Source organism: Actinomycetospora flava (assembly GCF_037400335.1).
GTDB classification, from domain to species: domain Bacteria; phylum Actinomycetota; class Actinomycetes; order Mycobacteriales; family Pseudonocardiaceae; genus Actinomycetospora; species Actinomycetospora flava.
The window spans coordinates 1-442,998 of sequence record NZ_JBBEGM010000003.1; the positions used below are offsets into that span (position 1 = coordinate 1).

Sequence of the window (442,998 nt, forward strand, 5' to 3'; positions counted from 1 at the left end):
GTGTCTCCGGGAGCGGGCCCCCGAGCGCTGTCTATCGCCTGGAGCATTCGCGTACCGCGATCGGCGCAGAGATGGGCTCGAGCCGTCCGCGAGTTGTCCCCACCCCACCCGTTCATCCCCAGCACGTCGATCGACGCTCACGCTCTCCGTCGTTCGGCGGGGACGCTTCTCGCAGCGAGCCGGGAATCGTCCCGGCGCGGAGCGAGCGGAGTGCCACGTGAACGAGACGATGGTGACGGTGACGGGCAACGTCGCCGGCGACGTGATCACCAAGCGGGTGGGCGCGAACCAGGAGCACCTCCTCGTGACCTTCCGGGTCGCGAGTTCGGAGCGCCGATACGACAGGGCGACCGACTCCTGGGTCGACGGCGACCGCTTCACCGCCCTGGTGAACTGCTGGCGGCGTCTGGCGGACGGAGCGCGCCTCCTCGTCAAGGGCGACCCGGTCGTCGTCACGGGGCGTCTGTCGGTGCGCGAGTACGAGGTCGAGGGCGTGCGGCGGTACATGACCGAGATCAGTGCGACAGCGGTCGGGCCGGACCTCGGTCGCTGCACCGCCACGGTCAACCCGTGGCGCACCGCCGCCGTCGAGGGCGCCGACGGGGCGGCCGCGGAGGTGACCGCCGGTGGCGCTGTGGGCCCGCTCGAGGCCGACCGCCGCGTCGAGGAGGTGAGCTCGCTCGGCGGGCCGGCCACCGACCTCGGAGGCCCGGCGCCGCGCGTCGACGTCGACGGGGCCGACGGGGCGGTGGAGGCGGGGGAGACCCCGCCGGAGGGTGCGACGGTCACCGGGATCGCCACCGGTGAACGCCGCCGATCCGCCTCCACGCGGGCGAGCGCCTGAACCGGCCCCGGGGCCGGTGGGCGCCGAGTCGTGCCAACTACCATCGAGGGCGTGGCTGAGTTCATCTACACCATGAAGAAGGTTCGCAAGGCCCATGGTGACAAGGTCATCCTCGACGACGTCACGCTGAGCTTCCTGCCCGGCGCAAAGATCGGTGTCGTCGGTCCCAACGGGGCGGGCAAGTCGAGCGTTCTGAAGATCATGGCCGGACTCGACCAGCCCAACAACGGCGAGGCGTTCGCCGCCCCGGGCGCGACCGTCGGCATCCTGCAGCAGGAGCCGCCGCTCAACGAGGAGAAGACGGTCCTCGGCAACGTGCAGGAGGGCGCCGGCGACGTCGCCACCAAGCTCGCGCGCTACAACGAGATCGCCGAGCTGATGGCGACCGACTACTCCGACGAGCTCATGGAGGAGATGGGCGGCCTCCAGGAGGAGCTCGACAACGCCGACGCGTGGGACCTCGACTCGCAGCTGCAGCAGGCCATGGACGCGCTGCGCTGCCCGCCCGGCGACGAGCCGGTCACCCACCTCTCCGGGGGCGAGCGACGGCGCGTGGCGCTGTGCAAGCTGCTGATCAGCAAGCCCGACCTGCTGTTGCTCGACGAGCCCACCAACCACCTCGACGCCGAGAGCGTCCAGTGGCTGGAGCAGCACCTGGCGAGCTACGAGGGCGCCGTCCTCGCCGTCACCCACGACCGGTACTTCCTCGACAACGTCGCGGGCTGGATCCTCGAGCTGGACCGGGGCCGCGCCATCGGTTACGAGGGCAACTACTCGGTCTACCTCGAGAAGAAGGCCGACCGGATCGCGGTCCAGGGCCGCAAGGACTCGAAGCTGCAGAAGCGGCTCAAGGACGAGCTCGCCTGGGTACGGTCGGGCGCGAAGGCGCGGCAGGCGAAGAGCAAGTCGCGTCTGGCCCGCTACGAGGAGATGGCGGCCGAGGCGGAGAAGACGCGCAAGCTCGACTTCGAGGAGATCCAGATCCCGCCGGGCCCGCGTCTGGGCAACGTGGTGGTCGAGGTCAGCCACCTCGACAAGGGCTTCGACGACCGGCTGCTCATCAAGGACCTGTCGTTCTCCCTGCCGCCCAACGGCATCGTCGGCGTGATCGGACCGAACGGCGTCGGCAAGACGACGCTGTTCAAGACGATCGTCGGGCTCGAGAAGCCCGACTCCGGTGACGTCCGGGTCGGCGACACGGTCAAGCTGTCCTACGTCGACCAGGGGCGGGAGGGTCTCTCCGGCACCGACAACGTCTGGAAGGTCGTCTCCAACGGGCTCGACTTCATCCAGGTCGGCAACGTCGAGATGCCGTCCCGGGCCTACATCTCGGCGTTCGGCTTCAAGGGACCCGACCAGCAGAAGCCGGTCAACGTCCTCTCCGGCGGTGAGCGCAACCGTCTGAACCTGGCGATGACGCTCAAGCAGGGCGGGAACCTGCTGCTGCTCGACGAGCCGACGAACGACCTGGACGTCGAGACGCTGTCGTCGCTGGAGAACGCCCTCGAGAACTTCCCCGGCTGCGCCGTGGTCGTGTCCCACGACCGCTGGTTCCTCGACCGCGTCTGCACCCACATCCTCGCGTGGGAGGGCACGGACGACCACCCGGCGTCGTGGTTCTGGTTCGAGGGCAACTTCGCCGACTACGAGGAGAACAAGATCAGCCGCCTCGGTCCGGACGCCGCCCGTCCGCACCGCGTCACCCACCGCAAGCTGACCCGGGACTGAAGGACCGGGACACGGTGGAGGGGTCGGCGCGGCAGGCCGCTGTCCACGGGCTCAGCGCGAGCGCGATCCTCGAGGTCGCCGAGGGTCTGCGGTGGACGGACCCCGCGCTGAGCGTCGCGCTGGCCGAGCACGTCGCACGCTCGGCGGGCGACGACGCCGGGGCGCGGCACGCGGCCGAGCGCTCGGCCGTGCTCGCCCTCGGGCAGTCGGACCGGGCGGCCGCGCTGATCCTGCGCGCCGTGCCGCAACTGCGCGACGCGGAGCGGGACGCCCGTGCGACCGACGCGGCGGTGCTGCGCTGCGAACTCGCCCTCGCGGCGGTGCGCTGCGCGGAGGTCGACGCGGCGGAGGCGCTGCTCGAGCCGCTCGCGGGCGGACAGGTCCTGCCCGTCGCGGTGCGCGGGGACGCCCTCGTGGCGTGGGCGGCCGCGCGCGCCGCGCGGGGGGACGTTCCCGGCGTGGACGCCGCCGCCCGTCAGGTCGAGGACCTCGTCGGGACCGCGACCGACGACGTCCGGCGCGTCGCCGTGCAACGGTCCCGGGCGCGGGCCCGGCGCGTGGCGGGCGACGCGACGGACGCCCTGGCGGTCCTCCGGAACGCGTCGATCGGCGAGTCCGGACCCGACGGGAGCCGGGAGAGCGCCATGCTCGTCGCCGACCAGGTCGAGCTGCTCGCCGAGCTCGGCCGTCCCGACGAGGCCCGGGCGGTCGGCGAGTCGTCGCTCGCGGCGGCCCCGCAGGCGACGACGGCACTCGCGGTGGGACGGGTGCGGTGCGTGCTCGCGCGACTCGTCTCGCTGCCGGCCGGGGACGTCGACACCGCCGCCCGGCTCGCCCGGGAGGCGGAGGCCGATCTGATCGCGCGCGGCCACGAGGCCCAGGCCGCGGAGGCGATCGAGGTGCTCGCGGACGTCGCCGCCCAGCGCGGCGAGAGCCGCCACGCGCTCGACGAGCTGCGCCGCGCCCACGCGCACGCCACCGCGGCGCGCGAGGAGACCACGCGGGCGCGGATCGCCCTCGCCGTGGCCCTTGCGCGCACTGAGGCAGCTCCGGCGGCCGGCGACGTCGCGCCGGGTCGGCCCGACGCCGCCGGCGACGCCGAACCCGACACCGATTCCCACGCCGAACCCGACTCCGCGCCCGAGTCCGACCCCGACCCCGACCCGCTGGCCGACCTCCGTGCGTCCCTCGCCGCGTTCGGGGCTCCGAGCGGGGAGCGGGGGGACGACCGCGGAGGGGAGTCGACCGACGACGCGCCGGGTGGGGTGCTCCTGGGCGCGACGCCCGGTCCCGTCGAGGACCTCGGGTGGGCCGGGTCCACCGAGGCCGGCGCCGGGGAACCGCCGACGTCGACACCCGGGACCGGCGAGGGGAGCGCCCCGGAGCCGGCGCCCCGTCGTCGGCGGGCCCGCTACCGCGACGACGACGATCCTGGCGAGGCCCTCGCCGCCGCGCTCGCCGCCGCCCGCGAAGGAGGACTCGACGCGGTCCTCGCCGCAGCAGCGGCCTCGGCCGCGCCCCAGACCTCGACCTCGAGCGAGAGCGAGAAGTCGGCGCCGGACCCGTTGCTCGGTCGGTTGCCGGACGACAGCGGAGGAGACACGGCCGAGGAGGCCCGCAGCCGGCGGCTCGCGCGGGCGCGTGCCCGGTGGGAGACGAACGACCTGCTGCCACGCCGCGCCGAGCCGACCACCGGAGCCGACGGCGGGGAGCCCGTGCCACGCGAGCGCCGGGACACCGACAACCCGCGGCCCTCCGAGCGTCGGTCCGACAGCGCGCTCGACGACCGGGTCGAGCCGCACCGCCACCGACGGGACCCGCAGGCGGGCCGTGCCGCGGCCGGTGAGCGGGCTCGCGACGCGGGGCTGGGCGTCTTCAGGGGAACGGGCGCGGAGACCGGCGGCCGTCCGCCCGCGAGTGCCCTCGGGGACGCCGAGGACGCCGTCGGCGACCGCTCCCGGTCCGGCAACGGCCACGGGGTCGTGGGCGGCGGTCAGGTCATGCGGGGCGCTGACACGTGGTCCGCGGACCGCGAGGGGCGGGGACGCGACGCCCACCCAGGAACGGCGGAGAACGGCCACCTCGCCGCTGGCCGGTACCTCGCGGGCGGGGGTGTCGACGGCCGTGCCGGCCGGGACGACGAGCCCGTGACCATCGCGGCGCGGTGGGGCGAGGCGGTGAGTGACGCCCAGGCGGCCGCGACCGCCGGCGTCGACGACGAGTACCGGCGCGAGCTGGCGCTGACGCTCGTCGACCTGCTGAGCGAGTACCAGGACGCCGCACCGCCGGCCCCTGCGCCGCCGACGTCCCAGCTCAACGGGCGCACCCCCGGCACGAACGGGGACGGGCGGGCGCGCCCGCCGACACGGGGCGGCGGCACCCGCAACGGGGTGCCCTCGGCGCGCAAGGCCGACGACTCCGGGCCCCGGCTGGCGGACCTGCTCGCCGACGCGATGGACGCCTACCACTCCGCAGGCCCCGGCACACCGGCCCCGGACGAGCACCGGGCGCGCCGGTGACCGTCTGAATCGAGCGACCGGGCAGACACCTCGACCCGGACGTCCGGACGGCGGCGGCCCGCGGGCGGATCGTTAGGGTGGCGGGCGTGGACGCCCGGAGGAACGGCGACGATCCCCAGGCCGCGCCGGTGCCGGCTCGACGGCCCCTCACGCGCGGAGGCGCGGCATGACCACGGGGACGGAGCCGCTCACGACGCCCGTGGAGGCCGGCGACTGGCCCGCCGACCGCGGAGTCCTGCGCACCGTGGCCGCGGAGCAGCGCCCGCCGGACTCGGCGCTGGGCGAGCTCGCGGTGGCCTACTTCGACCGCGTGCCCGACGGCGAGCTCGTCGCGGACCCGGCGGACGCGCTCGCCACGGTCCGCGCGCACCGCAGCCTCGCGCGGCTGCGAGTGCCGGGGAAACCGGTCACGGCGGTGCTCGACACCCCGGGCTCGGCGGGCCGGATCTCGGTGCTCGTCGTCACCGACGACATGCCGTTCCTCATCGACTCGGTGCTCGCCGAGCTCGACCGCACCGGGGCGAGCGTGCACCGCGTCGTGCACCCGGTGGTGGTCGTGCGCCGCGACGTGCGGGGCGAGCTGCTCGACATCCTCCCGCTCGCCGACCCCGCGGCGCCGCCGCCGGGCACCGTGGCCGAGTCGTGGATGAACATCGAGCTCGGCGACCTGCCCGGATCCGACCCGGCGCGCGACCTCGCCGCCGACCTGCACGCGCGGCTGTCGAGCGTGCTCACCGACGTGCGCGAGGTCGTCGAGGACGGCGACCGGATGAACTCGACCGCCCGCGCGCTCGCCGACGAGCTGGACGGCGCGGTCGGACCGGACGACACGGCCGAGACCGCCGACACCGTCGCGCTGCTGCGGTGGTTCGCGCAGGGCAACCTGATCATGCTCGGGTACCGGCGGCAGGAGGTCGTCGACACCCCGGAGGGGCCGGCGCTGCGCGGGGTGCTCGCCACCGGGCTGGGCGTGCTGCGCCGCGACAGCCTCGTCGCCCGCACCCTCACCGCGAGCCCGGACAGCGTCAGCCCCGCGGGCACCGGCGGCGACTCGGCGTCCCGGCGGCTGCTCGTGCTCACCCGCGCCAGCGCCCGGTCGACCGTGCACCGCCCGGAGCACCCGCTCTACGTCGGGGTGAGCATCTTCGACGAGGACGGCCGCCTCGTCGGGGAGCACCGGTTCCTCGGCATCCTGACCGTCGCCGCGCGCCACGCCGACGTGCTCGGCATCCCCGTGGTGTCGCGCCGGGTGCAGGAGGTCGTCGTCGAGGCGGGGCTGCCCGTCGACTCGTGGTCGGGGCAGCGTCTGCTCGAGGTGCTGCAGACCTACCCGCGCGCGGAGCTCCTGTGCACCGACCGCGCGTCGCTGGAGGCCACCGCGACCGGCGTGCTCGACCTCGCCGAGCGCCGGCGGGTCCGGCTGTTCCTGCGCCGCGACCCGTTCGGCCGCTACTTCTCCTGCATGATCTACCTGCCGCGGGACCGCTACACCACCGCGGCGCGCCTGCGGATGCAGGACGTCCTCATGCAGGAACTGCGCGGCACCGATCTCGAGCACACGGCGCGCGTCACCGAGGACCAGCTCGCGCTGCTGCACGTCACCGTGCACACGGGGCGCGAGGACCCGGTGACCCCCGACCTCGAGACGCTCACGAACGACCTCGCGGAGGCCGCGCGGACCTGGTCGGACCGCCTGCGCGAGGCGGCCAGCGGCGAGGAACGGGCGGTCATCGCGGCCATCGGGGAGCCGTTCGCCGAGGCCTACAAGGAGGACTTCGGGCCGGAGCGCGGGCTGCTGGACCTGCGGGTCCTCGAGGGCCTGTCCCCGCAGAGCACCGACGGCGGCGACACCGCGGTGCGCCTCTACCGGCCGACCAACCCCGACGCGGGGGACCGGCGCCTGAAGCTCTACCTCGCGGGGCGCCGGGCGACGCTGTCGTCGGTGCTGCCGGCGCTGCAGTCGCTGGGCGTGGTGGTCGTCGACGAGCGACCCTACGAGGTGACGCGCAGCGACGGCGTCACGTGCTGGATCAACGACTTCGGTCTTCGCCTCGGCGACGCGGACACGGTGCCGCCGGGCACCGAGCACGACCTCACCGAGCGGTTCGCCGAGGCGTTCGACGCCGTGTGGAGCGAGCTGGCCGGCGCCGACGGGTTCAACGCGCTCGTCGTGCGGGCGGGCCTGACGTGGCGCCAGGCGGCGGTGCTGCGGGCGTTCTCGCGCTACCTGCGCCAGATCGGCAACGCCTACGGGCAGAGCTACATCACCGACGTCGTCGGTGCGCACCGCGACGTCGCGGTGGGCCTCGTCGAGCTGTTCGAGGCCCGCTTCGACCCCGCGCTGGACGACGACGAGCGCGAGCGCCGCGTCGCCGAGGTCGACGGCCGCGTCACGGCGGCGATCGCCGAGGTCACGAGCCTCGACGCGGACCGCATCCTGCGCTCGCTGCTCGGGGTGGTGCGCGCGGTGCTGCGCACCAACTACTTCCGCACGCCCCGCCGCCCGTTCCTCGCGCTGAAGCTCGACCCGGCGCAGGTGCCCGGCGTGCCCGAGCCGGCGCCGGCGATCGAGACGTTCGTGTACTCGGCGCGCGTCGAGGGCGTCCACCTGCGGTTCGGCGACATCGCCCGCGGCGGTCTGCGCTGGTCGGACCGACTGCAGGACTACCGCACGGAGATCCTCGGGCTGGTCAAGGCGCAGGCCGTGAAGAACGCGGTGATCGTCCCGGTGGGCGCCAAGGGCGGGTTCGTGGTGAAGCGCCCGCCCGCCACGACCGGTGACGCCGCCGCCGACCGCGACGCCACACGTGCCGAGGGCGTTACGTGCTACCGCATGTTCATCTCCGGCCTCCTGGACCTCGTGGACAACCGGGCCGGGCACGCCGCGCAGTCGGCGATCCGCACCCCGTCCGACGTCGTGCGCTACGACGGCGACGACCCCTATCTGGTCGTCGCGGCCGACAAGGGCACCGCGACGTTCTCCGACATCGCCAACGGCGTGGCCGGCGAGTACGGCTTCTGGCTGGGCGACGCGTTCGCGTCCGGCGGCTCGGTGGGCTACGACCACAAGGCCATGGGCATCACCGCCCGCGGCGCCTGGGAGAGCGTGCGCCGCCACTTCCGCGAGCTCGGGCGCGACGTCGCGAGCGACGAGATCACCGTCGTCGGCGTCGGCGACATGTCCGGCGACGTCTTCGGCAACGGGATGCTGCTCTCCGAGCACCTCCGGATCGTCGCCGCGTTCGACCACCGGCACGTCTTCCTCGACCCCGACCCGGACCCGGCGGTCTCGTTCGCCGAGCGCAGCCGCCTCTTCGAGCTGCCGCGGTCGTCGTGGGCCGACTACGACTCCTCGCTCATCAGCGACGGCGGCGGGGTGTACCCGCGCACGATGAAGGCGATCCCGGTGTCGCCGCGCGCCGCCGAGGTGCTCGGCATCGACGCGGGCGAGCTCGACCCGCCGTCGCTGGTGCGCGCCATCCTGCGGGCGCCGGCGGACCTGCTGTGGAACGGCGGCATCGGCACCTACGTCAAGGCGTCGAGCGAGACCCACGCCGACGTCGGCGACAAGAGCAACGACGCCGTGCGGGTGGACGGCGACGAGCTGCGTGTCGCGGTGGTGGGCGAGGGCGGCAACCTCGGGCTGACCCAGCGCGGCCGCATCGAGTACGCGCGCCGCGGCGGGAAGGTCAACACCGACGCCATCGACAACAGCGCGGGCGTCGACTGCTCCGACCACGAGGTCAACATCAAGATCCTGCTCGACTCGCTGGTCGAGCGCGGCGAGCTGGCGCCCGCCGACCGCGACGAGCAGATCGCCGCGACCACCGACGAGGTCGCGGACCTCGTGCTCGCCGACAACGTCAGCCAGAACGAGGTGCTGGGCGTGTCGCGGTACCACGCGGCGCCGATGGCACACGTGCAGGAGTCGCTGGTCGAGGACCTCGAGGAGCGGGGGCGGCTGGACCGCGAGCTCGACGTCCTGCCCACCGCCGAGGAGTTCGCCGCCCGCGTCGCCGCGGGGGAGGGTCTGTCGAGCCCGGAGCTCTCGACGCTGATGGCGCACGTCAAGCTCGACCTCACCGACGCGCTCGCGGCGTCCGAGGTGCCCGACCTCGAGGTCTTCGCCCGGCGCCTGCCGTCCTACTTCCCGGCGGTGTTCGCCGAGCGCTACCCGGAGGCGGTGTCGGCGCACCCGCTGCGCCGGCAGATCGTCACGACGATGCTGGCGAACACGGTGGTCGACGGGGGCGGGCTGACCTACGTCCACCGCCTCGCGCAGGAGGTCGCGGCGACGCCGGGCGACGCGGTGCGCGCCTACCACGTCGCCACCACGGTGTTCGGGCTCGACGTGCTCGCCGACGACATCGCGGCGGGGGAGCGGACGCTGTCGACCCTCGTCGCCGACCGGCTCACCCTCGCGCTCCGCCGCCAGCTCGACCGCGTCGCGCGCTGGTTCCTCACCCACCGCCCGCAGCCCCTGGCGGTCGGCGCGGAGGTCACGCGGTTCTCGCCGTGGGTGACCCAGCTGGCGCCGCGGGTGCCCGAGCTGCTGCGGGGCGAAGAGGCCGAAGGTCTCGCCGAGCGCACCCAGACGTTCGTGGACGGGGGTGCGCCGGTCGACCTGGCCCGCCGCGCCGTCGGCGGGCTCTACGCGTTCGGTCTGCTCGACGTCGTGGAGATCGCCGAGTTCGCCGAGCGCGAGCGGGGCGGGCTGCGCGCGGACGACGGCGAGGTCACCGACGACGAGATGCTCTCCGTGGCCGAGCTGTACTACGCGCTCTCCGAGCACCTCGGCTTCGACGCGCTCCTGACGGCGGTCGCCGGGCTCGAGCGCGCCGACCGCTGGCACGCGCTCGCACGGCTCTCGCTGCGCGACGAGCTGTACTCGGCGCTGCGCGCGATCACCCTCGACGTGCTCGCGGACACCGGGTTCGACGAGACGGCGGACGAGAAGATCGAGCACTGGGAGCAGGCGAACGCGTCGCGGCTGATGCGCGCGCGCACGGCGCTCGCCGAGATCGCCGAGGTGGGTCGCGCGGACCTCGCGACCGTCTCGGTCGCCGCCCGCCAGATCCGCAGCATGGTCCGCTGACCGCTCACACACCCCGGAGGAACGCGCGTGGCGCCCTACGTCAACGACGTCGCGGTGCGCTGGTCCGACCAGGACGCCTACGGGCACGTCAACCACGCCCGCGTGGTGACGCTGCTCGAGGACGCCCGGACCGGCCTGCTCTTCGACGCCGCGACCCGGGCGGGCGTCGCCGCCTTCGAGGCCGGCCTGCTCGTGGCCACCCTGCAGGTGCGCTACCGCCGGCCGATCCCGTGGACGCCCGCCGGGGTGCGGGTGGAGATGACCGCGCAGGACGTGAAGGCCGCGTCGTTCCTCGTCGCGTACCGGCTCCTGCTGCCCTCCGGCAACGGGGACGGCGGGTTCGACGACGCGAAGCCCGCGGCGACGGCGACCACCCAGCTCGTGCCGTACGACCTCGCGACCGAGCGGCCCCGCCGGCTCACCGCGGAGGAGCGGGCCTTCCTGGTCGAGTACGCGCAGTGACGCTCGCGGTCCCGGACGCCGGCGACCGGGCGGCGCTCGCCGACGTCGTCGGGCGGGTGGTGCGGCTCGACCCGGCGGCGGTGGTGCGGCTCCGGAGCGCCGACGACACCGTGGCGCTCTGGGCCGGCACACCCTTCGCCGTGCTCGTCACCACCACGGCGCCGGGACGTGTCGACCCCGCGGACGTCACGGTGATGGCGTCGGACCTGCTCGCGGCGCTGTCGGTCGTCGACGCCCCCGAGCTGGACCCGGGCCGCCCGGTCGACGACCGCTGGCGCGGCGACCTCCCCGGCGCGCCGGCCTGGGACGTCGTCGGCGCGATCCCGGCGGGCGAGGTGGAGGCGATCGTGGCGCGGGCCGACGCGTCGGGGCTCGACGCGACGGTCTGGGAGGCCGGCGGGGCGCGCGTGCCCGCTCGCTGCGTGGTCGCGGTGGCGGGGATGGGGTGGCCGGAGGACGGCGCGCCGGTGACCGTGGCACTGTCGGGCGACGGGGCGTGGATGCGCCTGGACGCGGGGCACGCGGCGATCGTGCGCCACCGCCGCCCGGCCCTCACCGTGCTGGTGTGAGCGCGGGTCAGCGCAGATTCGCCCGCAGGAAGTCCCGGGTCGCGCTCCAGGCCTTGAGGGCCTGCTCGGGGTCGTAGGTGCCCAGGTGGTTCTCCTCGTTGAAGAACGCGTGCCCGGACGGGTAGATGCGGAAGTCCGGGGTCACGCCGGACTCGGCCTCGATGCGCTCGGCGAGCTCCTCGACGGCGTCCGGCGGGGCCATCTCGTCCTCCTCGCCGAAGTGGCCGAGCAGGGGCGCGGACAGGTTCGCGAAGCTCGGGTAGTCCTCGCCGAGCACGCCGTAGAACGGCACGGCGGCACCGATCTTGTCGCCCTGCTGCGCCGCGAGGACGAGCACGAACCCGCCGCCCATGCAGAACCCGACGGCGCCGACCTTGTCGCCCGTGACGGCCTCGTGGCCCAGCAGGAAGTCGACGGCACCGGCGAGGTCGGTGGCCGCCCGGTCGACGGGCAGCTCCTGCATGAGCCGTCCGGCCTCGTCGGCGTCGTGCGTCGTGGTGCCGCCGTACAGGTCGGGGGCGAGGGCGACGAACCCCTCGGCCGCGAGGCGGTGCGCGATGTCGGCGATGTGGGAGGTCAGCCCCCACCACTCCTGGATCACGATCACACCGGGACCCGCGCCCGACTCCGGCAGCGCCAGGTAGCCGTGGGCGGTGCGCCCGTTCGAGGGGAAGGAGACGTTCTGCAGAGGGTTGTCGGGCACCGTCACCACGCCTTGTTCATCATGCTCGTCGCGGCCATCTCGAAGTACTCCCACATCTGCCGGCGCCGTTCCTCGGGCAGGGCGGCCTCGTCGACGGCGACGCGCATGCAGCGCAGCCACGCGTCGCGCTCGAGCGGCCCGATGGGGAACGGCCCGTGCCGCATGCGCAGGCGGGGGTGTCCGCGGTGGTGGGAGTAGGTCTGCGGGCCGCCCCAGTACTGCTCGAGGAACATCAGCAGCCGCTGCTCGGCCGGGCCCAGGTCCTCCTCGGGGTAGAGGGGACGCAGGACCGGGTCGTCGGCGACCTGCTCGTAGAAGCGGTGCACGATCGCCACGAACGTCTCGTGCCCGCCCACGGCCTCGTAGAACGTGTCGGGTCGACCGGCCTGTGGTGCGCTCACCCCACCACCGTCCCAGATCCCGGGGTGGCGGGTCGCATCAGACCGCGGGAGTGCCCGGGCCGGCGACGCCTGAACGCCCCGTGAACGGGAAGGGCGCCGGGACGCCCGCCGCGTCGAGCTGCGTCTTGACCTCGGCGGCGACGGCGCGCTGCACCGCCCACTGCTCGCCGGGGCGCGTCCTGATGGTCAGGCGCATGAGCACGCCCTCGGCGGTCACCGACTGGACGCCGAGCATCTCCGGCGGCGCGATCACCTTGCTCGCGATCTTGGGCTCGGCGCACTCGGCGTTCGCGGCGCGTTCGGCGATCTCGAGGGCGTCGTCGACGTCGGCGCTGTGGCCGACGGGGATGTCGACGACGGCGACGGAGAAGCCCTGGCTGGAGTTGCCGACGCGCAGCACCTCGCCGTTGCGGACGTACCAGACGGTCCCGGCGATGTCGCGCAGTGTCGTCACGCGCAGGCCGACCGCCTCGACGGTGCCGGTGGCCTCGCCGAGGTCGACGATGTCGCCGACGCCGTACTGGTCCTCGAGCATCATGAAGATGCCGGACAGGAAGTCGCGGACGAGGTTCTGCGCGCCGAACCCGATCGCGACGCCGACGATGCCCGCCGAGGCGATGATCGGGGCGAGGTTGACCCCGAACTCGCCCAGGATCAGCACGAACGCGACCCCGTAGATCAGGATCGTCGAGAACGACCGCAGCACCGAGCCGATCGCCTGCGCGCGCTGCGTCCGCCGCTCGACCATGAGCGGGGCGGCGTCACGCAGCGTGCGGACCGCGCGGTCGCGCAGCGGCCGCAGCAGGGCCGGGACCCGGCCCTCGCGCGCGCCGTTGGTCAGCCGCCCGATCGCGCGGTGCACGGCGAAGCGCAGCACCACCGCGACGACGATGATCAGCAGCACGACGACGAGGTGCGTGATCAGCTGGTCGGCCGAGCGGGAGAGCCAGTCGGTCTGGGTCAGCTCGTACACCCGCTGGCACAGCGACCCCGCGTCGGCCGCGCACGCCGGCGGCTGCGACGTCAGCGGGGACGACAGGGGCGACGCGAAGTCGGGGGTCGGCGTCGGGGTGGCCGGGGGGCTGCCCGGAGGGGGCGTCGGCAACGGCACGGTCACGTCGCCCGACGGTAGAGCACGCTCCCGCCCCGCCGTCGCGTCGGTGACGGGCGGGTGACGCGCCGATGCGTTCGGTGAGAACACAGGTGCGATCGGGCCCGTTGTGTGGTCGACTAGGTCCAACTCGGCGGGAGGTGGTCGTGTGCACGAACGACAACCCGGCAGCGTGACTCCGCTGGTCAGCGAGGTCCCGCCCACCACCGCGCCACGCGGCGCGTTCGACCCTCCCGATCCCGTCCCCGAACTCACCGTCGCTCCCCCTCTCCCCCCGGATGCTTTCGACTCCCCGGTCGATCCCCCCGCCCCGCCGCTGGCGTCGCCGCCGTGGGGCCGCCGCCGGGTCCTGCTCCTCAACGCCACCTTCGAGCCCCTCACGGCGCTGCCGCTCCGGCGCGCGATCGTGCTGCTGGTCTGCGGCAAGGCCGAGGTGGTCCACGGCGACGCCGCCGGGCTCGTCCTGCACTCGGCCACCGGCTCGGTCGAGGTCCCGTCCGTCATCCGGCTCAGCACCTACGTCCGCGTGCCGTACCGAGCGCGGGTGCCGCTGACCCGGGCCGCACTCATGCACCGCGACCGGTTCCGGTGCGCGTACTGCGGCGGGCGGGCCGAGACGATCGACCACGTCGTCCCGCGCAGCCGCGGCGGCACCCACACGTGGGAGAACTGCGTCGCCTGCTGCGCGCGGTGCAACCACAAGAAGGCCGACAAGCTGCTCGCCGAGCTCGGCTGGCCGCTGCGCACCATGCCGACGGCACCCCGCGGGCGGCACTGGCGCCTGCTCGCCGGGCTCGTCGACGCCGATCCGCTCTGGCTGCCGTACCTGGGGGAGAGCGCGGCCTGACACGCAACGCGTCCCGTGATGCGGCAGCATGGGGCAACCGTGAGCGATCTCCACGAGCTGAGCGCCCTCGAGACGGCCGCCGCGGTGCGGCGCGGTGACGTCACGGCCCTCGACGTCGTCGACGCCGCCCTCGCGCGCGCCGAGCGTCTGGGCCCCGCGCTGGGGGCGTTCACCGTGCTCACGCCCGACCGCGCCCGCGACGCGGCCCGCGCGCTCGATCGCTCCGGGCTCGAGGGGGCTGGTCCGCTCGGCGGGGTCCCGACGGCGGTCAAGGACTTGACCGCGACCGCCGGCGTCCCGACCCGCCGCGGCTCGGTGATCTACGACGGCTGGGTGCCCGAATGCGACGACGACGTCGTCGGCCTGCTGCGCCGCGCCGGGACGATCAGCATCGGCAAGACCGCGGTCCCCGAGTTCGGCCTGCCCTGCTACACCGAGCCGGCCGGGGCGCCGCCGGCCGTGACGCCGTGGGACCGGACCCGCTCGGCCGGCGGGTCCTCCGGCGGGGCCGCGGCCGCGGTGGCCGCCGGCATCCTGCCCGTCGCACACGGCACCGACGGCGGCGGCTCGATCCGCATCCCCGCCTCGGCCTGCGGGCTCGTCGGGCTGAAGACGACGCGCGGGCGCGTGCCCGCCGGTCCGGCCGGCGGCGACCCGGCCGGGCTCTCGGTGCACGGCCCGCTCGCCCGCACGGTCGCGGACGCCGCCGCCCTGCTCGACGCGATGGCCGTGCCCGCGCCCGGGGAGCCGTTCGTGCCGGCGCCGCCGCCCGGCGGCGGCTACCTCGGCGCGCTCGAGCGGGCGTCCCCGCGCCGCCGGATCGCGCTGGCCGTGGAGTCCCCGCTGGACGGGGTTGCGGTCGACCCCTCCTGCCGGGGGGCCGCGGAGGACGCCGGGGCGCTGCTCGCCGAGCTCGGCCACGACGTCGAGCCCGTCGCGATCCGCCTGCCCGACGAGGGCGTCGCGGCGTTCCTGACGCTGTGGAAGGTGCTCTCGCTCGCCGACCCCGTCGACCCCGCCGACGAGCCGCGCCTGCAGCCGCTGACCCGCTGGCTGCGCGCCCGCGGGCGCGAGTCCGGCGGGATGGCGGCGATGGCGGCGCTGCACACGGTCCAGGTCGTCACGCGGGCGCTCGTCGCCGAGCGCGCGGGCTACGACGCCGTCCTCACCCCGACCGTCGCGCTGCCCCCGCGGCCGGTCGGGTGGTTCACCGAGACCGGCGACCCCGCCGACGACTTCGCCCGCCAGGTCGCATTCACACCGTGGAACGCGATCGCGAACATGACCGGCGAGCCGGCGATCTCGCTGCCGCTGGGGTGGGCCGACGGGCTGCCGATCGGCGTCGCCCTGCGCGGGCGCCGGGGGGAGGAGTCGGTGCTGCTCGGACTGGGCGCCGAGCTCGAGGCGGCGCGGCCGTGGCGGGATCGCCGTCCGCCCGAGGTGTGAGGACGGGGTCTACGACGGGACGTCGTCGACGCGATCCACTACGGTGCTGCGCGTGAGCCCGCTGACCACCTTCCTGCTCTACGGCGTGACCTCGCTCGGGGGTATCGGCCTCATCGCCCTCATGACCCTCGTCCGGCCCTCGTCGCGCGGCGCGCGCTACCGCTCCGGCGACTCCTGGGACCACGAGCCGCTGTGGTGGATGGGCAACCCCCGAGGCTCGGGCGTCGCCGGGCCGACCGTCGAGGCCGTGCCGTCCGGCTCGGCCACCGATCACACCGCCCGAGGAGGCGCTCGTGGCACATGGTGAGGTCGTCCCGGCACGTCAGGACGCGCCGGGCGAGACCACCCGTCTGACCCGCGGCCCCGGCGTCCTCGAGGACCCGGTGTACGGCCAGGCGCGCGTCGCCACCCTCTCCGGGCGGATCTCCGAGGCGACCGACGTGCTCGCCGAGGACTCGCGCACCCCGTTCTCCGCGTCCCAGCTCTCCCGGCTCGACGAGGCGCTGACGCTGGCGTGCCGCGAGACCGGGCTGCTGTTCACCCTGTGGGTCGGCGCGCTCGGCACCCGCTCGCGGGAGCGCGCCGAGGAGCTGCACGCCTCGCTCGGCGACCGCGCCGCCGAGGCGGTCGTCGTCGCCGTGTCCCCGGGCGAGCGCGTCGTCGAGATCGTCACCGGCGCCGAGTCCAGCCGCCGCATCGACGACCGCGGCGCCAAGCTCGCGGTGATGAGCATGGTCGCGTCGTTCAAGGAGTCCGACCTCGTCGGCGGCATGGTCGAGGGCCTCACGATGCTCGCCGACCAGGCGGGCCACGCGCACTAGGCCGTCCGGCCCACCCGCTCGGGAAACGAACGGCGCTCTCGCTGCTTCCGTAGCAGCGAGAGCGCCGTTCGTTCGTCTCCGGGGTGGGTGCCTCAGCCCCGGTCGAACTCCCGGGCGGCGAGGGCGCGCACGACGCCGGCGCGGCCCTCGGTGACCAGCCGGCGCAGTGCCGGCGGGTGGTCGCCCGCGAGCCAGGCGTCGGCGGCCTCGACCGTCGCGGGCTCGACGGCCCAGGACGGGAAGAGGCCCTGCACCATCGGCTGCGCCTGCTCCGACGAGCGGCGCGCCCACACCTCGTCGACGACCGCGAAGTACTTCTCCACGTAGTCGGTGAGCAGCGCCTGCTGGGCCGGGTGCGAGAAGCCCATGATGATCGCCGCGTTGATCGCGTTCGGCAGCGTGTCGTCCTCGACCGCGCGCCGCCAGGCCTCGGCCTTCGCGTCCGGGGTGGGGATCAGCGCCCTGGCGCGCTCGGCCATGCGGCGGCCGGTGGCGGTGTTGTCGCGCGCGTACTCCTCGTCGATCTCCGCCTCGCCCGCGGCGCCGTGCGCGACCAGCGCGTGCAGGAGCCGCCAGCGCAGGTCGGTGTCGACGGTGAGGCCCTCGAGCGGCGCGCTCCCGGAGCGCCAGCCGGCGAGGGCGTCGATCGCCTCCGGGGTGAGTACGGACCCCGAGAGCGCGTTGACGATCGCGAGCTGGTGGTCCGAGCCCGGGTCCGCGTGGGCGAGCTCGAGCAGGCGCGCGACGAACGTCGGCCACCCCTCGGCGACCGCCCAGGCGGGCTCGGCGTACGACGCGAGCGCGGTCTGCGCCTGCAGGAGGAGCCGCTGCACGACGCCGACCTCGGACTCGGCGGCGATGCCCCCGGTGACGAGCGCGACGAAGTCGCGGGCGCGCAGCTCGGCCTCGCGGGTCATCTCCCAGGCCGCCGACCAGCACAGGGTGCGCGGGAGGGGCTCGGCGATGTCGCCGATGCGGTCGATCAGCGTGGTCAGCGAGCGCTCGTCGAGGCGCATCGTGCAGTAGGTCAGGTCGTCGTCGTTGACGAGCACGAGCGCGCCGGCCGGGACGCCGACCAGCTCCGGCACCTCGGTGCGCTCGCCGCTGACGTCGAGCTCCACGCGGTGCTGGCGGACCAGCTTGCCCGAGCCGTCGTCGCCGTAGATCCCGACCGCGAGCCGGTGGGTGCGCAGCTCGCCGGCACCGGGCCGGGCGCCGCCCTGGACGACCTCGAAGGCCGTGTACTTGCCGTTCTCGCCGACCGAGAACGACGGCGACAGCGAGTTCAGCCCCGTCGTACGCAGCCACTGCGCGCTCCAGCCCGACAGGTCGCGGCCCGACGCCTCGGTCAGCGCGCCGAGCAGGTCGTCGAAGGTCGCGTTGCCGTAGGCGTGGCGCGAGAAGTACAGCCGCAGCCCGGACAGGAACTCGTCCTGCCCGACGTACGCGACGAGCTGCTTGAGCACCGAGGCGCCCTTGGCGTACGTGATGCCGTCGAAGTTGACCTCGACGGCCTCCAGGTCGGGGATGTCGGCGGCGACCGGGTGCGTCGAGGGCAGCTGGTCCTGCCGGTACGCCCACGACTTCTCGACGTTGGCGAACGTCGTCCACGCGTTGCGGTACTCGGTGGCCTCGGCCTGGCTGACCACGCTGGCCCAGGTGGCGAACGACTCGTTGAGCCACAGGTCGTCCCACCAGCGCATGGTGACGAGGTCGCCGAACCACATGTGCGCCATCTCGTGCAGCACGGTCTCGGCGCGGCGCTCGTAGAGGTAGCGGGTGACTCGGCTGCGGAAGACGTAGTCCTCGAGGAACGTCACCGCGCCGACGTTCTCCATCGCGCCGGCGTTGAACTCGGGGACGAAGAGCTGGTCGTACTTGTCGAAGGGGTAGGGGACCCCGAAGTTGCGGTGGTAGAAGCCGAAACCCTGCTTGGTCTCGGTGAACAGCCGCTCGGCGTCCATGAACTCGGCGAGGCTCGACCGGCAGTAGATGCCGAGCGGGATCGTGCCGTGCTCGTCGCTGTAGGTGTCGGTCCACTTGGCGTACGGGCCGGCGACCAGCGCGACGAGGTAGGTCGAGATGCGCGGCGTCGGGGTGAACACGTGCCGCGTCACCCCGCCCGCCTCGGCGGCCTCGGCGGCCGCGCCGTTGGCGATGACCTCCCAGTCGGACGGCGCCGTGACCGTCGCGGCGATGGTCGCCTTGAGGTCGGGCTGGTCGAAGCAGGCGAACATCCGCTTCGCGTCGGCCGTCTCGAACTGGCTGTAGAGGTACACCCCGCCGTCGACGGGGTCGACGAAGCGGTGCAGGCCCTCGCCGGTGTTCATGTAGCGGCAGTCGGCGTCGACGACCAGCTCGTTGTCGGCGGCGAGGTCGGGGAGCGCGATCCCCTTCTCCTCGTCGTAGTCGGAGACGTCGAGCGACGTCCCGTTGAGCACGGCGGAACGCACGCCGGCGGCGACGATGTCGATCCAGCTCGACGCGCCCGGCTGCGCACAGCGGAAGCGCACGGTGGTGATGGACCGGAACGTGGACTCGCCGGGTCCGCCGGTCGCCGGGTCGGTGAGGTCGAGGTTGATGTCGTAGGAGTCGACCTCGAGCATCTCGGCGCGCGTCGCGGCGTCGTCGCGGGTCAGGTTCGGGGCAGCCACGGGCGCCACCCTACGACCGAGGACGCGGAGCGCAGCGGAGCCGGACCACGAGCTCAGCGGGAACATCACAGCCCATCGCCGGGGTTGGCACGGATGAGGACCTCCGAGAAGGGAACCCGACCGTCATGGCAGACAAGACCCGCGTCGATTTCTGGTTCGACCCGCTGTGCCCGTTCGCCTGGATCACCTCGCGCTGGATGCTCGAGGTCGAGAAGGTCCGCGACGTGGAGACGCACTGGCACGTGATGAGCCTCGCCGTGCTCAACGAGGGCCGTGACCTGCCCGAGGAGTACGCCGAGATGATGAAGAAGGCGTGGGGGCCGGTCCGGGTCGCCATCGCCGCGGCGCAGCAGAAGGGCGACGACGTCCTCGCCCCGCTGTACACCGCGATGGGCACCGAGATCCACAACAACGGCAACAAGGACTTCGACGACGTCATCTCCAAGGCGCTCGCCGAGGTCGGCCTCGACGCCTCGCTCGCGCAGGCCGCGCACAGCGACGAGTACGACGAGGCCCTGAAGAAGAGCCACCACGAGGGCATGGACCCCGTGGGCATGGACGTCGGCACCCCGGTGATCCACGTCGAGGGCTCGGCGTACTTCGGCCCGGTCATGACCCGCATCCCCAAGGGCGAGCAGGCCGGACAGATCTTCGACGGCGCGAAGCTCCTCGCCGGCTACGAGTACTTCTACGAGCTCAAGCGCACGCGCGACACCGAGCTCAAGTTCGACTGACGGGGTCGCGCTGGCGTCACATCGACGCCGGCGCCTCGTTCTGCTGGAGCGCGAACAGGCTGGTGTAGCCGCCCGACCAGTCCGGCGGCACCAGGCACGGCCGCGGGTCGTGGTGCGCCCAGCGCGCCCGCTCACCGCGCACGACCTCCTCGGCGTGGCTCGAGGGCAGCGGGTTGGCGGTGTACGGGAAAGCGTCGGCCGCCTTGTAGACGTTGAGCAGCAGCGGGCGCCCGATCGGCGAGTCGTTGGCCGCCGAGTGGTGCGCGGTGCGGCAGTTGTGGATCGTCACCGAGCCCGCGGGGCCGGGCAGGTAGACGGTGCGGTCGGTGTCGAGCCCGGCCGCGTCGCGCCGGCTGAGCGCACCCGCCCACGCGCCGTCGTCGTCGTAGAGGTCGTAGAGCGGGCCGTCGTGGCTGCCCGGCAGGACGCCGAGCGGGCCCTGTTCCGTGCCGCAGTCGTACAGATACGTGCCGAACGTCAGCGGCGTGTAGTTGGTGTGCGGCCAGTACTGGATGTCCTGGTGCCACTTCACCTCGGCCCCGCCGCGGGCCCACTTGAAGTTCAGCTTCGAGTGGTGGAAGCCGACGTCGGGCCCGACGAGGTCCGCGGCGACGTCGGCGAGCAGCGAGTCGCGGGCGTAGGCCCAGTAGTCCGGGTGCTGGTCGACGGGGCTGGTGACCCGCCGAAGCCGCGGGGCGTCGGCGGTGTGGTCGGGCTCGAGGTCGAAGACGCGGTCGGAGGCGCTCAGCGACCGGCTGCGCTCCACCATCTCGTCGGTGGCGGCGCGCAGGCGCTCGAGCCACTCCTCGGGGATCAGGCGTTCGAGCAGCAGGTAGCCGTTCGCCCAGTACGACTCACGCTGCTCCTCGGTGAGCACCTTCGCGGGCGTGCGCCGGATGTCGTCGATGAGCATGAGGGGCCTCCACGCTGTGTGTCCGTGCTCACACGGTAGGTCACTCGGGCGAGGACGTCGCCCCGTCGGGCAGGGTGGAGTCATGGAGACGACGACGGCGGCGGACACGCTCACGAGGCACTGGATCGACGGCGCCTGGCAGGAGGGGTCCGGGTCGATCGCGGTGGTGAACCCGGCGACGGAGCAGACGATCGCGGAGGTGCCGGCCGGGAGCGCCTCGGACATCGACGACGCCGTCGTGGCCGCGCGCCACGCCTTCAAGGGCTGGGCGGCGACCCCGCTGGCCGACCGGGTCGCGATGGTGCTGGCGATCCGCGAGGGCATCAAGGCGCGCAGCGGCGAGATCGCGGCGTCGATCACCGCCGAGATGGGCTCGCCGACGAAGTTCGCCAACTCGGTCCAGGTCGGCATGCCGATGGCGACCTCGAAGGGCGTCGCCGGGCTCGCGGAGTCGTTCCCGTGGACCGAGGAGATCGGCAACTCGCTGGTCGTCCGCGAGCCGGTGGGCGTGGTCGGTGCGGTGACGCCGTGGAACTACCCGCTGCACCAGGTCGTCGCGAAGGTCGCGCCGGCGCTGGTCGCGGGCTGCACGATCGTGCTCAAGCCCAGCGAGGTCGCGCCCCTGACCGCCGGCATCCTCGCCGAGATCACCCGCGAGGCCGGGCTGCCCGCCGGCGTCTTCAACGTCGTGCACGGCACCGGGCCCGACGCCGGCGAGGCGCTCGCCGCGCACCCCGGCGTCGACATGATGTCGTTCACCGGGTCGGTGCCCGCGGGCCGCCGCGTGCAGGAGGTCGCCGCCGGCACCGTCAAGCGCGTCGCGCTCGAGCTCGGGGGCAAGTCGGCCAACATCGTGCTCGACGACGCCGACCTCACCCAGGCCGTCAAGCTCGGCCTCGGCAACTGCTTCATCAACGGCGGCCAGACCTGTACGGCCTGGACCCGGCTGCTCGTGCCCCAGTCGCTGCACGACCAGGTGGTCGAGATGGCCGTGGCGCAGGCGGCGAAGTACACGGTCGGCGACCCCACCGACGAGTCGACCCGCATCGGGCCGATGTCCTCGGAGCGCCAGCGCGAGCGGGTCGAGGCCTACGTCGCCACCGGCGTCTCCGAGGGCGCCGAGCTCGCCGCGGGCGGGCCGGGGCGTCCCGACGGGCTCGAGACCGGCGCGTACGTGCGCCCGACGATCTTCTCGGGCGTGCGCCCGGACATGACGATCGCCCAGGAGGAGATCTTCGGACCGGTGCTGTCGGTGATGCCGTACGCCGACGAGGACGAGGCCGTCGAGATCGCCAACGCCACCGTCTACGGGCTCGCGGGCGCGGTGTTCGCGGGGTCGCAGGAGCGGGGTCTCGAGGTCGCGAAGCGCATGCGCACGGGCCAGGTCGACGTGAACGGCGGCGCGTTCAACCCGCTCGCCCCGTTCGGCGGCTACAAGCAGTCCGGCACCGGCCGCGAGCTCGGCCGCTACGGGCTCGAGGAGTTCCTCGAGGTCAAGTCGATCCAGCTGTAGACAGCACCTCCGCCAGCACCCGGGCGTGGCTGTGGTCCACGTCCTTGGTCGCGGTCAGGAGGGTGAGCGGGCCCGCCGTGTCGCGCAGGGACGTCAGCGCCGACACGGCGGGCTCGACCTCGAGCTCCGCGCGGTAGCGGCGGGCGAACTCGTCGTACTTCGCGGGGTCGTGGGAGAACCATTTCCGCAGCTCGCCACTGGGCGCGACGTCGCGCAGCCACTGGTCGTGGTCGGCGTCGGTCTTCGCGAGGCCGCGCGGCCAGAGCCGGTCGACGAGCACCCGGGTGCCGTCGCCGTCGGCGCGTGCCTCGCGGACCCGCTTCACCTGGACGGTCATCGCGGGGGATGGTGCCTCGGAGGTGCTCGCCGTGTCGATCTCTCGAGGATGCCGTGAGGGTTCCTGTGATCGGGGTACATCGGGCCGGTCACGTCGGCTCGTCCCTCCTGGCGGTCGCGCCCGTGCGGAGCGTGCGTTCCAGCTCCGTCAGCCAGCCGCGCATCGTGAGCCCGTCGTGCTCCGGCGCGTACGCGAGGTAGAACGCATCCGTCGCCTTCTCTGCGCTCGCGTCGTCGGTCGTGATCTCGAGGAGTCGGTGGACCTGGTCCGCCGCGTCCTCCAGCTGTGCCGGGGTGGATTCGCGGCAGAAGTCCTGGACGGCCTGCTGGGGTGATCCGTGCTCCTCGTGGAGATCCTGGTGCAGGTAGGCGCCGAACAACGTGCGCAGTTCGCGCCACTCCAGGGCTTCGGGATCGATGTCCATCTCGTCCTCACGGTTCGAGGTATGCCGTGACGATGTGGTAGCCGTCGGGCATGGATGTGTCGGGGCGGATGATGACGCGGGAGACGGTGGCCGGCACCACCGCATCGACGCCGGAGGCGTTCTTGGGTAGGTGACGTCCGATGACCTCGTGATGAGGGAGGTTGAACCCTTCGGGGCGCGTCGGGTTGGTTTGAAGCCACTGCTCGATCGCGGCTCTGTTCGCCGTCAGGTTGGCGTGGATGCTGCGCTCGGCGACGTCCAGATCGGTGAAGGTCGACACCGCGATCGGCCGATCAGCGTTGCGCTGCCGCTCGACGAGCTGCTCGTTCTTCGCACCGATGTGTCTCCTGTCGGGGTCGAGCACGTGGCCCCCAGCGTCCTGGTGCTGCTGCAGCCAGCCACCGGGCGCGACGGAGGTGTCGCCGCCCGGGTTCCGATCGGGAGCCAGGTCGCCGAGGCGTCCGAGCTTCGTGATGCCCTTGCCGCCCAGGGCCGCGGCGATGACGCCGGGGCTGCGGCCGATGGCCTCGTCCAGCCCGCCGCTCTGGTACGAGTCCACGACCGGCTGGACGGTGCCCTGGGCCATGCTCCCGACGGCGCCGAGCGGGTCGGACACCGCGGCCCGGGTGGTCTCCCAGGTCCTCGCCCAGGTGTCCCCGAAGTCGTCGTCGAAGACGTTGACGTGGTCGACGACCCCGCCGACGGTGTCGGTGACCTCGTCGACCACGTCCCCGCCGGCCTTCACCAGCCCGTCCCAGAGATTGCCGTCGGGCGGGGCGGCCGGTGCCGGGAGGAGACCGGCCAGGCCAGCGCCCGCCGCGTCGAGGGCACGGGCCGCGTCCTCGGCCGCGGACCGGGCGCGGTCCTCGGCGGACAGCATGATCGCGGTGCCGTCCTGGTACGCGAGGCGTCCGGACTCCCGGGCCGCGTCGGCCGGCGCGCCCGAGCCGACGCCGACCAGCAGCGCCGCGCCCTGCGTCGCCATGCGCTCGCCCTCGAGCCAGTCCTGCTGCACCCGGCGCAGCTCGGCCGCGAACACCCGCAGCGGCCCGGCGGCGGCCCGCGCCGCGTCGGCGGTGGTCCGCATCCCCGCGGCGGCGGCCCCGACGTTCGTCGCCGCGAGCATCGCCGCCGTCCCGGACCAGGCGGCGGTCGCGGTGCGGCCGTGACCGGCGACCCCCTCGCCGGCGGCGGCGACGTCCTGCGCGGCGCGCTCGAGGGCGTCGGCAGCGGCCTCGACCGCGGCCGGGTCGCCGGGCAGGCCGGGCATCACCGCCCGCCCGGTCCGGGCAGCAGGACGGGCGGACCTCCGGGCGCCCCCGGCCCGCCCAGCCCGCCCGCGACGCCCTGATCGTCGGCCAGGTAGGCGGTCGCCGAGGCCTCGAGGGACACGGCGGCGTCGGTCACCCGCGTCGACGCGACCCCGCCGGCCGCGTCGAGCGCCTGCCCGAAGCGGGCCGCCGCCGACGCCAGCGGCTCAGTGCCGCAGGCGCCGCCGGCCGCGGCGACGGCGGCCGAGGCTGCCCGGTACGCCCTGGTCAGCTCGCCGGCGTCACCGCGCAGGGCGGCGGCGCCGGCGCGCAGCTCCTCGGGGCGGACCTCGAACCCCTCGCCCGGCGCGGTCACGCCCGGATCGTGGCAGGGGCGGGCGCCGGGGAGGGGTCGTTTCGCGAAGGTCGGGTCAGTCGAGCTCGAAGTAGGTGCGCAGCCAGTCCACGCACTCGTGGATGAAGCGCACGCGGTTCTCGGTGCGCTGGATCTCGTGGCCCTCGTCGTCGAACAGCAGGTAGCGCACGGGCACCCCGGCGGCCTTGGCGCCGTGGACGGCGAGCTCCGCCTCGTGCACCGGCACGTTGGTGTCCCACTTGCCGTGCACGACGAGCAGGGGCGCGCGCAGGTGCTCCATGCGGTGCACGGGGGAGAGCTCGCGCAGGAGGTTGCGGTCGTGGATGGGGTGGCCGTACTCGCCGACCGCGGCGTCGGCGATCCACGGTTCGGTGCGCGCGAAGAACGTCTCGAAGTCGGCCATGCCGCACACGTCGATGCCGACGGCGAACAGCTCGGGGTGGTTCACGAGCGCGGCGAGGGTCAGGTAGCCGCCGTAGGACCGGCCCATGACCGCCACGCGCGCGGGGTCGGCGACGCCGCACTCGACGAGGTGCTCCACGCACGACGCCACGTCGCGGATCGCGGCGAAGCGCCCGGCGCCGTTGTCGGCGTTGACGAACGAGCGCCCGAAGCCCGACGAGCCGCGCACGTTGGCGGCGTACACGGCGATGCCGCTGGCGAGGAGGTGCTGGTAGAGCGGCGTGAACACCGGCCGCTCCTGCGCCTCCGGCCCGCCGTGCAGGTAGATGACGGTCGGCAGCGGCCCGGCACTGCCGCGGGGGCGGTAGAGCCAGCCGGGCAGGCGCAGGCCGTCGGGGGTGTCGACGACCTCGAGCGTCGGGTGCACGAGCTGCCCCGGTGACCAGCGCGGCTCCTCGTGCGGGCAGATCAGCGCGGTGGTGTCCGACGACAGCTCGTGGCACCACACGGCGGCGGGCACCTCGGGCGACTGGATGCCCATCACCAGCGAGTCGCCGTCGTGGCTGAACACCGCGCTGGTGACGACGTCGCCGGGCGGGGCGTACGACGAGCACTTGCCGCTCTCGAGGTCGAGCAGGTCGACCTCGCTGCGCCCCTCGACGTTCCACACGAGCGCGGCGAGCGCGGCGTCCTCGGTGAGCGCGAAGCGCTCGAGGTCGGCGTCGGTGCGCTCGGCGAGCACCTCCGGGGTCATCGGGCTCGCGTCGGTGGCGACGTCGATGGACACGAGCGCGGCGCGCTCGCGACCGCCGTCGGTGAGCAGCAGCATCTTCGTGCCGTCCGGGGTGAAACGGCCGGCGACGACGCTGGAGTCGTAGGTGATCGCGACGGGGTGCTCGACGGCGCCGGGCGGACCACCGGGGCCGCGCTGCACGTCGATCTCGTGCCAGCCCTCGGTGCCGTCGAGGTCGACGATGCCGACGTGACGCGACCCGCGGCGGCCGCGTCGCAGCAGCACGCGGCGCCGGTCGCGGCTCACGTCGAGGATCTGCAGGGCGTGCCCGGAGCCCAGGCGCTGGCGCTGCCCGGTGTCGGCGTCGACGAGCCAGGCCGTGGTGGTCTCGGTGTCCGACTCGGTGATCGCGAGGACCGACCCGGTGTGCGTGAAGCGGTCGAGGGTGACCGCACCGCGGTCGCCGTCACCGACCCCGCGGACCGGGCGCAGGTCCGTGCCGTCGGGGCGGACGATCGCGACCTGGGTGCGCTCGCCGCCGTCGGGCGCGGTCTCCACCGCGAGCCACGCCCCGTCGGGGGACCAGCGCACCGTCGCGACGAGGTCCTCACCCGTGTCGAGCGACCACTCCTCGCCGGTGGCGCGGCGGTGCATGCGGACCTGCGGGCGGCCGTCGCCGTCCCAGACGAACGCGATCGTCGTCCCGTCCGGGGACGGGCTGGGCGACCAGCACCGTGTCGCGCTGATCCACTCGTCCACCGCCGCACCGTACCTACGTGATGCCGTGGGCCTGCAGCCACATCTCGAGCAGCGCGACCTGCCACAGCGCGTTCGCGCCGAGGTTGGTGCGCCCGGAGTTCGGGTCGTCGAGCATCGTCGCGACGGCGTCGGCGCGGAAGAGCCCGCGCGACGTGGCGGCGGGGTCGGTGAGCGCCCCGCGCACGCGCTCGAGCACCGGTCCCGAGAGCTGGCGGATCGCCGGGACCGGGAAGTAGCCCTTCTTCCGGTCGATGATCTCGTCGGGGAGCACCCCGCGCGCGGCGGCCTTGAGCACGCCCTTGCCGCCGTCGGCGAGCTTGAGCTCGGGCGGGCAGGCGCCCATCGCCTCGACGAAGTCGTGGTCGAGGAACGGCACGCGCGCCTCGAGGCCCCAGGCCATGGTCATGTTGTCGACGCGCTTCACGGGGTCGTCGACGAGCATGATCGTGGTGTCGAGGCGCAGGGCGGCGTCGACGGCCGAGTCGGCCCCGGGCCGCCCGAAGTGCTCGGCGACGAACGCGCGGCTGACGTCGTCGTCGACCAGCGCCTCGGGCGTGAGGAGCTGGGCGACCTCGCTGTGCGGGCGGTCGAAGAACGCCTTCTGGTAGGCGTCGACCGCGCCGTCGCGCGGCACGCCGGCCAGCGGCGGGTACCAGTCGTAGCCGCCGAGGATCTCGTCCGCGCCCTGGCCCGACTGCACGACCTTGATCGACTTGGAGACCTCGCGCGAGAGCAGGTAGAAGGCGACGACGTCGTGGCTGACCATCGGCTCGGCCATCGCCGCGACCGCGCCCTCGAGCGCGTCGTCGGTCTCGTGCTTGGGGACCGTGAACCTGACGTGGTCGGTGCCGTAGGTCGTCGCGACGAGGTCGGAGTAGTCGAACTCGTCGCCGGTCTCGCCGGCCTCGGCCTCGAAGCCGATCGAGAAGGTCTTGAGGTCCTTCTGCCCCATCTCGGCGAGCAGGGCCACGACGATCGACGAGTCGATGCCGCCGGAGAGCAGCACGCCGACGGGCACGTCGGCGACCATGCGGCGCTCGACGGCCGTGCGCAGCGAGGACAGCGCGGTCTCCGCCCACTCCTCCTGCGAGCGCTCGCCGTCGCGCGTGAACGTCGGCTCCCAGTACACCCAGTCGTCGGTGCCGCCGTCGGGGGAGACCGTTCGGACCGTCGCCGGCGGGAGCTTGCGGACGCCCTGCAGGATCGTCCGCGGCGCCGGGACCACCGAGTGGAAGCTCATGTAGTGGTGCAGGGCGACGCGGTCGACGTCGGTGTTGAGGCCGCCGCCGGCGAGCAGGGCGGGCAGCGACGACGCGAAGCGGAGCGCGCCGGGGACCTGGGCGACGTAGAGCGGCTTGATCCCCAGGCGGTCGCGGCCGAGGACGAGCTCGCCGGTGCGGCGGTCGGACACCGCGAACGCGAACATGCCCTTGAAGCGCTCGACGCAGGCCTTGCCCCAGCGGTGGAACGCCTTGAGCAGCACCTCGGTGTCCGAGGTGGAGAAGAACCGGTAGCCCTGGGCGTGCAGCTCCTCGCGGAGCTCCTTGTAGTTGTAGATGATCCCGTTGAAGACGGCGGTCAGGCCCAGGTCGGAGTCGACCATCGGCTGCGCGCCGGCCTCGGACAGGTCGATGATCTTCAGGCGCTGGTGGGCGAGGGCCAGCGGACCGTGCCCGACCACGCCCCAGCCGTCGGGCCCGCGGGGCTCGAGGACCTGGGCCATGTCGAGCACCGTCGCGACCTCGGCCGCGCGGCCGTCGAAGCGGAACTCACCGGCGATGCCGCACACGTGTGGCCTCCTCGGTCGTCATCCGCGCTCTCTCAGCGCAGGATCCAGGTGTCCTTCGAGCCCCCGCCGCGCGAGGAGTTGACCACGAGGGAGTCGGCGGGCGCGACTCGTGTCAGCGGCGTCGGCAGCACGGTCGGGGTCGGGGCGAGGACGACGAACGCCCGCAGGTCGACCACGCGCGGCTCCAGCGCCGTGCCCGTGAACGTGGGGTGCGTGGAGATCCGGATCGTCTCCTGGGCGACGAAGCCCGCGGGGTCGGCGCGCACCGCGGCGGCGGCCTGCTCGAGCTCCGCGGCGTCGGCGTGGGGGCCGATGACGATGCCCTGCCCGCCGAAGCCGTCGACGGGCTTGAGCACGAGCTCATCGAGGTGGGCCAGGACGTGCTCGCGCTGCCCGGGATCCGCGCACGACCAGGTCGGGACGGCCGCGAGGGTCGCCTTCTCGCCCAGGTAGTACTCGGTGAGCGCGGAGATGAAGGGGTAGACGCCCTTGTCGTCGACGAGCCCGTTGCCCGGCGCGTTGGCGAGCGTCAGCCGGCCCGAGCGGACGGCCTCCCGCACGGGGCCGCCGAGCGGGACGCCCGACGCGTCGGGGGCGGTGAAGAGGACCTCCTCGTCGATGCGCCGGTAGAGGACGTCGACGGGGCGGCCGGTCGCCGCGATGGTGATCATCCCGGCGGCCGCCCGGAGCTCGCCGGGCGTGAGCAACGGCACGCCCATCTCCTCGGCGAGCATGCGGTGCTCGAAGTACGCCGAGTCGACCTCGCCCTCGGTGACCACGGCGAGCACCGGGTCGTGGCCCGCGGCCGGCGGGGCGCACGCCAGCAGCGCCTCGCGCAGCATCCCCGGGCCCTCGTCGGCGTCGAGCACGCCGTCGGGGGCCTGCAGCTCCGGCAGCACGCTGCGCACCACGCGGCGGTCGGCCATCGCGAAGCCGATGCCCGAGGGGATGCGCAGGTTGTCCTCGAGCACCTTCCACTCGCCCTCCCCGTCGCAGACGAGGTCGAGCCCGCTGACCAGGGCGCGCACGGCGCCGGGGTGCAGGTTCATGGCGGCCTCGTGCGGCGCGGGGAGCCAGCGCAGCGCGGCCTCGGGCAGGACGCCGTCGTGCAGGCAGGCGCGCTCGCCGTGGAGGTCCTGCAGCAGGGCCTCGCAGGTGCGGGCGCGCTGGATCAGCCCCTCGGACAGCGTCGCCCACTCGACGGGGGTGATGAGGCGGGGCACCAGGTCGAGGGGGAACAGCCGCTCGGCGTCCTCGCCCTGCGGGAAGAACATGCCGCGGGCGCGCTGCTCGGCGTCGCGGCTCTTCTCGTGGACGAGCAGGCCCGACGGCCCGATCCGCTCGAGCGTCGAGACCAGCCACGAGTACGCCGGGCGCACGGTGCCGTCCGCGGCGACGGCCTCGTCGTAGGAGACGGAGCCCTGCGGAGCCCGACCATCGGTCGAGCCGGGCGAGTGGTAGTCCGCCAGCATGATCGGGGCGACGGTGTCGGAGACCGGCGCGTCGACCGGGGAGTCCGGGGCGCCGCGGGTCTCGGCGACGAGCATGTCGACGACGGCCTCGAGCCCGCCGCTGCGGTTGGCGCGCTGGCGCTGGCGGGCCGCGGAGCTGCCGCGGGCGAGCGCCTCGAGCGCCAGCTCCTCGACGACGGCGCGGTCGCCGGCCTCGTCGAGGTCGTCGGCGAGGTGCTCGAGCATGAGGCGCACCGCGCGCGACGGCGGCACGAGCTCGCGGCCCGGGACGTCGACGAGGTCGCCCTCGAGACCCGAGCGCGCGGCCCGCCAGCTCGCGGCACGCAGCAGCTCGGGGCGGTAGCGGGGCTTCGGGCGGCCGTCGAGGTGCGCGCGCACGCCGTGGCGCACGAGGGCCCGCGACAGGCCGGCGATGAGCACCACGCCGTCGACGCTCGGGCCGGCGTCGCAGATGCGGACCTCGACGGTGTTCTGGTGCGCCGAGGGACGCATGTCGAAATAGACCATGCCGGGGTCGGACATGGTGCCGGAGGCGAGCAGGTCGGCGATGAGCGCGTCGTAGTCCGCGGCGTCGTCCAGCGGGGCCGGGGGACCGGCGGTCGGCCAGCGGTGCCAGGCCAGCGTGCGGGAGCTCGCGTACCCGGTGTCCTCGCTCTTCCAGAACGGCGAGCTCGCCGAGAGCGCGAGCAGCACCGGCAGCCACGGCCCGCTGTGCTGCATGACGGCGATCGCCGCGTCGCGGTCGGGGACGTCGACGTGCACCTGGGTGCCGCAGATCTGCTGCTCGAACGCGAGCAGCTGGTACTCGTCGCGCATCCGCTCGTAGCGCGGCGACGGTGTGATGCCCTGGGCGGACCCGTCGATCAGCGGGACGCTGCCGGCCCCGACGACGCCGAGGCCGCGCGAGTCGGCGATGTTGGCGAGCATCCCGCGCAGGCGCACCAGGTCGGTGCGCAGGTCGGCGAGGTCCGCGGTGGGGCGCGAGTTCGTCTCGATGATCGAGGGCTTGAGCTCCGCGGCGAAGGCCTCGCCGTCGAGGGCCTGCAGCTCGTCGAGCAGCTCGGGCACCCGCGGCACCGCGGAGCGCGTCTCGAGGTCGACGAGGTGGAACTCCTCCTCCACCCCCATGACGACCTCGCGGGCCGGCGTCAGCGACATGGCGTCAAAGTAGGGGTGGCGTGTCACGGGGATGTTTCCCAGGTCCCGATCGTGGGCCTCGCCGCGTCGGGTTTCACACCTGACACACTGCGCCGTGTGCGCGTCTTCGTCGGATCGGACCACGCCGGGTTCGAGCTCAAGGCCCATCTGCTCCGCGAGCTGGCCAAGGCCGGCCACGACGTCGTCGACGTCGGGCCCTCCGAGCTCGACCCCAACGACGACTACCCGCCGTTCTGCGTCCAGACCGGCCTGCGCACCGTGTCGACCGAGGGCAGCCTCGGCATCGTCATCGGCGGCTCCGGCAACGGCGAGCAGATCGCGGCCAACAAGGTGCCGGGCTGCCGCGCCGCGCTGGCGTGGAGCGTCGAGACCGCGCAGCTCGCGCGCAAGCACAACAACGCCCAGGTCGTGGCCGTCGGCGCCCGCATGCACACCGCGGACCAGGCCACCGAGATCGTCACCGCCTTCCTCGCGACCTCGTTCGAGGGCGGGCGCCACCAGCGCCGCATCGACATGCTGAGCGCCTACGAGCAGACCGGCGTGCCCCCGGCCCTGCCCGAGGAGTGACCCCCTCCCGGACGGGGTAGGCGGGCCCGTGCCCGAAGGCCACACGATCCGCCGCCTCGCGCGGACCCACACCCGGCGCTTCGTCGGGCACGAGGTGGCCGTGACGTCCCCGCAGGGCCGGTTCGCGCAGGACGCCGAGCTGGTCGACGGGCAGGTGCTGCAGCGCGCCGACGCCCACGGCAAGCACCTCTTCCACGTCTACGCCGACGACCTCGTCGTGCACGTCCACCTCGGGCTGTACGGGAAGTTCTCGCTGCACACCGGGGACGTGACGCCGCCGCGCGGCCAGGTGCGGATGCGCATGGTCGGCCCGACGCACTGGGCGGACCTGCGCGGGCCGATCGCCTGCGAGGTGCTCACCGAGGGCGAGGTCGACGGCCTGCGCTCGCGGCTCGGCGCCGACCCGCTGCGCCGCGACACCGACCCCGAGACGGCCTGGGCGCGCATCTCGCGCTCCCGCGCGCCGCTGGCCACGCTGCTCATGGACCAGTCGGTGATCGCCGGGGTCGGCAACGTCTACCGCGCCGAGGTGCTCTTCCGGCACGGCCTCGACCCGCTGCTGCCGGGGCGCAAGCTCGGCCGGGAGCGGTGGGAGGCGGTGTGGGCGGACCTCGTCGACCTGCTCGCCGACGGCGTCCGCCGCGGCGCGATCGACACCGTCCGGTACGAGCACCGGTCCTGTGATCACGAGCACGACCAACCGCACCGACGCAGCTGTGGCCGCGAGGTGTACGTCTACCGCCGGACGGGCCAGGCGTGCCGCGTGTGCAGCACGGAGATCAGCAAACGGACGCACGCGAGCCGGAACCTGTTCTGGTGCGCCCGATGCCAGGCCGCGACCTGACCGTTACGTTTCGGCCCCCGCCACCGATGCGTCACCCGAGGGGATGACGCGTGGCCGGTCCCGAACGGGGGAGTCGGTCACGTAACGTCCCCGGGTGAGTCCGTTCTGTCCGGGTCCTCGGGTCCGGTGTGGGAGGTGTGCGTGGCGCGGAGCGGAGATCGGCCGGCGGTGCAGACGGAGAAGCGTTCGCGGTGGCAGCTGACCACCCGCTCACGGTTCGCCTTCGTGCTCGGGCTCGCCGGCCTCGCGGTCGCGGGCGTGCAGGTGGCCATGCTCAGCGACCCCCCGACCGTGATCCAGGTCGTGGTCGTCGCGTTCTGGGGCCTCGTCGGCTTCGGCTACCTCCTCTCGGCCGCGGCCCAGCGCCTGCGCGAGCGTCGACGCCCTGCCCCGGCGCCGGCGGCGGCCGCTCCGGTCGAGGAGATCGTCCCGGTGCCCGTGCGCCCGGCCCGCCAGCGCCCGCGGCGGGAGGAGTCGTCTCCCGGGGCGCGCGAGCGGCGCGGTGCGCCGGAGCGGGAGGCGGTTCCGGCTGCGGAGGGTGCCGCTCGCACGGAGGCCGTGCGTCCCGCCGCCCGCGACCGGCGCGGTGGGCAGGAGCGGGAGCCCGTGGTGGCTGCGCAGGGCGCCGCTCGCACCGAGGCCGCGCGTCCCGCCGCCGGCCGGACCGAGGCGGTGCGGCCCACTGCAGCGCGCACCGAGGCGGTACGTCCCGCCACCGCGCGGACCGAGGCGGTACGTCCCGCCGCCGCGCGGACCGAGGCCGTCGGGCCGGCGGGCGCGCGTCCCGCCGCCGGCCGGACCGAGGCGGTGCGTCCCGCCGCCGCGCGGACCGAGGCCGTCCGGCGCCCGGCGCCGGCACCCGCCGTCGGTGCGGCCGAGGTGACCGCCGCCCGTGGTCCCGCTCCCGTCGCGTCGGCGCGCGTGGCGACCAGCGTCCGCCGTCCCGAGCGCCCCGCGCCGGCGCCCGTTCCCCTTCCCGAGCCCACGACGGTGGCTATCCGGCCCGCCGCCGCCTCGCGACCCGCCCGTCCGGAGGCCCGCCCGGCGGCCGGGGCGCCCGCGACGACGATGCTGACCGGCGGCGGATCCTCGCTGTCCTTCGGCAGCGCCCGGCCCGACCCGCTCGACCCCTCCACGCCGCTCCCGGTGCTCGGCCCGCCCGTCGACCTCGCGCCCGCGCCGCGCGTTCCCTCGCCGATCTCGGGGCCGCTGCCGACGGCGGGCACCCGGACGTTCGGGGACGCGCCGCGCGCCACCGGGCGCCGCCACGCCGCCGACGCCGAGGCGCCGAAGCCGCCCCGGCACCGCGCCGACGTCGAGGACCCGGTCGCCGCCCGCCGCGGCACCCCGGGCCCGAACTCCGGCCGGCACGCGAGCGTCGGCCACGGCGGTCGGTAGCCTCGGCGGTGTCCGATCCGTCCCGATCCGTGAGGAACGAGATGACCGAGCCCGCCGAGCGCACCGACCCCACCGAGGGCGCCTCCGAGCCCGGGGTGACCACGCACCGGCCCTGGATCCGGGTGGTCACCCTGATCGTCCTGGCGGTGTTCGTCATCGCGACCCTGGTGAGCGCGCTGGCCCTGTAGGCAGGATGCCGGGGTGCCCCCGGAGGAGCAGCTGGTCGAGCGCCTGCGCCAGGTGTGCCTCGCGCTGCCCGAGGCCACCGAGAAGATCAGCCACGGGTCGCCCTCGTGGTTCGTGCGCAGGATGTTCGTGAGCTACGTCGGGCACCACCACGGCGACGAGCACCTCGCGATCTGGGTGGCCGCACCCGAGGGCGCGCAGGAGGAGATGGTCACCGCCGAGCCCGCGCGGTTCTTCGTCCCGCCGTACGTGGGGCACCGCGGGTGGCTCGGGATGCGTCTCGACGTCGAGCCGGAGGGGCCCGACTGGGACGAGGTCCGCGAGGTCGTCACCGACGCCTACCGGGTCGTCGCGCCGAGGCGTCTCGCGGCGCGTCTCGGCGGAGGTACTTGACCTCGACGATGGTCGAGGTTCCACGCTGGTCGCCATGAGCACCGACCTGCCGGCCCTGCCCGACGACTTCGCGCGGGTCCTCGCCGTGGCCGCCCACCCCGATGACCTCGAGTACGGCCCGGCCGCCGCGGTCGCGTCCTGGACGGCCTCGGGGCGCGCGGTGTCGTACGTGCTCGTCACCCGGGGGGAGGCCGGGATCGCCACGATGCCGCCCGGCGAGGCGGCGGCCGTGCGCGAGCAGGAGGAGCGGGCGAGCGCGGCCGCGGTCGGCGTGCACGACGTGCGGTTCCTCGACCACCGCGACGGCGTCGTCGTCGAGGGTCTCGACCTGCGCCGCGACCTCGCGCGCGAGATCCGCCGGGCCCGCCCCGAGCTCGTCGTGGTCAACAGCCACCACGAGACCTTCGGTCCCGGCGTGTGGAACAGCGCGGACCACCGGGCGGTCGGTCGGGCGACGATCGACGCCGCCGGCGACGCCGGCAACCGCTGGATCTTCCCGGAGCTCGTCGAGGAGGGCTTCGAGCCGTGGGACGGCGTGAAGCGCGTCGCGGTGGCGGCCTCGACGCAACCGACCCACGAGCTGGAGGTGACCGGCCATCTGGACGCCGCGATCGCGTCGCTCTCCGAGCACCGGGCCTACCTCGCGGCGCTCGACCCGCGCCCGGTCGCCGAGCAGGCCCGCGAGGTCGTCCTCATGACGACCGGCGGCGACGACGGCCGGGCGCGGGTGCGCTTCGAGGTGTTCGGCTGAGGGTCGGCGTCAGCCCGGGAAGAGCCCGGGGGCGGCGCGCCCGTCGGCGGGCGGTGCGGGGGTGGTGGGGGGCGTCGCCGGGCCGGGCGCAGGGGTCGCGGCGGCCGCGGCGAGCGCGGGCAGGACGCCCAGCGCGTGGCCCTCGGCGTTCGCGCCGCCCGCGAGGAGCGACTCGCCCTCGGTCAGCGACGTGAGCCACGGCGCCTGGCCGCAGACGCCGTGGCCGGCGAAGGCGGGGCGGACGTCGACGAACCGCACCCCGGCCGCCGCGACGCGCTCGGCGAGCACGGTGTCGAGGCGGTTCACGGCGTCGTCGAGACGGGCGGCCCGCGCGGCGTCCGCGGCCCCGGCCGGGCAGGCCCTGCCCTCGGCGAGCAGGGGGTAGCCGGTGAAGGTCACCGCGGCGCGGGGGGCGCGGCGGCGGATGTCGATGAGCGCGGCGTCGAGCGACCCGGGCAGCGTGCGTAGCGCGCGGTCGAACCGGGTCGCGGCCTCGTCGCAGCGGGCCGGCGTGCCCGCGCTCGAGCACGCCGCGCCGAGAGCGCCGAGGCCGGTGGCGTCGGCGCCGACGGTCGCGGTGATCACCTCGGTCGCGTCCGACAGCGAGGTGAACTGCCCGTTCCCGCCGCCGGACGCCGACGCGCAGGCCCGCGAGGTCCAGGACGTCTCGCCGGCGGCGCGGGCGAGCAGCGCGGGGTAGGAGAGGGTGCTGCGCCGGCAGGGTCCGGACGTGGCCTCGACGGCCCCGGCCGCGGTGCCGGCGGCCCAGGAGTCGCCGAGCGCGACCCGCCGGGTGCCGTCGCCGCCGCTGCCCGGGCTCCCGGTGCCGACCGCCGCGACGGCCGGCACCGATCCCAGGACCAGCGTCGCCGCCACGAGCGCCCCTGCCACCACCGATCGACAGCCCATCCCCGCCCCCGATCTCCGCAACGATCACGTCGTCCGACGGCGGTCAGTGTCGGTCTCGACAGCCACACGAGGGGGTGGCGTCATGCCATCGAGGGCGCGCGACCACCCACACGGGTGGCGTGATCGTGGGGGGAATTCTGACGTTCAGCGTCAGCGTGGCCGCCAGGCTGACACCAGCCCGTGCGTCAGGCGGCCGCGGAGGAGGAGGTCGCGAGGGTGGTGGTGTACCAGTCGAGGAACAGTTCCACCGACGCCTCGACCACCGGGGACAGCGGGCCCGGGCGGTAGCCGCGCGAGGCGATGCCGGCGTAGTTCTTCTCGCACAGCTCCCAGTCCTGCTCCGAGGTCGCGCGCCACACCGCGGCGAGGGCGTCCTCGTCGACGGTGGCGTCGCGGGCGACGAGGAAGCAGAGCTCGACGTCGGTGGTGCCCGCGTCGACCGGGGTCAGGCGGGTCGTCACGGCGTAGTCGGCGTTGGCGTGCGCCCACAGGTTGGGCAGCGAGATCACGCGCAGGCTCCCGACGTCCGGGTCCGAGAGCGTGCCCATGGGCGGGGCGAGCGGGCGGCCGTCGAGGGTCTCGGAGAGGAAGCCGTCGCGCAGGGGCAGCCGCGCGACGCGGTAGGGGGCGCCGCCGGGGAAGTTGACGTCCTCGCCGGGCAGGCCCTGCGCGGTCCAGTGCGCGCGGGCCGTGGCGAGCGCGCGCTCGTAGCGCGGGTTGGTGCGCACGTCGCCGTTGACGCCGACGTCGAAATTCGACAGCGAGAACTCGGGGTGGCTGCCGGCGCAGTGGTAGCACTCGCGGTTGTTCTCCACGAGCGTCTTCCAGTTCGCCGCGACGCGGTAGTGCTCTCGTACGGCGATCCGCGCGTCGGCGAGCCCGTGCGGGCCGAGGCGGGGCGCGAGGGCGTCGGCGAAGGGCTCGAACGCCGGCGGTTCGTCGGCGAGGCAGACGAACACCAGCCCGGCGGTCTCGCGCACGGCGACCGGGGCGAGCCGGTGGTGCGAGGTCGCGAAGCAGTCGCCCATGAGGCGCGCCGAGCGCAGCGAGCCGTCGAGCGCGTAGACCCACTGGTGGTAGGGGCAGACGAACGCCTTGACCTGCCCGCGCGGCGCGGACGCGACGCGCGACCCGCGGTGGGCGCAGACGTCGTGGTGGGCGTGCAGGGCGCCGTCCTCGCCGCGTACGACGATCACGCGGTCGCGCCCGACGTCGACGGTGAGGTAGCGGCCGGGCTCGTCGAGCTCGGCGGTGTGCCCGGCGAAGAGCCAGTGCGCGGCGAACACGCGGTCGAGGTCGGCGGCGAAGACGGCGGGGTCGGTGTAGGCCGCCTGGGGCAGCGACCAGCCGGGGGAGCGGTGGACCAGCTCAGACATGGAAGGCGCGCCCCCAGCTCGGGTCGGTGAGGGCGGGGCGGTCGAGGGCGAACGTGCCGATCGGGTGCCGGCTCGACCCGGTGGTGGCGAGCTCGGCGAGGATGCGCCCGATCAGCGAGGCGAACTTGAACGCGTGCCCGGCCCCGACGCCGACGGCCACGCGCGGCTCGCCGGGCACGGTGTCGATCACGTAGTGCTGGTCGGGCGGGATCGTGTACAGACAGGTCTTCGTGTGCAGCTCGGGGCCTCCGAAGCCGGGGACGTGCTCGGCGAGGAACTCCTCCTGGCGTTTGCGGCGCAGCGGGTCGGGCTCGTAGGTGCGGCTGTCGGCGGTGACCTCGTGGCCGCCCATGTGCTGCCCGAGCTTCGTGGCGACCTCGCCGTACACGGGGAAGCCGTAGAAGTTGTCCGCGCCGTGCCACATGAACACCGGGAACCGGGCGGGCGAGAAGTCGAGCAGGTTCGGCGTCGCGTAGTAGGTGACCTGCTCCTGGGTGACCGTCAGCGGGATCTCGTAGAGCCCGTCCAGCACCTCGTTGGTGCGGGCGTCGGCGGTGACGACGACGCGCTCGGCGCGGATGACCTCGTCGTCGAGGACGACCTCGACGTGGCCGGCGGTCGGGCGCAGGGCGCGCACCGGGCTGTGCTCGCGGATCTCCGCGCCGTGCCCGCGGGCGAGCGCGAGGTGCGTGGCGGTGGCGCGGGCGGCGTCGACGATGCCGGTGCGGCGCTGGTACATCGCCTCCTCGGTGCCCGCGAGGCGGAACTGGGGCCAGCGGCGCTGCACGGCGCGGGCGTCGAGGAGCTCGAAGTCGACGTCGTGGCGGTCGGCGACCGCGGCGTAGCCGCCGATGTCGCGGCCGCCGGTGGTCAGCCCCTGGCGGGCCTCGACGTCCTCGATGATCAGCCCGCCGGTCTCGGTGACCAGCGTCTGACCGGAGACGCGCTCGACGTCGCGCCACGTCGCGTAGGCGTCGCGGGCGAGGGCGGCGTAGGCGTCCTGGTGCTGGGCGTAGCGGATGATGCGCGAGTGGTCCTGGCTCGCGCCGTGGTCGTGGCCGAGGCCGTGGCGCTCGAGGGCGAGGACGCGGCCGCCGACGGCGCGGGAGAGCCAGTAGGCCGCGGCGGAGCCGAGGCCTCCGCAGCCGACGACGACGTGGCGGAGATCGGATCGGGGGCGTGTGCGAGGCACGGTGATCACTCCGGGTGGGTTCTCGGATGTGTCCCCAACCCTCGCCGCTGACCCTGCTCCGTGGTGCGGATCTGCGATCCGCCCTGCCACTGGTCTCATCAGGCCGGGCTTATGGGTGGTCCGCGGGGCAATATCGCTCCATGGACGTCGAGCTGAGGCAGCTGCGGGTGTTCCTCACCGTGGCCTCGGAGCTGCACTTCAGCCGGGCGGCCAAGCGGCTGCACGTCAGCCAGCCCGCGCTCTCGCAGCAGATCCGGGCGCTGGAGAAGACCCTGGGCGCCGCCCTGTTCGACCGCTCGAGCCGCGCCACCGAGCTGACGCCGGCCGGGCGCGTGCTGCTCGACGCCGCGCCGCGCGTGCTGTTCGAGGCCGAGCGCGCGCAGTCGCTGGTGACCCAGGCGTCGAACGGGGCGGTCGGCCTGCTCGTCGTGGGATCGGTGGGCACGGCGCTCGCGTCGATCACCCCGCGCATCCTGCGGACGATGCGGGCGTCGTTCCCCGACCTGCAGCTCGAGGTCAGCCAGCAGGACACCGCCGCGCAGATCGTGGCGATCGCCGACGGGCGCCTCGACGTCGGACTCGTGCGGGCGGCGCCGCCGACGGCGACGGTGGCCGTCGAGCACCTCGTGTCCGAGCCGCTGCTCGCGGCGCTGCCGCTGGACCACCCGCTCGCGACGAGCGAGGAGATCGAGCCCGAGGCGCTGGCCGACGAGCCGTTCGTGCTCTGGCCCCGGCCGCTGGGCATGGCGTTCTTCGACATCATCACGAGCTACTGCCGCGAGCACGGCTTCAGCCCCGACATCGTCGCCGAGGGCGCCGACATCGAGACCCAGCTCGGCCTCGTCGCCGCGGGGCTCGGGGTGTCGCTGCAGCCGGCGTACTACGCGAACCTGCGCCCGCCGGGCGTGGTGTTCCGCCCGCTCTCGGGCGACGTGCCGATGGTCGCGCTGCAGGTCGCCTGGCGCCGCAACGACCGCTCGCCCGCCGTGGCCCACTTCGTCGACACGGCGCGCGCCCTGGGTACGTGACGCTCACCAGGGCACGTGCTCGCCGTCCTGCAGGTAGGAGCCGGAGGGGAAGGCGCCGGGGGAGCGGACGACGTCGACGATCCCCGCCGCGCCGTCGGCGACCGGGCGGCCGCCCGCGCCGCCCATGTCGGTGGCGGTCCAGCCCGGCGAGACGGCGTGCACGGCGATCCCGTCGCGGGTCAGCGCGTCGGCGAGGACGCGGGTCAGCGCGTTCACGCCCGCCTTCGACACGCTGTAGGCCGGCGAGTGCGCGCCCATGCGGTGGAGCGACCCGAGCCCGCTGGTCACGTTGACGATCACCGGCTCCCGACCGGCGCGCAGCAGCGGCACGAACGCCTGGCTGAGCCGCCACGGTGCGAGGACGTTGGTGCGCCACGCCCCGTCGGCGACCTCGAGGTCCTCGGTGACGGGGTCGGCGCCGCTGTCGAAGTTCACCGCCGCGTTGTTCACCAGAGCGTCCAGGCGCCCGTGGCGCATGTCGACGGCCTCCACGGCCGCCTGCACGGACTCCGGGTCGGTGACGTCGAGCCGCAGCGCCCACGCGCGCTCGCCGAGCTCCTTCGCCGTCGCGGTGCCCGCCTCGGCGTCGCGGGCGGCGACGACCACGGTGTCGCCCGCCGCGACCAGCTGCCGGGCGATCTCGACGCCCAGCCCGCGTCCGGCGCCGGTGACGAGGACGATGCGTTCGCTCATGCCCCGCGAGTATCCGGGCACCGCCGTTCCTAAGCGAAAGTTTACTCCCACTTCGAGTACGGTCGGGGGTGTCCGAGTCCCCGACGACGGGAGCGACGATGACCACCGCCATCCCCCGCCACATGCAGCGCGACCGGTTCGCCCCGGTCCCCGAGACCCAGGCGGCCCGCGACGAGGACGCGCTCCCGCAGATCCGCACGGCCATCGGCACCGGGGCCCGGCTCGTGACCCGGTACGCCGACGTCCGCGAGGTGCTCGGCGACGCCGAGCGGTTCTCCAACGCCGGCCTGCCGCCGCTGCCCACCCCCGAGGGCGAGCAGGAGGAGGACCGGCGCGCCGGCAACCTGCTCGCCACCGACCCGCCCGAGCACACCCGGCTGCGCCGCCTGCTCACCGGCGAGTTCACGGTGAAGCGCATCCGGCGCCTCGAGCCGCGCATCACCGAGATCGTCGACGACCACCTCGACGCCATGGCGGCGGCGGGCCCTCCGGCCGATCTCGTCAGCGCGTTCGCCCTGCCCGTGCCGAGCCTCGTCATCTGCGAGCTGCTCGGGGTCCCGTACGCCGACCGCGACGAGTTCCAGAGCCGTTCCACCCGCCAGATCGACCTCAGCCTCACCCTCGAGGAGCGCGGGCGCGTCGCCGCCGAGTCCCGCGCCTACATGGGCGAGCTCGTCGACCGCGCGTGGTCCGCCCCCGGCGACGACATGCTCGGCATGCTGATCCGCGAGCACGGCGACGACCTCGCCCGCAACGAGCTCATCGGGATCGCGTCCCTGCTGCTCATCGCGGGCCACGAGACCACGGCGAACATGCTGGGCCTCGGCACGCTCGCGCTGCTGCGGGCGCCCGACCAGCTCGCGCGGGTGCGCGACGAGCCCGGCGCCGTCGCCCCCGCCGTGGAGGAGCTGCTGCGCTACCTGTCGGTCGTCCACTCCGGGGTGCCGCGGCTCGTCCGGCACGACACGACGGTCGGCGGGCGGCCCGTCGCCGCCGGCGAGCTGCTCGTCCTCTCGCTGCCCGCCGCCAACCGCGACCCCGCCACCGTCGACCACCCCGACGACCTCGACGTCACCCGCCAGATCGCCCCGCACGTCGCCTTCGGGCACGGGGTGCACCATTGCCTCGGCGCGCCGCTCGCCCGCGCCGAGATGGCGGTGGCGTTCCCCGCACTGCTGCGACGGTTCCCGGACCTCGCACTGGGCATTCCGTTCGACGAGGTCGAGTTCCGCTCGGCCACCGTGGTGCACGGGCTGCGCGCGCTGCCTGTGACCTGGTGACCCCACCACCCCTTCGACCACCACCCGAGGGAGACCCACCATGAGGATCCAGGCCGACCGCGACGTCTGCATCGGCGCCGGCAACTGCGTGCTCGCCGCCGAGGACGTCTTCGACCAGGACGACGACGCGGTCGTCGAGGTGCTCCAGGACCACCCGGGTCCCGACCAGGAGCCCGAGGTCCGCAACGCCGTCGCCCAGTGCCCGTCGGGGGCGCTGTCGCTGGTCGACGACTGACCGGCCGGTCGTCCACCACCGGTTAAGGTGACGTCGATGTCCGCGCCACCGGACCGCCCGCTGCGCGCGGACGCCGCCCGCAACCACGCCGCGATCCTCGCCGCCGCGCGCGCCGCGCTCGAGGCCGACGGGCCCGACGTGGCACTCGAGGAGGTCGCCCGGCGGGCCGGGGTGGCGCCCTCGACGCTCTACCGCCGCTTCGCGGGTCGTGACGAGCTGGTCGCCGCGGTGCTCGACGACTACGTCGCCGAGTCCGTCGAGCCGCTCCTGGCCCGCGCTGCCGCCGTCGACGACCCGTGGGCTGCGCTCGCCGGGGTGCTCGAGGGGCTCGTGGACGGGGTCACCCGCCACCGCGGGCTGCTCGCCGCCGCCAAGGCCGTCGGGGCCTTCACCCCCGAGCTCGCCGTCCGCACGCTCGCGCCCCTCGGCGACCTGCTGCGTCGCGGCCAGGCCGCCGGGGTGGTGCGCGGCGACCTCGAGCCCGAGGACCTGCTGGTCGTCGTGCAGATGGCCGTCGTCACCGCGGAGGGCCGCGCGGACGGGGCGCAGCGCTGGCCCCGCTACCTCGGTCTGGTGCTCGACGGCATGCGACCGCGCGGGCAGTGATCGGGCTCCTTAGTCTCTGCGTCCGTGCTCAAGGGATGGACGGTCCACGGCGACGGACGGGCGCCCGCACCCGGTGAGGTCGTGCGGCCCGACGAGCGGTTGTCGTGGGGTCGCACGGTGGGGCTCGGCGCCCAGCACGTGCTGGCGATGTTCGGGGCGACCTTCGTCTTCCCCGTGCTCATGGGCCTGGACCCGAACCTCGCGATCCTGCTCTCGGGGCTCGCGACGATGCTGTTCCTGCTGATGACGCGCGGGCGCGTGCCGAGCTACCTCGGCACCAGCGCCTCCTTCGTCGGCGTGGTCGCCGCGGTCCGGGCGGACGGGGGCACGAGCGCCGAGGTCACCGGCGCGATCGCGGTGTGCGGCGTGGTGGTCGCCCTCGTCGGGCTCGCGGTCCACCGCGGCGGGTCCCGGTTCGTCTCCGCCGTGCTGCCGCCGGCGGTGACGGGCGCGGTGGTGCTGCTCATCGGCTTCAACCTCGCCCCGGTCGTCGCCGGCACCTACTGGCCGCAGGACGAGCTGGTCGCGCTGGTCACGATGCTCGTCGTCATGTTCACCGCCGTGGCCGGGCGCGGCATGCTCTCGCGGCTCGGGGTGCTCGTCGGGCTCGTCGTCGGGTTCGCGCTCTCGCTGCTGCTCGACGCGACGCTGGGCCCGATCACCGGGCCGGACGCGTCGGGCGTCGTGTCCACCCACCCGCGCGTCGACCTCTCCGGGGTCGGCGACGCCCCGTGGATCGGCCTGCCGCTCGGCACGCCGGAACTGCCCGGGCTGCACCTGCCCGCCTTCAGCGCGTCGGCGATCCTGCTGATCGTGCCGGTGGCGATCGCGCTGATCGCCGAGAACACCGGGCACGTCAAGGGCGTCGCCAGCATGACCCGCGAGGACCTCGACCCCTACCTCGGCCGGGCGCTCGCCGCCGACGGCATCGCGACCGCGGTGGCGGGCGGCGTCGGCGGCTCGCCGACCACGACCTACGCCGAGAACATCGGCGTCATGGCCGCGACCCGCGTCTACTCGACCGCGGCCTACTGGGTCGCGGCGGTCGTCGCGATCCTCATCGGCTTCTGTCCGAAGTTCGGCGCGGTGGTCGCGGCCACGCCCGGCGGCGTGCTCGGCGGCATCACGGTCGTGCTCTACGGGATGATCGGCCTGCTCGGAGCACGGATCTGGGTCGAGAACAAGGTCGACTTCTCGCGCCCCGAGGTCCTCGTGCCGCTCGCCGCGGGCATCGTCATCGGCATCGGGGACGTGGCGCTGACCTTCGGCGGCGGGTCGCTGTCCGGCATCGCGCTGGGCTCGATCGTCGTGATCGTCGGGTACCACGCGCTGCGGCGGCTGGCGCCGGCGTCCACGGACCGCGCGGACGATCCGGTCGACGACGACCAGGAGCGTCCGTAGCGGTACCGCCGCTCCCCGCGCTGCGCCACCATCACCCGCGATGCCGCTCTAGTCCCGGACGGCGAGCCCGTCGAGCAGCGCGAGCAGCGCGCGGCCGTAGAGATCGGCCGGGACCGTGTCGCGGGCGAGGCGGCGGTGCTGCACCAGACCCGTGAACAGCCCGAGCACGACCGCGGCGACCTCCTCGTCGCGCAGCGTCCAGGTCACCCCGCGGCGGTCGCGCTCGGTGCGGATCAGCGGCAGGAGGTCGGCGCGCAGGCGCTCCTGGTGGGCGGCGAGGTCGGCGCCGAAAGCGGGGTCCCGGACGGCGTAGAGCCAGGCCTCGGCGCCGAGGAGGGCGGCGCGCTCGTCGTCGGCGGTGTCGGCGACCTGCCGGTCGAGGGCCTCGAGCGCGGACGGGAGGCCGTCGGCGAGGTGGTCGCGGGCGGCGCCCATCTCGGCGACGCGACGGCGGTCCATGAGGGCCAGGAAGAGGTCCTGCTTGCTGGGGAAGTGCGCGTAGAGGGCGCCGACGGAGACGCCGGCGGTGCGCGCGATCTCCCCGACCGACGCGGCGCCGTAGCCCTTCTCGGCGAAGACGGTGGCCGCGGCGTCGAGCAGCCCGGCGTGCGTGCGCTCCTTCGCCTCGGCGCGCGAGCCGGAGCGGGGGGCGTCGGGGGACGACACCCGCACAGCGTCATCGCGGGCGAGGAGTCCTGCAAACTCGACGGGTGCGGGGCCCGGTGGCGATTCCGGCGCCACCGGGACCCGCACCTGTCACCTGCTCGTCGGCGGGCGTCCCGGCTCCCCCGATGGGTCGGGACGCCGTGCGCTCAGAGCAGGCCGTCGACCACGTCGCCGACAGCGTCGCTCCCCAGCACGCTGCCCGCGGCGCTGCCGACGCCGCCGAGGAGTCCGCCGACGCCCTGCGCGACGCCGGACACCAGGCCGACGCGGTCGTCGCCGTGGCCGTGACCGCCGTCCGAGCCGTGGGACTCGGTCGCGCTCGCCACGCCGGACAGGGCGAGGGTGCCCGCGCCGGCGAGGGCCGTCGCCGCCGCGATCCGCTGCAGTCGCTTCATGCCTGATCTCCTCTTCGGTCGGTCCACCGCGGTGATCGCGGCGAGGAGGAGTTTCCCGAGGCGGTGAGCCAAGATTCATCGAGGGTACGTTCGCTGAACGCTCGCTCAGTCAAACGGACGGCGGTGAGCGGCGGTCCGATCGGAGCATTCAGATTGAGCAGATGGCTCTCAGGGACGCTCGACGGAGTGATGACTACGACGTTCGGGTGAAATGCCACCGGTGGTGTTCGCGGTCGGTGACATCTCCTGCTCGGGCCGGTGGTCAGGCGTCCATCGCGATGACGACCTTGCCGAGCACGTGTCCGTCCTCCACCGCGGCGAGGGCGTCGGCGGCCCGCGCGAACGGCAGGACGGTGCGGACCCAGGGGTCGAGGTCCCCGGCGGCGACCCGCGCGGCGAGGGCGTCGAGCACCGCGGTGCTGCGGTCGCGGGGGACGTCGCGCCCGCCGAGCCCGGCGACCAGCGGCTTGTCGGCGACCGAGAACAGGCGGGACGGGTCGACGAGCGGGGCGACCGCGCGCAGGGCGTCGCCGCCGACGAGGTCGAACACGCCGTCGACGCCGTCGGGGGCCACCGCGTGGACGTGGTGGGCGACGTCGCGGTTCCCGACGACGGCGGTGGCGCCGAGGTCACCCAGCAGGTCCTGCTTGCCCTCGCTCGCGGTCCCGATCACGTGCAGCCCCTGCGCCCGCGCGAGCTGCACCGCCGGGATGCCGACCCCGCCGCCCGCGCCGTTGACGAGCAGCGTGGCGCCCGCGGGCAGCGCCAGGGCCGTGAGGGCGTCGTAGGCGGTACCGGCGGCCACGGGCAGGGCGGCGGCGTCGCGGGCGGAGACGCCGTCGGGGCGGTGCGCGGCGAACGAGGCCGTCACGAGCGCCTGCTCGGCCCAGCCGCCGACCATGCCGGGGCAGCCGCCGAACACCTCGTCGCCGGCCCCGAAGCCCGTGACGCCCTCGCCGACGGCGACGACCGTGCCGGCGACCTCGCGCCCGAGCACCGCCGATCCCTCGTGTCCGTACTCGCCGTTGCGCAGCCGCCAGTCGCCCGGGTTCACGCCCGCGGCGCGCACGCGGACGAGGAGCTGGTCGGGCCCGGGATCCGGCACCGGGACGTCGAGGTAGGCCTGCTGGTCGGGGCCGCCGGCCCGGAGGAATCCGTACGCGTGCACGGATCCTTCCTACTCCCCGCCGCGGGCCCTCCACCGGGCGAACAGGGCCGTCGTCACCCCGCCCAGCAGGCAGAGCCCGGACAGCGCCAGGAGGTACGCCGCGAGCCACACGTGCTTGAAGATCTCGAAGTAGCCGTCCCCGGCGACCGCCACGACGACGAGCCCGAGCGCGGTGGCGGCGGCGAGCCCGGCCGCGAGCGACCAGCGCCCGGCGCGGCCCTGCCACCGCGCGGTCGCGGCCGCCGCGAGCGCCCCGACGACCAGCGCGGTCGGCAGCCAGGGCGGGCGACGGGTGTCGGCGAGGACCTGCGCGAGGTCGGGCTGGCGGGCGCCCGACCAGCCCGGGTGCCCGTCCGGCGACGAGGGCGCGCTCGCCGCGGCGGGCAGCGCGTCGAGGTAGGGCAGGTCCGCGAGCGTAGTGGCCTGGAGCCCCACACCCAGGGCGCGCGCGGCCGCCGCGGGGTGCTCGGCGAGCACGAGCCACGCCGCGGAGCGCGTCTCGTTCGGCCGGCCGAGGACCGCGCCCTCCCACCAGGGGACGCCGTCGGGGCGCGGGGGACCGTTGAAGTAGCCGTTGCCCGTGAGCGCGACGGCGTCGGGCGGCAGGCCCAGCGGCGAGGTCGCCGAGGGCCCCACCTCGAGCAGCACCGTCGTGAAGACGAGGTTGTGCGCGTTGACCGGCGCGTAGAACTCCTCCTGGCGCTCCAGCGCGGCGGCCACGGGGGCGACGGCGAGCAGCGCGGTCACCAGGGCGACGACCGGCCCGGCGATCCGTGGCCTGCGCACGCCGACCGCCACGACCGCGCAGGCGAGCACCGCCGCGCCGAGGACCGGGAGGTAGGCGACCTTGGCCGTGGTGGCGACGAGCCCGCCGACGGCGGTCAGCGCCAGGGCGACACCCCGCGCGGCGCGGTGCTCCGGTCGCGTCACCAGCAGCGCGGCCACGCCCACCGCCGTGGTGACGCACCCGAGCAGGCCCGCGGGCTCGCTGTAGGTGGAGACGAAGAAGCGCGGGAACGTGGCGGCGGCCAGGGGGAGCACCGGGATCGCGACGACCAGGGCCCGGCGCCGGCCCGCGGCGGACGCCGCCCAGGCGCCGAGCCCGACCACCAGGCCGACGAGCAGGGCGTACGCCCACCCCAGCGCGACCGGCGACCACGTGTCCGGGGTGAGGAGCGTGGTCGCGCGGGCCAGCAGGAGCGCCGAGGACGGCACCGGTTCGTCGCAGGCGGGCGGCCCCACGGCGAAGTCGGTGGTCCAGCCGCCGCGCCAGCTCGCGTACCCGTCCGCGGTGAGCGGCGTGAGCCCCGCTCCGCAGAAGAGGCGGTAGCCGTCACCGTTGTCCTCGACGCCGAGGGTGAACAGCCGGGTGGCGAGCACGACGAGCGCCGTCCCCAGCAGGCCGGCGACGAGCCCGGTCAGGACGCGGCCGCGGGGTGCGGGGCGCTCGGGCGGGCGGGCCGGCTCGCGTGTCGCGGTCGTGTCCGCCGTCCCCGTGGCCATCGGCGCCATGATGCCCGAGGCCGCCCCGCCCGCCGCGACGGCGGTTCAGTCGCTGGTGTCGACGTTCTGGTCGACGATCGTCTGCCGCTCCGGCGTCACCCAGAGGATCACGCGCTCGGACTTGATGGCCTCGGGCGGGTAGTCGCCGCCGGTGTAGCGCCGCGCGAGCTCGTCGACGTGCTCGCGCGCCTCGGAGCCGGTGGTGGTGCGGTCCACCCGGCCGCGGACCTCCGCGTACCGGTACGGGTCCTGCTCGTCACGGATCAGCACCGTGATCCGGGCGTCCTTCTCGATGTTCTCGAACCGCTGCCGGTGGGTCTCGGTGTTGATCACCACGGAGCCGTCCTTCACGCCCACCCAGAGGATCTGGGTCTGGATGCGGCCGCTGGGCAGCAGCGTCGACACCGAGGCGAAGTTCGGGCCAGTGGCCAGCTCCTCGGTCATCGGGTGCAGCTCGGGTCCGTTGCGGGTCTCGGACAACGTCTTCGTCCTTCCTATGGCGTGCGGGACCCGCGGGGCTACCCGGTCGCGGCCCTGTCCTGTCGGACGGGGACGGGGGAGTGTCCGGCCCACCACACTGTGTGTCGCCGGTCACTCCAGGAGGTTCACACCATGAGCAGGACGATCGACGGCGCCGGGATCGACGGGGTGCTGCAGGGAGCGGTCGACGCCGGGGACGTGCCGCACGTCGTGGCCATCGCCGCCGACGCCGACGGCGTGTTCTACGAGGGCGGCGCGGGCCCCCGCGCGGTGGGGGAGCCCGACCAGGTCTCGGGCAGCACCCACTTCCGGATCATGTCGATGACCAAGATGGTCGCCACGACCACCGCCCTGCAGCAGGTGGAACGCGGCGAGCTGGACCTCGACGCGCCGGTCGAGGAGTACGTCCCGTCGTTCGCCGAGATCCAGGTCCTCGAGGGCTTCGACGGCGACACCCCGAAGCTGCGCGCGCCCGCGCGCAAGGCGACGGTGCGCCACCTCGTCACCCACACCTCGGGGCTGAGCTACTGGTTCTGGAACGCCGACATCGGCCGCTACGAGCAGGTCACGGGCGTGCCGAACGTCGTGCCCGGCGACCGGCGCGCCCTGTTCGCGCCGATGATCGCCGACCCGGGGTCGCGCTACGAGTACGGCATCAACACCGACTGGCTCGGGCTGGTCGTCGAGGCGGTCGCCGGCACCACGCTCGACGTGGTGATCAAGGAGAACGTCACCGGCCCGCTCGGCATGGACGACACGATGTTCGCCCTGGACGACGCGCGGCAGGGCAACAAGACCCCCGTGCACGTGCGTGGCGAGGACGGCGCGTGGATGTCGGCCGGCAACTTCCTGCCCGACTACCCGGAGTGGTGGCCCGGCGGGCACGGCCTGCACTCGACGCCCCGCGACTACATCCGCTTCGAGCGGGCCCTGCTGCGCGGCGGCGAGCTCGACGGGGCCCGCATCCTGCGCCAGGAGACCGTGGACGCCGCGTTCTCCGACCAGCTCGGCGGCATCCCGCTGCCCGAGGAGATCGCGTCCGCCGACCCCGCGACCACCGACACCCTGCACCTCGGGCCCGGCTTCACGTGGGGCTACGGGCTGCTGCTCAACACCGACGACGTCCCCGGGCGCCGCCGGGCCTGGAGCGGCGCGTGGGCCGGCCTGCTCAACACGCACTTCTGGGTCGACCGCACCACGGGCATCTGCGCGTCGATCTACACGAACTCGCTGCCGTTCATCTCCGAGCACGAGGCGTGGAAGCTCTACGGCGACTTCGAGTCGGCGCTCTACGCAGCGTTGTGACCGGAGACCGTTTGCGTTGTCGTTAGCGGTGCTATGGACTGGGGGCCATGCTCCGTGACAGGCGCGCTGGCCCCGTCGCGCCGCCCGCCGGCGTCGCGGGGCCGTCGCGGGCCTGGCTCGTCCCGGTCCTCAGCGCCCTGTTCGTACCCGTGTACGCGTCCGGGTTCATCGCCGGCAAGATCGCCACCGGGCACATGGCGGTGCCGACGGTGCTGCTCTGGCGCTTCCTCATCGCGCTGGTCGTAGTGCTGGTCGCCGTGCTGGCCACGCGGCCGGCGATGCCGCAGGGGCGGTCGTGGGTGCACCTCGTGGTGACGGCGCTGCTGCTGCAGGTCGGGCAGTTCGCCTTCTGCTACACGGGGCTGGCCGCCGGCGTCCCGGCCGGCGTCACGAGCCTCGTGCTGGGCATGGCGCCGCTGCTGGTCGGGCTGCTCACGCCGCTGGTGCTCTCCACGCGGCTCGGCGCGGCGCCGGTGATCGGCCTGATCATCGGGGCCTGCGGCGTCTACATCGTCCTGTCCGACCGGCTCGGCGGGGACCTCGGCTCGACCATCGTGCTGCCGGTGCTCGGCGCGCTGTCGATGGCCGCCGGGACGCTCTACCAGAAGCGGTTCAACGACGACACGCCCGTCGCCACGAGCGTCGCGGTGCAGATGGGGACCTCGCTCGTCGTCACCGCCGCCGCGATGCCGTTCCTCGGCGCGGCCTGGCTGCCCGCCGACGCCACCGGCTGGTGGGCGGCCCTGTGGCTCGGCGTCGTGAACTCCGCGGGCGCGTTCGTGCTGATGTTCGTGCTGCTGCGGTGGCGCTCGACGGTGCACGTGAGCTCGCTGCTCAACCTCGTCCCCGCGGTGACCGCGCTCGCCGCCGTCCCGATCCTGGGCGAGGCGCTCACCCTCCACGCCGTCGCCGGCCTCGCGGTCGCGCTGATCGGCATGTACGTCGGGCTCGGGCTGGTCACGCGCCCGGGACGAAGAGGCAGAACAGGTGCCCGTGCGGGTCGCGCATGACCACGACGCCCTCGGCCGGCTGGTGGTCCTCGCGGACGGCGCCGATGCCCTCGGCGCGGGCGACCTCGGCGCCGAGTGAGTCGGGGGCGACGAGCAGGTCGAGATGGGCGTGCATCCGCTGCTCGCCCTCGACCGGCGGCCACGTCGGCGCGACGTGCCCGGGCTCGAGCTGGAAGCTGAGCGACGGGCGCTCGCGCTCGGGGGAGCGCAGCCGGAGGAACGTCGGGTCGTCGGCGCCCTCGACCGTCACCCATCCCAGCAGCTCGCGGTAGAAGGCGGCGAGCGCCGGCGGGTCGGGGGTGCCGAGGACGAACGATCCGAGCGTGGGCATGGGTCCATCGTGGCTGGCCGGCGCCAGTGACCACACGGCGATCAGAGCTGCGCCCCTGACCTGCACGAACGCTGTGGAGCGGGCGACGGGAATCGAACCCGCGTAGCCAGTTTGGAAGACTGGGGCTCTACCATTGAGCTACGCCCGCGACGGGTTCCACCGTAGCGGATGACCCCTCCCCGCCCTGCCCGGTGGGTCGAGGCGCGCCCCGGGGAAACGGCGGGCGACGGGCGTCCGGCAGCTTCCTGAACGATCCGGAGAGCCTCTTGACCGATCGACTGGAACGATCAGCCGAGAGTGACGTCCTACGAGTACGCGACGGTAGGTGTCTACTCCTCGCCACCATGGGGAGAGCAGTCGCAACTCGAGGAGGGAGCCGGAGATGAACACCGCCACGAAGGTCGTCGACCGCGTCGAGGGCACGGAGGACGACCACATCGTCCGCGGGCTGGACTGACGTCCGGCGCGACACCGGACCGGGAGGCAGCGGCGCCTCCGCGGTCCCCGCGCCTCGCCCCTAGACTCGCCGTCACGGGGTGTGGCGCAGCTTGGTAGCGCACTCGCTTTGGGAGCGAGGGGCCGTGGGTTCGAATCCCGCCACCCCGACCGTGCATGACCTGCGATGACGTGGTCGCGAGGGCGGTCGCTGACCCCCTCCTGACAACAGCCTGACAACAACGGGACATCACTCGCCCTCCCAGTCGATGGCGTCGAGGGCCTGGCGCATGGCGTCGAGGTTGGTGTGGGCGTAGATGGTCATCGTCACGTCGATGTCCGCGTGCCGGGCGATGGCCTGCACGACGTGCGGGGGAGTGCCGAGGCTCAGCAACAGGCTCACCACCGTGTGGCGTAGGTCGTGGAGACGGACCGTCGGTAGGCCGGCGCGGACACGCAGCAGCGAGAAGTCCCGATCCAGGGCGCGCGGCTCGATGGGCGTCCCGATCTGCGTGGCGAACACCAGGCCGTGGTCCTGCCAGCACTCGCGCGCCTCGGCCCGGTCGGCCTCCTGGCGTTCGCGATGGGCGAGCAGTGCCTTCCGGGTCACCTTCGGCAGCGGGATCGTCGCCTCTGACGCCTCGGTCTTGGCCCGCTCGATGATGAGTCGGTCGCCGACTCGCTGGACGGTCTGCTCGACGGTGAGCGTCGCCGCCTCGAAGTCGACGTCCTGCCAGCGCAGCCCGAGCAGCTCACCGCGGCGCAGGCCCAGCGTTGCGGCCAGGACGTAAGCGGCGGAGAAGCGCGTGTCCTCGGCGGCGGCGAGCAACGCGCGCGCCTGAGCGACCGGCAGCCCCTTGCCGATCTTGTACTTCGGTGTCTTGACCTTCACGAGCTTGGCGACATTGCGCGGGACCAGCTCCATGCGCTCGGCGTGCCCGAGAGCGTTGCGCAGCACCGCGTGGACGTACTGGAGCTGGCGCACTGACGGGTGCGAGCCGCAGCAGCGGCCGGCCGAGCAGCACTGCTCTTCGCGTGGCTTGTGTCGGTCCCGCCCGTTCGCGCAGCACAGGCACTTCTCGCGCAGGCCGGCCATGAACGCGCGGACCTCCGCGCCGGTGAGCTTCTCTAGCCGCTTGCGGCCGAGCGCCGGCTTGATGTGCAGCCGGACCGCCGACTCGTAGCCCTGCCAGGTCGTGGCCCGTTTCTCGATCGCCACTTCCTTGAGCCACTCGTCCAGAAAGTCCCCGAGAGGGGTGGAGCCGTCCGGTGCGGCGTCGCCGTTGGCGGACCGGGCCTTGAGCTGGTCGAGCTTGCCCCGGACCTCCTCGAAGCTGCGCCCGTAGACCCACTTCCGGCGGATCGCCCCCGAGGTCGTGTAGACGTACGCGGCGCCGGTCCAGCGGCCGTCACTGCGCTTGGTGATCGTTCCCTCGCCGTTGACCTTCCGACGTCGGCCGCGGTCGTCGCCGGCCATCACGCGACCGCTTCCGCTTCGACCAGCTGGGAGACGTACTCCTCCAGCGCGGTGCGGGGGATGCGCCGCGAGCCACCGATCTTGATGGAACGCAGCTCGCGGTTCCGGAGCAGGTCGTAGACCTTGCAGCGGCTGATCTTGAGGATTTCAGCGGCTTCCTCGGCGGTGAACAGCAGTGCGTCCATGGGTCAGTCCTCCGGTGTGTGGCGGCCGAGGTGGCCGAGGGCGTTGTGGGTCTGTTCGAGGTGGAAGGCCAGCTCGGTGAGGTCGTGGCCGGCGCCGAACAGGCCGGCGAGCGCGACGGTGAGGGTGAGCTTGGTGTCCGGCTCCCCGTCGCTGTCGCGGTCGTCGAAGTAGTCCGCCGGGTCGGCCCGGGTGATGGAGCGGATGAGGAAGTCGGTGAGCTGCGGAAGCCGGCGGGCGAGGTCGACGAGGCCGCCGACGACGTCGTAGGCGTCGGGCGGAGCAATGAGGCCGCGGAAGGTGGCATGGTTGGCCTGAGTCACGGCGTCCGCGGCGGAGGTGACGTGACGGGCAAGGTCGCTCATGGCCGCTCCTCAGGGACGTCGGCGGCGCGGTCGGTGGCGGCGCCGAGCTGGTGGGCGAACTCGCCGGCGCTGCTCGACACCGCCGGGCCGAGGGTCGGGAAGGCGGCGAAGAGCAGCACGAGGGTCAAGACACCGGACACGAGCGCGGGCGCGGCGCGGTGGCTCTTGATCAGGAGTGCGGTGACGAGGCCGGCGATGATGACGATGGCGATGAGGTTCATGACTCGGCCCGCCGTCCGTGGGCCTGGACGCGGTCGACGTACTCGCCGTAGTCGCCGAGGTACGGGACGCGGATGCGTTCGCAGTCGCGCCCGAGCCCGGAGAGGTAGGCGACGCCGGGGTCGGCGTTGGCGTGCTCCTGGCCCAGTGGGCGGGCGTCGGTGCCGTGGAGCATCTCCAGCGAGTCCGCGGGGACGCGGAACGACAGCCGGAGGGCGAACTGGTCGCGGGCGTAGCCGCCGCCGACGGCGGTCGCCTCGAACCGCTGGGCGAGCATCAGGACCCGGAACGCGGCCTTGCGGCCCTCACTGAGGAGCCGGAGCACCGCCGTGCGGATGCGGTCACCGACCGGCACACCCTCGCCGCGCTTGGGCTTGGGCAGCGCGTCAGCGGCACGCAAGAGTCCGGGGAATTCCTCGAGCACCACGAGGACCGTCGGTGTCTCGGCAATGGGCTCGATCTTGTCCCGCCGAGGCGGGATGGCCGCCAGCCGGCGGTCCATCTCGGCCACGAGGTCCTCCAGCAGGACCGCGTGCGCGGCGAGGTCGTGGGTGCCGACAACCTGGTGAGGCCGATGGGCGGTGCCGTCCCAGGCGCGCCCGAGCAGGAGTCCGGTGATGTCGGAGCCGGTCACGAGGACGTCGGGTGCGGCGGCGAGCTGGGAGAGCAGGCCGTAGCAGAACGCGGACTTGCCCGAGCCGTTCTGGCCCTGCACCCCGAGGTGGGCGGGGTCGGCGATGGCGTGGCCGAGAGTGGTGCCGTCCTCGGTGCGTCCGAGGATCACTGGCTCCGCGCCGGTCGGGACGGTGAGGGAGGGGAGGCCGAACCCGTCGCGCAGCGGGTCGTGCTGGAGGACGACGAGGCGGACCCAGCGTCCGGCGAGCGGTTCGACGCGTAGGCCGTGTCCGCCGAGGGTGTGGGCGATGCGGGGTCCGTTCTGCTTGGCGGTGAAGTCGCCGGGTTCCTGGCCGGGCAGCAGCTCGACGGTGAAGCGCAGCGGCGGGCCGGGTCGGACTTCGCCGACGCGCGGGGTGCGGACGGTGATGCCGGCGGCGACCTGGACGTAATGGCAGATGTGCAGGCCGGTGCAGGTCTCGCGGAACTCTCCGCGGAGCGCGTGGGCGAAGGCGACGACGGAGGCCTCGTAGTCGCGCTGGGCGCGGCGGGCGCGGTGGCGGGACAGGAAGCCGGCGGGGCCGCGAGCGCGGCCGCTGCGGTGCCACCCGGGGGTGGGCGGGACGTGTTCGATGGACATCAGGGGGTCCTCTCGCGGCAGGTCGGGCACAGCTCGCCGTCGACCGCCGGGAGGGCGAACAGCAGCGAGCAGGCCGGGCACATGGGGTCTGAGTCGGCGACCGGGTCCGGCACGCCGGCCAGGCGGGCCCGGCGGATGGCACGCCGGTCGGTGGGGGTCGTGGCGGCCCAGAGGCCGTAGTCCTGGCCGGTGTCCAGGGCCCAGCGCAGGCACTCGGTCGCGACCGGGCAGGTCTGGCAGATCGGGGCCACGGCCATCCGGTGTCGGGCGACGATCACGCTGGTGTCGTCGTCGGAGGGCGGAAAGAACAGCTCGGGGTCGGCGTCGCGGCACGCGGCGCGGGTCTGCCAGCTCACGACGTCGCCCCTGACGTGGCCGCCTCGGAGGTCGACGCGGAGGAGCCGGCGTTGGCGGGCTGCTTGCCCGAGCGGGCCGGGCCGGTGGCGGTGAGAGGGCGGACCTCCTCGCACCGGTACCAGACCTGCGCGCCGACCGGCTCGCCGTCTCGGTTGCGCTTGTCCATCACGCCGATCTCGAAGCCGACGAGCTGGACCGGCGTAGCCGGCATGAGGTCCTCGCCGGGGTCCTGCTCGGCGACGATCCCCACGTTGATGATCTCGTTGGTGGCCCGCCCGAACTGCCGGAAGCGGGCGGCGAGCTGGAACTGCCACTTGGGCAGACCGTCCTTGGTGGTCTCCTGCCGGTAGTTGTCCCCGAACGCCGTCTTGGGCTCGCAGGACAGGAAGAGCAGCGACTCGAAGGTGGCCGCCTGGTCGATCTTGAAGTTCTGGGGCATCGAACTCGTCCTCATCAGTCGGTAGCGGTCGTTCTAGCGCTAACTATAGCGCAAGAAGTAGCGATACTGGACGCGGTGAGTCGGAGGAGCCCGAGCGCTGGTCCCAGCGCTAGAGTCGGCGCTGGTCAGAGCGGTTGCCGGGCGCCAGGAGGCACAGGTGGCAGGGGAGTGGTCCGCGGTCGCGGTGGCGATCAAGACCCGCCTGGCCGAGCTCGGATGGACCCAGCAGGAGCTCTCGCAGCGCTCGCAGGTGAGCGTGGCGACGATCCGCCAGCTGCAGAACGACACGAGCAGCGCGCGCCGGCGTAATCCGCGAACACTCACGGCCCTGTCCGAGGCGCTGGGATGGTCACCGGACCACCTGGCCGCAGTGGCCGACGGGCGAGACCCGGCGGAGGACCCGGACGCCGACGATCCGATCGTGGCCGAGCTGGCGACCATCAAGGAGTCGTTGGCGATCATGAGTTCTCGCCTCGACGCGATCGAGCAGCAGCTAGCTGACGGCGACGAGCCAGAGCGAGACGCTCGGTCTGGCGACTGACGTCCTCGACCTGGCCGCGCAGCTCCGCGACCATGCGCAGCCGGCGCTGACGCCGTGCCGCGGGCGGCCTCGCCGCACTCGGTGACCGGTTCTCGCTCATGGCAAGAAGTCCAGTCGTCCGGGCTAGATCATCCGAGCCCAACGATGTCCCAGCTTGTACCCGGCGTGGGGCCGAACTGGGGACATCGGAGAGACATGGCCATCCCGGACGCCCGGGCGGCCTACCGTGAGCCCATGGGACAGCCAGCCGCGGTGCGCCCGGCGAACACCGAGCTGATCGCGCTGCGCGAGGACGCCGGCCTGTCCCAACAGGACCTCGCCGAGGCGTTGAGCATGCTGTCGGACGAGAAGTTTGACCGGCCGGTGGAGATCACGAAGAAGACCATCGGTCGGTGGGAGCGCGGCGAGGTCGAGTGGCCCCAGCCGTTCTACCGCCGGCTCCTCGCCGAGTACTTCGGCGTCGCGGTCGACGAGCTGGGGTTCCGCCGGCCACGTCCCACCGAGACGCCCAGGCAGCGCAGCAGCGGCGAGACCGGCGAGCTGATGGCGATCCTGTCGACGCCGGGGGAGCAGGACCCCCAGGTGGCGAAGGACCAGGCCGACTGGAAACGCGTGCGCGAGCAGCTCGGCGGCTCACGCCGTGCGCTGGCGGTCCTGGCGGAACAGCTCTACCCCGAGTACCGCGTGCCCGGGCTGGAGAACACCGGCGTCATCGCGCACCCCTCATGGCTGCCGCCCGAGCCGATCCCGCTGCATCAGGTGGTGCTCGACCGCCTGGAAGACGCGGGGGAGCCGGCCATCACGGGCTCAGAGCGGGAGGCCGAGCTTGTCCGCCCACTGGCCTCGCCGACGCATCGCTACAAGCGGTACAGCCATGCTGTGAGAGACCTCGCGCCCCCGCGCCTGTTTGAGAACCGCTTGTGCTTCCGGCTTCTCGACGTCGACTGGAGCCGTCCGACTGAGCAACTGCGGTTCGGGTCGATGGGTTTCTTCGACGCTATCGACACCAACGAGGCCATCGCCCACGAAGCAGCCCTTCATCATGGGCGCGCCGGCTCCGACGGCAGCTACCAGCTCGCCCAGGCGTCTTGGCGCCGGCTGTCCTTTCGCAAGTGCGTCGGTGACCCATTCGATCTCCGTCGTAGGCCCTTAATGGGCGCCATCGGAACACTTCTGGTCCGAGGAGGCGAATCGCCGAGCGTGGTATTGCACCAGCGAGATGGAGACCGCGTGGCTGGCGGCGGAAGTATGTTGCACCTTCTACCGGCGGGCATCTTTCAGCCGAGCTCGGTCATGCCAGAGTCCATCGCCAACGACTTTTCAATATGGCGCAATATCCAACGAGAATGCGCAGAGGAGATACTCGGGAGAAACGAGTATGACGGAACCGGGCGTCCTGTCGACTACGACGCCGAACCGTTTGCGAGTATGGATTCGGCCTTTGCCGCCGGAACTGTCCACGCCTATTGCCTGGGAGTCACTCTCGACGCCCTCACTCTGGCCGGAGATATCCTGACAGTCGCTGTCCTCCAGCCAGCTCTGTACGACCGTCTTTTCGGTCAAAGCGTCGACCGCAACGAAGAAGGATCGATCCCGACGAAAACGATCCCCTTCGAGGCCAATACGATCGCCGCTCTGATGGGTAGGTCTCTACTATCGCCGGGCGCTGCGGCTGCCCTCTTCTACTCCTGGCAACACCGTCACCTGCTCTTGCCGTGAAATACGACGTAAAGATCGCGGCGAACACCTGACTTCATTCTCGCGGGCCGTGCTCAGCTCGCACTCGTCAGTGGGCACGATCAACCTTCCTATCTGGGTCAAGCCGGCGCGACTGAAGGGCCACTAGGCCATCAGGCGGACACCGGAGTGTCGCGGAGCACACGCAGACGTTGGCCTGCCAGTATGACTATGTGACCGCCGGGGCAGGGAAGCTCGCGTCAACTCATGCCCTTGTGCTGCTTAGCGGGGGCATTGACAGCTTCGTTGCGTTAACCCTCCTCCCCAGCTCATGGGACAGGGAAGCCCTCTTCGTCGACTACGGTCAGCCGGCGGCCGCCTTGGAGCGATCAGCATCTCGGGCCATCGCACATGAGACCGGTGTCAGGTGGCGGGAGGTCGTCGCCTCCATCTCTGAGGTTCCGATGCGCGGCGAGATCGTAGGCCGCAACGCGCTTTTATTCGCGATCGCCCATGCCGCAATCTCAGGGAACCAGGGATCAACTCTGCTCGTGGCTGGGCTGCACTCTGGAGTGCCGTACTCCGACTGCAGTCCTGAGTTCGTCGAACAGAGCCAACGTCTCCTCGACATACAGAGCGCGGGTCAGGTGCAAATAAGCTGCCCGCTCCTCGCCTGGACAAAGAGCGACATCATCGACTATGCACTGGGCTCGTCGGTGGACCTCTCGCTAACTTACAGTTGCGAAGCCGGGGACGCCGACGGCTGCGGGAATTGCGAGAGTTGCCTCGACAGGAAGAGGATCGATGTTCGCTCGTAGCAGGACCCTTCAGCTCCCCGATGGGAATGAACTGCGAACGCCGCTTCTGGTTCCTAGCTTCTCAAGCAAGGGCTTCGCTTGGCGAAGCTCAGAATTCAAGCCCGGTGTCCCGAGGGGCGCAAGTCAGAGCGACGCATCACGGGTTGGCGGTGGCCAAGAGCCCCCTAATGGCACCAGCGAGGTAGCCTACTATCTTCAGGTGGTTGCCGAGGACCTTACTGAGACGCTCCTCATTTCTGCCTATGACATCGAGCATGATCATATGCCGGATACATCAACCCTGTTCACTGGATTCCGCGGATCGTTGTATTCCAACCCGCTTCTTCTCTTCATAGATAGTGGTGGCTACGAGGTCGATCCCACCTTCGATGGAGACGAAACTTGGCGAGAAGAACGGCAACCCAAAGAGTGGTCCGAAAAGCTCTATATCGCCCTGCTCGAAAAGCTCAGCTCAGAAGTCCAGGCAGCCGTAGTATCCCCAGATACGTATGCCCCGCTTACGGAGCAGATTTCTCACGCGAGAGACTTCTTCGCGAGGTTCTACCAACGAGAGTGTAGGTTCTTGAGTGACATCCTGCTGAAGCCCTCGACCACGGGAGACTTTATCGACCTGTCTGAATACACCGATGCCAACCTCAAGAGTCTCAATCGATTCGATATTATCGGTGTCACGGAGAAGGAGTTGGGCGATGACTTCGAATCACGCCTGCTGAACCTAGCGCGCCTGAGACGCACTCTCGACCGTGCGAACGTTAATAGGCCAATCCACCTCTTCGGCTCACTCGATCCCCTCTTCTCGCCGTTCTATTTTCTAGCTGGCGCCGAAATCTTTGACGGCCTTACGTGGTTGCGCTACGCGTACGTGAACGGACTGTCGGTCTACATGGATTCGCATGCACTTCTGACGAACAAGACCTTCCACGGGCAGGCACGAAGAGGAGCCGGAACGCATAGGTCAAACCTCGAAGAACTTCAAGAACTGAAGCGAGAAATGCGCAACTTTGCGCAAGCGCCTGCAGTTGAGGCTTTCAGGTATCACCGAGACATTTTGGCAGCGGCGTGGACGACTCTCAAGACGAATATGGAGGATTCCTGATGGGTGGTAGTGGAGGTGGGTCAAACTACGCCGATCGCAGGCCCGCAGAGGAGCTCCGTCAGGAAACGCAACGAGATATACAGTCAGCCGAACTGCTAGCGAACGCCAACAGCTTCCTCAACGAACAACTAGTCGAGATCAACGACCGAGACGTGGAGACAATCAACGCTCGCTTAGACGACATTGAGGGAGCGATCTCGGAGGTTGTTGAGGACATCGACCGCCTAGTGTTCGGAGGCAGCGTTTCCAAGCATACGTACGTGGACGGCCTATCCGATGTCGACAGTCTTGTCCTCCTAAACGCCACCGAAGGGATGCCGACGGAGAGTCCACAGCAGTTTCGGGAGGCGTTCGCACAGATAATTCGCAATGCTGCCCTCCCTGGAGTGGCAGACGTCTACGTCGGAAACCTGGCCGTCACGCTCTCGTACTCTGACGGGACCGAGATTCAACTCCTTCCGGCGCTACGCACTGCGCCGGATGGAGATCTTCGAATCTCAAGCTCGAACGGCGAGAGGTGGCGGTCAATTCATCCTCGACGCTTCGCTGAACAGCTAACAGCTCTGAATCAGAGGAATGGCAATCGACTTGTACCTACGATCAAGTTGGCCAAGGCCATTGTAGCCACCCTTCCTGAGGGCCGCCGGCCGAGTGGCTACCACATGGAAGCCCTCGCCGTTGAAGCTTTCTCATCCTACTCGGGTCCGCTCAACTACACGTCAATGCTTCAACACTTCTTCAGTACGGCAGCAACCCGCGTGCTTACTCCTATCACGGATCGAACGGGACAGTCCTCTCAAGTTGATGAGTCCCTCGGCTCCGCAAACAGTCCCGAGCGAGCCCGTGTCGCGGATGATCTTAACAGAATCGCTCGGCGGATGAAGAACAGTACAAACGTTGGGCAATGGCGTGACTTGCTCGACGAGTAGCGGCAACTCGGAGGGAGGGGCGTGGGAGGAGTTTTACCGTCAGCGTCGATTGGTAGACCAGATGTCGACGATGCACGCGGTGTTGGGCGATCGTTACAAACGTCGCAAGACTTCTCTGACACTCCTTATCATGGGTTTGTCGGTGTTGGGCATCAGCTTCGCCTTCGCATCCAATGTGGTTGACGTTGAACTTCTGGGAGTCTCAGCGGCACGGGCTACTTGGTTGGGGTCAATGTCGGTGCTCGTACTTTTCCTATCAGTAACAGACTTAATCACAGATTGGGGAGGAAAGGCTGGCAATCATCGCGACGCGGTCGAACGCCTCGGACGTCTAAAGGCGCGCTACCGTGGAGTGGATACTTCAGCAAGTGGGGCAGCTCAACCGCCCCCCGAGCTGAACGATCTTTATGTGGAGACCATGGATAGCATAGTTGCTATCCCTGACCGGTCATTCAATTCCCTAAAGGCTAGGCACCTCCGGAAGGTCGAAGTCTCGAAGCGCCTTTCGCGTTCAGTGGGAACTCCTGCGTGGATTATGACTGCGAAGGTCACTTGGGAGGGCTTGAGAGGGCCCAAATGAATTCGGGTAGTTGATGGAGTGCTCGCCCTACGACGACGGGATTGATGTGGAGGCAGACCTTCGGTGGGAGCTTGCGAGTGACTACCTGGCACGTAAGAAGCTCGTGCTCCTCGCGGGCTTTGGCCCCGAAATCCGTGTCCAGGCTCAAGCGGCGACGGTGGATGGTCCTACATTCTTGAGGGAAGCCGCCTGGGTAATCCTGAACTCAGGAATGAGAGAGCGCGTCGTGCGGGGTATATTTCCGGCAATCTCGCGATCTTTCCTGGAATTCGAGCCCGCACCAGTCTGTCAAAACTCGTTTGAGTGTACGGCCTCGGCACTGCAAGTCTTCCGCCACGAGCCGAAGATATCGGCCATCGTAGCCGCGGCCCGGATGGCTCAGGAGCTGGGAGATGAAGGTCTACGAGAGGCGTTCCACGAAGACGCTGAGTCGCTGCTTCGGTCCATACCGTTCGTCGGCCCGATAACCTGGAGACATCTCGCAAAGAACCTAGGCGTGCCGTGCGCCAAGCCAGACCGCCACCTTAAGCGTCTGGCAGATAGGGAAATGCTTTCCGTGGAAGAGCTTTGTCGTCAGGTCAGCGTCCAGGTGGGCGACCCTATTCACGTTGTAGACCTAGTTCTGTGGCGGTCGTGTTCCATTGGTGTCGGGAGCGCAGGTGAGTAGAGAGGGCGGCGGGCAGCGCATTGAGATTACGAGACGCTACACGTTTGATGCCGCTCACCGGCTGGATTGGCACCCGGGAAAGTGTCGCAACCTCCATGGGCACACCTACCATCTAGAAGTGACACTGTCAGGTCACGTTAATGCTCGGGGCGTTGTGATGGAATTCGGCGAGCTAGACGCAATCGTCGAATCCAACGTCTTACACGAGCTTGACCACTCCTTCCTTAACGATATCCTTGCAAACCCCACTTCAGAGCTGTTGGCCGCTCGTATATCCGAAGCGTTGTCAACCGCACTTCCCTTGCTTGTAAAGATCACCTTGTGGGAGTCTTCGCGTTCATCCGTGACGATCTCCCTCGTCGGCGATGCGACGAACTAGCGGCTATCGATCGTGACTTCTACTACGCTGTGGGTCTCGGAGCTGTTTGGCCCTACCGTTCAGGGCGAGGGTGCAAGCACCGGTCGGCCAGCGATGTTTCTCCGAACTGGACACTGCCCGCTGCGGTGTTCTTGGTGCGACACGAGATACACGTGGGATTGGAGCCTCTACAGCCACAAGGTCGAGGTTCGGCCAATGGATGTTCACGAGGTTTGGTCAGCTCTATCTGCGGCAGGAGCCGAACTGCCAACGCCCTTGCTGGTTGTGACGGGTGGCGAGCCGCTTCTTCAGCGCGAGGCTCTACTCATCGTCGTGGAGAGCGCGAGACGAGAGGGTTGGCGAGTCGAGGTGGAGACGAGTGGCGTGATCGAGCCGGGGTGCTTGGTTGGAAAAGTCGACCTCTTTACAGTGTCTCCCAAGCTGGCGAATAGCGGGATGCCAGCTCGCCGACGCTTGAAAATCTCGACTCTGCGGGAGTTTGTCGGGCTTACTGACCATGTGTTTAAGTTCGTAGTCCGACATCCAAGCGAACTGGAAGAAGTCGAGGCGATCGTCGCCGATGTGTCGCCAAAGTCAGTAGTCATTCAGCCGGAGGCTACTGATAACGTGTCCCTCGCTGAGCGATCTCGAATTCTTGTTGAACCAGTCATTAGGCGGGGCTGGACTCTTGGCACTAGGTTGCACATAACTTTGTGGGGTGATGAACGCGGTCGATGAAAGTCTGGTTGTGCTCTCTGATTCATGGAGGAGTGGCTGACGACGGCGTTGAACACACTTTACCGACTAGCCCGGCGAAGTGCGGGCCACTTCTTAGCGCGATCCAGCCGCGGTTACCGTTCGTCATGAGGTGAACGCGAGTGCGGGTGCGGCGGTGGCGGACGCGTCCCGTGTCCTGCTCGACGCGTGGCCGGGTGACGAACTTGGTTCGGCGCTGGGCTCGGGCCCAGCGGCGGGCGATGCGGCCGGCTTGGATGCCCACCTCGGGAGCGACGGCGACCGTACGGGTGGCGCGCTGGAGGGTCCAGACGCCCCAGAAGCGCCCGGGACCTGTGCCCGGGGCTTGCCACTCAGCGGGCACGTCGTGCTGGTACTCCTTCGCGGCCAGCAGGCCGTGCTTGGTGAAGTAGGCCGCGACGCGCTTCGGGTCCTTCGCGCGCAGGCCCTCGCGGTAATCCAGGGCGGTACCGGCAAGTTCGTGGCGTCGGCGCTGTTCGGGGTCGGGGTGGTCGACGACCTCGGCCCAGGCTGCGGAGAGCCAGATGGCGAAGGTCTGTCCGGTGGTCTTCGCCCGTCCGTGGGGCGGGGTGCAGAGCATGTGCACGTGCGGGGCGCCGCGGCGCTGGAACTCCAGCTTCCACACCGCGGCCCAGTGCTCGCCCCAGGCGCGGGCGTAGCGCTTGCGCAGCGCCTTCATGTGCCGCTTGAGCACGTCGCCGGTGGGGACGACGGTGAGCCAGTCCCCGGGGTAGGTCAGCGTCACCATCGCCGGCAGCCGCCCGGCCGCGAAGAGCGGCGTGTAGTCCAGTTCGCAGAGCCGGCGCACCATCCCATTGCGCGACTTGCGTGACCAGCCGGTGATCGGCTGCCGCGGGGTCGGCGGCGCCGGCCATTCGCCGGTGGCGAGGTGCTGGGCCACGGCCTGGTCGATGTCCTTGGCGTGCGCCGCCCGTTGCCGTTCGGCCGTGCGCTCCCGCTTCGACCAGTCGTGGCAGGCCACGGCGAACATGCCCGGTCCGACGGTCAGCTCCCACCGTGGACCTTCCGCGAGCGTCCCGGGCGGTTCCTTAAGCGCGGGCAGCAGCGCGGCGGCGGCATGGACGAGCTCGGGGGAGGGGAACGCCGGCTCCCACAGCCCTGCCGCCGAGTCCGGCACCGACGGGGTCTCGACGGGCTCGGGCTCAGCGTCGGCGGGGTCGGTGTCGGTGGTGTTCGGGGTCCCGCGGCCCGATATGGCACATAGAACAAGCCCAGGCCGGCCGCCTTCGGCGACCGGGGCGGCCGGGTCGGACGCGGCCGGCTTCCGCCGGCCGCTCCTGTCTTCGACCCGCGCCGGCGGGCCGGCCTCGCCTCCCACGGCCGCCAGGGACGGCGAGGCAGCGGCAGAGGGCGTGTAGGTGCGCCAGGGATCGGGACGCCGGGTCGCGCACCACGACGCGAACCCCGACGACGAGCGGGCCGAGAGCGACGAGGGCCCGCGGTCGACCGAGCGGCGGAACGGGTTGGGGGAGTCGTGCACGGGATCGCCTCCACGAGCGGGAGGCCGTCACACCGGTGCTGCTTGCTGGACCGTCTGCAGACACGCGGCATCGCCACAGGACCTCTCGGGTTCCTGCGGTGAGGGGTGCTGCGCGGGAGGGGCTGCCGTCGGGTGGCAGCCCTGACGGTCAGAGCTGCACGGGCGCGACGGCGACGGACGAGATGAACGAGGTCAAACCGAGGAGGACCGGAGCGTGGGGCGCTGGCCTCCGGCGGCCAGGCGCTCCGCCCTGGACCAGGGCACCGACCTCAGGAGAGGGGGTCCGAGCCGCGAGCGGGTCGGGAGCGCGGTGGTGGTCGGGTCGGTGTCTCTCCCTCGCCGGCGCTTTCGGGGTCTGACAGCCCGGCCGCACAGCCGCAAGGGCCCAGCTCGAGCACGAGATGGCACCCGGGGAGCTGATGGTGGCCCTTGCGCCCGCACGTCCGGTCCGTCCGAGGCGACCCCGCGCCGCCGAGGGAGAGACGACCTGGCGGCCCGCGTGTGAGTTACTGGTCGTAGCTGCGCGGGCACTCACTGTCTGCCAGCTGTCCCCCCGGTTGGCAGGAGCGGCCCCGCCGGGCGCGATGGCGGGGCCGTTTCTCGCACGGCTGCGGCGGACGGACCCTCTGGGCCGTCGGTAGCGTGACCACCCATGCGGACGTGGCCGGAGCGGCTGGGAATGGCCGGATTTCAAGCGGTCACGCTCGGCGTGCTCTTCGTCGTGTTCCCGCTGCTTCACGGCGTCGCAAAGTGGGTCCTGTTCGCGCTTGCCCTGCTCGTCTGGCTCTTCGTCATGGCGTGGCTGGGGGTGCGGATCACGCGTAAGGAGCGCGCCGCGAAGAAGGCGTGAGTCGAACGCGGGTTCGATGGACAGCGCCGGACGTCGTGAGCACCCTGTCCACCTATGCGAGCGATCCGGACGTGGCTTGCCTTCCGCCGTGAGGGCCGCGCGCTCTCGCTCTGGGCCGTCGCTCGCGGCTGGAGCTGAGTGCACCGCGAGGTGCACCAGAACTGCACCATCAGCGCCTGAGCCGGGCCAGTCCGAGGCTGTCTGCGGGTGGCTGGGGCCCCTGCTCAGGCCACCGAGCGAGACCGTTTCACCAGGCCAGAAGGCACTTTGGGAGCGAGGGGCCGTGGGTTCGAATCCCGCCACCCCGACCGTGCCGACCGGCGTGACCACCACCGCCGGGTGCACCGACGAGGATCTCCCACCGATCCGTGGTGAGGTCCCGTCCGATCCGCGCACAGCCGGACCGTCGATCACGGTGCCGGCTCGCGGAGATCGGGGGCGGTCGCCCGCGACCGGCGCGTTTCACGATCAACGAGCCGATGCCCCTGCCGGACGCACCTCTCGCGGTGCCGGCGGTCCCGGGTGACGCCAGAAGATCGCTCCCCGGTGCTCCGTGAGGTCGATCTGATCGCCCCTCCGGAGCACCTGCGGCGATCATGGGCGGCTCAGAGCCCGAACATGTCCCGGATCTCCTCGATGCGCGCCTTCGCCGTCTCCTCGCCGTCGGTGTTGTCGAGGGATCGGGCGATGTCCGCGTCGCGTGCGAGGCGGTCGACGACCTTGCGCGCCTGCGGCCGGCCGGAGATGCGCTCCGGATGGCGGCCGAGGATGCGCAGGCTCGCCGCCTCCGCCTCGTTCCCCATCCGCCCGGAGTTGTGGATCTCGCTGGCCGCTCGATCCCGCTGTTGCTCCTCCTCGCGACGTCGTTGCTCGCGCGCGACATCCACCGGGTCCACCCGGCCACTCAGCTTCGCGGACAGCCGCGCGGCGCGCCTCCGCCGTGCGGCCGGCTTGTTCTGGCGCTTCCAGGCCTTCGCCGGTGTCCGCCCCACCTCCTTGAGGACGCTCTCCGCCCGACGTCGTGCCTCGGCGAATCTCTCGTCGGAGCCGACGAGGTCGAGCACGGCCCGGGCCCGTTCCTGAGCCGCCACGAACTGGGAGGCATCCGCGTGGGCGCGCGCCGAGGCGAGGAGCGCCGGAACGTCGCTCAGGTCGAAGCCGCCAGCTGCCACGCCATCCCCCGGGAACGAGTTCCCCCATCCTCCCCGCCACGACCGGCGACGTCGATCTCCCGCGCGTACGGCGTCGGGCCGAAGGCGATCCGGCTGTCCGGGGGAGGCGCCGCAGAGTGGAGGTCGCCGTCGTCGTGACGCTCTTGTGGGCCCGCGCCGGGCCGCAGGAAGCTGCCTCATGACCACCAAGAGCACGCCCGTCGAGCTGACCGTCGTCGACACCACCACCGAGTCGTGGCAGGGCTTCCCGGTCGAGTACATCAACGCGAACCTCGAGCACGTCCCGCTCGTCCAGGACCCCGAGACGGGCATGACCGTGCTGAAGATGGTCTACCGCGCCGGGTTCACCAACCCGTGGCACAGCCACCCCTGCGCGCACGGCGTCTACGTCCTCGAGGGCGTGCTCAACACCCACCAGGGCGACTACCCGGCGGGCAGCTTCGTGTGGTTCCCCGAGGGCGGGGTGATGCAGCACGGCGCGACGCAGGACCAGGACTGCACGTTCCTGTTCATCACCAACAAGCCGTTCGACATCCACTTCGTCGGCGACGACAGCGACCCGCAGGCGCCCTCGATGTGACGCCCCCCGGTGTCCGCTTCGCACGGATCACCGGGCACGATGCGCGCGGCGGTTCACGCAGCAGCCGCTCGGGGCGGCCCTGCCGTGACAGGTGGCTCTTCACCGGCAGGGCCGCCACTCCACGTCCGGAGCCGGGCGAATCGAGTGGCCGGGCACGGGATGATCGCGTCGTGACCACGATCTCCGAGTTCCACGGCGTCAGGGTGCAGGTCCTCGACCGCGACGGCCCTCTCCTGCGCGATCAGGCGAGCGCGCTCGACGTCATCGGGAACACCTTCGGCACCGAGGTCGACGTCGTCGCCGTCCCGGTCGAGCGGCTCGACCCGGCGTTCGCGCAGCTCTCGAGCGGGGTCGCGGGCGCGATCGTGCAGAAGTTCGTGAACTACCGGCTGCGCCTGGTGATCGTCGGCCCCCTGACCGACACCTCCGGACCGGTCGAGGACTGGGTGCGCGAGGCCAACCGGGGCTGCGAGCTCTGGTTCGTCGCCGACCTCGCCGAGCTGGAGTGGCGCCTCAGCGGGGCGCGTACATGATCACGCCGACGCCGGCGAGGCAGATCGCGGCGCCGAGCAGGTCGAAGCGGTCGGGCCGGTAGCCGTCGAGCACGACGCCCCAGGCCAGCGAGCCCGCCACGAACACCCCGCCGTACGCGGCGAGCACGCGGCCGAAGGCGGCGTCGGGCTGGAACGCGGCGACGAACCCGTACAGCCCGAGGGCGACGACGCCGAGCGCGGCGAACCACCATGCCCGCCCCTCGCGCATCGCCTGCCACACCAGCCAGGCGCCGCCGATCTCCAGGACGGCGGCGAGGACGAAGAGCGCGATCGAGCGGGCGGTCACCGGGCGGACGGTAGTCAGGACCAGTGCGCGGGCCGCGCGAGGTGGCCGGGCACGGTCGTCGCCGCGTCCCCGCGGGCGGCCTCGAGCTGCGGGGCGGTGAGCAGCAGCGCGCCGGCGAGCCGGGCGCCGCGGACGTCGGCACCCCGCAGGTCGGCGCCGAGGAGCTCGGCGCGGTCGAGGTCGACCCTGCGCAGGTCGGCCCCGACGAGCAGCGCACCGCGCAGGCGCGCGGAGCGCAGGTCCCGACGGCGCAGGTCGGCGCCGAGGAGGTCGGCCCCGCGCAGGTCGGCGCCGGGCCGCCCCGCGTGCGCGGCGGCGACGAGGTCGTCGAACAACGCGCCCGCCTCGCGGTGCACGGCGCCCACGTCGAGGTCGCCGAGCGCGGCGGCGGGTCGCGCCACCATCTCCTCGACCCGCCCGCGCAGGTCGACGGCGTCGGCGCCCACCGGCGAGCGGGCAGCTTCGTCGAGGAGCGCGAGGACCTCGTGCAGCGGGCGCAGGACCTCGAGGGCGTCGAACATCGCCGGCACGCGGGCGCCGGCGCCGCCGAATGTCACCTGGACGACCTGCTGTCCGGCGCCGAAGCAGTCGAACACCGCGCAGCCCGGGAAGCCGCGGGCCCGCAGGCGGTCGTGGATGCCGCACCCGTCGTCGGGGCGCAGGTGGCGGCAGGGCGTGTGGGCGGGTTTGTCGACGGCGAAGTCGGCCGAGGCGGCGAACGACGGCCCGACGCAGCACAGCGCCAGGCAGCGGGAGCAGTCCGCCGACCTCGGAGGAGTCGCCGCCGACCCCGTCACACGATCAGCGCCGGGCGCGCTTGCGGCGCTTGGTGCCGTAGCCGGCGAGGACCTCGAACGTCTCGAGGGCACGCTCGATGTTGGCACGGATCTTCTTCATGGGGCTCATGTCCCTCCTCGTGGCGGGCCCCGCGGCTGGGGAGCGGTGTGCGGTGCCGTGCGGAGCCTCCCCACCGTGCCAGGCCGACCCGGACGTGTCCTCCGGCGCGGTGGGGACCTGTGCTGTCCTCCGAACGGAGGCATCTCCCGGCGTGTCGCCGCCCGGACGAGCGACGCGATGCCCGATGCGGGAGACGGGCGGCGCAGCCCGGCGGCGAGCCCGCGCGAGAGGGACGGTGACCGTGAGATCGGCGGTCGGCACGGCGAGATCGGCGGTGGCGGGCGGGTCGGCGCGACCGGTCGGCACGGGCGCCACGGCGAACGGTCGGGGGTCACGTCTAGACTCGCCGCCACGCCCGGGCGGGCGCGTCAGCAGGTACAGGCACCGGGTCTCCGGTGCTCCTCGACCGTGAGCGGTGAGGACGGCCTCCCGCGTCACGCCACGGACCGATCCGCCCGTACGCCCTGGGGATGCGGGCAGGTCACCGCACGAGCGCACGATGGCCCTGCCCCGAGGAGAGACGACCAGTGAAGTCCACCGTCGAGCACCTGTCGCCGACGCGCGTCAAACTCGCCGTCGAGGTGCCCTTCGACGAGCTCAAGCCCAACTTCGACAAGGCCTACAAGAAGATCGCGCAGCAGGTGCGCATCCCGGGCTTCCGCCCCGGGAAGGCGCCCGCGCGCATCCTCGACCAGCGCCTGGGCCGTGGCGTCGTCCTGGAGGAGGTCGTCAACGAGGCCGTGCCCGCCAAGTACGGCGAGGCCGTCTCCGAGGCCGAGGTCCAGCCGCTCGGCCAGCCCGACATCGAGGTCACCGAGATCGAGGACGGCGACAAGCTCGCCTTCACCGCCGAGGTCGACATCCGGCCCGAGATCACGGTGCCGGACTACACCTCGATCGCCGTCGAGGTCGACGACGCCGAGGTCACCGACGACGACGTCGACGAGCAGCTCAAGGGGCTGCAGGCGCGCTTCGGCACGCTCACCGGTGTCGAGCGCGCTGTCCAGAACGGCGACTTCGTCGTCATCGACCTGTCCGCCACCGTCGACGGCGAGGCCGTCGAGGAGGCCCAGACGACGGGCATGTCGCACGAGGTCGGCTCCGGCCAGCTCATCGAGGGCCTCGACGAGGCGCTCGAGGGCATGACCGCCGGCGAGACCAAGCAGTTCACCACCAAGCTCGTCGCGGGCGACCACGCCGGCAAGGACGCCGAGGTCACCGTCTCGGTGCAGACGGTCAAGGAGCGCCAGCTCCCCGAGGCCGACGACGAGTTCGCGCAGCTCGCGAGCGAGTTCGACACGCTCGACGAGCTCAAGGACGACCTGCGCACCCGCTACGCGCGGGTGAAGAAGATGGAGCAGGGCAGCCAGGCGCGCGACCGTGTGCTCGACGCCCTTCTCGAGGCGGCCGACGTGCCGCTGCCCGAGTCGGTCGTGCAGTCCGAGGTCGAGGTCCGCGCCCACGAGGCCGTCCACGAGTTCGACCACGACGAGCAGAAGCTCACCGAGTACGTCGAGTCCCAGGGCCAGACCCGCGAGGAGTTCGACACCGAGCTGCGCACCAACGCCGAGCAGGCCGTGAAGACCCAGCTGCTCCTGGACAAGATCGCCGACGAGGCGAACGTCCAGGTCGAGCAGCAGGAGCTCATGGAACGCATCATGATGCAGGCCCAGCGCTTCGGGGTGAGCCCCGAGGAGTACATCCAGCAGGCGCAGCAGGCCAACCAGCTCGGCGCGATCTTCGCCGACGTGCGGCGCGGCAAGGCCCTCGCCACGGTCGTCCAGGCCGCGACGATCACCGGTCCCGGGGGCTCCGAGGTCGACCTCTCGGAGCTGTTCGGCACCGCCGGGGCCGACGAGGACGCGGCGGACGCCGAGGGCGCCGACGCGGCCGCCGGGCCGACCGACGAGGCCGCCGAGGTGGCCGCCGCCGACACCGACGCGAGCGACCCGGAGTCGCCCAGCTCGCAGGTGGAGGCCGACGACACCGCCGACACCGAGGTCGTCGGCGCGCCGGACTCCACGTCCCGCGCCTGACCCCACCGGCGCCCCCGGCCCACGCTCCTGGCCGATCCATCGGCCAGGAGCGAACACGGCCCGTCGACGGACTGTCCGGCCCGCTCCGGTGGTTACTGTCGAGGTCGGTGGGCCCGACCCGACGCCAGAGAAGATCACCTCAGCGAAGAAAGCAGGGACACAGGTGACCCAGCACCTCACCGACCCGGCCGGGGCGGTCATGCGCACCGCCGGCGGGTCGATGTCGCTCAACGACTCGGTCTACGAGCGCCTCCTCCGGGAGCGCATCGTGGTCCTGGGCCAGGAAGTCAACGACACCATCGCCAACCAGATCTCGGCGCAGCTGCTGCTGCTCTCGGCCGAGGACCCGAAGAGCGACATCACGCTCTACATCAACTCGCCCGGCGGCTCCGTGTCCGCGGGCATGGCGATCTACGACACCATGGAGTGGATCGAGCCCGACGTCTCCACGGTCGCCATGGGCCTCGCCGCCTCGATGGGGCAGTTCCTGCTGTCGGCGGGGGCCCGTGGCAAGCGCCTCGCGCTGCCGCACGCGCAGATCATGATGCACCAGCCCTCCGGCGGCCTCGGCGGCACGGAATCGGACATCACGATCCGCGCCGAGTCGATGCGCAAGCTCAAGCGCCAGCTCGCCGAGCTGATCGCCGAGCACACGGGCCAGACGTTCGAGCGGATCACCGAGGACTCGGACCGCGACCGCTGGTTCGACCCCTACGAGGCCCTCGAGTACGGCTTCATCGACCACGTCGTGACGCGCGCGAGCGAGCAGCGCGGCAGCAACGGCAACGGGTCCGGTTCCTGAGACAGGAGACAGAGCAGATGAGTGAGCTCCACGTGCCCGGCGGCACGGCTCCGGCCTCGCCGAACGCGCGCTACATCCTCCCCTCCTTCGTCGAGCGCACGAGCTACGGCGTCAAGGAGTCCAACCCCTACAACAAGCTCTTCGAGGAAAGGATCATCTTCCTCGGGGTGCAGATCGACGACGCGTCGGCGAACGACGTGATGGCGCAGCTGCTGTTCCTGGAGTCGAACGACCCGGACCGCGACATCACGATGTACATCAACTCGCCCGGCGGCTCGTTCACGGCGCTCATGGCGATCTACGACACGATGCAGTACGTGCGCCCCGACATCGCCACGGTGTGCCTCGGCCAGGCCGCGTCGGCCGCCGCGGTGATCCTCGCCGCCGGCGCGCCCGGCAAGCGTCTCGCCGTGCCGAACGCCCGCGTGATGATCCACCAGCCGGCCACCGAGGGCTTCTACGGCCAGGCGTCGGACCTGGAGATCCAGGCCAACGAGATCTCGCGCATGCGCCGCCTCATGGAGGAGACGCTCGCCGCGCACACCAACCGCAGCGCCGAGCAGGTCCGCACGGACGTCGAGCGCGACAAGATCCTGACCGCGCCGGAGGCCAAGGAGTACGGCCTCATCGACGACGTGGTCGCGAGCCGGAAGCTCTCGGCCTCGCGCTGACCCCGGTGATCCCCCTGCCGCCCCGCTCCCCGGCACCGTCCGGGGAGGGGGCGCGGGTGGACGTCGTCGCACCCGGCGCAGCGGGCCGACCGCCCGTCGCGGGAGCGGCGACGGGCCCGCGGACGTCACGGCGTCCCGGGCCTGCGACCTGCACGATCCACTGCACGATCGACAGTGCGTGAACCTCCCCGGACGACGGGGTGGGCAGGTACGGTCAACCACGAACGAGCGCACCGACCAGGGTGCGCCGGAGGGGACACGAGGTCTGCTGCGATGGCACGCATCGGTGACGGCGGGGACCTGCTGAAGTGCTCCTTCTGCGGGAAGAGCCAGAAGCAGGTCAAGAAGCTCATCGCCGGCCCCGGTGTGTACATCTGCGATGAGTGCATCGACCTGTGCAACGAGATCATCGAGGAGGAGCTCGCCGAGGCCGGTGAGGTCAAGCTCGACGAGCTGCCGAAGCCCACCGAGATCCACGAGTTCCTCGATCAGTACGTGATCGGCCAGGACGACACCAAGAAGACGCTCTCGGTGGCGGTCTACAACCACTACAAGCGGGTGCAGGCCGGCGAGAAGAACCGCGAGGGCAGCCGCAACGAGGACGTCGTCGAGCTGGCGAAGTCCAACATCCTCATGCTGGGCCCCACGGGCTGCGGCAAGACCTACCTCGCCCAGACGCTCGCGAAGCTGCTGAACGTCCCGTTCGCCATCGCGGACGCCACGGCGCTCACCGAGGCCGGGTACGTCGGCGAGGACGTCGAGAACATCCTGCTGAAGCTGATCCAGGCCGCCGACTACGACGTCAAGCGCGCCGAGACCGGCATCATCTACATCGACGAGGTCGACAAGATCGCGCGGAAGTCGGAGAACCCCTCCATCACGCGCGACGTCTCCGGCGAGGGCGTGCAGCAGGCCCTCCTGAAGATCCTCGAGGGTACGACGGCGTCGGTGCCGCCCCAGGGCGGGCGCAAGCACCCGCACCAGGAGTTCATCCAGATCGACACGACGAACGTGCTGTTCATCGTGGCGGGGGCGTTCGCCGGTCTCGAGAAGATCATCGCCGAGCGCGTCGGCCGCGGCGGGCTGGGCTTCGGCGCGGACATCCGGTCGAAGGCCGAGATGGAGTCGGCGGAGTCGTTCGGCGACACGCTGCCCGAGGACCTCATCAAGTTCGGGCTCATCCCCGAGTTCATCGGCCGCGTGCCGATCGTCGCCTCGGTGTCGAACCTCGACCAGCCGAGCCTCGTGCAGATCCTCACCGAGCCGCGCAACGCGCTGGTGAAGCAGTACCAGAAGCTCTTCGAGATGGACGGCGTGGAGCTCGAGTTCGCCCCCGAGGCGCTCGAGGCCATCGCGGACCTCGCGATCCTGCGCGGCACGGGTGCCCGCGGTCTGCGCGCGATCATGGAAGAGGTCCTCAACCCGGTCATGTACGACATCCCGGGTCGCGACGACGTCGCCAAGGTCGTCGTCACCGAGCAGACGGTGAAGGACAACGTCAACCCGACGATCGTCCCCCGCCAGCCCTCGCGCCGGGAGCGCCGGGACAAGTCCGCCTGAGGTGCCGCCCGGGCGGGCTCTCAGCCCGCCCGGCGTGTCCCCGAGCCCACCGGCTCGTCGCGCGCGTGGCGGCCGAGGAACCCGACCACCTCCGGCATCACCTTCGCGTAGTAGAGGCCGTCGTGGCGCCCCGGGCTGATGGCGCCGACCTCGGGGCGCGCGAGCCCGATGTAGCGGCGCGTCGCGTCGACGAACGGGTCGCGGTCGCCGCACCAGATGCCCGCCGGCACGGGCGTGATCTCGGGGAAGAAGCGCAGGGGGTCGTTGGCCTCCCAGTCCGCCTGCCCGGCGAATGGGCGCCGCGAGGCCACCCGCCAGTCGGTGAACAGCCCCGGGCTGATGGCCGCCACGGCGCGCAGCGGACGGCGCAGCTGCATGCGCGCGCGGGTGTAGGTGAGCGCGCCCGCCCCACCCATCGACACGCCGGTCACCATCGCCGGCTCGCCGGGCAGGTCCCCGGCCGCGGGGGTGGTGGCGAGGCCGCGCTCGCGCAGCCAGACCGGGAGCTCCTCGAGCAGCATGCGCAGCGGGTCGTCGGTGGCGGTGTAGGGGTGCCAGTAGTTGTCCCCGCCGTCGATGCCGACGAGGGCGAACGGCGGCACCCCGCCGGCCCAGGCGTCGCCGAGGATCCCGCGGTTGCCGGCCTCTCCCCACCACTGCCCGTTGCCCTTCAGGCCGTGCAGGGCCACGCACACCGGCAGGCGGCTCCGCTCGGCCGCGGGCGGCAGCACGGTGACCAGGCGCACCCGGCGTCCACGGGCGGCCGACGTGACCCACTCCGTGCTGCTGACCGCGTCGGTCGGCGTCCCGCGGCGGGGCGGGTCGGGGATGCGCTGGGGCGGCGGCGCCGGGCTGTCCTGGCCGACCAGCAGCCCGCCGACACCCACGGCGCCGGCGACACCGAGGGCACCGGCGGAGCCCAGGATGAACTGGCGGCGGGTCGGTCGGGCCGGCACGGCGGTGTCCCCCCTGACTCGGACGGCGTACGGGGTGCAGCGTCACCGTACGGGCCGCGACCGGCGCTCCCCGGCAGCGTCCATCTGGGCGTCGCGGGGATCCCGGTCGGCGTTACGGGCCCTCGGCACCGACCAGGGGAGCATCCTCGGTGACGATCCGCTGCGCCCCCGCGTAGACGTTCATCGAGCGGCCACGCAGGAAGCCCACGAGCGTCATCCCGCTCTCGCGGGCCATCTCGACCGCGAGCGACGACGGCGCGGACACCGCGGCGAGCACCGGCACCCCGGCCATCACGGCCTTCTGCGTCAGCTCGAACGACGCGCGCCCCGACACCATGAGGATCGTGCCCGCCGCCGGGATCCCGCCCTCGAGCAGGGCGTGGCCGAGGACCTTGTCGACGGCGTTGTGCCGGCCCACGTCCTCGCGGGCGACGAGCAGCGTCCCGTCGGCCCGGAAGAGGCCCGCGGCGTGCAGCCCGCCGGTGCTGTCGAAGACGGCCTGGGCCTCGCGTAGCGCGTCGGGCAGGCCGGCGAGGAGCTCCGGGGTCAGGGTGACCGGGTCGTCACCGGGGGCGAAGCGGGTCTTCGTGCGCACGGCGTCGAGCGACGCCTTCCCGCACACCCCGCACGACGAGGTCGTGTAGAAGCGCCGCTCCACCGACTCGTCCGGCGGCGCCACACCGGGGGCGAGGGCGACGTCGAGCACGTTGTAGGTGTTCCGGCCGTGCTCGTCGACCGAGTCGCAGTAGCGCGCCGTCGAGATGTCCTCGCGGTCGCCGATGACGCCCTCGGTGAGCAGGAAGCCGTGCGCCAGCTCGACGTCGTGGCCCGGCGTGCGCATCGTGACGGCGAGCGGGCGCCCGCCGACCCGGATCTCCAGCGGTTCCTCGGCGGCCAGCGTGTCCGGGCGCCGGCGGGTCTCGCCGTCGACGATCCGCAGCACCGGGCGCTTCACCGTCACGCGTCCCATGTGCGCCCTCCGTGAGTCCTGTCGCGAGTTGCTCTGTGTGATCGGTGTGTGACCCATCGTCCGACCGGGTAGTCGGCCACTCACTGCAACGGGTCGGCGAAGGGAGACCATCCATGGCCGGCGGCTTCTTCGATCGCTCCTCCATCGTGGCACCGCCAGGGTGGAGTCGCTGGCTCGTTCCCCCGGCTGCGCTCGCGGTCCACCTCGGCATCGGGCAGGCGTACGCGTGGAGCGTGCTCAAGGCCGGTCTGGGGCAGGGCCTCGGCCTCTCCGGCACGGCGACGGCGCTGCCCTTCCAGCTCGCCATCGTGATGCTCGGGCTCTCCGCGGCCTTCGGCGGCACCATGGTCGAGCGCAAGGGACCGCGCTGGGCGATGTTCGTGTCCACGGTCTGCTTCTCCGCCGGGTTCCTCATCTCGGCCGGGGGCATCGCGATCGGCCAGTTCTGGCTGGTGGTCGTGGGCTACGGCTTCGTCGGCGGCATCGGCCTGGGCATCGGCTACATCTCGCCGGTCTCGACGCTGATCAAGTGGTTCGCCGACCGGCCCGGCATGGCGACCGGCATCGCGATCATGGGCTTCGGCGGCGGCGCGCTCATCGCCCAGCCCGTCGAGAAGGCGCTGCTGTCGGGCTTCGGGACGTCGCCGGCGGGGCTGTCGCAGACGTTCCTGGTGATGGGGATCGGCTACGCGATCTTCATGTCGGTCGGCTGGCTGCTCGTCCGCGTGCCCGCCGACGACTGGCAGCCCCCGAACCCGCCGCAGGCCTCGCCCGGCGCGACCGGCGCCGGCCCCGCGGTCTCGGCCTCGACGGCCATCAAGCTCCCGCAGTTCTGGCTGCTGTGGATCGTGCTGTGCTTCAACGTGACGGCCGGCATCGGCATCCTCGAGAAGGCGCAGCCGATCTACCAGGACTTCTTCGCCACCACGGGCCCCGGGCCGACGATCGCCGCCGCGGCCGGCGCGTTCGTGTCGATCCTGTCTCTCGCGAACATGCTCGGGCGGTTCGTGTGGTCGTCGACGTCCGACATCGTGGGCCGCAAGAACATCTACCGGATGTACCTCGGGGTCGGCGCGCTGCTCTACCTCGTCATCCTGCTGCTCGGCGAGGGCAACAAGGTGATCTTCCTGATCGCCTCGCTGCTCATCCTGTCCTTCTACGGCGCCGGCTTCGCCACGATCCCGGCCTACCTCAAGGACCTCTTCGGCACCTACCAGGTCGGCGCCATCCACGGCCGCCTGCTCACGGCGTGGTCGGCGGCGGGCGTGCTCGGCCCGCTGATCGTCAACGCGGTCGTCGAGGCCCAGGGCGACGTGGCCGGGCCGTCGAAGTACACGGTCTCGTTCTCGATCATGATCGGACTGCTGGCCATCGGCTTCGTGGCCAACGAGCTGATCCGCCCGGTCGACCCGAAGCACTACGTCGCCGACTCCGAACGCGGCGGGGTCGAGGACGCCGGGGTCAAGCCGAGCGAGGAGGTGTCCCGATGACCGCCAACCGCACCGTGCTCGCCGTCCTGGCGTGGGCGTGGGTCGTGATCCCGTTCCTCTACGGGGTCTGGTCGCTCCTGCAGAACGTCGGAGCCCTGTTCTAGGGGTGAGCACCCTCGACGACTGGATCGACGAGGTCGCCCGGGAGCTGGGCATCGAGGAGCTGGTCGACCCCGAGGTCGTCACGCCGCTCGTCCTCGACATGACCAAGGACGTCGCCCACGGCGTCGCCCGGCCCGCGGCCCCGATCACCGCCTACCTGCTCGGCCTCGCCGTGGGCCGGTCGGCGGGCTCGGGGCCGGCGGAGCCGGAGCTCGCGCAGGGCCTGGCCGACCTCGTGGCGGCGCGGGCCCGGGACCGCGGACAGCCGTAACATCGGTGGGGATGACTGACGACCGGTGGGGCTCCGTCGACGCGGGAGACGAAGCGCAGCGGAGCTCGACCCCGTGGCAAGATCAGGACGCGTCCGGTGACGCCGACGCCGACGAGCTCGCCCAGCTCCTGGCGATGGCCGGGGGCGCCGACGACTCCGGCTCGGGCCCGGGCGGGGGTGCGCTCGCCGACGCGCTGAGCCAGGGCGTCACCGTCGGGCCCACCGACGACCGGCCCGGCCGCGAGCCCGACGACGCCGAGGCGCTCGCCGCGCTGCGCGCCGTGGAGGCCGAGCTCGACGAGCGCTGGCCCGAGACCCGCATCGAGCCCTCGCTCGACCGCATCCGCGCGCTGGTCGAGGTGCTCGGCGACCCGCAGCGCTCGTACCCGGCGATCCACGTCGCCGGCACCAACGGCAAGAGCTCGGTCACGCGGATGATCGACGCGCTGCTCACCCGCATCGGGCCGCGCACCGGCCGCTACACGAGCCCGCACCTGCAGCGGGCCACCGAGCGGATCGCGATCGACGGCGTCCCGATCAGCGCCCGGCGCTACGTCGAGGTCTACCAGGAGATCGCCCCGTTCCTCGGGATCGTCGACCGGGCGCAGGGCGACGGCCCCCGCCTGTCGAAGTTCGAGGTGCTCACCGGGATGGCGTTCGCGGCGTTCGCCGACGCGCCGGTGGACGTGGCCGTCCTCGAGGTGGGGCTCGGCGGGAGCTGGGACGCCACCAACGTCGCCGACGCCGCCGTCGCCGCGATCACCCCGATCGACATCGACCACGTGAACTACCTGGGCCCCGAGCTCGGCGGGATCGCCGCCGAGAAGGCCGGCGTCATCAAGCAGGGTGCCGTCGCCCTCATGGCCGAGCAGTCGCCCGAGGCGGCGCAGGTGCTGCTCGAGCGCGCGGTGGCGATGGACGCCGAGGTCGCCCGCTCCGGGATGGAGTTCGGCGTGCTCGCCCGCGAGGTCGCCGTCGGCGGCCAGCAGCTGCGCCTGCAGGGGCTCGGCGGCGAGTACGACGACATCTACCTGCCGCTGTTCGGCGAGCACCAGGCCAAGAACGCCGCGCTGGCGCTCGCGACCGTGGAGGCGTTCTTCGGGGCGGGGGCGTCGCGCAAGCTCGACATCGCCGCCGTCCGGGACGCGTTCGCGTCGGTGCGCGTGCCGGGGCGCCTGGAGCGGCTGCGCTCGGCGCCGACCGTCGTCGTCGACGCCGCCCACAACCCGCACGGCGCCCGCGCGGCCGCCGCCGCGGTGCGCGAGGAGTTCTCGTTCCGGCGCCTGGTGGGGGTCGTCGCGGTGATGCGGGACAAGGACGCCGAGGGCATCCTCACCGCCCTCGAGCCGGTGCTCGACGAGGTCGTCGTCACCGCCGTCGCGTCGCCGCGGGCGATGGACGCCGACGAGCTCGGGAGCCTCGCGGTCGGGTTCTTCGGCGCGGACCGGGTGGTCGTCGAGACGCGGATGGACGCGGCGCTGGAGACGGCGATCGGGCTGGCCGAGGAGACCGACGACCCCGACACCCCGGTGGCGGGCGCCGGCGTGCTCGTCGTCGGCTCCGTGGTCGCCGCGGGCGAGGCGCGGACGCTGCTGGGGAGGGAGCCGGCGTGACGGGAGACGACAACGAGCACAGCACGCCGATAGGGGAGCGGAGCTCGACCATCGAGACCGTTCCCGACGGCGGCGCGGCCGCCAGGAAGGCGTTCCGCGGCCCCGCCAGCGCGTGCCTCTCGCTCGAGGTCGTCATCGTGCCGCTCGCGCTGCTGGTCATGGACAAGGTCGAGGGCGGCCTGGACCCCGCCAAGATCGCGTGGGTGGTCGTGCTGACCGTCGGCATGGTCGTCGCGATCGCGACCTTCTCGCGGCCCTGGGGCCTGCCGCTGGCCCTGGGTCTACAGGTGCTCATGCTGCTGGGATGGGTCGTCTCGCCGTCCCTGGGCGTGCTGGGGCTGATCTTCTGCCTCGTCTGGGCGCTGATGCTGTGGATGCGCCACGAGGTGCTGCGGCGCCAGAGGCAGTGGGCCGGGCAGAGCACCTGAGCGGGCTCGTTACCCTCGGCGCCGACCAACAGTGGTCCATGACGAGGGGAACGGGAACGACGTGAGTGAGCGCACCCTGGTGCTGGTCAAGCCCGACGGCGTCGAGCGCGGCCTGATCGGCGAGGTCGTCTCGCGCATCGAGCGCAAGGGTCTGCGCCTCGTGTCGCTGGAGCTGAAGACCGTCGACCGCGACCTCGCGTCGCAGCACTACGCCGAGCACGAGGGCAAGGGCTTCTACGAGGAGCTCATCTCGTTCATCACCTCGGCCCCGGTGGCCGCCATGGTGGTCGAGGGTCCGCGCGCCATCGCCGCCTTCCGCCAGATCGCCGGCGGCACCGACCCCGTCGAGAAGGCCGTCCCCGGCTCGATCCGCGGCGACCTGGCCCTGGAGACGGGCTCGAACATCGTGCACGGCTCCGACTCGCCCGAGTCCGCCGAGCGCGAGATCAAGCTCTGGTTCGGCTGACGGCTCCCGCCAGGTGAGTGTTCCGGGTCGTCCCGGCGACCCGAACCACTCACCTGGCGCAGCCATCCCGATCGTTACCCTGGGTCCCGTGGTCGAGTCCGTGTTCGAACGCCTGGAACCGTTGCTGCCCCGGGTGAAGAAGCCGGTGCAGTACGTGGGCGGCGAGCGCAACGCGGGGACCAAGCCGTGGGACTCGGTGCCGGTCCACTGGGCGCTCTGCTACCCCGACGCCTACGAGGTGGGCCTGCCCAACCAGGGCCTGATGATTCTCTACGAGGTCCTCAACGAGCGCCCCGACGCGCTCGCCGAGCGCACGTACGCCGTGTGGCCGGACCTCGCCGAGCTCATGCGCGAGCACGACGTCCCGCAGTTCACCGTCGACGGGCACCGCCCGGTGGGCGCGTTCGACGTGCTCGGCGTCAGCTTCGCCACCGAGCTCGGCTACACGAACCTGCTCTCGATCCTCGACCTCGCCGGCGTCCCGCTCCACAGCGCCGAGCGGACCACCGAGCACCCCCTCGTGCTCGCGGGCGGCCACGCCGCGTTCAACCCCGAGCCGATCGCCGACTTCGTCGACATCGTCGCCCTGGGTGACGGCGAGGAGGTCGTCGGCGACATCACCGACGTCGTCAAGGCGGCGACGGCGGAGGGGCTGACGCGGCGCGAGACGCTCGAGCGGCTCGCCGCCGTCCCCGGCGTCTACGTCCCGGGGCTCTACGAGGTTTCCTACGGCGACGACGGCGCCATCGCGGCGGTCACGCCGACCAGCGACGCGGCGCCCGCCCGCGTGCACAAGCGCACCACCAGCGACCTCGACGACTGGCCGTACCCGAAGGCCCCGCTCGTCCCGATGGCCGAGACCGTCCACGAGCGGATGAGCGTCGAGATCTTCCGCGGCTGCACCCGCGGCTGCCGCTTCTGCCAGGCCGGCATGATCACGCGGCCGGTCCGGGAGCGCTCGCCGCAGGGCGTGGGGGAGATGGTCGAGCAGGGCCTGAAGAACTCGGGCTACCACGAGGTCGGCCTGCTCTCCCTCTCGAGCGCCGACCACTCCGGCATCGGGGAGATCGCGACCTCGCTCGCCGACCGCTACGAGGGCACCGGCACCGGCCTGAGCCTGCCGAGCACCCGCGTCGACGCGTTCAACGTGACGCTGGCCGAGGAGCTCACCCGCAGCGGCCGCCGGTCCGGCCTCACGTTCGCGCCCGAGGGCGGCTCGGAGCGCCTGCGCAAGGTCATCAACAAGATGGTCTCCGAGGAGGAGCTCATCGCGACCGTCTCCACCGCGTACGAGCACGGGTGGCGGCAGGTCAAGCTCTACTTCATGTGCGGGCTGCCCACCGAGACCGACGAGGACGTCCTGCAGATCGCGTCGATGGCCCACGAGGTCATCCGCGCGGGCCGCAAGTCCGCGGGGCGTGGCGACGTGCGCGCGACGGTGTCGATCGGCGCGTTCGTCCCCAAGCCGCACACCCCGTTCCAGTGGGCCGCGCAGACCGCGCCCGACGTCGTCGACAACCGTCTGCGCCGGCTCCGCGAGGCCATCAACAGCGACCGCTCGCTGGGCCGCAACATCGGGCTGCGCTACCACGACGGGCAGCCCAGCCTGGTCGAGGGCCTGCTCAGCCGGGGTGACCGCCGCGTCGGCCGGGTGATCGAGCAGGCCTGGCGCGACGGCCAGCAGTTCGACGGCTGGAGCGAGCACTTCTCTTATCAGCGCTGGGTCACGGCGGCCGAGACGGCCCTGGACGGCGTCGACGGCGTCGACCTCGACTGGTTCACCACGCGCGAGCGCGACCAGCACGAGATCCTGCCCTGGGACCACCTCGACTCGGGGCTCGACCGCGGCTGGCTGTGGGACGACTGGCAGGACGCGCTCGCCGCCGAGGAGCAGGACGACTGCCGCTGGACGCCGTGCTTCGACTGCGGCGTCTGCCCGACGATGGGCACGGAGATCCAGATGGCGCCCCCGGGGAGGCCGTCGCTGCCGATCACGCCGGTCGAGCACCGCACGTCGACCCCGGTGCGCAATCCGGCGCTCGCGTCCCAGCATCCGTGAGCGAGGCCGAGCCCGAGGTTCGTGTCCGCCGCGCGGGCACCACGGACGGCGACGCCGTCGCCGCGCTGCGCCGGGCCTGGGTCGAGCAGCGGGGCCGCAGCGCCCCCGGTGCCGACCCGCACTTCGAGCACGGGTTCGCGACGTGGTGGCGCGCCGAGCTCTCGCACCACGCCGTCTGGGTCGCGGAGGCCCGGGGCGACGCCGGGTGGGAGGCCGTCGGGTCGCTCGACGTCGCCGAGGTGGCCGCCATGCCCGCCCCCGGACGCCCGGGGGAGCGCTGGGGCTACGTCGGCAGCCTCGTCGCGCTCGGCGCGGCGCCGCGCGGGGTGCCCCGCAAGCTCCTGGGCGCCGCCGTGACCCACGCGCGCGAGCGCGGGCTGGTCCGGCTGGTGCTGCGCCCGTCCGCGGCGGGGGCCGCGTTCTACCGCGCGGCCGGCTTCAGTCCGGCGGGCGACGAGATGATGGTCCTGCCGACCGGCGGGGGAGGAAGCTGATCATGGCGAGGACGAAGCCCGGCGAGGCGCCGCACCCCTCGGCGCCGACGGTGGCCAAGCTGCGGATGCAGTTCGCGAAGCGAGGGCGCGCGCGGTTCAGCTCGCACCGCGACGTCGCACGGACGATGGAGTGGACGCTGCGCCGTGCCGGGGTGCCGGTGTCGCTGTCGCACGGGTTCAGCCCGCACCCGCGGCTGTCCTGGATCGGCGCCGCCCCGACGGGCGCGGCCAGCGAGGCCGAGTACGTCGAGATCGGGGTCACCGAGCACCTCGACCCCGCCCTCGTCGCGCGCGAGGTCGACGCCGTGCTCCCCGAGGGGATCGCGGTGGTCGAGGTGGTGCTCGCCGGGCCGGGTGCGCTCGCCGACCGGATCGACGCGAGCCACTGGGAGATCGAGACGCCCGGGGTGCCCGACGAGGCGCTCGCCGAGGCCGTCGCGGCGTTCCTCGCCGCGCCGGAGGTGTCGGTGGAGCGTCTCACCAAGAACGGTCCGCGCCCGCTGGACGTGCGAGCCGCCGTCGCCGAACTGGGGTGTGGGCTCACCCGAAAGGGCGAAGCGGCGACCGCGGACCGGGAGGACCGTGCACGAGCGGCGACGTGTGGGAGACTGACGGCGGTCGTACGGCACACCACGCCGGCCGCACGACCCGACGACGTGTGCAGTGCCCTTCGCGCCGCCGCCGGCCTCGAGTTCCCGGAGCCCGTCAGGGCCACCCGGTGGGCCCAGGGTCGGCTCGACGAGCGCGGGGAGCTGATCGACCCGTTCGCGGCGGACCGCGCGGCCACCCCCGCGTAGCCCCCCGGGCGGGAGCCGGTCGGCATCGGTGCTCGTACGTCGCCGCACCGCACGACCGACGGCCACCCGATCCGCCGGACGTGCCGCAATCGGCGACCGTCCCCGACGGCCGCCAGGCGAGACCACGCGAAGGTCCCCGTGTGGCCGCGACCCCAGGGTCGCGCCCGGGGGCGAAGGAGATGGATGACCGACACCGACACCCCTTCAGGCGGTAGCACCGCCGAAGGGAGTTCCGTCGCACCCGGACGCCCCGACGACGCGGCCCTGGCCGCGCTCCCGGACAAGGTCAGAGTGCACGCGCTCGCCCGCGTCGTGGGCACCTCGAGTCGCGAGCTGCTGGCCGTGCTGGCCCGGCTCGGCGTCGGGGCGCGCAGCGCCCAGTCCAGCGTCGACCGCGGGGTCGTGAGCCAGGTCGTCGAGGACCTGTTCCCGGCCCCGGGCGCGGCCGAGCCCGCCACCGGGGCGACGCCGGCCGACCCGCCGGCCCTCGACACCACGGCCGACACCGACGTCGCCGCCGGACTCGACACCAGCGATGACGTCATCGGTGACGTCACGACGCTCCCGGCAACTCCGTCGGCGCCCTCGGCGTCCTCGGCGTCGGCACCCGCCTTCGCGGCGCCGATGTTCCTCGCGCCCGAGTCCACGGCCTCCGAGGACGCCGTGCCGACGCGGACCCGCCGCCGTCGCGGCAGCCGCTCCACCGGCGTCGTCACCCCGGGCGAGGCCACGGAGACCGAGACCACCGGCGAGCCGGCCCCGGCCGCCGAGGAGGCGGGCCCCGAGCAGACGCGCGCGGACGCCGACGACCCGGCCGAGTCCGACGCGGCGACCGGCGAGGGCTCCGAGGGGACCGACGGCGCGGACGGCGCCGACGGGTCCGACGGGTCCGACGACGACGAGGACGGCGGCCGCCGGCGTCGCCGCCGGGGTCGGCGCGGACGCGGTCGTGGCCGCGGTGGCAGCGACGACGCCGACTCGGAGTCCGGCGAGGACTCCGACGCGGACTCCGGTGACCAGTCCGACGAGTCGGGTGACTCCGGCGACAGCGACGACGACGCCGAGGGCGACAGCTCCGAGAGCGACGAGGGCAACGGGGACGGCTCGTCGGGTGGCTCGCGGCGCCGGCGCCGCCGTCGCCGCCGCTCCTCGGACGGCGAGGGCACGTCGGGCTCCTCGGACGGCTCGTCCGGTGACGGCGACGACCCGCCGGACACCGTCACCCACGTCCGCGACCGGGTCGAGCGCCCCGAGGGCGGCCGCTCGTCGAACGACGAGGTCAAGGGCGTCAAGGGCTCCACGCGCCTCGAGGCCAAGCGTCAGCGCCGCCGCGACGGGCGCGAGTCCGGCCGGCGCCGCCCGGCGATCCTGTCCGAGTCGGAGTTCCTCGCCCGGCGCGAGGCGGTCGAGCGCACCATGGTCGTGCGCCAGCAGGCCGGCCGCAGCCAGATCGGGGTGCTCGAGGACGGCGTGCTCGTCGAGCACTTCGTGGCGGGCGACGGCCAGAACTCGATGGTCGGCAACGTCTACCTCGGCCGCGTGCAGAACGTGCTCCCGTCGATGGAGGCCGCGTTCGTCGACATCGGCCGCGGGCGCAACGCCGTCCTCTACGCCGGCGAGGTCAACTGGGACGCGTCCGGCCTCGAGGGCAAGCAGCGCAAGATCGAGCAGGCGCTGGCGACCGGCGACCAGGTGCTCGTCCAGGTGACGAAGGACCCGGTCGGCCACAAGGGCGCCCGCCTGACCACGCAGATCAGCCTGCCCGGCCGCTTCCTGGTGTTCGTGCCCGCGGGCGGGGCCACCGGGATCAGCCGCAAGCTGCCCGACACCGAGCGCAAGCGGCTCAAGGAGATCCTGAAGCGGATCGTGCCCGACGAGTCGGGCGTCATCATCCGCACGGCCGCCGAGGGCGTCAGCGAGGAGGACCTCGAGCGGGACGTCCGCCGGCTCACCGCCCAGTGGGAGGTCATCGAGTCCTCCGCCGCCGGCGCGAAGGGCTCGAAGGGCCCGACGCTGGTCTACGAGGAGCCCGACCTCCTCATCCGCGTCGTCCGCGACATGTTCAACGAGGACTTCTCGTCGCTCGTCGTCTCAGGCGAGAAGGCGTGGGAGACGCTCGAGGACTACGTCGCGCACGTCGCCCCCGAGCTCGCCGGGCGCCTGTCCCGCCACATCGGTCCCGAGGACGTGTTCGCCGCGTACCGCATCGACGAGCAGCTGATCAAGGCGCTCGACCGCAAGGTCTGGCTGCCCTCGGGCGGCACGCTGGTGATCGACCGGACCGAGGCGATGACCGTCGTCGACGTCAATACCGGCAAGTTCACCGGCTCCGGGGGCAACCTCGAGGAGACGGTCACCCGCAACAACCTCGAGGCCGCCGAGGAGATCGTGCGCCAGCTCCGGCTGCGCGACATCGGCGGCATGATCGTCATCGACTTCATCGACATGGTCCTGGAGTCCAACCGCGACCTCGTGCTGCGGCGCCTCACCGAGTGCCTCGGCCGCGACCGCACGCGCCACCAGGTCTCCGAGGTCACCTCGCTCGGCCTGGTGCAGATGACCCGCAAGCGCGTCGGGCAGGGGCTGCTCGACGAGTTCTCGACGACGTGCGAGCACTGCCGCGGCCGGGGCGTCATCGTCTCCACCGAGCCGGTGATCGGGCACGAGGACGGGTCGTCGAACGGGAACGGGTCGAAGGAGTCCAAGGAGTCCAAGGACACGAAGGAGTCCAAGGACGCCAAGGAGTCGAAGGACGCCAAGGAGGGCGGCTCGGGCCGGCGCGGCCGGCGTGGCCGCCGGGCGGAGCGTTCCGACAGTGCCTCGCCCGCCACCGTGGCCGCCGCCAGCGGCTTCGTGCCGGGGGGCTCCGAGGAGTCCGAGGACGGGGAGTCCACGGCGCCCGAGACGGCCGAGACGACCGAGACCGTCGTCGAGGCGGACGAGGCCGAGGTCGAGCTGGAGGCGGGCATCGCCGTGACGAGCGGCGCGGAGCAGGACAGCGCCGAGAGCGGCGACGAGGCCGTCGAGGAGGCGATCCACGAGGCCGTCCAGGCGGAGGTCGCGCTCGAGGCCGACCTCGCGGAGCACGTCCCGGGCAGCAACGGCACCGGACCCGACACGGGGACGGAGGCCGCTGCCGCCGACACGGGGCCCGCGCCGCGCATCACGGGGGCGATCGGGGCCGCCAACGGCAACGGTCACGGCCGTGACGAGGCGCTGGTGACGCCCGCGGGGACGTCGTCGGACGCGTCCGACGACGTCACCGAGACCCCCGAGCCGGCCGCCGCGCCCACCGGCACCGGGACCGCCCGGCGGGGCCGCCGCCGTGCGGCCTCGCGCCCGGCCGGGCCGCCCACCGACTGACCGCACCGACCCTCCGGGGTGCGGGTCGGCCCCCGGGGTCGGACCCGCACCACGGGGGCGGGTACCCTAGGAGATCGGTGCCCGCCGGGTCGTCACCCGCGGCGCCAGCGCGCCGGGCCCCACCCGCACGGGCCGCGCCGGAGCCGGAAAGCCACAGGAGACAGGAGTCCCGCGGAAGATGTACGCGATCGTGAAGACCGGCGGCAAGCAGTACAAGGTCGCGGTCGGCGACGTCATCGACGTGGAGCTCCTCGACGGTGACACGGTCGACCTGCAGCCCGTGCTGATCGTCGACGGCAGCACCGTGCTCAGCTCGGCCTCCGACCTCGAGAAGGTCTCCATCACCGGCAACATCGTCGGTGAGAACAAGGGCCCGAAGATCAAGATCCTGAAGTACAAGAACAAGACCGGGTACAAGCGGCGCGTCGGCCACCGCCAGCGCTACAGCCGCCTCGAGGTCACGAACATCTCGAAGTAAAGGGGAGCAGCCATGGCTCACAAGAAGGGTGCATCCAGCTCCCGCAACGGTCGCGACTCCAACGCCCAGCGGCTCGGGGTCAAGCGCTTCGGCGGCCAGGTCGTCAAGGCCGGCGAGATTCTCGTCCGCCAGCGCGGCACCAAGTTCCACCCGGGCACCGGTGTCGGCCGCGGCGGCGACGACACGCTGTTCGCCCTCGTCGCCGGCTCGGTGACGTTCGGGTCGAAGCGTGGGCGCAAGAACGTCAACGTGATCCCGGCGGAGGAGACCGTCTCCGCCTGAGATACCGCAGCAGTACCGTCAGGGGTGGGTCCGGGACTCGGACCCACCCCTTTCGTTCGTCCCGCCCCGCCGTCGAGCGCGTGGCGATACGGACACTGGATGACAGCGACGCCACGTCGCTGACAGGACACACCGGGAAGGACACGCCGAGGAGATGGCCCGCTTCGTCGACCACGTGACGCTGCACGTCACGGCGGGCAGCGGCGGGCACGGGTGCGCGTCGATCCGCCGGGAGAAGTTCGTGCCGCTCGGCGGCCCGGACGGCGGCAACGGCGGGCGCGGCGGGGACGTCGTGCTGGTCGTCGACCCCGGCGTGCACACGCTGCTCGACTTCCACCACCGCCCGCACGCCACGGCGGGCAACGGGAAGCCGGGCATGGGCAGCTTCCGCAACGGCGCCAACGCCGAGGACATCGAGCTCGCCGTGCCCGAGGGCACCGTCGTGCTCGACACCGACGGCGAGATCCTCGGCGACCTCACCGGCCTCGGCACGCGGTTCGTCGCCGTGCGCGGCGGGCGGGGCGGGCTGGGCAACGCCGCGCTCGCCGGCCCGTCGCGCAAGGCCCCGGGGTTCGCGCTGCTCGGCGAGCCGGGGGAGTCGCGCGACCTCGTGCTCGAGCTGCGCTCGATGGCCGACGTCGGGCTCGTCGGCTACCCCAGCGCCGGCAAGTCCTCGCTGGTCAGCGCCCTGAGCGCCGCCAAGCCGAAGATCGCCGACTACCCGTTCACGACGCTCGCGCCCAACCTCGGTGTCGTCTCGGCCGGCGGGAGCACCTTCACCGTCGCCGACGTGCCCGGCCTCATCCCGGGGGCGAGCAGCGGCAAGGGCCTCGGCCTCGACTTCCTGCGCCACATCGAGCGCTGCTCGGTGCTCGTGCACGTCGTCGACTGCGCGACCTTCGAGCCCGACCGCGACCCCGTCTCCGACATCCGCGCCCTCGAGGCCGAGCTCGCCGCCTACACGCCCGCGCTCGGCACCGACCTCGCGCAGCGGCCCCGGATCGTCGCCCTCAACAAGATCGACGTGCCGGACGCCGCCGACCTCGCGGAGATGACCCGCGCCGACGTCGCGACCTTCGGCTGGCCCGTCGTCGAGATCTCCACGGCGAGCCGGGCCGGACTGCAGGAGCTCGCCTACGCGATGGCCACGGCCGTCGACGAGGCCCGCGCCGCGGCCGCGCCGTCGACCGCCCCGCGCGTCGTGCTGCGGCCCACGGCCGTCGACGACACCGGCTTCACCATCGAGCCCGATCCCGAAGAAGGGTTCCTGGTCAAGGGCGAGAAGCCCGAGCGGTGGGTGCGCCAGACCGACTTCCAGAACGACGAGGCCGTCGGCTACCTCGCCGACCGGCTCGCCCGCCTGGGCGTCGAGGAGGCGCTCGCCGAGGCCGGCGCGACGCCCGGCGACATGGTGACGATCGGCGTCCACACCTTCGACTGGGAGCCGTCGACCCCGGCCGGCGTCGCGGCCATGCGCGGCAACCGCGGCACCGACCCCCGCCTGGAGGGCGCCGAGCGGGTCGACCGCCCGTCGGCCACCGACCGCCGCGCCGCCCGCGACGAGCGCCGCCGCCACCGCACCGACGACGAGCTCGGCGTCGCGCCGTGGCACGAGGACTACGAGGACGACCCGCGATGAGCGCGCGGGAGACCGTCTCCTCCGCGCGCCGGCTGGTGGTCAAGGTCGGGTCCACGTCGCTGACCAGCGTCGACGGGGGCCTCGACGTCGGCCGCCTCGACGCGCTCGTGGACGCCGTCGCGGCGCGCGCGAGCGCCTCGCAGGTGGTGCTCGTGTCGTCGGGGGCGATCGCGGCGGGGCTGCGTCCCCTCGGGCTGCCGCGCCGCCCCCGGGACCTCGCCACACAGCAGGCCGCGGCCGGCGTCGGGCAGCTGCACCTCACGCGCGCCTACGCCGAGGCCTTCGCCCGCCACGGACGCACCGTCGGCCAGGTGCTGCTGACCTCCCACGACGTCGTGCGCCGCCAGCCCTACCGCAACGCCCAGCGGACCTTCGAGCGCCTGCTCGGCCTCGGCGTCGTCCCGGTGGTCAACGAGAACGACACCGTGGCCACCGACGAGATCCGTTTCGGCGACAACGACCGGCTCGCCGCCCTCGTCGCGCACGTGATCTCCGCCGACGCCCTCGTGCTGCTCTCCGACGTCGACGGCGTGTACGACGCCGACCCGCGCTCGCCGGGCGCGAGCCTCGTCCGCGAGGTCACCGGGGGCGCCGACCTCGCCGGGGTGCGCGTCGGCAGGACGTCCTCGCTGGGCACCGGCGGCATGGCCTCCAAGCTCGCCGCGGCGGACCTCGCCAGCGGCGCCGGCGTGCCCGTGCTCGTGGCCGCCGCGGCGCAGGCGTCCGCCGCTCTCGACGGCGCCGAGGTGGGCACGGTCTTCGCGCCCCACGGGCCGCGGCTCTCCGCGCGCCGCTTCTGGCTGCGCCACATGGCCGGCACGCGCGGGCGCCTGCACCTCGACGCCGGCGCGGTCCGGGCCGTCGTGGGGCGCCGCCGCTCCCTGCTCGCCGCGGGGATCGTCGGCTCGGACGGCGACTTCGAGGCCGGCGACGTCGTCGACCTCGTCGACCCGCGCGGTGAGGTCGTCGCCCGCGGCGTCGTGGCGTTCGACGCCGAGGAGCTGCCCGAGATCTCCGGGCGCTCCAGCGATGACCTCCCGGCGGAGCTGCGCCGGGAAGTGGTGCACGCCGACGACCTGGTCCCGGTCGTCACGACTGTCTCCGACCCCACCGCCCCCGCCGAGGTGACCTCGCCGTGACCGCGATCCAGACCGCCACCGACCCCGCGGAGATCGTCACCGACTGCGGCCGGCGCGCCGCCGCGGCGGCCCCGCGGATGGCGGCCGCGAACGACCACGAGGTCGCCGACGCCCTGCGCGGGATGGCGCGCCTGCTCACCGAGGCCGCGGACACGGTGCTCACCGCGAACGCCGCCGACGTCGAGGCCGCCGAGACCGCCGGGACCACACCCGCGCTCGTCGACCGCCTGCGCCTCGACCGGCCGCGCCTCGACGCGATGGCCGCGACGCTGCACGAGCTCGCCGACGTGCCCACGCCCGAGATCGACACCGTGCTCGAGGAGCGCCCCGACGGGCTGCGGCTGATCGAGCGCCGGCGCCCGGTCGGGGTGATCGGCGCGAACTTCGAGGCGCGGCCCAACGTGGTCGTCGACGTGGCGTCGCAGCTGGTCAAGTCGCGGAACGCCGGGGTGCTGCGCACCGGGGGCGCCGCGCTCGCGTCGGCCACCGCCCTCATGGAGGCCGTCGTCGCGCCCGCCCTGGCCGGCGCCGGGCTCGACCCCGACGCGGTCGTGCTCGTCACCGACCCGCGCCGCGAGTGCGCCGTCGAGCTCGTCCGGCGCCCCGCGCTGATCCCGCTGGTGATCCTGCGCGGGTCCGGGGACACCACGCGCTCGCTCGGTCTCGAGGCCGCCCAGCACGGCGTGCGCACCCTCGCCCACGCCGACGGCGGTGGGGTGCTCTACGTCGACCGCGCCGCGCCGCCCGAGCTCACGCGCACCATGGTGACGTCGTCGATCGACCGGCTCGGCGTCTGCAACCGGCTCAACCTCCTGCTCGTCGAGCGGCACCGGTGGGACGAGGTCGTCCCCGGGCTGGTCGAGCTGCTCGCCGAGCACGGGCTGCGCGCCTCGCTGCCCCCGCACGACCACGCGCTGGGCCACGAGTGGGCGCTCGACGACGGCCACGAGGCGACCGTGACCGTCGCCCCGGCCGACGGGCCCGCCGACGCCGCCGCCATCGCCAACCGCGAGACCTCGGGCCTCGCCGCCACGATCGTCACCGCCGACGAGGCCGCGGCGCGGGCGTTCCTCGACACCTACGCGGGCACCGGCGCGTTCTGGAACGCGACGACCCGGCTCCTCGACGGCGTCAAGCTGCGCCGCGTGCCCGAGACCGGGATCAACGTCGACCACGTCCCCGGCCCGCGCGGCCCGGTGGTGTTCACCGACCTGTGCCTGCGCCAGTACGTGGTGGTGCCGGCGTCGACGGCGATCGGGCACCCCGAGTAGGAGCTAGCTGTTCACCGTCACGGCACCGGTGGCGGTGTTGAGCCGCAGGTAGCCGCGCTCGAAGTCCTGGCGCTGCCCGCCGGTCACGGCGCGCTGGTCGCCCTTCGGGTAGCCGAGGCTCGAGCGCTCGTAGCCCAGCTGGGCCCAGCGGTTCAGGATCGGCCCGCGCACCGGCCACGCGCCGGTCTGGGGCGTCCAGTAGATCGAGCCCGCCTCGAACTGGTTGTAGCGCCCGCGCCCGTCGGAGGCGGCCTTCTCGTCGGTGCGGGGCAGGCCGAGCGGCGAGGAGGCGGCGCCGAGGGCGTCGTAGCGGGTGTTGATGACGCCGTACACCGCCTGGGCCCCGGTGGCGCTCGACCAGTAGACCGCGCCGTTGCTGCCGGAGAACCGGGTGACGCGGCCCGAGCGCGCCGTGGGGCTCTCGACCACCGAGGGCTCGGCGAGCACGCTGCGCAGGGCCAGCCACTTCTGCCGGATCGGGTAGCTCGCGAGGTTGCCGACCAGCGTCGTGGTGCGCGAGCGGATCGTCGGCATGGACCGCACCCCGGTGTTGCCCGGGCACTCGGTGGCGCCGACGTCGCGGTGGGCGAACACGGCCGGCAGCGACACCGCGCGGCCCGCCGGGTAGCGCGAGGTCCCGCCGCCGGTGCTGGTCAGGGTGACGTTGGCGGCCGGGTCGCGGTAGAGCCCGCCCAGCTTGTACGCGGCGAGCTGCGCGGTCGCCTCGAGCGTCGGCGCCGGCGGGGCGACCGAGGTGAAGTCGCCCATCATCGCGATGCCGAAGGTCTCGCGGTTGAAGCCGCCGGCGTGCGCCGCGATCACCGAGCGCGCCAGCCCGCCGGCGCGGCCCTCGAACACCGTCCCGAAGCGGTCGACCAGCACGTGGTAGCCGATGTCGCCCCAGCCCTGGGTGCGGGCGTGGTACGTGTAGATCCCGCGGACGATCGCCGCCGACTCGGCCGCGGTGTAGGCGTTGGTGCCCGCGGTGTGGTGCACGGTCACGGCCCGCACCGTCGGCGTGTACTCCGGCGCCCAGGTCATCAGGCGCTCGTCGGCGCCCCACTGCGCGCGGGTGACGACGTTCGGGCTGCTCGGGCTGCCCGTCGCGCCGCCGGGGGTCACGGCCGCGGTGGCGATGCGGGCGTCGTTGCTGCTGGTCCCCGGGTCGATCGAGGTGAGCGCCACCCGCTGGGTCACCGGCTGCCCGTTCGTCGTGGCCCGGACCTGCACCTCCCGACTGTCGTCCACCCACACCGGCTCGGTGCCGGTCGACGCGCTCCGCTTCCCGTCGCGCTCGGTGTCGACCGGGTCGACCCGCGTCCACGGGCCGAACAGGCCGGTGACCAGGCGGCTGCGCAGCTCGACGACCTGCGGCGCCGGGCCGGTCCAGGTCACCGCGACGAGCTTGAGCGGGTCGGGGCTCGTGGCCTGGCGGGCGCCGCCGGCGTCGGGGGAGGGGCTGGGCGGGGTGAGGCGCTCCTCCTCGACCTGCGCCGGCGTCGCCGACGCGGCCGGGAGCGCGGCGGGTTCGACGTCCTCGGGCTCGCCGGAGGGGGGCGGGGCCTGGAGCGCGACCACCGGTGTCGCCGGCGCCGCGGCCGCGGCGGGCGCTCCCGTCGCCACGAGCAGCGCCACGAGCGGCGCCACCGCCGCCATGCCCACGCTGGTGTCCACCTGACGGCGCACGCCCACCCCCCGATCGGTCGTCCGCAACGAGAACGCGCGGGGACCGCCGGGGGATACGCCGGGATCTCAGATGTCGGATCTCAGAGGAGGTCGCGGGTGTTGCGCCCGTTCTCGAGGGCCTCCGCGGACAGGGCGCGGGCGCGCGCGGTCGGCTCCCGGGCGCTGATGCGCTCGTCGACGGCCGGCGTGCCGTACTCGCGGCGATGGTCGAGGTCGCGGGCGACGCGGAGCAGCTCGCGCAGGTTCTCGGTGACGACGGCGACGTCCTCGGCGTCCTCGTCGCTTGAGCTCGCCGGGTCCTTGGCGACGGCCGACCACACGATCCCGGCGAGGTGACGCGGCGCGTCGAGGATGCCGTCCTGCCAGGCCCGGGTGGACGCGATCTCCTCGGCGAGCGAGCACACCGTCGCCCGCGGGTCGTCCGCCGGGATCTCGGCCCAGAGGTCGGCGTCGCGGTGCTCCTCGCGGTACTCCTTCTCGCGATCGGGGGCGATCGCCCCGGCGATCACCCCGCCCACCACCAGGCCCCCCACGGCGCCGGCGAGGAACCACAGCACGTAGCTCAGCACCGAGGCGCCGAGGAGCAGCGTGAGCCCGAAGCCGCCGAGCAGCATCAGGACCGGGAGGATCGTGAGCTCGGGCCCGTTGTCCTGGTAGCGCAGCTCCTTGCGGACGGTCGTCTCCTGCACGTCCTTGCGGTCACGCACCAGGTCCGGGTCGAAGGCCCGGTAGCCGGTGGGGGTGACCACGAGCTGCGGCAACCGCGTGCGTCGATCCTTCTCGCGGCTCATGTGCCCAGTGAAGCGCACCCGCGCTGAGCAGGGAACTCAGTTCGCGGGCCGGGCCTCGGCCTCGGCGATCGCCTTGATCTTCTGCAGCGTCGCGCGCATGTTCGCGCGGTTGGTCCGGCCGCGGGCCCGTCCGGCGAGGGCCCAGTAGAGGCGCGTGCCCGGGCTCGGCGTCAGGCGGAAGGACTCGGTGACGTCCGTGCCGGTGCCGGCGGGCTCGAACCGGTAGTGCCAGTTGTTGATCGAGCGGCCGCCCACCACGACCTCGAACCCGAACTCGCGGCCCGGCTCGCACGCGGTGATCCGGCACGTCGACCAGTACGTGGGGCCGCGGCCGTTGCGGTGGACGTGCCCGCGGAACCGGGTCCCGACCGCCGGCCCCGTGGCGCCGTCGAGCCACTCGGCCTCGAAGGTCTCCTCGCTGTAGCGGTGGGTCTGCGTGACGTCGGCGACGAGCGCCCACACCATCTCCGGGGGCGCCTTGACGTGCTCGGTCACCTGGTCCTGCACCACGGGCCTCCACGGGTCGGGGGCGTCAGCGTCCCAGGACCACGCCCCGGTCGCGCACCTGGTCCCACACCTCGTAGGGCAGCTCGGCCCAGGCGAAGACGTCCTCGACGGCGGAGAACCGGCCCGCGGCGGTCCGGCTGGTGACGATCAGCTCGGCGTGGGCGGGTGCGATCCCGAGCGTGCGGGCCAGCACCGGGCCGGGCGCGGTGTTCAGGTCGACGAGCCCGCCGTCGTCGTAGGTGCGCGCCAGGTCGGGGCGCCCGATGCGGAGCTCGCGGGCGAGCAGCGGGTCGTCCGCGGCCAGGCGCCGGGCCTCGGTGCGGCGCTCGCGGGCGGCGAGGGCCGCGGCGATCGCCGGGTCCGGCGGCGGGCGGTCCCACCCGGTCGGCTTCGGGGTGGGGCGGTCGAAGACCCGGGGCCGGATGAGGATCAGCAGGACGAGCCCCCCGACGAAGCCGGTGAGCAGCCCGATGGACGACAGCGCCGCCGCGAGGCCGTGGTACTGGCCGTCCGGCGTGCGGTCCGCGGCCTGGTTCAGCGCGAACGACCCGACGACGAGGACCAGGGAGGCGAGCGCGAGCACGGCGTAGAGCGCCCGCCGGGCGCGCACGGCGGCGTGCGCGAGGGGCACGGGCAGCAGGACGCCCATGCTCAGCAGGTGCACGACGAACCACCAGCCGCCCCGGGTGAACCAGTTCCCGGGGCGGGGCGGCGACGCGGTCATGACTCCGGCACCTGGTCGCGCAGGACGCGCTTGAGCAGCTTGCCCGACTGGTTGCGGGGCAGCTCCTCGATGAAGTGGATGTGCTTCGGCGTCTTGTAGCCCGCGAGCCGGCCCCGGACGTGCGTGATCAGCTCGTCGCTCGACACGGGGTTCTTCCGGACGACGAACGCCGTCACCGCCTCGATCCACCGGTCGTCCGGCGTGCCGATGACGGCCACCTCCGCGACGGCCTCGTGGGTGTAGAGCGCGTCCTCCACCTCGCGGGACGCGACCAGCACGCCGCCGGTGTTGATGACGTCCTTGATGCGGTCGACGACCGTGATGTAGCCCTGGTCGTCGATCCGCACGAGGTCGCCGGAGTGGAACCAGCCGTCGCGGAAGGCCTCGGCGGTCTCCTCGGGCTTGTCCCAGTAGCCCTCGCAGAGCTGCGGGGAGCGGTAGACCACCTCGCCGGTGCCGCCCGGCTCGACGTCCGCGCCCTCGTCGTCGACGACCCGCAGCTCGACGAACAGCACCGGGCGCCCGCAGGAGTCGGGGCGCTCGTCGTGCTCCTCGGGCTGCAGCACCGTGGCCAGCGGCCCGATCTCGGACTGGCCGAAGCAGTTGTAGACCCCGAGCGCGGGCAGCGCCTCGCGCAACCGGTTCAGGATCGGCACCGGCATGATCGACGCGCCGTAGAACGCCTTGCGCAGGCTGGTGAGATCGCGGGTGCCGAAGTCGGCGTGGTTGACCAGCGGCACCCAGACCGTCGGCGCCAGGAAGATCGCGCCGATGCCGTCGGCCTCGACCCGGCGCAGGATCTCGGGGATGTCCGGCGCCTCCATGAGGTGGTTGGTCGCGCCGACCATGAGATAGGGCATGAGGAACAGCTGCATGCCCGCCGAGTGGTAGAGCGGCATCGCGTGCAGCGGGCGGTCGTCCTCCGACATCGCCAGCGAGTGCACGCCCGAGACGTACTCGTGCACCAGGCCGCGGTGGGTCATCATCGCGCCCTTGGGCCGCGAGGTGGTGCCCGAGGTGTAGAGGAGCTGGACGAGGTCGGTGTCGGCGACCGTGGTCGTCAGCTCCGGGATCTCGCCGGTGCGGGCCCGGTCGAGCAGCGAGCCGGGGGCGTCGCGCAGCGGCACCACCTGCTTGGGCTGCTCCGGGAGCGCGTCGACGGGGCCGGCGAGCGCCGGGTCGATCAGCAGCAGGCGGCTGCCCGACTGCTCGACGAGGTAGCCGAGCTCCTCGCCGGTGAGCGCGTAGTTGATCGGCACGTGGATCGCGCCGAGCCGCGAGGCGCCGAGGAAGGCGAGCAGGTACGCGTCGGAGTTCCTGCCGTAGGTGGCGACGCGGTCACCCGCGCCGACGCCGAGCTCCGCGAGGAACCCGGCCGCGCGGGTGACGGCGTCGTCAAGCTCCCGGTAGGTCCAGCGGCGGTCCGCGAAGAGCAGCGCCACGCGGTCCGGGGTGCGGCGGGCGCTGCGGGAGAGCACTCCGTCGACGGTGCTCGAGCGGGTGTCCACGGGTGCTGCTCCTCGGTCCGTCAGGCGTGCGCGTCGCCGACGGCGACCTCGCCGCCGGCGCTCACGTCGGCATACACCCCGGCGCAGGCCCACTTGCCGGCGACCTCGGGCTTCTCGATCATGATGCGGTTGTTCTTCGCGACGGTGCGCAGCGTATTGCGGTCGTCGGGGAGATCGCCCTGGGCCATCGTCGTCATGACGCAGCGCATGGTCTGGAAGGTGTAGGCGACGCGGACGTCGTCGCCGAGCCTCATCTCCCGGCCCGGCCAGTCGTTCTCGACGAACCCCGAGCCGGTGTCGGCGAGGACGACGTTCGGGCGGTAGCGGCGGACGTCGAAGTCGCTCTCGGGTGCGAGCTCGGCCAGCCGGTTCAGCGTCGACTCGGTGACGACGTGCAGGGCCGCGAGGTCGTAGAACCGCCCGGGCGGGGCGAACGCGGCGACGTCGAAGCTGCTGATGGCCTCGCCGGTGTCCTCCTGGCGTGAGGTGGTGGCGTCGATGATGTGTTCGGGGGCGAGGCTCTCGCGGTCCATGCCGTCGAGGTCGGCCCACAGCTCCTCGAACTTGGGCGCCTCGGGGGCGGTGGTGACGAGCCGGACCTCGCGGCCCAGCACGTCGGAGAGCGCCCGGTCGATGTCGGGGTCGTCGCTGCGCCGCGTCGAGCCGTCCGGGAAGGTGATCACCACCGGCGGCGGGGTCTCGCCCGGCACCGGCTCCCCGGTGAACGCCGCCGAGAACTCCAGCAGCTTGGCCCAGCGCTTGGGCACCTTCGCGCTCGCGACGATGCCGGACTCGACGTCGAGCACGGCGTAGGCGCGGTCGCCCGCGATCCCGCGCTCGTCGAACACGGCGCGGCTCAGGGACTCTCCGAGCATGGACTTGACGGGATAGCGGTAGAGCGCGGCGATCGTCACACCCCAGGGGATATCACCCGGAGCCGGGCGACGGGAACCGGCCGGTCGGTCGGGCTCAGGATTCCTCGCGCTCGCGGCGGTCCTCCCGCTGCCGGCGCGACGCGAGGATCGACAGCGTCCCGGGGACCACCATGAGGGCGAGAACCCGACGAGGACCGTGCGTCAGCGCCGGCGCCGCGTGACGACCGCGCCGGTGCCCGCCGCCACGAGGGCCGCTGCCAGGACGCCCGCGGTGACGACGAAGGCGTAGGACGCGAGCCAGACGTGCTTGATCAGCTCGTAGTAGCCGTCACCGAGCACCGCGACGACGACGACGCCGGTGCCGGCGACGGCGAGCGCGGCCGCGACCCGGGTCAGCCGGGCGGCCGCCCGGAACCATCCGGCGGCGACACCGCGTTCGCGGGGGACGACGAGCGTCGCGGCCGCACCCAGCACGCTCACCGCGACCAGGCCCGCCGGCAGCCACGGGGCGTCGACCTCGTCGAGGTAGGCGAAGAACGGGCCCATGAAGGGCGGGGCCTCGGGGTGGAACTCGACCGGCGCGTCACCGACGGCGCCGTCCGCCCCGGCCGTCGCGGACACCAGGTAGGGCATCTGCGGGCGCATCGTCGCGACCATGCCGCGCTGCACGAGCCGGGCGAGGACGCGCGGGTGCGTGGCCACCCACCGGTAGGCCGCGGCCCGGAGCTCCTCGGGCCGGTCGGCCACGGTCTCGCGCCAGCCCGGCACGCCCGCCCCGCTGTCGAAGAAGAACCCCTCCCCGGCGTGGTCCCACGCCTCGGGCCGGAGCCCGAGCGCCGCCGTGGCGGGCGGCCCGGACTCGGGGAGGACGGCGGTGAACGCGAGGTTGTGGGCGTTGACGACCTCGTAGTAGTCGTCCTGGGCGCGCAGCCCGGAGAGCACCGGCAGCGCCGAGACGGCGAGCACGACCGCGGCCGTCGCGAGGCCGGCGACCCGGCGCCGGCGCCGCGCGGTGCCGACGGCGACGAGCGCCGCGGCCACGACCGCCACGGCGCCGACGGCGAGGAAACCGGGCTTGGCGGTCGCGGCCAGCGCGCCCCCCGCGCCGAGCAGCACGAGCGCCGCGATCCGCGCGCCCCGGTCGGCCGGGCGGGTCACGGCGACCGCCAGCAGCCCCAGCGCCACCCACACCGCGCCCACGAGGCCCGCCGGCTCGGCGTAGGTGGAGACGAGGAACCGCGACCACCAGGGCACGAGCAGCAGCGGCGCGATCGGGGGCCCGAGGACGGTCAGCAGGCGCAGTGCGGCGTGCCGTGCCGTCACCGCGTACGCCGCGACGCCCGCGCCCAGCGCGATCAGCCCGAGGTAGAGGGCGGCGAGCCACTCCAGCGAGAAGCGCTGCGTCCCGTCGGGCGCCGGGGGTGCGCCCTCGAGGAGCGCGCCGGCGTCGACGGCCACGGACAGGACGAGCCCGGCCGACGACGCGGGCGCCTCGGGCGGGCAGGCCTCGCCGCCGGTGCGGAACTCCGTGACCACGACGTCGCGCCAGGCCGCGCGGCCGTCGGGGGCGACGGGCTCGAGCTCGGCGACGCAGAAGAGGCGGGCGCCGTCGGCGTTGTCGCCGGCCCCGATGCCGTCGCCGCCGACGAGGCCCAGCCGGACGACCAGCCCGCCGGCGACCAGCAGCGCCACGAGCACGGCGAGCAGGAGGCGGGCCGCCCACGACCGCCCGGGCGGAGGCTGCGGGTGCCGCGGGTGCTGCGGGGAACCCGGTGCGGCGTCGAGCCTCTCGGTCCGCGGATCGTCGGCGTCGGGGGTCGGTGCCGCGACGGGCCGGCTCGCCATCATCACTCCCGTGGACCCGGGCGCCGCCCGGTCGGCGGCCACGGGCGGCGCGACGCCGGCCCGGCTCGACGTCCGAGCATGTCAGACCCGGTGACCGCCGAGCCGTGCCGGGTTGGGCTCACGCCGTCGTGGCGAGGACCAGCGGCAGCACCGCCGGCGCGCCCGCCCGCCGCAGCAGCGCCGCGGCGACCGTGAGCGTCCAGCCGGAGTCGGCGACGTCGTCGACGAGCAGCACCGGGCCCGCGCTGGGGTCCATCCCGCCCGGGACCGAGAGCCGCGACCACACCTCGGCCAGGCGCTGGGCGGAGTTGGGCGCCTCGGGCTCCGCGTCGTCCTCCGGGTCCTCGTAGATGGGGGGAGCGGTGTCCGCCAGCGCGCCGAGCAGCGGCAGGCGCCCGATGCTCGCGATGCGCTGGGCGAAGCTCTCGACGAGCACCGGGCGGCGTCGCGAGGGCAGCCACACGATGCTCGCCGGGCGTTGCGCCCAGTCCCATCCCTTGAGCACCTCGACGACGGCGTCGACCGCGGCGTCGGGCACGAGGTCGTCGGCGCGCAGCAGCGGGCGCAGGCGCGGGCCCCACCCGACGTCGGTGAGGCGGCCGAGCGCGCGGCCCTCCTCGGCGGCGTCACCGGGCGCGATCTTGCCCTTGAGCGGCACGTCGAGCGCGTCCATGCCGCTGGGCCACTGCTTGCGCGGGGCCAGCGGGACCCCGGGCCGGTCGAGCGTCGTCTGCGCCTGCACGCGGACGTCCTCGCCGATCGTCGGGTCGGCGTGCTTGCCGGTGCAGTTGTCGCAGCGCCCGCACGGGGCGGCCCCGGGGTCGTCGAGCTGGCGGCGGAGGAACTCCATGCGGCAGCCGTCGGTGGCGATGTAGTCGAGCATCGCCTGCTGCTCGGCGCGCCGGGCCTTGGCGAGTCCGGTGTAGCGGGCGCCGTCGTACTCCCACGGCTGCCCGGTGGCCTCCCAGCCGCCCTTGACCCGGCGGACGGCGCCGTCGGTGTCGAGGACCTTGAGCATCATCTCCAGGCGCCCGCGACTCAGCTCCACCCGCGGCTCCAGGGCGGCCGTGGACATCGGCCGCCCGGCGTCGCCGAGCACGCTCAGCGCGACCCGCACCTGCGGCTCGGCGGGGAAGGCCAGCGAGGCGAAGTAGGCCCAGATGTCGCGGTCCTCCGGCCCGGGGAGCAGCAGCACCTCGGCGCGCTCGACGCCGCGGCCGGCGCGGCCGATCTGCTGGTAGTAGGCCACCGGCGACTGCGGCGCCCCGAGGTGCACGACGAAGCCGAGGTCGGGCTTGTCGAACCCCATGCCCAGCGCGCTCGTCGCCACCAGCGCCTTGACGCGGTTGGCCAGCAGGTCGTCCTCGGCGCGCTCGCGCTCGGCGGGGTCGGTCTTGCCCGTGTAGGCGGCGACGGGGTGGCCCCGCTCGCGCAGGAACGCGGCGAGCTCGTCGGCCGCGGAGACCGTGAGCGTGTAGACGATGCCCGAGCCCGGCAGGTCGTCGAGGTGCTGGGCGAGCCAGGCGAAGCGGTCCGCCCCCTTGTCCAGCGGCAGCACCCCGAGGCGCAGCGACTCGCGGTCGAGCTCGCCGCGCAGCACCAGGGCGTGGTCGTCGTCCGATGGTCCAGCTCCGCTGCGCTTCGTGTCCTGACTGCTGGACACCCCCAGCTGGTCGGCCACGTCGGTGGTGACCCGGTCGTTGGCCGTCGCCGTGGTGGCGAGCACCGGCACACCGTCGGGCAGCTCGGCGATGAGGGTGCGCAGCCGGCGGTAGTCGGGCCGGAAGTCGTGCCCCCAGTCGGAGATGCAGTGCGCCTCGTCGACCACGAGCATGCCCGCGGTGCGGCTGAGCTCGGGGAGCACCTGGTCGCGGAACTCGGGGTTGTTCAGCCGCTCCGGGCTGACGAGCAGCACGTCGACCGCGCCGGCCTGGACCTCGGCGTAGACGTCCTGCCAGTCGTCGGTGTTGGCGGAGTTGACCGTCACCGCGTGGATGCCCGCGCGGTTCGCCGCGTCGATCTGGTTGCGCATGAGGGCGAGCAGCGGGCTGACGATGACCGTCGGGCCGCCCCCGCGCTGCCGGATGAGCGCCGTCGCGACGAAGTAGACGGCACTCTTGCCCCACCCCGTGCGCTGGACGACCAGGGCGCGGCGGCCCTCGGCCACGAGCGCGTGGATCGCGGCCCACTGGTCCTCGCGCAGCGCGGCGTCGGGGCCGGCGAGGCGCTGCAGCGTCGCCTCGGCGTCCGAGCGGAGGTCGGTGTCCGGGCCGGTCGAGACCGTCATGGCTCCACGAAAGCACAGCGGCCCGACAGCGTGGGGCCGCCCTTGACGGTCTGCAGTATGTGGGATGCAATATTTTGCGACTGACCGGCTCGCCCACCCAGGAGACATCCGTGGCCCTCGACGACTTCGCGCGGTACCCGCTGACCTTCGGGCCGAGCCCGGTGCACCGTCTCGACCGCCTCTCCGCCCACCTCGGCGGGCCGGCGATCTGGGCCAAGCGGGAGGACTGCAACTCCGGGCTGGCCTACGGCGGCAACAAGATCCGCAAGCTGGAGTACGTCGTCCCCGACGCGCTCGCGAGCGGCGCGGACACGCTCGTCTCCATCGGCGGCGTGCAGTCCAACCACACGCGCCAGGTCGCCGCGGTGGCCGCGAAGCTCGGGCTGAAGGCGCGGCTGGTGCAGGAGCGCTGGGTGGACTGGCCCGACAGCGTCAACGACAAGGTCGGCAACATCCTGCTCTCGCGCATCCTCGGCGCCGACGTACGCCTCGACCCCGCCGGCTTCGACATCGGCGTCCGCGACTCCTGGGAGCGCGCGATGGAGGAGGTCCGCGCGGCGGGCGGCGTGCCGTACGGCATTCCCGCGGGTGCCTCCGAGCACCCGCTGGGCGGGCTCGGGTTCGCGCGGTGGGCGCGCGAGGTGGAGGCCCAGGAGGCCGAGCTCGGGGTCTTCTTCGACACGGTGGTCGTCTGCACCGTCACCGGCTCGACGCACGCCGGGATGATCGCGGGCTTCGCCGCCTCGGACCGCCCGCGCCGGGTGATCGGCATCGACGCCTCGGCGACCCTGGAGAAGACCCGCGACCAGGTCGCCCGCATCGCCCGGCATACCGCGTCGCTCATCGGGCTGGAGCGCGACCTGCGCGACGACGAGATCACCATGCTCGCGGGCTGGGCGGGCGACGCCTACGGCATCCCGGTCGCCTCGACGATCGACGCCATCGAGCTCACCGCGCGGCTCGAGGGCGTCGTCCTCGACCCCGTCTACGAGGGCAAGTCGATGGCCGGGCTCGTCGACCTGGTCGCGCGGGGCGACATCGGCCCGGACTCGACCGTCCTCTACGCCCACCTCGGCGGGCAGCCCGCGCTCAACGCGTACGCGGGGGCCTTCGCGTGAGTTAGGGTCGCCTCAGTGAACCCCGTCCGCCGGAGCACCTGATGCCGGAGATCACCGACCTGGCGGCGCTGCGGGCCGTCGTGCCGGAGCCCCCGCAGTTCATCGCCGAGAAGGCGATCGACCACGTCGACGAGGAGTCCCGCCGGTTCCTCGAGGCCTCGCCGTTCTTCCTGCTCGCCACCACCGGCGCCGACGGCAGCGTCGACGTCTCGCCGCGCGGCGACCCCGCCGGCCAGGTGCTCGTGCTCGAGGGCGGGCGGGCGGTCGCGTTCGCCGACCGTCCCGGCAACCACCGGCTCGACTCGTTCCGCAACATCCTCGAGCACCCGCACGTCGGGATGCTCTTCCTCGTGCCCGGCCGCGACCACACGCTGCGGATCAACGGCCGCGCGCGGATCTTCCGGGACCCGTCGTTCGCCGCCGAGTTCGCGGTGAAGGGGAGGACGCCGACGCTGGCGGTCGTGGTCGAGATCGACGAGCTCTTCCTGCACTGCGCCAAGGCCTTCGCGCGGTCGTCGCTGTGGGACGCGGCGAGCTGGCCCGGCCGCGGCGACGTCCCGACCGCCGGGCGGATGGCCAAGAGCATCTCGGGGACCCACGTGCCCGCGGCGGCGATCGACGCGGCCCTGAACGTGGACGCCCGGACCAACCAGTACTAGCCGGCCCGGTGCGTGAACCGTCCCGCGAGGACGGTCGCCCGCACCGGCATCGCCCGCAGCGTGCCCGGGTCGGCGTGCAGCGGGTCCTCGTCGAGGAGCACGACGTCGGCGGGCTCGCCCGCGCGGACCTCGAGGTGCCCGCCGCACGAGGCGCGCAGCGCGGTCGCGACGTCGAGGGCCTGCTCGGGGTGCCACGGCGGGCGCTCGTCGCCGGTCCGCGCGACCGCGGCGGCGATCGCCGCCCACGGATCGGGCGCGGCCACCGGGGCGTCCGACCCCAGCTCGAGGCGGGCGCCGGCGGCGACGAGGTCGGCGTAGGGGTAGGCGCGCGCGTGCACGTCGGGCCAGTGGCGCTCGGCGACGTCGCGGTCGTCGACGAGGTGGGCGGGCTGCACCGACGCCACGAGGCCGGGGCGCGCGAACCGGGCGACGTCCTCGCTCGCCACCAGCTGCGCGTGCTCGATGCGCCCCGGGCCCGTGACGTGCGCGAACGCGTCGAGGACGACGGCGTTGGCGCGGTCGCCGATGGCGTGGACCGCGGGGTGCAGGCCGTGGCGGGCGACGCGGACCATGAGGTCGCGCAGGTCGCCGGGGTCGATGTTGAGCGCGCCGTGGCCGTCGTCGGGATCGGGGTAGGCGTGGTGGCAGGCGGCGGTGCGCGTGTTCAGGGACCCGTCGGCGAGGATCTTGAACGGGCCGAGGCGCACGAGGTGGCCGATGACGTCGCCGGTCTGGTGGTGCCGGTCGAGGGTCGCGTCGAGCCACGGCCCCCAGACCGCGGCCTCCACGCGCAGCGACAGCCCGTGCTCGGCCCGCCGCACCCACGTCGACGGGGTGTCGTCGTACTCGAAGTCGCGGATGCCGGTCAGCCCGCGCGCCGCGGCCTCGGCGGACGCCGCGTCCACCCAGCGGTCGAGCTCGCCGGGGTCCGGCAGGGCGGACAGCTCGCCCATGACGGCGAACGCCTCCTGTTCGCGGAGCAGCCCGGTGGGGTGGTCGCGGCCGAGGTGGGCGAGGCCCGCGGGGCTCAGCCACACGGCGTGCAGGTCGTCGCTGACCAGCGCGATCGGCACGCCCGGCGCGGCGCGCTCGAGCACGTCCTTGTGCGGCGGCCGCGACCACAGCGCCGCGCGGAAGCCGTGGCCGACGACCAGGCCCGGCGCGCCCGGCGCGGCTGCGGCCATGATCGTCGCGACCTCCTCGGGGCTGCGGGCGTGACCGACGTCGACGCGCCGGCGCACCTGGGCCCACTGCGACCAGTGCACGTGCGCGTCGACCAGACCGGGCATCACGGTCGCGCCGCGGGCGTCGACGACCTCGTCGCCCGGGCGCGCCTCGAGCTCACCCGCGGGTGCGACCTCGGTCACGACGCCGTGGGCCAGGCGCACGTCGACCGCGCGCGGCGAGCCGGGGGTGCGGGCGCCGTGCAGCAGGACCGGGCCGTCCGTCATGGTCCCCATGATCGAGGTGGCACTCCTGACGTTCAATGCGAGGGAAGGGGCCACGCCGAGACACCCGCGTCGACCACATCGCCGGGACAACACGGGGCACGGCAGGCAGGATGCGGCGCGTGAGCACCGAGCCGGTCGGCCAGAAGACCTTGTTCGACTCCGTCGACGACGTCGTGACCCGGCTCGCCGACGTCGGCTACCTCGCGTCCACGGCCGTGGCGACCACCGTCTTCCTCGCCGACCGTCTCCGCAAGCCGCTGCTCGTCGAGGGTCCCGCGGGGGTCGGGAAGACGGAGCTGGCGCGCGCGGTGGCCGAGGCGACGGGCGCCGGTCTGGTGCGCCTGCAGTGCTACGAGGGCATCGACGAGGCGCGCGCGCTCTACGAGTGGAACCACGCCAAGCAGCTGCTGCGGATCACCGCGAGCCAGGGTGAGTCCTGGGACGCCACGCGCGACGACGTGTTCTCCGAGGAGTTCCTGCTGCCGCGCCCGCTGCTCACCGCGATCCGGCGCGAGGACCCGACGGTGCTGCTGGTCGACGAGACCGACAAGGCCGACGTCGAGGTCGAGGGGCTGCTCCTCGAGGTGCTCGGCGACTTCCAGGTCACCGTCCCCGAGTGGGGCACGATCACCGCGAACCAGCGCCCGTTCACGCTGCTCACCTCGAACGCCACCCGCGAGCTCTCCGAGGCGCTCAAGCGCCGGTGCCTGTTCCTGCACCTCGACTTCCCCGACCCCGACCTCGAGCGCCGCATCGTGCTCGCCCGCGTACCGCAGCTGCCCGAGGAGCTCGCCGAGGAGCTCGTGCGGATCGTCAACGTGCTGCGCGGGATCCAGCTGCGCAAGGCGCCCTCGGTGTCGGAGACGATCGACTGGGGCCGCACGCTGCTCGCGCTCGGCCTCGACACCCTCGACGACGAGACCGTGCGCTCCACGCTCGGCGTCGTGCTCAAGCACCAGGCCGACGCGCAGAAGGCCGTCGCCGAGCTCCGGTTGAACTGATCATGGCGCCGGCGGTGACGGGCGGGATCCCGGCGCACCTCGTCGACTTCGTCGGCGCGCTGCGGCGGGCCGGGATCGCCGTGGGGCCGGGGGAGTCGGTCGACGCCGCCGCGGTGATCGCCGAGCTCGACCTCCTGCAGCGCGAGCAGCTGCGCGAGGGCCTCGCCGCGGCCATGCTGCGCCGCTCCGGGCAGCGGGCGGTGTTCGACGCGCTGTTCGACCTGTGGTTCCCGCTGGGGCAGGGCGCCGCGCTCGGCGAGGTCGCGCTGCCCTACGCCGAGGACGGGTCGGTCGACGTCGAGGCCCTGCGCGACCTGCTCGCCGGCCTGCTGCAGCGCGGCGACGCCTTCGCGAACACCGCGATGGCCGAGCTGGCCCGCGCGATCGTCGACGGGCTCGGCGCCGTCGGGCGGGGGCAGGGCCAGGGCGGGCAGGGGCAGGGGCAGGGGCAGGGTCAGGGCGGTCAGGGCGGCGGCACCGGTCAGGGCGGCGGCGGGCGCCCGTCGACGTGGTCGGCCTACCAGGCACTGAACGCCGTGCGCCCCGAGACGCTGCTCGCGCGCGTGCTCGCCGACCTGCGCGGCGGCGCCGACGCCGACTGGGACAGCCCGTTCGCCGAGGAGGTCTCGCGGCGCCAGGTCCGCGACCGGATCAGCTCCTTTCGCCGCATGGTCACCGACGAGGCCCGTCGGCGGGGCGCGGAGATCCGCGGGCGGGAGGCGGCCGCGCGCACCGGCGTGCCCAAGCAGGGCGACCGCGTCGACTTCCTCACCGCGAACTCCGAGCAGCTCGCCGACCTGCGCCGCCGCGTCGCCCCGCTGGCGCGCCACCTCGCGTCGCGGCTCGCCGCGCGTCGCCGGCGCGCCCGCCGCGGCCCGATCGACCTGCGCCGCACCCTGCGCCGGTCGATGTCCACCGGCGGCGTCCCGATGCGCCCGGCGTTCCGCCGCCCCCGCCCCGGGCGCCCCGAGCTGGTGCTGTTCTGCGACGTCTCGGGGTCGGTGGCGGGGTTCAGCCACTTCACGATGATGCTGGTCCAGGCCCTGCGCGAACAGTTCTCCCGCATCCGGATCTTCTGCTTCGTCGACGGGTGCATCGAGGTCACCGACCTGTTCGGACCGAACGCCGACCTCGGCGGCGTCATGGCCGAGATCACCGCGCGCCCCGGGCTGATCGCGTTCGACGGGCACAGCGACTACGGCTCGGCGCTCGGGCGCTTCCGCGAGGGCTGGCCCGACGTCGTCGGCCCGCGGACCTCGCTGCTGCTGCTCGGCGACGCCCGCACCAACTACCGCGACCCGAACCTGCGCGTCCTCGGCGAGCTGGCCGAGAAGGCCCGGCACGCGCACTGGCTCAACCCGGAGCCGCAGGCCCAGTGGGGCACCGGCGACTCGGCGGCCCGCAGCTACGGCCAGGTCGTCCCGATGCACGAGTGCCGCACCGCCGCCCAGCTCGCGGGCGTGGTGTCGGGGCTCCTGCCGGTGTGAGCGCCGTCCCTTGTTCCCACGCCCTAGTCTGAACGGATGAGCGGCCGCCGGATCGGGGTCATGGGCGGCACCTTCGACCCCATTCACCACGGCCACCTCGTGGCCGCCAGTGAGGCGCAGGTCCGGTTCGCGCTCGACGAGGTCGTGTTCGTCCCCACGGGGCAGCCCTACCGCAAGGACAGCCAGTCGGTGAGCCCCGCCGAGGACCGCTACCTCATGACGGTCGTGGCGACGGCGTCGAACCCGCGCTTCACGGTGAGCCGCGTCGACGTCGACCGCGAGGGCGCGACGTACACGGTCGACACCCTCGCCGACCTCGCGAAGATCTTCCCCGAGGACGAGCTCTTCTTCATCACCGGTGCCGACGCCCTCGAGCAGATCCTGTCGTGGCACCGGGCGGACGACATGTTCCGGCTCGCCCACTTCGTCGGCGTCACCCGGCCCGGGTTCGAGCTGGTCGACGACCACCTCCCGCGCGGCTCGGTCAGCCTGCTGGAGGTGCCGGCCATGGCGATCTCGTCGACGGCCTGCCGCGAACGCGTCGCCGCGGGCGAGCCGGTCTGGTACCTCGTGCCCGACGGCGTCGTGCAGTACATCGCCAAGCGCGGCCTGTACCGGCCGGAGGGTCAGGGCTGGGTGCTCGGACCGACGGAGCACGTGGCCTCGGAGTAGTCGCCGTCGCTACGCCGAACGGCGGGAACGCCACACGAACGAGTGACAAGGCGGCGTGGTGACTAACACGCTGCGTCCACGCGGCGAGATCCACTGCGAGCGCCGTGCCCGTCCGGGGCGCGGCACCCGTTGGGGGAGTGATCTCGGTGCAGATGCCGCCGCCCGTCGCCTACGTGCCGCCGCCCCCGGCGCGGCGCTCCCGCGGACCGATCATCGCCATCGTCGTGCTCGCGATGCTGGTCGCGGCGCTCGGGGGCGTGGTCGTCGCGCGCGAGCTCAACGCACCGACCGACGTCACGCTCGAGCCCGTCGCCACGGCCGGCGCCAACCCGTTCATGGAGAGCGTCGGCACGGACGTGCCCGACGTCCGCCCGGTCGCCCACACCGGCGGGAGCTGGTCGGGCACCACGCCGGGCCTCTACGGCGGGTCGGGCAGCAACGCGGTGTGCGACCGCTCGCGGCTGAGCCGCTTCCTCGGCGAGCACCCCGACCGCGCCGCCGGCTGGGCCTCGGTCCTCGGTCTGCGCGACTCGTCAGCCTCGACGATCTCGAGCTACGTCGACGGGCTGACCTCGGTGGTCCTGCGCTCCGACACCTACGTCACCAACCACGGCTGGTCCGGCGGGCACGTCACCGCCTGGCCCGCGGTCCTGCAGGCCGGCACGGCGGTGCTCGTCGACCAGCACGGCAACCTCGTCACCCGCTGCTTCTGCGGCAACCCGCTCACGGCACCCCAGTCCTTCAACACCGTCGCCTACGTCGGGCCGCGCTGGTACTCGTTCACCTCGTCCTCGGTCACGGTGATCACGCACCAGACGACGCAGGTCACGAACAACTTCACGATCATCGACGTCCACACCGGACGCGGGCACGACCGCCCGCACGGCTCGGACGGCGAGGAGGACGTCGAGAACCGTCAGGTGCAGGCGACCTTCCCGGAGGACGAGGGCACGACCACCGGCCAGGACCCTCAGGCCGGCGGACAGACCTCCGACGGCGCACAGGGCGGAGCGACCGGCCAGGAGCCTGAGGCCGGCGGCGAGACCTCCGACGGCGCAGAGGGCGGAGCGACCGACCCGAACGTCCGGGCCGGCGAGGCCGTGCCGGTCGGCGGGACGACGCCGGTGGCCGGCTCCGAGCCCGAGGACACGCCCGGGGACACGACCGGGGACACGCCCGGGGACACGACCGGGGACACGACCGGCGACGGCACCGCCCAGCGCCGCGGCGCCCCGGCCATCGCGCCCGACGCGACCACGTCCTCGTCGACCACGACGCCCCCGTCGAGCACGACCACGACGTCGGGGACGTCGGCGACGTCGGCGGGCGAACCGTCCGGCGCCTACACCGCCTCGGGCTGCGAGTTCGCGAGCGGCACGCTGACGTTCACGAGCGATCAGAGCTACACCTCGACGGCCGGCGACTCCGGGTCGTGGGCCATGGAGAGCGGCGACCTGGTCGTCACGCCCGTCTCCGGCTCGCCCGTCACGTTCACCGGTTCCACCCGCTCCTGGACCTCCCCGTCCGGCAGCTGCACGCTCACCGCGGTCGCGTCGTGAGCCGGCACCGTCTGGCCGGGGCAGAGGGCGTCGAAGGCATCGAGGACGTCGAGGGTGTCGAGGACGTCGAGGGTGTCGAGGTCGTCGCCGTCGACGACGCGCCGACCGCGCCGCTGGCGCTGCCGTCCCTGACACGCCTGACCGTCGTGACCCGCCCGCCGGCGGACATGATCCCTCCGGCTGCTCCGTCGACCCCACCTGAGGAGGTCGACGGAGCACCCGCGGCGATCACGCCCGAGGACCGCGCCCGCGCCTGGGCCGACGCCCCCGGGGAGTTCGCGCGCACCGCGCCCGTCACGATCGCGCGGATCGAGCCCCCGCGGCTCCTGACCACCGGCCCCGCGAACGGCTGGGGACCGTGGCCGGCCGATCCCGAGGTCGCGCGCCCGCGGTCGGTGCCCCTGCCCGTGATCGCGCCGCCGGCACCTCCGCGGAAGCGGACGAGCGTGCTGCTGATCTCGACGATCGTCCTGCTCGTGGCGATGCTGGTCGTGCTCGGTGTCGCGCTCCTGCGGCCCGACCTGCTCGGGCTCGCCGGCGCCTCGCTGCTCGCTCCGTAGGTCAGGAGCCCTGGCGGTGCACGGCCGTCGGGGCGATCCGCAGGATCAGCCGCGTCTGGTCCGGGCGGTGCCAGGGGTAGCGCCGGCCGAGGTAGCGCCGGGCGAGGAAGTCGATGTGCTCGCGGGCGCCGTCGGGGGTGACCTCGACGACGCGTCCCCGCACCGCCACGTAGTGCCCGGGCCGGGACGCGTCGCCGATCGCGAGGGAGATGCGCGGGTCGCGGCGGACGTTCTCGACGTCCTTCTGACCCTCGACCGTGTTGAGGACGACGTGGACGCCGTCGGTGTCCACCCAGGTCTCGGTGGTCTCCGGCGACCCGTCGGGCATCACGGTGGCGACGAAGCACGGGTTCGGGCCGCGGAGCAGGGAGACGACGTCCTCGGGGAGGCGTTCGGCCTGCCGGGGCTCGACGCTCATCGGCTGTCGTGGTCCTTCGTACGGGGCGCGCGGGCGCCCACCACGGTAGGACCCGGTGGGCACCGGCCTGCGAGGGCCCCGGGTCGCGTGCTGCGCTCAGCCGAAGGCGAGCACCGACGCGGTGAACGCGTGCAGGTGGTTGCGGGCCGCGACGGGGCCGATCTCGCCGGCGGCGAAGAACCCGGCGACCCCCTCGGGCCCGAGTCCCCGCTGGACGGCGGTGACGTCGTGGTCGGCGTCGGGGAACATGGCCCGCCCGCGCCCGTTGCAGGAGAACAGCAGGGCGCCCGCGGTGTCGCCGTCGCCGCGGAAGCGCGTCATCAGCCAGTCGAGGTCGGCGTCCGCGCTGGCGGCGTCACGGACCTGGAAGCGCACGGTGCGCCCGACCTCGACGACGTCGCCGACCGTCACCGTGCCCTGCTCGGGGTCGGCCCCGACGACGCCGCGGATGAGGAAGTCGCCCTGGCGGTGGTCGTCGGCGTACTCGTCCATCGCGACCCCGAGGTGCAGGCCCTGGGCCACCATCTGCTGCTCGGCCTCGCTGAGCTCGCCGACGATCTGCTCGAGCTTGCGGTACGCGGGCTGGCCGGCGAGCCCCTGCAGGTGCGGGCCCTCGGCGGCCGTCACGGTCATCGCCGGGCCCACGGGACGGCAGCCCTGGCTGACCAGCGTGCGGACGCGCACGTCGCCCCCGATGGTCACGCCGACGACGCCGCGCTCGTGCACGACGCCGTCGAGGAACAGCCGCGTCGCCCCGGCCCCGCCCGGCCCGGACGCGAGCCCGCCCACCAGCGGCAGGCCGCGCAGCGCCTCGCCGGACTGCTCGACGAAGCCCTGGATCGGGAAGGTGTAGGGGTCGGCGAGCAGGAGCGCGACCTCGTCGTCGTCGGTGCGGACGGGCATGCCGCCGACGGCGATGCCGGTCTCGGTGCGGCTCGCGTCGAGGCGGAACGGGGTCAGCGTGGCCTCGGGGAGCGACGCCGCCCACACCGCGACCGCGGGGCGGGCCTCGACACCGCGCCCGTCGCCGATCACCCCGCCGGCGCTGCAGCCGACGGCCACGCGCGCGCCCGCGACCTCCATCGCGCGCTCGCCGGCCCGGCCGACCTCGTCGGGATCGGGGTGGCAGACGAAGACGGCCAGCAGGTCGGGGCGCCGGCCCCCGAGGGGGGCCATGGCCTGCGCGACGGCGTTCTCGGCGGCGGCCGTCAGGTCGGCGTCCTGGGCCAGCCCGTCCCCGTAGTCCGGCATCGGCCCAGTATGCGCCGGGTCCCGGACATCGCGCGGGCTCGCGACGAGGTGACGACCGCGGGTGGTCGAGTACCATCGCCTCGCCGATGTCGTCGACCCCGAAGGGTTTCGTGGCCGTCACCGATCGCGCGCGCCGTCTCGCCGAGACCGCCGCGCTCGCCGCCGCCGACAAGCTCGCCCAGGACGTCGTCGCCATCGACGTGTCCGAGCGGCTCCCGCTCACCGACGCGTTCGTCATCGCCTCGGCGCCCAACGAGCGCCAGGTGCAGGCCGTCGTCGACAACGTCGAGGAGAAGCTGCGCGACCTCGACGCCAAACCCGTGCGACGCGAGGGCACCCAGGAGGCACGCTGGGTGCTCCTGGACTTCGCCGACATCGTCGTCCACGTGCTCCACACCGAGGAGCGCGAGTTCTACGGCCTCGAGCGGCTGTGGAAGGACTGCCCGGCCGTCCCGCTGCCCGCCGAGGTCTACGGTCCGCCCTCCGATCAGACCGCTGCGGGCGAGTGAGTCTCCAGCGGCTGGTCCTCGCCCGGCACGGGCGGACGATGTGGAACGCCGAGAGCCGCATGCAGGGGCGGCTCGATCCCGATCTCGACGAGGTCGGGCGCGCGCAGGCCCTCGCCGCCGCACCGCTGCTCGCCGCCTACGAGCCCGCGCTGCTCGTCGCGTCCGACCAGGTCCGCGCCTGGCGCACCGCCGAGGCCGTCGCCAAGGAGGCCGAGCTGGTGCCGCGCCCCGAGCCGCGCCTGCGCGAGACCTCCCTCGGCGACTGGGAGGGGCTGACGGGCTCCGAGGTCGAGGCCGGCTGGCCCGGCGGGCTGGAGGCGTGGCGCACCGACCCGGCGTGGGCGCCCCCGGGCGGCGAGTCCCGCGTCGACGTCGCCGAGCGTGCGTTCCCGGTGCTCGCCGAGCTCGACGCGGAGCTCGGCGGCAGCGAGGAACGCCAGACCGCGATGATCGTCGCGCACGGCGGCACCATCGGCGCCCTGACCGCGTCGGCACTGGCCTGGCCGGTCGTGGCGTGGCACTCGCTCTCGCCGCTGCACAACTGCGCGTGGGCGATCCTCGAGCACCGCATCGACCGCTGGCGCCTGCGCGCCTGGGGGCTCCAGGCGTGAGTCCCGGGGGAGACGGGGCGCAGGGGAGCCCGACCGTCGCCCGGGCCCCGGTCCTCGTCGTGATCGCGGACTCGCTGTCGTTCCACGGCCCCGACCGCGCCGAGCCCGCCGACGAGCCCCGGCTGTGGCCGCAGGTGGCCGCCGGCGTGCTCGGCGGACGCGCCGAGCTGCACGCGGGCCTCGGGTGGACCACCCGGCACGCCTGGCGGGCGATGGTCGGCGACCCGCGCATCTGGGCGTCGCTGCGGCACGCCGACGCCGTCGTGCTGGGGATCGGCGGGATGGACACGCTCCCCTCGCCGCTGCCGACGGCCCTGCGGGAGCTGATCCCGGCGGTGCGGCCGTCGTGGCTGCGGCGCTCGGTGCGCGACGCCCACCGCTGGGCGACCCCGCGGGCCGCGCGCCTGCTCGGGGGCGCCGGGCCCGTCGCCCTGCCGCCCGCGGAGACCGTGCGGTACCTCGAGCGCCTGCGGCTCGCGGTGACGACGCTGGTCCCGGGCCTGCCCGTGGTGGGGATGCTGCCGTCGGTGCACCGGGCCCCGCTGTACGGCGGAGTGCACGCGGGGCGGGAGCGGCATGTGGCGGCGCTGTCGGCGTGGGCGTCGGCGTGCGGCGTTCCGCTCGTGGACCCCGTGCCCCACGTGGCCGAGCACGTGCTCGGCGGGCACGGCAACCCCGACGGCATCCACTGGGGCTGGGCGGCGCACGCGGCGGTGGGGGAGTCGGTGGGCCGGGAGGTCGCCGCGGCCCTTCGTGCCCGTTCCGGCGGCTGACCCTCGGCCGTCCGGGTGCTTCGTGGCCCCGGCACGGCGCCGGTCCGTCCCCACCCCGGGTGGTTGTCCCCAGGTGTGCGCTCGGTACTGGCTGCTGGTTCGGGGTGATTCCTAGCGTCCAGCGCATGCCTCGCGCCGCAGCACCCGACACCGACGACGCCCGCGCCCGCCTGCGGTCCCTGGGGTCGGGCTGGGGCGGGCGGGACGCGGTCGAGGTCGGCGCACCTCCGCTCTCGTCCTCGCGGGGGCCCGAGCCCGACGGGGCGCGCGTGGGATGGCCGGGGGCGGCGCCGGGCACGCCCGCCGCCCGGCTGCGCCTGCCGCCGCGGGAGCCGCCCGACGAGCCCGCCCCGGCGCGCGCGGCGCGGGACACGCGGGACGACTGGTGGGACGACGACGAGGACGACGAACCGGTCCGCTCGGCGCGCCGTGGGAGCGCGTGGGACCCGCCGGAGCGGGGTGAGCGGGCGCGCCGGTGGGCGGCGCGGTGGCTGCCGGCGTCGTGGTCGGGCGCGCGGTGGGACCCCGGCCGCACCGGGGCGCTCGCCCTCGCCGCCGTCGCCGCCGTGGCGGCGGTGGTCGCGGCGGTGGGCGTGTGGTCCGACCGCCCGGTGGCCGAGCCGGTGCCCGCGCTGCCCGTGGTGGCGGGCGCTCCGGTCGCCGGGTCGCCCGTGGCCGCGCCTCCTCCGGACGCGGGTCCGATCGTGGTGTCGGTGTCCGGGAAGGTCGCGCGCCCCGGGCTGGTGCGGCTCCCGCCGGGCAGCCGGGTCGGCGAGGCGATCGACGCCGCCGGGGGCGCGTCGCCCGAGGCCGACCTGACCGGCCTCAACCTCGCGGCGCGGCTCACCGACGGCGAGCAGGTCGTCGTGGGCGTGCCCGCGGCGGTGACCCCGCCCGCGGGCTCGGCCGGTGCGGCGGGGGCGGCACCGGCGGGCGGTGGCGGTGGTGGCGGTGGCGGTGCTGGTGGCGGTCCGGCCCCCGGCGGGCCCGTGAACCTCAACACCGCGACGCTCGAGCAGCTCGACCAGCTCCCCGGCGTCGGCCCGGTGACCGCCCAGCGGATCCTCGAGTGGCGCACCCAGAACGGGCGCTTCGGGGCCGTCGAGCAGCTGCAGGAGGTCAACGGGATCGGTGACGCCCGCTTCGCGACCCTGCGCGACCTGGTCACGGTGTGAGCGACCGCGCCCGGCCTCCCGCCGACCGGGCGGCCGATGCGCCGGCCCCGCCCGATCTGCGGCTCGTCCCGGCGGCGCTGGCGTCGTGGGGTGTGGCGATCGCGGCGCTCACCGCCGGGTGGGGTGTGGCGCTGGTGCTCGTGGTCCTCGCCGCGGTCGCGGCGGTGATCGCGGCGCGCCGCTCGGGTGCTCGTGCCGGCCGCTCCGGGCTGCGTGCGGTCGTCGTCGCCGCCGGCGGGTGCACGGCGGCGGTGGGCCTCGTGGCCGGGCTCGGGGCGTTCGCGGTGGCGAGCCACCCGTTGCGGCCGGCCACCGGCGCGGGGGTGTCGGCGCGGCTCGACCTGGTCGTCACCGCCGACCCGCGTCCCGTCCGCTCCTCGGTGCCCGGGCCGGGTCGGGTCGTGGTGCGCGGCGAGCTGGTCGGCGGTCAGGTCGGGGCGGGGCCGGGGTGGCGCGCCGGGGGCCGGGTGGTGCTCCTGGCGCCCGCCGACGACTGGGGCGGCCTGCTGCCCGGCCAGCTGGTCAGCGCGCGGGGACGGCTCGGGCCACCGGATCGCGCGGACCTCACGGTGGCCGTGCTGCAGGTGCGCGGACCGCCGCGCGCGGTGGCCCCGGTGCCGGCGGCGCAACGGGCCGCGGGCGACCTGCGCGGCGGCCTGCGCGACGCGGCGCGGGCCGTGCTGGCCGAGGACCCCGCGGGCCTGCTGCCGGGACTCGTGGTCGGCGACACCTCGGGTGTCTCCCCGGGCCTCGAGGACGACTTCCGCACCGCGGGCCTCACCCACTTGACGGCCGTGTCCGGGACTAACGTGGCGATCGTGTGCGGCGCGGTCCTGCTCCTCGCCCGGCTGGGGCGGCTCGGCCCGCGGACGGCGGCGGTGCTGGCGGGGCTGGCGCTGGTCGGGTTCGTGGTCCTCGCGCGGCCGTCGCCCAGCGTGCTGCGCGCGGCCGTGATGGGCGGGGTCACGGTGCTGGCGCTCGCGGTCGGGCGGCGGCGCTCGGTGGTGCCGGCGCTGTGCACGGCGGTGATCGTGCTGCTGCTCGTCGACCCGGGGCTCGCGACCGATCCGGGATTCGCGCTGTCGGTGCTCGCGACCGGGGCGCTGGTGCTGCTCGCGCCGGGGTTCGTCGCGCGGATGCGGGCGCGCCGGATCCCGCCGGGTGTCGCGGAGGCGCTCGCGGTGCCCGTGGCGGCGCACGTCGTGACCGCGCCGGTGATCGCGGGGCTCTCGGGCGAGGTCAGCCTCGTCGCGGTGGTCGCGAACCTGCTCGCCGCGCCGGTGATCGCTCCGGTCACGGTGCTCGGGGTGCTGGCCGCGGCGGTGGCACCGTGGTGGACCGCGGGTGCGCACGCGCTGGTGTGGGCGGCCGGACCGGGCGTCGCGTGGCTGGTGTGGGTGGCGCGGCGGTGTGCCGCGGTGCCGGGCGCGACGCTGGACTGGCCGGGCGGGGTGGCGGGCGCGCTGGCGCTGGCCGCGGTCGTGGTGCTGGTCGGGGCGGCGCTGCGGTGGCGCCGGCTGCGGGCGGTCGTCGCCGCGCTGCTGGTCGGAGCGCTGCTGGTGCTCGTGCCGACGCGCGTCGCGCCGCCCGGGTGGCCGCCCGCACGCTGGACGCTCGTGGCCTGCGACGTCGGGCAGGGCGACGCGCTCGTGCTGGCGACGGGCGAGCCGGGGCGGGCGGTGCTCGTCGACGTCGGCGGGGACGCCGGCGTGGTGGACGGGTGCCTGGCGCGGCTCGGCGTCCGCTCGCTGGCGCTCGTCGTGCTCACGCACCTGCACGCCGACCACGTCGGCGGTCTCGCCGGGGCGCTCGCGGGACGGTCGGTCGGCGGGATCGCGCTCGGGCCGTCGCGCGAGCCGCAGGACACGCTCGGGCAGGTCGCGCGCCGCGCCGCCGCGGTGCGCGCGCCGCTGGTCGGCCTCGCCCGCGGCACGGTGCTGCGCTGGCCCGGGCTCGTGCTCGAGGTGCTGGGCCCGGTGCGCCCGACGGTCCACGTCGACGGCGAGGACGGCTCGGCGGTCAACGACACCTCGGTGGTGCTGCGGGCGCACACCCCGGTCGGGCGCGTGCTGCTGCCCGGCGACGCGGAGCTGTCGTCGCAGGCGTCGCTGCTCGGGTCGGGATCGGATCTGCATGCGGAGATCCTCAAGGTGCCCCACCACGGGTCGCGGTCGTCGCTGCCGAGCTTCCTGACCGCCGCCCGCGCCTCGCTCGCGCTGGTCAGCGTGGGGCGCGGCAACACCTACGGGCACCCGAACCCGCAGGTCGTGGGCCTGCTCGCGCGCACGGGCGCGATGGTGCGCCGCACCGACGAGTGGGGCGACATCGCGGTCGTGGCCGGTGTCGACCCGCGCGCCGGGCCGTCCGTCGTCGCGCGGGGCGACCCGCGTCCCGACCCGAGGAGGCGGTGAGGTGGCGGGGTCGCCGACCCGTGTCCCGAGGACACGGGTCGACCGAGCCTCTCCGCCGCCCCCGGAGCGCGAGAGGCATGTTCAGCAGGCCCGAACGGCCTGTCGATCACGCGGAACGTGCCCCTCGCGGGGAGCGACTACAGCCCCAGTGCCTCGCGCACGGCCTTCGACGTCGCCGGGATCGTCGCCTTGGGCCCGACCTGGTGCTCGATCGCGTCGAGGGTCTTCAGGCCGTCGCCGGTGATCAGCAGGACCGTGTCGGCGTCGGGGTCCAGGTCGCCGGACTCGACCATCTTCTTGGCGTTCGCCACCGTGACGCCGCCGGCGGTCTCGGCGAAGACGCCCTCGGTGCGGGCGAGCAGCCGGATGCCGTCGCGGACCTCGTCGTCGGTGACGTCGGTGATCGTGCCGCCGCAGCGGCGCACGGCGTCGAGGACGTACGGCCCGTCGGCCGGGTTGCCGATGGCCAGCGAGCGGGCGATCGTGTCCGGCTTCTGCGGGCGGACGACGTCGGTGCCCTCGCGGAAGGCGGTCGAGACCGGCGAGCAGCCCGCGGCCTGGGCGCCGAAGACCTTGTACTCGGCCTCGTCCACGAGGCCGAGGGAGATCAGCTCGCCGTAGGCCTTGTCGACCTTGGTCAGCTGGGAGCCCGAGGCGATCGGGACGACGGTCTGGGCCGGGATGCGCCAGCCGAGCTGCTCGGCGACCTCGTAGCCGAGGGTCTTCGAGCCCTCCGCGTAGTACGGGCGGACGTTGACGTTGACGAACGCCCAGTCCTCCTGCTCGAAGGCGAGCTCGGTGGCGAGGCGGTTGACGTCGTCGTAGGTGCCCTCGCAGGCCAGCAGGTTGGTGTCGTACACCGCGGTCATGAGGATCTTCGCGCGCTCGAGGGAGGCGGGGATCAGCACGACCGAGTCCCAGCCGGCGCGGGCGGCCGCGGCGGCGGTGGCGTTGGCGAGGTTGCCGGTCGACGGGCAGGCCAGCACCGTGAAGCCGAGCTCGCGGGCCGCGGCGAGCGCGATGGCGACGACCCGGTCCTTGAAGGAGTGGGTCGGGTTGCCGGTGTCGTCCTTGATCCACAGGTTGCGGAGGCCGAGCTCGGCGCCGAGTCGGTCGGCGCGCAGCAGGCGGGTGCAGCCCGGGTCGGTGTTGGGCAGCGTCTCGACGGTGCTGGGCACCGGCAGCAGCGACTTGTAGCGCCAGATGCTGCGCGGGCCGCGCTCGATGTCCTCGCGGGTGACGCGCCCGAAGTCGTACGCGACCTCGAGCGGGCCGAAGCACTGCGGACAGGCGAACTCGGCGGCGAGGTCCAGACGGTGGCCGCAGGCCCGGCAGGCGAGAGCGGCGGCGGGCCCGAGGTCGAGGCCGGTCGTGGTCGCGGCCTGGGCAGTGATCGTCATGGAAGGAAGTCCTCCTCATCTTCCCCGCGGACGGGTCGGAATTGGCACCGTGATCGCCTGCGAATGAGCTGACGCCGGTTGCCGGGGTGTCGTCGGGCCGGTCCCTCTACCCCTCTGGATGAGCCGTATTCGGTTGTCGGGCGTCCCAGGGGGGACATCCGGGCGAGAACACTACGGGAGCAGCGCCGGGTCGACCACCGAGCGTCCCCCGGCCGAGACGTGCCTCACGCGTCGCGGCGGGGGCTGTCGGAGGGCCGTGGAACGATGACGGCGTGAGCCCGACCCCCGAGCCCCCGTCGCCGGTGCACCTCGTCGTCGGCGACGAGGGGCTGCTGGTCGAGCGGGCGGTGGCGCGCGCGGTGTCCGCGGCGCGCGAGGCCGATCCGGCGGTCGAGGTCAGCTCGCTCCCGGCCGGCGACCTGACGGCCGGGGTGCTGGGCGAGCTGGTGAGCCCCTCGCTGTTCGCCGAGTCGCGGGTGGTCGTGGTGGAGAACGGCCACGACGCGAGCGCCGAGGTCACGACGTTGCTGCTCGGGTACGCGAAGGCGCCCAGCGACGGCGTCACGCTCGTCGTCGTCCACCGCGGCCCGCCCAAGAGCGCCCGCGGACGCCGCCCCGCCAAGGGCGCGGCCAAGGGCGGCGGCGCGAAGGGCGACGCGCTGCTCGAGGGCCTGCGCGCGGCGGGGGCCAGCGAGGCATCGGCGTCGGGCCTGTCCGACGACCAGCGGGCCGACTTCGTGCGCGCCGAGGTACGCCAGGCCGGCGGCAGGATCACCGGCGAGGCGCTGGGCCTGCTCATGGACGCCGTCGGCTCCGACCTGCGCGAGCTCGCCGCCGCGGCGTCCCAGCTCGCGTCCGACTCGGGCGGGAACGTCGACGCCGACGCCGTCCGGGCCTTCCACCGCGGGCGCGCCGAGGTCACCGGGTTCGCGGTGGCCGACCGAGCCATGACCGGCGACCGCGCGGGCGCCCTCGAGGCGCTGCGCTGGGCGCTCGACACCGGAGTGCCGCACGTCGTGGTCGCCGACGCGATCGCCGACGGCGTGCGCACCGCCGCGCGCGTCACCGCCGCCGGACGTGGCGACCCGTACAGCCTCGCGTCCTCGCTGAAGATGCCGCCGTGGAAGGTCAAGCGGGGCCAGCAGAACGGGCGCGGCTGGTCCGGCGACGGCCTCACGCGGGCGATGGGCGTCGTCGCCGACCTGAACGCGAACGTCAAGGGCGCCGCCGCCGACCCGTCGTACGCGCTCGAGTACGCCGTCGAGGCCGTCGTCGCGGCCCGGGGGAGCGCCCGGCGCTGACCACTCCCGCGCCGACGAGAACGGCCCGCTCCCGCGAGGCGGGAACGGGCCGTGGAGAGCGGGGCCGGTCAGGCCGGGGTCTTGCCCGCCTTGGCGTCGACGGTGAAGCGCTCGGCGCGGTGGGCCATGCGCGACTTCTTGTTCGCCGCCTGGTTCTTGTGGATGACGCCCTTGCTGACGGCCTTGTCGAGCAGGCGGGCGGCCTCGCGCTGGCGGGTGGTGGCCTGGTCCTGGTCACCGGCCTCGACGGCCTCGCGGTAGCGGCGGATCGCGGTCTTGATGCGCGACTTCGCCGCCTTGTTGCGCTGGCGCGCCTCCTCGTTCTTGCGGATGCGCTTGACCTGCTGCTTGATGTTCGCCACGGGAGTCTTCGAACCTCGTCTGTCGGTGCTGTCTGCTTCACGGGAGCGCGCGGGGGAAGGTCGAATGGGTCGAGCTCCGCAGGCTTCGTCTCCCGCGCCCACCTCACGCAGTGACGTCAAGGCTAGCAACCCCGCTCGTCGCGGACCGCGACCGGGCCTCGTGGGACGATAGGGAGGAGCCGGCCGAGTCAGAACGTGAGGAACCCGTTGAGCCAGACCACCCAGCAGTCCGACACGACCCCTGGACGGCCGGGCACCAAGGGGTTCGCCGACGAGACGTTCACGCCGCCGGACCGCATCCGCAACTTCTGCATCATCGCCCACATCGACCACGGCAAGTCGACGCTGGCCGACCGCATGCTGCAGATGACCGGCGTCCTCGGCGAGCGGGCCTACCGCGCGCAGTACCTCGACCGCATGGACATCGAGCGCGAGCGCGGCATCACCATCAAGGCGCAGAACGTGCGCCTGCCCTGGTACGCCGCGGGCCCCGACGGCGAGATGCGCGACCACGTGCTGCACCTCATCGACACCCCCGGCCACGTCGACTTCACCTACGAGGTGAGCCGCTCGCTGGCCGCGTGCGAGGGCGCGATCCTGCTGGTCGACGCCGCGCAGGGCATCGAGGCGCAGACCCTGGCCAACCTGTACCTGGCCATGGAGCACGACCTCGAGATCATCCCGGTACTCAACAAGATCGACCTGCCGGCCGCCGAGCCGGAGCGCTACGCCGAGGAGCTCGCGCACCTCATCGGCTGCGAGCCCGGGGACGTCCTGCGCATCTCGGCGAAGACCGGCGACGGGGTCGGCGCGGTGATCGACGAGGTCGTGCGCCGCGTGCCCGCCCCGGTGGGCGACGCCGACGCGCCGGCCCGCGCGATGATCTTCGACTCGGTCTACGACACCTACCGCGGCGTCGTCACCTACATCCGCGTCGTCGACGGCCGGATCACCCCGCGCGAGCGCATCCGCATGATGTCGACGAACGCGGTGCACGAGCTGCTCGAGGTCGGGATCATCTCGCCGGACCAGAAGCCCTGCCAGGGCCTCGGCGTCGGCGAGGTCGGCTACCTCATGACCGGCGTGAAGGACGTCCGCCAGTCCCGCGTCGGCGACACCGTGACCTGGGAGCGCAAGGGTGCGACGGAGCCGCTCGGCGGCTACCGCGACCCCCAGCCGATGGTCTACTCCGGGCTCTACCCGATCGACGGGTCGGACTTCCCGATCCTGCGCGACGCCCTGGACCGCCTGCGTCTCAACGACGCCGCGCTCTCCTACGAGCCGGAGACCTCGGCGGCGCTGGGCTTCGGGTTTCGCTGCGGGTTCCTCGGTCTGCTGCACCTCGAGATCACGCGCGACCGGCTCGAGCGCGAGTACGGGCTCGACCTCATCTCCACGGCGCCCAACACCGTCTATCGCCTCGAGCTCGACGACGGCTCCGAGACCGAGGTCACCAACCCGGCCGACTGGCCCGAGGGCAAGGTCGCGACGATCTATGAGCCGATCACCAAGGTCTCGGTGCTCGCCCCGGCGGACTTCGTCGGCCCGATCATGGAGCTCTGCCAGTCGCGGCGCGGGTCGCTCGAGGGCATGGACTACCTGTCCGACAGCCGCGTCGAGCTGCGCTACACGATGCCGCTCGCCGAGATCATCTTCGACTTCTTCGACATCCTGAAGTCGCGCACCCGCGGCTACGCGTCGCTCAACTACGAGCCCGCCGGCGAGCAGGCCGCCGACCTGGTGAAGGTCGACATCCTGCTGCAGGGCGAGCCGGTCGACGCGTTCTCGGCGATCGTGCACCGCGACGCCGCCTACGAGTACGGCAACTCGATGGCCACGAAGCTGCGCGAGCTCATCCCGCGCCAGCAGTTCGAGGTGCCGATCCAGGCCGCCATCGGGGCGAAGATCATCGCCCGCGAGACCATCCGCGCGATCCGCAAGGACGTGCTCTCCAAGTGCTACGGCGGGGACATCACCCGCAAGCGCAAGCTGCTCGAGAAGCAGAAGGAGGGCAAGAAGCGGATGAAGACCATCGGGCGGGTCGACGTCCCGCAGGAGGCCTTCGTCGCGGCCCTGTCGACCGACCAGAACGCGGTCGAGAAGAACAAGGCCAAGAAGTAGGTCCGGGTGGGCGCCGGGCGGGCGGGTGCGTTTCGCGTCGGTGACGAGAGCTTCGACGCGGCCTCGGTGCCCGCCCCGCTGCGGCGACGCACCTGGAGCGAGGTCACGGCCCGCTTCCTCGTGCCTCTGGAGATCGACGCGCCGTCGGCGACGGTCGACGGGACGATCGCGGCCCGCCGGCGCGGCGGGTTCACGCTCTGCGGGGTGTCCGCCACCGCGCACACCGCCGTGCGCACCGCCGGGCTGGCACGCGGGGCGGGCGGCGGCCAGGTCAAGGTGGCCGTCCCGGTCCGCGGCGTCGTCAGCGTGACCCAGGACGGCCGGCGCGCCGACCTGGTCCCCGGCGAGATCGCCGTCTACGACACCTCGCGGCCCTACACCGTCGGTGGGGACGGCCCGTTCGGGCTCGTCGTGGCGCTGCTGCCCCGCGACGCGCTCGCCATCGGGGAGAGCCGGCTGGAGCGGCTGGTCGCCCGCCGCCTGCGGGGTGCGGCGCTGGGGCCGGTGCGGTCGGGCCTGCTCGCGCTGACCGACGCGCGCACGTCCGACCGCGACCGCGAGCTCGTCCTCGACCGGCTCGTCCGCCTCGCCCCGGGGCGGGAGGGTGAGGGCCGGTCGGTGCACGACGCGGCGGTCGAGCTCATCGCCCGCCGGCTCGGGTCGCCGACCCTCACCCCCGACTACCTCGCGGACGTCCTCGGCGTCTCGCGGCGCACGCTGTACCTGGCCTTCGCCGGGCAGCGCCGCTCGGTCGCCGCCACCATCCGGCACGCCCGCCTCGAGCGGGCGCGAGCACTGCTCGCCGACCCCGACGGCGCGGCCCCGGTCGCCGACGTCGCCGCGGCGGTGGGCATGGCGGGGCCCACCCAGCTCGGCCGGCTCTTCCGCGCCGAGTTCGGGACGACGCCTTCGGCCTACCGAGCGAGCGTGTCGGCCGGCGACGTTGCACGGATCGTCGAGGGTCCGGACCGGGGGAGTCCTAGCGTGCGGCCATGACCGACAACGGCTCCACGGTCCGCGTCGCCGCCGTCCACGCGGCAGCCCCGTTCCTCGATCTCGCCGCGGGTGTCGAGCGCGTGTGCGCGTTCATTCGCGACGCCGGCGCGCGGGGCGCGAAGCTGACCGTGTTCCCCGAGACCTTCCTGCCCGGCTATCCGCACTGGATCTGGTCGCACACCGCGAAGTACGCCGCGCCCCTGTTCGCCGAGCTGTACGCCAACAGCATCGAGCTGCCGAGCCGGGAGTCCGAGGCGATCGGGGAGGCCGCCCGCGAGGCGGGCACCTGGGTGGTGCTCGGCGTCGACGAGCGGGAGGGCGGCACGCTCTACAACACCCAGGCGTACTTCAGCCCGACCGGTCAGCTGGTGGCCCGGCACCGCAAGCTCCACCCGACCAACGCCGAGCGCACGGTCTGGGGTCGCGGCGACGGGCGGGACGTGTTCGTCGTCGACACCGGCTTCGCCCGCCTGGGCGGCCTGATCTGCTTCGAGCACAGCATGGATCTCGCGCGCTACGCGCTGGCCACGCTCGGCGAGCAGATCCACATCGCGTCCTGGCCCGCGATCAACGCCACCCACGCGGACCCGAACGCCGGCGACTTCGACCACTACTCGACGACGCTGGCCCAGGCCCACGCGATCTGCGCCCAGACCTACGTGGTCGTCACCCAGGGCATGGTCACCCAGGAGATCGTCGACCGCCTCGACGTCACCCCCGGCCCGGACGCGCCGACGGTCGGCGGCGGGCTCACGGGCTTCCTGGGGCCGAACGGCAAGTGGCTGGCCGAGCCGCACCGCGACACCGAGGCGATCGTCACCGCGGACCTCGACCTGAGCGTGATCGCGTTCGCGAAGTACTTCGCCGATGGCGCGGGGCACTACGCGCGCCCCGACGTCTTCCGCTTCGGGATCGACCGGACCCCGCAGACCGCCCTCGCCGATCCGGTCGGCCGCGTGGCGCCCCTCGTCCCGGCCGCCGACGGCACCGCGGGGACCCACGCGGTGCTGAGCGTGTCCTGACCGACACCGGCCGGTCCGTCGACGGGCCGGCCGGTCGGAAATATCCACTCGCGTAGACTGGTTACCAACGCCGAGCTGTCGGCCTGGGTGGGACCTTTCCGGAGTGTGACCGGGTCCGCGGACAGCTCTCGTGTCCGAGTTCCCTCTCCCGAAAGATCTACGTGACCAACGCTGCTGTCCTGTCCGATGACGTCGAGCTCGTCGACGTGATCACCCCCTCTTCCTCCGACGACACCGAGGCGACCGAGACGGTCGACGAGGTCGTCGAGGCCGACCAGGAGTCGGCCACCCCCGAGACCACCGACGAGTCCGCCCCCGAGGCCGACGACGAGGCCGACGACGAGGCCACCGAGGAGACGCCCGACGAGGCGCCGGCCTCGGGCTTCGCCGCGCTCGGGCTCGCCGAGCGCCTGCTGCCGACCCTGGCCGAGGCCGGGTTCGACACGCCGACCCCGATCCAGTCCGAGACGATCCCGCTGCTGCTGTCGGGCCGCGACGTCCTCGGGCTCGCGCAGACCGGCACCGGCAAGACCGCCGCGTTCGCGCTGCCGATGCTCTCGGCGATCGACCCGGCGCAGAAGTCGGTGCAGGCCCTCGTGCTGACCCCGACCCGCGAGCTCGCGATCCAGGTCGCCGAGGCCATCGAGCGTCTCGGCAGCGCCGTCCCCGGGCTGGGCGTCGTGCAGCTCTACGGCGGCGCGCCCTACGGCCCGCAGCTGCACGGGCTGCGCCGCGGCGGCCAGATCGTCGTCGGCACCCCCGGTCGCATCGCCGACCATCTCGAGAAGGGCACCCTCGACCTCACGAACGTCGCGCACTTCGTGCTCGACGAGGCCGACGAGATGCTGCAGATGGGCTTCCTCGAGGAGGTCGAGAACATCTTCGACCTCCTGCCCGCCGACCGGCAGGTGGCGCTGTTCTCGGCGACCATGCCCGGCGCCATCCGCGAGGTCTCCCGCCGGCACCTGAACGCGCCGGCCGAGGTGTCGATCAAGTCGAAGACCCAGACCGGGGTGAACACCCGGCAGCGCTACGTCGTGGTGCCCGAGCGGCTCAAGGCGGACGCGCTGTCGCGCATCCTGCAGGTCGAGGACTTCGACGCCTGCCTGGTGTTCGTGCGCACGCGCCAGAACACCACCGACGTCACCGACGCCCTCAACCGCCGCGGCTTCGCGGCCGTGGCGATCTCGGGTGACCTCTCGCAGCCGCAGCGCGAGAAGACGATCGGCGACCTGCGCGCCGGCAAGATCGACGTGCTGGTCGCCACCGACGTGGCCGCCCGCGGCCTCGACGTCGACCGCATCTCGCTGGTCGTCAACCACGACCTGCCCACCGACCCCGAGTCCTACGTGCACCGCATCGGGCGCACGGGCCGGGCCGGCCGCAGCGGCGAGGCGATCTCGTTCGTCACCCGCGGCCAGATCCGCACCATGCGGATGATCGAGGGCGTCACCAAGCAGAAGGCCGAGGAGATGTCGGTGCCGGGCACCGACGAGGTCAACGACGTGCGCAAGCGGCGCTTCGCGGACCGCATCACCGGCACCCTCGACGGCACCGTCACCGGCGGCGACCCGATGGACGTGTTCCGCGGGATCGTCGGCGACTACGTGGCCGAGCACGGCGCCGACCCGCTGGAGCTGGCCGCCGCGCTGGCCAAGATGGTGCAGGGCGACAAGCCGCTGCTGGTCGAGGACCTGCCCGCCCCGCCCCCGCGCGGCGAGCGGAACGACAAGCGCGGCCCGAAGCCCGAGCGCGGCCAGGGTCGCGGCAAGGCGCCGTCGTGGTCGGTCGGGTCGGGCACCGACACCTACCGCATCGACGTCGGCCACAACCAGCGCGTGCGCCCGGGCGCCATCGTCGGGGCCATCGCCAACGAGGCCGGCCTCGACTCGGCGCACATCGGGCACATCGACATCCGCACCGACCACACGCTGGTCGAGCTGCCCGCCGACGTGCCCGGTCCCGTGGTCAAGCGCCTGCAGCGCGCCCGCGTCGCCGGCCGTCCGATGGGGCTGCGCCGGGCCTCGGGCGACGAGGTGGCCTCCGGGCCGTCGCGTGGCCCCCGCGGTCCGAAGCGCCGGTAGGAACGACACTCCCCGCGCCCGTCCGTGCCCCCGCACGGGCGGGCGCGGTCGTGTCTCCACCGCAGCGGTCGCCTCGGCGGTAAGAACTTCAGCGCTACGCTTCTGAGCTCCGGACAAGTCCGCGCGGGAGGAGCCGGGCCGGTGGCGGCAGCAGAGGATCCCGGGTCGGTCACCGACGACGTCGACCGCGTCGAGCGCGACTGGCGGCGCGAGCAGCCCGACGTCGACGTCAGTTCGATCGGCATCGTCAGCCGCGTCTGGCGCGTCGGCCGGCACCTCGAGCAACAGCGCAAGGCGCAGCTCGACCGCTTCGGCACCGACCGCGGCAGCCTCGACGTGCTGGCGATGCTGCGCCGGTCCGGCCCGCCCTTCCGTCGAACCGCGGGGGAGCTGACCCGCTCCGCGTTGATCACCTCGGGCGGGGTGTCGCAGCGTCTCGACAAGCTGGAGAAGGCCGGGCTGGTCACCCGCCACGTCGACACGGCCGACCGCCGGCGGGTCGACGTCGAGCTCACCGCCGCCGGCGTCGAGCTGGTCGACTCGGTGCTGGCCGGGCTCATGGAGCACGACAGCCGGGTGCTCGACGACGCCCTCACCGGGCCGGAGCAGGACCGCCTGCGGCAGCTGCTGCGCAAGCTCCTGCTGACCCTCGAGCCGCCGGAAGATCATCTTGATGCGAAGTAATTGACTCCTAAGAGAACCTCGCTAGTGTGTGACGACAGACACAGTCGCTGCCACACCGCGGGGTGAACGATGGGCGGTCCCCTGACCGGCGTCCGCGTGCTCGACCTGTCGGCGATGCTCTCGGGGCCCTGGGCCGCGGACCTGCTCGGCGACCAGGGCGCGGACGTGATCAAGGTCGAGCCGCCGGGCGCCGGCGACCACGTCCGGGCGCTGCGCAACCAGACCCACGGGCTGGCGTCGATGTTCGTCAACGTCAACCGCTCGAAGCGCTCGCTGACGCTGAACCTCAAACACGAGGAGGGCGTCGCCATCCTGCGGCGGCTCGTCGCGTCGGCCGACGTGCTCGTCCAGAACTTCCGCCCGGGGGTCGTCGAGCGGCTCGGGATCTCCTACGAGGACCTCCGCGCCGTGAACCCGCGGCTGGTCTACCTGTCGATCAGCGGCTTCGGTGAGTCCGGCCCGTACGCCGACCGCCGTGTCTACGACCCGATCGTCCAGGCGCTGTCGGGCCTGACGACGGTGCAGGCGGGCTCCGACACCGCCCGCCCGCGCCTCATCCGCACCGTGCTGCCCGACAAGCTCACGGCGATGGCCGGCGCGCAGGCGATCTCGGCGGCCCTGGTCGCCCGCGCCCGCACCGGCGAGGGCCAGCACGTCCGGCTCTCGATGCTCGACACCGTCGTGTCGTTCCTGTGGGCCACCGACATGAACGCCTACACGTTCGCCGACCGGCCGGTCGAGCCCGAACGGGCCGCGAGCTTCATCGACCTCATCTACGAGACGGCCGACGACTACATCACCGTCTCGACGATGAAGGACGGCGAGTGGCGGGCCTTCTGTCAGGCCGCGGACCGGCCGGACCTGCTCGCCGACGACCGGTTCGACAGCGCGGCCAAGCGCGACGAGAACGTCGACGAGCGCCTCGCCTGCATCCAGGAGGTGCTCCGGGAGCGGCCCGCCGCGGACTGGCTGCGCATCCTCCCCGAGCACGGCGTCCCCTGCGCCCCGGCGCTGCGCCGCCACGAGCTGATCGACCACCCGCAGATCCGCGCCTCGGGCACGGTCGTCGAGACCGAGCACCCGGTGGCCGGGCGGCTGCGTCAGGCCCGCCCGGCGCCGCGCTTCTCCGACACGCCCGTCGACCCGCCGCGCGGCGCGCCGCTGCTGGGCCAGCACAACGACGAGCTCCTCGCCGAGCTGGGCCTCGACCGGGCCGCCGTCGACCGGCTCGTCGCGGCCGGGGTGGTCGGCGAGGAGAACCGGGCGCAGGGGACGGCGCCGGGGACGGTGCCGGGCACCGAGCCGCCCCCGGCGCCCGCGCGGGACGCCGACGCCGTCATGACGCGAGGAGCGTGAGGATGGCCGCGCAGCTGGTGGTGGGCGCCGACCGCGGGATCGCCCACGCCATGGTCCACCACCTCCACGGTCGGGGCGGCGAGGTCGTCGCCGTCTGCTTCGGCGACGGCGCCGACCTCGCCGCAGCGGGGGTCACCGTCGAGCCGCACGTCGACGTCACCTCCGACGAGGCGGTCACCGGCCTCGCGAAGCGCCTCGAGCAGCGGGGCACGCGCCTCGAACGGCTCGTGCACGTCGCGGGGATCATGCACCTCGACACGCTCGACACCGTCGACCTCGACGACGCCCGCCGCCAGTTCGAGGTCAACACGCTCGGACCCCTGCGCGTCGTGCGCGCGCTGCGCGGCCTGCTCGACCCGGGCGCGACGGTCGGCATCCTCACCAGCCGCGTGGGCTCCCTGGGCGACAACACCAGCGGCGGCGACTACGCGTACCGGATCTCCAAGGCCGGCGCGAACATGGTCGCGCTGAACCTCCACCACGACCTCGCGTCCCGCGGCGTCATGGTGCAGGCCCTGCACCCGGGGATGGTCCGGACCCATCTGCTCGACGTCATCGACCCCGGAGAGATGGAGCGCTACGCGTCCGCGTTCGCCGCCCCGGAGGACGCCGCGGCACGGCTCGTCGCGGCGCTCGACGCCCTGACACCTGACACCGCCGGCCGTTTCCAGCACGCCGACGGCACCTATCTGCCCTGGTGAAGGAGGACCGGAAGACATGATCACCGTCTACGGATACGGCCCCGCGTGGGGGCTGCCGTGCATCAGCCCCTACGTCACGAAGGTCGTGAACTACCTCACGATGGCGGGGGTGCCGTTCGAGTTCGTCCGACAGGACCTGGGCACGCTGGCCCAGGACTCGCCGACCGCGAAGATGCCGTTCATCCGTGAGGACGGCCGGCAGGTGAACGACTCGACCCGGATCATCGAGTACGTCAAGGACAGGTACGGCGACAAGCTGGACGACCACCTCAGCGAGACCGACAAGGCCGTCGGGCTGGCCTTCCAGCGCATGGTCGAGGAGTACACCTACTGGTCGGGCGTGATCGAGCCGCGCTGGACGACCGTCGAGAAGTTCAAGATCTATACGCCGTACGTGGTCGGAGCCGAGTTCGACGACCTGCCGAAGGAGGCCCAGGACGGGCTGCTCGCGTTCCGCGAGAAGATCTACGACCAGCACCTCAAGCAGGGCATGGGCCTGCGCGCCCACGAGGACGTCGTGAAGTGCCTCGCAGAGGACCTCGACGCCCTGTCGACGTTCCTGGGCGACAAGCCGTTCTTCCTGGGCGACGAGCCGACGTCCTACGACGCGACGATCTACTCGACGTTCCGCCACATCACCGACTCGCCGTGGGAGTGGGCCGGCCGCGACTACGCGCGCTCGAAGGGCAACCTCGTCGCGTACGCCGACCGGATGCGCGCCCGCTTCGGCGTCTGAGCACCCCACGGTCCCGCCGTGATCGACCTGTTCTGTTTCGTCAGCCCGAACGCCCGCAAGATCCACATGGCGCTCGAGGAGCTCGGCCTGCCCTATGCCGTGCGCTGGGTCGACATCACGCGCGGCGACCAGTTCGCGCCGCACTTCCTGCGCGTGAACCCGAACGGGAAGATCCCGGCGATCGTCGACCACGACGGTCCCGGCGGCGAGCCGGTCCGGCTCTTCGAGTCCGCGGCGATCCTGCTCTACCTCGCCGAGAAGACCGGCGCGCTGCTGCCCGACGACCCCGCCGCCCGTTGGGAGGCGATCTGCTGGACGGTCTGGCAGGTCGCCAACCAGGGCCCGGGCCTCGGCCAGGCGACGCACTTCCTGCAGTACGCGCCGGACGGCGGGCACGTCGACCCTTACGCTCAGGACCGGTTCCGTGCCGAGGCGCAGCGCGTGTACCGGGTCCTCGACGAGCGCCTCACCGGGCGCGACTACCTCGCCGGGGACGCGTTCTCGATCGCCGACATCGCCTGCTTCCCGTGGACGCGTCTGTCCCGCCACCACGGCGTCACCGTCACCGACTACCCGGCCGTCGTCGCGTGGTCGGAGCGGATCGCGGCGCGGCCGTCGGCGCAGGCCAAGATCGACGACCACCGCGACGAGGCCACCCGGCGCTTCCAGTACAGCGCCGAGCAGCGCGCGGTGCTCTTCCCGACGGCGCCGGACCCGGACCGGTGAGCGCGTCAGCCCGCCCGGGCCGCGTCCACGAGCCACCGGAACTCGGGCTGCGGCACGTCCTCGAGCTGCTCGGGGTGCCACTGCACGCACACCAGCCCGTCCGCCTCGAGCCCCTCGACCAGTCCGTCCGGGGCCCGGGCGGTGACCGTCAGGCCGTCGGCGACGCGGTCGACCCCCTGGTGGTGGAGGCTGTTCACCGTCGCGGAGGGGCCGTGCAGCGCGGCGAGGACGCTGCCGGGCGTGAGGGTCACCTCGTGCCGGCGGGTGTGCGCGTGTTCCTCGAGGTGGAGGTGCAACGTCCCGCCCCACGCGACGTTCACCAGCTGGATGCCGCGACAGATCGCCAGCACCGGGCGCCCGCGCTCGCGCGCCGCGGCCAGCAGCGCGATCTCGAAGGCGTCGCGGCCGGGCTCGAGCGACGACGTCCGCGCGTCGGGGACCGCGCCGTAACGAGCCGGGTCGACGTCGTTGCCGCCGGTCAGCACGAGGGCGTCGGTGCGCTCGACCACCGCGGCCGGGTCGACGTCGCCCGGCACGTGCAGCGGCAGGCCCCCGGCTGCCACGACGTTGGCGCCGTAGCCGGTGAAGTAGGCGTCGATCTCCAGCGCGTCCAGGGCCGGCGGGCCGCTGTGCAGCCCCGCCGCGGCGCGACGCCGGCCGGTCACGGCGATCAGGGGTGCCTCCACGCCCCCACCTCACCACGCCGAGCGCTCACCACCGGAGGACGCTGATGTCCCGTCCGACCCCCGCCCGCCCGCTGGTGCTGGTGTTCGTCATCGACCCGATCGCGTCGCTGAACCCGGCCCACGACACGAGCGTCGCGATGATGGAGGCCGCCCAGGAGCGCGGCCACCGGGTGCTGGTCACCACGATGGCCCAGCTGGAGGTGCGCGACGCGCGGGCGCACGCCCTGTGCACCCCCGTGCGGGTGCACCCCGCGGTGCTGCGCGACGGGCGGTGGACCGCCCGGCCGGACTGGTACGTCGCCGGGACGGCGCAGCGTTGGCCGCTCGACGACGCCGACGCGGTGTTCGTCCGCACGGACCCGCCCGTCGACGCCGCGTACCTGCGCGGGACGTTCATCCTCGACCTCGTCGACCGGCGCCGCACCGCCGTGGTCAACGAGCCCGCCGGGCTGCGCGACGCGAACGAGCACCTCTTCGGCCTGCGGTTCCCCGAGCTCTGCCCGGACACCCTCGTCACCTCCGACGTCGCCGGGATCGTCGAGGCGACGCGGCGCTGGGGGCGGGCCGTCGTCAAGCCCACCGACGGCATGGCCGGGCGCGGGATCATGCTGCTCCGCCCCGACGACCCGAACCTGCGCTCGATCCTGGAGTCGGCGACCACCCGCGGGCGCGACCAGGTGGTGGTGCAGCGCTACGTCGCCGCGGCGAGCGAGGGCGACCGCCGGGTGATCCTGCTCGACGGCGTGCCGATCGGCGCCGTGCGCCGCGTCGCGACCGGCACCGAGTTCCGGTGCAACATGGCGGTCGGGGCCGTGCCCGTCGCCGACACCGTCACCCCGCGCGACAAGGAGCTGTGCGCGGTGATCGCCGACCGGCTCGTCGCCCACGGCCTGACCTTCGTCGGCCTGGACCTCATCGGCGACTACGTGACCGAGATCAACGTGACCAGCCCGACCGGGGTCCGCGAGATCGACGCGTTCGACGGGACCCGGCTCTGCGACCAGGTCATCGCGAGCGTGGAGCAGCGGGCGGCCGTCCCCTCGTAGGTCGTCGGTCACCCCGCGTTCGGTGGCCGGTCCCGCGAGCCCGGCCTACGGTTGGGGTGAGGCGGACGGCGGAGGGGTGCGGACAGATGCCGCGATCGGTGGTGATCGTCGGAGGTGGGCCGCGGGGGACCGGCGTCCTCGAACGTCTCGCGGCGAGCGCGCCCGAGTTCGTCGACGAGCTGGACGTCCACCTCGTCGACCCCTACCCGGACGGCGCCGGCCGCATCTGGCGCGAGGACCAGTCGGCGCTGCTGTGGATGAACTCCATGGCGGCCGACGTCACGATGTTCACCGACGACAGCGTGATCTGCGACGGGCCGATCGTGCCCGGCCCGTCCCTCTACGACTGGGCGGTCGCGGTCCGCGACGGCGAGCTGGACGGCGAGGAGGTCCCGGACGGCCCCGTCGGCGACGAGCTGCGCGCCCTCGGCCCGGCCACGTTCGCCACCCGGCGCCTGCAGAGCCACTACCTCGACTACGTGCTGCGGCGCGTGCTCGCGACCCTGCCGCCGCAGGTCCGCGTGCACCGCCACCGCACCCGGGCGGTCGGCCTGCGGCGCGGTACCCCCGACACGGTGCTGCTCGACGGCGGCGGCGAGCTGCGCGCCGACGTGCTGGTCCTCGCCTCGGGCCACCTCGACGCCGCCCCCACCGACGACGAGGCCGCGCTCGCCGCGCACGCCCGGGAGCACGGGCTGCTCTACTTCCCGCCCGAGCAGACCACGGACTCGGAGCTCGACCGGATCCCGGCGGGGGAGACGGTGATCGCCCGCGGGATGGGCCTCGCGTTCGTCGACCTGGTGGTCCTGCTCTTCGAGGGCCGCGGCGGGACGTTCCGCGACCGTGGTGACGGCACGCTCGACTACGAGCCCTCCGGCCGCGAGCCCGTCGTGCACGTCGGCTCCGGGCGCGGTGTGCCGTACCACGCGAAGACCGAGTACGCGCTGCGCGGACCGCGCCCGCCGCTGCCCCGCTTCCTGGGCCCCGACGAGATCGCCGCGTTCGTCCGCCGCGGGAACGTCGACCTGCGCCGCGACGTGTGGCCGATCATGGCCAAGGAGGTCGGCTGGGCGTACTACCACGAGCTGTTCGCCGGCCACCCCGACCGCGTGCGGGGCGTGTGGGACGACTTCGCCCTGCGCTACGCCGAGCTCGACTGGTACACGCCGGCCATGCACGAGCTCGTCGCGGGCTTCGTGCCCGACCCCACCGACCGCCTCGACTTCGAGCGCATCGACCGGCCCCTCGAGGACGTCTGCGCCCCCGACCTCGCGAGCCTGCAGGAGCGCCTGCGTTCCTACGTCCTCGACGACCTCGCCCGCCACGTCGACGACCGCTACACCGCCGAGCTCGGGGCGTTCGTGGGCCTGCTCTCGGCGTTCGCTCAGGTCGCCGAGCTCGCCGGCACGAACGCGCTGACGCCGCGCTCGCGCGCCCAGGACCTCGCGTGGTGGCAGAACTTCTTCAGCTCGCTCGCCAGCGGCCCGCCCGGTCCGCGCCTGCGCCAGCTGCTCGCGCTCTCGCGCGCCGGGTACGTGGTGTTCCTCGGCGCCGGCCTGCGGGTGACCCCCGTCGACGGCGGCTTCCGGGCCACCAGCGCGTCCCTCGACGACATCGCGATCACGGCGCGGACGTTCGTGGAGGCGCGCCTGTCGTCGCCGAGCGTCAGCCGCAGCGACGACCCCATGCTCGCCGGCCTGCACGCCGAGGGCCTGCTCGACGAGGAGACCCTGCGCGAGGAGCACACCGAGGACGCGGGCCCGGCGGTGCACGCCGCCGACGCGGCGGTCGCGCACTCCGGCGCGTCGGTGACGCTGCACAACACCGGCCTGGTGCGGGTGCGCACGTCGGACTTCCGCCTCGTCGACGCCGAGGGCCACCCCGACCCGTGCCGCTTCGCGATCGGGCCGCACACCAACGTCCGGCTCCCGGGCGCCTTCACGCGGCCCAACACCAACGCGCTGAGCTTCCGGGCCAACGACGCGCTGGCCCGCGCCGTGCTGACGGCCCTCGCCGACGTGGCCCCCGGGACCGGGCGGCTCTCGGCGTGACGTCGCCGACGCGGGTGACGCTCCCCGACATCACGCTCTCGGTGATCGACGAGGGCGCGGGGCCCGCGGTGGTGCTGCTGCACGGCTTCCCCGACCGCGCGACGCTGTGGCGCCCGCAGATCGAGGCGCTCGTCGCCGCCGGCCACCGGGTGATCGCCCCGGACCTGCGCGGCTTCGGCGACAGCGACCGCCCCGACGACGTCGGCGCCTACCGGATCCACCGCTCGGTGGCCGACGTGCTCGCGCTGCTCGACGAGCGGGGCATCGAGCGGGCGGCGGTCGCCGGGCACGACTTCGGCTCCGTCGTGGGCTGGGCGCTCGCGATGCGCAGCGACCGGGTCACGCGCTACGCCGCCCTGGCCGTCGGGCACCCCGAGGCGTTCCGCGCCGCCGGGCTCGCCCAGCGCGCCCTGTCCTGGTACATGCTCTGGTTCCAGTTCCCCGGTGTCGCCGAGGAGGCCCTGCCCGCCGACGACTGGGCACTGCTGCGGCGCTGGCTGCACCCCGGGGTCGACGACGACCTGGTGCGCACCCAGATCGCCGACCTGGCGCGGCCGGGCGCCCTGACCGCCGGGCTGAACTGGTACCGGGCGAACATCGACCCGCGGACGTTCGCCGATGAGACCCCGCTGGGCCTGCCGCGCCTGACGATCCCGGTGCTGGGCATGCTCGGGACGGCCGACGTCGCGCTGGGCGAGGCACAGATGGCCGACTCGGCGCGCTACCTCGACGGCCCGTTCACGTACGTCCCGGTCCCCGGCGGCGACCACTGGCTCCCCGCCCGTCACCCCGACACGGTCACCGAGGCCCTGCTGACCCACCTCCGTGCGTGATCTTCTGAGCTATAGCTCAGAAGATCACGCACGTAGGGCTAGCGAGTGAAGACGATCTTGCCGGCGGTGACGCCGTCGAGCATCGACCGGAAGCCGTCCTGCGCGTCGGTCATCGGCAGCTCCTGGCCGATCTCCGGGGCGATGCCGGTGGCGGCGACGAAGTCGAGCAGGTCGCGCAGCTCGGACAGCGTGCCCATCGTCGAGCCGACGAGGTTCTTCTGCAGGAAGAAGATCTGGGCGAGCTCGGCGGGCGGCTGGTTGCCCGACGTCGCGCCCGAGCAGACGATCGTGCCGCCGGGGACCAGCGCGCGGACCGAGTGCTTCCAGGTCGCCTCGCCGACGGTCTCGAACACCGCCTGCACCTTGCCGGGCAGCTTGCCGTTCGACTCGAACACCTGGTGGGCGCCGAGGCGCAGGGCCAGCTCGCGCTTCTCGTCGGTGCGCCCGGTGACCCACACCTGCATGCCCGCCGCGCGCCCGAGCTGGATCAGCGCCGTCGACACCCCGCCCGACGCGCCCTGCACGAGCATCGTCTGGCCGCCCCGCAGCCCCGACTTGGTGAACAGCATCCGGTACGCGGTCAGCCACGCCGTACCCATCACCGCGCCGGCCGTGGCCGTCATGCCCTCCGGGCGGGGGAGCGCGTTGCGCTTCGGCACGACCACGTAGTCGGCGAAGCTGCCCTGCGCCCACTCGGTGAGCATCTTGCGCTTGGGGTCGAGGGTCTCGTCGTCCTTCCAGTCCGGGTCGCCCATGAGCGAGTGCAGGACGACCGGCGTGCCGTCGTCGAGCGTGCCCGCCCCGTCGCAGCCCAGGATCATGGGGAACTGGTCCTCCTTGATGCCGACGCCGCGCAGCGTCCACAGGTCGTGCATGTTGAGGCTCGCCGCCTCGACCTTGACGCGCACCCAGCCCTCGGGCACCTCGGGGTCGGGCCGCTCGCCCACCACGAGGGAGGCGAGGGGGTCGTCGGCGTTGGGCTCGGAGGCGTAGACCGCGAACATGCCCCGCAACCTATCCGGCACGGATCGGCCCGTGCCCGATGAGTTCGCGGTCGGTGCGCGGTTCCACCGGTGACGGCACCGACCCCCGACCCGGAGGATCCGCTCATGTACGCCTCTCTCCCCGATCTCGACGTGTACTTCGAGGACCACGGCGCCGGCGCGCCCCTGGTGCTCCTGCACGGCGGCATGCAGACCCTGGACCTCAGCTTCGGCGCGCTGATGCCCCTGCTCACCCCGCACCGGCGCGTCATCCCGATCGAGCTCCAGGGCCACGGGCGTACGGCCGACCCCGCGGACCGCGAGGTCACCCTCGCCAACCAGGCCGGCGACGTCGTCGGCGTGCTCGACCACCTCGGGCTGGCGCGGGCCGACGTCCTCGGCTTCAGCTGGGGCGGGTACGTGGCCCTCGAGACGGCCCTGCGCCACCCCGACCGTGTCGACCGTCTCGTGCTCGCGGCGGTGAACACCCGCGCCGACGGCTACCACGCGGAGATCCACGACCCCGAGCAGTGGGCGACGTCCACCCGCATGCCGACCGAGGAGGACTTCGCCGCCATGGTCGGCGGGTACGAGCGGTACGGGATCAGCACGTTCGAGGCGGTCAACGCGAAGCTGCAGCCCATCGTCGGCGCCGAGGAGAACTGGACGCCCGAGCAGCTCGCGACGGTCGCCGCGCCGACGCTGGTGATGATCGGCGACCACGACTTCGTGCGCGTCGACCACGCCGTCGCGATGGCCGACGCCATCCCCGACGCCGCGCTGGCCGTCCTGCCGCGGACGAAGCACACCGAGGTCGTCGGCCGGGTCGGGATCGTCGCGCCGCTGCTGGAGGACTTCCTGGGGCGGTGACGGGGGCGGCGTCCACCGGCGTACCGTCTCCAGGCGTGCTGCGTGCCGTCGCGACCTGGTGGGACGGCGTCGAGCTGTGGCTGACCCAGCTCGACTTCGCCGTCCAGGTCGTCCTCGTCGTGGCCGTCGTCGGGCCCGTGTGCTGGGGCGCGGCGGCGGTCATCGACACCGTCGTGGAGCGCTCCGTCGCCGCGCGTCTCGAGGCGTCGGAGCGTCGAGCGGGGCGCCGTGCCGCGCGCCGCGAGGAGGAGCAGGCGACGTCGGCCCCGGAGGCCTGACCGCCGTGGACCGCCGCGCCGCCCGCCTGTGGGTCACCGCGACGCTGATCGCGCTGCTCGTCCTCGTGATCGTGATGAACCTGGCCTGACGCCGGCGCACCAGGCGCACCGCGACCGTCCCGCCACGATCCCCGTGAGCAGCAGCGTCAGGCTGCGCCCCTTCGTGAACCCCATCGCATGCTCCCCCGCCGCCCGACCTATCTCGTTCTCGACATCGGCCGATCCGCCGGGTCCTGAAGGGCTGTGGAGATCACGATCGCGTGATTGACGCCGGCTCGGCTCAACCTTCCGGCACCCACGACGGCGCGCGCTTCTCCGCGAACGCCGCCATGCCCTCCTGGCCCTCGTCGGAGGCGAAGAACTCCGAGGACAGGGCGAGCATCGCCTCGAGGTCCTGCTGCAGCTGCTCGCCGCGGTCGCGGCGCAGCATCGCCTTGGTGGCGGCGAGGGCCTTCGGCCCGCCGCGGCCCAGCATGTCGACGTAGCGGGCGACCTCGGCGTCGAGCCCGTCCGCGTCGACGGCGCTGTTGACCAGCCCGATGGCCTCGGCCCGGTCGGCGCCGAAGGTCTCGCCGGTGAGCATCAGCTCGTGGGCGGCCCGGGGGAGCAGCCGGGGGAGCACGGTGGCGGAGATGACGGCGGGGACGACGCCGATGCGCACCTCGCTGAACGCGAAGGTGGCCTCCCGTGCGGCGACGGCGATGTCGCACGCGGAGACGAGGCCGACCCCGCCCGCCCGCGCCGGGCCGGCCAGGCGCGCGACGACGGGCTTGTCGGAGTACCACAGCGCGGTGAGGATCGCGGGGAACTCGTTGACGCCCTGGTCCGACGAGCCGGCCCCGCGCGACTCGCGCAGGTCCATGCCCGAGCAGAACACCGGGCCGGTGTGCGTCAGGACGATCACGCGCACGGCGTCGTCGTCGACCGCGGCGTCGAGGTGCGCGGAGAGCTCCCGGCGCAGCTGGGCGGACAGCGCGTTGCGGTTGCGCGGCGAGTCGAGCGTGATCGTCGCGGTGCCGCCCACGACGTCGAGGTGCACCAGTTCGCCGGAGTCCGAGTCCATGCGCGCCACTGTGACACGGGCCGGATCGCTCGCTCGGTGGTGGCGTCGGAGGCGGGCACCTGCGTAACGTTCTGATCGTGACCGAGGCGCCGACCACCGTGTGGCACGCGTGGCGCCGTCATGTCGACCTGTGCCGGACCTCCGCGGCCATCTGTCGCTCCTGACCTGCTGGGCACGTCCGAGGATCCGTCCCGGGCGCGTCGAACCCCCGCACCGTCGGAGCACGACATGTCCCTCGCGCAGCGCGCCGCGGCCCTCCTGGACGACTTCTGTCGCCAGGCGCCGCTGCTCGCCCTCGTTCACTTCTCCTCGCCGACCGCGGCCACCGTCCCGGGCGAGATCCACCGGAGGAACCCCGCATGGCCACCGTCATCCCCCAGTTCAGCCCCCGTGGCGCCGCCGTCGCCGAGCTCCTCACCGACCTGGACGCCCTCGTCCGTCGTGAGGTGACCAGCGACCACGCCGGCACCGACAACTGGGACCGCGACGCCGAGCGCATCGCCGCCGAGGTCGCCACCACGCTCGCGCGCCTGCGCGACGACCTCCGCCGCCACCCGCTGCCCGCGCGGCGCTGATGGGGGTGCTCCCGCCGGTGCCGTTCGTGCGGCGCCGGCACATCGACCACGCGCGGGTGTGCTCGCAGGGCTGTCGGACCTCCTCGTCCCCCTGACCGACAGCACCCGAGGAGACCCCGATGACCAGCACGCTCCCGCGACCCACGACCGACTTCTCCACCCTGCCCACGCCCCGCACGGAGCAGGAGTGGCTCGACCGCGCCCGCCTCGTGCGCGGCCTGCTCGCCGTCGACGCCGCCGCGCGCGACGCCGCCGGCGCGACCCCGTACACCGAGGTCGCCCTGCTGAAGGACTCCGGTCTCGTCACCCTGCTCGGCCCGGTCGAGCACGGGGGCGGCGGCCAGGAGTGGCCGACGGCCTACCAGGTGATCCGGGAGGTCGCCGCCGGCGACGGCTCGATCGGCCAGCTCCTGGGCTACCACCTGCTCTGGTTCTGGGCCGCGCGCCTGGTCGGCACGCCCGAGCAGATCGAGCAGGTCGAGGCCGAGGCCACCCGGCAGCGGTGGTTCTTCGGCGGCGCGGTCAACCCCCGCGACGCCGACGTCGTCATCCGCGACGAGGGCGACGAGATCACGTTCACCGGCCGCAAGTCGTTCTCGACCGGCAGCAAGGTATCGGACGTGACCGTGCTCGAGGGGGTGCTGGAGAACGACCCCGCGACCCACGTCTTCGCGATCGTGCCGTCCGACCAGCCGGCGATCACGTTCCACGACGACTGGGACAACATCGGCCAGCGGCTCACCGAGTCGGGCAGCGTGACCCTCGACGGCGTGCGGGTGCCGTGGGCGGCCGCGGCGGGCTTCCGCGACAAGGTGTTCGCGCCGCGGGTCTACAACACGCTGAACGTGCCGGTGATCCAGCTGGTGTTCGTCGCCTTCTACCTCGGGATCGCCCGCGGCGCGCTCGACGAGGCGGCGCAGTACACCCGCGGGACCACGCGGGCGTGGCTGCACAGCGGCCTGGACCGGGCGGTCGACGAGCCGTACGTGATCGACACCTACGGCGACCTGACCGCCAAGCTGTGGGCGGTCGAGGCGCTGGCCGACGCGGTCGCGCTCGAGGCCCTGCCGATCCACCGCGACCCCGACGCCGTCACCGAGCAGGCCCGCGGCGAGCACGAGGTACGGGTCGCCGCGGTGAAGGCGCGGGCCACGGACGTCGCGCTGGAGATCACCAGCCGGGTGTTCGAGGTGCTCGGGGCGCGGGCGACGACGTCGACGCTCGCGTTCGACCGCTTCTGGCGCAACGTGCGGACCCACACCCTGCACGACCCGGTGGCCTACAAGCGCCGCGAGGTCGGGCGCTGGGTGCTCGTCGACGAACTGCCCCAGCCGACCTGGTACAGCTGACGGTCAGCTGCGCGGCCGCCACCGCAGGGGGCGGGGGAGCACGACGAGCTTCCCCGTCGCCCGGTCGGCCTCCATCACCGAGTGGGCGTCGCGGATGCGCTCGATCGGGAAGACCTGGCCCAGCGGGACGCTCGCGCGCCCGGCGGCGACGTCGTCGAGGAACCCCTGCAGCACGTCGGCGGGGAGGTCGGTGGCGTCGCCGCCGTACGCGGTGAGCCGGATGCCGCGGGGCAGATAGTCGATCGGGTAGAAGTCCGGGACCGTCCACTCGTTCGAGAGCATCCCGGCGAAGCAGACGACGCCGTGGCGGCGCGTGGCGCGCAGGGTGTCGGGCAGGGTCGGCGTGCCGACGAGCTCGAGCGCCGCGTCGACGCCGCCGCCGAGGGTGTCGTGGACCTGGCGGGCGACCTCGCCGTCGTCGATCAGCACGTGGTCCACACCGACGGCGCGCAGCCGCGCGATCTTCGCGCCGGTGCGGGTCGTCGCGACGACGGTGAGCCCGCGGGCCTTCGCGAGCACCGCCGCGGCGAGCCCGACCGACGACGTCCCGCCCCGGATCAGCAGCGTCTGGCCCGCCTGCACGTCGAGCCCGTCGGTGAGCGCGCCGTACGCGGTCTGCAGCATCTCCGGGACGGCGCCGAGGGTGGGCCAGTCCAGGTCGCTGGTGAACGGGATGACCTGCCCGACCGGCACGCAGGTGTACTCCGCGTAGCCGCCGTCGAACGTGCGGCCCATCCCGCCCATCATCGTGACCACCTGCTGGCCGGGGGCGAACTCGCCGCCCGGGCAGACCGCGACGACGCCGGCCGCCTCGATCCCGGGCACCCGCGGGAACGTGACGCCCTCGGCCAGCCCGAGGCGGGTGTGGAGCTCGGAGCGGTTGATGCCGAACGCCTTGACCGCGATCAGCACCTGGCCGGGCTCCGGCTCGGGGACGATCAGTTCCTTGATCTGCAGGGCCTTCAGGTCCCCGGGCCCGCTGAGCACCACGGCACGCATCCTCGCCACGGCCGTGATCCTGCCCGCTGTCAGGCAGCCGTCAACGTGTCGATCCCCCGAGGACGGCCCTCGGCCTCGCGCCGGGCCACGCCGGCGCGCACGAGCGGGATCACCTCGCGGCCGAACTCCTCGGCGTCGGCGAGCAGGTCGTAGCCGCGCGCCGAGAGGATGTCGACGCCGAGGTCCCAGTAGTCGAGCAGCGCCGCGGCGACCGTCTCGGGCGTGCCGACGAGCGCGGTGGAGTTGCCGCCCCCGCCGGTGGCCTTCGCCGTGACGGTCCAGAGCGCGCGGTCGAAGCGCTCGCCGCGCTCGGCGACGGCGAGCAGGCGCTGGGACCCGGCGTTCTCCGGGTCGGTCAGGCGATGGCGGTTGGTCAGCGGCTGCGTGCCGCCCTGCGTGCGCTCCTCGATCCGCGCGACGGTGGCGTAGGCCTTCTCCCACGCCGCCTCCTCGGTGGCGCCGAGGATCGGGCGGAACGCGACCTGGATGCGCGGCATCTCGGTGCGCCCCGCCGCCCGGGCCGCGGCGTGCACGGTGGCGATCTGCTCGGCCGTGCCGGCGAGCGGCTCGCCCCACAGCGCGTAGATGTCGGCCTCGGCGCCGCCGACCGCGTAGGCGGCGTCGCTGGACCCGCCGAACGACAGCCGGATCCGCGGCTGCTGCGCGGCGCGGACGTCGAGCGCGAAGTCCTCGAACGCGTAGTGCTCGCCCGCGAAGTCCCAGGGTGTCGTCTCGGTCCAGGCCCGCTTGAGGATCTGCATGTACTCGCGGGTGCGCCCGTAGCGGGCGTCCTTGCTCAGGCGGTCGCCCTCGCGGGCCTGCTCGTGCTGGTTGCCGCCGGTGATGACGTGGACGGTGACGCGGCCGCCGCCGATCTGGTCCATCGTCGCGAACGTCTTCGCCGCGAACGTCGGGATCGAGAGGTTCGGGCGGTGCGCGACGAGCAGCTGCAGGCCCTCGACGTGGTCGAGGATGTACGTGGCGGCCTGCGCCGGGTCGGGGCTGCCCGACGAGTAGGCGGTGAGCACGCGGTCCCAGCCGTTGTCGCGGTGGGCGCGGGCGAGGCGCAGCGTGTAGTCGGGGTCGAAGGCGGGACCCGAGCGCGGGGTGATCTCGGATCCGTCGTTGGTGGCGGCGATGCCGAGGAACTCGACGGGCATGGCGGTGCTCCTTGCTCTGAGGGGGACGGCGGGACGAGCCGTCGCCTCAGAGCGCCGACGCCAGGCGACCGAGATCGACGTGGCGGCGTGAGACCAGGAGGACCACGTGCCCCACGCTCCTCCCCGCTACACGACCGGTCAATCGCGGGCGAGGCGCGGGTGGTGTGCACGACAGGACCGTTGCCCTGCGCGGGACCCGGTGATCGTGTCGGGGCGTGCCCCGCCGCATCCACCTCAACGCCTTCGACATGAACTGCGTCGCGCACCAGTCGCCCGGCCTCTGGCGCCACCCCGACGACCGCTCGCCGGACTACCGGGACCTGCGCTACTGGACCGACCTCGCGCAGCTGCTCGAGCGCGGCGTGTTCGACGGCATCTTCATCGCCGACGTGCTGGGGACCTACGACGTCTTCGGCGCCGACGCGACCGCCGCGATCCGCCAGGGGGCGCAGATCCCGGTCAACGACCCGATGATGCTGGTCTCGGCGATGGCGGCGGTCACCGAGCACCTCGGCTTCGGGGTCACCGCGGCGACCGGCTTCGAGCACCCGTACCCCTTCGCCCGCCGCGCCTCGACCCTCGACCACCTCACGAACGGCCGCTTCGGCTGGAACGTGGTCACCGGCTACCTGCCCGCGGCGGCACGCGCGATGGGCGAGGCCGACCAGATGCCCCACGACCAGCGCTACGACCACGCCGACGAGTACCTCGAGGTGCTCTACAAGCTGTGGGAGGGCTCCTGGGACGACGACGCGGTGGTGCGCGACGCGGAGCGGGGGGTGTTCACCGACCCGGACAAGGTCCACGCGATCGACCACCACGGCCGCTTCTTCGACGTCGACGGCATCCACCTCTCCGAGCCGTCGCCGCAGCGCACGCCGGTGATCTACCAGGCCGGCGCGTCCCCGCGCGGGCAGCGCTTCGCCGCCGAGAACGCGGAGGCGATCTTCACCGGGGCGCCGACGAAGGAGGTGCTCGCCCGGACCGTCGCCGACATCCGCAAGGCGCTCACCGAGGCCGGCCGCGACCCGTACAGCGCGAGGATCTACACGATGCTCACGGTGATCACCGACGAGTCGTCGCAGGCGGCGCGGGCCAAGCACGAGGAGCTCGCGGCGTACTCCAGTGACGAGGGGGCCCTGGTGTTCATGTCGGGCTGGATGGGCGTCGACCTCTCCCGCTACGACCTCGACGACCCCATCGGCGACGTCGAGTCCAACGCGATCCAGAGCGCCGTCGCGTCGTTCCAGCAGGCCGACCCGTCGGGCGAGGAGTGGACCGTGCGCGACATCGCCCGGTGGGGCGGCATCGGCGGCATGGGCCCCCGCGTCGTCGGCTCGCCCGCCGAGGTGGCCGACGAGCTGCAGTCCTGGGTGGACGAGACCGACGTCGACGGCTTCAACCTGCCCTACGCGATCACGCCCGGGACGTTCGCCGACGTCGTCACCCACCTCGTGCCCGAGCTGCAGCGCCGCGGCGTCTACCCGACCGGCTACACGCCCGGCACGCTGCGCCACAAGCTCTTCGGGCAGGGCGACCGCCTACCCGCGGAGCACCGCGGGGCCTCATACCGGCGCTAGCTCCACGGGCACGCACTCGGCGAGCAGCGCGACGACGTCGTCCCACGCCCGCGCCGCGTGCCGGGCGTGGTACCCGACGCCGGGGAGCACCTCCTGGTGCTCGTCGACCGGCGGGTGGTGGAACGCGTGCAGCGCGCCGCCGTAGACGACGAGACGCCAGTCGACGCCCGCGGACTGCATCTCGGCGGCGAACGCGTCGCGCTGCGCGGGCGGCTGGATCGGGTCCTCCGAGCCGACCCCGGCCCACACCGGGCAGCGGATGTTCGCGGCCTCGCCCGGCCGGCCCGTGATCAGCCCGTTGACCGTGGCGATGGCGCGCAGGTCGACGCCGGCGCGCCCGAGCTCCAATCCGACGGCGCCGCCGGTGCCGTAGCCGACGACGGCGACGCGCCCGGGGTCGGCGCGCGGCTCGGCGCGCAGCACGTCCAGCGCCGCGCCCCCGATGTCCCGCAGCCGCTCGGGGTCGTCGAGCAGCGGCAGGCAGCGCGCCAGCATCTCCTGCGGGTCGTCGAACCACCGCCCGCCGTGGATGTCGAAGGCCAGCGCGACGTACCCGAGCTCGGCGAGGGCGTCGGCGCGGCGGCGCTGGAAGTCGTTGAGCCCGGGGCCCTCCGGGCCGACGAGCACCGCGGGCCGGCGGCCGTCGCCGGCCGGGAGCGCGAGGTGGGAGACCATCGTCAGGCCGTCGGCCGGGTAGGACACCGTGCGCGTCGTCACCGTCATGGCCGCCGACGCTAGGGACCGGGCGGGCGCCGCGGGCCGGTGTTCGCGACCGGCGGACTAGCTCCAGTGGCGCGCGGCGACCGTGGGGTGCGAGCGCAGCCAACCGACCAGGGCGTTCTCGCCGTAGGCGGCGAGCAGCGGGTTGTCCGGGTCGTCGTTGGGGTCCCAGTCGCCGGTCTGCGCGGCGAGCTCCGGCGGCAGGTCGACGGGCTCGACGACGGCGTCGAGGCGCGGGCCGAGGAAGAACGCCACCGAGTAGCGGTCGACGCCCGCGGGCGGGCTGGTCACGCGGTGGCGGGTGGCCGTGAGGTAGCCGCGGGTGGCCACCTCGAGCATCTCGCCGATGTTGACGACGTAGCCGTCGGGGACGGGCGCGGCGCCGATCCAGTCGTCGGCTCCGGGGACCTGGACCTCGAGCCCGCCGACGTCGTCCTGGCGCAGCAGCGCGAGGAACCCGTAGTCCTTGTGCGCGCCGACGCCCTGCGCGGTGGCGGCCCCGCCCGGGTAGTGCAGGACCTTGAGGTGCAGGTGCGACTCCTCGTCGAACCAGCGGTCGAAGTGGTCCTCGGGCTGGTCGAGCGACGCGGCGAGCGCCCGCAGGATCTCCTGGCTCACGCGCAGCGCCTCGGCCTGCCACGCGAGCACGGCGTCACGCAGCCCGGGCAGCGCCGGCGGCCACTGGTTGGGCCCCACGAGGCCCCAGTAGCGGGCCTCTCCGGAGACCGGTGCCCGCTCCGGCCCGATGTCGATCTGCTCGCGCTGGTCGGCCTCGCCGCCGGTGCGCTCGGTGCCGACGCGGCTGTAGCCGCGGAAGTGGGGCGACGCGGTGTTCTCGATCGCGAGCCGGTCGTCGATCGGCAGCGCGAAGAACCGGCGGACCTCGTCGTCGAGGCGCGCGGTGAGCTCCGGGTCGATGCCGTGGCCGACGACGGTGAAGAACCCGACGTCCCGCGCGGCGCCCCGCAGCTCGTCGAGGAACGCGTCACGCTCGCCGGAGCGGAACCGTCGCAGGTCGAGGACCGGGAGTCCGGGCACGGGCTTCTCCTCTCCAGAAGTGCTCCCATCCAGGGGTGCTGCCAGCCTTGCTCACCCGGTCGCGGGCCGCCAGCGGCTGACGCGGCGTTCCAGCACCACCAGCAGCTGGTTGATGCCGAGGCCGAGCAGGGAGATCGTCAGGATGCCCGCGTACATCTGCGGGACCTCGACGTTGAACTGCGCCGCGGTGATCAGGTAGCCGAGCCCGGCGTTGGCGCCCGCCATCTCGGCGGCCACCAGCACCAGCAGCGACACCGCCGCCGCGAGGCGCACGCCGGTGAACAGCGTCGGCACCGTCGAGGGCAGCACGACCTTGCGGAACACCGCGCCCGCGCCGAAGCCCAGCGAGCGCGCCGAGCGCACCAGCAGCGGGTCCACCGTGCGCACCGCGCTCGCCGTGTTCAGCAGGATCGGCCAGGAGCACGCGAACATCACCAGCGCGATCTTCGAGCTCTCGCCGAGCCCGAGCAGCAGCACGAACACCGGCAGCAGGGCCAGCGCCGCGGTGTTGCGGAAGATCTCCAGCAGCGGGTTCAGCGCCTCGGCGACGGGCCGGTACCAGCCGAGCGCGATGCCCAGCGGGATCGCGACGACGACGGCCAGCACGAGCCCGCCGAGCGCGCGGACGAGGCTGGCCCCGAGGTGCTCGCCCAGCTCGCCGCTGACGGCGAGCTGCCACCAGGCGGCGAGCACCTCGGAGAACGGGGGCAGGAACACGCGGTCGACCAGCCCGAGGCGCGGCACGACCTCCCAGACGGCGAGGAACGCGATCACGGCCGCGCTCCCGCGGAGCAGCGTGACGCTGCGGCGACGGCCCCGCCGTGGCCGTGGCGCCGGGGACTCGGCAGCCTCGGCGCGCTCGTCGGTCGGCTCAAGCGTGCTGGTCAACGCGGGCCTCCTGGGTCCGGTCGTGCTGCGTCTCGGCCTTGACGGGTCGAGCTCCCCTATCGGCGTGCTCCCCTTGACGCTTCGTCTCCCCGCGGAGCGAGGTCCACACCCGGTGGCGGGCGCGGGCGAACTCGGGGCTCGAGCGGACGTCGGTGTCGGGGTCGCCGCGCGGCAGGTCGCCGACCTCGACGATCTCCTTGACGCGCCCCGGGCGGGCGGTGAGCACCGCGACGCGGCGGCCGAGGTACACGGCCTCGTCGATGCCGTGGGTGATGAACAGGATCGTCTTGCCGGTGCGCCCCCAGATGCGCAGCAGCTCGTCCTGCAGCGTCTCGCGGGTCTGCGCGTCGAGCGCCGCGAACGGCTCGTCCATCAGCAGCACCGCGGGGTCGAAGGCGAGGCTGCGGGCGATCGCGACGCGCTGGGTCATGCCGCCGGAGAGCTCGTGGGGGTAGTGGCGCTCGAACCCGGCGAGCCCGACGAGGTCGAGGTACTCCCGGGCCCGCTCGGCCCGTTCGCGGCGCGGGGTGCCGTTGGCCTCGAGTCCCAGCTCGACGTTCGCGCGGGCCGTGCGCCAGGGCAGCAGCGCGTACTGCTGGAACACCACGCCGCGGTCCAGGCCGGGACCGGTGACCTCGCGATCGTCCACGAGCACCCGGCCGGAGCTGGGGGCGGACAGGCCCGCGACGAGGTCGAGCAGCGTCGACTTCCCGCAGCCGCTCGGGCCGACCAGGGTGACGAGCTCGCCGGCGGCGACCTCCAGGTCGAGGTCGTCGAGCGCGGTGACCGGCGGGGCGCCGGCCTCGCGGCCCGGGAACCGCCGGGCGACGTGCTCGAAACGGATGCTGCTGCTCATCGGGCTCCCACCGGTCCCGCCTCGGCGGCGTAGGGGTTGAAGGCGTTGGTGACGACGCGGTCGACGTCCACGCGGCCCGGGGCGACGATCCCGTCGGCCTCGAGGAGGTCGAGCCAGGTGGTGAACTCGCTGCGCGCCATGACGCCGCCGGGCAGGGCGACGCCGGTCGAGTGCCAGTAGTCGACGGTCGTGAGGCTCTCGTTGCGGCCGCGGCGCCGGATGATGTCCTTGAACCGCGCCACGACCTCGTCGCGCGGGCGGGCCTGCGCCCACGCCACGGCCCGCGCGGTGCCGCCGACGAAGGCGCGCACGGTGTCCGGGTTGGCGGCGATGAACTCCTCGCGCATCACCGTCGAGCCGGCGGTGAAGGAGCCGAACAGTTCGAGGTCGGTGGTCAGCGGCCGCAGACCGCCGCGGGCCAGCGCCTTGTCGCGATAGACCATGTGCAGCGAGGCGACGTCGAGCTGCCCGGACCGTAGCGCGGACTCCGTGGCCACCGGCGGCACGACCACCGGCTGCACCTCGGCGATCTCGTCGCGCGTCAGGCCGCTGCGCTGCAGCCAGATCCGCAGGGTGTCCTCCCAGTGCGCGCCGAGGGTGTTCACGCCGACCGAGCGCCCGAGGAGGTCGCGCGGACCCCGGATCGGGCTGTCCTCGGGCACGTAGAAGCCGCCGAACGTCTCGCGATCGGTGCCGTAGTAGCCGATCACCGACCGGATCGGCGCCCCCGCCGCGACCAGGCGCAGGACGCCGCCGTTGAAGGCGCCGCCGTAGTCGGTGTCGCCGGTGACCGCGGCCTGGATGTCCTGCGGGCCGCTCGTGAAGTTCCCGATCCACTCGAGTCCGACCGGCCCCAGCAGGCCGAGGTCGGCCGCGAGCTCGGGGAACGTGACCTGCCCGGTCTGGCCCTGGTAGCGCAGGGTCGTCGTGGTGCGGGGGGTACCGCCGCCACCGGAGCACCCGGCGAGGGCTCCGGCGGCGAGGGCGGTGGTGGCGAGGCCGGTCAGGAACTGCCGTCGCCGCACGGTCAGGAGGCGCCGGCGTAGGCGTCGGCGTTGCCCTCGACCGCGACGCTGCGCTTCCCGTCGACCGAGACCGGCACGTCGCCCGCGACGGTGACCCGGTGCATCGTGCGGGGCAGGTCGCCGTAGTCGGCGACCGCGTAGTGCTGGGTGGCGCGGTTGTCCCACAGCGCGATGTCGCCGGGCGCCCAGCGCCAGCGCACGGTGTTCTCCAGGCGCGTCACGTGGCTCTGCAGCAGGTCGAACAGCGTGCGGCTGTCGACGCCGTTGTAGCCGAGGAACTTCGTGATGAAGTGCCCGAGCACCAGCGCACGCTCCCCGGTCTCGGGGTGGACGCGCACCACCGGGTGGTGGGTCTTGTAGATCGTCGCGGTGAACTCCTGCTGGTACTCCTCGGTGCGCCCCTCGGGTCCCGTGGTGGCGTGCGCCGTGGCGTAGTCGTAGTCGTTGGAGTGCTCGGCCCAGAGACCGTCGACCAGCGTCTTCAGTCCCTCGGGCAGCGCGGCGTAGGCGGCCGCGGTGTTCGCGAAGACGGTGTCGCCGCCGAACGGGGGCAGGACGAGCGCGCGCAGGGTCGTGAAGGCCGGCGGGCGGTCGACGAAGGTGACGTCGGTGTGCCAGCTGTTGGCGCGGTTCCCGCGCTCGGAGTCGACGGGCAGGATCGCCGCCTCCTCCCGGCCGCCGGTGATCGTCGGGTGGGCGGTGGTCAGCGGGCCGAGGCGCCGGACGAAGCCGGCGTGCGCCCGGTCGTCGAGGTGGTCCTGGCCGCGCACCACGACGAGCTTGTGGGCGAGGATCGCCGCCCGGATGCGGGCGACCTCCTCGTCGGGCAGGTCGGGGGAGAGCCGGACCCCGGTCAGCTCGGCGCCGAGGGCGCCGGCGATCGGGCGGATGTCGACGGACGTCGTGACGGACATGCGCACACTCCTGCTCTGCGGAATCGTCCCGAGCAATTCCGGAAGAAGGCGCGCGGAATCGCCGTCGAGGGACGGGAGAATGCCGCCGAGAAACGTTCCTCCGGCGGCGGAGGAGAAGGGGGAGAGCCGTCAGCGCCAACAGAGCGCGCTGGCGAGGCGCACGAGGTCGACGTGGCGTCGGACGGTGAGCAGCACGAGCGTCATCGCAGGTCGGCGGGGCATCGGCCACTCACCTCCGGGCGTCGTCGGGACTCGCCCTCGAATCTGGCACACCGTGAGGGGTCGGGACAAGACGCTGCGTGATGCGCCACGGAAACGGACGCGGGTATTGCGCAGGAATCGTCGGTCACGTCTCCTGGACCCGCCACCCTTGAGCTCCCTCTCCGGGGAGAAGAAGCGAGCGCGCCGTTCGCCGCCCACACCGCACGGCAGCGAACGGCGCGCTCGTGATGCCTCAGACGGCGGCCGGGAGCTCCGCGCGGGTCCAGTCGTTGACGAACTCCAGGCCCGAGCGCTGGAAGAGCTGCGTCACGGGGCAGCGGCGCTCGGTCTCCGAGATGAGCGTGGCGAACTGCTCCTCGCTCGCGTCGGTCTCGACGGTGGCGCGGACCGCGACCTTGTCGAAGTTGGCGTTGCCCTCGGCGCCGCCGACGAGGACGGCGGTGTCGAGGTCCCCCTGGATGTCGAAGGTCCAGTTCCCCAGCGTGACGCCGAGGTCCTTGGCGACGAGGGCCGCGGTGACCTGGTTGCACGAGGTCAGCGCGCCGAGGGCGTAGAAGAGCGGGCTCGGGGCGGCGTCGGCGCCGCCGAACGCGGGGTAGGCGTCGGTGGTGAAGACGTGACCGCCGGCGGTGAGCGTCTGCGCGACGCCGGTGCCCTCGCCGTGGACGGCGAACGGGACGACGGTCTCCTTGGGCTTGATGGCCATGGGTGTGCCTCTCGGGGCAGACGGGATCGGGACCCGGGCGCGCGCGTGCGCCCGGGGACGTGCAGAGGGGGAAGGCGACCGATCAGGCGTGACGACACGTGGTCGTCGCGAGCCGGCACAGGTCGACGTGGAGACGCCGCACCAGATCGCCGGAGGTCACGGTTCGTTCCTACCCGATCGCGCGCAACCGATCCAGTCCGCAGAGCGCAGGATCACGCACGCACGGTGTCCAGCGCCGCGGCGAGGTCGGCGATCAGGTCGTCGGGGTCCTCGAGGCCGACCGAGAAGCGCAGGTGCCCGTAGCGGCGGAACTCCGCGGGCCAGTACGCGGCGCGGGCTCCGGTGGCCCCGACGTGCACGATGAGGCTCTCGTCGTGGCCGAGGGACACCGCCGAGGTGACGACGCGCAGGTCGGCGACGAAGCGGTTCTGCAGCGCGGCGTCCCCGTCGAGGGCGAACGCCATCATCCAGCCGTGCCCCCGCCCGCCGAACTGGCGCTCGGCCAGCGCGTGCTGCGGGTGGCCGGGCAGGCCGGGATAGGTCACGTACGCGACCGCCGGGTGGCCGTCGAGGAACTCCGCCACGCGCTGCGCGGAGGCGACGTGCTGGCGCAGCCGCAGCGGCAGGGTGATCGCGCCGCGGGAGATCAGCCAGGCGTTGAAGGGCGACACCACGCCGCCGACGTCGACCATCGCCTCGGCGCGGATCGCGTCGACGTGCTCCCTCGCGCCGACGACCACCCCGCCCATCGCGTCGCCGTGCCCGTTGATGACCTTGGTCAGCGAGTGCACGACGAGGTCCGCCCCGTGGGCGAGCGGGCGGTAGAGCGGGGGCGGGGTGAACGTCGAGTCCACCGACAGCAGCGCGCCGCCGGCGTGCGCGATCTCCGCGACCGCGGCGACGTCGCAGACCCGCGTCGTCGGGTTGGCGATCACCTCGGTGTGCACCAGCTTCGTCGTCGGGCGCATCGCGGCGCGCACGGCATCGGGGTCGCCGGTGTCGACGAACGTCGCCTCGACGCCGTAGCGCCGCGGGAGGATCTCCGCGAAGAGCCGGTACGACGCCTCGTAGGTGACGTCGGAGACCACGGCGTGGTCACCGGTGCGCAGGAACGTGAAGAACACCCCGTGCAGGGCGGCGACGCCGGTCGCGAGCACGACGGCGTCCTCACCCTGCTCGAGCAGCGCGAGCTTCTCCTGCAGCGCGCGCTGGTTGGCCCCGGTGTTGCGGGTGTAGAGGGGGACGTCGAACCCCGACCACGACAGGTCCTCGGGGTCGTCGGGCAGCGCGTAGGAGTTCGCCATCACCAGCGGCGTGCGGATCGCCCCGCTGCCCGCGTCCACGGCGTTGCCGGCGTGCACCGCCTGCGTGGCGAACCCGAGGGAGTCCGGGTGGTGCTTGTCGGGGCGGGTCACGCCGGTGATCGTGTCACTCCAGCTGGTCGCGGGCGGTGAGCAGCGAGAGGTAGGCCCACTCGAGGTCACCCGCGGCGAGGTGCGCGCACGCCACGCGGACGGCGGGCACGGCCGGGCCGTTCTCGCCGGTGCGCCCGATGTGCCGGGTCAGCGCGTCGCGCAGCCTGCGGTCGAGCGCGGTGCGGGTGGCGTGGTCGAACGAGCCGGTGAGCCCGTCGAGGCGCGTGATCGCGGACTCGACGGCGTGCAGGAGCTGGGTGGTGCGCGGCCGGCGCGCGGCGGCGGCGATGCTGCGCCGCGGGTGCGTCGGGTGCCCGGTCGGGATCGTGCGCAGGACGGGCGGGTCGGACGGGACGGCGGTCATGAGGGGCTCCGGGGAGTGCGGAGCGCAGCACGGCGGGCCGTCGCGGCGCGGCACCGTGCCGCGCCCGTGGGGAATCTCGGGTCAGCGGCGCACGGACGTCGTGCGACAGCCGCTGGCCACGAGCCGGAGCAGGTCGACCCAGAAACGACGGACCAGCACCACGCCAGGTCCTCGTCCGCTCACACCGAGGAGCCTCGCACGCCGTGGCCCCGAAGACCACCCGCCGGAGGGACCTCAGGCGTGGTCCTCGTGACCGTGGTGACCGTTGTGGCTCGACGGCAGATCGAGTACGGGGTTGCCGTCGAAGAAGCCGCTCGGGCGCAGCATGAAGCCGATGGTCGACACCGGCATCACCGGCCAGTCCTCCGGGCGCACCACGTGGTGGGCGCCCATCGTGTACCAGACGACGACGTCGGCGCCCTCCAGCGGACGGTCCCCGTCCAGGTAGGTCGGCAGCCCGGTGCTGCGCGGCTGCTGGAGCGGGTAGTCGCCGGCGGCGAAGCGCTGGGCCGGGTCGTAGGCCGTGACCCACACCGAGTGCTCGGTGAACCCGGACCGCGGCGCGAACAGCGCGTCGGCCGGGTACATCGGGGGCACCGTGGCGCCGGGCATCAGCTGGTAGCCGGTGGGCCCGCCGACCGACGACGTCGCCTCCGGGTTCTCGATCCGCCACGTCCGCGCGTGCTGCGGCGCGACGTCGCGCCCGCCCATCGACTCGGAGGTGATCGGGGTGCGGCGGACCTCCCAGGCGTTGCCGTGCGGGTTGGCGGGTCCCGGCGGGCTGGGCACCGAGTCGAGCTCGACCACGGTGTTCAGCGGGCCGTCGACCGCCATGTCGAGGCGGACGCAGAAGAAGTGCTGGTGGTTGGGCCCGTAGAGCCCCGGCGCCACCAGCGACCCGTGCGTCGGCGTCTCACCGGGCGCGATCGCCGCCGTGGAGATGACCCCGGTCAGCTTGACCTCGTACTCGAGGACGCCGTCGTCGTAGAGGTACCAGAAGTAGCCGTACTCGTAGTTGCCGACGGTGACGATCGAGGAGATGACGAGCCGCCGCCGACGGCGGACCTCGACGGCCCCGGTGCGGAAGTCGGTGTGCTTCCACGCGATCCCGACGTCCTCCTCGTGCATGCAGATCGCGTTCTCGATGACCGCCGGCTCGCCGTCCTGGTCGTTGACGACGCCGTCGAAGTAGTGGATGTGGCCGAGGCAGTCGCACCCGAGCCGCAGCGAGTTCGCGAGCCAGCCCACGCCGTACTCGCCCTGGTCGAACACGTTCTTGAACCGGTGCGTGGGGGCGGGGTCGCCGTAGGGCACGTACATCTCGACCAGCGAGGCCCGGTTCAGGACGGGCCGGATGCGGCCGCGGTCGTCCCAGGTGACCTGGTGGAGGATCACGCCCTCGCGGGGGGAGAAGCCGATGCGCAGCCGCCAGCGCTGCCAGCTGACCGCGTGGCCGTCGACGGTGAAGCTGGGGCCCTCGGGCTGGACGACGTCGAGGGGCTTGATGCCCTCGCGCAGCGCGTCCACCCGCGGCACGTTCTCCGGGTCGTGGATCCAGGGCTGCTCGTAGTTGCCCGGCTGCGGCGGGAACGGCACGACGCCGTGGTCCTGCACGTCGACGACCTCGCGCGCGTCGAGGTCGACGGTCACGATCAGGCCCTCGACGGGGCGGGCGTAGCCGTGCTCGCCGGGGGCGGAGCGCACCCAGGTCAGCGGACGCAGGATGCGCCGGCGCGCGGGGTCGTCCTCGGGCCCGGTCCAGCTCGACGCCCACGGGTCGACCATGGCCAGGTCGAGGTCGGTGACCCCGCGCAGGCGCATGGCCTCCTGCCAGCGAGAATCGGCGCGCACGATGTCCTCGCAGGCGAAGAACTCCTCGCCGGTGACGGGCGACTGCACGCCGGGGCGGGCCTCGAAGGACACGACCTCGCCGTCGGTCAGCGACACGACGGCCTCGTAGACCAGCCGCTCGGCCCGCTCGTAGAGCACGATCTCGGCCTCGCGGGCGAGGCGGGCGGCGCCGGCGAGGGCCTGCTTGCTCGGCTCGTGCAGGGTCACGAAGACGAACCGCGCGGAGTCGGCGAGGCCGCGCTGCTCGCGCAGCAGCCGGGCGGCCTCGCGGATCTCGTCGCCGGAGAGCGGTTCGAGCGGGTGGACGCGGCCCGGGCCGGTCTCGACGGTCGTGGGCTCCTCGAGTGCGGTCACGGGGTGACCTCCTTGCCGGTCTGGTCGTCGAGCTCGGGGTCCGCGAGGCTGAAGTGGCCGAGACCTGCGTACACCGCGGGCCGCCGGGCCCTCAAGTACAGGGCGATGGCGACCCCGACCACGAAGATCACGAGCGGGACCCACGGCAGGACGCTGATGAACGGCACGCCCTCGGCGGCGGCGAGGGCCGCGCGGTTCTCGACGAGCAGGTAGCAGGCGCCGGCCATGGCCAGGAAGCCGAGGACCGGGGCCACCAGCGTCGTCCACCACCCGAAGCCGTCGCGGGCGGTCGTGAGGAAGTAGCGGATGATCGCCACGCAGACCAGCGCCTGCACCGCGAGGATGCCCAGCACCCCGAGCAGCGGCGACCACGTGCCGAGCTTGACCAGGGCGGCCTCGGTGCTCGGGTCGTAGAGCACGAAGGCGAGGCAGTAGAGGGCCACGACCGTCGTCACGGTCATGGCGGCGACGCCCGGGCTGCGGTGGCGCGACGTGCGGGCGAGCACGCCGGGCAGCACGCCCTCGCGGCCGAGCGCGAACAGGTAGCGGGCGCTGGTGTTGTAGAACGCCATGGCGCAGGCGAACGAGCTCGTGACGGCCAGCAGCTCGATGATCACCGTCAGCCAGGGCCCGGCGAACCGGTCGCTGAGCGGGTAGAACGCCGACGCGTAGACGCCGTTCAGCTGGTCGGACACGGCCTGGACCGAGCCGAGCAGGCCCCAGCCGGTGACGAAGGCGTAGGACACGATCATGTAGAAGACGCCGAGCCCGATCACCGAGCCGTACGTCGCGATCCGGGCGATCCGATGGGGCTCCCGGGACTCCTCGGCGTAGTTGGGCGCCATCTCGAAGCCGACCCACGACCAGAAGGCCGCGAACAGCGCGATGCCGGCCGCCGTGGAGCCGAAGACCTGCAGCGCGCCCGCGTTGTCGAACACCTGCGCGGGGTTGAACGGGGACGGCGAGAAGCCCTCCGCGCCGCCGTGGGCGAACACGGCCACGGCGAGCACGAGCAGCGCGAGCACCTCGGCGATCAGGGCGACGCCGAGCACCTTCGCGGTGAGCTCGATGTGGAACCAGGCCAGCAGGCTCATCACGGCGAGACCGATGACGATGTACACCCACGCCGGGAGGGCGAGCCCGGTCCACGCCTCGACCGTCGTGGCCGCGAAGTAGCTCATGACTCCGAGGACCGCGGCCGTGAAGATCATGTAGCAGATGCCGATGAGGACGCCGGAGCCGACGCCGATCACGCGCCCCAGCCCGCGGCTGATGAACGTGTAGAAGCCGCCGGCCGAGGTGACGCGGCGGGCCATGGCGATGTAGCCGACCGAGAAGATCGTCAGCGCGATCGTCGCGATGCCGAAGGCGGCGGGCGCGGACCAGCCGCCGCCGTTCACGGCGACGGGCACGTTGAACAGCATCGCCGTCAGCGGCGCGGCGCCGGTCACGATGCAGAACAGCACCGACGGCAGTCCGAGCGCGTTGTGGGCCAGGCGGCCCTGCTCGGCCGTCGGCGACGAGCCGGCCGGAACGGTTGCGGTCATCGGTTCCTCCCGCCACGAGCGGCCCCCCGGCCACCACCCAGTGTCGAGCCCGCGACCTGCGGTCTCACCCGTTCGTGTGATGCGCATCACCGCGGCGTCGACGAGCGATCGGTCGGTCGTGTCAAGCCGAAAGGTCACCCGAACGAGGGGGTACGGCCGTGTGACGCCGAGCACGCTGACGATCTTCATCCGCTCGGACCAGTCGCTGGTCAGGCGTTCGGACCATGACGCACGTCACTGCCTGAGACCGCCCGGGACGACCGACCGGTCCGGGCGGGGCCGGATCGCGTTTTGACCCGCGGCCGCCCGCCTGTCAGCTTTCCGGTCGTGCGCAACCACTTCCTGCTCGCCGGTCGGCGGCACGTGGATCTCTCGCGCATCTCCAGCGCGCTCTGTTCCTGACGGGTCTCCCCGCGCCCGGCGTTCCCCGACCGGCTCACGGTCCCCGGGCGCGGCCTGATTCCCGTGGCCCGCTGCATCCCCCGCGTCGTCCCGTTCCCCGGGTCACGCCCCTCCCGGCTCCCCGCCCTCGCACGTCACCCGAGGTGACGTGTGCCGCGGGGTGCCTGCTCCCCAGCTCCCCGAGAGGTTCCTGTCTTGGCAACCCACCGCACGCGACGGCCCACGGGCCGTCTGATCGCCGCCGGCGCCCTCGTCGTCGGCGTGGGCGCCGCCGCCGGCGCCCTGGTCCCGGCCCTCGCCGCACCCGGCGCCGCGACCTACACCGTCACGACCGTCGCCGACGCCGGCCCCGGATCGCTGCGCCAGGCGATCACCGACGCCAACGACTCCGGCGGCACCGACCGCATCGAGTTCGCGATCCCCGGCGCCGGCCCGCGGACCATCGCGGTCGACAGCCCGCTGCCCGAGATCACCGACCCCGTCACCGTCGACGGGTACACCCAGCCCGGGGCCACCCCGAACACGCGCAGCGCCGGCAGCGACGCCGAGCTCGGCGTCGAGATCGCCGGCGGGGACGACGTCGCCGGCAACGGGCTCACCCTGGCCGACGGCAGCGGCGGCAGCACCGTGCGCGGCCTCGTCGTCAACGGTTTCACCGGCACCGTCGCCACCGGGAACGGCGCGGGCGTCAAGGTCGAGTCCGACGGCAACACGATCGCCGGCAACGTCCTCGGCCTCGACGCCGACGGCGAGACCGCGGCGCCCAACCGCACGGCCGGCGTGCTCGTCACCGGCCAGGGCAACACCGTCGGCGGCGGCGCGGCGGCCGACCGCAACGTCGTGTCCGGCAACGGCAACCGGCTCAACCTGCAGAGCCCGGTGCCGGTGGGGACCGCCGGCGTCTACCTCCGCGGCGGCGGCGCCCGGGCCAACACGGTGGACAACAACATCATCGGGCCGAGCGCGTCGGGCGACCCGGTGCTGACGCGCGGCAGCGCCGGACCGAGCCTGGTCCAGGGCAACGGCGTGATCGTCGAGGCCGGCGCGCAGCGCAACGTCATCGGCGCCACCGAGCGCGACGACCCCGGCAACGTCATCTCCGGCAACGCGACCCGCGGCGTCTGGATCCAGCTGCCCGGCACCAGCTACAACAGCGTCAGCGGCAACCGGATCGGCACCGATCTCGAGGGCGACGGGCCGCTGCCCGGGCCGACCGACCCGGCCGCGGTGCAGGACTCGGGCATCCAGATCTCGCAGGACGCCCGCTACGACTCGATCGGCGTCGGCCCGGACCGCTCGACGGAGCCCGGGTTCGGCAACGAGATCGCCTACAACGACAACGACGGGGTCGTGATCGGCGGCACCCAGCGGTTGGCGACGGACTTCACCGACGGCCACCTGATCCGCTTCAACACGTATCACGACAACGGCGGCTCCGACGACATCGGCATCGCCATCAACGGCGACTCCGGCACCCCCGAGCAGGGGCTCGCGAGCCCGTTCGAGCGCACGCCCGGGCTGGGCAACGCCCCGCACGACCGCAACGTCACCAACCTCGACGAGCCCACGGACTTCGACACGGGCCCGAACAACGAGAACAACCTCGTGCGCCTGGACCCGACCACGTCGCTCGAGGGCGGCCGCGCGCACGCGCGCGGCACGGTCAACACCGAGCCGAACGCGACCTTCGTGATCGACTTCTACGCCAACGACGACCCCGATCCCTCGGGCTACGGCGAGGGCGAGCACTTCGTCGGCTCGTCGACGATCGACACCGACGCGCTCGGCAACGCCACGATCGACGTCCTGCTGCCCGCCGACGAGAACGTGACCAGCGGTTCGGCCATCACGGCGAGCACCACGAAGATCTCGGGCGGCGTCACCTCGGTGCTGCCCGCGGACGCCGGCGAGCTCGCGGGGCAGCTGACCCAGCCGCCGTTCTCGACCGGCGAGTTCGGCAAGAACAGCGAGGTCGAGTGACCACCGCTGCAGACACCCCGAGGAGGACGACCGTGACCGATCCGCGACGCGTGCGACGTGCAGCCCTGGCCGTGGCCTTCGGCGCCGCCGCCGCGGTGGCCCTGCCCGGTGCGGCGCACGCCGACGAGCAGGCCACCGAGGAGCAGACCACCGAGGAGCAGGCCACCGAGGAGCAGGCCACTGGGGACCTGTCCCCGGCATCGCCGCTGGATCTCGTCCTGAGCACCCCCGGCGACGTCATCGGGACGCTCGCCGACGGCAGCCCGATCTGAGAGGACCCATCATGAGCACCCACCCGATCGCCCGGGCCGCCGCCACGGCCGCCCTGGGCCTCGCCGGGCTCGCCGCGCCGGCCGGCACGGCCGCCGCGGACCCCCTGCTCCCCGAGGAGCCCCAGGGCTCGACCGACCCCGCGGACTACACCAGCGCGGGCGTCGAGAGCGCCGAGCAGCCGGAGCAGCCGTACTTCGACGGCGGTCCGGTGAACAGCGGGATCGAGACCGTGTACGGCTTCGTCGGCGCCCCCGCCGACGGGCTCCTGTCCGGCAACCTGCCCATCCCGCACAGCCAGGACTAGTCCGACCGTCGTATGTGAGTGGAATTGTGGGCTATAGCCCACAATTTCACTCACATACTTCGTTCGGCCCGGGCCGGTTCGGGGACGAGGAGGCGGGCGAGGGACTCGGCCTGGTCGCGGATCTCGGGGATCGCGGTGGTCTCGTAGAGGTCGCCGCGGCGGGTCGCGCCGAGGGTGAACAGCCGGCGCTCGGCACCGGTGAGGGCGCCGTCGGGGTCGGTGTCGAACCCCAGGCCGAGCGGGTGCGGGCGCGCGTGGCCCTCACGCAGCAGCGAGCGCACGAGCGGGTCCGACACCGCTGTGACGTCCTCCTGCGCGCCCACGCAGGACAGGACCCGGTCCACCTCCACCAGGTCGTCCACCCCCTTCGTCGGCTCCCGCAGGCGCACGACGAGCCGGGCGCCGACCGCGTCGATCTCGTGCACGGTCGCCGACCGGATCTGCAGCCGGCCCGCGACCGTCAGGTGCCGCAGCTCGTCGGCCACCGCCGGCGCCATCCGGTGGCGGTGGATCTCCCAGCGCCGCGCGTGCTCGGTGAGGAAGCGCGCCCGCTCGTCGAGCGACAGCGAGCGCCACAGCCCCGGGATCACCGGTCGCAGGCCGTCGACGACGTCGCGCCACCGGTCGGGGGCGGCGGCGATCCGCAGGTGCACGGCGTCGACGATCTCGTCGAGACCCAGGTCGTCGTCGGGGGTGACGACGGGGTCGACGACGCTGCCGGGGGTCCGGGAGTGGGCGCGCGGCGCGAACCCGGACCGGGAGACCGCGAGCAGCCGCACCCGGCGGTCGGCGCGGGCGAGCGAGAGCGCCGCGTCCACCATCGTCAGCCCCGTGCCCAGCAGCACGACGCGCTGGTCGCCCGACGCGTCGAGCGCGCCGTCGCGCCACGGGTCGACGACCATCCCGGGGTGGGCGAGCGCGTCGTCCGTGGCGCCCGGGGGACGCTCCACGCCGAAGGGCCCGGTGGCGAGCACCACGCGGTCGCCGTGCACGGCGCGTCCGTCGGCGAGGTCGACGTCGACCCCGCGCGGGCGCATGGTCGCGCCGACCGCGCGTCCGGGCACGACCTCGAGGTCGACGAGGGAGCGGTCCGTGGCGGCGCGGACGTCGAGCAGGGTGTCGGCGAGGTAGGACCCGAACGCCCAGCGGGGTGCGAACTCGGCGTCGCGGTCGTCGCGGGGGTCGTCGGGATCGGTCAGCGCCGAGGAGTCCCGGGCCGCGAGCCAGTCGGGGAAGGTCCGGTCGGCGCCGGCGAGGGTCAGCGACGACGCCGGCACGTTCAGCCGGTGCCAGGGCCGGCCGGTCGCGTACGCGACGCCGCGGGCGGGTGCGCCGTCGCCGACCCACGTGACGCGCAGGGGGCGCCGGGTCACGCGCGCGACGCGCAGGAGCTCGATCACGACGAGCGTGCCGGCGGCGCCGTTGCCGACCACGACGACCGACGGGGTGTCCTCGGTGCTGCTCACAGGGGTCCTCGAAGCATGGGGTGCCCGCGGCAGGACCGGCGGGCGCGAACGGATCTCGGAGCGGGGGAGAGGTCAGGCCCGACAGGCCTGGCTCGCGAGACGCGCGTGATCGAGGTGGCGGCGGCGGGTCAGGGCCACACCGGCGCGTGAGGGCCGGGCGCGATCCAGCGCACGCGTCCCGGGCACGAGGTCATCGTGCCCGATCCTCCTCGCGAGGTGAACCGCCTGCGACGTGCGCCGCATCCCGTCCGAGAGATCCGATGTGAACCCCACGTGAGGGGGCCTGTACGGCCGTTCGGAGGACCATGGCATGCTCCCGCCCCATGGCCAAGGTCCGTCTGGTGCAGCGACTGCACCTCGACCTCGGCCGCCTCGGGTCCACCTTCTGTTGTTGCTGACCCGCACCGCGTAGATCGCTCCCCGTCGAGGACCCCGAATCCTCGGCCCGGCCCTCCGGCCCTCCCGCTCTCCCCGCGGACGCATCGCCGCGTCCCGCTTCCCGGCGCCTGCGCGCGCACCCCGGTCGCTCCCCCTTCCGCCCGGGCCCACCCGAGGACGTCCCGTGGACTCTCCTGGCTCTGCCGCCGTCTCCTCGACGGCTACACAACGTGCCCGAGCGGCGACGTGGCGTGCGAACAGCTCGTCGCGGTCCGTGCTCGGCGCGGTCCCGCGCGGCGTGGCCGAGCTCGGCGGCGTGACCCGGCTCGCCGGTCAGGTGGTGTGGAGCGCGGTCCGGCACCCGCGCGGCTACTGGACCGAGACCCGCGACGAGATGTTCCGCGTCCTGACGCGGTCGGCGGTGCCGATGGTGCTCGCGGTGTTCACGTTCGCGCTGATGATCGGCATCCTCGGGCTGAACTTCCTCAACCTGCTCGGCGCCGCGTACCGCTACGGCCAGTACTTCTTCATCGTCAACACCCGCGACTTCACGCCGTGGATCAACTCCATGGTGGTCGCCGGGATCGTCGGCACCGCGCTGTGCGCCGACCTCGGGGCCCGCCGCATCCGCGAGGAGATCGACGCGCTGGAGGTGCTCGGGCTCGACCCCGTGCGCGAGCTGGTGCTGCCGCGGGTGCTGTCGATCTCGCTGCTCACGCCGCTGCTCATGACCGTCAGCCTCGTCATGGGCATCGTCGGCGGGCTCTACAGCACGGTGACCTACGGCGACGTCCCCGCCGCGGACTACTGGGAGACGTTGTTCAAGAACCTGACCTCGGTCGAGATGGTCGTCGCGGTCGGCAAGAGCCTGCTGATCGGGTTCGTCACCGGTGTCGTCTGCGCCCACAAGGGCCTGACCGCCCGGGGCGGCTCGATCGGCGTGGGCCGGGCGGTCAACGAGGCCGTGGTCCTGTCCTTCGTCCTCGTCTTCCTCGTCGACTTCGCGGTCAACCTCACCGCGCTCGGCCTGTTCCCGGAGATGGGGTCGGTCCGATGAGCACGCGCGAGGTCGAGGTCGACCCGTCGGCCGTCGGGCGCAAGGTCTCGGAGCTGCTGGCCAACGCCGCGGCGATGGTGCGCTTCTGGGGGCAGGTGCTGCGGACGATCCCGCACGCCGCCCGCACGTTCCCGACCGAGGTGATCCGGCAGGGCGCGATCCTCGTGGTCTCCAGCGGCCTGGTCATCTGGTTCATGGAGTTCCTGATCGGCGTGATCTTCACCGTCCAGGGGCACTACACGACCCGCCAGTTCGGGGCCTCCGGCTACGTCGCGATCTTCCCGGGCTACGCCGGGCTGCGGACGTGCGCGCCGGAGATGTGGGGCTGGATCCTCTCGGCCAAGGTCGGCTGCGGGTTCGTCGCGGAGCTCGGCTCGATGCGCGCGAACGAGGAGGTCGACGCCCTCGAGGTGATGGGCGTCGACCCCGCCTCCTATCTCGTCAGCACGCGGGTCCTCGCGTCGATCATCGTCATGCCGTTCCTGTTCATCGTCGGGCTGGGCCTGCTCTACCTCGGCGCGTTCCTCATGGGCACCCAGGTGCTGGGGTCGGTCTCGCCCGGCGGCTTCCTGCAGGTCCTCTGGGCGTTCCAGAGCCCGCTCGACCTGCTGTTCTCCATGATCTGGACGATGGCGCTCGGCGTCGTCGTCGTCCTCGTCGGCTGCTGGTACGGCTTCACGGCCACCGGCGGGCCCGTGGGCGTCGGGCAGAGCACCGCCCGCTCGATGGTCGTGAACATGGTCCTGGTCAGCCTCGTCGGGCTGTTCTTCCAGCAGCTGTTCTGGGCCGGTTTCCCCAACGCCCCCGTGGCGAACTGATCCGGAGCGCCACCGTGACGATCCACGACGAACCCACCACCCGCCTCCCGCGCGGCGAGACCTCCGGGGCCGCCGTCGAGCTCGAGGGCGTGCGCAGGTCCTTCGGCGGCACCCCCGTGCTCGACGGCCTCGACCTGCGCATCACCGAGGGCGCGATCACCACCGTGCTCGGCCCCTCGGGCACCGGGAAGAGCGTGCTGCTCAAGCACATCATGGGCCTGCTCGAACCCGACGAGGGTCGCGTGCGGGTCTTCGACCAGGACATCTGGCAGCTCCGGGAGCGCGAGCGTCGCGCCCTGCGCACCCGCTTCGGCGTGCTGTTCCAGGACGGCGCGCTGTTCGGCTCCATGAACCTCTTCGACAACGTCGCCTTCCCCCTGCGCCGCCACACGCAGCTCGACGAGGACGAGATCGAGGAGAAGGTGATGGCGCGGCTGCGCGAGGTGGGCCTGGAGAGCTCGCTCGGCAAGGCGCCCAACGAGATCTCCGGCGGGATGCGCAAGCGGGCCGGCTTCGCCCGGGCCCTGATCATGGAGCCCGAGATCCTGCTGTTCGACGAGCCGGACTCCGGGCTCGACCCGGTGCGCACCAGCCTGCTCAACGACCTCGTGCTGTCGATCCACGGCGAGCAGGGCGGCACGTACGTGCTGGTCACCCACGACATCCACACCGCCCGCAAGGTCTCCGACGACGTCGGGGTCCTGCACGAGGGACGGCTGGTGCACTTCGGGCCGGCGGCCGAGGCCTTCGACTCGGGCGACGCGTTCGTGCGGCAGTTCCTCAACGGCGAGTCCGACGGCCCGCTCGGGATGGACTGACCATGGCCGACCGCCGCACCGCCACCGTGGTGCTCGCCGTCCTCGTCACGCTGATCGCCGCGGCCGGGGTGGCCACCGCCGCGACCGCCGTGGCCGCGCCCTACACACTCCAGGTCGTCATGCCCTCCGCTCTCGGGCTCACCGGGGGCACGCCGGTCGAGGTCGACGGGCAGCAGGCGGGCGAGATCGCCGAGCTCGCCGCCCGCGGCGACCAGGCGATCGCCACCGTCGAGATCACCGACGACGAGCACGTCGCGCTCCCGCTGCACGCCGGCACCGTCGTGCGCGTCGAGTCCCGCTCGGTGCTCGGCGAGCGCTACCTGCAGGTCGAGCCCGGGCCCGCCGACGCCGCCGAGCTGCCCGACGGCGCGCTGATCCCGGCCGGCGCCGCGCAGGTCACGCTCGAGGACGTCCTCGGCGCGCTCGACCCCCCGACCCGCGCGCGCCTGGCGTCCACGGTCCAGCAGCTCGACGGCACGCTGCGGGGCCGCGAGCGCGACGTCAACGAGACCCTGCGGACGGCGGGCCCGACGGTCGAGGCGCTGGGCTCGGTCCTCGACGCCGTCGGCCGCGACGGGCCGGCGATCCGCGAGCTGATCACCGACGCCCAGCAGGTCACCGGCGTGCTCGCCGAGCGCCGCGCCGCCGTCGAGGGCACGGTGCGCGACCTCGGGACGCTGACCGACGCCGTCGCGGCCCGCCAGCAGCAGCTCACCGACGGCCTCGCCGAGCTGCCGGGCGCCCTCGACGCCGCCCGCGGTGCCCTCGACCGGGTGCCTGCGGCGACCGACGCCGCGGTGCCGGTGCTCGACGACCTGCGCCCGGCCGCGGCGCGCCTGCCCGGGGTGGCGTCGAACCTGCGCCCCGTCCTGACCGACCTGCGCCCCACCGCCGCACAGCTGCGCTCGACCCTCGAGGCCGCCGACGTGCTGCTCGCCGACACCCCCGGCCTGCTCGACCGCACGCACCACACGGTCCCGCAGCTCACCGAGGCGGTGCGGCAGGCGTCGCCGGCGGTCGCGTTCCTGCGGCCCTACAGCCCCGAGATCGCCGGGTTCCTCGGCAACTGGGGCAACTTCTTCTCCTCCTACGACGCCAACGGCCACGTCGCCCGCGCCCTGTTCACCGCCGGACAGACGTCGCTGAACAACCAGCCCCCCGCGCCGCCGTTCGGCGGGGTGGTCGACCGCAGCCCGGCGCCCGGCACCTCCGGCGGCGAGCCCTGGACCGACGCGAACGGAGACGGTGCCCGATGAACCGCACCGACGAGATGGGTCGAGCTCCGCTCCGCCCCGTCTCCCGCCCACTGCGTCTCGCCCTCACGCTGCTCGTGGCCGTCGGCCTGGTCGGCGCCACCACCGGTGCCGTGCTGCGCAGCGAGGCCGCTTCTCCCTCCGGACGCGTCGAGGCGCTGTTCGCCGACGCGAGCCCGCTGCGCGCGGGCAACGAGGTCCGGATGTACGGCGTGCGGGTCGGGCTGATCGAGGAGATCGTCCTCGACCCGCCCGCCCCCGGCGGGCACCGTCTCGCCCGGATCGTCATGGACGTCGAACCGGAGGCCCAGCAGCTGCACGCCGACGCGACCGCCGCGATCCGGCCGGTCTCGCTGCTGGGGGAGCGGTTCCTCGACCTCTCCCCGGGCAGCCCGCAGGCGCCGGCCGCCGACGACCCCGCCGTCATCGGCCCGGAGCGCACCTCGCGCGCCGTGGACGTCGACGACGTGCTCAACACCTTCGACGACCCGACCGCCGCGGCGCTCGCGTCGATGGTCACGACGCTCGGCGAGGGCCTGCGCGGGCGGGGGCCGCAGGCCGCGGCCGCGCTCGACGCGCTCGCCCCCGCGCTGGCGCGCACCGACCGCCTCACGGCCGTGCTCGACGACCAGAACGCGGCACTGAACCGCATGATCGACGACGGGTCGCGGGTGTCGGCGGCGCTGGCCGACCGCGACGGCGCCACGCTCGACGAGCTCGTCGACACCACGCGCCGCACCGTCGACGCGGTCGCCGCGCAGCGCGAGGCGCTCGACCGGACGCTCGTCGCGCTGCCCGACACCGTCGCGGCCACCCGGCGCACCCTGGGCGAGCTCGCCGGGACCGCCGACGCCACCACGCCCGTGCTGCGCTCGATCCGCCCGGTGACCCGGGACCTGGGCGCGCTGAGCCGGGAGCTGCGGGAGTTCTCCGACGCCGCCGACCCCGCCCTCGGCGCGCTGCCCCCGGTGATCGACCGCCTCGACACCCTGCTCGACCAGGCCCGCCCGGCGGTCGCCGACCTGCGTCCCGCCGCGGACGACCTGCGCTCGGTCGCCGGGTCGGTGCGGCCGATCGGGGAGACGGTGCTCTCCCACGAGCGCGGCGTGCCCAGCAACCTCGAGCTCGCGATGAGCGGCATCGCGGACTGGGCGATGGCCACCAGCGGTTACGACGGCGTCTCCCACTACTTCCGCGGGGTCGCCGTGGTCACCCCCACCACCCTGTGCAACATCGGCGCGGGCGCCCTGCCGCCGGGCACGATCCCCGGGAACGCGCCGCTGTGCCCCGCCGCGCCGGGCGGGCTGAGCCTGCCCGCGCTGCCCGGAGCCGACGCGGTGCCCGGGGGTGAACCGGGGGCCGCCGGTTCCGGAACGGGCGGCGACAACGCCACCGGCCTCTCGCCCGAGCAGGAGCGTGGCCTCGTCGACCAGATGCTCGGAGGCGGTCGCTGATGGCCCCGTCCTCCCGTCCCGGGACCCACGCGGCCGCCGAGCGGCGCCGCACCCTCATCGTCGGCGTGGTCGTGCTCGTCCTCGCCGCCCTGCTGCTCGTGGTCGTGTTCACCGCGAACCGCGGCCACCTGCCCGGCGAGCCCACCACCACGGTGCGCGTCGCGTTCGCAGACATCGGGCAGACCGACACCAACTCCGAGGTGCGCCGGGGCGGCGAGCGGATCGGGCAGGTCTCCGACGTCACCGTCTCCGGCGGGCGGGCCGTCGCGACCCTGACGCTGATCGGGGACGTGCCCGTCCACGCCGACGCGCGGGCCGAGATCCGCGACCAGTCGGCGCTCGCGCAGAAGTACGTCGAGCTCATCCCGGGCAGCCCCGACGCGCCACTGCTCGAGGGCGTGCTGCCGGTGGAGCGCACCGAGTCCAGCCACGACCTCGCCGACCTGCTCGACGTGTTCGACGTGCCGACGCGGGAGGCCCTGCGCTCGACCGTGCGGGACGTCGGCAGCGGGCTCGCCGGGCAGGGTCCCGGGCTCGGACGCTTCGTCGGTGCCGCCCCCGGGATGCTCGACGACCTCGGCACCGTCTCCGGGGCGCTCGCCGACCCCGCGGCCGACCTGCCCGGGACGCTGCGTTCGGGCGCGTCGCTCGCCGGTCATCTCGAGCCCGCGTCCGCCGAGCTCGCCGGGCTCCTCGCGCAGAGCCGCGACACCCTCGACGCGCTCTCCACCGACGGCGGCGAGCCGCTCGGGGGCACGGTGCGCGAGGCCGCGGACACGCTGCCCGCGCTGCGGACCGCCGCCGACGACCTGTACGCGCCGCTGGCCGACACCGGCTCGGCGATGCGCACGCTCGGACCGGGCGCCGCCGCGCTCGGCGACGGCACGCCGGACCTGCGCGGCACGCTGCGGGAGGCCGTCGGCCCGCTGCGGAAGGTGCCCGACGTCGCCGACCGCGCCGACCCCGCGCTCGCCGACCTCACCGAGACCCTCGCCGCCGCGCGCCCGTTCGTCCCGCGTCTGGGCGAGGGGCTGCGCAACGCCGCCGAGCCGCTGTCGGTGCTCTCGCGCTACACGCCCGACATCGCCCTGTTCAGCCGCACGTTCAGCAGGCTGAACACCAGCCACGACGGGTTCCGGCACCAGTTCCGGATCTTCCTGTCGGCGCCCGGGCCGGCGTCGCTGTCCGGCCTGCCTCGCGGGCTCGGCGACGCCCCGACCAACCCCTACCCCGAGCCCGGGACCGCCTCGGACGATCGGGACTCGAACGGCGCGCTCGTGCCCGGAGGCGACCGATGAAGCCGACCCCCGTCCGCGCCGGTCTCCTGCTGGTGGTCGTCGTCGTCGCCGTCTTCGGGCTCGTCTTCGCGAAGACCTCGCTGGTCACGACCCTGCGGCCCGGCGACGAGCTCGTGCTCGAGACCGCCCGCGACTACAAGCTCGAGGCCGACAGGAGCGAGGTCAAGATCGCGGGCACGCCGGTGGGCGTCGTCGCCGACGTCGAGCAGATCGGCCCGGGCCGCGTCGACATCACCCTGAAGCTCGACCCCGGGGCGGCCGAGAAGCTGGGCACCGCCCCGCGCGCCGACATCCGCCCGACGACCGTGCTGGGCGGCACGTACTACGTCGCCCTCGTGGCGGGCGGCGGCCCGGGTGAGCCCGCGGGCGGGCGGATCCCGACCGAGCGCACCACCACGCCCGTCGAGCTGGACGCCGTGCTCGCGGCGATCCCGCCGGACGCGCAGCGCTCGTTGCAGCGCACGTTCGGGCTGCTCGACGACACCCTGCGCCCCGGACGGGAGCCGATCCGCGACCTGCTGGCGACGGCCCCGCGCACGCTCGTGCCGGCCGGGCAGGTGCTCGACGCGCTGCGCGGCGAGCGCCCCGACACCGACCTCGCCGCGCTGGTCACGGACTTCGACAGCACCGCGAGGGTGCTCTCGGCGCGCGACGGCCAGCTCGCCGAGGTGGTCGAGTCGTTCGGCGCGACCGCGAACGTCCTCGCGCGCGAGAGCCGGCCGGTCGCCGACACCGTCGCGACGATGCCCGAGACGCTGCGTGCGGTGCACCGCGGCGCCGGCGACCTGTCGGGCACCCTCGACCGCATCCCGCCGACGGCCGAGGACATCCACCCGGCGGTGCGCGAGCTCGACCCGCTGCTGGCCGACCTCGACCCGGCGCTGGTCGACACCCGCGCGCTCCTGGCGCAGCTGCGCCCGGCCCTCGACGACGCCCGCCCGCTCGTGGAGGACCTCGTGCCCACGACGCGGACCGGCTCCCGGGTGCTCGACGACGTCGCCGACCCGGTGTTCGGGCGCGTCAACGGTCCGATCCTGGGCGCCCTCAACGCCCCGTTCGAGGGTCAGGGGCCGAAGTATCCGGGCGGCGGGGGGACCGGTCAGCCGCTCTACGCCGAGCTCGGCTACGCGCTGACCAACCTCAACGGCACGATCAAGACCTACGACGGGAACGCCGGCATGATCAGTTTCCAGCCGGGTCTCGGCACGGCATCCCTGCTCAACGCCCCGGGCGGGCTGGACGGCCTGCTGGAGCGGCTCTCGCGCGAGGGCGGGCCGCCCCTGCTGCCCGGTGGCGCCGAGGGCGGTGGCGACCGGGGCGGACCGAGCCCGCTCGGTCTCCCGCTCGGGGGCGGGCGATGAGCGCGCGGACGTCCCTGCGCCGCACGTGGCGGCGGCTGCGCCGCGTGCCGGGGCTCGGCCGTGACGTCCTGGTGCTGGTGGGCGTCGCCGCCCTCGGCGTCACCGCGGCCGTGATCATCCTGTCGCAGCTGAACGTCGTGCCCCCGTGGAGCGGGTACCGCGAGATCAAGGTGGAGGTGACCGACGCGGTCGCCGTGAGCCCGGGCAACTCGCAGGAGGTCCGGATCGCCGGCGTGCCCGTCGGGCTCATCGAGGACGCGGAGGCCACCGACCACGACACGTCGATCCTGACGCTGTCGATCGAACCGGGGCACCCGATCTTCGACAACGCGCGGGCCGTCCTGCGGCCGAAGAACCCCCTCAACGAGATGTACGTGTCGCTCGCACCGGGCGGCCCGCCGGGGCGGGAGCTCGGGGCCGACGACGTCCTGCCGGCGACCCAGACCCAGCGACCCGTGCAGGTCGAGGAGGCGCTCGGCGGGCTCGACGAGCGCTCCCGCACGGCGATGACCGCGCTCATCTCGGAGTCCGACGAAGCGCTCGCCCGGGCCCCGCAGGCGCTGCCGGCCGGGCTCGACGCCACCAGCGCGACCCTCGACCGGCTGCGCCCGGTGGTCACCGCGCTGGCCGAGCGCCGGGACAACATCCGCCGACTGGTCGGCACGCTCTCGCGGGTCGCGACCGCGGCGGGGCGCGACGACGCCCGCCTGACCTCGCTGCTCGACTCCACGCAGGCGACCCTGGCGACGCTCACCCGCCGCGACGACGAGCTCGCGCGCACCCTCGAGCAGCTGCCCGGTCTCTCGGAGGACCTGCGCCGCGCGCTGGCCAGCACGTCGACGCTCACCGACGAGCTCGATCCCACCCTCGACGAGCTGCGCGCGGCCGCCCCCGAGCTGCCCTCGGCGCTGGCGCGGTTCGGGGACACCGCGGGCTCGCTGCGCGACGTCGCCGGACGCGCGGCGCCGGTGGTGGGCGAGGCCCGCCCCGTGCTCGCCGACCTGCGGCCGGCGGTCACGGACCTGCGCGGGACCCTCGAGGACGTGCGCCCGGTGTCGCGCTGGGCCGACGACGCGACCGCGCAGGTCGCGCCGTGGATGTACGACCTGCAGGCCTTCTTCACCAACACCAACTCCGTGTTCAGCGTCGGCGAGCCCGGCGGGCGCCGGATCGGCCGCGGCCACCTCTCGCTCGACCTGACCCAGCCCGACGGCGCGCTGCCCCCGGCCCGCGCCGGGACGAACACCTACCGCGACGGGGAGAGCCCGCTCGGGCCCTACCCCGCGGCCGGCTCGGGAGGGCCGCGATGAAGGCGATCAAGGTTCCCGCCTCCGCCGTCGGCCACGGCCGGCTGGCCGTCGTCGTGGCGTTCACGCTCGCGGTCGTCCTGGTGCTGGCCTGGATGTGGTCGTTCACCGGCGTGAAGGTCCCGTTCTTCACCTCCGACCGCGCCTACGCGGTGTCCGCCGACGTCGACACCGTGCGCAACCTCGTGCCGTTCGCCGACGTGCAGATCGCCGGGGTCCGGGTCGGGGTGGTCGAGCGGATCACGGAGGCACCCGGCGGACGACGGCTCGAGCTGCGCTTCGACGAGGAGGCCGTGCCGCTGCACGAGGGCGCGTCGATCCGCGTGTCGGAGAAGTCGCTCGCCGGCCAGTACTACGTCGACGTCGTCGACGGCACCGGCCCGCCCCTGGACAGCGGCACGGTGCTGCCGCCGTCCGGGGTGCGCCCGTCGGTGGACCTGCGCGACGTCCTGCAGGGGCTCGACGAGCCGACGCGGGCGTCGCTGGGATCGATGCTGCGCGCGACGGGCGAGGGCACGGCGGGGCGCAGCGAGGACATCGGACGGCTGGTCACCGGCCTGACCCGGCTCGGCGACCACGGCGGCGACGCCCTCGACGCGCTGGCGGCGCAGTCGCAGGACCTGACGCGGCTGTCGAACGAGCTCGGCACGGTGTTCGCGACGGTCGACACCGACCGCGGGCGCATCGCGCAGGTGGTGCGCGACGCGAACCGGGTCACCGCGGCGACCGCCGGGCAGCGCGAGGCGCTGGAGGCGAGCGTGCGGCGCCTGCCCGGGCTGCTCGCCAGCACCCGCACCGCGTCCGGGGAGCTCTCGCGGCTCTCGGGCTCGCTCGCGCCGGTGGCGGCGGACCTGAACCGCGCCGCGCCGGACCTCGGGGCGGCGCTGCTCGAGCTGCCGGCGACCACCCGCGACCTGCGCGGGCTGCTGCCCTCGCTCGACGGCGTGCTCGACCGGGCGCCGGCCACGCTCGACCGGATCCCGGCGACGGGCGCCGACGTGCGGGCGTTCGTCGGGCCGGCCACCGAGATGCTGCGCGACCTGAACCCGGCGCTGCGCTACCTGCGCCCGTACGGCCCGGAGGCCGGGCAGTTCTTCGCCAACTTCGCCGCGGGCATGGACCACCCGACCGCGGACGGGCAGATCTACATCCCGCTGCAGGCGGTGGAGAACCCGTACGCGCTGCGGCCGAACCCGCTGCAGCTGCCGACCGGCGTCATCGCGGGCGAGAACGCCTACCCGGCGCCCGGCAGCCTCGACGACCGCGGTCCGCAGGGGCCGTTCCCGCGGGTCGAGCGGGACGGCGAGTGAGGGCGCGCGTCGTCGCGGCCGTCCTGTTGCTGGCGGTCGTCGCGGGGATCGGAGGCGGTCTCGCGCAGCTGCGCGTGGACACCGGGACCGAGCAGTTCCTGCCCGCGGGCGCGCCGTCGGTGCAGGCCACCGCGGACGCCGCGGCGGCCGTCGGCGGCGACCCGGTGGTGGTGCTGGCGCGCTCGCCCGTGCCGGCCGGGCTGCTCGCCGACCCCGACCAGCTGTTGCGGCTCCTGCGCCTCGAGGGCGGGCTCGCGAAGACCCCGGACGTCGCCGCCGTCTACGGGCCGGCGACGGTGCTCAACCAGGTCGTGGGGTCGGCGCGCGGCCTGCTGGCGCAGATCGCGGGGCGCCGGGACGGTGCCCGGGAGGCGGCGCGGGCGGAGGCCGGGCGCGGCGGGGCCGCCCCGGCCGACGCCGCGCGCGCCGGCGACGACGCCGCGGCCGCGGTGGACCGGCGCTACGCGCCGCTGGTGGTCTCGGCGCTGCCCGCGGGCGTGCCGACGCTGCGCAACCCCGACTTCGTCCGCGCCGCGATCCTCGAGCCCGACGGTGCGCCGAAGCCGCGGTGGCGCTTCGTGGTGCCCACCGCCGACACCGTCGCCGTGCTCGTGCGCCCCCGCGCCGGGCTCGACCAGGCCGGGACCGCGGCGCTCGTCGACGCGATCCGCGCGCAGGCGTCCGGCGCGGGCCTCGCCGCCGAGGTGACGGTGGCGGGCGTGCCCGCGGTGACCTCCGGGCTCGCCCGCGCCGTCACCCGCGACCTGCCGCTGGTGGCCGGGCTGGTCGCGCTCGTCGTCGCCGCGCGCTTCTGGCTGGTGCCCGCGCTGGGCGGGTCGCGCCGGCAGCGGGTGCGGTCGGTGGTGTGGCCGCTCGGCGTCTCGGCGCTGGGCGCGAGCGTGGTGCCCGCCGCCGCGGGCTGGGCGGGCGTGCCGCTGTCGTTCGGCGCGCTGGCGCTGCTGCCGGCGCTCCTGGGCGTCGGCACCTCGTTCGTGCTCTACCTCGCGAGCGCCCGCGACCGGCGCCCGGTGGTCGCGCTCGGCCTCGCCGCGGCGGCGGGGTTCGGCGCGCTCGCGGTGTCGCCCCTGCCGTTCGTGCGCCAGCTCGGCGTGGTGCTCGGCCTCGGCTTCGCCCTCACCGTCCTCGCCGCCCTGTCCCTGCGCCGCTGGGCGCCTCGCGATGTCAGCGACGTGGCGTCGCAGACACCCAGTGTCCGAAATCCTCCGTCGATCATGAGGCGCCCGTGGCCGGGGCGTCTCGGGATCGTCGCCCTCGTCCTCGCCGCCGCCGGGGGCTGGATCGGTCTCGGCGGGCTCGGGGTGACCGCGAACCCCCTCGACCTCGCCCGCGGCGTCCCCGAGCTCGAGGACGCGCGCGCGGTGGACCGGACGCTCGGGTCGTCGGGCGAGCTGTCGATCGTGCTGCGCGGGCCCGACGTGCTCTCCCCGGAGGCGTTCGCCTGGTCGCGGGCCGCGTCGCGGGGCGTCCTCGCCGCGCACGGCGACCGCGTGCGACCGGTCGTGAGCCTGTCCGACCAGCTCGGTTTCCTCGGCGACACCCCGACCGCCGGCCAGATCCGCGCCGGCGTCGCGCTCCTGCCCGACTACCTGCGCGACGCCGTGTCGACGCCCGACGGGCACCTCGCGCTCACGATCGTCGGGGTCCGCCTCGACGACGACCTCGGCGCGCAGGCCGACCTCGTCGACGCCGTGCGCGCGGAGCTCCCGCCACCCCCGCCCGGCTACACCGCCGACCTCGCCGGCCTGCCCGTCGCGGCCGCCGACGGCTACCGGGCGATCTCGGCCGAGCGTTACCTGGCGAACCTCACCGGCATCGCGGCGGCGGGCCTCGTGCTCGCGATCGGCCTGCGACGCCGCGGCGACGCGGTCCGCGCGGTGCTCGCGGCGCTGCTCGCCACCGGCTGGGGCTTCGCGCTCATGGCGGCCACCGGCACCGAGCCGACCACGCTGACCGTCGCGCTCGGCGCGCTGGTCGCGGTGGGCGCGAGCGAGTTCGTCGTGCTCCTGCGCCTCGACGCCGGAGCGAGGCACCGCCGCAGCGTCGCCGTCGCGGCGGCCACCGCGGCGGTCGGCTACGCGGCCCTCGCGGTCTCCGGCCTCTGGGTCCTGCGCGACCTCGCGCTGGTCCTCACCGTGAGCGTCGTCCTCGCCTACCTCGCGGCGCTGCTGGTCACGGGTCCGCCGACCCCGCGCCGCACCCCACCACCCGACCGCACCGACGCGACCCCCGACCCCGTCCGCACGGAGGTACCGGCGTGACCACGACCGACACCGACGCTCCCGTCCTCACCGAGCTCGACGCCCTGGACGACGAGACCGCCACCACCGACAGCACCGGCCCCGTCAGCGAGCTCGACGCGCTCGACGACCCGCGCCCGGCGCCCGACGCCGAGACGGACGCCGAACCGGAACCCGACCGGCCCTCCCGCGCCCGCCTGCTGGCCACGACGGCCCGCACCCGCGCCGCCGCCCTCGCCGCCCGCGTCCCCGGCGGCCGGTGGACGCGGCGCGCCGTCGCCGCGGTCCTCGTCCTCGCGCTGCTCGCCGGCGCCGGGTTCGCGGTGTACCGCTGGGCGACCGCCCTGCCCGACGACGCCGCCCTGCGCGTCGCCGACGGTGTCGTCACCGAGCAGGCCCTCGACCAGCGCGTACGGCTCTACGGCGCCCTCTACGGCATCGCGCCGCCCGGGGACGACGCCGGCCGGGACACGTTCCGCCGCGATACCGCCAAGGCCGTCGCGGTCAGCGAGGTCGTCGTCGGCGAGGCCGCCGCGCGCGGGATCACGGTGTCCGAGGCGGAGGTGTCCGGCCAGCTCGACCAGCTCGTCACCCGCAGCTTCCCGGCGGGCCGCGACGACTTCCTCGCCCGCCTGTCGCAGGTCGGCATCGGCGAGCGCGACGTGCTCGACGAGGTCCGCCGGCAGATGGTGACCTCCCGGCTCTACGAGCAGGTCGTGCGGGACGTGCCGCCGGTGACCGACCAGGACGTCGCCCGCGCCTACGACGAGCGCCGCGCGACGCTCACGACCCCCGAGCAGCGCCAGGTGCGCGCGATCGTGCTGAGCAGTCGCGACGACGCCGACGCGACGCTCGCCCGCCTGCAGGCCGGCGCCGACCCGGCCGTCGAGGCCACGCGATCGCTGGACCAGAGCACCCGGGGCGCCGGCGGCGACCTCGGGCTGCTCGTGCGCGACCAGGTCGCCGCGCTCGACCCGGGCCTCGCCGACGCGGTGTTCACCGCCGCGCCGGGATCGTTCGTCGGCCCCGTCCCCCTGCAGCAGGCGTGGGTGGTCGCGCAGATCACCGGCATGCGGGCGGGTAGCCCGCTGACGCCCGACCAGGCCCGCGACCCGCTGCGCGCCCAGCTCGGCGCCGAGCGTGCCGGGGCGCTGTGGAACACGTGGACCACCGACCGGCTGCGCGACGCCGACGTCGAGTACGCCGACGGCTACCGCCCCGCCGACCCGTTCGCCGCCCCCGCGCCGCGCTAGAGAGAGGACCCCCGTGGTCGCCGTCGAAGTCATCGAGACCCCGTCGCTCGGCGACCGCAGCTACGTCGCCCACGACGGCGTCGCGGCCGTGGTCGTCGACCCCCAGCGTGACCTCGACCGCGTCGAGGCCGTGCTCGCCGCGCACGGGCTCGCCGTGGCGCTGGTGGTCGAGACCCACGTCCACAACGACTACGTCACCGGCGGGCTCGAGCTCGCGCGGCGCACGGGCGCGCGCTACGCCGTCGCCGCCGACGAGGACGTCGCGTTCGACCGTGTCGCCGTGGCCGACGGCGACGAGCTCACCGCGGGCAGCCTGACCGTGCGCGTGCGCGCCACCCCCGGCCACACCGACACCCACCTCGCGTACGTGGTCGACGGCGCCGACGACGAGCCGCCCGCCGTGTTCACCGGCGGGTCGCTGCTGTTCGGGACGGTCGGGCGCACCGACCTCGTCGACCCGGACCGCACCGACGAGCTCACCCGCGCGCAGTACCGCTCGACGCGGTCGCTGGCCGCGGACCTCGAGGAGCGGGCCAGGATCTTCCCGACCCACGGCTTCGGCAGCTTCTGCTCGTCGGCGCCGACCTCGGGGGCCACCGAGAGCACGATCGCGCAGGAGCGGGAGGGCAACCTCGCGCTCACCGTCGACGACGAGGACGACTTCGTGCACCGGCTCGCGAGCGGGCTCACCGCGTACCCGTCGTACTACGCGCACGTGTCGCCGGAGAACCTCGCCGGCCCGGGATCGCTGCCGACCGGGGCGGTGGCGCCGGCCAACGCCGAGATCCTGCGGCGGCGGCTCGCCGCGGGGGAGTGGGTGATCGACCTGCGGGCGCGTCGCGCCTACGCCGCCGACCACGTCGCGGGTGCGGTCGGCATCGGGCTCGAGGGGTCGTTCGCCACCTACCTGGGCTGGGTCGTGCCCTGGGGCGCGCCGCTGACGCTGCTCGCGGAGAAGCCCGACGACATCGACGAGGCGCGCCGCGAGCTGGCGCGGATCGGGATCGACCACCTCGCGGGTGCCGCCGCCGGGAGCCCCGAGGAGCTGGCGCCGCCGGAGCGCCGGGCCTCGTTCCCGGTCGCCACGTTCGCCGAGCTGGCCGACGCGGGCGAGGACGTGCAGGTGCTCGACGTGCGCCGCGCCGACGAGTTCGCGGGCGAGGCGATCCGGGGCGCGACCAACGTCCCGCTGCACGAGCTGCCCGGCCGCGTCGACGACCTCCCGCCGGCGCCGCTGTGGGTGCACTGCCAGTCGGGCTACCGGGCGGGGATCGCGGCCGGGGTGCTCGCGCGCGCCGGCCGCGACGTCGTGCTGATCGACGACGACTTCGGCGAGGCCTCGCGTCTGGGCCTCACCGCGACTACGTGAGCGAACTTCGGGGCTACAGCCCCAAAGTTCGCTCACATGGAGGCCGGGGTGGATCACAGTCGCTTGGACCCCCGTGCCCCGTTCGTGTAGACCTGCCGCCGTGATCGGGAGGCAGGTGCTGGTGCGTCGGCGTCACGTCGACCTGTGCCGCACCCCGGCGATGGGCTGTCGCCCCGGCCGCTGAGCGTTCCCCGCTCCCGCCCGCCCGTCCCGATCCGCCCCGGGCCCCTCGCGGCCCGGTCCTCGCGCACGTCCGCGCGCCTTCCCGAGAGGTCTCCCGTGCCCCGAGCACTCCGTCCCGTCCTCGTCCTCGTCGCCGCCCTCCTGCTCGCCGTCGGATGCTCCGCGCCCGGCGAGTCGTCCGGGGGCGACGGCCAGACCGTCCGCATCGGCGTCGCCGACGCCGCCGAGAACTACTGGCGCGTCTACGCCGACCGTGCCCGCGCCGAGGGCATCACCGTCGAGTTCGTCAACTTCACCGACTACAACCAGCCCAACCCGGCGCTCGCGCAGGGCCAGCTGGAGCTCAACGAGTTCCAGCACCTGCAGTACCTCGCCAACTACAACGCCAAGAACAACGGCGACCTGGTGCCGATCGGCGCGACCGCTGTCTACCCGCTGCCGCTGTACTCGACGAAGTACCCGACCGTCGACGCCATCCCGGCCGGCGGGCGCATCGCCATCCCGAACGACCCGACCAACCAGGCCCGGGCACTGCTCGTCCTCCAGGCCGCTCGCCTGATCACGCTGCGCGGCGGCGGCAGCGCGAACTCCACGCCCGCCGAGATCGACCAGGCGACCTCGCGCGTCACCGTGGTCCCGATCGACGCGGCGCAGACCGCGGCCAACCTCGCGGGCGTCGACGGCGCCGTGGTCAACAACAACTACGCCACCGCCGCGAACCTGCGCGAGGACCAGGTCCTGTTCAAGGACGACCCGAACAGCCCCTCGTCGCGTCCGTACATCAACGCCTTCGTGGCCCGGGGCGCCGACCGCGACAACCCGACCTACCAGCGCCTGGCCGCGCTGTACCACGACCCGCAGGTCATCGAGGCGGCGCGCGCGGACCTCGGCGCCAGCGGCGTCTTCGTGACGACCCCGGCCGCCGAGCTCCAGGCCGCCGAGCAGCAGCTGCGGCAGGCCGCCACGCAGGCGGGCGGCTGATCCGTGGCGCCGGTGATCAGCTTCCGGGAGGTCGGCAAGACCTTCCCCGGGCCGAAGGGGGCCGGCCCGGTGCGGGCTCTCGACGGGGTCGACCTCGAGATCGAGGAGGGCTCGATCACCGGCGTCATCGGGTGGTCCGGGGCGGGGAAGAGCACGCTCGCGCGGCTCGTCAACGCCCTCGCCCTCCCGACCGAGGGCGAGGTGTGGGTGCGGGGGCACCACACCTCGTCCCTCGGCGAGCGCGGCCTGCGCGAGCTGCGCGGCGAGGTCGGCATGATCTTCCAGCAGTTCGGGCTGCTGTCCTCGCGCACGGTCACGGGCAACGTCGCGTACCCCCTGCGCATCGCCGGGTGGTCCCGCGAGCGCCGCGGCCCACGGGTCACCGAGCTGCTCGAGTTCGTCGGCCTCGCGGACAAGGCGCGCCAGTACCCGGCGCGCCTGTCGGGCGGGCAGAAGCAGCGCGTCGGGATCGCCCGCGCGCTCGCGACGTCGCCGTCGGTGCTCGTCGCCGACGAGGCCACCAGCGCGCTCGACCCGGAGACGACGCGCGAGGTGCTGGCGCTGCTGCGCCGGGTCAACCGCGAGCTCGGCACGACGATCCTGGTGATCACCCACGAGATGGAGGTCGTCAGCTCGCTGTGCGACCGCGTCGTCGTGATGGCCGACGGCCGGGTCATCGAGGAGGGCACGGTGCACGCGGTGTTCTCCGCGCCGCGCGAGGACGCCACCCGCCGCTTCGTGCACGGCGCGCTGCGTGACCGCCCCGGGCCGGAGACCGTCGCGCGCCTGCGGCGGCGCTTCCCCGGACGCCTGGTCACCGTCGGCGTCGGCGACGACGGCGAGCAGGAGGCCGTCACCGACGCCCTCGCCGCCCACCGCGACGTGCGGGCGGTGATCGTCTACGGCGGGATCTCGGAGCTCGCGGAACGTCCCGTCGGCAGCATCACCTACGCGCTCGAGGGCGACCCCGCCGCCGTCGACGCGCTCGTCGCGGATCTCGCCGCCCACGCCCGCGTGGAGGAACCGGCATGACCGACTGGTCGGTGCTCGGCCCCCAGCTCTGGCTCTCGCTGGCCCAGACCGTCTACATGGTGTTCTGGACGATGGTCATCGCGGGCCTGCTCGGGCTGGCGCTGGGCCTCGGGCTGCACGCCACACGCCGCGACGGGCTCTTCCCGCAGCCGGTGGTGTTCGGCCTGCTCAACGTGGCCGTCAACATCGTGCGGCCGATCCCGTTCATCATCTTCATCACCGCCGTCGGGCCTCTGACGCTCGCGGTGATGGGGACGACGGTCGGGACGCGCTCGGTGCTCTTCCCGATGGTCGCGATGGCGACCTTCGTCATCGGGCGCATCGTCGAGCAGAACCTGCTCTCGGTGGACCCGGCCGCCGTCGAGGCGGCGCGGGCGAGCGGAGCGGGGCGGCTGCGGATCCTGCTCGGGGTCGTGGTTCCCGAGACGCTGGCGCCCCTGGTGCTCGGCTACACGTTCATCTTCATCGCCGTCGTCGACATGTCGGCGATGGCCGGCTACGTCGGCGGCGGGGGCCTCGGCGACTTCGCGATCAGCTACGGCTACCAGCAGTTCAACTGGCCGGTCACGCTGGTCACCGTCGTGATCATCATCGTGATCGTGCAGGCCGCCCAGGGCGTCGGGAACCTCCTGGCCCGCCGCTTCCTGCGCCGCTGACTCACACAGCCCGTGAGGCCCACGTCGCGAACGGGGTGGTCGGCAGGCCGAGGGCGCGGGCGAACTCGGGGCGCGCGGGCTGCGGGTGCTCGGTGACGAACTGCTGCGAGACCAGGTAGTGCTCCGGCGCGCCCCACTCCCGGGCCTGCTCGACCGACGCGGGCAGGGTGATCTCGCCGCCCCACACCTCGCTCAGGGTGCGCGCCGCCTCCCGGAAGCTCAGCATCTCGCCGGCCAGCTCGAGCTCGACGCGATCGAACCGCCCCGGCGCGAGCACCGCCGCCGCGCCCGCCGACCCGATGTCCTCGGTCGCGACGAAGGGCTGCGGCGCGTCGGGGTCGGTGACGACGAGCAGGCGGTCGGAGGTGCCGTCGGCGAAGTAGAACGACGGTCGCACGAAGTTCGACATGAACGTCGCCGGCCGCAGGATCGTCCAGCGCTCGACGCCGGCGTCGCGCACGGCCTGCTCGGCGGCGGCCTTGCTGCGCCAGTAGTGGCCCATGTGCGCCCCGAACCGCTCCTCGTCCACCGGCTCGGTGCCCCCGGCGCCCGACACCGAGGTGTGCACGATCTGCCCGACGCCGGCCTTGACGGCCGCCGCGGCGGTGTTGCGGGCGTGGCGCATCTCGCGGTCGCCCAGCAGATCCTCGAGGTCGGGCATCTGCACCGAGAAGACGCTGCGCGCACCGTCGAACGCCGCCACCAGCGACTCCGGGTCGTCGAGGTCGCCGCGCACGAGCGTCGCGCCGCGGGCGGCGAGGTCGGCGGCGCGGGGGGCGCCGGGATCGCGGACCAGCGCGTGCACCGGCTCCCCGGCCTCGAGCAGGGCCCGCGCGACGGCACCGCCCTGCCGACCCGTCGCTCCCGTGACCAGCACGAACTCGCTCATCAGCACGTCCTCCGTGAAGTGGGGTGGTCCTCCATTTGGTGTGGCCTACGATATGGGGTGGTACCCCGGTTGTCGAGCGAGGGAGGGTCCGGGACATGCGTGCTGACGGCCGGCGCAACCGCGAGCAGATCCTCGCCGCGGCGCGCCACCTCGTCGGCTGCGACGGCGCCCAGGCCTCGCTCGAGGCGATCGCGCGACGGGCGTGCGTCGGCTCCGCGACGCTGCACCGGCACTTCCCATCGCGGCGCGCGTTGCTCGACGCGGTGTTCCACGACGGCGTGGTGCGCCTGTGCGAGCGGGCCGAGGCGCTCGACGGGGACCCGGGGGCCGATCTCGAGACCTGGCTCGAGGAGCTCGCCGCCTACTCGGCGACCACGAAGGGCGTCACGGACGCGCTGCTCGCCGGTCCGGACGGGCACATCGACGAGCGCGACACGTGCCACGGGCTCATCGGGGACGCGGCGGCGCGCCTGGTGGACCGGGCGAAGGACGCGGGCGCCCTGCGCGACGGCGTCGCCACCGACGACGTGCTCGCCCTCGCGTGCTCGCTGTCGACGGTGACCGCCGATCCCGACGCCGCGCGCCGTCTCGTGCGCCTCGCGTTCGGGGGTGTGCGGGCTCCGCACCGTGAGTGATCCGGGGCCGTGAGTGATCGCCGTCGCACCGATCGCGCGGCAGCCCTGCTGAGCCCTTGGCCTGCGCCGACGGTTCCGCTAGGAATCTCGGTGTGAGCCGTCGGGGGGTGCTGGTGCGTCGACGTCATGTCGACCTGTGCCGCGTCTCCGTCATGGGCTGTCGCCCCGGGGCCTGAGCCCTCTCCACCCCCGGCGTCAGCGGCAGGCCCTCGCCGCGGCCGGTTCTTCTCGATCACTGATCACACACATCTGGAGTGTCCGATGACCACCCCGACGGTGAACAACAACGTCAACAGCGAGGCCCTGCTGCAGGCGCGCGACGCGCTGAAGGAGACGCCGGAGGCGGCCGAGTTCGTCTGGAAGGTGACCTCCGAGTGGAAGGACGGCACCTACTCGCAGCAGACCATCGAGCACTTCTCGGGTCTCGGTGCCGCCCAGCAGCACAAGCAGGCGTTCGTCCTCGAGGGCGACCACCCCGAGGTCTTCGCCTCCGAGGACCGCGGCCCCACGCCGGTCGAGACGGTGCTCGCCGGCCTCGCCGGCTGCCTCACGGCCGGCGTCGCCGCCGTCGCCCAGAACCGCGGCATCCAGCTGCACTCGGTGAAGGCCACGGTCGAGGGCAACCACAACGTGCTCGGCATCCTCGGTGGCGACCCCGAGGTCCGCAACGGCTTCAACGACGTCAACGTGCGCTTCGACATCGACGCCGACGCGAGCCCGGACGAGATCGCCGCGCTCGTCGCCCAGTCGCAGAAGCGCTCGGCGGTGTTCGACGCCCTCGCCAACCCGACGAACGTGAACGTCAGCGTCGGCTGACCTCGTCCCGCGACGCCCTACCCGGCGGCGCGGACCCGGCCCGCGAGATGGCCCGCCAGGTGGGCGGCCAGATCGGCGGTGTCCTGGTCCGCGCCGCCGATGTACGTGGAGCGCCGGCGGCGCAGCAGGCTCGACCCGAGCACGTAGACGCCCGGGGCGCCGGTGACGACGCCGCCGTCGTGCTGCAGGCGGCCCTTGTAGTCGAGCACCGGCAGCGCGAGCCAGGAGTGGTCGGGGCGGTAGCCGGTCGCCCACAGCACGGTGCGGATGTCCTCGCGCGCCAGGTCGAGCTCGATCCGCGGTGACGCGTCGACGGTGGTCGGCTCCGGGCGGTGGGGCTCGCCCAGGTCGTCGGGACCCTCCTGCTCGGCCCACGCGTCGAAGCGGTCGAGGAGCCGGTTCAGCTTGAGGTCGGCGAGCCGGACGGTGTTGGGCAGGCCGCCGGAGAACTGCGCCTTCCCGTCGCGCAGCCGACCGAGCTTGCCGACGACCCGCACCCCGCGCCGCTCCCGCAGCGTGCGCAGGTCGAGGTCGGCGTGGTCGGGACCGCCGATGAGCTGGGGCGAGGGGGTGTGCCGCGCCCGGATGATGTCGTCGACCTCGTCGTAGCGCTCGTCGAGGACCCCCGCGTTCTCCATCCACCAGAAGGCGTCGCGGCCGCGGTAGGTGCGCGGCATGCGGACGTGCTCGCCCGCCGCGACCGTCACCGTCCGCCCGGCCCGCGCGAGCTCGTCGGCGAGCTGCACGCCGCTGGCCGAGGCGCCGACGACCAGCACGCCGCCCTCGGGCACGTCGTCGGGGGAGCGGTAGGTCGCGGTGCTGATCGACGTGACGTCGTCGGGCACGCCCTCGGCCGCCGCCGGCAGCGAGGGGACGTTGCTGCTCCCGCTGGCCAGCACGACGGTGTCGCAGGTCCAGGTGCCGCGGTCGGTGGTGACCTCGTAGCCGGTGTCGGTCGCGCCGACCCGCGTCACGGTCGTCCCGGTGTGGACGGGCGCGGCGATCGTCGCGGCGTAGCCGTCGAGGAACGAGACCAGCTCGGGCACCGCCAGGAACCCGTCCGGGTCGGCGCCGGCGGCGGCCTCGGCCCCGGGGAGCGTGACGTGCCAGGTGGGCGTGAGCAGGCGCAGGGAGTCCCAGCGCTCGGTGCGCCAGGAGTTGGCCACCTCGCCGCGCTCGAGCACGACGTGGTCGATGGAGCGCTCCGTGAGCCTGCGGCTCATCGCCAGGCCCGAGTGGCCCGCGCCGATGATGACGGTCGTGACGTGCACGGACCTCAACATAGCGCCGGCACGTGAGCGAACTTCGGTGCTATGGCCCCGAAGTTCGCTCAGGTGGGACGTGCGTCACGCCTCCACGCTCACCGCGGCGACGGTGGTGGGGGAGGGCGCCAGGCCGAGGTGCTCGCGCAGCGTCGTGCCCTCGTACTCGGTGCGGAACGAGCCCTTCTCCTGCAGCAACGGCACCACCTTGTCGGCGAACACGTCCATGCCGCCCGGGGTGATGTGCGGGACGAGCACGAAGCCGTCCGAGGCGTCGGACTGCACGAAGTGGTCGATCGTGTCCGCGACGCGCTGGGGCGTGCCGACGAACGTGTGCCGCCCGTTCTTGGCGATGACGACCTCGCGCAGCGACAGGCCCTCGCGCTCGCCGAGCTCGCGCCACTCGTTCGCCACCGCGACCGGGTCCTTGTACATCCGCACGCTCGCGCGGCCCTTGGAGATGTGCGAGCCCGAGTCGACGTCGTCGTCGGTCTTCGGGTCGAACGACGGCACCGGGCCGTCGGGGTCGACGTCGGAGAGGTCGCGGTTCCAGATCTGCTCGGCGAACGCGATCGCCGTCGCCGGCCCGACCTGCTGGTACTGCACCTGGCGCGCGTTCTCGGCGGCCTCGTCCTCGGTGTCGCCCAGCACGAACGTCGCCGCCGGCAGGATCTTGAGGTCCTCGGGGCGTCGGCCGAACTTCGCGAGCCGGCCCTTCACGTCGGCGTAGAACGCCTGGCCGGCCTCGAGCTCGCCGTGGCGGGTGAAGATCGCGTCGGCGCTGGACGCGGCGAACTCGCGGCCCTCCTCGGAGTCGCCGGCCTGGATGATCACCGGCCGGCCCTGGGGGCTGCGCGGCACCGGGAAGCGCCCGGAGATGTCGAACTGGTCGGAGCGGATCGCGAACCGCCCCGCGTCCCCGTGGCGCAGGAACTGCCCGGACCCGGCGTCGGCGACGACCTCGTCGGCGGGCCACGAGTCCCACAGCGCCTGCGCGGTCGAGAGCATCTCCTGGGCGCGCAGGTAGCGCTTGTCCTTGGGCAGGTAGCCGCCGCGGCGGAAGTTCTCGCCGGTGAACTCGTCCCAGCTGGTGACGACGTTCCACGCGGCGCGCCCGCCGGAGAGGTGGTCGAGCGTCGCGAGCTTGCGGGCCACGTCGAGCGGCTCGTTGAACGTCGAGTTCACGGTGCCGGCCAGGCCGATCCGGTCGGTGATCGCGGCCAGGGCCTGGAGGATCGCGACGTTGTCGGGGCGGCCCATGACGTCGAGGTCGTAGATGCGCCCGCCCTGCTCGCGCAGGCGCAGCCCCTCGGCGAGGAAGAGGAAGTCGAACTTGGCGCGCTCGGCGGTCTGCGCGAAGTGGCGGAACGACTCGAACTCGATGTGGCTGCCCGAGGCCGGGTCGCTCCAGACCGTCGTGTTGTTGACACCGGGGAAGTGGGCGGCGAGGTGGATCTGCTTCTTGGGCACGGTCGCTCCTCAGGCGCGGGCGTAGCGGTCGGCGGGACGCGCGAGGCCGAAGTGGCCCCGCAGCGTGTCGGCGTCGTAGGCGGTGCGGAACAGGCCCCGGCGCTGCAGCTCGGGGACGAGCTCGCGGGTGATGCGGGGCAGGTCGTGCGCGGTGACGGCCGGGCGCAGCCGGGCGCCCGCGAGCCCCGTGCCGTGCCAGGACTCGAGGACGTCGGCGACGTCGGTGGCGGTGCCGGTGAGGATGCGCGCGTCGCTGCGCAGCTCGCCGCCGTCGGTCTCGTCGAGGCGGGCCAGGCGCGCGCGGGCGGCGTCGGCGCTGTCGTCGAGCACGACCAGCAGGTCGCCGAGGACGTGCAGCGGGTCCCCGGTACGGCCGACGGCGGCCTCCTCGTCGCGGACCTGCCGCAGGATCGCCTCCGCGTCGCCGGTCGGGCCGTCGCGGCCCACGCCGCCGGGGGTGACGAAGACGAGGTCGGCACCGCGGGCGGCGAGCCGGTAGGCGACGTCGACGTGCGCGAGCGCGGTCACCAGCGGCTGGCCCTGCGGCGGGCGCGGCGTGATCGACGGGCCGCGCACCGAGAACTGCGCACCCTCGAAGTCGATGTAGTGCAGCTTCTCGCGGTCGACGAACCGGCCGGTGGCGGCGTCGCGGATCTCGGCGTCGTCCTCCCACGAGTCCCAGAGCCGGCGCTGCACCTCGATGTGGTCGGCGGCCTCGTCGAACAGGCCCTCGCGGCTCTCGGCGCCGTACGTGCGGCGCCCGAACAGCGCGTACTCGTCCTCGCGCGACGAGACCCGCACCCGCACGCCCGCGCGCCCGGTCGTGACGTAGTCGAGCGTCGCGATCTCGGTGGAGACGTGGAACGGCTCGGTGTGGGTGGTGACGACCGTCGGCACCAGCCCGATGCGGCTCGTCACCGGGCCGACGCGCAGGGCGACGAGCTGGGCGTCGAGGTTGCCCTGGGCGCGGTCGGCGCGGTCGGTGGCGAGGGCGAACGAGTCCTCGAACGTGACGAGGTCGAGCAGTCCCGCCTCGGCCTCGCGGACCTGGTCGACCCAGAAGCCGCCGGTGAACAGCTCGTCGGCGCGCGCGCCGGGCTCGCGCCACGACGCGGGGTGCCAGCCGGTGCCGTCGAGGGCGACGGCGAGGTGCAGTGGTGCCTGCTGGGTCATGGTCCTCCTGTCGTCAGGTCCGCGCGGGGACGTCGCTCGGGACCGTCAGGGCCGTGAAGTCGGGGCGGGCGCGCAGCCGGAAGCCGAGCGTCTCGTAGAGCCGGATCGCGCTGGTGTTGTCGCCCGCGGCGTGCAGGAACGGCACCTCGCCGCGGGCCCGGATGCCGGCGGCGACGGCCAGGACCAGCCGCGTCGCGAGACCCCGCCCGCGGTGCGCCTCGTCGGTGCAGACCGCGCTGATCTCGGTGTACCCGGGCGGGTGCAGGCGCTCACCGGCCATGGCGACGAGCACGCCGTCCTCGACCACACCGAGGTAGGTGCCCATCGCGATGGTGCGCGGCAGGAAGGGGCCGGGCTTCGTGCGGGCGACGAGCTCGCTCATCGCGGGGATGTCGTCGGGCCCGAGGCGCACGAGGTCGGGGTCGTCGCGGCCGGTCACGGCGTCGCCGACGAGCTGGACGCCGGCCACGGAGCGGAGGACCTCGAGGCCGACCGGCTCCAGGACGCCGAACGCCGGGACGACGGTCTGGTGGCCGGGCCCGACCAGCGCGGCGGCGTCCTCCCACTCGGCGGCGCCGTGCGGCTCGGCGAGGAACGGGGCGACGTCCGGGGCGTAGCGCACCGCGTCCCGGAGGCCCTGCGCGAGGTGCGCGTGCGCGCCGAGCAGCGACGCGCGGACCGGCTCGTCGAGTGCGGATGCCACCCCTGGCACAACCGCCCCCGCCGCGGGCCCATTCCGCTCACGGCACGCTCACGGCACCCGACGGTGTGACCGACGCGACCCGGACCGCGGTTCCCGGCCGCGTGAGGCTGCCGTGAAGCGGCGGAGGTGGTCGGGTACCGGCATGACCGCTGCACCGGGTGCGCCGGACGCCTCGGACACCGAGGTCGGCGCCGAGGAGGGCCGGCTCCGGCGCCGGCTGGGCGTCGGCGGGCTCACCGCGATCGGGTTCTCCAACATCGTCGGTTCCGGCTGGCTGTTCGCCGCGCTCTACGCCGCGCAGATCGCGGGACCCGCCGCGATCCTCGCGTGGATCGCCGCCGGGCTGCTGTGCGCGCTGGTGGCGCTGGTGATGGTCGAGCTCGGCGCGACGCGGCCGGAGGGCGGCGGCACCGTGCGCTGGCCGCTCTACGCCAGCGGGCGGCTGACCGGCACCGTCATCGGCGTCTCGGTGCTGCTCGCCGTCGGGGCGACCAGCGCCGAGCTGACCGCGATCGTGCAGTACGCCGGCTACTACCTGCCCTGGCTCTACAGCGACGACGAGCTGACCGGCTGGGGCGTCGTCGCGGCGCTGCTGCTCTCGGTCGTGCTCACCGCGCTGAACTGGTTCGGCGTGCGGCTCTTCGGCACGCTCAACACCGCGGTGACGGTCGTGAAGGTCGTCATCCCGGTGCTGACCGTCGTCCTGCTCATCGCGTCGGGGTTCGACGGCGGGCACCTCACCGACCACGGCGGCTTCGCGCCGTACGGCTACGGCGCCGTGCTGACGGCCCTCGCCGGCGGCGGGATCGTCTACTCGGTCAACGGGTTCCAGGCCCCGGTCGACTTCTCCGGCGAGGCCCGCAACCCGCGGCGCACGATCCCGCTCGCCGTCCTCGGCAGCATCGCGGCGGCCGTGCTGCTCTACCTCGGCCTGCAGGTCGCGTTCCTCGGGGCCGTGCCGGACGCGGCCCTGGTCGGCGGCTGGGCAGGGGTCAACTTCGAGTCGCCGTTCGGCGAGCTCGCGGTCGCGCTGAACCTCGGCTTCCTCGCCGCCCTGCTCTACGCCGACGCCGTCATCTCGCCCGGTGGGTCGGCCTACGTCGGCGTCGCGGTCAACGCCCGGCACACCTACGCGCTCGCGAAGAACCGGCTGCTGCCGCGCGCGCTCATGCGCGTCGACGCCGGCTCGGGCGTGCCGCGCCGCGCGATGGCGCTGAACCTCGCGGTGATGGTGGTGTTCCTGCTCCCGTTCCGGGGCTGGCAGGACATCGTCTCGGTGATGGGCACGATGTACCTGCTGCTCTACCTCGCGGCCGCCGTGGCCGCCGAGGTGTTCCGGCGCCGCGAGCCCGACCGGCTCTCCGGCTGGGTCCCGGGCCTGCGCTGGATCGCGCCGATCGCGTTCCTGTTCTCCACCGAGTTCATCTACTGGTCGGGGTGGGAGGACCTCCGCCTCGCGCTGCCCCTGGTGCTGCTCGGCGTGCCGCTGTTCGCGCTGCTGTGGCGCACCGACCGCATCGGCTCGCTGACCGGCGAGCTGCGGCGCGGGGCCTGGCTCGTCGCCCACCTGCTGGTGCTGCTCCTGCTGTCCGGGCTCGGCAGCTTCGACGGCGCCGACGTGCTGCCCGCGCCGTGGGACTCCCTGCTCGTCGGGGCCTGGGCGCTCGCGATCTTCCCGATCGCGGTGCGGTCGGGGGTCAGGGAGACATCCCCCGCAGCGTCGTAGCGATCAGGCGGTCCGCGGCCTCCGCGCCCTGCTGCTCACGGGTCCACGCCGCGGCGTTCATCAGCGTGACGACGTCGTCGACGGTGACGTCCGCGCGCAGGTCCGCGGCGCCCACCGTGCGCTCGGTGATCGCCGCCATCCGCGCGCAGTCCGCCGCGAGGCGGTCGCCCGCCTCGTCGGGGGCGTGCAGGTCCGACGCGATCAGCTCGGCGAGCCCCCGGTAGGTCGCGGCGTGCTCGGCGACCCACCGCAGCCAGGTCGCGAGGTCGACACCCTCGGCACGCGCGAACAGGGCGTCGTGCCGCTCGGCCAGCAGCGCGCCGACGAGCGCGCGGCGGGTGGGGAAGTGCTTGTAGAGCGTGCCGATGGCCACGCCGGCCCCGGCGGCGACGGCCGAGAGCGACGCCCCGGCACCGTCGGCCGCGAAGGCGTCGTCGGCCGCGGCCAGCAGCGCGGCGCGGTTGCGGGTGGCGTCCGCGCGGGGCCGCCGCGTGGGTGTCGACAAAGTGAGTACCCCTCATGTTAGTTTCTCGAGGCACTCTCACTTTAAGGGGGATGACATGATCGTGGTGCTCGGCGCGACGGGGGCGATCGGCGGGGCGGTCGCCCGGCGGCTGGCGCAGCAGGGCGTGCCGTTCCGCGCGGTGGTGCGCCGCGCGGGGGTCGACGTGCCGGGCGCCGAGGTGGTCCGCGCCGACCTCGACGACCCCGCCTCGCTGCCCGCCGCGCTCGCCGGGGCCGAGCAGCTCTTCCTCAACGCCGGCGGAGCGGTCCCGGCCGACGGCGAGCAGCCGATGGTCGCCCAGCAGGTGGCGGCGGTGGACGCGGCGGTCGCGGCCGGGGTGCGGCACATCGTGAAGATCTCGGTGCAGGGCGCGACGCCCGGCCGGCCGCTGGCGGTCGGGGCGCACGCCGGGATCGAGGCGCACCTCGCCGCCTCGGGGCTCGAGGACACGGTGCTGCGCCCCAGCGGCTTCTTCCAGAACCTGCTGACCGGCGTCAGCGCGTTCACCGACGAGGGCGACCTGCTCGACCCCTACGACGGGGGAGCGGTCGGCTACCTCGACGCCGACGACATCGGGGCCGTCGCCGCGGCCGCGCTCACCGGCGCGGCCCCGCGCGGGGGCGTCCACACGCTCACGGGGCCGCGCCTGCTCACGCACGACGACCTCGCGGGCGCGCTGGCCCCGGTGCTGGGCCGCCGCGTCGGCGTGGTCCCGCTGCCGCCCGACGAGGTCGTCGCGTTCCTCGTCGACCGGGGACTCTCCGCGACGTTTGCGCAGGACGTCGCCGAGCTCTCCCGCGGCGCGGCGGCCGGCGAGCTCGCCGAGCTCACCGACGCCGTGGAGCGCCTGACGGGCCGCCCACCGCGTGACGTCACCGACTTCGTCGCCGAGCACGCCGACGACCTGCGCCGCGTGGTGCCGCAGCCGGTGTGACGCGGTCAGGCTTGCGGCGGCGGCCGCGCCCCGTGCTAACTTCCCCGACCAGGTCACGAGTACCAGCGCCAAGCCCCGGCTCGCTGGTCGGCAACCCTCCTCCGCGGCGGGGTGCTCCGGGTGATGACCAGGCCGACGCGACACCCGCCGTCGGCAAGCGCGGACCCGCCGACCGTCGGGTCCCCGACGGTCCGGAGACCCGCCATGACCGCTGTCCTTACTGCGCCGACTGCAGCCCTGCCCGCCACCGTGGGCGCCGACCTCGAGGTCCCGCTCGTCGACGGGCGCCGCGTGCGCCACGTCGACCTCGACGCCGCCGCCAGCGCCCCGCCGCTGCAGGCCGTCGCCGACCACGTCGTCGAGGTCCTGCCCTACTACGCCAGCGTGCACCGCGGCGCCGGCTACACCTCGCGCGTCTGCACCTCGCTGCTCGAGTCGGCGCGCGAGACGGTGGGGCGCTTCCTCGGCGCCCGCGAGGACGACGTCGTCGTCTTCACCCGCAACACCACCGACGCCCTCGCGCTGCTCGCCCGCGCCGTGCCCGGTCCGGTGCTGACGCTCGACCTCGAGCACCACGCGACGCTGCTGGCCTGGCGCCACACCGGGCACCGGGTGGTCACCGCGGGCGACACGGCGGCCGCGACCCTCGACGCCCTCCGGGAGCACGTCGGTGGGCACGCGCTCGTCGCGGTCACCGGCGCCTCCAACGTCACCGGCGAGACGCTGCCGCTGCGCGAGATCGCCGACCTCGCGCACGCCGCGGGCGCCCGGGTCGCGGTCGACGCCGCGCAGCTCGCCCCGCACCGCCGGGTCGACCTCGCCGCGCTCGGCGTCGACTACGTCGCGCTGTCGGGGCACAAGCTCTACGCCCCGTACGGCGCGGGCGTGCTCGTCGGGCGCCGCGACTGGCTCGACGCCGCGCCGGCGCACCTCGCGGGTGGCGGCGCGGTGCGCGCGGTCTCGGTGACGGGCGACGTCACCGGAACCGACTGGCTCCCCGCACCCCAGCGCCACGAGGGCGGCACCCCGAACCTGCTCGGTGCCGCCGCGCTGGCCGCCGCGTGCCGCGCGCTCGAGCCCGTGATCGACACCGTGCTGCCCGCGCACGAGCGCGCCCTGGCGTCGCGGCTGCGGGACGGGCTCTCCGGCATCCCCGGCGTGCGCACGCTGGACGCCTTCGCCGACGCGCCCGACCGGGTCGCCGTCGTCACCCTCGAGGTCGGCCCCGACGGTGGGGGCCTGCCCGCGGGCCTCGTCGCTGCGGCGCTCTCGGCCGAGCACGGCATCGGCGTGCGCGACGGCCGGTTCTGCGCGCACCCGCTGCTCGCCCGGCTCACCGGCGGCCGCGACGCGGTGCGCGCGAGCCTCGGGCTGGCCACCACCGCCGAGGACGTCGACCGCTTCGTCGCCGCGATCGCGACGATCGTCGCCCACGGCCCGGCGTGGACCTACGCCCTGCGCGACGGGCGCTGGGTGCCGACGCCCGATCCCCGCGACCTCGACCCCTTCCGGCTCGGCGACCACGCCGACCCGGCCGGTTGCGGGCGGTGACACTTCCGCTTGCCGGGGCGGGGGTCGCCCGGTAGGCAGAGGTCGTGACCGCGGTCCCGACATCCTTCGCCGGCACCCACCGCCGTCACGTGGACCTCGTGCGCACGGCGAGCGCGACGTGTCCGGGGACGTTCGACGTCCCCCGACCCGCTCGCTCCGCCGGAGGTCCCCCGTGCACCCGTCCCACGACCTGACCATCCCGCTCTCGGTCCTCGACCTCTCGCCGGTCCCGCCCGGCGGCACCGGGGCCGACGGCCTGCGCGACAGCGTCGCGCTGGCGCAGGCGGCCGAGGCCGCCGGCTACCGGCGCTACTGGGTCGCCGAGCACCACCTGACCCCGGGGGTCGCGTCGGCGTCGACGCCGGTGCTCGCCGGTCTCATCGCGGGGGCGACCCGGACGATCCGCGTCGGCTCGGGCGCGGTGCAGATGCCGATGACGCCGCCGCTGCAGGTCGCCGAGCAGTTCGGCACCGTCGCCGCGATCCACCCCGGCCGCGTCGACCTCGGGCTCGGGCGCTTCGACATCCACAAGATCCTGACGATGATCAGCGAGCGGGCGAAGCCGGCGGGGGAGGTGCCGCCCCCGCCGCCGTCGAAGTGGGTCGACGGCCTGCTCCTGCCCAGCCCCGGGCGCGTGCCCGGCGTCGACCTGTCCGGGTTCGCCGTCCTCGGCGAGCGCATGGGCATCAGCGGCGACGACCCGGCGCCCGACCACCGCGCGCAGGTCCGCGAGATCCTCTCCTACCTCGAGGGCACCGCGACCCGCGACGACGGCACCCCGCTGCACGCCCCGGCCGCGGAGGGCGCCGACCTGGAGTTCTGGATGCTCGGCTCCAGCCCCGGCGTGAGCGCGCAGACCGCGGGCGAGCTCGGCCTGCCGTTCGCCGTCAACTACCACACGATCCCCACCACGGTGCTCGACACCGTCGACGCCTACCGCGCCGCCTTCACGCCGTCGGCGCACCGCGACCGCCCATACGTCATGGTCTCCGCCGACGTCGTGGTCGCGCCCACCGACGAGGCGGCGGCCGAGCTCGCCGCGCCCTACGGGCAGTGGGTGCTCGACATCCGCACCGGCCGCGGCGCGCAGCCCTACGTGACGCCGGAGCAGGCGCGGGCGCGGCCGTGGAGCGAGGACGAGCGCGCCGGGGTCGCCGACCGCGTCGACACCCAGTTCGTCGGCGCGCCGGCCACCGTCGTCGCCGGCCTGGAGACGCTGGTGAAGGCGACGGGCGCCGACGAGCTTCTCGTCACGACGATCACCACCGACCACGTCGACCGGGTCCGCAGCCACGAGCTGCTCGCCGAGGCGTGGGCGGCGCGGTGAGTCGCTAGGTGTAGAGGTCGTTGCCGCGGGAGAACTCCACGAACACCGCCGGCTCGTCGCCCACCGACCAGGCGTCGTGCCCGGGCGGCAGGAGCATCACCTGGTGCGGGCCGAACTCGTCCTCGGACCCGTCGTCCATCACGACGTGCAGCCGCCCCGAGAGGACGAGCGCGACGTGGGGGAGCTCGCAGGACGCGGTGCCTGCGTAGTCCTTGAGGTCCGTCGACCAGCGGGCGCCGACGCCGAAGGTCACCTCGGTGACGCTGACGCCGTCGAGCTCGACGGTCCTCTTCGAGATCCTGCCGTGGACGTCGGCGGGGGCGGCGGCGAGGTCGCCCTTCTGCATGGCGGTCGTCGAGGTCATGGGTTCCTCTCTCGGAGGCCGGCGGCGCGGCCGGGGTCGTCGGGGCTCCAGAGCGTGGTCGACACCTCGCGGCGCACGAGGGGGACGACCTCCTCGGCGAACCGGGCCAGCACCTCCTGCTGCTGGGGGTAGGGCAGGACGGGGTTGATCGACACCGACTGCAGGTCGTGGCGGTAGCTCTTGTGGTAGTCGAGGATCTTCTCGGCGACGCGCTCCGGGGTCCCGACCAGCGCCGGGCCGTGCGCGACGGCGTCCTCCATGGTCATGAACGACATCGTCTTGCCCTTGCGGGTGTCGCCGGCGTGCTTCGCGGCGAGCTTCGTCGCCATCGCCTCGTAGATCGGCCGGTACTGCGCGATCGCCTCCTCGTCGGAGTCGGCGAGGAACAGGCCGCCGGACCCCGACCCGACGTAGCCCACCGACGGGTCGTGCCCGTGCTCGGCGAGCTTCTCGCGGTAACGGTCGATGAGCACGAGGTAGGCCTCGCGGGGCTGGAGCGCGTTCGCGGAGAACAGCGGGTCGCCCCAGCGGGCGGCGAGGTCGACGGCGTGGGTCGAGGTCGCCGACCCGTGCCAGATCCGGAACGGCCCGTCGAAGGGGCGTGGGAACGTGGTGACGTCGTGCAGGTCGGCGTGGTGGGTGCCCTGCCAGTCGACGTGCTCGGAGCGCAGCAGCCGGCGCAGCAGCTCGTAGTTCTCGGTGAGGTACTCGTACTGCCGGCCGAGCTCGAGGCCGAACATCCCGAAGTGCCTGTCCTCGTTGCCCTTGCCGATGACGATCTCGAGGCGCCCGCCGGAGAGCTGGTCGACGGTGGCGTAGTCCTCGGCGACGCGCACCGGGTCGAGCAGCGAGAGCACCGTGACGCCGGTGGAGAGCAGGATCCGCTCGGTGGCCTGCGCCAGCGCGCCGAGCAGCACCGTCGGCGCCGACGAGACGAACTCGCCGGCGTGGCGCTCGCCGACCGCGTAGGAGTCGAAGCCCAGGCGCTCGGCGCGGACGGCGGTCTCGACCACGCGCTCGAGGCGTTCGTGGACCGAGATCAGCTCACCGGTGACCGGGTGCGGGGCCTGCGGAACGATGTCGAGGACCTGGAACTTCACGGGTGCTCCCGGGGAAGGATCGTCGAGGCGGCGGCGGCCTCAGCGACACCCCTGGGCGGTGACCCGGCGCAGATCCACGTGACGGCGACGCGTCAGGGCGCGGCAGCGGGGCACGGTCCGAGACTCCGCCTGCTCGCGCGGCGGTGTCAACACCGCTTGCGCCACGCCGCCGCCCCGCACGACCATCGGAGCGTGGTCGACCCGCTGCTCCTCCGTCACTCCTGGGAGCGCCTGCACGTCGACCTGTGCCGCACGTGGTCGGCCCGCTGTCGCTGACGGTTCCCCGTCCCGACGCACCTCGTGGAGTTCCCGTGCCGCCGCCCTTGTCCGTGCTCGACCTCTCGCCGATCCCCGCCGGGTCGACGGTCGCGGACGCCCTGCGCAACACCGTCGACCTCGCCCGCGCCGCCGAGCGCTTCGGCTACCGGCGCTACTGGCTCGCCGAGCACCACCTCAACCCCGGCGTCGCCGGCGCGGTGCCGACCCTGCTCATGCAGGCGGTCGCGGCCGCCACCGCGGACATCCGCGTCGGCTCCGGCGCCGTCCAGACCGGGCACCGCACGCCGCTGTCGGTGGTCGAGGAGTTCGGCACCCTCGACGCGCTGTACCCGGGACGGATCGACCTCGGGCTGGGCCGCTCCGGGGGGACCAGGGACCCACGGCGGGAGAACGGGCACGTCGAGGGCCGGGTCGTCGACGGCGTCGTGATCCCGGCACCGTTCACCGCCCGCGCGGCGCTGCGCTCGCAGCGGGTGAAGGCCCAGCGGGAGCTGATCCGTCAGCCCGGCGCGGAGGCGCCCGGCTACACGGCGGTGGTCGACGAGGTGCTCGGCCTGCTCGCCGGGACCCACCGCACGTCCGCGGGCGTCGCGGTCCACGCGGTGCCGGGGGAGGGGGCCGGCGTCGAGACGTGGGTGCTCGGCAGCAGCGGCGGGGAGAGCGCCGAGGTCGCGGGCGCCCGCGGGCTGCCGTTCGCGGCGAACTACCACGTCAGCCCGGGCACGGTGCTCGACGCCGTCGAGGGCTACCGCGCCGCCTTCACGCCGTCGGCGCACCGCGACCGCCCGTACGTGATGGTCTCCGCGGATGTCGTGGTCGCCCGCGACGCGGCGCGCGCTCGCGAGCTCGCCGCCGGCTACGCGCCCTGGGTGCACAGCATCCGCAGCGGAGCGGGCGCGATCCCCTATCCCGACCCGGCCACCGCGGCTGCGTCGGCGTGGGACCCGGAGCTCGTCACCGACCGGCTGGAGACCCAGCTCGTCGGAGATCCGGCGACCGTGGCGGAGCGTCTCGCGGCTCTCCAGCGCCTCACCGGCGCCGACGAGCTGCTCGTCACGACCATCACCCACGACCACGCCGACCGCGTGGAGTCCTACCGGCTGCTGGCCGCGGAGTGGGCGGCGTGACCGAGCTGCGCCAGCACCGGCAGCGTGCGCTCCCGGTCCGCGGCGTCGCCGACGAGGCTGACGTTGACGTCGGTCGCGCCGGCCTCGGCGTAGCGGCGCAGACCCTCGGCGACCGCGTCCTCGTCGCCGGCGACCACGATGTCGCCGGGCGAGCCGAACCCGTCGCGCGCGAGGGTCGCGGCATACGAGGGGAGCTGCGCGTACGCCGCGTACTCGGCGGCGACCTCGGCGCGCACCCGCCCGGGGTCGTCGGTCACCGCCACCGGGACGCCCACCACCACCCGGCGAGGGGCGCCCGAGGCGGCGCGGGTCAGGCGCGGGACGACCTCGTCGGCGATCGTCCGCGGACCGGCGAGGAAGGTGATCGTCCCGGACGCCCGCTCCCCGGCGAGCCGCAGCATCACCGGCCCGAGCGCCCCGAGCAGGACGGGCACGCGCGGCACGGCGCCCGGCACGGCGGTCGCGGCGGCGTCGGAACCCGGGCCCTCGGCGCCCGGCACCGCGCGGCCGTCGAGGATCGGCGAGAGCACGTCGAGGTGCGCGCGCAGCGCCGCGACCGGCCGGTCGAAGGGGATCCCGTAGACCTCGAGCAGCCCTGGGTGGCTCACGCCGAGCCCGAGCGTGAACCGCCCGTGCGAGGCCGCCTGCACGGTCTGGGCCTGTGCCGCGAGCACGCGGGGGTGCCGCGGCTGCACGACGACCACCGACGCGCCCAGCTCGACCCGGGGGACCTCGCGCGCGATCGCCGCGAAGGTCGTCAGCGTGTCGAACCCGTAGCCCTGCGGGAGCCACACCGTGTCCACGCCCGCGACCTCCGCGGCGCGGGCACGGCGCACCAGCTCGTCGACCACGTTGCCCGGGTCCGCGGGGAGCCCGGCCGCCACGTTCACACCGATACCGATCACGCGACGAGGCTGCGGCGCACCCCGCGGCCGGAACCAGGAGCCCGTTGATGGGGGTAGTGGCACCACCAGGATGCGACGTGCGGCGGATCGAGCTCGGCCGCTGCCTGCGCGCGTACCGCGACCTCGTCGGACCGCGCCAGGTCGGGCTCCCGTCGACCGGCCGGCGACGCGCGCCCGGTCTGCGGCGCGAGGAGGTCGCGGCGCTCGCCGGGGTGGGGGTCACCTGGTACACGTGGCTCGAGCAGGGCCGGGTCACCGCGTCCGACCAGGTGCTCGACGCCGTCGGGCGCGTGCTGGGCATCGACGACGTCGGCCGCGGGCACCTCCGCGCGCTCTCCCGACCGCACGATCCCGTCGAGGCCGACCCGGAGGGGCTGCGCCCCCTGCTCGCGAGCTGGCGCGACGACCCGGCCGTCCTGCTCGACGCCCGCCTGGACGTGGTCGCCGCCAACGACGCCTGGGCGGCGGCCGTCGCACCGGGCAGACACGTCCTCGAGCAGCTCCTGCACACCGACGGCGACCTGACGCCGCTCGTCCACGCGCTGGCCCGGCGCCTGCGCATGGCCACCGACCGCGACCCCGGCGACGCGCGCCTCACCCGGGTGCGCGCGGAGCTCCGGGCGGGCGCTCCGGGGCACGGGGCGCTGTGGGACTGCCGGGGCGTCGGCGCCTTCGGCCGCCCCGCGGTCCTGCTCGCGGGCACCCGGCGGACGGCGCACCTGCTCGCCGAGGCCGGCCCGGTCGAGCCCTCCGGCGCCGTCGTCCTCGTCCTGCTCCGGGATCCCTCTAGCACCACTGCGTGACCCCGTGGGGGCGGAGCGTCGCCGGTCACGTCCCGTGGCGGCGGTGTTGACACCGGCACGGTGCCGCTCCTTAGAGTCCGCAACGACCCGCCACGAACGAGGGAGGACGCGATGACCACCACGGTCCGTGTCCCCGCGTCGTACCTCGGGTGCTACCGGCGCCACGTCGACCTGCAGCGGGTCGCGAGCGCGGTCTGTCCGGCCTGACCGCCCCGGACACGACTCCCACACCACACCGCGGCCCCGTGCCGCAGGAAGCGGTCACGCATGTCCCCGCTGCACGTCGCCGTCGCGCTGGACGGCGCCGGCTGGCACCCCGCCGCCTGGCGCGAGGCCGGCGCCCGCCCCGCGGAGCTCTTCACCGCCGGCTACTGGGCCGACCTCGTCCGCACCGCCGAGCGCGGTCTGCTCGACCTGGTGACGATCGAGGACGCGTTCGGCCTGCAGTCCGGCGACCACCTCGCCGAGCCCGAGCGGCGCACCGACCGCGTGCAGGGCCGCCTCGACGCCGAGCTGGTCGCCGCCTTCGTGGCGCCGCTGACCCACCGGATCGGTCTCGTCCCGACGGTGACCACCACGCACACCGAGCCGTTCCACGTCGCGTCGGCGCTGGCCACCCTCGACCACGACTCGCGCGGGCGCGCCGGGTGGCGCGTGCAGACCTCGGTGCGTCCCGACGAGGCCGCGCACTTCGGCCGCCGCACGATCCCCGGTCTGCGCCGTGACGCCCTGGACACCCCGGAGGCGCAGGCGCTGGTCGCCGAGCTGTTCGGCGAGGCCGCCGACGCGATCGAGGTCGTCCGCAGGCTCTGGGACTCGTGGGAGGACGACGCCGAGATCCGCGACGACGCGGCCAACAAGTTCCTCGACCGGGACAAGCTGCACCACATCGATTTCGCCGGTGACCACTTCTCCGTGCGCGGCCCCTCGATCGTCCCGCGGCCGCCGCAGGGTCAGCCGCTCGTCGTGTCGCTGGGCCACGGGTGGGAGCCGTACCGCCTCGCCGCGCGCGGCGGGGACGTGCTGTTCGTGACGCCGCACGACGTCGCCGAGGTGGCGACGATCCTCGAGGAAGTCCGGGCGGCGGAACGGGACGTCGGGCGCACCGGGGCGAGCGGAGCGACGGGGAATGACGCAGCTCCACCGCTCACCGTGTTCGCCGACCTCGTCGTCCTGCTCGCGGACACCGAGGAGGCCGCCCGCGAGCGGCTCGCCCGTCTCGACGCGATCGACCCGCTGACCAGCGACGCGGCGATCCTCGCGACCACGCCGACCGCGCTCGCCGACCTGCTCGTCGCGTGGCGGGAGGCGGGCCTCGACGGCTTCCGGCTGCGTCCCGCGGTGCTGCCGACCGACCTCGACGCGATCGTCGACGGGCTCGTGCCGGCGCTCCAGGAGCGCGGCGCGTTCCGCACCGAGTACGCCGAGTCCACCCTGCGCGAGCGCTTCGGCCTCGCGCGCCCCGCCAGCCGCTACGCGACGGCGGGGGTCTGAGATGAGCCGCAAGCAGATCGTCCTCGGCGCCTACTTCCCCGGGGTCAACCACGACACGGTCTGGAGCGACCCCGCCTCGGGCAGCCACATCGACTTCGCGTCGTTCGAGCACTGGGCCCGCACGGCTGAGCGCGGCAAGCTCGACCTGCTCTTCCTCGCGGAGGGCCTGCGCGTCCGCACCCGCGGCGAGCAGTTCTTCGACCAGGACGTCGTGGGCCGCCCCGACACCTTCACCGTGCTCGCGTCGCTCGCCGCGGTCACCCGGCACATCGGGCTGGCCGGCACGATCAACTCGACGTTCAACGAGCCCTTCGAGCTGGCCCGGAAGTTCGCCACGCTCGACGTGCTCTCCGGCGGGCGCGCCGCGTGGAACGTGGTGACGAGCTCGGACGCGCCGACCGGCGAGAACTTCCGCCGCGGCGGCTACCTCGGCCACCACCAGCGCTACGAGCGCGCCGGCGAGACGCTCGCCGCGGTCCGCGCGCTGTGGGACTCGTGGGGCTCGGACGCCGTGGTCGCCGACCCGGACTCCGGCCGATTCCTGCGTGACGGGCACGTCGGCGACTTCGCCGTGTCGGGGAACCAGTTCGACATCCGCGGGCGCTTCACCGTGCCGCGCAGCCCGCAGGGCCACCCGGTGATCCTGCAGGCCGGCGAGTCGCCGGCCGGGCGCGACTTCGCCGCCGCCGGCGCGGACGCGATCTTCTCCCGGTACCAGCAGTTCGACCAGGCCCGCGCGTTCTACGACGACGTCAAGGCGCGCGTCGCGACGGCCGGCCGTGACCCCCGCGAGGTGCGCATCCTCCCGTCCGCCGCCGTGGTCCTCGGTGACACCGACGCGGAGGCACGCGAACGCCACGAGCTGATCCACGACCGCCAGGTCGACCCGTGGACCGCGATCGTGCTCGCCGAGATGGTCTGGAACCGCGACTTGTCGGGCTTCGACCCCGACGGCCCGGTCCCCGACGTCGACCCCACACCCGAGGCGCCGACGTGGATCCGCGGGCGCGCCCCGCTGACCCAGGACGCGCACGCCACCGCGACGGCCTGGCGCGAGATCGGCGAGGCCGAGGGGCTGTCGCTGCGCGAGGTCGTCAAGAAGGTCTTCGACCGCGCCGTGTTCGTCGGGACGCCCGAACACGTCGCCGACGAGATCGACCGCTACGTCCAGGCCGACGCCTGTGACGGCTTCATCCTCGGCTCGCACGTGAGCCCGTCGGGAATCGACGAGGTCGTCGACCGGGTCGTCCCGCTGCTCCAGGAGCGCGGCGCGTTCCGGACCGACTACGAAGGAGGCACGTTGCGGGAGAACCTGGGGCTCGCGTCGCCGTCCCGCTTCGGCGAGCCGCGTCACGAGGTGGCCTCGTGAAGCGCACCGCACTCGCGGCCGTGACGGCCGCCGCCGCTCTCGTCCTGGCCGCCTGCGGCGGGGGAGGCGGTGGCGGGCAGGCCGCCGACGCCGGGCCCCCTCGCCCCGGCGGCACGCTGGTGTTCGCCGTGTCCAGCGACGCCGGCTGCGCCGACCCGCAGCAGGTCGGCAGCAACGACTCGATCTACTCGATGCGCCAGGTCGTCGACTCGCTCACCGACCAGGACCCGGCCAGCGGCGACATCCGGCCGTGGCTCGCGACGTCGTGGCAGTCGAACCCGCAGGCCACCGAGTGGACCTTCCAGCTGCGCCCCGGGGTGACCTTCTCCGACGGCACCCCGCTCGACGCGAACGCGGTGAAGACGACCTTCGACCGCGTCCCGTCGCTGGGGGCCCGCGGCACCCTGCCGAAGGGCTACCTGGCCGGGTACCAGGGCACGACGGTGACGGGCCCGACGTCGTTCACCGTGCGCTTCGCGCAGCCCAACGTGCAGTTCCTGCAGGGCACCTCGACGCACAGCCTCGGGATCCTCGCGCCGGCGAGCGCGGCGCAGACCGACGACCAGCGCTGCGCCGGCGTCGTCGGGTCCGGGCCCTTCGTGCTGCAGACGTACACGAAGAACCAGTCGACGATCCTGGCGAAGCGGGCCGGCTACTCCTGGGGCTCGTCGCTGTTCACCCACCCCGGCGAGGCCTACCTCGACCGTGCCGAGTTCCGGGTGGTCCCCGAGTCCGGGGTGCGCACCGGCAGCCTGCAGTCCGGCGAGGTCGACGCCATCGCGAGCATCGGCCCGCAGGACGAGGCGCCGCTGGCAGGGGCCGGCATCGAGCTGCCGTCGCGGGCGAACCCCGGCACGCCGTTCGGGATCGTCTTCAACCAGTCGACGCCGCTCGGGCAGGACGCCGCGGTCCGCGAGGCGATCTCCGCCGCGATCAACCGGCAGGAGGTCGTCTCCGCGGTCTACACGTCCCAGACGCGGCCGGCGACGTCCGCGCTCGCGTCCACGACGCCGGACTACGCCGACCAGTCGGCGGCGCTGGCCTTCGACCCGGCCCGCGCCGGCGCGGTACTGGACGCCGCGGGCTGGGCCCCGGGCCCGGACGGCATCCGCGCGAGGGCCTGGCAGCGGCTGACGCTGCCCCTGATCTACGCCCCGGTCATCGCGACGAACCGGCCGGCGCTCGAGCTGGTGCAGCAGCAGCTGCGCGCCGTCGGGATCGACCTGCAGCTGCAGGAACGACCGGTGGCGGACACCGCGACGATCCAGCAGAGCGGGCAGTTCACGGCCTTCTGGCTCAACGTCAGCCGGGCCGACCCGGACATCCTGCGTGCGCAGTACGGCACCGCGGGCCCGAACTCGTTCCGCTTCCCGGCCGGGACGCCGCTGGACGCCCTGCTCACCGCGCAGGCGGGGACGCTCGACCCCGCGCAGCGCACGCAGCAGGTGGCGCAGGCGCAGGAGCAGCTGGTCGGCCAGCACCTGGTGGTGCCGGTCGCCGAGCTCACCACGACGCTCGCGGTCGGACCCGGCGCGCACGACGTCGCGTTCGACGCGTCGTCGCGCATCCAGCTGCACGACACCTGGAAGTCGGAGCCGTGAGTGGGCCGTACCTGCTGCGGCGGCTCGCGGCGGCCGTCGGGGTGCTGTGGGCGGCCTACACCGTCTCGTTCGCCGTCCTGTACCTGCTGGCCGACCCCGTCGCGACACTCGTCGCGCGGGCGTCGGACGGCACGACGCTGACCACGGCCGAGCTCGACGCGCTGCGGGCGCAGTACGGGCTCGACCAGCCGGTGCCCGTGCAGTACCTGGACCGGCTGTGGGCGGCGCTGCAGGGCGACCTGGGGACGTCCTTCGTCAACGGCCAGCCCGTGACGAGCACGATCGGCGAGGCCCTGCCGCCGACGCTGCAGATCGCGTCGGCGGGGCTCGTGCTCGCGGTGCTGCTCGGCGCCGGGGTGGCGCTGACGGCCACCTACACCCGCAGCCGCTGGCTCGCGCAGGCCCTCATGGGGCTGCCGTCGCTGGCGGTGTCGCTGCCGGTGTTCTGGGTCGGCCTCATGCTGGTGCAGCTGTTCTCGTTCCAGCTGGGCTGGCTGCCCGCCGTCGGCGCCCGGGGGCCGGAGGCGCTGGTCCTGCCCGCGATCACCCTCGCGCTGCCGACGGGGGCGCTGATCGCCCAGGTGCTGGTCAAGAGCATGAGCCAGGCGCTCGCCGAGCCGTACGTGACCACCGCCCGCGCGAAGGGCGTCGGGCCGCTCGCGGTTCACCTCCGCCACGCGCTGGGCAACGCGGCGCTCCCGGCGCTGACGGTGCTCGGGTACGTCACGGGCAACCTGCTCGCCGGCACGGTGGTCGTCGAGACCGTCTTCACCCGGCCCGGGCTGGGCCGCATCACCGTGTCCGCGGTCGCGGACCAGGACATCCCGCTGGTCCAGGGCGTCGTGCTGTTCGCGGCGTTCGTGTTCGTCGTGGTCAACCTCGTCGTCGACCTGCTCTACCCCCTGCTGGATCCGCGCGTCGCGCAGGCGGTGCCGGCATGACCGAGCTCCTCGAGCGCGGACCGGACCGTGCACCCCTCCCGGCCGAACCGGCGGCGCACGACCGCGGCCGGCTGTTCCGCTTCCTGCGTCGCCGTCCGGGGCTCGTCGTCTCGGTCCTCGTGATCGTGTTCGTGCTGATCTCCGCGGTGTTCCCGCAGCTGTTCGCCCCCGGCGACCCGAACCTCGCCGTGCCCCGCGAGCGCTCGCTGCCACCCGGCCCCGGGCACTGGTTCGGGACCGACTACCTCGGCCGCGACGTCTGGACGCGCGTCGTGCACGGCACCTCGCTGTCGCTGCAGGCCACCCTCATCGCGGTGGCGGTCGCCCTCGTCGTCGGCGGGCTGATCGGGCTGCTGGCCGGGTTCGTCGGCCGGTGGGTCGACGAGGGGCTGATGCGCCTCGTCGACGTCCTGCTCGCCATCCCGCCGATCCTGCTGGCCCTGGCGCTGATCGCCGCCCTCGGCTTCGGCACGACGAACGTGGCCATCGCCGTGGGTGTCGCGAGCGTCGCCCAGTTCGCCCGCGTCATGCGCGCGGAGACGCTGCGCGTGCGCGGCACCGTCTACGTCGAGGCGGCCCGCGCGGTCGGGACGCGGTGGTGGGTGACGCTGGGCCGCCACGTGCTGCCCAACGCCGCCGGTCCGGTGCTGGTGCTCGCGGTGCTGGAGTTCGGGCTCGCGATCCTCGCGGTCTCCTCGCTGTCGTTCCTGGGCTACGGCGCGCCGCCGCCCGCCCCGGAGTGGGGGTCGCTGGTGGCCGAGGGGCGCAACTACCTGGCCACCGCCTGGTGGATGTGCGCGATGCCGGGCCTGACGATCGCGGCCACGGTGCTCGCGGTGAACCGCGTCTCGAAGGCGCTCGACGGCGAGTGGGGGCGGGACCGATGAGCTCGTTGAGCGTCAAGGACCTGCAGGTCGACTACCGGGTGTCCGGCGGGACCGTCGACGCCGTGCGCGGGGTCGATCTCGAGGTGGCGCCGGGCGAGGTGGTCGCGATCGTCGGCGAGTCCGGATCCGGCAAGTCGACGCTCGCGCAGGCGATCATCGGCCTGCTCCCGGACAACGGGGCGGTGCGGTCGGGGAGCGTGCGCCTCGGCGAGGACGAGCTGGTCGGGCGCACCGACCGGCAGTGGCGCTCGGTGCGCGGCGCGCGGATCGGGCTCGTGCCGCAGGACCCCGCGGTGTCGCTGAACCCGGTGCAGAAGGTCGGCGCGCAGGTGGCCGAGGTGCTGCGGACCCACGGGCTCGCCGACCGCCGCTCGGCGCCGGCGAAGGCCGTCGCGCTGCTCGAGCGGGCGGGGCTCCCGGACGCCGCGGTGCGCGCGGGCCAGTACCCCCACGAGCTCTCGGGCGGCATGCGGCAGCGGGCGCTGATCGCGGTGGCGATCGCCGCGGACCCCGGTCTGCTCATCGCCGACGAGCCCACCAGCGCGCTGGACGCCACCATCGCGCGCCAGATCCTCGACCACCTCGAGGAGCTCCGGGAGGCGTCGGGCAGCTCCCTGCTGCTCATCACCCACGACCTCGCGGTCGCGGCGGATCGCGCCGACCGGATCGTCGTCATGTCCGGCGGGCGGGTCGTCGAGCAGGGCCCGACGGCGGAGCTCCTCGCGCATCCCCGCGACGCCTACACCCGCGAGCTGCTCGCGGCCGCGCCCGGGCTGGCCGTCACCGACCCGCCGCCGCCGGCGCCACCGATCGGCGGGGACACCCCGATCGCCGAGGTCCGGGGCCTGGTGAAGGACTTCCCGCTGCCCCGGACGTCGGGTAGCTGGCGGCGCGGGTCACTGCGCGCCGTGGACGATGTGTCCTTCGCGATCGCTCGCGGGGAGACGCTCGCGCTGGTGGGCGAGTCGGGCTCCGGCAAGTCGACGACCGCGCGCCTGCTGCTGCGCCTCGCCGACCCGACGGCCGGGCAGGTGCTGCTCGACGGCGAGGACGTCACCGCGGTCCGCGGCGAGCCGTGGCGGCAGCTGCGGCGGCGCGCCCAGCTCGTCTACCAGAACCCCTACGCGTCGCTGGACCCGCGCTTCACCGTCCGCGAGGTGATCACCGAGCCGCTCCGCGCGTTCCGTGTGGGGTCGTCGTCGGAGCAGGCGGCGCGCGCCGCCGAGCTCGTCGACCGGGTCGCGCTGCCCGCCGCGACCCTCGAGCGCAGGCCGGTCGAGCTCTCGGGGGGCCAGCGCCAGCGCGTGGCCATCGCCCGCGCGCTCGCGCTGGCGCCGGACCTCGTCGTGTGCGACGAGCCGGTGTCGGCGCTCGACGTGTCGGTGCAGGCCCAGGTGCTCGAGCTGCTCGCCGAGCTGCAGGAGCGCGACGGGCTGGCCTACCTGTTCATCTCCCACGACCTCGCCGTCGTCCGGCGGGTCGCGCACCGCGTCGGGGTGATGCGCGACGGCCGGCTGCTCGAGCTGCGGCCCACCGCCGAGATCTTCGACGACCCGCAGCACGAGTACACCCGGACGCTGCTCGCGGCGATCGCCGGGCGGCGGGGTGAGCTCTCAGCCCCGTGACCGGTTCTCGCCCCAGCGCTCCCAGTGCACGACCTGCTCGACGGGCTGGCGGCGCGGCGTCGACCAGCGCCCGCGCACCGGGTAGCCGAGCGGCACGAGGCCCATCGTCACGGCGTCCTCCGGCAGCCCGAGCAGTTCGTCGACCTCCCGCTCGCCGGAGAGCAGGTGCAGCGAGGTGAGCACCCCGCCGATGCCGTGCGCCCGCGCGGCGAGCAGCAGCTGCTGCACCGCCCCGTAGATCGAGGCGCCGAACCGCTTGTCGGTCGAGTCCGCGCCGTTCCGCAGCACCGGCACGACGAACACCGGCGCCTCGGCCAGGTGGTACGCGAGGTGGTCGGCGGCACGGAAGGACGCCGGGCTCAGGCCGTCCGCGGCGCCGGCGCGGGCCGGATCGAGCAGCTCCTCGCGGCGCACCCCGTAGATCTTCTCCCAGCCCTGCTGGTAGTGCTCGGCGATGCGGGCCTTCACCGCCGGGTCGGTGACGACGACCCAGCCCCAGGTCTGGCGGTTGCCGCCCGACGGGCCGCGCACGGCGGTGTCGAGCAGCTCCCACAGCACGTCGTCGGGGATCGGGGTCTCCGCGAGGTAGCGCCGCGCCGGGGTCGTGCGCAGGCCCTCGAGCAGGTCGACCTTCTCGGGCAGGGGTCCTCCTCCAGTGATCGACAGGGCGCACCCACCGTAGGCGCGCCGGGGGTCAGCCCGTCGCCGTGTAGCGGTTGGCCGGGCGGGGGAGACCCAGGTTCTCCCGCAGCGTCGTCCCCTCGTACTCCGCCCGGAACAGCCCGCGCTCGCGCAGGATCGGGACGACGGTCTCGACGAACACCTCGAGCCCGCCGGGGAGCCACGGCGGCATGACGTTGAACCCGTCGGCGCCGCCCTCGACGTACCACTCCTGCATCGTGTCCGCGATCTGCTCCGGCGTGCCGGCGACGACCCGGTGCCCGCGCGCCCCGGCGAGGCGGTGCAGCAGCGTGCGCAGCGTCGGCCGCTCGCGCCGGATGATCCCGGCGACGAGCTGGCGACGGCTGCGCTGGTTGTCGCCGATTTCGCCGGCGTCGGCGACGAGGTCGAGCGGTACCGGCTCGTCGAGCGGGATCGTCCCGACGTCGATGCCGACCAGGTCGCGCAGCTGGACCAGCCCGTACTCGACGACGGTGAGCTCGTCGAACTCCTGCTGCAGCTTGCGGGCGTCGTGCTCGGTGCCGGCGATGAACGGGCTGAGCCCCGGCAGGATCTTGATGTGCTCGGGGTCCCGGCCCAGGTCGGCCGCGCGCTTGCGGATGTCCTGGGCGAAGGTCTGCGCGTCCTCGAGGCGCTGCTGCGCGGTGAAGATCGCCTCGGCGTACTTCGCCGCGAAGCCCCGCCCGTGGTTGGACGCCCCGGCCTGCACGAGCACCGGGTGGCCCTGCGGCGGTCGCGGGGTGGTCAGCGCGCCGTCGACCCACCCCGTCAGCCGCGGTGGGTGGATCTTCTCCGGCGCGGCGTACCGGCCGGCGTCGCGGTCCAGCAGGATCGCGTCGTCCTCCCAGCTGTCGAACAGCCGCAGCACCGCGTCGACGTACTCGTCGGCGCGCTCGTAGCGCGACTCCGGGTCCGGGTTGGCGTCGAGCCCGAAGTTGCGCGCGGCCGCCGCGGAGTCCGTGGTGACGATGTTCCATGCCGCCCGGCCGCGCGACAGGTGGTCCAGCGTCGACAGCGACCGGGCGAGCGACCACGGGTACGAGTACGTCGTCGACGCCGTCCCGATCAGCCCGATGTGGTCGGTCGCCGCGGCGATCGTCGCGAGCACCAGCAGCGGGTCGAGGCGCCCGACGGCGTTGTAGGCGACGTTGTCGTCGAGCTTCGGGATGTCCGCGAGGAACACCGCGTCGAACCTCGCCGCCTCCGCGGTGCGGGCCAGATCGGTGTAGAACGCGGCGTCGAACATCCGCTCCGGCGTCGACCCCGGGTAGCGCCAGGACGCCTCGTGGTGCCCCGAGGAGAGGATGAACGCGTTGAGGTGCATGCCCGCTCAGAAGCCGGCGCGGGCGCGGGTGGCGACGACGGCCTCGGCGATCGGCTCCGGCGACTCCTCCTGCACGAAGTGGATGCCGGCGCCGCCGTCGACGACCTCGAGGTTCTTGATCGTCGCCCGGGCCCACTTCAGGACCTCCGGGGTGAGCAGGAAGCCGGGCTCGTAGGTCAGCAGCGTCTTCGGGACGTCGCTGGTGCGCAGCCAGTCGGTGAAGGCGTCGAGGTACGCGACGGTCGAGGCCGGGTCGGCGTCCACCGGGAGCTGCCGCGGGAAGACGATCACCGGCTTGCGTGACTCCGGGGTGGGGAAGGGGCGCAGGTACTCGGCGAGGTCGTCGTCGGCGAGGGGCTTCAGGAAGAAGCCGGGGAACAGCTCGCCGACGAAGCGGTTGTCGTCGAGCACGAACTGCTCCCCGTCGCCCGGGGTGCGCACGAGCGCGCGGGTCGACACGAACGCCTCGGGCAGGGCCTCGGACTCGATCGCGTGGATCACCGGCTCGGCGAGCACGACGGCCCGCACGCGGTCGGGGTGCCGGCTCGCCCAGTGCAGGCCGAAGGCGGCGCCGTAGTCCTGGAGCACGAGGGTGACGTCGGTGAGCTCGAGGGCGTCGAACCAGGCGTCGAGGTGGCGCTGGTGGTCCTCCAGCGAGTAGTCGATGTCGGGCTTGCCGGAGTCGCCGAAGCCGATGAGGTCGACCGCGAGCAGCCGGCCCTGGCCCTCGAGGCGCGAGAACACGTGGCGCCAGAGGAACGAGCTGGTCGGGTTGCCGTGGAGGAAGACGATCGGGTCGCGGTTGCCGTCGTCGCCGGCGAGGGACTCGACGTAGTGGATCGTCGAGCCGAGGACCTCGGCGTCGTGGGCGATCGCGGTGGGGCCGAAGGCGGGGTGCGCCTGGGTCGTGGTGTCGGACATGCGGGTCTCCGTGATCAGAAGTAGGTGTTGTCGGGCAGGTCGGTGCCCAGGACGAGGTGCTCGCCGATGACCCGGCTCTTGAGCGGGTCGGGGTTGTGCGAGGCGAGGGTGCGGACGTTGCGCCAGTGCCGGTCGAGGTTGGCGCCGCGGCGCGTGGCCGAGGCCCCGCCGACGTCGAAGAGCTGCGTCGTGGCCTCGAGGGCGAGCGCGTCGACGACGAGCTTGGCCTGCGCGGCGTCGAGCGCGGCGGCCTCCGCCGAGCCGCCCTCGTCGAGCGCCCGGCCGAGGGTGTCGGCGGCGGCGAGCACGACGTTCTTCGCGGCCTCAGCCTTCGCCGCGATCTCGCCGACGACGGCGAGCAGCACCGGGTCCTCGCGCGGGAGGTCGGTGCCGGCGTGGGTGAAGCTGCGCGAGCGGCTGCGGATCAGGGTGATCGCGTCGTCGCGGGCGTCGAGGGCGATGCCGGCGACGATCGCGGTGAGGTAGAGCTGCAGGAAGGCGCCGACGGGGGAGCGGGGCGGGGGCTCGTCACCCTCCGGGGCGGCGAACACCTCGTCCGGCTCGGCGCGCACGTCGTCGAAGCGGGTCGTCCCGGTGCCGGTGGCGCGCTGGCCGAAGCCGTCCCAGTCGTCGGAGACGGTGACGCCGGCGCGGTCGGTGGGGACGATCGCGTTGATCGGCACCCCGTCGGGCGTGACGCCCCAGACCCAGACGCGCGACGCGTAGAGGGTGCCGGTCGAGTAGGCCTTCTCGCCGGTGATGCGGTAGCCGTCGCCGTCCGGGACGAAGCGGGTGCCGAGGTTGACGAAGTCGCCGGCGTGCGCGCCGGTCGCCTCGGTGACGGCGTTGCCGATGATCTCGCCGCGGGTGACGACGTCGAACCAGGCGTCGGCCCCGGGGACGAGACGCAGGGTCTCCACGACCGCGAAGTGCGCGCGCAGGATCTGGGCGACGTCGGAGTCGGCGCGCCCGATCTCGATCAGCTTCTCGACGAACTCGCGCAGCGTGATCCCGGCGCCGCCGTGCTCGCGGGGGACGCGCAGGGCCGTGACGCCGGCGTCGCGCAGGGCCTCGACCTGCGCGAACGGGCGGATGCCCTCCAGCTCGCGGCGGGCGCGGTCGTCGGCGAGACCGGCGATGACGGCGTCGGGGCTGTGGACAGGGGTGTCCTGGGTGAGTGTCATGTGTCCGTTTCCGGGCAGGGAGGCGCGCGGGGCGACGCGCGGCGGAACGAGACGACCGGGGAGACCGGTCGGGAGATCAGCTCGGGGAGCTCAGACGCGGCGACAGGCCGCGCTGGCGAGACGCCCGAGGTCGACGTGACGGCGACGGGCCAGCCGGCTTCCGCCCACGCGTCACACCTCGTCTCGTGCTCGTGGCCGCGGGTTCCAGATCCTCGCGGCGGCCTGATCCTCGGATGGCGGATCGGAGGGGTCAAGCGGGGGCACGCCGCGTGTGACCGCACTCTCCGGGGGCTTGTGACGTGGCTGCGTCAGGGGTTTCCGACCGAAGGGCACCGTCGGTCGGATAGATGGGCGAGGGGCGCCCTTCGCCGGAACGCTGACCGGGGCAGCGCTCGCGCGAGAGGCGCGGCGCGCATGATCATCAGATCGCTGAGCTGCGAAAAGTGCCGGTCGCGGGGTCGCTGAGGCGGTCCTGACTTCGCGGTTCGCTCTGACGCGGCTGTCGCCGATGGCGCGGTTCTTTGGTAGACTCGAACACATGAGCGAACGGGTGCTCGGGCCGGTGGAGCGGGACGCGCTCGAGCGCGCCCGCCTCGGCGAGATCGCCCGCCGCCGGGAGGCCTACGCCCGTCTCGAGCAGGTCGCCGAGCTCGACCGCGCCCAGGTCGCCGAACTGTCCGGGGACCGCTGCACCCGCCGGCTGCTCGAGACCCTTTGGCGCATCCCCGCCACCGAGGCGAAACGCCTCGTCGGCGAGGCGCGGGACCTGTGCCCCCGCAGCTCGCTGGCCGGCGAGCCGCTACCCCCGCGGCTGCCGGCCACCGCGACGGTGGCGGCGGCCGGGGAGGTCGGGCCGGCGCACGTCGCGATCATCCGCACCACCATGCGACGGCTCGATCGCGTCGACTCCCTCGCGCCCGATCTGTGGGCTGACGCGGAACAGCGGCTGGCCGACGAGGCAACCCGGCTCGGTCCGAAAGGGTTGCAGGCGGTCGCGGACCGGGTGCTGGCCCACCTCGACCCCGACGGCGAAGAGCCGCCGGAGGAGGACGCGGGGCGCGATGACGAACTGTGGTTCGTGCGCCGCCGCAACGGGATGCTGCTGTTCCGGGGGCGGATGTCGGATCCGGTCGACGCCGAGGCGTTCGTCGAGACCATCGACACCCTCGCGACCCCGTGCGGGCCCGACGATCAGCGCGAACTCAAACTGCGGCGCATCGAAGGACTCAAAGAGCTGGTCAACGACGCCACCGGCCCCCACGGCATCGCCACCGACACCCGCCGCGACCCGGGCGAGACCAACGACCCGACCGACCCGACCGACCCGACCGCCGATGACGCGGTCGATGACGCGGTCGATGACACCGCTCGTGACGCGGCCGAGGACGGGTTGATCCCTGCGCCCCGCCGCCCGGAGCCGTCCGGACGGGCACCGGCGCGAGCCCAGCGACCGGGGCGGGCACTGCTGACAATCACGCTCGACCAGCGGTGGCTCACCGACACCCTCACCACCCACGGCCGCCACCGTGGCTACGGACTGCTCGACTCCGACACCCCCGTCCACCCCGCCACCCTGCGCCGCTGGGCCTGCGACGCCGACATCGTCCCCATCGTCCTCGGCCCGAAATCAGAACCCCTCGACGTCGGACGCCTCCAACGCACCGTCACCGACGCCATCCGCCGCGCCCTCAACCTGCGAGACGGCGGCTGCGCCTTCCCCGACTGCACCCGCCGCCCCCGGCGCTGCCACGCCCACCACATCCGCCACTGGCGCGACCACGGCCCCACCCGGATCGACAACCTCGTGCTGCTGTGCAGCTACCACCACCAACTGCTCCACCACGACCACTGGACCGTGAAGATCCTCGACGGCCGGCCCTGGTTCACCCCACCCGACTGGATCGACCCCCACCGACAACCCCGCCTCGGCGGACGACCCCGCGTCCCGACCTGACCGCACGGCCGGAGTTCGGCCGAACGCCTCGCGGGGAAGGCGTGCACCGTGACCGAGGAGATCGACGCCGTGCTCGACCGCGTCGAGCGGCGCGCAGGAGCGCTCGACCGCGGCGAGGACGACGTGCGCCCGGCGCTGCGCGAGCTCGCGGCGTTCGACCTCCTCGCGCTCGGCACCGGCCCGGAGCGCGCCGGCGAGCTCCCGGACGTCGTCTCCCTCGTCGAGGAGCTCGGGGCGCGCTGCCTCGCCACGGCGTTCTCCGTGTGGGCCCATCGCATGGTGATCGACTACCTCGCGCACGCCCCGTACCCGGACCGCGCCGCCGACCTCGCCGCCCTCAGCCGCGCCGAGCGCTTCGGCTCCACCGGCCTCGCGCCGGCGCTACGCGAGCTCGCGGGGTTCGGCGCGGTGCCGCTCGTGGCGCGCCGCGACGGCGACGGGCTGCGGGTCGACGGCCCCGTCAGCTGGGCGTCCAACCTCTTCCCCGGGGCGCTGCTCGTGGTTCCGGTCCAGGTCGGCGACGGCCGCGCGGTCGTCGCGATCGACGTCGACGCCCCGGGCGTCACCGTGCACCCGCCGCCGCGCCTGCTCGCGATGAACGCCACCGCCTCGTCCTCGCTGACGCTCGACGACGTCGCCGTCACCCCGGAGCGCGTGCTCACCGAGGACCTGCCGGCCTTCGTCGGCGCGTGCCGACCCCGGCTGATGCTCGTGCAGTCGGCGTTCTGCCTGGGGCTCGCGCGACGGTCGATCCTCGAGGCCCGCCCGGGCCTCGAGGGCGTCGCCGCGTCGCTCGCGCCGCACGCGCACGAGGTCGGCGTCGCGCTCGACGCCGCCCGGCACGCGCTCCACCGGGTCGCGGCTCGCCCGGACACGGCCGGCCCGAAGGACCACGCCGCCCTGCGTCACGAGGCCGCCCGTCTCGCCGGCGAGGCGACCCGGCTGGAGGCGGCCGTCGTCGGCGGCGCGGGCTACGTCGCCGACAGCCCGACCGCGCGCCGCCTGCGCGAGGCGGCGTTCCTGCCGGTCCAGGCGCCGACCGAGGCGCTGCTGGAGGTGCTCCGCGGCGCCGCCCCACCACGTGCGTGATCTTCTGAGCCATAGCTTAGAAGATCACGCACGTGTCAGCGGTGGATCAGGCCACCGTCGACGTGCAGGGTCTGGCCCGTGACGAAGCCGGCGGCGTCGGAGAGCAGGAAGACCACCGGGCCGGTGATGTCCTCCGGGCCCGCATCGCGGGGCAGCGCCTGCGCCGCCCGCATCGCCGCCTTCTGCTCCGCCGTCACCGTGCCGCGCTCGATCTCGGTGTAGACCGGGCCCGGCGACACCGTGTTGACGCGGATCCCGTCGGCGCCCAGCTCGTGGGCCATCGAGTGGGTCATGCCCGCGACGCCCGCCTTGCTCACCACGTAGTGCAGGTAGCCGGGACGTCCGAGCCAGACGGCGTCGGAGCCGATGTTGACCACGCTCGCCGACCCCGACGCGCGCAGCCCCGGCAGCAGCGCCGCCGTCACCGCCCACGGCCCGCGCACGTTCACCGCGAGGACGTCGTCCCACTCTGCCTGCGGGATCTCCCAGAACGGGCGCATGGTGATCGTCGAGAACAGCGCGGCGTTGTTGACCAGGCCGTCGATGCGCCCGTACGCCTCGATCCACGACGAGGCCACTGCCGCGACCTCGTCGTGGGAGGTGACGTCGACCCGCCGCGCCTCGGCCCGCCCGCCGGCGGTCTCGACCTCGTTGGCCACGGCCTCCCCGCGGTCGGCGTCCCGCTCCGCGATGAGCACCGTCGCCCCGGCCGCCGCGATCGCCAGCGCGTGCGCCCGCCCGATGCCCTGCCCGGCTCCGGTGACCACGACGACGCGGTCCCGCAGTGTCATGACGGCAGCGGCTTCCCGCGCGTCTCCGGGCCCACGATCAGCGAGAACACCAGCCCGAGCACGTAGATCGAGCCGATGGTCAGCGCGGCGACCGTGATGCCCCCGAGCCCGCCGATGATCGCGCCGGAGAGCAGCGCACCCGCGGCGGCGAGGAACCGCGAGGCGTTGAAGACGATCGTGATCGCGCTGCCGCGCACCGCCGTGGGGAACAGCTCGCCGGGATAGGTCGCCATCCAGCCCATCTGGCCGAGGGTGAAGATGCCGTTGACGAACACGGCGGCGATCAGCCAGCCCAGCGAGGAGTAGGACAGGCCGAACAGCACCCAGGTCATGATCAGCGCGCCGGCGTAGTAGCTCCACAGCGTCCAGCGCCGCCCGATCGTGTCCGCGAGCACGCCCCACGCGAGCCAGCCGAGGACGCCGCCGACGTTGTAGGCGAGCAGGATCAGCGTGACGGTGCTCGGGGCGAGGCCCAGCCCGGCGACGATCGTCCGGGCGTACTGCGGGATCCAGCTCGAGACCGCCCACCAGCCCACGAGGCTCGACGTGGAGAGCACGAGCAGCTTGAGCATCCGCGAGCGGTACAGCTTGTCGGCGAAGATCCGGCGGTGGGTGAAGACGGTGAGCTGACGCTCCTCGGCGTCGACGTCCTCGCCGGCCGCGACGCGGGCGACGACGTCGCGGCGGCGCTCGTCCGCCTGCTCCCACAGCGGCGACTCGTGCACCCGGCTGCGCAGGAACAGCAGCAGCAGCGCGGGCACCGCCCCGACCGCGAGCATCCAGCGCCACGTGGTGCCGTCGAGCTGCTCGAGCGCGAAGAACGCGCCGGTGGCGGCGAGGAAGCCGAACCCGAACGCCGACTGCAGCAGCGCGAGGCCCTTGCCGCGCGAGCGGTCCGGCCACGTCTCGGCGACCAGCGCCGAGCCCGGGCCCCACTCGGCGCCCATCCCGAAGCCGGCGATGATGCGCAGGACCAGGAAGACCGCGAAGTTCGGCGAGAGCGCCGACAGCGCGGTCGCCACCGTGTAGAGCACGATCGAGTACATGAGCAGGCGGCGGCGCCCGAAGTAGTCGATGAGCACGCCGGAGGCGAGGCCGCCGAGCGCCCAGGCGATCAGCTGCACGGCGACGATCGTCGCGACGTAGACCGGTGACGAGTTCGGGCCGATGAGGTCGGCGACGACGAAGCTCGAGACCAGCACGATCGCGTAGGTCTCGAACCCGTCCAGTCCCCACCCGAGCCAGGCCGAGGCGAAGGCGCTGCGGCGTTGCCGTCGTGTGGAGGTCGGTGGCGGCGCGGTCGGTGAGGGTGAGCTGGTGGTCGTCATGAGGTGGCTCCCTGGGGACGTTCGATCCAGTCGACGAGGCGGGCGACGGCGTCGGCGCCGGCCTCCGGGGTGGGCTGGGTGTTCCTGTGGGCGCGGCCGAACTCCTTGAGCAGGCGTAGCGCGGAGGCGTCGCGCCCGGCGAGCTCGGCGACGGTGCGGTCGACGACGGCGTCGAGGTCGGGCTCGGCGACGACCCGCGAGACGAGGCCGAGGGTCAGGGCCTCGGCGGCGCCGACGCGGCGGCCGGTGAGCACGAGGTCGTCGGCGACCTTCGGCGTCACGTGCCGGTAGAGGTAGGTCAGCACCACGAGGGGCGGCAGGCCGTGGGCGAGCTCGTCGAACCCGAGGACGGCGGTGTCCGCGGCGATCGCGAGGTCGCTGTGCAGGGCCAGGCCGGTGCCGAAGCCGAGGGCGCGGCCGCGGACGACGGCGACGCTGACGCCGGGGAACGCGGCGAGGGCGGCGTTGGCGCGCAGGATCAGCGAGAGGTTCTCGGTGCGCGTGACGCCGGGGACACGCTCGTGCTTGGCGCGCCCGACGGTGAGGTCGGCGCCCTCTCCGCCGATCACGAGCACCGAGGCACCCGAGTCGCGGGCGGTCTCGAGCGCCTCGACGAACGCGGTCATCGCGGCGTAGGTCAGGGCGTTGCCGTCGTCGGGCCGGTCGATGACGACACGGGCGACGGGGCCGGCGAGCGCCGCGCGCACCGGGGATGCGTCGGGGGGTGCGGACATGGGTGTCCTCCGGGATGGGGTGCGGGGTGGGAGACGAAGCGGAGCGGGAGCTCGACCCGTCGGGGCAGTCAGGCGGGGAGCGGCAGGCCGAGGTGCTCGCGCAGGGTCGTGCCGACGTAGTCGGCGGGGAACCGGCCGCGCTTGCGCAGGCGGGGCACGACCTCGTCGACGACGGCGGCCAGCCCGTCGGGCAGGACGTCGATCATGAGGTTGAAGCCGTCGGCGGCGCCGGCGTCGAGCCAGGTCTCGACGGTGTCGGCGACCCGGTCAGGGGTGCCGACGACCTGCAGGTGCCCGCCGCCGTTCTCGGCCAGCAGCTCGCGCACGGTCAGCCCGCGGCGCACGGCGAGCTCGACGGCGGCGTCGCGGAACCCGTGCGAGCCGCGGAAGCCCTCGTTCGCGCGGATGCGCTCGACCGGCAGCGGGGCGTCGAGCTCGAGCTCGGCGACCGGCACCCCGACCCGCAGCGCGAGCTTGTCCAGTTCCGGCCCGATGCCGCGGGCGCCGTCGAGCGCTGACTTGCGGTGCTGCGCGTCCGCGGCGGTGTCGCCCAGCACCGGCACGAGCCCGGGCAGGACGAGCAGGTGGTCGGGGTCGCGGCCCAGCGCGGCGGCCCGGGCACGGAGGTCCGCGCGGAACGCGACGGCGGCCTCGAGGGTGTTCTGCGCGGTGAAGACGACGTCGGCGTGCCGGGCGGCGAGGTCGCGCCCGGGTCCCGACGACCCGGCCTGGAAGATCACCGGCCGGCCCTGCGGCGAGGGCGGCAGCGTCGCCGGGCCGCGGACGGTGAAGTGCTCGCCGTGGTGCTCGATGGCGTGCACATGGCTGGTGTCGACGTAGCGCCCGGTCTCCTTGTCACCGACCAGCGCCTCCGGCGACCAGCTGCCCCACAGGCCCTTCACGACGTCGAGGAACTCGCCCGCACGGGCGTAGCGCGCCGCGTGGTCGGGCAGCGGGGCGTCGCCGAACTGCGCGGCGGCGCCGGGCACGAACGTCGTCACCGCGTTCCAGCCGGCGCGCCCGCGGCTCATCGCGTCGAGGCTCGCCATCCGGCGGGCGAGGTTGTAGGGCTCGTTGAAGCTGGTCGACGACGTCGCGACCAGCCCGATCCGCTCGGTGGCCGCGGCGAGCGTGGCCAGGACGACGGCCGGGTCGAGCGCGCCGAGCGACGGGCGGGCGTAGCGCTCCTCGGAGCCGTCGAGGGTGTCGGCGAGGAAGAGCGCGTGCAGCCCGCCCGCCTCGGCCAGGCGCGCGTTCTCGAGGTGGTAGTCGGGCCCCAGGTGGTCGAACGGGTCGCCGTCGCGGAACCGCCACGCGCCCTGGTGCATGCCCAGGCCCATGACGGTCGCGGTCAGGACGGCTTCCGACCTCACGGCCGCAGCCCCTTCTTCTCCAGCAGCGGCAGCACCGTCTCGACGAACTGCTCCAGGTCGGGCTCGTAGTCGTAGAAGCCGAGCTGGACGCCGTCGAAGCCCGCGGCGTGCAGGCGCTCGAGCGACTCGGCGACCTTCTCCGGGCCGCCGGTGATCTGCAGATGACCGCCCAGCGCGCGGTCGGCGAGCACGTGCTGCGGCCACGCCTGGCTGTCGCCGCCGGTGTGGCGGGCGTGGTAGTTGACCAGCGAGCCGTGGTCGGCGTGCTCGACGATCCGATCCCGGTACGCCTCGGCCTCCGCGTCGGTCTCGCGGCACACGATCAGCGGGAAGATGATCACCTTGACCTCGCGGCCCTGCGCGCGGGCGGCCCGCTTGATGGTCGCGACGTGCTCGGGCAGCGCGTCGATGGCGCCGTCGAAGTCCGCGCCCGCGGGGCTCGACGTGAACACGATGTCGGCGTGGCGCCCGGCGAACGCGTAGCCGGCGGGCGAGCCGCTGGCGGCCACGAGGATCGGGCGGCCGTAGCGCGGGCGCGGCGAGACGTAGGCCTCGTGGAGCCGGTAGAACGCGCCGTCGTAGGTGAGGTTCGACCGGCCCGCCCACAGGTCTTCCATGATCGAGGTGAACTCGTCGGCCTGCTCGTAGCGGCGGTCGTGGTCGACGCGCTCCATCCCGAACATCCGCGGCTCCTTCTCCGCGTAGCCGGTGACGATGTTGAGCCCGTAGCGCCCGCCCGAGATGTGGTCGGCGGTGGCGGCGAAGCGCGCGAGGTGCAGCGGGTGCCAGTTGCCGTAGAGCACGTGCACCGTGGAGAGCGAGAGGATGCGCGTCGTCGTCGCGGCCAGGGCGACCGTGGAGATGAACGGGTCGAGGAAGTCCTCGCGGTATCCCATCTCGCCGCCGAACCCGCCTTGGGAGACCCACTGCTGCAGGCCGAAGACGAACTCGAAGCCCGCGCTCTCCGCCCGGGCCGTCAGGGCGCGGTTGTACTCGAAGTCCCAGCGGGTGCCGCGCGGCAGCGTCGACTGCGAGAACGCGCCGGTCTGCAGGGGCAGGAAGAGCCCCAGCATCAGCGGCGCCTGCGCGGCCTGCGACAAGGGGCTGGTGGGGTCGTCGAGGGGCCCGGGAACGCGGTCGAGGGGACGGCTCATGACGGGATCTCCTCGGCGACGATCCGGGCCGGGCCGGCGTCGCCGCCGCGCACGGCCAGCGGGAACGCGCGCAGCAACGCGTGGCCGCCGGCGAGCGGGGCGAGGCCGGTGAGGTTCTCGGCGATCAGCACGTCCGCGCCGAGCAGGGTGCGGTGGACGTCGAAGGCGAAGTCCGGTCCGCGGCGGTGCACCGGCAGGTCCGGGGTGATCATGTCGACGCCGACGAAGGGGATGCCGCGCTCGACGACCCAGCGGGCGAGCTCCACCGACAGGCTCGGGTGGTCCCCGTACTCCTCGGAGGTGAAGCGCTCGCCCCAGCCGGTGTGCAGCACGAGGAAGTCGCCGCGCTGCGGCTCGGGGCCGCCGGCGAGGACGTCGTCGACGGTGATCTCCTCGCCGGGCTTGCGGTCGACGGACGCGACGACGGCGCGGCCGTGGAAGCGCTCGAGCGGGATCTCGTCGATGGAGGCGCCGCCGGGCACGGCGTGCGAGGGCGCGTCGACGTGCGTGCCCACGTGCAGCGCGAGGGTGATCGACGAGATGTCCAGGGGCGCGCCGTCGGCCATCGAGGCGATCTGGTGGCGCTCGACCTCGGGCAGGATCGGGATCTTCGGCATGCCCGCCCAGAGCTGGTGGGAGAGGTCGTGCAGGGTCATCGGGACTCCCGGGTGAAGTGGTCGAGCAGGTCCCACTTGGCGAGGTGTGCGGCGAGGTCGGCGCGGGCGGTCTCGTCGAGGCCGTCCCACGGCCACAGGGGGCCGCCGAGCTCGCAGCCCATGAGCGACGCCGCGGCCTTGACCGCGGGCAGGAAGCCGAGCGCGTTCCAGCGGCTCGGGAAGTCGGCGAAGAACAGCGCGTCCGCGGCGGCGGCCTCGTGGTCGCCGCGGCGCACCGCGTCCAGCACCCGGGCGGCGACCGGCAGGCCCGGGGTCGGGAGCATCGCGCCGGCGCCGCCGAGCACCAGCGTCGAGAGCAGCATCTCCATGTTGGTGAAGACGCGAGCGTGCTCGGCGACGCGGGACACGAGCCCGAGCAGCTTCGTCTCGTCGCGCGACGTCTCCTTGAGCCCGGCGACCTGCGGGTGGCTCGCGATCCGGGCGATGGTGTCGACGCTCAGGTCCACGCCCAGGCGCGGGTTGTTGTAGAGCATCACGGGGATCGGGCTGGCGTCCGCGAGCAGCGAGAACCAGCGGTGGGCCTCGTCGCCGGTCGGGGCCGCGCCCCAGGGCTTGGGCGACGCCACGGCCAGCGCGAGCGACGCCCCGCGCTTCGCGGCCTCCTTGGTCAACGAGATCGACTCGGCCAGCGACGGGCTGGAGACGCCGGCGACGACCGGCACGCCCGGCGCCGCCGCGACCACCGTGTCGAGCATCGCCAGCCGCGCCCGGCGCCCGAGGACCTGGAACTCCTGGCTCTCCACGCCCGCGACGCTGATCGCCGACGGCGCGTACCCGGCGATGTGCTCGACCTGCGCGGCGAGGCGGCGCTGGTCGACGCGCACGGAGTCGCCGACGAACGGGGTGAGCGCGGCGACCACGAGGCCGGGCGGCAGGGGGGTGTCGGTCATGCGTGACCTTCCGGGCGTGGGCGCACGGCGACGGGCGTGGTCGCGAGGGACCACGTGTCTGTCGTGCACGGGAGACGACGGCCACGGCCGGGCGCGCGTCAGCGCGGGGGCCGGTGGGCGTCAGGGGGAGGGGTGCCGCGTGGGGGCGGCGGTGGCACCGAGGTCAGGGACGACAGCTGCGGCAGCCGCGGTCACCACGGGTGTCGCGCGGGTGGGAGAGGAGATCGCGCTGGCAGGTCATGCCGGTCCCTCCTCGCCGTCGTCGGTGCTGCGCGTCCGACGGTAGAGACCCGAGGCGCGGTTACGCAAGCACGTGTCGACGAGCGTCTCCACGCGTCGACACGATCTGCGTCACTCCGGAGCCTCCGTCGACACGTGCTCTAGAGTTCCTCCCGATCCGGACCCCGGGAGGACCCATGACCGGCGCCGCCTCGACGTCGAGTGCGGGGGAGACCGCGCACGACCGGCTGCTCGAGGAGCTGACGAGCGGTGCGCTCGCCCCGGGGTCGCCGGTGCTGGAGACGGCGGTCGCCGCGCGGTTCGGGCTGGGCCGCGCGCCCGTGCGCGAGGCGATCGTGCGCCTCGAGGCCGACGGGCTGATCGTGCGGGGGCCGCGCGGGCCGGTGGTGCGGACGCTCACGCCCGGCGAGGTCGTCGACATCTACCAGGCGCGGATCGCGCTGGAGGCCGAGGCGGCGGCGTCGGCGGCGCGGCACCGCTCGAGCCTCGATCTGGCGCGCCTGCAGCACGTGCACGACCAGGCCCGCGACGTCGACGACCCCGACGAGTCCCGCCGGCTGCACGGGCGCTGGCACGCGGTCCTGCGGCGCTCGTGCCGCAACGACACGATCACCGACATGCTCGAGCGGCTCGCCCGCCAGCTCGCCCTGCACGACACCGGCGACATGACCCGTTCGGCGAACCTCGAGTCCACCGACGACGAGCACCAGGTCGTGCTCGACGCGATCGTGGCCGGCGACGAGGACACGGCGCGGAGGGCCCTGCGCGAGCACCTCGAGCGCACCCGCGACGTGCGGATCGCCGCCCTCGTGCGCGACGAGGGTGCCGACGCCGCGAGCTGAGGCGCACGATGGTCGTCCACCACCACGGCACGGACGGGGACGACCATGCTCAAGCTCTCGCTCGACGCCTGCGCCCGCCAGCAGCTCACCGCGGCGCGGAGCAGCACCGCCGGCCGCGCCGCGCACACCGTGGTCGGCGGGCACGGCAACGTCATGCGCCAGACCGTCATCGCGCTGACCGGCGGCCGCGAGCTCGGCGAGCACGAGAACCCCGGCGAGGCGACGCTGGTCGTGCTGCACGGGCGGGTGCGCCTCGTGTCGGAGAAGGACTCGTGGGACGGGCGGCGCGGCGACCTGCTCGTCGTCCCCGACGCCCGCCACCGCCTCGAGGCCGTGGAGGACGCGGTCGTCCTGCTCACGGTGGCGAAGCTCGGCGCCAAGTAGGGCCTCAGTCGAGCGCGTCGAAGCGCGGGATCAGGTGCTCCGCGACGTGCTCGGCCTCCTCGGTCAGCGGCCACCCCGCGAGGATCAGCGCGCTCAGTCCCGTCGCCCGGCGGACCTCGGCGACGTGGCCGGTGATCTCGTCGGGCGTGCCGACGTAGTACACCGCCGACGACCCGGTGGCGAAGATGTCGAGCGGGGACCAGGCGGTGATCCCGGCGTGCAGCCCGTTCCCGAGCTCGAGGTCGGCGGGCTCGGGCAGGCGCCCGGCGAGGATCCCGTCGACCCAGCCCTGCCGCTGCGCGTCCCGGGCGGTGAAGGTCCGCAGGTCCTGCGCGCCGTGGGTGCGGCGGCGGACGGCGGCGTCGAGGACCTCGGCGATGCGCTCGACGCCGGCCTCGACGAACAGCGACCGGAACCGCTCCCGCGCCTCCTCGCGCCGGGGCCGCACGATCGCCCCGGCGAGTGCGCCGAACTCGGTGAGCTCACGGCCGTGCTCGGCGGCCGATCCCCGGGCGGCGTCGAATTTCGCGGCCAGGTGCTCGGGCGGGCGCATCATCGTCAGGTACGCGTCGAGCACGCGGCCGGAGTTGTCGAGCCCGGCCTCGGAATCGCCTGCACCCCACAGTGGCACCCCGCCGTCCTGCACGGGCTCCATCCGCAGCGGGGTGTTGGGGAAGTTCGAGTCCGCGCCCTCGCGGTAGCGCTCGCGGAACTCCTGCCAGTAGTCGCGGCCGAGCTCGTAGCGGGCGTCGTGCTCGGTGTCCATCCCGTAGCGGGTGAGGATGTTGTCGCGGCCGTTGACGACGTTGATCAGCAGGCGACCGCCGCTCCACGCGTCGAACGCGAGCGCCTTCTCCGCCAGCAGCCGCGCCGGGATCATCCGCGCGTAGACCGCGACCAGGAACCGCATCGACGTCGTGTGCGCCGCGGCGAAGCTCGCCGAGACGAAGGGGTCGTTCGGCCACGTCGCCACGAGGGCGCCGTGGAAGCCGGAGCGGTCGATGGTGCGCGCGAGCTCCAGGTAGCGCTTGGGCTCGACCGGGTAGAGCCCGCCCGGGCTCCAGGGGTACTCGCCGTCCGCGGGGGTGAGGTACCAGAGGGTCTTGACGCTCATGCCGCTCCGGGCGTGACGCGGCCCTGCGCGCGGATCGCGTCCGGGTCGACAGCGGCGAGGGCGTCGAGGAAGGCGGGGACGAAGGTGCCGGGCCCGTGCGAGACCTTCTCGGCGACCTCGGCGGCCACCGCGAAGTGGATGTGCGCGGCGACGAGCCCGGTGAGCGCGTCCGGGGCGACGGCGAGGTAGGCCGCGGACAGCGCGCCCAGCGAGCAGCCGGTGGCCGTCACCTTCGGCAGCAGGGCGCTGCCGCCGTGGACGCGCACGGTGGCCACGTCACCGTCGGCCGTGCGCCCGGTGATGTAGTCGGTCGGGCCGGACGCGGAGACCGCCTCGCTGACCTCGAGCAGGGCGACCGCGGCCTTCACGGAGTCGGCCGCGTCGGCGCCGCCGCTGTCGACCCCGCGCCCGTCGCCGCCCAGGCCGGCGGTCGCGGTGATCTCCGAGGCGTTGCCGCGGATCGCGGTGGGGCGGTGCTCGAGCAGGCCGGCGGCGAGGTCGGTGCGCCACGGCAGGCCGCCGACGCCGACCGGGTCGAGCACCCAGGGTGTGCCCGCCTCGCCCGCGGCGCGCGCGGCGAGGGTGAACGCCTCGGCCTGCCCGTCGTTCGGCGTCCCCAGGTTGATCAGCACCGCGTCGGCGATCCGGGCGAAGCCGTCGGCCTCGTGCGGGTTGTCGATGACAGCGTTGGTCGCGCCCGCGGCCAGCAGCACGTTGGTGAGGAAGTTCGCCGAGACGATGTTGGTCAGGGACTGCACCAGCGGGGTGCGCGCGCGCAGGGCGTCGAGCGCGTCGGCGGAGGAGGCGACGTCGGGCAGCGGCATGACGGGTTCCTTCACGGTCCGGGAGAGGTGACGAGGGGGAGTGCGGGGTCGGCGGCCCACTCCTCGAGCGAGCCGTCGTAGACCTCGACGTGCCGGTGGCCGGCGAGGGTGAGCCCGAGAGCGGTGAGGCAGGCGGAGATGCCGCCGCCGCAGTAGACGACGAGCGGGTCGGCGGCGTCGGCGAGCGCGGCGGGACGGACCGCCCGCTCCGGCGTGAGCAGGGACGCCGCCGGGAGGTTGCGGCTGCCGGGGATGTGCCCGCGCCGGGCGTAGCGGCTGGGCACGGTGCCGGCGAACTGCTCGGGCGTCAGCGCGCAGACCAGCGTGCCGGGACGCTCGCCGGCGCTCACGGCGGCGACCTCGTCGCGGTCGGCCCAGCCGTCGTAGGGCTCGCCCACCGGGGGCGGGGCGCCCGGCGTGGGTGCGGTGCCGGCGTCGCCCTCCTCGACGGGGTGCCCGCCGGCCACCCAGGCCGCGAGGCCCCCGTCGAGCACCCGGCTCGCGACGCCGGCGCAGCGCAGCACCCACCAGGCGCGCGCCGCCCACTGCATGCGGCCCTCGTCGTAGAGCACGATGCGCCGGTCGCCGACGCCGAGGCGGGCGAGGCCCGCGAGCAGCTCGGCGCGGGACGGGTGGGCGAAGTGGTGGGCGCCCGCAGGGTCGACGAGCTCGGTCAGCAGGTCGACGTGCCGCGAGCCGGGGACGTGCCGGCGCTCCCAGCCGCCGCGCCCGGAGGCGACGCGGTAGTCGCCGTCGAAACGGGCGGGCCCGAGGTCGACGGTGACGTCGAGGACGACCACCTCGTCCTGTGACGCCGCCAGCTCCGCCGGGGTGACCAGCACCTGCTCGCGCACTTCCCCTGCCTCCCGAGGTTGCCGTACCCGCGTGTATACACGAGGGTACGCTCAGCGGCATGGACGATGCGCCCCGTCGCCAGGACCGCACCACGACCTTCTACCGGCAGCTGCGCGAGGACGTCCTCGCCGGCGCGTTCCCGGTCGGGTCGGTCCTGCTCGAGACGACGCTCGCCGAGCGATACGGCGGGTCGCGCACGCCGATCCGGGAGGCGCTGAACCTCCTCGAGCACGACGGCCTGCTCGAGCGCGCCGCGCGGGGCTACCGCGTGCGCTCCGGGACGCCCGAGGACGTCGTCGAGATCTACGAGGCCCGGCTCGCGCTCGAGTCCGAGGCGGCGGGGGCCGCGGCGCGCCGGTCGACCGACCTGGATCTCACCCGCCTCGCGCACCTGCACGAGCGATGTCGCCACGGCGAGAGCGACACCGAGCGCCGCGCCGACAACTTCCGCTTCCACGAGGCCCTCTGGCGCGCCGGCCACAACGCCACGATCACCGGCATCCTGACCAGGCTCACCGCGCAGCTGCGCATCTACGACAGCGGGCCGCCCGCCGCGTACGGCGACCTCGACGTGCTCGACGCCGAGCACGACGACATCCTCACCGCCCTGCGCGACCACGACCCCGACGCCGCCAGCACCGCCATGCGCGCCCACCTCCGGCGCAGCCTGGACCAGCGGATCCGCGCGACCCTCTAGCCCCTTCGCTCACACAACGCCTCAGAAGTACCCGTTGACCGGCAACGGATCGCCGCTGACGAGGTGCCGGCCGATGGCGGCGGCCTTGTAGCTCGCCGGGTTGTGCAGCGTGATCGTGCGGATGCTGCGCCAGTGCCGGTCGAGGTTGCGGGCGCGGCTGGATGCCGACGCGCCGCCGACGTCGAACAGTGCCGTCGCCGCCTCGGGCCCGATCCGGTCCAGGTGCACCTTCACCGAGGTGTGCGCCAGCGACGCCGCGAGCAGCAGGTCGTCGGTCGGCTCGCCCTTCTCCCACGCCTCCATGACCGCGTCGATCGTGTCGGCCGCCGTGAGCACCGCCGACTCCGCGATCCACGCCGTCGCCGACAGCCGGCCCACGGTCTCCTGCAGGATCGGGTCGTCGACGGCCTGCGGCGCGGGCGCGTGCTCGAACGTCCGGCTGCGCGAGCGGACGACCCCGGCCGCGTCCGCGGCGACGTTGCGCAGGATCCCCGCCACCAGCGCGTGCAGGTAGAGCTGCAGGAACGCGACGTCACCGGGTGGACGGGGCTCGAGCCGGGGCCGCGAGCCCAGGACGTCGGCGGGGTCGACCGCGACGTCGGTGAACGCCGTCGTCCCGGTGCCCGTGCGGCCCTGGCCCATGCCGTCCCAGTCGTCGACGACGTCCACGCCGGCGCGGTCGGCGGGCACCATCACCGTCGCGACCCGGTCGCCGGGCACCCGCGCGGCGACCGCGATCCAGTCCGCGTAGAGCGTCCCGGTGCTGTAGTACTTCGTGCCGTTGAGCACCAGTCGGCCGTCGACCTCGTCGAGCCGGGTGTCGAACTCGTGCCCGCCCGCCGCGGACGGCCCGGTCTCGCTGATCGCGTTCCCGAAGACCTTGCCCGCGCGGATCTCGTCGACCCAGCGCCGGCGCACGTCCGGGTCGGGCTGGCGCAGGAACCCGAGCACCTGGCTGTAGTGGGTGCGCAGGACGTGGGCGACGATCGGGTCGGCCGCGGCGAGGTCGACGACGAACGCCAGCACCTCGCGCACCGGGGCACCGCGCCCGCCCTCGTCGACGGGCAGCGACAGCGCGCCCAGCCCGGCCCGGGCGATCGCGGCGACCTCGTCGAACGGCGAGACGTCGCGCCGCTCCCGCTCCGCGGCGCCCGCGGCGATCTCCGCGAGCAGCGCGGCGACCTCGGGCTCGGCGGCGGTCCGCGAGGCGGGGCTCATGAGACCCGGGAGGCGCGCAGCGTCCCCGCCGGATGGCTCGCGTCGGCCCGGGGGCCCTTGCCGCCGAGGACCTCGCGCAGCGTCCCGGTCGGCGGCGTCTCCGGCATCCGCCCGCGGCGGCGCAGCTCGGGCACGACGAGCTCCGCGACCTGCTCGAACGTGCCCGGCGTGACCGCGTAGGCGAGGTTGAAGCCGTCGGCGCCGGTCTCGTCGATCCAGCGCTCCATCTCGTCGGCGACCTCGGTCGGCGAGCCCACCGCGACCGGGCCGCGTCCGCCGACCGCGAGGTGCGCGGCGATCTCGTCGATCGTCCACTCCCGGTCCGGGTCGTCGGTGGTGAACGAGGCGAGGGCGGTCTGCCCCGCGTCGGTGTGGACGTGGCGCAGCGGCTCGTCGGGCGGCACGTCGGACAGGTCGAGCCCGGTCCAGCCGCCGAACAGCGCCATCGCGCCCTCGCGGGAGGCGGCGGCGAGGTAGGACCCGTAGAGCTCGTGCGCCTCGGACGACGTCGGCGCCACCACCGGCGCCAGCTGCACGAAGATCGTCACCGACTCCGGGTCACGGCCCGCCTCGGCGACCGCCGCTCGGATACCGGCCACCGACTTCGCGACCACCGCGGTCGACGGCCCCGACACGAACACCGCCTCGGCGTGCTTGCCGGCGAACGCCTTGCCCCGCGACGAGGCGCCCGCCTGGAAGATCGCCGGGGTGCGCTGCGGCGAGGGCTCGCACAGGAACGGGCCGGGCACGTCGAACCACGTGCCGTGGTGGGCGACGTCGTGCACCTTCGCGGGGTCGGTGTAGACGCCCGTCTCGGCGTCGCGGACCACGGCGTCCTCGTCCCAGGAGGTCTCCCAGAGCTTGTAGCAGACCTCGAGGTACTCCTCCGCCATCGCGTAGCGCTCGTCGTGCGGCAGTATCTGGCCAGCTCCGCTGCGCTGCGTGGCAAGACGCTCGCCGAGCCCCAGGTTCGCCGCGGCGCTCGACAGATAGCCGGTGACGACGTTCCACGCCACGCGGCCCTTGGTGATGTGGTCGAGCGTGGTGAACCGGCGGGCCAGCGCGTAGGGGTGCTCGTAGCTCACCGACACCGTCACCCCGAAGCCCAGCCGCGACGTCGCCGCGGCCAGCGCGGGCACGAGCAGCATCGGGTCGCCCAGCGGGACCTGCGCCCCGGCGCGCACGGCGGCGTCGCGCGAGCCGCCGTACACGTCGTAGATCCCCAGCACGTCGGCCAGGAACAGCGCGTCGAACCCCGCGTCCTCCAGCGTGCGCGCGAGCCCGATCCAGTGGTCGAGATCGGTGTAGCGGAAACCCTGGTCGTCGGGGTGGCGCCACAGGCCCGCCGACTGGTGGCCGGCGCAGTTCATGGCGAACGCGTTCAGATGGATACGGCGGGGCACGGCGTCCCTTCCTACACGGAGTCGTCGAACGCCGTCTCCCGGGCGAACACGGCCGAGAGGATCGTCAGCACGGACACGCCCGCGAAGATCACCACGACGAGCCAGAACGACCCGGTGGCGCCGACGACGGCCGCGGCCACGAGCGGCGCGAAGCCGCCGGCGATCACCGAGCCGATCCCGTAGCCCAGGGACGCGCCGCTGTAGCGCACCCGCACGTCGAACAGCTCCGCGAACCACGCCGCCTGCGGCCCGTACATCGCGTCGTGGGTGACGTTGATCGCGAGCACCACGGCCAGCACGACCAGCCACGTCGACCCGGTGCCGACGGCGAGGAAGAACAGCAGCAGGGTCACCGTGCCGCCGACCGCGCCGAGCAGGTACGGGATCCGCCGTCCGATGCGGTCGGACAGGATCGCCCACAGCGGGGTGGTGGCCAGGCCCAGCGCCGACGAGATCACCACGGCGATCAGGCCGGCGCTGCTGCTGCGGCCGATCTCGCTCGCGATGTAGGTCAGGCCGTACGTCGTGATCAGCACGAACAGCGCGATCTGCGAGAGCCGCAGGCCGGTGGTCAGCAGCACCTCTCGGGGCGCGGCGCGGAACACCTCGACCACGGGCAGCCGCGAGACCTTGCCCTGCTCGCGCAGCGCGGTGAACTCCGGCGCGTCGGAGATGCGCAGGCGGATCACCAGCCCGACGATCACGAGCACGGCGCTGGCGAGGAACGGCAGGCGCCACCAGAAGTCGACGAACGCCTCGTCGCCGACGGCCGTGCGCACCAGGAAGAACAGCCCGGTGGCGAGCAGCATCCCGGCGGGCGAGCCGAGCTGGGTGAAGCTGCCGAAGAACCCGCGCCGGCGCGGCGGGGCGTGCTCGACGGCGAGGATCGCGGCGCCCGCCCACTCGCCGCCGACGGCGAGCCCCTGGAGGATCCGCAGCACCACGAGCAGCACCGGGGCGGCGACGCCGATCGTCGCGAACGACGGGAGCAGGCCGATGAGCGTGGTCGCCGTGCCCATGAGCACGAGCGCGCCGACCAGCACCGTGCGCCGCCCGAGGCGGTCGCCGAGGTGCCCCGCGATGACGGCGCCGATCGGCCGCGCGCCGAACCCGGCCGCGTAGGTCGCGAACGCGGCCAGCGTGCCGGCGGTGGGGCTGATCGAGGGGAAGAAGAGCTGGTTGAACACCAGCGCGGTCGCGGTGGCGTAGAGGTAGAAGTCGTACCACTCGATGGTGGTGCCGATGGCGCTGGCCAGCGCGACGCGACGCGGGGTGCGCGCCGGGGCAGCGGTGGGCGTGCTGGTGCTCACGAGGGTTCCCGGGGGGAGAGGGCGGACGCTGACAGGGGTCAGCGACGACAGCCCTGCGCGCCGACGCGACCGAAGTCGACGTGACGGCGACGGGTGAGCAGCACGGGCCGGGAGTCCACCAGGGCTCACCCGTGCGGGTCAACGTGACGTGACGCGTCACCCGTCCAGGAGCCCGCGGGCCCGCAGCAGCGGCGTCACGCCGTCGACGAAGTCCTCGGCGCCGCCGGGGTTGTGCGAGAACTTCACGACGAACCCGTCGGCGGCGCCCGCGCCCACCCAGTCCGCGATGATCCCGGCGACCGCCTCCGGGGTGCCGGTGTGCTGGAGGTGCCCGCGGCTGCCCGCGACGTGGCGCACGAGCCGGCGCAGCGTCACGTCGGGGCCGAGCTCGCGGGCGACGGCGTCGAGCACGGCCGCGCGGCTGCGGATGCCCTGGAACCCCGCACCGGTGGTGAGGTCGGCGGGCAGCCGGTCGTCGAGGCCCACCCCGGGCAGGTCCAGCCCGAACTGGTCGAGCAGCGTGGCGATGGTGCCGTCGCTGAGCAGGTCGTCGAGCTGCCGGCGGCGCCGGCGCGCCTCCTCGTCGGTCGAGCCGAGGGTGACGAGGAACCCGGGCAGCAGCAGCGGGGCGGGGCGCCCGAGCGCGGCGGCGCGGGCGTGGAGGTCCTCGCGGAACGCGCGCGCGGCGTCGCGGTCGGGGGTGGCGGCGAAGACGGCGTCGGCGTGCCGCGCGGCGAACGTCCGCCCGCGCGGCGAGGCCCCGGCCTGCACGAACAGCGGCCGGGTCTCCTCGGTGAACGCGGCGCGGACGTGGTCGACGACGGCGTCCGCGGCGTCGTAGCGCGCATCGTGGGCGGGCACCGCGTCCCGCCCGAGCGCCGCCGCGGCGGCCGGGGCGCCGGCGGTGACGATGTTCCAGCCGGCGCGCCCGCCGCTGACGTCCTGCAGCGTGGCGAAGGTGTCGACGAGGTCGTCCGGGGACGCGAACACCGTCGACCCGGTGGCGACGACCCCGATGTCCGGCACCGTCGCGGCCACCGCGGCGAGCAGGGTCGTCGGCTCGAAGGGCCAGCGGACCTGGTGGCGGACGACCGGGTCGTAGCCGACGAAGTCGGCGAAGAAGACGTGCGAGAACCCGCCCCCGGCGGCGATCCGGGCCCGCTCGACGTAGTAGCTCGCGTCGTCCGTGCGGTCGGGGCGCGCGGTGGGCAGGCGCCAGGCGCCCTCGTGGTCGCCGCTGTGGTGGAACTCGGCGAAGAGCTTCACGGCCCCGCCCATCGCGGCACGACCCCTTGCGGCCCGGCGGGCACGTCGAGGGGCGAGTGCACGCTCCACCAGCGCCCGTCGTGGTGCACCGCGGTGATCCGGTCGGTGTCGATGTGCACGCCGCGCTCCCGGTCGTTCACCGTCGCCCCCGGCCCCCACGACGCCAGCAGCGCCTCGACGAGGTGCACGGCCTCGTCGCGGCGCGCCGGCTCGGCGTCCTCGGGGAGCCACTCCGCGCGCCCCTGCGAGATCTTGTCGAGCGCGGCGAGCTTGCGGGCGGCGACGTAGGGGTGGGTGCGGGCGGTGTCGACGGCGACGCCGATCCGGATCGTCGCCGTGCGCGCCGCCACCGCAGCGGCGAGGACGAACACGTCCCCCTCGCGGATCAGCACCCGGTCCTGCCCGGCGTCCTCGCGGGCGGTGGCGTCGGCGAGGATCTCGGCGAAGCTCACGGCCGGAACTCGCCGAGGTAGCGCCCGCCGTCGACGACGAACTCGGAGCCCGTGGAGAACCGCGAGTCCGCGCCGAGCAGGAACAGCACCAGCGCGCTGACGTCGTCGGGCTGCCCGGGCTCCCGGACGACCTGGTTGGGCAGGATGCTCGAGTCCAGGCCGTCGATGAACGGCGTGACGATCCGCCCGGGGTGCACCGAGTTGACCCGGATCCCGTGGTGGCCGAGGTCCAGCGCGGCGGCCTTCGTCAGGCCCCGCACCGCCCACTTGCTCGACACGTACGCCGGGTGGTCCTCGATCCCGATCATGCCGGCGACCGACGAGATGTTGACGATGCTGCCGCGCCGGGCCCGCGTCATCGCGGGCGCGACGGCCTGGATGCCGAGCAGGGTGCCCTCGACGTTGATCCGGTGCACGGCGCGGAAGACCTCGAGGTCGACGGTCTGCGTGTCGCCGTGCCCGAAGATGCCGGCGTTGTTGACCAGGCCGGTGACCGGACCGAAGGCGTCCTCGGCGACGCTCACGGCCGCGGCCCAGTCCGCCGCGCTCGTGACGTCGAGGTCGACCGCCACCGCGGCCCCGCCGATCTCCTTCGCGACGGTCCGGACCCCCGCGCCGTCGATGTCGCCGAGCACCACCCGGGCGCCCGCCTCGGCGGCGCGGCGGGCGTGGTTGGCCCCCATCCCGCGCGCGCCGCCGGAGATCAGGACGACCTCGCCGTCGAGGGACGTCACAGCGTCTCCCGTTCCGGCTCCGCTCCGCTGCGTGTCACACGAGCCCCAGGACCGTCTTGCCGATCAGGTCGCGCACCGTGTCGGAGTTCGGCGGGTGGAAGCTGCCGGCGCGGACGTCGCGGTAGAGGCGCTCGAGCTCGTTGCGGCGGCTGATCGACGAGGCGCCGGCGATCTCCAGGGCGAGGTCGGTGACGCTGCGCGCCACGCGGGTGCCGTTCTCCTTGGCCGCGAAGAGCTTGAGCAGCGTGCGGTCGCCGAGGTCGACGCCCGCGGTCAGGTCGGCGGTGAGGCGGTCGAGCTGCGCGCCGACGCCCTCGAGCAGCAGCTCCGCCTCGGCCGCGTGGTACTGCACGAACGGCTTCTCCGCGACCGGCGCGCCGCCCAGGCTCAGCGCGGTGCGGGAGCGGGCCTGCTCGAGGGCGACGTCCACCGCGCGGCGCCCGGCGCCGTAGTAGACGTTGCCGAGCAGCGGGAGCACCCACGGGAAGACGCCCGCGACGTAGGGGCCCGGGCCGGCGCCGAGGTCGTGGACGTCGACCACGCGCTCGGTCGGGACGAAGACGTCGGTGAGGTGGGTGTCGTGGCTCGCGGTGGCCCGGACACCGAGGGTGTCCCAGGTCTCCTCGGTGCGCACACCCGCGGCGTCGCGCGCGACGAACGCGTGCACGATGCGCGGGCGGTCCGGGTCGGAGTCGTCGCGCGCGTGGACGCCCAGCCAGTCCCAGACCGGCGCCAGGGATGTGAAGATCTTGTGGCCGGTGATCCGGTAGCCGCCGTCGACCGGGGTCGCGGTGGTGCGGGCGTCGTCGATGGCGGTGTCGTTGCCCGGCTCACCGTGCCCGGCCGCGATCACCTTGCCCGCGACGACGTCGTCCAGCAGCCAGTCGAGCGACGTGTCGCCCGCGCGGTGGCGGTCCGCCGCCGAGCCGACCCAGTACAGGTGCATGGTCGTCGCCAGCGCGGTCGAGGGGGCGTAGTACGCCAGGCGGCGCTGGGCGTGGGCGACCTGGTCGAGGGTCAGGTCGCCGCCGCCGAGCTCGGCGGGGACCGGCGCGCGCAGGTGCCCGGCGTCGCGCAGGTCGTCGAGGTCCTCGTGGAAGAACCGGTTCTCGCGGTCGTAGTCACCGGCGCGGGCGTGCACGCGCGCGAGCAGGTCCTCGGTGAGCAGGGTCGGAGCGGGTGAGGTCGTCGTCACGGGAGCTGCCTTCGCTGGGGTCGGCTGGGGGTCGGTCGAGCACGGCGCGTGCCAGGCTCGGGAGATGCGGGTGGAGCAGGCCGGCGCGGTGCTGGCCATCCTGAGGACGGGGTCGTTCTCGGCGGCCGCCCGTGAGCTGGGCGTGGGGCAGTCGACGCTGTCGGAGGGCGTGCGCTCGCTGGAGCGCGAGCTGGGGGCGGAGCTGCTGCGGCGCAGCCGGCGCGGCGTGACCGCGACGACCGTGGGCCAGGCCGTCCGTCCCGCCCTGGAGCGGATCGTCGCCGCGGCCGAGGAGATCGCCGACGTCGTCGCGGGCGGCGGGGTGCGGCGGCTGCGGATCGGGGCGGTCAGCGCGGCGGTCGGCACGGTGCTGGCCGACGCGACCGCCGACCTGCTCGCCGCCGCCCCGGGCCTCGAGCTGCGGGTCCGCGCCGCGGGCTCGGCCGAGATCGTCGCCGGCGTGAGCAGCGGCGAGCTCGACGCGGGCCTGGTCGTGGTCGGCCCCGAGGCCCAGGACCTCACCCTCGTCCCGCTCCTGACCTGCCGGCTGGGCGTCTGCGTGCCGGTCGGGCACTGGCTGGCCGACCCCGACGAGGTCGACGTGGTGACCTCCGCCGAGCTCGACGGCGAGCGCCTCGTCGCCCACCGCCCCGGCTACCGCGTCGCCGAGCTCGTCGACGCGCTGCTGCCCGACGCCGACGTCGTGCACCGCGCCGACAACACCGAGACGGCCAAGGCGATGGTCGCCGCGGGCGTCGGCGTCGCCGTGCTGCCCGAGCTCTCGCTGACCGACGCCGACCGGGACGCGCTGGCCTGGCGCCCGCTGCACCCGCCCGAGGCGGTCACGGTCGCCCTGGTCCACACCGCGGAGGCCGGTGAGGTCGTGCGGGTGTTCCGGGAGATCGTCGTGCGCCGGGCCTCCCGGAGCGCCCACGGCGTCACCCCGTAGACCCGGCACGACGACTCAGCGGTTCGCGAAGATCTGCTCGTCGGGCAGGACGCCGAGGGCGAGCGTGATCCGGTTGGTCGCGTTGATGATGGAGATGACCTGGACCGCCTCGAAGATGTCCTCGTCGGACAGCCCCACCGCGCGCAGCGCCTCGATGCGGTCGTCGGAGATCTCGCCCGGGGTGTGCGTGAGCGTCAGCGCCAGGTCGGCCAGCAGGCGCTCCCGGTCGCTGAGCTCCGCCACCTCGGCGTGGTGCAGGCCAATGCGGTGCGCGAGCCAGTGGTCCTCGAGCACCTTGCCCAGGGTGTCCACGTGCAGCGCGTGGCAGTAGCTGCAGCCGTTGGTGACCGAGACGATCGTCGCGAGGATTTCCCGCTCACGCCCCGTCAGATCGCCCGGGGAATCGGCGGCGCCCTCGAGGAGCGGGAACAGGTAGGCGTTGAGGCGATTCGTGTTCTCGCCGCCGAGCGCGAAGGCCTCGATCCAGTTCGGGACGTATCCCTCGGCCTTCTCGGTGGTGTCGGCGAGTCGTCGGGCACTCGGCGTGAGCTCGTCGCGCGCGGGAACACGCAGGCGCGAGAGGCGGGGTCCGGAGAACGTGGCGGTCATGCGTGCTCCTCAGCCGAAGAATGCGTCGTCGGGGGTGACCTGCAGGAAGATGGTGAACCGGTTCGCGGCGGCGAACACCGAGATCACGTGCACGGCCTCGAAGATCTGCTCGTCGTCGAGACCGAGCTCGCGGAGCGTCTCGATGTCGGCGTCGGAGACCTCGCCCGGGTGGTTGGTCAGCTTCGCGGCGAACTCGGCGAGCGTGCGGTGGCGCGGCGAGAGCTCGCGGACCTCCTTGAAGTCGATCGCGACGCGGGTGCCCAGCTTGCTGTCGCCCAGGGCCTCGCCGAGGCTGCCGGCGTGGTTGAGGCGGCAGTACGAGCAGCCGTTCTCCGCCGAGGTCACGGTCGCGAGGATCTCGCGGTCGGCGTAGGGCAGGAGGCCCTGGTTCGGGTCGAGCAGGGGGAGCAGGTACTCGTTGAACCGCGCGGTGTGCGCGCCGCCGAGCGCGATCGCCCGGATCCAGTTCGGCGTGTAGCCGAGCTGCTGGGTGATCGACTCGATCTGGTGCTGCAGCTTCGGCGGCAGCTCCTCGATGCCGGGGACGCGCAGGCGCGAGATCGTCGCGGTCCTCTCGGGAAGGTCGACGGACATGGGTACCCCTTCGTTCGGCGGGAATCGTCCGGAATCGCAGAAATGGGCGCGCGGGAATGCGCGGCGGGCCGGGATGCGGCACGTCGCGATCAGGGAGAGTGCTCAGGAAAGAAAGGCCGGACCACCGAGCCGGCGTCGCGGGACTAACAGCCCGCGGAGATGACGCGACACAGGTCGACGTGTGCTCGCTGGGTGAGCATCGATCCGCCGGTCACGAGAAGAACGCTAATCAACTCCGGTCGGTGAACGCAACCGCCGAGTGTGTCGGCGGGGTCATACGACAATTCGGCGGAGCCGATCGATCGATCGGCTCCGCCGGACGTCCACGGACGCTCAGGGCCGCGGCGCGAGCACCCCGCGGCGCGCGAGCTCGGGCAGGACGCCCTCGCCGACCCGGAACGCCTCCTCGAGGTGCGGGTAGCCGGACATGATGAACTCGTCGATCCCGAGGGCGTGGTATTCCTCCATGCGGTCGGCGATCTCGGTGTGGCTGCCGACGAGCGCCGTCCCGGCCCCGCCGCGCACGAGGCCCACCCCGGCCCACAGGTTCGGGCTGATCTCCAGGGACTCCACCGAGCCCCCGTGCAGCGCGGACATGCGCCGCTGACCCACCGACTCGCTGGTCTGCAGCACCGCCTGCGCCTTCTCGATCTCGGCGGGGTCGAGCGCGTCGAGCATCCCCTGCGCCACGGCCCAGGCCTCCGCGGAGGTGTCGCGGGCGATGACGTGCAGGCGGATCCCGAAGCGCGGCTCGCGGTGGTGCTCGGCGGCGAGCTTGCGCACCCGCTCGATCTTCTCGGCGACCTGGGCGGGCGGCTCGCCCCACGTCAGGTAGACGTCGGCGTGCTTCGCCGCGACGGGCAGCGCGGCGTCCGACGAGCCGCCGAAGTAGATCGGCGGGGTCGGGTCGGGCGGGGCGAGCGTCGTCGCGCCCTCGACGCGGTAGTGCTCGCCGGTGAAGTCGATCGGCTCGGCGCCCCAGGACGCGCGCAGCACCGAGAGGAACTCGTCGGTGCGGGCGTAGCGGGTGTCGTGCTCGGCCCAGTCGCCGAAGCGCTTCATCTCGACCGCGTCGCCGCCGGTGACGATGTTGAGCATGAGCCGCCCGCGCGAGAGGCGCTGGAACGTCGCGGCCTGCTGGGCGGCGAGCGTGGGGGAGATCAGCCCGGGCCGGAACGCGACGAGGTACTGCAGGGAGCGGGTCTCCTGCAGCAGCGCCGCGGTGGTGAGCCAGGCGTCCTCGCAGAACGTCCCGGTGGGCGTGAGCACCCCGTGGAAGCCCTGGTTCTCGGCGGCGTGCGCCACCTGCGCGAGGTAGTCGAGGTCCGGCCCGCGCGGGGCGTCACCGGCCTCGCCGCGGTCGGCGTGGCGCCGCGCGACGATGGTGCGCGCGTCACCGGACGTGGGCAGGAACCAGTGCGGAATGATCACGATCGGTCCTCGAAACGGCGGTCGACGAAGTCGGCGAAGCCGACACGGCCGGGGATGACGCCCGCCTCGGTGAACGCGTCGGCGAGGTCCTGCTGGGAGCGCACCAGGCGGTCGTCGAGCGGGACCGGCAGGTCGGGTCCCCGGGACGCGGCGAGCCGGGTGACCGGGAGCGGGAGCTTCGTCTCCTGGGCCCACGTCTCGGCGCGCTGGTCGCGGTGGGTGTCCGAGTAGCGCATCGCCTCCCGCAGCCGCTGGGTGAAGTCCGCCAGCGCCGCCTGGTGCGCGGGGTCGGCCAGGGCGGCGTTGCTCGCGACGAGGAACGAGTACCCGTTGGCCGTGCCCTCCCCGTCGGCGAGCACCCGCGCGCCCGTCTCGAGCTGGGCCTGCGCGGTGTACGGATCCCAGGTCGCCCAGGCGTCGACCTGCCCCTGCCTGAACGCGGCGTAGGCGTCCGACGGCTGGAGGTAGGTGAGGTCGACGTCGTCGAGCGTCAGCCCGGCCGCGCGCAGCGTGTAGAGCAACTGGCCGTGGGCCGAGGTGCCCTTGCCGACCGCGATGCGCTTGCCGCGCAGGCCCGCGACGTCGCGGATCGGGGCGTCGGGGGCGACGAGGATCGCGTCGCTGGTGACGTTGCCCTGCGACGCCGAGATCAGCTGCACCCGCGCCCGGGCGGCCGCGGCGAAGATCGCGGGCGTGTTGCCCGTCTGGCCGACGTCGATCGCGCCGGCGCGGGCGGCCTCGATCAGCGGGGGCCCGGCGGTGAACGTCGACCACTGCAGCCGGTACGGGGTGTCGAGCAGCCCGGCCGCGCGCAGCAGCGACTGCGAGCCGCCCTTCTGGTCGCCGACGCGCAGGGTGACCCCCGCGAGTGCCGCCGGGTCGGCGGGCGGCTGCACCGGCGGGCGCTCGCGCGGCACCGACGAGCAGCCGGTGAGGACGAGGAGCATCCCGAGCAGCAGCAGCGCGCTACGCCGCATCGTCGGTCACCCCCAGCTCGCCGAGGACGCGGTGGCGCAGGGCGCCGACGTCCTCGCGCGGCCGCGGGCCCGGGGCGTGGTCGGCGACGATCCGCCCCCCGTCGAGCACGAGCACGCGGTCGGCGAGCACCAGCGCCTCGTCGACGTCGTGGGTGACGAGCAGGATGCCCATGCCGTGGCGCTCCCACAGGTCGAGCACCAGGCGGTGCATGGCGATCCGGGTCAGCGCGTCGAGGGCGCCGAACGGCTCGTCGAGCAGCAGCAGGCTCGGTTCGCGGACCAGGGCCCGCGCGAGGGAGGCGCGCTGGGCCTCGCCGCCGGACAGCGTCAGCGGCCAGGCGTCGGCGCGCTCGCGCAGCCCGACCTCGTCGAGCGTCGCCAGCGCGACCTCGCGGGCGTCGGGCCGGTGCAGTCCGAGCGCGACGTTGTCGGTGACGCTGCGCCAGGGCAGCAGGCGCGGCTCCTGGAACGCGACGGCCACCGAGCCGGGGACGTCGACCTCGCCGCCGACGCCCTCGCTGCCGGTGTCGTCGAGCCCGGCGAGCACGCGCAGCAGCGTGCTCTTGCCCGAGCCGCTGCGCCCGAGCAGCGCGACGAACTCGCCCTCGCCGACGGTGACGTCGAGGCCGTCGAGCACGCGGCGGTCGCCGAAGTCGCGGGTCAGGCCGCGGACCTGTGCGGCGGTCACGGCTCGACGCTCCCCACGCGCCACGCCAGCGCCCGGCGCTCGAGCCGGCGCACCAGGGCGTCGGTGCCGAGCCCGAGCAGGGCGTAGACGACGAGGCCGACGACGATGACGTCGGTGCGCAGGAACTCCCGCGCGTTCATGATCATATAGCCGAGGCCGGAGTCGGCGGACACCGTCTCGGCGACGACGATCGAGAGCCACGCGATGCCCATCGCCAGGCGCAGCCCCGTCAGCGCGCTGGGCAGGGCGCCGGGCAGCACGACGTGGCGGAGCTGCTCGCCGCGCGTGAACCCGGAGACGCGGGCGGCCTCGAGGAGCTTGGGGTCGACGCCGCGGACGCCGGCGTGGACGTTGAGATAGACCGGGAAGAGCGCGCCGAGGGCGACGAGCAGGATCTTCGGGGTCTCGTCGACGCCGAACCACAGGATGAACAGCGGCACGAGCGCGAGGTGCGGCAGCGTCCGCAGCATCTGCACCGGCGGGTCGACGAGCACCCCGCCCCAGCGCGACAGGCCCGAGAGCAGGCCGAGCGCGGCTCCGGCGGAGACGCCCAGGGCGAGCCCGACGACGACGCGGACCAGCGAGATCAACAGACCCTCGGGCAGCTCGCCGCTGGCGGTGACGTCGACGGCGGCGGTGACCACGCGCCACGGGGAGGCGAGCTCGTCCTCGGCGAGCAGGCCGGTGCTCGAGGCGAGCTGCCAGATCAGGACGATCGCGACGGGGCTGATCCAGCGGTACCAGGTGGCGGACCGGACCGGGCGGCGCTTCGTCGTCGCGGCGGGGGGTGCGGTGGCCGGGCGCGCGGGCGCACCGGTGGATTCGAGCGTGGACACACGGGTCTCCCGGGAGGGGACGGCGGGACGGCGGCGTGTGTCAGCGACAGGTGCCGTGCGCCGTGCGCATGAGGTCGACGTGGCGACGCCGCGTCAGATCGGTCCCCAGACCCATGACCCGATCGTGGGTGACGCTCCGCGAGCGCGCAACCGCGCTGTGTCCCCGTTCTCAGGGGCCTTGTCCTCAGGCGCTGCGTGGCGGCGCGGGTTCCGACCCGGTACAGCGCGCGGCGAGGTCGTCGAGGGGGAGCCCGAGCTCGGCGCAGAGCGCGGTGACGGTGAAGAAGGCCGGCGTCGGCACCCGGCCCGTCTCGATCTTGCGCAGCGTCTCCGGCGACATGCCGACCGCGGCCGCCACCGACGTCATGCTCCGCGGGCCCCGGGCGGCCCGGAGGACCTCGCCGAGACGCTGCCCCCGCTCGTGCTCCTCCGCCGTCAACGGCACGCGCACCATGACCGTGATACTAATACCGGGATAGTTATCCCGCGAAGAGAGTGATCGATGATCGAGCTGAAGACTCCCGCCGAGATCGAGCGGATGCACGAGGCCGGCCGCTTCGTCGCGCACGTGCTGACCGAGCTGGGGGAGCGGGCCGCGGTCGGGGTCAACCTGCTCGACCTCGAGCAGCACGCGCGCGGACTGATCCGCGAGCGCGGCGCCGAGTCCTGCTACTGGGACTACGCGCCGTCGTTCGGGCGCGGCCCGTTCCGCAACGTCGTGTGCCTGTCGGTGAACGACGCGGTGCTGCACGGCCTGCCGCACGACGACGTGCTGCGCGACGGCGACGTCCTCAAGATGGACCTCGCGGTCATGGTCGACGGGTGGGCGGCGGACTCGGCGCGCACGGTCATCGTCGGCTCGCCCCGCGAGGAGGACCAGCGCCTCGTCGCCGCGAGCGAGGAGGCGCTGGAGGCGGCCATCGCCGCCGCGCAGCCGGGCGGGCGGCTCGGCGACATCTCCGCCGCCATCGGCGCGGTCGCGGCGCGCCACGGCTACCCGGTCAACCTCGAGTTCGGCGGGCACGGCATCGGGCGCACGATGCACGAGGACCTCCACGTCCCCAACGACGGGCGCGCCGGGCGCGGGATGCGCCTGAAGCCGGGGCTGACGCTCGCCCTCGAGCCGTGGTTCGCCCGCACCACCGGCAAGATCGTCTTCGACCCCGACGGCTGGACCATCCGCTCCGCCGACGGCTCGCGCACCACCCACAGCGAGCACACCGTCGCGGTCACCGACGACGGCCCGCGCGTCCTCACCCGGCGGGAGGACGAGCTCGTCGCGTCGCCCTCGTAGGCCGGGGTGCGCACCCTCGTTGCGGCCAACCGGATGCCTGCGGTGAGATGTGCGCATGAGTCACCGCGCCCTCGAGCCGTTCTGGCCGAGCCGGCGCGTGATCGAGTTCGACCAGTGGTGTCGCCGGGCCGCGTGAGCGCCCGGGTCTGTCGCACGTCCTGATCCGCTCGCGCGGCCGGACCGTCGTGCCCCGACCGTCCCGACCCCTGGAGGCTCCGCATGTCCGTCACCGACGAGTACCTGAAGAACAACGAGACCTACGTCGCGACCTTCCCCGGCGAGCTGCCCCTGCCGCCCGCCCGCAAGACCGCCGTCGTGGCCTGCATGGACGCCCGCGTGAACCCCTACGGCGCGCTGGGCCTGCACGAGGGCGACTCGCACGTCATCCGCAACGCCGGCGGCGTCGTCACCGACGACACGATCCGCTCGCTCGCCATCAGCCAGCACCTCCTCGGCACCGAGGAGATCGTGCTCATCCACCACACCGACTGCGGCATGGTGACCTTCACCGACGAGCAGTTCGCCGACATCCTCGAGAAGGAGGCCGGCCAGCGCCCGTCGTGGACGGCCAACGCGTTCCCCGACCTCGAGGCCGACGTCCGCGACTCCATCAAGCGCATCACCGACAGCCCGTTCGTCAAGAACAAGGGCTCGGTGCGCGGCTTCGTGCTCGACGTCGCGACCGGCAAGCTCACCGAGGTCAGCTAGCGGTACGTGAGTGCTTTCCCGCGCTATAGGGCGGGAAAGCACTCACGTACGCCAGTCGGCGAGGTCCCAGCCGGTGTGCGCCTCGACGCGGGCGACGTCGTCGGCGAAGGCGGGGAGCAGGGCCGCGCGCTCGTCCGCCGACGGCCCGCCGCCCGAGCGTCCGGAGACGTCGGGGCGGACGTGGTGACGGGGGATGCCTGCGATCCGCCCGGTCGCGACGCCCAGGAACGCGCAGACCCGGTCCGCGGTGGCGACCGGCGAGTCGCTCAGCACGCGGTAGTCCAGCAGCAGGATCCGGTCGGGGTCGACGAGCGACGTCAGGTGGTCGAGCTGCTCGCCGTAGCGGCCCTGGGCGACGTAGTGCCAGAAGTGCGCCCAGCCCGCCGCCCGGCGTGCGGGTTCCGCCCGGCACGCGGCGAGGAAGTCGGCCTCCGGCTCGAGCCCGGCCTCGCGCAGGTGCGACCAGTTCGAGTGCGCCCGCTCGACCGGGTCGCGCAGCACGGCGATCAGCCGCACGTCGGGGAGCAGGTCGGCGATGCGCTGCTGGGCGTCGCGGTCGTAGAGGTAGAAGACGGTGCCCTCGCCGCGCCGGGTCCCGGCCGGCGCCGGGTCGAACAGCGCCTCGTAGTCGGCGCGCCGCCAGACGTGCTCGCCCCAGGTCGCGACGTCGCCCGGCCCGCCCCCCGCGTCCGGCGGGGGACCGTCGGTGAGGAAGAACTTCGGTTCCTTCACCGACGGCAGGAAGATCTCCGGGTGCCCGCCCAGCGCGTGGTGCAGGGCCGACGTGCCCGCCTTCGGCGCCCCGATGACCAGGAAGTCGGGCAGGCTCACGCGGCGTCCGGCAGCCCGGCGGCGACCAGCACCTCGGTGCGCAGCTCGTGCGCCCCGTCGGGGCGGGTGGCCTCCCAGTACAGCCGGCGCCCGCCCGCGACGTCGGCGACCGCGATGTAGCGCAGGCCCCGCCCGGCGTGCGGCGACTCGGCCGCCGGCCCGTCGCCCTCGGCCACGAAGCGCCCGTCCCCGGTCGCCCGCGCCAGGCCGGTGCGCTCCTCCCAGTTCTCGGCGGCGGTCGCGCGCCCGTCGTAGGTGGCGACGAGCTCGTCGCCGACGGGCACGACCGCGCTGATGCGCACCCCGCGCGCGTCCCACGTGCCCGCCCGCGGGGCCAGCGCGGTGCCCCGCCAGGTCCAGTCGAGGCCGTCGGGGCTGGTCGCGTACTCCGTGGTCATGCGGTCGGTCGCGTCCGGGTCGTCGAGCGGGTGCACCGACGCCCACAGGTGCCAGCCGCGCGCGTCGCGGAGCACCACCGGGTCCTTGACGGCGTGCAGGTCGTCGCCGGGGAGCACGGTGCGCCGCGGCGCCACGGCCAGTCCCTCGGGGGTGTCGGCCTCGAGCACGTCGACCCACCAGTGCTTGGTGCCCGGCGTCGCGCAGCTGACGTAGAGCCGCCAGCGGCCGTCGTCGGAGAGCGCGAGCGCGGGCCGTTCGAGCGACTCGGCGCCGAAGGCGTCCTTCTCCACCACGGCGAGGGTCTCGAAGGCCACCCCGTCGACCGACCGCGCGACGACGTTCGCGTACCCGCGACCGACACCCTCGGGCTGGCGCAGCCGGTAGGAGAGGTACACGACGTCGTCGACGACGAGCACGCTCGGCGCGCCCGCCCAGTAGCCGGGCTCGTCCACCGGGGGCGGGACGACGACCGTGCCCTCGCCGCGGGGGACCGGGATGCCTGCGTTCATGGAGCCGTCCTCGTCGACGTCGCTGTTTCTGGTGCCGTGGCGCCCTGCTCGGTGAGTCCGTGCCGGTGCAGATGATCCACGAGCAGCTCGACGGACTCGTCGACGGACTGCTCGTGGCTCGGGATCTCCAGGTCCGGGCGTTCCGGCACCTCGTACGGGTCGTCCACCCCGGTGAGGCCCTGCACCTCGCCGGCGCGCTGGCGGGCGTAGAGGCCCTTCACGTCGCGCTCGCCGGCCACCTCGACGGGCGTGGACACGTAGACCTCGTGGTACGGCGTGCCGGCCTCGGCGTGGGTGGTCCGCACCTGCTCGCGGACGTCCGCGTGCGGCGCGATCGCCGCCACCAGCACGATCACCCCGTTGCGGGCGAGCAGCTCGGCGACGAAGCCGATGCGCCGGATGTTGACCGCGCGGTCCTCGCGCGAGTAGCCGAGGCCGCGGGACAGGTTCTCGCGGATGAGGTCGCCGTCGAGCACCTCGACCCCGCAGCGCTCGACGCGCAGGCGGGCCGCGACGGCGTTCGCGATCGTGGACTTCCCGGCGCTGGGCAGGCCGGTCAGCCAGACCGTGGCGCCGCCGGCGCAGGGGCGGTCGTGGGGTGGCTGGAAGTGGTGGGCACGGGTGTCGTCCGGCATGACGGGTCGCTCCGGGGCGGCTCGGGGGCGGGCGGCAGGATCATCAGCCCGCCCGACAGCCCGTCGCCCCGGTGCGACGCAGGTCGACGTGGCGGCGCCGGGTGAGCCGCCAGCCCGCCCCGCCCGTCACGACTCGCCCGACTCGCCCGACTCCAGGTCCTGCAGCGGCCGCACGACCAGGGGCCGCCCGACCAGGCCCGCCGCGAGCGTGTCGCCGGCCTGCGGGTCGATCAGCAGGAACGACCCGGTGGTGGCGACCTCGTCGTACGGGTCGAGCGGCAGCGCCTCGGAGACGGTCAGCGAGACCTGGCCCATGTCGTTGATGCCGAGCTCGCCCGGGTCCTCGACGATCGACAGGCTGTCGGTGTCGAGCCGGTGGCTCACCGCGCCGACGATCGCCTGGACGGTGCGGGTGCCGTGCTTGAGCAGCAGGCGCGCCCCCGGGCGCAGCGGCTTGTCGTGCAGCCACGCCAGCGTCGCGTCGAACTCCGTCACCGGCTCCGGCGCGCCCGGCGCCGCGAGCAGCGCGCCGCGCGCGACACCCAGGTCGTCGGCGAGGCGCAGGACGACGCTCTGGCCGTCGTGGACCGCGTCGAGCTCGCCGTCGTAGGTGTCGATGCCCTCGACGCGGGTGCGGTGCCCGTCGGGCAGCACCTCGACCTCGTCGCCGACGCGCACCGTGCCCGCCGCGACGAGCCCGGCGTAGCCCCGGTAGTCGGGGTGCGACTCGGTGCGCGGCCGCACCACGTACTGCACGGGGAAGCGGAACGGCGCGGTGTGGTCGGCGCCCTCGACCGGCACCGACTCGAGGTGCTCGAGCAGCGTCGGCCCCTCGTACCAGGCCGTGTTCTCCGAGGCGAGGACGACGTTGTCGCCCTTCTTCGCCGACAGCGGGATCGCCACGACGTCGTCCTCGCCGTAGCCGAGGGCGTCGGTGAGGCCGGTGAACTCCTTGGCGATGCGCCAGTAGGTGTTCTCGTCGAAGTCGACGAGGTCCATCTTGTTGACCGCGAGGACCAGGCGCGGCACGCGCAGCAGGCCCATCACGGCGACGTGCCGGCGGGTCTGCTCGACGACCCCGGCCCGCGCGTCCACCAGCAGCACGGCCAGCTGCGCGGTCGACGCGCCGGTCACGGTGTTGCGGGTGTACTGCACGTGGCCGGGGGTGTCGGCGAGCACGAACGAGCGGTTCGGCGTCGCGAAGTAGCGGTAGGCCACATCGATGGTGATGCCCTGCTCGCGCTCCGAGCGCAGGCCGTCGACGAGCAGCGAGAGGTCCGGGTCGCCGCCGCCCTGGGTGGCGCGCTCGACGGCCTCCATCTGGTCGGCGAGCACCGACTTCGTGTCGTAGAGCAGCCGCCCGACCAGGGTCGACTTGCCGTCGTCGACGCTGCCCGCGGTAGCCAGCCTGAGGAGATCCGTCATGTCAGAAGTAGCCCTCTCGCTTCCGGTCCTCCATGGCGGCCTCCGAGAGCCGGTCGTCCGCCCGCGTCGCGCCGCGCTCGGTGAGACGGCTCTCGCGGACCTCGGCCAGCACCTCGTCGAGCGTCGACGCGTCCGACTCGACCGCGCCCGTGCAGGAGCCGTCGCCGACGGTGCGGTAGCGCACGGTCTTGGTGACGGTCTCCTCGCCGTCGCGCGGCCCGCCCCACGGCCCGCTGGTCAGCCACATGCCGTCACGGGCAAAGACGTCGCGGGTGTGCGCGTAGTAGATCGACGGCAGCTCGACGCCCTCGCGCTGGATGTAGCGCCAGACGTCGAGCTCGGTGAAGTTCGACAGCGGGAACACCCGCACGTGCTCGCCGGGCTTGTGGCGCCCGTTGTAGAGGTTCCACAGCTCGGGGCGCTGGCGCGAGGGCTCCCACTGCCCGAACGCGGTGCGCAGGCTGAACACGCGCTCCTTGGCCCGCGCGCGCTCCTCGTCGCGGCGCCCGCCGCCGAAGACGGCGTCGTGGCGGTGCTCGGCGATGGCGTCGAGCAGCGGCGTGGTCTGCAGCGGGTTGCGGGTGCCGTCGGCGCGCTCGGAGAGGCGCCCGTCGTCGATGTAGTCCTGCACGCGCGCGACCTCGAGCTCGAGGCCGTAGCGCTCGACGACGCGGTCGCGGAAATCGATGACCTCGTCGAAGTTGTGCCCGGTGTCGACGTGCAGCACCGGGAACGGGATCGGCGCGGGCCAGAACGCCTTCGCCGCGAGGTGCACCAGCAGCATGGAGTCCTTGCCGCCGGAGAAGAGGATCACCGGGCGGTCGAACTCGCCGGCGACCTCGCGCATGACGTGGATGGCCTCGGACTCGAGGGCGTCCAGCTGATCCACCGGGGCCTCCGTCGCGGCGGTCATCCGTGCAGCCCGCACTCGGTCTTGGTGAAGCCCGCCCAGCGGCCGCTGCGCGGGTCCGCACCGGGCGCCGGCTTGGCCGTGCAGGGCGCACAGCCGATCGACGGGTAGCCGGCGTCGACCAGCGGGTTGACCAGGACCGCGTGGTCGCGGATGTAGGCGTCCATCTGCTCGTCGCTCCAGTGCGCGATCGGGTTGATCTTGACCAGCCCGTGGCGCTCGTCCCACGTGACCAGCGGCGTCGTCGCCCGGGTCGGCGCCTCGACCCGGCGCACCCCGGTGACCCACGCGTCGTACCGCGCCAGCGTCTTCTTCAGCGGCTCGACCTTCCGCATGCCGCAGCACGCGCCGGGGTCGGTCGCGAAGAGGTCCTTGCCGTGCGCCGCGTCCTGCTCGGCGACGGTCAGCTCCGGCTCGGCCTGGACGATGTTCACGCCGTAGACCTGGGCGACCGCGTCGCGCGTCCCGAGGGTCTCGGCGAAGTGGTACCCGGTCTCGAGGAACAGCACGTCCACGCCGGGGCGCGCCGCCGCACCGAGCTCGACCAGCACCGCGTCCTGCATGTTCGAGGCGACGATCAGGTCCTCGCCGAACGTCTCCGCGGCCCAGGCGAGGATCTCGCGGGTCAGCTCCTCGTGGCCGACGGTGCCCTCGCGGGCGGCGAACCGCTCGCCGGCCGCGAGCGCCTCGGTGCGGAGATCTTCGCGAGGTTCCGTGGTGGTCATGCCGATCCTCTCGCCGGTGCCGGCACCGGGGTGACGACGAAGGTGCTGCGGCAGTCCGCGCACTCCCACGCGCCGTCGGGTTCTTCGCGCGGGCGCAGGTCCTGCTCGCCGCAGTACGGGCAGTACTGGAGGGCCAACCTCATGACAGCTGCGCTTCTTCCGCACGGACCACCCACTGGGCGAAACGCTCACCCGACTCGTGGCCCTCGGCGTAGTTGCGCACCACCCGCTCGACGTAGTCGCCCAGGTCCGCGGAGAGCACCTTGTGGCCGCGCAGCTTGCGCCCGAAGCCGGCGTCGAGGCCGAGGCCGCCGCCCAGGTGCACCTGGAACCCGGCGGCCGGGTTGCCCTCGGCGTCGTTGACGATCTGGCCCTTGAGCCCGATGTCGGCGACCTGGACCCGCGCGCAGGAGTTCGGGCAGCCGTTGAGGTGGATCGACACCGGGTGCTCGAGGGCGTCCTGGACGTCGGCGAGGCGGCGGTCGAGCTCCTCGACCAGCTCACCGGCGCGGTTCTTGGTGTCGACGAACGCGAGCTTGCAGAACTCGAGGCCCGTGCAGGCCATCGTCGCGCGGCGCCACGGCGTCGGGCGGGCCGGCAGCCCGAGGTGGTCGAGCGCCGCGGTCAGCCCGTCGAGCTTCTCGCTCGGCACGTCCAGCACGACGATCTTCTGGTAAGGCGTGAGCCGCACACGGCTCGACCCGGCCTCCTCGGCGGCCTTGGCGACGCCGACGAGCGTGGAGCCGCTGGTGCGCCCGGCGGGCGGGGCGACGCCGACGTAGTGGTTGCCGTCGACCTGGTCGTGGATGCCGACGTGGTCGATGGTGCCGGCGATGTCCGGGGGCGGCGGGCCGTCGACCAGCTTGCGGTGGAGGTACTCGTCCTCCATCACCTGGCGGAACTTCTCGGGGCCCCAGTCGGCGATGAGGAACTTGATGCGCGCGCGGGTGCGCAGCCGGCGGTAGCCGTAGTCGCGGAACACCTGCACCACGGCCTGCCAGACGTCGGCGACCTCGTCGAGCGGGACCCACGCGCCGAGCCGCACCGCGAGCTTCGGGTTGGTGGAGAGCCCGCCGCCGACGTGCAGGTCGAAGCCGGGGCCGTGCTCGGGGTGGTCGACGCCGACGAAGGAGACGTCGTTGACCTCGTGGGCGACGTCCTGCTGCCCGGAGATCGCGGTCTTGAACTTGCGGGGCAGGTTGGCCAGCGACTTGTCGCCGATGAAGCGCTCGACGATCTCGTCGATGGCGGGGGTGCCGTCGATGATCTCGTCGGCGGAGATGCCCGCGACCGGCGAACCGAGCACGACGCGCGGGCAGTCGCCGCAGGCCTCGGTGGTGGAGAGGTTCACGGCCTCGAGCCGGCGCCAGATCTCGGGGACGTCCTCGACGCGGATCCAGTGCATCTGGATGTTCTCGCGGTCGGTGACGTCGGCGGTGTCGCGCGCGAAGGTCTGGGAGATCTCGCCGACGACGCGCAGCTGCTCGGTGGTCAGGCCGCCGCCGTCGACGCGCACGCGCATCATGAAGTGCGACGCGTCGAGGAGCTCCTCGTCGACGTGGCCGGTGTCGGTGCCGGGGAAGCCCTCGGCGCGCTGGGTGTAGAGGCCCATCCACCGGAAGCGGCCGCGCAGGTCGGCCGGGTCGATCGAGTCGAAGCCGCGGTGGGCGTAGATGTTCTCGATGCGCGCCCGCACGTTCAGCGGGTGGTCGTCCTTCTTGGACTGCTCGTTCTTGTTCAGCGGCTCGCGGTAGCCCAGCGCCCACTGGCCCTCCGCCTTGCCCTTGCGCGCCCGCGCGGGCTTCGGCTTCGGCGGTGCGTCCTCGGTCGCCCCGGGGTGGCGCAGCGGGGTGGTCTCCGCGTACGACTCCTCCGAGGTCGCAGCCTTCTCGGACGACGGGGCGCCGGAACTTGCGGCCATGGTTCGGGGTTCCTCCGGGTGGTGCACGGACGCGCGCGGGCACGACGAGGAGAGGCCTCGTGGTGGGGGCGCGCGGAGTCCGCTCGGGCGTGGTGGCGGGGGCTCGCGCTCAGCAAGCCCGGCAGAGCGCGCTGGCCTGGCGCTCGAGGTCGACGTGACGTCGGCTCACGAGCAGGTCGCCGGGCGCAGACATGCCCACAACCCTGCCACGAGCAGGGGGTCCGTTTCCACGTGAGCTTGCGCGCTCCCCCGTGTGCGCTACTGGGCGAACGGCACCGCGGCCGGCTGCGCGTCGACCGTCCCGGCCGGGTGCGACCACAGGCCGCGGCGGCCCAGCTCGGGCAGGACTCCCTCGCCGACCCAGTAGGCCTCCTCCAGGTGCGGGTGGCCGGACAGGACGAACTCGCTGATGCCGAGGTCGTGGTACTCCGCGATGCGGTCGGCGACCTCGGTGTGGCTACCGACGAGCGCCGTGCCCGCCCCGCCGCGCACCAGCCCGACGCCGGCCCAGAGGTTCGGGGCGACCTCGAGGTCCGCGGCGGTCTTCGTGCCCCCCGAGTGCAGCGCGCGCATGCGCTTCTGCCCCTCGGACTCGCTCTGCGACAGTCCCGCCTGCACCTGCTCGATCATCTCGTCGGGGATGCCCTCGAGGTACTTCTCGGCCTGGGCCCACGCGGCGTCGGAGGTGTCGCGGGTGATGACGTGCAGGCGGATGCCGAAGCGCACCTCGCGGCCCTGCGCGGCGGCGAGCCCGCGGATCCACTCGATCTTCTCGCGGACCTGCTCGGGCGGCTCGCCCCAGGTCAGGTACACGTCCACGTGCCGGGAGGCGACCTCGCCCGCCTTCGGCGACGAGCCGCCGAAGTAGACCGGCGGCACCGGGTCGGGCACGCGGGTCAGCGCGGCCTCGTCGACGTGGATCTGCTCGCCGTGCAGCGTCACCGTCTCGCCGGCCCACAGCCGGCGCACGACCTCGAGGAACTCGCCGGTGCGGACGTACCGGTCGTCCTTGCCGAGGTAGTCGCCGTAGGCCTTCTGCTCGGTCGGCTCGCCGCCGGTGACGACGTTGAGCAGCAGCCGGCCCTGCGAGTGGCGCTGGAACGTCGCGGCCTGCTGGGCGGCGAGGGTGGGGGAGAGGACCCCGGGGCGGAAGGCCACGAGGAACTTCAGGCGCTCGGACTCCGCGACGAGCATCGCCGTGGTCAGCCAGGCGTCCTCGCACCACGCGCCGGTGGGCGTCAGCGCGCCCTCGAAGCCGACGGTCTCGGCGGCGCGGGCGATCTGGGCGAGGTAGCCGATCTCCGCGGGCCGCACGGCGTCGGCGGCGGTCGTGGCCACGCCGTGCCCGCCGCCGACGAGGCCGCGCGAGTCGCCGTAGGTGGGCAGGAACCAGTGGGCGGTGAGGCTCATGGGTCTCGGTCTCCTAGAGCGTCTCGAGGGGCTGCGCGCGCAGGGCCGCGACGGCGCTGACGACCCCGGCGAGGGCGAGGTACCCCGCCGCGTACCAGGGTGTGCCGCCGCCGAGCGCGAGCAGCGAGGTCAGGATCAGCGGGGTGAGCCCGGAGGCGTAGATGCCGCCGCCCTGGAAGGCCAGCGACATGCCCGTGTAGCGGGTGCGGGTCGGGAAGACCTCGGCGAACAGCGTGGACTCCGCGCCGCTCGCGAGGCCGTACGACAGCCCGAGCATCACGATCAGCGCGATCGCGAGCAGGGCGATCGACCCGGTGCTGATGAGGGCGAAGGCCGGGAAGACGCCGACGACGAGCACCGCGCACCCGATCGCGAACACCTTGCCGCGCCCGATCCGGTCACCCCAGGCACCGGCGAGCGGCACGACGGCCGCGCTCGCGACCGCGGCCACCGTGACGGCGACGAGCACCTCGGTGCGGGGCATCTTCAGCGTCGCGACCGCGTAGGTCAGGACGAACACGCCCCAGGTGTTGAAGGAGGCGCCCTCGGCCCAGCGCGCGAGCAGCGTCCAGCCGAGGTTGCGCCGCGACGGGGCGTCGCGCACGACGTCGACGGCCGGCACGCGCGAGGTCTCCGCGGCGGCCTGCATGCGGCGGAACGCCGGCGTCTCCATCACCGCGAGCCGCACGACCAGCCCGACGCCGACGAGCACCAGGCTCGCGATGAACGCCACCCGCCAGCCCCAGGAGAGGAAGGCGGCGTCGTCCATGACCAGCCCGAGCAGCGCGAACACGCCGGTGCCGAGCGCCAGCCCGAGGCCCAGCCCGATCTGCGGGGTCGAGCCGTAGAGCCCGCGCCTGCCGTTCGGGGCGTACTCGACGGCCATGAGCACCGCGCCGCCCCACTCACCGCCGATCGCGACGCCCTGGATGATCCGCAGCAGCACGAGCAGGATCGGGGCGGCGACGCCGATCGCGGCGTAGGTCGGGAGGAACCCGATGCCCGCGGTCGCGAGGCCGGTCAGGGCCATGGTCACGATCAGCGTCTCGCGCCGGCCGACCCGGTCGCCGATGTGGCCGAAGATCAGCCCGCCGATGGGGCGGGCGACGAAGCCGATCGCGAACGTCGCGAACGACAGCAGCGTCGCCACCGTCGGGTCGCCGTCGCCGTAGAACAGCTGCGGGAACACGATCCCCGCGGCGGTGGCGAACAGGAAGAAGTCGTACCACTCGATCGTCGTGCCGATGAGGCTCGCGACCAGCACCGTGCGCGGGCTGGTGGTGTCCTGCTGGTCGACGGCGGGCGCGGCGGTGCTCATGGCGATCCTCTGGGGTGGCGGCGGACGGGGTCAGCACGCCGGGCAGAGGGCGCTCTCGAGCCGTCCGAGATCCACGTGGCGCCGGGCCACGAGGAGCAGACGGTGAGCACGCACGGAGAAGACCGTGCCATCCCCGATCAGCAGGTTCCACCGGGAACGCGCCGCTCGTGACGTTCACCGCAAACGGGTGTACGTCGTGTCAGCGGCGTGGCGCCGCAGACACTGGACGTCCGCAACGCCACGCGCTCACCCGCGGACGCACTCGTAGGTCACGGGCACCTCGGGACCGTGGTCGATCACCTCGAACGCGTCGACGGGCAGGTCCGCGAACGACTGCGCGTCGATCCCGAGGTCCGCCCACTTCGCCGTGGCGGAGCGGTCGTCGGCGAACGTCAGCGCGATCTCGCCGCCGTCGGACAGGTACATCCCGTAGGTCTGCAGCGCCGTGAGCACGACGCGCTCCTGCTCGGTGTAGGCGGAGGTGTCGACGTCCTGGCGCAGGCGGAAGTGCACGCCGTACGGCGGGGCGTCGGGGTTGGTGTTCTCCGGCCCGCCCGCGTGGGTCGCGGGCGGCACGTACACGTCGGCCTTCATGCGGTCGTTGGGCAGGATGAAGCGCAGCGCGTGGTCGATGCGCCCGGACGCGACCTCGTCGGCGGTCGGGGTCAGCGCGGCGATCGGGAAGCCGGCGGCGTCGGCGCTGGTGCACTGGGGTCCGCGCAGCTCGTCGGTGTAGGCGCGGTCGAGGTCCCACACGAAGTAGCCGCCCGCGGTGAGCCCGTCGCCGGCCTGCGTGCCCTGGTAGATCTCGTAGAGCCGCCGGGCGGTGGGGTCCGCGACGAGCAGGTGGCAGTCCTCGGCGGCCGCGTCGCAGGTCAGGTCCTGCGAGCCCTCCATCACCGCGCCCGCGGGCACCGGCATGTCCGCGGGCACCGGGTCGCAGTCGACGCCGCCGTAGCAGTACTCCGGGGTGCCGGTCACGGTCATGCGCGGGGTGTCGGGCGCCGCGGTCCACACCGGCATCGCGAAGTCGACCTGGAAGACGCCGCCGTTGCCCCAGCCGCCCGCGTCGTTCAGCGCGGCCAGGATCGCCGGGCTGCGCTCAGAGGCCGGGGAGCCGGACACGTCCGCGGTCCAGGGCTGGGCGCCCGCGAAGAGGGCGCCGCCGGTGTCCTGCGGGGGCGCGGGCGAGCGTGGCGGTGCGACCCCGCAGGATGCGAGCGCGAGGACGGCGACGGTGCAGGTCAGGGCACGTTCGAGACCACAGCGCAGCGTCCTCGCCATGGTCGTCGACGCTAGTGCTCCGGACATCGCGGACGACTACGGCAAACCGCCGTCCGGACTACTGCACCGCGCGGGCGCAGAATGGAACCGTGCCCTCCGTTCCCCCCTCCGGCGAGCCCGCGCCGCCCGACGGTGCGCTGCCGCCGTCGTCGCTGGCCGGGCTCGGCATGCGGCCGTTCGGGGTGTACGTCCACGTGCCGTTCTGCGCGACGCGCTGCGGCTACTGCGACTTCAACACCTACACGGCCTCCGATCTGGGCCTGACCAGCAGCGACGACCCCGCCTCGCCCGCCTCGTGGCTCGAGGGCCTGCGCCGCGAGCTCGACCTCGCCGCCGGCGTGCTCGGCAGTGCTGGATCTTCTGGCCTCCCGCCCGCCGACACCGTCTTCCTCGGCGGCGGGACGCCCTCGCTGCTCGGCGCCGAGGGGCTGGTCGCGGTGCTCGACGCCGTCCGCGCGTCGTTCGGGCTGCGGCCCGGCGCCGAGGTGACCACCGAGGCCAACCCCGAGTCGACCACCCCGGAGCTGCTCGCCGCGATCGCCGACGCCGGCTACACGCGCCTGTCGCTGGGGATGCAGTCCGACGTCGACCACGTCCTCGCCGTCCTCGACCGGCGGCACACGCCCGGGGCGGCGGTGTCGGTGGTGCGCTCGGCCCTCGAGGCCGGGCTGGGGCACGTCAACCTCGACCTCATCTACGGCACGCCGACCGAGACCGACGACGACCTGCGCCGCTCGCTCGACGCCGTCCTCGCCTCGGGCGCCGACCACGTCTCGGCGTACGGGCTGATCATCGAGGAGGGCACGGCGCTGGCGCGGCGGATCGCGCGCGGTGAGGTCCCGATGCCCGACGACGACTTGCTCGCCGACCGCTACGAGATCGTCGACGACGTCCTCACCGCGGCCGGCTTCGGCTGGTACGAGGTGTCGAACTGGGCGCGCTCGGAGGACGCCCGCTGCCGCCACAACCTCGGCTACTGGGGCGGTGGCGACTGGTGGGGCGCCGGCCCGGGCGCGCACTCGCACGTCGGGGGCACGCGCTGGTGGAACGTCCGCCACCCCGCGCGCTACTCGGCGGCGCTGGCGGAGGGGCGCTCGCCGGCCGAGGCGCGCGAGCGCGTCACGCCGGACGAGGCGCACCTGGAGCAGGTGCTGCTCGAACTGCGCACCGTCGACGGCCTCGCCGCGTCCGCCCTCGACCCGGTCGGGCGCGACGCCGGCGACGAGGCGGCCCGCGACGGCCTGCTCGACCCGGCGCGCTGGGCCGACGGGCGCGCCGTCCTCACCCGCCGCGGGCGTCTGCTCGCCGACGGGGTGGCCATCTCGCTCGCGGGGGCGTGACGCCGGTGATGCCGCGGTTACTGGCTGGTATCGCTCGCCAGGCGAGCGATACCAGCCAGTAACCGGTGGGGGCGCGCGTCACGAGCGGGACTGCCGGTGATCAGGAGCGCCCTCACGCACCGGGCGCCCGAACAGCGGTGGATGACGGCGCCCGTGATCTCCGCCCTGGCCCGGCGCTCGTCGGCCGGGGCCGCCCGGACAGCGCGAGCGGCACGTTCCACAGGGCGCAGGGTTGCTGATCATGCGCAGCGTGCTCCTCGCGGCCGCTACCGCCCCAGCGCCGCGCGCAGATCCCCGAACAGTTCGCTGCGGCTCGCCGACCCGAGGCGTTGGCGCAGGCGGGCGACGTGGTGCTCGACGGTCTTGGCCGAGAGGAACAGGCGCGCGCCGATCTCCTTGTACGTCAGGCCCTCGACGACGAGCGCCGCGACCTCGCGCTCCCGGTCGGTGAGCACGACGCCGGGCTCGCGGGGCGCCGGCACCTCGGCGTCGGACGCACCGGGGTGCAGGTCCCGGGCGCACGCCAGCAACGCCGAGATCGCGCGCCGGTCGGTGGTGCGCAGCGCCGCCTCGCCGGCGAGCCGCGACCCGTCCCACCCCAGGCCCGCGGCGCGCAGGCCGGTCGCGGCCGCCGTGACCTCCTCGGGGTCGACGTCCCCGGCCAGCACGCGCAGCCACGCGGACGCGGCGCGGGCCGGCGCGACGGCGGAGTGGGCGGCGTGCGCCGCCGCGGCCAAGGCCTGGGCGTGCTGCTCGGCGAGCGCCGGCTGCTCGGTCGCGATCGCGTACTGCAGCCCGTACCAGTGCCACGGCGTGCTCCACAGCGCCGGCTCACCGAGCGTCGCGAGCAGGGCCGCGCCCTCGTCGAGATGCGGCTCCACCCAGCCCTGCTCGCCCAGACGCGCCGCGGCCAGCGCGAGCTCGCCGACGGGCAGCAGCACGTAGAGGTCGACGGGGTGACGCACGAGCGCCTCGCGCGCCCGCGCCCACAGGTCCATCAGAGCGCGGACGTCCCCGGCGCGCCGGGCGAGCGCGACGTCGAGGGCCACGGCGACGAGCTCGTCGCGCGGCTCGACCACCGCGGAGCCGGCCTCACCGGCACGCGCCCGCAGTGTGCGCGCCGCCGCCCCGTCCCCGGCCGCGAGCGCACACCAGGCGCGCAGGAGCAGGTGACGGCGACGGTGCGCGGGCCCGCCGAGGTCGAGGGCGAGCGCGCGGTCGAGCAGCGGCCCGGCCAGCTCGGGCTCGCCGCGGTGCAGGGCGACGAGCGCGCCGAGCGAGGCCGGGGTGTCGCCGCGGACGGCGGGCCGGTCGCACACCGCCAGCGCCGCCGCCGCGCGGGTGAGCAGCGACAGCGCCGCCGACGAGTCGCCGGTGACCGACGCCAGCGCGCCCCGCGCGGTCAGCGCGTCGGCGGCGTCGGCCAGGCCCGGGGCGTCGTCGTCGGCGGGCTCCGCGGCCGCCGTGGCCTCCTCGAGCGCCCCGACCCCGAGCAGCGCGACGACGGCGTCCGGCGCGCTCCCGCCGCGCCGCCGGGCCAGCCATCGGTGCAGGTCGGCGCCGCGGGCGAGCAGCCCGCGGTGGGGGAGGACCGCCGCGAGGACCGCCGCCGCGCGCAGCTGCGCATCGGGGTCGCAGCGGTCGCGCAGCGCGGCGTCGGCGGCGCGCAGGGCGGTGTCGAGGTCCCCCGCCCGGGCCGCGTCCTCCGCTGTCTCGCCAGAGGAGGTCCCCTCCGCGGGCGGCGGGGCCGTGTGGATCGCGGTCACGTCGTCTCCTCGTCGGCCGGGGCGTCGGCCGGGGCGTCGGCCGGGGCGTCCGAGGAGGGCGCGTCCGAGGATGGAGTCTCGGACGGCTCCTCCACGCTGCGCGTCTCCTCGACCGGCGGGTCCGGCTCGGCCGTCGGCTCCGGGCTCGGCTCCGGGGTCGGCTCCTCGGCCGGCGGCTCCTCCTCCACGGGCGCCGGTTCCCCGGTCGCAGAGGCCGGGGTGGCGGCCACCGTGACCGGCTCGGCCGGGGCGGCGGCGCGCGACGCGGGCGGGGTGGCCGCCGGGACAGCGGCCGCCGGGGCCGCGGCCGCCGGGGCGGCGGCAGCAGCGGCCGGCGAGGGCGCCACCGCGCCCCCGACCGGCCCGGTGCCGGGGGGCGGCACCGGGCCGGGGCCCGAGACGGGACCCCCGCTGGGCAGAGCGGGGTCCGCGGGGCCGAGGGGCGTCGCCGCGCCGAGTGGGCGGGCGACGACGGTGGCGGGGGCCTCGGCGGCCGGCGGCACGGTGAGCTCCGCCGCCGGGGTGCCGAACGCGTCGTGGAGGGCGCCGCGGACCGACTCGCCGACGGCGTCGTCGAGCGGCAGCGGCACCGCGACCGCGATCGCGACGACCGCCGCGAGCACCCCGGACGCGACGAGGGCCCGCCGGCCGCGCCGGGAGGGCGCGGGTTCGTCCTCGGGCGCCGCGTCGAACAGGCCGGCGACCGTCGAGGGCGGCCGCTCGGGCGCGGACACGGCGGCCGGGGCGTCGTCCCCCCGCGCCGCGACCGCCGCGCCGAGCGCCACCACGGTCAGCGGATCCGCGTCGGCCGACACGGGCCGCCCGAGGGCCTCGGTGAGCAGGCGCGCGACCAGCGGGATCGTCGACGACCCGCCCGCGAGCAGGACGTGGTCGAGCTCGCCGGGGGAGACGCCCGCGTCGGCGAGGGTCGCGAGGAACTCGTCGACGGTCGCCGCGACCGTGGGGCGGACGCGGGCCTCGAAGTCGGCCCGGCCCAGGCGCACGGCGCGGTGGCCGGTCGGGAGGACGACCGGGACCGTCACCTCGGTGTCGGCGGAGAGCGCCTCCTTGGCCTCGACGCAGTCGCGGCGCAGGCGGTGCAGGGCCTGCCAGCTCTCGGCGTCGCCGGGGTCGAGGTCGGCGAGGGCGTCGGCAACCTCCGCGCGCACGTGAGCGAGGACGGCCTCGTCGAAGTCGATGCCGCCGACGCGGTCGAGGCCGCGGGGGCTCCCGAGCAGCGTGACGGTGCCGTCCGGGGCGCGCCGGGCCACGGCGGCGTCGAAGGTGCCGCCGCCCAGGTCGTAGACGGCGGTCGTGACCCCCGCGGCGTCCCCGGCGCCGACGGTGACCGGGCGGCGCAGCGCCGCGTGCCCCAGGACGGCGGCGTGCGGCTCGGCGAGCAGCTGCACGTCGGCGACGCCGGCGAGGGCGGCGCGCAGCCGGGTGCAGCGGAAGTCGCCCCAGGTCGCGGGGTGGGTGACCACCACCCGCCGCGCCGGCCCGCCCTCGCGCTCGGCGACGCGGTCGAGCACCCAGGCCACGATCGCGGCCGCGACGTCCTCGGCGGGCCAGGGCACGCCGCCGACCACCGGCGGGACGTCGTCGCCGAGGCGGCGCTTGACCTCGCGCACCACGCGGTCGGGCTCCTCGCCGGCGCGGCGCTCGGCGCTCTCGCCGACGAGCACCGTCCCGTCCTCGCCGCGGTAGACGACCGACGGGACCACCGCGAGCCGGCTCCCCAGCGCCACCGTCTCCGGGTGCGCGCCGCCGCCGCGCAGGACCGCCGCCGCCGTGTAGGTCGTGCCGAGGTCGATGCCCAGGTCGTACGTCATGGCCGCCCCCCACCCCAGTCACTGAGCGCTCGATACCGATGTACCGAACGTGCTCGACGGCGAGGTTAAGCGGCAAACGGGCTAACACCTAGTCCACTTAGCCCACACGGGGGGTGGACATCGGGGTCGCACGTCCGGACCCCCGTTGCTCTCATCGAGCCCCCGGGGGATTTCCCCGGGTCCCCCGGCGCCGGATGCGGGCCGATCCCCGCTGCCTCGGGGGCTCCCGTCTCCCTAACTTTCGTCGCCACCGGACGACCGTTCCGGCCTCACGACGGAGGTGCCCGATGCCCGCGACCGAAGCGAAGACGCTCCTGCAGTTCCTCCTCGACCTCTTCCGCGACCCCGTGGCGCGGGCCGAGTTCCTGGCCGACCCGCCCTGCGCCCTGCAGGCCGCGGGCCTCGACGACCTCACGTTCGACGACGTCCGGGACGCGGTGCCGCTGGTCATGGACCACGCGCCGGCCGCGATCGCCGCCCGCTACGACGAGGACGTCCGGGCCGGGGCGCTCGACGGCCCGGGTGGATCGGGCGGGTCGGGTGGCTGGGGTGGCCCGGGCGGCGCCGACCGTGCCGTGAGCGCCTGGGACGACGACTGGTCCGGTCCGGGCGGCTGGGCCGGAGGCGGGGGCGGCGGCGCCGGGGGACCGGGTGGGCCGGGGGGTCCCGGTGGACCCGGGGGCCCCGGGCCCGTCGCGCCGGGGGTCACCGAGATCGACCGCGTGATCGCCCACCTGTCGGTCGCGACGACGACCTACCACTTCGACAGCCACGACACCGTGCTCAACCAGATCATCGACCAGAACATCTGGGCCGGCGGGGACGTGATCCAGGACTTCGACCTGAGCCCGACGGTCGCCTCGGGGGCCGGCGCGGTCGCGGTCGGCGACGACCTCGACGGCACGGTGGTCACCGGTGCCGGCGCGATCGTCGGCGACGGGAACCAGGTCGTCGACGACGGCACCGCGGTGCTCGGGGACGGCACGGCGGTCGGCGGCGGGCTCGGGGCCGGGGTCGGCGGCGCGGTCTCGATCGGCGGCGACGCGGCGGGCGGCACCGTCGCCACCGCGGGCGAGGGGGACGTGCTCGTCGAGGGTGGCGACGGCGACCTGACCAGCGACGACGACGTCACGATCTCCGACTCGGGCAACACGACCGAGGACAACGACGTCACCGAGGACAACGACGTGACGATCACGGACTCCGGCAACACGACGGAGGACAACGACGTCACCGAGGACAACGACGTGACGGAGGACAACGACGTCGACAACAGCGTCACCGAGGACAACGACACGACGGAGGACAACGACGTCACCGAGGACAACGACGTGACGGAGGACAACGACGTCGACAACAGCGTCACCGAGGACAACGACGTGACGGAGGACAACGACGTGACGGAGGACAACGACGTCGACAACAGCGTCACCGAGGACAACGACGTGGCGGAGGACAACGACGTGACGGAGGACAACGACGTCACGGAGGACAACGACGTGACCGAGGACAACGACGACGTCGACATCGAGGACAACGACGACAACGACGACGTCGACATCGACGTGGACCTCGTGCCCTGATCGGGTCCTGTGACACACAGTAGTATCGGCTGGCTGTTCGGTGACGGACGGTGCCCGGTGGACCCGGGCACCGTCCGTCGACGACGGGGGAGTCCATGACAACGACCACGGAGCGCGCGCCGGTCACCGCCCGGCAGGAGGCCGCCGCGGTGCTCGACGCGGCGGTGGCGCTCGCCCGCGACCTCGATCGCGACGACGTCGCCGCCTCGCTCGCGCGCGACGGCGGCCGCCTGCTCGACCCGGGCGCCCGGGTCCTCGTCGTCGGCGACTACAAGCAGGGCAAGAGCAGCCTCGTGGACGCGCTGGTCGGCGTCGACGTCTGCCCCGCGCACCCCGACGTCGCGACCGCCCTGCCCACCGTCGTCGCGCACGCCGACGAGCCGTACACGGTGCTGGTGGGCCCGCAGGGGCGCGAGGACGCCACGGCCGCCCGCCTCGCCGGGGCGGTGACGGGGCGCGGCGATGACACGGGGTGGGTGCAGGCCGAGGTCGGGCGGGCGGTCCCGCTGCTCGCCGAGGGGCTCACGCTGATCGACACCCCGGGCGCGGGCGGTCCCGGCGGCACCCCGGCGGCGGCGGTGCTCGCCGAGCTGCCCGCGGCGGACGCGGTGCTGCTGGTCAGCGACGCGTCGCGGGAGCTGGCGGCCGGCGAGGTCGAGCTGCTCCGCGCCGCGGCGGCGCACGTCGCGACCGTCGTCGTCGCGCTCACCCGCATCGACCTGCACCCCGCCTGGCGCGAGGTGCGCGACCTCGACGCCGCCCTGCTCGCCGAGCACGGCCTGGCGGTCGAGGTGGTCGGGGTGTCGGCCGAGCTCGCCCGCCACGCGCGCACCCGGGACGACGCCGAGCTGGAGACCGCCTCCGGACTGCCGGCGCTCCGCGACCTGCTCCGCGGACGCGTCGTCGAACCCGGCGGGCGCCGTGCGGAGCGGGCGGTGCACCGGCACGTCGCCGACGTGCTCGACGACCTGCGCGCGGCGCCGACGGTGGAGCTCGCCGCGCTCGAGGGACCGGCGCGGGCCCGCGAGCTCGACGAGGCCCTGGCGGCCGCGAGCGCCCGGGCCGCCGCGACGAAGGAACGTTCGGCGCGCTGGCAGCAGACGCTCGCCGACGGCGTCGCCGACCTCTCCGCCGACGTCGAGTGGGACCTCCGCGACCGTGTCCGGCACGTCGTGCGGTCCGCCGAGGAGACGCTCGAGGACGTCGACCCCGCGCAGGTCTGGGACCAGTTCGACCCCTGGCTCGCCGAGGAGATCGGCCGGGCCGTCGCCACCACCTACCTGTGGGCGGGGGAGCGGACCTGGTGGCTCGCCGAGCGGGTGGCGGCGCACTTCACCGACCCCGGCTCCGAGCCCGACCGCGCCCCGGTACCGGCCGGCCGGTTCACCGCCGAGCTCGCCGCCCTCCCGGAGCTCGGGACGCCCGACCTCGACACGATGGCGTTCACCCAGGGCCTGCTCGTCGGGCTGCGCGGGTCGTACGGCGGCGTGCTCATGGTCGGGCTGGTGACGACGCTGTCGGGGATGGCGCTGATCAACCCGTTCTCGGTCGGCGCCGGGGTGCTGCTCGGCGGGCGGACCCTGCGCGACGAGCGCCGCCGGGCCCTGCGGCGCCGTCGCCTCGACGCGCGCCGGGTGGTGCGCCAGCACGCCGACGAGGTGCAGTTCGTCGTCGGCAAGCACACCAAGGACATGCTCCGCGAGGTGCAGCGGACGCTGCGCGACCACTTCACCGCGCGGGCCGATGAGGTCGCGCGGGGCGCCGCGGCGGCCGTCACGGCGGCCACGGGCGCGCGGGACCTCGACGCGGCGGTCCGCCGCCGCCGCACCGCCGAGGTGCGCGCCGTGCTGGCGCGCCTCGACGACCTCGTCGCCCGGTGCCGCGCGTGAGCGCCCTCGCCGACCGCACCCGCGCGGTCCTCGACCGCGCCCTCGCCGTCCACGCCGGCGACCCGGCGGCCGTGGCCGTGCTGCAGGCCCACCGCGAGCGCCTCGACGGCCCGCTGCGCGTGGCCCTGGCCGGGACGCTCAAGGCGGGCAAGTCGACGCTGCTCAACGCGCTGGTCGGCGAGCAGATCGCGCCGACCGGCACCGCCGAGTGCACCCGCGTGGTCACGACCTACCGCGACGCGCCGAGCGCACGCGTCGTCGTCGAGCACCGCGACGGCACCCCGCCCGAGGACCTGCCCGTGGTGCACCGGCGCGGCGCCCTGGTGATCGACCTCGGGGCCACGGGCGTCGAGCGGGCGCGCGCCCTGCGGGTCGACTGGCCCTCCGCGAGCCTGCGCGCGGTCAACCTCATCGACACCCCGGGCGCCGACTCCACCCGTCCCGGCGTCGCGGGCCGGGCGCGGGCCTTCCTCGGGGCGGCCGACGACCCCACGGCGGTCCCCGGCGACGGCGCCGACGTCGTCCTGCACCTGGTGCGTCACCTGCACGACGCGGACGTCGCCTTCGCCGAGACGGTCGGCGAGCAGGCGGCGCGCGGCATCGGGCCGGCCGGCACGGTCGCGGTCCTCTCGCGCGCCGACGAGATCGGCGGCGGGCGTCTCGACGCCCTCGTGACCGCCGCGCAGGTCGCCCGTCGGTACCGCGCCGAGCCGGGTCTGCGCCGGCACTGCCGCACGGTGGTGCCCGTCGCGGGCCTGCTCGCCGAGACCGCCCGCACCCTGCGCGCGGCCGAGTTCGCCGCCGTCCGCGACCTCGCCGCGGGCGCGCGGGAGGACGTCGAGGACCTGCTGCTCTCCGCCGACCGGTTCCTCGACGCCCGCCTGCCCGACGCGGTCGCGCCGATGGACCGCCGCGCCCGGCGCGCGCTGCTCGACCGCTTCGGTGTCCACGGGCTGCGCCTCGCGACGACGCTGGTCCGGCGCGGTGCGGGCGACTCCGCGAGCCTGGCCGCCGAGCTCGTCCGGCGCAGCGGGCTGGAGGAGCTGCGCGCCGTCGTCGGCACCCAGCTCGTCGCGCACGGCGACGTCTTCCGGGCCCGCGCGGCGCTCGGGGCGGTCGAGCGCGTGCTCCGGACGGCCCCGCCCCGCGCGGGCGGGGAGGAGCTCGCGGCCGCCGTGGAGCGGGTGCTCACCGGGGCGCACGAGTTCGTCGAGCAGGACGCGCTCGTCGCCCTGCACACGCGCGGCGGCGGGAGCGAGGAGGCCCGCCGCCTGCTCGGCGGCGACGGCCCCGACGCCGCGGCGCGGCTCGGGGTGACGTCCGACGCGGGTCCCGACGACGTCCGCGGGCTCGCCCTCGACGCCCTCGCCCGCTGGCGCCGCGCGGGCGAGGACCCGCGCGCCGACCGCTCCCGCACCGACGTCGCCCGTGTCGTCGTGCGCAGCCTCGAAGGGATCCTCGCGGGGCGGTCCTGACTCCACGGCCGTCCCGGACGCCGGGGCCCGCCTCGCCTACCATGGAGGGTCGGGCCCGACGGACTGGTGGCGCGACGGGGAGGTGGGCGCGGTGAACGCCGAGGAGCGCCGCGTCGCCGTCCTGCGCGCGATCGTCGCGGACTTCGTCGCCACCAACGAGCCGGTCGGTTCGAAGGCGCTCGTCGAGCGCCACAACCTCGGTGTCTCCAGCGCCACCGTGCGCAACGACATGGCGGCGCTCGAGGAGGACGGCTACATCGCCCAGCCCCACACCAGCGCCGGGCGCGTCCCCACCGACAAGGGCTACCGCCTCTTCGTCGACCGGTTGCACCAGGTCAAGCCGCTCTCGCCCGCGGAACGGCGGGCGATCACCACGTTCCTCGAGGGCGCGGTCGACCTCGACGACGTCCTCAAGCGCAGCGTGCGGCTGCTCGCGCAGCTCACGCGCCAGGTCGCGGTCATCCAGTACCCGACGCTGACGCGCTCGACGGTGCGCCACCTCGAGGTGGTGCGGCTCACCCCGGCGCGGCTGATGCTCGTGCTGATCACCGACACCGGCCGGGTCGACCAGCGGGTGGTCGACCTCGGCGACGTCCTCGACGAGGACGACGTGTCGCGGCTGCGCGCGCTGCTCAACAACGCGCTGGTCGGGCAGCCGCTGGCGACGGCGTCCCAGCGGATGTCCGAGCTGCCCGACGACGCCCCGGCCGGCCTGCGCTCGCCGCTGCTCAGCGTGGCCGCGGTGCTGCTGGAGGCGCTGCTGGAGCGTCCGGAGGAGCGCCTGGTGCTCGGCGGCACCGCCAACCTCACCCGGGCGGGCACCGACGCCACGGCGCTGCGGGGCATGCTGGAGGCGCTGGAGGAGCAGGTGGTGGTCCTGCGCCTGCTGACGTCCGCGAGCGACCCGGAGACGGTGACGGTGCGGATCGGCGAGGAGAACGAGTCCGAGGACCTGTGGAGTGCCTCCACGGTGTCGATCGGGTACGGAACCTTATCGTCTCTCGGGCAGGGAACGACCGCTCTGGGCGGCATGGGCGTCGTGGGACCGACGCGGATGGACTACCCCAGCGCGATCGCGGCGGTGCGTGCGGTGGCGCGCTACGTCGGTGAGATCGTCGGGGGACGCTGAGCGCCCCCATCGGCGGGCGCCGGCTCGGATGAACAGGACGGACGAGGACCAGCGTGGCGAAGGACTACTACGGAATCCTGGGTGTCTCCCGGGACGCGGACGACGGCGAGATCAAGCGGGCCTACCGCAAGCTCGCCCGTGAGCTGCACCCCGACGTCAACCCGGACGCCGAGACCCAGGCGCGGTTCCAGGACGTCAAGAACGCGTACGAGGTCCTGACCGACCCGCAGAAGCGGCGCATCGTCGACCTCGGCGGCGACCCGCTCGAGACCCGCGGCGGCGGGGGCGGCGGGGCCGGCGGCTTCTCCGCGGCCGGCTTCGGCGGCCTCGGCGACATCATGGACGCGTTCTTCGGCGCCGCGGGGGCCACCGGCGGGCGCGGCCCGCGCAGCCGCGTGCAGCCGGGTGAGGACGCGCTCATCCGCATCGACCTCACCCTCGAGGAGTGCTCGACGGGCGTCGCGCGCGACCTCACCGTCGACACCGCCGTGCTCTGCGAGAAGTGCCACGGCGGCGGCGCCGAGCCGGGCACGCGCACCGAGACCTGCGACACCTGCGACGGTCGCGGCGAGATCCAGAACGTGCAGCGCTCGTTCATCGGCCAGGTCGTCACCGCGCGCGCCTGCCCGGTCTGCCGCGGCACCGGGGAGATCATCCCCAGCCCGTGCGCGCAGTGCGGCGGCGACGGGCGCGTGCGCTCCCGGCGCACCGTCACCGTGCAGGTGCCCGCCGGCGTCGGCGACGGCATGCGCATCCGGATGGCCAGCCAGGGCGAGGTCGGCCCGGGCGGCGGGCCCGCCGGCGACCTCTACATCGAGGTCTCCGAGGAGCGCCACGAGTACTTCACCCGCGACGGCGTCGACCTGCACTGCCACGTCAGCCTGCCGATGACCGCGGCCGCGCTGGGCACGACGCTCCCGCAGCGCACCCTCGAGGGCGAGGAGGAGCTGACCATCGAGGCGGGCACGCAGCCGAACACCACGCTGACCCTGCGCGGGCGCGGCATGCCCCGCCTGCGCTCGACGGGGCGCACCGACGGACGTGGCGACCTGCTCGTCCACCTCGACGTCCAGGTGCCGGACCGCCTCGACACGCGCCAGACCGAGCTCCTCCGCGAGCTCGCCGAGCTGCGCGGCGAGGAGCGCCCGGACCTCGCGCACCGCAATGGGCTGTTCGGACGCCGGCGCTCGGGCGGTCGCACGCGGTGATCTCGCGGTGAGCTCGCAGCAGCGAGCGGGGGGATTTCCTGACCTTCAACGTCAGCGTGGCCGCCAGGCTGACATGACGGAGTGGTCGCGGCCGGCGCTGTTCTGGGTCGACGCGGTGCCCGCGAGCGGCGAGGTCGTGCTCGAGGGCGCCGAGGGCCGGCACGCCGCCGACGTGCGCCGGGTACGCGCCGGCGAGGTCGTGCTGATCGGCGACGGCGCGGGCACGCGGGCGCGGGCGAAGGTCACCGGGGTCGAGAAGAGCCGGGTGACGACGTCGGTGCTCGAACGGCGCGCGGAGGACGAGCCGCCGCTGCGCATCACGCTCGCGCAGGCCCTGGTCAAGGGCGACCGCGCGGAGCTCGCCGTCGAGCTGGCCACCGAGGCGGGGGTCGACGCGATCCTGCCGTGGCGCGCCGAGCGCTGCGTGGCGCGCTGGGACGACGGCGTGCGCGGCGAGAAGGCGCTCGCGCGCTGGCGGACCACGGCGCGCGAGGCGGCCAAGCAGGCGCGCCGGGCCCGGGTGCCCGACGTCGCGCCGCCGGCCACCACCCGCGACCTCGCCGCCCGCGACGCCGACGCCGTGCTGGTGCTCGAGGCCACCGCGGACGAGTCGCTCGCCGACGTCGTGCTGCCCGAGCGCGGCGAGCTGGTGCTCGTCGTCGGCCCCGAGGGCGGGGTGACCGACGACGAGCGCGCCCTGCTCGCCGGCGCCGGTGCGCGCGAGGTGCGGATGGGCCCGGGTGTGCTGCGGACCTCGAGTGCGGCCGCGGTGGCGCTCGGGGTGCTCGGCGCCCGGACCGGGCGATGGGGGTGACGGTGGCGCGCCGATCGCTGCTGGGGGGTGTCGCGGGACTCGGGGCACTGACGGCCCTGGCGGCGTGCGGCCGTGTCCCGACGTCCGTCCCCGGCGGCAGCGCCACCGTCCCGCCGACGCAGCCCGGGACCCCGGCGCCGCGCTCGCTGCCCTACGGCCCCGACCCCGCGCAGTACGGGGTGCTGCACCTCCCGCCCGGCGCGCAGCGCGTCCCGGTGGTGGTCGTGGTGCACGGCGGCTACTGGCGCGCCGCGTACGGGCTCGAGCTGGGGACGCCGCTCGCCGTCGACCTCACCAACCGCGGCATCGCGGCGTGGAACGTGGAGTACCGCCGCGTCGGGGCGGGCGGGGGCTGGCCGGCGACGTTCACCGACGTCGCGGCCGCCATCGACCTCCTGCCCGACGCGGTCCAGAAGGCCGCCGACGGGCGCCTCGACCTCGACCGCGTCGTGTTCCTCGGGCACTCCGCGGGCGGCCAGCTCGTCGGGTGGGCCGCGAGTCGCGAGCGTCTGGACCCCGGCCGGCCCGGCGCCGACCCGCGGGTCACCCCGGTCGGCACGGTGAGCCAGGCCGGGGTGCTCGACCTCGTCGCCGGGGCCGCCGCGGGGCTCGGCGGCGGGGCCGTCGTCGACCTGCTCGGCGGGCCCCCGGAGGCCGTCGCCGACCGCTACGCGCTGGCCTCGCCCGCCGCGCTCGTCCCCGCGCCGGCGCCCGTCGTCTGCGTGCACGGCGACGCCGACACCGTCGTGCCGCTGGACCAGTCCCAGCGCTACGTGGCCGCCGCGACCGCCGCCCGCGGCGACGCGCGCCTGCGCGTCCTGCCCGGCGCCGACCACTTCGCGGTCATCGACCCCGCCCTGCCGGCCTGGACCGCGGTGCGGCAGGAGGTCGAGGGGCTGCTGTGAGAGCGCTAGGATCGATGTGAAGGACCGACGGCGAGCAGGAAGCAGGACAGTTCAGCACGTGACCGGTGACGGAACCTCCCGGATCGTGGTGCCCGAGGCGGCGCTGCTCGCACTCCTGGGCAAGCGCGACGAGAACCTGCGCGAGGCCGAGAGCCTGCTGGCCGCCGACGTCCACGTCCGCGGCAACGAGCTCACCCTGTCCGGCGAGCCCGCCGACGTGGCGTTCGCGGAGCGGGTGTTCGCCGAGCTGGTCGTGCTGGCCAGCCGCGGCCAGCAGATCGACCCCGACGCCGTGCGGCGCTCGGTGCGGATGCTGCAGGACGACATCGACGACGGCGTGGAGGGCGGCGGCTCCACGTCGCCCGCCGAGGTGCTGAGCCTCGACATCGTCTCCCGCCGCGGGCGCACCGTCCGGCCCAAGACGCTCAACCAGAAGCGCTACGTCGACGCCATCGACGTCAACACCATCGTCTTCGGCATCGGCCCGGCGGGCACCGGCAAGACCTACCTGGCGATGGCGAAGGCGGTCCAGGCGCTCCAGGCCAAGCAGGTCAACCGGATCATCCTGACCCGTCCGGCGGTCGAGGCGGGCGAGCGGCTCGGCTTCCTGCCCGGCACGCTCTCGGAGAAGATCGACCCGTACCTGCGGCCGCTGTACGACGCGCTGCACGACATGCTTGATGCGGAATCCGTACCAAAGCTCATGGCCGCAGGAACTATCGAGATAGCCCCTCTGGCCTACATGAGGGGTCGGTCGTTGAACGACGCCTTCATCATCCTCGACGAGGCCCAGAACACGACGCCGGAACAGATGAAGATGTTCCTCACCCGTCTGGGCTTCAACTCGAAGATGGTCGTCACCGGTGACGTCACCCAGGTCGACCTGCCGGGTGGATCGACGTCCGGCCTCCGGGTGGTCCGCGACATCCTCGACGGTGTCGACGACGTCGAGTTCGCCGAACTGACCAGCCAGGACGTCGTGCGCCACCGGCTCGTCGCCGACATCATCGACGCCTACGGCCGCTACGACGCGGCCCAGCAGCAGCGGCGTCCGCAGGCCGTGTCCAACGCCCCGCGCACCGGGCCGCCGGTGGGGCCGCGCAACCGCGAGCGACGGGGTCGATGACCTCCTCAGGACACGAAGCGGAGCGGAGCTGGACCGGCCAGCCCGAGGATGACGAGAGCCCCATGAGCATCGAGATCGCCAACGAGTCCGGCGTCGAGGTGGCCGAGGGCCCGATCGTCGAGGTCGCGCGCTACGCCCTCGACCGCATGGGCGTCAGCCCCCTCGCCGAGCTGTCGATCATGCTCGTCGAGCTGGAGCCCATGGCCGAGCTGCACGAGCGCTGGCTCGACGAGCCCGGGCCCACCGACGTCATGTCGTTCCCGATGGACGAGTACGACTCGGCGCGCCGGCCCGACGCGCCGTCGTCGGGCCCCGCGCTGCTCGGCGACATCGTGCTGTGCCCCGCGTTCGCGGCCGACCAGGCGGCCGCCGCCGGGCACGGGCTCGCCGACGAGCTGCACCTGCTGACCGTCCACGGCGTGCTGCACCTGCTCGGCTACGACCACGCCGAGCCGGACGAGGAGCGCCAGATGTTCGGCCTGCAGGCCGAGCTGCTCGCCGACTGGCGTGCCCAGCGCGCCGCCGCCGCGCGCAGCGCCCGCGAGCGCGCCGCCGACGACCGCCTGCTCGGGACCGTCGGGCTCGGCGAGAACGACCAGTGACCTCCGGGCTGGTCGGCCAGCTCGTCGCCGTCATCCTCCTGGTCCCGCTCGCCGGGGTGTTCGCGGCCGCCGACGCGGCGATCTCGTCGGTGTCGCGGGCGCGCGTCGACGGGCTGGTGCGCGAGGGGACCACCGGCGCGAAGTCGCTCGCGGCCGTCGTCGCCGACCGCCCGCGCCACCTCAACCTGCTCGTGCTGCTCCGGCTCGCGTGCGAGGCGGCCGCCTACGTCCTCGGCGCCTTCGTCGCCCTGCAGCTCATCGGGCCGGACGGGCTGGCGCTGCTGGTGGCCGGGCTCGTCGTGGTGCTCGTGTCCTACGTGCTCATCGGGGTCGGGCCGCGCACCCTGGGGCGCCAGCACTCGTACGGTCTGGCGCTCGCGGTCGCCCCCCTGGTGCGGCTGCTGGTGCGGCTGCTCGGCCCCCTGGCCTCGCTGCTGATCGTCGTCGGCAACGCGATCACGCCCGGCGTCGGCTTCCGCGAGGGGCCGTTCTCCTCGGAGGTCGAGCTGCGCGAGCTGGTCGACATGGCCGAGCGCGGCGGGCTCGTCGACGACGACGAGCGGGCGATGATCCAGTCGGTGTTCGACCTCGGGGACACCCGCGTCCTCGAGGTCATGGTCCCGCGCACCGAGATGGTGTGGATCGAGCGCGAGAAGACGGTGCGCCAGGCGCTCGCCCTGGCGCTGCGCAGCGGCTACTCGCGGATCCCGGTGATCGGCGAGAACGTCGACGACACCGTCGGCGTCCTCTACCTGAAGGACCTGGTCCGGCGCTCGGTCGACGAGACGGCGCCGCCGGACCGGTCGGGCGCGGTCGGCGAGCTGATGCGCCCGGCGCAGTTCGTGCCCGACTCCAAGCGCGCCGACGCCCTGCTGCGCGACATGCAGCGCGAGCGCAACCACATGGCGCTGGTGGTCGACGAGTACGGCGGCATCGCGGGCCTGGTGACCATCGAGGACCTGCTCGAGGAGATCGTCGGCGAGATCACCGACGAGTACGACGCCGCCGAGCACCGCCCGCTCGAGCACCTCGACGAGACGACCTGGCGGGTCGCCGCGCGCCTGCCCGTCGAGGACCTCGAGGAGGCCACCGGCGTCGAGTTCGACGTCGAGGACGTCGACACCGTCGGCGGCCTGCTGGCCCAGCGCCTCGGCCGCGTGCCGCTGCCCGGCGCCGAGGCCGAGATCTCCGGGCTGCGGCTGCGCGCCGAGGGCGGCGAGGACGCCCGCGGCCGCATGCGGATCCGCAGCCTGCTGGTGTGGCGCCAGCCCGACGACGGCGAGCCGGGTGACGCCGCCCCCGCCGAGGAACCCGCGGCGCCGACCGGCGACGATGCGCGGGACGACCGGGCCGGGGACCTCGCCCAGACCGGCGCCCGCGAGCGGAAGGACGACCGTGGCTGACACCGCCCGTGCCCGTTCAGCTCCGGTGGCCCCCACCCCGCACCACGACGTGGTGGTCGTCGGCGGGGGGATCGTCGGGTTCGCCGTGCTGCACGAGCTGCTCGCCGCGGGGCACACCTCGGTCGCCCTCGTCGAGCGCGAGCACACCGCCGGCACCCACCAGACCGGCCGCAACTCCAACGTCATCCACTCCGGGCTGTACTACGCGCCCGGCTCGCTGAAGGCCCGCCTGGCCGTCGCGGGCTGCGCGGAGACCAAGGAGTTCTGCGCGGAGCACGACCTGCCGTTCGAGGAGTGCGGCAAGGTCGTCGCCGCCACCGACGCCGACGAGCTGCCCCGCATGGCCGAGCTGGTCCGGCGCGGGCGGGCCAACGGCGTCGAGGTGCACGAGCTCGACGAGGCCGGCGTCCGCGAGCGCGAGCCCGCCGTCGCCGCGATCGCCGGGCTGTGGGTGCCCTCGACCGGGATCTGCGACTACGGCGCGATCACCCGGCGCCTCGCCGACCTCGCCGTCGGGCGCGGCGCCGTGCTGCACACGGGGCGCGCGGTGCGCTCGGTGGCGCGCCGGCGCGGCGACGTGGTCGTGCGCACCGACCGCGGCGACCTGCTCGCCGGCCAGGTCGTGGTGTGCGCCGGGCTGCGCTCCGACGAGATCGCGCGCGCGTCGGGCTTCGACCCCGGCGTGCGCATCGTGCCGTTCCGCGGCGAGTACTCCGACCTGGTCGGGCCGATCGGCGAGAGCGTGCGCGGGCTGGTCTACCCGGTGCCCGACCCCGCCTTCCCGTTCCTCGGCGTGCACGCCACGCGCGGCGTCGACGGGTCGGTGCACGTGGGGCCGAACGCCGTGCTGGCGCTCGCGCGCGAGGGCTACGACTGGCGGACGCTGCGGGTGCGCGAGCTCGCCGGCACGCTCACCGACCCCGGGTTCCTCACGCTCGCCGGGCGCCAGTGGCGCTACGGGCTGGGGGAGATGCACCGCTCGCTCTCGCGGTCGGCGATGGCCGCGGCGGTGGCCCGGATGCTGCCCGGGGTCACCGCCGACGACCTGCGCACCCCGCACGACGTCGCCCGCCGCGCCGGGGTGCGGGCGCAGGCGATCCGGCCCGACGGCTCGCTGGTCGACGACTTCCTGTTCGTCCAGGACGGCTCCCCGGAGGACGGCCCGAGCGTGCTGCACGTGCTCAACGCGCCCTCGCCCGCGGCCACGGCGGCGCTGCCGATCGGGCGGGAGATCGTGGCGCGGCTGGAGGGGAAGGCGGCGTGACCGCTCCTGATCCCGAGTTCCGCTCCGGCTTCGCGTGCTTCGTCGGGCGGCCCAACGTGGGCAAGTCGACGCTGACCAACGCGCTGGTCGGGCAGAAGGTCGCGATCACGTCGTCGCGGCCCCAGACCACCCGGCACGCGATCCGCGGCGTCGTCCACCGCGACGACGGCCAGCTCGTCCTCGTCGACACCCCCGGCCTGCACCGCCCGCGCACGCTGCTGGGCGAGCGGCTCAACGACGTCGTGCACACGACGTGGGCCGAGGTCGACGTGATCGGCTTCTGCGTGCCCGCCGACCAGCAGATCGGGCCGGGCGACCGGTTCATCGCCGCCGAGCTGGCGAAGGTGACGGCGAAGACCCCGCTGATCGGCATCCTGACCAAGACCGACCTCGTGCGCCCCGAGGTGATCGCGGAGCGGCTCCTGGCTCTCCAAGAGCTCGCGGACTTCGCGGAGATCGTCCCGGTGTCCGCGTCGTCCGGGCACCAGGTCTCGCTGCTCGCCGACCTCCTGCTGGCCCGCATGCCCCCCGGCCCGGCGCTCTACCCCGACGGCGAGCTCTCCGACGAGCCCGAGACGACGCTGATCGCCGAGTTCGTGCGCGAGGCCGCCCTGGAGGGCGTGCGCGACGAGCTCCCGCACTCGCTGGCCGTCGTCGTCGAGGAGATGACGCCGGGCAAGGTCCTCACCGTGCGCGCGGAGATCTTCGTGGAGCGCGACAGCCAGAAGTCGATCGTGATCGGCAAGGGCGGCTCGCGGCTCAAGCACGTCGGCACCGAGGCCCGCCGCCAGATCGAGGCCCTGCTCGGCGAGAAGGTCCACCTCGACCTGTTCGTCAAGGTCGCCAAGGACTGGCAGCGCGACCCCCGCCAGCTCCGCCGCCTCGGCTTCTGAGCCCGTACCAGCGATGCGGCGTCCTGCTGGCGATTCAATTCAGCACGCCGATAGGGCCAGGATCGCCACATCCTCGCTGAGCGACCCGCCGAGAGGTCGTCAGCCGAGGAGCGCGAACAGTCCCGCCAGTTGCGCGGTGTCGACGTACTCCTCGATCCGCGTGACCATCCCGCCCTCGACGTGCACGGCCAGCGCCGCCGGCGCCCGCAGCGCGGACCCGTCCGGCAGCGTCCCGACGATCACGTACTGCGCGAAGCCGTCGCCCGCGCGCACGTCGGTCATGGTGAAGTCGGGGGACCTTCTCCCGGATCGCCCGCAACGTCGCGAACGTGTCCGGCACCGTCGGCGCCTCGACCTCGTCGAACGAGTGCCACGTGATCGCACCCGGCGCGAACAGGCCCTCGGGCGGCTCGGAGGCGGGGTGGGCCAGGGCGTCGACGACCTGCGCAACGATTCCGCTCATGGCCTGATCGTCCTACGTTCGGGCCATGAAGCGATACCAGGACAAGGTCGCCCTGGTGACCGGCGGCGCCTCGGGCATCGGCGCCGCGATCGGGGCGCGGTTGGTCGCGGAGGGCGCGTCGGTGGTGCTCGTCGACATCGACGAGGTCGGCCTCGGACGCCAGCAGGGCGCGGAGACGGTGGTCGCCGACGTCACCGACTCCGCGCAGGTGCAGCGCGCCGTGGCCCGCACGGTGGAGCGGTTCGGGCGCCTCGACGCCGCGTTCAACGTCGCCGGTTCGGCCCGCTTCGGCACCGTCGTCGACGGCGACGAGGACGACTGGGCCTGGACCGTCGACCTGGTGCTGCGCGGGGTCTACCTCAGCACCCGCCACGAGGCGCGGGTCATGGAGCCGGGCGGCGCGATCGTCAACGTCTCCTCGCTCAACGCCCACGTCCCGCTCTACGGCGCGAGCTCGTACGCGGCGGCGAAGGCGGGCGTCGAGATGTTCACCAAGAACGCCGCGCTCGAGCTGGGCGACCGGGGCATCCGCGTCAACGCGATCCTGCCGGGCCTGATCCGCACGCCGCTGACGGCCGGGTTCATGGACGGCGGGCCGCTCGAGAAGGACTTCGTCACCCGGATCGTCGCCGCCCGGGCGGGCGACCCCGACGAGATCGCCGGGCCGGCCCTGTTCCTCGCCGGCGAGGACGCCACGTACGTCAACGGGACGAGCCTGGTCGTCGACGGCGGCTGGGAGATCACGAACTACCCCGATCTGCGGCCCGTGGTGCACCCCCCGGCGCCCTAGGGGTGCGACCATGAGGACGTGGGCTTCTATCGCGACACCGGGGTGGTGCTGCGGCTGCAGAAGCTCGGGGAGGCCGACCGGATCGTCACGATCCTGACCCACCGGCACGGCAAGGTCCGCGCGGTGGCCAAGGGCGTGCGGCGCACGAGCTCGCGGTTCGGGGCGCGGCTGGAGCCGTTCGGCCACGTGGACCTGCAGCTGCACACCGGGCGCAGCCTCGACATCGTCACGCAGGTCCAGACCCTCGACGCCTTCGGCGGCGGGCTCACCGGCGACTACCCGCGCTACACCGCGGGCTGCGCGCTGCTCGAGACCGCCGACCGGCTGACCTCCGAGGAGGGCGAGCCGGCGCGCGAGCTGTTCCTGCTGCTCGTGGGCGCCCTGCGCGGGCTCGCGGGCGGCACGCGCGACCCCTACCTCGTGCTCGACGCCTTCCTGCTGCGCGCCATGGTCATCGCGGGCTGGGCGCCGGCGATCACCGAGTGCGCGCGCTGCGGCACCGAGGGCGCGCCGTACCACCGCCGCTTCTCGGTGCCGGCCGGCGGCGCCGTGTGCGAGCCCTGCCGGCCCTCGGGGTCGGTCGTCCCGTCCGAGGAGACCTGGCGCCTGCTCGAGGCCCTGCGCAGCGGCGACTGGGGCACCGCCGAGGGCACCGACGCCGCCGCCCGCCGCGACACCGCGGGCCTCGTCGCCGCCCACCTGCAGTGGCACCTCGAGCGCACCCTGCGCTCGCTGCCGCTGGTCGACCGCCGCGGCGGCGTCCCGCGCGTCGACCTCACGGGCACACCGCTGGACGTGGAGATCGCCGACGAGCCGACCGACGGGCACCTCCGCCCCGAAGAGTCGACCGAAGGTGCCCTTCGGTCGGAACCAGGAGTCCCCCTGTGAGCCCCCGTCTGCGCCCCGCCCGCGGCCGCTCGTCCGGCCCCCTGCGCGGACGCGACGACCCCACGGTGATGGCGCCGACGCCGCACCCCAGCGGCGCGACCCCGCCCGACATCCCCCGCGAGCTGGTGCCGAACCACGTCGCGCTGGTGATGGACGGCAACGGGCGCTGGGCCAACCAGCGGGGCCTGCCGCGGATCGAGGGCCACCGCCAGGGCGAGGGCCAGCTGCTCGACGTCGTGCGGGGCTGCATCGACATCGGCGTCAAGTGGATCTCGGCGTACGCCTTCTCCACCGAGAACTGGCGGCGCAGCCCCGACGAGGTGCGCTTCCTGCTCGGGTTCAACCGCGACGTCATCCGCCGCCGGCGCGACGAGATGCACGCGATGGGCGTGCGCGTGCGCTGGTCCGGGCAGCGGCCGCGGCTCTGGCGCAGCGTCATCAAGGAGCTCGAGACCGCCGAGGAGATGACGAAGGACAACGACGTCGTCACCCTCACCATGTGCGTCAACTACGGCGGGCGCGCGGAGATCGTCGGGGCGGCGAAGGAGCTCGCGCGGCGCGCCGCGCGCGGTGAGATCGACCCCGAGCGCATCGACGAGAAGGCCCTCGCGCGCCACCTCGACGAGCCCGACATGCCCGACGTCGACCTCTTCCTGCGCAGCTCGGGGGAGCAGCGGACGTCGAACTTCCTGCTCTGGCAGTCGGCGTACGCCGAGATGGTCTTCCTCGACACACTCTTCCCCGACTTCGACCGCCGCCACCTCTGGGAGGCGTGCGAGATCTACGCCCGGCGCGACCGTCGCTACGGCGGCGCGATGGACCGCTCGGAAGGGACCGGCACCTCGTGAGCCGTGAGGCCGCCACCACCGCGGGCCTGCTGATCATCGCCCGGGAGGCGATGGAGCAGTTCGTCGACGTGCACGTGGACGACGACGGCGCGCTGTCCTTCCGCCACGCCGGCGTGCCGTGCGCGATCCAGGGTGTCGAGCTGGTCGAGGGGCTCGCCGTGCTGAGCCTGACCTGCGTCGTCGCCTGGGACCTCGAGGACACCGACACCCCCCGGCGGGTCGCCGAACGCGCCGGTCAGGGGCTGTTCGGCACGCTCGGCGCGGTCGCCACCGAGCAGGGGTGGGACGTGACCCTGCGCTACGCGTTCCCCGCCGAGGGCCTCGCGGTCGGGCCGCTGGGCACGCTGCTCATGCTCGTCGTGTCGACGGCGGCCCAGGTCCGGACGGACCTGGTCGGGACGGACTGAGCGGGCCGTTCCCCCATCCGCCGTCCCCATCGCCCGTTCGCGTCCCCAGGGTTCCGGTCGGGTCCTCGGCGCTGATCGCGACGGCTGGGAGCATCACGGCCCGTGAGCTCCCCGCGACCGACGACGACGCGCGCCCCACGGGGGTCGGCCTCGCTGGTCGTGCTGTGCGGGGCGCTGCTGGCCGCGACGGCACTGCAGGGCCCGTTGACGCGCCTGTTCGACGTCGGCCTCGTCCGCACGGCGGCCACCGTGTTCGTGGCGGTGTGCGTGCAGGCCCTGCCCTTCCTCGTGCTCGGCACGCTGCTGTCCGGGGCCATCGCGGCGTGGGTCTCGCCCGCGGCGCTGCGCCGGGTGCTGCCCGCACGGCCCGCGCTCGCGGTGCCCGTCGCCGGCGCGGCGGGGCTGGTGCTGCCCGGCTGCGAGTGCGCGTCGGTGCCGGTCGCGCGGCGGCTGGTCGGGCAGGGCGTGCCGGAGGCCGCGGCGCTCGCCTTCCTGCTGGCCGCGCCGGCGATCAACCCCGTGGTGCTCGTGGCCACGGCCGTCGCCTTCCCCGACCACCCCGAGATGGTCGGCGCCCGCCTCCTCGGGTCGGCGGCCACCGCGGTCGGCGTGGGCTGGCTGTGGACCCGCTGCGGGCGCGCGGAGTGGATCGCGGCGCGGGTGCGCCGGCCGCCGCCGGACGCCGGCACGCCGCGGTGGGCGGTGTTCGCCGAGACCGCGCGCCACGACGTCGTCGACGCCGGCGGCTTCCTCGTCGTCGGCGGTCTGGCGGCCGCGGTCATGACGGTCGTCGTGCCCGCGTCGTGGCTCGACGGGCTGGCGGGGCACCTGGTGCTCGCCTGCGCGGTGATGGCGCTGCTCGCGGTCCTGCTCGCGCTGTGCAGCGAGGCCGACGCCTTCGTCGCGGCGTCGCTGTCGACGTTGCCGCTGCTGCCGCGCCTGGTGTTCCTGGTCGTGGGGCCCGCGGTCGACGTCAAGCTGATCGCCCTGCAGGCCGGGGCGTTCGGGCGCGCGTTCGCGGCACGCTTCGCCCCGCTGACGTTCGTGGTGGCGGTGACGAGCGCCGTCGCGGCCGGGCTGCTCGTGTTCGGCGGCGCGGGATGAGGCGGCGCGGGATGAGGCGGCGCGGGATGAGGCGGCGCGGGATGGGCTCGCCATGAGCAGGGACACCCAGCACGTGCTGCTCGTCCTCGTCGGCGGGGTGCTCGTCAAGATCGTTCTCGACGGCTCCTACCTGCGCTACGTGCGGCCCTGGTCGGCGGTCCCGGTGCTCGCGGCCGGGTTCGTGCTGATCGCCGTCGCGGTGGTGGCGATCGTGCGCGATCTGCGGGGGCGGACCGCCGCCGATGGTCATGATCACGGGCACGACGACCGCGCCGGCCCCTCGGCGTGGATGCTCGTGCTGCCGGTGCTCGCGCTGCTGCTCGTCGTGCCGCCGGCGCTGGGGTCGGCGGCCGTCGGCGGGGTCGGGGCGCGCGCCGCCCCGGTGGCCGCGGTCGCCGACGACCCGGTGCCCGCCGGCGAGGCGCCGGTACTCGGGCTGCTCGACGTCGTCTCGCGCACCGCGGCTGACCCGTTCGGGCCGCTGACCAGCCGCGACGTCACCGTCGTCGGCTTCCTCGTGCCCGCCCGGCACCCGCCCGCGGGGGCCGCTCCGGTGGACCTCGCCCGGCTCGTGATCACATGTTGCGCGGCCGACGCCTCGACCGTGCGGATCCACCTCGCCGACCCTGCGGGGCAGATGCGGGAGACGGGTCCGGGCGGTGACGGGGGCGATCGCTGGGTGGCGGTGCGAGGGCGTGTCGTCGCCGGGACCGGCGGTGCGGCCGACGGCCACGTGCCGACACTGGCGGTGACTTCGTGGTCGCCGGTTGCCACACCCGAACCGGTGTACGAATACTGACCCGAACACGCCGTACCGACAGCTAACGGCCGAAAGCGGGAGGAACCCGCGCCAACCAGACGTATGCTCGCCGTCCGCCGATGATCCGGAGAGGAGGGGCGTCTCTCGAGGCATGGGAGGCGCGACTCGCCATGACACAAGATCTCTCATCACCGCCGGGACAACCGGCCGGGTCACCCGGGGGTGAGCCGGACGTCCCCGCCACGAGCGCCGCGGACCGGAAGCACGGCACCGACTGGGTCGTCTTCGGCATCGGCGCCGCCCTCGCCGTCATCTTCGTGGCCTGGGGCGTCATCGGCACCGAGAGCCTCAGCAACGTCTCGAGCGCGATGCTCAGCGGCGTCATCCGCGGCGGCGGCTGGGGCTTCATCCTCGCCGCCACCGGCTTCGTGGTCTTCGCGCTGTGGCTCGCGTTCAGCCGCTTCGGGCGCATCCGTCTGGGCCGCGACGACGAGCAGCCCGAGTTCCGGACGGTCTCCTGGATCGCCATGATGTTCAGCGCCGGTATGGGCATCGGGCTGATGTTCTACGGCGTCGCCGAGCCGCTGTCGTTCTTCACCGAGCCGCCGCCCGGGTCGGTCATGCCGGGCGACCAGGTCGGCGCGCTGAACACGGCGATGGCCACCTCGCTCTTCCACTGGACCCTGCACCCGTGGGCGATCTACGCCGTGGTCGGTCTCGCCATCGCGTACTCGACGTTCCGCAAGGGCCGTCGCCAGCTGATCAGCTCGGCGTTCATCCCGCTGATCGGCGAGAAGGCCGCCAACGGCGCGGTCGGCCGGGTCATCGACATCATCGCGATCTTCGCGACGATCTTCGGCTCCGCGGCCTCGCTGGGGCTCGGCGCGCTGCAGATCGGCGGCGGCCTCGACGCCACGGGCTTCCTGCCCGGCGCCGGCAACGAGGTGCTCGTGCCGCTGATCGTCGTGCTCACCGCGGCGTTCGTGCTGTCGGCGGTGTCCGGCGTCGCCAAGGGCATCCAGTGGCTGTCGAACATCAACATGGTGCTCGCCGGCATCCTGGCGCTGTTCGTGTTCGTCGTCGGCCCGACGGTGATCATCCTCGACCTGCTGCCGACCGCGGTCGGCGCGTACATCGGCGACTGGGCCGAGATGGTCGGGCGCACCGAGGCCACCGGTGGCGAGGCCATGCTCGAGTGGCTGAGCTCCTGGACGTTCTTCTACTGGGCGTGGTGGATCTCCTGGACGCCCTTCGTCGGCATGTTCCTGGCGAAGATCAGCCGCGGCCGCACGATCCGCCAGTTCGTCGGTGGCGTCATCCTCGTGCCGAGCCTCGTGAGCCTGGTCTGGTTCTCGATCTTCGGTGGCACGGCGATCACCCAGCAGCAGGCGGGCCTCGACCCCGCGGCGGCCGACACCGAGACCCAGCTGTTCGCGGTGCTCCAGGCCTACCCGTGGGCCACGTTCACCGGCCTGCTGGTCATGGTGCTGGTGGCGATCTTCTTCGTCTCCGGCGCCGACGCCGCGTCGATCGTCACCGGCACGCTCTCGCAGCGTGGCACCGACGAGCCGTCCCGCTGGGTCGTGATCTTCTGGGGCTCCGTGATGGGCGCCGTGGCGATCATCATGCTGCTGGTCGGCGGCGAGGACGCCCTGTCCGGCCTGCAGAGCCTGACCATCCTGGTCGCGGCCCCGTTCGTCGTGATCATGGTGTTCCTGTGCGTCGCGTTCATGCGCGACCTCAACCACGACCCCGTGATCCTGCGGGAGCGCAAGGGCCTCGAGGTCATGGAACAGGCGATCGACCACGGCACGGACAAGCACGGCGAGGACTTCTACCTGCACGTCCAGGCCTTCCCGGCGACGAGCAACCGGCAGCGCTCCGGCGAGGCCACGGGCCCGACGTACGCCGAGGTCTACGGCGTGCAGGACCCGTTCTCGACGGGCGAGACGCCGGTCGTACCGGCCGATCCGGAGGAGGCGCGGGCCCAGGCCGCGGCACGGGCCCGGGCTCGCTCGGTGCCCAAGGACGACGACCCGGCCGGCACCGAGGTCGTCGACACCGGACCGGGCGCCGGCGCGGAGACGGCCGGACGCCCGTCGGCGGACCGGGAGTAGCACCGCAGCGATGACCGAGAGCCGGGTCCCTCCGCGGGGCCCGGCTCTCGGCGTCTCTCGGGGTGCCCCCGTGGGGAGCGAGGGACGCCCTGGCTGCGTGGCAGGCAGCGAGAGACGCCCTCGCTGCTCCAGGTATGCGCGCGCTCAGCCCGCGGCGCGGCAGCCGGCGCAGACGCCGAGGATCTCCACCGTGTGGGAGATCTCGGCGAAGCCGTGCTGGGCGGCGACGCGGTCGGCCCAGTGCTCGACGGCGGGGCCCTCGACCTCGACGGTCTTGCCGCAGACCCGGCAGACCAGGTGGTGATGGTGGTGCTCGGAGCACCGGCGGTACGACGCCTCGCCGGTGCCCGTGCGCAGCACGTCGATCTCGTTCGCGTCCGCGAGGGCCTGCAGCGTCCGGTAGACCGTGGTGAGCCCGATGCCCTCGCCGCGCCGGCGCAGCTCCTCGTGGATCTCCTGCGCGGACCGGAAGTCGCTCAGCTCGTCGAGCAGCTCGGCGATCGCGGCGCGCTGCTTGGTCGCGCGCAGTCCGGGCACCGAGGGCGTGCGCGAGCCGGACGCCGTCACGACTCCTCCTCCACGTGCGCGACCGCGTCGACGACGATGTGCGCGAGGTGATCGTCCACCAGCCGGTAGACGACCTCGCGACCCCGGCGGTCGCCGCGCACCACACCGGCGGCCTTGAGCACGCGCAGGTGCTGGCTGATCAGCGGCTGGGTCACCGCGAGGGCGTCGACCAGCTCGTGGACGCAGCGCGGCGAGCTGCGCAGCTGCAGGACGATCGCGATCCGCACCGGCGCCGCCAGGGCCCGCAGCAGGTCGCCCGCCGCGACGAGCGACGTCGACCCCGGCGTCTCGGGTCCGGGGGCCGGCAGGTCGGCGGGGACGTCCACGTGAAGGTGCCCGGGAGCCGCGGTCCCGGTCCGGGGCGCGCTCACCGCAGCACCAGCCCGACGGCGAGGGCCACGAGCACGGCGAGCACGAGGACGCGCACCGCGCGCTCGAGCGGGGTCAGGCGCGGCCAGGTCGCGGCGAGCAGCCCGGCCACCCCGAGCGCGAGCAGGCCGAGCAGGACCGCCCCGATCGCGCCGCCGACGATGACGCCCGCGGCGAACACCACGACGACCACGGCGAACACGGCAACCGCGGGCACGCGCGCCAGGGGGCCGTCGCCGGGCACCGCCCGTCCGCGCCGCCCCGTGAAGGGGGTGCGGGCCCGTCCCGGTCCGCGACCGCTCACGGCTGCCTCCCGGCCGTCGACACTCCGCCGCCCGGGTCTGCGCCCCGGCGCGGCAACTCCCGATAATGGTATCCGTTGTCGACGCGAGGGGGAGGACGCCCGGGATGCTGCTGGTCTGCCGATTCGCGCCGGCCGCCGCGCAGACGGCCGCGTTCCTCGAGCGCGCGCGCCGGGCGGTCGCCCTGCTCGCGGCGCAGCCCGGCTGCGAGGGCGTCGACCTGGGACGGGCGATCGAGGAGCCCGAGAGCTGGGTGCTGGTGGCCCGCTTCCGCTCCGTCACCGCCTACCGCAAGGCGCTGCAGCCCTTCGACGTGCGCGAGCACGTGGTCCCGCTGCTCTCCGAGGCCCGCACCGACGAGCCCGCCGCCCACGAGCGGGCGCTCGTCGCGGACCCCGACGGCGTCACCGAGCACCCGAGCCTGCTCACCGACCGCTGACCGGTGCTCCGGTGCTCTGGCGCCGAGGGCCCGCTCGCTACGCTGGGTGCACCCGCACGACCAGCGTTCCCTGCGAGTTCCGGAGTACCACCGTGCCCACCCCCACCGGCAGCGCCCGTATCGAGACCGTGGTCAACCTGTGCAAGCGCCGCGGCTTCGTCTTCCCGTCCGGTGAGATCTACGGAGGCACGCGCTCGGCCTGGGACTACGGCCCGCTCGGCGTGGAGCTGAAGGACAACATCAAGCGCCAGTGGTGGAAGTCGATGGTCACGGGCCGCGAGGACGTCGTCGGCCTCGACTCGAGCGTGATCCTCCCGCGCCAGGTGTGGGTCGCCTCGGGCCACGTCGACGTGTTCACCGACCCGCTGGTCGAGTGCACCAACTGCCACCGCCGCTTCCGCGCCGACCAGCTCGCCGAGGACTTCTCCGAGCGCACCGGCGGCCCGTCCCTGGAGACCGTCGACGCCGAGGGCAAGGTCGGCTACGACCTGTCGACCGTGCCGTGCCCGAACTGCGGCGTGCGCGGCGAGTACACCGCGCCGCGCGAGTTCAACATGATGCTCAAGACCTACCTGGGCCCGGTCGAGTCCGAGGAGGGCCTGCACTACCTGCGGCCCGAGACCGCGCAGGGCATCTTCGTCAACTTCGCCAACGTCATGTCCGCGGCCCGCAAGAAGCCGCCGTTCGGCATCGGCCAGATCGGCAAGAGCTTCCGCAACGAGATCACGCCGGGCAACTTCATCTTCCGCACGCGCGAGTTCGAGCAGATGGAGATGGAGTTCTTCGTCGAGCCGGGCTCCGACGAGCAGTGGCACCAGTACTGGATCGACGAGCGCACCCGCTGGTACACCGACCTCGGCATCGCCGCGGACAACCTGCGGCACTACGAGCACCCCAAGGAGAAGCTCTCCCACTACTCCAAGCGCACGGTGGACGTGGAGTACAAGTTCCAGTTCAACGCCGGCCAGGAGTGGGGCGAGCTCGAGGGCATCGCCAACCGCACCGACTTCGACCTCACGACGCACACCAACCACAGCGGCGTCGACCTGAGCTACTACGACCAGGCCACCGACTCGCGCTACCGGCCCTACGTCATCGAGCCCGCCGCGGGTGTCGGCCGCCCGATGATGGCGTTCCTGCTCGAGGCCTACACCGAGGACGAGGCCCCGAACGCCAAGGGCGGCGTCGACAAGCGCACGGTGCTGCGCCTCGACCCGCGCCTCGCGCCGGTGAAGGCGGCGGTGCTGCCGCTCTCGCGCAACGCCGACCTCTCGCCGGTCGCCCGCGACCTCGCGGCCACCCTGCGCAAGCACTGGAACGTCGAGTTCGACGACGCCGGCGCCATCGGCCGCCGCTACCGCCGCCAGGACGAGATCGGCACCCCGTTCTGCGTCACGGTCGACTTCGACTCGCTGAACGACCAGGCGGCCACCGTCCGGCACCGCGACGCCATGACCCAGGAGCGCGTGGCCCTCGACCAGCTCGAGTCCTACCTCGCCGCCCGCCTGATCGGCTGCTGAGGCGCGCTCGCCTACGCTGGAGCACGTGAGCGACCTGGCGGACGTGGCGGCGGTCCTGGCGCGGGGGGACGAGGCGCGGGCGGTGGTCCGCGTGCTCGACCGGCACGGGTTCGGCACCGTCGAACCCGGCCAGCTGCTGGTCGCCGGCGCCGACGGGGCGCTCGGCGGGGTGCTGCTGCGGGGCGCGCTGGACGACCGGGCGGCGGTGCTGGCCCGGGACGCGCGTGAGCGCCCGGCCACGATCGACGCGCACGTCGCCGAGGACGCCGCGGTCGCCGCCGGGCTCGCCTGCGCGGGCGGGGCGACGCTGCTCGGCCATCCCCTCGACGCCGCGCCGGCCCGCGCGCTCGCCGGCGCGTTCTCCGCCGGCGCCCCCGCCGCGCTGGTCTCGCGCGCCGACGGGTCGGCGTCGCTGGCGGCCACCGGCGGCGAGCTCGAGGACGTCGCGAGCACCCTCGGCGAGCCGGCGCTCGACGACGCCGCGCTCGCCCACGCCCGCGGCCTGCTGCGCCGGGGCGCCACGGCCACCGATCGCACCACGCTCGAGGGCGTCGACGTGCTCGTGGACCTCTGGGTGCCCGTGCCGACGGTCACCGTCGTCGGCGGCGGGGCGATCGCCGAGGCGCTCGCCGCGCAGGCCGGCGTCCTGGGGTGGGCCGCGCAGCGTGCCGACACCGTCGCCGAGGCCGACGCCGCCGTCGCCGCGTTCACCGACGCCGACGTCCTCGTGCTGCTCGACCACGACCCCGCCTTCGACGCCGTCCTGCGCACCGGCCTGGCGGGTCGCGGCTTCCTCGGCGCGCTGGGCTCGCGGCGTACCCAGGCCGCCCGCCGGGAGCGCCTGCTCGCCGCCGGCGTCACCGAGGACCAGCTCGCGCGCATCCACGGCCCGGTCGGGCTCGACCTCGGCGCCCGCACCCCCGCGGAGACCGCCGTCTCGATCGTCGGCGAGGTCCTCGCGGTCCGCAGCGGGCGCGATCCGTCGGCGCTCGGTCGCGCCGCGGGACCGATCGGCGCATGAACCGCGGCACGAGCCCGACGTCCCCGACCACCGCCCGCACCGCCGCCGCCTGGGCGCCGCGGGTGGTGGTGGGCGCGGTGGTGGTGGCGCTCCTGCTGGTCGGCGGCACCGCGATCCGGGTGTGGCAGCTGGGCCGGGTGGACGAGCGCCAGCCGGTCGACATGATCGTCGTACTCGGCGCCGCCCAGTACGACGGCCGCCCGTCGCCGGTGTTCCGCGCGCGCCTGCAGCACGCCCTCGAGCTCTACGAGGAGGGCGTCGCCCCGCGCATCATCACCGTCGGCGGGGCCGCGGACGGCGACGCGTTCACCGAGGCGCAGGCCGGCGAGCAGTGGCTCGTGGAGAACGGGGTGCCGGGGCAGGCGCTGCTGCCGGTCGACGAGGGCCGCGACACCTACGAGAGCTTCGAGGCGGTCGCCGCCGTCGCCGAGCAGCGCGGGTGGACCTCGGCGGTGCTGGTCAGCGACCCGTGGCACTCGCTGCGCTCCCGCACGATGGCCGACGACGTGGGACTCGACGCGACGACCTCGCCGACCAAGCGCGGCCCGGTGGTGCAGACCCGCGAGACCCAGCTCCGCTACATCGTCCGCGAGACCGGCGCGCTGATCTACTACCACCTCACCCACGGGTCGTCCGACTTCTCCGACCCCGGCCTGGGATGAGCACGCCGGGGCACCGCGCCGCGCGGCTGTTCGCCGAGGCCCCGAAGCCGGGCCGCGACCTGCGCTCGCCGTTCGCCCGCGACCGCGGCCGCGTGCTGCACTCCGCGGCGCTGCGCCGCCTCGCCGGCAAGACGCAGGTCGTCGGCCCCGACGAGGACGCCGCGGTCACCGGCGTGCCACGCACCCGGCTGACCCACTCGCTCGAGGTCGCCCAGATCGGCCGCGGCATGGCCGAGGACCTCGGCGCGGACCCCGACGTCGTCGACACCGCCGGGCTCGCCCACGACATCGGCCACCCCCCGTTCGGCCACAACGGCGAGCGGGCGCTGCACGCGCTCGCCGGCGACTGCGGGGGCTTCGAGGGCAACGCCCAGACGCTGCGCATCCTCACGCGGCTCGAGCCCAAGGTGCTCGACGACGACGCGTGCCGCGGCCTCAACCTCACCCGCGGCGTGCTCGACGCCTGCCTCAAGTACCCCTGGCCGCGCCGGGAGGGTCTGCGCAAGTTCGGCGTCTACCCCGACGACCTCGCCGTGTTCGGCTGGGTGCGCGAGGGCGCGCCCCCGGACAGGCGCTGCGTCGAGGCGCAGATCATGGACTGGGCCGACGACGTCGCCTACTCCGTGCACGACCTCGAGGACGGCATCCTCGCCGGGCGGATCGTGCTGGCCTGGCTGGGACGTCCCACCGAGCGCGCCGCACTCGCCGACCTCGCCGCCGACGCCTTCTCCGCCGCGCCGCGCCGCGAGCTCGAGCACGCCGCAGGGGTGCTCGCCGAGCTGCCGGCGGTGCGCGCGGCCGCAGCGCACGGCGCGCACGACGGCTCGCTCGCCGCCACCGCCGCGCTCAAGCGCCTGACCAGCGAGCTGGTGGGGCGGTTCGTCTCGAGCACCGTCGACGCCACCCGGGACGCGCTCGGCGACGCCGTCGTCCCCGCCGGGCACGACGCCGACCTCGTGATCCCCGCGGGCGTCGGGGCCGAGGTGGCGGTGCTCAAGGCCGCGGCGTTGCGCTGGGTGATGAGCGACCCGGCCCGGCTCGCGGTGCAGGAGCAGCAGCGCCACCTGGTCACCGAGCTGGTCGAGCGCCTGGTCGCGGCCGCCCCGCAGGCCCTCGACCCGGCGTTCGTGCCCGCGTGGGAGGCTGCCGCCGACGACGCCGCCCGGCTGCGGGTGGTCGTCGACCAGGTCGCGGTGCTCACCGACGCCGGCGCCGAGCGCCGGTGCGCGCGCCTGCGCGCCACACGTCCCGTCGCCGGCTGAGAGGTGCCCGGAGTTGTCGCTGATCACCGTCCTGGGTCACACGCCGACGGTTGCCGAGGGCGCGTGGGTCGCGCCGGGCGCGGTCGTCGCCGGCCGCGTGACGATCGGGACCGACACCGGCGTCTGGTACACCGCCGTGGTCCGCGCCGACATGGAGTCGGTGACCGTGGGGGAGGGGACCAGCGTCCAGGACGGCACCGTCGTCCACGCCGACCCCGGCTTCCCCTGCTCGATCGGCGACAACGTCACCGTCGGCCACCGCGCGGTGGTGCACGGCTGCACGGTCGAGGACGACTGCCTGATCGGTATGGGGGCGGTGGTGATGAACGGTGCGACGGTCGGGCGCGGGTCGGTGGTCGCGGCCGGCGCGGTGATCTCCCAAGGCGTGACGATCCCGCCGGGGTCGCTGGTCGCGGGCGTCCCGGGCAAGGTGCGCCGCGAGGTCACCGACGACGAGCGCGCCATGATCGCGGCCAGCGCCGCGACCTACCGCTACCTGCTCGGCGTCCACCGGGACGCGACGGCCTGAGCTACGCCACCCGCGTCGGGGCGCTCCGGCGTCGGTCGCGCCCGCGCGGCCGTCACCGGCACGGTAGGCGATGCCGAGGCCGGTCAGGCGGCCGACGACGAGGCGCCGCGCCGGGCGGACCCGCACGATGAGCCGCATCTTCGTAGGTATCTCCGCTGGTCAGGTCAGGTACAGCCAGGTCGCGGCGACGAACAGGGCCAGGGCCAGCCACGTGGCCGCCGCGCGGATCCAGTTGAGGCGCTGCCAGCGCGCCCGCACCTCGCGCCAGTCGCGCGGCGGCGCGTCGGGCGCCCAGGCGAGCATCACGTCGTAGGTCGGCTCGGCGCCGAAGCGCGAGGTCAGCAGCGGTCCGGCGACGATCGCGGCGAGCCCGAGCGTCGCGAGCAGGAACGGCGTGCCGGAGCCCCACAGGCCCACGAGGGCCACCACCGGGGCGACGACCATCGCGGCGATCAGGCCGTAGTTGGTGGGCGAGCGCCGGGCGATCGGCAGGAAGCGCTGCATCCCGTCGGCGAACCCGCTCGCGCCCAGCCCGAGGTAGACCGGGTGCAGGATCGTCGTGAGCATCAGCAGCAGCCCCGACCACAGGGCGGTGGCGACGACGCTGGCCAGCAGGCCGACCGTGGCGAGCACGTCAGGCCCCCAGGACGCGCCGGGGCACGGCGAGGGCGAGCAGCGGGACGAGCAGCGAGACGCCGACGAGCAGGAGCGAGAACGCCGCCAGCGACGTCACCGGGAGCTCGACGAGCTTGAAGGAGTCGATCGCGGTGTGCACGAGCGCCGGCGCCCACAGCGTGCCCCGGCCGGTCTCGAACAGGTACGCGAACGGCACCGAGGTCACGGCCGCCACGGCCATCGCCCCGAGGCCGACCGCGAGCCCGGACGTCACGAGGATCGGCAGGTGCGTCGCCGCGACCAGCGGCATCGTCCACGCCGCCGCGTGCGGGAAGGACCGGCCCGCCCGCAGCCGCCGGAAGGTGTAGCCGCGCCAGACGAGCTCCTCGGCGAGCCCGTGCAGGGCGAACGCCCCGACGAGCAGCCACGGCCAGTCCGCCCGCAGCGTGATCGGCCCCAGCCCGAGGGCGGCGGCGAGGGGGAACACGAGGACGACCAGGCCCGACACGGCCGCGGCGAGCAGCACGGCGCGGGGCGCGGGTCGCCCGAACCCGAGGGCGCGCAGGGCCCGGCGCGGCCCCGTCCCGGACAGCACCCGCTCGACGACGAGCCCCACGACCAGGACGACCGCGAGCACGACGACGCCGCCGCGGGCGCCCGGGCCGAGGGCGGCGACACCCTGCAGGACGGCCCAGAGCACCACGAAGCCCGCGAGGAACCGGAGCCAGGGTCCGGTACCGCGCACCGGTGCGTCGGGGACCGGCGGCGCGCCCGTGGTCACCATGGCGCACCCCCGGAGCGACTCGGACCCCGGCGACGATGGCGCTCAACCCGGGCGCCCGCATCACCCGCGCGGGATGACCGGCGTCAGCCGCCCGCGGCCCGGTCGTCGTCCTCCGGCGGCCCCATCGCGTCGAGGATGAGCTGCTCCCCGTGGGCCGCGTGGCGGCGGGCGAGCTCCTCGGCGTGGGCGGCGTCGCCGCGGGTGATCGCGTCGAGGATCGCGGCGTGGTCCTCCCACACCCAGGCCGGCGAGCCGCCCTGGAGGAGGACCTCGCCCATGACGCGCTGGACGTTGCGCCACATGACCGCGGTGCTCTCGACCAGCAGCGGGTTGCCCGAGGCCTCGACGACGCCGCGGTGGAACTCGACGTCCGCGGAGATCATGCGGGCGAAGGCGCGCTCGGAGAACGCCTGCTCGCCCAGCCGCACGATCCCGGAGATCTCCTCGAGCCAGGACTCGGTGCGCCGCTCGGCCGCCAGCCGGGCGGCGTAGCCGTCGAGGAGCTCGCGCAGGTCGTAGAGGTGGCTGACGAACTCGCGGTCCAGCGGCGCGACCTCGAGGCCGCGGCGCCCGAACTCGCGCACCAGACCCTGGTTGCGCAGGAGCAGCAGCGCCTGCTGCACGGGTTGGCGGGACACGTTGAAGCGGTCCGCGAGCTGCTCCTGGCGCAGCGGGGTGCCGGGGGTCAGCTTGCCGGTGCAGATGTCGTCGACGATCGCGTCGAACACCTGCTCCGTGCGGGACGGAGGCGTCGGCAGCGCGGTCATCGCCGGCACTCCGGGCTCGGCACGGGCGGCCTCCTCGGAGATCCTGCGGCTCGGACGGTCGACCACCGAGGGTAGCGCCTGGCCGGGGAACGGGATCCCGCCGCAGCTCTTGACTTCTGAATTCAGAATGCGCCACGGTGAGCGTGGGTCGCATCACGTGGTGTGCATCACCAGAGGCAGCAGGGGAGTGCCCCCGCTCACCGGTTCCACACGACCGATCCGCGCCCGGACCACTCAGCTCGGCAGTGACGACGACGAGGAGGACGGATGGCCCAGGGGTCAGCGCCGGTCGCGGACCTGGTGGCGCGGTTCTTCCGCGACCACGGGATCCGGCGCGTGTTCGGGTTGCAGGGCGGCCACATCCAGCCGGTGTGGGACCAGCTCGCGCGGCTCGGCGTCGAGATCGTCGACGTCCGCGACGAGGGCTCGGCCGTGCACATGGCCCACGCCCACGCGGAGCTCACCGGCGAGACCGCCGTAGCGCTCGTGACCGCCGGGCCCGGCGTCACCAACACCGTCACCGCAATCGCCAACGCCTCGATCAGCCGCATCCCGCTGCTGCTCTTCGGCGGCTGCCCGCCCCGCCCGCAGGCCAACATGGGCCCGCTGCAGGACATCCCGCACACCGAGATCCTCGCCCCGGTCACGCGGCTGTCCCGCACGCTGCGCCAGCACGACCAGGTGCTGCGCGAGCTCGACGAGGCCTGGGCCCGCGCGTCGGGCGACCGCGGCGAGCCGGGGCCGGTCTACGTCGAGATCCCCACCGACGTCCTGCGCCAGGAGGTGCCGCCGGCGCTCATCACCGACGAGCACCTGCGCGCCAAGCCCCGCCGGCGCCCGCAGCCGCACCCCGACGACGTCGCGGCGGTCGCCGACCTGGTCCGCAAGGCGCAGAAGCCCGCGGTCATCAGCGGCCGGGGCGCGCGCGTCACCGACGGTCGCGACCTCGTGCGCTTCCTCGACGCCAGCGGCGCGGCCTACCTCGACACCCAGGAGTCGCGCGGCCTCGTCCCCGCCGACCACCCCGCCGGCGTCGGCTCGGCGCGCTCGGCCGTCATGCGCGACTGCGACCTGCTGATCACCGTCGGGCGCCAGCTCGACTACCAGCTCGGGTTCGGGTCGCCGGCGGTGTTCCGGAACGCGACGGTCGTGCGGATCGCCGACACCGCGAGCGAGCTGATCGACAACCGGCGCGGCGAGGTCGAGATCCTCGCCGACCCGGCGGCCGCGCTCGCCGCCCTCACCACCGCGCTCGACGACCACACCCCGGACACCGGCTGGCGCGACGAGCTGCGCGCCAAGCACGAGAAGCGCAGCGCCGAGTACAAGGCGGCGATGGCCGAGGCGCCCGCGGGCGCCGACGGCCTCATGCACCCCAACCGCATCTTCGCCGCGCTCGACGCCCTGGACGGTTCCTCCGTGGACCTCGGCGAGACGATCATGGTCGCCGACGGCGGCGACCTGCTCTCGTTCGCCCGGCTCGGCATCACCCGCTGCGCGCGCTACCTCGACCCCGGCGCCTTCGGCTGCCTCGGCGTCGGCACCCCGTTCGCCATCGCCGCCGCGCTCGCGTACCCGGAGCGCCCGGTCGTCACCGTCACGGGTGACGGCGCGTTCGGCATCTCGGCGACGGACATCGACACCGCGGTACGGCACGGCGCGAAGGTCGTCGTGATCGTCTCGAACAACGCCGCCTGGAACATCGAGCGCTACGACCAGCAGGAGAACTACGGGCTGGTCGTCGGCACCGAGCTCGCGTTCTCCGACTACGCCGCGCTGGGCCGCAGCCTGGGCGCGCACGGCGAGCGGGTCACCGACCCCGCCGACCTCCAGGACGCGCTGCGGCGCGCGCTGGAGAACGCGCCGGCCGTCGTCGACGTCGTCACCAGCCGAGACGCGCCCTCGCCCGACGCCGACAAGGGTCTGGGCTTCGTGCCCGACTACCAGGCCCTCACCCCCTGGAACGACGCCGAGATCGAGCGGAGGAAGGCCTGAGATGAGCGCGCAGATGGAGGAGTGGCACTTCCCGGCGGGCTACGACCAGAGCTACCTGCCCGACCCGTCCTCGCCGTACTGGTTCCCGCACCGCGAGACGATGGACCCCGAGGAGCGGAACGCCGCGGTCCTCCCGCGGCTGCGCGAGGTCATGGAGTACGCGTACGCGAACTCGTCGTTCTACAAGGACAAGTGGGACGCCGTGGACTGCAAGCCCGCGGACATCACGTCGTGGGAGGCGTTCGAGCAGGTCCCGGTGGTGACGAAGGCCGAGATGCGCCAGGCGCAGGCCGACCACCCGCCGTTCGGCGACTACCTCTGCATCGAGCCGACCGACGTGCACCACATCCACGGCACCTCGGGCACCACCGGCCAGCCCACCGCCTTCGGTATCGGGCGGCGCGACTGGGAGGTCATCGCCGACAACCACGCCCGCATCCTCTGGGGCATGGGCGTGCGGCCCGGCGACACCGTCTTCGTCGCGGCCCTGTTCTCGCTCTACCTCGGCTCCTGGGGCGCGATGGCCGGCGCGGAGCGGCTGCGCTGCCGGGTGCTCCCGTTCGGTGCCGGCGCGCAGGGCATGACCTCGCGCGCTGTGAACTGGCTGGCCCGGCTCAAGCCGACGGCGTTCTACGCGACGCCGTCGTACGCGCTGCGCCTGGCCGAGGTCGCCGAGCAGGAGAAGATCGACCCGCGCGAGTTCGGGCTGAAGGTCATGTTCTTCTCCGGCGAGCCCGGGGCGTCGGTGCCGACCGTGCGCAAGGCGATCGAGGACGCGTTCGGCGCGACGGTGATCGACTGCGGGACCATGGCCGAGATGACGCCGTTCATGTCGGCGTCGGCCACGGCGGGGACGCCCGACGGCATGCTGCTCTGGCAGGACATCGTCTGGCACGAGGTCTGCGACCCGGACACGTTCCGCACCGTGCCGTTCGGCTCCGAGGGCACGCCGGTCTACACGCACCTCGAGCGCACGTCGCAACCGATGATCCGGCTCGCGTCGAACGACCTCACGCGCTGGGTGCTCGAGGACAACCCCTGCGGGCGCACGTACCCGAAGCTGCCCGACGGGGTCTACGGGCGGATCGACGACATGATCCACATCCGCGGCGAGAACGTGTACCCCACCGAGGTCGACAACTACCTGCGCGGCGTCGAGGGGTACGGCGGCGAGCACCAGATCATCGTGCGCCGCACCGGCTCGATGGACGAGATGATCGTCCGCGCCGAGACGACCCATCCCGAGGGCCGGCGGTCCGAGTTCGAGCAGCGCACCGGCTCCGGCCTGCAGTCCTTCCTCGGTGTCCGCGTGACCTTCGAGTCGGTCGACGCCAACACCCTCGAACGCGCGGAGCACAAGTCCCGCCGCGTCGTCGACGAGCGCGAGCACACCAAGCGCTGACCCACGTGAGCACTTTCCGGCGCTATAGGGCCGGAAAGTGCTCACGTCACCCACACGGACCCACCTTCAGCGGAGAGGGGAGAACGTCGTGAACAACGCTCTCGGGGAGAAGCCGGCACCGTTCGGCGCTCCGGAGACGACGGCCACGCCGGGGGAGGCGGGCGGGTTCTTCGAGACCGGCCGCCCGCGCCTGGGCGGCCTGCAGAACCCGATCGGCTTCGACGCGACCCAGGCGGCGGTGATCAACGCGGCGGCCGACACGATCATCCCGCCGCACCCCGACTGGCCGACGGCGAGCGAGCAGGACCTCGTGACGTTCGTCGGCCGCTACGTCACCCCGAGCGGCTACCGGAACAAGCACTTCCCGTTCGCCACCGAGGACGAGTTCAAGGCGGGGCTCGACCGGCTGGGGCAGGGGTTCGTCGACGGTTCCGTCGCGGACAGGACCGCGGCCATCAGCGAGCTCGAGAAGGCCTCGCAGGAAGGCACGGATCCGCTGTTCGAGCAGCTGCGGGCGCTCGTCTACTACGGCTACTACTCGCGGCCCGTCGTCACGCTGGCGATCCAGCGCAACCTCCCGGCCGGGCGCGACTACCACGGCCCGCCGCTGCCCTACGGCTACCTGCAGACCACGGAGCCGTGGGACGAGGAGCTGCTGACCGCGGCGCAGGAGAACGGCTCCTATCTCGAGACCGACGAGGTCGTTCGCGTCGACCTCTCCCAGCTGTCCTGGACGAAGTGAGGCAACCATGGCCGCATACGAGGAGACCGACGTCCTGATCATCGGCGCGGGCCCCGGCGGGGCCGGCATCGCGCTGAAGCTGGCCAAGGCCGGCGTCAAGGTGACCTGCCTGGAGCAGGGCCCGTGGGTCAAGCCGACCGACCATCCGCACTACCACGACGAGTGGGAGCTCGAGAAGCAGCGCGGGTGGGCCTACGACCCCAACGTGCGCCAGCTGCCCGAGGACTATCCGGTCACCGGCACGACGACGCCGTACATGATGAACAACGTCGGCGGCTCGACCGTGCACTACGCCGGCCATTGGCCGCGCTACAAGCCGGTCGACTTCCGCAAGGGCACCGAGCACGGCCTCGAGGGAACGATCGACTGGCCGATCTCCTACGAGGACCTCGCGCCGTTCTACGACGAGAACGACGAGATCTACGGCATCTCGGGGCGCATCGGCGACCCGTCGTACCCGGACCGCAAGCAGGCCGTCCGCGACCCCGAGGTCCTGCCCGGCAAGCTGGGCCTCAAGTACGCCAAGGCGTCGAAGGACCTGGGCTGGCACTGGTGGCCGTCGGACAACGCGGTCATCACCGTGCCGCGGGAGAACCGCGAGGCCGACCAGGCCATGGGCAACGAGCTCTCGGGTAGCCCGACGGGCTCGCTGTCCACCCCGGCCAACGCCCACTGGCCCTACGCCATCCGCCACGGCGCCGACCTGCGCACCAACGCCCGCGTCGAGACGATCAACGCCGACGGCGGCAAGGCGACGGGTGCGACGTACCTCGACCGCGTCACCGGCGAGCGGCACGAGATCCGCGCCAAGATCGTGGTGCTGGCCGCGAACGGGATCGGGTCGCCGCGCCTCCTGCTGCAGAGCGCGCAGAAGGGCCACCCCGACGGCCTGGCGAACTCGAACGGCATCGTCGGCAAGTACCTGATGCACCACGTGTTCGCGTTCTGCGACTCGTGGTTCGACGAGCCGATCGAGGGCTTCAAGGGCTCGTTCGGCGCGCCGCTCTATTCGCACGAGTTCTACCACACCGACGTCAGCCGGGGATTCGTCAACGGTTTCGGCATGCAGGTCGCGCGCAGTTTCGGGCCCGCCTACGCCGCGATGGGGACGCACACCGGCTACACGGCCCCGTGGGGCGAGAAGCACCGCGAGTTCTTCGACGGGCACTTCGCCAACCACCTCATGGTGTTCATGTTCGGCGAGGACCTGCCGGTGGAGTCGAACCGCGTTACGCTCGACCCGCACGTGACCGACTCGTCGGGCCTGCCGGCCGCGCACATCGACTACAACCTGCACCCGAACGACATCGCGCTCGCCGAGTACGGGATCGACAAGATCTTCGAGGCCACGCGTGCGGTCGGTGCCGTCGAGACCAACGACACCGGCGTGCTCTACCCGCCGCCGGGCTGGCACCTCATGGGCACCTGTCGGATGGGCAACACCCCCGACGACTCGGTGCTCAACAAGTGGTGCCAGACGTGGGACGTGCCGAACCTGTTCGTCGTCGACGGCAGCACCCTGACCACGGGCGCCGCCGTCAACCCGACCAGCACGATCGGCGCGCTCTCGCAGCGCACCGGTGAGTACATCCTGCGCAACTTCGACCACATCACCGCGCAGAAGACGACGCCGAGCAACGCCGACGCGCCGACCATGTGATGGCCTCCGGCCATGTGAGTGATTCGGGTCGCCAGGGCGACCCGGATCACTCACGTGGGCCGCAGGCCCATCCGGAGAACCGTCATGACGTCCACTTCCCGCGGAACCGGGGTCGACCGAGTTCCTCATCGAGGCCGTGCCGTCGCTGGTGCTCGGCCTGCTGGTGCTGCGCTACCTCGACAGCACCGTCGACGACGCCCGCTGGCTCTCCGACGACGAGAAGGCCGTGGTGCGCGCCGACCTCGCCGCCGAGGAGGCCACCCGCGAGGGCGGGCACGGCAGCATCCGCGCCGCGCTGACCAGCGGCAAGGTGTGGCTGCTCTGCGGCATCTACGTCACCATCGCGCTGGGCATCTACCTCGTCAGCTTCTGGTTGCCGACGATCATCAAGAACAGCGGCGTCGACGATCCGCTGACGATCGGGCTGCTCACCGCCGTGCCCTACGTGGTCGCGGTCGTGGTGATGATCGCGTGGTCGGCGCACGGCGACCGCACCGGCGAGCGCCGCTGGCACACGATCATCCCGTGCCTGGTGACGGCGCTGGGCCTCGTGCTGACGGCGGTGTTCCTGCAGAGCACGGCCCTCGCGGTCGGCGCGATGGTCCTCGTCGCCGCCGGCGTCTCCACCGCCCAGGCCGCGTTCCGGAGCATCCCGTCGGCGCTGCTCTCCGGGGCCGGCGCGGCGGCCGGGATCGCGCTGGTCAACTCGATCGGCAACATCGGCGGCGCGGTCGCGACCTCGCTCGTCGGCTGGCTGTCGGACCTCACGGGGTCGACGGCGTCGAGCCTCTACCCGTTCGGTGCGGTGCTGCTGATCGGCGGGCTGCTCGTGCTGCTCGTGCCGAGATCCGTGGATGACCGCGCGATCGCGGCGCGCACCCCCGGCGAGGACCTACCATCGCCGCGATGAGGTACGAGGTCACCGAGGACGACACCGCCGTCGCGCTGGGCTCCGGGGATCTGCCGGTCCTGGGCACTCCGCGGCTCATCGCGTGGCTCGAGGCGGCCACCGTCTCCGAGGCGGCCCCCGGGCTCACCGCGGGGCAGACCACGGTCGGTGCCGCGATCCGGGTGCGGCACCGCCGGCCGACGCCGGTCGGCGGCACCGTCGACGTCTACGCCTCCCTGACCACCGAGGGCGACCGTCTCACCTTTGACGTGAGCGCCATCGACGGCGACGGGCACTACGTCGCCGACGGCGAGATCGACCGCGTCGTGGTGGACCGGGCGCACTTCACGGGATGATCGAGTCCACGTAGCCCCCGTCCACACGGACGGCGGCGCCGGTGGTCGCCGAGGCCAGCGGCGACGCCAGGTACGTGACGAGGTGCGCGATCTCCTCGGGCTCGATGAGCCGCTGCAGCAGCGACTGCGGGCGGTAGGAGATCATGAACTCGCGCTGCGCCTCGTCCCACGGCAGGTCGTCGCCGACGAGCTCGCGCACGAAACCCTCGACGCCGCCGGTGTGGGTCGGGCCGGCGATGACGGAGTTCACGGTGACGCCCGTGCCCGCCGCCTCCTTGGCGAACCCGCGGGACACCGCGAGCAGGGCGGTCTTCGACATCCCGTAGTGGATCATCTCGGCGGGGATGACGACGGCGGAGTCGCTGGCGATGTCGAGCACCCGGCCCCAGCCGCGGGCGGTCATGCCCGGCAGGTAGGTGCGGATGAGCCGGGTGGCGGCCAGCACGTTGACCTCGAAGTACCGCCGCCAGTCGTCGTCGGTGATCTCCAGGGCGGGCTGCGGGCCGAAGATGCCCAGGTTGTTCACGAGCACGTCGACGTCGGGCTCGGCGGCCGCGAGCGCCTCCGCGCCCGCCGCGGTCGCGACGTCGGCGGCGACCCCGACGACCTCGCCGCCGGTCTCGTCACGGAGCCCGGCGACGGCGTCGTCGACGCGCCCCTGGTCCCGACCGTTGACGACCACCCGCGCGCCGGCGCGGGCGAGATCGACGGCGATCGCCCGCCCGATGCCCCCGGTCGACCCCGTGACCAGGGCGGTCCGTCCGGACAGGTCCAGCTGCATGGTGGGTCCTCCTCATCCTTCCTGCGGTGCCGGGTGAAGCAACCAGCGGAGGCCGGCGGAGCTTCCTGGAGCGGCCTTCAGACGACGACCAGGCTGACGAGGAAGACCCGACGTTCGTCCTCGATGACGCCGAAGACGAGCGCCGCCAGGCCTGCTCCGAAGGTCACGACACGCAGTCCGGTCGGATTGGAGGCGACCCACGGCCTGCCGACCGTCCTCGGTGAGAGTTCGAGCGCTCTGCACACCTCGGCGAACTCCGCCAGCAGATCGCCCGGAAGGGAGCCGACCTCGTCGTCCAGCGGATCGACCTCGTACATCGTCGGTCGAGGTCCCTAGAGCCCTGCCCGTGCGCGTGTCACCTCGAACGGTTCGTCGCACGGCACCGGTTCACCGGTGACGATCTCCGCCGCCCGGTGGACGGCGCGACGGAAGGCGACAGGGTCAGCCTGGACGAGCGCCACCCGGCGCCAGTCCTCGACCACCTGGTGCACCGGGGTCAGGTCGAGCGATCGGCGAGCGTCGTCGAGTGCGGCCTCGTACGCCGCGACGAACGTCGGCTGGTCCGCGGGCAGCAGGAAGGACCGGATCGTGGCCGGGGACGCGCCCGGGAGCAGGGGATGCTCCGCGGACGTGAAAGGTGCCGGGCCAGTCATGGCTCGACCGTAGCGAACCGGTCCGACACCCGGGGGCGGTCGGCGACATCGTGCGGGCGGGGCCGGAGCGCGCCGGCGGCGTCCTAGACTGGCGGACATGGCGGGGCGCATCCGGGACGCGGACATCGCGGAGGTGCGCGACCGCAACCGGGTCGATGAGGTCATCGGCGAGTACGTCGCTTTGCGGCGGGCGAGCGCGAGCTCGGTGAAGGGCCTGTGCCCGTTCCACGACGAGAAGACGCCCTCGTTCAACGTGCGCCCCACGCACGGCACGTTCCACTGCTTCGGCTGCGGCGAGGGCGGCAGCGTCATCGACTTCCTGATGAAGATCGAGCAGCTGGGCTTCGTCGAGGCCGTGGAGAAGCTCGCCGACCGGATCGGCTACCGGCTGACCTACGAGGGCGGCGGGTCGAGCGTCCAGAAGGACCGCGGCACCCGCGCCCGCCTGCTGGCGGCGAACAAGCTGGCCGCGGAGTTCTACGCCGAGCAGCTGCGGACGCCGGGGGAGGCCCAGAAGGCCCGCGAGTTCCTCGCCGAGCGCGGGTTCGACCAGGCCGCGGCGCAGGATTTCGGCTGCGGGTTCGCGCCGTCGGGCTGGGACAAGCTCACCAAGCACCTGGTCGCGCAGGGCTACACGCTCGAGGAGCTGGAGAAGGCGGGGCTCTCGCGCCCCGGCCAGCGCGGGTACATGGACCGCTTCCACCGTCGCCTGCTCTGGCCGATCCGCGACCTCGGCGGCGACGTCGTCGGCTTCGGCGCGCGGCGGCTGTTCGACGACGACCGCATCGAGGCGAAGTACCTCAACACCCCCGAGACGCCCGTCTACCACAAGTCGAAGGTGCTCTTCGGGCTCGACAAGGCGAAGCGGGACATCGCGAAGACGCGGCAGGCCGTGATCGTCGAGGGCTACACCGACGTCATGGCGATGCACCTGGCCGGCGTGACGACGGCGGTCGCCAGCTGCGGCACCGCGTTCGGCGAGGACCACGTGGCGGTGCTGCGCCGGCTGCTGATGGACGACTCGTTCGACCGCGGCGAGGTCATCTACGTCTTCGACGGCGACGCCGCCGGGCAGGCCGCGGCGCGCAAGGCGTTCGAGGGCGACCAGCAGTTCGCCACCCAGACCTACATCGCGGTCGCCCCCGACAATATGGATCCCTGCGACCTGCGCCAGGCCCGCGGCGAGGTGGCGCTGCGCGACCTCGTCGCCCAGCGGGCGCCGCTGTTCAGCTTCATCATCCGCGCGATCCTCGACGAGCACGACCTCGGCACCGTCGAGGGCCAGGTCGCGGCGCTGCAGCGCGCCGTCCCGGAGGTGGCCCGCATCCGGCGCGAGGACCTGCGCGACGGCTACGCGCGCCGGCTCTCGGGGTGGGTCGGGTGGACCGACGAGGCGCAGGTGGTGCGCCGGGTCCGCGAGACCGCCGGCGCGCCGGCCGACGCCCCGACCCGGCGGGCGCAGCGCAAGCCGCCGACCAACCACCGCCCGGACGGCGGCCCGGCGCTGCCCGCCCGCGACGACCCGCGCCTGCGCGTGCAGCGCGAGGTGCTCAAGGCCGCGCTGCAGGCCCCGGCGCTCGCCGGGCCGCTGTACGACTCGCTGCCGGAGGACGCGTTCAACAACGAGGCCTACCTCGCGGTGCACCGCGCGGTGCTCGCCGCCGGGGGGACGTCGGCGGGCTGGTCCGGCTCGGCGTGGATCGACGCCGTCGGCCGCGAGGTCCCGAGCGGGTACCGCACGCTGGTGCACGAGCTCGCCGTCGAACCGCTGCAGACCCGCGAGACCGACGAGCACCGCTACATCACCTCGATGATGAGCGCGCTGCAGGGCACGCTCGTCGAGCGTCAGGTCTCGGAGATCAAGTCGCGGCTGCAGCGGCTCTCGCCGATCAACGACGCCGACGAGTACCACGAGCTCTACGGCGACCTGGTCGCGCTCGAGCAGTACAAGAAGGCGCTGCGCAGCCAGGCGTCGGGCGCGGTGTCGCTGTGAGCGGTCTCGTCGACCGGCTCGGGGCCCTGCTCACGGGCCGCGAGCCGATCCCGGAGGGCTTCACCGGCACGCTCGACGAGGGCGAGCGGGTGATCGCCGACGGGCGGGGGCCGCGCGGGTCGATCGTGCTCGCCACCGACCTGGGGCTGTGGCTGCCGCCCGCCGCGTCCGGCGAGGGCGCACACCGCATCGCCTGGCACCTCGTCACCCGGGCCACCTGGGCCTCGGGCGCGCTCGAGGTCGTCGAGGCCGACGAGGTCGAGGAGCTGGCGGGCGGGGTGATCCTGCTGGCCGACCGGGCGCCGCGCCGGGTGCCGCTGACCGAGCCGCGGCGGGTGCCCGAGACCGTGCACCATCGGGTCACCGGGGCGGTCAAGGACAGCCAGCACCACGAGATCGGCGACGGCGGCGCCTGGTTCGTCCAGCGGCGCGTGCCCGGGGCGGGGATCGTCCTGCACGTGCGCCCCGATCCCGGCACCGACCCGGAGCTCGTGCGCACCGTGGCCGCCGGCGTGGGCGAGAAGCTCCGCGAGGCCCGGCCCGAGTGACCCTCTCCTGGGATCCGGAGCTCTACCGACGCCACGACGACCACCGCGCGCGCCCGTTCCTCGACCTCGTGGGCCGGGTCGGCGCGACGGCCCCGCGCGAGGTCGTCGACCTCGGCTGCGGACCCGGGCACCTCACCGGGGTCCTCGCGCAGCGGTGGCCGCACGCGCGGGTGCGCGCCTCGGACGCGTCGCCGGAGATGATCGCGGCGGCGCGCGGGAACGGGGTGGACGCCGAGCTCGCCGACGTCCGCGACTTCGCGCCCGGCCCGGAGACCGACGTGGTCGTGTGCAACGCGGTGCTGCACTGGGTGCCCGAGCACCGCGAGCTGCTGGCCCGCTGGGCGCGCGAGCTGCCGGCCGACGGCCGGCTCGCGGTGCAGATGCCGGGCAACGAGCGCTCGCCGTCCCACGAGGTCGCCCGGGAGCTGGTGGCCGACCGTGTCCCCGGCGGCCTGCCCGCCTACGGGGTCGGCACGCCCGAGGAGTACGCCCGCCTGCTGGCCGCGGCGCGCCCCGGCGCCGTCGTCGACTGCTGGGAGACGACCTACGTGCACCCGCTGACCGGGGACGACCCGGTGGGCGACTGGATCGCGGGCAGCACCCTGCGGCCCGTGCGCGACGCCCTGGACGACGCCGGGTGGGCGCGCCTGCGCGCGGAGCTCGCACCCCGTCTGCGCGACGCGTACCCGCCCGACGCCGCCGGCGTGACCTGGTTCGGGTTCCGCCGGGTGTTCGCGGTGCTGGGTCCCTGACCTACCGCCCGGAACCGTTGGCGGCGGCGCGACCGGGCGCGGTCGGCTGCCCGCCCCCGGCACCCTCGGCGTCGCTCGGCGCGACCTTCTCCTTGGCCAGCGCGACGCCCGTCTGCACGGCCTCGCCGGCCTTGGCGCGGGCGACACCGGCCGCCCCCTGCACGCTGGGGTGGTCGGCCACCTGGCGGTACGCGCGCGCGATCTGCTCGTAGCGCTCGCGGCCGGCCCGCGCCCCGAGGACGTACCCCACGCCGGCACCCAGCAGGAACGGAATGATCTTCATGCGTTCTCCTCCCCGACGTCTCGTGGCGCCCATCCTGCCCCACCCCGTGCGGAATGACGGTGGGGCCCGTGCGGTAGCGTGAAGGGGTCCGGACGCGAGGTGTCCCGGACACAGCGGTCCTCCGTAGCTCAATCGGCAGAGCATTCGGCTGTTAACCGAAGGGTTACTGGTTCGAGTCCAGTCGGAGGAGCCGAAACCCCAGGTCACAGCCCGTGGCCTGGGGTTCTTTCTTGATCGACCCACCGCTCACCCGCCTCCGTCGTCGCCGCGACCTCCATGAGCTCGGTCCAGGGCGTCGGCGACGTCGCTGGTGACGACCCGGCGTCCGGTACTCGTCCGGGGTCATGGGCACCTTCGTGTGACCGGCGCGAGGGGTCGCGCCAGCCACCCCGGGCATCGGGGAAGACCGGATCACGTCCGTCCGAGTCCTCCGGCCGTCGGCGCAGCATGCCCCTTGGTCGTCGTGCGGACGGTCCACGCCCGTTCACGGGGACTCTCGTTCTTCCCGGACCAGCGCCGGGCCCCACCCACCGCGCGTCGACGTCCCGCCGTCACCTGGAACCCCGCCGTCACCGGACCCGGGAGTCCTTCGCCACCGGCACATGACGAGCCAAGAACGCCAGCTGGTCGGTGATGGCGGCTTCGAAGTCCTCGCCGAGGTAGATATCGAAGTGCCCCGTGTCGTATCGCTCGATCTCACCTCTCGGTGCCCGGGAGGCGAGGCGCACGGTCGCCTCCGCCGGCGCGAGATTGTCGCGATCGGCGACACAGAAGAGGATCGGGCACGCGACGTCGCCGGCAGCCCGCCCAGGTCTCGCGAGGGGGATGGTCAGTGCGACGCGGGCCGGGACGTCGTTGTGGTAGTCGGCTTCGTCGATCCCCGACGCCGCCAGCAACGCGAGCAGGCTGTGCATGTCCTCGGTCGAGGACATGAGTCCGACCTCGCCGGGACGGGCCCCGGCCTTGATCCGCACCGGCTCACGGCCACGCACGTGCGCGAGCAGGTCCTTCGCGCCCGACGCGACCAGCGCCAGGGTCTCGCGCACCGGGAGCTGGCGTACCGAGGCGATGCCGTCGAGGAACGGCGCCTGTGCGATCGCTGCCGCGATCCGCGAGTCCCGAGCGGCGGTCGCGACGACATGACCGCCGGCGAAGGACGTGCCCCAGACGACCACCTTGTTCGGGTCCACCTCCGGCAGCGTGCGTGCGAACGTCACGGCCGCCCGCCAGTCGTGCCTCTGGCTCCGAATGCTGAGCAGCTCGCGCGGCTCGCCCTCGCTGTCGCCGAAGTAGCGGTAGTCGAAGACCAGGCAGGCGTAGCCGGCCGCCGCGAACCGGTCGGCGTACGCGGAGAGGCGCAGCGCCTTGACCGCTCCGAGGCCGTGCGCCATGACGATCACCGGGACCGGCGCGGCCGACGAGGCGCCGGCGGGGAGATAGAGCCAGGCGTGGCAACGGTCGGCTCCGGAGTCGAACCAGACGTCACGGCGTGGCGGGGCGGTGTCGTCAGGCACGGGGCTCACGGGGCTGTCCTCCTGGTGGTGCGCACCTTGTCGATCGGCGCAGTCTTGCATGACGTTCAAGACGCTAGTTGGGTCTTGAACGCCGTGCAAGATATGGTGGTGTGTGCCCCGTAACCGGCGTCCTCGGGATCGCGAGGCGAAGTCCGCCGAGATCGTCGAGGCGGCCGCGGCGCTGTTCGCGCAGGTCGGGTTCGACAAGACCTCGATGGCCAGCGTGGCCCGGTCCGCCGGGATCACCACCACGACCATCTACTGGTACTTCCAGGACAAGGAGGCCTTGCTGGTCGCGGTCCTCGACCACCTCCTCACCGAGATGCTGGAAGGCCTCCAGGCCCAGGCCGCCCGCTCGTGGACCGACCGGCTGCTCTGGGTGGTCGAGCGCCTCCAGGAGCACAGCAAGCTCGTGACGGCCGTCCACGCCCTGTCGGCCACCTCCACCACGGTGGCGACCTGGCACTCCGCGTTCCACGAGCTGACCGACGCCCTGCTGGCCGAGGAACTGCGGCAGTCCGGTGTCGACGCGGCGCAGATTCCCGCGATGGCGCGCCTGGGCGTCTTCACGATCGAAGGTCTGCTGATGCACCCCCTGCCGCGCGAGGAGCAGCGCGCTGTGCTCGACCTGCTCTCCGCCCGGCCTTGAGAGTCCCGCGGCGCATCCCGTGCCACCCCTCCGTCGCGGCGTGGCGGCAACGAGGAGGAGTACCTCACCCACGAGACCCACGAGCCGCGCGGTCAGGCCGCCCTCCCGACCTCGCAACGTGACCGATGGTCACGGCATGCAGTCGACGACGGCCCTGATGGTCCAGCGCACTGTCGACTGGTCGAGTGAACCCGTGCCCGTGTCGAGTGAACCTGGGCGTGGATGCCTGGTGCCGTCGGGTCTGTCCGGGCACGCTCCGTCTCGAGCCGGTGGGGGAACCCCGGCGATCCGGCGCCCCGGGGCGCCGATGGCGAGATGGTGGGCCGGACCAGGCAGCTGGGGAGCGGGCCCCCGGCCCACCATCCTCGCGACGCTCACCGCGGAGCCGGTCCGGTCGTGGTGGTGGGCACCGTGGGCACGGTCGGCACCGTGGTGGTCGGGACCGGCGTGGTCGTCGGCGCCGGCGCCGGCGTCGTGGTCGTCGGGACCGACCGGGGCGCGGCCGACCCGGCCGGGCAGATCACGGCCTTGTTGACGGTCTGACTGGCCGGCCCCGTCCAGTTGCCGGCCTTCGCCGTGACGCGCACGTAGATGTCGAGCAGCAGCGTGGTCGTGGTGAAGGTCGTGGACGTGCCGCTCACCGTCTTCGACTCGCCCTGGGCGAGGCTCAGCAGCCGCCCGGACTCCACGAAGTACGACGTCGCCCCGGTGACCTTCGTCCAGCTGACGTTGATCGTGGCGGTCGTGGTCAGGCCGCTGGTGGTGCAGCTGATCGTGCCGATGGTCGCGGTGGGGGCGGTCAGCGCCCCGGCCCTGGCGGTGGCGCCGCCCGCGTTGCTCGAGAGCCACGCCGCGGTCGCCGCGCCGCCGCCCGCGAGCAGCAGCGCGACGACCACGGCGGCGACGAGCGCGGCGCCGCCACGCGTCAGGCGCTGGTGATCGCGACGGTCACGGGGATGGTGAAGGTCGCGTTCTGGCATCCGTTCTCCGAGGCGCTCGTCATCGAGGCGGCGTTCGCGAGGGTCAGCGTCGCCGCGGAGTTCGCGGGGATCGCGGTGCCCGGGGTCGCCGTGGCGAGGCTGACCCCGGTGGTCGTGCACGCACCCGTGCCGCCGGCGGCCGTCACCGTGCCGTTCGCGGTCACCGACGACACCGTCACCGGGTAGACGTTCGGGTTGTTGACGGTGACCTTCACGTCGCCGCTGGTGCCGGGGTAGAGGAGGTTGGCGGTGATCGCCGTCCCGGCGACCGCCGTCGTCGTCGGGGCCAGCGCCTGCCCGCCCCGGGCGGTGCCGGTGCCGCCGCCGCTGGAGAGCCAGGCCGCCGAGGCGAGCCCGGCCCCCAGCAGCACGGCGACGACGACACCGGTCACCCCGACGGCCGGGAGGCGCCGGGCCCACCGCCGCCAGGAGAACCGTCGCTGCGACGACCAGCGACCGTGTCGTCCGGCCACGGGCTCAGCCCGCCGCGGAGGCCAGGCTCGCGGTGAGCGGCAGGACGAAGTTCTGGTTCTGGCAGGCGTTGTCGGGGTTCCCGATCATCTTCGCCGTCAGCGTGTACGTCCCGGTGGTCCCGGGAGCGATGGTGCCCGCGGGGTTGGTCAGCCCGGCGGTCGTGACGGTGCCGGCCGGGCAGTTGCCGGCGGTGGCGTTGGAGCTCCCGGGCGAGATCGACGCCACGACGACGGGGTAGGCGTTGGGGTTGTTGACGGTCACCGTCGCCGTCGTGGTCGCGCCCGGGTACAGCCCGGCGGCGCCCGTCTGCGGGGAGATCACCGAGTTGACGGCCTGGGTCGAGCTCCCCTCGGCCGTCCCGGCGCCGCTGGAGAGCCACGCGGCGAGCGCGACGCCTGCGACGCAGGCCAGGGCGATTCCGCCCGCGACGGCGCCGAGGCGCCTCTTGGTCTGGGTTTCCACGGCGAACACTCCTTGTCCGACGCCGGCTGTTCTCCGACGTTCGGCCCAAGTAATGCGCCATTCGGCCTAATTGCTAATCGGCTTGTCCCGCTCATTCACCGCATCGATGGGCGCGCCGTTGCCGATGGACCCGGACGGGCGACGCTGTACGCGATACAGCCGTTGCGCTCCGCGGACACCCTTGAACTTGCGCGGGGCGGCGGCGCGGAAGAGGAACGGCGGCTCGCCGGGTGCCGCGGCGACCACCGCGTCGCGGACCGCGGCCGTGATCGTCACGTGGTCCGGCCGGGCGGTCTCGGTGACGCGGCTGGCGAGGTTGACCGGCGGCCCGAACCAGTCGCCCGCGTGCGGCACCCCGATGCCCTTGGCGACGCCGACGCGCAGCGCGGGGCGCCCGTCCCCCTCGCTCGACCACGCGTCGACGAGGTCGAGCGCCGCCGTCACGAGCAGGGTCGGGTCGGGCGACACGAGCATGACCGCGTCCCCGATCGTCTTGGCCAGGCGCACCGGCCACGCCGACACCTCGGTGGCACAGCCGGAGAGCATCTCGGCGACCTCACTGAGCTCCACCGCCGAGACCGTCTCGCCGAGGTCGGTGAAGCCGACGAGGTCGGCGAAGCAGACGGTGACCTCCTGCGCGCCCCGCAGCCGGCCCGCGCTCGATTCCTCGACGGCCAGCGCGTGCGAGCGGATGCGGTCGGCGAGCGCCGCGGCGACGAGGTGGACCAGGTGCAGCGAGTCGTCCTCGACGATCCGGCGTGCCTCGGTGGCGTAGCGCAGGGCCATCTCCGGCTCCGGCTCGCCGGGCCGCAGCAGCGCCTCGCCGAGCAGCCCGCCGAGGGCGTCGGCGATGTTGAGCACGCCGCGGCCGATGGCCCGGACGACGGGCATCATCTCCTCGTCGGTGAACCCGAGGCTGCGGTAGCGGTGGATCCGCTCGGCGATCTCGACGTCCTCGTCGGTGTAGATCGGCTCGTCGGGGTCCGGGGCGAGGGGCCGTCCGAGGGCCTGGAACCAGCGCCGCACGACCTCGATGTCGATGTCGGCGATCCGGCACACGTCGGTGAGGGAGTGGCCGTCCTCGGGCCGCAGGGTGCGCTCGAGCAGGAGGAGCCCGAGGCGGTCGCGCGCGATGGCGTCGCGCATGCTGGCGATGTCGACGCCGTCCGCCGCGAGCGACTCGAGGACGGACACGCGCGTGCGCCGCGCGTCGCCCGTGAGTCCCTCCAGCAGCCCGGCCCGCTCGTAGTCACCCTCCGCCATCACCGACCGGATCCGCGCCGGGAGGGGCAGCGATGTGCGGTGACGCGGCGGCACCGCTTCATCGTGCCAGTGGGGAAGGTCCCGGACATCTCGTGGCACCGCCGCCCGGATCCGTACCGTGGCGGCGAGGGAGACAGGGAGGACCCATGACTGGCGGCCCACGCCTGCTGGCCACGAGCGACCTGCACGTCAACCGCTCGGAGAACGAGGACATCGTCCGCGAGCTGCACCCGACCCACCCCGGCGACTGGCTGATCGTCGCGGGCGACGTCGGCGACCGCGTGGCCACCGTCGCGTGGGCACTGGAGATCCTGGCCGACCGCTTCGCGACGGTCGTCTGGGTGCCGGGCAACCACGAGCTGTGGACGCCGCCGGGTGACGAGGTCGACCTCGTCGGACCGGCCCGGTACGACCACCTCGTCGAGGTCGCGCGCGGTCTCGGCGTCCTCACGCCCGAGGACCCGTGGCCGGTGTGGGAGGGGGACGGCGGGCCGGCGCTCGTGTGCCCGATGTTCCTGCTCTACGACTACAGCGTCCGGCCGCCCTCGATCCCCGGCGACTGGTCGAACGAGGCGGCGCTCGAGGTCGCCCGCGAGGCCGGCGTGGTGTGCACCGACGAGGTGCTCATGTCGTCCGACCCGTTCCCCGACGCGGCCGCCTGGTGCGCCGACCGGCTCGCCCGCACCGAGGCCCGCCTCGCCGAGCGCCCGGCCGGGATGCCGACGGTGCTCGTCAACCACTGGCCGCTGACGCCGCACCCGACCCGCATCCTGCGCCACCCGGAGTTCGCGCTGTGGTGCGGCACGACCGCGACGGCGGACTGGCACCGGCGCCACGACGCCGCGGTCGTCGTGTACGGCCACCTCCACATCCCGCGCACGACCGTCGAGGACGGCGTGCGCTGCGAGGAGGTGTCGGTGGGCTACCCGCGCGAGTGGCAGCGCCACGGCCTGGTCCGCGGCGCGCTGCGGGAGATCCTTCCGGGCCCGGGCGGCGACGGCCCCGACCCCTTCACCGCCTGGGCGGCGGAGCAGCGCGCGCAGTGGGCGCGGACGTGACCACCGCGGGAGTGGCGGCGCTCGACACCGTCCTGCCCGGTGCCGTCGTCACCGCCGCGCGCACCGATGACGACCCGCAGGCCGTGCTCGCCCCGGAGGAGGAGCCGGCGGTGGCGAAGGCGGTGGCGTCGCGGCGGGCGGAGTTCACGACGGCGCGGGGGTGCGCGCGCGACGCGCTGGCCCGCCTCGGGGCACCGGCGGCCGCGATCCCGGTGGGGGAGAAGCGCGCGCCGGTGTGGCCCGACGGGGTCGTCGGCGCGATCACCCACTGTGCCGGCTTCCGCGGGGCCGCCGTGGCGTGGCGGGACGCCGTCCGCACGGTCGGCCTCGACGCGGAGCCGCACGTCGCCCTGCCCGACGGCGTGCTCGAGGCGGTGTCGGACCCGGGGGAGCGGGCGGCGCTCGCGTCGCTGGCCGCGTCCGCGCCGGACGTGCGGTGGGACAAGATCCTCTTCAGCGCCAAGGAGAGCGTCTACAAGGCGTGGTTCCCGCTGACCGGCGCCTGGCTGGGCTTCGAGGAGGCCGAGCTCGCGCCCGCGCCCGACGGGACGTTCCGCGCGTCGCTGCGGGTGCCGGGCCCGGTGGTGGACGGCGCGGAGCTGACCGGGTTCCGCGGCCGCTGGGTCGTGCGCGACGGGCTCGTGATCACCGCGATCGCCCTGCCCGCGCGGGAGGCCTGATGCGGAACGAGGCCTGGTGGGAGAGCTACGAGTCGGTGGTCGAGCAGCGCATCCGCGACGCCCAGGACGAGGGCAAGTTCGACGGTCTGCGCGGGTCCGGCCGCCCCCTGCCCGGTCGGAACCGCCCCTACGAGGAGAACTGGTGGCTGCGCTCGTACCTGGAGCGCGAAGGCATCCCCAACGACGTCCTGCTGCCCACCCCGCTGCGCCTGCGCCGCGAGGTCGAGCGGCTGCCCGAGACCGTCCGCGACCTGGAGACCGAGCGCGAGGTCCGCGACACCGTCGCCGCCGTGGCCGCGCGCGTCGCCCACTGGCTGCGCTTCCCCGACGGACCGCAGGTGGCGGTGCCGCTGCCGCGCACCGACGAGATCGTGGCGCGGTGGCGTTCGGAGCGGCCGGCCGCGGCGTCGGCGCCGGACCTGCCCACGGCGGGCGGGCGACGGTCGTGGTGGCGCCGGTGGCGGCGCTCGGGGACCTAGCCGGCGCGCGGGGCGCGCGGCAGGTCGACGACCGTGCCGGGCGCCTGGAGCGGGGCGTCGTCGACGGGCCCTGCATCCCGGTCGCGGTCCCCGGGGCGGCGCGACGGGGCCAGCGGAACGACGGTGGCGGCGCCGATGCCGTGGTAGCGCTCGGGGGTGCAGGTCAGCACGATCACCTGGGCGGCGCCCTCGGCGGCCGTGGCCGCGGTGAACACCGCGCCGAGGCGTGATAGGCGCGCCGGGTCGGTGTGGCCGAGCGCGTCGTCGATGACCACCGGCACCCCGTCCGACGGGTCGACGAGCGCGGCGCACGCCAGCCGCGCGCACAGGCCGAGCTGCTCCTGCGCGCCACTGGACAGGGCGGCGAACGCGACCGTGACGCCGTCGAGGGTGCGGTGGGTGATCCGCAGGTCCTCGTCGATCTCGAGGGACAGCGACGCCCCGAAGACGATGCGCGCCAGCCGCTCCACCTGGGCGCGGAACGGCGCGACGTAGGAGCGGCGCACCCGCTCGCGGTGGCGGGCGAGCGTGTCGTGCAGGCGCTGGGCGGCGGCGGCGCGGCGGGCGATGCGATCGTGGTCGCGGCCCGCGGCCTCGAGCTCGGTGGCCGCGGCGGCGTGCTGGTCGTGCCAGCCCTCGAGGCCGGCGGCCTGCAGGCGTCCGGTGGTCTCGGCGTGCTCGCGCTCCAGGCGCGCGGCCTCGCCGGCGAGGCGCTCGTCGACGGCGCGGGCGTTGACCACGCGCGCCTCGACGGTGTCCGGGTCGTCGTCCGCGAGCGCCGCGGCCAGGGCCTCGTGCTCGCGCTCGGCGTCGCGGGCGGTGGCGAGCCGCTCGTCGGCGGCGGCCGCGAGGTCGGCGTCCGGCTCCGCCTCGCGGGCGGCGCGCAGCTCCTCGGCGCGGCGGTCGTGGGCGTGGCGGGCGTCGGCGGCGCGCTCGGCGAGCACGGCGGCGCGGGTGTCGGCGTCGCGGACCGCGTCCTCGGCGACCCGGCACGCCGCGGCGGCCTCGTCGGCCCGGCGGGCGGCCGCGTCGGCGGCGTCGCGCGCGGTGTCGGCCTCGCGACGCAGGGCGGGGACGTCCGCGGCCGGGGCGGGCTCGATGCTGGTGAAGAGGTCGGCGGGCCCGTCGAGGCGGTCCTGCACCGCGTGGTGGGCGGCGCGCAGGGCGGCGGCGTCGCCGTGCCCGGCGAGCTCGCGGGTGAGCGCCGCGCGGTGCTCGTCGGCCCGGCGCGCGGCGTCGTCGGCGCGCCGGCGGGCGACCCGGGCGGCCTCGAGGTCGGCGACACCGAGCTCCTCGCACCGGCCGGCGAGCTCCCGCGCGCGGTCGCGCACCGCGTCGTCGCGGCCGGCCTCGTCGAGCCCGGGGCGCACGCGCACGTCGAGCACGCCGGGCAGCGATACCGCCCGCGCCGCCGCCACCGGCAGCGTGCGCGTCTCGCCGGGCGCGAGCACCACGGTCTCGCCGTCGACCTCCAGCGTCAGCTCTGCCGGCGCCGTCAGCTCCACCCGCGCGGCGGCGGCGTCCCGTGCGGCCTCGGCGCGCAGCAGGTCGCGGGCGAGGTCCTCGAGGTCGGCGAGGTCGTCGGTGCCGACGGTGGTCGCGGCCAGCACCCGCTCGGCGGCCGCCAGCCCGGCCTCGGCCTCCTCGACGCGGCGCACCCGCTCGGCGAGGTCCGCGAGCTCCGCGCGGTCGCGCGCGGCGGACACGGCGCGGGCGGCGTCGTCCGCGCGCCGCCGGGCCGCGGTCGCCTCCTCGCAGGCGGCGGCGTCGGCGGTCCGCCGGGCCGCGCGCTCCTCGCGGGCGGCAGTGTGCTCGCCGTCGTGGGCGGCGAGCGCCGCGTCGGCCTGCGCGACCGCCTCGGCGTCGGTGTCGAGCGCGCCCACCAGCGCGTCGCGGGCCGCCCGGCGCTCACCGGCGGTCTGCGCGCGCTCGCGGGCGAGCACGGCGCGCCCGCGCGCGGTCTCGACCTCGCGCAGCCGCGACTGCAGTCCCGCCCACCGGTCCTCGAGCTCGGCCACCTCCGCGTGGTGCGCGCGCCGGCGCTCGCGCACCGAGGCGGCGTCGGCGTCGAGACGGTCGCGGGCGGCGACGTCGCGCTCGACCGCCTCGAGCGCGGCCCGGCAGCGGTCCTCCTCGGCCTCGGCGTCGGCGAGGCGCACCTCGGCGGCGCGCAGCTCGCCGGTGGCCCGACCGCTCGGGGTGCGGTAGCGGCGCAGCTCCTCGACCGCCCGCTCGACCAGACCGTCGTCGGCGGTGGGGTCCGGGCGGGCGGCGCCCGACGCGACGCGGTCCAGCGCGCGGGTCAGGGCGTCCTGACCGCCGAGGTCGGCCTGCCCGACGGCGGTGTGCTGCTCCACGCGCAGCCCGCGCCAGAGCACGCGGTCCATCGTCTCGTCGAGGATCGCCGACACCCGCGCGTGCGCGTCGGCGCCCGTGAGCTGCTCGGGGGCGGGGGCGATGACGTGCAGCTCGGTGCGCGGGCGGCGCAGCCAGCGCTTGCGGTAGACGAAGCGGTACGGGCCGGTGGAGACCTCCGCCTCCACCTCCGGGCCCGCGTCGACGCCGGCGGGCTGGGCGGCGCGGATCTCGGCCCGGCGTGAGGAGTCGGCCGCGTCGAAGAGCAGGTCGAGCGCGGCGACCGTGGACGTCTTGCCGACCTCGTTGTCGCCCTGCAGCACGGTGACCCCGCGCTCGGCGAGCGTGACCTCGCGGTCGTGCACACCGCGGAAGTCGCGCAGGCGGATGCGGTGCAGCCTCATCGCTCGCTCCCGACCAGCCGGTGCAGCAGGCGCAGGGCGTCGCGGGCCTCGTCGTCGGCCTCCCCGGCGGCGGCGAACAGCTCGCTCGCGGCGTCCGCGGCGAACCCGTGCAGGTCGAGGTCGTGCAGGTCGGCGTCGTCGGGGACGGTCGCGAGGTCGGAGTGCTGCGCGAGGACCTCCACCGCGGCGAAGGCGTGGTCGTGGCCCGCGAGGAGGTCGTCGAGCCGGCTGCGCTGGCGCAGCGACAGCGTGCCCACGAGCGCCAGGCGCACCGCCACCCGCTCCTTGTCGGGCCGGCCGGCGAGCCAGGCGTCGAGGGCGTCGAGGTCGTCGTCGGTGTCGAGACGCGCGTCGTGGCGGACGAACCGCCAGCGCCCCACCGGCTCGACGGCGACCTGCGCGGCGTGCTCCTCGAGGTCGACCACCAGGACGTTGCCGGGGTCGACCTCGTCGAAGTCGGTGACCTCCGGCGTGCCGGCGTGGCGGATGCGGTCGTCGCGGTCGTCGGCCCAGGTGGAGTGCCGGTCGCCGAGCGCGACGTAGTGCACGCGGCCGTCGGCCAGCGCGGCGAGCACGCCGTCGCGGCGGATGCGGGCGGGCTCGTCGTCGTCGGGGTCGAGCACGTCGAGCTCGCCGTGCCCGGCCAGCACCCGCAGCGTGCCCGGGGGAGCGGGCTCGAGGGCGGCGAGCTGCTCGCCGACGAGGTCGGTGAGCGGGTGCTTGGAGCGCCACGGGGCCGCGACGACCTCGACGCCGGGCGCGACCTCGTGCACCCCCGGTGTGTCCAGCACCGTCACGTGCGGGGGGCACCGGCGGGCGAGATCGGGCCGGCGCAGCACGCAGGCGGCGTCGGCGGGGTCGTGGTTGCCGGGCAGGAGCAGGACCGGGGTGCGGAACGACGCGAGCGCCTCGCAGGCGCGGGCGACGACGTCGGGGCCCACGAGGTTGGACTCGAACACGTCGCCGCAGACCAGCACGAACGCCGCCCCGCGCTCGTCGGCGAGGCGACCGAGTGCCGACACGGCGTCGAGCCGCGCCTGCGCGAACCGGGCCTGGGCCTCGCCGGTCAGCCCGCCGGCGGCCTCCTTGGGCGGGCGGGCCCCCAGGACCCGCCGGGTCATGCCGAGCTGCCAGTCGGCCGTGTGCACGAACCGCACGCGCGCCTCCCTCCGCAACCCGACCCTTGACCGTAGAACGACCCCGCCGCCCGCACGGGCAGCGACACGGGGTTCGACGCAGCAGCCCCCCGATCGGTTCCCCTCAGGTCAGCGGGAGTTCGGCGACCGCTTCGAGGCCGCCGCGGGCGCCGGAGCGTTCCACGCGCAGGCGGGCGTCGCGCCCGGTGACCTCGAGCGTCGAGACCGCGTTGCCGAACCACGGTCCGCCGATCGCCGACCAGTCCAGGGGCAGCTCCCCGAGGCCCGCCGCGCGCGACACCCGCGAGAGCGCGCCGGTGAGGCGCCGCCACCACCCGAGCGCGAAGACGTACTCCATGAACCACGGGACGCCGTTGCGCACCGGCGAGCAGGTCAGCTGGTAGACCCGCGAGCGGGTGGGGGACGGCCAGCGCGCCTCGGCGGCGTAGCTGTGGTGGACGTCGCCGGAGAGCACGCAGACCGTCGCGGGGGCCGACGGACCCGAGGCGACGCCGCGGATGAGGTCGGCGAGGCGGTCGAACGACGCGCGGAAGGCCGGCCAGTGCTCGAGGTCGACGGCCTGGCGGACGGTCTCGGCGAGGCGGCTGCCCCGCGCGGCGGCCCACTCGTCGAGCGACTGGACGTGGCTGACCGCCGGCGGCATCAGCCACGGGATCGACGACCCGAGCAGCAGGTGGTCGACCTCCCCGTCGTCGGCGCTCTCCTCGATCCAGGCGAACGAGTGGTCGTTGATCATGAGACGGTCGTCCTCGTTGAGCACCCGCGCGCACCTCGTGTCGACCATGAGCAGCCGCGTCCGGCCGAGGTCCCAGCGGTAGCTCCACCGCACGCCCGTGGGGTGCCCGACCTCGGCGTCGGCGCGCGCGGCGAAGTCGGCGAGCAGCTCGTAGACGTCGCCGTCGGCCTCCCGGACCTTGCGGTAGAGCGGGTCGGCGTCGCGGGTCTCCGGGTCGAGGTTGCCCAGGTGCTGGTAGACCCAGTACGACGCGAGCCCCGCCCGGATGCGCTGCGGCCACCACGGCTTCGACGCCATCTCGTCGCGCCAGACCTGCGAGGTGTTCCAGTCGTCGCGGACGTCGTGGTCGTCGAAGATCATCGCGGTGGGCACCGTCGAGAGCAGCCACCGCAGCTCCCGGTCGCTCCACGACTCGCTGTAGAGGTGGGAGTACTCGCCGAAGTCCGCGATCTCGAGCCCCGGCCCGTCGGGGTCGTCGGGGTCGCGGTTCGCGCGGATCCACCGCTCTGTCCGCGGGGTGATCTCGTCGGCGTAGACCTGGTCGCCCAGCAGGCACAGCGTGTCGGGCAGCACCGTCGCGGGGTCGTCGGCGCCGGCGACCTCGTCCATCAGCCGCGTGGCGAAGGCGTCGAGCGCGTCGATCCCGAGGGAGGCCTCGAGGTCGGGGTCGTCGGTCGGGGGGTAGCGGCACGAGCCGAAGACGAACCGCAGGCGCGCCGTGCCGTCCTCGGTCCGCGTGCGCAGGTAGCTCGGCGGCGTCCCGGTGCCCTCCAGCGGCCAGACGAGCTCGCCGTCGAGGCGCACCTCGTAGGGCAGGCAGCTCCCCGGCTCCAGCCCCTCGACGACGACGAGCGCGTAGTGCTGCCCGCACACCTGGAACGTCGGTGCGCTCACCCCGAGCACCTCGACGGTGCAGCTCGCGCTGGTCTCCACCCAGATCGTCGCCGTGGTGGTGCCGACGTGGCGAAGCAGGGGCCCGAGCTCCAGGGAGGTCACGTGTCCTCCCTACCCGAACCGCGACCCCGCGCCACGCGGGGGCCGCGTCGTCAGTCCGAGCGGTGGGTCAACTGCTCCAGGCGGGACTGCACCTGGTCGAGGCGCGCCTGCAGGAGCGCCACCTCGGCGCTGAGCAGCGGCACGAGCGTCGCGTCGTCGACCTCCGCGCCCACGCCCGCGAGCGGGTCCTCCAGGCCGTCCCCGGCCTCCTCGGCGCGCACCGGCACGTTCCCGCAGAGCACGCCGAACGCCTCCGGGGTGACGACGGGCCGCGGGCCCGCGCACAGCCCGCACACCGGGTGCAGGCGCCGCCACCCCACGACGCCCGGGCCGCCGTCGGCCAGCGCCGTCGCCGGACGGCCGCAGCCGCAGCGGCCCAGGCGCACCGAGCGGACGGTCTGGCGCGCGTAGCGCAGGCCGAGCTCGTAGCGGACGAACCGGCCCGACGCCGCGATCTCGAGGAGCACGCAGTGCTGGTACTGCGGGTCGCACGCGAGGTCGCGGGCGTCGGACAGTGCGTGGAAGCAGTAGAACCCGCAGTCGCACCACGACGACGGGCACCGGTGGCGCGGGCTCTGGATGCACACCGCGTCGGCGACCGCGCCGTAGACCTGCGAGCGGCCCAGTGCGACGCCGTTGAACCCTCCGCGACGCGAGTCCGCGGAGATCATCGGGTACGCGATCTTGTACCCGGTGAGCGGCCCTTCCGGCCGCGGGCGGTGTCTACCGATCGACCAGCTGCTCGGCCGGCTCACGGTGCTCCGTGGTGGTCTCCCGCTCGACCTCCTCCTCGCCCCGCGGCGTCTCGGGTGGGGCGGGCGGGTCCTCGGCGATGCCGGCGGAGAGTCGACGTCCCAGGCGCATGGCGGCCTCCGAGCGGTCCGTGTGAGATCGGTGTTCCCCAGGGTCGTCGGCGAACCGCGCGCTGTCCAGGGCTGCCGGTGGAGCGGACGCGCGGAGGGCCCGGGTCGGCGTCGACCCGGGCCCTCGCGGAAGCTGCTGTGGGGAGCGGCTGTCGTGCTGGTCCTGCTGGTGGTGCTGGTCGTGCTGCCTACTCGGCGGCCTCGAGGCCCAGGTCGTCGAGGACCGCGCCGACCTCGGCCTCGGTGGCCGCCACGTCCTTGTCGAGCTGGTGGGCGTACGGCGCGAGCTCGACCGCGTTGGCGGCCGGGGCGGCGAAGCCGGTGACGGCCGCGGGAACGGCGACGGCGGCGAACGCGAGGCGCATCGTGCTCTTCTTCATGGGGGTCCTTCCCGATCAGGACGGGGACTGTCCGCGCCAGGTTTGACCCGGACGGCGGAACCATCGCCGTCCTTCGCCTGCCGATTCAACTCAGAACGGCCCATTTCGGGACTCGGTAACGAGATCATCACGAAGCGTCGCGGGGCTTCGTGACCACGCGACGCCGTCCGTGCATGTCAAGGGCCTCTCAGGTTGCCCTCAGGTAGATCTCGGTGAGGTCACGGCGACGTCACGGGGGGTAACTCAGCCGTCACGACCCCGGGCAAGATCTGGATTCGTGGGGCGGACGCTCCGCTCAGCGGGACATGCGCTCCCGAAACCCGGATCTCGTCCCGAGCACCGCGGGGGCGACCCACCCGGTGTCGTACGCTTCGCCCGGTCGTGAACGCCCGCCGGGAGTGCACGGCACCCGGGGGGCAGTAGCTCAGCTGGTCAGAGCAGCGGACTCATAATCCGTCAGGTCGTCGGTTCGAGCCCGACCTGCCCCACTCCTCGCCGTTGCCCGCGACCTCGTCAGCGAGCGCGTTGACGCGTTCCCCGCGCGCTCACTAGGCTCCGATCCGTCAACGCCAGCGATGACGGAGTCGGTGCGATGCAACGGAACTCGCGGATGGCCGACTGGATCCGCATCCACGCGCGGAACGTCCCGCACCGGCCCTGCCTGGTCACCGGGACCGGGGCGCGGACGTTCGCCGAGGTGAACGGCCGCGTCAACCGGGTGGCCGGGGAGCTGGCCGGCCTCGGCGTCAGCAAGGGCGACCGCGTCGCCCTGTTCGCGACCGACTCCGCCGACTACGTCGAGACGCTGCTCGCGTGCCTCAAGCTCGGCGCCGTCTACGTCCCGCTGAACTTCCGGCTGGCGCTGCCCGAGCTCCAGGCTCTGCTGCGGACCGCGGAGGCGAAGGTCCTGTTCTTCAGTGCCCGGTACGCCGAGGCGGCGCGGGCGCTCGACGTGCCCGGGCTGGTGGCGACGATCTGCTACGACGCGCCGGCGGGGGACCGGAGCTACGCCGACCTGCTCGAGCGCGGCGCGGACGTCGAGATCGACGTCGAGATCGACGACGCGGACACCGTGTGCCTCGCCTTCACCAGCGGGACGACGGCCCTGCCCAAGGGGGTCGTGCACTCGCAGCGCATGGTCAAGCACCTCGTCGTGCAGTGCCTGATCGACCGGCGGATGACGAGCACGACCGTGCACTACACGGCCTCGCCGTTGTTCCACGTCGGCGGGATGAACTACGTGCTCGCCGGCATCGCGCGCGGCCACGCCTCGCTGATCCTGCCCGCCTTCGACCCGCCGACGGTGGCGCGCTGGATGGCGTCGGGGGAGCTCTCGGACGTCTTCCTCGTGCCCACCATGATCGCGATGCTGCTCGAGCAGGAGGCCGTGCGCACCGGCGACCTCTCGGCGGTCCGGTCGATCGGCTACGGCGGGTCGCCGATGTCGCCGGCGCTGCTGCGCCGGGCCATGGCGGTGTTCGACTGCGACTTCCTCAACATGTTCGGCAGCACCGAGGGCGGGTGCTCCGCGAGCCTCACCCCGGAGGACCACCGGCTCGCCCTCGACGGCCACGAGCACCTGCTCGGCTCGATCGGGCGCGCCGTGACGGGGGTGGACCTGCGGGTGTGCGACGACGACATGCGCGAGGTCGCCGACGGCGAGGTCGGCGAGCTCGTCTTCCGCGCCGACGCCACCATGGACGGCTACCTGGGGCAGCCCGACGCGACGGACGAGGTGCTCGCCGACGGGTGGCTCCGCACCGGCGACCTGGCCTGCCGCGACGGCGAGGGCTACCTGTACCTGGCCGGGCGCAAGAAGGACATGATCATCCGGGGCGGGGAGAACGTCTACCCCGTCGAGATCGAGGACGTGCTCGGCGAGCACCCGGCGCTCCGGGAGGTCGCGGTGGTCGGCGTCCCCGACGAGCACTGGGGCGAGGTCGTGCGCGCCCACGTCGTCGTCGGTCCCGGCGCGCGCTTCGACGAGGACGAGGTGCGGGCCCACTGCCGGGCCCGGCTGGCGGGCTTCAAGGTGCCGGCGCGCTTCGTCGTCCACGACGACCTGCCGCGCAACGCCGCGGGCAAGGTGCTCAAGCGTGAGCTCCGCCGGCAGTAGCGCCGTGCTCGACCAGCAGGAGTTCAGTCGCATCCGGGTGGCCGTGGACGACGGCGTCGCGACGCTCACGCTCGACCGCCCGGAGCACGGGAACGCCGTCGACGACGCGATGCACTCGGAGCTGACGCGGCTGTTCGTGCGCGCCCGCGCCGACGAGCGGGTCCGTGCGGTCGTGCTCACCGGGGCGGGCGACACCTTCTGCCGCGGGGGCGACAGCAGCGCGTCGCGGACCTTCACCACGCTGACCGGGCTCACCCCCGTGCAGGAGGCGCGGATGATCGTCGAGACCCTGCTCGACCTCGAGAAACCCGTGGTCGCAGCCGTCAACGGCGACGCCCTCGGGCTGGGTGCCGTGCTCGCGACGCTCGCCGACGCCGCGGTCGTCGCCCGCCGCGCGCACCTCGGCGACCGGCACGTCGCCGGCGGGGTGACCGCGGGCAACGGCAGCGCGGCGCTCTGGCCGGCGATCATCGGGGTCAACCGCGCGAAACGCCTGCTCCTCGGCGCCGAGGTACTCACCGCCGAGGAGGCCGTCGCGGTCGGTCTGGCCACCGAGGTCGCCGACGACCCGGCGGTGCTCGCCACGGCGACCGCCCTGGCCCGGCGGTGAGCGGCGATGCCGCCCTTCGCCCTGCAGAGCACCAAGCGGGTGCTGAACCTCCACCTCAAGGACGCGGCGGCGCGGGCCCTCGACCACGGCCTCGCCCTCGAGGAGCAGGCCCTGCACGGCGTCGAGTTCGCGGCGGTGCTGGCCCGGCGGCGTCGCCCGTGAGACCGACTTGTCAGCGTCAACGTTGACGCATACTCTCGGGTCGCTGCCCGTCGGCGACGAAAGGACGACCCATGGATGCCGGCGCCCCGGTCGACGAGGCGGTCGCGATCGCCAACATCCCCTCGCTCCTCCCGATGCTCGTGCAGCTCGGCGGGGACGAGCGGTGGCTCGAGGCGCCCTACCGCCCCACCCGCGCCCGCGGGATGAGCGACCACGACGACGCCGGGCTCCCGCCCGAGGTGCAGCAGGAGATCCGCGACGCCGCCGCGGACGCGATCACCGCCTGGCTCGGCGGGCGCCCGCCCGCGATCCCCGAGCCCTCCGAGGCCCTGCTCGTGCGCATGCTGTCGGTGTCGATGGCCCAGGACGTCCCCGCCGAGTACGGGCCGATGCTGCGCCAGGTCTTCGGGCTCCCGGCCGAGCAGGACGCCGACCGGCCGGCGCCCGCCGACGCGGTGCCGCCGCCGGGGTTCCGCGCGATCGTCGTCGGGGCGGGGGCCTCGGGCATCGCGATCGGCGTCGAGCTGGCCCGGCTGGGGGTCGAGTACACGATCCTCGAGAAGGCCGACGCGGTCGGTGGCACGTGGTGGCGCAACCGGTACCCGGGCTGCGGGGTCGACACCCCGAGCCACCTCTACAGCTACTCGTTCTACGACACCTACGACTGGCCGGCGTACTTCTCGCTGCGCGACACCCTCCACGACTACTTCGAGTCGGCCGCCACCGATCTCGGCGTCCGCCCCCGCGTCCGGCTGCGCACCGAGGTGCTCGCCGCACAGTGGGACGAGCCCGCGCAGTCCTGGGAGGTCGACGTGCGGGGCGCGGACGGCGCGGCGCGGACCCTGCGCGCCGACGTCCTGATCAGCGCGGTCGGCGCGTTCGCCCGCCCGGTGTGGCCGGACGTCCCCGGGCTCGACACCTTCGCCGGCGAGCGCGCGCACACCGGGGACTGGCCCGAGGACCTCGACGTCACCGGCAAGCGCGTGGCCGTGATCGGCAACGGGGCGAGCGCGATGCAGGTGGTGCCGGCGATCGTGCGCGACGCCGCGGAGGTCCACGTCTACCAGCGCTCGCCGCAGTGGATCGTGCCGTTCGAGAAGTTCCAGACGCCCGTGCCGGACCCGCTGCGGTGGCTGCTGACGACCGTCCCGCTCTACCGCCTGTGGTACCGGCTGCGGCTGTTCTGGAACTTCAACGACAAGCTCCACCCGACGCTGCAGCGCGACCCCGCGTGGCCCCACCCGGAGCGGTCGCTCAACGAGGTCAACGACCGCCACCGCGAGTTCTTCACCCGGTACATCGAGGGCGAGCTCGGCGACCGGCAGGACCTGCTGCCGAAGGTCCTGCCGACCTACCCGCCGTACGGCAAGCGGATGCTGTTCGACAACGGCTGGTACCGCGCGCTGCGCCGCGACGACGTCACGCTCGCGGCGGACGGCGCCGCGGAGGTGCGCCCCCACGCGGTCGTCGCGGGCGACGGCGTCGAGCGCGAGGTCGACGTGCTGGTCGCCGCGACCGGCTTCGACGTGGTGCGCTTCCTGGGCTCGATGGAGGTCCGCGGCCGCTCGGGCCGCACGATCCGCGAGATCTGGGACGACGACGACGCCCAGGCCTACCTGGGCACGGTCGTGCCCGACCTGCCGAACTTCTTCTGCCTCTACGGCCCGAACCTCCAGCCCGGCCACGGCGGGAGCTTCATCGTGGTCCTCGAGCAGCAGACCGGCTACGTGCGCCGGATGCTCGAGGAGATGTTCCGCGCGGGCGCCGGGAGCATCGAGTGCCGCCGCGACGTCCACGACGCCTACAACGCCGAGGTGGACGCGGCCCACGCGTCGATGGTGTGGACCCATCCCGGGATGTCGACCTACTACCGCAACGCGCGGGGCCGGGTCACCGTCAACAGCCCGTTCCGCAACGTCGACTTCCACCACTTCATGCGCGCCTCGGGGCTCGACGACTACGTGGTCGAGCCCCGGCGGGGGAGCGCGGCCGAGGTGGCCTGAGGCGGTCCCGGCTCAGCCGAGCTCCAGGCCCGGCAGGGAGCCCTCGTCGCGCCACGCCCGCAGGAGGTCGAAGAACTCGAGCACCGGCAGGGGATGGTTCGACGAGGCCAGGGCCCGCCGGGACAGGTCGCCCTCGGCGTTGAAGCGGTTCGGCGTGCACGACTCGAGGAACTCGGCGTTGTCCCGGGCGTGCGCGACGCACTCCGCGACCCACTTCTCCTCCGCGTCGGCCTCGACGTCGAAGCAGCGCGCCCCGAGCTCGCGCGTGCGGGCCGCGACGCCCGCCGCGTGCAGCGCGTTCTCGTCGAGCGTGTAGAGCACGTTGAGCGTCACGGAGGACTGCATGTTCCCGCCCGGGATCATGAACAGGTTCGGGAAGCCGCGGCTCATGAGCCCGTGCAGGGTCGAGAACCGCGTCGCGTACTTCTCCGAGATCCGCAGCCCGTCCCGCCCCATGATGTCGAACCCGGTCTTCTCGGTGTAGGGCGTGCCGTAGGTGAAGCCGGTCGCGAACACGAGGCAGTCCAGCGGGTGCTCGACGCCGTCGACGACGACCCCGGCCTCGGAGAAGCGCTCGATGCCCTGCCCGCCGGTGTCGACCAGCGTCGTGTCGGGCCGGTTGAAGGTGGCGAGGTACTCGTCGTGGAACACCGGGCGGGTGCAGAAGTACGCGTACCAGGGCTTGAGCGCCTCGGCGGTGACGGGATCGTGGACCGCGGCGTCGACGCGGGCCCGCAGCGCCTCCATGTGCAGCAGGTTGCCCCGCCGCGCGGCGGCCGCGGCGTCCTCGTCGTCGCGGGGGACCGGGGCCGCCTGGTGGTAGTCGGTCCAGCCGTCGCGGACGAGGTCCACGGGCTGGCGCCGGCCGGACACGATGGCGGTGAAGTTCCGGATCCGCTCCCGCTGCCACCCCGGCTCCAGGCCCGCGAGGGCGTCCGGGTCGAGGGGGCGGTTGGCGCGGACGCCGACCGTCGACGGCGTGCGCTGGAAGACGACGAGGTGCCCGGCGGCGCGCGCCAGCGGCGGCACGACCTGGGCCGCGGTGGCCCCGGTGCCGATGACGCCGACGCGCTTGCGGGCGAGCCCGCCGAGGTCGGGGCCGGTGTAGGCGTGGTCCCACCGGCTGGTGTGGAACGAGTGCCCGCGGAAGTCCCCGAGACCGGGGATCGCCGGGATGCGCACGCGGTTGAAGTTGCCGTCGGCGATCATCACGAACGGCGAGGCGATCTCGTCGCCCCGGTCGGTGGTGGTCACCCAGTGCGCGGTGTCCTCGTCCCACCGCAGCCCGGTCACGGTGGTGTGGAACAGCGCGAGGTCGTCGAGGCCGTGGGACGCGGCCAGTCGCCGGGCGTACGCGCGGATCTCGGAGGAGCCCGCGTACCGGTCGCGGGGCACGTAGCCCGTCTCCTCGAGCAGCGGGAGGTAGGTCAGGGAGTCGACGTCGCACATGGCGCCCGGGTAGCGGTTCCAGTACCAGACCCCGCCGACGTCGCCGGCGGTGTCGATCAGCCGGATGCGGGTGAAGCCCACCTCGCGGAACCGGATCGCGGTGAGCAGGCCCCCGAACCCCGCCCCGACGACGACCAGCTCGACCGTGTCCGCGACGGGCGCGCGCGGCTCGGGCGCGGAGAAGGGGTCGGCGGCGTAGCGCGCCCGGTCGCCGCTGAGGTCGACGAAGGCAGCCCGGTCGTCGTCGACGCGCCGGGCCCGCTCCTCGCGGTACCGGCGCCCGAGCGCCTCGAGGTCGACGCCGTCGAGATCGACGCCCGCGGAGGCGACGAAGTCCATCGCCTCGAACCCCTGCTCGTCCGCCATGCCGGCACTCCTCACCTCGGCGCTCCGACCGCAAGGTCGCAGACTCGCGACGCCGTAGTCAACGTCAACGTAGACGCCGTATCCGTTCTTGACTTGACCTTGACTTCCCGCCACAGTTTCAACGTCTACGTTGTTGTTGACGAGAGAAGAGCGCCATGTCGACTGCCGAGGCACCGGCTCCGCAGAGCCACCAGTCAGCGCGCCGGGCGGGGACCGCCGGGATGCTCGGGACGATGATCGAGGCGTACGACTTCGCCATCTACACCTACCTGGTGGTGTTCACGGCGCCGCTGTTCTTCCCGGCCGACAACCCGGCGACCGGCGTGCTGGCCGCGCTGCTCGCCCTCGGCGCCGGCTTCCTCGCGCGGCCGGTGGGCGGGCTGTTCTTCGGGCGCCTCGGCGACCGGCGCGGGCGGCGCTTCACCCTCATCGCCACGGTGGTGACGATGGGGACGGCGACGTTCGTCATCGGTCTGCTGCCGACCTACGCGACCATCGGCGTCCTCGCGCCCGTCCTGCTGGTGCTCCTGCGCCTCGTGCAGGGCTTCTCGGCGGGCGGCGAGCTGATGGGCTCGGCGACGTTCGTGACCGAGCACGGCACCCGGCGCAACTACGGTTTCCTCGCCTCCATCACGCCGCTGGGCAACGCCCTCGGCGCGGCGCTGGCCCCGGCCGTCGTCGGTGTGGTCACGCTGGTCATCGCCGACGACGTCATGGGCGCCTGGGGCTGGCGCATCCCGCTGCTGCTCTCGCTGCCGCTGACCGTGCTGGTGCTCGTCCTGCGCACCCGGCTCGACGACTCCCCGGAGTTCAAGCGCAACGCCGCGCGCGAGGAGACGTCGTCGAAGACCCCGGTCCGCGACATCGTCCGGCAGCACCCGCTCGCCCTCGGCCGGGTCGTCGTGCTCGCCGCGTCGGTGCTGTTCATCGGGTACTTCGCGTCCGCCTACCTGCCGATCTACCTGCAGACCGCGGGCGGGCTGGCCCCCGGCGAGGCCGCGCGCTTCGCGTCGGTGGGCATGCTCAGCGCCATGCCCTGCATGCTGCTCACCGGCAAGCTCGTCGACCGCTGGGGCCGGCAGCGGGTGCAGATCGTGCTGCTCGTGCTCGCCGCCGTCGTGGTGTTCCCGATGATGTCCGCGGTCGGTGCGGAGGGCGGTGCGGGCGCGCTCGGCGTGATCGGCTTCATCGCCTTCGTCTGCATCGGCGGGGCGGTCGCCGTCCCGGCCTTCGCGTCCTTCACCGCCTCGTTCCCGACCCGCGTGCGCTACACCGGCGCGGCGCTCGGCTACGGGCTCGGCGGGGCCCTCGGCGCCGGGTTCGGGCCCTACCTCTCCGCGCTGAGCGCCGAGGTGACGGGGAGCCGCTTCGCCCCGGCGGTCCTGCTGCTCGTCGTCGCCGCGGTCGGGGTGGCGATCGCCGCGACGATGCGGGACACGGCGACCGCCGCCGAGCCGGCCCCGACGCCGGCGGTCGCCGACCCCGACGTCACCCCGGCCTGACGCGCATGCCGGCGAACCTGCGGATGGCGGACTGGATCCGCGTCCAGGCCCGGGACGTCCCGCACGCGCGGTGCTTCGTCACCGGGACCGGGCACCGGACCTTCGCCGAGGTCGACGCGCGGGTGAACCGGGTGGCGACGCAGCTGGCGCGCCGGGGCGTGGTGAAGGGCGACCGCGTGGCGCTGTTCGCCACCGACTCGCCCGAGTACGTCGAGACGCTGCTCGCCTGCCTGAAGCTCGGCGCGGTGTTCGTGCCGCTGAACTTCCGCCTCGCGGCGCCGGAGCTGGCGGCCGTGCTGCGCCGGGCGGCGCCGAAGGTCCTGTTCCTCGGCGGCCGGTACGCGGACCTGGTCGACCTCCCCGGCCTCCCCACCGTCGGCTACGACGCGGGTGCCGGGGACGTGTCCTACGAGGAGCTCGTCGAGCAGGGCGACGACGTCGACCCCGACGTCGCCGTCGACGACACCGACCCCGTCTGCCTCGCCTTCACCAGCGGGACGACGGGGACCCCCAAGGCCGCCGTGCACTCCCAGCGGTTCGGCAAGCACCTCGCCGCGACCACGGTGGTGTCGGCCGGCCTGACGCGCGAGACATTCCACTACTCCGCCGCGCCGTACTTCCACATCGCGGGCATGTACTGGCTGCTCAGCGGCATCGCCCGCGGCTACACCTCGCTGGTGCTCCCGCAGTTCGACCCGCCGACGGTGGCGCGGTGGATGGCCTCCGGCGGGCTCACCCAGGTGTTCCTGGTGCCGACCATGATCGACACGTTGCTCGCCGACCCGCTCGTGGCGGCGTCGGAGTTCCCGGACCTGCGGACCATCGTCTACGGCGGCTCCCCGATGTCGCCGGCGCTGCTGCGGCGGGCCATGGACCGCTTCGGCTGCGACTTCGTCAACGCGTTCGGCGCCGGGACGGAGGCGGGCATCCAGACGATCCTCGGCCCCGAGGACCACCGGCGGGCGGCCGCCGGGCACGAGCACCTGCTCGGCTCGATCGGGAAGCCCGCGTTCGGCGTCGACCTGCGGCTCTGCGACGAGTGGCGGGCCGTGCCGGACGGCGAGGTCGGCGAGATCACCACCCGCGCCGACGCCGTGATGGACGGCTACCTCGACGCACCGGAGGCGACCGCGGAGGTCCTGCGCGACGGGTGGTTCCGCTCCGGGGACATGGCCCGCCGCGACGGGGAGGGCTACCTCTACCTGGAGGGCCGCAAGAAGGACATGATCATCCGGGGTGGCGAGAACATCTACCCCGTGGAGATCGAGGACGTCCTCGTCGCCCACCGCGCGGTCCGGGACGCGGCCGTGGTGGGTGCCCCGGATCCGCACTGGGGCGAGACGGTCCGGGCCCACGTGGTGCTCGAGCCCGGCGCGGACCTCGACGAGGCCGCCGTGCGCGAGCACTGCCGGGCGCACCTGGCCGGCTACAAGGTCCCCGCGCTGTTCGTGGTGCACGAGGACCTGCCCCGCAACGCGAGCGGCAAGGTGCTCAAGCGCGTGCTGCGGGAGTCCTCCTAGCTCTCGATCACGCAGAGCAACCCGCGGACGTCCACCACGTCGCCGCTGTCGCCCTGCAGGTCGCGGACGACGCCCGCGTGCGGCGCGACGATCATCTGGCGGGCCTTCTCGGCCTCGATCTCGACCAGGTCGGCGTCCGCCGCGACCTCCTCGCCGTCCTCGACGTACCAGTCGATGATCTCGGCGTCGCTCATCCCCATGGAGAGCTGGGGGAGCCGTACCTCGTGCCGCGCCATGGGTCCTGCGCCTCCTCGGGGTGTCAGGCCAGCGCGCGCCGCACGGCGGCGACGACCTTGGCCTGCGTCGGGTAGATCTGCTTCTCCAGCGCCGGGCTGAAGGGCACGTGGGTGTCGTCGGTGGTGACGCGCACGACCGGACCGCGCAGGGCGTCGAAGCAGTCCTCCACCACGCGCGCCGCGATCTCGCTCGCCGCGCTGCAGGTCCGGTTCGCCGGGTCGACGACCACGCAGCGCCCGGTGCGGCGCACCGAGGCGAGGATCGTCGGCCAGTCCATCGGGACCAGCGTGCGCGGGTCGATCACCTCGGCGTCGACGCCGTCGGCCGCGAGCTCCTCGGCCGCCTGCTTCGCCAGCCAGCTGCCGAGCCCGATCCCGACGATCGTGACGTCCGAACCCGGCCGCCGGACGGCGGCGGAGCCCAGCGGCACCAGGTGCTCGGCGTCCTCGGGCACCGCGGGCCCGCGGCCCTTGCGGCCCCACAGGTTCGCGTCCTCGAAGCACAGCACGGGGTTGTCCTCGCGGACCGCGGACTTCAGCAGCCCGAGCAGGTCCGGCGCGGTGGACGGCACGATGATCTTCAGCCCGGGCACGTTCATGAACATCGGGTACGGGCGGTCGGCGTGGTGGCCCGCCGTGCCGCCCTGGTAGTAGAGCGCCGCGCGCACCACGACCGGCAGCGTGGCCTGGCCGCCGAACATGTAGCGCGCCTTCGCCAGCTGCGAGACGAACTGGTCCATCGCGCCGAACACGAAGCTCGCGACGGTCAGGTCGACGATCGGGCGCAGGCCCGCCATCGCCGCGCCGGCGGCGACGCCGATCGACCCGGCCTCGGCGAGCGGGAGGTCCCGCACGCGGCTCGGCCCGAACGCCTCGAGCGCGCCCGCGGCGGCCCCGAAGACGTTGGCCCGGAGGTCCTGGCCCATCAGCACGACGCTCCCGTCGCGTGCCATCTCCTCGTGCTGGGCCCGGTTGATCGCCTGCAGGAAGCCGAGCTGCTGGGCGCGGACGGGCTTGCGGCGGGCGGCGGGGGCGCTCACGCGGACACCTCCTGCGGGTCGTGGCCGGGCGCGTAGACGTCGGTCCACGCGGCCTCCGGCGGCGGGTAGGGCGAGCGGCGCGCGAACTCGACGGCCGCCTCGACCTCGGCGGCGACCTCGTCGCGCAACGCCTGCAGCTCCCCGGCGGTGAGCACGCCGTCGGCGAGCAGGCGGTCATGGAACAGGGTGATCGGGTCGACGGTGTCGAACCAGCTGTCGACCACCGCCTGGTCGCGGTAGGGCCGGGGCAGGACCAGCCCGTAGGCGTGCTCGTGGAACCGGTAGGTCTTCGCCTCGACCAGGCTCGGGCCCTCACCGCGCCGCGCGCGCTCGACCGCCTCGCGGGTCGCGCGGTACACCGCGAGCACGTCCTGCCCGTCGACGGTCACGCCCGGCATCCCGTAGCCCGCGGCGCGCATCGCCACGTCGGGCACCGACAGCGACTCCTCGGTGGTGACGCTGACCGCGTAGCCGTTGTTCTCGCAGAAGTAGACGACGGGCAGGTCCCAGAGACCGGCCATGTTCATCGACTCGTGCAGCACGCCCTCGCTGGCCGCGCCGTCGCCGAAGAAGCACAGCGCGACCTGCCCGGTGCCGCGGACCTGCGCGGCCAGTCCCGCGCCGGTCGCGACCGGGATGGCGGAGCCGACGATGCCCGACTCGCCGAGGCTGCCGACCGAGAAGTCGGCGAGGTGCATGCTGCCGCCCTTGCCGCCGCAGACCCCGGTCGCCTTGCCCAGCAGCTCGGCCATCAGGGCGTCGAGCCGCGCGCCCTTGGCGATGGGGTGGCCGTGGGAGCGGTGGTTGCCGGTCATGTAGTCCGAGGTCCGGGTGGCCAGGCAGGCCCCGACGACCGCGGCCTCCTGGCCGATCGAGAGGTGCACCATGGCCGGCAGCTCGCCCGCGCGGAACAGCGCGATCGTCGCCTCCTCGAAGAGGCGGACGCGCTGCATGCGCCGCATCAGCTCGCGCGCGAGCGGGGCGCCGTCCGGACCGTCCAGCTCCGGCGGCGGATCGGCGGCGGTGCCGTCGGTCATGGCCTGACCCCTGTCGTCGAGGTGAGTGGCGGTCGTCAGCATAAACGTTGACGCTCGCCGCTCGGAAGTCCTAGCGTCGGGCGACATGAGCGGAGCATCGATCGTCGCTGAGGGTCTGCGCTTCCCGGAAGGGCCGACCTGGCGGGCCGACGGCTCGGTGGCCGTGGCCGAGATGCAGGGCGAGGCGGTCGCCGCGGTCTCGCCGGGCGGGGACGTCCGCGTGCTCGGCGACTGCGGCGGGGCGCCCAACGGCAGCGTGCTCGGCGCCGACGGGGAGCTCTACGTCGCGAACAACGGCGGGCTGTCCGCGGCGGGCCGGGGGTTCTGGCGCGCGCCGCGCCAGCTGCCCGGGTGCGTGCAGCGCGTGGACGTCGACGGGACCGTGACCACGGTGAGCGCCGACCTGCCGGGGCCGGCGCCGCACCGGCCCAACGACCTGTGCTTCGGGCCGGACGGCACGCTCTACGTCACCGACAGCGCCAACTGGGAGGACCTCCCCGACGTCGGCCCCGGCCGGGTCGTCGCGCTCGGGGCGGACGGCGAGGTGCTGGGTGCGCTCGAGGTCCCCGCGATGCCCAACGGGCTCGCGTTCGGCCCGGACGGGCGCCTGTACCTGGCGCAGTCGCTGACGCGCCGGGTCCTCGTCGTCGACGTCGAGGCCGGCGTGTTCGGGACCCCGGAGCGGCTGGTCAAGCTACCGGGCGGGATGCCCGACGGCCTCTGCTTCGACGCCGCCGGGCGTCTCTACGTCTGCGGAAGCGTCGGGCAGGCGGTGTTCGTGTTCGCCGGCGGCGAGCTCGTCGACACGCTGGTGACGGGGGAGGGGACCCAGCCGACCAACTGCTGCGTCGGCGGCGACGGCCGGCTCTACGTCACCGAGGCGCTGACCGGCCGGCTGGTGGCCTTCGACCTCGGCGTCGACCCGCTCCCGCTGCACGCCGGGTCGGTCGGCTCGTCCGAGCGGGTGTGGGAGTTAGGGTGACCGGCGCGAGGCCCGGGGTGCTCCCGGGCCCGTCCGCAGCCGAGGGAGTGCGATCGCCCGTGTCCGCGTCACGCCGGCGCCGCGCCGCGCCGGACGCCCCGGACAGTGACATCGCGCGGCGCCGGCTGGAGCGCCGGCAGGCGAGCGGTCGCCGGTCCGACGAGCGCTGGGCCGAGATCCTCGCGGGCGCGGCCCGGGTCTTCCAGCGGCTGGGCTACAGCCCGGCGACCCTGGAGGACGTGGCCGTCGAGGTCGGCGTCAACCGCGCGACGCTCTACTACTACGTCGGCACCAAGGAGGAGCTGCTCGTCGGCCTCCTGTACCGCCCGCTCGAGACGCTGCGCGAGCGCGTCGACGAGGTGGCCGCGCTGCCCGAGCCCGCGCCGCAGCGCCTCGAGTCGTCGCTGCGCGAGTACGTGCGCACGATGGCCGAGCTGCCCGAGCTGTTCGTGTTCCTCGCCGAGAACGTGCACGAGGTGATGTCCGGCCCGGAGGCCGACCGCATCCGCGACAACGCCGACCGGTCGGGCCGCGCCTTCGCCGAGATCATCCGCTCGGGGGTGCAGGAGGGCGGCTTCCGCACGGACATCGACCCCGCCGTGGCGGTGCTGGGCATCATCGGGATGTTCAACTGGATGCACCGGTGGTACCGGCCCGACGGCGCGCGGACCCTGCAGGACCTGGGCGAGGACTTCATCGCCATGGCGCTCAGCTCGGTGCGCCCCCCGCCGACCGGCGACGGGCACGGTACGCCGCGGCCTTGACGCGGTTGCCGCACTCGTCCATGCCGCACCAGGTCCGGCGGGCGCCGCGGGAGCGGTCGAGGTAGAGCCGGGTGCAGGCCTCCCGCCCGCACTCCTTGAGCGGCGGCCCCGACGGGTCGGTCAGCACCGTGATCACCGAGCGCGCCACGTCGCCGAGGGCGGCGCGCACGTCCCCCCGGCGGATCGCCCGGCCCTCCGCGCCGAGGGTGATCGCCGTCGCCGGCCCGGCCGACGCCTCGTTGACGATCGCCAGGCTCTCCGGGTCGAACGCGCGGGCCTCGAGCCGGTCGCACGCCAGCCGGTAGGCCGCCTCGCGCAGCCGTCGGGCGCTCGCCAGCGCCGCGGCGTCGACGCGCACCGGCTCCGACACCGCGCCCGAGGCCGTCAGCCACGCCTGCAGCGCCGCCGGGTCGACCAGCTGCTCCTCGGGCTCGGTGCGCCGCCACCGCAGGGTCCCCGCGAGGTCGAGCGCGAGGTTGCCGCTGACGAACGCGAACTCCACGTCACCATCTTGACCGGTGACGGAGTCCTCGTCCACCATCACCTCCCGAACCGGTGACGCAGCACCAGGAGGTCCCGTGATGACCGTCGACACCGTCGTGTTCGACGTCCTCGGCACGCTCGTGGACCAGGAGGCGGGTCTGCGGGACGCGATCCGCGGCCTGGTGCCGGATGTCGCGGCCGCCGTCGCGGGATGGCAGGGGTACGTGGCCGCCGAGCACCGCCGTGTCGTCGCCGGCGAGCGCGAGTACGTCCCGGCCGACGTGCTCGACCGCGAGGCGGCGGGCGTGGTCGTGGGCGAGGGGGACCTCGACGCCCTCGCCGGCGTCACCGGACGCCTGCACGCCTGGCCCGACACCGCCGAGCTCCTCGAGCGTCTCGCCGCGCGGTACGAGGTGCTCGCGCTGTCGAACGCCGACCACACGACCCTGGTGCGGCTCTGCGCGCACGCCGGGCTGCGCTGGCACACGGCGCTGTCCACCGAGGCCGTCCGCAGCTACAAGCCCGACCCGGCGGTGTACCGGCTGGCGATCGAGCGCGTCGGTCGCCCACCCGAGCGGATCCTCATGGTCGCCGCGCACGCCTGGGACCTGCGCGGGGCGCAGGCGGCCGGGATGCGGACCGCCTTCCTCGACCGGCCCGGCGCCGACCCGCCGGGTCCGGCCGACCGGTTCGACCACCACCTCGCCGGGGCCGACGAGCTGGTCGCCCTGCTGGATCAGTCGCTGGATCAGTCGCCGGCCTGAGGTCGGCGTCGCGCCCGCCAGCGCCGGCGCAGCACCGACCACGGCCAGATCCCCACGCCGACGACGACCATCGCCTGCAGCGGCAGGCCGAGCACCAGCAGGCCGAACGCCGCGACCGCGAGGAACGCGACGAGCACCACGAGCGCCGGCGTCTCGAACCTCCGGCGCAGACGCGCTCCGGGCGCCCGGAGCCGCCGTTGCAGCTCCGCGTCCCCGAGCAGTGCCCTCTCGATCTCCTCGAGCTGTCCTCGTTCGCGATCGTCGAGCACGGCCGACACCTCCCCGGGTCGGACCCGAGGATTCGCCCGCGCCGCGCCCGGCGCCTCACCCGTGGGGCGTGAGTTCTACTCGGCGCTCCCCGCGGTCTCGGCCTGCTCGGCTCGCTCGGCCTTCTCGGCCCGCTTGGCCTTCTGCTCCTTCTGCGCCTTCATGCTCGCCCGGACCGACACGACCACGACGAGGGTCAGGGTGATCCAGAGCGCGTACTTGTCGATCATCAGCACGAAGTCGACGGCGTGCTGCCCGACCCCGTAGCCGAGGCCCGCGACCAGGCCCGCGACGAGCGCCGCGCCGATCGCGTCGAGGATGAGGAAGGGGACCAGGCGCATCCGCCCCATGCCGGCCAGCGCGAACACCGCGGGCGCGGGGATGCCCGGCAGCGCCGAGAGGACGACGGCGAACGCGAGCACCCAGCGCGGGGCGTTCTGCACCCACGCCACGAACCGCTTCGCGACGTCGCCGGGCGCCCACATCTCGATGATCTTCGCGCCCCACCGGCGCCCGGCCAGCCAGAACAGCCAGTCGAACTTGATCATCCCGAACACGCCCGCGGCGATCACCAGCCACAGCTGGCCCTGCCCGATGGCGGCGAACGCGGCGCCCGCGCCGACCGCCGAGAGGCTGCCGGTGACGGCGGCCAGCCCGGTCGGGTACGAGGCGAGCAGGAGCGGCCGGAAGGGCATCGACGCCAGGTTGAACACGACGATGCCCAGCGTCGCGAAGACGATGAACTTGTCGGCCCGCGTCATCGGCCCGTCCCAGGGCTTGACCTTGCGCAGCTGCTCCCTGGCCTCCTCCATCTCCTCGGGCGTGTAGTCCTTGGTGCGCCAGCGGAAGCGCTTCCGCCGCGCCGGGGCGGCGCCCTCGGCGGGTGCGGGAGTCGCTGCGTCGTCGGCCGGTCCGGTGAGGTCGTCCCGGTCCGTGCCGGTGCCCGCGCCACTCATGTCCTGCTCCACCCGTCGTCCGGCGATCGATTGACTGCGACTGCTGGGGAGCAGTCGACACCATGCCGCTACGGCACGGTCAACCGCTCACCCGACACCTACTGTGACGGCCCGACCGGTGCGGCGACGTCGGTCGCCGGGAGGATCCGGGGCGACGGTCTCCCCCTCAGGGAGGAGATCGCCGGGGCGACTGTGAGGCGATCCACGTACCAACTGGTAGGACTTCCTAGTAACCGGACCTCGGGGTCACGGTGGTCGATGACGACCACCTGGTTCGGAGGACGCCATCCCCATGATCTCCCGGAACACCGCGCGCGGCGCTCGCATGCTCGGGCTCGGCGCCTACCGGCCACGCCGGGAGGTCGGCAACGACGAGGTCTGCCGCCTGCTCGAGGTCGACCCGGACTGGGTGCTCGCCCGGTCCGGCATCCGCTCGCGCCGGTTCGCGGGGGAGGACGAGTCGTTGGTGACGATGTCCGCCGCGGCCGGGCGGGACGCGCTGGCCGCCGCGGGCGTGGACGCCGCCGCCGTCGACGTGACGCTGGTGGCGACCATGTCGCACACGGCCACCTCGCCGCAGGTGGCGACGCAGGTCGCGCACGCCGTCGGCGCGGTGAACGGCCCCGCCATGGACGTCGGCGCGGCGTGCGCCGGCTTCTGCTACTGCCTGGAGCTCGCGGCCTCGCTGATCGCGTCCGGCACCGCGGACCACGTGCTCGTCGTCGGCGCCGAGCGCATGAGCGACATCGTCGACCCGGCCGACCGCTCCACCGCGTTCATCTTCGGCGACGGCGCGGGCGCCGTGGTCGTCGGCCGCGCCGACGAGCCGGGCATCGGGCCCGTGGCGTGGGGTGCCGACGGCTCGCAGGCCGACCTCATCGTGCAGTCGCCGACGTGGCGCGACGCGGGGACGTCCGGCGAGTTCCCCGGCCTGCGGATGCAGGGGCCCGCGGTCTTCCGGTGGGCGACGAGCCGCATGGTCCCGCTCGCCCAGGAGGCGATGGAGCTCGCCGGGGTCAAGGTCGAGCAGCTCGCGGCGTTCGTCCCGCACCAGGCCAACGCCCGGATCACCGACGCGCTCGTCCGCGCCCTGGCGCTTCCCGAGCACGTGACGGTGGCCGACAACGTCGTCGACACCGGCAACACCTCGGCCGCCTCGGTGCCCCTGGCCATGCACGGCCTCCTCGTGGCGGGCCGCGCGGAGCCGGGCGACGGCGCGCTGCTCATGGGGTTCGGGGCGGGGCTCACGTTCGCGGCGCAGGTCGTGCACCTCCCGGCGGTGTCCGCGGCCCCGACGGACGCGGTGGCCTGAGCGCGCCTCGGTGTTCCGACCGAAGGGCCCTTTCGGTCGGCTAGATCGGCGAGGGGTCCCTTTCGCCGGAACGCGGGGTAGCGGGTCGGCGCACCGACCGGCGCGATCCACATGATCAACAGGCTGCGCGATCTGCGCGACGTGCCGGTCGCCGCCCCACCGCGGGACCCCGCCACACAGCCCGTGGGCACCGACCATGGACCGATGCACCATGTCTTGCCCGGGAAGTGTGTGACCGGACAACATCGTGCCCGGTGTGGTGCCGGCCATAGCGTCACCGCCGACCGGAGCGACGTGGCCTCGAGACGTCGCTCGTGACCGTGCCGCCCCGTCCTCGTGGTGGGGGCGGGCTGGCCTGCGGAGGCGCTGTGGTGACCAGTAGTCGGCTGTCCGGGTTCCGGGATCTCGACGTGGAGGGGCGGCGGGCGACCGTCGCTGAGCAGGCCGGTCTCGGAGCCGCCGACCTCGGGGTGCTCGACCCGACGCGGGGCCTGACGCTCGACCAGGCCGACCACATGATCGAGAACGTCGTCGGCGTCATGGGGCTGCCGTTCGGCGTCGCCACCAACTTCACGATCAACGGCGAGGACGTCCTCGTCCCGATGGTCACCGAGGAGCCGTCCGTGGTCGCCGCCGCCAGCAACTCGGCGCGGATCGCCCGGGTGCGCGGCGGCTTCTTCACCTCGAGCACCGCGCCGCTGATGCAGGCCCAGATCCAGATCCTCGGGTGCGCGGACCCCGCCGGCGCGCGGGTCCGCCTGCTCGAGGCCCGCGAGGAGCTGATCGAGGCCGCGAACGCGCAGGACCCCGCACTGATCTCGTTCGGCGGCGGCGTGCACGACCTGGTCGTGCGCCTCGTCGAGTCCCGCGCCGGCACCTACGTCGTCGCGCACCTGGTGGTCGATGTCCGCGACGCGATGGGCGCCAACGCCGTGAACACCATGGCCGAGGCGGTCGCCGAGCGCGCCGGGCGGATCGCGGGCGGACGCACCCTGCTGCGGATCCTCACCAACAAGGCCGACATGCGCCTGGCCCGCGCCCGCGCGGTGTTCGACAGCGAGGCACTCGGTGGCCCCGAGGTCGTCGAGAACATCGTCCACGCCTCCGCGTTGGCCGAGAGCGATCCCTACCGGGCGGCGACCCACAACAAGGGGATCATGAACGGGATCACCGCCGTCGTGCTCGCGACCGGCAACGACACCCGCGCGGTCGAGGCGGGTGCGCACTCCCACGCCGTCGACGAGCGCGGGCGCTACGCCGCCCTGTCGCACTTCGAGAAGGACGCCGACGGCCACCTCACCGGCGTCCTCGAGCTCCCGATGCCGGTCGGCCTCGTCGGCGGCGCCACCAAGGTGCACCCGGTGGCCCGCGCGGCCGTCCGCATCCTGGCCCCGCCCGACGCCCGCCGGCTCGCCGAGGTCGTCGTCGCCACCGGCCTCGCCCAGAACCTCGCGGCGCTGCGCGCGCTGGCCACCGAGGGCATCCAGCGCGGCCACATGTCCCTGCACGCGCGCAACGTCGCCGTCTCCGCCGGGGCCACCGGCGACGAGATCGAGAAGGTGGTCGCCCGCCTCGTGCAGGACCGGGCCGTGCGCGCCGACCACGCCGAGACCGTCCTCGCCGAGCTGCGCGGCTCGAGCACCCCGACCTCCGGAGGAACAGCATGACCCTGCACGTGGGCATCGATGTCGGCGGCACGTTCACCGACGCGGTCGCGATCCGCGACGGCGAGGCCTTCCGCGGCAAGGCGTTCTCCACCGACGACGTCACCACCGGCATCCTCGGCGCCATCCGCGTGCTCGAGGAGCGCATGGGCGTCGCCGAGAACGGCTTCCTGCCCGAGGTCGACCGGTTCGTGCTCGGCAACACCATCGTCACCAACGCCATCGACGAGCAGAAGTTCGCTCAGCCGGGCCTGCTGACGACGCGCGGGTTCCGCGACATCCTGCGCATCGCGCGCTCGGCGCGCGGGGAGGAGCGCGACCCGCACGTCATGCGCTCGCGGCCCGACATCGTGGCGCGCTCGCGGATCGTGGAGGTCTCCGAGCGCGTCGACGCCCACGGCACGGTCCTGGTGCCGCTGACCGAGAGCGAGATCACCGCCGCCGTCGACGAGCTCGTCGCGACGGGCGCCGAGTCGATCGCGGTGTGCCTGTTGTGGTCGTTCCGCAACGCCGCCCACGAGCGCGCGATCGGCGACTACCTGGACAAGCACCACCCGCACATCCCGTACACGCTCTCCAGCGAGCTCACCCCGGTCTACCGCGAGTACGAGCGGATGGTCACGACCGTCCTCGACGCCGGCGTGAAGCCCCTGGTGGCCCGGCACTTCGACGAGCTCGCCGACGAGCTCTCGCGGCGCGGCCTGGTGACCCGGGTGCAGATCATGCAGGTCCACGGCGGCTTCCTGTCGGTCACCGAGACCGGCAAGGCGCCCATCGCGATGTTCAACTCGGGCCCGGTCGGCGGCGTCACCGGCGCGCGGCTCCTGGGTCGCGACCTCGGCCGCGCGCAGATCCTCACCGCCGACATGGGCGGGACGAGCCTCGACGCCGCCGCGATCATCGACGACGAGTTCCGCGTCCTGCCCCGCGCGGTCGTCGGCGAGTTCCCGACCAGCCTCACGGCGGTCGACATCGAGTCGATCGGCGCCGGCGGCGGGTCCATCGCCTGGGTCGACGGCCGCAACCTCCTGCGCGTCGGCCCGCACAGTGCGGGCTCGCGCCCCGGCCCCGCCTGCTACGGCCGCGGCGGCACGGACCCCACCGTCACCGACGCCGCCCTGGCCCTGGGCCTGATCAACCCCGACTACTACCTCGGCGGCACGGTCGCGCTCGACGTCGAGCGGGCCCGCGGAGCGATCGCGAGCGCCGTCGCCGACCGGCTCGGCCTCACCGTCGAGGCCGCCGCGGCCGGCATCTACCGCCTGACCACGTCACAGATGGCCAACGCCCTGCGCAAGATCACCGTGAACCGGGGCCACGATCCGCGCGAGTTCACGCTCGTGTCCTTCGGCGGCGCGTGCGGCCTGTTCGCTGCATCGATCGCCCGCGAGACCGGGGTGAGCGAGGTCGTCATCCCCTCCAACGCCGCGGTGTTCTCCGCCTACGGCCTCATGGACGCCGACTCGGTGTTCTCCGCGGTCCAGACCACCCCGTGGACCTTCGACCAGCCCGCCGAGCTGCTGGAGAGCGAGTTCCGCACGCTCGAGGCCCGCGCCCGCGAGTGGTTCGCCGCCGAGGAGATCCCCGAGGAGCGCCGGGAGCTCCACCGTGAGGCGGACATGAAGTTCGCCGGCCAGATCTTCGAGGTCACCACCCGCCTGCCCGCCGAGCCGCTCACCGAGGAGGGCAAGGCGGTGCTGCGGCAGCGGTTCATCGAGGACTACGAGGCCGAGTTCGGCACCGGCACGGCCTGGACCGAGGCCGAGATCCTGTTCATCAACTCCCGCGTGCGCGCCGTCGGGCGCACCGAGCCGCAGAAGATCATGACGACCGCGGGCGGCGCCGCGGAGCACCAGAGCTACCGACGGTCGGTGGTCGACCCGGCGACGGGACGGGTGACGACGGTCGACGTGCACCGCGGGTTCGCCGCGCTGGGCCGGGCCGAGGGCCCGTGCGTCATCGAGGAGCCCGACACCACCGTCTTCGTGCCGGCCGGCGCGAGCGTCGAGGTCGTCGACGGCGGCCACTTCCTGCTCCGCCTCGCCGACTCCCGCTGACCCCGCTCGAGAGGCCTCCCATGAACACCCCAGTCACGACCGCCAGCACGCTGCCCGAGGGCTACGACGCGGTGACCCTCGAGGTGATCCGCATGCGCCTCGACTCGATCGTCGAGGAGATGGGCAACGCGATGATCCGCTCCTCGGGATCTCCTGTGATCACCGAGTCCGGCGACTTCAACACCGCGCTCTTCGACCCGACCGGCAAGATCTTCGGCTACTCCGACTACGTCCAGTTCCACATCGGATCGGGCGGCGTCGCCGTCCGCAACCTCGTCGAGGTGATCAAGGGCGAGCCGCTGTACCCCGGCGACGCCTTCATCTGCAACGACCCGCACACCGCCGGCGCGAGTCACCCGCCGGACACCAACGTCATCTCTCCGATCTTCGTCGGCGACGACCTCGTGGGCTGGGCGCAGTCGCAGGCGCACCTGCTCGACGTCGGCGGGATGACCCCCGGCGGCTTCGCGCCCGGCGCCTACGACTGCTACAGCGAGGCGCTGCGCCTGCCGCCCGGGGTCAAGGTCTTCGAGAAGGGGCAGCCGGTCGAGGCGATCAAGCGGCTGCTGCTCAACAACGTGCGCGTGCCCGGCCCGTTCTGGAACGACGTACGCAGCCTCGTGGCCAGCAACAACACCGGCATCCGCCGGGTGCAGGACACCGTGCGGGAGTTCGGGCTCGAGGCCTTCCGGGAGTACGTGCGCCTCGGCTTCCAGCTCGGCGAGCAGGTCGTCCGCGAGCGGCTGCGCCTGGTGCCCGACGGGGTCTTCGTCGCCGACGAGTGGACCGAGCACAACGGCCACGTCAACGGGCTCTACCGGATCCACTGCACGATGACCAAGCACGGCGACCAGGTCACGTTCGACTTCACCGGGACGAGCCCGCAGACCAACGGCTTCGTCAACTGCAGCTACGGCGCGACGATCGGCAGCGTCGCGTCCGCGGTCGTCCCGATCCTGGCCTGGGACGTCCCCTTCAACGAGGGTGTCATGACCGCCTTCGACGTGATCACCGAGTCGGGCTCGCTGATCGACCCGGTCCCGCCGGCGCCGATCAGCAACGGGCACCTGACGACCGGTGCGCGCGTCAGCCGTGTCGTCACCAAGTGCATGAACCAGGCCATCGAGTCCGCCGCCGACGAGGTCATCCGCAACCGCACCCAGGGCATCTGGGCGGACTCGTGGACCGGAGGGATCTCGGCGGGCACGGTCACCGCGTCCGGCGAGTACTTCGTCTTCTTCAACATGGACGGCGGCGGCATGGGCCAGGGCGCCCAGCCGTACTCGGACGGGCTCGACTGCTCCGGGATGATGACCCAGATCAACAACACGCTGCCCGACGTCGAGATGAACGAGATGCTCTACCCCGTCCTCTACCTCTGGAAGCGCCTCAACGGCGCGAGCATGGGCCACGGGATGCACCGCGGCGGCGTCGGGCACGAGTTCGCGTGGAAGCTCCACGGCGCCGAATCGGTGGTGCAGACGGTGTTCGCGCCGACCGGCCAGGTGCCGCCCGACGGCTACGGCGGCGGGCTGCCCGGCGGCGGCAGCGGCCACGCGATCTGGCGCGACACCAACGTCGCCGACCTGCTCGACGGCGACCGCTGGCCCACCGAGGACGGCCTGACCACTGGGAACCGCCAACAGCTCGAGGTCAACGAGCAGGACCTCACCGTCGGCCCGCGCGACGTCTTCGTGCAGTGGGTGGCCGGGGGCGGCGGGTACGGCGACCCGCTGCTGCGCGACCCCGAGGCCGTCGCCCGCGACGTGGCCGACCGCTACGTCAGCGCCTCGACCGGTGCCGACGTCTACGGCGTCGTGCTCGTCGAGGGCCGGGTGGACGCCGCCGCCACCGAGGCACGGCGCGCCGAGCTGCGCCGGGCGCGACTGGGCACCGACCCGGCGCGGGCGGTCCCCGCCGACGCCGTGCGCACCGGCGCCGACGCCTGCACCCCGCGGCGCTCCGCCTCGGGCTGGGCGTGCCCCGTCTGCACCGCCCCGCTCGGCGACGGTGACACGTGGGCCGAGGGCGCCCGCACCACCGAGTCGGCCGCCGACGCCCGCCTCGCCGCATACGGCGTGCGCGCCCGTCCGCACCCGGACCCGCAGCTCATCCGCCTGGAGGAGACCGTCTGCCCGCACTGTGCGACGCTCTTGGACGCGCGGCTGCGGGTGGACACGACCGAGGCGGTGGTGAACCCGTGACGGGCTGGGCGCTCGACGCCGGCGACGGACCGCGGCCCCTGGCCGGCGTCGTCGTCCTCGACATCACCCGCGTCGTGGCCGGGCCGTACTGCTCGATGATCCTCGCCGACCTCGGCGCGACGGTGATCAAGGTGGAGAACCCGCGCGAGCCCGACTACGCGCGCGAGTTCCCGCCCAAGCTCACGGCGGACGGTGGTGAGGAGTTCAGCGCCTTCTTCGCCCAGTTCAACCGCAACAAGTTCGCGATCACCCTCGACCTGCAGACCGACGACGGCAAGGAGATCCTGCGCGAGCTGGCCGCGAAGGCCGACGTGCTCGTCGAGAACTTCCGGGCCGGGACGATGGACAAGCTCGGTCTCGGGCCGACAGCGCTCCACGAGATCAACCCGCGGCTGGTCTACACCGCGATCTCCGGGTACGGGCAGACCGGCCCGTACCGGCGCCGCCCGGCCTACGACAACAGCGCGCAGGCCACGGGCGGGCTGTGGTCGATGAACGGGTTCGCCGACCGGCCGCCCGCCCGGGTCGGGACGATCATCGGCGATCTCGCGGCGACGATGTACGGCGTCATCGGGACGCTCGCCGCCCTGCGGCACGCCGAGAGGTCGGGGGAGGGGCAGCTCGTCGACATCTCCCAGCAGGACTCCGTGCTCTCGCTGACCGAGAACGCGGTGGTCAGCTACACCGTCGACGGCAAGGTCGCCGCCCCGCTGGGCAACCAGCACCCGTTCGTCAAGCCCTACGAGCTGTTCCCGTGCAAGGACGGCTACGTCTTCTTCGGCGGCTACACCGACAAGTTCTGGGCGATCACGTGCGGGATGTTCGGCGCCGACGACGTCGCGACCGACCCGGCCATCGACACCATGGCCAAGCGGTTCGACCCCGAGACGTACGAGGCGAAGGTCCGGCCGATACTGCTCGACTGGTTCTCCACGCGCACCCAGGCCGAGCTGGAGGGGCTGGCCGGCGACCAGGTGCCGCTGAGTGCGGTCAAGGACATCGCCGGAGTGGTGGGCGACGAGCAGATCCGGGCGCGCGACATGGTCGTCGGTGTCGACTACCCGGACTTCGGCCACCTGGAGATGTTCGGGACCCCGATCAAGCTCGGCGCCACCCCGGCGGAGCCCCGCGGCCTCGCGCCCGGCGTCTCCCAGCACACGGACGTGCTGCTGCGGGGCATGCTCGGCATCGACGACGAGCGACTGGCCGGGCTGCACGAGCGGGGAGTGGTGTGAGTGACGATCACGCTCGAGAAGGTCGACGGCGTCGCGACGATCTGGATCGACCGCCCGGACAAGCTCAACGCGCTGACCCTGGCGATGTACGACGACCTCGCCGACGCCTTCGCCGAGGTCCGTGACGACGACGCGCTCGCCGTGGCCGTGCTGACCGGCCGCGGCGAGCGCGCGTTCTGCGTGGGCGCCGATCTCACCGAGTCCATCCCGGCGCTCGCCGAAGGCCGGTTCGACATCTCCCGGTGGGACGGCGCGCACCAGAAGCACACGCGGCTGTTCAAGCCGGTGATCGGCGCGGTGAACGGGCTCTGCCTCGGCGGCGGTTTCGAGATCCTGCTCTCGACCGACCTGCGCGTCGCCGCCGACCACGCGCAGTTCGGCTTCCCCGAGACCGGGGTCGGTGTCGTCCCGGCCGGCGGCACCCTGGTGCGGCTGACCCGCCAGATCCCGCACGCCTGGGCGATGCAGCTCCTGCTCCTCGGCGACCGCGTCGGGGCCGACGACGCCCTGCGCTTCGGGCTGCTCAACGCCGTGGTGCCCGCGGGGAAGGTGCTCGAGACGGCGCACGAGTGGGCGGGTCGCATGGCGCGCCTGTCCGGCAGCGCGCTCGCGACCACCAAGGAGTCGGTCCTGCGGCTCGGCGACCTGCCCCAGGACCAGGCCTTCGCGGTCGAGGCCCTCTACGGACAGCGCGCGTTCACCTCGCCGGACGCGGTCGAGGGGCTCGCGGCGTTCGCGGAACGGCGCGCGCCGCGGTTCCCGTCGCGCGGGCCATGACCGACGAGGCGCTGGACGTCGGGGCCGTCCTCGACCTGCTCGACGCCGCGCTCGCCGACCCGCACGGCGGCGCGGCGCGGATCGCGCGCAGCCTCGAAGCCACCGACCTCGGCGCGGAAGCGGCGCGCACCATCGCCGACCGGGTGGCGGCGCTGCAGCGGGAGCTCGCGCAGTCGCGGCGGCGGGAGAACGAGCTCTCGGCGCTGTTCACCAGCGCGCGCGAGCTCGCCGAGCTCCGCGACGTCGACCTCCTGCTGCACCGGCTGGTGCTCCGCGCGCACGACCTCATCGGCACCGACGTGACCTACCTGTCGGTGTACGACCCCGACCGCGACGAGCTCCGGGTGCGCGCGACCGCCGGCACGGTCACCAGCGAGTTCGAGCGCCTGATCGTGCCGCCGGGCGTCGGGCTCGCGGCCCGCGTGGTGCGGACCCGCGCGCCGCAGTGGGCCGCGCGCTACGACACCGCCGACGTCCCGCACACCGACGACATCGACGACGCGGTCGCCGGGGAGGGGCTCGTCGCCCTGCTGGGCGTCCCGATGATCGCGGGCGGTCGGGAGACCCTCGGGGTGCTGTTCGCCGCCAACCGCTACGAGCACGGCTTCCGGCCCGACCAGGTCGCGCTGCTCTCGGCGTTCGCCGACCACGCCGCCGTCGTCCTCGAGACCGCGCGGCTGCTGGCGCAGACCACGGCGTCCGAGACCGACGCCCGCCGCGCCCGCGACCGGCTCGCCGGCCACGTCGAGGCCATGGAGCGGGCGAGCGTCGTCCACGAGCGCCTCACCGGGATCGTGCTGCGCGGCGGCGGGGCCGACGAGGTCTGCGACACGCTCGCCACCGCGCTGGCCCGTCCCGTGACGATCCTCGACCGCGACCACCACGTCGTGTGCGGCGCGGGGACCGACGCCCCGCGGACGGCCGACTGGCCCGACAGCGTGCGCGACGCGCTGGGCACGAGCCGGCGGACGGGGCGTGCGGTCGTCCTGCGCGAGGGTGCGCGGCCGCCGGACATCGAGGTCGTCGCCGTCGTCCAGACCGCCGACGCCGCGCTCGGCGCGCTGCTCGTCGGTCCCGGCGACGTGGGCATCGGCGCCGTCGAGACCCGCACGATCGAGCGCAGCGCGCAGATCACCGCGCTGCTCACCCTGCGCCAGGACGCCCTGCTCGAGGGCGAGCAGCGCGTCCGCGGCGACCTCGTCGTCGACCTGCTCAGCGCGACGAGCACGAGCAACGCCGAGCTCGCCGCGCGCGCCCGCGCCCAGGGGATCGACCCGCAGGGCCTGCGCACCCTGGTCGTCCTCGACGTCCCGCCGGAGCACCGCCGCCACGCCCTGCGGGTCCTCTCACGCGACCCCGGGCAGCTCGCCGGGGAGTACCTCGGCACGCTCGTCGCCCTCACGGCCACCACCGACCCCGAGAAGGCCGCGGCCGAGCTCCGCCGGCAGGTGGCCGGGGCCGTCGGCGGGGTCCTCGCGGTCGCCGCGCCGCCCGCGGACGCGCTCACCGAGCTGGCGGCGCGCTTCGCCTCGGCGCGCAACTGCGCCCGGCTGCTGCCGCACCTCGGGATCGCCGACGGGGCCGTGAGCACCGTGCCCTACCTGCCCTACGAGGCCGTGCTCGGCGCCGCGGACCACGGCGCGATCACCGCCTTCGTCGACGCGCTGATCGGGCCGGTCGTGGCCTGGGACGTCGCGCGCGGCACCGACCTCGTCGCGACGATGCACCACTACCTCGACGAGCAGTCCAGCCCGACCCGCGCGGCCCGCTCCCTGCGCGTGCACACGAACACGGTCCTCCAGCGCCTCGAGCGCATCGACGCCCTGCTCGGCGACGACTGGAAGGAGGGCGACAAGCGCTTCCGCGTCAGCCTCGCGGTCCGCCTGCGCCGCATCACCGCGATCGCCGACGAGGCGTAGCGGTCACTCCACCTCGGTCAGCACCTGCTCCAGCGGCCGGCGCGGCGTCGGGCGCAAGGGCTCGCCGAGCGGTTCCGGCCAGCCGAGACGCAGCACGCACACCGGCGGGCGGTGGGCGCCGACCAGGTGGCGGAGGCGTTCGCGGGTCTGCGACACCCCGAGGACCTGGGTGATCGGCGTCGACCCCAGGCCCTGGGCGGTGGCCTCGAGCAGGACGGCGCTGAGGGCCTCGCCGGCGCGCAGCACCGACACCGGGCTGTCGTCGACCGCGGTGAGGATCGCCAGCACCGAGGCGTCCCGGCGGTCCGCGCCGCCCCGCGGCTGGCGCAGCGTCCCGGGCGGGAACCACCGCAGCACGAGGTCGCGGTACGAGGGCGGCGGACCGTCGAGCCGGGCGTGCGCGGGGATGCCGTCGTGGGCCCCGGCGTAGCGGTGGGTCCAGTGCTCCAGCTCCTCGACGTAGCCCTCCTGCCGGGGCTGGCGTTCCGCGGCCTCGGCCATGGCCTCCGCGACGAGCGCCCGGTGGGTGCCGAACGCGAGGTGGAGCACGCCGCCGTGGGGCCGGGCCGCGTCGTCGAGGGACTGCATGACCGTGGTGGGCACCGACCGGCCGGAGAACCGGCGACGGTCGGTGTGGCGCCGGTCGATCGCCGCCGCGTGGCGATGCGCCCACGGGTCGGGCTCACCGGTGGCCGGGCGGATGCGCACCCGGGCGAGCGGCCGCCCGGAGAGGTCCTCGGGCTGGTGGCGGACGCTCGCGTGCCAGCCCCGGTCGGCGAGGGCGACCCGCAGGTGGTGCAGCGCGCACCCGCAGCCGAGCAGCACCCCGTGGCCGCGCTCGTCGGTGAAGCGCAGCCGCCGCGTCCGGTCGACGAACAGGTCGAGGTGATCGCGGCCGAGGACCCAGCGCCACGGCTGGGCGTTGTGCTCCGACGGGGCACGCAGCGCGCGGGTGAGGGCGTCGCGCAGCACCGCGCGCTCGGTCGTGGTCGGCATCCCCCGAGTCCAGTCCCGCCGGCGGGCGGCGGCGAGGGCCGGACGTCCCTGCCGGGTGGGCGCGGGGTCCCGGGCCACTGTCCGGTTCGTCGGTAATCTGATCGGACGTGAGGATCCTGGTGCTCGTGGTCGGCGTGTGCGTCCTGCTCGCCACGGTCGTCGTCGTGGCCGCCAACGTCGTCGTGGTCCGCCGCACCGACGAGCTCGTGACGTCCGAGGCGTCGGCGGTCCGGCCCGCGCAGGTGGCGATCGTGCCCGGGTCGCTCGTGCGCTCCGACGGCACGCTCGGGGGCGTCGTGCGCCAGCGTGTCGATGCGGGCGTCGCGCTCTACCGCGGCGGGCGGGTGGAGAAGCTGCTGATGTCGGGCGACAACGGGCGCCCGGACTACAACGAGCCGGACGCCATGCGCGACGCCGCCCTGGCCGCGGGCGTGGCGCCCGAGGACGTGTTCACCGACTACGCCGGCTTCGACACCTGGCACACGATGCGCCGCGCGCACGACGTCTTCGGGGTGACCTCGGCGGTGGTGGTCACGCAGGCGCCCGCGGCGGCCCGCGCGGTCGACCTCGCCCGCGCAGCCGGCGTCGACGTGCAGGGCTTCGTCGCCGGCGACCGCGGCCGTGCCGGGCGCGAGGTGCTGGCCAGGGTCCGCGGTATCGGCCAGGCGACGTTCCGGCCCGACGTCCTCGGCGGTCCCGCGATCCCGATCACCGGCGACGGCCGCGTGTCCTGGGCCGAGGTGCCGGTCCGTTAGGACCGGAGGACGACCTGCTCGGGCGGGGGCTCCGCGGCGAGCGCCGCGACCTGGTCGGCACGGCGCTCGCGCACGGCGCGCTGGTTGACGTAGCCCTTGTCCGTGATCTCGCCGGCGTCCAGGGCGGCCGGCTCGACGAGGACGAGGAGGCGCTCGACGCGCTGGGACGCACCGCCGCCCTCGTCGGCGAGGCGGCCGAGCGTCGCGGCGAGGTCGGCGCGGAGGTCGTCGGTCGGGACGCCGTCCGGGCAGCGGTGCGCGTGGTCGGGGTGCAGCCAGACCAGGGCGCTGACGGCGTCGGTGCTCTCGCCGCAGAGCACCGCGTCGGTGACCAGCCCGAGCGACGCCGAGAGCAGGCGCGGGCGCAGCGTGCCGACGCTGACGAACGTGCCGGAGGAGAGCTTGAAGTCCTCGGCGATCCGGCCGCGGAACACCAGCCCGGCGCCCGGGTCGTCCTCGTCGACGAGCGCCACGGCGTCGCCGGTGGGCAGGTAGCCGTGCTCGTCGCACGGGTCGTCGGTGCGGCGGTGGTAGCCGGGCGTGACGTTCGGGCCGCGCACGCGCAGCTCGAGCTTCCCCGCCGTCGGCACCAGCGCGAGCTCGACGCCGGGCAGCGGGACGCCGAGGCAGTCCGAGCGCGTGATCGGGAAGTGCGCGGTCGTGGCCGCGGGCGAGGTCTCGGTCATGCCCCAGGAGGTGGTCATCCGCATGGCCGACCCGTGCTTCCCGGCCAGCGCGGTCAGCCGGTCCCACAGTCCCTGGGGCAGCGCGGCCGCCGCGAAGAAGCCGAGCCGGAGGCGGTCGAGGAACGCGCGGGCGGCGTCGTCGTCGCGCTCGAGGTGGGGGAGCAGCGCGGCGTACCCGGCGGGCACGTTGAGGTAGATCGTCGGGCGGGCGTCCGCCAGGTGCGCGACCGACCGGCCGATGAGGGCCGGCGCGGGGCGGCCGTCGTCGATCCAGAGGGTGCCGCCGTTCGACAGCACCATGTTCGTGTCGTGGTTGCCGCCGAAGGTGTGGCTCCAGGGCAGCCAGTCCAGCAGCACGGGCGGCTCCTCGGCGAGGAACGGCCAGGCCTGGCGCATCTGCTGCTGGTTGGCCGCGAGCATGCCGTGGGTGTTGACCACGCCCTTCGGCGTGCCGGTGGAGCCCGAGGTGAAGAGGATCTTGGCGACCGTGTCGGCGGTCAGCGCGGCGCAGCGCGCGTCGACCTCCGGGGTGGGGTCGGCGGCGAGCCCGCCCGGGGACACCCCACCGGGGACGGCCCCGAGCACCGGGCGCCCGCCGGCGACCGCGGCCACGGCGGCGCTGAACGCGGCGTCCTCGGCCACCACCAGCCCGGGGTCGACGAGATCGACCATGGCACGCAGCTTGGCGTGGTCGCTGCTCTGCAGTGCGTAGGCGACGCTGGTCGGCACCACCGGCGTCCCGAGCGTCATCGCGGCGAGCGCGACGGTGAGGTGCAGGGTGCTGTTGCCGGAGAAGATCATCACCGGCCGGTCCGCGAGCCCGGCGTCGAGCAGCCCCTGGGCGAGCCGGTCCACCGCGACCCGCATCTCGCCCCACGTCGTGCGGGCCCATCCCTCCCCGGACGGCTCCGCCACGAGGAGGCGGTCGGGGTGGGCGGCGGCGTGCGCGCGGAAGTCGTGGACGATCGAGACGGCGTGCGGTGCCAGGGGGTCGGCGGAGCGCAGCAGGACGCGGCCGTCGGGGGTGTCCTCGCGGACGATGTGCGGCGTCGCGAACGTGGGCAGGGCCGGGGCGCGGGTCATGTGTCGACCTCCACGACGAGGGCGGCGCCGGTGTCGCCGGCGGCGCATCCGGTGAACAGGCCGCGACCCCCGCCGCGGTCGACCAGGGTCTCGACGAGCTCGGCGATCGAGCGCAGCCCCGTCGGGCCCTGCGGGTGCCCGAAGACCAGGCTGCACCCGCGGACGTTCATGTCCTCGAGCGCGATCCCCGTCTCGCGGGCGAGGTAGAGGTCGTTGACGGCGAACGGGTTGTGGGTCGTGACGGCGTGCAGGTCGCCGAACCCCCACCCGGCGTCGGCCAGGGCCGCCCGCGCGGCCGGGACCGGCGCCTGCGGCATGTGCGCGGGCGCCACGCGGGCGAACCCGCTCGCCACCAGCCGGACGACGCCGCCGCCCCGGGACCGGGCGTGGTCGACCGACGTCACCACCGCGCCCGCGCACCCGTCGGCGGGGTGGGTCTGGGAGGCGAAGGTGTGGATGCCCTCGGGGGTCGCGGGCGGGAGCTTCGCCGCGGTCCCGGCGTCGACGGGCCGGACGCCCTCGTCGGCGGCGAGCTCCACCGCCGAGCGCCGCCCCGGGATCGCCACCGGCACCAGGTACCGGTGCTGGGAGGCCAGCCCCGCGACGTACTGCTCGCTGCGCAGCACCGCCACGGCGTCGGCCTCGTCGCGCGTGAACCCGGACTCGGCGGCGACGGTCTCGCCGGTCGCGAGCATGCCCTCGCCGGTGCCGGGGTCGCGGGCGAACGCGTCGAGCACCCAGTGCGACGTCACCGGCGCGCCGCCCTGCCGCGCGGGCGCCGGCCACGACAGCGTCGGCCCGTTGCTCGTGCGGTCGGTGGCGACGACGAGCTGGGGCCCGCCGGTCAGCGCCGCGGCGTGGAGCGCGGCCACCGACGTCGCGCACGCCTGGCTGACCATCGGCCCGGTCACCCCCGGCATCCCGAGCCGCGCCGCCAGCGTCGGTGCGCCGTAGAAGACGTCCGGGGCGGGCACCGTCCAGCCCAGCACCAGGCCCGCGAGCTCGGCGGGGTCGAGGGCCCGGTCGGCGAGGGCGCGGGTGGTCACGGCCGCGGCGAGGTCGAGGCTCGACGTCTCCGCGAGCGTGCCCTGCCACTTCGCGAACGGTGACGACCAGAGCGCGCCGAGCGGGACGGCGGCGTCGTCGTAGCGCACGTCAGACCCCTCCCCGGACCGCCGCGACCCAGTCGGCGACCGTCGTGGTGTCGACGTCGGCCGGGCATTCGCCGTCGGTGAGGACCAGCCCGGTGGCCGGTGCCGGCGCGTCCAGGGCGACGCGCACCGGGGACACGGCCATGACCCGGTGGAAGCGGCACATGTTCGCGATCGTCCTCTCGGCACCGGGGTCGGCGGGACCCTCGAGCACGATCCCGTCCACCCCGGCGTCGAGGAAGGCCTTGACGTCGTCGAGGTCCGCGCGCAGCACCGCGACCAGCACCGCGTCGTCGCCGGCCGAGACCCGCAGGCGCCGTGTCGCCTCGAGCGCGGCCTCCCGGTGCCCGTCGGCACCGGCGAGCGACGGCAGCGTCACCGCCACCCCGTCGGGACGCACGGCGTCGAGCAGGTCGCCGAGTCCGTTGGCCAGCTGGGTGGGGTCGGTCAGGAACGCCTCCCACGGGCGTTCGGCGATGCGGGCGGCCAGGTGCGGCGCGAGCGGGACGGCCAGCGTGTGCCGGCCGCCCCCGCCCGGACCTCCTCGCCCCGCCGCGATCGCCTGGGCCTTCGCCCGGGTCGAGAGCGCCACGCCTACATCCGCATGAGCGGGGTGACGACGGCCGCGTCGGGCCAGGACCCGTACAGCCCGAGGATCTCCTCCGGCGGCTTGCGCGTCGACCAGTCGGCGTGGAAGTCGTCCCAGGTCCGCCCGCCGGCGATGCGCGCGCGCATCCGCTCCGCCCGCAGCTCCGCGGTGCCGGACAGGTCGACACGGCCGGTCTGGGCGTTGAACCGCACGCCGTAGACGTGCGTCGCCGCCCACTCGGAGATCATCCCGTCGGTGAGGTCGCGCTCGACGGCCTCCGGGTCGCGGTCGAGCGGGTCGCCGTAGCCGGTGCCCCCGGTGGAGATCCCCAGTGTGATCACCTGGTCGCCCGTCACCGGCCGCGCGGTGCGGGCGTAGCTCTCCGAGACGATCCGGCCGCCGTACTTGCCCTCGAGCAGGGAGGCCAGGTCGAGCCGGCCCTCGTCGCCGGCGCGCAGCAGCTCGGGGATGTCGACGTCCTCCATCGTCAGGCCCGGGCAGGTGCACTGCGAGTAGCCGCCGAACAGCGGCTGCGGGGTCTGGATGATCGAGTTGTCGGCGATCGACATGAAGACGACGAAGGGCGCGTGGTGGGCGACCCACAGCTGCGCGGTGCCGACGCCGCCGCGGTACTTCCCGGCCCCGCCCGAGTCCTCCCAGTGCTGGGAGAACGGCACGAGCATCGGCAGCTCGTTCTCCATGTTCTCGACGTCCGGCGCGCGCCCGAACGCGCACCACGGGAAGCCGTAGGCGTTGATCCCGTCGGCGGTGGAGCGCCCGCCGGAGCCCTCGGTGTTGATCGTGTAAGCGAGCATGTCGGCGAACGGCATGCCCCACTGCGAGACCCCCGCGAGCACCGAGGCGTTGCCGCCGTTGCCCAGCGCCGCCGACACCTGGCGCCACTCGGCGGTGCCGAAGCGGGCCCGCCCCACGCAGTTCGCGATCGCGCTCATCGCCCCGGTGGCGGCCATGACCGCACAGCTGGTGGCGGCGTTCGGGGCCGGGGAGAGCATCGAGTTCTCCGGGAACACGAAGTCGATCGGCTGGAACGTCGCCGACGAGATCGGCAGGTCGTGGAAGACGTACTCGTAGATGTAGTTGGCGAGGTGCCCGATGACGGCCTGCGGGTGCGCGTTGTACGACGAGCCGTTCTCGGGGCTGGTGCCGGTGAAGTCGACCTCGAGGTGGTCGCCGCTCTTGGTCATCGTCATGTAGCAGTTGCGCAGCAGCCCGTTCTCCATGCCGGCGGCGTCGGAGAACGTCGCGCAGCGGTAGGTGCCGTCGGGCCAGGACGAGAGACGCTTGCGCGAGCCCGCCTCGGCCTCCATGAGCATCTTGCGGAACAGGCCGACGACGAAGTCCCGGCCCTCGCGGGCGAACATCTCCAGCAGCCGCACCCGGACGCGGTCGGCCGTGGTGCACCGGGCCCGCAGGTCGACGGTCACCGAGGTCTCCGAGCGCAGCCCGAACGCGGCGAACATCTCGATGACGTCGTCGCGCAGCACGTGGTTGTGCCCGATCTTCATCGGCGGCAGGTTCATGCCCTCGTCGAAGCGCGACTTCGCCGACACCGGCATGCCGCCGGGCTCGCACGCGCCGGTCTCGGTGGTGTGGGAGAGCGCGGCGGTCCACGCGACCAGCTCGCCCTCGAAGAACACCGGCATGATCGCGACCTGGTCGGGGTTGTGGATCCCGCCGTAGAGCGCGTCGTTCGTGTACCAGATGTCGCCGTCGGCGATCCCCGGGTTCTGCCGGAACCGGGCGAGGATGAACTTGATGACGATCGGCGGGATCACCGCGTGCAGGTAGGTGCCCGCCGAGGCGTTCACCAGGTCGCCCTGCGCGTTGAAGATCGCGACGATCGAGTCGCCGGCGACACCCATCTGCGAGCGCGACGAGCGCATGAACACCTCGTAGCCCTCGTCGAGGATGTCCGCGGTGCGCTGCACGCCGATCTCGTACGCGCCGGTCGCGACGGCGTCGAGGCAGGACAGCTCGTCCTCGCTGGGCGCGCTGACCTTGAGCGCGGCCAGCTTCTCGGCCAGGGGCGGGAAGCTCATGCCGGGGCTCCTTCCAGGACGGGGGTGGGCGCCGAGGTCTCGACCGGTGACGCGTGCTGCAGCAGCCCGAGGCCGTGCTCGTCGATCGCCAGCACGCGCCCGGGCGGGACGACGATGGTGGTGAACTCCGCCTCGACCAGCCCGGGTCCCTCGACGCGGTGGCCGGGGGTGAGCCGGTCGAACGCGAACACCGGGGTGTCGACGCGCCGGGCCAGCTCGGGCCAGTAGGCCTCGCGGCTGGTGGTCCGGGCGGCCGACGGGTCGGCACCGCCCAGCTCGTGCACCGGCAGCTCGAGCTTCTCCTGGGGCACGGTGGCCTTGACGATGATCGACTCGATGTACGCCCCGCCGGGCTTGTTGACCACGTGCGGGCTGAACGCCTCCGAGTACTCCTTCTCGAAGGCGTCGTAGACGGCGGCGGCGTCCGCCTCGCTGTGGATCTCCAGCAGCGGCGAGGACACCCGCTTCACCTGCACCTGCCCGCCGTAGAGCATGTCGAGCTCGACGGTGAACACGGCCTCGTCGGGGTCGAGCCCCTCGGAGGTCAGGTCGGCGCGCGCCTGGGCGACCATGTCGCGGATCGGGGCGTTGTAGGCCTCGTGGTCCGCGGTGAGCTCCTGGGTCATGCCGTTGAGGAACAGGATCCGCTTGGACTGCTCGTACACGTGCATGACGTCCATGACCGAACTGCCCAGCGCGGAGAACACCGGTGCCTGCGGGAAGATCACCGCCGTGGGTACGTCGGCGCCGTAGCCGGCGACGTGGGTGGGCCCGCCGCCGCCGAAGGCGAACAGCACGAAGTCCTCGGGGTGGTAGCCGCGCAGGTGCACCTCGCGCTGGATGGCCGAGGCCATGGTGCTCTCGATGACCTGGCGGATCAGGGCGGCGGCCTCGTCGACGGACACCCCGAGCGGCTCCGCGATCTTCACCCGGATCGCCTCGGCCGCCTTATCGCGGTCTAGGGGCATGCGGCCGTTGAAGTAGCCGTCCGGGGCGATGTAGCCGAGCACGACGTCGGCGTCGGTGGTGGTCGGTTCGGTGCCGCCGAGGTCGTAGCAGACCGGCCCGGGGTACGAGCCCGCCGAGCGGGGCCCGACCTCGAGCCGGTTGCCGAGCAGCTCGTTGACCCAGGCGATCGAGCCGCCGCCGGCGCCCATGGTGGTGGCCTGCAGCATCGAGATGCCGACCATCCAGCGGTCGATGATCGGGCGGAACTCGTAGCTGCGCACCGATGCGTCGACGACCATGCCGAGGTCGAACGAGGTGCCGCCGACGTCGGAGGCGATGACGTTGCGGAACCCGAGGGCCTGGCCGATGTGGTAGCTGCCCATGAGCCCGGCGATCGGTCCGCCGTTGTAGGTGCGCGACGCGGTGGTCTTGAAGATCTCCGCCGAGCCGCCGGTGTTGTGGGTGAGCAGGAAGCTGCCCCGGTAGCCGTGCTCGCGCAGCTGGTCCCAGGTCTGCTCCATCTCGGCCTTGATGGAGCTCTGCAGGTACGCGTCGAGCACCGCGGTCATCGTGCGCTCGTACTCGCCGACCTTGCCCACGACCTCGTGCGAGAGCACCACGGGCAGGTAGCCGACGTGGTAGCTGCGGTACTCCTCGCGGATGATCTCGCGGATCCGCTTCTCGTGGGCCGGGTTCGCGAACGACCACAGCAGCGACACCGCGATCGCCCGCGCGCCGCCGTCGACCAGCCTCCGCAGCTTGCGGCGCACGTCGTCCTCGTCGAGCGGTCGCAGGACCTGGCCGAACGAGTCGACCCGCTCGCGGATCCCGGCGATCATGTCGCGGGTCACCAGCGGTTCCGGCTTCCTCTGGATCGCGAGGTTGCGGCGCTCGGAGATGCGGGTGCCGTCGGTCCACTGCGCGCCGCGCCCGATGAGGATGGCGTCCTCGTGGCCCTCGGTGGTCAGCAGCCCCAGGCGCGGGCCCTTGCGCTCGATCAGCCGGTTCATCGCGACCGTCGTCGAGTAGCGCACCAGCTCGATGTCCGGCAGCAGCTCGTCGATGTCCTTGCCGAGCTGCTCGGCACCGTCGGTGAGGACGTCGAGGAAGCCGACGGACAGGTCGTAGGGCGTCGTCGGCGCCTTGGCCGTGATCCGCCGGTCGTCCCAGGTGAGGACGAGGTCGGTGAACGTCCCGCCCACGTCGATGTCGACCGTCCGACCCATCAGGCCACCTCCAGCTTGCCGGCCCCGTCGACGCGCAGCTCCCCGGCGTCGAGACGGCGCTTCAGGGCGTCGATGTCGATCTCGGTGTCGTGCGTGACCGGGTGGCCGGGTGGGAGGTACTCGGTCTCGACCTGGCGACCGCAGCCCGGGCAGTGGAACTCGATGATGCGGACCCAGGTGGGGTCGGGGGCGAAGGTGAACCGGCCGTCGATCAGCGGCGGGTGGACCTCGCTCGGGTCGCGCTCGGTCAGCAGCAGGCCGGTCTTGTAGTTGTCGCGGGCGGCCGCGATGTCGTGCCCGCACGAGTGGCAGTGCCACCGCTCGGTGCCGACGTCGAGGTCGAGGTACTCGGCGACGTGGATGCGGGTCATGCCTCTCCTCCGGTTCGTGTGGCGACCGCGTCGCCGTGCTCGTCGACCTGCAGCGACCAGCCGGGGCCGACCAGCCAGGTGAAGGCGCCGCCGTCGACGAGCAGCGGGCCGTCGAGGCGCTGCCCGGCGATCGCGGACCAGTCGTGCACCGGCAGACCACCGCGCTCGCCGGCAGACACCGCGCCGCTCCGCGGGGGCGCCTGTCTCCGCAGGCCGGGCAGGGTGACCCGGGCGGTGAGCCGGATGAGCTGCGGGGGACCGACGAGCGCGGCGTCGACGTCGCCCTCGGCGTGGTGGCGCGTCCCGTCGGCGTCGCGGACCTCCCAGGCCAGCCGCGCGGCGTCCGGGTCGAAGCCCTCGCCGCGCAGGTCGCGACGGGCGCCGTCGGCGAGCTTCGCGGCGGCGTCCCGCGCCTCGTCGAGGCCGCCGACCGCCGACTCGTACACGTGCACGACGTCCGAGATCGCCGAGCCGTACGCCGAGAGCACGTTGCCGAACCCGAACAGCCGGACCGTCGAGGCGCCGAGCCGTTCCGCGACCCCGGTGGCGACCAGCGGGCCGTTGCCGCCGAGGGCGTAGACCGCGGCGTCGGCGGCGGTCCACCCGGTCTCGGCGGCGGTCGCGCGGGCGAGGTCGGCTGCGGTGTCGACGGCGGTGTCGACGATCCGCCGCGCCGCGTCCTCCGTGGACAGGCCCAGCGGCGTGCCGACGGCACGGTCGATCGCGGTGCGCGCGGCGTCGACGTCGAGCGTGCGCCGGCCCTCGAGGAACGCGGTGGGGGAGAGGTACCCGAGCACGACGAACGCGTCGGTGGTCGTCGCGTTCCGCCCGCCGAGGCCGTAGCAGGCCGGGCCGGGCGCGGCGCCCATGGAGTCCGGCCCGAGGGTCACGGTCGTCCCGTCGGTCCGCGCCACCGAGCCGCCGCCGAGCGCGATCGAGCGCAGCAGCGGCAGGTTGGTCCGCACGGGGATGCCGAACAAGTGGCCCTCGTCGCGGTCGACGACCCGGCCGTCCTCGACCGCCGAGACCTTCGCGGTGGTGCCGCCGACATCGATGGCGAGCACGTGCGCGTCGCCGAGGCGGGCGGCCTCCGCGGCGCAGGCGTGGGTGCCGAACAGCGGCCCGGACTCGATGGTGTCGAAGGCGGTGGTCTTGCCGATGCGCGCCACGCCACCGTTGATGTGGCCGACGAGCACGTTGCCGCGCCACGAGTGCTCCTGCTTGAGCGTCTCCTCGGCGCGGTAGAGCGTGGTCGCGAGCGAGGGGTGCACGTAGGCGTTGATCAGCGAGACGAAGGTGCGGGTCGCGTCGTCCGGGCGCAGGAGGATCTCGCTCGCGGGCAGCGCGGGGATCGAGCCCAGGTAGTGGTCGGGGTACTGCGCGTCGATCAGCGCGACGATCTTCTGCTCGGCGGACCCGTCCTCGAAGGCGCCGCGCAGGCTGATGTTGATCCGCCGGATGCCCTGGTCGAACAGGCCCTTGACCGCGGAGCGGATGTCGTCGTCGGAGGCGTCCGGCGCGATGCCGGTGATGTTCTCCCGGGCGATGAGCGGCCCGACGACCGTGGCCGCCTCCTCGGGGCCGGTGTACAGGTCGTCCTCGTGACCGGCGGAGACGAGCAGGCCGAGCTTCGGGCCGCTCTTCTGGGCGAGCACGTTCGACGTGATGGTCGACGACCAGCGGATGAGCGCGACCTCGTCGAGCAGTTCGCGCAGCGTCGCCGCCCCGACCCGCCGGCGGGCGGTCTCGAGCACCTCCCCGAAGGCGAGGGTCACGTCGTGCGGGGTGGTCTCGACCTTGACGCTGAACACGCCGGAGAAGCCCGCCGAGAGGGCGTCCCCGCTGATCAGGCCGTCGGTCATCGTGCCGCCGGTGTCGACGTCGATGGTCAGCACGGCATCGGGCCCTCCTGTGATGCAGCTCATGTGATGGCCGCTACACCGTGGCGGGCGCCGGACACCCCCGGACAGCGTGAGATCACCCCATTCGCGGTGCGGGGATCACGCAGGTAGATCGTTGCCGCGGGGGCCCGTCCGCGTGCCATGCTCAGGTCGGAGGCGACGGGTGAGGAGGCGACATGGTCGACGTCGCTGACGGGCCGCGCACCCGTGCCCGGCGTCCCGCCACGGCCCTGACCAGCTTCGTCGGGCGCGAGAGCGATCTCGAGCGCCTCCGCGACGAGCTCGGCGCGCGCCGGCTCGTGACGCTGACGGGCCCGGGCGGGGTGGGCAAGACGCGCCTCGCGGTCACCCTCGCCGCGGACGCGGACGGCCCCGCGTACGTGGTCGAGCTGGCCGCCGTCACCGACCCGTCCCAGATCGCCCCGGCGGTCGCGACGGCGCTCGGCGTGCCCGACCAGTCGAACCGCGACGCCGTCGACCGCGTGATCGACCACCTCACCGGCGCGCCCGCCCTGCTCGTCGTGGACAACTGCGAGCACCTCATCGAGGGCAGCGTCGGGCTGCTGCGCCGCCTGCTCGACGCGCTGCCCGACCTCACGGTGCTCGCCACCAGCCGGGAGTCCCTCGGCCTGTGGGGTGAGCAGGTGCACCGGCTCGCGCCGCTGCCGGTGCCCGGTGACCTCGACGCGGCGGGCAGCCGGTCGCTCGACGACGTGCCGGCCGTGCGGCTGCTCGTCGACCGGGCCCGCAGCGTCCTCCCGGAGTTCGCGATCACCCCGGCGAACCGCGCCGCCGTCGTCGAGCTCTGCCGGCGCCTGGACGGCCTGCCGCTCGCGATCGAGCTGGCCGCGGTCCGCCTGCGCACGTTGCCGGTGGCCCAGGTGGTCGAGCGGCTCGGCGGGCGGCTGCACCTGCTCAAGGCCCCGGTGCGCGACGCCGAGCCGCGGCACCGGTCCCTGCACGCGCTCATCGACTGGAGCTTCGACCTCTGCGGCCCCGACGAGCGCCTGCTGTGGGCGCGGATGTCGGTGTTCCCGGCGTCGGTCGACCTCGAGACCCTCGACGGCGTCTGCGGCCACGGCGAGCTGGCGGGCGATCGGCTGCTCGAGGCGCTCGACGGGCTCGTCGCGAAGTCGGTGGTGCTGGCCGACCGCGACGGGGAGTCGGTGCGCTATCGCCAGTTCGTGCCGCTGCGCGAGTACGGCGCCGAGCAGCTCGACCGCTCGGGCGAGACCGAGGACGTCCGGCGCCGCCACCGCGACCACTTCATCCGCCGCGCCGAGGGCATGATCGCGCGATGGTGCGGCCCCGACCAGGCCCGCGACCTCGCCCAGCTGCGCGCCGACCACCCCAACCTCATCGCCGCGCTCGCGTTCTCGGCCGACACGCCCGGTGAGGCCGTCGCAGGTGCCCGGCTGGCCGCGCTGCTGCGCTACCACTGGATCGCCGGCGGCTTCCTGACCTACGGCCGGCGCTGGCTCGAGCGCCTGCTGCGCCGGCTCGACGCGGGCACCGAACAGCGGGGGCACGCGCTGTGGGTGGTCGCGTGGGTCGCGCTCATCCAGGGCGACCCGGCCGAGGCCCGCGTCTGGCTCGAGGAGTCACGGCACATCGCCGCCGAGCGCGGCGACCTCGCCATGCAGGGGCACGCGGCGCACTGGACGGCCCTGCTGCACCTCTTCGAGGGCGACCTCGACGAGGCGATCGGCTGGTACCGGCAGGCAATCCCGCTGCACCGCCGCGGGGAGCTCGGCGGTCCGGAGCTCACCGCGGCGTTCCAGCTCGCGATGGCGCAGACCTACGCCGGGCGCTCGGACGAGGCGCTCGCGACCGCGGCCGAGGTGGTCGAGCGCGCCACGGCCGCGGGCGAGCTCTGGAACCGCGGCTACGGCCGGTGGATCGCGGCCATCAGCCACCTCCACCTCGGCGAACTGGACCGCGCGCGCGAGGCGATCCTCGCGACGATGCAGATCGAGCGGGACTTCCGCGACGGCGTGTGCACGGCGCTGAGCATCGAGGTCTGCTCGTGGATCAGCGTCGCGAGCGGGCGCGCGGCCGACGCCGCGACGCTCTCCGGGCTCGCCCGCTCGGTGTGGCGGCGGCTGGGCACGTCGCTCGCCGCCTTCGGCCCGCACGCCTCCGCCGAGGGGCAGGAGCACGCGACGCGGATCGACGCGGCGCTCGGCACCGCACGGGCGGAGGCCCTGCGCGCCGAGCACGCCGACGTCGACCTCGCGGACGCCGTGCGGCTCTGCATCACGCTCACGGGCAGCACGTCCGCGCCGCCCGACCCGTGTCCCCGGGACACGGGTCCCCTGACGTCCCGCGAGCGCGAGATCGCCGCGCTCATCGCCGACGGCCGCAGCAACCGCGACATCGCCGACGAGCTCGTGATCTCCCGGCGCACCGTCGACGGACACGTCGAGCGCATTCTGCGCAAGCTCTCCTTCACCTCGCGCACCCAGATCGCGAGCTGGGTGGCGAGCCGGGGTCAGCGCGACGGTGTCCCCGGGGTGAACGTCACCGGCAGGGCGGGCAGGAAGGCGTAGTCGCCGCCGCCGAACACCCAGGCCGGGTCGTCGAGCTCGACGCGCAGGTCCGGGGTGCGGCGCAGCAGCTCCTCGAGCACGACGCGCATCTCCATGCGGGCCAGCGCCGCGCCGGGGCAGTTGTGCACGCCGAACCCGAACGCGAGGTGCCGGTTGCGGCCGCGGTCGAGCCGGAAGGACGCCGGGTCGGCGAACACCTCCGGATCGCGGTTCGCCGCGGCCCAGCCGACGTAGACGTCGTCGCCGGCGGGGATCGCGGTGCCGGCGATCGTCGTGGTCGTGGTGGTGCGCCGGAAGAAGCCGTAGAACGGCGGGCGCAGGCGCAGGACCTCCTCCACCGCGGCTGGGATCGTCGACGGGTCGGCCCGCACGCTCGCGAGGATCTCCGGCGCGGAGAACACCTCGTACACCAGGCTCGAGATGCCCGACGTCGTGCTGTGGTGGCCGGCACCGAGGAAGGCGGCGAGCAGCACCACGAGGTCGTCGTCGTCCAGCGTGCGGCCCTCGACCTCGGCGTGCGCCACCTCGGTGAGGTAGTCGTCGCGGGGCTCGGCGCGGCGTTTGTGCACCTCGCGGACGGTGATCTCGCCGAACTGCGCCTGGCGGCGCCCGAACTCCTCGGGCTCGCCCATCGCGGCGAACATGGCAATGGCGAGCTCGCGGATCTCGGGTACGAGCTCGTCGTCGACGCCGACCAGCCGGCAGATCGCCTCGGCGGGCACGGGCTCGGCGAGCGACGGGACGAGGTCGGTGCGCCCGTCGGCGACGAACGCGTCGATGTGGCGGGTGACGTCCCCGCGCACCAGCGGCTCGAGCTCCCGGACGGTGTTCGGCTTGATGGCCCGGTTGAACAGCTGGCGCCACGGCTTGTGTCGCGGCGGGTCCATCTCCAGGGCCGGGATCGGCTTGCGCGGCAGCATCGGGCGCAGCACCTGGGGCTCCGAGGAGAACGTCCCGTGGTCGGCCATCGCGGCCTTCACGTCGTCGTGGTCGACGAGCAGGTGGAAGCCGTCGTGCTCGTCGCTGTGCGCCACCGGGCAGCGCGACCGCGCCTCCTCGAAGAGCGCCATCGAGTGCGCCGGCGTGGTGGTGTAGCAGCTCCAGCCGTCGAGACCGACCGTCGTGCTCTGCTCCGCGCTCATGACTAACTGTATGCACTTGATGTCGACGGTGGTCAAGAAGGGGCCTGCACTGCAGGAACTGGATGCAGTTGTGGGTCCCGCTCAGTGGGACTCAGCCGGGGGAGGGCGGCGGGAACCGTGCCATCGTGCCCCTCGTGAACCGACTCGAGGTCCAGCCGCCCGACACGCGAGCCCTGGACGTCGCGCAGGCCGCCTTCGCCGGCCTCCAGCGCGGCGCCGCGACCGGTCGGTGGGGCGACTTCGTCGACCTCCTCGCCGACGACGTCCGCATCATGATTCCGGTGCCGTCGACCGAGCCCGGCGCGCCCGAGGGCGTGCTGCGCGGCAAGGACACCGCCGCGGCGATGTTCGGCACGCGCCACGAGGAGCAGGTGCGCGGCGCGCGCCTCGAGGGTCACCGGGTGGCGGCGAACGGCCCGCTCATGGTGGTCGAGGCGCGGGTGGAGGGCAACCTCGCCGGCGAGGACGTCGCCAACCACTTCGTGTTCGTCTTCGAGGTGCGCGACGGGCTGATCGCCTCGATGTACGAGTACGCGTCCTGGACCGCGAAGAGCGCGGAGAGCGGCTGGGGCGACCCGTCCTTCGCCCGCGACGCCTTCGACGCCCCCGTCCTCCCCGGTCCCGTCCCTGCCTAGCCCCACGTGCGTACTTTCCGGCCCTATAGGGCCGGAAAGTACGCACGATGGGCCGGTCAGAGCAGGGTGAGGGCGAGCGCGTAGACGGCGGTGCCGGCGGCCATGCTCAGCAGCGCGTTGCGCCGCCAGAGGTGCACGGCCGCCGTCACGGCCACCGGCACGAGCTCGCGCAGCGCGAGCAGCGGGCGGTCGACAGGTAGGTCGCGCAGGAGGTACACGACGAGCACGAGCATCACGCCCGCGGGGAGATGGCGGCCCAGGTAGGCCATCAGCGGCGAGGACCGCAGCGTGCGCATCACCGCGAACGGCGCGGCGCGCAGCGCGAGCGTGACCGTCGCGCCCACGGCCACGACCGCCGCGAGGTAGCCGACGCTAGGCACGGGACGGCTCCCCGCGGGCCGAGACCCGGTAGCGCACCAGCAGCACGGCCACGAACAGGCACATCGCGACCAGCAGCATCTCCCCGGGCGCGACGAGGCGGGCGACGAGGGCGCACGCGACGGCGAGCAGCGGGCCGGTGGCCTCCCGCCCGGCGCGCACGGCCTCGACGGCGAGCACGACGAACAGCGCGGTGAACACGAAGTCCAGCGCCGGGACGTGCAGCGAGAACCGCGCGCCGGCCAGCGCGCCGGCGAGCCCGCCGCCGACCCAGGACACGTGCATGATCGCCTGGCCCGCCACGATCCGGCGCCCGGTGAGTCCGGCCGCCGGCCGCGACGTCGCGAGCGCGTAGGCCTCGTCGATCAGCGCGAACACGGCGTACCCCCGGGCGAGGCGCCCGCGCACGAGGTGCAGCGGGAACGACAGCCCGTAGAACGCGTGCCGCCCGTTGACGAGCAGGGTGGTGACGGCGATCGCCGCGAGCGGGGTGCCGGCCACCGCCAGGGCCACGAGCAGGAACTCCGCCGACCCCGCGAAGACGATGCCGCTGAAGATCGGCGCCCACCACCACGCCAGCCCCGACCCGACGACGAGCAGCCCGAAGCTGGTGCCGAGCAGGGCCATGCCGGCCGCGACCGGCCCGACGTCGCGGGCGGCGGCGAGGAGGTCCGCGCGGAGGTCGGGCCGGGGGATGAGCACCCCGCAACCGTAGGCCGGACAGCGAGCCATCCGATGGCGAAGTGTCGCCGTCAGGAGCGGCACGGAGCATCATTCGTGCGTGGACGCCATCGACCGCGCAATCCTCGACGTGCTCCGCGTCGACGCCCGCATCGCGAACGTCGACCTCGCCGACCGGGTCGGCCTCACGCCGGCACCGTGCCTGCGCCGGGTCCGGCGGCTCGAGGACGACGGCGTGATCACCGGTTACCGCGCGTCGATCGACCCGAAGCTCGACGGGCGTGCGTTCGAGGTCCTGGTCAACGTCGACCTCGTCAGCAAGCATCGCGACGTCTTCCTCGCCTTCGAGGAACAGGTCTCGGCGTTCGAGGAGGTCATCGAGCTGCGGCGGATGTTCGGGCTGCCCGACTACTTCATGCGGGTGGCGACACGCGACCTCGAGGCGTACGAGTCCTTCATGACGGAGCGGCTCGGCCGGGCGACCGGCCTGGCGAAGATCGACTCGCACCTGACGATGAAGACGATCAAGTGAGGAGCGGCCCCATGGCCACGCTGGACACCGAGGAACAGGCCGTCGTCGACACCGTCCGCGAGTTCGTGGATCGGGAGGTGCGCCCGCAGGTCAACGAGCTGGAGCACGCGAACACCTATCCGGAGAAGTTCATCGAGCAGATGAAGCAGCTGGGCATCTACGGGCTGGCGATCCCCGAGCCGTGGGGTGAGGCGCCGGTGTCGATGCCCTGCTACGCGCTGGTCACCGCCGAGCTCGCCCGCGGGTGGATGAGCCTGGCCGGCGCGATGGGCGGGCACACGGTGGTCGCGAAGCTGCTCGTGGAGTTCGGCACCCAGGACCAGCAGGACCGTTACCTGCCGCGGATGGCCAGCGGGGAGCTGCGCGCCACGATGGCGCTCACCGAGCCCGGCGGCGGTTCGGATCTGCAGGCGATGACCACCACCGCCCGCGCGGGCGGGGACGGCTATGTGGTGAACGGGTCGAAGACGTGGATCTCCAACGCGCGCCGGTCGGGGCTGATCGCGTTGCTGTGCAAGACCGACCCGGCCGCCGAACCCCAGCACCGCGGGGTGTCGATCCTGCTGGTCGAGCACGGCCCGGGCCTGGAGGTGTCCAAGGATCTGTCGAAGCTGGGCTACAAGGGGGTGGAGACCTGCGAGCTGACCTTCACCGACATGGCCGTCCCGGCGGACGCGCTGCTGGGCGGGGTGGAGGGGAAGGGCTTCGCTCAGATGATGAAGGGCCTGGAGACCGGCCGCATCCAGGTCGCCGCCCGCGCGCTCGGGGTCGCCACGGCGGCGTTCGACGACGCGCTGCGCTACGCCCAGGAACGGGAGGCGTTCGGCAAGCCGATCTGGGAGCACCAGGCGATCGGGCACTACCTCGCCGACATGGGCACCAAGATCACCGCGGCGCGGCAGCTGATCCTGCACGCGGCCGAGAAGTACGACGCGGGGCAGCGCAGTGACATGGAGGCCGGGATGGCGAAGCTGTTCGCCTCGGAGATCGCGATGGAGGTGGCGCTGAACGCGGTGCGCATCCACGGCGGGTACGGCTACTCCACCGAGTACGACGTGGAGCGCTACTTCCGCGACGCGCCGCTGATGATCGTCGGTGAGGGCACCAACGAGATCCAGCGCAACGTCATCGCCTCCCAGCTGGTCAAACGCGGCGGCCTCGACCGCTGGTAGCCGACGTCACGCTTGAGTCGGCCGCGACGGCATCGTTTCTCCTGGGTCCTCGACGCCCCCGAGGGATCGAGGAGAGGACACCATGAGCGACCTGCTGGCGATCGAGGACCTGTTCGCCCTGCCCGAGAAGGCCCGCCCGCGGATCTCGCCCGACGGCACCCGGCTGGCCTACCTGGCGCCGTGGAAGAACCGGCTCAACGTGTGGGTGCAGGACCTCGGGCCGTCCGGGGACCTGCTGGGCGAGGGACGCTGCGTCACCGCCGACGAGACCCGCAGCGTCACCCACTACGCCTGGACCGACGACCCGCGGTGGCTGCTCTACACCCAGGACGACGGCGGCGACGAGAACCACCACCTGTTCCGCGTCGACCTGGACGGGGCGGGTGGGGACGACCCGGCGCCGGCCGTCGACCTGACGCCCTTCCCCGGTGCGCGGGTGCTGGGCCAGCACCAGCCTCCCGGGCGTCCGGGGACCGTGCTGCTGCAGATCAACCACCGCCGGCTCGACGAGATGGACGTCGTCGAGATCGACATCGCCACCGGCGAGCTGACCGTGCTCGCGGAGAACCCGGGCATGGCGTGGGTGGTGACGCCGGAGCGCGAGCTGTACGCGCTGCGGACCGCCGAGGACGGCACCCTCGAGCTGACGCACGCGCGGACCGGCCGGCTCGTCACGACCTTCGACGGGCTCGACCACCCGCTGGGCGTCGCCCCGTTCGAGCTCAGCGCCGACGGCGCCGGGGTGTGGGTCGGCTCCTTCACCTGGTCCGACCGGATGCGCCTGGCCCGGATCGACCTCGCGACCGGCGAGGAGACCGAGGTCGACGGGCACCCCGAGCACGACCTCGACGCCGTGCGCCGCGCGGTGCTCCAGGCCGAGTCGCCGCTGATCCGCGACCGGCACACCGGCGAGCTGCTCGGGGTGCGCTACCTCGGCGAGAAGCAGGCGATCCGCCCGCAGGACCCGCAGTTCGCCGCGGTCCTCGCGCGGCTCGAGACGCTGTCGGACGGCAGCGTCGGCGAGCTCTCGCACGACGCCGAGCGGCGGCGCTGGGTGGTGACGTTCGGCCACGACCGCGAGCCCGGCGTCGCCTGGTTCTACGACCACGCCACCGGGGAGGCCCGCGAGCTGTTCCGCCCGTACCCGCACCTCGACCGCGAGGCGCTCGCCCCGATGACCCCGGTGACGGTCCCGGCGCGCGACGGCCTCGCGCTGCCGTCGTACCTGAGCCTCCCGGTCGGGAGACGAAGCGAAGCGGAGCTCGACCCGGCGATCGGGGTGGAGTCGACCGGGCTGCCGCTGGTGCTGCTGGTGCACGGCGGGCCGTGGATGCGGGACGCGTGGGGCTTCGACCCGGAGGTGGCGCTGCTCGCGAACCGCGGGTACGCGGTGCTGCAGGTCAACTTCCGCGGGTCGGTGGGCTACGGCCGTGCGCACATGCAGGCCGCGATCGGCGAGTTCGCCGGCGCCATGCACGACGACCTCGTCGACGCGGTGACCTGGGCCGTCGAGCAGGGGTACGCCGACCCCGCCCGCGTCGCGATCTCCGGCGGTTCCTACGGCGGCTACGCGGCCCTGGTCGGCGTCACGTTCACGCCGCACCTGTTCGCCGCCGCGGTCGACTACGTCGGCGTGTCGGACGTCGTCAACCTCGTGCGCAGCTTCCCGCCGTTCGTGCGCCGCGAGCTCGTGAACAACTTCCACCGCTATGTCGGGGACCCCGACGTGCCCGAGCAGGAGGCCGACATGCGGGCGCGGTCGCCGATCCACCGGGTCGACGCCATCCGCACCCCGCTGCTGGTGGCGCAGGGCGCCAACGACGTCCGCGTCACCCGCGACCAGTCCGACACCGTCGTCGCCTCGCTGCGGGAGCGCGGGGTCGACGTCGAGTACCTGGTCAAGGACAACGAGGGCCACGGCTTCCTCAACCCGGAGAACCAGATCGACCTGCACCGGGCCACCGAGCGCTTCCTCGCCCGGCACCTCGGGGGCCGGTCCGGGGAGAGGTGAGCGGTCAGGCCGGGGCGGCGACCTCGCGCGGGCCGTCGGCGGTGCCGTCGAGGCGCCGCGTGAGCGTCTCGGTCATCGCCCAGCTGCTGCCCAGCGAGATCAGGGCGAGCAGGACGGTGAAGCCGGCGACCGCCAGGAGGCTGCCCGTCCAGAGCACCAGGATGCCGCAGATGGCCGGGGCGAGCCCGCCGACGATCGAGGCGAGCTGATAGCTCAGCGAGGCTCCGCTGTAGCGCAGGTGGGTCGGGAAGAGCTCCGCGAAGTACGCCGACTGCGGCCCGTAGACCGCGCTGCGGCAGGCCTGCACGACCAGCCCGCCGAGGATGAACAGGGTGACGACGCCGGTCTGCACCAGCAGGAAGTACGGGATCGAGAACAGGGCGAGCAGCCCCATGCCGGCGAGGAACAGCGGGCGGCGCCCGAGCCGGTCGGACAGCAGCCCGAGCAGCAGGATCATCGGGATGTCCGAGGCGGACAGGAAGGTGTTCGCCCCGAGGATCTCGCTGCGCGCGTAGCCGAGCTCGGTGGTCGCGTACGAGACGAGCCAGACCGAGCTGATGTAGAACGTCGCGTTGGTGGCGACGAACGAGCCGGCCGCCAGGAAGATCAGCTTCGGGTGCTCGCGGAGCACCTGGAGCACGGGCATCCGGCTCGCCTCGCGCGTCTCCTGGTCGCGCTGGAAGACCGGGCTCTCCGCGACGGTCAGCCGGATCCACATCCCGACGGCGATGAGCACCGCACTCGCGAGGAACGGGATGCGCCAGCCCCAGGACATGAAGGCGGCCTCGCTGACGGTCAGGTCGAGCACCAGGAACGACCCGGTGCCCAGCACCAGCCCGAGCGGCACTCCGACCTGCGGCCAGCTGCCGTAGAAGCCCCGCCGGTGATCGGGGGCGTTCTCGACGGCCATGAGCGCGGCGCCGCCCCACTCGCCCCCGACGCCGAAGCCCTGCGCGAAGCGCAGCACCACGAGCAGGACCGGCGCGAGCACGCCGATCGTCGCGTACCCGGGCAGCAGGCCGATCCCGACCGTCGCCACGCCCATGAGCAGCAGCGAGTAGACGAGCATCGGCTTGCGCCCGACGCGGTCGCCGAAGTGCGCGAACACCGCGCCGCCGATCGGCCGGGCGATGAACCCGGTGGCGAACGTGCCGAGCGCGGCGATCGTGCCGATCGCGGGGGAGACCGACGGGAAAAAGACCTTGTTGAAGACGAGGGCCGCGGCCGTGCCGTAGATGAAGAAGTCGAACCACTCGATCGTCGTCCCCACCAGGCTCGCGGCGGCGACACGGCGGGGGACGCGCAGGGACGCGCTGGCCATGGCGGGCTCCTCGTCGTCGGGGTCCTGCCATGGAACGGCGCGCCCCGGAATCCGGTCAAGGCATGACAAAGGAGTCGCCGCAGAACTGGGCCGACAGCACCACGTGACCGGCCGGTCACCGGGCGGTGCGCACAGCGCGGCGCTGCCGCGGACGTCGCCGCGGTGTCCCGGGGCGGCCGGCGCGCGTCCCGCCCCGGGGGAGCACGCGCACGCGGCCCTCCGCGGTCGCCGCCGACGCCGTCCCCGCGACGAGGGTGGGGACGATCATGGCCAGGCACCCGACGAGCGCCCTGGATCGTCTCGCAGCCCGACAGCGCCTACCACCGGATGGCCCTCACCGCGTGCCAGGCCGCCGGCTTCCGCCCGACGGTCGCGCACTACTGCGACGAGTGGGACACGGGCACCGCGCTGGTGGCCCACGGGCTCGGCGTCCACCTCCGGCCCCGGCTCGCCCCCGTGCACCGCGCCGACGTCGTCCGCATCCCGCTGAGCGGGCCGTCGGCGCCGGTCCGGCACATCGTGGCGGTCACGCGCGCCGGTGCCGCCGAGCAGCCGACCATCGCGCACGCGCTGACGTCGATCACCGAGACGGCGGCGGGGGTGCTGGGGGAGTGAGCGTCAGTCGGCGTCGATGTCGAACGGATCCGGCCCGGCGCGCCCGGTAAGCTGCTCGAGGATCGCGCTGAACCCGTGGCGCAGGTGGACCTCGGTGGCGGCGCCGGCCCGCTCGGCGTCGCCGTCCTCGACCGCGGCGAGGATCTCGAGGTGCTCGCGGTGCGACTCCTCGGAGCGTCGGGGGGAGCCGAGCATGAGATCCCAGGGGAACGCGCGCCAGCTGACCGCGATGCGCTCGGCCAGGGCGGGCATGCCGCAGCGGTCGTAGAACAGGAAGTGGAACTCGCGGTTGAGGTCGCGGGCGACGGCGGGGTCGGACCGGTCGGCCTCGAGCAGCCGGCGGGCCTGCGCGAGGTCGCGCCGCGAGACCCGCGACGTCGCCCGGCGCATCGCGTACGCCTCGGTGAGCCGGCGGACGATGTACGTCGCCGTCACCTCGTCGAGGTCGACCCCGGACACCCGCACGCCGCGGTGCGGCTCGGAGATCACCAGACCCTCGGCCTCGAGCTGGCGCAGCGCCTCGCGGACCGGGGTGATGCTCGCGCCGAACTGGCGGGCGAGCTCGTCCTGGGGCATCCGCTCGCCACGGGCGAGGTCGCCGGACAGGATGCGGCGGCGCAGCTCGTCGACGATCTGGTCGCGCTTCGTCGGTTGCACCGCGGTCATCGAGCTGCTCCACACCCTCCCGGAGAGCGGATGGTCCGCCCTGCCTCGATCGCCAGAGTAGGTCAAGCAGTGCGGTCAGATCGCGCGCCCGCCGTCGACGGGCAGTACGACGCCGGTGAGGAAGCGCGCGGCGTCGGACGCGAGGAAGACCGCGGCGTCGGCGATGTCCTCCGGCTCGGCGAGGCGCCCGAGCGGGATGCCGGCGATGAACGCCGCGCGGGCGCGTTCGGGGTCGTCGGGACCGAGGAAGCTCTTCAGCATCGGGGTGTCGGTGGCGACCGGGGCCAGGCAGTTCACCCGGATGCCGTCGGGCGCGAGCTCGAGGGCCAGGACCTTGGCGAGGTGGTTCACGGCGGCCTTGCTGGCGGCGTAGGCCCCGAAGCCGGGGCGGGCCCGCTCGCCCATCACCGACCCGGTGATCGTCACCGCGCCGCCGCCGGCACGTCGCATCGCCAGCACGGCCGCGCGCACGCACAGCCACTGGCCCCTGACGTTGACGTCGAGCACGCGGCCGAACTCGTCGGGGTCGGCGTCCATGGCCGGCGTCGGGGACGTCGCGAGCCCGGCGTTGCACGAGAGCACGTCCAGGCGCCCGAACCGCGACTCCGCCAGCGCCACGACCGCGTCGACCTGCGCGGCGTCGGTGACGTCCACGGTGCCGGCGACCGCGGCGTCGCCCAGTTCCTTCGCCACCCGCTCTGCGCCGTCACCGTCGCGGTCGGCGACCACCACCGAGGCGCCGGCGTCCACGAACCGTCCCGCGGTCGCCCGGCCGATGCCCGAGGCTCCGCCGGTCACCACCGCCACCCTGCCGTCGAGTGCTCCCATGACGGGAGTGTGCCTGATTGACTTCAATCATGCATCTTCCACGAATCATGCATGATCTGTTGACGCCCGGCAGGACTCGTTCCTACGGTGCACGAGCACTGTGTGGTGCCGATCACGCCCGCACGGTTCCCCGGAGCATCCTCGAACGGCGGTGGCGCGATGACGGCGACCCTCGAACCCTCCGCAGGCGTCGGGCGACGCCGCCGGACCCTGCCCTGGTACGCGTTCGGCCTGGCCAACCTCGCGGTGGTGGTCGTCCTCAGCCTGGTCAGCTGGTACCTGGTGGCCGACCCGGAGTGGAGCGCGAGCGGCATCTACCCGCAGCCGCTCACGGCGTGGATGTTCTGGACGATCATCGCGTTCGTCTGGGCCGCGTTCACCTTCGAGCTCTCGCCGTTCGCGCGGCTGCGCCAGCCGTGGAAGGGGCTCGCGGTCGCGGTGGTCACCGGCGGGCTCGGCGCGCTGATCACCTGGCTGCTCGCCGCCGGATGGGGCTCGGTGGACGCCAGCTTCGACGGGGCGCGCGCCGAGGGCGCCGGGTTCATCCTCGGCTCGCTCATCGTGCTCTACAGCTTCGTCGTGTACGTGATCTCCGCGGTGAACTGGGGCCACTGGCCGTGGACGCGCAGCGGCCTGCAGCAGCCGTGGCTCGGCGCCGCGTCGTTCGGCGCGCTGGTCATCCCGGTGGTGGTGCTATACATGGTCTTCGCGGTGCCGTCGATGGCGATGTGGGCGCCGCCGGACGCCGCGCTGCTCGACCCGTACACCCAGATCGGCTTCTTCTACTGCGTCGTCGTCTCGGCGATCCTCACCGGCGCCGTGCTGGAGAACTGGCCGTGGCGGCTGGCCGGCAGCCCGGGCCGCACGGCGCTCGCGGCGCTGGTCGGGAACCTGGTCATCGGCTGGATCCTCTACGAGGCGCTGGTCGGCGTGACCCACCTGGTGCTGGGGTCGGCGAACGTGGCGGCGATCGGCGAGACGCTGCCGATGTTCGGCGCGCAGGTCGGTGTGTGCTGGGTGTTCTGGATGGTCATGTGGCCCAACGCCTTCGGCAACCGCCCCACCGGCGGGCGCCTCGGCGTCGTGCTGGTCGGGCGCACGCTCATCACGTTCGTGCTCGCCGTACTGACGTTCGCCCTGTACTACTACGTCCTGGCGGGCGTGGTGCTCCACGAACCCGCGGCCGCCGACGGCGCCACGGTGTCCGGCAGCGCGCTGGTCGGCATGGACTGGCTGATCATCTGGGCGCTCTGGTACGTCGTCGCCGGCGAGTCCTGGGGCCTGCCGCGACCGCACGCCGCCGTCGAGGAGGAGACGTCGTGAGCCGACCCGACTACATCGTGGTGGGCAGCGGTTCGGCGGGCAGCGTGCTCGCCCGCCGGCTGCTCGACGCCGAGGCCGGCTCCGTGCTGGTGCTGGAGGCCGGCGGGTCCCACGACGACAACCCCGCCGTGCACGACCCCACGGCATGGCCGTCGCTCTGGGGCACCGAGGTGGACTGGGCGTACCGCACCGTGCCCCAGGTGCACACCGCGGACCGGGTCCACGACTGGCCCCGCGGCCGCGTCCTCGGCGGCACCAGCTGCCTCAACGCCATGCAGTACATCCGTGGCCACCGCGCCGACTTCGACGCGTGGGCGGCCGCGGGCAACACCGGCTGGGGCCACGACGACGTGCTGCCCGTGTTCATGGGCCTCGAGGACCACCACGAGGGCGCCTCGGCGCTGCACGGCGCCGGCGGGCCGATGCACGTGTCGATCCTGCGCGACCGGGACGCCAACCCCACCTCGACCGCCTTCGTCGAGGCGTGCGTCGAGGTGGGGTACCTGCGCAACGACGACATCAACGGCGCCACCACCGAGGGCGCCGGGTGGAACCCGACCTCCATCCGCGACGGCGTCCGCCAGGACACCTGGACCACCTTCCTGGCCCCGGTCGTCGGGCGGCCGGGCCTCGAGGTGCGCACGGGCGCGCGGGTCGCGCGGCTGCTCGTCGAGCGCGGGCGCGTCACCGGGGTCGAGCTCGACGACGGCGAGCGCCTCCACGCCGAGCGCGAGGTCGTGCTGTGCGCGGGCGCGATCGACTCGCCGCGGCTGCTGCTGCAGTCGGGCATCGGGCCCGCCGACGAGCTGCGCGCCGTCGGCGTCGACCCGGTCCACGACCTGCCCGGCGTCGGCCGCAACCTGCACGACCACCTGCTGCTCGGCGTGGTCTACGAGGCCACCGAGCCGCTGCCCGCCGGACGGAACAACCTCTCGGAGAGCGTGCTGTTCACGACCAGCACCCGGGGCACGCCGGCCCCGGACATCCAGGTCGCGCTGGTGCACGTCCCGTTCCACTCGCCGGAGTTCACCGCGCCCGCGAACAGCTACACGATCGCGCCGGGCATCGTGGCGCCGCAGAGCCGCGGCAGCGTGCGCCTCCTCGACGCCGGGCCGGGCGGGGCGCTCGCCATCGACCCGAACTACCTCGGCGAGGAGGCCGACGTCGAGGGGCTGCTCGAGGGGATCGCGATGTCGCGCGAGATCGGGGAGGCCCACGCGTTCGACCGATGGCGCCGGCGCGAGGTCCTGCCCGGCCCGGACGTGACCTCGTCGGCGGCCCTGTGCGACTTCGTCGCCCGCGCGGCCAGCACCTACTACCACCCGGCGGGCACCTGCGCGATGGGCACCGGCGACGACGCCGTCGTCGACCCGGAGCTGCGCCTGCACGGGCTGGACGGGCTGCGGGTCGCCGACGCGTCGGTGATGCCGACGATGGTCTCGGTGAACCCCAACGCCACGATCACGATGATCGGGGCGAAGGCGGCGGCCCTGATCAGCGGTGTCGCCGCCTCCTCCGGGCAGCGCCTCGCGGCGCGCTGACCGTCAGGCGGCGCGGTCGAGCCGAACGTCCACCGTCACCCGGCCGTCGTCGGTCCGCCGGGCCACCCCGTGGCCCGGCTGGTCGACGCCGTCGAGGCGCACGGCGAGCGGGGCGCCGTCGCCGGTGAAGTTGCGCCACCAGTTCTTCCGGTCCGGGAACTCGACGCCGATGGTGACCTCGTCGCCGTCGCGCCGGTACGCGACCGGGAGCGTGAACCGGCGCCCGGAGCGGCGGCCGGTGTAGGTCACCACCGTCATCCACCCGCTCACCAGCGATCCCCACTGCGGCGACGCGACGAGTGGGCGGACCAGGCGGTTCACGGCCGCGGCGGCGGTCTGGAACAGGCTCACCTCCCGAGGCTACGCCGGACGATCAGGGGTAGCCCCCGGGATGCCCCGCAGCGCCGCCGCGCGGTCCGTGGCGACGATGTCCACGGGCTCGTTCGTGATCGTCGCGGCCTCCCTCGCGACCCTGAACCTCCTCGTGGTGTTCGACGGTCTCGTCGTCACCGTGGCCCTCCCGGCGATGGCGCAGGCGCTGGGGACCGACGCGCCCGCGACCTCCTGGGTGATCACGGCCTTCGCGGTGCCGCTCGGCGGGACGCTGCTGCTCGGCGGGCGGCTCGGCGACCGCGTCGGGACCCGGCCGTGTTTCGTCGGCGGCCTGGTGCTGTTCGCGCTCGGGCTGGTCGGTTCCGGGCTCGCGGGGACGTTCCCGGTGCTGCTGGCGGGCCGGGTGCTGCAGGGCCTGGGCGCGGGCCTGGCCCTGCCGAACACCTTCGCGCTCGCGAGCGCGATCCCCGCGCAGGGCCGGCGGTCGGCGGTGTTCGCCGCGAGTGCCGTCGCGGGCAGCAGCGGCAGCGCGGGGGCCGCGGTGGTGGGCGGACTGCTCGTCGACGGACTCGGCTGGCGGTCGGTGTTCCTGGTCGCGGTGCCGGTGGCGCTGGGGACGGCGGTGATCCTGTGGCGGCGGCTCCCCGCCGAGGCGCGCGACCCGCGGGTGTCGCTGCCGTGGACCTCGAGCGCCTGGTTCGTCCTGGCGGCGGCCGCCGCGGTGCTGGCGGTCAGTTCCCGGTCGTCTCTCGCCCTCGGGGTCGCCGTCGCGGCGCTCGCGGGGTTCGTCGTCACCGAGCGCCGCCGCGCGGACCCGCTGATCCCGCGCGGCGTGCTGGCGCAGCGCAGCCTGCGCGGCGCACTGCTCGGCATGCCCGGCCAGGTCGTCGCCTACAACGGCGTCGTCTACGTCGGACTGCTGTTCTTCCAGGTCGCGCGGGGTCTGCCGCCCTGGCTGGCGGGGCTGGCGTTCGCGCCCGTCGGGGTCGGCGCGATCGCCGGGAGCCGGCTGGCGACCCTCTGGCTGGCCCGCCGGGGCTGGCGGAGCGGTGCCGTCGCCGGGCTGGTGGTCGCCGCGGCGGCGCTCGCGGTGCTCGGGGCGGCGCCGGACGCGTCGTACGCCGCGGTCGTGCTCCCGGTCCTGCTCGTCCTGGGCGCGGCGCTCGCCCTGGCGGCGGTGACCCTCAACGTCGCGGCGGGCCTCGACAGCACCGACGGCGAGCGCGGCGCGGCGTACGGCGTCTTCGAGACCACGACGCACGTGTCGAGCGCGCTCGCGGTCGCCGTCCTCGCGGTCGTGATCGGCGCTGCGGCGACCTCGGGCGACTTCGCGCGGGGCTTCGCCGTCGAGGCGGCCGCGGCCGGGGTGTGCGGGCTCGCGGTCGCGCTGTACGGGGGGTCGCAGCGGCGGAGCTCGCCACGATGATCGCTCGAGGATGCCGTCAGGGCTGTCGGCGGTTCCGGACCGGGGGCGGCCGCCCAGCCCGGCGGCGGCGGCCCGGCCCGGGTGATCAGGGGCGTCCTGGTGCACCTGGACCGCCCGCGCGGGTGCACGACGTCGCCCGTGATCATCGCGGTGGCGGGCGGGCGCCCTCGCGAGAGGCACCTCGCGCAGGCTCGAGCGCGCGGAGACTTGCGGAGCGTGCCTCTCGCCCGCGCAGCGACAACCCTGGCGGCATCCTCGCGAGATCGAACTGGAGAGCACGCCGCAGCGGTGCCACGCTCACCGCCCATGAGGGGGGAGCGGTGGCGGCGCGGCGCCCTGCGGGTCGCCGCGGCGGCGCTGGTCGTCGACGGGCTCGGGTTCGGGGCATTCGGCCCGCTGCCGGTCGCGAGCCTCGCGCGGGGCGGCGGCATCCCGACCGTCGCCGGCTTTCCGACCTACGGCGGCGGGCCGCTCGAGGCCTACGTCCCCACGTCGATCCCGCTGCTGGTGGGGTTCGGGGTGGTCTGCGTGCTGCAGTTCGTCGCCGGCGTGCTCGTGTGGCGGCGACGGCCGGCCGGGGCGACGCTCGCGCTCGTCTCGGTGGCCCTGGGCGCGGTCTTCTGGTGGGGGTTCTCGCTGCCGGTGGGGCCGGTGCTCGGGGTGCTCGCCGTCGTCGGGGTGCTCGCCGGATGGCCGGCGCTCGGTCAGCCGGCGAGGTGACGGCGCAGGAAGGCGACGGCGTCGTCGAACGCCGCGCGGGCGGCGTCGGGGTCGCCGCGCCAGAGGTGGTCGGCGCCGAGCACGAGGTCCAGCTCGACGGAGGCGCCGACACCCTCCAGCGCCGAGGCCAGCCGCTCCGACTGCCGGGCCGGGACGAGGCGGTCGGCGGTCCCGTGCCGGACGAGGAACGGCGGCGCGCCCGCGTGGACGTGCGCGACGGGGCTCGCGCGGCGGGCGCGCTCCGGGTACGCGGCGGCGGGCGCGCCGAGCAGCAGCGCCTCGCGGGAGTCGGCGGCCGCGGTGTCGACGGCGCTGATCCCGCCGGCCTCGGCGTCCTCGACGAACGTCGTCAGGTCGGCCGGCCCGTACCAGTCGACGACGGCGCGCACGTCCGGGTCGGCGAGCCCGAGCAGGGCGGCCAGGTGCCCGCCCGCCGACTCGCCCCACAGCGCCACCCGCGAGGCGTCGACCCCGAGCTCCTCGCCGCGGGACCGCAGCCAGGCCAGCCCTGCTGTGACGTCCTCGAGCTGCGCGGGGAACAGCGCCTCGCCCGAGAGCCGGTAGTCCAGCGACGCCACCGCGAACCCCGCCTCGGCGAGCCGGGCGAACGGCGAGGGTGACCAGTCCGCGTACAGCGGTCCGAACGAAGCTCGCGTGCCCGCCCGCCAGCCGCCGCCGTGCAGGAACACGACCAGCGGGGCGACCCCGGCGGGTCGGTGCAGGTCGAGCAGCAGCGGCCGGAACCCGGGGACGACCGCGTACTCGTGGGTCTCAGTCGATGAGCCGGACATCGTGGTGGAACTCGTTGCGGAAGCGGCGGGCGGCGTCGCCGAGCTGCTCGGGCGAGGGGATCACCGGCGCGCCGGGCGGCGCCGTCGCCTCCGTGCGCTCGCCCGCGGCGGCGAAGAAGCGCTCGAACCCGCCGGTGCTCACGCCCAGGGTGCGGGCGCGCAGCGACTCCACACGGAACGAGTGCTTGAGACCCGCGGGCACGTAGCCGAAGTCGCCGGTGGTCAGCACGCGGTCGAGGATCGCGCCGTCGGTGTCCTCGATCCCCACGCGCACCTGGCCGTCGAGCACGTAGAAGATCTCGTGGACGTCGTCGTGCGCGTGCACCGGGATCGCCCGCCCGCGCGGCGCCTCCATGGTGAACACGCCGAACTGCCCCTCGGTCTCGTCGCCGGAGAGCAGCACGGTGAAGAGCTGGTCGAACAGGTGGGCACGTTCGCCCTCACCGGCGGCGAGCACGAACGGGGCGGGGCGGCCCGGCAGGTCGTCCCGGGGCTTCTCGCCCGGCCTCACGAACTCCGCGGTCATCGGCGCTCCTCTCAGCCGCGCAGGCGGGGGAGGACCTCCCCGGCGAGCAGGTCGAGTGTGCGCTCGCGATCGCCGGGCTCGGAAGCAGGGGCGACGACGACCGACTCGGCCCCGGCGTCGCGGTACTCCGCGAGCCGCGCCGCGACCTGCTCGGGCGTGCCGTGGGGGACGCAGGCGTCGACGATCCGCTCCATGTCCTGGCCGTAGGTCGCGGCGAGGACGTCGAGCGCGCGGCGGCGGGCGAGCGCGGGATCGGGGTCGACGGCGGTCCAGGCGAAGTAGGCGCCGGTGACCTCGGCGGGGTCGCGGCCGTGGCGCTCGGCCTCCTCGCGGGCGGTGCGCAGGCCGCGGGCGACGCGGTCGGGGCTGCCGAGGTAGGGCATCCAGATGTCGCCGGCGCGCCCGGCGCGGCGCATCGAGGCCTCGGAGCGCCCGCCGACCCACACCGGCGGGCGGGGTCGCTGCAGCGGCAGGGGGTCGAGGGTCGCGGGGGTGCCGTCGACGTCGATCGCCTCGCCGGCGAACAGGCGCACGAGCACGTCGAGCCCCTCGTCGGTCCGCTTGCCGCGCTCCCGGACGGGGACGCCGCACGCGGCGAACTCCACCGGGTTCTCACCGCCCACCCCGACCCCGAGCTCGAAGCGCCCGCCCGAGACGCGGTCGAGGGTCGCGGCCATCTTCGCGGCGAGCGGCGCCGGATAGAGCGGCAGCAGCGTCACCGCGCTGAGCAGGCGCACGCGGCTCGTCACCGACGCGGCCGCGGCGAGCACCACGAACGCGTTGGGCGTCGGGCTGCCGAACAGGACGTGCTCGCCGCTCGCGACGATGTCGAAGCCCTGCTCCTCGGCGCGCCGCGCGGTGGCGGGGACGTCGGCCGGGTCGTCGGTCGGTGGCAGGACGAGCCCGACCCTCACGCGTCGAGCTCCGCTTCGCTCCGTCTCCCGGCCCGCCCCAGCACCGCGTGCGCCATCTTCAGGTGCACCTCGTCGACCATCTCGCCGTCCACGACCCCGACCCCGGACTTCCCGGCCTCGATCACGACGCGGGCGTGGGCGATCTCGTCGTCGGTCGGTGTGAACGCCTCGTGGGCGAGCGCGACCTGCGAGGGGTGGATGCAGATCTTGCCGTCGTAGCCGAGGTCCCGCCCGGCGGCGGCGTCGGCGCGGAACGCCTCGGCGTCGTGGGCGGCGACGACCGCCTGGTCCAGCAGACCCACCCCGGAGACCGCGCCCGCGAGCACCACCTCGCTGCGCGCGTGCAGCACCTCGAGGCTCCCGGGCGTGCGCCGGCCGCCGACCGAGGCGATGTAGTCCTCGGCGCCGAAGTACGCGGCGAGCAGGCCGCTCATGAGCTCCCGGCACCGCGCGATGCCCCGCGCGCTCTCGAGCCCGCCGATCACCGGCAGGTCGAGGCGCGAGCGCAGGTCCGCGAGCTGCTCGGGCGACTCGAGCTTGGGCAGAACGACCCCGTGCGCCGCCGACTCCGCGACCGCGGCGACGTCGTCGGCGTACCAGGGCGTCGTGGGGCCGTTGACGCGCACGAAGACCAGCGAGCCGGAGTCGGGGGCCAGCTCTGCGACGGCCTTCACCGTGGCCTCGCGCGCGGTCTCCTTGTCGGCGGCCGCGACGGCGTCCTCGAGGTCGACGGCCACGGCGTCGGGCGCCCAGCGGGGCACCTTGGCGACCATGTCGGGCCGTGCGCCGGGCACGAACAGCAGGCTGCGCGGGACCCTCACGCGGGCCTCCGGTGCATCAGACCCGTGCGCTGGCAGGTGCACACGACCTCGTCGCGCTGGTTGCGGGCGCGGTGGGCGAACACCACGATCCCCGCGTCCGGGCGCTTCCTCGACTCCCGTGCCGACACGATCTCCGTCTCCACCCGCACGGTGTCACCGTGGAACACCGGCGCCGGGAACGCCACCTCGTCGAGCCCGAGCTGGGCGACGATCGTCCCGAGCGTCAGCTCCGGCACCGACAGCCCGACCACCAGCGCGAGCGTGAACATGCTGTTGACCAGCGGCCGCCCGAACTCCGTGGTCGCCGCGTAGGCGTGGTCGAGGTGCAGCGGTGCCGGGTTCATGGTCATCGTGGTGAACAGCACGTTGTCGGTCTCGGTGACCGTGCGCCGCGTGGCGTGCTCGACGACGAGGCCCTCGGTGAGGTCCTCGAACCAGAGTCCACTCATGCGGTGATCATGCCTTCACCGCCGCCGACAGCGTGTCCAGGCTGCCCGGGTCCTCGAGCGCGCTGATGTCGCTGCGGGCCTCGCCGTGCAGGAGCACCTCGCGCATCAGCCGCCGCATGATCTTGCCGGTCCGGGTCTTCGGCATGGCCGCGGTGACGATCACGCGGTCCGGCCGGGCGATGCCGCCGATGGTGTCCGCGACGAGCGCCCGCACCTCGTCGGGCACCTCGTCGGCGCTCCCGCCCGTGACGGTCACGAACGCGATCGGCACGGTGCCCTTGGTGGCGTCCGGGATCCCGACGACGGCCGCCTCGACCACGCGCGGGTGGGTGGTCACGACGGCCTCGATCTCCATCGTCGACAGCCGGTGCGCGGCCACGTTGATGACGTCGTCGGCGCGCCCGAGCACCCAGAGGTGCCCGTCGGTGTCGACGACCGCCTCGTCGTTGGTGGCGTAGCGCCCGGGGAAGCGGCCGAAGTAGGTGCTCAGGTAGCGCTCGTGGTCGTCCCACACGGTGCGCGCGAGCGTGGGGAACGGGCGGGTCATGACGAGGTTGCCCTTGACGCCCGCCGGCACCTCGGCCCCCTCCTCGTCGACGACCGCGAACGCGTGACCGGGCACCGGGGTGCCCGCCGAGCCGGCCTTGAGGTCGTCGACACCGGTCACCGGATAGGTCCAGGTCGACCCGGTCTCGGTCTGCCCGTAGGCGTTGACGATCGGGACGCCGTAGGTCTCGGTGGCCCAGGTGAACGTCTCGCCGTCGAGCGGCTCGCCCTGCACGGTGATCAGCGCGAGGCGGGGGAGCGGGTGGTCCGCGGCGAGGTCGTCGCCGAACTTGCGCAGCATCCGCAGCACCGTCGGCGCGCAGAGGACCTGGGTGACGCCGTGGCGCGCGCAGACGTCGTAGAAGCGCGAGGGCCCCGGGGTGTCCAGCGCGCCCTCGTAGCAGGCGATCGTCGAGCCGTGCGCGAGCCCGCCGATCACGGCCTGGATCGGGAAGGTCAACCAGCCGACGTCCGCGGCGACCCAGTAGACGTCGCCGTCGACGGGCCCGGCCTGCCAATGCACGTTCGCCCAGGTGCCGAGCAGGAAGCCGCCGACGGAGTGCACGACGCCCTTGGGGCGGGACTCGGTGCCACTGGTGAAGATCAGGAACGCGGGCTCGTTGGGGTCGAGGGGCACGGTCGGCGCGCCCTCGGGGTGCTCGGCGAGCAGCGCCGCGTAGGAGACCTCGCCGGGGGAGAGGGCCACGCCCCGCTGCGTGCGGTCGACGACCACGACGCTCTCGACGGTCGGCGCGTCGGGGAGCGCGGCGCGCAGGGTCTCGAGCAGCTCGACGGGCTTCCCGCGCCGGTAGATCGCGTCCGCGACCACGACCGCCTTCGCCCGCGCCGCGGACAGCCGGGAGGCGACGGCGTCGCGCCCGAACCCGGAGAACAGCACCGTGTAGATCGCGCCGATCCGGTTGCAGGCGTGGATCGCGGTGAACGCCTCGACGAGGTTGGGCATGTAGACCGCGACGACGTCGCCGTGCCCGATCCCCAGCGACACCAGCCCGCCGGCGAGCCGGTTCACCTCGTCGGCGAGCTCCGCGTAGGTCAGCGTGCGCGTGTCGCCGGGCTCGCCCTCCCAGACGACGGCGGGCCGGTCCGGGGTCGACTCCGCCCAGCGGTCGACGCAGTTGTCGGCGACGTTGATGCGCCCGCCCTCGAAGTACCGGAAGTCGCCCAGCTCGCCCGAGCGCACCGTCTCCCAGGGGGTGAGCCAGCGGTGCTTCTCGGCCACCCACGCCCAGTACTCGTCGGGGTCGCGGTCGTGCCGGGCGCGGGCCTCGGAGAGCTCCGCGGCCCGGTCGGGTGAGCGCCACCGCTCGTCGAGGGACCGCAGCGGCGCGGAGATCAGGGCAGCGAGGGTGTCGCGGTCGTCCATGATCGTCTCCAGGATCGGCGACTAGACAGGGCTGACGGGGTGGTGACGGCGCCCGCGGGTGCGGGTCCAGCCGTCGGCGTGCCGCAAACGCGTGACGAGCTCGCCGCGCAGGTCCTCGCCGGGCACGACGGCGTCGACGACGAGCTCGTCGCCCATGCGCAGCAGGTTGATCTCGGCGCGGTGCTCCTCGACGCGCGCGGCGACGAAGGCCTCGCGCTCGTCCGGGTCGGCGATCTCGGCGATCTTGCCGGCGTACACCGCGTTGACCGACGCCTCCGGGCCCATCGCGCCGATGAACGCGCTGGGCAGGGCGAGCGTCGCGCGGGGTTCGAAGCCGGGCGCGCACATGGCGTAGAAGCCCGCGGCGTAGGCCTTGCGCAGGACGACCGTGAACTTCGGGACCTCGGCCGACGACATCGCCGTGATCATCTTCGCGCCGTGGCGGATGATGCCCTGGCGCTCGACGGCGACGCCGACCATGAACCCGGGGACGTCCTGCAGGAACAGCAGCGGGACGTTGAACGCGTCGCAGAGGCTGATGAAGCGGGCGGCCTTGTCGGCGGAGTCGACGTGGATCGCGCCGCTGCGCACCCGCGGCTGGTTGGCGACGAGCCCGACGACCCGTCCTTTCAGGCGGGCGAAGCCGACGACGATCTCGGGTGCCCAGTCGGGCTTGATCTCGAAGAACGAGCCGCCGTCGACGAGCCGGTCGATCACGGCGGTGACGTCGTAGCCGACGGTCGGGTCCTCGGGGACGAGTCCCTCCCAGCCGGTGGCCTCGGGCTCGCGCGGTGCGGCGTCCGGTGGCGGGGCCTCGAAGTGCGCGGGGAGGTACGAGAAGAGCAGGCGCGCGGCGGCGATCGCCTGCCAGTCCTCGTCGAAGACGGCGTCGCCGCACCCGGAGACCTCGGCGTGCATCCGCGCGCCGCCCATCTCCTCGGCGGTGGTGCGCTCGCCGGTGACCTTCTCGGCCACCCGCGGCGACGCGAGGTACATCGAGGCCGCCCCATCGACCATCCCGACCCAGTCGGTGAAGGCCGGCATGTAGGCCCCGCCGGCGGCGGACGGCCCGTGCAGGCAGCAGATCTGGGGCACGCGCCCGGACAGCGCCACCTGCAGGTGGAAGATCTTCGAGGCGCCGCGGAGGCCGGGGAAGAAGCCCATCTGCTCGGTGAGCCGACCGCCCGCGGAGTCGACGAGGTAGAAGACCGGCAGCAGGTCGCGGTCGGCGCGCTCGAGGATGCGGATCTGCTTCTCGCACGTCCGCTCGCCCCAGGAGCCGGCCTTGACGCCGAAGTCGTGGGCGATCACCGCGACCGGGCGGCCCTCGACCGTCCCGACACCGGTGACGACGCCGTCGGCCGGCATCCCGGGCCGTGTCGTCGAGGCGAGCACGCCGTCCTCGACGAAGCTGCCCGGGTCGAGCAGCACGTCGAGCCGCTCGCGCACGCCGAGCTTGTCCGGCCAGCGGCTGGTGTCGCCGCCCTCCCGGGCCCGCGCCGCGGCCGCGAGGACGTCCTCCCCCGAGGGAGGTGCCGGCGCCCCGGGGGGATGGGGCGCCGACACCTCCCACGCGGGAGGCACGCCGTTGGCCGCGGCCGTGTCCGTCACGGGAGACGGAGCGTGTCGGAGCTCGACCCATGGTGCGGGACGAGCCGCTTCGCGAGGATCTCCAGCTGGATCTCGTCGGTGCCGCCGCCGATGCGCAGGATGCGCACGTCGCGGTGGTGGCGCGCGACCGGCGTCTCCTCGAGGTAGCCCGCGCCGCCGAAGAGCTGCACGGCCTCGTCGACGATCCACGCCGCCGCCTTGGCCGCGAAGTACTTCGCCGCGGCCACCGAGCGGTCGGCCTCGGGGTGGCCGCGGTCGAGCCGGTCGGCGGCCTTGTAGGTCATGACGCGCGCGGCCTCGAGCTCGATCTCCATCGCGGCGAGGCGGTGGCGGATCGCCTGGCGCGCGGTCAGCGGCTCGCCCGCCACCTCGCGCCCGCGGACGTACCCGGTGACGGTGTCGAGCGCCTCGGCGGCGTGCCCGAGCCCCATCGCGGCGAGCGCGACCCGCTCGAGCTGGAAGGCCGCCATGATCTGGTGGAAGCCGCGGCCCTCGACGCCGAGCACGGCGTCCTCGCCGAGCTCGACGCCGTCGAGCACCACCTCGCGGGTGTCCGACGAGTGCCAGCCCATCTTCGGCAGCGGGGCGCCGAGCGAGAGCCCGGGCGTGCCGGCGGGCACCACGAACGTCGTGATGCCGCGGTGGCCGCCGTCGGGGTCGGTCTTGGCGCCGACCACGAGCACGTCGGCGAGGCCGGCGTTGGTGATGTACATCTTCTGGCCGTCGAGCACCCAGCCCGTGTCGGTGCGCCGCGCGCGGGTGGTGATGCCCGCGACGTCGGACCCCGCGCCGGGCTCGGTGACGGCGATGGCCGCGATCGCGTCGCCGGCGGCCAGGCGCGCGACCCACTGCTCGCGCTGCTCGGGCGTGCCGTGGCGCACGAGGTGCGGGGCGGCCATGTAGGCGCTGACCAGCGCGCTGACCGCGATGCCGCCGCAGGCGCGGGAGAGCTCCTCGGCCAGCACGGCGACCGCGGTGGCCTCGCCGCCCCCGCCCGCGGACCCGCCGTACTCCTCGGGGGTCAGCAGGCCGAGCAGGCCCGCGTCGCCGAGCTCCTTCCACAGGCGCTCCGGCGGGCGTCCCGCGCGCTCGGCCTCCGCCACGACGGGGCGCACGCGCTGGTCGGTGAAGGCCCGGCACGTGGCGCGGAAGTCCTCGTGCACCTCGTCGAGGTCGTACGGCACGCGGCGTCTCCCTTGCTTCGACCGACCGGTCGGGCGAAAGTACCCCACATCACACACGTTCGGTCAAGGCGTGCGAGGGGAACCGGGGACGCGATGGCGACACGGGGGACCGGGGCGGGATCGGCGATCGGCAGCCGCGCCGACGAGCAGCGGCAGCGGATCCTCGACGCCGCCGTGGCCGTCTTCAGCAGGCGTGGGTACGGCGCGGCGTCGATGAACGACGTCGCGGCGCAGGTCGGGCTGTCGAAGCCGACGCTCTACCACTACGTGCGGACCAAGCAGGACCTGCTCGTCGCGGTGTACGAGGAGGTCCTCGACGAGAGCCTGCGCAGCGCCCGCGAGATCGTCGCCGGGGCGCCCACCACGCGGGAGGCGGTGCGCGCGCTGATCGTCGAGCGGGTGCGCTACACCTGCGAGCACCGGGACCTGCTGACGATCTGCTTCCACGAGGAGTCGGCGCTGCCCGAGGAGCTCGCCGCGCCGATCCTCGAGCGCCGCCGCGAGTTCGAACGGGTCGTGCGCGACGCCGTCGAGGCCCACCTGCACGAGACCGGGCGGACCCTGCCCATGGCGCTCGGCGTCTACGTCAACACCTGCCTCGGCGCCGCGAACTGGACGTACAAGTGGTTCGACCCCGCCGGCCCGCGGTCGGCGCGCGAGCTGGGTGAGGACGTCGCCGGGGTGCTGCTCGGGATCCTCGACGGCTGATGTGAGCGAAGATCGGGCCCATGGCGCCGACGTCCGCTCACATCAGGCCTCGTCGAAGGCCGGGGCGCGCTTCTCGAACCCGGCGGTGACGGCCTCGACCTGGTTGGGGCTCCCGATCAGCGCGCCGATCTCGGTCTGCTCAGCCGCGAAGCCGGTGGCGAGGTCGACCCGCCCCGCGCTGTCGAGCAGGCGCTTGGCGGCCCGGACGGCGTGCGGGCTGCGGCCGGCGATCTCGCGGGCGAGGGCGAGCGCGGCCTCGCGGGGCTCGGGGTCGGTGCGCGTGCAGAGGCCGAGCGCGGCGGCCTCGGTGCCGCTGACGACCCGCGCGGTCAGCGTGAGCTCCTTGGCGACGTCCCGCCCGACGAGCTCGGGGAGCACCTGCGTCCCGGTCATGTCCGGGATCAGGCCCCACTTGACCTCCATGACCGAGAGCTTCGCGTCCGGGGCGACGATGCGGATGTCGGCGCCGAGCGCGATCTGCAGCCCGCCGCCCAGTGCGTTGCCCTGGATCGCGGCGATCACCGGCACCTCCAGCTCCGCCCACACCCACGCCGCCCGCTGCCCGGTCGCCCGCGCGGGCCCGTCGGACGGCGGGAGCTGCGCGGACGCCGAGAGCCGCTCCCCGTTCGCCATCGCGCGGAACGACCCGAAGTCCAGCCCGGCGCAGAAGTCGGGCCCGTCGCCGGAGAGCACGACGGCCCGCACGCCCGGGTCGGCGCGCAGCTGCTCGCCGGCGCCGACGATGCCCTCGAACATCGCCGGGTCCAGGGCGTTGCGCTTCTCCGGTCGCGACAACCGCACGTCGGCGACACCGTCGACGACCTCGACCCGGACGCGCTGCTCATCACTCATGGCACGGGGGTGTACCAGCGATACGGCATCGCTGGCATCTCACGCCGGGATCGCCACATCCTCGCTGCGCGACACGCCGACGAAGGGCGCCCCGGCGATCAGGAGCGTCTGGTCCACCGCAGGACGCGCGACGACGTCGATGACGCGCTCCTGACCACCGCGACGCCCTTCCGTCCTCGCTCCGCCCGCTGGCATGCTCGCTGAACGATCGTTCAGGAGGAGGTCGGCGTGGACTTCGCACTCCCGGCGGAGCTGACCCAGCGGCTCGCGGCGCTCGACGAGTTCATCGAGCAGGAGATCCGGCCGCTGGAGGAGCAGGACGACAACCGGCGCTTCTTCGACCACCGGCGCGAGTACGCCCGCACCGACTTCGAGAACGGCGGCGTCCCCCGCGCGGACTGGGAGGAGCTGCTCGGCGAGATGTTCCGCCGGGCCGACGCCGCGGGCTGGCTGCGCTACGGGCTGCCGAAGGAGGCCGGCGGGTCCGACGGCACCGACCTCGACATGGCGGTGATCCGCGAGCACCTCGCGCACCGCGGGCTCGGGCTGCACAACGACCTGCAGAACGAGTCGTCGGTGGTCGGGAACTTCCCGTTCGCGCACATGCTGCTGGCGTTCGGCACCGACGCCCAGCGCGAGGAGTTCCTCGAGCCGATGCTGACGCGCACCGCGCGCCTCGGCTTCGGGCTCACCGAGCCCGACCACGGCAGCGACGCCACGTGGATGGAGACGCGCGCGGTCCGCGACGGCGGCGACTGGGTGATCAACGGCGCGAAGCGCTGGAACTCCAACATGCACTCGGCGACCCACGACGTCGTGTTCGCGCGGACCTCCGGCGACGACGGCGCCGCGCGCGGCATCACCGCGTTCTTCGTCCCCGTGGACACGCCCGGCTTCTCGGTCGACTTCCACTGGTGGACGCTGAACATGCCCACCGACCACGCCGAGGTGAGCCTGCGCGACGTCCGGGTCCCCGACGAGGCGATCTTCGGTTCCGAAGGTGAAGGGTTGAGCGTCGCCCAGACCTTTGTGCACGAGAACCGCATCCGCCAGGCCGCCTCGGGCGTCGGCGCCGGCCAGTACTGCATCGACCGCAGCGTCGACTACGCCCGCGAGCGGCACACGTTCGGCGCGCCGCTCGCGACGCGGCAGGCGATCCAGTGGCCGCTGGTCGAGCTGCAGACCGAGGCCGAGATGCTGCGCGGCCTGGTCCGCAAGACGGCCTGGGAGCTCGACCGCCGCCCGCACATGGAGATCAGCGACCGCGTCTCGATGTGCAACTACCGCGCCAACCGCTTCGTCTGCGACGCCGCCGACCGGGCGATGCAGGTGCACGGCGGGCTGGGCTACTCGCGGCACACCCCGTTCGAGCACATCTACCGCCACCATCGCCGCTACCGGATCACCGAGGGCGCCGAGGAGATCCAGATGCGCAAGGTCGCGGGCTACCTGTTCGGCTTCGCCGGCCCGAACAAGCGGTGAGCGCCCCCGGGAACGTGGCGGACCTGGGCGCCCGGCTCGCATCGCGCCTCACCGACGTCTCCGGCACCCCCGTCACCGTCGAGGGCCTGCGCCGCCTCACGGCCGGCGCCAGCCGGGAGACGTGGTCGTTCACCGCCGGTGGGCGTGACCTCGTCCTGCGCCGCGACCCGCCCGGCGCCGACCGCCCGGACGGCATGGCCCTCGAGGCGGCGGCGATCGGCGCCGCGGCGGCCGCGGGCGTCGCGGTCCCGCCGCTCGTCGACAGCGGCACCGACGCCACGACCCTCGGCTCGCCCTACCTCGTCACCGGGCACGTCGCCGGCGAGACGCTGGGTCCGCGCATCCTGCGCGACGAGCGCTACGCGACCGCCCGCGCCGGGCTGACCGCCGAGCTCGGGCGCACGCTCGCCCGTATTCACACGATCCCGCCCGACGCGGTGCCGGGCCTCGCGCAGGCCGACCCGGTCGACGCGCTCCGCACCATCTGCGACGCCATCGACGAGCCGCTGCCGACCGTGGAGATCACCCTGCGGTGGCTCGACCGGCACCGCCCCGAGCCGGTCGCCGACACCGTCGTCCACGGCGACTTCCGCCTCGGCAACCTCATCGTCGACGAGACCGGGCTCGCCGCCGTGCTCGACTGGGAGCTCGTCCACCGCGGCGACCCGCGCGAGGACCTCGGCTGGCTCTGCGTGAAGTGCTGGCGCTTCGGCGCCGCCGCGCCCGTCGCCGGCCTCGGCACCGTCGACGAGCTGCTCGACGGGTACGCGGAGGTCGCCGGCGAGCGACCGGACGAGCAGGCCGTGCGCTGGTGGCAGATCCACCGCACCGCCTGGTGGGCGCTGCACTGTCGGGAGATGGCCGAGCGGCACCTGTCGGGCGCGGTGCCGTCGGTCGAGCTCGCGGCGATCGGGCGCCGGGTCGCCGAGCAGGAGCACGACCTACTGCTGTTGCTGGGGCTCCCCGCCGGCGACGCGCACCGCGAGGTCGCTCCACCCCGCTCGGACCTCCACGGCCGTCCCTCCTCGGCCGACCTCGTCGACGCCGTCGCGGCGTTCCTGCGCGAGGACGTCCGGGCGGTCGCCGACGAGCGTGTCGGCTACCTCGCGCGGGTGGCCGCCAACGTTCTCGACGGCGTCGGCCGCGACCTCGCGCTGGGCCCGGACCAGGAGCGTCGCCACCGCGAGCGCCTGGCCGCCCTCGGCCTGCACGACCAGGCCGGGCTCGCCGCCGCGATCCGCGCCGGGACGGTCGACGACACCGACCCCGCCCTGCTCGCCGCCGTGCGCGAGGCGGTCACCGACAAGCTGGCCGTCGCCAACCCCCGCTACCTGGAGCAGCCCGGATGAGCACGATGCGGACGGTGACGACGGACCTGGCGTTCCCCGAGGGCCCGATCGCCCTGGGCGGGGGCGACGTCCTCGTCGTGGAGATCCGCCGGGGCACGCTGACGCGCGTGGCACCCGACGGCACCACGACCGTCGTCGCCGAGCTCGGCGGCGGCCCCAACGGCGCGGCGATCGGCCCGGACGGCGCGGTCTACGTGTGCAACAACGGCGGCTTCACCTGGCACGACCGCGACGGCATCACCGCACCCGGCCACCAGCCCGACGACTACACCGGCGGGAGCATCCAGCGGGTCGCGCTCGACACGGGCGAGGTCACCGACCTCTACACCGCCTGCGACGGCCGGGCGCTGCGCGGACCCAACGACATCGTCTTCGACATCGACGGCGGCTTCTGGTTCACCGACATCGGCAAGAGCCGCGAGCGCGAGCGGGACACGGGCGCGCTGTACTACGCCCGTCCGAACGGGTCGTCGATCACCGAGGTCGTGCACCCGCTCACCCAGCCCAACGGGGTCGGCCTGTCACCCGACGGAGCCCGCCTCTACGTCGCGGAGACCGTCACCGGCCGGGTGTGGGCGTGGGACGTCGCCGGACCGGGACGCCTCGCGCGCGCCGCCGAGCCGGTGGGACCGCGCGGCGCCGCGCTCCTGCACGGCCTCGGCGGCTACCAGATGCTCGACTCGCTCGGCGTCGACGGCGAGGGCAACGTGTGCGTCGCGACGCTGATGACGGGCGCGATCAGCGTGATCGCGCCCGACGGGACGCTGCTGCGGCAGGTCCCGGTCCCCGAGCACGACCCGTACGTCACCAACATCTGCTTCGCGGGGAGCGGGCGCCGCACGGCCTGGGTCACCTCCTCCGGGCGCGGCATCCTCTACTCGCTCGACTGGGACGTTCCGGGGCTCGACCTGGCGTTCACGGCATAAGGAGAGAGCGCATGGCCTGGGATTTCTCGACCGAGCCGGAGTTCGAGGAGCAGCTCGCGTGGATGCGGACGTTCGTCCGCGACGAGATCGAGCCGCTCGAGACGCTCGACCTCGACGGGCCGACGCTGAAGCGGGCGACGGCGCCGCTGCAGGAGGAGGTCAAGGCGCGGGGGCTGTGGGCCGCGCACCTGTCCCCAGAGCTGGGCGGGGGCGGGTTCGGCCAGGTCAAGCTCGGGCTGATGCACGAGATCCTCGGGCGTTGCGTGTACGCGCCGGCGGTGTTCGGCAACAACGCCCCCGACTCCGGCAACGCCGAACTGCTGGCGCTGGGCGCGAACGACGACCAGAAGAAGCGCTGGATGGAGCCGCTGCTCGACGGGGAGCTGCGCAGCGCGTTCTCGATGACCGAGCCGAACGCCGGTGCCGACCCGACGCTGCTCACCACGCGCGCCGAGCGCGTCGGCGACGAGTACGTCGTCAACGGGCACAAGTGGTTCACGTCGAACGGGTCGGTCGCCGACTTCCTCATCCTCATGGCCGTCACCGACCCGGACGCGGCCCCGCGGCGGCGGGCGTCGATGTTCGTCGTCCCGGCCGACACCCCGGGCGTGGAGGTCCTGCGCGACATCCCGACGATGGAGCATCCCGAGGAGCAGGAGCCGCGGCCGGGCGGGCACGCCGAGGTGATCTACCGCGACGTGCGGGTGCCCGCCGAGAACCTCATCGGCGCCGAGGGCGACGGCTTCCTGCTGGCCCAGAAGCGGCTCGGGCCCGGGCGCATCCACCACTGCATGCGCTGGCTGGGGCAGTCGCAGCGCGCCTTCGACATGCTCTGCGAGCGCGCCGTCTCGCGGTACACCCACGGCTCGGTGCTCTCCGAGAAGCAGATGGTGCAGGACTGGATCGCGACCTCGACCGCCGAGATGACCGCCGCGCGGCTGATGACGCTGCAGGCCGCCTGGAAGATGGACCAGGGCGGCACCGAGGCGGCGCTCACCGACATCGCGATGATCAAGTTCTACGGGGCGACCGTGCTCTACAACGTGATCGACCGGGCGATCCAGGTGCACGGCTCGCTGGGCTTCACCACCGACCTGCCCCTCGAGGGCATGTACCGCCACGCCCGCGCCGCGCGCATCTACGACGGCCCCGACGAGGTCCACAAGGTCACCGTCGCCCGCCGCGTCCTGCGGGGCTACGAGCCCCGCGAGGTGCCCACCGAGCACGTGCCGACGCGGCGCGAGGAGGCGCGGCGGAAGTTCGCACACCTGCTGGACGCGGCCGCCGTGGGGGGCTAGAAGTTGTCTCCAACCGATCGAAGGAGAACCCGGCGATGATCGCTGTGGGAGAGAAGATCCCCGACGTGCCGTTGACGACGGTCGACGCCGCGGGCACCACCGAGTCCGTGCGCTCCGGCGAGCTCTTCGCGACGGGCCGCACGGTGCTCTTCGGGGTGCCCGCCGCCTTCAGCCCGACCTGCAGCGACGCGCACCTGCCGGGCTTCGTGGCCAAGGCCGGCGAGATCTCGGGCAAGGGCGTCGACCGGATCGTCTGCACCGCGGTCAACGACCCGTTCGTCATGGGCGCCTGGGCGAAGGACCAGCAGGTCCACGGCGTCGTCATGCTCGCCGACGGCGCGGCGCTGTTCGCGAAGGCGATGGGCCTGGAGCTGGACGCCACCGACTTCGGGCTCGGGATCCGGTCGCAGCGCTACGCGGCGGTCATCGAGGACGGCACGCTGAGCTGGATCGACGTCGAGGACGCGCCGCCGGACCACGAGAAGACCACCGCCGACGTGGTGCTCAGCAAGCTCTAGGAGCAGTCGACGATCCGCAGGGCGATCGCCGTGTACCGGTCCACCAGATCGGGCACGGCGAGCCCGCGGTCGTGCTCGTACCCCGGCTCGTACCCCGGCTCGTACCACTGGGCGATCGCGTTGCACGCCGCGACGACCGCGCGACGTGCGTCGCCGGGGTGCTCGCAGCGGAAGGCCCCGCGGGCGACGCCGTCCTCGACGAGGTCGGCCCACAGCCGGGACGCCGCGGCGCGCATCCCGTCGAGGCGCTCGCGGTTGCCGGGCTCGAGGTTGCGCCACTCCGCGGCGGCGATCGTGCTCTCCACCTGCCGGCTGATCCGGTACTCGACGGTCGCGCGCACGAGCGCCGCGAGGCGGTCCGCGGGGTCGTCGCCGGCGTCGCGCAGCGCCTCGTCGCAGCGCCGGAAGTACTCCTCGGTGCTCTCCTCGATGAGCGCCGCGAGCAGATCCTGCTTGCTCGAGTGCCAGTGGTAGAGCGCCGAGAGCGACAGCCCGGCGCGCGCGGCGATGTCGCGGATCGAGCTCCCGTGGTAGCCGCGCTCGGCGAAGCTCTCCCGAGCGGCGCGCGTGATGGCGTCCCGGCCGCTCCCGCGCGGCACCGCCGGGGTGCTCATCGCGACAGCGTAGTGGCCCGGTGAACGATCGATCGATAGGTTCCGGGCGTATCTGCTGTCCGGGGACGGAGCCGCATCCATGGACCCCACCGATCAGGCCGACGTCCTGCTCACCCGCCGCGACGCGGGCGTGCTGACCCTGACGCTGAACCGGCCGCAGCGCCGGAACGCGCTGGACATGGCCTCGTGGCACGCGCTGCACGACCAGCTGTCGGCGGCGCGCGACGACGACGCGGTGCGCGCGGTCGTGATCACCGGGGCGGGCGGGGCGTTCTGCGCGGGCGCCGACCTCTCCGGGCCCCGCGAGGGCCACCCGCTGGACCGGATGCGGTTCATCAACGACGTCGCCCTGCTGCTGCACGAGCTGCCGAAGCCGTCGATCGCCCAGGTCGACGGCGTCGCGGTGGGGGCCGGCTGGAACCTCGCGCTGGGCTGCGACCTCGTCGTCGCGACCCCGACGTCGCGCTTCTCGCAGATCTTCGCCAAGCGCGGGCTGTCGCTGGACTTCGGCGGGTCGTGGCTGCTGCCGCGCCTGGTGGGGATGCAGCAGGCCAAGCGGCTGGCGCTGCTCGCCGAGATGATCGACGCCGAGGAGGCGCACCGGCTGGGCCTCGTGACCTGGCTGGTCGCGCCCGAGGAGATCGACGGCTTCGTCGCCGACCTGACCGCGCGGCTCGTCGCGAACGCCCCCGTCGCGATCGCGCAGTCCAAGGCGCTGCTGCACGAGAACGCCGACCGGACCCTGCGCGACGCGCTCGCCACCGAGGCCCGCACGCAGGCCGTCAACTTCGCGACCGAGGACGCCCCCGAGGCGTTCGCCGCCTTCCGCGACAAGCGGGAGCCGACGTTCACCGGGCAGTGGGCGGTGACGTGAGCCTCTTCGACCTCTCGGGGCACGTCGCCCTGGTCACCGGCGGCAACTCGGGCATCGGGCTCGGCATGGCGCGGGGGCTCGCGCAGAGCGGGGCGTCGATCGCGGTGTGGGGCACCAACGCCGAGCGGAACGCGGCGGCGGTGTCCGAGCTCGAGGGGCTGGGCGCCGAGGCGCACGCCTGGCGCTGCGACGTCGGCGACGAGGACGCGGTCGCCGACGCCTTCGCCGGCGTGCTCGAGCACTTCGGCCGCGTCGACTCGTGCTTCGCGAACGCGGGCGTCCCCGGCTCCGGCGCGGCGTTCGTCGACACCTCGCTCGACGACTGGCGGCGGGTCACGCGCGTCAACCTCGACGGCGCGTTCCTCACGCTGCGGGCCGCCGCGCGGCACATGGTCGAGCGCGGGGGAGGCGGCGTGCTCGTCGGCACCTCGAGCGTGTCGACCGTGCACGGGGCGCCGCGCAACGAGGCGTACGCCGCGAGCAAGGCCGGGCTGACCGCGATCATCAAGGGCCTCGCGGTCGAGCTCGCCCGCCACGGCGTCACCGCGCACTCGATCGTCGCCGGCTGGACCGAGACGCCGATGGCATCGCCGACGCTGCACGACGAGCGCTTCGAGCAGGCGGTGATGAAGCGGATGCCGCAGCGGCGCTGGGGCGCGCCCGACGACTTCGCGCGCCTCGCGGTCTATCTGGCGAGCAACGCCGGCGGCTTCCACACCGGCGACGAGATCGTCGTCGACGGGGCTTACTCGATCTTCTGACGTGCGGCACCCTGGACCCGTGACGGCGGACGACGCACGGGCCCAGGGAGAGCAGGACGCCTCGGCGGCGGTGGCCGACCAGGAGCGCCGGCGCATCGCCGGCGCGGGGATGCTCACCGTGCACCCGGTCGAGGCGTGGGTGCCGCGCGCCCACCGCCGTGCCTACCTCGACGGCGCCGCGAGCGTCCTGGGCTACCGCCCGCTCGTCCTCGGCTGACCCCAGGTGCGCACTTTCCGGGCCCAGAGGCCCGGAAAGTGCCCACATGCGCGCGGGACCCTGGTCCCTCCCCGCGCGGACGATCACCTGCCAAGGTCTGATCATGCCGCTGGGACGCACCCCGCTGAGCCGCTCGCTCGCGGGCGCGCTCGTCGCGCTCGCGGCGGTCTTCGGCGTCCTGGGCCTGGTCACGGTGGCCCTCGTCCTGCCCACGCCCGGGCCGAGGGGGGCGTACGTCGGGCTCGTGGTGATCGCGTGGGCGTACGTCGCCGCCGGCGTGGTCGCCTGGTGGCAGCGGCCGAGCAACGCCATCGGCGCGCTGCTCGTGGCCGGCGGCGGGGCGTGGTCACTGGCCGCCCTCGCCAACACCCAGGTCCCCGAGCTGATCGCCGTCGGCGCCGTCGCCGCGACGACACCCGTCGCCGTCCTCGTGCAGCTACTCCTCGCGTTCCCGTCGGGGCGGCTGCGCGGGCCCGCGGCGCGCGTGGTGGTGGGCGCGGCGTGGGTGACGGTCCTGGTGCTCCAGGCGCCGGGGTACCTGTTCGTCCGCGAGCCGGCGCCCTACCACCTGCTGGAGATCGCCGACCGGCCCGACCTCGCCGCCCTCGGCGGCCTGGCCCAGCGCGTCGTCGGGGCGCTCGTGGTGGTCGCGACCGTGGTGCTCGTCGTCGGGCGGCTGCGCGCGACCGACCGGGAGCGCCGGCGCGTGCTGCTGCCGCTGGCGGTGTACGGGCTGCTCGCGGTGGTCATGGTGCCGCTGGGTGCCGCGGTCGCCGACCTCGTCGGCCTCGACCCGACCACGCTCGGGGTGGTGCAGATCGTCGCGCTCGCCGGCGTGCCCGTGGCGTTCGTGACAGGGCTGCTGCGCGGCGGGTTCGCACGCACCGGGGAGATCGAGGAGCTCGCGACCTGGCTGGGCGGGGCGGACGGGCGCCCCGGGCTCGCGCGGGCGTGCGCACGGGCCCTCGGCGACCCGACGGCCCAGGTCGTGTTCTGGCTGCCCGGCACCGAGCGCTACGTCGACGCCGAGGGCGAGCCCGCGCAGCTCCCCGCGGCCGGATCGGGGCGTGCGGCGGTCGAGGTGGAGCTCGGCGGCCGCCGGGTCGGGGCGATCGCCTACGACGCGACCTTCCTCGCCGACCCCGAGCCGGTCGCCGCGGCGGGCCGGGTGCTGGCGCTGGCCGTCGACCGCGAGCGGCTCGTCGCGGAGCTGCGCGCCAGCGACGTCGCGCTGCGCCGCTCGCGCCTGCGGCTCGTGGAGGCCGCGGACCGGGAGCGCCGGCGGATCGCCCGGGACCTGCACGACGGGCTGCAGGTCCGGCTCGTGCTGCTCGCCCTCGACGCGCAGCGCTTCGCCGACGACGTGGCGCCCGAGCTCCGCGACCGGGCCGTCGCCCTGCGCACCGGCATCGACGACGCGGCCACCGAGCTGCGCGGCCACGTGCACGCGGTGATGCCCGCGGCGCTGGTCGAGCGCGGGCTGGCCGCCGCGACCGAGGACCTCGTGGACCGCGTCCCGCTCCCGACGCGCCTCGACCTCGACCTCGAGGACGGCACGCTGCCGCCCGCGATCGAGAGCACCGCCTACTTCGTCGTGGCCGAGGGGCTGGCCAACGCGCTGCGCCACGCGCACGCCCGCAGCCTCGCCGTCCGGGTGGTCGCGACGCGCGGGACGGTGTCCGTCGAGGTCAGCGACGACGGGGCGGGCGGCGCCGTGAACGGGATGCGCGGGCTCGCCGACCGGGTCGGCGCGGTCGGGGGCTCGCTGGTCGTGGACAGCCCTGCGGGCGGGGGCACGAGGGTGAGCGTGGAGCTGCCGTGCGGATCGTGATCGGCGAGGACGAGGCGCTGCTGCGCCAGGGTCTGGTGCACGTGCTGGGCCACACCGGGCACACCGTGTGCGGCGCGGCCGCCGACGCGCCGGAGCTCGCCCGGCTGGTGGCCGAGCACGAGCCGGACCTGCTCGTCACCGACATCCGCATGCCGCCGGGCAACACCGACGACGGGCTGCGCGCCGCGCTGGCGCTGCACCGCGGTCCGGCCGCGACCCCGGTCGTCCTGCTGTCCCAGCACCTCCAGCGCCGCTACGCCCGCGAGCTGCTCGCCGAGCGGCCCACCGGGGTCGGCTACCTGCTCAAGCAGCGCATCGCCGACATCGCCACCTTCGTCGCCGACCTCGAGCGGGTCGCGGCCGGGGGCACGGTGCTCGACCCCGAGATCGTCGCCCTGATGGCCGCCCGCGCCCGGCTCGACGACGACGCGTTCGGCGGGCTCTCGCCGCGCCAGCAGGAGGTCCTGCGCCACATGGCCGAGGGCCGCAGCAACGCCGCGATCGGGCGGACGCTCGGCGTCACCGAGAAGGCCGTCATCGGGCAGATCTCCCGCATCTACGAGACGTTGGGGCTGCCGCCGACCGACGACGACCACCGCCGCGTGCTCGCCGTGGTCCGCTACCTGGCCGGGTGAGACGTTCTGTCCGGTTCGCGCAAGGGACCCAGGTCCCGCTCCGCGCGGGGGCTGGGTCCGTGTGATCACGGGCGCACCCGAGAAACGATCATCCGGTGTCAGCGCGCCGCCGGCCCCGACCGGTCACCGTCCCCGCCCGCCGGCCCGCGTCGGCGCCGGTCCTCGCCGCGCTCGTCGCGGTCCTCGCCGTGCTGTCGGCCTGCTCGGGGCCGCCGCCGGCCGGGCCGCCACCCTCCCCGGCCGCGGCACCGGCGCCCTTCGCGGCCCCCGCGGAGCCGGTGCTCACACCCGTGGTCGCCGACGTGCCGTACCCGCCCGTCCCGGTGCTGGGCGAGGACGAGCGCACGCACCTGGTCTACGAGCTGGAACTGACCAACTTCACGCCCGGGCCGGTGACCGTCGAGCAGGTCGAGGCGCTCGGTCCCGCCGGGGAGGTGCTCGGCACGCTCGGAGCCGCCGACGTCGCCTCCCGCCTCAAGCCGTCGGGCGGGGCGGCGTACGCGCCGAACCTCGCCGGCGGGCAGCACGGGATGCTGTTCGTGCACGTCGCGCTGCCGCCGGGCACCCCGGCGCCGCCGTCGCTTACCCACCGCCTCGTCGCGCGCGTCGGGGGCCAGGCCGTCACCGAGGAGAGCGTCGCCCCGACCACCGTCGACGCCCGCCGGCTCCCGGTCCTCGCCCCGCCGCTGGCCGGCGAGGGCTACCTCGCCGCCGACGGCTGCTGCGACGCCGTGCGGCACACGCGGGCCGCGCTGCCGGTGAACGGCTCCCCGGTGCTGGCCCAGCGCTACGCGATCGACTACGAGCGGGTCGGCCCGGACGGGCGCATCTACGCCGGGCCCAAGGAGGACCTGCGCAGCTACCGCATCTACGGCAACGAGGTGTTCGCCGTCGCGGAGGGCACGGTCGTCACGGCGCTGGACGGGCAGCCCGAGCAGGTCCCCGGGACCTATCCCGAGGACATCCCGATCACGCTCGCGGACGGCAACTACGTGCTGCTCGACGTCGGCAACGACTTCTTCGTGACGTTCGCGCACCTGCAGACGGGATCGGTGCGGGTCCGCCCTGGCGACCGCGTGCGGGCCGGCGACGTCCTCGGCCTCGTCGGCAACACCGGCAACTCGGTCGCGCCGCACCTGCACCTGCACGTCACCGACGGTCCGTCGTCGATCGCCTCGCAGGGCCTGCCGTACCTCGTGGACGAGTTCACGCTCACCGGGCGGGTGGCCAGCACGGCGTCGTTCGACCGCGCCGAGGCCGACGGCGTCCCCGTCGAGCTCACGCCCGGCATCGCCCCGACCCCGTTCCGCGACCGGATGGTGCTCGACCAGGCGATCGTCACCTACCGGCGGCCCTGACCTGCTCCGCCGGCCGACGCAACCTGGGTGCAACCTCTGCCGCTGATCTCGGTGATCGGCTTCACTGTCTTCCACGCCACAGGACCGCGGGCAGAGGCGGGCGGACGCCCCCGGTCGGCACGGAACGTCGCCCGCAGTGGAGGCAGCAGTGACGCAGACGGCGGAGAGCGGGCGCACCGAGACCGACCGGCGGGTGAGCACCTGGCTCACCGAGTTCGCCGACGCGCTCTCGGCCGGGGACGGCGACCGCACGGCGGCGCTGTTCGCGGACGAGTCCTACTGGCGCGACCTCGTGTCGTTCACCTGGAACCTGGTCACCGTCGAGGGGCCCGCGGGAGCCGCCGACCTGGTGCGCTCGGAGGCGGCGCGGCAGGCGTCGCCGGTGAGCTTCTCGGTGGACGGGACGCCGACCGAGTCCGACGGGATCACCGAGGCGTGGCTGAAGTTCGAGACCGCGATCGGGCGGGGCACCGGGCACCTGCGGCTGAACGCCGAGGGCAGGGCCTGGACGCTGCTGACCACGCTCGACGAGCTGAAGGGCCACGAGGAGCCGCGCGGTGAGCGGCGCCCGTTCGGCACCGAGCACGGCGCGAACCCGGATCGCGTCACCTGGCGCGAGCGTCGTGAGGCGGAGGCGGCGGAGCTGGGCTACACCCGCCAGCCCGAGGTCGTGATCATCGGCGGCGGCCAGGGCGGCATCGCGCTGGGCGCGCGGCTGCGCCAGCTCGGCGTCGAGGCGATCATCGTCGAGTCCAACGAGCGGCCCGGCGACTCCTGGCGCAAGCGCTACAAGAGCCTCGCCCTGCACGACCCGGTCTGGTACGATCACCTGCCCTACCTGAAGTTCCCGGACAACTGGCCGGTGTTCGCGCCGAAGGACAAGATCGGCGACTGGCTCGAGATGTACACGCGGGTCATGGAGCTGAACTACTGGGGCTCCACGACGGCGAAGAACGCGACGTACGACGAGGCCGCCGGCGAGTGGTCGGTCGTCGTCGACCGCGCCGGCGAGGAGGTCACGCTGCGCCCGAAGCAGCTGGTCTTCGCCCTCGGCGTCTCGGGCAAGCCCAACATTCCCGAGATCCCCGGCCGCGAGACCTTCCAGGGCGAGGTGCAGCACTCCAGCCAGCACCCCGGCCCGGACGCCTACAAGGGCAAGAAGGTCGTGGTCATCGGGTCGAACAACTCCGCGTTCGACATCTGCGGGGCGCTGTGGGAGGTGGGCGCCGACGTGACGATGGTGCAGCGCAGCTCCACCCACATCATCAAGTCGGACACCCTCATGGAGTACGGCCTCGGCGACCTCTACTCCGAGCGCGCCCTGGCCAACGGCGTCGACACCTACACCGCGGACATGATCTTCGCGTCGCTGCCGTACCGGATCATGCACACCTTCCAGAAGCCGACGTACGACAAGGCGCGCGAGGTCGACGCGGACTTCTACCGGCGGCTGACCGACGCCGGCTTCGACCTCGACTTCGGCGACGACGACTCCGGCCTGTTCATGAAGTACCTGCGCCGCGGCTCGGGCTACTACATCGACGTGGGCGCCGCCGACCTCGTCGCCGACGGCAAGGTCAAGCTCGTCCGCGGCCAGATCAGCGAGCTGAGCGAGAAGGAGGTCGTGCTCGCCGACGGCACCCGCCTCGAGGCCGACCTCGTCGTGCTGGCCACCGGCTACGGCTCGATGAACCAGCGCGCCGCCGACATCATCGGCCAGGAGATGGCCGACAAGGTCGGCAAGGTCTGGGGACTCGGCTCGGACACCACCAAGGACCCCGGTCCCTGGGAGGGCGAGCAGCGCAACATGTGGAAGCCGACGCAGCAGGAGGCCCTGTTCTTCCACGGCGGCAACCTGCACCAGTCGCGCTTCTACTCGCTCTACCTCGCGCTGCAGCTCAAGGCGCGGTCGGTGGGCATCCCGACGCCGGTCCACGCGCGCCAGGAGTCGCACCACACGGCCTGACGGTCACGGGCCAGCGCTGAACTGGACGAACGGACGGCGCCCTCGCGGAGAGGGGCATGCTGCGAGAGCGCCGTCCGTTCTCCCGGGACGCCCTCAGGCCCCCAGCTCGGCGCGGACCCGCGCCGCCGCACGCGAGAGCGCGCGCAGCTTCTCGTAGGCGCAGAACCGGGGCAGCGCCTTGAGCCCGCAGTCGGTCGAGAGGTAGACGCGCTCGGGCTCGATGTGCTCGAGCACCTTGTGGATGCGGTCGACGATCTCCTGGTCGGACTCGATGTAGAGGCTGCGGATGTCGATGACCCCGACCTGGACCTCCCGGTCCGGCGCCACCATCTCCAGGGCCTTCACGTCGCGCATGTCGCGCAGCGCGAAGTCGAGCGCGAACTGCTCCACGTTGATGTCCATCCACCGCTCGAGCACGCGTGGCAGCGCGTCCTCCACCGCGCGGAACGTGTTGCCGTAGCCGGCGCCGAGGCAGCAGTGCCACGCGATCTTGGCGTCGACGCCGTCGATCCAGGCGTTCATCACGTCGATGACCCAGTCGCTGTCGTCGTCCAGGGCCAGCTTCCAGGCGCCCAGGTCCTCGATCTGGATGAACGTCGCGCCGTGCGCCACGAGGTCCTTGAGGTCCTCGTTGAAGATCGGGACGAGGTCCTCGGCGAGCCGGCGGGCGTCGGAGTACGCGGAGTGCGGGTGGTCGTAGTCCACGTGGTAGGTCAGGTTCGGCGGGCCGGCGCCGACCGACACCTTCATCGGGCGGTCGGTCAGCAGGCGCGCCGCGCTGTGCATCTCGCCGAGGCGTCCCGGGATCCCGCGGCTCACGGTGTCGGTGACCGCCGTGCCGCCCCAGTTGTGCATCCAGGCGGCCTGGCTGAGGTCGCCGTCGGCGCTGGCCTCGATCTGCCGGGCCAGCGGGTTGGGCAGCTTTGCCTTGGTGAAGCCGCCGAGGCGCTCGTACCAGTACCAGACGAACGAGCCGATGGCGCCGCCGTAGTCGTCGAAGTGCATCTGGCCGTCGGTGACGATGTCGAGGCCGGCCAGCTCCTGGTCCTTGAGGCAGGCCGTGGTGGCGTCCCACCACGCGTGCCAGTTCTCCTCGAGCTTCCACCACTCGAGGATGTCGGCGCCCGCGAGGTTGTAGTGGGAGTACCACCGCGGCTTGGGATACGACCCGATCATCGTCGTCGGGAGGATGGTGTCGGCGACCTTGCGCATCATTGCTCTCCTCTCACGGGCTGGTGACGGTGGTCAGTCCTCGACGAGCGCGACCGCGCGGGTGGGCCCGCCGTGCGACCCCACCAACTTGAGCGGGAAGCCGACGAAGGTGAACCGGGTGTCGACGACCTGGTCGAGGTTGGCGAGGTTCTCGTAGTGGGTGATGTGCTGCTGCCGGCACATCATGTGGCAGGGGTAGCTGCGGCTGACCGGATTGTCGGGCGTGGGGCTGTCGACGCCGAAGGTCTTGATCCCCCGCGTGCGGATCCACTCGCTCCCGGACTCGCCGAAGCCGGGGAAGTCGGTGAGGTAGCGGGGCTCGCCCACGTACCGGTTCCACGTCGCGGTGTGGAACAGCACGATGTCGCCCGGGCGCACGTCGACCGACGACGCCTTCTCGATCTCGTCCAGGTGGTCGGCCGTGATGTCGGTGCGGGCGGGGATGTCCGAGACGTCCAGGCAGACCGCGTCGCCGTAGAAGAGGTCGAGCGACATCTGGTCGATCGTCTGGGCCGTCGGGTCCGGGTCGAGGTGGGAGAACGAGTCGACGTGGGTCGGCCCGTTGTCGTTGAGCAGGAACCCGGTGGTCTGGAAGGAGAAGCCGCCCTCGAACCGCGGCGCGGTCTCCTCGTGGGTCACGTGCTCGAACACCACCGTCTTGAGGTGGCCCGGGTAGACCTTCATCCCCTGGTAGATGTCCTGCGAGAGATCGATCAGTCGCATCGCTGCGCTCCTTCGGGATCAGTACATGACCACGCCGGCGGTGACGTTGAGGTCCTCTCCGGTGATCGAGGAGGACTGGGGCGCGGCGAGGAAGACGCAGGCGTCGGCGACCTCCTGCGCCCGCACCAGCCGCCCGAGCGGTGACGAGTCGGTGAACGCCCGCCGGGCCTCCTCCTCGCCGACGCCGCGTTGACGGGCCTGCTCGCGGATCACGGCCTCGATGCGCGGCCCGTCCACGGCGCCGGGACAGACGGTGTTGGCCCGCACGCCGAACGGGCCGAGCTCGGTGGCGAGGGTGCGGACGAGCCCGATCACGCCGGTCTTCGCCGCCGCGTACGGGGTGCGGCCGGGCAGCGGCCGCTTGCCGGTCATCGACGAGATCGCGATCAGGCTGCCCGACCGCTGCGCGATGAGCGCCGGGACGAAGCGGCGGAAGGTGAGGAACACGCCGTCGAGGTCGGTGGCCAGGCACTCCCGCCACTCGGCGAGGCCGATCTCGTGCAGGGCGAGGGTGGGGCCGGCGATGCCGGCGTTCGCGACGACGGTGTCGACCCGCCCGAAGCGCGCCTCCACGGCGTCGCCCAGCCGCTGCACCGAGGCCTCGTCGGCGACGTCGCACGCCACGGTGAGGACGTCGTCGCCCAGCCCGAGGCCGTCGATGTCCGCGAGCGTGCCGGCGAGGGTGTCCTCGTCGCGCGCGGTCAGGGCGAGGCGGGCGCCCTCGGCCGCCATCGCGACCGCGATCGCCCGCCCGATCCCGCGGCTCGCGCCGGTGACGACCACGACCTGGTCGTCCAGTCGCCCGGCCATCGCCACCTCCGGCGCACGTCGCTGTGACCCACGCCATCGTGCTGAGGTGCCGGGACGCCGCCTATGTGCTCACGACACAGGACGGCGGCCCGGTCTTGTGTCGCCGACTAGGGCTCGGCGCCGATCTCCTCGACGTCGCGGACGACCACGGCGAGCTGGAGCTGCAGCAGGAGCGACGGGCTGCGCAGCGGGTGGCCGAGGAGCTCCTCGATCCGGCGCAGGCGGTGCGCGACGGTGTTGCGGTGCACCACGAGGGCGACGGCGGTGGCCGGCGTCGAGCAGTCCTCGCGCAGCCAGGCCCGCAGCGTCGTGAGCAGGGCCGCCCCGTGACGCCGGTCGTGGCGCTCCAGGGGATCGAGCAGCCGCCGGGCGAAGGCCGACAGGCCGGGGGCGGGGCCGGCCTCGAGCACCAGGCCGTGGACCCCGAGGTCGGCGAGGTCGAGGATGCGGCCCTCGCCGGGGCGCCGCACGAGCTGGAGGGCGTTGCGTGCCGCCCGGTAGGACGCCGCGTGCCCGGCGGGGGAGGTGCCGGTGCCGGCGATCACGGCCGAGATCGGCTGCGGCGTGGTGACCTGCTCGAGCCGCGGGAGGAGGCGCCGCAGGTGGTCGCGGTCGGCGCGCCCGGCGGGCAGGAGCAGCACGAGGGCACCGTCGTGGATGCCGACGAGGGTGCGTCCCGCGCGGTCCCGCTCCTGCGCCGCCACGGCTTCGGCGACCTGGGCGACCCGCGGCAGCGTGTCGTACCGGTCCTCGCGCGCCGACGTGCCGACGTCGAGGACGACGACGGTGTGCGGGGCCTCGAGGTCGCAGCCGAGGGCGGCCGCGCGCCCGGCGAGCCCGGCGGGCACCTCGTCGCCGTCCTGGCGCAGGAGCTCGGTGAGGACGGCCTGGGAGAGCCGGGCCTCGACCTCGATGCCGTGCCGCTCCTTGAGGAGCTCGAACGCCGCGACCAGCGCGAACCGCTCGACGGTGCGCCGCTCGACCGCTTCCGGGGCGGACGTCGCGCCGGTGATCCACAGCCGGCCCGCGACCTCGCCCCCGAGGACGATCGGCGTCTCCCAGGCGGTGGTCGCGCCGTCCCCGGCGGGCGAGGGCCGCAGCTCGACGAGCTCGTAGCGCTCGCGCAGTGACGAGGGCCGGCGGCGTGCGCGCGGCGGGGCGTGCGAGGGCGGCGGCACGTAGACCGAGTCGGTCGCGTGGGCGAGCACGCTGCGGTCGACGCCCTCCACGGTGACCGACGCCCCGACGGTCGTGGCGAGCCAGGAGACCAGCCGGGGCAGGCCGACGTCGTCGAGCGCGAGCTCCAAGAGCCGCCGGTGCTGCTGCTCGGCGCGGTCCAGGACGCCCTGGTGCGCGCGGAGGGCGTCGTTGGCGCGGGAGAGCTCGTCGATCGCGTGCTGCTCGCTCTCCCGCAGCCGGGCGGTCTCGACGGCGACGGCCGCGTGCTCGGCGAGCAGCTCGGCGAGCTCGACCTCGGCCGCGCTGAAGTCGCGGGCGCGCGCCGAGTAGGTCACGAGCACGCCCATCGGCTCGTCCGCCGTGAGCAGGGGAGCGGCCAGCAGCGCCCGGTAGCCCTCGTCCTCGGCGAGACGGCGGAGGCGCTCGAAGTCCGGCAGCCCCGCGATGTCGGCGGCGGTGACCGTGACGCCCTCGCGCAGGGCGCGCGCCGCGGGGGCGTCGACCCCGGGTTCGGGGGCGTGCACCCGCAGCGGCACGTCGGTGTTGAGGCGGTCGACGTACGCCTCCGAGAGGCCGAACGCGCCCCGGACCAGCAGGCGCTCCCGTGGCGGGTCCGCGAGCATCACCGCACCGAAGTCGAACCCGATCAGCCGGCAGGCCTGCTCGGCGACGCGGCCGAGCAGCACCTCCAGCGGCTCGGCGGCCTTGACGGCGCGGGCGAGGTCGCTGATCGCGGCCGACCACGACCGCAGCGCCTCGGACACGACCGCTTCCGACGCCACCGCCTCCGCCGTGGCCACCCGTTCGCTCACCGCGCCATGGTCACCTGCCGACGGGCACCTCGGCGAGGTCGAGGACGACGTCGCCGCGCGTGGTGCGGCCGTCGGCGAGCACGATCCGCTGCGCGCTCGGGGCGAGCCCGGGCGCGCCGGTGACCAGGAGGTGGTCGCCGGGCCCGGTGGCGCGCAGGTCGAAGCCGCCCGCCGTGTCGCTGACCGCCCGCCCCGACTCGCGGCCCGCGGGGTCGACGAGGGTCAGGGTCGCGCCGGCGACGGCCGCGCCGCCGGCGTCGCGGACGACGCCCGCGAGGCCCGTGCTGTCGGCCGGGGTCGGCTCCGTCCGTGCCGTCTCCGTCTGGGTGCTCGGACGGCCGCCGCGCACCAGCAGCCCGCACACCACCGCGCCGACCGCGAAGAGGATCGCCGCCGCGGTGAAGGCCGCCGAGTAGCCGCTGACGGTCGCGGCCCCGGGGTCGCCGGGCGTCGTGACCAGCGCCGCGGCCGTGGCGGTGCCCGCGATGCTCGAGAGCAGCGCGGTGCCCACCGACCCGCCGACCTGCTGCATCGTGTTGACCGTCGCCGACGCCACCCCGGCGTCGGCGGGCTGCACGCCGAGCGTGGCGGTGTTGATGCCCGTCGACATCGCGGTGCCCATGCCCAGGCCCATGAGGACCAGGCCGGGCAGCACGCCCGCGGCGTAGGTGCTGTCGACGGTGAGCTGGGAGAACCACAGCATCGCCGCGGTGCCGAGCACGAGCCCGGTGATCACGAGCGGCTTCGGCCCGAAGCGGGGGAGCAGGGCGTTCGGCACCGTCGTCGAGGCGGTGACGATCGACGCGACCATCGGGAGGAACGCCACGCCGGTGAGCACGGGGGAGAAGCCCAGGTTGCGCTGCAGGTAGAAGGTCAGGAACAGCGAGACCCCGAACATCCCCGACGCCAGCACGAGCACCGTGAGATAGGCGCCGCCGCGGGTGCGGTCGAGGATCACGCGCAGGGGCAGCAGTGGGGCGGACACCCGGCGCTGGATCAGCACGAAGATCCCGAGGAGCACCACGCCCGCGGCGAGGAACGCCCACACGACCGGCGAGCCCCAGCCGTCGGTCTCCGCGCTGGCGAGGCCGAAGACGAGGCCGAACAGCCCGGCCGAGGCGGCGAGCGTCCCGCCGACGTCGAGCTGCGGGCGGCCCTGGCGCTGCATGCTCGGGAGCAGGACGAGCCCGCCGACCAGCGCGACGGCGGCGAACACCGCGTTGACGTACATGCACCAGCGCCAGTCGACGTACTCGGTGAGCACGCCGCCGAGCAGCAGCCCGATGGCCGCGCCGGCGCCGACGATGGCGCTGAAGATGCCGAACGCCCGCGCGCGCTCGCGCCCGCCCGGGAACGTCGTCGTCAGCAGCGACAGCGCGGCCGGCGCGAGCAGGGCCCCGAAGACGCCCTGGGCCGCGCGGGCGGACACGAGCATCACGAGGTCGGTCGCGGCGCCGCCGACCATGGACGCCACGGCGAAGCCGATCAGGCCGGTGACGAAGGCGCGCTTGCGGCCGAACAGGTCGGACATGCGGCCGCCGAGCAGTAGGAGGCTGCCGAACGCCAGCGCGTAGGCGGTGATCACCCACTGGCGCTGGGCGTCGTCGAAGCCGAGGTCGACCTGGGCCGAGGGGAGCGCGATGTTCACGATCGTGTTGTCGAGCACGACCATGAGCTGCGCCACAGCGATCACCGCGAGGATCGCCCAGCGGCGACCGCCGGGCGCGACGGGAGCGGTGCTGGTCACGGTTGGCACACCCGTTCTGTCGGGATTGGGGAGAATCGTCGGCCGTCGAGCCCTCGTCGGCGCGGCCTTTCTTCGACGCTATTTCCTCGAGCGCGGTTGATGTCCAGCCGATTCCCGGGCCGGAACGGGAATCGACCAGCGGTCGGTGGGGCACGCTGGCGACATGGAGTACACGAAGCTCGGGATGACGGGTCTCGACGTCTCCCGGATCTGCCTGGGCTGTATGAGCTACGGCGAGGCGAACGACCGCTGGCCGTGGGCGCTGCCGGCGGACCGGGCCGAGCCGTTCTTCCGCCAGGCGCTCGACGCGGGGATCAACTTCTTCGACACCGCGGACGTCTACTCGGCGGGGACGTCCGAGGAGATCACCGGACACTGGCTCAACCGGATGGCCGACCGCGACGAGATCGTCGTCGCGACCAAGATCTTCAACCGCATGCGGCAGGGTCCGAACGGCGCCGGGCTCTCGCGCAAGGCGATCATGACCGGCATCGACGCGTCGCTGCGGCGTCTGGACATGGACTACGTGGACCTCTACCAGATCCACCGCTGGGACTACGAGACGCCGATCGAGGAGACGCTCGAGGCGCTCCACGACGTGGTCAAGGCCGGCAAGGCGCGCTACATCGGGGCGTCGTCGATGTGGGCGTGGCAGTTCTCGAAGGCGCTGCACCTGCAGGACGTGAACGGGTGGAGCCGGTTCATCACCATGCAGGACCACTACAACCTGCTCTACCGCGAGGAGGAGCGGGAGATGCTCCCGCTCTGCGCCGACGAGGGTGTCGGGTCGATCCCGTGGAGCCCGCTCGCGCGCGGGCGCCTCACCCGCGACTGGGACGAGTCGACCAACCGTCTCGAGACCGACGAGGTCGGCAAGAAGCTCTACCGCGAGACCGACCGGCACATCGTCGAGAAGGTCGCCGAGGTGGCCGAGAAGCGCGGCGTCTCGCGCGCCCAGGTCGCGCTCGCGTGGGTGCTGGCGAACCCCGTCGTCGACTCGCCGATCATCGGTGCGACGAAGGAGCACCACCTCGCCGACGCGATCGCCGCCGTCGATCTGCACCTCGACGACGACGAGATCGCCGGCCTCGAGGAGCGCTACGAGCCCCGGGGCGTCGCCGGGCACCGCTGAGTACGGTCGCGCCGTGTCCTTCGCCGTCGCGCTGCCGATCGCCGACCGTCGGGTGGCCCACGACTTCTACCGGGCCGCGTTCGGGCTGGAGACGGTCGGCGAGCCCGGGGACGACGGTCTGCCGGAGCCGCTGCAGTTCGCCCTCGGCGCCGGCGCGGTCCTCGTCCTGGTGCCGCGCGGCGGCTTCGGCTGGGTGGCGGCCGGCAACGAGGTCGCCGGGGCGGGGACGAGCGAGTGCCTGCTCTCCCGGCTCGTCCCGACCGCCGCGGACGTCGACCGCGTCACCGAGACGGCCCGCGCGGCCGGCGCGACGGTGCGTGTGGAGCCGGGTGACCCGGGGTGGGGGTACAGCAGCACGCTGGCCGACCCCGACGGGCACCTCTGGATGATCCAGATCGACCCCTCGGCCTGACGCGCCGGGGGAGAAGGGCACTCAGCCCGGCGCCGCCCCCGACGCGACCTGCTTGCGCAGCTCGCCGACCTCGGTCGCCGAGAACCCGTGCGACGTGAGCCACGTGCGGACCGCCTCGCCGTCGGGGTGGCGGGTGGGGACGACGTTGTAGACGTAGTTGAGCTGGCGCCCGGCGGCCTCCCGCTCGAGGTTCTCGAGCACGAACGCGCCGACACCGGTGCCGCGCACCCCCGGCGCCGCGATGATCAGGATCTCCGCGTCGCCCCAGGTGTCGTCGAGGCGGCCGTAGCCCACGGGCGCGCCGCCGTCGTCCTCCACGCGCCACCACGCGTCGCCGAGCGGCCGCCCCACCTCGGGGTGCCCGAGGCCGAAGAGCGTCGGCGGCAGGTCGCCCAGCGCCGCGGCCTTGTCCTGGTCCCAGCGCGGGTCCTGCTCCGCGATCCACCGCCACGTCATCGTGTCCTCCAAAGTTCTACAGCTCTATGCATTCGCGTCGAAGTCTCGTAGAGTGTGGCCCGCACGACAAGGAGGGACCACCACCGTGACCGTTCTCGAGGACGCTCCCACCACCGGGCAGGCCCCGGCTCCGGAGTCTGTACCCCAGGTCGACTTCGACACCTCTCCCGAGCAGTACCGCCACTGGCGTCTCGAGGTCGACGGCGAGACGGCCTGGGTCTACCTCGACGTCGCCGAGGACGGCGGGCTCGTGCCCGGCTACGAGCTCAAGCTCAACTCGTACGACCTGGGCGTCGACATCGAGCTCTACGACATCACCCAGCGCCTGCGCTTCGAGCACCCCGAGGTGCGCAGCGTGGTGCTGACCAGCGGCAAGGACTCCAACTTCTGCGCCGGCGCGAACATCCGGATGCTCGCCCAGTCGAGCCACCCGTGGAAGGTGAACTTCTGCAAGTTCACCAACGAGACGCGCAACGGCATCGAGGACATGACCGCGCACTCGGGGCAGACCTGGGTGGCCGCGCTCAACGGCACCGCGGCCGGCGGCGGCTACGAGATGGCGCTGGCCTGCGAGACGATCCTGCTGGTCAACGACCGGTCCAGCGCGGTCGCGCTGCCCGAGGTCCCGCTGCTCGGCGTTCTGCCCGGCACCGGCGGGCTCACCCGCGTCACCGACAAGCGCCACGTCCGCAAGGACCGCGCCGACATCTTCGCCACCAAGTCCGAGGGCTTCCAGGGTCCCAAGGCCGTCGAGTGGAAGCTCGTCGACGAGACGGTCTCGCGCAAGCAGTGGGACGAGACGGTGCGCACGCGCGCGGCCGAGGCGGCGGCGACGTCGAGCCGGCCGACGGACGCCGAGGGTGTCGCCCTGCCCCCGCTGCGCCGGGAGGCCACCGACGACGCCATCACCTACCCCAACGTCCGGTGCGAGCTCGACCGCGACGCCCGTACCGCGACGATCACGGTGCTCGGCCCCGAGCCCGGCACGGTGCCCGAGTCGCTCGACCGCATCCACGCCCTGGGCGCCGACTTCTGGCCGCTCGCCATGACCCGCGAGCTCGACGACCTCATCCTGCGGTTGCGCACCAACGAGCTCGAGATCGGCACCTGGCTGGTCCGCACCCAGGGGTCGATCGAGGGCGCGCTGGCCTTCGAGCGCGTGATCGCCGAGCACTCCGGCTCGGACTGGCTGGTCAACGAGATCCGCCACTACTTCAAGCGCACGCTCAAGCGTCTCGACGTCACCAGCCGCAGCCTGATCGCGCTGATCGAGCCCGGCAGCTGCTTCGCCGGCGCGCTGCTCGAGCTGGCCCTGGCCTGCGACCGCCAGTACATGCTCGAGGGCATCTTCGAGGACGCCGACGAGGAGCAGGAGCCGGCGCAGATCGTCCTCACCGAGTCGAACTTCGGCGCGTTCCCCATGGGCAACGGGCTCACCCGGCTGCAGTCCCGCTTCTACGGCGACGACGGGCACGTCACGGAGCTGCACGGGCGCACCAACGAGCGGCTGACCGGCGCGCAGGCCGAGGAGGCCGGCCTGGTCACCGACGCGCCGGACGACATCGACTGGGAGGACGAGATCCGCATCCTGCTCGAGGAGCGGGCCTCGCTCTCGCCGGACGCCCTGACCGGCATGGAGGCGAACCACCGGTTCGTCGGCCCGGAGACCATGGAGTCGCGGATCTTCGGGCGGCTGACCGCCTGGCAGAACTGGATCTTCATCCGCCCGAACGCCTCGGGGGCCGAGGGCGCGCTGCGCCGCTACGGCACCGGACGCAAGGCCGACTTCGACAAGAAGCGAGTGTGACGACCCCATGACCTCCGCGCGCCCGAAGATCGACTTCGACGCCAAGATCCCCAACAACGTCGACCTCGCGTCCGACCGCAAGCTCCAGCGCGCCCTCGAGCGCTGGCAGCCGAACTTCCTCGACTGGTGGGGCGACATGGGCCCCGCCGTCGACACCAAGGACGTCTACCTGCGCACGGCGGTCGACGTCGGCCGCGACGGCTGGGCGCACTTCGACCACGTGCCGATGAACGAGTACCGCTGGGGCGTCTTCCTCTCCGAGCACGACCCGGACCGCAAGATCGCGTTCGGCGAGCACAAGGGGGAACCGGTCTGGCAGGAGGTGCCGGGCGAGTACCGCGCCGACCTGCAGCGCCTCATCGTCATCCAGGGCGACACCGAGCCCGCGTCGGTCGAGCAGCAGCGCTTCCTCGGGGCCACCGCTCCGTCGCTCTACGACATGCGCAACCTGTTCCAGGTCAACGTCGAGGAGGGCCGTCACCTCTGGGCGATGGTCTACCTGCTGCACGCCTACTTCGGGCGCGCGGGCCGCGAGGAGGCCGACCAGCTGCTGGCGCGCAACTCCGGCTCGGACGAGTCGCCGCGCATCCTCGGGGCCTTCAACGAGGAGACCCCGGACTGGCTGTCGTTCTACATGTTCACGTACTTCACCGACCGGGACGGCAAGTACCAGCTCGGGACGCTGAAGGAGTCGGGCTTCGACCCGCTGAGCCGGACCTGCGAGTTCATGCTCAAGGAGGAGGCCCACCACATGTTCGTGGGCACCACCGGCATCGACCGCGTCGTCACGCGCACCGCCCAGCTGATGAACGAGCACGACTCCGAGGAGGTCGCCGGCGCGGGCGGCATCCCGCTGGACATGATCCAGAAGTACATCAACTTCCACTACACGGTCTCGCTGGACCTGTTCGGCAACGAGTCGTCGACCAACGCCGCCAACTACTTCACCGCGGGCCTCAAGGGCCGCTGGCAGGAGGAGCGGCGCAAGGACGACCACGTGCTCACCGACGACGCGGGCGCGGTCGACGCGGTGCGCGAGGGCCGGATCACGACCACCGAGGTGCCGGCGCTGCTCGCGCTGAACCAGGACCTGCGCAGCGAGTACATCGGCGACTGCTCCAACGGCCTCAAGCGCTGGAACCGCATCCTCGAGAAGCACGGGATCGACGCGCGCCTCTACCTGCCGCACGTCGGCTTCAACCGCCAGGTCGGGGCGTTCGCGGGCCAGCGCATCTCGCCCGAGGGCAAGATGATCTCCGACCAGGAGTGGACGGCGAACGAGGGCCGCTGGCTGCCGACCGACGTCGACAAGACCCACGTCCGCGGGCTCATGCACCCGGTCCTCGAGCCCGGGAAGATCGCGAGCTGGATCGCGCCGCCGACCAACGGCATCAACGACAAGCCCGTCGACTTCGAGTACGTGCACTTCAACTGAGGACGCGCCTGCGGAGCCGGACCATCGACTCAGGACGCGGAGCCTGCGGAGCCGGACCATCGATTGAGCCTCTTCCCCTCGACCGTGGTGCGCGCCACGATCGGGCGACCGACCACCACCACGAGGACGGGCAGCGCATGGCGGAGTCGTTCAATGCCGCGGACTATCTCGTCGGGCGCCGGCTGGCGGCGGGCGACGGCGACCGGGAGGCGGTGCGGGCCCCGTCCCGGTCGCTGACCTACGCGGAGCTCGACGCGGAGATCGGGCGGGTCGCGGCCGGGCTCGCCGCGCTGGGCGTGCAGCCCGAGCAGCGGGTCGTGCTGTGCATGGTCGACGAGGTCGAGCTGTTCGCGGGGATCCTCGCGACGATGCGGCTCGGCGCGATCGCCGTGCCGGTGTCGACGATGCTGCGCGGCCAGGAGCTCGCGGTGCTCGTCGCGGACTCGCGCAGCCGCCTGCTGCTGTGCTCGGAGACGTTCGCCGACACCTCCCGCGCCGCGGTGCTCGCGGCGCGGGAGCGTGGCGGCGACGTCGCCGAGGTCGTCATCACCGGCGCCGACGCGTCCGGCTTCGGCGCCGACGTCGCCGCGCGGACGTGGGCGGAGATGCTCGCGGCGGGCGACGCGATCGGGGCGCCGCCGTCCTACGACACCTGGGACGAGTCGCAGGCCCTGTGGCTCTACACCTCGGGCACCACCGGCAAGCCCAAGGCCGCGATGCACCGGCACGCCGACATCCGCACGGTGTGCGAGACCTACGGCCAGCAGGTGCTCGGCATCCGGCCCGACGACCTGTGCCTGTCGGTGGCGAAGCTGTTCTTCGCCTACGGCATCGGCAACTCGATGTTCTTCCCGCTCTCGGTGGGCGCGGCGGCGGTGCTCGAGCCCTCCCGGCCGACGCCGGCGCTGCTCGCCGAGCTCGCGTCCCGGCACCGCGTGACCATGTTCTTCGGGACGCCGAGCTCCTACGGCCCGCTGCTCGCCGCGGCGGAGTCCGGCCAGGTCGACCCGGCGGCGTTCGCGACCGTGCGCCGCGGGGCGTCGGCGGGCGAGGCGCTTCCGGCCCGGATGGTGCACGGGATGCGCGAGCGCTACGGCGTCGAGGTGCTCGACGGGATCGGGTCCACCGAGGCGCTGCACATCTACCTGTCGAACAGGCCCGGCGAGGTCGTCCCGGGCACGTCGGGCGTGCCGGTGCCCGGCTACGACGTCGAGATCCGCGGCACCGACGGTCGCCCGGTGCCCGACGGCGAGACCGGCACGCTCTACGTGCGGGGCGACTCGATCTGCACCGGCTACTGGTGCCGCACGGCGACCAACCGCCTCATGTTCGAGGGGGAGTGGCTGCGCACCGGCGACACCTACGTCCGCAACGCCGACGGCACCTACACCTGCCTGGGCCGCACCGACGACGTCCTCAAGGTCGGCGGCATCTGGGTGACGCCGGCTGAGGTCGAGGAGCGGCTGGTGGCGCACCCGTCGGTCGCCGAGGTGGTGGTGGTCGCGGTGCAGGACGCCGACGGGCTCGACGTGCCCGTCGCCTGCGTCGTGCCGCGCGAGGGGCACACGGTCGATCCCGAGGCGCTCGTGGCGTGGTGCCGCGAGGGCCTCGCGTCGTTCAAGCGCCCGCGCCACGTGATCGCGATCGACGAGGTCCCGCGCACCGCGACCGGCAAGGTGCAGCGCTTCCGGCTGCGCGAGGTGGCCGCCGAGGTCGTCGCGGCGGGCTCGCCGGCCCTCGAGGGCGCGCACTGATGGCGGGCGAGCGCAGCGAGGCGACCGACCCGCTGGCCACCGCCGACCAGCCGCCGACCCAGGGCGAGCCTTCGTACGAGCCGGTGGTGGAGCAGGGCGGCGACGTGCCCGGCACCGTCCTCGGCTCGGAGCACGAGGAGCCGATCGACGGCCCCGACCCCGAGCCCTCGGACTGATCTGCTCACATAGGTCAGCCGGCGAGGCGTTTGGCCGGGTCGGGCGGGGCCGCGTCGAGGTCGACGAGGGCGTCGGACCACGCGCCGAGCTGCTTGGTGACCGCCGGCAGGTCGTCGCCGATCCCGTCGACGACGGCCTGCTGCATCGCGTCCGTCCGCCCCTCGAGGTCGGCGCGGTGGCGCAGGCCGGCGTCGCTGAACCCGTCGCCGTCGAGCAGGCCGCGGGCCCGCAGCCCGGCGACCGCCGTGTCGATCTGCTCCGGGCTCCAGCCTCGCGACGGCGTGTAGGCCCCGAGCGGGTAGCCGCTCCACAGCTCGGTCAGCACGTTCATCTGCACCGGGTCGAGCCCGTCGACCGCGCACACCGCGAGGTGCGAGTCGCCGCGGTGCTCGCGCAGCACGTGGCACGCGTGGACGAGGGCGGCGAGCGGGTCGGACGGCCACGGCTCGGCGGTCAGGCCCGTGAACAGCGGGCGCGCCGTGTGGTCGGCCGCGTCGATGCCCCGGCGCAGCGCGCGCACGATCCCGCCCGCCTCGTCGTCGACGTCGCCGAGCAGGCGGCGCAGGGTCGCGCCGGGCGCGTCGATGCGGACGCGGACGACGTCGGACAGCGACGCCGCCGCGACGCCGGCCTCGTACTGCGGGCCGACGAGCGCGGGGGCGAACACGCCCAGCGCCGCGACGGCGACCGCGGTCGGCGGCGTCCCGAGCGGCGCCGTGCGCTCGCGGACGTAGGCGGCGAAGTAGTCGTCGAGACCGACGGCCGCGTAGCCCTCGGCCGCCTCGGGCGACCAGATCGACAGGCAGGCGACCGCCTCGATCGCGTCCCGCAGGCCGCGCGCCGGAGTCGGGTCGCGGCGTGCGGGCGGGTCGGCGGGACGGGGTCGGTCGGGCGGCGCGAAGAACAGGCCGCGCATGGTCCAGTAGTCCACTCCGGGCTCCTCAGCGGTCGGCGGGTTGCACGTCGTCCAGCGCGTGCCAGACGAGATCGGCGGACGCCGGGTCGGGGGCGCTGAGCACGCCGTGCACCCGCGCGACCTGGGCGACGAGCTGCTCCGGCGCGCACCCGTGGACCGCGGCCTCGCTCTCCAGCACGTCGACCAGCAGGTCGCGGACGCCCGTCGCGCGCCAGCGGGCCACGGAGCGGCCGAGCGTGCGCGCCGCCCAGCCGAGCAGGTCGAGCGCCTGCCAGCCGGGATCACGGCGCGCGGCCGCCCAGGCGTCCAGCGCCATGCCGCGCGTGAGCGGCACCGGCAGGACGACCTCGGCGTCCACCTCCGCGGCGCGCAGCGCGAGCAGCAGACCCGACACCTGACCGCGCGCGGTCACCCACTCGCCGTGGGACCCGGGGATGCTGCCGTCGGCGCTCGGTCGGTCGCGCTGCGTCGGCAACGGCCCCGCTTCTGCGCCGTCCGGTATTTCCGTGTCCCCCATTTGCCGGTCACTCCGCCCTTGTCCGGTACGTCCCGTCACGCGACGGTAGGCAGGTCCCGGACCCCGAGCGTCGGGACGGCACCCCGAGGAACACCCCGAGAAACGGACGCCATGGGCCGGCTCCTGGAACGCGATCGTGAGCGGGCCCGGCTGCGCGACCTGGTGGACGGGACGGTCGGCGGCCGCGGTGCCCTGCTGCTGGTGGAGGGCGACGCCGGGATCGGCAAGACCGGGCTGATCCGCGAGGCCTCCGCGCTGGCCGCGGCGGCCGGGGTGCGGGTGCTGGCCGCGCGCGGCGCGGAGCTGGAGGGCGAGCTGGCGTTCGGGGTGGTGCGCGGCCTCCTGGCCCGGGCCGCCGCCGACCGGTCCTGGCCGGGGGCCGCCGCCCTGGCGGGCCCGGTGCTGCACGGCGACCGCGCCGACCCTGCCGACCAGGACCTCTTCGCCACCCTGCACGGCCTGTACTGGCTGGTCGCCGAGGTCAGCGACCTCGGTCCGCTCCTGCTCGTCGTCGACGACGCGCACTGGTGCGACCCGCCCTCGCTGCGCTTCCTCGCCTACCTGGCGCACCGGCTCGGGGACATGCCGGTCTCCCTGCTGGTCGCGACCCGCCCGGACACCGACGCGTCGCGGACCGCGCTCCTCGCAGCGCTCGCCGCCGAGTCGTCCGACGGCGCCCTGCGACCGGGACCGCTGGGGGAGGAGGCGGTGCGGGTGGTCGTCGTCGACACGCTGGGCGAACCGGACCCGGGCTTCGCCGCCCAGGTGGGGGCGGTGACGGGCGGCAACCCGTTCCTGGTGTGCGAGCTGCTCGCCGAGCTCGCCCAGCGCGGGGTGGCGCCCCGCGCCGACGCCGTGCCCCGGCTCGCCGCGACCGTCCCGCGCGAGGTCGAGCGGTCGGTCGGCCGGCGTCTCGCACGGCTCGGTGACGCCGCGACGGGGCTGGCGCGCGCCGCCGCGGTGCTCGGCGACGGGGTGGAGCTGCGGCGGGCCGCGGCGGTGGCCGGTCTCGGGCCCGACGAGGTCGTGACGGCCGCCGACGCGCTGGTCCGGGGCCGGCTCGTGGAGCACACCTCGCGGGTGACGTTCCGCCACCCGCTGGTGCGCTCCGCGGTGACCGCGACGCTGGGGCCCGCCGAGCTCGCGTCCCTGCACCGCCGCGCCGCGGTCGTCCTCGCCGCCGACGGGGAGCGCGGCGACGTGCTCGTCCCGCACCTGCTCGCCGACCGGCCGCGCGGCGACGGCGACGTCGTCCGGGCCCTGCGCGAGGCCGCGGCACGCGCGACCGGGCGGGGTGCCCCCGACCTGGCCGTGCGCTACCTGCGCCGCGCGCTGGCCGAGCCACCGCCGGCGTCGGAGCGGCCCGCGGTGCTGTTCGACCTCGGGGTGGCGGCGATGTGGGCGGGCGACCCGGAGTCGCTCGACGTGCTCACCGCGGCCGCCGACGAGGCCGACGACGGGGCCGGACGAGCGCGGGCGCGCCTGTTCCGCGCCCGGCTGCTGTTCGAGTACGGCCGCATCCCCGACGCCGTCGCGACGTGTGAGCAGGGGATCGCCGAGCTCGGGGACGCGTCGCCCGACCTGGCGCGCGAGCTGGAGGCCCAGCTCCTCACCGCCGCGATCCAGGACCACCGGACGCGCCCGGTCGCCCGGCGGCGTCAGGCGGCGCGCGGGGAGGACCCCGTCCCGGTCGGCCCGACCCAGTGCATGCTCACGGCGAGCGCCGCGGTCGAGGAGATGCTGCTGACGCGCTCACGGGAGCGCGCGCTCGCGCTCGCCGAGGGCGCGCTCTCCGGAGGCCACCTGGTCGACGACCGCACCCTCGTCACGCTGCCGAGCGCCCTGCTGACCCTGGCCATCTGCGGGCGCCCGGCGAGGGCGCGGCGGATCTGGGACGCGGTCGTCGACCGGCGCCGGGCGCGGGGCAACCGCTTCGGGGTGGCCGGCGCCGCGTCCTTCCGGGGCCACGCCGCCCACCTCGCCGGGGACGTCGCCTCGGCGGTCGCGGACCTCTCCCTCGGGCTGGAGCTGGCCGCGGAGCTCGAGAACCTCATGATGCGGGCGTACGCGAGCGCGTGGCTGGTGGAGGCCCTGGTCGACGCCGGGGACCTGGACGGCGCGGCGGCGACGCTCGCTCGCGCGGACGCCCTGGTGGACCAGCCCCTCTACGCGGCGAACTATCTGCTCGCCGCCCGTGGACGCCTGCGCCTCGCCCAGGGGCACGCCGACGAGGCCGTCGACGACCTGCGCGCGGTGGCGGGCCGGCTCGACGCCTGGGGCGCGGGTGACCCGGCGCCGTGCGCGTGGCGCGCCTCGCTCGCGCTGGCGCTGCGGGCCCGGGGCGACGAGGGGACCGCGCGCGACGAGGCGGCCGCCGCCGTGGACGCGGCGCGGCGCTGGGGCGAGCCCGCGGCGCTCGCCGAGGCGCTGCGGGCGGCGGGGCTGGCCGCCGCGGGAGCGCCGGGGATCGCGCTGCTCGAGGAGGCGGTCGAGGTGGCGGACGCCGCGCCGCTCGCCCGGGCGCGCGCGCTCGTGGACCTCGGGGCGGCGCGGCGGCGGCGCGGTGACCGCGTCACGGCGCGCGAGCCCCTGCGCGACGGGCTGGACCTCGCCCTCGCCGCGGGCGCGGGCGGCGTCGCGCGGCGGGCGCACGACGAGCTCGTCGCCACGGGGGCGCGGCCACGGCGTCTGCGCAGCTCGGGGGCCGAGGCTCTGACGCCCACCGAGCGTCGCGTCGCCGACCTCGCGGCGGGCGGGGCGACGAGCCGCGCGGTGGCGCAGGCGCTGTTCGTCTCGGAGAAGACGGTCGAGACGCACCTGGGCAACGCCTACCGCAAGCTCGGCATCACGGCCCGCTCGCAGCTGGCCGGCGCGCTGGCCGGCGGGGAGCCGTCCCTCAGCTCGCCTGCGGGTACCAGGCGCTGACCTCGAGGTCGAGGTCGGCCAGGTCGGGGTGGGCGAAGAGCGCGGCCTCGTTCGGGCTCAGGCGCTGGGGGCGTCGCCCGCCGGTCGGGCAGCCGTCCTCGTGGCGCAAGGGGTACAGCTTCCACACCCGCACGGACTCGCAGTAGTGGCACTCGCCGGTGATCATCGCGGTTCTCCGGGCACGTCGGCGCTGGGGGAGCGGTCCCCGCACGCCGACGCTGGGCGCGGGGCCGCCGCCAGTGTGGTGCCCGAACGTGCCTCCGCGATCCCGTTCCGTGACCGCCCCCACCGTGTGACGTGCACCCTCCGTATGTGAGCGGTTTCCGCCCCTATAGGGCAGGAAACCGCTCACGTGAGGGTCAGCGCTCCAGGTCCGCCAGCGCGGTCTCGGCCTGGAGGTTGATCATCTCCGGGCCGGTGACCTCGTCCGGGTCGGCGTCGGCGCCCATGTCGCCGGCGCGGTAGCGGGTCCAGACGCCGGCGTGGATGCACGCGGCCCGCCAGCGGGCGAACGCGAGGTAGTAGGCGATGTCGACGTCGCCCAGGTCGCGGGCCTTGGTGTAGCGCGCGATGAGCTCCTCGCGCGTCGGGTAGCCGCCCGCCGGCGTGGGGCTCGACAGCGCCTCCGGGACGGTGTCGCCCGGCTCGCTCCACGACACGAGCAGGTGCCCCATGTCGCAGAGCGGGTCGCCGATGGTGGCGAGCTCCCAGTCGAAGACCGCGACGGCGTTCCCGTCGGCGTCGTAGGAGATGTTCCCGGGGCGGAAGTCGCCGTGGACGATCCCGACCTCGCCCTCGGGGATCCGGGCGGCGAGCGCGTCGTGGGTGGCGTCGATGGCCGAGAGGTCCTCCATCGCCGACGAGTGCGCCTGCCGGTGCCAGCGCTTGAGCTGGCGGGCGACGAAGTTGCCGGGACGCGCGAGGTCGTCGAGCCCGACGGCCGCGGGCTCGACGTGGTGCAGCGCCGCGAGCACGTCGATCGTCGAGGTGCCGACGTTCCGGCGGGCGGCGTCGGGCACCTGCTCGCCGGACTCCCGGTCGTTGAGCACCTTGCCCGGCGCGAAGTCCATGACGTAGAGGTCGGCGCCCCAGACGTCGTGGTCGTCGCAGAAGGCGCGCGGGGTCGGGACCGGCACCTCGGTGGGGTTCAGCGCCGCGAGGAAGCGCCACTCGCGGCCCATGTCGTGGGCGGTCTCGAGCACGCCGCCCAGCGGTGGGCGCCGCAGGGCCCACGCGTGCCCGGCCTCGTCGGTGACGCGGAACGTGAGGTTCGACCGCCCGCCCGCGATGCGGTCGAAGGACAGCGCGCCCTCGACCTCGTCGACGTGCGCCCGGAACCACGAGACGACGGCCTCGGGCACCTCCTCGGCGCTCACCGCGCACCGCCCGGGAGCAGGACGATCTTGCCGACCTGGGTGTTCGACTCGAGGTGGCGATGGGCGTCGACCACCTGGTCGAGACCCTCGAACACCCGGTCCACCTGCGGGGTGAAGGCGCCGTCCCGCAGGCCCGCGCCCACGAAGGCGCCGGCGCGGCGCAACCGCTCTGCGTCGTGTGTCATCGCGAACAACGTATAGGCCCGCATCCACAGATCGGGGAGCGTCTCGGCCGGGAACGGGGTCGGCTGCCCCGAGAGCAGCCCGTGGATCGTCAGGATCCCGCCCTTCGCGGTGGCGCGGGCCAGGTCGGCGACGCCGGGACCGGCCACGGCGTCGAAGACGTGCTCGCAGCCGCGCCCGTCGGTGATCTCCAGCACGCGCTCGACGAGGTCCTCCTCCCCGGTGGCGACGACGTGCGCGGCGCCCGCCGCCTCGAGCTGGGCGGCCTTGCTGCTCGAGCGGCTGGTGGCGATCGGGACCGCGCCGACCCGGTTGGCCACGGCGAGCGAGGCGAGCCCGACGCTCGAGGTCGCGGCCGTGACGAGGACGTGGTCGCCGGCGCGCAGCCCACCCGTCTCCACCAGCCCGCCGTAGGCGACGAGGAACGGCATCCACACCGCGGCGCCGTCCACCCAGCTCGTCGTCTCCGGCAGCGGCACGACCGCGCGGGCCGGGACGACGGCCCGGTCGGCGTAGACGCCGTAGTCGTTCATCGAGAACGCCGGGACGACGCTGACGCGGTCGCCGACCGACCAGCGCGTCACGCCCTCGCCCAGCGCGGCCACGGTGCCCGAGCACTCGTAGCCCAGGCGGGCGGGCAGACGCGTCTCCTCGATGTAGGTGCCGCGGCGGAACATCGACTCCGCGCGGTTGAGCCCGATCGCCGCGACGTCCACCGCGACCTCGCCGGGGCCCGGCTCGGGGTCGGGCTCGTCGGCGACCCGCAGCACGTCGGGCTCGCCGAGCTCGGAGAACCGCACCGTCCTCGTCATGGCCCGAGAGCTTGCCGTCCGTTCGATCACGGCGCGAGGGGTGTCGGAGCGGCCGCGGCGGGTCTACCGTGACTCGTGACCGGTTGAGGAATCCGGTCACGAGTCGAGGAGACGCCGGTGGGTCGGGTCGCGCAGATGCTGGACGCGGCGGGCGACCTCCTGCTCGCCCACTCCTACCGGCGCGTCACCGTCGACGACGTCGCCCGCCGGGCCGGCGTCGGCAAGGGCACCGTGTACCTGCACTTCGCGAGCAAGCTCGAGCTCTTCGCCGGGGTGCTGGTGCGCGAGTCGGTCGACGTCACCGCCGAGCTGCTCGCCGCGCTGCGGGCCGACCCCGCGCAGGCCGCGCTCGACGCGACCATGCGCACGTCGTTCCTCGCCGTCCAGCACCGGCCGCTGACCCGGGCGCTGTTCGCCGGGGACGTCGAGCTGCTCGGCGCCATCGCCACCGACACCAAGACCGGCCTCGAGATCGTCACCGACAAGTCCGAGTTCGCCCGCGAGCACTTCGCGCTGCTGCACCGGCACGGCCTGCTCGCCGACGACCCGGCGACGACGCCCGACCTCTACTACCGGCTCGGCGCCGCGTGCATCGGCTTCTTCCTCGACCACCTCGTCCCGGCCGGCGCCGGGATGGACGCGACGGCCCGGGCCGACGCCCTCGCCGCCGTCGTCCGGGCGGGCTTCACCCCGCCCGGCGAGCCCGACCCGGCCGCCCTCGCGGCGGCGGCCCCCGGGCTCGCCGCGCTCTACGAACGCACCCTCCACCACCTCACCGCGGCCCTCCCGGAGGAGCCATGACCACCACCGCTCTCGACCGCGACCTGCCCCCCGACGTCGCCGACCTGCCCGCCGTCCTCGACTGGCTGGCCGCGCTGCGCGCCGACGCGCCCGTGTGGCGCGACCGCTACGGCATGCACCACGTGACCCGCGCCGCCGACGTCGACGTCGTCCTGCGCGACACCGCGACGTTCAGCTCCGACTTCTCGGCGGTCATGCCGCAGGCCCAGGAGATGAGCAAAGGCATGCTCACCCGGCTCGACCCGCCCGAGCACGGGGCGCTGCGCCACCTCGTCAGCGCGTCGTTCACCCCGAAGCGCGTCGCCGGGCTGGAGCCGCGGATCCGGGAGCTGACGCGCGAGATGCTGCCCCCGGCTCCCGCGTCCTTCGACCTCGTCGACGCCCTCGCGTTCCCGCTGCCCGTCACCGTCATCGCCGAGATGCTCGGGCTGCCCGCCGCCGACCGCGGCCGCTTCCGGCAGTGGGCCGACGGCCTGTTCTCGCTGCAGGTCGACGACCCGAAGGAGGCGATGAACGACCCGCGCGTGGCCGACGCGATGGGGGAGATCACCGGCTACCTCGGCGACTGGTGCCGCGCGCGGCGCGCCGAGCCCACCGACGACCTCATCTCCGCGCTGGTCACCACCGAGGTCGACGGGCGGGTCCTCGACGACGAGGAGGCCGCCAACTTCTCGATGCTGCTGCTGTTCGCCGGGCACATCACGACGACGCTGCTGCTGGGCAACGCGGTGCGGGTGCTCGACGCGCACCCCGGCGCGTGGGAGGCGCTGCGGGCCGACCCGTCGGCGATCCCGGGGACGATCGAGGAGGTCCTGCGCCTGCGCCCGCCGTTCCCGATGACCGCGCGCGCCACCACCCGCGACGTGGACATCGCGGGCGTCACCGTGCCGGCGCGGTCGGTGGTCATGCCCTGGCTGCTCTCGGCCACCCACGACCCCGACGCGCACCCGGACCCCGAGCGCTTCGACCCCGCGCGCCCCGGCATCGGCGGCGGCGCCCAGACGGCGTTCGGCCACGGGATCCACTTCTGCCTCGGCGCGCCACTGGCCCGCCTCGAGGCGCGCGTGGCGCTGGAGGAGATGACCGCCTGCTACGCTGGGCTGACCGTGGGCGCGGGGGAGCAACACCCGTACACGGGTCGTGTGCTCGGCACCCGGCGCCTGCCTGTCGTCGCGACCTGAACGGGTGACCGCGCGCTCCAGTGACCGAGCGTCGATTACCCATCACGATCAGTCACTATGTGGGCGTGTCCCGCGTCGCGCTCGCCCGCTTCGTCCTCGGTGCCGCGGTCGCCGTCTGCGCGGCCGGCGCCGTGCTGACGATCGCGACCGCTCCCGTCCCGGACGCACCGGCGCCCGCGCCCGATCCGGCCGCCGCGCTCGCGGGCCTCGACGCGCGGCCCGAGGGGGAGCGGGTGGTCGTGGAGCGGGTGGTCGACGCGGTCACCTTCGACGCGCGCCTGCCCGACGGCGGCCCGATCGTGCGCGTGCGCGCGCTGGGCGTGCAGCCGCCCGGCGCGTGCTACGGCGAGCAGGCCACCTCGTTCGCGTCGCGGGTGCTCGACCGGCGCGCCGTGCGCCTCGTCGGCGGGCCCGGGCCGGCCACCGACCGCTTCGACCGCCGCCTCGCCGCGGTCACCCTCGACGGCGGCGGCGACTACGGCGTCCTCGCCGCCGAGGCCGGCATCGCCCGCGCCTACCCCGCCGACGCCGCCCCGGACGCCATGCCCCCGATCCGCGCCGCCCAGGACCGCGCCCGCCTCGCGGAGCGCGGCGTCTGGGGCGCGCCGTGCCGCGGTGCGAGCACCCCGAACGAGCCGGCGACGGAATCCGCGGGCACCTCGCGCACCACCACCAGCTCGGCGACCACGACCGGCGGCTCCTAGCTCGCGGCGTGTACCAGCGATGCGGCATCGCTGGCATGTGACGCCAGGATTGCCACATGCTCGCTCGCGCGACACGCCGAGCGGTGTTCCAGCCTGGCGGCCACGCTGACGTTGAACGTCAGGAAAACCCCCAGCTCGCTCGCGCGACACGCGCCGGGGTAGTCGCGGCGCGAGGGTGACCCTCGCTGCCTGCGAGGCACCCAGGGAGTCCCTCGCACCTCGCGGCGCGCCGAGGACCCCGGGAGCGAAGGCGTCCCTCGCTGCCTCCCACGCAGTCAGGGTGACCCTCGCTCCACCACCCCGCCGAGCTCCACCACCCCGCCGAGCTCCACCACCCCGCCGAGCTCCACCACCCCGCCGAGCTCCACCACCCCGCCGAGCTCCACCACCCCGCCGAGCACGGGCTCCCGCGCTCAGACCACCTTGCCGGGGTTGAGGATCCCGTGCGGGTCGAGCGCCGCCTTGACCGCCCGCTGCATCGCCAGCACCTCCGGGGCCTGCTCGCGTTCCAGCCCGTCGCGTTTGAGCAGCCCGACGCCGTGCTCGCCGGTCACGGTGCCGCCGAGGGCGAGGGCGTCGGTGAGGATCTCCTCGAACGCCGCCTGGGCGCGGCGGCGGGCGGGCTCGTCGCCGATCGGCGTGATGAGCAGCGGGTGCAGGTTGCCGTCGCCGGCGTGGGCGATGTTGGCGATCGTCGTGTCGTGGCGCCGCCCGATCTCCTGGATGCGCCCGAGCATCTCGGGGACGGCCGCGCGGGGCACGCACACGTCCTCGGTGAGCACCGGCCCGAGCCGTTCCAGCGCCGGGTACGCCAGGCGCCGCGCGGCGAACAGCGCCTCGGCCTCCTCGGCGTCGGCGGCCTGCGCGGAGAACGTCGCCCCGGCGTCGGAGAAGTGCCGCAGCATCTCCGCGGCCTCGGCGTCCCCGGCCGCACCCGGCGCGTCGGAGCGGCCCAGCAGCACCACGTCCGCCTCGGCCGCGAGACCCATGTTCTTCCAGGCGTCGACGGCCTCGAGGCACGTGCGGTCGACGAGCTCGAGCGCCGACGGCGTCAGCCCCGCGGCGGTGATCGCGGCGACGGCGCGCCCGGCGTCGACGACGGAGTCGAAGTACCCGGCGACGGTGTGCTCCGGTGCGCGGGCGGGCCGCAGCTTCACCGTCACCTCGGTGATCACCCCGAGCGTGCCCTCGGAGCCGACCATCAGCCCGGCGAGGTCGAGCCCGGTGACGCCCTTGGCGGTGCGCCGCCCCAGCCGCACCAGCTCGCCGAGCCCGTTGACGATCTGCATCCCGAGCACGTAGTCGCGGGTGACGCCGTACTTGACGCAGCACACCCCGCCGGCGTTGGTGGCGACGTTGCCGCCGATCGTCGACCAGGGCGAGCTCGCCGGGTCCGGCGGGTACCAGAGGCCCTGCTCGGCGCAGACCGCGCGCAGGTCGTCGTTGACCACGCCGGGCTGCACCACCGCGAGCCGCTCGGCGCCGTCGATCTCGAGCACCTCGGTCATGTGCTCGGTCGACAGGACGACGCAGTCGGCGGTGGCGTTCGCCCCGCCCGACAGGCCGGTGCCCGCCCCGCGCGGGACGACCGGCGTGCGGTGCTCGAGGCAGGCGCGCACCACGGTCTGGATCTCCGCGGCCGTCCGCGGGCGCACGACGGCCAGCGGCACCGCGTGCGGCGCCCACTCCGCGTCGTCGTGGGCGTAGCTCGCGAGGACGTCCGGGTCGTCGATCACCCGCCCCGCGGGCAGGGCCGAGATCAGCCCGCCCACGACGGCGGCGACAGGTGCGGCGGCGGAGCTCATCGGGCGCGGACCCCCTCGTCTCGGTGCCTCCCACGGTAGACGACACGCCGCGTCGTCGATGGTCAACCGAGCGTCGCTGAGCTGCCAGGATTCGCCCGTGCCGCGCCCGTTCGTCCGCCTCGCCCTCCTCCTCGGCGGGGCCGCCCTCGCCGCCTCCTGCGCCGGCCCGCCCGCGTCCGCGGCCAGCCCGCTCGTCACCCAGGGCGTGCTCGCGGCGAGCGGCCCCGCGGTGACCTACGACCCCGTCGCGGCACCCGAGGGCGCGCGTCTCGCGCTCGAGGTCACCGGCCACCGCGGCGCGACGACGGCGACGCTGCGTGTCGAGGGGCTGGTCCCGGACCGCGGCTACGCCGTGCACGCCCACGTCCGGGCGTGCGGGCCGAGCGGCACCGACGCCGGCCCGCACTACCAGGACCGGATCGACCCGGCCGCGACGCCCGACAGGCCCTCCTCCGACCCCGCCTACGCCAATCCGCGCAACGAGTTCTGGCTCGACGTGCGCACCGACGCGAGCGGCGCGGGGAGCGCGACGACGACCGTGCCCTTCGTGCTCGCCGACCGGGCGCCGGAGTCGGTCGTGGTCCACGAGGCGGAGGTGACGGCGACCGACCACGGCCACGCCGGCACCGCGGGGGGACGTCTCGCGTGTCTCACCTCGGTGTGGCGGTGATCGACGGGAGCTAGCGTCAGCGACGATGGCGACAACACCCACCCTCACCGTTTGCCGCGACTGCTGCTGCGGCACCACCCGCAAGCACCCCGGCGTCGACCACGCCGCCCAGCTCGCCCGGTTCAGGGAGGCGGCCCCGGTCCGCGTCAGCGACTGCCTCGACGCGTGCGCCTACTCCAACGTCGTCGTCGTGTCGCCGTCGAAGGCCGGGCGGGCCGCGGGCGCGCGCCCGGTGTGGCTGTTCGGCGTGCTCGATGCCGACACCGAGGACGAGCTGACCGCCTGGATCGACGCGGGCGGACCGGGGATCGCCGACCCGCCCGGCATGCTCGACCTGCGCATCTTCACGCCGGCGCGGAGGATCCGTTCCGCAGTGACGTAGCGCGGGGAGGGAGAGCCGAATGAGCACCGAGCAGCGGGTGGCCGTGCTCCAGGAGCCCGAGCGGATCACCGTCGAGACGCGGCCGGTGCCGGCGCCGGGGCCCGGCGACGTGCAGGTCGCCGTGCGGGCGGTCAGCGTCTGCGGCTCCGACGTGCACTACTACGACCACGGGCGCATCGGCGGTTTCGTCATGCACGGCCCGCTGGTGCTCGGGCACGAGACGTCCGGGGTGGTCAGCGCGGTCGGCGAGGGCGTCGAGACCCCCGCGGTCGGCACGCGTGTCGCCGTCGAGCCGCAGCGCAACTGCGGGCGCTGCGAGCAGTGCGCCCAGGGGTGCTACCACCTGTGCCCGTGGATCTCCTTCTTCGCGACGCCGCCGGTGGACGGCTCGTTCGCGCAGTACGTGACGGTGCCCGCGACGCGTGCCCACCCCGTGCCGGACACGCTCTCCGACGACGCCGCCGCGATGATCGAGCCGCTCGCGGTGGCCGTGCACGCGGCCGGCAAGGCCGACATCGGCCCGGGGACGCGCGTGTTCGTCAGCGGCGGCGGGCCGGTCGGGCTGCTGTGCCTGCAGGTCGCGCGGGCCCGGGGCGCGGCGCGGGTGACGCTGTCCGACCCGGTCGCCCGGCGTCGCGAGGTGGCGCTCGACTTCGGGGCGGACGCGGTCGTCGACCCGGGTGCCGGCGCCGAGATCGAGCCCGTCGACGTGGTCCTCGAGTGCACCGGGGTCCAGGCGGCGGTCGACCTCGCGATCGCCGCGACCGCGCCCGCCGCCACCGTCGTCCTCGTCGGCACCGGCGCGGAGGTGACGCTGCCGCTGGACGTCGTGCAGGGCCGCGAGCTCGTGCTGAAGGGGACGTTCCGCTACGCGCACGTGTACCCGGCCGCGATCGCCATGGCGGCGTCGGGCGCGGTGCGGCTCGACGACATGGTGACCTCGCACCACGACCTCGACGGCGCGGTCGACGCGCTGCTCGCCGCGCGCCGCGACCCGGACGCCATCAAGGCCGTGGTGCGGCCGTGACCGCTACGCGGCCACCCGGCTGACCGCCTCGCCGGCGCGGCGGGCGATGCCGCGCAGCTGGTCGGCGGGGCGCTGCTGCTCGCCGGCCTGCGCCGAGAGCACCACGAGGGCGCCGGTCAGCGCCGGGACGACGACCTGCAGGGTGCGCAGCTGGCGCTGGGCCGACGCGACGTCCATCGGCAGCTGCTGGGCCGCCGCACTCGTCGCCTGGCCGGCGCGCTTGTCGGCCTCGCGGGCGAGCTCGGTCGCGTTGCCGGCCCCGCCCTGCTGCGCGGTCGTGGAGGGGACGTGCGACGTCGCCGACGAGCGCACACCGCCGTCGGCGTGCACCACGGCGTCCTCGATCTTCTTGCCGACCAGGCGCGTGTAGACCGAGGCCGCGACGGCGGCACCGGTGAGCGCCAGCTTCGCGGTGGCCGTGGCCGTGTGGCCCTTCTGCGCCACGACGCGCTTGCGGTTCTCCGCCAGCAGGCCGAGCCCGCCGATGGTGTGTGCGGCCATGGCGGCGGTGTTGACCGGGCTCCACTTCGCCCAGCCGATGCTCTCGAGCTTGTCGGCGGTGCGACGGTCACCGGCCTCCTCGGCCGCGGCGTTCAGCCCGGTCAGGCCGAACAGCGAGCCGCCGAACCAGGCGGCGAGACCGACGTCGTGCAGGGCGCGGAGGGTGGTGTTGCGCGTGCTCATCCGGAGCTCCCTTGCGTCTCGGGGATGCGAGGGCTGGGGGCTCAACCCGATGGACCAGGCGTAACCGGCGACCCGGGACCGCACGCGTGACGGGCCGGACGTTTCGAAGCTCAGAAGTCCCGCGCCACCTCGTGCGGCATGCCCTGGGTCGCGCGGCGCAGCTGCACGCGACGGCTGAACCGGATGATCGGCCGGATCCCGAGCTGCACGCTGCCGATGACGAAGAGCGTGACGCCGAGGTTGAACAGGTCGTGCCAGTAGAAGGCGATGCTGCCGACGGTGAAGAACAGGAAGATGCCGATGTCGTTGATGATGCTGAGCAGCTCGTAGCGCTGGCGCAGCACGATCTCCCGATCGCCGAGGGTGATCGTCACCGGACCGCCCTCGTGCCCGGCGTCGGGGTCCTGCTGATCGCTCCCGGTGCCCTCGGCCTCGTTGCTCGTGTCCTGGCTCATCGATCCTCCACGGGTGATCGGGCGATCGCACGCTCCTGTCGGCTGGGCTGTGAGGTGGGTGATCCCGGCCCGTCGCAAACGTCCGGCTCCGGTTTGCACGCCCCGGCGTCCGGTGTCACCGTTCCGGCACCGGTTCACCCGCACAGCCGCGCCCACCACCACCCGGACGTTCCCCGGAGGCGCTGCCGTGAGCCTGTCCCGTCGTGCCGCCGATCTCGTGCGCTCGTGGCCCCTCGTCCGTCAGCTGACCGGGGCCGACCCGCTGGGGCGCGGTGCGGCCGTCGAGTCGGACGCCGCCGACGGGTGGCGCGCCCGCACCGCCGACGCCGACGAGGTGACCCGCTCGGTCTGCCCGTTCTGCGCCGTGGGCTGCGGGCAGAAGGTCTACAGCAGGGACGGGCGTGTCACCCACATCGAGGGCGACCCGGACTCGCCGATCAGCCGTGGGCGGCTGTGCCCGCGCGGCTCGTCGAGCCTGAGCCTCGTCACCTCGCCGTCGCGGCTGACCCGCGTGCGCTACCGGCGCCCCTACGGCACCGAGTGGGAGGACCTCGAGCTCGGGACGGCGATGGACATGATCGCCGACCGGATCGTCGCCTCCCGCGCCCGGACCTGGCAGGACACCGACGACGAGGGCCGGGTGCTGCGGCGCACGCTCGGGTTCGCGCACCTCGGCGGCGCCACCCTGGACAACGAGGAGAACTACCTCCTCAAGAAGCTCTACACGGGGCTCGGCGCGGTCCAGGTGGAGAACCAGGCCCGCATTTGACACTCCTCCACCGTCCCCGGTCTGGGGACCAGCTTCGGGCGCGGCGGCGCCACCAACAGCCAGCAGGACATCGCGCAGGCCGACTGCGTCGTGCTCGAGGGCTCGAACATGGCCGAGGCGCACCCGGTCGGCTTCCAGTGGGTGATGGAGGCCAAGGCCCGCGGCGCGAAGATCATCCATGTCGACCCGCGGTTCACGCGCACCAGCGCGGTCGCCGACGCGCACGTGCCGATCCGGCCCGGGACCGACATCGTATTCCTCGGCGGGCTGATCAACCACGTGCTCTCGGAGGGCAAGGACTTCCGCGACTACGTCGTCGCCTACACGAACGCGCCGATGCTGGTCAGCGAGGAGTTCGTCGACGTCGGTGACGAGGGCCTGTTCTCCGGGTGGGACGCCGGGACCGGCGCGTACGACACGTCGACCTGGCAGTACGAGGGTGCCGACGTCGCGGCCGCGTCCGGGGACCGCGACGACTGGGACTCCGACCTCCACCAGCCCGAGGCGCGCCGCGCGTCGCACCGCCGCACGCACCTGCTGGGGCAGTCGGAGAGCGCGGGCGTGGGCGGCGCGACGATCACCGGCGAACCGGTCCGCGACGACACGCTGACCCACCCGCGGTGCGTCTACCAGGTGCTCAAGCGGCACTTCGCCCGCTACACCCCGGAGATGGTCTCGCAGGTCTGCGGGATGTCGGCGGCGCAGTTCCGCGAGGTCGCCGAGGCGATCTGCGCGAACTCGGGGCGCGAGCGGACGACGATGTGGATCTACTCGGTGGGCTGGACGCAGCACACCGTGGGCGTGCAGTACATCCGCTGCGCGTCGATCCTCCAGGGGCTGCTCGGCAACATCGGGCGCCCGGGCGGCGGGATCATGGCGCTGCGTGGGCACGCCACGATCCAGGGGTCGACCGACATCCCGACGCTCTACGACCTGCTGCCCGGCTACATCCCGATGCCTCACGCGCACCGGCAGATGTCGCTGGACGACTTCCTCGAGGCCGACGCGGCGAGCAAGGGCTTCTGGGGCAACATGCCCGCGTACATGGTCAGCCTGCTCAAGGCCTGGTACGGCGACGCGGCCACGGCGGACAACGACTGGTGCTTCGACCTCGTCCCGCGCATCACCGACGACCACAGCACGTTCACGACGGTGCTGAACATGATCGACGGGCTGTGCGAGGGGTACATCGTGCTCGGCGAGAACCCGGCGGTCGGCACGACCAACGCGAAGCAGCAGCGCCACGGCCTCGCCGCGCTCCAGTGGCTCGTCGTGCGCGACCTGCAGGAGATCGAGACCGCGACGTTCTGGCGCGACGGCCCCGAGATCGAGACCGGGGAGATGCGCACCGAGGACATCGGCACCGAGGTCTTCCTGCTGCCGGCGGCGACGCACGTCGAGAAGGCCGGCTCGTTCACCAACACCCAGCGGCTGCTGCAGTGGCGCCACCAGGCCGTCGAGCCGCCCGGTGACGCGCGCAGCGACCTGTGGTTCGTCCACGAGCTCGGCAAGCGGATCAAGGCGCGCCTCGCCGGGTCGGGGCTGTCCCGGGACGCCGCGGTGCACGCCCTGACCTGGGACTACCCGACCGAAGGCGTGCACGGCGACCCGGACGCGCACGCGGTGCTCCGCGAGATCAGCGGCGTCGACGCCGACGGGAACCCGCTCTCGGGCTACACGGATCTGCGCGACGACGGGTCCACGTCCTGCGGCTGCTGGATCTACTCCGGGGTGTACGCCGACGGGGTCAACCAGGCCGCACGCCGGGCGCCCGGCGGCGGCGAGAGCCCGGCCGCGCTCGAGTGGGGCTGGGCGTGGCCGATGAACCGGCGGGTGCTCTACAACCGTGCCTCCGCCGACCCCGAGGGCCGGCCGTGGAGCGAGCGCAAGGCCTACGTGTGGTGGGACGAGGACCAGCAGCGCTGGACCGGGCACGACGTCCCGGACTTCGAGCCGACCAAGCCGCCGTCGTACCGGCCGCCGCCCGGGGCGACCGCGCAGGACGCCATCGGCGGCGACGAGCCGTTCATCATGCAGGCCGACGGCCGGGTGTGGCTCTACGCGCCGACCGGGCTGGCGGACGGCCCGATGCCGGTGCACTACGAGCCGGAGGAGGCGCCGAGCCGCAACCCGCTGCACCCGGCGACGCGCGCCAATCCCGCACGCCAGCGCTTCGAGCGCCCCGACAACCTCTACAACCCGCCGGACGGTGAGCCCGGCGCCGAGGTGTTCCCGTACGCGTTCTCGACCTTCCGCATCGCCGAGCACCACACCGCGGGCGGGATGAGCCGCTGGACGCCGTACCTCGCCGAGCTCGCCCCGGAGATGTTCGTCGAGGTCTCACCGGCGCTGGCCGCCGAGCGGGGCCTCGAGCACACGGGCTGGGCGACGATCGTCACGGCGCGGTCGGCGATCGAGGCGCGCGTCGTCGTCACCGAGCGGTGCAAGCCGCTGCGCATCGACGGCCGGCGCGTGCACCAGGTCGGGCTGCCGTGGCACTGGGGGCCGAACGGGCTGGTCACCGGGGACGCGGCCAACGAGATCATCGGCATCTCGCTGGACCCGAACGTGCACATCATGGACACCAAGACCGGGACCTGCGACGTCGTCGCCGGGCGCCGGCCGCGGGGTCCCGAGCTGCTGACGTTCGTCGACGGGTACCGGCGGCGGGCGGGGCTGCTCTAACCGCCGACGCGGATCTCCACGCGACGGCTGGCCTCGAGCGAGCCGAGCGGGCGGGCGGGCCCGACGCCGACGGCGGTGAGGCTGCCGGCCGGGACGCCGTTCGCCTCGAGCAGGCGCACGACCTCGTCGGCGCGCTGCTGCGAGAGCGTCTGCGCGCCGCCCCGGTCCTCGCCGGCGGGGGCGGTGTGGCCCTCGACGGTGATCGACGGGCCGGGGGACGCGCGCAGGGCCGCGGCGACGCGCGCGACGGCGGCGGCCGCGTCGGGCGCGGGCGTCGCGCTGTCGGCGGGGAAGCGCAGCGGAGCCGCGGCGAGCACCTCGTCGACGGTGCTCTGCAGCACGGCGGTGTCGGGGCCGGTGCGGGCCGGGGTGCGGGAGCCCCCGGCGGGCGACGCGGGCGCCGCCGGGCCCGCCGACGCGGCCGGGGCGGGCGGGGAGGGAGGGGCCGGCGAGGAGCCGCGGGTGAGCGCGACCGTCACCGCCGCGCCGCCCACGAGCAGGACGGCGAGCAGGACGAGCACGAGGGGCAGCCGGCTGCGGCGTCCGCCGGGCGCGGCGTGCGTCCCGCCCCCCGCCGGGCCGCGGCCGCCCCACCAGTGCGCGCCGGTGCCCGGCCCGGCCGTCACCCGACCGCGATGGTGTCCGCCGCCTCCGCCCGTCACGGACACGCCACCTCCTCCACGTCGTGACGCACTGTGCCCGTTCGAAGTCGTGACGCGCCCGGTTTCGGGGAGAATCCGCCCGGACGGCCGTGCGCACGCTGCGTCGTCCGGCCTATGTGAGTGACGTTCCGGGCGACAGCACCGACGTTCGCTCACGAGGGCGGGTGGCAGGATCGCCCGCCGTGACGACCCCGAGCGCCGAACCGGCCCTGCGCGTCCTGCGCCGCGACGACGTGCTGGCCGCGGCGGCCGACGTCGACCCGGTGGCGAGCGTGCAGGCCACCCTGCTCGCGCACGCGCGGGGTGCCACGACGCTGCCCGACGAGGCCTACCTGCCCTGGCACACGCCGTCGTCGGGCGCCTTCGCGCGCAGCCTCGCGCTGCCCGGAGCGGTGTGGTCCGACCGCCCGGCCGTCGGCCTCAAGGTGATCAACTCGAGCCTCGACAACCCGGGTCGCGGCCTGCCGCGCGCCCAGGGCTGGACGTTCCTGTTCGACCCGGACACCGCGCGCCCCGTCGCGATGCTCGAGGCCGCCTGGATCTCGGCGACCCGGACCGCCGCGTACACCGTGCTGTCCGCGCGCCTGCTCGCCGCGCCGGGGCTCGACCGGATCGCGGTGCTCGGCTGCGGCGCGCTCGCCGAGTCGCACCTCGACCTGCTCGGCGCCGAGTACCCCGACGCCTCGGTCGTCGTCCACGACCTCGATCCCGCGCGCGCCCGCGCCCTGGCCGCCCGGCGCCGCGCCGACGTCGCCGACGACCCGCGCACCGCCGTCGAGGGCGCCGGGCTCGTCGTCTGCACGACCACGACCACCACCGGCTACCTGGCGCTGGACTGGCTCGCCCCGGGCGCGCTGGTCGCGCACGTGTCGCTCGACGACGTGCTGCCCGAGGTGGTCGCGGGCGCGGACCTCGTGGTCGTCGACGACTGGGACCTCGTCGCCGCCGACGACCGCCGCCTGCTGGGGCGCATGCTGCGCGAGGGCACGCTGGCGGCGCCGGGGGAGTCGGCGCCCGGGGCGCGCACGGTCGACGCGAGCCTCGCCGACATCGTCGCCGGGACGCACCCGGGCCGGGCGGCGGACACCGACGTGGTGCTCTCCAACCCGTTCGGCATGGGCGTCCTCGACGTCGCCCTCGCCGCCGACGTCCACGACGCCGCCCTGGCCCGCGACCTGGGCACGGTCCTGCCGCCGTGACCCCACGTGCGTGATCTTCTGAGCTACAGCTCAGAAGATCACGCACGTACTACTCCGCGCCGGTGCGGGGGGTGAGGCCGGCGGCGCGGATGCCGGCGACGACGGCCTCCTCGTCGGCCAGCGATGCGTCACCGCTGGCACCGGCCGCACCGAGCAGCGTCCCCGCGTCGTCGTGGACGAACACCCCGCCGGGCACCGAGAACACCTTCCCGCCGGCCAGCGCCGACACCGAGGTGAAGAACTCCGAGGAGTCGGCGGCGCGCGCCGCGATCGCCCGGCTGTCCATGCCGAGCGCGAGCACGCCGTACGCCTTGGCCGTCGCGACGTCCGGGCGCAGGAAGCCCGACCCGTCCTCGCGGCCGAGCGCCACCAGCGCGCCGCCCGGGTCGAGCACCGCGACGGTCAGCGGCTTGAACCCCTGCGCGCGGGCGTGCGCGAGCGCGGCGGACACGATGCTCTGGGCCTGCTCGAGGCTGATGCTCATGCCCGCCCGGTACCCACGGAGCACGCGGGCATCACCCCGCCGACCGCGACCGCCACAGCAGCCACACGAACCACGGCGCCCCGACGAGCGCGGTGACCAGCCCGACCGCGAGCTGCCCCGGGGCGATCACCGTGCGCCCGATCGTGTCGGCGACCGAGACCAGCAGCGCCCCGAGCAGCGCGGCCACCGGCAGCACCCGGGCGTGCCGGGCGCCGACGAGCGCGCGCGCCGCGTGCGGGGCGACCAGCCCGACGAACGCGATCACGCCGACCGCCGACACCGCCGTCGCGGTCAGCAGGCACGCGAGCCCGAGCATGAGCGGCCGCGAGTGCTCGAGGCGCACGCCGACGATGCGCGGGGTGTCGTCGTCGACCGCGACGAGGTCGAGCTCCCGGCGCGAGCGCCAGATCAGCGGCCCGAGCAGCAGCAGCGCGAGCACCACGGGCGCCACGTCGGCCAGGGAGCGCCCGTAGGTGGAGCCCGAGAGCCAGGTGAGGGCCTTGCCGACGTCGTAGGGGTCGGACAGCACGATGATCAGCGTCGTCAGCGCCGCGGTGGCCGCCGACACCCCGACGCCGACGAGGACGAGCCGGTCGGAGTCCAGGCCGCTGCGCGCGGCGAGCCCGAACACGAGCACGGTCGCGATCGCCGCCCCGCCGAAGGCCGCGCCGGCGACGCCCGCCGCGCCCGCGGTCGGGACGAGGGTGATCGCGAGGACGGCGCCGAGCCCCGCCCCGCCGGTGACGCCGATGATGCCGGGCTCGGCGAGCGGGTTGCGGCACGTCGCCTGGATGACGGTGCCGGCGACGGCGAGCGCGGCGCCCGCGGTCAGGGCGGCGAGCACCCGCGGGATGCGCGCGTCGAGGACGTAGGTGACGACGGGACCGGACCGCCCCGCGAACCAGTTGGCGACGTCGCCCAGCAGCAGCTTCGCGTCCCCGAGCAGCGCCCCGCCGATCGCGGCGGCGAGCGTCGCGGCGGCCGCGACGAGCAGGACGGTGACCAGCGCCCCCCGGCCCCGACGGAGCGCCGACCGGGCCGCGGGCGCCGGGCGCGTCGGGCCCGACGAGCGGAACCGGGCGGCGAGCCAGACGAGGAACGCCGCGCCGAACAGCGAGGTCACCGTGCCCGTCGGCAGCTCCACCCCGCCGAGCTGCGCGCCGAGCACCAGCCGCGCCAGCACGTCGGCGCCGAGCACGACGACCACGCCCGAGAGCGCCGACACCACCAGCAGCACCCGGTGCCGCGCCAGCCCGGGTACGACCGGCACGAGCAGCCGCACCAGGGCCGGGGCGGCGAGCCCGACGAATCCCAGCGGACCGGTGAGCGTCACCGCGGCCGCCGACAGCAGCACCGCGAGCACCACCGTCACCAGCCGGACCCGCCGCACGTCGACCCCGAGCACGGCGGCGGCGTCGTCGCCCAGCGCGTGCAGGTCCAGCCGCCGCGACATCGCCAGCAGCCCGAGCGTCGCGAGCACGACGACCGGGGTCATCGCGACCAGCCCCGACGTCCCGTACTGCGCGAGCGACCCGTTGCCCCACGCGTACAGGCCCGTGGTCTGCTCGCGGAACAGCAGGATGCACGTGATCGCGACCGACTCCAGCGCGAGCCCGATCACCGAGCCCGCCAGCACCAGCCGGGTCGGCCCGGACCCGACGCCGGAGGACAGCCCGAGCACGAGCACCGCGGCGGCGAGGCCGCCGAGGAAGGCGATCCCGCCGGCCACCGGCATCGGCAGCGCGACCCCGACGACCGAGACGATGACGAGCGCGAGCCAGGCGCCGGAGTCGACGCCGAGCGTGTCCGGCGCGGCCAGCGGGTTGCGGGCCAGCGACTGCATCGCCGCCCCCGCGACCCCGAGCGCCACGCCCACCACCAGCCCCGCGAGCAGCCGCGGTATCCGCGAGGCGACGACGACGGCGCTCGCCTGCTCGGCGTCGTCGCCGACGAGCAGGCCCAGCAGGTCGCCGACCCCGACCGTGGCCGTCCCCTGCAGCACGTGCACCGCCGCGAGGACGACGGCGGCGAGCACGCCGGCGACGACGACCCCCGTCACCCCCCACGGACGGGCCCGGAGCGGGGGCGGCGCGACGAGGGGGTCGGCGACCCGGGTCACCTCAGGCCTGGTTCAGCGCCGCGACGGCGGCGTCGACGTAGCGCTGCATGGAGACCGGTCCGCCGAACACCCAGATGCCGTCGGGCAGGCGGTCCACCTGGTTCGTGCGCACCCACGGCAGCGACTGCCACACGGCGTTCGCGCCCAGCTCGTTGCGGAACGGGTCGCCGCCGTCGGCGTCGTTGACGATGTAGAGGAAGGTCGCGTCGCCGACCCGGGTCAGCCCCTCGACGTCGGTCTGCCCGAGCCCGTAGGTGGCGTCGCCCGGCTCGGTCCAGGCGTTGGTCAGGCCGAGCCCGGTCGTGACGGCGCCGATCAGCGAGCCGTCCGTGAACGGGCGGATGGAGACCTGGCCGCCCTCGACGTAGCCGTCGGCGAACACGAAGCGCTGCCCGGCGCGGCCCGCGAGCTGGGTGCGGCCCTCGGCGAGGCGGGCGTCGAACTGCTGGATCTGGGCGGTGGCCTCCGCGTCGCGGCCCAGGGCGCGGCCGATGAGCTCGGTGTTGCGCTTCATCTGACCGATCGGGTCGGCGACCGCGCCGCCGGGCACGAACACGACCGGCGCGAACGACTCCATCTGCGTCACCGCGCCCTCGGGCAGCTCGTCGGTGGCGACGACCAGGTCGGGCTGCAGCGCGGCGATGGCGTCCACGCTGGGCTCGCCGCGGACGCCGACGTCGCGCACCGACGGGTCGAGCGGGGCCGCCTTGACCCAGTTCGCGTAGCCCGCGGTGTCCGCCGCGCCGACCGGCATCACGCCGAGCGAGACGACGTGCTCGGTGGCGTTCCACTCGAGGGTCACGACGCGCGTGGCGGGGCGGGGCAGCGTGACCTGCCGGCCGCGTGCGTCGGTGAGGGTGACCTCCCCGCCGGCCGGCGCCGCCGAGGGCGGGGCGCCGCCGCCCGCGGGTTCGGTCGTGCCGCAGGCGGTCAGACCGAGCAGGGCGAGCACGCACGTGAGGACGATGAGCGGGACGCGGCTCATGGGGCTCCTTCTCCGGGGGAGGTCACCGGCACGCGGGCCGGGTGGCGGCCGACGGGCCGGGTGCGCAGGGCGCCGGTCCGCGGGTCGTGGTCGACGTCGACGCGGATGCCGTAGACGTCGCTGAGCAGGTCGGCGGTGAGCACGTCCGCGGGCGGGCCGCAGCCCCGGACGCGCCCGTCGGCGAGCAGCACGACCTCGTCGGCCACCGCCGCGGCCTGGTCGAGGTCGTGCAGGACGAGCCCGACGGCCACGCCGTCGGCGTCGGCGAGGTCGCGGACGAGGTCGAGCATCTCCACCTGGAAGCGCAGGTCGAGGAACGTGGTCGGCTCGTCGAGGAGCAGCACGCTCGCGTCCTGCGCGAGGCAGGACGCGAGCCAGACGCGCTGCAGCTGGCCGCCGGAGAGCTCGTCGACGGGGCGGTCGGTGAGGTCGGTCAGCCCGGTCACGGTCAGCGCCCGCGCGACGGCCGCCGGTCCCTCGGGGTCGCCGCCGCGCCAGCGGCCGCGGTAGGGGTGCCGCCCGAACCCGGCGACGTCGGCGACGGTGATCCCGGCGGGCGTCGGCCGGCTCTGCGCGAGCAGCGTGACGCGGCGGGCGAAGTCGCGGCGGCTCAGGTCCAGGGCGTCGACGGGGTCGCCGCCGTCGGACAGGAGCAGCCCACCCGCCTCGGGCCGGTGCAGCCGTGCCAGCGCCCGCAGCAGCGTCGACTTGCCGCTCCCGTTCGGGCCGACCAGCGCGGTGACCCGTCCCGCGCACAGCGTGATGTCCGCGCCGTGGACGACCGTGCGGTCCCGGTAGCCGAGGTCCAGGTCCGTGCCCTCGACCCGGACGGACGGGTCGGTCGTCCGCGGCGCGGCGGCGTTGTCGGGCACGGCGGAAGGATAGGCTCACCTTGCCCAGGAGGTTCAAGACGGGACGAACACCACGAAATCCGGCACCGTCCCGTTCGAGGGAACGCGACCGGCGGCCCCGCCACACCTGCCGCTCGTCCGCGGTCACCGACGGTTCACCGTCCGGCACGCCGCGTGCGGGTCGGATGATGACGTTGGTCGACTACGGTGGCCGCGACCGTCACGGAGGGAGGCGACGGCGATGGAGGGACGCCACGGCGCCCCGACGCGGGACGTCACCCACGCCCCTGACGCGTCCCCGCAGCCCCGCGCGCAGACGCCCCCGCCCACGGTCGGGCCGGCGCTGCTCGAGGGCTTCGAGGAGGGCGTGGTCGTCTGCGACCGCGCCGGCGTCGTCCGTGCCGCCAACCCCGCCGCCCGCGCGCTGCTGCCCGGTCTGCGCGTCGGCGAGGTCGTCGACGTCGCCCGTTGCGACGTCCTCGCCCGGGCCGTGCGCGAGGGCGTGCCGGAAGGCTTCGAGGCGGTCGTCGAGCACCCCGCCGGCGAGCGCCACCTACGCGGTCGCCGCGGCCCCGGGCTCGGGGACGGCCCGCCGCCGCCCGAGCCGGCGGACGGCGACACCACCTGGTACCTGCGCGACGTCACCGGCGAGCACGCGCGCACCGACACCCTGCTCGCCGCCCAGGAGCGCGCCGCGTTCCTCGCGGAGGCCGGGCGCGCGCTGCACGGCGTCCTGCACCTCGACCGCACCGCGCGCCGCGTCGTGGCGCTGGCGGTGCCGCGGCTCGGTGCGAGCGCGACGCTGGTCGTGCGCCACGACGACGCCGTCACCTGGGCCGCCGCGGAGCTCGGCGGCGGGCGCCCCCGGCTCGACCGGGTGGCCACCGCCGATCTCGCCCGCGTCCCGGCGCTCGCCGCCGCCCTCGCCGGGGAGGGGGCCGCGAGCCCCTGGCTCGCCGAGGAGCTGGCGACGCTCACCGGCCTGGAGACGCTCACCGGCAGCGTGCGCGCCTGCCCGGTGCCGGTCACCGGCGTCGTCGAGGCCGTCGTCGTGCTGGCGGACCCGCGCAGCACGGACGCCGAGGGTGTCGAGGAGGACCTCCTCACCTCCTACGTCGCCCGCGCCGGCACCGCGCTGGCCGCCGCCGCCCTGCACGAGGAGCAGGCCCACCTCGGCGCGGTGCTGCAGGAGAGCCTCGCCGCACCGCGCCTGCCGGTCACCCCGGGCGTCACGTGGGGCGCGGCCTACCGCCCCGCCCGCGAGACCATGCGCGTCGGCGGCGACTTCTACGAGGTCGTCGGCGGCACCGACGAGAAGCGCTCGGCGTTCCTGCTCGGCGACGTCTGCGGCAAGGGCATCGAGGCCGCCGTCCTCTCCGGACGCGTGCGCCAGTCGTGGCACGCCCTGCGCCTGCTCGAGGACCGCCCCGGCCGCCTGCTGCCGCTGCTCAACACCGCGCTGCTCGACGCCGTCGCCACCCGCGACGAGAGCCCGCGCTTCGCGACGATGGTGCTCGGCGACGCCCGCCCCACCGGCGACGGCTCGGTCGAGCTGCGCCTGGCGACGGGTGGGCACCCACCGCCTCTGATCGTGCGCGCGAGCGGGGAGGTCGAGGCCGTCGCGATGTCCGGGATGCTCGTCGGCGGGATCCGCGAGGCCCGCTTCGGCGAGGCCGAGGTCCTGCTCGGACCCGGCGACACGTGCCTGCTCTACAGCGACGGCGTCGTCGAGGCCCGCGGCCCCGGTGACTTCTTCGGCGAGGAGCGGCTCGCCGCGGTCCTGCCGCGCTGCGCGGGCGCCCCCGCCGCCGTGCTCTGCGAGCAGCTCGAGCAGACGGTCGTCTCCTGGCTCGACGGGCACGACCACGACGACGTCGCGATGCTGGCGATACAAGCGCCGCCGGTGTCCCGTTGACACGACACCGTCACGACACCGTCACGACACCGAGGAGTGAGGCGTGACCACCGCGTCCCCACCCACCGACACCGCCACCCTGCGCGCCGACTACCTCGAGCGCCTCGCCGCCGCCGACGAGCAGGGCGCGATCGCCGTCGCGCTGTCCGCGCTCGACGCCGGGGCCGACCCGGAGGCGGTGCTGCTCGACGTGGTCGCCGGCGCGCAGCGCGAGGTCGGCGACCGCTGGGCGGCGGGGGAGTGGACCGTCGTGCAGGAGCACGTCGCCACCCACATCAGCGAGCGCGTCGTCGCCGCCGTCGCCGTGCACGCCCCGGCCCCGGCGCCCACCGGCGTCGGCACGGTCGCGGTCGCGTGCCTCGACGGCGAGTGGCACGGCCTGCCCGCGCGCCTGCTCGCCGAGGTCCTCGCCCGCCACGGCTGGGCGGTGGAGTTCCTCGGCGCCTCGGTGCCCGCCGCGCAGCTCGCCACCCACGTCCACCGCGTCGGCCCGGACGTCGTCGCGATCTCCAGCTCGCTGCCCTCGCGGCTGCCCGCGGCGCGGCGCATGGTCGAGGCGTGCCGCGCGACGGGCACGCCGGTGCTCGCCGGCGGGCCCGCCTTCGGCACCGACGGGCGGTGGGCGCGCGCGGTGGGCGCCGACGGCTGGGCGCCCGACGCCCGCGCCGCCGCGGCCGTGCTCGCCGCCGACCCGGACGGGCCGTGGTTCGCCGACGAGCTCGTCGTCCCCGGGACGCCGGGCGACCCGTCGGCCCGCGAGGAGCAGGCGGTGCTGCACGCCCGGCGCGCCGAGCTGGTGGCGCTGGCCGCCGCGGCCGTGCGCCCCGACGACGAGGTCCCCGACGAGCTCGCCGACGACCTCGGGCACCTCGTCGACTTCCTGGCCGCCGCGGTGTTCGTCGACGACCCGACGCTGTTCGACGGGTTCGTGCAGTGGGTGGGCACCGTGACGATCCCCGCGGGACTGCGGACGAACGAGGTCGGCACGGCTCTCGACGCGCTGGCCGCGGCGTTGGCAGACTCGCCTCGCACGGCCCGGTTCCTCCGCGGTGCCGACGGAGCACACGGAGGCCTGCCCGCCACGGTGGGGTGAGAGGTGGGGTCATGACCGAGCTGATCATCCGGACCGAGCGCACCGACGGGAACGCCGTCGTCACGGTCGGCGGGGATCTCGACTACGACAGCCACGGGCGTCTCGACGACGCCGTCGACGCCGCGCTGCACGACCCGCCGGCCGGTCTCGTCGTCGACCTCGCCGCCGTCACCTACTGCGACTCCTGCGGCCTGCGCGTCCTGCTCGGCGCCCACCGCCGCGCGACCGAGGCCGGCGCGACGTTCCTGCTCCGCGGCGCCCGGGGCCAGCCCGCCCGCGCGCTCAAGCTGACGGGCCTGGACCAGGTCTTCGGCTGACCCCTCGTGAGTACTTTCCGGCGCTATAGGGCCGGAAAGTACTCACAACCCCTAGAGCGCCGGCGTCAGCAGCGGCGTGCGGCGGTAGAGGTCGAGCGACACCACCGCGAGCCACGTCCACGCGATGATCAGCGCGACCCAGAAGCCGAGCACGACCACCGGGCTCGCCGAGCCGGACGCGATGCCGGCGAACGCGACGAGGAACAGCACGCCGGTGACACGGGAGAACCAGGCCATGCCCCCGTCGTAGTGGCGCGCGAGCACCAGCGCGCCGGCGACGAGCCCGAGGAAGCCGAGCCCGCCGAACACGAGGTGGCCGATCCCGCCGAGGCTGACGGTGGCGGGCGCGCCGGGCGGGTAGCCGTTCATCGGGTCGGCGACGAACACGCCGGCCCCGACCATCCCCACGCCGTACACGCCGACCAGGCGTGGCCCCCAGGTCGCCCCGGGGCCGCCGCCCAGGACCCGCAGCGCGCGGTGCATCCCGACCGCGGCGGCGACCGTCATGAGCCCGGTCAGCACCAGGTTGGCGATCTGGATCCAGCCCCACGGCCCCGCGGCCAGCAGGCTCAGGTCGTGCCGGGTGACGTCGAAGCCGTCGCGGGTGAGGGCCTGCGCGAGGCCGACGACGACGTAGAACGGGCCGGCGAGCACGCCGTACCCGAGCAGCGAGCGGGTGATCGCCGCGTGCCGGTCGGCGTCGCCGCGCCCGACGAGCGGGCTCCCGGAGGGTCCGGTCATGGCTCCTCGCTGGACTGATCGGTACTGAACTGGGAACCGAACGGTACTGCTCCTGGTACCGTACCGTCCAGACTGGAGGTGGCCGCCGTGGACGACGGGCTGCTCGTGCGGGTCGGGGCCGGCCCGGCGCCGTCCGACGCCCCGTCCGGGAAGCGCGCCGCGATCGTCCGGGCCGCCACCGCGCTCTTCCTGCAGCACGGCTACCAGGGCACGCGCACCGAGCAGATCGCCGCGGCCGCGGCCGTGTCGAAGCAGACCGTCTACACCCAGTTCGGCGACAAGGAGCGCCTGTTCCGCGAGATCGTCCTGGGCACGACGGCGACCGCGGAGGCGTTCACGGCGCACCTGGTCGAGGCCTTCGCCGACGTGAGCGGGCCCGACGACGTTGCCCCGGTCCTGCGCGCGGTCGCGCGGCGCTACCTCGCCGCCGTGCTGAACCCGCAGGTCCTGGCGCTGCGGCGGCTGGTGATCGGGGAGGCGTCACGGTTCCCGGACCTCGCGGCGACCTACCACCGCGAGGTGCCGGCCCGGGTGCTGGCCGCGCTGGCGGAGCGGTTCGGGGAGCTCGGCGCCCTCCTGCGCATCGACGACCCCGCCCGCGCCGCCGACGACTTCGCGTTCCTCGTGCTCGGCCGGTCGCTGGACGACGGCATGTTCCACGTCGAGGCGCCCGTGGTGGACGTGGACGCCACCGCCGACCACGCCGTCGACGTCTTCCTCGCCGCCCACCCGAGGCGGCTCCGCCGCAGGTGAGCGATGTGGGTCGCCAGAGCGACCCATATCACTCACCCGCGCGTCAGCGCGTCGAGTCCAGGAACGCGAAGAACGTCGCCGACCAGCGGTCCGCGGCGTCCACGTGGGGGCCGTGACCGGAGCCCGTGAAGATCTCGATCTCGGCGCGCCCGCCCGCCGCGCGGTAGGCCTCGAGGACGTCGCGGATCTGGGCGACCATCGGCTGCGGCGGGAAGGCGTCCGGGCCCGGCCAGCCGGGCACGGCCCCGCTCGCGCCGAGCGTGCCCAGCTCGAGGGCCGACCCGTCGGCGACGACGACGTCGGCGCTGCCGTGCGTCCAGAGCACCGGGGGCTTCGGGTCCAGCGCCGGCAGCCACGACCAGTCGCAGTACTTCGGCGACAGGGCGTTGAGCAGCCCGCGGGTGCCCGGCGCCGCGCCCGGCCAGTGCTCCGAGGGCTGCGCGTCGCCCGGGTAGCCGTCGTCGGAGATCGTGGTCAGCAGGATCTCGTCGACGAGCAGGTCCTCGCGCTCGCGCGGCTCGCGGTGACCCGCCCGCCAGTACGTCGCGTTCATGACGTTGCGCGGCGAGAGCGGGCTGTCCTCGCCGCGGTCGCGGTCGCGCAGCCGCTGGACGAACTCGGGGTTGGCCACCCCGGCGCCCGAGCCCGCGACGTCGGGCCAGCAGGGCGTCCCGTCGCGGAACGTGCCGCCGAACCCGTACGGCGAGACCGGGTCGAGGAACGTCAGCGACGCCGCCCGCCCCGCGCGGGCCACCAGGGCGATCGCCGCGCCGGCGGTGGACCAGCCGACGAGGTGCACGGGCCGGTCGATGCCCAGCGCGTCGAGGAAGCCGACGATGTCGTCGGCCCAGTCGCCGAGCCCGCGGGTGGCGTCGATCGGGGCCGGCTCGGACCGCCCGAAGCACCGCATGTCGGGGGCGAGCAGCCGCCAGCGCTCGGGGGCGCCGGGCATGAGGTGCTCGAAGAACCGGCCGGTGGACAGGTTGCCGTGCACGAACACCACCGGCTCGCCGTCGGACGGGCCCGACTCGAGGTAATGGGTGCGGATGCGTCCCCGGACCTCGGCCGCGCGCACACCGGGCAGGAGGTGGTCCATCAGGCCTCCGTCTCCGGGAGCCGCGCCAGCAGGGCGTCCACGTCCACCCCGCGCGGCAGCGTGCCGAACGCGTGCCCGTGGTCGCCCGCGACGCGGGAGGAGACGTAGGCGTCCGCGACGGCGCCCGGGGCGTTCCGCACCAGCAGCGCCCCGGTCAGCAGCACCGCCATCCGCTCGGCGAGCCGCCGCGCGCCGCGCTCGTCGGGCGCCGCCAGCTCGGCCTCGACGTCCTTGAACCCGGCGTCCACGCGGTCGTCGACGCCGAGCACCTCGGCGCGGTAGGCCTCGAGCGTGGCGGGCTCGCGGGCGAGCAGGCGCAGCAGGTCGAGGGCGTTGACGTTGCCCGAGCCCTCCCAGATCGAGTTCAGCGGCGCCTCGCGGAACAGCCGCGGCATCCCCGACTCCTCGACGTAGCCGTTGCCGCCGAGGCACTCGAGCGCCTCGCCGACCACGGCGGTCTGGCGCTTGCAGATCCAGTACTTGCCCAGCGTCACGCCGATCCGCCGGAACGCCGCCTCGTGCTCGTCGCGGCCCGCGCGATCCTGCGCCCCCGCCAGCCGCATGGACAGCGCGATCGCGCCCTCGGACTCGCACGCCAGGTCGGCGAGCACCTCGCGCATCAGCGGCTGGTCGATCAGCGTGCGCCCGAACGCCGCGCGGTGCCGCACGTGGTGGGCCGCGCGGGACACCGCGGCGCGCATCCCGGCCGTCGACCCGAGCGCGGTGTCGAGGCGGGTGCAGGCGACCATCTCGATGATCGTGCGCACCCCGCGGCCCTCGTCACCGACCCGCCACGCGACGGTCTCGTCGAACTCGGGCTCGCTCGACGCGTTGGAGCGGTTGCCCAGCTTGTCCTTGAGGCGCTGGATGCGGAACGTGTTGCGGGTGCCGTCGGGCAGTACGCGCGGGACGAGGAAGCAGGTCAGCCCGCCTCCTCGATGGTCCGGCTCCCCTATCGGCGTACTCCCCTCAACGCTGCGCGTCCGGGCGACCTGCGCCAGCACCAGGAACAGGTCGCACATCGGCGCGCTGGTGAACCACTTGTGGCCGGTCAGCCGGTAGATGCCGTCGGAGCCCTCGGGACGCGCGACGGTGGTGTTCGCGCGGACGTCGGAGCCGCCCTGCTTCTCGGTCATGCCCATGCCCGCGAGCAGGCCGCGCTTGGCCTCCGGGACGCGCAGGCCGGGGTCGTGCACGCGGCTGGTGAGCCCGGGCCCGAAGCGCTCGAGCAGGTCGGGGGCGGCGCGCAGCGCGGGCAGGACGGCGTAGGTCATGGTGATCGGGCAGCCGTGGCCCGCCTCGACCTGCGTCCAGGTCATGTACCCCGCCGCCCGGGCGACGTGGGCGCCCGGACGCTCGTCGGCCCAGGGGGCGCCGGCGAAGCCGTGCTCGACCGCGACGCGCGTCAGCTCCTGGTAGCCCGGGTCGTAGTCGACCTCGTCGATCCGGTGCCCGACGCGGTCGTGGGTGCGCAGCCGCGGCTCGTTGCGGTGCGCGGCGTCCGCCCACTCCGCGGCGACCGCCGAGCCGGACAGCCGCCCGACCTCGTGGAGCTCGTCGCGGTACCACCCGGCACCCTCGCGCTCGAGCGCCTCGAGCAGCGGGGGATCGGCGGCCACGTCGTGGCCGACGAGGTCGGGGACCTGGTTGGTGACCTCATGCGTCGCGGGCACCGGAGGATCCGACCACGCCGCGCGCCCGTGATCCAGGCCCCGGCGCCGGTCCGCCCCGGGCGAGCGCGACGAGCCCCGTGTGATCGCGGATCTGGTAGACGCCGCGGCCGACCGTGGCGATCATGCCGCGCTGCACCAGGGTGGCGAGGGCCTGGTTCACCGACTGCCGTGCCGCGCCCAGCCGGCTCGCCAGCTCCGCCTGCCGCAGGGTGACGACGACCAGGTCGGAACCGTGCTGACGGCTCGCCAGCAGGAACTTCGCCACCCGGCGCACCACCGGCAGCGACCCGAGGTCGGTCATCTGCTCGGTGAACGCCTGCAGGCGCTCGGCGATGTGGCGGGCGATGGCGATCCCGAGCTCGCGGTCGGCGGCGAGCATGGTCGGCAGCAGGGTCGCGGGCACGCGCAGGACCCGGGTGTCGTCGAGCAGCCCGCGCATCGTGGCGAAGTACGGGATGTCGGCGACCACGTTCTCCAGGCACAGGCTCTCGTGGCGGCGGTCGGTGACGAAGTACAGCATCGACTCGGGCCCGGTCGGGTCGCCCCGCCACGCCCCGACCCGCCCGCGCAGCAGCACGAAGAACGCGTCCGCGACGGCGCCCGAGCGGTACAGGACGGCGTCGCGGGCGAGCGTGACGATCGAGCTCGCCCGTGCGGCGTCGGCGAGGTGGCCGGGCGGCAGCCGGCGGAACCATTCGATCTCCGCGAGATCCTGGACCGTCGGCCGCACGGCCGAACCGTAGCGTCAGTTCTGATCACGAGTCAGCCCACGGAACGAGAGGACTGTCCCTTCGGACGTCGCATCGCCCCGCGGCGCAGGCCCGCGCCCACCGACCGGACGGCGGGCGGCGTGCCGGGGCGGCGGGCGTAGCGCGGGGGCATCCCGAGCACCACCCAGCGCCGCAGCAGCAGCGGCGTCTGCGCGATCGGGCGCCCGGCGGCGAGCTCCTCGAACGCCGATGATCGCCGGCACGCGGGCCAAGGGGCTCACCCGGCCGGCCGTGCCGTTCCACCCCCTCGGAGCACCCCTTGTCGGTCGCCGGGCGACCGGGCACCGTGGGCCACCTCACGGTGATCTCGAGGAGGAGCTCTCATGGCCGACGTCCCGTCGATGCGGGAACTGCTGGGCGACAACCCTCCCCAGAACTGGGGGAAGTGGGGGGACGACGACGAGGTCGGCTCGCTGAACTACCTCGACGCCGCCCAGGTGCTGCGGGGCGTGGCGAGTGTCAAGGACGGGCAGGTGTTCACGCTGCAGTGCCCGATGGGCCACCCGCACGGCGACCCGGTCTTCCCGGGCCGCGAGGGCATCAAGCGCGAGATGGTGTGGGACCACGACGTCTTCGAGTCCGGGCAGGGCCCGAGCTTCCCGGGCGGCATCCGGGCGTCGGACGACAAGGCGGAGATCTTCTTGCAGGGGTCGTCGCAGTACGACGCCCTCGGGCACGCCTGGTACGACGACACGCTCTGGAACGGCCGCCACGCCGACACCACCAACGGCGGCGGCATGAGCTGGGCGTCGGTGCTGCCGATCGCGAACCGGGGGGTCGTCGGGCGCGGCGTACTCATCGACATGGCGCGCCACCGCGGCAAGGACTGGCTGGACAAGGGCGAGACGTTCACCCACCACGACCTGCAGGAGGCCGCGCAGAAGCAGGGCGTGACGATCGAGGACCGCGACATCCTGCTCGTGCGCACGGGCTTCCTGAAGTACTTCTACGCGACGCCGGCGGACGAGTTCTACGAGGGCTTCGTCGAGCCCGGGCTGACCTACTCCCGCGAGCTGGTGGAGTGGTTCCAGGACAAGGAGATCCCCAACCTCGTCACGGACACCATCGCCAACGAGGTCACCGCCGACCCGGAGAGCGGCGTGCTCCTGCCCCTGCACGCGTCGCTGCTGCGCAACCTGGGCGTGAGCCTCGCCGAGATCATCTGGCTGGACGACCTCGCCGACGCGTGCGCGGCCGACGGCCGGTGGGACTTCCTCTACACCGCGGCCCCGCTGAAGATCCACGAGGCGACGGGCTCGCCGGTGAACCCCGTGGTGATCCGCTGATGGGCACATACGACGAGCGCCCCTGGCTGGCGCGCTACCGCAGCGACTACCCCGCCGACATCGAGCCCGAGTACCCGAGCGCGCTCGCGATGTTCTCCGCCGCCCTCGAGCGGTCGCCGGACACCGAGATCGTCCGCTACTTCGACGGCACGATCACCCTGCGCGAGCTCGACCGGCTCTCCGACCGGTTCGCGGTCGCGCTCGCCGACCGCGGCTTCGAGAAGGGTCACCGGCTCGCGACGTACCTGCAGAACATCCCGCAGGTGCTCATCGCCGTCATCGGCACGTGGAAGGCCGGCGGCATCGTCGTCTCGATCAACCCGATGAGCCGGACCCGCGAGCTGACGACCCTGCTCTCGGACTGCGAGGCGACCGCCCTGCTCGCCGAGGAGGACCTGTTCGGGCAGGTCGCCGCCGAGGTCGTGCCGACGATCCCGTCGCTGCGCATCGCGTGGACGACCTCGCCGCTGGAGTACCAGACGCGCCACGACCAGCGCCTGTTCAAGGGCCTGGAGCGCACGCGCCACGAGGGCACCGAGGACCTCACCGAGGTGCTCGAGTCCGTCGGCGACCGGAAGCCCGAGCCCGTCGAGCTCGGTCCCGACGACGTCGCGTTCCTCGGCTACACGTCGGGGACCACCGGCCCGCCGAAGGGTGCGATGAACACCCACCGCAACGTGGTGTTCAACGCGCAGACCTACCGCGACTGGATCCAGCTCGGGCCGCAGGACTCGGTGCTGGGCGTGGCGCCGCTGTTCCACATCACCGGCGTCATCGGGCACATGGCGATCGCCCTGCTCGTGCCGATCCCGCTGGTGCTCGCCTACCGCTTCGAGCCCCAGGTGGTGCTCGACGCGATCCGCGAGCACGGGCCCACCTTCTCGATCGGTTCGATCACCGTGTTCATCGCGCTGATGAACGCCGAGGGCGCGAAGCGCGAGGACCTCGCCTCGATGACCCGCCTGTACTCCGGGGGCGCGCCGATCCCGCCGTCGACGATCAAGGCGTTCTCCGACCAGTTCGGGCTCTACATCCACAACTTCTACGGCCTGACCGAGACGAGCTCGCCCTCGCACGGCGTGCCGCGGGAGTCCGACGCCCCGGTCGACACGGCCTCCGGGGCGCTCTCGGTCGGCGTGCCGATCTTCTCGACGGTCGTGCGGATCGTGCGCGACGACGGCACCGACGCCGACGTCGGCGAGGTGGGCGAGATCGTCACGCGCGGGCCGCAGGTGGTGCCCGGGTACTGGAACAAGCCCGAGGAGACGCAGAACGCCCTGCGCGCTCCCGACGGCACCGTCGAGCTGAAGACCGGCGACGTCGGCTACATGGACGACCAGGGCTGGTTCTACGTCGTCGACCGCAAGAAGGACCAGATCAACGCCGGCGGTTACAAGGTCTGGCCCCGCGAGGTCGAGGACGTGCTCTACGAGCACCCCGCGGTCCGCGAGGCGGCCGTCGTCGGCGTGCCCGACGAGTACCGCGGCGAGACGGTCAAGGCCTTCGTCTCGGTGCGCCCGGGGCAGAGCGTCGAGCCCGACGAGCTCATCGCGTTCTGCAAGGAGCGGATGTCGGCGTACAAGTACCCGCGCCAGGTCGAGCTGATGGACGAGATCCCGAAGACCGTGACGGGCAAGCTGCTCCGCCGCGCGCTGCGGTCCTGATCCCACGTGCGTGATCTTCTGAGCGATCGCGCCGAA

At 74.1% G+C, this 442,998-nt stretch carries 426 protein-coding genes, 4 tRNA genes, 1 pseudogene and 2 riboswitches; of the genes and pseudogenes, 232 read left to right on the forward strand and 199 right to left on the reverse strand.

Annotation, left to right across the window (positions count from 1 at the left end):
- Window positions 1-217 precede the first annotated feature (217 nt).
- The 6 genes from WCD58_RS09565 (at window position 218) to WCD58_RS09590 (ending at window position 11,217) form a co-directional block, all read left to right on the forward strand.
- Window positions 218-844 carry a single-stranded DNA-binding protein gene (locus tag WCD58_RS09565; RefSeq protein WP_337702055.1) on the forward strand — a complete coding sequence of 209 codons (627 nt, stop codon included), beginning with the start codon at window positions 218-220 and terminating at the stop codon, window positions 842-844.
- Between the two features lie 51 nt (window positions 845-895).
- Window positions 896-2,572 (forward strand): energy-dependent translational throttle protein EttA, encoded by a 1,677-nt coding sequence (gene ettA / locus WCD58_RS09570; RefSeq protein ID WP_337702056.1) that lies wholly within the window; start codon window positions 896-898, stop codon window positions 2,570-2,572.
- A gap of 14 nt (window positions 2,573-2,586) precedes the next feature.
- On the forward strand, window positions 2,587-5,091 hold the full coding sequence (locus WCD58_RS09575; protein WP_337702058.1) for a hypothetical protein: 2,505 nt from the start codon (window positions 2,587-2,589) through the stop codon (window positions 5,089-5,091).
- 166 nt (window positions 5,092-5,257) lie between these two features.
- The gene (locus tag WCD58_RS09580) at window positions 5,258-10,186 is read left to right on the forward strand and encodes an NAD-glutamate dehydrogenase (protein ID WP_337702060.1); all 4,929 of its coding nucleotides are present in this window, start codon (window positions 5,258-5,260) and stop codon (window positions 10,184-10,186) included.
- Between the two features lie 27 nt (window positions 10,187-10,213).
- Window positions 10,214-10,648 (forward strand): acyl-CoA thioesterase, encoded by a 435-nt coding sequence (locus tag WCD58_RS09585; RefSeq protein WP_337702062.1) that lies wholly within the window; start codon window positions 10,214-10,216, stop codon window positions 10,646-10,648.
- On the forward strand, window positions 10,645-11,217 hold the full coding sequence (locus WCD58_RS09590) for a DUF8010 domain-containing protein (protein WP_337702064.1): 573 nt from the start codon (window positions 10,645-10,647) through the stop codon (window positions 11,215-11,217). The genes WCD58_RS09585 and WCD58_RS09590 overlap by 4 nt, the downstream gene beginning before the upstream one ends.
- 7 nt (window positions 11,218-11,224) lie before the next feature.
- On the opposite strand, the gene WCD58_RS09595 is transcribed toward WCD58_RS09590, so the two are convergent.
- From WCD58_RS09595 to WCD58_RS09605, 3 genes are read right to left on the reverse strand one after another with little or no spacing between them, the layout of a single operon-like run.
- Complete coding sequence (locus WCD58_RS09595) at window positions 11,225-11,920, reverse strand: dienelactone hydrolase family protein (protein WP_337702066.1); 696 nt, start codon at window positions 11,918-11,920, stop codon at window positions 11,225-11,227.
- A 2-nt stretch (window positions 11,921-11,922) separates the two neighbouring features.
- Window positions 11,923-12,321 (reverse strand): globin, encoded by a 399-nt coding sequence (locus WCD58_RS09600; protein ID WP_337702068.1) that lies wholly within the window; start codon window positions 12,319-12,321, stop codon window positions 11,923-11,925.
- A 37-nt stretch (window positions 12,322-12,358) separates the two neighbouring features.
- Window positions 12,359-13,360, reverse strand: a complete 1,002-nt coding sequence (locus WCD58_RS09605) for a mechanosensitive ion channel family protein (RefSeq protein WP_337702868.1) — start codon at window positions 13,358-13,360, stop codon at window positions 12,359-12,361.
- Window positions 13,361-13,580: 220 nt separating this feature from the next.
- On the opposite strand from WCD58_RS09605, the gene WCD58_RS09610 reads away from it, so the two are divergent.
- From WCD58_RS09610 to WCD58_RS09625, 4 genes are read left to right on the forward strand one after another with little or no spacing between them, the layout of a single operon-like run.
- Entirely contained in the window at window positions 13,581-14,279 is a 699-nt protein-coding gene (locus tag WCD58_RS09610) for an HNH endonuclease (protein WP_337702070.1), read from the forward strand.
- Between the two features lie 39 nt (window positions 14,280-14,318).
- A complete protein-coding gene (locus tag WCD58_RS09615; protein WP_337702072.1) occupies window positions 14,319-15,725 on the forward strand; it encodes an amidase in 1,407 nt (468 codons plus the stop codon).
- A 52-nt stretch (window positions 15,726-15,777) separates the two neighbouring features.
- Window positions 15,778-16,032 carry an aa3-type cytochrome oxidase subunit CtaJ gene (ctaJ, locus tag WCD58_RS09620; RefSeq protein WP_337702074.1) on the forward strand — a complete coding sequence of 85 codons (255 nt, stop codon included), beginning with the start codon at window positions 15,778-15,780 and terminating at the stop codon, window positions 16,030-16,032.
- Window positions 16,019-16,546, forward strand: a complete 528-nt coding sequence (locus WCD58_RS09625) for a DUF5130 family protein (RefSeq protein ID WP_337702076.1) — start codon at window positions 16,019-16,021, stop codon at window positions 16,544-16,546. Before ctaJ ends, WCD58_RS09625 begins: the two co-directional genes overlap by 14 nt.
- Window positions 16,547-16,638: 92 nt before the next feature.
- Here the strand turns inward: WCD58_RS09625 and pepN are convergent, their stop codons facing one another.
- Entirely contained in the window at window positions 16,639-19,200 is a 2,562-nt protein-coding gene (pepN, locus tag WCD58_RS09630; RefSeq protein ID WP_337702077.1) for an aminopeptidase N, read from the reverse strand.
- A 125-nt stretch (window positions 19,201-19,325) separates the two neighbouring features.
- Here pepN and WCD58_RS09635 point away from each other — a divergent pair, with 125 nt between their 5' ends.
- The gene (locus WCD58_RS09635) at window positions 19,326-19,934 is read left to right on the forward strand and encodes a mycothiol-dependent nitroreductase Rv2466c family protein (protein ID WP_337702079.1); all 609 of its coding nucleotides are present in this window, start codon (window positions 19,326-19,328) and stop codon (window positions 19,932-19,934) included.
- A 16-nt stretch (window positions 19,935-19,950) separates the two neighbouring features.
- Here WCD58_RS09635 and WCD58_RS09640 read toward each other — a convergent pair whose 3' ends face one another.
- Window positions 19,951-20,847 (reverse strand): phytanoyl-CoA dioxygenase family protein, encoded by an 897-nt coding sequence (locus WCD58_RS09640; RefSeq protein ID WP_337702082.1) that lies wholly within the window; start codon window positions 20,845-20,847, stop codon window positions 19,951-19,953.
- Between the two features lie 82 nt (window positions 20,848-20,929).
- On the opposite strand from WCD58_RS09640, the gene WCD58_RS09645 reads away from it, so the two are divergent.
- Window positions 20,930-22,360 (forward strand): aldehyde dehydrogenase family protein, encoded by a 1,431-nt coding sequence (locus tag WCD58_RS09645; protein WP_337702084.1) that lies wholly within the window; start codon window positions 20,930-20,932, stop codon window positions 22,358-22,360.
- On the opposite strand, the gene WCD58_RS09650 is transcribed toward WCD58_RS09645, so the two are convergent.
- From WCD58_RS09650 to WCD58_RS09680, 7 genes are all read right to left on the reverse strand, one after another.
- A complete protein-coding gene (locus WCD58_RS09650; RefSeq protein WP_337702086.1) occupies window positions 22,341-22,697 on the reverse strand; it encodes a DUF488 domain-containing protein in 357 nt (118 codons plus the stop codon). The genes WCD58_RS09645 and WCD58_RS09650 overlap by 20 nt on opposite strands.
- Before the next feature lie 88 nt (window positions 22,698-22,785).
- Window positions 22,786-23,121 carry a contact-dependent growth inhibition system immunity protein gene (locus WCD58_RS09655; protein ID WP_337702088.1) on the reverse strand — a complete coding sequence of 112 codons (336 nt, stop codon included), beginning with the start codon at window positions 23,119-23,121 and terminating at the stop codon, window positions 22,786-22,788.
- Window positions 23,122-23,128: 7 nt separating this feature from the next.
- Window positions 23,129-24,391 carry an RNase A-like domain-containing protein gene (locus tag WCD58_RS09660; protein ID WP_337702090.1) on the reverse strand — a complete coding sequence of 421 codons (1,263 nt, stop codon included), beginning with the start codon at window positions 24,389-24,391 and terminating at the stop codon, window positions 23,129-23,131.
- Window positions 24,391-24,747 carry a type VII secretion target gene (locus WCD58_RS09665; protein ID WP_337702092.1) on the reverse strand — a complete coding sequence of 119 codons (357 nt, stop codon included), beginning with the start codon at window positions 24,745-24,747 and terminating at the stop codon, window positions 24,391-24,393. The genes WCD58_RS09660 and WCD58_RS09665 overlap by 1 nt, the downstream gene beginning before the upstream one ends.
- 55 nt (window positions 24,748-24,802) lie before the next feature.
- The gene (locus WCD58_RS09670) at window positions 24,803-26,641 is read right to left on the reverse strand and encodes a S9 family peptidase (protein ID WP_337702094.1); all 1,839 of its coding nucleotides are present in this window, start codon (window positions 26,639-26,641) and stop codon (window positions 24,803-24,805) included.
- A 13-nt stretch (window positions 26,642-26,654) separates the two neighbouring features.
- A complete protein-coding gene (locus tag WCD58_RS09675; RefSeq protein ID WP_337702096.1) occupies window positions 26,655-28,430 on the reverse strand; it encodes an N-acetylglutaminylglutamine amidotransferase in 1,776 nt (591 codons plus the stop codon).
- Between the two features lie 32 nt (window positions 28,431-28,462).
- Window positions 28,463-31,060 carry a glutamate--cysteine ligase gene (locus WCD58_RS09680; protein WP_337702098.1) on the reverse strand — a complete coding sequence of 866 codons (2,598 nt, stop codon included), beginning with the start codon at window positions 31,058-31,060 and terminating at the stop codon, window positions 28,463-28,465.
- 96 nt (window positions 31,061-31,156) lie between these two features.
- Between WCD58_RS09680 and WCD58_RS09685 the strand changes: the two genes are divergently transcribed.
- The 6 genes from WCD58_RS09685 to WCD58_RS09710 all read left to right on the forward strand — a co-directional run bounded on the left by WCD58_RS09685 (window position 31,157) and on the right by WCD58_RS09710 (window position 35,199).
- The gene (locus WCD58_RS09685) at window positions 31,157-31,627 is read left to right on the forward strand and encodes a ribose-5-phosphate isomerase (RefSeq protein WP_337702101.1); all 471 of its coding nucleotides are present in this window, start codon (window positions 31,157-31,159) and stop codon (window positions 31,625-31,627) included.
- Between the two features lie 28 nt (window positions 31,628-31,655).
- Complete coding sequence (locus WCD58_RS09690) at window positions 31,656-32,471, forward strand: Fpg/Nei family DNA glycosylase (protein ID WP_337702103.1); 816 nt, start codon at window positions 31,656-31,658, stop codon at window positions 32,469-32,471.
- Between the two features lie 168 nt (window positions 32,472-32,639).
- Window positions 32,640-33,869, forward strand: coding sequence for a hypothetical protein (locus tag WCD58_RS09695; RefSeq protein WP_337702105.1), 1,230 nt, complete (start codon window positions 32,640-32,642; stop codon window positions 33,867-33,869).
- Window positions 33,870-33,910: 41 nt separating this feature from the next.
- Window positions 33,911-34,057, forward strand: coding sequence for a hypothetical protein (locus WCD58_RS09700; RefSeq protein ID WP_337702106.1), 147 nt, complete (start codon window positions 33,911-33,913; stop codon window positions 34,055-34,057).
- Window positions 34,058-34,070: 13 nt separating this feature from the next.
- Entirely contained in the window at window positions 34,071-34,448 is a 378-nt protein-coding gene (locus tag WCD58_RS09705) for an MmcQ/YjbR family DNA-binding protein (protein ID WP_337702107.1), read from the forward strand.
- A gap of 34 nt (window positions 34,449-34,482) precedes the next feature.
- A complete protein-coding gene (locus tag WCD58_RS09710; RefSeq protein WP_337702109.1) occupies window positions 34,483-35,199 on the forward strand; it encodes a PIG-L deacetylase family protein in 717 nt (238 codons plus the stop codon).
- 9 nt (window positions 35,200-35,208) lie between these two features.
- Here WCD58_RS09710 and WCD58_RS09715 read toward each other — a convergent pair whose 3' ends face one another.
- The 3 genes from WCD58_RS09715 to solA all read right to left on the reverse strand — a co-directional run bounded on the left by WCD58_RS09715 (window position 35,209) and on the right by solA (window position 38,676).
- Complete coding sequence (locus WCD58_RS09715; protein WP_337702111.1) at window positions 35,209-36,093, reverse strand: GDSL-type esterase/lipase family protein; 885 nt, start codon at window positions 36,091-36,093, stop codon at window positions 35,209-35,211.
- A 200-nt stretch (window positions 36,094-36,293) separates the two neighbouring features.
- A complete protein-coding gene (locus tag WCD58_RS09720; protein WP_337702113.1) occupies window positions 36,294-37,484 on the reverse strand; it encodes an aromatic ring-hydroxylating oxygenase subunit alpha in 1,191 nt (396 codons plus the stop codon).
- Window positions 37,477-38,676, reverse strand: coding sequence for an N-methyl-L-tryptophan oxidase (solA, locus tag WCD58_RS09725; RefSeq protein ID WP_337702114.1), 1,200 nt, complete (start codon window positions 38,674-38,676; stop codon window positions 37,477-37,479). Before solA ends, WCD58_RS09720 begins: the two co-directional genes overlap by 8 nt.
- 140 nt (window positions 38,677-38,816) lie before the next feature.
- Between solA and WCD58_RS09730 the strand changes: the two genes are divergently transcribed.
- Window positions 38,817-39,704, forward strand: coding sequence for a LysR family transcriptional regulator (locus tag WCD58_RS09730; protein WP_337702116.1), 888 nt, complete (start codon window positions 38,817-38,819; stop codon window positions 39,702-39,704).
- Between the two features lie 3 nt (window positions 39,705-39,707).
- On the opposite strand, the gene WCD58_RS09735 is transcribed toward WCD58_RS09730, so the two are convergent.
- The gene (locus WCD58_RS09735; protein ID WP_337702118.1) at window positions 39,708-40,397 is read right to left on the reverse strand and encodes an SDR family NAD(P)-dependent oxidoreductase; all 690 of its coding nucleotides are present in this window, start codon (window positions 40,395-40,397) and stop codon (window positions 39,708-39,710) included.
- A gap of 98 nt (window positions 40,398-40,495) precedes the next feature.
- On the opposite strand from WCD58_RS09735, the gene WCD58_RS09740 reads away from it, so the two are divergent.
- From WCD58_RS09740 to WCD58_RS09755, 4 genes are read left to right on the forward strand one after another with little or no spacing between them, the layout of a single operon-like run.
- A complete protein-coding gene (locus WCD58_RS09740) occupies window positions 40,496-41,677 on the forward strand; it encodes a cytochrome P450 (RefSeq protein ID WP_337702120.1) in 1,182 nt (393 codons plus the stop codon).
- A gap of 40 nt (window positions 41,678-41,717) precedes the next feature.
- The gene (locus tag WCD58_RS09745; protein ID WP_337702123.1) at window positions 41,718-41,912 is read left to right on the forward strand and encodes a ferredoxin; all 195 of its coding nucleotides are present in this window, start codon (window positions 41,718-41,720) and stop codon (window positions 41,910-41,912) included.
- Window positions 41,913-41,948: 36 nt separating this feature from the next.
- Window positions 41,949-42,518 (forward strand): TetR/AcrR family transcriptional regulator, encoded by a 570-nt coding sequence (locus WCD58_RS09750; RefSeq protein WP_337702124.1) that lies wholly within the window; start codon window positions 41,949-41,951, stop codon window positions 42,516-42,518.
- Window positions 42,519-42,542: 24 nt separating this feature from the next.
- Complete coding sequence (locus tag WCD58_RS09755; RefSeq protein WP_337702126.1) at window positions 42,543-43,919, forward strand: uracil-xanthine permease family protein; 1,377 nt, start codon at window positions 42,543-42,545, stop codon at window positions 43,917-43,919.
- 48 nt (window positions 43,920-43,967) lie between these two features.
- Here the strand turns inward: WCD58_RS09755 and WCD58_RS09760 are convergent, their stop codons facing one another.
- From WCD58_RS09760 to WCD58_RS09780, 5 genes are all read right to left on the reverse strand, one after another.
- Entirely contained in the window at window positions 43,968-44,585 is a 618-nt protein-coding gene (locus WCD58_RS09760) for a TetR/AcrR family transcriptional regulator (protein WP_337702129.1), read from the reverse strand.
- Window positions 44,586-44,731: 146 nt separating this feature from the next.
- On the reverse strand, window positions 44,732-44,980 hold the full coding sequence (locus tag WCD58_RS09765) for a hypothetical protein (RefSeq protein ID WP_337702131.1): 249 nt from the start codon (window positions 44,978-44,980) through the stop codon (window positions 44,732-44,734).
- A gap of 262 nt (window positions 44,981-45,242) precedes the next feature.
- Window positions 45,243-46,148 carry an NADP-dependent oxidoreductase gene (locus WCD58_RS09770; protein WP_337702133.1) on the reverse strand — a complete coding sequence of 302 codons (906 nt, stop codon included), beginning with the start codon at window positions 46,146-46,148 and terminating at the stop codon, window positions 45,243-45,245.
- Window positions 46,149-46,157: 9 nt separating this feature from the next.
- The gene (wsfD, locus tag WCD58_RS09775) at window positions 46,158-47,651 is read right to left on the reverse strand and encodes a glycan biosynthesis hexose transferase WsfD (protein WP_337702135.1); all 1,494 of its coding nucleotides are present in this window, start codon (window positions 47,649-47,651) and stop codon (window positions 46,158-46,160) included.
- A gap of 45 nt (window positions 47,652-47,696) precedes the next feature.
- Window positions 47,697-48,131 carry a TIGR03618 family F420-dependent PPOX class oxidoreductase gene (locus WCD58_RS09780; protein WP_337702137.1) on the reverse strand — a complete coding sequence of 145 codons (435 nt, stop codon included), beginning with the start codon at window positions 48,129-48,131 and terminating at the stop codon, window positions 47,697-47,699.
- Window positions 48,132-48,263: 132 nt separating this feature from the next.
- Here WCD58_RS09780 and WCD58_RS09785 point away from each other — a divergent pair, with 132 nt between their 5' ends.
- Window positions 48,264-49,436 carry a serine hydrolase domain-containing protein gene (locus WCD58_RS09785; RefSeq protein WP_337702139.1) on the forward strand — a complete coding sequence of 391 codons (1,173 nt, stop codon included), beginning with the start codon at window positions 48,264-48,266 and terminating at the stop codon, window positions 49,434-49,436.
- Between the two features lie 47 nt (window positions 49,437-49,483).
- Complete coding sequence (locus WCD58_RS09790) at window positions 49,484-50,446, forward strand: DMT family transporter (RefSeq protein ID WP_337702140.1); 963 nt, start codon at window positions 49,484-49,486, stop codon at window positions 50,444-50,446.
- On the opposite strand, the gene WCD58_RS09795 is transcribed toward WCD58_RS09790, so the two are convergent.
- Together WCD58_RS09795 and WCD58_RS09800 are read right to left on the reverse strand one after the other, a co-directional pair.
- Window positions 50,394-50,777 carry a VOC family protein gene (locus tag WCD58_RS09795; RefSeq protein ID WP_337702142.1) on the reverse strand — a complete coding sequence of 128 codons (384 nt, stop codon included), beginning with the start codon at window positions 50,775-50,777 and terminating at the stop codon, window positions 50,394-50,396. The genes WCD58_RS09790 and WCD58_RS09795 overlap by 53 nt on opposite strands.
- Before the next feature lie 74 nt (window positions 50,778-50,851).
- Window positions 50,852-50,925: transfer RNA gene (locus tag WCD58_RS09800), tRNA-Gly, on the reverse strand.
- Window positions 50,926-51,309: 384 nt separating this feature from the next.
- Between WCD58_RS09800 and WCD58_RS09805 the strand changes: the two genes are divergently transcribed.
- Window positions 51,310-51,383, forward strand: a tRNA-Pro gene (locus tag WCD58_RS09805).
- A gap of 79 nt (window positions 51,384-51,462) precedes the next feature.
- On the opposite strand, the gene WCD58_RS09810 is transcribed toward WCD58_RS09805, so the two are convergent.
- Genes WCD58_RS09810 through WCD58_RS09840 form a run of 7 tightly spaced genes read right to left on the reverse strand, consistent with a single transcriptional unit; the run spans window position 51,463 to window position 55,507 of the window.
- Entirely contained in the window at window positions 51,463-52,689 is a 1,227-nt protein-coding gene (locus WCD58_RS09810; RefSeq protein WP_337702144.1) for a tyrosine-type recombinase/integrase, read from the reverse strand.
- Window positions 52,689-52,874, reverse strand: a complete 186-nt coding sequence (locus WCD58_RS09815; RefSeq protein WP_337702146.1) for a helix-turn-helix domain-containing protein — start codon at window positions 52,872-52,874, stop codon at window positions 52,689-52,691. The genes WCD58_RS09810 and WCD58_RS09815 overlap by 1 nt, the downstream gene beginning before the upstream one ends.
- A gap of 3 nt (window positions 52,875-52,877) precedes the next feature.
- Window positions 52,878-53,237, reverse strand: a complete 360-nt coding sequence (locus WCD58_RS09820; protein WP_337702148.1) for a hypothetical protein — start codon at window positions 53,235-53,237, stop codon at window positions 52,878-52,880.
- Window positions 53,234-53,458 (reverse strand): hypothetical protein, encoded by a 225-nt coding sequence (locus WCD58_RS09825; protein WP_337702150.1) that lies wholly within the window; start codon window positions 53,456-53,458, stop codon window positions 53,234-53,236. Before WCD58_RS09825 ends, WCD58_RS09820 begins: the two co-directional genes overlap by 4 nt.
- Window positions 53,455-54,711, reverse strand: coding sequence for a hypothetical protein (locus WCD58_RS09830; protein WP_337702151.1), 1,257 nt, complete (start codon window positions 54,709-54,711; stop codon window positions 53,455-53,457). Before WCD58_RS09830 ends, WCD58_RS09825 begins: the two co-directional genes overlap by 4 nt.
- A complete protein-coding gene (locus WCD58_RS09835; protein ID WP_337702153.1) occupies window positions 54,711-55,067 on the reverse strand; it encodes a WhiB family transcriptional regulator in 357 nt (118 codons plus the stop codon). The genes WCD58_RS09830 and WCD58_RS09835 overlap by 1 nt, the downstream gene beginning before the upstream one ends.
- Window positions 55,064-55,507, reverse strand: a complete 444-nt coding sequence (locus WCD58_RS09840) for a hypothetical protein (protein ID WP_337702154.1) — start codon at window positions 55,505-55,507, stop codon at window positions 55,064-55,066. The genes WCD58_RS09835 and WCD58_RS09840 overlap by 4 nt, the downstream gene beginning before the upstream one ends.
- 157 nt (window positions 55,508-55,664) lie before the next feature.
- Here WCD58_RS09840 and WCD58_RS09845 point away from each other — a divergent pair, with 157 nt between their 5' ends.
- The 8 genes from WCD58_RS09845 (at window position 55,665) to WCD58_RS33605 (ending at window position 62,911) form a co-directional block, all read left to right on the forward strand.
- Entirely contained in the window at window positions 55,665-56,048 is a 384-nt protein-coding gene (locus WCD58_RS09845) for a helix-turn-helix domain-containing protein (protein ID WP_337702156.1), read from the forward strand.
- Between the two features lie 195 nt (window positions 56,049-56,243).
- A complete protein-coding gene (locus WCD58_RS09850; protein ID WP_337702158.1) occupies window positions 56,244-57,767 on the forward strand; it encodes a helix-turn-helix transcriptional regulator in 1,524 nt (507 codons plus the stop codon).
- A gap of 191 nt (window positions 57,768-57,958) precedes the next feature.
- The gene (locus WCD58_RS09855; protein WP_337702160.1) at window positions 57,959-58,543 is read left to right on the forward strand and encodes a 7-cyano-7-deazaguanine synthase; all 585 of its coding nucleotides are present in this window, start codon (window positions 57,959-57,961) and stop codon (window positions 58,541-58,543) included.
- 199 nt (window positions 58,544-58,742) lie between these two features.
- The gene (locus WCD58_RS09860) at window positions 58,743-59,639 is read left to right on the forward strand and encodes a hypothetical protein (RefSeq protein WP_337702162.1); all 897 of its coding nucleotides are present in this window, start codon (window positions 58,743-58,745) and stop codon (window positions 59,637-59,639) included.
- Window positions 59,639-60,568 carry a CBASS oligonucleotide cyclase gene (locus tag WCD58_RS09865; RefSeq protein ID WP_337702164.1) on the forward strand — a complete coding sequence of 310 codons (930 nt, stop codon included), beginning with the start codon at window positions 59,639-59,641 and terminating at the stop codon, window positions 60,566-60,568. Before WCD58_RS09860 ends, WCD58_RS09865 begins: the two co-directional genes overlap by 1 nt.
- Window positions 60,569-61,161: 593 nt before the next feature.
- The gene (locus WCD58_RS09870; RefSeq protein WP_337702166.1) at window positions 61,162-61,815 is read left to right on the forward strand and encodes a hypothetical protein; all 654 of its coding nucleotides are present in this window, start codon (window positions 61,162-61,164) and stop codon (window positions 61,813-61,815) included.
- Window positions 61,808-62,194, forward strand: coding sequence for a 6-carboxytetrahydropterin synthase QueD (gene queD, locus WCD58_RS33600; protein ID WP_373696200.1), 387 nt, complete (start codon window positions 61,808-61,810; stop codon window positions 62,192-62,194). Before WCD58_RS09870 ends, queD begins: the two co-directional genes overlap by 8 nt.
- A 12-nt stretch (window positions 62,195-62,206) precedes the next feature.
- Window positions 62,207-62,911, forward strand: a complete 705-nt coding sequence (locus WCD58_RS33605; protein WP_373696201.1) for a 7-carboxy-7-deazaguanine synthase QueE — start codon at window positions 62,207-62,209, stop codon at window positions 62,909-62,911.
- Window positions 62,912-62,933: 22 nt separating this feature from the next.
- Here WCD58_RS33605 and WCD58_RS09875 read toward each other — a convergent pair whose 3' ends face one another.
- Window positions 62,934-64,430, reverse strand: coding sequence for a rolling circle replication-associated protein (locus WCD58_RS09875; RefSeq protein WP_337702168.1), 1,497 nt, complete (start codon window positions 64,428-64,430; stop codon window positions 62,934-62,936).
- Window positions 64,431-65,082: 652 nt separating this feature from the next.
- On the opposite strand from WCD58_RS09875, the gene WCD58_RS09880 reads away from it, so the two are divergent.
- On the forward strand, window positions 65,083-65,280 hold the full coding sequence (locus WCD58_RS09880) for a hypothetical protein (RefSeq protein ID WP_337702170.1): 198 nt from the start codon (window positions 65,083-65,085) through the stop codon (window positions 65,278-65,280).
- A 605-nt stretch (window positions 65,281-65,885) separates the two neighbouring features.
- On the opposite strand, the gene WCD58_RS09885 is transcribed toward WCD58_RS09880, so the two are convergent.
- Window positions 65,886-66,452, reverse strand: coding sequence for a hypothetical protein (locus WCD58_RS09885; protein ID WP_337702171.1), 567 nt, complete (start codon window positions 66,450-66,452; stop codon window positions 65,886-65,888).
- A gap of 178 nt (window positions 66,453-66,630) precedes the next feature.
- On the opposite strand from WCD58_RS09885, the gene WCD58_RS09890 reads away from it, so the two are divergent.
- Together WCD58_RS09890 and WCD58_RS09895 are read left to right on the forward strand one after the other, a co-directional pair.
- On the forward strand, window positions 66,631-67,032 hold the full coding sequence (locus WCD58_RS09890) for a cupin domain-containing protein (RefSeq protein ID WP_337702173.1): 402 nt from the start codon (window positions 66,631-66,633) through the stop codon (window positions 67,030-67,032).
- Between the two features lie 170 nt (window positions 67,033-67,202).
- Window positions 67,203-67,565 (forward strand): DUF4180 domain-containing protein, encoded by a 363-nt coding sequence (locus WCD58_RS09895; RefSeq protein ID WP_337702175.1) that lies wholly within the window; start codon window positions 67,203-67,205, stop codon window positions 67,563-67,565.
- Here WCD58_RS09895 and WCD58_RS09900 read toward each other — a convergent pair.
- Both WCD58_RS09900 and WCD58_RS09905 read right to left on the reverse strand, forming a co-directional pair.
- A complete protein-coding gene (locus tag WCD58_RS09900; protein WP_337702177.1) occupies window positions 67,546-67,872 on the reverse strand; it encodes a YnfA family protein in 327 nt (108 codons plus the stop codon). The two genes, WCD58_RS09895 and WCD58_RS09900, sit on opposite strands and share 20 nt — an antisense overlap.
- Before the next feature lie 14 nt (window positions 67,873-67,886).
- On the reverse strand, window positions 67,887-68,669 hold the full coding sequence (locus WCD58_RS09905) for a pentapeptide repeat-containing protein (protein WP_337702179.1): 783 nt from the start codon (window positions 68,667-68,669) through the stop codon (window positions 67,887-67,889).
- A gap of 627 nt (window positions 68,670-69,296) precedes the next feature.
- Between WCD58_RS09905 and tig the strand changes: the two genes are divergently transcribed.
- The 4 genes from tig to clpX all read left to right on the forward strand — a co-directional run bounded on the left by tig (window position 69,297) and on the right by clpX (window position 73,838).
- Entirely contained in the window at window positions 69,297-70,805 is a 1,509-nt protein-coding gene (gene tig / locus WCD58_RS09910) for a trigger factor (protein WP_337702181.1), read from the forward strand.
- Between the two features lie 199 nt (window positions 70,806-71,004).
- Window positions 71,005-71,607 (forward strand): ATP-dependent Clp protease proteolytic subunit, encoded by a 603-nt coding sequence (locus WCD58_RS09915; protein WP_337702870.1) that lies wholly within the window; start codon window positions 71,005-71,007, stop codon window positions 71,605-71,607.
- A gap of 17 nt (window positions 71,608-71,624) precedes the next feature.
- A complete protein-coding gene (locus WCD58_RS09920) occupies window positions 71,625-72,278 on the forward strand; it encodes an ATP-dependent Clp protease proteolytic subunit (RefSeq protein WP_337702183.1) in 654 nt (217 codons plus the stop codon).
- Between the two features lie 273 nt (window positions 72,279-72,551).
- Window positions 72,552-73,838 carry an ATP-dependent Clp protease ATP-binding subunit ClpX gene (gene clpX / locus WCD58_RS09925; protein ID WP_274284169.1) on the forward strand — a complete coding sequence of 429 codons (1,287 nt, stop codon included), beginning with the start codon at window positions 72,552-72,554 and terminating at the stop codon, window positions 73,836-73,838.
- Window positions 73,839-73,858: 20 nt separating this feature from the next.
- Here clpX and WCD58_RS09930 read toward each other — a convergent pair whose 3' ends face one another.
- Both WCD58_RS09930 and fdhD read right to left on the reverse strand, forming a co-directional pair.
- Window positions 73,859-74,794, reverse strand: a complete 936-nt coding sequence (locus WCD58_RS09930) for an alpha/beta hydrolase (RefSeq protein ID WP_337702187.1) — start codon at window positions 74,792-74,794, stop codon at window positions 73,859-73,861.
- A 112-nt stretch (window positions 74,795-74,906) separates the two neighbouring features.
- Complete coding sequence (fdhD, locus tag WCD58_RS09935; RefSeq protein ID WP_337702189.1) at window positions 74,907-75,764, reverse strand: formate dehydrogenase accessory sulfurtransferase FdhD; 858 nt, start codon at window positions 75,762-75,764, stop codon at window positions 74,907-74,909.
- A 113-nt stretch (window positions 75,765-75,877) separates the two neighbouring features.
- On the opposite strand from fdhD, the gene WCD58_RS09940 reads away from it, so the two are divergent.
- The 15 genes from WCD58_RS09940 to WCD58_RS10005 all read left to right on the forward strand — a co-directional run bounded on the left by WCD58_RS09940 (window position 75,878) and on the right by WCD58_RS10005 (window position 91,656).
- The gene (locus WCD58_RS09940; RefSeq protein WP_337702191.1) at window positions 75,878-77,254 is read left to right on the forward strand and encodes an OFA family MFS transporter; all 1,377 of its coding nucleotides are present in this window, start codon (window positions 75,878-75,880) and stop codon (window positions 77,252-77,254) included.
- A complete protein-coding gene (locus WCD58_RS33830; RefSeq protein ID WP_444876309.1) occupies window positions 77,251-77,358 on the forward strand; it encodes an MFS transporter small subunit in 108 nt (35 codons plus the stop codon). The genes WCD58_RS09940 and WCD58_RS33830 overlap by 4 nt, the downstream gene beginning before the upstream one ends.
- 2 nt (window positions 77,359-77,360) lie before the next feature.
- Window positions 77,361-77,627, forward strand: coding sequence for a DUF6457 domain-containing protein (locus WCD58_RS09945; protein ID WP_337702192.1), 267 nt, complete (start codon window positions 77,361-77,363; stop codon window positions 77,625-77,627).
- 11 nt (window positions 77,628-77,638) lie between these two features.
- Window positions 77,639-79,240: a bifunctional tetrahydrofolate synthase/dihydrofolate synthase gene (gene folC / locus WCD58_RS09950; RefSeq protein WP_373696202.1), complete on the forward strand. Its 1,602-nt coding sequence runs from the start codon at window positions 77,639-77,641 to the stop codon at window positions 79,238-79,240.
- Window positions 79,237-79,668 carry a DUF4233 domain-containing protein gene (locus tag WCD58_RS09955; protein WP_337702194.1) on the forward strand — a complete coding sequence of 144 codons (432 nt, stop codon included), beginning with the start codon at window positions 79,237-79,239 and terminating at the stop codon, window positions 79,666-79,668. The genes folC and WCD58_RS09955 overlap by 4 nt, the downstream gene beginning before the upstream one ends.
- A 61-nt stretch (window positions 79,669-79,729) precedes the next feature.
- Window positions 79,730-80,134 carry a nucleoside-diphosphate kinase gene (gene ndk / locus WCD58_RS09960; protein ID WP_337702197.1) on the forward strand — a complete coding sequence of 135 codons (405 nt, stop codon included), beginning with the start codon at window positions 79,730-79,732 and terminating at the stop codon, window positions 80,132-80,134.
- Window positions 80,135-80,222: 88 nt separating this feature from the next.
- Window positions 80,223-82,193, forward strand: a complete 1,971-nt coding sequence (locus WCD58_RS09965) for a TIGR03960 family B12-binding radical SAM protein (RefSeq protein ID WP_337702199.1) — start codon at window positions 80,223-80,225, stop codon at window positions 82,191-82,193.
- On the forward strand, window positions 82,190-82,687 hold the full coding sequence (locus WCD58_RS09970) for a GNAT family N-acetyltransferase (protein ID WP_337702201.1): 498 nt from the start codon (window positions 82,190-82,192) through the stop codon (window positions 82,685-82,687). The genes WCD58_RS09965 and WCD58_RS09970 overlap by 4 nt, the downstream gene beginning before the upstream one ends.
- 2 nt (window positions 82,688-82,689) lie before the next feature.
- Window positions 82,690-83,484, forward strand: coding sequence for a TIGR03936 family radical SAM-associated protein (locus WCD58_RS09975; RefSeq protein WP_337702203.1), 795 nt, complete (start codon window positions 82,690-82,692; stop codon window positions 83,482-83,484).
- A gap of 183 nt (window positions 83,485-83,667) precedes the next feature.
- Window positions 83,668-86,847: an Rne/Rng family ribonuclease gene (locus WCD58_RS09980; RefSeq protein WP_337702205.1), complete on the forward strand. Its 3,180-nt coding sequence runs from the start codon at window positions 83,668-83,670 to the stop codon at window positions 86,845-86,847.
- 178 nt (window positions 86,848-87,025) lie between these two features.
- Window positions 87,026-87,325, forward strand: a complete 300-nt coding sequence (gene rplU, locus WCD58_RS09985; RefSeq protein ID WP_337702207.1) for a 50S ribosomal protein L21 — start codon at window positions 87,026-87,028, stop codon at window positions 87,323-87,325.
- A 12-nt stretch (window positions 87,326-87,337) separates the two neighbouring features.
- The gene (gene rpmA, locus WCD58_RS09990) at window positions 87,338-87,607 is read left to right on the forward strand and encodes a 50S ribosomal protein L27 (RefSeq protein WP_337702209.1); all 270 of its coding nucleotides are present in this window, start codon (window positions 87,338-87,340) and stop codon (window positions 87,605-87,607) included.
- A 154-nt stretch (window positions 87,608-87,761) separates the two neighbouring features.
- Window positions 87,762-89,246 (forward strand): GTPase ObgE, encoded by a 1,485-nt coding sequence (obgE, locus tag WCD58_RS09995; RefSeq protein ID WP_337702211.1) that lies wholly within the window; start codon window positions 87,762-87,764, stop codon window positions 89,244-89,246.
- Window positions 89,243-90,385, forward strand: a complete 1,143-nt coding sequence (gene proB, locus WCD58_RS10000) for a glutamate 5-kinase (protein WP_337702213.1) — start codon at window positions 89,243-89,245, stop codon at window positions 90,383-90,385. Before obgE ends, proB begins: the two co-directional genes overlap by 4 nt.
- On the forward strand, window positions 90,382-91,656 hold the full coding sequence (locus WCD58_RS10005; RefSeq protein WP_373696203.1) for an aldehyde dehydrogenase family protein: 1,275 nt from the start codon (window positions 90,382-90,384) through the stop codon (window positions 91,654-91,656). Before proB ends, WCD58_RS10005 begins: the two co-directional genes overlap by 4 nt.
- A gap of 3 nt (window positions 91,657-91,659) precedes the next feature.
- Here WCD58_RS10005 and WCD58_RS10010 read toward each other — a convergent pair whose 3' ends face one another.
- The 8 genes from WCD58_RS10010 to WCD58_RS10045 all read right to left on the reverse strand — a co-directional run bounded on the left by WCD58_RS10010 (window position 91,660) and on the right by WCD58_RS10045 (window position 101,879).
- Window positions 91,660-93,342, reverse strand: a complete 1,683-nt coding sequence (locus tag WCD58_RS10010; protein ID WP_337702215.1) for an N-acetylmuramoyl-L-alanine amidase — start codon at window positions 93,340-93,342, stop codon at window positions 91,660-91,662.
- An 80-nt stretch (window positions 93,343-93,422) separates the two neighbouring features.
- Window positions 93,423-94,133 carry a hypothetical protein gene (locus WCD58_RS10015; protein WP_337702217.1) on the reverse strand — a complete coding sequence of 237 codons (711 nt, stop codon included), beginning with the start codon at window positions 94,131-94,133 and terminating at the stop codon, window positions 93,423-93,425.
- A 36-nt stretch (window positions 94,134-94,169) separates the two neighbouring features.
- Window positions 94,170-94,640, reverse strand: a complete 471-nt coding sequence (locus WCD58_RS10020; protein WP_337702220.1) for an SRPBCC family protein — start codon at window positions 94,638-94,640, stop codon at window positions 94,170-94,172.
- Between the two features lie 25 nt (window positions 94,641-94,665).
- On the reverse strand, window positions 94,666-95,364 hold the full coding sequence (locus tag WCD58_RS10025; protein WP_337702222.1) for a helix-hairpin-helix domain-containing protein: 699 nt from the start codon (window positions 95,362-95,364) through the stop codon (window positions 94,666-94,668).
- Complete coding sequence (locus tag WCD58_RS10030) at window positions 95,361-96,872, reverse strand: acyl-CoA synthetase (protein ID WP_337702224.1); 1,512 nt, start codon at window positions 96,870-96,872, stop codon at window positions 95,361-95,363. The genes WCD58_RS10025 and WCD58_RS10030 overlap by 4 nt, the downstream gene beginning before the upstream one ends.
- 20 nt (window positions 96,873-96,892) lie before the next feature.
- Window positions 96,893-97,786, reverse strand: coding sequence for an MOSC domain-containing protein (locus WCD58_RS10035; RefSeq protein ID WP_337702226.1), 894 nt, complete (start codon window positions 97,784-97,786; stop codon window positions 96,893-96,895).
- A gap of 162 nt (window positions 97,787-97,948) precedes the next feature.
- Entirely contained in the window at window positions 97,949-99,592 is a 1,644-nt protein-coding gene (gene wsfD / locus WCD58_RS10040; protein WP_337702228.1) for a glycan biosynthesis hexose transferase WsfD, read from the reverse strand.
- Between the two features lie 118 nt (window positions 99,593-99,710).
- Complete coding sequence (locus tag WCD58_RS10045; protein WP_337702230.1) at window positions 99,711-101,879, reverse strand: RecQ family ATP-dependent DNA helicase; 2,169 nt, start codon at window positions 101,877-101,879, stop codon at window positions 99,711-99,713.
- A gap of 110 nt (window positions 101,880-101,989) precedes the next feature.
- Here WCD58_RS10045 and WCD58_RS10050 point away from each other — a divergent pair, with 110 nt between their 5' ends.
- Window positions 101,990-102,997, forward strand: a complete 1,008-nt coding sequence (locus WCD58_RS10050) for a 1-aminocyclopropane-1-carboxylate deaminase (RefSeq protein WP_337702232.1) — start codon at window positions 101,990-101,992, stop codon at window positions 102,995-102,997.
- A 41-nt stretch (window positions 102,998-103,038) separates the two neighbouring features.
- Window positions 103,039-103,656, forward strand: a complete 618-nt coding sequence (locus WCD58_RS10055; RefSeq protein ID WP_337702234.1) for an MSMEG_1061 family FMN-dependent PPOX-type flavoprotein — start codon at window positions 103,039-103,041, stop codon at window positions 103,654-103,656.
- Here WCD58_RS10055 and WCD58_RS10060 read toward each other — a convergent pair.
- Window positions 103,653-105,107, reverse strand: coding sequence for an amidohydrolase (locus WCD58_RS10060; protein ID WP_337702237.1), 1,455 nt, complete (start codon window positions 105,105-105,107; stop codon window positions 103,653-103,655). The genes WCD58_RS10055 and WCD58_RS10060 overlap by 4 nt on opposite strands.
- Window positions 105,108-105,226: 119 nt before the next feature.
- Here WCD58_RS10060 and WCD58_RS10065 point away from each other — a divergent pair, with 119 nt between their 5' ends.
- The 5 genes from WCD58_RS10065 to WCD58_RS10085 all read left to right on the forward strand — a co-directional run bounded on the left by WCD58_RS10065 (window position 105,227) and on the right by WCD58_RS10085 (window position 110,386).
- Window positions 105,227-106,108, forward strand: a complete 882-nt coding sequence (locus tag WCD58_RS10065) for an AAA family ATPase (protein WP_373696204.1) — start codon at window positions 105,227-105,229, stop codon at window positions 106,106-106,108.
- Window positions 106,109-106,110: 2 nt separating this feature from the next.
- Complete coding sequence (locus WCD58_RS10070; RefSeq protein ID WP_337702240.1) at window positions 106,111-107,595, forward strand: VWA domain-containing protein; 1,485 nt, start codon at window positions 106,111-106,113, stop codon at window positions 107,593-107,595.
- Between the two features lie 36 nt (window positions 107,596-107,631).
- Window positions 107,632-108,267 carry a nicotinate-nucleotide adenylyltransferase gene (nadD, locus tag WCD58_RS10075; protein WP_337702245.1) on the forward strand — a complete coding sequence of 212 codons (636 nt, stop codon included), beginning with the start codon at window positions 107,632-107,634 and terminating at the stop codon, window positions 108,265-108,267.
- Window positions 108,268-108,419: 152 nt separating this feature from the next.
- Window positions 108,420-109,826, forward strand: a complete 1,407-nt coding sequence (locus tag WCD58_RS10080) for a DUF6777 domain-containing protein (protein ID WP_337702877.1) — start codon at window positions 108,420-108,422, stop codon at window positions 109,824-109,826.
- Window positions 109,823-110,386 (forward strand): hypothetical protein, encoded by a 564-nt coding sequence (locus tag WCD58_RS10085; RefSeq protein WP_337702247.1) that lies wholly within the window; start codon window positions 109,823-109,825, stop codon window positions 110,384-110,386. Before WCD58_RS10080 ends, WCD58_RS10085 begins: the two co-directional genes overlap by 4 nt.
- A gap of 1 nt (window position 110,387) precedes the next feature.
- Here the strand turns inward: WCD58_RS10085 and WCD58_RS10090 are convergent, their stop codons facing one another.
- Complete coding sequence (locus WCD58_RS10090) at window positions 110,388-110,804, reverse strand: TIGR03618 family F420-dependent PPOX class oxidoreductase (protein WP_337702248.1); 417 nt, start codon at window positions 110,802-110,804, stop codon at window positions 110,388-110,390.
- A gap of 96 nt (window positions 110,805-110,900) precedes the next feature.
- Entirely contained in the window at window positions 110,901-112,055 is a 1,155-nt protein-coding gene (locus WCD58_RS10095) for an FIST signal transduction protein (protein ID WP_337702251.1), read from the reverse strand.
- Between the two features lie 110 nt (window positions 112,056-112,165).
- On the opposite strand from WCD58_RS10095, the gene rsfS reads away from it, so the two are divergent.
- The 5 genes from rsfS to WCD58_RS10120 all read left to right on the forward strand — a co-directional run bounded on the left by rsfS (window position 112,166) and on the right by WCD58_RS10120 (window position 117,534).
- A complete protein-coding gene (rsfS, locus tag WCD58_RS10100; protein WP_337702879.1) occupies window positions 112,166-112,564 on the forward strand; it encodes a ribosome silencing factor in 399 nt (132 codons plus the stop codon).
- Window positions 112,561-113,175, forward strand: coding sequence for a histidine phosphatase family protein (locus WCD58_RS10105; RefSeq protein ID WP_337702253.1), 615 nt, complete (start codon window positions 112,561-112,563; stop codon window positions 113,173-113,175). The genes rsfS and WCD58_RS10105 overlap by 4 nt, the downstream gene beginning before the upstream one ends.
- On the forward strand, window positions 113,172-113,948 hold the full coding sequence (gene octT / locus WCD58_RS10110; protein ID WP_337702255.1) for a diglucosylglycerate octanoyltransferase: 777 nt from the start codon (window positions 113,172-113,174) through the stop codon (window positions 113,946-113,948). The genes WCD58_RS10105 and octT overlap by 4 nt, the downstream gene beginning before the upstream one ends.
- Window positions 113,949-114,073: 125 nt before the next feature.
- Window positions 114,074-115,123: a helix-hairpin-helix domain-containing protein gene (locus WCD58_RS10115; protein ID WP_337702257.1), complete on the forward strand. Its 1,050-nt coding sequence runs from the start codon at window positions 114,074-114,076 to the stop codon at window positions 115,121-115,123.
- Window positions 115,120-117,534: a ComEC/Rec2 family competence protein gene (locus WCD58_RS10120; RefSeq protein WP_337702258.1), complete on the forward strand. Its 2,415-nt coding sequence runs from the start codon at window positions 115,120-115,122 to the stop codon at window positions 117,532-117,534. Before WCD58_RS10115 ends, WCD58_RS10120 begins: the two co-directional genes overlap by 4 nt.
- A gap of 137 nt (window positions 117,535-117,671) precedes the next feature.
- Here the strand turns inward: WCD58_RS10120 and thrC are convergent, their stop codons facing one another.
- Window positions 117,672-118,934, reverse strand: a complete 1,263-nt coding sequence (gene thrC, locus WCD58_RS10125) for a threonine synthase (RefSeq protein ID WP_337702260.1) — start codon at window positions 118,932-118,934, stop codon at window positions 117,672-117,674.
- Window positions 118,935-118,946: 12 nt separating this feature from the next.
- A riboswitch (SAM riboswitch) is annotated at window positions 118,947-119,059 on the reverse strand.
- Between the two features lie 147 nt (window positions 119,060-119,206).
- Between thrC and holA the strand changes: the two genes are divergently transcribed.
- Complete coding sequence (holA, locus tag WCD58_RS10130) at window positions 119,207-120,235, forward strand: DNA polymerase III subunit delta (protein WP_337702262.1); 1,029 nt, start codon at window positions 119,207-119,209, stop codon at window positions 120,233-120,235.
- A 68-nt stretch (window positions 120,236-120,303) separates the two neighbouring features.
- Here holA and rpsT read toward each other — a convergent pair whose 3' ends face one another.
- Window positions 120,304-120,597, reverse strand: coding sequence for a 30S ribosomal protein S20 (gene rpsT / locus WCD58_RS10135; RefSeq protein WP_337702264.1), 294 nt, complete (start codon window positions 120,595-120,597; stop codon window positions 120,304-120,306).
- A 207-nt stretch (window positions 120,598-120,804) separates the two neighbouring features.
- Here rpsT and lepA point away from each other — a divergent pair, with 207 nt between their 5' ends.
- The 9 genes from lepA to WCD58_RS10180 all read left to right on the forward strand — a co-directional run bounded on the left by lepA (window position 120,805) and on the right by WCD58_RS10180 (window position 131,023).
- Complete coding sequence (gene lepA, locus WCD58_RS10140; RefSeq protein WP_337702266.1) at window positions 120,805-122,718, forward strand: translation elongation factor 4; 1,914 nt, start codon at window positions 120,805-120,807, stop codon at window positions 122,716-122,718.
- Between the two features lie 6 nt (window positions 122,719-122,724).
- A complete protein-coding gene (locus WCD58_RS10145) occupies window positions 122,725-123,714 on the forward strand; it encodes a helix-turn-helix domain-containing protein (RefSeq protein WP_337702268.1) in 990 nt (329 codons plus the stop codon).
- Window positions 123,711-124,736: a carbon-nitrogen hydrolase family protein gene (locus tag WCD58_RS10150; RefSeq protein WP_337702271.1), complete on the forward strand. Its 1,026-nt coding sequence runs from the start codon at window positions 123,711-123,713 to the stop codon at window positions 124,734-124,736. Before WCD58_RS10145 ends, WCD58_RS10150 begins: the two co-directional genes overlap by 4 nt.
- Window positions 124,737-124,897: 161 nt before the next feature.
- Complete coding sequence (locus WCD58_RS10155) at window positions 124,898-126,820, forward strand: DEAD/DEAH box helicase (RefSeq protein ID WP_337702273.1); 1,923 nt, start codon at window positions 124,898-124,900, stop codon at window positions 126,818-126,820.
- Window positions 126,821-126,961: 141 nt separating this feature from the next.
- Window positions 126,962-127,504: a MarR family winged helix-turn-helix transcriptional regulator gene (locus WCD58_RS10160; RefSeq protein WP_337702275.1), complete on the forward strand. Its 543-nt coding sequence runs from the start codon at window positions 126,962-126,964 to the stop codon at window positions 127,502-127,504.
- A gap of 69 nt (window positions 127,505-127,573) precedes the next feature.
- Entirely contained in the window at window positions 127,574-128,860 is a 1,287-nt protein-coding gene (locus WCD58_RS10165) for a CaiB/BaiF CoA transferase family protein (RefSeq protein WP_337702277.1), read from the forward strand.
- A 2-nt stretch (window positions 128,861-128,862) separates the two neighbouring features.
- Window positions 128,863-129,561: a 1-hydroxy-2-glutathionyl-2-methyl-3-butene dehydrogenase gene (gene isoH / locus WCD58_RS10170; protein ID WP_337702279.1), complete on the forward strand. Its 699-nt coding sequence runs from the start codon at window positions 128,863-128,865 to the stop codon at window positions 129,559-129,561.
- Between the two features lie 16 nt (window positions 129,562-129,577).
- Window positions 129,578-130,297 carry an iIsoprene-epoxide--glutathione S-transferase gene (gene isoI, locus WCD58_RS10175; protein ID WP_337702281.1) on the forward strand — a complete coding sequence of 240 codons (720 nt, stop codon included), beginning with the start codon at window positions 129,578-129,580 and terminating at the stop codon, window positions 130,295-130,297.
- Window positions 130,298-130,315: 18 nt separating this feature from the next.
- A complete protein-coding gene (locus tag WCD58_RS10180) occupies window positions 130,316-131,023 on the forward strand; it encodes a glutathione S-transferase family protein (RefSeq protein WP_337702284.1) in 708 nt (235 codons plus the stop codon).
- 5 nt (window positions 131,024-131,028) lie between these two features.
- Here WCD58_RS10180 and WCD58_RS10185 read toward each other — a convergent pair whose 3' ends face one another.
- Window positions 131,029-131,709: a gamma-glutamyl-gamma-aminobutyrate hydrolase family protein gene (locus WCD58_RS10185; protein ID WP_337702286.1), complete on the reverse strand. Its 681-nt coding sequence runs from the start codon at window positions 131,707-131,709 to the stop codon at window positions 131,029-131,031.
- 44 nt (window positions 131,710-131,753) lie between these two features.
- On the opposite strand from WCD58_RS10185, the gene gshB reads away from it, so the two are divergent.
- The 3 genes from gshB to WCD58_RS10200 all read left to right on the forward strand — a co-directional run bounded on the left by gshB (window position 131,754) and on the right by WCD58_RS10200 (window position 135,639).
- Complete coding sequence (gene gshB, locus WCD58_RS10190; RefSeq protein WP_337702288.1) at window positions 131,754-132,755, forward strand: glutathione synthase; 1,002 nt, start codon at window positions 131,754-131,756, stop codon at window positions 132,753-132,755.
- Window positions 132,756-132,841: 86 nt separating this feature from the next.
- A complete protein-coding gene (locus WCD58_RS10195) occupies window positions 132,842-134,806 on the forward strand; it encodes an FAD/NAD(P)-binding protein (RefSeq protein ID WP_337702290.1) in 1,965 nt (654 codons plus the stop codon).
- On the forward strand, window positions 134,803-135,639 hold the full coding sequence (locus tag WCD58_RS10200) for an alpha/beta fold hydrolase (protein ID WP_337702291.1): 837 nt from the start codon (window positions 134,803-134,805) through the stop codon (window positions 135,637-135,639). The genes WCD58_RS10195 and WCD58_RS10200 overlap by 4 nt, the downstream gene beginning before the upstream one ends.
- Window positions 135,640-135,677: 38 nt before the next feature.
- Here the strand turns inward: WCD58_RS10200 and WCD58_RS10205 are convergent, their stop codons facing one another.
- Window positions 135,678-136,643 (reverse strand): quinone oxidoreductase family protein, encoded by a 966-nt coding sequence (locus tag WCD58_RS10205; protein ID WP_337702293.1) that lies wholly within the window; start codon window positions 136,641-136,643, stop codon window positions 135,678-135,680.
- Window positions 136,644-136,748: 105 nt separating this feature from the next.
- On the opposite strand from WCD58_RS10205, the gene WCD58_RS10210 reads away from it, so the two are divergent.
- Window positions 136,749-137,492, forward strand: a complete 744-nt coding sequence (locus WCD58_RS10210; protein ID WP_337702296.1) for an alpha/beta fold hydrolase — start codon at window positions 136,749-136,751, stop codon at window positions 137,490-137,492.
- A gap of 35 nt (window positions 137,493-137,527) precedes the next feature.
- Window positions 137,528-137,770: a hypothetical protein gene (locus tag WCD58_RS10215; RefSeq protein WP_337702299.1), complete on the forward strand. Its 243-nt coding sequence runs from the start codon at window positions 137,528-137,530 to the stop codon at window positions 137,768-137,770.
- 280 nt (window positions 137,771-138,050) lie between these two features.
- On the opposite strand, the gene WCD58_RS10220 is transcribed toward WCD58_RS10215, so the two are convergent.
- The gene (locus WCD58_RS10220) at window positions 138,051-138,833 is read right to left on the reverse strand and encodes an enoyl-CoA hydratase-related protein (RefSeq protein ID WP_337702301.1); all 783 of its coding nucleotides are present in this window, start codon (window positions 138,831-138,833) and stop codon (window positions 138,051-138,053) included.
- A 98-nt stretch (window positions 138,834-138,931) separates the two neighbouring features.
- Between WCD58_RS10220 and WCD58_RS33610 the strand changes: the two genes are divergently transcribed.
- The 3 genes from WCD58_RS33610 to WCD58_RS10230 all read left to right on the forward strand — a co-directional run bounded on the left by WCD58_RS33610 (window position 138,932) and on the right by WCD58_RS10230 (window position 140,757).
- A complete protein-coding gene (locus WCD58_RS33610; protein WP_373695208.1) occupies window positions 138,932-138,997 on the forward strand; it encodes a putative leader peptide in 66 nt (21 codons plus the stop codon).
- Between the two features lie 195 nt (window positions 138,998-139,192).
- Window positions 139,193-139,408 (forward strand): hypothetical protein, encoded by a 216-nt coding sequence (locus tag WCD58_RS10225; RefSeq protein WP_337702303.1) that lies wholly within the window; start codon window positions 139,193-139,195, stop codon window positions 139,406-139,408.
- 119 nt (window positions 139,409-139,527) lie between these two features.
- Complete coding sequence (locus tag WCD58_RS10230) at window positions 139,528-140,757, forward strand: acyl-CoA dehydrogenase family protein (protein ID WP_337702306.1); 1,230 nt, start codon at window positions 139,528-139,530, stop codon at window positions 140,755-140,757.
- 3 nt (window positions 140,758-140,760) lie between these two features.
- Here the strand turns inward: WCD58_RS10230 and WCD58_RS10235 are convergent, their stop codons facing one another.
- Window positions 140,761-141,756: a zinc-binding alcohol dehydrogenase family protein gene (locus WCD58_RS10235; RefSeq protein WP_337702881.1), complete on the reverse strand. Its 996-nt coding sequence runs from the start codon at window positions 141,754-141,756 to the stop codon at window positions 140,761-140,763.
- 29 nt (window positions 141,757-141,785) lie between these two features.
- Window positions 141,786-142,916, reverse strand: coding sequence for an LLM class flavin-dependent oxidoreductase (locus WCD58_RS10240; RefSeq protein WP_337702308.1), 1,131 nt, complete (start codon window positions 142,914-142,916; stop codon window positions 141,786-141,788).
- A gap of 215 nt (window positions 142,917-143,131) precedes the next feature.
- Here WCD58_RS10240 and WCD58_RS10245 point away from each other — a divergent pair, with 215 nt between their 5' ends.
- The gene (locus tag WCD58_RS10245; RefSeq protein WP_337702309.1) at window positions 143,132-144,496 is read left to right on the forward strand and encodes an LLM class flavin-dependent oxidoreductase; all 1,365 of its coding nucleotides are present in this window, start codon (window positions 143,132-143,134) and stop codon (window positions 144,494-144,496) included.
- On the opposite strand, the gene WCD58_RS10250 is transcribed toward WCD58_RS10245, so the two are convergent.
- The 13 genes from WCD58_RS10250 to WCD58_RS10305 form a co-directional block, all read right to left on the reverse strand.
- Window positions 144,482-145,219 carry a dienelactone hydrolase family protein gene (locus tag WCD58_RS10250; RefSeq protein WP_337702311.1) on the reverse strand — a complete coding sequence of 246 codons (738 nt, stop codon included), beginning with the start codon at window positions 145,217-145,219 and terminating at the stop codon, window positions 144,482-144,484. The two genes, WCD58_RS10245 and WCD58_RS10250, sit on opposite strands and share 15 nt — an antisense overlap.
- Before the next feature lie 57 nt (window positions 145,220-145,276).
- Entirely contained in the window at window positions 145,277-146,254 is a 978-nt protein-coding gene (locus WCD58_RS10255) for an isopenicillin N synthase family dioxygenase (RefSeq protein WP_337702314.1), read from the reverse strand.
- A 51-nt stretch (window positions 146,255-146,305) separates the two neighbouring features.
- On the reverse strand, window positions 146,306-147,142 hold the full coding sequence (locus tag WCD58_RS10260; protein WP_373696205.1) for an ABC transporter permease: 837 nt from the start codon (window positions 147,140-147,142) through the stop codon (window positions 146,306-146,308).
- On the reverse strand, window positions 147,126-147,998 hold the full coding sequence (locus tag WCD58_RS10265; RefSeq protein ID WP_337702315.1) for an ABC transporter ATP-binding protein: 873 nt from the start codon (window positions 147,996-147,998) through the stop codon (window positions 147,126-147,128). Before WCD58_RS10265 ends, WCD58_RS10260 begins: the two co-directional genes overlap by 17 nt.
- The gene (locus WCD58_RS10270; RefSeq protein WP_337702317.1) at window positions 147,995-149,023 is read right to left on the reverse strand and encodes an ABC transporter substrate-binding protein; all 1,029 of its coding nucleotides are present in this window, start codon (window positions 149,021-149,023) and stop codon (window positions 147,995-147,997) included. The genes WCD58_RS10265 and WCD58_RS10270 overlap by 4 nt, the downstream gene beginning before the upstream one ends.
- A 2-nt stretch (window positions 149,024-149,025) precedes the next feature.
- Entirely contained in the window at window positions 149,026-149,937 is a 912-nt protein-coding gene (locus WCD58_RS10275; RefSeq protein ID WP_337702319.1) for a TauD/TfdA dioxygenase family protein, read from the reverse strand.
- A gap of 129 nt (window positions 149,938-150,066) precedes the next feature.
- Entirely contained in the window at window positions 150,067-150,159 is a 93-nt protein-coding gene (locus tag WCD58_RS10280; protein WP_337702321.1) for a putative leader peptide, read from the reverse strand.
- 232 nt (window positions 150,160-150,391) lie between these two features.
- Window positions 150,392-150,865 (reverse strand): OsmC family protein, encoded by a 474-nt coding sequence (locus WCD58_RS10285; protein WP_337702324.1) that lies wholly within the window; start codon window positions 150,863-150,865, stop codon window positions 150,392-150,394.
- 82 nt (window positions 150,866-150,947) lie between these two features.
- Window positions 150,948-151,025 carry a putative leader peptide gene (locus WCD58_RS33615; RefSeq protein WP_373696209.1) on the reverse strand — a complete coding sequence of 26 codons (78 nt, stop codon included), beginning with the start codon at window positions 151,023-151,025 and terminating at the stop codon, window positions 150,948-150,950.
- Window positions 151,026-151,077: 52 nt separating this feature from the next.
- A complete protein-coding gene (locus WCD58_RS10290) occupies window positions 151,078-152,280 on the reverse strand; it encodes a trans-sulfuration enzyme family protein (RefSeq protein ID WP_337702326.1) in 1,203 nt (400 codons plus the stop codon).
- A gap of 13 nt (window positions 152,281-152,293) precedes the next feature.
- The gene (locus WCD58_RS10295; RefSeq protein WP_337702328.1) at window positions 152,294-152,644 is read right to left on the reverse strand and encodes a hypothetical protein; all 351 of its coding nucleotides are present in this window, start codon (window positions 152,642-152,644) and stop codon (window positions 152,294-152,296) included.
- Between the two features lie 234 nt (window positions 152,645-152,878).
- On the reverse strand, window positions 152,879-154,849 hold the full coding sequence (locus tag WCD58_RS10300; protein WP_337702330.1) for a primary-amine oxidase: 1,971 nt from the start codon (window positions 154,847-154,849) through the stop codon (window positions 152,879-152,881).
- A complete protein-coding gene (locus WCD58_RS10305) occupies window positions 154,846-156,396 on the reverse strand; it encodes an APC family permease (protein ID WP_337702333.1) in 1,551 nt (516 codons plus the stop codon). Before WCD58_RS10305 ends, WCD58_RS10300 begins: the two co-directional genes overlap by 4 nt.
- Window positions 156,397-156,723: 327 nt before the next feature.
- Here WCD58_RS10305 and WCD58_RS33620 point away from each other — a divergent pair, with 327 nt between their 5' ends.
- From WCD58_RS33620 to WCD58_RS10320, 4 genes are all read left to right on the forward strand, one after another.
- The gene (locus tag WCD58_RS33620) at window positions 156,724-156,798 is read left to right on the forward strand and encodes a putative leader peptide (RefSeq protein WP_373695200.1); all 75 of its coding nucleotides are present in this window, start codon (window positions 156,724-156,726) and stop codon (window positions 156,796-156,798) included.
- Window positions 156,799-156,993: 195 nt separating this feature from the next.
- On the forward strand, window positions 156,994-158,778 hold the full coding sequence (locus tag WCD58_RS10310) for a hypothetical protein (RefSeq protein WP_337702335.1): 1,785 nt from the start codon (window positions 156,994-156,996) through the stop codon (window positions 158,776-158,778).
- 32 nt (window positions 158,779-158,810) lie between these two features.
- Complete coding sequence (locus WCD58_RS10315) at window positions 158,811-159,050, forward strand: hypothetical protein (protein WP_337702338.1); 240 nt, start codon at window positions 158,811-158,813, stop codon at window positions 159,048-159,050.
- An 11-nt stretch (window positions 159,051-159,061) separates the two neighbouring features.
- Window positions 159,062-159,355, forward strand: a complete 294-nt coding sequence (locus tag WCD58_RS10320) for a hypothetical protein (RefSeq protein WP_337702340.1) — start codon at window positions 159,062-159,064, stop codon at window positions 159,353-159,355.
- Window positions 159,356-159,405: 50 nt separating this feature from the next.
- Here the strand turns inward: WCD58_RS10320 and WCD58_RS10325 are convergent, their stop codons facing one another.
- Complete coding sequence (locus WCD58_RS10325; protein ID WP_337702342.1) at window positions 159,406-160,821, reverse strand: FAD/NAD(P)-binding protein; 1,416 nt, start codon at window positions 160,819-160,821, stop codon at window positions 159,406-159,408.
- A 652-nt stretch (window positions 160,822-161,473) separates the two neighbouring features.
- Here WCD58_RS10325 and WCD58_RS10330 point away from each other — a divergent pair.
- The 15 genes from WCD58_RS10330 to WCD58_RS10400 all read left to right on the forward strand — a co-directional run bounded on the left by WCD58_RS10330 (window position 161,474) and on the right by WCD58_RS10400 (window position 179,607).
- A complete protein-coding gene (locus WCD58_RS10330; protein ID WP_337702345.1) occupies window positions 161,474-162,256 on the forward strand; it encodes an MlaE family ABC transporter permease in 783 nt (260 codons plus the stop codon).
- Window positions 162,253-163,074: an ABC transporter permease gene (locus WCD58_RS10335; RefSeq protein ID WP_337702347.1), complete on the forward strand. Its 822-nt coding sequence runs from the start codon at window positions 162,253-162,255 to the stop codon at window positions 163,072-163,074. The genes WCD58_RS10330 and WCD58_RS10335 overlap by 4 nt, the downstream gene beginning before the upstream one ends.
- Before the next feature lie 14 nt (window positions 163,075-163,088).
- Window positions 163,089-163,892, forward strand: coding sequence for an ABC transporter ATP-binding protein (locus tag WCD58_RS10340; protein ID WP_373696206.1), 804 nt, complete (start codon window positions 163,089-163,091; stop codon window positions 163,890-163,892).
- 2 nt (window positions 163,893-163,894) lie between these two features.
- Window positions 163,895-165,148, forward strand: coding sequence for an MlaD family protein (locus tag WCD58_RS10345; protein ID WP_337702348.1), 1,254 nt, complete (start codon window positions 163,895-163,897; stop codon window positions 165,146-165,148).
- Window positions 165,145-166,599: an MlaD family protein gene (locus WCD58_RS10350; protein WP_337702351.1), complete on the forward strand. Its 1,455-nt coding sequence runs from the start codon at window positions 165,145-165,147 to the stop codon at window positions 166,597-166,599. Before WCD58_RS10345 ends, WCD58_RS10350 begins: the two co-directional genes overlap by 4 nt.
- Window positions 166,599-167,897, forward strand: coding sequence for an MlaD family protein (locus WCD58_RS10355; RefSeq protein WP_337702352.1), 1,299 nt, complete (start codon window positions 166,599-166,601; stop codon window positions 167,895-167,897). The genes WCD58_RS10350 and WCD58_RS10355 overlap by 1 nt, the downstream gene beginning before the upstream one ends.
- A complete protein-coding gene (locus WCD58_RS10360; protein WP_337702354.1) occupies window positions 167,894-169,258 on the forward strand; it encodes an MlaD family protein in 1,365 nt (454 codons plus the stop codon). The genes WCD58_RS10355 and WCD58_RS10360 overlap by 4 nt, the downstream gene beginning before the upstream one ends.
- On the forward strand, window positions 169,255-170,568 hold the full coding sequence (locus WCD58_RS10365) for an MCE family protein (RefSeq protein WP_337702356.1): 1,314 nt from the start codon (window positions 169,255-169,257) through the stop codon (window positions 170,566-170,568). Before WCD58_RS10360 ends, WCD58_RS10365 begins: the two co-directional genes overlap by 4 nt.
- Window positions 170,565-171,875 (forward strand): MlaD family protein, encoded by a 1,311-nt coding sequence (locus tag WCD58_RS10370; RefSeq protein WP_337702358.1) that lies wholly within the window; start codon window positions 170,565-170,567, stop codon window positions 171,873-171,875. The genes WCD58_RS10365 and WCD58_RS10370 overlap by 4 nt, the downstream gene beginning before the upstream one ends.
- Window positions 171,872-174,154 carry an MMPL family transporter gene (locus tag WCD58_RS10375; RefSeq protein WP_337702360.1) on the forward strand — a complete coding sequence of 761 codons (2,283 nt, stop codon included), beginning with the start codon at window positions 171,872-171,874 and terminating at the stop codon, window positions 174,152-174,154. The genes WCD58_RS10370 and WCD58_RS10375 overlap by 4 nt, the downstream gene beginning before the upstream one ends.
- Window positions 174,151-175,386, forward strand: a complete 1,236-nt coding sequence (locus WCD58_RS10380) for a peptidylprolyl isomerase (protein ID WP_337702362.1) — start codon at window positions 174,151-174,153, stop codon at window positions 175,384-175,386. Before WCD58_RS10375 ends, WCD58_RS10380 begins: the two co-directional genes overlap by 4 nt.
- Window positions 175,387-175,399: 13 nt before the next feature.
- Window positions 175,400-176,755, forward strand: coding sequence for a rhodanese-like domain-containing protein (locus WCD58_RS10385; RefSeq protein WP_337702364.1), 1,356 nt, complete (start codon window positions 175,400-175,402; stop codon window positions 176,753-176,755).
- 279 nt (window positions 176,756-177,034) lie between these two features.
- Entirely contained in the window at window positions 177,035-177,919 is an 885-nt protein-coding gene (locus WCD58_RS10390) for a MetQ/NlpA family ABC transporter substrate-binding protein (RefSeq protein WP_337702366.1), read from the forward strand.
- Window positions 177,920-177,931: 12 nt separating this feature from the next.
- The gene (locus tag WCD58_RS10395) at window positions 177,932-178,951 is read left to right on the forward strand and encodes a methionine ABC transporter ATP-binding protein (protein ID WP_337702368.1); all 1,020 of its coding nucleotides are present in this window, start codon (window positions 177,932-177,934) and stop codon (window positions 178,949-178,951) included.
- Window positions 178,948-179,607 carry a methionine ABC transporter permease gene (locus WCD58_RS10400; protein ID WP_337702370.1) on the forward strand — a complete coding sequence of 220 codons (660 nt, stop codon included), beginning with the start codon at window positions 178,948-178,950 and terminating at the stop codon, window positions 179,605-179,607. The genes WCD58_RS10395 and WCD58_RS10400 overlap by 4 nt, the downstream gene beginning before the upstream one ends.
- A 1-nt stretch (window position 179,608) precedes the next feature.
- Here the strand turns inward: WCD58_RS10400 and WCD58_RS10405 are convergent, their stop codons facing one another.
- Window positions 179,609-180,496 (reverse strand): NmrA/HSCARG family protein, encoded by an 888-nt coding sequence (locus WCD58_RS10405; protein WP_337702372.1) that lies wholly within the window; start codon window positions 180,494-180,496, stop codon window positions 179,609-179,611.
- A 95-nt stretch (window positions 180,497-180,591) separates the two neighbouring features.
- On the opposite strand from WCD58_RS10405, the gene WCD58_RS10410 reads away from it, so the two are divergent.
- Both WCD58_RS10410 and WCD58_RS10415 read left to right on the forward strand, forming a co-directional pair.
- Window positions 180,592-181,131, forward strand: a complete 540-nt coding sequence (locus WCD58_RS10410) for a TetR/AcrR family transcriptional regulator (RefSeq protein WP_337702374.1) — start codon at window positions 180,592-180,594, stop codon at window positions 181,129-181,131.
- Window positions 181,132-181,392: 261 nt separating this feature from the next.
- Window positions 181,393-181,947 (forward strand): OsmC family protein, encoded by a 555-nt coding sequence (locus WCD58_RS10415; protein WP_337702376.1) that lies wholly within the window; start codon window positions 181,393-181,395, stop codon window positions 181,945-181,947.
- Window positions 181,948-181,964: 17 nt separating this feature from the next.
- Here WCD58_RS10415 and WCD58_RS10420 read toward each other — a convergent pair whose 3' ends face one another.
- The 4 genes from WCD58_RS10420 to WCD58_RS10435 all read right to left on the reverse strand — a co-directional run bounded on the left by WCD58_RS10420 (window position 181,965) and on the right by WCD58_RS10435 (window position 186,555).
- Window positions 181,965-183,218, reverse strand: coding sequence for a flavin-containing monooxygenase (locus tag WCD58_RS10420; protein WP_337702378.1), 1,254 nt, complete (start codon window positions 183,216-183,218; stop codon window positions 181,965-181,967).
- A 75-nt stretch (window positions 183,219-183,293) separates the two neighbouring features.
- Complete coding sequence (locus WCD58_RS10425) at window positions 183,294-184,679, reverse strand: NtaA/DmoA family FMN-dependent monooxygenase (protein ID WP_337702379.1); 1,386 nt, start codon at window positions 184,677-184,679, stop codon at window positions 183,294-183,296.
- A gap of 9 nt (window positions 184,680-184,688) precedes the next feature.
- Window positions 184,689-185,852, reverse strand: coding sequence for an LLM class flavin-dependent oxidoreductase (locus tag WCD58_RS10430; RefSeq protein ID WP_337702381.1), 1,164 nt, complete (start codon window positions 185,850-185,852; stop codon window positions 184,689-184,691).
- A gap of 13 nt (window positions 185,853-185,865) precedes the next feature.
- Window positions 185,866-186,555 (reverse strand): GNAT family N-acetyltransferase, encoded by a 690-nt coding sequence (locus WCD58_RS10435; RefSeq protein WP_337702383.1) that lies wholly within the window; start codon window positions 186,553-186,555, stop codon window positions 185,866-185,868.
- A 142-nt stretch (window positions 186,556-186,697) separates the two neighbouring features.
- On the opposite strand from WCD58_RS10435, the gene WCD58_RS10440 reads away from it, so the two are divergent.
- Complete coding sequence (locus WCD58_RS10440; RefSeq protein ID WP_337702385.1) at window positions 186,698-188,281, forward strand: APC family permease; 1,584 nt, start codon at window positions 186,698-186,700, stop codon at window positions 188,279-188,281.
- Here WCD58_RS10440 and WCD58_RS10445 read toward each other — a convergent pair.
- Entirely contained in the window at window positions 188,253-188,786 is a 534-nt protein-coding gene (locus WCD58_RS10445) for a TetR/AcrR family transcriptional regulator (protein ID WP_337702387.1), read from the reverse strand. The genes WCD58_RS10440 and WCD58_RS10445 overlap by 29 nt on opposite strands.
- Window positions 188,787-188,841: 55 nt before the next feature.
- Here WCD58_RS10445 and WCD58_RS10450 point away from each other — a divergent pair, with 55 nt between their 5' ends.
- The 4 genes from WCD58_RS10450 (at window position 188,842) to WCD58_RS10460 (ending at window position 192,598) form a co-directional block, all read left to right on the forward strand.
- The gene (locus WCD58_RS10450; RefSeq protein ID WP_337702389.1) at window positions 188,842-189,720 is read left to right on the forward strand and encodes an NmrA family NAD(P)-binding protein; all 879 of its coding nucleotides are present in this window, start codon (window positions 188,842-188,844) and stop codon (window positions 189,718-189,720) included.
- 51 nt (window positions 189,721-189,771) lie between these two features.
- Window positions 189,772-189,886: riboswitch (SAM riboswitch) on the forward strand.
- Between the two features lie 38 nt (window positions 189,887-189,924).
- Window positions 189,925-191,271 (forward strand): aminotransferase class V-fold PLP-dependent enzyme, encoded by a 1,347-nt coding sequence (locus tag WCD58_RS10455; RefSeq protein ID WP_337702391.1) that lies wholly within the window; start codon window positions 189,925-189,927, stop codon window positions 191,269-191,271.
- A 44-nt stretch (window positions 191,272-191,315) separates the two neighbouring features.
- Window positions 191,316-191,465, forward strand: a complete 150-nt coding sequence (locus tag WCD58_RS33625) for a putative leader peptide (RefSeq protein WP_373695196.1) — start codon at window positions 191,316-191,318, stop codon at window positions 191,463-191,465.
- Window positions 191,444-192,598 (forward strand): LLM class flavin-dependent oxidoreductase, encoded by a 1,155-nt coding sequence (locus WCD58_RS10460; RefSeq protein ID WP_337702393.1) that lies wholly within the window; start codon window positions 191,444-191,446, stop codon window positions 192,596-192,598. The genes WCD58_RS33625 and WCD58_RS10460 overlap by 22 nt, the downstream gene beginning before the upstream one ends.
- A 4-nt stretch (window positions 192,599-192,602) precedes the next feature.
- On the opposite strand, the gene WCD58_RS10465 is transcribed toward WCD58_RS10460, so the two are convergent.
- Together WCD58_RS10465 and WCD58_RS10470 are read right to left on the reverse strand one after the other, a co-directional pair.
- Window positions 192,603-192,962 carry a cupin domain-containing protein gene (locus WCD58_RS10465; RefSeq protein ID WP_337702396.1) on the reverse strand — a complete coding sequence of 120 codons (360 nt, stop codon included), beginning with the start codon at window positions 192,960-192,962 and terminating at the stop codon, window positions 192,603-192,605.
- Window positions 192,959-194,062: an LLM class flavin-dependent oxidoreductase gene (locus WCD58_RS10470; protein WP_337702397.1), complete on the reverse strand. Its 1,104-nt coding sequence runs from the start codon at window positions 194,060-194,062 to the stop codon at window positions 192,959-192,961. Before WCD58_RS10470 ends, WCD58_RS10465 begins: the two co-directional genes overlap by 4 nt.
- 311 nt (window positions 194,063-194,373) lie before the next feature.
- On the opposite strand from WCD58_RS10470, the gene WCD58_RS10475 reads away from it, so the two are divergent.
- Window positions 194,374-195,468 (forward strand): LLM class flavin-dependent oxidoreductase, encoded by a 1,095-nt coding sequence (locus tag WCD58_RS10475; RefSeq protein ID WP_337702399.1) that lies wholly within the window; start codon window positions 194,374-194,376, stop codon window positions 195,466-195,468.
- On the opposite strand, the gene WCD58_RS10480 is transcribed toward WCD58_RS10475, so the two are convergent.
- Entirely contained in the window at window positions 195,435-196,373 is a 939-nt protein-coding gene (locus WCD58_RS10480) for a TIGR03564 family F420-dependent LLM class oxidoreductase (protein ID WP_337702401.1), read from the reverse strand. The genes WCD58_RS10475 and WCD58_RS10480 overlap by 34 nt on opposite strands.
- 77 nt (window positions 196,374-196,450) lie before the next feature.
- Between WCD58_RS10480 and WCD58_RS10485 the strand changes: the two genes are divergently transcribed.
- The 8 genes from WCD58_RS10485 (at window position 196,451) to WCD58_RS10520 (ending at window position 205,093) form a co-directional block, all read left to right on the forward strand.
- Window positions 196,451-197,176: a helix-turn-helix domain-containing protein gene (locus WCD58_RS10485; protein WP_337702403.1), complete on the forward strand. Its 726-nt coding sequence runs from the start codon at window positions 196,451-196,453 to the stop codon at window positions 197,174-197,176.
- 111 nt (window positions 197,177-197,287) lie between these two features.
- Window positions 197,288-197,383, forward strand: a complete 96-nt coding sequence (locus WCD58_RS10490) for a putative leader peptide (RefSeq protein ID WP_337702405.1) — start codon at window positions 197,288-197,290, stop codon at window positions 197,381-197,383.
- A 60-nt stretch (window positions 197,384-197,443) separates the two neighbouring features.
- Window positions 197,444-198,670: an LLM class flavin-dependent oxidoreductase gene (locus tag WCD58_RS10495; RefSeq protein ID WP_337702407.1), complete on the forward strand. Its 1,227-nt coding sequence runs from the start codon at window positions 197,444-197,446 to the stop codon at window positions 198,668-198,670.
- 1 nt (window position 198,671) lies between these two features.
- Window positions 198,672-200,039 carry an NtaA/DmoA family FMN-dependent monooxygenase gene (locus tag WCD58_RS10500; protein ID WP_337702409.1) on the forward strand — a complete coding sequence of 456 codons (1,368 nt, stop codon included), beginning with the start codon at window positions 198,672-198,674 and terminating at the stop codon, window positions 200,037-200,039.
- A complete protein-coding gene (locus WCD58_RS10505) occupies window positions 200,036-201,640 on the forward strand; it encodes an ABC transporter substrate-binding protein (protein ID WP_337702411.1) in 1,605 nt (534 codons plus the stop codon). The genes WCD58_RS10500 and WCD58_RS10505 overlap by 4 nt, the downstream gene beginning before the upstream one ends.
- Window positions 201,637-202,581, forward strand: coding sequence for an ABC transporter permease (locus tag WCD58_RS10510; protein WP_337702413.1), 945 nt, complete (start codon window positions 201,637-201,639; stop codon window positions 202,579-202,581). Before WCD58_RS10505 ends, WCD58_RS10510 begins: the two co-directional genes overlap by 4 nt.
- Window positions 202,578-203,468 (forward strand): ABC transporter permease, encoded by an 891-nt coding sequence (locus tag WCD58_RS10515; protein WP_337702415.1) that lies wholly within the window; start codon window positions 202,578-202,580, stop codon window positions 203,466-203,468. Before WCD58_RS10510 ends, WCD58_RS10515 begins: the two co-directional genes overlap by 4 nt.
- Window positions 203,465-205,093 carry a dipeptide ABC transporter ATP-binding protein gene (locus tag WCD58_RS10520; RefSeq protein WP_337702417.1) on the forward strand — a complete coding sequence of 543 codons (1,629 nt, stop codon included), beginning with the start codon at window positions 203,465-203,467 and terminating at the stop codon, window positions 205,091-205,093. Before WCD58_RS10515 ends, WCD58_RS10520 begins: the two co-directional genes overlap by 4 nt.
- Here WCD58_RS10520 and WCD58_RS10525 read toward each other — a convergent pair.
- The 5 genes from WCD58_RS10525 to WCD58_RS33630 form a co-directional block, all read right to left on the reverse strand.
- Window positions 205,082-205,759, reverse strand: coding sequence for a nitroreductase family protein (locus tag WCD58_RS10525; protein WP_337702887.1), 678 nt, complete (start codon window positions 205,757-205,759; stop codon window positions 205,082-205,084). The genes WCD58_RS10520 and WCD58_RS10525 overlap by 12 nt on opposite strands.
- Window positions 205,760-205,787: 28 nt before the next feature.
- Window positions 205,788-207,098: an LLM class flavin-dependent oxidoreductase gene (locus WCD58_RS10530; protein WP_337702419.1), complete on the reverse strand. Its 1,311-nt coding sequence runs from the start codon at window positions 207,096-207,098 to the stop codon at window positions 205,788-205,790.
- 6 nt (window positions 207,099-207,104) lie between these two features.
- The gene (locus WCD58_RS10535) at window positions 207,105-208,019 is read right to left on the reverse strand and encodes a haloalkane dehalogenase (protein WP_337702421.1); all 915 of its coding nucleotides are present in this window, start codon (window positions 208,017-208,019) and stop codon (window positions 207,105-207,107) included.
- A gap of 14 nt (window positions 208,020-208,033) precedes the next feature.
- On the reverse strand, window positions 208,034-209,203 hold the full coding sequence (locus tag WCD58_RS10540; RefSeq protein ID WP_337702423.1) for an acyl-CoA dehydrogenase family protein: 1,170 nt from the start codon (window positions 209,201-209,203) through the stop codon (window positions 208,034-208,036).
- Window positions 209,204-209,293: 90 nt separating this feature from the next.
- Window positions 209,294-209,371: a putative leader peptide gene (locus WCD58_RS33630; RefSeq protein WP_373696210.1), complete on the reverse strand. Its 78-nt coding sequence runs from the start codon at window positions 209,369-209,371 to the stop codon at window positions 209,294-209,296.
- 370 nt (window positions 209,372-209,741) lie between these two features.
- Between WCD58_RS33630 and WCD58_RS10545 the strand changes: the two genes are divergently transcribed.
- The gene (locus WCD58_RS10545; protein ID WP_337702425.1) at window positions 209,742-211,157 is read left to right on the forward strand and encodes an HNH endonuclease signature motif containing protein; all 1,416 of its coding nucleotides are present in this window, start codon (window positions 209,742-209,744) and stop codon (window positions 211,155-211,157) included.
- A gap of 48 nt (window positions 211,158-211,205) precedes the next feature.
- Window positions 211,206-212,246: an acyl-CoA dehydrogenase family protein gene (locus tag WCD58_RS10550; RefSeq protein ID WP_337702427.1), complete on the forward strand. Its 1,041-nt coding sequence runs from the start codon at window positions 211,206-211,208 to the stop codon at window positions 212,244-212,246.
- 35 nt (window positions 212,247-212,281) lie between these two features.
- On the opposite strand, the gene WCD58_RS10555 is transcribed toward WCD58_RS10550, so the two are convergent.
- From WCD58_RS10555 to WCD58_RS10585, 7 genes are all read right to left on the reverse strand, one after another.
- The gene (locus tag WCD58_RS10555; protein WP_337702429.1) at window positions 212,282-213,037 is read right to left on the reverse strand and encodes an SDR family NAD(P)-dependent oxidoreductase; all 756 of its coding nucleotides are present in this window, start codon (window positions 213,035-213,037) and stop codon (window positions 212,282-212,284) included.
- Window positions 213,034-214,365, reverse strand: coding sequence for an MFS transporter (locus WCD58_RS10560; RefSeq protein WP_337702431.1), 1,332 nt, complete (start codon window positions 214,363-214,365; stop codon window positions 213,034-213,036). Before WCD58_RS10560 ends, WCD58_RS10555 begins: the two co-directional genes overlap by 4 nt.
- Window positions 214,362-215,099 carry an enoyl-CoA hydratase/isomerase family protein gene (locus WCD58_RS10565; protein WP_337702433.1) on the reverse strand — a complete coding sequence of 246 codons (738 nt, stop codon included), beginning with the start codon at window positions 215,097-215,099 and terminating at the stop codon, window positions 214,362-214,364. The genes WCD58_RS10560 and WCD58_RS10565 overlap by 4 nt, the downstream gene beginning before the upstream one ends.
- 68 nt (window positions 215,100-215,167) lie before the next feature.
- Window positions 215,168-216,472 (reverse strand): NtaA/DmoA family FMN-dependent monooxygenase, encoded by a 1,305-nt coding sequence (locus tag WCD58_RS10570; RefSeq protein WP_337702435.1) that lies wholly within the window; start codon window positions 216,470-216,472, stop codon window positions 215,168-215,170.
- Window positions 216,469-217,626 (reverse strand): LLM class flavin-dependent oxidoreductase, encoded by a 1,158-nt coding sequence (locus tag WCD58_RS10575; RefSeq protein WP_337702437.1) that lies wholly within the window; start codon window positions 217,624-217,626, stop codon window positions 216,469-216,471. The genes WCD58_RS10570 and WCD58_RS10575 overlap by 4 nt, the downstream gene beginning before the upstream one ends.
- Window positions 217,623-218,282 (reverse strand): cyclase family protein, encoded by a 660-nt coding sequence (locus WCD58_RS10580; protein WP_337702439.1) that lies wholly within the window; start codon window positions 218,280-218,282, stop codon window positions 217,623-217,625. Before WCD58_RS10580 ends, WCD58_RS10575 begins: the two co-directional genes overlap by 4 nt.
- Window positions 218,279-219,193, reverse strand: a complete 915-nt coding sequence (locus WCD58_RS10585; RefSeq protein WP_337702441.1) for a dihydrodipicolinate synthase family protein — start codon at window positions 219,191-219,193, stop codon at window positions 218,279-218,281. The genes WCD58_RS10580 and WCD58_RS10585 overlap by 4 nt, the downstream gene beginning before the upstream one ends.
- 416 nt (window positions 219,194-219,609) lie before the next feature.
- Between WCD58_RS10585 and WCD58_RS10590 the strand changes: the two genes are divergently transcribed.
- The gene (locus WCD58_RS10590; RefSeq protein WP_337702443.1) at window positions 219,610-220,275 is read left to right on the forward strand and encodes a GntR family transcriptional regulator; all 666 of its coding nucleotides are present in this window, start codon (window positions 219,610-219,612) and stop codon (window positions 220,273-220,275) included.
- 45 nt (window positions 220,276-220,320) lie between these two features.
- Window positions 220,321-220,659: a cupin domain-containing protein gene (locus tag WCD58_RS10595; RefSeq protein WP_337702445.1), complete on the forward strand. Its 339-nt coding sequence runs from the start codon at window positions 220,321-220,323 to the stop codon at window positions 220,657-220,659.
- Between the two features lie 4 nt (window positions 220,660-220,663).
- On the opposite strand, the gene WCD58_RS10600 is transcribed toward WCD58_RS10595, so the two are convergent.
- From WCD58_RS10600 to WCD58_RS10610, 3 genes are read right to left on the reverse strand one after another with little or no spacing between them, the layout of a single operon-like run.
- A complete protein-coding gene (locus WCD58_RS10600; protein WP_337702447.1) occupies window positions 220,664-221,773 on the reverse strand; it encodes an LLM class flavin-dependent oxidoreductase in 1,110 nt (369 codons plus the stop codon).
- Window positions 221,770-222,597: a hydroxyethylthiazole kinase gene (gene thiM / locus WCD58_RS10605; protein ID WP_337702449.1), complete on the reverse strand. Its 828-nt coding sequence runs from the start codon at window positions 222,595-222,597 to the stop codon at window positions 221,770-221,772. The genes WCD58_RS10600 and thiM overlap by 4 nt, the downstream gene beginning before the upstream one ends.
- Before the next feature lie 11 nt (window positions 222,598-222,608).
- On the reverse strand, window positions 222,609-223,451 hold the full coding sequence (locus tag WCD58_RS10610) for a sulfurtransferase (protein ID WP_337702451.1): 843 nt from the start codon (window positions 223,449-223,451) through the stop codon (window positions 222,609-222,611).
- A gap of 59 nt (window positions 223,452-223,510) precedes the next feature.
- On the opposite strand from WCD58_RS10610, the gene WCD58_RS10615 reads away from it, so the two are divergent.
- A complete protein-coding gene (locus WCD58_RS10615; RefSeq protein ID WP_337702453.1) occupies window positions 223,511-224,149 on the forward strand; it encodes a GntR family transcriptional regulator in 639 nt (212 codons plus the stop codon).
- A 21-nt stretch (window positions 224,150-224,170) separates the two neighbouring features.
- Here WCD58_RS10615 and WCD58_RS10620 read toward each other — a convergent pair whose 3' ends face one another.
- The 7 genes from WCD58_RS10620 to WCD58_RS10650 form a co-directional block, all read right to left on the reverse strand.
- On the reverse strand, window positions 224,171-225,367 hold the full coding sequence (locus WCD58_RS10620; protein WP_337702455.1) for an acyl-CoA dehydrogenase family protein: 1,197 nt from the start codon (window positions 225,365-225,367) through the stop codon (window positions 224,171-224,173).
- Complete coding sequence (locus WCD58_RS10625) at window positions 225,364-226,770, reverse strand: LLM class flavin-dependent oxidoreductase (protein WP_337702457.1); 1,407 nt, start codon at window positions 226,768-226,770, stop codon at window positions 225,364-225,366. The genes WCD58_RS10620 and WCD58_RS10625 overlap by 4 nt, the downstream gene beginning before the upstream one ends.
- A gap of 11 nt (window positions 226,771-226,781) precedes the next feature.
- Window positions 226,782-228,080 carry an MFS transporter gene (locus WCD58_RS10630; protein ID WP_337702459.1) on the reverse strand — a complete coding sequence of 433 codons (1,299 nt, stop codon included), beginning with the start codon at window positions 228,078-228,080 and terminating at the stop codon, window positions 226,782-226,784.
- 156 nt (window positions 228,081-228,236) lie between these two features.
- Window positions 228,237-229,358 (reverse strand): LLM class flavin-dependent oxidoreductase, encoded by a 1,122-nt coding sequence (locus tag WCD58_RS10635; RefSeq protein WP_337702461.1) that lies wholly within the window; start codon window positions 229,356-229,358, stop codon window positions 228,237-228,239.
- On the reverse strand, window positions 229,343-229,798 hold the full coding sequence (locus tag WCD58_RS10640; RefSeq protein WP_337702464.1) for an LLM class flavin-dependent oxidoreductase: 456 nt from the start codon (window positions 229,796-229,798) through the stop codon (window positions 229,343-229,345). Before WCD58_RS10640 ends, WCD58_RS10635 begins: the two co-directional genes overlap by 16 nt.
- Window positions 229,795-230,532, reverse strand: coding sequence for an SDR family oxidoreductase (locus WCD58_RS10645; protein WP_337702466.1), 738 nt, complete (start codon window positions 230,530-230,532; stop codon window positions 229,795-229,797). Before WCD58_RS10645 ends, WCD58_RS10640 begins: the two co-directional genes overlap by 4 nt.
- Before the next feature lie 34 nt (window positions 230,533-230,566).
- A complete protein-coding gene (locus WCD58_RS10650) occupies window positions 230,567-231,727 on the reverse strand; it encodes an acyl-CoA dehydrogenase family protein (RefSeq protein ID WP_337702468.1) in 1,161 nt (386 codons plus the stop codon).
- Between the two features lie 64 nt (window positions 231,728-231,791).
- Between WCD58_RS10650 and WCD58_RS10655 the strand changes: the two genes are divergently transcribed.
- Window positions 231,792-232,676: a LysR family transcriptional regulator gene (locus tag WCD58_RS10655; protein ID WP_337702471.1), complete on the forward strand. Its 885-nt coding sequence runs from the start codon at window positions 231,792-231,794 to the stop codon at window positions 232,674-232,676.
- Window positions 232,677-232,691: 15 nt separating this feature from the next.
- On the opposite strand, the gene WCD58_RS10660 is transcribed toward WCD58_RS10655, so the two are convergent.
- The 7 genes from WCD58_RS10660 to WCD58_RS10690 all read right to left on the reverse strand — a co-directional run bounded on the left by WCD58_RS10660 (window position 232,692) and on the right by WCD58_RS10690 (window position 238,265).
- On the reverse strand, window positions 232,692-233,285 hold the full coding sequence (locus tag WCD58_RS10660; RefSeq protein ID WP_337702473.1) for a peroxidase-related enzyme: 594 nt from the start codon (window positions 233,283-233,285) through the stop codon (window positions 232,692-232,694).
- Between the two features lie 9 nt (window positions 233,286-233,294).
- Complete coding sequence (locus tag WCD58_RS10665) at window positions 233,295-233,879, reverse strand: peroxidase-related enzyme (RefSeq protein ID WP_337702475.1); 585 nt, start codon at window positions 233,877-233,879, stop codon at window positions 233,295-233,297.
- Window positions 233,880-234,212: 333 nt separating this feature from the next.
- Window positions 234,213-235,313, reverse strand: a complete 1,101-nt coding sequence (locus WCD58_RS10670; protein ID WP_337702890.1) for an LLM class flavin-dependent oxidoreductase — start codon at window positions 235,311-235,313, stop codon at window positions 234,213-234,215.
- Window positions 235,307-236,287 carry an ABC transporter substrate-binding protein gene (locus WCD58_RS10675; protein WP_337702477.1) on the reverse strand — a complete coding sequence of 327 codons (981 nt, stop codon included), beginning with the start codon at window positions 236,285-236,287 and terminating at the stop codon, window positions 235,307-235,309. The genes WCD58_RS10670 and WCD58_RS10675 overlap by 7 nt, the downstream gene beginning before the upstream one ends.
- Complete coding sequence (locus tag WCD58_RS10680) at window positions 236,277-236,975, reverse strand: ABC transporter ATP-binding protein (RefSeq protein ID WP_337702479.1); 699 nt, start codon at window positions 236,973-236,975, stop codon at window positions 236,277-236,279. The genes WCD58_RS10675 and WCD58_RS10680 overlap by 11 nt, the downstream gene beginning before the upstream one ends.
- Window positions 236,972-237,811, reverse strand: coding sequence for an ABC transporter permease subunit (locus tag WCD58_RS10685; protein WP_337702481.1), 840 nt, complete (start codon window positions 237,809-237,811; stop codon window positions 236,972-236,974). Before WCD58_RS10685 ends, WCD58_RS10680 begins: the two co-directional genes overlap by 4 nt.
- Before the next feature lie 184 nt (window positions 237,812-237,995).
- Window positions 237,996-238,265: a helix-turn-helix domain-containing protein gene (locus WCD58_RS10690; RefSeq protein ID WP_337702483.1), complete on the reverse strand. Its 270-nt coding sequence runs from the start codon at window positions 238,263-238,265 to the stop codon at window positions 237,996-237,998.
- A 48-nt stretch (window positions 238,266-238,313) separates the two neighbouring features.
- Here WCD58_RS10690 and map point away from each other — a divergent pair, with 48 nt between their 5' ends.
- A complete protein-coding gene (map, locus tag WCD58_RS10695; protein ID WP_337702485.1) occupies window positions 238,314-239,105 on the forward strand; it encodes a type I methionyl aminopeptidase in 792 nt (263 codons plus the stop codon).
- A gap of 219 nt (window positions 239,106-239,324) precedes the next feature.
- Complete coding sequence (locus WCD58_RS10700; RefSeq protein WP_337702487.1) at window positions 239,325-239,813, forward strand: beta-class carbonic anhydrase; 489 nt, start codon at window positions 239,325-239,327, stop codon at window positions 239,811-239,813.
- A 42-nt stretch (window positions 239,814-239,855) separates the two neighbouring features.
- On the opposite strand, the gene WCD58_RS10705 is transcribed toward WCD58_RS10700, so the two are convergent.
- The 12 genes from WCD58_RS10705 to WCD58_RS10755 form a co-directional block, all read right to left on the reverse strand.
- Window positions 239,856-240,644 (reverse strand): sulfotransferase family protein, encoded by a 789-nt coding sequence (locus WCD58_RS10705; RefSeq protein WP_337702489.1) that lies wholly within the window; start codon window positions 240,642-240,644, stop codon window positions 239,856-239,858.
- Window positions 240,641-241,552 carry a hypothetical protein gene (locus tag WCD58_RS10710; protein WP_337702491.1) on the reverse strand — a complete coding sequence of 304 codons (912 nt, stop codon included), beginning with the start codon at window positions 241,550-241,552 and terminating at the stop codon, window positions 240,641-240,643. Before WCD58_RS10710 ends, WCD58_RS10705 begins: the two co-directional genes overlap by 4 nt.
- On the reverse strand, window positions 241,549-242,187 hold the full coding sequence (cysC, locus tag WCD58_RS10715) for an adenylyl-sulfate kinase (protein ID WP_337702493.1): 639 nt from the start codon (window positions 242,185-242,187) through the stop codon (window positions 241,549-241,551). The genes WCD58_RS10710 and cysC overlap by 4 nt, the downstream gene beginning before the upstream one ends.
- A 126-nt stretch (window positions 242,188-242,313) precedes the next feature.
- Window positions 242,314-243,612 carry a sulfate adenylyltransferase subunit 1 gene (locus tag WCD58_RS10720; protein WP_337702495.1) on the reverse strand — a complete coding sequence of 433 codons (1,299 nt, stop codon included), beginning with the start codon at window positions 243,610-243,612 and terminating at the stop codon, window positions 242,314-242,316.
- Between the two features lies 1 nt (window position 243,613).
- A complete protein-coding gene (cysD, locus tag WCD58_RS10725; RefSeq protein ID WP_337702497.1) occupies window positions 243,614-244,525 on the reverse strand; it encodes a sulfate adenylyltransferase subunit CysD in 912 nt (303 codons plus the stop codon).
- Window positions 244,522-245,247: a phosphoadenylyl-sulfate reductase gene (locus WCD58_RS10730; protein ID WP_337702500.1), complete on the reverse strand. Its 726-nt coding sequence runs from the start codon at window positions 245,245-245,247 to the stop codon at window positions 244,522-244,524. Before WCD58_RS10730 ends, cysD begins: the two co-directional genes overlap by 4 nt.
- Complete coding sequence (locus WCD58_RS10735) at window positions 245,244-245,390, reverse strand: Insertion element protein (RefSeq protein WP_337702502.1); 147 nt, start codon at window positions 245,388-245,390, stop codon at window positions 245,244-245,246. Before WCD58_RS10735 ends, WCD58_RS10730 begins: the two co-directional genes overlap by 4 nt.
- The gene (locus tag WCD58_RS10740; protein WP_337702504.1) at window positions 245,387-247,168 is read right to left on the reverse strand and encodes a nitrite/sulfite reductase; all 1,782 of its coding nucleotides are present in this window, start codon (window positions 247,166-247,168) and stop codon (window positions 245,387-245,389) included. The genes WCD58_RS10735 and WCD58_RS10740 overlap by 4 nt, the downstream gene beginning before the upstream one ends.
- Before the next feature lie 109 nt (window positions 247,169-247,277).
- Window positions 247,278-247,361 (reverse strand): putative leader peptide, encoded by an 84-nt coding sequence (locus tag WCD58_RS33635; RefSeq protein ID WP_373695199.1) that lies wholly within the window; start codon window positions 247,359-247,361, stop codon window positions 247,278-247,280.
- Between the two features lie 65 nt (window positions 247,362-247,426).
- Entirely contained in the window at window positions 247,427-248,578 is a 1,152-nt protein-coding gene (locus WCD58_RS10745; protein ID WP_337702506.1) for an LLM class flavin-dependent oxidoreductase, read from the reverse strand.
- Window positions 248,579-248,591: 13 nt separating this feature from the next.
- Window positions 248,592-249,896, reverse strand: coding sequence for an MFS transporter (locus tag WCD58_RS10750; protein ID WP_337702508.1), 1,305 nt, complete (start codon window positions 249,894-249,896; stop codon window positions 248,592-248,594).
- A gap of 246 nt (window positions 249,897-250,142) precedes the next feature.
- Complete coding sequence (locus WCD58_RS10755; protein ID WP_337702510.1) at window positions 250,143-251,180, reverse strand: hypothetical protein; 1,038 nt, start codon at window positions 251,178-251,180, stop codon at window positions 250,143-250,145.
- An 89-nt stretch (window positions 251,181-251,269) separates the two neighbouring features.
- On the opposite strand from WCD58_RS10755, the gene hemW reads away from it, so the two are divergent.
- Complete coding sequence (hemW, locus tag WCD58_RS10760; RefSeq protein ID WP_337702512.1) at window positions 251,270-252,520, forward strand: radical SAM family heme chaperone HemW; 1,251 nt, start codon at window positions 251,270-251,272, stop codon at window positions 252,518-252,520.
- A gap of 266 nt (window positions 252,521-252,786) precedes the next feature.
- Here hemW and WCD58_RS10765 read toward each other — a convergent pair whose 3' ends face one another.
- Together WCD58_RS10765 and WCD58_RS10770 are read right to left on the reverse strand one after the other, a co-directional pair.
- Window positions 252,787-254,286: a LuxR C-terminal-related transcriptional regulator gene (locus WCD58_RS10765; RefSeq protein ID WP_337702514.1), complete on the reverse strand. Its 1,500-nt coding sequence runs from the start codon at window positions 254,284-254,286 to the stop codon at window positions 252,787-252,789.
- On the reverse strand, window positions 254,283-256,118 hold the full coding sequence (locus WCD58_RS10770; RefSeq protein WP_337702516.1) for an Hsp70 family protein: 1,836 nt from the start codon (window positions 256,116-256,118) through the stop codon (window positions 254,283-254,285). Before WCD58_RS10770 ends, WCD58_RS10765 begins: the two co-directional genes overlap by 4 nt.
- 287 nt (window positions 256,119-256,405) lie before the next feature.
- Between WCD58_RS10770 and WCD58_RS10775 the strand changes: the two genes are divergently transcribed.
- The 12 genes from WCD58_RS10775 (at window position 256,406) to era (ending at window position 270,409) form a co-directional block, all read left to right on the forward strand.
- Window positions 256,406-257,701: an IniB N-terminal domain-containing protein gene (locus WCD58_RS10775; RefSeq protein WP_337702518.1), complete on the forward strand. Its 1,296-nt coding sequence runs from the start codon at window positions 256,406-256,408 to the stop codon at window positions 257,699-257,701.
- Between the two features lie 95 nt (window positions 257,702-257,796).
- Complete coding sequence (locus WCD58_RS10780; protein WP_337702520.1) at window positions 257,797-259,590, forward strand: dynamin family protein; 1,794 nt, start codon at window positions 257,797-257,799, stop codon at window positions 259,588-259,590.
- Complete coding sequence (locus WCD58_RS10785; protein ID WP_337702522.1) at window positions 259,587-261,065, forward strand: dynamin family protein; 1,479 nt, start codon at window positions 259,587-259,589, stop codon at window positions 261,063-261,065. The genes WCD58_RS10780 and WCD58_RS10785 overlap by 4 nt, the downstream gene beginning before the upstream one ends.
- Window positions 261,066-261,156: 91 nt before the next feature.
- Window positions 261,157-262,194: a heat-inducible transcriptional repressor HrcA gene (gene hrcA / locus WCD58_RS10790; protein WP_337702524.1), complete on the forward strand. Its 1,038-nt coding sequence runs from the start codon at window positions 261,157-261,159 to the stop codon at window positions 262,192-262,194.
- A gap of 53 nt (window positions 262,195-262,247) precedes the next feature.
- Complete coding sequence (gene dnaJ / locus WCD58_RS10795; protein WP_337702526.1) at window positions 262,248-263,402, forward strand: molecular chaperone DnaJ; 1,155 nt, start codon at window positions 262,248-262,250, stop codon at window positions 263,400-263,402.
- 73 nt (window positions 263,403-263,475) lie between these two features.
- Window positions 263,476-264,216: a 16S rRNA (uracil(1498)-N(3))-methyltransferase gene (locus tag WCD58_RS10800; RefSeq protein WP_337702528.1), complete on the forward strand. Its 741-nt coding sequence runs from the start codon at window positions 263,476-263,478 to the stop codon at window positions 264,214-264,216.
- A 2-nt stretch (window positions 264,217-264,218) separates the two neighbouring features.
- Window positions 264,219-265,121 carry an alpha/beta hydrolase gene (locus WCD58_RS10805; RefSeq protein WP_337702530.1) on the forward strand — a complete coding sequence of 301 codons (903 nt, stop codon included), beginning with the start codon at window positions 264,219-264,221 and terminating at the stop codon, window positions 265,119-265,121.
- Window positions 265,122-265,179: 58 nt separating this feature from the next.
- Window positions 265,180-266,247, forward strand: a complete 1,068-nt coding sequence (locus WCD58_RS10810; RefSeq protein ID WP_337702532.1) for a PhoH family protein — start codon at window positions 265,180-265,182, stop codon at window positions 266,245-266,247.
- Between the two features lie 62 nt (window positions 266,248-266,309).
- Window positions 266,310-266,849 carry an rRNA maturation RNase YbeY gene (ybeY, locus tag WCD58_RS10815; RefSeq protein WP_337702534.1) on the forward strand — a complete coding sequence of 180 codons (540 nt, stop codon included), beginning with the start codon at window positions 266,310-266,312 and terminating at the stop codon, window positions 266,847-266,849.
- On the forward strand, window positions 266,846-268,252 hold the full coding sequence (locus WCD58_RS10820; RefSeq protein WP_337702536.1) for a hemolysin family protein: 1,407 nt from the start codon (window positions 266,846-266,848) through the stop codon (window positions 268,250-268,252). Before ybeY ends, WCD58_RS10820 begins: the two co-directional genes overlap by 4 nt.
- Window positions 268,245-269,516, forward strand: coding sequence for an L-2-hydroxyglutarate dehydrogenase (gene lhgD, locus WCD58_RS10825; protein ID WP_337702538.1), 1,272 nt, complete (start codon window positions 268,245-268,247; stop codon window positions 269,514-269,516). Before WCD58_RS10820 ends, lhgD begins: the two co-directional genes overlap by 8 nt.
- The gene (gene era / locus WCD58_RS10830; RefSeq protein ID WP_337702540.1) at window positions 269,513-270,409 is read left to right on the forward strand and encodes a GTPase Era; all 897 of its coding nucleotides are present in this window, start codon (window positions 269,513-269,515) and stop codon (window positions 270,407-270,409) included. The genes lhgD and era overlap by 4 nt, the downstream gene beginning before the upstream one ends.
- 99 nt (window positions 270,410-270,508) lie before the next feature.
- On the opposite strand, the gene WCD58_RS10835 is transcribed toward era, so the two are convergent.
- Window positions 270,509-270,691, reverse strand: a complete 183-nt coding sequence (locus tag WCD58_RS10835) for a nuclear transport factor 2-like protein (protein WP_337702542.1) — start codon at window positions 270,689-270,691, stop codon at window positions 270,509-270,511.
- 206 nt (window positions 270,692-270,897) lie between these two features.
- On the opposite strand from WCD58_RS10835, the gene WCD58_RS10840 reads away from it, so the two are divergent.
- From WCD58_RS10840 to WCD58_RS10870, 7 genes are all read left to right on the forward strand, one after another.
- Complete coding sequence (locus WCD58_RS10840) at window positions 270,898-271,662, forward strand: SDR family NAD(P)-dependent oxidoreductase (protein ID WP_337702544.1); 765 nt, start codon at window positions 270,898-270,900, stop codon at window positions 271,660-271,662.
- 18 nt (window positions 271,663-271,680) lie between these two features.
- A complete protein-coding gene (gene recO, locus WCD58_RS10845) occupies window positions 271,681-272,550 on the forward strand; it encodes a DNA repair protein RecO (protein ID WP_337702546.1) in 870 nt (289 codons plus the stop codon).
- 68 nt (window positions 272,551-272,618) lie between these two features.
- Window positions 272,619-273,398, forward strand: a complete 780-nt coding sequence (locus WCD58_RS10850; RefSeq protein ID WP_337702892.1) for an isoprenyl transferase — start codon at window positions 272,619-272,621, stop codon at window positions 273,396-273,398.
- Entirely contained in the window at window positions 273,395-273,805 is a 411-nt protein-coding gene (locus WCD58_RS10855; protein WP_337702549.1) for a hypothetical protein, read from the forward strand. Before WCD58_RS10850 ends, WCD58_RS10855 begins: the two co-directional genes overlap by 4 nt.
- A gap of 102 nt (window positions 273,806-273,907) precedes the next feature.
- Window positions 273,908-274,909 carry a permease gene (locus WCD58_RS10860; RefSeq protein WP_337702551.1) on the forward strand — a complete coding sequence of 334 codons (1,002 nt, stop codon included), beginning with the start codon at window positions 273,908-273,910 and terminating at the stop codon, window positions 274,907-274,909.
- A gap of 52 nt (window positions 274,910-274,961) precedes the next feature.
- The gene (locus WCD58_RS10865; protein WP_337702553.1) at window positions 274,962-275,708 is read left to right on the forward strand and encodes a TIGR03943 family putative permease subunit; all 747 of its coding nucleotides are present in this window, start codon (window positions 274,962-274,964) and stop codon (window positions 275,706-275,708) included.
- 131 nt (window positions 275,709-275,839) lie between these two features.
- The gene (locus tag WCD58_RS10870; RefSeq protein ID WP_337702555.1) at window positions 275,840-277,786 is read left to right on the forward strand and encodes a BCCT family transporter; all 1,947 of its coding nucleotides are present in this window, start codon (window positions 275,840-275,842) and stop codon (window positions 277,784-277,786) included.
- A 144-nt stretch (window positions 277,787-277,930) separates the two neighbouring features.
- On the opposite strand, the gene WCD58_RS10875 is transcribed toward WCD58_RS10870, so the two are convergent.
- From WCD58_RS10875 to WCD58_RS10885, 3 genes are read right to left on the reverse strand one after another with little or no spacing between them, the layout of a single operon-like run.
- Window positions 277,931-278,353, reverse strand: coding sequence for a Fur family transcriptional regulator (locus WCD58_RS10875; RefSeq protein WP_337702558.1), 423 nt, complete (start codon window positions 278,351-278,353; stop codon window positions 277,931-277,933).
- The gene (locus WCD58_RS10880) at window positions 278,350-278,679 is read right to left on the reverse strand and encodes an ArsR/SmtB family transcription factor (RefSeq protein ID WP_373696207.1); all 330 of its coding nucleotides are present in this window, start codon (window positions 278,677-278,679) and stop codon (window positions 278,350-278,352) included. The genes WCD58_RS10875 and WCD58_RS10880 overlap by 4 nt, the downstream gene beginning before the upstream one ends.
- 41 nt (window positions 278,680-278,720) lie before the next feature.
- A complete protein-coding gene (locus WCD58_RS10885; RefSeq protein WP_337702560.1) occupies window positions 278,721-279,026 on the reverse strand; it encodes a DUF6703 family protein in 306 nt (101 codons plus the stop codon).
- Between the two features lie 104 nt (window positions 279,027-279,130).
- On the opposite strand from WCD58_RS10885, the gene WCD58_RS10890 reads away from it, so the two are divergent.
- From WCD58_RS10890 to WCD58_RS10915, 6 genes are all read left to right on the forward strand, one after another.
- Window positions 279,131-279,463: an antibiotic biosynthesis monooxygenase gene (locus WCD58_RS10890; protein WP_337702562.1), complete on the forward strand. Its 333-nt coding sequence runs from the start codon at window positions 279,131-279,133 to the stop codon at window positions 279,461-279,463.
- A 92-nt stretch (window positions 279,464-279,555) separates the two neighbouring features.
- Window positions 279,556-280,983, forward strand: coding sequence for a glycine--tRNA ligase (locus tag WCD58_RS10895; RefSeq protein ID WP_337702564.1), 1,428 nt, complete (start codon window positions 279,556-279,558; stop codon window positions 280,981-280,983).
- Window positions 280,984-281,008: 25 nt separating this feature from the next.
- Window positions 281,009-282,004: an XdhC family protein gene (locus WCD58_RS10900; RefSeq protein WP_337702566.1), complete on the forward strand. Its 996-nt coding sequence runs from the start codon at window positions 281,009-281,011 to the stop codon at window positions 282,002-282,004.
- Window positions 282,001-282,666 (forward strand): YdcF family protein, encoded by a 666-nt coding sequence (locus WCD58_RS10905; protein WP_337702568.1) that lies wholly within the window; start codon window positions 282,001-282,003, stop codon window positions 282,664-282,666. The genes WCD58_RS10900 and WCD58_RS10905 overlap by 4 nt, the downstream gene beginning before the upstream one ends.
- Window positions 282,663-283,928, forward strand: a complete 1,266-nt coding sequence (locus WCD58_RS10910; RefSeq protein WP_337702570.1) for a deoxyguanosinetriphosphate triphosphohydrolase — start codon at window positions 282,663-282,665, stop codon at window positions 283,926-283,928. Before WCD58_RS10905 ends, WCD58_RS10910 begins: the two co-directional genes overlap by 4 nt.
- A gap of 13 nt (window positions 283,929-283,941) precedes the next feature.
- On the forward strand, window positions 283,942-284,457 hold the full coding sequence (locus WCD58_RS10915) for a gamma carbonic anhydrase family protein (RefSeq protein WP_337702571.1): 516 nt from the start codon (window positions 283,942-283,944) through the stop codon (window positions 284,455-284,457).
- Window positions 284,458-284,616: 159 nt separating this feature from the next.
- On the opposite strand, the gene WCD58_RS10920 is transcribed toward WCD58_RS10915, so the two are convergent.
- The 3 genes from WCD58_RS10920 to WCD58_RS10930 form a co-directional block, all read right to left on the reverse strand.
- The gene (locus WCD58_RS10920; RefSeq protein ID WP_337702573.1) at window positions 284,617-285,090 is read right to left on the reverse strand and encodes a hypothetical protein; all 474 of its coding nucleotides are present in this window, start codon (window positions 285,088-285,090) and stop codon (window positions 284,617-284,619) included.
- A gap of 1 nt (window position 285,091) precedes the next feature.
- Window positions 285,092-285,856: a CPBP family glutamic-type intramembrane protease gene (locus WCD58_RS10925; protein ID WP_337702575.1), complete on the reverse strand. Its 765-nt coding sequence runs from the start codon at window positions 285,854-285,856 to the stop codon at window positions 285,092-285,094.
- A gap of 83 nt (window positions 285,857-285,939) precedes the next feature.
- On the reverse strand, window positions 285,940-286,623 hold the full coding sequence (locus tag WCD58_RS10930; RefSeq protein ID WP_337702577.1) for a GntR family transcriptional regulator: 684 nt from the start codon (window positions 286,621-286,623) through the stop codon (window positions 285,940-285,942).
- 267 nt (window positions 286,624-286,890) lie between these two features.
- On the opposite strand from WCD58_RS10930, the gene WCD58_RS10935 reads away from it, so the two are divergent.
- The 6 genes from WCD58_RS10935 to WCD58_RS10960 all read left to right on the forward strand — a co-directional run bounded on the left by WCD58_RS10935 (window position 286,891) and on the right by WCD58_RS10960 (window position 293,667).
- Window positions 286,891-288,618 (forward strand): 2-hydroxyacyl-CoA lyase, encoded by a 1,728-nt coding sequence (locus tag WCD58_RS10935; protein ID WP_337702579.1) that lies wholly within the window; start codon window positions 286,891-286,893, stop codon window positions 288,616-288,618.
- 1 nt (window position 288,619) lies between these two features.
- Window positions 288,620-290,020 carry a phenylacetate--CoA ligase family protein gene (locus WCD58_RS10940; protein ID WP_337702580.1) on the forward strand — a complete coding sequence of 467 codons (1,401 nt, stop codon included), beginning with the start codon at window positions 288,620-288,622 and terminating at the stop codon, window positions 290,018-290,020.
- An 88-nt stretch (window positions 290,021-290,108) separates the two neighbouring features.
- Window positions 290,109-290,762: a gluconate 2-dehydrogenase subunit 3 family protein gene (locus WCD58_RS10945; protein ID WP_337702583.1), complete on the forward strand. Its 654-nt coding sequence runs from the start codon at window positions 290,109-290,111 to the stop codon at window positions 290,760-290,762.
- A 7-nt stretch (window positions 290,763-290,769) separates the two neighbouring features.
- On the forward strand, window positions 290,770-292,422 hold the full coding sequence (locus WCD58_RS10950; protein WP_337702584.1) for a GMC family oxidoreductase: 1,653 nt from the start codon (window positions 290,770-290,772) through the stop codon (window positions 292,420-292,422).
- 127 nt (window positions 292,423-292,549) lie between these two features.
- Window positions 292,550-293,332: an MFS transporter gene (locus WCD58_RS10955; RefSeq protein WP_337702896.1), complete on the forward strand. Its 783-nt coding sequence runs from the start codon at window positions 292,550-292,552 to the stop codon at window positions 293,330-293,332.
- Window positions 293,329-293,667 (forward strand): thioesterase family protein, encoded by a 339-nt coding sequence (locus WCD58_RS10960; protein WP_337702587.1) that lies wholly within the window; start codon window positions 293,329-293,331, stop codon window positions 293,665-293,667. Before WCD58_RS10955 ends, WCD58_RS10960 begins: the two co-directional genes overlap by 4 nt.
- On the opposite strand, the gene WCD58_RS10965 is transcribed toward WCD58_RS10960, so the two are convergent.
- The 3 genes from WCD58_RS10965 to WCD58_RS10975 all read right to left on the reverse strand — a co-directional run bounded on the left by WCD58_RS10965 (window position 293,657) and on the right by WCD58_RS10975 (window position 295,101).
- Window positions 293,657-294,448, reverse strand: a complete 792-nt coding sequence (locus tag WCD58_RS10965; RefSeq protein WP_337702589.1) for an SDR family NAD(P)-dependent oxidoreductase — start codon at window positions 294,446-294,448, stop codon at window positions 293,657-293,659. The genes WCD58_RS10960 and WCD58_RS10965 overlap by 11 nt on opposite strands.
- Before the next feature lie 77 nt (window positions 294,449-294,525).
- Complete coding sequence (locus WCD58_RS10970) at window positions 294,526-294,765, reverse strand: hypothetical protein (RefSeq protein WP_337702591.1); 240 nt, start codon at window positions 294,763-294,765, stop codon at window positions 294,526-294,528.
- A gap of 15 nt (window positions 294,766-294,780) precedes the next feature.
- The gene (locus WCD58_RS10975) at window positions 294,781-295,101 is read right to left on the reverse strand and encodes a DUF6247 family protein (protein ID WP_337702593.1); all 321 of its coding nucleotides are present in this window, start codon (window positions 295,099-295,101) and stop codon (window positions 294,781-294,783) included.
- A gap of 97 nt (window positions 295,102-295,198) precedes the next feature.
- On the opposite strand from WCD58_RS10975, the gene dnaG reads away from it, so the two are divergent.
- From dnaG to WCD58_RS10990, 3 genes are read left to right on the forward strand one after another with little or no spacing between them, the layout of a single operon-like run.
- Complete coding sequence (gene dnaG / locus WCD58_RS10980; protein WP_337702596.1) at window positions 295,199-297,094, forward strand: DNA primase; 1,896 nt, start codon at window positions 295,199-295,201, stop codon at window positions 297,092-297,094.
- A complete protein-coding gene (locus WCD58_RS10985) occupies window positions 297,091-297,642 on the forward strand; it encodes a hypothetical protein (protein ID WP_337702598.1) in 552 nt (183 codons plus the stop codon). Before dnaG ends, WCD58_RS10985 begins: the two co-directional genes overlap by 4 nt.
- The gene (locus WCD58_RS10990; RefSeq protein ID WP_337702600.1) at window positions 297,639-298,394 is read left to right on the forward strand and encodes a trans-aconitate 2-methyltransferase; all 756 of its coding nucleotides are present in this window, start codon (window positions 297,639-297,641) and stop codon (window positions 298,392-298,394) included. The genes WCD58_RS10985 and WCD58_RS10990 overlap by 4 nt, the downstream gene beginning before the upstream one ends.
- 1 nt (window position 298,395) lies before the next feature.
- Here WCD58_RS10990 and WCD58_RS10995 read toward each other — a convergent pair whose 3' ends face one another.
- Entirely contained in the window at window positions 298,396-298,677 is a 282-nt protein-coding gene (locus tag WCD58_RS10995) for a hypothetical protein (protein ID WP_337702602.1), read from the reverse strand.
- 117 nt (window positions 298,678-298,794) lie between these two features.
- On the opposite strand from WCD58_RS10995, the gene WCD58_RS11000 reads away from it, so the two are divergent.
- A tRNA-Asn gene (locus WCD58_RS11000) sits at window positions 298,795-298,867 on the forward strand.
- A 379-nt stretch (window positions 298,868-299,246) separates the two neighbouring features.
- Here WCD58_RS11000 and WCD58_RS11005 read toward each other — a convergent pair.
- Window positions 299,247-300,200 carry an alpha/beta hydrolase gene (locus WCD58_RS11005; protein ID WP_373696211.1) on the reverse strand — a complete coding sequence of 318 codons (954 nt, stop codon included), beginning with the start codon at window positions 300,198-300,200 and terminating at the stop codon, window positions 299,247-299,249.
- 103 nt (window positions 300,201-300,303) lie between these two features.
- On the opposite strand from WCD58_RS11005, the gene WCD58_RS11010 reads away from it, so the two are divergent.
- A complete protein-coding gene (locus WCD58_RS11010; RefSeq protein ID WP_337702604.1) occupies window positions 300,304-300,840 on the forward strand; it encodes a TetR/AcrR family transcriptional regulator in 537 nt (178 codons plus the stop codon).
- A 374-nt stretch (window positions 300,841-301,214) separates the two neighbouring features.
- On the opposite strand, the gene WCD58_RS11015 is transcribed toward WCD58_RS11010, so the two are convergent.
- The 4 genes from WCD58_RS11015 to WCD58_RS11030 all read right to left on the reverse strand — a co-directional run bounded on the left by WCD58_RS11015 (window position 301,215) and on the right by WCD58_RS11030 (window position 304,019).
- The gene (locus WCD58_RS11015) at window positions 301,215-301,820 is read right to left on the reverse strand and encodes a hypothetical protein (protein WP_337702606.1); all 606 of its coding nucleotides are present in this window, start codon (window positions 301,818-301,820) and stop codon (window positions 301,215-301,217) included.
- Window positions 301,766-302,293, reverse strand: coding sequence for a hypothetical protein (locus WCD58_RS11020; protein ID WP_337702608.1), 528 nt, complete (start codon window positions 302,291-302,293; stop codon window positions 301,766-301,768). Before WCD58_RS11020 ends, WCD58_RS11015 begins: the two co-directional genes overlap by 55 nt.
- Window positions 302,294-302,297: 4 nt before the next feature.
- Window positions 302,298-302,756 carry a hypothetical protein gene (locus tag WCD58_RS11025; protein ID WP_337702611.1) on the reverse strand — a complete coding sequence of 153 codons (459 nt, stop codon included), beginning with the start codon at window positions 302,754-302,756 and terminating at the stop codon, window positions 302,298-302,300.
- A 66-nt stretch (window positions 302,757-302,822) separates the two neighbouring features.
- Window positions 302,823-304,019, reverse strand: coding sequence for an adenylate/guanylate cyclase domain-containing protein (locus WCD58_RS11030; RefSeq protein ID WP_337702613.1), 1,197 nt, complete (start codon window positions 304,017-304,019; stop codon window positions 302,823-302,825).
- Window positions 304,020-304,165: 146 nt separating this feature from the next.
- Here WCD58_RS11030 and WCD58_RS11035 point away from each other — a divergent pair, with 146 nt between their 5' ends.
- Genes WCD58_RS11035 through WCD58_RS11045 form a run of 3 tightly spaced genes read left to right on the forward strand, consistent with a single transcriptional unit; the run spans window position 304,166 to window position 306,236 of the window.
- On the forward strand, window positions 304,166-305,077 hold the full coding sequence (locus WCD58_RS11035; RefSeq protein WP_337702615.1) for a metallophosphoesterase family protein: 912 nt from the start codon (window positions 304,166-304,168) through the stop codon (window positions 305,075-305,077).
- Complete coding sequence (locus WCD58_RS11040; protein ID WP_337702617.1) at window positions 305,074-305,757, forward strand: 4'-phosphopantetheinyl transferase family protein; 684 nt, start codon at window positions 305,074-305,076, stop codon at window positions 305,755-305,757. Before WCD58_RS11035 ends, WCD58_RS11040 begins: the two co-directional genes overlap by 4 nt.
- The gene (locus tag WCD58_RS11045; protein WP_337702619.1) at window positions 305,757-306,236 is read left to right on the forward strand and encodes a DnaJ family domain-containing protein; all 480 of its coding nucleotides are present in this window, start codon (window positions 305,757-305,759) and stop codon (window positions 306,234-306,236) included. Before WCD58_RS11040 ends, WCD58_RS11045 begins: the two co-directional genes overlap by 1 nt.
- On the opposite strand, the gene WCD58_RS11050 is transcribed toward WCD58_RS11045, so the two are convergent.
- From WCD58_RS11050 to WCD58_RS11075, 6 genes are all read right to left on the reverse strand, one after another.
- Window positions 306,233-308,995, reverse strand: a complete 2,763-nt coding sequence (locus WCD58_RS11050) for an AAA family ATPase (RefSeq protein WP_337702621.1) — start codon at window positions 308,993-308,995, stop codon at window positions 306,233-306,235. The genes WCD58_RS11045 and WCD58_RS11050 overlap by 4 nt on opposite strands.
- Complete coding sequence (locus tag WCD58_RS11055) at window positions 308,992-310,152, reverse strand: metallophosphoesterase family protein (protein WP_337702623.1); 1,161 nt, start codon at window positions 310,150-310,152, stop codon at window positions 308,992-308,994. The genes WCD58_RS11050 and WCD58_RS11055 overlap by 4 nt, the downstream gene beginning before the upstream one ends.
- A 103-nt stretch (window positions 310,153-310,255) precedes the next feature.
- Window positions 310,256-311,884: an alkaline phosphatase D family protein gene (locus tag WCD58_RS11060; RefSeq protein ID WP_337702625.1), complete on the reverse strand. Its 1,629-nt coding sequence runs from the start codon at window positions 311,882-311,884 to the stop codon at window positions 310,256-310,258.
- A 50-nt stretch (window positions 311,885-311,934) separates the two neighbouring features.
- Complete coding sequence (locus WCD58_RS11065; protein ID WP_337702626.1) at window positions 311,935-312,555, reverse strand: hypothetical protein; 621 nt, start codon at window positions 312,553-312,555, stop codon at window positions 311,935-311,937.
- A gap of 52 nt (window positions 312,556-312,607) precedes the next feature.
- Window positions 312,608-312,748 carry a hypothetical protein gene (locus WCD58_RS11070; protein WP_337702629.1) on the reverse strand — a complete coding sequence of 47 codons (141 nt, stop codon included), beginning with the start codon at window positions 312,746-312,748 and terminating at the stop codon, window positions 312,608-312,610.
- A 187-nt stretch (window positions 312,749-312,935) separates the two neighbouring features.
- Entirely contained in the window at window positions 312,936-313,127 is a 192-nt protein-coding gene (locus tag WCD58_RS11075) for a hypothetical protein (RefSeq protein ID WP_133828170.1), read from the reverse strand.
- A 413-nt stretch (window positions 313,128-313,540) separates the two neighbouring features.
- Between WCD58_RS11075 and WCD58_RS11080 the strand changes: the two genes are divergently transcribed.
- The 5 genes from WCD58_RS11080 to WCD58_RS11100 all read left to right on the forward strand — a co-directional run bounded on the left by WCD58_RS11080 (window position 313,541) and on the right by WCD58_RS11100 (window position 318,018).
- Window positions 313,541-313,615 (forward strand) — tRNA-Ile (locus WCD58_RS11080).
- Between the two features lie 122 nt (window positions 313,616-313,737).
- On the forward strand, window positions 313,738-315,243 hold the full coding sequence (locus tag WCD58_RS11085) for a class I adenylate-forming enzyme family protein (RefSeq protein ID WP_337702634.1): 1,506 nt from the start codon (window positions 313,738-313,740) through the stop codon (window positions 315,241-315,243).
- Window positions 315,224-315,853 carry an enoyl-CoA hydratase/isomerase family protein gene (locus WCD58_RS11090; RefSeq protein WP_337702636.1) on the forward strand — a complete coding sequence of 210 codons (630 nt, stop codon included), beginning with the start codon at window positions 315,224-315,226 and terminating at the stop codon, window positions 315,851-315,853. The genes WCD58_RS11085 and WCD58_RS11090 overlap by 20 nt, the downstream gene beginning before the upstream one ends.
- A 6-nt stretch (window positions 315,854-315,859) precedes the next feature.
- Complete coding sequence (locus tag WCD58_RS11095) at window positions 315,860-316,015, forward strand: hypothetical protein (protein WP_337702638.1); 156 nt, start codon at window positions 315,860-315,862, stop codon at window positions 316,013-316,015.
- Between the two features lie 71 nt (window positions 316,016-316,086).
- Window positions 316,087-318,018 carry a flavin-containing monooxygenase gene (locus WCD58_RS11100; RefSeq protein ID WP_337702639.1) on the forward strand — a complete coding sequence of 644 codons (1,932 nt, stop codon included), beginning with the start codon at window positions 316,087-316,089 and terminating at the stop codon, window positions 318,016-318,018.
- A gap of 12 nt (window positions 318,019-318,030) precedes the next feature.
- Here the strand turns inward: WCD58_RS11100 and WCD58_RS11105 are convergent, their stop codons facing one another.
- A complete protein-coding gene (locus WCD58_RS11105) occupies window positions 318,031-319,833 on the reverse strand; it encodes a flavin-containing monooxygenase (RefSeq protein WP_337702641.1) in 1,803 nt (600 codons plus the stop codon).
- A gap of 155 nt (window positions 319,834-319,988) precedes the next feature.
- Between WCD58_RS11105 and WCD58_RS11110 the strand changes: the two genes are divergently transcribed.
- Complete coding sequence (locus WCD58_RS11110; protein ID WP_337702643.1) at window positions 319,989-321,335, forward strand: MFS transporter; 1,347 nt, start codon at window positions 319,989-319,991, stop codon at window positions 321,333-321,335.
- Window positions 321,336-321,340: 5 nt separating this feature from the next.
- Window positions 321,341-322,855, forward strand: coding sequence for a class I adenylate-forming enzyme family protein (locus WCD58_RS11115; RefSeq protein WP_337702646.1), 1,515 nt, complete (start codon window positions 321,341-321,343; stop codon window positions 322,853-322,855).
- On the opposite strand, the gene WCD58_RS11120 is transcribed toward WCD58_RS11115, so the two are convergent.
- The 3 genes from WCD58_RS11120 to WCD58_RS11130 are packed head-to-tail and all read right to left on the reverse strand — an operon-like array spanning window position 322,852 to window position 325,168.
- Window positions 322,852-323,091, reverse strand: coding sequence for a biotin/lipoyl-containing protein (locus tag WCD58_RS11120; RefSeq protein ID WP_337702648.1), 240 nt, complete (start codon window positions 323,089-323,091; stop codon window positions 322,852-322,854). The genes WCD58_RS11115 and WCD58_RS11120 overlap by 4 nt on opposite strands.
- A 23-nt stretch (window positions 323,092-323,114) precedes the next feature.
- Window positions 323,115-324,131, reverse strand: a complete 1,017-nt coding sequence (locus WCD58_RS11125; RefSeq protein ID WP_337702650.1) for an alpha-ketoacid dehydrogenase subunit beta — start codon at window positions 324,129-324,131, stop codon at window positions 323,115-323,117.
- Window positions 324,128-325,168 carry a thiamine pyrophosphate-dependent dehydrogenase E1 component subunit alpha gene (locus WCD58_RS11130; RefSeq protein ID WP_337702652.1) on the reverse strand — a complete coding sequence of 347 codons (1,041 nt, stop codon included), beginning with the start codon at window positions 325,166-325,168 and terminating at the stop codon, window positions 324,128-324,130. Before WCD58_RS11130 ends, WCD58_RS11125 begins: the two co-directional genes overlap by 4 nt.
- A gap of 85 nt (window positions 325,169-325,253) precedes the next feature.
- On the opposite strand from WCD58_RS11130, the gene WCD58_RS11135 reads away from it, so the two are divergent.
- Window positions 325,254-326,150, forward strand: coding sequence for an SMP-30/gluconolactonase/LRE family protein (locus tag WCD58_RS11135; protein WP_337702654.1), 897 nt, complete (start codon window positions 325,254-325,256; stop codon window positions 326,148-326,150).
- Between the two features lie 59 nt (window positions 326,151-326,209).
- A complete protein-coding gene (locus tag WCD58_RS11140; RefSeq protein WP_337702655.1) occupies window positions 326,210-326,914 on the forward strand; it encodes a TetR/AcrR family transcriptional regulator in 705 nt (234 codons plus the stop codon).
- On the opposite strand, the gene WCD58_RS11145 is transcribed toward WCD58_RS11140, so the two are convergent.
- The gene (locus WCD58_RS11145; RefSeq protein WP_337702657.1) at window positions 326,859-327,416 is read right to left on the reverse strand and encodes a CGNR zinc finger domain-containing protein; all 558 of its coding nucleotides are present in this window, start codon (window positions 327,414-327,416) and stop codon (window positions 326,859-326,861) included. The genes WCD58_RS11140 and WCD58_RS11145 overlap by 56 nt on opposite strands.
- 79 nt (window positions 327,417-327,495) lie before the next feature.
- Between WCD58_RS11145 and WCD58_RS11150 the strand changes: the two genes are divergently transcribed.
- The gene (locus tag WCD58_RS11150; protein WP_337702659.1) at window positions 327,496-328,161 is read left to right on the forward strand and encodes a haloacid dehalogenase type II; all 666 of its coding nucleotides are present in this window, start codon (window positions 327,496-327,498) and stop codon (window positions 328,159-328,161) included.
- Here the strand turns inward: WCD58_RS11150 and WCD58_RS11155 are convergent.
- Both WCD58_RS11155 and WCD58_RS11160 read right to left on the reverse strand, forming a co-directional pair.
- The gene (locus tag WCD58_RS11155; RefSeq protein WP_337702661.1) at window positions 328,146-328,430 is read right to left on the reverse strand and encodes a DUF3040 domain-containing protein; all 285 of its coding nucleotides are present in this window, start codon (window positions 328,428-328,430) and stop codon (window positions 328,146-328,148) included. The genes WCD58_RS11150 and WCD58_RS11155 overlap by 16 nt on opposite strands.
- 75 nt (window positions 328,431-328,505) lie before the next feature.
- Window positions 328,506-329,384 carry a DedA family protein gene (locus WCD58_RS11160; RefSeq protein ID WP_337702663.1) on the reverse strand — a complete coding sequence of 293 codons (879 nt, stop codon included), beginning with the start codon at window positions 329,382-329,384 and terminating at the stop codon, window positions 328,506-328,508.
- Window positions 329,385-329,676: 292 nt separating this feature from the next.
- On the opposite strand from WCD58_RS11160, the gene WCD58_RS11165 reads away from it, so the two are divergent.
- The 7 genes from WCD58_RS11165 to WCD58_RS11195 all read left to right on the forward strand — a co-directional run bounded on the left by WCD58_RS11165 (window position 329,677) and on the right by WCD58_RS11195 (window position 340,552).
- Window positions 329,677-330,696, forward strand: a complete 1,020-nt coding sequence (locus tag WCD58_RS11165) for a beta-ketoacyl-ACP synthase 3 (protein WP_337702665.1) — start codon at window positions 329,677-329,679, stop codon at window positions 330,694-330,696.
- 371 nt (window positions 330,697-331,067) lie between these two features.
- Window positions 331,068-332,363 (forward strand): hydroxymethylglutaryl-CoA reductase, degradative, encoded by a 1,296-nt coding sequence (locus tag WCD58_RS11170; RefSeq protein ID WP_337702667.1) that lies wholly within the window; start codon window positions 331,068-331,070, stop codon window positions 332,361-332,363.
- The gene (locus WCD58_RS11175) at window positions 332,360-334,417 is read left to right on the forward strand and encodes a hydantoinase/oxoprolinase family protein (RefSeq protein WP_337702669.1); all 2,058 of its coding nucleotides are present in this window, start codon (window positions 332,360-332,362) and stop codon (window positions 334,415-334,417) included. Before WCD58_RS11170 ends, WCD58_RS11175 begins: the two co-directional genes overlap by 4 nt.
- Before the next feature lie 20 nt (window positions 334,418-334,437).
- Window positions 334,438-336,621, forward strand: coding sequence for a hydantoinase B/oxoprolinase family protein (locus tag WCD58_RS11180; protein ID WP_337702672.1), 2,184 nt, complete (start codon window positions 334,438-334,440; stop codon window positions 336,619-336,621).
- Entirely contained in the window at window positions 336,618-337,856 is a 1,239-nt protein-coding gene (locus WCD58_RS11185) for a CaiB/BaiF CoA transferase family protein (RefSeq protein WP_337702674.1), read from the forward strand. Before WCD58_RS11180 ends, WCD58_RS11185 begins: the two co-directional genes overlap by 4 nt.
- Window positions 337,857-338,633, forward strand: coding sequence for an enoyl-CoA hydratase/isomerase family protein (locus WCD58_RS11190; RefSeq protein WP_337702677.1), 777 nt, complete (start codon window positions 337,857-337,859; stop codon window positions 338,631-338,633).
- Window positions 338,630-340,552, forward strand: a complete 1,923-nt coding sequence (locus WCD58_RS11195) for a helix-turn-helix domain-containing protein (protein ID WP_337702679.1) — start codon at window positions 338,630-338,632, stop codon at window positions 340,550-340,552. Before WCD58_RS11190 ends, WCD58_RS11195 begins: the two co-directional genes overlap by 4 nt.
- A 3-nt stretch (window positions 340,553-340,555) precedes the next feature.
- On the opposite strand, the gene WCD58_RS11200 is transcribed toward WCD58_RS11195, so the two are convergent.
- Window positions 340,556-341,548 (reverse strand): Acg family FMN-binding oxidoreductase, encoded by a 993-nt coding sequence (locus WCD58_RS11200; RefSeq protein ID WP_337702681.1) that lies wholly within the window; start codon window positions 341,546-341,548, stop codon window positions 340,556-340,558.
- Between the two features lie 107 nt (window positions 341,549-341,655).
- Here WCD58_RS11200 and WCD58_RS11205 point away from each other — a divergent pair, with 107 nt between their 5' ends.
- Entirely contained in the window at window positions 341,656-342,303 is a 648-nt protein-coding gene (locus WCD58_RS11205) for a SanA/YdcF family protein (protein ID WP_337702683.1), read from the forward strand.
- Here the strand turns inward: WCD58_RS11205 and WCD58_RS11210 are convergent.
- From WCD58_RS11210 to WCD58_RS11240, 7 genes are read right to left on the reverse strand one after another with little or no spacing between them, the layout of a single operon-like run.
- Window positions 342,300-344,072 (reverse strand): AMP-binding protein, encoded by a 1,773-nt coding sequence (locus WCD58_RS11210; RefSeq protein WP_337702686.1) that lies wholly within the window; start codon window positions 344,070-344,072, stop codon window positions 342,300-342,302. The two genes, WCD58_RS11205 and WCD58_RS11210, sit on opposite strands and share 4 nt — an antisense overlap.
- Complete coding sequence (locus WCD58_RS11215; RefSeq protein ID WP_337702688.1) at window positions 344,069-345,226, reverse strand: thiolase family protein; 1,158 nt, start codon at window positions 345,224-345,226, stop codon at window positions 344,069-344,071. Before WCD58_RS11215 ends, WCD58_RS11210 begins: the two co-directional genes overlap by 4 nt.
- A 1-nt stretch (window position 345,227) precedes the next feature.
- Window positions 345,228-345,815, reverse strand: coding sequence for a hypothetical protein (locus WCD58_RS11220; RefSeq protein ID WP_337702690.1), 588 nt, complete (start codon window positions 345,813-345,815; stop codon window positions 345,228-345,230).
- 2 nt (window positions 345,816-345,817) lie between these two features.
- Complete coding sequence (locus WCD58_RS11225; protein WP_337702692.1) at window positions 345,818-347,872, reverse strand: hydantoinase B/oxoprolinase family protein; 2,055 nt, start codon at window positions 347,870-347,872, stop codon at window positions 345,818-345,820.
- The gene (locus WCD58_RS11230; RefSeq protein WP_337702694.1) at window positions 347,869-350,046 is read right to left on the reverse strand and encodes a hydantoinase/oxoprolinase family protein; all 2,178 of its coding nucleotides are present in this window, start codon (window positions 350,044-350,046) and stop codon (window positions 347,869-347,871) included. Before WCD58_RS11230 ends, WCD58_RS11225 begins: the two co-directional genes overlap by 4 nt.
- Window positions 350,046-350,417, reverse strand: a complete 372-nt coding sequence (locus tag WCD58_RS11235) for an acetone carboxylase subunit gamma (RefSeq protein ID WP_337702696.1) — start codon at window positions 350,415-350,417, stop codon at window positions 350,046-350,048. The genes WCD58_RS11230 and WCD58_RS11235 overlap by 1 nt, the downstream gene beginning before the upstream one ends.
- Complete coding sequence (locus WCD58_RS11240; RefSeq protein ID WP_337702698.1) at window positions 350,414-352,312, reverse strand: hydantoinase/oxoprolinase family protein; 1,899 nt, start codon at window positions 352,310-352,312, stop codon at window positions 350,414-350,416. The genes WCD58_RS11235 and WCD58_RS11240 overlap by 4 nt, the downstream gene beginning before the upstream one ends.
- A gap of 182 nt (window positions 352,313-352,494) precedes the next feature.
- Between WCD58_RS11240 and WCD58_RS11245 the strand changes: the two genes are divergently transcribed.
- Window positions 352,495-354,867 (forward strand): ATP-binding protein, encoded by a 2,373-nt coding sequence (locus WCD58_RS11245; RefSeq protein ID WP_337702700.1) that lies wholly within the window; start codon window positions 352,495-352,497, stop codon window positions 354,865-354,867.
- On the opposite strand, the gene WCD58_RS11250 is transcribed toward WCD58_RS11245, so the two are convergent.
- Entirely contained in the window at window positions 354,810-356,009 is a 1,200-nt protein-coding gene (locus tag WCD58_RS11250) for a cytochrome P450 (protein WP_337702702.1), read from the reverse strand. The two genes, WCD58_RS11245 and WCD58_RS11250, sit on opposite strands and share 58 nt — an antisense overlap.
- A 134-nt stretch (window positions 356,010-356,143) precedes the next feature.
- Here WCD58_RS11250 and WCD58_RS11255 point away from each other — a divergent pair, with 134 nt between their 5' ends.
- Window positions 356,144-356,644, forward strand: coding sequence for a nuclear transport factor 2 family protein (locus WCD58_RS11255; RefSeq protein WP_337702704.1), 501 nt, complete (start codon window positions 356,144-356,146; stop codon window positions 356,642-356,644).
- A 56-nt stretch (window positions 356,645-356,700) separates the two neighbouring features.
- On the opposite strand, the gene WCD58_RS11260 is transcribed toward WCD58_RS11255, so the two are convergent.
- Together WCD58_RS11260 and WCD58_RS11265 are read right to left on the reverse strand one after the other, a co-directional pair.
- The gene (locus WCD58_RS11260) at window positions 356,701-357,024 is read right to left on the reverse strand and encodes a branched-chain amino acid transporter permease (protein ID WP_337702706.1); all 324 of its coding nucleotides are present in this window, start codon (window positions 357,022-357,024) and stop codon (window positions 356,701-356,703) included.
- Complete coding sequence (locus WCD58_RS11265; protein WP_337702708.1) at window positions 357,017-357,724, reverse strand: AzlC family ABC transporter permease; 708 nt, start codon at window positions 357,722-357,724, stop codon at window positions 357,017-357,019. Before WCD58_RS11265 ends, WCD58_RS11260 begins: the two co-directional genes overlap by 8 nt.
- A 79-nt stretch (window positions 357,725-357,803) precedes the next feature.
- Here WCD58_RS11265 and WCD58_RS11270 point away from each other — a divergent pair, with 79 nt between their 5' ends.
- The 3 genes from WCD58_RS11270 to WCD58_RS11280 all read left to right on the forward strand — a co-directional run bounded on the left by WCD58_RS11270 (window position 357,804) and on the right by WCD58_RS11280 (window position 361,418).
- Complete coding sequence (locus WCD58_RS11270) at window positions 357,804-358,235, forward strand: Lrp/AsnC family transcriptional regulator (RefSeq protein ID WP_337702710.1); 432 nt, start codon at window positions 357,804-357,806, stop codon at window positions 358,233-358,235.
- 11 nt (window positions 358,236-358,246) lie between these two features.
- Window positions 358,247-359,407, forward strand: a complete 1,161-nt coding sequence (locus WCD58_RS11275) for an acyl-CoA dehydrogenase family protein (RefSeq protein WP_337702712.1) — start codon at window positions 358,247-358,249, stop codon at window positions 359,405-359,407.
- A gap of 82 nt (window positions 359,408-359,489) precedes the next feature.
- Window positions 359,490-361,418, forward strand: coding sequence for an alpha/beta fold hydrolase (locus WCD58_RS11280; protein ID WP_337702714.1), 1,929 nt, complete (start codon window positions 359,490-359,492; stop codon window positions 361,416-361,418).
- Window positions 361,419-361,422: 4 nt separating this feature from the next.
- On the opposite strand, the gene WCD58_RS11285 is transcribed toward WCD58_RS11280, so the two are convergent.
- The gene (locus tag WCD58_RS11285; RefSeq protein WP_337702716.1) at window positions 361,423-362,739 is read right to left on the reverse strand and encodes an MFS transporter; all 1,317 of its coding nucleotides are present in this window, start codon (window positions 362,737-362,739) and stop codon (window positions 361,423-361,425) included.
- A gap of 115 nt (window positions 362,740-362,854) precedes the next feature.
- Window positions 362,855-363,007 carry a hypothetical protein gene (locus WCD58_RS11290; protein ID WP_337702906.1) on the reverse strand — a complete coding sequence of 51 codons (153 nt, stop codon included), beginning with the start codon at window positions 363,005-363,007 and terminating at the stop codon, window positions 362,855-362,857.
- 23 nt (window positions 363,008-363,030) lie between these two features.
- Here WCD58_RS11290 and WCD58_RS11295 point away from each other — a divergent pair.
- Window positions 363,031-363,354 (forward strand): annotated as a pseudogene (locus WCD58_RS11295) (LysR substrate-binding domain-containing protein); the annotation flags it as partial.
- 3 nt (window positions 363,355-363,357) lie between these two features.
- Here the strand turns inward: WCD58_RS11295 and WCD58_RS11300 are convergent.
- The gene (locus WCD58_RS11300; RefSeq protein WP_337702717.1) at window positions 363,358-364,020 is read right to left on the reverse strand and encodes a GntR family transcriptional regulator; all 663 of its coding nucleotides are present in this window, start codon (window positions 364,018-364,020) and stop codon (window positions 363,358-363,360) included.
- 75 nt (window positions 364,021-364,095) lie between these two features.
- The gene (locus tag WCD58_RS11305) at window positions 364,096-364,848 is read right to left on the reverse strand and encodes an SDR family oxidoreductase (RefSeq protein ID WP_337702719.1); all 753 of its coding nucleotides are present in this window, start codon (window positions 364,846-364,848) and stop codon (window positions 364,096-364,098) included.
- Window positions 364,849-365,007: 159 nt separating this feature from the next.
- On the opposite strand from WCD58_RS11305, the gene WCD58_RS11310 reads away from it, so the two are divergent.
- On the forward strand, window positions 365,008-366,171 hold the full coding sequence (locus WCD58_RS11310; RefSeq protein ID WP_337702720.1) for a hypothetical protein: 1,164 nt from the start codon (window positions 365,008-365,010) through the stop codon (window positions 366,169-366,171).
- Window positions 366,168-367,712, forward strand: coding sequence for a GMC family oxidoreductase (locus WCD58_RS11315; protein ID WP_337702722.1), 1,545 nt, complete (start codon window positions 366,168-366,170; stop codon window positions 367,710-367,712). The genes WCD58_RS11310 and WCD58_RS11315 overlap by 4 nt, the downstream gene beginning before the upstream one ends.
- A 3-nt stretch (window positions 367,713-367,715) precedes the next feature.
- On the opposite strand, the gene WCD58_RS11320 is transcribed toward WCD58_RS11315, so the two are convergent.
- Complete coding sequence (locus WCD58_RS11320; protein ID WP_337702724.1) at window positions 367,716-368,063, reverse strand: hypothetical protein; 348 nt, start codon at window positions 368,061-368,063, stop codon at window positions 367,716-367,718.
- Between the two features lie 40 nt (window positions 368,064-368,103).
- Between WCD58_RS11320 and WCD58_RS11325 the strand changes: the two genes are divergently transcribed.
- Complete coding sequence (locus tag WCD58_RS11325) at window positions 368,104-369,471, forward strand: MFS transporter (RefSeq protein ID WP_337702727.1); 1,368 nt, start codon at window positions 368,104-368,106, stop codon at window positions 369,469-369,471.
- 306 nt (window positions 369,472-369,777) lie between these two features.
- The gene (locus tag WCD58_RS11330) at window positions 369,778-370,191 is read left to right on the forward strand and encodes a hypothetical protein (RefSeq protein WP_337702729.1); all 414 of its coding nucleotides are present in this window, start codon (window positions 369,778-369,780) and stop codon (window positions 370,189-370,191) included.
- Here the strand turns inward: WCD58_RS11330 and WCD58_RS11335 are convergent.
- From WCD58_RS11335 to WCD58_RS11370, 8 genes are read right to left on the reverse strand one after another with little or no spacing between them, the layout of a single operon-like run.
- Window positions 370,176-370,982 (reverse strand): alpha/beta hydrolase fold domain-containing protein, encoded by an 807-nt coding sequence (locus WCD58_RS11335; protein WP_337702731.1) that lies wholly within the window; start codon window positions 370,980-370,982, stop codon window positions 370,176-370,178. The genes WCD58_RS11330 and WCD58_RS11335 overlap by 16 nt on opposite strands.
- On the reverse strand, window positions 370,963-371,508 hold the full coding sequence (locus WCD58_RS11340; protein WP_337702733.1) for a quercetin 2,3-dioxygenase: 546 nt from the start codon (window positions 371,506-371,508) through the stop codon (window positions 370,963-370,965). The genes WCD58_RS11335 and WCD58_RS11340 overlap by 20 nt, the downstream gene beginning before the upstream one ends.
- A gap of 11 nt (window positions 371,509-371,519) precedes the next feature.
- Entirely contained in the window at window positions 371,520-372,422 is a 903-nt protein-coding gene (locus tag WCD58_RS11345; RefSeq protein WP_337702735.1) for an LLM class flavin-dependent oxidoreductase, read from the reverse strand.
- Window positions 372,419-373,243: an HpcH/HpaI aldolase/citrate lyase family protein gene (locus WCD58_RS11350; protein WP_337702737.1), complete on the reverse strand. Its 825-nt coding sequence runs from the start codon at window positions 373,241-373,243 to the stop codon at window positions 372,419-372,421. Before WCD58_RS11350 ends, WCD58_RS11345 begins: the two co-directional genes overlap by 4 nt.
- The gene (locus tag WCD58_RS11355) at window positions 373,240-373,692 is read right to left on the reverse strand and encodes a MaoC family dehydratase (RefSeq protein ID WP_337702739.1); all 453 of its coding nucleotides are present in this window, start codon (window positions 373,690-373,692) and stop codon (window positions 373,240-373,242) included. The genes WCD58_RS11350 and WCD58_RS11355 overlap by 4 nt, the downstream gene beginning before the upstream one ends.
- Before the next feature lie 7 nt (window positions 373,693-373,699).
- Complete coding sequence (locus WCD58_RS11360; protein WP_337702741.1) at window positions 373,700-375,622, reverse strand: AMP-binding protein; 1,923 nt, start codon at window positions 375,620-375,622, stop codon at window positions 373,700-373,702.
- Window positions 375,623-375,643: 21 nt separating this feature from the next.
- Window positions 375,644-377,233 carry an acyl-CoA carboxylase subunit beta gene (locus WCD58_RS11365; protein WP_337702743.1) on the reverse strand — a complete coding sequence of 530 codons (1,590 nt, stop codon included), beginning with the start codon at window positions 377,231-377,233 and terminating at the stop codon, window positions 375,644-375,646.
- Complete coding sequence (locus WCD58_RS11370) at window positions 377,230-378,417, reverse strand: acyl-CoA dehydrogenase family protein (protein WP_337702745.1); 1,188 nt, start codon at window positions 378,415-378,417, stop codon at window positions 377,230-377,232. The genes WCD58_RS11365 and WCD58_RS11370 overlap by 4 nt, the downstream gene beginning before the upstream one ends.
- 93 nt (window positions 378,418-378,510) lie before the next feature.
- Here WCD58_RS11370 and WCD58_RS11375 point away from each other — a divergent pair, with 93 nt between their 5' ends.
- Window positions 378,511-379,125 carry a TetR/AcrR family transcriptional regulator gene (locus tag WCD58_RS11375; RefSeq protein ID WP_337702747.1) on the forward strand — a complete coding sequence of 205 codons (615 nt, stop codon included), beginning with the start codon at window positions 378,511-378,513 and terminating at the stop codon, window positions 379,123-379,125.
- A 42-nt stretch (window positions 379,126-379,167) separates the two neighbouring features.
- Here the strand turns inward: WCD58_RS11375 and WCD58_RS11380 are convergent, their stop codons facing one another.
- Window positions 379,168-379,977, reverse strand: a complete 810-nt coding sequence (locus tag WCD58_RS11380) for a crotonase/enoyl-CoA hydratase family protein (RefSeq protein WP_337702749.1) — start codon at window positions 379,975-379,977, stop codon at window positions 379,168-379,170.
- A 228-nt stretch (window positions 379,978-380,205) separates the two neighbouring features.
- On the opposite strand from WCD58_RS11380, the gene WCD58_RS11385 reads away from it, so the two are divergent.
- Genes WCD58_RS11385 through WCD58_RS11405 form a run of 5 tightly spaced genes read left to right on the forward strand, consistent with a single transcriptional unit; the run spans window position 380,206 to window position 385,550 of the window.
- Window positions 380,206-381,459: an acyl-CoA dehydrogenase family protein gene (locus tag WCD58_RS11385; protein WP_337702751.1), complete on the forward strand. Its 1,254-nt coding sequence runs from the start codon at window positions 380,206-380,208 to the stop codon at window positions 381,457-381,459.
- Window positions 381,456-382,808 (forward strand): phosphotransferase family protein, encoded by a 1,353-nt coding sequence (locus WCD58_RS11390; RefSeq protein ID WP_337702754.1) that lies wholly within the window; start codon window positions 381,456-381,458, stop codon window positions 382,806-382,808. Before WCD58_RS11385 ends, WCD58_RS11390 begins: the two co-directional genes overlap by 4 nt.
- Window positions 382,809-382,813: 5 nt before the next feature.
- Window positions 382,814-383,734, forward strand: a complete 921-nt coding sequence (locus WCD58_RS11395) for an SMP-30/gluconolactonase/LRE family protein (protein WP_337702900.1) — start codon at window positions 382,814-382,816, stop codon at window positions 383,732-383,734.
- An 11-nt stretch (window positions 383,735-383,745) separates the two neighbouring features.
- Window positions 383,746-385,032, forward strand: a complete 1,287-nt coding sequence (locus WCD58_RS11400; protein ID WP_337702756.1) for an acyl-CoA dehydrogenase family protein — start codon at window positions 383,746-383,748, stop codon at window positions 385,030-385,032.
- Between the two features lie 35 nt (window positions 385,033-385,067).
- On the forward strand, window positions 385,068-385,550 hold the full coding sequence (locus tag WCD58_RS11405; protein ID WP_337702758.1) for a peroxiredoxin: 483 nt from the start codon (window positions 385,068-385,070) through the stop codon (window positions 385,548-385,550).
- On the opposite strand, the gene WCD58_RS11410 is transcribed toward WCD58_RS11405, so the two are convergent.
- Window positions 385,547-386,164 carry a TetR/AcrR family transcriptional regulator gene (locus WCD58_RS11410; RefSeq protein WP_337702760.1) on the reverse strand — a complete coding sequence of 206 codons (618 nt, stop codon included), beginning with the start codon at window positions 386,162-386,164 and terminating at the stop codon, window positions 385,547-385,549. The two genes, WCD58_RS11405 and WCD58_RS11410, sit on opposite strands and share 4 nt — an antisense overlap.
- A gap of 79 nt (window positions 386,165-386,243) precedes the next feature.
- Between WCD58_RS11410 and WCD58_RS11415 the strand changes: the two genes are divergently transcribed.
- From WCD58_RS11415 to WCD58_RS11445, 7 genes are all read left to right on the forward strand, one after another.
- On the forward strand, window positions 386,244-387,038 hold the full coding sequence (locus WCD58_RS11415; protein ID WP_337702762.1) for an enoyl-CoA hydratase/isomerase family protein: 795 nt from the start codon (window positions 386,244-386,246) through the stop codon (window positions 387,036-387,038).
- On the forward strand, window positions 387,035-387,799 hold the full coding sequence (locus tag WCD58_RS11420; RefSeq protein WP_337702765.1) for an SDR family NAD(P)-dependent oxidoreductase: 765 nt from the start codon (window positions 387,035-387,037) through the stop codon (window positions 387,797-387,799). The genes WCD58_RS11415 and WCD58_RS11420 overlap by 4 nt, the downstream gene beginning before the upstream one ends.
- 19 nt (window positions 387,800-387,818) lie before the next feature.
- The gene (locus WCD58_RS11425) at window positions 387,819-388,016 is read left to right on the forward strand and encodes a hypothetical protein (RefSeq protein WP_337702767.1); all 198 of its coding nucleotides are present in this window, start codon (window positions 387,819-387,821) and stop codon (window positions 388,014-388,016) included.
- A 103-nt stretch (window positions 388,017-388,119) separates the two neighbouring features.
- Complete coding sequence (locus WCD58_RS11430) at window positions 388,120-389,847, forward strand: histidine kinase (RefSeq protein ID WP_337702769.1); 1,728 nt, start codon at window positions 388,120-388,122, stop codon at window positions 389,845-389,847.
- Complete coding sequence (locus WCD58_RS11435) at window positions 389,835-390,482, forward strand: response regulator (RefSeq protein WP_337702771.1); 648 nt, start codon at window positions 389,835-389,837, stop codon at window positions 390,480-390,482. Before WCD58_RS11430 ends, WCD58_RS11435 begins: the two co-directional genes overlap by 13 nt.
- Before the next feature lie 95 nt (window positions 390,483-390,577).
- A complete protein-coding gene (locus WCD58_RS11440; RefSeq protein WP_337702773.1) occupies window positions 390,578-391,840 on the forward strand; it encodes a M23 family metallopeptidase in 1,263 nt (420 codons plus the stop codon).
- A 148-nt stretch (window positions 391,841-391,988) separates the two neighbouring features.
- Entirely contained in the window at window positions 391,989-393,806 is a 1,818-nt protein-coding gene (locus WCD58_RS11445) for an NAD(P)-binding domain-containing protein (protein WP_373696208.1), read from the forward strand.
- Window positions 393,807-393,899: 93 nt separating this feature from the next.
- On the opposite strand, the gene WCD58_RS11450 is transcribed toward WCD58_RS11445, so the two are convergent.
- The 5 genes from WCD58_RS11450 to WCD58_RS11470 form a co-directional block, all read right to left on the reverse strand.
- Complete coding sequence (locus WCD58_RS11450) at window positions 393,900-395,021, reverse strand: uroporphyrinogen decarboxylase/cobalamine-independent methonine synthase family protein (protein ID WP_337702775.1); 1,122 nt, start codon at window positions 395,019-395,021, stop codon at window positions 393,900-393,902.
- Window positions 395,022-395,051: 30 nt separating this feature from the next.
- A complete protein-coding gene (locus tag WCD58_RS11455) occupies window positions 395,052-395,741 on the reverse strand; it encodes a cyclase family protein (protein ID WP_337702777.1) in 690 nt (229 codons plus the stop codon).
- A gap of 18 nt (window positions 395,742-395,759) precedes the next feature.
- Window positions 395,760-396,551 (reverse strand): SDR family NAD(P)-dependent oxidoreductase, encoded by a 792-nt coding sequence (locus tag WCD58_RS11460; protein WP_337702779.1) that lies wholly within the window; start codon window positions 396,549-396,551, stop codon window positions 395,760-395,762.
- Window positions 396,552-396,658: 107 nt separating this feature from the next.
- On the reverse strand, window positions 396,659-398,542 hold the full coding sequence (locus tag WCD58_RS11465; protein ID WP_337702781.1) for a helix-turn-helix domain-containing protein: 1,884 nt from the start codon (window positions 398,540-398,542) through the stop codon (window positions 396,659-396,661).
- Window positions 398,543-398,552: 10 nt separating this feature from the next.
- Window positions 398,553-400,289, reverse strand: a complete 1,737-nt coding sequence (locus tag WCD58_RS11470) for an MFS transporter (RefSeq protein WP_337702783.1) — start codon at window positions 400,287-400,289, stop codon at window positions 398,553-398,555.
- 163 nt (window positions 400,290-400,452) lie between these two features.
- Here WCD58_RS11470 and WCD58_RS11475 point away from each other — a divergent pair, with 163 nt between their 5' ends.
- Together WCD58_RS11475 and WCD58_RS11480 are read left to right on the forward strand one after the other, a co-directional pair.
- A complete protein-coding gene (locus WCD58_RS11475; protein ID WP_337702786.1) occupies window positions 400,453-401,421 on the forward strand; it encodes an aldo/keto reductase in 969 nt (322 codons plus the stop codon).
- 13 nt (window positions 401,422-401,434) lie between these two features.
- Window positions 401,435-401,833: a VOC family protein gene (locus tag WCD58_RS11480; RefSeq protein ID WP_337702788.1), complete on the forward strand. Its 399-nt coding sequence runs from the start codon at window positions 401,435-401,437 to the stop codon at window positions 401,831-401,833.
- 21 nt (window positions 401,834-401,854) lie between these two features.
- Here WCD58_RS11480 and WCD58_RS11485 read toward each other — a convergent pair whose 3' ends face one another.
- Complete coding sequence (locus tag WCD58_RS11485) at window positions 401,855-402,289, reverse strand: GNAT family N-acetyltransferase (protein WP_337702790.1); 435 nt, start codon at window positions 402,287-402,289, stop codon at window positions 401,855-401,857.
- Window positions 402,290-402,374: 85 nt separating this feature from the next.
- Between WCD58_RS11485 and boxC the strand changes: the two genes are divergently transcribed.
- From boxC to WCD58_RS11505, 4 genes are all read left to right on the forward strand, one after another.
- Window positions 402,375-404,096 carry a 2,3-epoxybenzoyl-CoA dihydrolase gene (gene boxC, locus WCD58_RS11490; protein ID WP_337702791.1) on the forward strand — a complete coding sequence of 574 codons (1,722 nt, stop codon included), beginning with the start codon at window positions 402,375-402,377 and terminating at the stop codon, window positions 404,094-404,096.
- A gap of 7 nt (window positions 404,097-404,103) precedes the next feature.
- Window positions 404,104-405,531 (forward strand): benzoyl-CoA 2,3-epoxidase subunit BoxB, encoded by a 1,428-nt coding sequence (gene boxB / locus WCD58_RS11495; RefSeq protein ID WP_337702794.1) that lies wholly within the window; start codon window positions 404,104-404,106, stop codon window positions 405,529-405,531.
- Window positions 405,532-405,668: 137 nt separating this feature from the next.
- Window positions 405,669-407,285 (forward strand): benzoate-CoA ligase family protein, encoded by a 1,617-nt coding sequence (locus WCD58_RS11500; protein WP_337702796.1) that lies wholly within the window; start codon window positions 405,669-405,671, stop codon window positions 407,283-407,285.
- Window positions 407,285-407,461 carry a hypothetical protein gene (locus WCD58_RS11505; protein ID WP_337702798.1) on the forward strand — a complete coding sequence of 59 codons (177 nt, stop codon included), beginning with the start codon at window positions 407,285-407,287 and terminating at the stop codon, window positions 407,459-407,461. Before WCD58_RS11500 ends, WCD58_RS11505 begins: the two co-directional genes overlap by 1 nt.
- A gap of 14 nt (window positions 407,462-407,475) precedes the next feature.
- On the opposite strand, the gene WCD58_RS11510 is transcribed toward WCD58_RS11505, so the two are convergent.
- Window positions 407,476-408,393, reverse strand: coding sequence for an SCO6745 family protein (locus WCD58_RS11510; RefSeq protein WP_337702799.1), 918 nt, complete (start codon window positions 408,391-408,393; stop codon window positions 407,476-407,478).
- Window positions 408,394-408,403: 10 nt separating this feature from the next.
- Complete coding sequence (locus WCD58_RS11515; RefSeq protein ID WP_337702802.1) at window positions 408,404-408,790, reverse strand: hypothetical protein; 387 nt, start codon at window positions 408,788-408,790, stop codon at window positions 408,404-408,406.
- A gap of 216 nt (window positions 408,791-409,006) precedes the next feature.
- Here WCD58_RS11515 and WCD58_RS11520 point away from each other — a divergent pair, with 216 nt between their 5' ends.
- Entirely contained in the window at window positions 409,007-411,820 is a 2,814-nt protein-coding gene (locus WCD58_RS11520) for a helix-turn-helix transcriptional regulator (RefSeq protein WP_337702804.1), read from the forward strand.
- On the opposite strand, the gene WCD58_RS11525 is transcribed toward WCD58_RS11520, so the two are convergent.
- From WCD58_RS11525 to WCD58_RS11535, 3 genes are all read right to left on the reverse strand, one after another.
- Window positions 411,792-411,986, reverse strand: coding sequence for a hypothetical protein (locus WCD58_RS11525; protein WP_337702806.1), 195 nt, complete (start codon window positions 411,984-411,986; stop codon window positions 411,792-411,794). The two genes, WCD58_RS11520 and WCD58_RS11525, sit on opposite strands and share 29 nt — an antisense overlap.
- Window positions 411,987-412,179: 193 nt before the next feature.
- Complete coding sequence (locus WCD58_RS11530) at window positions 412,180-413,196, reverse strand: phosphotransferase family protein (protein WP_337702808.1); 1,017 nt, start codon at window positions 413,194-413,196, stop codon at window positions 412,180-412,182.
- Entirely contained in the window at window positions 413,193-414,191 is a 999-nt protein-coding gene (locus WCD58_RS11535; RefSeq protein ID WP_337702810.1) for a zinc-dependent alcohol dehydrogenase family protein, read from the reverse strand. Before WCD58_RS11535 ends, WCD58_RS11530 begins: the two co-directional genes overlap by 4 nt.
- A gap of 117 nt (window positions 414,192-414,308) precedes the next feature.
- Here WCD58_RS11535 and WCD58_RS11540 point away from each other — a divergent pair, with 117 nt between their 5' ends.
- The 3 genes from WCD58_RS11540 (at window position 414,309) to WCD58_RS11550 (ending at window position 416,877) form a co-directional block, all read left to right on the forward strand.
- Window positions 414,309-414,992: a TetR/AcrR family transcriptional regulator gene (locus WCD58_RS11540; RefSeq protein WP_337702813.1), complete on the forward strand. Its 684-nt coding sequence runs from the start codon at window positions 414,309-414,311 to the stop codon at window positions 414,990-414,992.
- Window positions 414,989-416,173, forward strand: coding sequence for a cytochrome P450 (locus WCD58_RS11545; RefSeq protein ID WP_337702815.1), 1,185 nt, complete (start codon window positions 414,989-414,991; stop codon window positions 416,171-416,173). The genes WCD58_RS11540 and WCD58_RS11545 overlap by 4 nt, the downstream gene beginning before the upstream one ends.
- A 65-nt stretch (window positions 416,174-416,238) precedes the next feature.
- Window positions 416,239-416,877 (forward strand): thermonuclease family protein, encoded by a 639-nt coding sequence (locus tag WCD58_RS11550; protein WP_337702817.1) that lies wholly within the window; start codon window positions 416,239-416,241, stop codon window positions 416,875-416,877.
- A gap of 275 nt (window positions 416,878-417,152) precedes the next feature.
- On the opposite strand, the gene WCD58_RS11555 is transcribed toward WCD58_RS11550, so the two are convergent.
- Both WCD58_RS11555 and WCD58_RS11560 read right to left on the reverse strand, forming a co-directional pair.
- On the reverse strand, window positions 417,153-417,278 hold the full coding sequence (locus WCD58_RS11555) for a hypothetical protein (protein WP_337702819.1): 126 nt from the start codon (window positions 417,276-417,278) through the stop codon (window positions 417,153-417,155).
- Window positions 417,279-417,290: 12 nt separating this feature from the next.
- Window positions 417,291-418,682, reverse strand: a complete 1,392-nt coding sequence (locus tag WCD58_RS11560; RefSeq protein WP_337702821.1) for an FAD-binding oxidoreductase — start codon at window positions 418,680-418,682, stop codon at window positions 417,291-417,293.
- Between the two features lie 97 nt (window positions 418,683-418,779).
- Here WCD58_RS11560 and WCD58_RS11565 point away from each other — a divergent pair, with 97 nt between their 5' ends.
- The 3 genes from WCD58_RS11565 to WCD58_RS11575 are packed head-to-tail and all read left to right on the forward strand — an operon-like array spanning window position 418,780 to window position 420,761.
- Window positions 418,780-419,352, forward strand: a complete 573-nt coding sequence (locus tag WCD58_RS11565) for a superoxide dismutase (RefSeq protein WP_337702824.1) — start codon at window positions 418,780-418,782, stop codon at window positions 419,350-419,352.
- Between the two features lie 25 nt (window positions 419,353-419,377).
- Entirely contained in the window at window positions 419,378-419,734 is a 357-nt protein-coding gene (locus WCD58_RS11570; RefSeq protein WP_337702826.1) for a hypothetical protein, read from the forward strand.
- Window positions 419,735-419,753: 19 nt separating this feature from the next.
- Window positions 419,754-420,761, forward strand: a complete 1,008-nt coding sequence (locus tag WCD58_RS11575) for an NAD(P)-dependent alcohol dehydrogenase (protein WP_337702828.1) — start codon at window positions 419,754-419,756, stop codon at window positions 420,759-420,761.
- Window positions 420,762-420,764: 3 nt separating this feature from the next.
- Here WCD58_RS11575 and WCD58_RS11580 read toward each other — a convergent pair whose 3' ends face one another.
- Both WCD58_RS11580 and WCD58_RS11585 read right to left on the reverse strand, forming a co-directional pair.
- Complete coding sequence (locus tag WCD58_RS11580; RefSeq protein WP_337702830.1) at window positions 420,765-421,445, reverse strand: hypothetical protein; 681 nt, start codon at window positions 421,443-421,445, stop codon at window positions 420,765-420,767.
- 110 nt (window positions 421,446-421,555) lie between these two features.
- Window positions 421,556-421,900 carry a YrhK family protein gene (locus WCD58_RS11585; RefSeq protein ID WP_337702832.1) on the reverse strand — a complete coding sequence of 115 codons (345 nt, stop codon included), beginning with the start codon at window positions 421,898-421,900 and terminating at the stop codon, window positions 421,556-421,558.
- A gap of 193 nt (window positions 421,901-422,093) precedes the next feature.
- Between WCD58_RS11585 and fdh the strand changes: the two genes are divergently transcribed.
- Entirely contained in the window at window positions 422,094-425,354 is a 3,261-nt protein-coding gene (gene fdh / locus WCD58_RS11590) for a formate dehydrogenase (RefSeq protein ID WP_373696212.1), read from the forward strand.
- Here the strand turns inward: fdh and WCD58_RS11595 are convergent.
- Window positions 425,351-425,980, reverse strand: a complete 630-nt coding sequence (locus tag WCD58_RS11595) for an OmpA family protein (RefSeq protein WP_337702833.1) — start codon at window positions 425,978-425,980, stop codon at window positions 425,351-425,353. The two genes, fdh and WCD58_RS11595, sit on opposite strands and share 4 nt — an antisense overlap.
- Before the next feature lie 218 nt (window positions 425,981-426,198).
- Between WCD58_RS11595 and WCD58_RS11600 the strand changes: the two genes are divergently transcribed.
- Complete coding sequence (locus WCD58_RS11600) at window positions 426,199-427,215, forward strand: ornithine cyclodeaminase (protein ID WP_337702835.1); 1,017 nt, start codon at window positions 426,199-426,201, stop codon at window positions 427,213-427,215.
- A gap of 49 nt (window positions 427,216-427,264) precedes the next feature.
- On the opposite strand, the gene WCD58_RS11605 is transcribed toward WCD58_RS11600, so the two are convergent.
- The 4 genes from WCD58_RS11605 to WCD58_RS11620 are packed head-to-tail and all read right to left on the reverse strand — an operon-like array spanning window position 427,265 to window position 431,675.
- Window positions 427,265-427,699, reverse strand: coding sequence for a GlcG/HbpS family heme-binding protein (locus tag WCD58_RS11605; protein WP_337702838.1), 435 nt, complete (start codon window positions 427,697-427,699; stop codon window positions 427,265-427,267).
- 31 nt (window positions 427,700-427,730) lie between these two features.
- Complete coding sequence (locus WCD58_RS11610) at window positions 427,731-429,818, reverse strand: iron ABC transporter permease (RefSeq protein WP_337702840.1); 2,088 nt, start codon at window positions 429,816-429,818, stop codon at window positions 427,731-427,733.
- A gap of 1 nt (window position 429,819) precedes the next feature.
- On the reverse strand, window positions 429,820-430,803 hold the full coding sequence (locus tag WCD58_RS11615) for an ABC transporter substrate-binding protein (protein ID WP_337702842.1): 984 nt from the start codon (window positions 430,801-430,803) through the stop codon (window positions 429,820-429,822).
- Window positions 430,800-431,675, reverse strand: a complete 876-nt coding sequence (locus tag WCD58_RS11620) for an ABC transporter ATP-binding protein (RefSeq protein WP_337702844.1) — start codon at window positions 431,673-431,675, stop codon at window positions 430,800-430,802. The genes WCD58_RS11615 and WCD58_RS11620 overlap by 4 nt, the downstream gene beginning before the upstream one ends.
- Window positions 431,676-431,895: 220 nt before the next feature.
- Here WCD58_RS11620 and WCD58_RS11625 point away from each other — a divergent pair, with 220 nt between their 5' ends.
- The 3 genes from WCD58_RS11625 to WCD58_RS11635 are packed head-to-tail and all read left to right on the forward strand — an operon-like array spanning window position 431,896 to window position 434,979.
- The gene (locus WCD58_RS11625) at window positions 431,896-433,569 is read left to right on the forward strand and encodes a PP2C family protein-serine/threonine phosphatase (RefSeq protein WP_337702846.1); all 1,674 of its coding nucleotides are present in this window, start codon (window positions 431,896-431,898) and stop codon (window positions 433,567-433,569) included.
- Between the two features lie 43 nt (window positions 433,570-433,612).
- On the forward strand, window positions 433,613-434,662 hold the full coding sequence (locus tag WCD58_RS11630) for a cobalamin B12-binding domain-containing protein (protein ID WP_337702848.1): 1,050 nt from the start codon (window positions 433,613-433,615) through the stop codon (window positions 434,660-434,662).
- 11 nt (window positions 434,663-434,673) lie between these two features.
- Window positions 434,674-434,979 (forward strand): STAS domain-containing protein, encoded by a 306-nt coding sequence (locus tag WCD58_RS11635; RefSeq protein ID WP_337702850.1) that lies wholly within the window; start codon window positions 434,674-434,676, stop codon window positions 434,977-434,979.
- A gap of 51 nt (window positions 434,980-435,030) precedes the next feature.
- Here WCD58_RS11635 and WCD58_RS11640 read toward each other — a convergent pair whose 3' ends face one another.
- Complete coding sequence (locus WCD58_RS11640) at window positions 435,031-435,720, reverse strand: DUF998 domain-containing protein (RefSeq protein WP_337702852.1); 690 nt, start codon at window positions 435,718-435,720, stop codon at window positions 435,031-435,033.
- An 87-nt stretch (window positions 435,721-435,807) separates the two neighbouring features.
- Between WCD58_RS11640 and WCD58_RS11645 the strand changes: the two genes are divergently transcribed.
- Window positions 435,808-436,473, forward strand: coding sequence for a TetR/AcrR family transcriptional regulator (locus WCD58_RS11645; RefSeq protein ID WP_337702854.1), 666 nt, complete (start codon window positions 435,808-435,810; stop codon window positions 436,471-436,473).
- 43 nt (window positions 436,474-436,516) lie between these two features.
- Here the strand turns inward: WCD58_RS11645 and WCD58_RS11650 are convergent, their stop codons facing one another.
- Genes WCD58_RS11650 through WCD58_RS11660 form a run of 3 tightly spaced genes read right to left on the reverse strand, consistent with a single transcriptional unit; the run spans window position 436,517 to window position 439,972 of the window.
- Window positions 436,517-437,569: an alpha/beta fold hydrolase gene (locus WCD58_RS11650; RefSeq protein ID WP_337702856.1), complete on the reverse strand. Its 1,053-nt coding sequence runs from the start codon at window positions 437,567-437,569 to the stop codon at window positions 436,517-436,519.
- Complete coding sequence (locus WCD58_RS11655; protein ID WP_337702859.1) at window positions 437,569-439,242, reverse strand: acyl-CoA dehydrogenase family protein; 1,674 nt, start codon at window positions 439,240-439,242, stop codon at window positions 437,569-437,571. The genes WCD58_RS11650 and WCD58_RS11655 overlap by 1 nt, the downstream gene beginning before the upstream one ends.
- Window positions 439,226-439,972: a Crp/Fnr family transcriptional regulator gene (locus WCD58_RS11660; protein ID WP_337702861.1), complete on the reverse strand. Its 747-nt coding sequence runs from the start codon at window positions 439,970-439,972 to the stop codon at window positions 439,226-439,228. The genes WCD58_RS11655 and WCD58_RS11660 overlap by 17 nt, the downstream gene beginning before the upstream one ends.
- A gap of 363 nt (window positions 439,973-440,335) precedes the next feature.
- Here WCD58_RS11660 and WCD58_RS11665 point away from each other — a divergent pair, with 363 nt between their 5' ends.
- Window positions 440,336-441,298 carry a cyclase family protein gene (locus WCD58_RS11665; protein ID WP_337702864.1) on the forward strand — a complete coding sequence of 321 codons (963 nt, stop codon included), beginning with the start codon at window positions 440,336-440,338 and terminating at the stop codon, window positions 441,296-441,298.
- Window positions 441,298-442,962: an AMP-binding protein gene (locus WCD58_RS11670; RefSeq protein ID WP_337702866.1), complete on the forward strand. Its 1,665-nt coding sequence runs from the start codon at window positions 441,298-441,300 to the stop codon at window positions 442,960-442,962. Before WCD58_RS11665 ends, WCD58_RS11670 begins: the two co-directional genes overlap by 1 nt.
- Window positions 442,963-442,998: the final 36 nt, after the last annotated feature.

Excerpts from the sequence above, each read along its gene's own strand:
- WCD58_RS11250 (WP_337702702.1), bottom strand. The coding sequence starts at position 356,009 with ATGAGCGCGGAGCAGAGCACGACGGTCGGTCTCGACGGCTGGAGCTGC.
- WCD58_RS10280 (WP_337702321.1), bottom strand. The coding sequence starts at position 150,159 with ATGCCCCGCCGACCTGCGATGACGCTCGTGCTGCTCACCGTCCGACGC.
- WCD58_RS09735 (WP_337702118.1), bottom strand. The coding sequence starts at position 40,397 with ATGAGCGAACGCATCGTCCTCGTCACCGGCGCCGGACGCGGGCTGGGC.
- WCD58_RS09940 (WP_337702191.1), top strand. The coding sequence starts at position 75,878 with ATGGCCGGCGGCTTCTTCGATCGCTCCTCCATCGTGGCACCGCCAGGG.
- gshB (WP_337702288.1), top strand. The coding sequence starts at position 131,754 with ATGTCCCGTCCGACCCCCGCCCGCCCGCTGGTGCTGGTGTTCGTCATC.
- isoI (WP_337702281.1), top strand. The coding sequence starts at position 129,578 with ATGATCACCGTCTACGGATACGGCCCCGCGTGGGGGCTGCCGTGCATC.
- WCD58_RS10210 (WP_337702296.1), top strand. The coding sequence starts at position 136,749 with ATGTACGCCTCTCTCCCCGATCTCGACGTGTACTTCGAGGACCACGGC.
- WCD58_RS10240 (WP_337702308.1), bottom strand. The coding sequence starts at position 142,916 with ATGCCCGTCGAGTTCCTCGGCATCGCCGCCACCAACGACGGATCCGAG.
- WCD58_RS10415 (WP_337702376.1), top strand. The coding sequence starts at position 181,393 with ATGACCACCCCGACGGTGAACAACAACGTCAACAGCGAGGCCCTGCTG.
- WCD58_RS10220 (WP_337702301.1), bottom strand. The coding sequence starts at position 138,833 with ATGGACTCGGACTCCGGCGAACTGGTGCACCTCGACGTCGTGGGCGGC.
- WCD58_RS10530 (WP_337702419.1), bottom strand. The coding sequence starts at position 207,098 with ATGCACCTCAACGCGTTCATCCTCTCCTCGGGGCACCACGAGGCGTCC.
- WCD58_RS11450 (WP_337702775.1), bottom strand. The coding sequence starts at position 395,021 with ATGATGCGCAAGGTCGCCGACACCATCCTCCCGACGACGATGATCGGG.
- WCD58_RS10580 (WP_337702439.1), bottom strand. The coding sequence starts at position 218,282 with ATGACCCTGCACGACCTCTCCCACCAGCTCTGGGCGGGCATGCCGAAG.
- WCD58_RS10535 (WP_337702421.1), bottom strand. The coding sequence starts at position 208,019 with ATGTCCGACACCACGACCCAGGCGCACCCCGCCTTCGGCCCCACCGCG.
- WCD58_RS10465 (WP_337702396.1), bottom strand. The coding sequence starts at position 192,962 with ATGACCTCGACGACCGCCATGCAGAAGGGCGACCTCGCCGCCGCCCCC.
- WCD58_RS10700 (WP_337702487.1), top strand. The coding sequence starts at position 239,325 with ATGTCCGTCACCGACGAGTACCTGAAGAACAACGAGACCTACGTCGCG.
- WCD58_RS11050 (WP_337702621.1), bottom strand. The coding sequence starts at position 308,995 with ATGAGGCTGCACCGCATCCGCCTGCGCGACTTCCGCGGTGTGCACGAC.
- WCD58_RS10655 (WP_337702471.1), top strand. The coding sequence starts at position 231,792 with ATGCGGGTGGAGCAGGCCGGCGCGGTGCTGGCCATCCTGAGGACGGGG.
- WCD58_RS10660 (WP_337702473.1), bottom strand. The coding sequence starts at position 233,285 with ATGACCGCCACGTTCTCCGGACCCCGCCTCTCGCGCCTGCGTGTTCCC.
- WCD58_RS10305 (WP_337702333.1), bottom strand. The coding sequence starts at position 156,396 with ATGACCGCAACCGTTCCGGCCGGCTCGTCGCCGACGGCCGAGCAGGGC.
- WCD58_RS10295 (WP_337702328.1), bottom strand. The coding sequence starts at position 152,644 with ATGACCGCCGTCCCGTCCGACCCGCCCGTCCTGCGCACGATCCCGACC.
- WCD58_RS11100 (WP_337702639.1), top strand. The coding sequence starts at position 316,087 with ATGGATGCCGGCGCCCCGGTCGACGAGGCGGTCGCGATCGCCAACATC.
- WCD58_RS10940 (WP_337702580.1), top strand. The coding sequence starts at position 288,620 with ATGAGCGCGCAGATGGAGGAGTGGCACTTCCCGGCGGGCTACGACCAG.
- WCD58_RS11285 (WP_337702716.1), bottom strand. The coding sequence starts at position 362,739 with ATGGCCAGCGCGTCCCTGCGCGTCCCCCGCCGTGTCGCCGCCGCGAGC.
- WCD58_RS10995 (WP_337702602.1), bottom strand. The coding sequence starts at position 298,677 with ATGAAGATCATTCCGTTCCTGCTGGGTGCCGGCGTGGGGTACGTCCTC.
- WCD58_RS10635 (WP_337702461.1), bottom strand. The coding sequence starts at position 229,358 with ATGGGCGGGGCCGTGAAGCTCTTCGCCGAGTTCCACCACAGCGGCGAC.
- WCD58_RS09720 (WP_337702113.1), bottom strand. The coding sequence starts at position 37,484 with ATGTCTGAGCTGGTCCACCGCTCCCCCGGCTGGTCGCTGCCCCAGGCG.
- WCD58_RS11230 (WP_337702694.1), bottom strand. The coding sequence starts at position 350,046 with ATGGGTCGGACGGTCGACATCGACGTGGGCGGGACGTTCACCGACCTC.
- WCD58_RS11130 (WP_337702652.1), bottom strand. The coding sequence starts at position 325,168 with ATGACCGACGGCACCGCCGCCGATCCGCCGCCGGAGCTGGACGGTCCG.
- clpX (WP_274284169.1), top strand. The coding sequence starts at position 72,552 with ATGGCACGCATCGGTGACGGCGGGGACCTGCTGAAGTGCTCCTTCTGC.
- WCD58_RS10925 (WP_337702575.1), bottom strand. The coding sequence starts at position 285,856 with ATGGTGACCACGGGCGCGCCGCCGGTCCCCGACGCACCGGTGCGCGGT.
- folC (WP_373696202.1), top strand. The coding sequence starts at position 77,639 with ATGACTGACGACCGGTGGGGCTCCGTCGACGCGGGAGACGAAGCGCAG.
- WCD58_RS10055 (WP_337702234.1), top strand. The coding sequence starts at position 103,039 with ATGCCGGAGATCACCGACCTGGCGGCGCTGCGGGCCGTCGTGCCGGAG.
- WCD58_RS11580 (WP_337702830.1), bottom strand. The coding sequence starts at position 421,445 with ATGAGCACGCGCAACACCACCCTCCGCGCCCTGCACGACGTCGGTCTC.
- WCD58_RS11030 (WP_337702613.1), bottom strand. The coding sequence starts at position 304,019 with ATGGCGGAGGGTGACTACGAGCGGGCCGGGCTGCTGGAGGGACTCACG.
- WCD58_RS09920 (WP_337702183.1), top strand. The coding sequence starts at position 71,625 with ATGAGTGAGCTCCACGTGCCCGGCGGCACGGCTCCGGCCTCGCCGAAC.
- WCD58_RS11115 (WP_337702646.1), top strand. The coding sequence starts at position 321,341 with ATGCCGGCGAACCTGCGGATGGCGGACTGGATCCGCGTCCAGGCCCGG.
- WCD58_RS11360 (WP_337702741.1), bottom strand. The coding sequence starts at position 375,622 with ATGGACGACCGCGACACCCTCGCTGCCCTGATCTCCGCGCCGCTGCGG.
- WCD58_RS10520 (WP_337702417.1), top strand. The coding sequence starts at position 203,465 with ATGAGCTCGTTGAGCGTCAAGGACCTGCAGGTCGACTACCGGGTGTCC.
- WCD58_RS10710 (WP_337702491.1), bottom strand. The coding sequence starts at position 241,552 with ATGAACGCAGGCATCCCGGTCCCCCGCGGCGAGGGCACGGTCGTCGTC.
- boxB (WP_337702794.1), top strand. The coding sequence starts at position 404,104 with ATGACCTCCGCGCGCCCGAAGATCGACTTCGACGCCAAGATCCCCAAC.
- rpmA (WP_337702209.1), top strand. The coding sequence starts at position 87,338 with ATGGCTCACAAGAAGGGTGCATCCAGCTCCCGCAACGGTCGCGACTCC.
- WCD58_RS09730 (WP_337702116.1), top strand. The coding sequence starts at position 38,817 with ATGGACGTCGAGCTGAGGCAGCTGCGGGTGTTCCTCACCGTGGCCTCG.
- WCD58_RS09580 (WP_337702060.1), top strand. The coding sequence starts at position 5,258 with ATGACCACGGGGACGGAGCCGCTCACGACGCCCGTGGAGGCCGGCGAC.
- WCD58_RS09980 (WP_337702205.1), top strand. The coding sequence starts at position 83,668 with ATGACCGACACCGACACCCCTTCAGGCGGTAGCACCGCCGAAGGGAGT.
- WCD58_RS10360 (WP_337702354.1), top strand. The coding sequence starts at position 167,894 with ATGAAGCCGACCCCCGTCCGCGCCGGTCTCCTGCTGGTGGTCGTCGTC.
- WCD58_RS10235 (WP_337702881.1), bottom strand. The coding sequence starts at position 141,756 with ATGCGTGCCGTGGTGCTCAGCGGGCCCGGGGACCTGAAGGCCCTGCAG.
- WCD58_RS10600 (WP_337702447.1), bottom strand. The coding sequence starts at position 221,773 with ATGAGCGTCAAGACCCTCTGGTACCTCACCCCCGCGGACGGCGAGTAC.
- WCD58_RS11180 (WP_337702672.1), top strand. The coding sequence starts at position 334,438 with ATGAACACCCCAGTCACGACCGCCAGCACGCTGCCCGAGGGCTACGAC.
- WCD58_RS10515 (WP_337702415.1), top strand. The coding sequence starts at position 202,578 with ATGACCGAGCTCCTCGAGCGCGGACCGGACCGTGCACCCCTCCCGGCC.
- WCD58_RS10960 (WP_337702587.1), top strand. The coding sequence starts at position 293,329 with ATGAGGTACGAGGTCACCGAGGACGACACCGCCGTCGCGCTGGGCTCC.
- WCD58_RS10205 (WP_337702293.1), bottom strand. The coding sequence starts at position 136,643 with ATGTTCGCGGTCTACGCCTCCGAGCCCAACGCCGACGACCCCCTCGCC.
- WCD58_RS33635 (WP_373695199.1), bottom strand. The coding sequence starts at position 247,361 with ATGTCTGCGCCCGGCGACCTGCTCGTGAGCCGACGTCACGTCGACCTC.
- WCD58_RS11650 (WP_337702856.1), bottom strand. The coding sequence starts at position 437,569 with ATGGACCACCTCCTGCCCGGTGTGCGCGCGGCCGAGGTCCGGGGACGC.
- WCD58_RS09915 (WP_337702870.1), top strand. The coding sequence starts at position 71,005 with ATGCGCACCGCCGGCGGGTCGATGTCGCTCAACGACTCGGTCTACGAG.
- WCD58_RS10320 (WP_337702340.1), top strand. The coding sequence starts at position 159,062 with ATGAGCACCCACCCGATCGCCCGGGCCGCCGCCACGGCCGCCCTGGGC.
- WCD58_RS10740 (WP_337702504.1), bottom strand. The coding sequence starts at position 247,168 with ATGGCCGCAAGTTCCGGCGCCCCGTCGTCCGAGAAGGCTGCGACCTCG.
- WCD58_RS10275 (WP_337702319.1), bottom strand. The coding sequence starts at position 149,937 with ATGTCCGTCACGACGTCCGTCGACATCCGCCCGATCGCCGGCGCCCTC.
- WCD58_RS11570 (WP_337702826.1), top strand. The coding sequence starts at position 419,378 with ATGGCGACAACACCCACCCTCACCGTTTGCCGCGACTGCTGCTGCGGC.
- WCD58_RS10430 (WP_337702381.1), bottom strand. The coding sequence starts at position 185,852 with ATGACCCAGCAGGCACCACTGCACCTCGCCGTCGCCCTCGACGGCACC.
- WCD58_RS11235 (WP_337702696.1), bottom strand. The coding sequence starts at position 350,417 with ATGACCCGCATCCACGTCGCCGAGTACCTCGACCTCGACGTCGGCACC.
- WCD58_RS09640 (WP_337702082.1), bottom strand. The coding sequence starts at position 20,847 with ATGCTCATCGACGACATCCGGCGCACGCCCGCGAAGGTGCTCACCGAG.
- WCD58_RS10450 (WP_337702389.1), top strand. The coding sequence starts at position 188,842 with ATGATCGTGGTGCTCGGCGCGACGGGGGCGATCGGCGGGGCGGTCGCC.
- WCD58_RS11325 (WP_337702727.1), top strand. The coding sequence starts at position 368,104 with ATGCCCCGCAGCGCCGCCGCGCGGTCCGTGGCGACGATGTCCACGGGC.
- WCD58_RS10225 (WP_337702303.1), top strand. The coding sequence starts at position 139,193 with ATGGCCACCGTCATCCCCCAGTTCAGCCCCCGTGGCGCCGCCGTCGCC.
- WCD58_RS10595 (WP_337702445.1), top strand. The coding sequence starts at position 220,321 with ATGCTCAAGCTCTCGCTCGACGCCTGCGCCCGCCAGCAGCTCACCGCG.
- WCD58_RS10195 (WP_337702290.1), top strand. The coding sequence starts at position 132,842 with ATGCCGCGATCGGTGGTGATCGTCGGAGGTGGGCCGCGGGGGACCGGC.
- WCD58_RS10575 (WP_337702437.1), bottom strand. The coding sequence starts at position 217,626 with ATGAGCCGTCCCCTCGACCGCGTTCCCGGGCCCCTCGACGACCCCACC.
- WCD58_RS11150 (WP_337702659.1), top strand. The coding sequence starts at position 327,496 with ATGACCGTCGACACCGTCGTGTTCGACGTCCTCGGCACGCTCGTGGAC.
- WCD58_RS09645 (WP_337702084.1), top strand. The coding sequence starts at position 20,930 with ATGGAGACGACGACGGCGGCGGACACGCTCACGAGGCACTGGATCGAC.
- WCD58_RS10410 (WP_337702374.1), top strand. The coding sequence starts at position 180,592 with ATGCGTGCTGACGGCCGGCGCAACCGCGAGCAGATCCTCGCCGCGGCG.
- WCD58_RS33830 (WP_444876309.1), top strand. The coding sequence starts at position 77,251 with ATGACCGCCAACCGCACCGTGCTCGCCGTCCTGGCGTGGGCGTGGGTC.
- WCD58_RS10165 (WP_337702277.1), top strand. The coding sequence starts at position 127,574 with ATGGGCGGTCCCCTGACCGGCGTCCGCGTGCTCGACCTGTCGGCGATG.
- WCD58_RS09765 (WP_337702131.1), bottom strand. The coding sequence starts at position 44,980 with ATGAAGCGACTGCAGCGGATCGCGGCGGCGACGGCCCTCGCCGGCGCG.
- WCD58_RS10770 (WP_337702516.1), bottom strand. The coding sequence starts at position 256,118 with ATGACGTACGACCTGGGCATCGACCTCGGCACGACCTACACGGCGGCG.
- WCD58_RS10735 (WP_337702502.1), bottom strand. The coding sequence starts at position 245,390 with ATGAGGTTGGCCCTCCAGTACTGCCCGTACTGCGGCGAGCAGGACCTG.
- WCD58_RS11335 (WP_337702731.1), bottom strand. The coding sequence starts at position 370,982 with ATGTCCGGCTCATCGACTGAGACCCACGAGTACGCGGTCGTCCCCGGG.
- WCD58_RS10675 (WP_337702477.1), bottom strand. The coding sequence starts at position 236,287 with ATGCGGCGTAGCGCGCTGCTGCTGCTCGGGATGCTCCTCGTCCTCACC.
- WCD58_RS11300 (WP_337702717.1), bottom strand. The coding sequence starts at position 364,020 with ATGACCGCGGTGCAACCGACGAAGCGCGACCAGATCGTCGACGAGCTG.
- WCD58_RS11380 (WP_337702749.1), bottom strand. The coding sequence starts at position 379,977 with ATGAGTGATGAGCAGCGCGTCCGGGTCGAGGTCGTCGACGGTGTCGCC.
- WCD58_RS09785 (WP_337702139.1), top strand. The coding sequence starts at position 48,264 with ATGAGCAGGACGATCGACGGCGCCGGGATCGACGGGGTGCTGCAGGGA.
- WCD58_RS09815 (WP_337702146.1), bottom strand. The coding sequence starts at position 52,874 with ATGGACGCACTGCTGTTCACCGCCGAGGAAGCCGCTGAAATCCTCAAG.
- WCD58_RS11275 (WP_337702712.1), top strand. The coding sequence starts at position 358,247 with ATGGCCACGCTGGACACCGAGGAACAGGCCGTCGTCGACACCGTCCGC.
- WCD58_RS11195 (WP_337702679.1), top strand. The coding sequence starts at position 338,630 with ATGACCGACGAGGCGCTGGACGTCGGGGCCGTCCTCGACCTGCTCGAC.
- WCD58_RS09660 (WP_337702090.1), bottom strand. The coding sequence starts at position 24,391 with ATGCCCGGCCTGCCCGGCGACCCGGCCGCGGTCGAGGCCGCTGCCGAC.
- WCD58_RS11455 (WP_337702777.1), bottom strand. The coding sequence starts at position 395,741 with ATGCGACTGATCGATCTCTCGCAGGACATCTACCAGGGGATGAAGGTC.
- WCD58_RS09865 (WP_337702164.1), top strand. The coding sequence starts at position 59,639 with ATGGGTGGTAGTGGAGGTGGGTCAAACTACGCCGATCGCAGGCCCGCA.
- WCD58_RS09750 (WP_337702124.1), top strand. The coding sequence starts at position 41,949 with ATGTCCGCGCCACCGGACCGCCCGCTGCGCGCGGACGCCGCCCGCAAC.
- WCD58_RS10935 (WP_337702579.1), top strand. The coding sequence starts at position 286,891 with ATGGCCCAGGGGTCAGCGCCGGTCGCGGACCTGGTGGCGCGGTTCTTC.
- WCD58_RS11605 (WP_337702838.1), bottom strand. The coding sequence starts at position 427,699 with ATGAGCATCAGCCTCGAGCAGGCCCAGAGCATCGTGTCCGCCGCGCTC.
- WCD58_RS10405 (WP_337702372.1), bottom strand. The coding sequence starts at position 180,496 with ATGAGCGAGTTCGTGCTGGTCACGGGAGCGACGGGTCGGCAGGGCGGT.
- WCD58_RS09635 (WP_337702079.1), top strand. The coding sequence starts at position 19,326 with ATGGCAGACAAGACCCGCGTCGATTTCTGGTTCGACCCGCTGTGCCCG.
- ybeY (WP_337702534.1), top strand. The coding sequence starts at position 266,310 with ATGAGCATCGAGATCGCCAACGAGTCCGGCGTCGAGGTGGCCGAGGGC.
- WCD58_RS11400 (WP_337702756.1), top strand. The coding sequence starts at position 383,746 with ATGGCCTGGGATTTCTCGACCGAGCCGGAGTTCGAGGAGCAGCTCGCG.
- WCD58_RS09830 (WP_337702151.1), bottom strand. The coding sequence starts at position 54,711 with ATGTCCATCGAACACGTCCCGCCCACCCCCGGGTGGCACCGCAGCGGC.
- WCD58_RS10095 (WP_337702251.1), bottom strand. The coding sequence starts at position 112,055 with ATGCCGGACTACGGGGACGGGCTGGCCCAGGACGCCGACCTGACGGCC.
- WCD58_RS11665 (WP_337702864.1), top strand. The coding sequence starts at position 440,336 with ATGGCCGACGTCCCGTCGATGCGGGAACTGCTGGGCGACAACCCTCCC.
- WCD58_RS10400 (WP_337702370.1), top strand. The coding sequence starts at position 178,948 with ATGACCGACTGGTCGGTGCTCGGCCCCCAGCTCTGGCTCTCGCTGGCC.
- WCD58_RS10285 (WP_337702324.1), bottom strand. The coding sequence starts at position 150,865 with ATGGCCATCAAGCCCAAGGAGACCGTCGTCCCGTTCGCCGTCCACGGC.
- WCD58_RS11200 (WP_337702681.1), bottom strand. The coding sequence starts at position 341,548 with ATGCCGACCACGACCGAGCGCGCGGTGCTGCGCGACGCCCTCACCCGC.
- WCD58_RS10045 (WP_337702230.1), bottom strand. The coding sequence starts at position 101,879 with ATGACGGTCTCGACCGGCCCGGACACCGACCTCCGCTCGGACGCCGAG.
- WCD58_RS09825 (WP_337702150.1), bottom strand. The coding sequence starts at position 53,458 with ATGAACCTCATCGCCATCGTCATCATCGCCGGCCTCGTCACCGCACTC.
- WCD58_RS10615 (WP_337702453.1), top strand. The coding sequence starts at position 223,511 with ATGGACGATGCGCCCCGTCGCCAGGACCGCACCACGACCTTCTACCGG.
- WCD58_RS10060 (WP_337702237.1), bottom strand. The coding sequence starts at position 105,107 with ATGACGGACGGCCCGGTCCTGCTGCACGGCGCCCGCACCCCCGGCTCG.
- WCD58_RS10440 (WP_337702385.1), top strand. The coding sequence starts at position 186,698 with ATGACCGCTGCACCGGGTGCGCCGGACGCCTCGGACACCGAGGTCGGC.
- WCD58_RS10775 (WP_337702518.1), top strand. The coding sequence starts at position 256,406 with ATGCCCGCGACCGAAGCGAAGACGCTCCTGCAGTTCCTCCTCGACCTC.
- WCD58_RS11525 (WP_337702806.1), bottom strand. The coding sequence starts at position 411,986 with ATGATCACCGGCGAGTGCCACTACTGCGAGTCCGTGCGGGTGTGGAAG.
- cysC (WP_337702493.1), bottom strand. The coding sequence starts at position 242,187 with ATGCCGGACGACACCCGTGCCCACCACTTCCAGCCACCCCACGACCGC.
- WCD58_RS11545 (WP_337702815.1), top strand. The coding sequence starts at position 414,989 with ATGACCACCACCGCTCTCGACCGCGACCTGCCCCCCGACGTCGCCGAC.
- WCD58_RS11585 (WP_337702832.1), bottom strand. The coding sequence starts at position 421,900 with ATGAGCCAGGACACGAGCAACGAGGCCGAGGGCACCGGGAGCGATCAG.
- WCD58_RS11670 (WP_337702866.1), top strand. The coding sequence starts at position 441,298 with ATGGGCACATACGACGAGCGCCCCTGGCTGGCGCGCTACCGCAGCGAC.
- WCD58_RS10890 (WP_337702562.1), top strand. The coding sequence starts at position 279,131 with ATGCTGCTGGTCTGCCGATTCGCGCCGGCCGCCGCGCAGACGGCCGCG.
- WCD58_RS10750 (WP_337702508.1), bottom strand. The coding sequence starts at position 249,896 with ATGAGCACCGCCGCGCCCGCCGTCGACCAGCAGGACACCACCAGCCCG.
- WCD58_RS10835 (WP_337702542.1), bottom strand. The coding sequence starts at position 270,691 with ATGACCGACGTGCGCGCGGGCGACGGCTTCGCGCAGTACGTGATCGTC.
- WCD58_RS11095 (WP_337702638.1), top strand. The coding sequence starts at position 315,860 with ATGCCGCCCTTCGCCCTGCAGAGCACCAAGCGGGTGCTGAACCTCCAC.
- WCD58_RS10840 (WP_337702544.1), top strand. The coding sequence starts at position 270,898 with ATGAAGCGATACCAGGACAAGGTCGCCCTGGTGACCGGCGGCGCCTCG.
- WCD58_RS10090 (WP_337702248.1), bottom strand. The coding sequence starts at position 110,804 with ATGAGCGTCGAGCCCCGGCAGGCCGAACGCCTCCCCGAGGACGTCGTC.
- wsfD (WP_337702228.1), bottom strand. The coding sequence starts at position 99,592 with ATGGCGAGCCGGCCCGTCGCGGCACCGACCCCCGACGCCGACGATCCG.
- thrC (WP_337702260.1), bottom strand. The coding sequence starts at position 118,934 with ATGACGATCACTGCCCAGGCCGCGACCACGACCGGCCTCGACCTCGGG.
- WCD58_RS10500 (WP_337702409.1), top strand. The coding sequence starts at position 198,672 with ATGAGCCGCAAGCAGATCGTCCTCGGCGCCTACTTCCCCGGGGTCAAC.
- WCD58_RS09650 (WP_337702086.1), bottom strand. The coding sequence starts at position 22,697 with ATGACCGTCCAGGTGAAGCGGGTCCGCGAGGCACGCGCCGACGGCGAC.
- WCD58_RS10865 (WP_337702553.1), top strand. The coding sequence starts at position 274,962 with ATGAGCAGGGACACCCAGCACGTGCTGCTCGTCCTCGTCGGCGGGGTG.
- WCD58_RS11160 (WP_337702663.1), bottom strand. The coding sequence starts at position 329,384 with ATGAGTGGCGCGGGCACCGGCACGGACCGGGACGACCTCACCGGACCG.
- WCD58_RS10025 (WP_337702222.1), bottom strand. The coding sequence starts at position 95,364 with ATGACCGCGTCGCCGCCCCGCCCCGGGAACTGGTTCACCCGGGGCGGC.
- WCD58_RS11640 (WP_337702852.1), bottom strand. The coding sequence starts at position 435,720 with ATGACCGGACCCTCCGGGAGCCCGCTCGTCGGGCGCGGCGACGCCGAC.
- WCD58_RS11175 (WP_337702669.1), top strand. The coding sequence starts at position 332,360 with ATGACCCTGCACGTGGGCATCGATGTCGGCGGCACGTTCACCGACGCG.
- WCD58_RS10370 (WP_337702358.1), top strand. The coding sequence starts at position 170,565 with ATGAAGGCGATCAAGGTTCCCGCCTCCGCCGTCGGCCACGGCCGGCTG.
- WCD58_RS10545 (WP_337702425.1), top strand. The coding sequence starts at position 209,742 with ATGAGCGAACGGGTGCTCGGGCCGGTGGAGCGGGACGCGCTCGAGCGC.
- WCD58_RS09680 (WP_337702098.1), bottom strand. The coding sequence starts at position 31,060 with ATGTCGCTGACGCCGGCCCGCGAGGTCGTCATGGGGGTGGAGGAGGAG.
- WCD58_RS11575 (WP_337702828.1), top strand. The coding sequence starts at position 419,754 with ATGAGCACCGAGCAGCGGGTGGCCGTGCTCCAGGAGCCCGAGCGGATC.
- WCD58_RS11075 (WP_133828170.1), bottom strand. The coding sequence starts at position 313,127 with ATGAAGAAGAGCACGATGCGCCTCGCGTTCGCCGCCGTCGCCGTTCCC.
- WCD58_RS10745 (WP_337702506.1), bottom strand. The coding sequence starts at position 248,578 with ATGAGCCTCACCGCCCACTGGTTCCTGCCCACCTACGGCGACTCGCGC.
- WCD58_RS11340 (WP_337702733.1), bottom strand. The coding sequence starts at position 371,508 with ATGACCGCGGAGTTCGTGAGGCCGGGCGAGAAGCCCCGGGACGACCTG.
- WCD58_RS11165 (WP_337702665.1), top strand. The coding sequence starts at position 329,677 with ATGATCTCCCGGAACACCGCGCGCGGCGCTCGCATGCTCGGGCTCGGC.
- WCD58_RS09810 (WP_337702144.1), bottom strand. The coding sequence starts at position 52,689 with ATGGCCGGCGACGACCGCGGCCGACGTCGGAAGGTCAACGGCGAGGGA.
- WCD58_RS11520 (WP_337702804.1), top strand. The coding sequence starts at position 409,007 with ATGGGCCGGCTCCTGGAACGCGATCGTGAGCGGGCCCGGCTGCGCGAC.
- dnaG (WP_337702596.1), top strand. The coding sequence starts at position 295,199 with ATGGCGGGGCGCATCCGGGACGCGGACATCGCGGAGGTGCGCGACCGC.
- WCD58_RS11560 (WP_337702821.1), bottom strand. The coding sequence starts at position 418,682 with ATGAGCTCCGCCGCCGCACCTGTCGCCGCCGTCGTGGGCGGGCTGATC.
- WCD58_RS09795 (WP_337702142.1), bottom strand. The coding sequence starts at position 50,777 with ATGCCCACGCTCGGATCGTTCGTCCTCGGCACCCCCGACCCGCCGGCG.
- WCD58_RS11065 (WP_337702626.1), bottom strand. The coding sequence starts at position 312,555 with ATGATCTCCGCGGACTCGCGTCGCGGAGGGTTCAACGGCGTCGCACTG.
- WCD58_RS10965 (WP_337702589.1), bottom strand. The coding sequence starts at position 294,448 with ATGCAGCTGGACCTGTCCGGACGGACCGCCCTGGTCACGGGGTCGACC.
- WCD58_RS11375 (WP_337702747.1), top strand. The coding sequence starts at position 378,511 with ATGGCGACACGGGGGACCGGGGCGGGATCGGCGATCGGCAGCCGCGCC.
- WCD58_RS11485 (WP_337702790.1), bottom strand. The coding sequence starts at position 402,289 with ATGACGTGGCGGTGGATCGCGGAGCAGGACCCGCGCTGGGACCAGGAC.
- WCD58_RS10355 (WP_337702352.1), top strand. The coding sequence starts at position 166,599 with ATGGCCCCGTCCTCCCGTCCCGGGACCCACGCGGCCGCCGAGCGGCGC.
- WCD58_RS09745 (WP_337702123.1), top strand. The coding sequence starts at position 41,718 with ATGAGGATCCAGGCCGACCGCGACGTCTGCATCGGCGCCGGCAACTGC.
- WCD58_RS09870 (WP_337702166.1), top strand. The coding sequence starts at position 61,162 with ATGGAGTGCTCGCCCTACGACGACGGGATTGATGTGGAGGCAGACCTT.
- WCD58_RS09710 (WP_337702109.1), top strand. The coding sequence starts at position 34,483 with ATGAGCACCGACCTGCCGGCCCTGCCCGACGACTTCGCGCGGGTCCTC.
- map (WP_337702485.1), top strand. The coding sequence starts at position 238,314 with ATGATCGAGCTGAAGACTCCCGCCGAGATCGAGCGGATGCACGAGGCC.
- WCD58_RS11535 (WP_337702810.1), bottom strand. The coding sequence starts at position 414,191 with ATGACGAGGACGGTGCGGTTCTCCGAGCTCGGCGAGCCCGACGTGCTG.
- WCD58_RS09840 (WP_337702154.1), bottom strand. The coding sequence starts at position 55,507 with ATGCCCCAGAACTTCAAGATCGACCAGGCGGCCACCTTCGAGTCGCTG.
- WCD58_RS10975 (WP_337702593.1), bottom strand. The coding sequence starts at position 295,101 with ATGACTGGCCCGGCACCTTTCACGTCCGCGGAGCATCCCCTGCTCCCG.
- proB (WP_337702213.1), top strand. The coding sequence starts at position 89,243 with ATGAGCGCGCGGGAGACCGTCTCCTCCGCGCGCCGGCTGGTGGTCAAG.
- WCD58_RS09975 (WP_337702203.1), top strand. The coding sequence starts at position 82,690 with ATGGCGAGGACGAAGCCCGGCGAGGCGCCGCACCCCTCGGCGCCGACG.
- WCD58_RS10720 (WP_337702495.1), bottom strand. The coding sequence starts at position 243,612 with ATGACGGATCTCCTCAGGCTGGCTACCGCGGGCAGCGTCGACGACGGC.
- WCD58_RS10540 (WP_337702423.1), bottom strand. The coding sequence starts at position 209,203 with ATGACACTCACCCAGGACACCCCTGTCCACAGCCCCGACGCCGTCATC.
- WCD58_RS11070 (WP_337702629.1), bottom strand. The coding sequence starts at position 312,748 with ATGCGCCTGGGACGTCGACTCTCCGCCGGCATCGCCGAGGACCCGCCC.
- obgE (WP_337702211.1), top strand. The coding sequence starts at position 87,762 with ATGGCCCGCTTCGTCGACCACGTGACGCTGCACGTCACGGCGGGCAGC.
- WCD58_RS11105 (WP_337702641.1), bottom strand. The coding sequence starts at position 319,833 with ATGGCGGACGAGCAGGGGTTCGAGGCGATGGACTTCGTCGCCTCCGCG.
- WCD58_RS10015 (WP_337702217.1), bottom strand. The coding sequence starts at position 94,133 with ATGAGCCGCGAGAAGGATCGACGCACGCGGTTGCCGCAGCTCGTGGTC.
- WCD58_RS11635 (WP_337702850.1), top strand. The coding sequence starts at position 434,674 with ATGACCGAGCTGATCATCCGGACCGAGCGCACCGACGGGAACGCCGTC.
- WCD58_RS10115 (WP_337702257.1), top strand. The coding sequence starts at position 114,074 with ATGCCTCGCGCCGCAGCACCCGACACCGACGACGCCCGCGCCCGCCTG.
- cysD (WP_337702497.1), bottom strand. The coding sequence starts at position 244,525 with ATGACCGCCGCGACGGAGGCCCCGGTGGATCAGCTGGACGCCCTCGAG.
- WCD58_RS10800 (WP_337702528.1), top strand. The coding sequence starts at position 263,476 with ATGACGGAGTGGTCGCGGCCGGCGCTGTTCTGGGTCGACGCGGTGCCC.
- WCD58_RS09740 (WP_337702120.1), top strand. The coding sequence starts at position 40,496 with ATGACCACCGCCATCCCCCGCCACATGCAGCGCGACCGGTTCGCCCCG.
- WCD58_RS11045 (WP_337702619.1), top strand. The coding sequence starts at position 305,757 with ATGCGGAACGAGGCCTGGTGGGAGAGCTACGAGTCGGTGGTCGAGCAG.
- WCD58_RS10910 (WP_337702570.1), top strand. The coding sequence starts at position 282,663 with ATGAGCACGCCGGGGCACCGCGCCGCGCGGCTGTTCGCCGAGGCCCCG.
- WCD58_RS11310 (WP_337702720.1), top strand. The coding sequence starts at position 365,008 with ATGACGGCGACCCTCGAACCCTCCGCAGGCGTCGGGCGACGCCGCCGG.
- WCD58_RS10150 (WP_337702271.1), top strand. The coding sequence starts at position 123,711 with ATGACCGACAACGGCTCCACGGTCCGCGTCGCCGCCGTCCACGCGGCA.
- nadD (WP_337702245.1), top strand. The coding sequence starts at position 107,632 with ATGAGCGGCCGCCGGATCGGGGTCATGGGCGGCACCTTCGACCCCATT.
- WCD58_RS11405 (WP_337702758.1), top strand. The coding sequence starts at position 385,068 with ATGATCGCTGTGGGAGAGAAGATCCCCGACGTGCCGTTGACGACGGTC.
- WCD58_RS09850 (WP_337702158.1), top strand. The coding sequence starts at position 56,244 with ATGGCCATCCCGGACGCCCGGGCGGCCTACCGTGAGCCCATGGGACAG.
- WCD58_RS10905 (WP_337702568.1), top strand. The coding sequence starts at position 282,001 with ATGAACCGCGGCACGAGCCCGACGTCCCCGACCACCGCCCGCACCGCC.
- WCD58_RS10850 (WP_337702892.1), top strand. The coding sequence starts at position 272,619 with ATGGCGCCGACGCCGCACCCCAGCGGCGCGACCCCGCCCGACATCCCC.
- WCD58_RS10620 (WP_337702455.1), bottom strand. The coding sequence starts at position 225,367 with ATGAGCCCCGCCTCGCGGACCGCCGCCGAGCCCGAGGTCGCCGCGCTG.
- WCD58_RS11460 (WP_337702779.1), bottom strand. The coding sequence starts at position 396,551 with ATGGCCGGGCGACTGGACGACCAGGTCGTGGTCGTCACCGGCGCGAGC.
- WCD58_RS11110 (WP_337702643.1), top strand. The coding sequence starts at position 319,989 with ATGTCGACTGCCGAGGCACCGGCTCCGCAGAGCCACCAGTCAGCGCGC.
- thiM (WP_337702449.1), bottom strand. The coding sequence starts at position 222,597 with ATGCCGCTGCCCGACGTCGCCTCCTCCGCCGACGCGCTCGACGCCCTG.
- WCD58_RS10365 (WP_337702356.1), top strand. The coding sequence starts at position 169,255 with ATGAGCGCGCGGACGTCCCTGCGCCGCACGTGGCGGCGGCTGCGCCGC.
- WCD58_RS11135 (WP_337702654.1), top strand. The coding sequence starts at position 325,254 with ATGAGCGGAGCATCGATCGTCGCTGAGGGTCTGCGCTTCCCGGAAGGG.
- WCD58_RS11615 (WP_337702842.1), bottom strand. The coding sequence starts at position 430,803 with ATGAGCCGCGTCCCGCTCATCGTCCTCACGTGCGTGCTCGCCCTGCTC.
- WCD58_RS11430 (WP_337702769.1), top strand. The coding sequence starts at position 388,120 with ATGCCGCTGGGACGCACCCCGCTGAGCCGCTCGCTCGCGGGCGCGCTC.
- WCD58_RS10780 (WP_337702520.1), top strand. The coding sequence starts at position 257,797 with ATGACAACGACCACGGAGCGCGCGCCGGTCACCGCCCGGCAGGAGGCC.
- WCD58_RS10455 (WP_337702391.1), top strand. The coding sequence starts at position 189,925 with ATGACCGCTGTCCTTACTGCGCCGACTGCAGCCCTGCCCGCCACCGTG.
- WCD58_RS09880 (WP_337702170.1), top strand. The coding sequence starts at position 65,083 with ATGCGGACGTGGCCGGAGCGGCTGGGAATGGCCGGATTTCAAGCGGTC.
- WCD58_RS11085 (WP_337702634.1), top strand. The coding sequence starts at position 313,738 with ATGGCCGACTGGATCCGCATCCACGCGCGGAACGTCCCGCACCGGCCC.
- WCD58_RS09655 (WP_337702088.1), bottom strand. The coding sequence starts at position 23,121 with ATGGACATCGATCCCGAAGCCCTGGAGTGGCGCGAACTGCGCACGTTG.
- wsfD (WP_337702135.1), bottom strand. The coding sequence starts at position 47,651 with ATGGCCACGGGGACGGCGGACACGACCGCGACACGCGAGCCGGCCCGC.
- WCD58_RS11305 (WP_337702719.1), bottom strand. The coding sequence starts at position 364,848 with ATGGGAGCACTCGACGGCAGGGTGGCGGTGGTGACCGGCGGAGCCTCG.
- WCD58_RS10250 (WP_337702311.1), bottom strand. The coding sequence starts at position 145,219 with ATGACGGTGACGACGCGCACGGTGTCCTACCCGGCCGACGGCCTGACG.
- WCD58_RS10335 (WP_337702347.1), top strand. The coding sequence starts at position 162,253 with ATGAGCACGCGCGAGGTCGAGGTCGACCCGTCGGCCGTCGGGCGCAAG.
- WCD58_RS11245 (WP_337702700.1), top strand. The coding sequence starts at position 352,495 with ATGGTCGACGTCGCTGACGGGCCGCGCACCCGTGCCCGGCGTCCCGCC.
- WCD58_RS10265 (WP_337702315.1), bottom strand. The coding sequence starts at position 147,998 with ATGAGCAGCAGCATCCGTTTCGAGCACGTCGCCCGGCGGTTCCCGGGC.
- WCD58_RS10755 (WP_337702510.1), bottom strand. The coding sequence starts at position 251,180 with ATGGCGAGGACGCTGCGCTGTGGTCTCGAACGTGCCCTGACCTGCACC.
- WCD58_RS09790 (WP_337702140.1), top strand. The coding sequence starts at position 49,484 with ATGCTCCGTGACAGGCGCGCTGGCCCCGTCGCGCCGCCCGCCGGCGTC.
- WCD58_RS11120 (WP_337702648.1), bottom strand. The coding sequence starts at position 323,091 with ATGGCGCGGCACGAGGTACGGCTCCCCCAGCTCTCCATGGGGATGAGC.
- WCD58_RS11500 (WP_337702796.1), top strand. The coding sequence starts at position 405,669 with ATGGCGGAGTCGTTCAATGCCGCGGACTATCTCGTCGGGCGCCGGCTG.
- WCD58_RS10950 (WP_337702584.1), top strand. The coding sequence starts at position 290,770 with ATGGCCGCATACGAGGAGACCGACGTCCTGATCATCGGCGCGGGCCCC.
- WCD58_RS10590 (WP_337702443.1), top strand. The coding sequence starts at position 219,610 with ATGACCGGCGCCGCCTCGACGTCGAGTGCGGGGGAGACCGCGCACGAC.
- WCD58_RS11210 (WP_337702686.1), bottom strand. The coding sequence starts at position 344,072 with ATGACCCGCGCCCCGGCCCTGCCCACGTTCGCGACGCCGCACATCGTC.
- isoH (WP_337702279.1), top strand. The coding sequence starts at position 128,863 with ATGGCCGCGCAGCTGGTGGTGGGCGCCGACCGCGGGATCGCCCACGCC.
- WCD58_RS10070 (WP_337702240.1), top strand. The coding sequence starts at position 106,111 with ATGGCGCCGGCGGTGACGGGCGGGATCCCGGCGCACCTCGTCGACTTC.
- WCD58_RS11290 (WP_337702906.1), bottom strand. The coding sequence starts at position 363,007 with ATGATCGTCCCCACCCTCGTCGCGGGGACGGCGTCGGCGGCGACCGCG.
- WCD58_RS11475 (WP_337702786.1), top strand. The coding sequence starts at position 400,453 with ATGGAGTACACGAAGCTCGGGATGACGGGTCTCGACGTCTCCCGGATC.
- fdhD (WP_337702189.1), bottom strand. The coding sequence starts at position 75,764 with ATGGGACGCGTGACGGTGAAGCGCCCGGTGCTGCGGATCGTCGACGGC.
- WCD58_RS11625 (WP_337702846.1), top strand. The coding sequence starts at position 431,896 with ATGGAGGGACGCCACGGCGCCCCGACGCGGGACGTCACCCACGCCCCT.
- WCD58_RS10730 (WP_337702500.1), bottom strand. The coding sequence starts at position 245,247 with ATGACCACCACGGAACCTCGCGAAGATCTCCGCACCGAGGCGCTCGCG.
- WCD58_RS10560 (WP_337702431.1), bottom strand. The coding sequence starts at position 214,365 with ATGACGACCACCAGCTCACCCTCACCGACCGCGCCGCCACCGACCTCC.
- WCD58_RS10230 (WP_337702306.1), top strand. The coding sequence starts at position 139,528 with ATGACCAGCACGCTCCCGCGACCCACGACCGACTTCTCCACCCTGCCC.
- WCD58_RS11505 (WP_337702798.1), top strand. The coding sequence starts at position 407,285 with ATGGCGGGCGAGCGCAGCGAGGCGACCGACCCGCTGGCCACCGCCGAC.
- WCD58_RS11410 (WP_337702760.1), bottom strand. The coding sequence starts at position 386,164 with ATGAGCACCCCGGCGGTGCCGCGCGGGAGCGGCCGGGACGCCATCACG.
- WCD58_RS09700 (WP_337702106.1), top strand. The coding sequence starts at position 33,911 with ATGACCGAGCCCGCCGAGCGCACCGACCCCACCGAGGGCGCCTCCGAG.
- WCD58_RS10665 (WP_337702475.1), bottom strand. The coding sequence starts at position 233,879 with ATGTCCGTCGACCTTCCCGAGAGGACCGCGACGATCTCGCGCCTGCGC.
- WCD58_RS10080 (WP_337702877.1), top strand. The coding sequence starts at position 108,420 with ATGCCGCCGCCCGTCGCCTACGTGCCGCCGCCCCCGGCGCGGCGCTCC.
- WCD58_RS11225 (WP_337702692.1), bottom strand. The coding sequence starts at position 347,872 with ATGAGCTTCCCGCCCCTGGCCGAGAAGCTGGCCGCGCTCAAGGTCAGC.
- WCD58_RS10555 (WP_337702429.1), bottom strand. The coding sequence starts at position 213,037 with ATGACACTGCGGGACCGCGTCGTCGTGGTCACCGGAGCCGGGCAGGGC.
- WCD58_RS11280 (WP_337702714.1), top strand. The coding sequence starts at position 359,490 with ATGAGCGACCTGCTGGCGATCGAGGACCTGTTCGCCCTGCCCGAGAAG.
- WCD58_RS10350 (WP_337702351.1), top strand. The coding sequence starts at position 165,145 with ATGAACCGCACCGACGAGATGGGTCGAGCTCCGCTCCGCCCCGTCTCC.
- WCD58_RS11015 (WP_337702606.1), bottom strand. The coding sequence starts at position 301,820 with ATGCCAGAACGCGACCTTCACCATCCCCGTGACCGTCGCGATCACCAG.
- WCD58_RS10345 (WP_337702348.1), top strand. The coding sequence starts at position 163,895 with ATGGCCGACCGCCGCACCGCCACCGTGGTGCTCGCCGTCCTCGTCACG.
- WCD58_RS10490 (WP_337702405.1), top strand. The coding sequence starts at position 197,288 with ATGACCACCACGGTCCGTGTCCCCGCGTCGTACCTCGGGTGCTACCGG.
- WCD58_RS10565 (WP_337702433.1), bottom strand. The coding sequence starts at position 215,099 with ATGTCCGCACCCCCCGACGCATCCCCGGTGCGCGCGGCGCTCGCCGGC.
- WCD58_RS10870 (WP_337702555.1), top strand. The coding sequence starts at position 275,840 with ATGACACAAGATCTCTCATCACCGCCGGGACAACCGGCCGGGTCACCC.
- WCD58_RS11035 (WP_337702615.1), top strand. The coding sequence starts at position 304,166 with ATGACTGGCGGCCCACGCCTGCTGGCCACGAGCGACCTGCACGTCAAC.
- WCD58_RS11415 (WP_337702762.1), top strand. The coding sequence starts at position 386,244 with ATGGACCCCACCGATCAGGCCGACGTCCTGCTCACCCGCCGCGACGCG.
- WCD58_RS09890 (WP_337702173.1), top strand. The coding sequence starts at position 66,631 with ATGACCACCAAGAGCACGCCCGTCGAGCTGACCGTCGTCGACACCACC.
- rplU (WP_337702207.1), top strand. The coding sequence starts at position 87,026 with ATGTACGCGATCGTGAAGACCGGCGGCAAGCAGTACAAGGTCGCGGTC.
- WCD58_RS11355 (WP_337702739.1), bottom strand. The coding sequence starts at position 373,692 with ATGAGTGGACTCTGGTTCGAGGACCTCACCGAGGGCCTCGTCGTCGAG.
- WCD58_RS10585 (WP_337702441.1), bottom strand. The coding sequence starts at position 219,193 with ATGACCGACACCCCCCTGCCGCCCGGCCTCGTGGTCGCCGCGCTCACC.
- WCD58_RS10495 (WP_337702407.1), top strand. The coding sequence starts at position 197,444 with ATGTCCCCGCTGCACGTCGCCGTCGCGCTGGACGGCGCCGGCTGGCAC.
- WCD58_RS10970 (WP_337702591.1), bottom strand. The coding sequence starts at position 294,765 with ATGTACGAGGTCGATCCGCTGGACGACGAGGTCGGCTCCCTTCCGGGC.
- WCD58_RS09820 (WP_337702148.1), bottom strand. The coding sequence starts at position 53,237 with ATGAGCGACCTTGCCCGTCACGTCACCTCCGCCGCGGACGCCGTGACT.
- WCD58_RS10930 (WP_337702577.1), bottom strand. The coding sequence starts at position 286,623 with ATGACCGCGCTGCCGACGCCTCCGTCCCGCACGGAGCAGGTGTTCGAC.
- WCD58_RS11330 (WP_337702729.1), top strand. The coding sequence starts at position 369,778 with ATGAGGGGGGAGCGGTGGCGGCGCGGCGCCCTGCGGGTCGCCGCGGCG.
- WCD58_RS10690 (WP_337702483.1), bottom strand. The coding sequence starts at position 238,265 with ATGGTGCGCGTGCCGTTGACGGCGGAGGAGCACGAGCGGGGGCAGCGT.
- WCD58_RS11395 (WP_337702900.1), top strand. The coding sequence starts at position 382,814 with ATGCGGACGGTGACGACGGACCTGGCGTTCCCCGAGGGCCCGATCGCC.